The sequence below is a fragment of the Bradyrhizobium huanghuaihaiense genome (genome assembly GCF_025200885.1).
Classification (GTDB): domain Bacteria; phylum Pseudomonadota; class Alphaproteobacteria; order Rhizobiales; family Xanthobacteraceae; genus Bradyrhizobium; species Bradyrhizobium huanghuaihaiense.
In genome coordinates this window covers 5,430,472-5,891,844 of sequence record NZ_CP104172.1, presented here as the reverse complement: position 1 = coordinate 5,891,844, position 461,373 = coordinate 5,430,472, and the positions used below count along the sequence as shown (strand labels likewise).

At 64.1% G+C, this 461,373-nt stretch carries 391 protein-coding genes, 1 tRNA gene and 6 pseudogenes (2 of these 398 cut by a window edge); 260 read left to right on the top strand and 138 right to left on the bottom strand.

The genetic code is table 11. The annotated features are described in order from the left end of the window. The 4 genes from N2603_RS28130 to N2603_RS28115 form a co-directional block, all read left to right on the top strand. Positions 1 to 478, top strand: partial view of a glycosyltransferase family 4 protein gene (locus N2603_RS28130; protein WP_260384680.1) — the end only. The gene continues 785 nt to the left of window position 1, outside the view; only the last 478 of its 1,263 coding nucleotides appear in the window; its start codon lies off the left edge, out of view; it ends in the stop codon at positions 476 to 478. Positions 479 to 1,561: 1,083 nt separating this feature from the next. Further along, positions 1,562 to 3,679: a hypothetical protein gene (locus N2603_RS28125; RefSeq protein ID WP_260384679.1), complete on the top strand. Its 2,118-nt coding sequence runs from the start codon at positions 1,562 to 1,564 to the stop codon at positions 3,677 to 3,679. Positions 3,680 to 3,788: 109 nt separating this feature from the next. Beyond that, positions 3,789 to 6,437 carry a type I secretion system permease/ATPase gene (locus N2603_RS28120; RefSeq protein WP_260384678.1) on the top strand — a complete coding sequence of 883 codons (2,649 nt, stop codon included), beginning with the start codon at positions 3,789 to 3,791 and terminating at the stop codon, positions 6,435 to 6,437. Next, complete coding sequence (locus N2603_RS28115; protein ID WP_260424274.1) at positions 6,424 to 7,848, top strand: HlyD family type I secretion periplasmic adaptor subunit; 1,425 nt, start codon at positions 6,424 to 6,426, stop codon at positions 7,846 to 7,848. Before N2603_RS28120 ends, N2603_RS28115 begins: the two co-directional genes overlap by 14 nt. Before the next feature lie 680 nt (positions 7,849 to 8,528). On the opposite strand, the gene N2603_RS28110 is transcribed toward N2603_RS28115, so the two are convergent. Beyond that, positions 8,529 to 9,737, bottom strand: a complete 1,209-nt coding sequence (locus N2603_RS28110; RefSeq protein ID WP_260384677.1) for a hypothetical protein — start codon at positions 9,735 to 9,737, stop codon at positions 8,529 to 8,531. A 698-nt stretch (positions 9,738 to 10,435) separates the two neighbouring features. Between N2603_RS28110 and N2603_RS28105 the strand changes: the two genes are divergently transcribed. The 3 genes from N2603_RS28105 to N2603_RS28095 are packed head-to-tail and all read left to right on the top strand — an operon-like array spanning position 10,436 to position 13,036. Then, positions 10,436 to 11,050 carry a hypothetical protein gene (locus N2603_RS28105; RefSeq protein ID WP_244635882.1) on the top strand — a complete coding sequence of 205 codons (615 nt, stop codon included), beginning with the start codon at positions 10,436 to 10,438 and terminating at the stop codon, positions 11,048 to 11,050. Beyond that, complete coding sequence (locus tag N2603_RS28100; RefSeq protein ID WP_018642991.1) at positions 11,050 to 11,202, top strand: DUF5989 family protein; 153 nt, start codon at positions 11,050 to 11,052, stop codon at positions 11,200 to 11,202. Before N2603_RS28105 ends, N2603_RS28100 begins: the two co-directional genes overlap by 1 nt. Positions 11,203 to 11,206: 4 nt before the next feature. Further along, positions 11,207 to 13,036, top strand: a complete 1,830-nt coding sequence (locus tag N2603_RS28095; protein WP_260384676.1) for a carbamoyltransferase family protein — start codon at positions 11,207 to 11,209, stop codon at positions 13,034 to 13,036. A gap of 274 nt (positions 13,037 to 13,310) precedes the next feature. Here the strand turns inward: N2603_RS28095 and N2603_RS28090 are convergent, their stop codons facing one another. After that, complete coding sequence (locus tag N2603_RS28090) at positions 13,311 to 13,538, bottom strand: hypothetical protein (protein ID WP_260424449.1); 228 nt, start codon at positions 13,536 to 13,538, stop codon at positions 13,311 to 13,313. A gap of 40 nt (positions 13,539 to 13,578) precedes the next feature. Between N2603_RS28090 and N2603_RS44980 the strand changes: the two genes are divergently transcribed. Further along, positions 13,579 to 13,725: a hypothetical protein gene (locus N2603_RS44980; protein ID WP_425248930.1), complete on the top strand. Its 147-nt coding sequence runs from the start codon at positions 13,579 to 13,581 to the stop codon at positions 13,723 to 13,725. 467 nt (positions 13,726 to 14,192) lie between these two features. Here the strand turns inward: N2603_RS44980 and N2603_RS28080 are convergent, their stop codons facing one another. Both N2603_RS28080 and N2603_RS28075 read right to left on the bottom strand, forming a co-directional pair. Further along, positions 14,193 to 15,221: a Wzz/FepE/Etk N-terminal domain-containing protein gene (locus tag N2603_RS28080; RefSeq protein ID WP_260424273.1), complete on the bottom strand. Its 1,029-nt coding sequence runs from the start codon at positions 15,219 to 15,221 to the stop codon at positions 14,193 to 14,195. 876 nt (positions 15,222 to 16,097) lie between these two features. Next, positions 16,098 to 16,841 (bottom strand): LuxR C-terminal-related transcriptional regulator, encoded by a 744-nt coding sequence (locus tag N2603_RS28075; protein ID WP_244635881.1) that lies wholly within the window; start codon positions 16,839 to 16,841, stop codon positions 16,098 to 16,100. 789 nt (positions 16,842 to 17,630) lie between these two features. Between N2603_RS28075 and N2603_RS28070 the strand changes: the two genes are divergently transcribed. Further along, positions 17,631 to 18,278 carry a response regulator transcription factor gene (locus N2603_RS28070; protein WP_260384675.1) on the top strand — a complete coding sequence of 216 codons (648 nt, stop codon included), beginning with the start codon at positions 17,631 to 17,633 and terminating at the stop codon, positions 18,276 to 18,278. A 465-nt stretch (positions 18,279 to 18,743) separates the two neighbouring features. After that, complete coding sequence (locus N2603_RS28065) at positions 18,744 to 18,998, top strand: hypothetical protein (protein WP_018642983.1); 255 nt, start codon at positions 18,744 to 18,746, stop codon at positions 18,996 to 18,998. Between the two features lie 95 nt (positions 18,999 to 19,093). On the opposite strand, the pseudogene N2603_RS28060 reads toward N2603_RS28065, so the two are convergent. The 5 genes and pseudogenes from N2603_RS28060 to N2603_RS28040 all read right to left on the bottom strand — a co-directional run. Beyond that, positions 19,094 to 19,225 (bottom strand): annotated as a pseudogene (locus N2603_RS28060) (SDR family NAD(P)-dependent oxidoreductase); the annotation flags it as partial. Positions 19,226 to 19,262: 37 nt separating this feature from the next. Beyond that, entirely contained in the window at positions 19,263 to 20,648 is a 1,386-nt protein-coding gene (locus tag N2603_RS28055) for a class I adenylate-forming enzyme family protein (protein ID WP_260384674.1), read from the bottom strand. Next, entirely contained in the window at positions 20,635 to 20,880 is a 246-nt protein-coding gene (locus N2603_RS28050; RefSeq protein WP_018642981.1) for an acyl carrier protein, read from the bottom strand. The genes N2603_RS28055 and N2603_RS28050 overlap by 14 nt, the downstream gene beginning before the upstream one ends. Positions 20,881 to 20,915: 35 nt before the next feature. After that, on the bottom strand, positions 20,916 to 22,826 hold the full coding sequence (locus tag N2603_RS28045) for a long-chain-acyl-CoA synthetase (protein ID WP_260384673.1): 1,911 nt from the start codon (positions 22,824 to 22,826) through the stop codon (positions 20,916 to 20,918). Then, positions 22,823 to 23,092 carry a phosphopantetheine-binding protein gene (locus N2603_RS28040; protein WP_026311989.1) on the bottom strand — a complete coding sequence of 90 codons (270 nt, stop codon included), beginning with the start codon at positions 23,090 to 23,092 and terminating at the stop codon, positions 22,823 to 22,825. The genes N2603_RS28045 and N2603_RS28040 overlap by 4 nt, the downstream gene beginning before the upstream one ends. Positions 23,093 to 23,336: 244 nt before the next feature. Between N2603_RS28040 and N2603_RS28035 the strand changes: the two genes are divergently transcribed. The 25 genes and pseudogenes from N2603_RS28035 (at position 23,337) to N2603_RS27915 (ending at position 58,298) form a co-directional block, all read left to right on the top strand. Then, positions 23,337 to 24,563: an acyl-CoA dehydrogenase family protein gene (locus tag N2603_RS28035; protein ID WP_260384672.1), complete on the top strand. Its 1,227-nt coding sequence runs from the start codon at positions 23,337 to 23,339 to the stop codon at positions 24,561 to 24,563. Between the two features lie 24 nt (positions 24,564 to 24,587). Further along, positions 24,588 to 25,592 (top strand): amino acid--[acyl-carrier-protein] ligase, encoded by a 1,005-nt coding sequence (locus N2603_RS28030; RefSeq protein WP_018642977.1) that lies wholly within the window; start codon positions 24,588 to 24,590, stop codon positions 25,590 to 25,592. A 32-nt stretch (positions 25,593 to 25,624) separates the two neighbouring features. Then, entirely contained in the window at positions 25,625 to 26,926 is a 1,302-nt protein-coding gene (locus N2603_RS28025) for an O-acetylhomoserine aminocarboxypropyltransferase/cysteine synthase family protein (RefSeq protein WP_260424272.1), read from the top strand. Then, positions 26,923 to 28,050: a homoserine O-succinyltransferase MetA gene (gene metA / locus N2603_RS28020; RefSeq protein ID WP_018642975.1), complete on the top strand. Its 1,128-nt coding sequence runs from the start codon at positions 26,923 to 26,925 to the stop codon at positions 28,048 to 28,050. Before N2603_RS28025 ends, metA begins: the two co-directional genes overlap by 4 nt. 20 nt (positions 28,051 to 28,070) lie before the next feature. Next, a pseudogene (locus tag N2603_RS28015) lies at positions 28,071 to 28,687 on the top strand (acyl-CoA acyltransferase). Between the two features lie 383 nt (positions 28,688 to 29,070). Further along, on the top strand, positions 29,071 to 29,673 hold the full coding sequence (locus N2603_RS28010; protein ID WP_260384671.1) for an STN domain-containing protein: 603 nt from the start codon (positions 29,071 to 29,073) through the stop codon (positions 29,671 to 29,673). Beyond that, positions 29,670 to 30,269, top strand: a complete 600-nt coding sequence (locus N2603_RS28005) for an RNA polymerase sigma factor (RefSeq protein ID WP_260384670.1) — start codon at positions 29,670 to 29,672, stop codon at positions 30,267 to 30,269. The genes N2603_RS28010 and N2603_RS28005 overlap by 4 nt, the downstream gene beginning before the upstream one ends. 4 nt (positions 30,270 to 30,273) lie before the next feature. After that, positions 30,274 to 31,263, top strand: coding sequence for a FecR family protein (locus N2603_RS28000; RefSeq protein ID WP_260384669.1), 990 nt, complete (start codon positions 30,274 to 30,276; stop codon positions 31,261 to 31,263). Between the two features lie 142 nt (positions 31,264 to 31,405). Then, positions 31,406 to 43,015 (top strand): filamentous haemagglutinin family protein, encoded by an 11,610-nt coding sequence (locus N2603_RS27995; protein WP_260384668.1) that lies wholly within the window; start codon positions 31,406 to 31,408, stop codon positions 43,013 to 43,015. 119 nt (positions 43,016 to 43,134) lie between these two features. Continuing rightward, positions 43,135 to 43,947, top strand: a complete 813-nt coding sequence (locus tag N2603_RS27990) for an STN domain-containing protein (protein WP_260384667.1) — start codon at positions 43,135 to 43,137, stop codon at positions 43,945 to 43,947. Then, entirely contained in the window at positions 43,944 to 44,657 is a 714-nt protein-coding gene (locus tag N2603_RS27985; protein WP_260384666.1) for a TonB family protein, read from the top strand. Before N2603_RS27990 ends, N2603_RS27985 begins: the two co-directional genes overlap by 4 nt. A gap of 250 nt (positions 44,658 to 44,907) precedes the next feature. Further along, a complete protein-coding gene (locus N2603_RS27980; RefSeq protein WP_311740636.1) occupies positions 44,908 to 45,369 on the top strand; it encodes an RNA polymerase sigma factor in 462 nt (153 codons plus the stop codon). Positions 45,370 to 45,792: 423 nt separating this feature from the next. Then, on the top strand, positions 45,793 to 46,782 hold the full coding sequence (locus tag N2603_RS27975) for a FecR family protein (RefSeq protein WP_260384664.1): 990 nt from the start codon (positions 45,793 to 45,795) through the stop codon (positions 46,780 to 46,782). Positions 46,783 to 47,099: 317 nt separating this feature from the next. After that, a complete protein-coding gene (locus N2603_RS27970) occupies positions 47,100 to 48,758 on the top strand; it encodes a ShlB/FhaC/HecB family hemolysin secretion/activation protein (RefSeq protein ID WP_260384663.1) in 1,659 nt (552 codons plus the stop codon). Continuing rightward, positions 48,758 to 50,759 (top strand): annotated as a pseudogene (locus tag N2603_RS27965) (DUF2341 domain-containing protein). The gene N2603_RS27970 and the pseudogene N2603_RS27965 overlap by 1 nt, the downstream one beginning before the upstream one ends. Positions 50,760 to 50,764: 5 nt before the next feature. Then, complete coding sequence (locus tag N2603_RS27960; protein ID WP_260384662.1) at positions 50,765 to 51,169, top strand: ExbD/TolR family protein; 405 nt, start codon at positions 50,765 to 50,767, stop codon at positions 51,167 to 51,169. A gap of 59 nt (positions 51,170 to 51,228) precedes the next feature. Next, positions 51,229 to 51,714, top strand: coding sequence for a hypothetical protein (locus N2603_RS27955; protein ID WP_260384661.1), 486 nt, complete (start codon positions 51,229 to 51,231; stop codon positions 51,712 to 51,714). After that, positions 51,711 to 52,430 carry a TonB C-terminal domain-containing protein gene (locus N2603_RS27950; RefSeq protein ID WP_260384660.1) on the top strand — a complete coding sequence of 240 codons (720 nt, stop codon included), beginning with the start codon at positions 51,711 to 51,713 and terminating at the stop codon, positions 52,428 to 52,430. Before N2603_RS27955 ends, N2603_RS27950 begins: the two co-directional genes overlap by 4 nt. 53 nt (positions 52,431 to 52,483) lie before the next feature. Further along, entirely contained in the window at positions 52,484 to 54,319 is a 1,836-nt protein-coding gene (locus tag N2603_RS27945) for a putative porin (RefSeq protein ID WP_260384659.1), read from the top strand. Positions 54,320 to 54,321: 2 nt separating this feature from the next. Continuing rightward, positions 54,322 to 54,921, top strand: a complete 600-nt coding sequence (locus N2603_RS27940) for a hypothetical protein (protein ID WP_260384658.1) — start codon at positions 54,322 to 54,324, stop codon at positions 54,919 to 54,921. Further along, positions 54,918 to 55,964 (top strand): peptidylprolyl isomerase, encoded by a 1,047-nt coding sequence (locus N2603_RS27935; protein ID WP_260384657.1) that lies wholly within the window; start codon positions 54,918 to 54,920, stop codon positions 55,962 to 55,964. Before N2603_RS27940 ends, N2603_RS27935 begins: the two co-directional genes overlap by 4 nt. A gap of 18 nt (positions 55,965 to 55,982) precedes the next feature. Then, the gene (locus tag N2603_RS27930) at positions 55,983 to 56,498 is read left to right on the top strand and encodes a YbjN domain-containing protein (RefSeq protein WP_260384656.1); all 516 of its coding nucleotides are present in this window, start codon (positions 55,983 to 55,985) and stop codon (positions 56,496 to 56,498) included. 57 nt (positions 56,499 to 56,555) lie between these two features. Beyond that, positions 56,556 to 57,050, top strand: a complete 495-nt coding sequence (locus N2603_RS27925) for a hypothetical protein (protein WP_260384655.1) — start codon at positions 56,556 to 56,558, stop codon at positions 57,048 to 57,050. 45 nt (positions 57,051 to 57,095) lie between these two features. Continuing rightward, complete coding sequence (locus N2603_RS27920; protein ID WP_425249010.1) at positions 57,096 to 57,803, top strand: lytic transglycosylase domain-containing protein; 708 nt, start codon at positions 57,096 to 57,098, stop codon at positions 57,801 to 57,803. 72 nt (positions 57,804 to 57,875) lie between these two features. After that, positions 57,876 to 58,298 carry a hypothetical protein gene (locus N2603_RS27915; protein ID WP_260384653.1) on the top strand — a complete coding sequence of 141 codons (423 nt, stop codon included), beginning with the start codon at positions 57,876 to 57,878 and terminating at the stop codon, positions 58,296 to 58,298. A 16-nt stretch (positions 58,299 to 58,314) separates the two neighbouring features. Here N2603_RS27915 and cysN read toward each other — a convergent pair whose 3' ends face one another. Both cysN and cysD read right to left on the bottom strand, forming a co-directional pair. After that, complete coding sequence (gene cysN, locus N2603_RS27910; protein ID WP_260384652.1) at positions 58,315 to 60,192, bottom strand: sulfate adenylyltransferase subunit CysN; 1,878 nt, start codon at positions 60,190 to 60,192, stop codon at positions 58,315 to 58,317. Then, positions 60,192 to 61,130, bottom strand: a complete 939-nt coding sequence (cysD, locus tag N2603_RS27905; RefSeq protein WP_260424271.1) for a sulfate adenylyltransferase subunit CysD — start codon at positions 61,128 to 61,130, stop codon at positions 60,192 to 60,194. Before cysD ends, cysN begins: the two co-directional genes overlap by 1 nt. A 268-nt stretch (positions 61,131 to 61,398) precedes the next feature. Between cysD and N2603_RS27900 the strand changes: the two genes are divergently transcribed. Beyond that, positions 61,399 to 62,262, top strand: a complete 864-nt coding sequence (locus N2603_RS27900; protein WP_260384651.1) for a hypothetical protein — start codon at positions 61,399 to 61,401, stop codon at positions 62,260 to 62,262. A gap of 140 nt (positions 62,263 to 62,402) precedes the next feature. Here the strand turns inward: N2603_RS27900 and N2603_RS27895 are convergent, their stop codons facing one another. Beyond that, positions 62,403 to 62,711 (bottom strand): hypothetical protein, encoded by a 309-nt coding sequence (locus N2603_RS27895; RefSeq protein ID WP_260384650.1) that lies wholly within the window; start codon positions 62,709 to 62,711, stop codon positions 62,403 to 62,405. Between the two features lie 39 nt (positions 62,712 to 62,750). Between N2603_RS27895 and N2603_RS27890 the strand changes: the two genes are divergently transcribed. Beyond that, positions 62,751 to 80,153: a VCBS domain-containing protein gene (locus N2603_RS27890; protein ID WP_260424448.1), complete on the top strand. Its 17,403-nt coding sequence runs from the start codon at positions 62,751 to 62,753 to the stop codon at positions 80,151 to 80,153. 30 nt (positions 80,154 to 80,183) lie between these two features. Beyond that, positions 80,184 to 80,999, top strand: a complete 816-nt coding sequence (locus tag N2603_RS27885; protein WP_018642966.1) for a sulfotransferase family protein — start codon at positions 80,184 to 80,186, stop codon at positions 80,997 to 80,999. A gap of 230 nt (positions 81,000 to 81,229) precedes the next feature. Here the strand turns inward: N2603_RS27885 and N2603_RS27880 are convergent, their stop codons facing one another. The 5 genes from N2603_RS27880 to N2603_RS27860 form a co-directional block, all read right to left on the bottom strand. Then, entirely contained in the window at positions 81,230 to 82,102 is an 873-nt protein-coding gene (locus N2603_RS27880) for an ABC transporter ATP-binding protein (protein ID WP_260384649.1), read from the bottom strand. Then, on the bottom strand, positions 82,099 to 83,001 hold the full coding sequence (locus N2603_RS27875) for an ABC transporter permease (RefSeq protein WP_260384648.1): 903 nt from the start codon (positions 82,999 to 83,001) through the stop codon (positions 82,099 to 82,101). The genes N2603_RS27880 and N2603_RS27875 overlap by 4 nt, the downstream gene beginning before the upstream one ends. Further along, positions 82,998 to 84,419, bottom strand: coding sequence for an ABC transporter substrate-binding protein (locus N2603_RS27870; RefSeq protein ID WP_260384647.1), 1,422 nt, complete (start codon positions 84,417 to 84,419; stop codon positions 82,998 to 83,000). The genes N2603_RS27875 and N2603_RS27870 overlap by 4 nt, the downstream gene beginning before the upstream one ends. Positions 84,420 to 84,600: 181 nt before the next feature. After that, positions 84,601 to 85,374 carry a Crp/Fnr family transcriptional regulator gene (locus N2603_RS27865; RefSeq protein WP_260384646.1) on the bottom strand — a complete coding sequence of 258 codons (774 nt, stop codon included), beginning with the start codon at positions 85,372 to 85,374 and terminating at the stop codon, positions 84,601 to 84,603. A gap of 230 nt (positions 85,375 to 85,604) precedes the next feature. Then, the gene (locus tag N2603_RS27860) at positions 85,605 to 85,904 is read right to left on the bottom strand and encodes a gamma-butyrobetaine hydroxylase-like domain-containing protein (RefSeq protein WP_026311985.1); all 300 of its coding nucleotides are present in this window, start codon (positions 85,902 to 85,904) and stop codon (positions 85,605 to 85,607) included. 200 nt (positions 85,905 to 86,104) lie between these two features. Between N2603_RS27860 and N2603_RS27855 the strand changes: the two genes are divergently transcribed. The 9 genes from N2603_RS27855 (at position 86,105) to N2603_RS27815 (ending at position 94,895) form a co-directional block, all read left to right on the top strand. Next, positions 86,105 to 86,878 carry a ferredoxin--NADP reductase gene (locus tag N2603_RS27855; RefSeq protein WP_260384645.1) on the top strand — a complete coding sequence of 258 codons (774 nt, stop codon included), beginning with the start codon at positions 86,105 to 86,107 and terminating at the stop codon, positions 86,876 to 86,878. 102 nt (positions 86,879 to 86,980) lie between these two features. Beyond that, positions 86,981 to 88,723: a fumarate reductase/succinate dehydrogenase flavoprotein subunit gene (locus N2603_RS27850; protein ID WP_260384644.1), complete on the top strand. Its 1,743-nt coding sequence runs from the start codon at positions 86,981 to 86,983 to the stop codon at positions 88,721 to 88,723. Positions 88,724 to 88,754: 31 nt separating this feature from the next. Beyond that, entirely contained in the window at positions 88,755 to 88,988 is a 234-nt protein-coding gene (locus tag N2603_RS27845) for a 4Fe-4S dicluster domain-containing protein (protein WP_007593252.1), read from the top strand. 2 nt (positions 88,989 to 88,990) lie between these two features. Next, on the top strand, positions 88,991 to 89,968 hold the full coding sequence (locus tag N2603_RS27840) for a HEAT repeat domain-containing protein (RefSeq protein WP_026311983.1): 978 nt from the start codon (positions 88,991 to 88,993) through the stop codon (positions 89,966 to 89,968). Between the two features lie 301 nt (positions 89,969 to 90,269). Next, on the top strand, positions 90,270 to 91,229 hold the full coding sequence (locus N2603_RS27835) for a fatty acid desaturase (RefSeq protein ID WP_260384643.1): 960 nt from the start codon (positions 90,270 to 90,272) through the stop codon (positions 91,227 to 91,229). Between the two features lie 235 nt (positions 91,230 to 91,464). Further along, positions 91,465 to 92,463, top strand: coding sequence for an NrtA/SsuA/CpmA family ABC transporter substrate-binding protein (locus tag N2603_RS27830; RefSeq protein ID WP_260384642.1), 999 nt, complete (start codon positions 91,465 to 91,467; stop codon positions 92,461 to 92,463). Next, positions 92,460 to 93,239, top strand: a complete 780-nt coding sequence (locus N2603_RS27825) for an ABC transporter permease (protein ID WP_260384641.1) — start codon at positions 92,460 to 92,462, stop codon at positions 93,237 to 93,239. The genes N2603_RS27830 and N2603_RS27825 overlap by 4 nt, the downstream gene beginning before the upstream one ends. After that, entirely contained in the window at positions 93,227 to 94,102 is an 876-nt protein-coding gene (locus tag N2603_RS27820) for an ABC transporter ATP-binding protein (RefSeq protein WP_260384640.1), read from the top strand. The genes N2603_RS27825 and N2603_RS27820 overlap by 13 nt, the downstream gene beginning before the upstream one ends. A 67-nt stretch (positions 94,103 to 94,169) precedes the next feature. Beyond that, positions 94,170 to 94,895, top strand: a complete 726-nt coding sequence (locus N2603_RS27815) for a Crp/Fnr family transcriptional regulator (RefSeq protein WP_018642942.1) — start codon at positions 94,170 to 94,172, stop codon at positions 94,893 to 94,895. On the opposite strand, the gene atzF is transcribed toward N2603_RS27815, so the two are convergent. Beyond that, on the bottom strand, positions 94,892 to 96,274 hold the full coding sequence (gene atzF / locus N2603_RS27810; RefSeq protein WP_260384639.1) for an allophanate hydrolase: 1,383 nt from the start codon (positions 96,272 to 96,274) through the stop codon (positions 94,892 to 94,894). The genes N2603_RS27815 and atzF overlap by 4 nt on opposite strands. A gap of 1,022 nt (positions 96,275 to 97,296) precedes the next feature. On the opposite strand from atzF, the gene N2603_RS27805 reads away from it, so the two are divergent. The 19 genes from N2603_RS27805 (at position 97,297) to arfA (ending at position 124,099) form a co-directional block, all read left to right on the top strand. Continuing rightward, the gene (locus N2603_RS27805) at positions 97,297 to 105,120 is read left to right on the top strand and encodes an immunoglobulin-like domain-containing protein (RefSeq protein WP_260384638.1); all 7,824 of its coding nucleotides are present in this window, start codon (positions 97,297 to 97,299) and stop codon (positions 105,118 to 105,120) included. 727 nt (positions 105,121 to 105,847) lie between these two features. After that, positions 105,848 to 107,206 (top strand): ABC transporter substrate-binding protein, encoded by a 1,359-nt coding sequence (locus N2603_RS27800; RefSeq protein ID WP_260384637.1) that lies wholly within the window; start codon positions 105,848 to 105,850, stop codon positions 107,204 to 107,206. Positions 107,207 to 107,409: 203 nt separating this feature from the next. Then, positions 107,410 to 108,333 (top strand): carbohydrate ABC transporter permease, encoded by a 924-nt coding sequence (locus N2603_RS27795; RefSeq protein ID WP_260384636.1) that lies wholly within the window; start codon positions 107,410 to 107,412, stop codon positions 108,331 to 108,333. Beyond that, positions 108,330 to 109,307, top strand: coding sequence for a carbohydrate ABC transporter permease (locus N2603_RS27790; RefSeq protein WP_260384635.1), 978 nt, complete (start codon positions 108,330 to 108,332; stop codon positions 109,305 to 109,307). The genes N2603_RS27795 and N2603_RS27790 overlap by 4 nt, the downstream gene beginning before the upstream one ends. Beyond that, positions 109,304 to 109,504, top strand: a complete 201-nt coding sequence (locus N2603_RS27785) for a hypothetical protein (protein WP_260384634.1) — start codon at positions 109,304 to 109,306, stop codon at positions 109,502 to 109,504. The genes N2603_RS27790 and N2603_RS27785 overlap by 4 nt, the downstream gene beginning before the upstream one ends. A 10-nt stretch (positions 109,505 to 109,514) precedes the next feature. Beyond that, entirely contained in the window at positions 109,515 to 110,612 is a 1,098-nt protein-coding gene (locus tag N2603_RS27780) for an ABC transporter ATP-binding protein (RefSeq protein ID WP_260384633.1), read from the top strand. Continuing rightward, a complete protein-coding gene (locus tag N2603_RS27775; protein WP_260424270.1) occupies positions 110,605 to 111,630 on the top strand; it encodes an ABC transporter ATP-binding protein in 1,026 nt (341 codons plus the stop codon). The genes N2603_RS27780 and N2603_RS27775 overlap by 8 nt, the downstream gene beginning before the upstream one ends. A gap of 12 nt (positions 111,631 to 111,642) precedes the next feature. Further along, positions 111,643 to 112,266, top strand: coding sequence for a dihydroxyacetone kinase subunit DhaL (gene dhaL / locus N2603_RS27770; RefSeq protein WP_018645443.1), 624 nt, complete (start codon positions 111,643 to 111,645; stop codon positions 112,264 to 112,266). Next, positions 112,263 to 112,655, top strand: a complete 393-nt coding sequence (gene dhaM / locus N2603_RS27765; RefSeq protein WP_011086355.1) for a dihydroxyacetone kinase phosphoryl donor subunit DhaM — start codon at positions 112,263 to 112,265, stop codon at positions 112,653 to 112,655. The genes dhaL and dhaM overlap by 4 nt, the downstream gene beginning before the upstream one ends. 31 nt (positions 112,656 to 112,686) lie before the next feature. Beyond that, entirely contained in the window at positions 112,687 to 112,986 is a 300-nt protein-coding gene (locus tag N2603_RS27760) for an HPr family phosphocarrier protein (protein ID WP_260384632.1), read from the top strand. Positions 112,987 to 112,990: 4 nt separating this feature from the next. Continuing rightward, positions 112,991 to 114,610, top strand: a complete 1,620-nt coding sequence (gene ptsP / locus N2603_RS27755; protein ID WP_260384631.1) for a phosphoenolpyruvate--protein phosphotransferase — start codon at positions 112,991 to 112,993, stop codon at positions 114,608 to 114,610. Beyond that, the gene (locus tag N2603_RS27750; protein WP_425248929.1) at positions 114,597 to 115,025 is read left to right on the top strand and encodes a hypothetical protein; all 429 of its coding nucleotides are present in this window, start codon (positions 114,597 to 114,599) and stop codon (positions 115,023 to 115,025) included. Before ptsP ends, N2603_RS27750 begins: the two co-directional genes overlap by 14 nt. Before the next feature lie 48 nt (positions 115,026 to 115,073). Then, positions 115,074 to 116,057: a dihydroxyacetone kinase subunit DhaK gene (gene dhaK, locus N2603_RS27745; protein ID WP_260384629.1), complete on the top strand. Its 984-nt coding sequence runs from the start codon at positions 115,074 to 115,076 to the stop codon at positions 116,055 to 116,057. A gap of 767 nt (positions 116,058 to 116,824) precedes the next feature. Beyond that, positions 116,825 to 118,723 (top strand): ABC transporter substrate-binding protein, encoded by a 1,899-nt coding sequence (locus tag N2603_RS27740; RefSeq protein WP_260384628.1) that lies wholly within the window; start codon positions 116,825 to 116,827, stop codon positions 118,721 to 118,723. A 74-nt stretch (positions 118,724 to 118,797) separates the two neighbouring features. Continuing rightward, positions 118,798 to 119,802 (top strand): ABC transporter permease, encoded by a 1,005-nt coding sequence (locus N2603_RS27735; protein ID WP_260384627.1) that lies wholly within the window; start codon positions 118,798 to 118,800, stop codon positions 119,800 to 119,802. After that, positions 119,802 to 120,665 (top strand): ABC transporter permease, encoded by an 864-nt coding sequence (locus N2603_RS27730; RefSeq protein ID WP_260384626.1) that lies wholly within the window; start codon positions 119,802 to 119,804, stop codon positions 120,663 to 120,665. The genes N2603_RS27735 and N2603_RS27730 overlap by 1 nt, the downstream gene beginning before the upstream one ends. Beyond that, entirely contained in the window at positions 120,665 to 121,696 is a 1,032-nt protein-coding gene (locus N2603_RS27725; protein WP_260424269.1) for an ABC transporter ATP-binding protein, read from the top strand. Before N2603_RS27730 ends, N2603_RS27725 begins: the two co-directional genes overlap by 1 nt. Further along, complete coding sequence (locus tag N2603_RS27720; protein WP_260384625.1) at positions 121,693 to 122,481, top strand: ABC transporter ATP-binding protein; 789 nt, start codon at positions 121,693 to 121,695, stop codon at positions 122,479 to 122,481. The genes N2603_RS27725 and N2603_RS27720 overlap by 4 nt, the downstream gene beginning before the upstream one ends. Positions 122,482 to 122,554: 73 nt before the next feature. After that, positions 122,555 to 124,099, top strand: coding sequence for an arabinosylfuranosidase ArfA (gene arfA / locus N2603_RS27715; protein WP_260384624.1), 1,545 nt, complete (start codon positions 122,555 to 122,557; stop codon positions 124,097 to 124,099). 209 nt (positions 124,100 to 124,308) lie between these two features. On the opposite strand, the gene N2603_RS27710 is transcribed toward arfA, so the two are convergent. After that, a complete protein-coding gene (locus N2603_RS27710; RefSeq protein ID WP_260384623.1) occupies positions 124,309 to 129,801 on the bottom strand; it encodes a trifunctional serine/threonine-protein kinase/ATP-binding protein/sensor histidine kinase in 5,493 nt (1,830 codons plus the stop codon). An 869-nt stretch (positions 129,802 to 130,670) separates the two neighbouring features. Here N2603_RS27710 and N2603_RS27705 point away from each other — a divergent pair. Beyond that, positions 130,671 to 131,909, top strand: a complete 1,239-nt coding sequence (locus N2603_RS27705) for an acyl-CoA dehydrogenase family protein (RefSeq protein WP_260384622.1) — start codon at positions 130,671 to 130,673, stop codon at positions 131,907 to 131,909. Positions 131,910 to 132,036: 127 nt separating this feature from the next. Continuing rightward, positions 132,037 to 134,586 carry an ATP-binding protein gene (locus tag N2603_RS27700; RefSeq protein ID WP_260384621.1) on the top strand — a complete coding sequence of 850 codons (2,550 nt, stop codon included), beginning with the start codon at positions 132,037 to 132,039 and terminating at the stop codon, positions 134,584 to 134,586. 119 nt (positions 134,587 to 134,705) lie between these two features. Here the strand turns inward: N2603_RS27700 and N2603_RS27695 are convergent, their stop codons facing one another. The 3 genes from N2603_RS27695 to N2603_RS27685 all read right to left on the bottom strand — a co-directional run bounded on the left by N2603_RS27695 (position 134,706) and on the right by N2603_RS27685 (position 137,960). Continuing rightward, positions 134,706 to 135,512: a response regulator gene (locus tag N2603_RS27695; protein ID WP_018645452.1), complete on the bottom strand. Its 807-nt coding sequence runs from the start codon at positions 135,510 to 135,512 to the stop codon at positions 134,706 to 134,708. A gap of 337 nt (positions 135,513 to 135,849) precedes the next feature. Then, on the bottom strand, positions 135,850 to 137,013 hold the full coding sequence (locus N2603_RS27690; protein WP_260384620.1) for a VOC family protein: 1,164 nt from the start codon (positions 137,011 to 137,013) through the stop codon (positions 135,850 to 135,852). Beyond that, on the bottom strand, positions 137,010 to 137,960 hold the full coding sequence (locus N2603_RS27685; RefSeq protein WP_018645454.1) for a LysR family transcriptional regulator: 951 nt from the start codon (positions 137,958 to 137,960) through the stop codon (positions 137,010 to 137,012). Before N2603_RS27685 ends, N2603_RS27690 begins: the two co-directional genes overlap by 4 nt. 161 nt (positions 137,961 to 138,121) lie before the next feature. Here N2603_RS27685 and N2603_RS27680 point away from each other — a divergent pair, with 161 nt between their 5' ends. The 7 genes from N2603_RS27680 to N2603_RS27650 all read left to right on the top strand — a co-directional run bounded on the left by N2603_RS27680 (position 138,122) and on the right by N2603_RS27650 (position 144,840). After that, positions 138,122 to 138,439: a hypothetical protein gene (locus N2603_RS27680; protein WP_260384619.1), complete on the top strand. Its 318-nt coding sequence runs from the start codon at positions 138,122 to 138,124 to the stop codon at positions 138,437 to 138,439. A gap of 374 nt (positions 138,440 to 138,813) precedes the next feature. Continuing rightward, a complete protein-coding gene (locus N2603_RS27675; RefSeq protein WP_260384618.1) occupies positions 138,814 to 140,199 on the top strand; it encodes an FAD-binding oxidoreductase in 1,386 nt (461 codons plus the stop codon). Next, positions 140,196 to 141,845 carry an indolepyruvate/phenylpyruvate decarboxylase gene (gene ipdC, locus N2603_RS27670; protein ID WP_260384617.1) on the top strand — a complete coding sequence of 550 codons (1,650 nt, stop codon included), beginning with the start codon at positions 140,196 to 140,198 and terminating at the stop codon, positions 141,843 to 141,845. The genes N2603_RS27675 and ipdC overlap by 4 nt, the downstream gene beginning before the upstream one ends. Before the next feature lie 157 nt (positions 141,846 to 142,002). Then, a complete protein-coding gene (locus tag N2603_RS27665) occupies positions 142,003 to 142,728 on the top strand; it encodes a response regulator (RefSeq protein WP_018645457.1) in 726 nt (241 codons plus the stop codon). Between the two features lie 506 nt (positions 142,729 to 143,234). Further along, a complete protein-coding gene (locus tag N2603_RS27660; RefSeq protein ID WP_260384616.1) occupies positions 143,235 to 143,540 on the top strand; it encodes an isochorismatase family protein in 306 nt (101 codons plus the stop codon). A 224-nt stretch (positions 143,541 to 143,764) separates the two neighbouring features. Then, positions 143,765 to 144,382 carry a YjiS-like domain-containing protein gene (locus N2603_RS27655; protein ID WP_026312387.1) on the top strand — a complete coding sequence of 206 codons (618 nt, stop codon included), beginning with the start codon at positions 143,765 to 143,767 and terminating at the stop codon, positions 144,380 to 144,382. 185 nt (positions 144,383 to 144,567) lie between these two features. Further along, positions 144,568 to 144,840, top strand: coding sequence for a hypothetical protein (locus tag N2603_RS27650; RefSeq protein WP_260384615.1), 273 nt, complete (start codon positions 144,568 to 144,570; stop codon positions 144,838 to 144,840). Positions 144,841 to 144,992: 152 nt separating this feature from the next. Here N2603_RS27650 and N2603_RS27645 read toward each other — a convergent pair whose 3' ends face one another. Beyond that, positions 144,993 to 145,844, bottom strand: coding sequence for an IclR family transcriptional regulator (locus N2603_RS27645; protein WP_260384614.1), 852 nt, complete (start codon positions 145,842 to 145,844; stop codon positions 144,993 to 144,995). 197 nt (positions 145,845 to 146,041) lie between these two features. On the opposite strand from N2603_RS27645, the gene N2603_RS27640 reads away from it, so the two are divergent. From N2603_RS27640 to dusA, 8 genes are all read left to right on the top strand, one after another. After that, complete coding sequence (locus N2603_RS27640; protein ID WP_260384613.1) at positions 146,042 to 146,872, top strand: transporter substrate-binding domain-containing protein; 831 nt, start codon at positions 146,042 to 146,044, stop codon at positions 146,870 to 146,872. A 20-nt stretch (positions 146,873 to 146,892) separates the two neighbouring features. Next, entirely contained in the window at positions 146,893 to 147,609 is a 717-nt protein-coding gene (locus tag N2603_RS27635; RefSeq protein WP_260384612.1) for an amino acid ABC transporter permease, read from the top strand. Further along, positions 147,609 to 148,424: an amino acid ABC transporter permease gene (locus tag N2603_RS27630; protein WP_260384611.1), complete on the top strand. Its 816-nt coding sequence runs from the start codon at positions 147,609 to 147,611 to the stop codon at positions 148,422 to 148,424. Before N2603_RS27635 ends, N2603_RS27630 begins: the two co-directional genes overlap by 1 nt. Continuing rightward, on the top strand, positions 148,421 to 149,167 hold the full coding sequence (locus N2603_RS27625) for an amino acid ABC transporter ATP-binding protein (RefSeq protein ID WP_018645465.1): 747 nt from the start codon (positions 148,421 to 148,423) through the stop codon (positions 149,165 to 149,167). Before N2603_RS27630 ends, N2603_RS27625 begins: the two co-directional genes overlap by 4 nt. Before the next feature lie 51 nt (positions 149,168 to 149,218). Beyond that, positions 149,219 to 150,535, top strand: coding sequence for an NAD(P)/FAD-dependent oxidoreductase (locus N2603_RS27620; RefSeq protein WP_260384610.1), 1,317 nt, complete (start codon positions 149,219 to 149,221; stop codon positions 150,533 to 150,535). Positions 150,536 to 150,631: 96 nt separating this feature from the next. Beyond that, positions 150,632 to 151,948, top strand: coding sequence for an NAD(P)/FAD-dependent oxidoreductase (locus N2603_RS27615; protein WP_026312388.1), 1,317 nt, complete (start codon positions 150,632 to 150,634; stop codon positions 151,946 to 151,948). A gap of 84 nt (positions 151,949 to 152,032) precedes the next feature. Continuing rightward, entirely contained in the window at positions 152,033 to 153,199 is a 1,167-nt protein-coding gene (gene solA / locus N2603_RS27610) for an N-methyl-L-tryptophan oxidase (protein WP_260384609.1), read from the top strand. A gap of 421 nt (positions 153,200 to 153,620) precedes the next feature. Next, positions 153,621 to 154,580 carry a tRNA dihydrouridine(20/20a) synthase DusA gene (gene dusA, locus N2603_RS27605; protein ID WP_260384608.1) on the top strand — a complete coding sequence of 320 codons (960 nt, stop codon included), beginning with the start codon at positions 153,621 to 153,623 and terminating at the stop codon, positions 154,578 to 154,580. 62 nt (positions 154,581 to 154,642) lie between these two features. Here the strand turns inward: dusA and N2603_RS27600 are convergent, their stop codons facing one another. From N2603_RS27600 to N2603_RS27575, 6 genes are all read right to left on the bottom strand, one after another. Then, positions 154,643 to 155,311 (bottom strand): outer membrane protein, encoded by a 669-nt coding sequence (locus N2603_RS27600; RefSeq protein WP_260384607.1) that lies wholly within the window; start codon positions 155,309 to 155,311, stop codon positions 154,643 to 154,645. Between the two features lie 162 nt (positions 155,312 to 155,473). Continuing rightward, on the bottom strand, positions 155,474 to 156,028 hold the full coding sequence (locus N2603_RS27595; RefSeq protein WP_260384606.1) for a TIGR02281 family clan AA aspartic protease: 555 nt from the start codon (positions 156,026 to 156,028) through the stop codon (positions 155,474 to 155,476). A gap of 28 nt (positions 156,029 to 156,056) precedes the next feature. Further along, complete coding sequence (locus N2603_RS27590; RefSeq protein ID WP_260384605.1) at positions 156,057 to 156,260, bottom strand: DUF1289 domain-containing protein; 204 nt, start codon at positions 156,258 to 156,260, stop codon at positions 156,057 to 156,059. 44 nt (positions 156,261 to 156,304) lie between these two features. Next, positions 156,305 to 157,900 (bottom strand): sensor histidine kinase, encoded by a 1,596-nt coding sequence (locus N2603_RS27585; protein WP_260384604.1) that lies wholly within the window; start codon positions 157,898 to 157,900, stop codon positions 156,305 to 156,307. A gap of 138 nt (positions 157,901 to 158,038) precedes the next feature. Beyond that, a complete protein-coding gene (nhaD, locus tag N2603_RS27580; protein ID WP_260384603.1) occupies positions 158,039 to 159,316 on the bottom strand; it encodes a sodium:proton antiporter NhaD in 1,278 nt (425 codons plus the stop codon). Between the two features lie 22 nt (positions 159,317 to 159,338). Next, positions 159,339 to 160,211: an NAD(P)-dependent oxidoreductase gene (locus N2603_RS27575; protein WP_260384602.1), complete on the bottom strand. Its 873-nt coding sequence runs from the start codon at positions 160,209 to 160,211 to the stop codon at positions 159,339 to 159,341. 194 nt (positions 160,212 to 160,405) lie between these two features. On the opposite strand from N2603_RS27575, the gene N2603_RS27570 reads away from it, so the two are divergent. The 7 genes from N2603_RS27570 to N2603_RS27545 all read left to right on the top strand — a co-directional run bounded on the left by N2603_RS27570 (position 160,406) and on the right by N2603_RS27545 (position 165,159). Further along, entirely contained in the window at positions 160,406 to 160,855 is a 450-nt protein-coding gene (locus N2603_RS27570; protein WP_260384601.1) for a VOC family protein, read from the top strand. Between the two features lie 85 nt (positions 160,856 to 160,940). Beyond that, positions 160,941 to 162,083 (top strand): Mrp/NBP35 family ATP-binding protein, encoded by a 1,143-nt coding sequence (locus N2603_RS27565; protein WP_260384600.1) that lies wholly within the window; start codon positions 160,941 to 160,943, stop codon positions 162,081 to 162,083. A 202-nt stretch (positions 162,084 to 162,285) separates the two neighbouring features. Next, positions 162,286 to 163,374, top strand: coding sequence for a TRAP transporter substrate-binding protein (locus N2603_RS27560; RefSeq protein ID WP_018645478.1), 1,089 nt, complete (start codon positions 162,286 to 162,288; stop codon positions 163,372 to 163,374). 484 nt (positions 163,375 to 163,858) lie between these two features. Further along, entirely contained in the window at positions 163,859 to 164,005 is a 147-nt protein-coding gene (locus N2603_RS44975; RefSeq protein ID WP_425248928.1) for a hypothetical protein, read from the top strand. Then, complete coding sequence (locus tag N2603_RS27555; RefSeq protein WP_425249009.1) at positions 163,977 to 164,213, top strand: YunG family protein; 237 nt, start codon at positions 163,977 to 163,979, stop codon at positions 164,211 to 164,213. The genes N2603_RS44975 and N2603_RS27555 overlap by 29 nt, the downstream gene beginning before the upstream one ends. Continuing rightward, positions 164,158 to 164,349, top strand: a complete 192-nt coding sequence (locus N2603_RS27550) for a hypothetical protein (protein ID WP_260424447.1) — start codon at positions 164,158 to 164,160, stop codon at positions 164,347 to 164,349. Before N2603_RS27555 ends, N2603_RS27550 begins: the two co-directional genes overlap by 56 nt. Positions 164,350 to 164,574: 225 nt before the next feature. Continuing rightward, positions 164,575 to 165,159: a MarR family winged helix-turn-helix transcriptional regulator gene (locus N2603_RS27545; protein WP_311740623.1), complete on the top strand. Its 585-nt coding sequence runs from the start codon at positions 164,575 to 164,577 to the stop codon at positions 165,157 to 165,159. Positions 165,160 to 165,190: 31 nt separating this feature from the next. Here the strand turns inward: N2603_RS27545 and N2603_RS27540 are convergent, their stop codons facing one another. Then, complete coding sequence (locus tag N2603_RS27540; RefSeq protein WP_260384598.1) at positions 165,191 to 166,090, bottom strand: LysR family transcriptional regulator; 900 nt, start codon at positions 166,088 to 166,090, stop codon at positions 165,191 to 165,193. Positions 166,091 to 166,201: 111 nt separating this feature from the next. On the opposite strand from N2603_RS27540, the gene N2603_RS27535 reads away from it, so the two are divergent. The 4 genes from N2603_RS27535 (at position 166,202) to N2603_RS27520 (ending at position 169,484) form a co-directional block, all read left to right on the top strand. Beyond that, positions 166,202 to 167,410 (top strand): arabinose transporter, encoded by a 1,209-nt coding sequence (locus N2603_RS27535; protein WP_260384597.1) that lies wholly within the window; start codon positions 166,202 to 166,204, stop codon positions 167,408 to 167,410. Further along, positions 167,407 to 168,186: a carboxymuconolactone decarboxylase family protein gene (locus N2603_RS27530; RefSeq protein WP_260384596.1), complete on the top strand. Its 780-nt coding sequence runs from the start codon at positions 167,407 to 167,409 to the stop codon at positions 168,184 to 168,186. Before N2603_RS27535 ends, N2603_RS27530 begins: the two co-directional genes overlap by 4 nt. Before the next feature lie 114 nt (positions 168,187 to 168,300). Next, positions 168,301 to 168,699, top strand: coding sequence for a (R)-mandelonitrile lyase (locus tag N2603_RS27525; RefSeq protein WP_260424268.1), 399 nt, complete (start codon positions 168,301 to 168,303; stop codon positions 168,697 to 168,699). 11 nt (positions 168,700 to 168,710) lie between these two features. Next, positions 168,711 to 169,484: an SDR family NAD(P)-dependent oxidoreductase gene (locus tag N2603_RS27520; RefSeq protein WP_260384595.1), complete on the top strand. Its 774-nt coding sequence runs from the start codon at positions 168,711 to 168,713 to the stop codon at positions 169,482 to 169,484. 115 nt (positions 169,485 to 169,599) lie between these two features. Here the strand turns inward: N2603_RS27520 and N2603_RS27515 are convergent, their stop codons facing one another. After that, positions 169,600 to 170,004: a hypothetical protein gene (locus N2603_RS27515; RefSeq protein ID WP_260384594.1), complete on the bottom strand. Its 405-nt coding sequence runs from the start codon at positions 170,002 to 170,004 to the stop codon at positions 169,600 to 169,602. A gap of 171 nt (positions 170,005 to 170,175) precedes the next feature. On the opposite strand from N2603_RS27515, the gene N2603_RS27510 reads away from it, so the two are divergent. From N2603_RS27510 to N2603_RS27480, 7 genes are all read left to right on the top strand, one after another. Continuing rightward, positions 170,176 to 171,159, top strand: a complete 984-nt coding sequence (locus N2603_RS27510; RefSeq protein ID WP_260384593.1) for a CHAT domain-containing protein — start codon at positions 170,176 to 170,178, stop codon at positions 171,157 to 171,159. A 10-nt stretch (positions 171,160 to 171,169) separates the two neighbouring features. Continuing rightward, positions 171,170 to 172,768: a hypothetical protein gene (locus tag N2603_RS27505; RefSeq protein ID WP_260384592.1), complete on the top strand. Its 1,599-nt coding sequence runs from the start codon at positions 171,170 to 171,172 to the stop codon at positions 172,766 to 172,768. A 76-nt stretch (positions 172,769 to 172,844) separates the two neighbouring features. Continuing rightward, positions 172,845 to 176,201 (top strand): DUF7379 domain-containing protein, encoded by a 3,357-nt coding sequence (locus N2603_RS27500; RefSeq protein WP_260384591.1) that lies wholly within the window; start codon positions 172,845 to 172,847, stop codon positions 176,199 to 176,201. A gap of 156 nt (positions 176,202 to 176,357) precedes the next feature. Then, the gene (locus N2603_RS27495) at positions 176,358 to 177,032 is read left to right on the top strand and encodes a response regulator transcription factor (protein WP_018645489.1); all 675 of its coding nucleotides are present in this window, start codon (positions 176,358 to 176,360) and stop codon (positions 177,030 to 177,032) included. Between the two features lies 1 nt (position 177,033). Next, positions 177,034 to 178,410: a sensor histidine kinase gene (locus N2603_RS27490; RefSeq protein ID WP_260384590.1), complete on the top strand. Its 1,377-nt coding sequence runs from the start codon at positions 177,034 to 177,036 to the stop codon at positions 178,408 to 178,410. Between the two features lie 66 nt (positions 178,411 to 178,476). Next, complete coding sequence (locus N2603_RS27485) at positions 178,477 to 178,752, top strand: ribbon-helix-helix domain-containing protein (protein WP_018645491.1); 276 nt, start codon at positions 178,477 to 178,479, stop codon at positions 178,750 to 178,752. Beyond that, positions 178,742 to 179,038 (top strand): type II toxin-antitoxin system RelE/ParE family toxin, encoded by a 297-nt coding sequence (locus N2603_RS27480; protein WP_260384589.1) that lies wholly within the window; start codon positions 178,742 to 178,744, stop codon positions 179,036 to 179,038. The genes N2603_RS27485 and N2603_RS27480 overlap by 11 nt, the downstream gene beginning before the upstream one ends. A 15-nt stretch (positions 179,039 to 179,053) precedes the next feature. Here the strand turns inward: N2603_RS27480 and N2603_RS27475 are convergent, their stop codons facing one another. The 4 genes from N2603_RS27475 to N2603_RS27460 form a co-directional block, all read right to left on the bottom strand. Next, entirely contained in the window at positions 179,054 to 180,343 is a 1,290-nt protein-coding gene (locus N2603_RS27475; RefSeq protein WP_260384588.1) for a M20/M25/M40 family metallo-hydrolase, read from the bottom strand. A gap of 110 nt (positions 180,344 to 180,453) precedes the next feature. Continuing rightward, positions 180,454 to 182,055: a TRAP transporter large permease gene (locus N2603_RS27470; protein WP_260384587.1), complete on the bottom strand. Its 1,602-nt coding sequence runs from the start codon at positions 182,053 to 182,055 to the stop codon at positions 180,454 to 180,456. Beyond that, the gene (locus N2603_RS27465) at positions 182,052 to 182,591 is read right to left on the bottom strand and encodes a TRAP transporter small permease subunit (RefSeq protein ID WP_145831530.1); all 540 of its coding nucleotides are present in this window, start codon (positions 182,589 to 182,591) and stop codon (positions 182,052 to 182,054) included. Before N2603_RS27465 ends, N2603_RS27470 begins: the two co-directional genes overlap by 4 nt. A gap of 275 nt (positions 182,592 to 182,866) precedes the next feature. Continuing rightward, complete coding sequence (locus N2603_RS27460) at positions 182,867 to 183,790, bottom strand: LysR family transcriptional regulator (protein WP_260384586.1); 924 nt, start codon at positions 183,788 to 183,790, stop codon at positions 182,867 to 182,869. On the opposite strand from N2603_RS27460, the gene N2603_RS27455 reads away from it, so the two are divergent. The 3 genes from N2603_RS27455 (at position 183,778) to N2603_RS27445 (ending at position 188,706) form a co-directional block, all read left to right on the top strand. Then, positions 183,778 to 184,770: an NAD(P)-dependent oxidoreductase gene (locus N2603_RS27455; protein WP_260384585.1), complete on the top strand. Its 993-nt coding sequence runs from the start codon at positions 183,778 to 183,780 to the stop codon at positions 184,768 to 184,770. The genes N2603_RS27460 and N2603_RS27455 overlap by 13 nt on opposite strands. An 8-nt stretch (positions 184,771 to 184,778) precedes the next feature. Further along, positions 184,779 to 186,308, top strand: coding sequence for an aldehyde dehydrogenase family protein (locus N2603_RS27450; protein ID WP_260384584.1), 1,530 nt, complete (start codon positions 184,779 to 184,781; stop codon positions 186,306 to 186,308). Positions 186,309 to 186,456: 148 nt separating this feature from the next. Further along, entirely contained in the window at positions 186,457 to 188,706 is a 2,250-nt protein-coding gene (locus tag N2603_RS27445) for an ABC transporter substrate-binding protein (protein ID WP_260384583.1), read from the top strand. A 46-nt stretch (positions 188,707 to 188,752) separates the two neighbouring features. Here N2603_RS27445 and moaA read toward each other — a convergent pair whose 3' ends face one another. The 3 genes from moaA to N2603_RS27430 all read right to left on the bottom strand — a co-directional run bounded on the left by moaA (position 188,753) and on the right by N2603_RS27430 (position 191,211). Next, positions 188,753 to 189,787, bottom strand: coding sequence for a GTP 3',8-cyclase MoaA (gene moaA / locus N2603_RS27440; protein WP_018645500.1), 1,035 nt, complete (start codon positions 189,785 to 189,787; stop codon positions 188,753 to 188,755). 108 nt (positions 189,788 to 189,895) lie between these two features. Further along, the gene (locus N2603_RS27435; RefSeq protein WP_260384582.1) at positions 189,896 to 190,366 is read right to left on the bottom strand and encodes a hypothetical protein; all 471 of its coding nucleotides are present in this window, start codon (positions 190,364 to 190,366) and stop codon (positions 189,896 to 189,898) included. A gap of 155 nt (positions 190,367 to 190,521) precedes the next feature. Next, complete coding sequence (locus tag N2603_RS27430; RefSeq protein ID WP_018645502.1) at positions 190,522 to 191,211, bottom strand: HAD family hydrolase; 690 nt, start codon at positions 191,209 to 191,211, stop codon at positions 190,522 to 190,524. A 164-nt stretch (positions 191,212 to 191,375) separates the two neighbouring features. On the opposite strand from N2603_RS27430, the gene rpiA reads away from it, so the two are divergent. The 3 genes from rpiA to gor all read left to right on the top strand — a co-directional run bounded on the left by rpiA (position 191,376) and on the right by gor (position 194,155). Next, entirely contained in the window at positions 191,376 to 192,080 is a 705-nt protein-coding gene (gene rpiA, locus N2603_RS27425) for a ribose-5-phosphate isomerase RpiA (RefSeq protein ID WP_026312395.1), read from the top strand. Positions 192,081 to 192,091: 11 nt separating this feature from the next. Continuing rightward, on the top strand, positions 192,092 to 192,643 hold the full coding sequence (locus tag N2603_RS27420) for a DUF2059 domain-containing protein (protein WP_018645503.1): 552 nt from the start codon (positions 192,092 to 192,094) through the stop codon (positions 192,641 to 192,643). Positions 192,644 to 192,766: 123 nt separating this feature from the next. Further along, complete coding sequence (gor, locus tag N2603_RS27415; RefSeq protein WP_260384581.1) at positions 192,767 to 194,155, top strand: glutathione-disulfide reductase; 1,389 nt, start codon at positions 192,767 to 192,769, stop codon at positions 194,153 to 194,155. Positions 194,156 to 194,316: 161 nt separating this feature from the next. Here the strand turns inward: gor and N2603_RS27410 are convergent, their stop codons facing one another. Together N2603_RS27410 and N2603_RS27405 are read right to left on the bottom strand one after the other, a co-directional pair. Continuing rightward, positions 194,317 to 195,456 carry a glucuronate isomerase gene (locus N2603_RS27410; protein ID WP_260384580.1) on the bottom strand — a complete coding sequence of 380 codons (1,140 nt, stop codon included), beginning with the start codon at positions 195,454 to 195,456 and terminating at the stop codon, positions 194,317 to 194,319. A gap of 346 nt (positions 195,457 to 195,802) precedes the next feature. Next, entirely contained in the window at positions 195,803 to 195,988 is a 186-nt protein-coding gene (locus N2603_RS27405) for a hypothetical protein (RefSeq protein WP_026312396.1), read from the bottom strand. Positions 195,989 to 196,662: 674 nt separating this feature from the next. Between N2603_RS27405 and N2603_RS27400 the strand changes: the two genes are divergently transcribed. The 4 genes from N2603_RS27400 to N2603_RS27385 are packed head-to-tail and all read left to right on the top strand — an operon-like array spanning position 196,663 to position 198,752. After that, positions 196,663 to 197,118, top strand: a complete 456-nt coding sequence (locus N2603_RS27400) for a TerB family tellurite resistance protein (protein WP_260384579.1) — start codon at positions 196,663 to 196,665, stop codon at positions 197,116 to 197,118. A 2-nt stretch (positions 197,119 to 197,120) separates the two neighbouring features. Beyond that, the gene (locus N2603_RS27395) at positions 197,121 to 197,483 is read left to right on the top strand and encodes a hypothetical protein (RefSeq protein ID WP_026312397.1); all 363 of its coding nucleotides are present in this window, start codon (positions 197,121 to 197,123) and stop codon (positions 197,481 to 197,483) included. Then, complete coding sequence (locus N2603_RS27390; protein WP_018645509.1) at positions 197,480 to 198,118, top strand: YjbE family putative metal transport protein; 639 nt, start codon at positions 197,480 to 197,482, stop codon at positions 198,116 to 198,118. The genes N2603_RS27395 and N2603_RS27390 overlap by 4 nt, the downstream gene beginning before the upstream one ends. Positions 198,119 to 198,167: 49 nt before the next feature. Then, positions 198,168 to 198,752 carry a TIGR00645 family protein gene (locus N2603_RS27385; RefSeq protein WP_260384578.1) on the top strand — a complete coding sequence of 195 codons (585 nt, stop codon included), beginning with the start codon at positions 198,168 to 198,170 and terminating at the stop codon, positions 198,750 to 198,752. Positions 198,753 to 198,775: 23 nt separating this feature from the next. Here the strand turns inward: N2603_RS27385 and N2603_RS27380 are convergent, their stop codons facing one another. Then, positions 198,776 to 199,714 carry a LysR family transcriptional regulator gene (locus tag N2603_RS27380; protein ID WP_260384577.1) on the bottom strand — a complete coding sequence of 313 codons (939 nt, stop codon included), beginning with the start codon at positions 199,712 to 199,714 and terminating at the stop codon, positions 198,776 to 198,778. 163 nt (positions 199,715 to 199,877) lie between these two features. On the opposite strand from N2603_RS27380, the gene N2603_RS27375 reads away from it, so the two are divergent. Together N2603_RS27375 and N2603_RS27370 are read left to right on the top strand one after the other, a co-directional pair. Beyond that, complete coding sequence (locus tag N2603_RS27375; RefSeq protein ID WP_260384576.1) at positions 199,878 to 200,456, top strand: hypothetical protein; 579 nt, start codon at positions 199,878 to 199,880, stop codon at positions 200,454 to 200,456. 156 nt (positions 200,457 to 200,612) lie between these two features. Next, entirely contained in the window at positions 200,613 to 200,990 is a 378-nt protein-coding gene (locus tag N2603_RS27370) for a hypothetical protein (RefSeq protein WP_260384575.1), read from the top strand. Between the two features lie 6 nt (positions 200,991 to 200,996). Here N2603_RS27370 and N2603_RS27365 read toward each other — a convergent pair whose 3' ends face one another. Together N2603_RS27365 and N2603_RS27360 are read right to left on the bottom strand one after the other, a co-directional pair. Then, a complete protein-coding gene (locus N2603_RS27365; RefSeq protein WP_260384574.1) occupies positions 200,997 to 201,371 on the bottom strand; it encodes a winged helix-turn-helix domain-containing protein in 375 nt (124 codons plus the stop codon). A gap of 77 nt (positions 201,372 to 201,448) precedes the next feature. Then, on the bottom strand, positions 201,449 to 202,531 hold the full coding sequence (locus tag N2603_RS27360) for a substrate-binding domain-containing protein (protein WP_018645515.1): 1,083 nt from the start codon (positions 202,529 to 202,531) through the stop codon (positions 201,449 to 201,451). Between the two features lie 114 nt (positions 202,532 to 202,645). Between N2603_RS27360 and N2603_RS27355 the strand changes: the two genes are divergently transcribed. Next, complete coding sequence (locus tag N2603_RS27355; protein WP_260424267.1) at positions 202,646 to 204,130, top strand: aldehyde dehydrogenase family protein; 1,485 nt, start codon at positions 202,646 to 202,648, stop codon at positions 204,128 to 204,130. Positions 204,131 to 204,316: 186 nt separating this feature from the next. Further along, positions 204,317 to 204,580 (top strand): hypothetical protein, encoded by a 264-nt coding sequence (locus N2603_RS27350; protein ID WP_026312400.1) that lies wholly within the window; start codon positions 204,317 to 204,319, stop codon positions 204,578 to 204,580. A 7-nt stretch (positions 204,581 to 204,587) separates the two neighbouring features. Here the strand turns inward: N2603_RS27350 and N2603_RS27345 are convergent, their stop codons facing one another. Beyond that, positions 204,588 to 205,484, bottom strand: a complete 897-nt coding sequence (locus N2603_RS27345; protein ID WP_260384573.1) for an alpha/beta hydrolase family protein — start codon at positions 205,482 to 205,484, stop codon at positions 204,588 to 204,590. A gap of 180 nt (positions 205,485 to 205,664) precedes the next feature. On the opposite strand from N2603_RS27345, the gene N2603_RS27340 reads away from it, so the two are divergent. The 4 genes from N2603_RS27340 to N2603_RS27325 all read left to right on the top strand — a co-directional run bounded on the left by N2603_RS27340 (position 205,665) and on the right by N2603_RS27325 (position 209,878). Continuing rightward, complete coding sequence (locus N2603_RS27340) at positions 205,665 to 207,053, top strand: class II 3-deoxy-7-phosphoheptulonate synthase (RefSeq protein WP_260384572.1); 1,389 nt, start codon at positions 205,665 to 205,667, stop codon at positions 207,051 to 207,053. A 4-nt stretch (positions 207,054 to 207,057) separates the two neighbouring features. Further along, on the top strand, positions 207,058 to 207,411 hold the full coding sequence (locus N2603_RS27335) for a diacylglycerol kinase (RefSeq protein WP_211409207.1): 354 nt from the start codon (positions 207,058 to 207,060) through the stop codon (positions 207,409 to 207,411). A gap of 21 nt (positions 207,412 to 207,432) precedes the next feature. After that, positions 207,433 to 209,190, top strand: a complete 1,758-nt coding sequence (locus tag N2603_RS27330; RefSeq protein WP_260384571.1) for an NAD+ synthase — start codon at positions 207,433 to 207,435, stop codon at positions 209,188 to 209,190. A gap of 154 nt (positions 209,191 to 209,344) precedes the next feature. Then, positions 209,345 to 209,878 (top strand): putative immunity protein, encoded by a 534-nt coding sequence (locus N2603_RS27325; protein WP_260384570.1) that lies wholly within the window; start codon positions 209,345 to 209,347, stop codon positions 209,876 to 209,878. A 48-nt stretch (positions 209,879 to 209,926) separates the two neighbouring features. On the opposite strand, the gene N2603_RS27320 is transcribed toward N2603_RS27325, so the two are convergent. The 5 genes from N2603_RS27320 to N2603_RS27300 all read right to left on the bottom strand — a co-directional run bounded on the left by N2603_RS27320 (position 209,927) and on the right by N2603_RS27300 (position 214,456). Further along, on the bottom strand, positions 209,927 to 210,319 hold the full coding sequence (locus N2603_RS27320; RefSeq protein ID WP_260384569.1) for a cytochrome C oxidase subunit IV family protein: 393 nt from the start codon (positions 210,317 to 210,319) through the stop codon (positions 209,927 to 209,929). Positions 210,320 to 210,328: 9 nt separating this feature from the next. Further along, positions 210,329 to 211,051 carry a heme-copper oxidase subunit III family protein gene (locus tag N2603_RS27315; RefSeq protein ID WP_018645523.1) on the bottom strand — a complete coding sequence of 241 codons (723 nt, stop codon included), beginning with the start codon at positions 211,049 to 211,051 and terminating at the stop codon, positions 210,329 to 210,331. 14 nt (positions 211,052 to 211,065) lie between these two features. Beyond that, a complete protein-coding gene (locus tag N2603_RS27310; protein ID WP_260384568.1) occupies positions 211,066 to 211,770 on the bottom strand; it encodes a cytochrome c oxidase subunit 3 in 705 nt (234 codons plus the stop codon). Then, a complete protein-coding gene (locus tag N2603_RS27305; protein ID WP_020608000.1) occupies positions 211,767 to 213,545 on the bottom strand; it encodes a cbb3-type cytochrome c oxidase subunit I in 1,779 nt (592 codons plus the stop codon). The genes N2603_RS27310 and N2603_RS27305 overlap by 4 nt, the downstream gene beginning before the upstream one ends. Before the next feature lie 77 nt (positions 213,546 to 213,622). Further along, positions 213,623 to 214,456, bottom strand: coding sequence for a cytochrome c oxidase subunit II (locus tag N2603_RS27300; RefSeq protein ID WP_260384567.1), 834 nt, complete (start codon positions 214,454 to 214,456; stop codon positions 213,623 to 213,625). A gap of 532 nt (positions 214,457 to 214,988) precedes the next feature. Here N2603_RS27300 and N2603_RS27295 point away from each other — a divergent pair. Continuing rightward, the gene (locus N2603_RS27295) at positions 214,989 to 215,897 is read left to right on the top strand and encodes a DUF2189 domain-containing protein (RefSeq protein ID WP_018645527.1); all 909 of its coding nucleotides are present in this window, start codon (positions 214,989 to 214,991) and stop codon (positions 215,895 to 215,897) included. Positions 215,898 to 215,950: 53 nt separating this feature from the next. Here the strand turns inward: N2603_RS27295 and N2603_RS27290 are convergent, their stop codons facing one another. Both N2603_RS27290 and N2603_RS27285 read right to left on the bottom strand, forming a co-directional pair. Further along, complete coding sequence (locus tag N2603_RS27290) at positions 215,951 to 217,150, bottom strand: DUF2865 domain-containing protein (protein ID WP_260384566.1); 1,200 nt, start codon at positions 217,148 to 217,150, stop codon at positions 215,951 to 215,953. A gap of 130 nt (positions 217,151 to 217,280) precedes the next feature. After that, positions 217,281 to 217,586, bottom strand: a complete 306-nt coding sequence (locus N2603_RS27285) for a hypothetical protein (protein ID WP_260384565.1) — start codon at positions 217,584 to 217,586, stop codon at positions 217,281 to 217,283. 283 nt (positions 217,587 to 217,869) lie between these two features. Between N2603_RS27285 and cysS the strand changes: the two genes are divergently transcribed. The 4 genes from cysS (at position 217,870) to N2603_RS27265 (ending at position 221,945) form a co-directional block, all read left to right on the top strand. After that, entirely contained in the window at positions 217,870 to 219,249 is a 1,380-nt protein-coding gene (gene cysS, locus N2603_RS27280) for a cysteine--tRNA ligase (RefSeq protein ID WP_260384564.1), read from the top strand. Positions 219,250 to 219,364: 115 nt separating this feature from the next. Beyond that, positions 219,365 to 219,856, top strand: a complete 492-nt coding sequence (locus N2603_RS27275) for a GNAT family N-acetyltransferase (RefSeq protein WP_260384563.1) — start codon at positions 219,365 to 219,367, stop codon at positions 219,854 to 219,856. Continuing rightward, positions 219,853 to 221,451 (top strand): citramalate synthase, encoded by a 1,599-nt coding sequence (gene cimA / locus N2603_RS27270; protein WP_260384562.1) that lies wholly within the window; start codon positions 219,853 to 219,855, stop codon positions 221,449 to 221,451. Before N2603_RS27275 ends, cimA begins: the two co-directional genes overlap by 4 nt. A gap of 116 nt (positions 221,452 to 221,567) precedes the next feature. Then, positions 221,568 to 221,945 (top strand): VOC family protein, encoded by a 378-nt coding sequence (locus N2603_RS27265; RefSeq protein ID WP_260384561.1) that lies wholly within the window; start codon positions 221,568 to 221,570, stop codon positions 221,943 to 221,945. Positions 221,946 to 221,948: 3 nt separating this feature from the next. On the opposite strand, the gene N2603_RS27260 is transcribed toward N2603_RS27265, so the two are convergent. Next, positions 221,949 to 222,554 (bottom strand): LOG family protein, encoded by a 606-nt coding sequence (locus N2603_RS27260; RefSeq protein WP_026312401.1) that lies wholly within the window; start codon positions 222,552 to 222,554, stop codon positions 221,949 to 221,951. A gap of 201 nt (positions 222,555 to 222,755) precedes the next feature. Here N2603_RS27260 and N2603_RS27255 point away from each other — a divergent pair, with 201 nt between their 5' ends. The 4 genes from N2603_RS27255 (at position 222,756) to N2603_RS27240 (ending at position 227,307) form a co-directional block, all read left to right on the top strand. Continuing rightward, positions 222,756 to 224,714 carry an ABCB family ABC transporter ATP-binding protein/permease gene (locus N2603_RS27255; RefSeq protein WP_260384560.1) on the top strand — a complete coding sequence of 653 codons (1,959 nt, stop codon included), beginning with the start codon at positions 222,756 to 222,758 and terminating at the stop codon, positions 224,712 to 224,714. An 85-nt stretch (positions 224,715 to 224,799) separates the two neighbouring features. Further along, positions 224,800 to 225,498 (top strand): phosphatidylserine decarboxylase, encoded by a 699-nt coding sequence (locus tag N2603_RS27250; RefSeq protein ID WP_018645537.1) that lies wholly within the window; start codon positions 224,800 to 224,802, stop codon positions 225,496 to 225,498. A gap of 85 nt (positions 225,499 to 225,583) precedes the next feature. Further along, complete coding sequence (locus N2603_RS27245; protein ID WP_018645538.1) at positions 225,584 to 226,465, top strand: CDP-alcohol phosphatidyltransferase family protein; 882 nt, start codon at positions 225,584 to 225,586, stop codon at positions 226,463 to 226,465. 122 nt (positions 226,466 to 226,587) lie between these two features. Continuing rightward, entirely contained in the window at positions 226,588 to 227,307 is a 720-nt protein-coding gene (locus N2603_RS27240; protein WP_018645539.1) for an RraA family protein, read from the top strand. A 17-nt stretch (positions 227,308 to 227,324) separates the two neighbouring features. On the opposite strand, the gene N2603_RS27235 is transcribed toward N2603_RS27240, so the two are convergent. Continuing rightward, positions 227,325 to 227,618, bottom strand: a complete 294-nt coding sequence (locus N2603_RS27235) for a hypothetical protein (RefSeq protein WP_260384559.1) — start codon at positions 227,616 to 227,618, stop codon at positions 227,325 to 227,327. A gap of 156 nt (positions 227,619 to 227,774) precedes the next feature. After that, positions 227,775 to 228,455: a glycerol-3-phosphate 1-O-acyltransferase PlsY gene (gene plsY, locus N2603_RS27230; protein WP_260384558.1), complete on the bottom strand. Its 681-nt coding sequence runs from the start codon at positions 228,453 to 228,455 to the stop codon at positions 227,775 to 227,777. Between the two features lie 307 nt (positions 228,456 to 228,762). Between plsY and N2603_RS27225 the strand changes: the two genes are divergently transcribed. The 7 genes from N2603_RS27225 to N2603_RS27195 all read left to right on the top strand — a co-directional run bounded on the left by N2603_RS27225 (position 228,763) and on the right by N2603_RS27195 (position 237,530). Continuing rightward, positions 228,763 to 229,536, top strand: coding sequence for a motility protein A (locus tag N2603_RS27225; protein ID WP_018645542.1), 774 nt, complete (start codon positions 228,763 to 228,765; stop codon positions 229,534 to 229,536). Positions 229,537 to 229,560: 24 nt separating this feature from the next. Beyond that, entirely contained in the window at positions 229,561 to 230,391 is an 831-nt protein-coding gene (locus N2603_RS27220) for an OmpA/MotB family protein (RefSeq protein WP_018645543.1), read from the top strand. A gap of 169 nt (positions 230,392 to 230,560) precedes the next feature. Then, a complete protein-coding gene (locus tag N2603_RS27215; RefSeq protein WP_260384557.1) occupies positions 230,561 to 232,459 on the top strand; it encodes a potassium transporter Kup in 1,899 nt (632 codons plus the stop codon). 142 nt (positions 232,460 to 232,601) lie between these two features. Beyond that, positions 232,602 to 234,530 (top strand): potassium transporter Kup, encoded by a 1,929-nt coding sequence (locus N2603_RS27210; protein WP_260384556.1) that lies wholly within the window; start codon positions 232,602 to 232,604, stop codon positions 234,528 to 234,530. 354 nt (positions 234,531 to 234,884) lie between these two features. Further along, positions 234,885 to 235,211 (top strand): rhodanese-like domain-containing protein, encoded by a 327-nt coding sequence (locus N2603_RS27205; protein WP_247276830.1) that lies wholly within the window; start codon positions 234,885 to 234,887, stop codon positions 235,209 to 235,211. Positions 235,212 to 235,232: 21 nt separating this feature from the next. Continuing rightward, the gene (locus tag N2603_RS27200; RefSeq protein ID WP_260424266.1) at positions 235,233 to 236,411 is read left to right on the top strand and encodes an aminotransferase; all 1,179 of its coding nucleotides are present in this window, start codon (positions 235,233 to 235,235) and stop codon (positions 236,409 to 236,411) included. A 6-nt stretch (positions 236,412 to 236,417) separates the two neighbouring features. Beyond that, positions 236,418 to 237,530: a polyamine ABC transporter substrate-binding protein gene (locus tag N2603_RS27195; protein ID WP_260384555.1), complete on the top strand. Its 1,113-nt coding sequence runs from the start codon at positions 236,418 to 236,420 to the stop codon at positions 237,528 to 237,530. Positions 237,531 to 237,852: 322 nt separating this feature from the next. Here the strand turns inward: N2603_RS27195 and N2603_RS27190 are convergent, their stop codons facing one another. Further along, a complete protein-coding gene (locus N2603_RS27190) occupies positions 237,853 to 244,023 on the bottom strand; it encodes an autotransporter-associated beta strand repeat-containing protein (protein ID WP_260384554.1) in 6,171 nt (2,056 codons plus the stop codon). Between the two features lie 217 nt (positions 244,024 to 244,240). Here N2603_RS27190 and N2603_RS27185 point away from each other — a divergent pair, with 217 nt between their 5' ends. Continuing rightward, positions 244,241 to 245,968: a winged helix-turn-helix domain-containing protein gene (locus tag N2603_RS27185; RefSeq protein ID WP_260384553.1), complete on the top strand. Its 1,728-nt coding sequence runs from the start codon at positions 244,241 to 244,243 to the stop codon at positions 245,966 to 245,968. A 3-nt stretch (positions 245,969 to 245,971) separates the two neighbouring features. On the opposite strand, the gene N2603_RS27180 is transcribed toward N2603_RS27185, so the two are convergent. The 6 genes from N2603_RS27180 to N2603_RS27155 all read right to left on the bottom strand — a co-directional run bounded on the left by N2603_RS27180 (position 245,972) and on the right by N2603_RS27155 (position 250,764). Then, entirely contained in the window at positions 245,972 to 246,904 is a 933-nt protein-coding gene (locus tag N2603_RS27180; protein ID WP_260384552.1) for a lipid A biosynthesis lauroyl acyltransferase, read from the bottom strand. An 8-nt stretch (positions 246,905 to 246,912) separates the two neighbouring features. Next, positions 246,913 to 248,190 (bottom strand): beta-ketoacyl-ACP synthase, encoded by a 1,278-nt coding sequence (locus N2603_RS27175; RefSeq protein ID WP_018645552.1) that lies wholly within the window; start codon positions 248,188 to 248,190, stop codon positions 246,913 to 246,915. A gap of 48 nt (positions 248,191 to 248,238) precedes the next feature. After that, entirely contained in the window at positions 248,239 to 249,444 is a 1,206-nt protein-coding gene (locus N2603_RS27170) for a beta-ketoacyl-ACP synthase (protein ID WP_260384551.1), read from the bottom strand. Beyond that, positions 249,441 to 249,911: a 3-hydroxyacyl-ACP dehydratase FabZ family protein gene (locus N2603_RS27165; protein WP_018645554.1), complete on the bottom strand. Its 471-nt coding sequence runs from the start codon at positions 249,909 to 249,911 to the stop codon at positions 249,441 to 249,443. The genes N2603_RS27170 and N2603_RS27165 overlap by 4 nt, the downstream gene beginning before the upstream one ends. A 10-nt stretch (positions 249,912 to 249,921) precedes the next feature. Further along, positions 249,922 to 250,209 carry an acyl carrier protein gene (locus N2603_RS27160; protein WP_007592476.1) on the bottom strand — a complete coding sequence of 96 codons (288 nt, stop codon included), beginning with the start codon at positions 250,207 to 250,209 and terminating at the stop codon, positions 249,922 to 249,924. Between the two features lie 213 nt (positions 250,210 to 250,422). Then, the gene (locus N2603_RS27155; RefSeq protein ID WP_018645555.1) at positions 250,423 to 250,764 is read right to left on the bottom strand and encodes a hypothetical protein; all 342 of its coding nucleotides are present in this window, start codon (positions 250,762 to 250,764) and stop codon (positions 250,423 to 250,425) included. A gap of 315 nt (positions 250,765 to 251,079) precedes the next feature. On the opposite strand from N2603_RS27155, the gene N2603_RS27150 reads away from it, so the two are divergent. Then, positions 251,080 to 251,709, top strand: coding sequence for a ParB-like protein (locus N2603_RS27150; RefSeq protein WP_260384550.1), 630 nt, complete (start codon positions 251,080 to 251,082; stop codon positions 251,707 to 251,709). 15 nt (positions 251,710 to 251,724) lie between these two features. Here the strand turns inward: N2603_RS27150 and N2603_RS27145 are convergent, their stop codons facing one another. After that, entirely contained in the window at positions 251,725 to 251,880 is a 156-nt protein-coding gene (locus tag N2603_RS27145) for a hypothetical protein (protein WP_260384549.1), read from the bottom strand. A 273-nt stretch (positions 251,881 to 252,153) separates the two neighbouring features. On the opposite strand from N2603_RS27145, the gene N2603_RS27140 reads away from it, so the two are divergent. Further along, on the top strand, positions 252,154 to 252,297 hold the full coding sequence (locus tag N2603_RS27140) for a hypothetical protein (protein ID WP_167526325.1): 144 nt from the start codon (positions 252,154 to 252,156) through the stop codon (positions 252,295 to 252,297). Between the two features lie 8 nt (positions 252,298 to 252,305). Here the strand turns inward: N2603_RS27140 and N2603_RS27135 are convergent, their stop codons facing one another. Continuing rightward, a complete protein-coding gene (locus tag N2603_RS27135) occupies positions 252,306 to 252,509 on the bottom strand; it encodes a hypothetical protein (protein ID WP_260384548.1) in 204 nt (67 codons plus the stop codon). 194 nt (positions 252,510 to 252,703) lie between these two features. Here N2603_RS27135 and N2603_RS27130 point away from each other — a divergent pair, with 194 nt between their 5' ends. The 5 genes from N2603_RS27130 to N2603_RS27110 all read left to right on the top strand — a co-directional run bounded on the left by N2603_RS27130 (position 252,704) and on the right by N2603_RS27110 (position 259,509). Further along, positions 252,704 to 252,934, top strand: a complete 231-nt coding sequence (locus N2603_RS27130) for a DUF6894 family protein (protein ID WP_020608001.1) — start codon at positions 252,704 to 252,706, stop codon at positions 252,932 to 252,934. A gap of 184 nt (positions 252,935 to 253,118) precedes the next feature. Then, a complete protein-coding gene (locus tag N2603_RS27125) occupies positions 253,119 to 253,286 on the top strand; it encodes a hypothetical protein (RefSeq protein ID WP_260384547.1) in 168 nt (55 codons plus the stop codon). Continuing rightward, positions 253,283 to 255,832 carry an HAD-IC family P-type ATPase gene (locus tag N2603_RS27120; RefSeq protein WP_260384546.1) on the top strand — a complete coding sequence of 850 codons (2,550 nt, stop codon included), beginning with the start codon at positions 253,283 to 253,285 and terminating at the stop codon, positions 255,830 to 255,832. The genes N2603_RS27125 and N2603_RS27120 overlap by 4 nt, the downstream gene beginning before the upstream one ends. A gap of 557 nt (positions 255,833 to 256,389) precedes the next feature. Then, positions 256,390 to 258,357 (top strand): TonB-dependent siderophore receptor, encoded by a 1,968-nt coding sequence (locus N2603_RS27115; RefSeq protein WP_425249008.1) that lies wholly within the window; start codon positions 256,390 to 256,392, stop codon positions 258,355 to 258,357. Positions 258,358 to 258,363: 6 nt separating this feature from the next. Beyond that, positions 258,364 to 259,509 carry a PepSY-associated TM helix domain-containing protein gene (locus tag N2603_RS27110; RefSeq protein ID WP_260384544.1) on the top strand — a complete coding sequence of 382 codons (1,146 nt, stop codon included), beginning with the start codon at positions 258,364 to 258,366 and terminating at the stop codon, positions 259,507 to 259,509. A gap of 253 nt (positions 259,510 to 259,762) precedes the next feature. Here N2603_RS27110 and N2603_RS27100 read toward each other — a convergent pair whose 3' ends face one another. The 3 genes from N2603_RS27100 to N2603_RS27090 form a co-directional block, all read right to left on the bottom strand. Beyond that, positions 259,763 to 260,257, bottom strand: a complete 495-nt coding sequence (locus N2603_RS27100) for an MgtC/SapB family protein (protein ID WP_018645566.1) — start codon at positions 260,255 to 260,257, stop codon at positions 259,763 to 259,765. Positions 260,258 to 260,267: 10 nt separating this feature from the next. After that, complete coding sequence (locus tag N2603_RS27095; protein ID WP_260384542.1) at positions 260,268 to 260,849, bottom strand: peroxidase-related enzyme; 582 nt, start codon at positions 260,847 to 260,849, stop codon at positions 260,268 to 260,270. Positions 260,850 to 261,062: 213 nt separating this feature from the next. Further along, the gene (locus N2603_RS27090) at positions 261,063 to 262,655 is read right to left on the bottom strand and encodes an ATP-binding protein (RefSeq protein ID WP_260384541.1); all 1,593 of its coding nucleotides are present in this window, start codon (positions 262,653 to 262,655) and stop codon (positions 261,063 to 261,065) included. On the opposite strand from N2603_RS27090, the gene N2603_RS27085 reads away from it, so the two are divergent. Together N2603_RS27085 and N2603_RS27080 are read left to right on the top strand one after the other, a co-directional pair. Continuing rightward, positions 262,648 to 262,959: a hypothetical protein gene (locus N2603_RS27085; protein WP_260384540.1), complete on the top strand. Its 312-nt coding sequence runs from the start codon at positions 262,648 to 262,650 to the stop codon at positions 262,957 to 262,959. The genes N2603_RS27090 and N2603_RS27085 overlap by 8 nt on opposite strands. Positions 262,960 to 263,247: 288 nt before the next feature. Further along, positions 263,248 to 264,216: a catechol 2,3-dioxygenase gene (locus N2603_RS27080; RefSeq protein WP_008137408.1), complete on the top strand. Its 969-nt coding sequence runs from the start codon at positions 263,248 to 263,250 to the stop codon at positions 264,214 to 264,216. Positions 264,217 to 264,229: 13 nt separating this feature from the next. On the opposite strand, the gene N2603_RS27075 is transcribed toward N2603_RS27080, so the two are convergent. After that, entirely contained in the window at positions 264,230 to 267,754 is a 3,525-nt protein-coding gene (locus N2603_RS27075) for a molybdopterin-dependent oxidoreductase (protein WP_260384539.1), read from the bottom strand. Further along, positions 267,754 to 268,236, bottom strand: a complete 483-nt coding sequence (locus N2603_RS27070) for a (2Fe-2S)-binding protein (RefSeq protein ID WP_260384538.1) — start codon at positions 268,234 to 268,236, stop codon at positions 267,754 to 267,756. Before N2603_RS27070 ends, N2603_RS27075 begins: the two co-directional genes overlap by 1 nt. A 250-nt stretch (positions 268,237 to 268,486) precedes the next feature. On the opposite strand from N2603_RS27070, the gene N2603_RS27065 reads away from it, so the two are divergent. The 9 genes from N2603_RS27065 to N2603_RS27025 all read left to right on the top strand — a co-directional run bounded on the left by N2603_RS27065 (position 268,487) and on the right by N2603_RS27025 (position 277,286). Continuing rightward, positions 268,487 to 269,944 (top strand): 6-hydroxynicotinate reductase, encoded by a 1,458-nt coding sequence (locus N2603_RS27065; protein WP_260424265.1) that lies wholly within the window; start codon positions 268,487 to 268,489, stop codon positions 269,942 to 269,944. Further along, positions 269,941 to 270,837 carry a UPF0280 family protein gene (locus N2603_RS27060; RefSeq protein WP_260384537.1) on the top strand — a complete coding sequence of 299 codons (897 nt, stop codon included), beginning with the start codon at positions 269,941 to 269,943 and terminating at the stop codon, positions 270,835 to 270,837. The genes N2603_RS27065 and N2603_RS27060 overlap by 4 nt, the downstream gene beginning before the upstream one ends. A gap of 15 nt (positions 270,838 to 270,852) precedes the next feature. Then, on the top strand, positions 270,853 to 271,437 hold the full coding sequence (locus N2603_RS27055) for an amino acid synthesis family protein (RefSeq protein ID WP_260384536.1): 585 nt from the start codon (positions 270,853 to 270,855) through the stop codon (positions 271,435 to 271,437). An 80-nt stretch (positions 271,438 to 271,517) separates the two neighbouring features. Continuing rightward, positions 271,518 to 272,720, top strand: coding sequence for an ABC transporter substrate-binding protein (locus tag N2603_RS27050; protein WP_260384535.1), 1,203 nt, complete (start codon positions 271,518 to 271,520; stop codon positions 272,718 to 272,720). Positions 272,721 to 272,891: 171 nt separating this feature from the next. Continuing rightward, positions 272,892 to 274,781 (top strand): ABC transporter permease, encoded by a 1,890-nt coding sequence (locus N2603_RS27045; RefSeq protein ID WP_260384534.1) that lies wholly within the window; start codon positions 272,892 to 272,894, stop codon positions 274,779 to 274,781. Next, positions 274,778 to 275,569, top strand: a complete 792-nt coding sequence (locus N2603_RS27040; RefSeq protein ID WP_260384533.1) for an ABC transporter ATP-binding protein — start codon at positions 274,778 to 274,780, stop codon at positions 275,567 to 275,569. The genes N2603_RS27045 and N2603_RS27040 overlap by 4 nt, the downstream gene beginning before the upstream one ends. After that, complete coding sequence (locus N2603_RS27035) at positions 275,566 to 276,270, top strand: ABC transporter ATP-binding protein (RefSeq protein WP_260384532.1); 705 nt, start codon at positions 275,566 to 275,568, stop codon at positions 276,268 to 276,270. The genes N2603_RS27040 and N2603_RS27035 overlap by 4 nt, the downstream gene beginning before the upstream one ends. 25 nt (positions 276,271 to 276,295) lie before the next feature. Further along, positions 276,296 to 276,763: a MarR family winged helix-turn-helix transcriptional regulator gene (locus N2603_RS27030; RefSeq protein WP_260384531.1), complete on the top strand. Its 468-nt coding sequence runs from the start codon at positions 276,296 to 276,298 to the stop codon at positions 276,761 to 276,763. 151 nt (positions 276,764 to 276,914) lie between these two features. Further along, on the top strand, positions 276,915 to 277,286 hold the full coding sequence (locus N2603_RS27025) for a hypothetical protein (RefSeq protein ID WP_260424264.1): 372 nt from the start codon (positions 276,915 to 276,917) through the stop codon (positions 277,284 to 277,286). 6 nt (positions 277,287 to 277,292) lie between these two features. Here the strand turns inward: N2603_RS27025 and N2603_RS27020 are convergent, their stop codons facing one another. Next, positions 277,293 to 277,991: a hypothetical protein gene (locus N2603_RS27020; protein ID WP_260384530.1), complete on the bottom strand. Its 699-nt coding sequence runs from the start codon at positions 277,989 to 277,991 to the stop codon at positions 277,293 to 277,295. A 125-nt stretch (positions 277,992 to 278,116) separates the two neighbouring features. Next, positions 278,117 to 279,313 carry an amidohydrolase family protein gene (locus N2603_RS27015; RefSeq protein ID WP_260384529.1) on the bottom strand — a complete coding sequence of 399 codons (1,197 nt, stop codon included), beginning with the start codon at positions 279,311 to 279,313 and terminating at the stop codon, positions 278,117 to 278,119. Positions 279,314 to 279,470: 157 nt separating this feature from the next. Between N2603_RS27015 and N2603_RS27010 the strand changes: the two genes are divergently transcribed. The 7 genes from N2603_RS27010 (at position 279,471) to N2603_RS26980 (ending at position 283,127) form a co-directional block, all read left to right on the top strand. Continuing rightward, positions 279,471 to 280,244 (top strand): ferredoxin--NADP reductase, encoded by a 774-nt coding sequence (locus N2603_RS27010; RefSeq protein ID WP_260384528.1) that lies wholly within the window; start codon positions 279,471 to 279,473, stop codon positions 280,242 to 280,244. Between the two features lie 190 nt (positions 280,245 to 280,434). Further along, entirely contained in the window at positions 280,435 to 280,761 is a 327-nt protein-coding gene (locus tag N2603_RS27005; protein WP_018645585.1) for a hypothetical protein, read from the top strand. Positions 280,762 to 280,842: 81 nt separating this feature from the next. Next, entirely contained in the window at positions 280,843 to 282,114 is a 1,272-nt protein-coding gene (locus N2603_RS27000) for a cytochrome P450 family protein (RefSeq protein ID WP_260384527.1), read from the top strand. Positions 282,115 to 282,256: 142 nt separating this feature from the next. Continuing rightward, a complete protein-coding gene (locus N2603_RS26995) occupies positions 282,257 to 282,442 on the top strand; it encodes a hypothetical protein (protein ID WP_035667252.1) in 186 nt (61 codons plus the stop codon). Between the two features lie 15 nt (positions 282,443 to 282,457). Beyond that, positions 282,458 to 282,658: a hypothetical protein gene (locus N2603_RS26990; RefSeq protein WP_260384526.1), complete on the top strand. Its 201-nt coding sequence runs from the start codon at positions 282,458 to 282,460 to the stop codon at positions 282,656 to 282,658. Between the two features lie 16 nt (positions 282,659 to 282,674). Beyond that, complete coding sequence (locus N2603_RS26985) at positions 282,675 to 282,851, top strand: hypothetical protein (RefSeq protein WP_018645588.1); 177 nt, start codon at positions 282,675 to 282,677, stop codon at positions 282,849 to 282,851. A gap of 33 nt (positions 282,852 to 282,884) precedes the next feature. Then, the gene (locus tag N2603_RS26980) at positions 282,885 to 283,127 is read left to right on the top strand and encodes a hypothetical protein (protein ID WP_260384525.1); all 243 of its coding nucleotides are present in this window, start codon (positions 282,885 to 282,887) and stop codon (positions 283,125 to 283,127) included. 34 nt (positions 283,128 to 283,161) lie between these two features. Here the strand turns inward: N2603_RS26980 and N2603_RS26975 are convergent, their stop codons facing one another. Then, positions 283,162 to 284,412: a DUF763 domain-containing protein gene (locus N2603_RS26975; RefSeq protein WP_260384524.1), complete on the bottom strand. Its 1,251-nt coding sequence runs from the start codon at positions 284,410 to 284,412 to the stop codon at positions 283,162 to 283,164. A gap of 125 nt (positions 284,413 to 284,537) precedes the next feature. Between N2603_RS26975 and N2603_RS26970 the strand changes: the two genes are divergently transcribed. Further along, a complete protein-coding gene (locus tag N2603_RS26970; RefSeq protein ID WP_260384523.1) occupies positions 284,538 to 285,683 on the top strand; it encodes a mechanosensitive ion channel family protein in 1,146 nt (381 codons plus the stop codon). A 17-nt stretch (positions 285,684 to 285,700) separates the two neighbouring features. Here the strand turns inward: N2603_RS26970 and N2603_RS26965 are convergent, their stop codons facing one another. Continuing rightward, entirely contained in the window at positions 285,701 to 286,492 is a 792-nt protein-coding gene (locus N2603_RS26965) for an ABC transporter substrate-binding protein (RefSeq protein WP_260384522.1), read from the bottom strand. 10 nt (positions 286,493 to 286,502) lie between these two features. After that, a complete protein-coding gene (locus N2603_RS26960; RefSeq protein WP_260384521.1) occupies positions 286,503 to 287,480 on the bottom strand; it encodes a tripartite tricarboxylate transporter substrate binding protein in 978 nt (325 codons plus the stop codon). Between the two features lie 114 nt (positions 287,481 to 287,594). On the opposite strand from N2603_RS26960, the gene N2603_RS26955 reads away from it, so the two are divergent. From N2603_RS26955 to N2603_RS26925, 7 genes are all read left to right on the top strand, one after another. Continuing rightward, entirely contained in the window at positions 287,595 to 288,305 is a 711-nt protein-coding gene (locus N2603_RS26955) for a TetR/AcrR family transcriptional regulator (RefSeq protein ID WP_018645594.1), read from the top strand. A gap of 30 nt (positions 288,306 to 288,335) precedes the next feature. Next, positions 288,336 to 289,220: an amidohydrolase family protein gene (locus N2603_RS26950; RefSeq protein WP_260384520.1), complete on the top strand. Its 885-nt coding sequence runs from the start codon at positions 288,336 to 288,338 to the stop codon at positions 289,218 to 289,220. Continuing rightward, on the top strand, positions 289,217 to 290,518 hold the full coding sequence (gene dctA, locus N2603_RS26945; RefSeq protein WP_260384519.1) for a C4-dicarboxylate transporter DctA: 1,302 nt from the start codon (positions 289,217 to 289,219) through the stop codon (positions 290,516 to 290,518). Before N2603_RS26950 ends, dctA begins: the two co-directional genes overlap by 4 nt. A 68-nt stretch (positions 290,519 to 290,586) precedes the next feature. After that, positions 290,587 to 291,300 carry a PIG-L deacetylase family protein gene (locus N2603_RS26940; protein WP_211403268.1) on the top strand — a complete coding sequence of 238 codons (714 nt, stop codon included), beginning with the start codon at positions 290,587 to 290,589 and terminating at the stop codon, positions 291,298 to 291,300. Next, a complete protein-coding gene (locus tag N2603_RS26935; RefSeq protein WP_260384518.1) occupies positions 291,297 to 291,980 on the top strand; it encodes a 4-carboxy-4-hydroxy-2-oxoadipate aldolase/oxaloacetate decarboxylase in 684 nt (227 codons plus the stop codon). Before N2603_RS26940 ends, N2603_RS26935 begins: the two co-directional genes overlap by 4 nt. Before the next feature lie 27 nt (positions 291,981 to 292,007). After that, positions 292,008 to 292,877 carry an ABC transporter substrate-binding protein gene (locus N2603_RS26930; RefSeq protein WP_260384517.1) on the top strand — a complete coding sequence of 290 codons (870 nt, stop codon included), beginning with the start codon at positions 292,008 to 292,010 and terminating at the stop codon, positions 292,875 to 292,877. Continuing rightward, positions 292,877 to 293,800: a DUF1932 domain-containing protein gene (locus N2603_RS26925; protein WP_260384516.1), complete on the top strand. Its 924-nt coding sequence runs from the start codon at positions 292,877 to 292,879 to the stop codon at positions 293,798 to 293,800. The genes N2603_RS26930 and N2603_RS26925 overlap by 1 nt, the downstream gene beginning before the upstream one ends. 12 nt (positions 293,801 to 293,812) lie before the next feature. On the opposite strand, the gene N2603_RS26920 is transcribed toward N2603_RS26925, so the two are convergent. Then, positions 293,813 to 294,127, bottom strand: coding sequence for a hypothetical protein (locus tag N2603_RS26920; protein WP_260384515.1), 315 nt, complete (start codon positions 294,125 to 294,127; stop codon positions 293,813 to 293,815). 195 nt (positions 294,128 to 294,322) lie between these two features. Next, positions 294,323 to 295,564, bottom strand: a complete 1,242-nt coding sequence (locus tag N2603_RS26915; RefSeq protein ID WP_260384514.1) for an amidohydrolase family protein — start codon at positions 295,562 to 295,564, stop codon at positions 294,323 to 294,325. A 147-nt stretch (positions 295,565 to 295,711) separates the two neighbouring features. Between N2603_RS26915 and N2603_RS26910 the strand changes: the two genes are divergently transcribed. After that, a complete protein-coding gene (locus N2603_RS26910; protein ID WP_260384513.1) occupies positions 295,712 to 296,128 on the top strand; it encodes a nuclear transport factor 2-like protein in 417 nt (138 codons plus the stop codon). Here the strand turns inward: N2603_RS26910 and N2603_RS26905 are convergent. Then, positions 296,125 to 296,883, bottom strand: a complete 759-nt coding sequence (locus N2603_RS26905; RefSeq protein ID WP_260384512.1) for a GntR family transcriptional regulator — start codon at positions 296,881 to 296,883, stop codon at positions 296,125 to 296,127. The two genes, N2603_RS26910 and N2603_RS26905, sit on opposite strands and share 4 nt — an antisense overlap. Before the next feature lie 193 nt (positions 296,884 to 297,076). Here N2603_RS26905 and N2603_RS26900 point away from each other — a divergent pair, with 193 nt between their 5' ends. The 9 genes from N2603_RS26900 (at position 297,077) to N2603_RS26860 (ending at position 306,034) form a co-directional block, all read left to right on the top strand. Beyond that, positions 297,077 to 297,934 (top strand): ABC transporter ATP-binding protein, encoded by an 858-nt coding sequence (locus tag N2603_RS26900; RefSeq protein WP_260384511.1) that lies wholly within the window; start codon positions 297,077 to 297,079, stop codon positions 297,932 to 297,934. Continuing rightward, the gene (locus N2603_RS26895; RefSeq protein WP_183247207.1) at positions 297,934 to 298,710 is read left to right on the top strand and encodes an ABC transporter permease; all 777 of its coding nucleotides are present in this window, start codon (positions 297,934 to 297,936) and stop codon (positions 298,708 to 298,710) included. Before N2603_RS26900 ends, N2603_RS26895 begins: the two co-directional genes overlap by 1 nt. Positions 298,711 to 298,749: 39 nt before the next feature. Then, positions 298,750 to 299,775, top strand: coding sequence for an ABC transporter substrate-binding protein (locus N2603_RS26890; RefSeq protein WP_018645607.1), 1,026 nt, complete (start codon positions 298,750 to 298,752; stop codon positions 299,773 to 299,775). Between the two features lie 16 nt (positions 299,776 to 299,791). Beyond that, positions 299,792 to 301,225: an amidohydrolase family protein gene (locus N2603_RS26885; protein WP_260384510.1), complete on the top strand. Its 1,434-nt coding sequence runs from the start codon at positions 299,792 to 299,794 to the stop codon at positions 301,223 to 301,225. Between the two features lie 138 nt (positions 301,226 to 301,363). Next, a complete protein-coding gene (locus tag N2603_RS26880; RefSeq protein WP_260384509.1) occupies positions 301,364 to 302,272 on the top strand; it encodes an amino acid ABC transporter substrate-binding protein in 909 nt (302 codons plus the stop codon). 141 nt (positions 302,273 to 302,413) lie between these two features. After that, complete coding sequence (locus N2603_RS26875; protein ID WP_260384508.1) at positions 302,414 to 302,917, top strand: MarR family winged helix-turn-helix transcriptional regulator; 504 nt, start codon at positions 302,414 to 302,416, stop codon at positions 302,915 to 302,917. Positions 302,918 to 302,919: 2 nt separating this feature from the next. Then, positions 302,920 to 304,968 (top strand): FUSC family protein, encoded by a 2,049-nt coding sequence (locus N2603_RS26870; RefSeq protein ID WP_260384507.1) that lies wholly within the window; start codon positions 302,920 to 302,922, stop codon positions 304,966 to 304,968. Next, positions 304,965 to 305,171 (top strand): DUF1656 domain-containing protein, encoded by a 207-nt coding sequence (locus N2603_RS26865; protein ID WP_018645612.1) that lies wholly within the window; start codon positions 304,965 to 304,967, stop codon positions 305,169 to 305,171. The genes N2603_RS26870 and N2603_RS26865 overlap by 4 nt, the downstream gene beginning before the upstream one ends. Then, a complete protein-coding gene (locus N2603_RS26860; protein ID WP_260384506.1) occupies positions 305,168 to 306,034 on the top strand; it encodes an efflux RND transporter periplasmic adaptor subunit in 867 nt (288 codons plus the stop codon). The genes N2603_RS26865 and N2603_RS26860 overlap by 4 nt, the downstream gene beginning before the upstream one ends. Positions 306,035 to 306,809: 775 nt before the next feature. On the opposite strand, the gene N2603_RS26855 is transcribed toward N2603_RS26860, so the two are convergent. The 3 genes from N2603_RS26855 to N2603_RS26845 are packed head-to-tail and all read right to left on the bottom strand — an operon-like array spanning position 306,810 to position 311,084. Beyond that, a complete protein-coding gene (locus N2603_RS26855) occupies positions 306,810 to 308,132 on the bottom strand; it encodes an epoxide hydrolase family protein (protein WP_260384505.1) in 1,323 nt (440 codons plus the stop codon). 59 nt (positions 308,133 to 308,191) lie between these two features. Further along, a complete protein-coding gene (locus tag N2603_RS26850) occupies positions 308,192 to 309,403 on the bottom strand; it encodes an acyl-CoA dehydrogenase family protein (RefSeq protein WP_260384504.1) in 1,212 nt (403 codons plus the stop codon). Between the two features lie 55 nt (positions 309,404 to 309,458). Next, entirely contained in the window at positions 309,459 to 311,084 is a 1,626-nt protein-coding gene (locus N2603_RS26845) for a long-chain fatty acid--CoA ligase (RefSeq protein ID WP_260384503.1), read from the bottom strand. 178 nt (positions 311,085 to 311,262) lie between these two features. Between N2603_RS26845 and N2603_RS26840 the strand changes: the two genes are divergently transcribed. The 7 genes from N2603_RS26840 (at position 311,263) to N2603_RS26810 (ending at position 317,103) form a co-directional block, all read left to right on the top strand. Beyond that, positions 311,263 to 313,107, top strand: a complete 1,845-nt coding sequence (locus tag N2603_RS26840; protein ID WP_260384502.1) for a flavin-containing monooxygenase — start codon at positions 311,263 to 311,265, stop codon at positions 313,105 to 313,107. Beyond that, positions 313,104 to 313,916, top strand: a complete 813-nt coding sequence (locus N2603_RS26835; protein ID WP_260384501.1) for a shikimate dehydrogenase family protein — start codon at positions 313,104 to 313,106, stop codon at positions 313,914 to 313,916. The genes N2603_RS26840 and N2603_RS26835 overlap by 4 nt, the downstream gene beginning before the upstream one ends. Before the next feature lie 118 nt (positions 313,917 to 314,034). Further along, positions 314,035 to 314,850 carry a lytic murein transglycosylase gene (locus tag N2603_RS26830; protein WP_260384500.1) on the top strand — a complete coding sequence of 272 codons (816 nt, stop codon included), beginning with the start codon at positions 314,035 to 314,037 and terminating at the stop codon, positions 314,848 to 314,850. A gap of 151 nt (positions 314,851 to 315,001) precedes the next feature. Further along, positions 315,002 to 315,223 (top strand): hypothetical protein, encoded by a 222-nt coding sequence (locus tag N2603_RS26825; protein WP_260384499.1) that lies wholly within the window; start codon positions 315,002 to 315,004, stop codon positions 315,221 to 315,223. A 12-nt stretch (positions 315,224 to 315,235) separates the two neighbouring features. Next, positions 315,236 to 315,658 (top strand): hypothetical protein, encoded by a 423-nt coding sequence (locus N2603_RS26820; protein ID WP_260384498.1) that lies wholly within the window; start codon positions 315,236 to 315,238, stop codon positions 315,656 to 315,658. A 388-nt stretch (positions 315,659 to 316,046) separates the two neighbouring features. Beyond that, positions 316,047 to 316,493, top strand: a complete 447-nt coding sequence (locus tag N2603_RS26815) for a MaoC family dehydratase (protein WP_260384497.1) — start codon at positions 316,047 to 316,049, stop codon at positions 316,491 to 316,493. Positions 316,494 to 316,590: 97 nt separating this feature from the next. Further along, a complete protein-coding gene (locus N2603_RS26810; RefSeq protein ID WP_260384496.1) occupies positions 316,591 to 317,103 on the top strand; it encodes a hypothetical protein in 513 nt (170 codons plus the stop codon). A gap of 122 nt (positions 317,104 to 317,225) precedes the next feature. Here the strand turns inward: N2603_RS26810 and N2603_RS26805 are convergent, their stop codons facing one another. After that, entirely contained in the window at positions 317,226 to 320,426 is a 3,201-nt protein-coding gene (locus N2603_RS26805; protein ID WP_260384495.1) for an efflux RND transporter permease subunit, read from the bottom strand. Between the two features lie 164 nt (positions 320,427 to 320,590). After that, positions 320,591 to 321,832: an efflux RND transporter periplasmic adaptor subunit gene (locus N2603_RS26800; protein ID WP_260384494.1), complete on the bottom strand. Its 1,242-nt coding sequence runs from the start codon at positions 321,830 to 321,832 to the stop codon at positions 320,591 to 320,593. Between the two features lie 199 nt (positions 321,833 to 322,031). Here N2603_RS26800 and N2603_RS26795 point away from each other — a divergent pair, with 199 nt between their 5' ends. Continuing rightward, on the top strand, positions 322,032 to 322,637 hold the full coding sequence (locus N2603_RS26795; protein WP_260384493.1) for a TetR/AcrR family transcriptional regulator: 606 nt from the start codon (positions 322,032 to 322,034) through the stop codon (positions 322,635 to 322,637). 1 nt (position 322,638) lies between these two features. On the opposite strand, the gene N2603_RS26790 is transcribed toward N2603_RS26795, so the two are convergent. The 4 genes from N2603_RS26790 to N2603_RS26775 all read right to left on the bottom strand — a co-directional run bounded on the left by N2603_RS26790 (position 322,639) and on the right by N2603_RS26775 (position 328,004). Beyond that, a complete protein-coding gene (locus tag N2603_RS26790) occupies positions 322,639 to 324,120 on the bottom strand; it encodes an amidase (protein WP_425248927.1) in 1,482 nt (493 codons plus the stop codon). A 265-nt stretch (positions 324,121 to 324,385) separates the two neighbouring features. After that, complete coding sequence (locus N2603_RS26785; protein ID WP_260384491.1) at positions 324,386 to 325,753, bottom strand: MFS transporter; 1,368 nt, start codon at positions 325,751 to 325,753, stop codon at positions 324,386 to 324,388. Between the two features lie 74 nt (positions 325,754 to 325,827). Continuing rightward, complete coding sequence (locus N2603_RS26780) at positions 325,828 to 327,357, bottom strand: aldehyde dehydrogenase (protein ID WP_260384490.1); 1,530 nt, start codon at positions 327,355 to 327,357, stop codon at positions 325,828 to 325,830. Next, complete coding sequence (locus tag N2603_RS26775) at positions 327,354 to 328,004, bottom strand: GntR family transcriptional regulator (protein WP_026312412.1); 651 nt, start codon at positions 328,002 to 328,004, stop codon at positions 327,354 to 327,356. Before N2603_RS26775 ends, N2603_RS26780 begins: the two co-directional genes overlap by 4 nt. 145 nt (positions 328,005 to 328,149) lie before the next feature. Here N2603_RS26775 and N2603_RS26770 point away from each other — a divergent pair, with 145 nt between their 5' ends. The 5 genes and pseudogenes from N2603_RS26770 (at position 328,150) to rnz (ending at position 333,900) form a co-directional block, all read left to right on the top strand. Beyond that, positions 328,150 to 328,923 (top strand): alpha/beta hydrolase, encoded by a 774-nt coding sequence (locus tag N2603_RS26770; protein ID WP_260384489.1) that lies wholly within the window; start codon positions 328,150 to 328,152, stop codon positions 328,921 to 328,923. Between the two features lie 396 nt (positions 328,924 to 329,319). Then, positions 329,320 to 330,537: a multidrug effflux MFS transporter gene (locus N2603_RS26765; RefSeq protein ID WP_260384488.1), complete on the top strand. Its 1,218-nt coding sequence runs from the start codon at positions 329,320 to 329,322 to the stop codon at positions 330,535 to 330,537. Positions 330,538 to 330,552: 15 nt separating this feature from the next. After that, positions 330,553 to 331,950 carry a guanine deaminase gene (gene guaD / locus N2603_RS26760; protein WP_018645634.1) on the top strand — a complete coding sequence of 466 codons (1,398 nt, stop codon included), beginning with the start codon at positions 330,553 to 330,555 and terminating at the stop codon, positions 331,948 to 331,950. A 15-nt stretch (positions 331,951 to 331,965) separates the two neighbouring features. Then, positions 331,966 to 332,949, top strand: coding sequence for an antibiotic biosynthesis monooxygenase (locus N2603_RS26755; protein WP_260384487.1), 984 nt, complete (start codon positions 331,966 to 331,968; stop codon positions 332,947 to 332,949). A 49-nt stretch (positions 332,950 to 332,998) separates the two neighbouring features. Then, positions 332,999 to 333,900, top strand: a pseudogene (gene rnz, locus N2603_RS26750) (ribonuclease Z). 9 nt (positions 333,901 to 333,909) lie between these two features. Here the strand turns inward: rnz and N2603_RS26745 are convergent. Then, positions 333,910 to 334,755: an IclR family transcriptional regulator gene (locus N2603_RS26745; protein ID WP_260384486.1), complete on the bottom strand. Its 846-nt coding sequence runs from the start codon at positions 334,753 to 334,755 to the stop codon at positions 333,910 to 333,912. Positions 334,756 to 334,875: 120 nt separating this feature from the next. Here N2603_RS26745 and N2603_RS26740 point away from each other — a divergent pair, with 120 nt between their 5' ends. The 6 genes from N2603_RS26740 (at position 334,876) to N2603_RS26715 (ending at position 341,580) form a co-directional block, all read left to right on the top strand. After that, positions 334,876 to 335,799, top strand: coding sequence for a dihydrodipicolinate synthase family protein (locus N2603_RS26740; protein ID WP_260384485.1), 924 nt, complete (start codon positions 334,876 to 334,878; stop codon positions 335,797 to 335,799). A gap of 27 nt (positions 335,800 to 335,826) precedes the next feature. Continuing rightward, the gene (locus tag N2603_RS26735) at positions 335,827 to 337,263 is read left to right on the top strand and encodes an FAD-binding oxidoreductase (RefSeq protein WP_260384484.1); all 1,437 of its coding nucleotides are present in this window, start codon (positions 335,827 to 335,829) and stop codon (positions 337,261 to 337,263) included. A 2-nt stretch (positions 337,264 to 337,265) separates the two neighbouring features. Continuing rightward, the gene (locus N2603_RS26730) at positions 337,266 to 338,366 is read left to right on the top strand and encodes a four-carbon acid sugar kinase family protein (protein WP_260384483.1); all 1,101 of its coding nucleotides are present in this window, start codon (positions 337,266 to 337,268) and stop codon (positions 338,364 to 338,366) included. Beyond that, positions 338,363 to 339,400: a 4-hydroxythreonine-4-phosphate dehydrogenase PdxA gene (gene pdxA, locus N2603_RS26725; protein ID WP_260384482.1), complete on the top strand. Its 1,038-nt coding sequence runs from the start codon at positions 338,363 to 338,365 to the stop codon at positions 339,398 to 339,400. The genes N2603_RS26730 and pdxA overlap by 4 nt, the downstream gene beginning before the upstream one ends. 10 nt (positions 339,401 to 339,410) lie before the next feature. Beyond that, positions 339,411 to 340,541 carry an iron-containing alcohol dehydrogenase gene (locus N2603_RS26720; protein WP_260384481.1) on the top strand — a complete coding sequence of 377 codons (1,131 nt, stop codon included), beginning with the start codon at positions 339,411 to 339,413 and terminating at the stop codon, positions 340,539 to 340,541. 61 nt (positions 340,542 to 340,602) lie between these two features. Next, on the top strand, positions 340,603 to 341,580 hold the full coding sequence (locus tag N2603_RS26715) for a Bug family tripartite tricarboxylate transporter substrate binding protein (RefSeq protein ID WP_260384480.1): 978 nt from the start codon (positions 340,603 to 340,605) through the stop codon (positions 341,578 to 341,580). Between the two features lie 88 nt (positions 341,581 to 341,668). Here the strand turns inward: N2603_RS26715 and N2603_RS26710 are convergent, their stop codons facing one another. The 3 genes from N2603_RS26710 to N2603_RS26700 form a co-directional block, all read right to left on the bottom strand. Further along, complete coding sequence (locus N2603_RS26710) at positions 341,669 to 342,673, bottom strand: G1 family glutamic endopeptidase (protein ID WP_260384479.1); 1,005 nt, start codon at positions 342,671 to 342,673, stop codon at positions 341,669 to 341,671. Beyond that, complete coding sequence (locus tag N2603_RS26705) at positions 342,660 to 343,520, bottom strand: phosphatase PAP2 family protein (protein ID WP_260384478.1); 861 nt, start codon at positions 343,518 to 343,520, stop codon at positions 342,660 to 342,662. Before N2603_RS26705 ends, N2603_RS26710 begins: the two co-directional genes overlap by 14 nt. A 110-nt stretch (positions 343,521 to 343,630) precedes the next feature. After that, positions 343,631 to 345,685 (bottom strand): BTAD domain-containing putative transcriptional regulator, encoded by a 2,055-nt coding sequence (locus tag N2603_RS26700; protein WP_260384477.1) that lies wholly within the window; start codon positions 345,683 to 345,685, stop codon positions 343,631 to 343,633. A 563-nt stretch (positions 345,686 to 346,248) separates the two neighbouring features. On the opposite strand from N2603_RS26700, the gene N2603_RS26695 reads away from it, so the two are divergent. From N2603_RS26695 to N2603_RS26660, 8 genes are all read left to right on the top strand, one after another. After that, a complete protein-coding gene (locus N2603_RS26695) occupies positions 346,249 to 346,569 on the top strand; it encodes a hypothetical protein (RefSeq protein ID WP_018645648.1) in 321 nt (106 codons plus the stop codon). A 186-nt stretch (positions 346,570 to 346,755) separates the two neighbouring features. Next, a tRNA-Gln gene (locus N2603_RS26690) sits at positions 346,756 to 346,829 on the top strand. A 173-nt stretch (positions 346,830 to 347,002) separates the two neighbouring features. Continuing rightward, complete coding sequence (locus tag N2603_RS26685) at positions 347,003 to 347,365, top strand: DUF1428 domain-containing protein (protein WP_260384476.1); 363 nt, start codon at positions 347,003 to 347,005, stop codon at positions 347,363 to 347,365. Between the two features lie 262 nt (positions 347,366 to 347,627). After that, on the top strand, positions 347,628 to 348,881 hold the full coding sequence (locus N2603_RS26680) for an ABC transporter substrate-binding protein (RefSeq protein ID WP_260384475.1): 1,254 nt from the start codon (positions 347,628 to 347,630) through the stop codon (positions 348,879 to 348,881). Between the two features lie 63 nt (positions 348,882 to 348,944). Beyond that, a complete protein-coding gene (locus tag N2603_RS26675) occupies positions 348,945 to 349,808 on the top strand; it encodes a branched-chain amino acid ABC transporter permease (protein WP_018645689.1) in 864 nt (287 codons plus the stop codon). Beyond that, positions 349,808 to 350,779: a branched-chain amino acid ABC transporter permease gene (locus tag N2603_RS26670; RefSeq protein WP_260384474.1), complete on the top strand. Its 972-nt coding sequence runs from the start codon at positions 349,808 to 349,810 to the stop codon at positions 350,777 to 350,779. Before N2603_RS26675 ends, N2603_RS26670 begins: the two co-directional genes overlap by 1 nt. Continuing rightward, a complete protein-coding gene (locus tag N2603_RS26665) occupies positions 350,769 to 351,536 on the top strand; it encodes an ABC transporter ATP-binding protein (protein WP_260384473.1) in 768 nt (255 codons plus the stop codon). The genes N2603_RS26670 and N2603_RS26665 overlap by 11 nt, the downstream gene beginning before the upstream one ends. Then, positions 351,533 to 352,252 (top strand): ABC transporter ATP-binding protein, encoded by a 720-nt coding sequence (locus N2603_RS26660; RefSeq protein WP_018645692.1) that lies wholly within the window; start codon positions 351,533 to 351,535, stop codon positions 352,250 to 352,252. The genes N2603_RS26665 and N2603_RS26660 overlap by 4 nt, the downstream gene beginning before the upstream one ends. Here N2603_RS26660 and N2603_RS26655 read toward each other — a convergent pair. After that, positions 352,234 to 352,908, bottom strand: coding sequence for a TetR/AcrR family transcriptional regulator (locus tag N2603_RS26655; RefSeq protein WP_260384472.1), 675 nt, complete (start codon positions 352,906 to 352,908; stop codon positions 352,234 to 352,236). The genes N2603_RS26660 and N2603_RS26655 overlap by 19 nt on opposite strands. Positions 352,909 to 353,017: 109 nt before the next feature. On the opposite strand from N2603_RS26655, the gene N2603_RS26650 reads away from it, so the two are divergent. Then, complete coding sequence (locus N2603_RS26650) at positions 353,018 to 355,306, top strand: arylsulfatase (protein WP_260384471.1); 2,289 nt, start codon at positions 353,018 to 353,020, stop codon at positions 355,304 to 355,306. A gap of 190 nt (positions 355,307 to 355,496) precedes the next feature. On the opposite strand, the gene N2603_RS26645 is transcribed toward N2603_RS26650, so the two are convergent. The 3 genes from N2603_RS26645 to N2603_RS26635 all read right to left on the bottom strand — a co-directional run bounded on the left by N2603_RS26645 (position 355,497) and on the right by N2603_RS26635 (position 360,442). Then, positions 355,497 to 356,063, bottom strand: a complete 567-nt coding sequence (locus tag N2603_RS26645) for an invasion associated locus B family protein (protein ID WP_260384470.1) — start codon at positions 356,061 to 356,063, stop codon at positions 355,497 to 355,499. A 63-nt stretch (positions 356,064 to 356,126) separates the two neighbouring features. Next, positions 356,127 to 359,273 carry a multidrug efflux RND transporter permease subunit gene (locus tag N2603_RS26640; protein WP_260384469.1) on the bottom strand — a complete coding sequence of 1,049 codons (3,147 nt, stop codon included), beginning with the start codon at positions 359,271 to 359,273 and terminating at the stop codon, positions 356,127 to 356,129. Next, the gene (locus tag N2603_RS26635; RefSeq protein ID WP_145831503.1) at positions 359,270 to 360,442 is read right to left on the bottom strand and encodes an efflux RND transporter periplasmic adaptor subunit; all 1,173 of its coding nucleotides are present in this window, start codon (positions 360,440 to 360,442) and stop codon (positions 359,270 to 359,272) included. The genes N2603_RS26640 and N2603_RS26635 overlap by 4 nt, the downstream gene beginning before the upstream one ends. Positions 360,443 to 360,830: 388 nt before the next feature. Between N2603_RS26635 and N2603_RS26630 the strand changes: the two genes are divergently transcribed. The 6 genes from N2603_RS26630 to N2603_RS26605 all read left to right on the top strand — a co-directional run bounded on the left by N2603_RS26630 (position 360,831) and on the right by N2603_RS26605 (position 366,688). Beyond that, a complete protein-coding gene (locus N2603_RS26630) occupies positions 360,831 to 361,070 on the top strand; it encodes a hypothetical protein (protein WP_027571757.1) in 240 nt (79 codons plus the stop codon). A gap of 226 nt (positions 361,071 to 361,296) precedes the next feature. Then, a complete protein-coding gene (locus N2603_RS26625) occupies positions 361,297 to 363,699 on the top strand; it encodes a TonB-dependent receptor (RefSeq protein WP_260424263.1) in 2,403 nt (800 codons plus the stop codon). Between the two features lie 2 nt (positions 363,700 to 363,701). Continuing rightward, positions 363,702 to 364,391 carry a Fe2+-dependent dioxygenase gene (locus N2603_RS26620; protein WP_018645700.1) on the top strand — a complete coding sequence of 230 codons (690 nt, stop codon included), beginning with the start codon at positions 363,702 to 363,704 and terminating at the stop codon, positions 364,389 to 364,391. After that, positions 364,388 to 365,362 carry a tonB-system energizer ExbB gene (exbB, locus tag N2603_RS26615; protein WP_260384468.1) on the top strand — a complete coding sequence of 325 codons (975 nt, stop codon included), beginning with the start codon at positions 364,388 to 364,390 and terminating at the stop codon, positions 365,360 to 365,362. Before N2603_RS26620 ends, exbB begins: the two co-directional genes overlap by 4 nt. A 3-nt stretch (positions 365,363 to 365,365) precedes the next feature. Then, complete coding sequence (gene exbD / locus N2603_RS26610) at positions 365,366 to 365,830, top strand: TonB system transport protein ExbD (protein WP_018645702.1); 465 nt, start codon at positions 365,366 to 365,368, stop codon at positions 365,828 to 365,830. Positions 365,831 to 365,839: 9 nt separating this feature from the next. After that, a complete protein-coding gene (locus N2603_RS26605; RefSeq protein ID WP_260384467.1) occupies positions 365,840 to 366,688 on the top strand; it encodes a TonB family protein in 849 nt (282 codons plus the stop codon). Here N2603_RS26605 and N2603_RS26600 read toward each other — a convergent pair. The 3 genes from N2603_RS26600 to N2603_RS26590 form a co-directional block, all read right to left on the bottom strand. Next, a complete protein-coding gene (locus N2603_RS26600; protein WP_260424262.1) occupies positions 366,676 to 367,098 on the bottom strand; it encodes a hypothetical protein in 423 nt (140 codons plus the stop codon). The genes N2603_RS26605 and N2603_RS26600 overlap by 13 nt on opposite strands. 63 nt (positions 367,099 to 367,161) lie before the next feature. Beyond that, on the bottom strand, positions 367,162 to 367,842 hold the full coding sequence (locus N2603_RS26595) for a site-2 protease family protein (protein ID WP_260384466.1): 681 nt from the start codon (positions 367,840 to 367,842) through the stop codon (positions 367,162 to 367,164). A 67-nt stretch (positions 367,843 to 367,909) separates the two neighbouring features. Continuing rightward, positions 367,910 to 368,776 (bottom strand): LysR family transcriptional regulator, encoded by an 867-nt coding sequence (locus tag N2603_RS26590; RefSeq protein WP_260384465.1) that lies wholly within the window; start codon positions 368,774 to 368,776, stop codon positions 367,910 to 367,912. An 89-nt stretch (positions 368,777 to 368,865) separates the two neighbouring features. Between N2603_RS26590 and N2603_RS26585 the strand changes: the two genes are divergently transcribed. Next, positions 368,866 to 369,774, top strand: a complete 909-nt coding sequence (locus N2603_RS26585; RefSeq protein WP_260384464.1) for a DMT family transporter — start codon at positions 368,866 to 368,868, stop codon at positions 369,772 to 369,774. Between the two features lie 2 nt (positions 369,775 to 369,776). Here the strand turns inward: N2603_RS26585 and N2603_RS26580 are convergent, their stop codons facing one another. From N2603_RS26580 to gntR, 5 genes are all read right to left on the bottom strand, one after another. Beyond that, complete coding sequence (locus tag N2603_RS26580) at positions 369,777 to 370,169, bottom strand: GFA family protein (RefSeq protein WP_018645708.1); 393 nt, start codon at positions 370,167 to 370,169, stop codon at positions 369,777 to 369,779. A gap of 7 nt (positions 370,170 to 370,176) precedes the next feature. Further along, positions 370,177 to 370,923 carry an SDR family NAD(P)-dependent oxidoreductase gene (locus tag N2603_RS26575; protein WP_260384463.1) on the bottom strand — a complete coding sequence of 249 codons (747 nt, stop codon included), beginning with the start codon at positions 370,921 to 370,923 and terminating at the stop codon, positions 370,177 to 370,179. Between the two features lie 121 nt (positions 370,924 to 371,044). Next, positions 371,045 to 371,776 (bottom strand): SDR family oxidoreductase, encoded by a 732-nt coding sequence (locus tag N2603_RS26570; protein WP_260384462.1) that lies wholly within the window; start codon positions 371,774 to 371,776, stop codon positions 371,045 to 371,047. A 132-nt stretch (positions 371,777 to 371,908) separates the two neighbouring features. Continuing rightward, positions 371,909 to 373,735, bottom strand: coding sequence for an IlvD/Edd family dehydratase (locus N2603_RS26565; RefSeq protein WP_260384461.1), 1,827 nt, complete (start codon positions 373,733 to 373,735; stop codon positions 371,909 to 371,911). 138 nt (positions 373,736 to 373,873) lie between these two features. After that, positions 373,874 to 374,974, bottom strand: coding sequence for an HTH-type transcriptional regulator GntR (gene gntR, locus N2603_RS26560; RefSeq protein WP_260384460.1), 1,101 nt, complete (start codon positions 374,972 to 374,974; stop codon positions 373,874 to 373,876). A gap of 205 nt (positions 374,975 to 375,179) precedes the next feature. On the opposite strand from gntR, the gene N2603_RS26555 reads away from it, so the two are divergent. The 15 genes from N2603_RS26555 (at position 375,180) to N2603_RS26485 (ending at position 389,258) form a co-directional block, all read left to right on the top strand. After that, entirely contained in the window at positions 375,180 to 376,247 is a 1,068-nt protein-coding gene (locus N2603_RS26555; RefSeq protein WP_260384459.1) for an ABC transporter ATP-binding protein, read from the top strand. A 52-nt stretch (positions 376,248 to 376,299) separates the two neighbouring features. Next, on the top strand, positions 376,300 to 377,619 hold the full coding sequence (locus N2603_RS26550) for an ABC transporter substrate-binding protein (protein WP_018645715.1): 1,320 nt from the start codon (positions 376,300 to 376,302) through the stop codon (positions 377,617 to 377,619). A gap of 64 nt (positions 377,620 to 377,683) precedes the next feature. Continuing rightward, positions 377,684 to 378,637: a carbohydrate ABC transporter permease gene (locus N2603_RS26545; protein ID WP_260384458.1), complete on the top strand. Its 954-nt coding sequence runs from the start codon at positions 377,684 to 377,686 to the stop codon at positions 378,635 to 378,637. Further along, positions 378,630 to 379,556, top strand: a complete 927-nt coding sequence (locus tag N2603_RS26540; RefSeq protein WP_260384457.1) for a carbohydrate ABC transporter permease — start codon at positions 378,630 to 378,632, stop codon at positions 379,554 to 379,556. The genes N2603_RS26545 and N2603_RS26540 overlap by 8 nt, the downstream gene beginning before the upstream one ends. Positions 379,557 to 379,621: 65 nt before the next feature. Continuing rightward, the gene (gene denD / locus N2603_RS26535) at positions 379,622 to 380,608 is read left to right on the top strand and encodes a D-erythronate dehydrogenase (RefSeq protein WP_260384456.1); all 987 of its coding nucleotides are present in this window, start codon (positions 379,622 to 379,624) and stop codon (positions 380,606 to 380,608) included. 29 nt (positions 380,609 to 380,637) lie between these two features. After that, a complete protein-coding gene (locus N2603_RS26530) occupies positions 380,638 to 381,618 on the top strand; it encodes a sugar kinase (RefSeq protein ID WP_260384455.1) in 981 nt (326 codons plus the stop codon). 18 nt (positions 381,619 to 381,636) lie between these two features. Continuing rightward, positions 381,637 to 382,287: a bifunctional 4-hydroxy-2-oxoglutarate aldolase/2-dehydro-3-deoxy-phosphogluconate aldolase gene (eda, locus tag N2603_RS26525; RefSeq protein WP_018645720.1), complete on the top strand. Its 651-nt coding sequence runs from the start codon at positions 381,637 to 381,639 to the stop codon at positions 382,285 to 382,287. Between the two features lie 60 nt (positions 382,288 to 382,347). Next, positions 382,348 to 383,517 carry an acetyl-CoA acetyltransferase gene (locus tag N2603_RS26520; RefSeq protein WP_260384454.1) on the top strand — a complete coding sequence of 390 codons (1,170 nt, stop codon included), beginning with the start codon at positions 382,348 to 382,350 and terminating at the stop codon, positions 383,515 to 383,517. Positions 383,518 to 383,639: 122 nt separating this feature from the next. Next, positions 383,640 to 383,846 carry a hypothetical protein gene (locus tag N2603_RS26515; protein ID WP_018645722.1) on the top strand — a complete coding sequence of 69 codons (207 nt, stop codon included), beginning with the start codon at positions 383,640 to 383,642 and terminating at the stop codon, positions 383,844 to 383,846. Between the two features lie 126 nt (positions 383,847 to 383,972). Beyond that, the gene (locus N2603_RS26510; protein WP_260384453.1) at positions 383,973 to 385,175 is read left to right on the top strand and encodes a CaiB/BaiF CoA transferase family protein; all 1,203 of its coding nucleotides are present in this window, start codon (positions 383,973 to 383,975) and stop codon (positions 385,173 to 385,175) included. A gap of 105 nt (positions 385,176 to 385,280) precedes the next feature. Continuing rightward, entirely contained in the window at positions 385,281 to 386,273 is a 993-nt protein-coding gene (locus N2603_RS26505; protein ID WP_260384452.1) for an OmpA family protein, read from the top strand. 37 nt (positions 386,274 to 386,310) lie between these two features. Next, positions 386,311 to 387,447 (top strand): thiolase family protein, encoded by a 1,137-nt coding sequence (locus N2603_RS26500; RefSeq protein WP_260384451.1) that lies wholly within the window; start codon positions 386,311 to 386,313, stop codon positions 387,445 to 387,447. Next, entirely contained in the window at positions 387,444 to 387,803 is a 360-nt protein-coding gene (locus tag N2603_RS26495; RefSeq protein ID WP_260384450.1) for a Zn-ribbon domain-containing OB-fold protein, read from the top strand. Before N2603_RS26500 ends, N2603_RS26495 begins: the two co-directional genes overlap by 4 nt. A gap of 598 nt (positions 387,804 to 388,401) precedes the next feature. Further along, positions 388,402 to 388,929, top strand: a complete 528-nt coding sequence (locus tag N2603_RS26490) for a carboxymuconolactone decarboxylase family protein (protein ID WP_260384449.1) — start codon at positions 388,402 to 388,404, stop codon at positions 388,927 to 388,929. Between the two features lie 26 nt (positions 388,930 to 388,955). After that, positions 388,956 to 389,258 (top strand): nucleoside triphosphate pyrophosphohydrolase family protein, encoded by a 303-nt coding sequence (locus N2603_RS26485; protein WP_020608014.1) that lies wholly within the window; start codon positions 388,956 to 388,958, stop codon positions 389,256 to 389,258. Positions 389,259 to 389,272: 14 nt separating this feature from the next. On the opposite strand, the gene glsA is transcribed toward N2603_RS26485, so the two are convergent. From glsA to N2603_RS26465, 4 genes are all read right to left on the bottom strand, one after another. Then, a complete protein-coding gene (glsA, locus tag N2603_RS26480) occupies positions 389,273 to 391,120 on the bottom strand; it encodes a glutaminase A (protein WP_260384448.1) in 1,848 nt (615 codons plus the stop codon). Positions 391,121 to 391,141: 21 nt separating this feature from the next. Next, entirely contained in the window at positions 391,142 to 393,340 is a 2,199-nt protein-coding gene (locus N2603_RS26475) for a TRAP transporter permease (protein WP_260384447.1), read from the bottom strand. A gap of 43 nt (positions 393,341 to 393,383) precedes the next feature. Next, entirely contained in the window at positions 393,384 to 394,547 is a 1,164-nt protein-coding gene (locus N2603_RS26470; RefSeq protein WP_260384446.1) for a TAXI family TRAP transporter solute-binding subunit, read from the bottom strand. 166 nt (positions 394,548 to 394,713) lie between these two features. After that, positions 394,714 to 394,935, bottom strand: a complete 222-nt coding sequence (locus tag N2603_RS26465; RefSeq protein WP_018645731.1) for an acyl-CoA carboxylase biotin carboxyl carrier protein subunit — start codon at positions 394,933 to 394,935, stop codon at positions 394,714 to 394,716. A 96-nt stretch (positions 394,936 to 395,031) separates the two neighbouring features. On the opposite strand from N2603_RS26465, the gene N2603_RS26460 reads away from it, so the two are divergent. The 6 genes from N2603_RS26460 (at position 395,032) to N2603_RS26435 (ending at position 401,267) form a co-directional block, all read left to right on the top strand. Beyond that, positions 395,032 to 396,006 carry an IclR family transcriptional regulator gene (locus N2603_RS26460; RefSeq protein ID WP_260384445.1) on the top strand — a complete coding sequence of 325 codons (975 nt, stop codon included), beginning with the start codon at positions 395,032 to 395,034 and terminating at the stop codon, positions 396,004 to 396,006. Continuing rightward, positions 395,936 to 397,495: an acyl-CoA carboxylase subunit beta gene (locus N2603_RS26455; RefSeq protein WP_260384444.1), complete on the top strand. Its 1,560-nt coding sequence runs from the start codon at positions 395,936 to 395,938 to the stop codon at positions 397,493 to 397,495. Before N2603_RS26460 ends, N2603_RS26455 begins: the two co-directional genes overlap by 71 nt. A 243-nt stretch (positions 397,496 to 397,738) precedes the next feature. Next, complete coding sequence (locus tag N2603_RS26450) at positions 397,739 to 398,233, top strand: hypothetical protein (RefSeq protein ID WP_026312424.1); 495 nt, start codon at positions 397,739 to 397,741, stop codon at positions 398,231 to 398,233. Positions 398,234 to 398,622: 389 nt separating this feature from the next. After that, positions 398,623 to 400,032, top strand: a complete 1,410-nt coding sequence (locus N2603_RS26445) for a TadE/TadG family type IV pilus assembly protein (RefSeq protein ID WP_018645735.1) — start codon at positions 398,623 to 398,625, stop codon at positions 400,030 to 400,032. Between the two features lie 9 nt (positions 400,033 to 400,041). Beyond that, positions 400,042 to 400,602: a TadE/TadG family type IV pilus assembly protein gene (locus N2603_RS26440; protein WP_260384443.1), complete on the top strand. Its 561-nt coding sequence runs from the start codon at positions 400,042 to 400,044 to the stop codon at positions 400,600 to 400,602. After that, entirely contained in the window at positions 400,602 to 401,267 is a 666-nt protein-coding gene (locus N2603_RS26435) for a TadE/TadG family type IV pilus assembly protein (protein ID WP_260384442.1), read from the top strand. The genes N2603_RS26440 and N2603_RS26435 overlap by 1 nt, the downstream gene beginning before the upstream one ends. Positions 401,268 to 401,482: 215 nt before the next feature. Here the strand turns inward: N2603_RS26435 and N2603_RS26430 are convergent. Continuing rightward, a pseudogene (locus tag N2603_RS26430) lies at positions 401,483 to 402,657 on the bottom strand (patatin-like phospholipase family protein). Positions 402,658 to 402,880: 223 nt separating this feature from the next. Between N2603_RS26430 and N2603_RS26425 the strand changes: the two are divergent. The 3 genes and pseudogenes from N2603_RS26425 to N2603_RS26415 all read left to right on the top strand — a co-directional run bounded on the left by N2603_RS26425 (position 402,881) and on the right by N2603_RS26415 (position 406,197). Continuing rightward, positions 402,881 to 403,663, top strand: coding sequence for an acetoacetate decarboxylase (locus tag N2603_RS26425; protein ID WP_260384441.1), 783 nt, complete (start codon positions 402,881 to 402,883; stop codon positions 403,661 to 403,663). Between the two features lie 111 nt (positions 403,664 to 403,774). Further along, positions 403,775 to 404,790 (top strand): annotated as a pseudogene (locus N2603_RS26420) (transporter). Between the two features lie 63 nt (positions 404,791 to 404,853). Then, positions 404,854 to 406,197 (top strand): carbohydrate porin, encoded by a 1,344-nt coding sequence (locus N2603_RS26415; RefSeq protein ID WP_311741563.1) that lies wholly within the window; start codon positions 404,854 to 404,856, stop codon positions 406,195 to 406,197. 2 nt (positions 406,198 to 406,199) lie between these two features. Here N2603_RS26415 and N2603_RS26410 read toward each other — a convergent pair whose 3' ends face one another. The 3 genes from N2603_RS26410 to N2603_RS26400 form a co-directional block, all read right to left on the bottom strand. After that, the gene (locus N2603_RS26410; RefSeq protein WP_018645747.1) at positions 406,200 to 407,489 is read right to left on the bottom strand and encodes an MFS transporter; all 1,290 of its coding nucleotides are present in this window, start codon (positions 407,487 to 407,489) and stop codon (positions 406,200 to 406,202) included. A gap of 110 nt (positions 407,490 to 407,599) precedes the next feature. Then, positions 407,600 to 408,796 carry an acetyl-CoA C-acyltransferase gene (locus tag N2603_RS26405; RefSeq protein ID WP_260384439.1) on the bottom strand — a complete coding sequence of 399 codons (1,197 nt, stop codon included), beginning with the start codon at positions 408,794 to 408,796 and terminating at the stop codon, positions 407,600 to 407,602. Positions 408,797 to 409,068: 272 nt separating this feature from the next. Beyond that, a complete protein-coding gene (locus tag N2603_RS26400) occupies positions 409,069 to 409,839 on the bottom strand; it encodes an enoyl-CoA hydratase (protein WP_260384438.1) in 771 nt (256 codons plus the stop codon). Between the two features lie 155 nt (positions 409,840 to 409,994). On the opposite strand from N2603_RS26400, the gene N2603_RS26395 reads away from it, so the two are divergent. After that, positions 409,995 to 410,522: a PaaI family thioesterase gene (locus tag N2603_RS26395; RefSeq protein ID WP_260384437.1), complete on the top strand. Its 528-nt coding sequence runs from the start codon at positions 409,995 to 409,997 to the stop codon at positions 410,520 to 410,522. Positions 410,523 to 410,592: 70 nt separating this feature from the next. Next, the gene (locus N2603_RS26390) at positions 410,593 to 411,213 is read left to right on the top strand and encodes a TetR/AcrR family transcriptional regulator (RefSeq protein ID WP_260384436.1); all 621 of its coding nucleotides are present in this window, start codon (positions 410,593 to 410,595) and stop codon (positions 411,211 to 411,213) included. 147 nt (positions 411,214 to 411,360) lie between these two features. Here the strand turns inward: N2603_RS26390 and N2603_RS26385 are convergent, their stop codons facing one another. Continuing rightward, positions 411,361 to 412,269, bottom strand: a complete 909-nt coding sequence (locus N2603_RS26385; RefSeq protein WP_260384435.1) for a LysR family transcriptional regulator — start codon at positions 412,267 to 412,269, stop codon at positions 411,361 to 411,363. A gap of 102 nt (positions 412,270 to 412,371) precedes the next feature. On the opposite strand from N2603_RS26385, the gene N2603_RS26380 reads away from it, so the two are divergent. From N2603_RS26380 to N2603_RS26345, 8 genes are all read left to right on the top strand, one after another. Then, on the top strand, positions 412,372 to 413,868 hold the full coding sequence (locus tag N2603_RS26380) for a CoA-acylating methylmalonate-semialdehyde dehydrogenase (RefSeq protein WP_260384434.1): 1,497 nt from the start codon (positions 412,372 to 412,374) through the stop codon (positions 413,866 to 413,868). Between the two features lie 121 nt (positions 413,869 to 413,989). Beyond that, positions 413,990 to 415,135, top strand: coding sequence for an isobutyryl-CoA dehydrogenase (locus N2603_RS26375; RefSeq protein ID WP_260384433.1), 1,146 nt, complete (start codon positions 413,990 to 413,992; stop codon positions 415,133 to 415,135). Further along, positions 415,132 to 416,199: an enoyl-CoA hydratase/isomerase family protein gene (locus N2603_RS26370; RefSeq protein WP_260384432.1), complete on the top strand. Its 1,068-nt coding sequence runs from the start codon at positions 415,132 to 415,134 to the stop codon at positions 416,197 to 416,199. Before N2603_RS26375 ends, N2603_RS26370 begins: the two co-directional genes overlap by 4 nt. 25 nt (positions 416,200 to 416,224) lie before the next feature. After that, the gene (mmsB, locus tag N2603_RS26365) at positions 416,225 to 417,112 is read left to right on the top strand and encodes a 3-hydroxyisobutyrate dehydrogenase (RefSeq protein ID WP_260384431.1); all 888 of its coding nucleotides are present in this window, start codon (positions 416,225 to 416,227) and stop codon (positions 417,110 to 417,112) included. Between the two features lie 127 nt (positions 417,113 to 417,239). Next, complete coding sequence (locus N2603_RS26360; protein WP_260384430.1) at positions 417,240 to 418,955, top strand: AMP-binding protein; 1,716 nt, start codon at positions 417,240 to 417,242, stop codon at positions 418,953 to 418,955. Continuing rightward, positions 418,956 to 419,435 carry a MaoC family dehydratase gene (locus tag N2603_RS26355; RefSeq protein WP_018645758.1) on the top strand — a complete coding sequence of 160 codons (480 nt, stop codon included), beginning with the start codon at positions 418,956 to 418,958 and terminating at the stop codon, positions 419,433 to 419,435. Positions 419,436 to 419,557: 122 nt separating this feature from the next. After that, on the top strand, positions 419,558 to 420,475 hold the full coding sequence (locus N2603_RS26350) for an SDR family NAD(P)-dependent oxidoreductase (RefSeq protein WP_260384429.1): 918 nt from the start codon (positions 419,558 to 419,560) through the stop codon (positions 420,473 to 420,475). A gap of 38 nt (positions 420,476 to 420,513) precedes the next feature. Next, the gene (locus N2603_RS26345) at positions 420,514 to 421,689 is read left to right on the top strand and encodes a BaiN/RdsA family NAD(P)/FAD-dependent oxidoreductase (protein ID WP_260384428.1); all 1,176 of its coding nucleotides are present in this window, start codon (positions 420,514 to 420,516) and stop codon (positions 421,687 to 421,689) included. Positions 421,690 to 421,799: 110 nt separating this feature from the next. Here N2603_RS26345 and N2603_RS26340 read toward each other — a convergent pair whose 3' ends face one another. From N2603_RS26340 to N2603_RS26330, 3 genes are all read right to left on the bottom strand, one after another. After that, positions 421,800 to 422,879 (bottom strand): D-TA family PLP-dependent enzyme, encoded by a 1,080-nt coding sequence (locus tag N2603_RS26340; RefSeq protein ID WP_018645761.1) that lies wholly within the window; start codon positions 422,877 to 422,879, stop codon positions 421,800 to 421,802. Between the two features lie 109 nt (positions 422,880 to 422,988). After that, the gene (locus tag N2603_RS26335) at positions 422,989 to 424,800 is read right to left on the bottom strand and encodes an ABC-F family ATP-binding cassette domain-containing protein (protein WP_260384427.1); all 1,812 of its coding nucleotides are present in this window, start codon (positions 424,798 to 424,800) and stop codon (positions 422,989 to 422,991) included. A gap of 2 nt (positions 424,801 to 424,802) precedes the next feature. After that, positions 424,803 to 425,306: a YaiI/YqxD family protein gene (locus N2603_RS26330; protein ID WP_260384426.1), complete on the bottom strand. Its 504-nt coding sequence runs from the start codon at positions 425,304 to 425,306 to the stop codon at positions 424,803 to 424,805. 107 nt (positions 425,307 to 425,413) lie between these two features. Between N2603_RS26330 and N2603_RS26325 the strand changes: the two genes are divergently transcribed. Beyond that, positions 425,414 to 426,214, top strand: coding sequence for a MaoC family dehydratase N-terminal domain-containing protein (locus N2603_RS26325; RefSeq protein ID WP_260384425.1), 801 nt, complete (start codon positions 425,414 to 425,416; stop codon positions 426,212 to 426,214). A gap of 18 nt (positions 426,215 to 426,232) precedes the next feature. After that, positions 426,233 to 427,657 (top strand): DUF5107 domain-containing protein, encoded by a 1,425-nt coding sequence (locus N2603_RS26320; RefSeq protein WP_260384424.1) that lies wholly within the window; start codon positions 426,233 to 426,235, stop codon positions 427,655 to 427,657. A 55-nt stretch (positions 427,658 to 427,712) separates the two neighbouring features. Here the strand turns inward: N2603_RS26320 and N2603_RS26315 are convergent, their stop codons facing one another. After that, entirely contained in the window at positions 427,713 to 430,085 is a 2,373-nt protein-coding gene (locus tag N2603_RS26315) for a xanthine dehydrogenase family protein molybdopterin-binding subunit (RefSeq protein ID WP_260384423.1), read from the bottom strand. 214 nt (positions 430,086 to 430,299) lie between these two features. Here N2603_RS26315 and N2603_RS26310 point away from each other — a divergent pair, with 214 nt between their 5' ends. Further along, complete coding sequence (locus N2603_RS26310) at positions 430,300 to 431,373, top strand: Ppx/GppA phosphatase family protein (RefSeq protein WP_260384422.1); 1,074 nt, start codon at positions 430,300 to 430,302, stop codon at positions 431,371 to 431,373. A 1-nt stretch (position 431,374) separates the two neighbouring features. Further along, a complete protein-coding gene (locus N2603_RS26305; RefSeq protein WP_260384421.1) occupies positions 431,375 to 432,061 on the top strand; it encodes an RlmE family RNA methyltransferase in 687 nt (228 codons plus the stop codon). A 56-nt stretch (positions 432,062 to 432,117) separates the two neighbouring features. Here the strand turns inward: N2603_RS26305 and N2603_RS26300 are convergent, their stop codons facing one another. Then, entirely contained in the window at positions 432,118 to 433,023 is a 906-nt protein-coding gene (locus N2603_RS26300; RefSeq protein ID WP_260384420.1) for a LysR substrate-binding domain-containing protein, read from the bottom strand. A 97-nt stretch (positions 433,024 to 433,120) separates the two neighbouring features. On the opposite strand from N2603_RS26300, the gene N2603_RS26295 reads away from it, so the two are divergent. After that, the gene (locus N2603_RS26295; RefSeq protein WP_260384419.1) at positions 433,121 to 434,101 is read left to right on the top strand and encodes a Bug family tripartite tricarboxylate transporter substrate binding protein; all 981 of its coding nucleotides are present in this window, start codon (positions 433,121 to 433,123) and stop codon (positions 434,099 to 434,101) included. Positions 434,102 to 434,109: 8 nt separating this feature from the next. Here the strand turns inward: N2603_RS26295 and N2603_RS26290 are convergent, their stop codons facing one another. Beyond that, the gene (locus N2603_RS26290; RefSeq protein ID WP_018645776.1) at positions 434,110 to 435,600 is read right to left on the bottom strand and encodes an MFS transporter; all 1,491 of its coding nucleotides are present in this window, start codon (positions 435,598 to 435,600) and stop codon (positions 434,110 to 434,112) included. 394 nt (positions 435,601 to 435,994) lie between these two features. On the opposite strand from N2603_RS26290, the gene guaB reads away from it, so the two are divergent. The 3 genes from guaB to N2603_RS26275 all read left to right on the top strand — a co-directional run bounded on the left by guaB (position 435,995) and on the right by N2603_RS26275 (position 439,106). Beyond that, entirely contained in the window at positions 435,995 to 437,488 is a 1,494-nt protein-coding gene (gene guaB, locus N2603_RS26285) for an IMP dehydrogenase (protein ID WP_260384418.1), read from the top strand. A 134-nt stretch (positions 437,489 to 437,622) separates the two neighbouring features. After that, the gene (locus tag N2603_RS26280) at positions 437,623 to 438,645 is read left to right on the top strand and encodes an NADP-dependent oxidoreductase (protein WP_260384417.1); all 1,023 of its coding nucleotides are present in this window, start codon (positions 437,623 to 437,625) and stop codon (positions 438,643 to 438,645) included. A gap of 170 nt (positions 438,646 to 438,815) precedes the next feature. Further along, entirely contained in the window at positions 438,816 to 439,106 is a 291-nt protein-coding gene (locus N2603_RS26275; RefSeq protein ID WP_260384416.1) for a hypothetical protein, read from the top strand. A 10-nt stretch (positions 439,107 to 439,116) separates the two neighbouring features. On the opposite strand, the gene N2603_RS26270 is transcribed toward N2603_RS26275, so the two are convergent. The 10 genes from N2603_RS26270 to N2603_RS26225 all read right to left on the bottom strand — a co-directional run bounded on the left by N2603_RS26270 (position 439,117) and on the right by N2603_RS26225 (position 447,743). Next, positions 439,117 to 440,181 (bottom strand): LacI family DNA-binding transcriptional regulator, encoded by a 1,065-nt coding sequence (locus N2603_RS26270; protein ID WP_260384415.1) that lies wholly within the window; start codon positions 440,179 to 440,181, stop codon positions 439,117 to 439,119. Between the two features lie 217 nt (positions 440,182 to 440,398). Next, positions 440,399 to 441,427 (bottom strand): succinylglutamate desuccinylase/aspartoacylase family protein, encoded by a 1,029-nt coding sequence (locus tag N2603_RS26265; RefSeq protein ID WP_260384414.1) that lies wholly within the window; start codon positions 441,425 to 441,427, stop codon positions 440,399 to 440,401. A 58-nt stretch (positions 441,428 to 441,485) separates the two neighbouring features. Continuing rightward, on the bottom strand, positions 441,486 to 441,830 hold the full coding sequence (locus N2603_RS26260; protein WP_130362418.1) for a RidA family protein: 345 nt from the start codon (positions 441,828 to 441,830) through the stop codon (positions 441,486 to 441,488). Between the two features lie 55 nt (positions 441,831 to 441,885). Next, a complete protein-coding gene (locus N2603_RS26255) occupies positions 441,886 to 442,683 on the bottom strand; it encodes a transporter substrate-binding domain-containing protein (RefSeq protein WP_260384413.1) in 798 nt (265 codons plus the stop codon). Between the two features lie 40 nt (positions 442,684 to 442,723). Then, complete coding sequence (locus tag N2603_RS26250; protein ID WP_260384412.1) at positions 442,724 to 443,452, bottom strand: amino acid ABC transporter ATP-binding protein; 729 nt, start codon at positions 443,450 to 443,452, stop codon at positions 442,724 to 442,726. Continuing rightward, positions 443,439 to 444,089 carry an amino acid ABC transporter permease gene (locus N2603_RS26245; RefSeq protein WP_211403142.1) on the bottom strand — a complete coding sequence of 217 codons (651 nt, stop codon included), beginning with the start codon at positions 444,087 to 444,089 and terminating at the stop codon, positions 443,439 to 443,441. The genes N2603_RS26250 and N2603_RS26245 overlap by 14 nt, the downstream gene beginning before the upstream one ends. A 10-nt stretch (positions 444,090 to 444,099) precedes the next feature. After that, a complete protein-coding gene (locus N2603_RS26240) occupies positions 444,100 to 444,759 on the bottom strand; it encodes an amino acid ABC transporter permease (protein WP_260384411.1) in 660 nt (219 codons plus the stop codon). Between the two features lie 10 nt (positions 444,760 to 444,769). Further along, positions 444,770 to 446,065: an amino acid deaminase gene (locus N2603_RS26235; RefSeq protein WP_260384410.1), complete on the bottom strand. Its 1,296-nt coding sequence runs from the start codon at positions 446,063 to 446,065 to the stop codon at positions 444,770 to 444,772. A gap of 142 nt (positions 446,066 to 446,207) precedes the next feature. Further along, the gene (locus N2603_RS26230) at positions 446,208 to 447,050 is read right to left on the bottom strand and encodes a metallophosphoesterase family protein (protein ID WP_260384409.1); all 843 of its coding nucleotides are present in this window, start codon (positions 447,048 to 447,050) and stop codon (positions 446,208 to 446,210) included. A gap of 69 nt (positions 447,051 to 447,119) precedes the next feature. Beyond that, entirely contained in the window at positions 447,120 to 447,743 is a 624-nt protein-coding gene (locus N2603_RS26225; protein WP_260384408.1) for an acriflavin resistance protein, read from the bottom strand. 158 nt (positions 447,744 to 447,901) lie between these two features. Between N2603_RS26225 and N2603_RS26220 the strand changes: the two genes are divergently transcribed. Together N2603_RS26220 and N2603_RS26215 are read left to right on the top strand one after the other, a co-directional pair. Further along, positions 447,902 to 448,324: an MAPEG family protein gene (locus N2603_RS26220; RefSeq protein ID WP_260384407.1), complete on the top strand. Its 423-nt coding sequence runs from the start codon at positions 447,902 to 447,904 to the stop codon at positions 448,322 to 448,324. Positions 448,325 to 448,358: 34 nt separating this feature from the next. Beyond that, positions 448,359 to 449,657, top strand: a complete 1,299-nt coding sequence (locus N2603_RS26215; protein ID WP_260384406.1) for an RsmB/NOP family class I SAM-dependent RNA methyltransferase — start codon at positions 448,359 to 448,361, stop codon at positions 449,655 to 449,657. Between the two features lie 248 nt (positions 449,658 to 449,905). Here the strand turns inward: N2603_RS26215 and N2603_RS26210 are convergent, their stop codons facing one another. From N2603_RS26210 to N2603_RS26200, 3 genes are all read right to left on the bottom strand, one after another. Further along, on the bottom strand, positions 449,906 to 450,115 hold the full coding sequence (locus N2603_RS26210; RefSeq protein ID WP_008141931.1) for a cold-shock protein: 210 nt from the start codon (positions 450,113 to 450,115) through the stop codon (positions 449,906 to 449,908). A gap of 266 nt (positions 450,116 to 450,381) precedes the next feature. After that, positions 450,382 to 450,714, bottom strand: a complete 333-nt coding sequence (locus N2603_RS26205) for a DHCW motif cupin fold protein (protein WP_260384405.1) — start codon at positions 450,712 to 450,714, stop codon at positions 450,382 to 450,384. A gap of 212 nt (positions 450,715 to 450,926) precedes the next feature. Next, complete coding sequence (locus N2603_RS26200) at positions 450,927 to 451,298, bottom strand: nuclear transport factor 2 family protein (protein ID WP_018645793.1); 372 nt, start codon at positions 451,296 to 451,298, stop codon at positions 450,927 to 450,929. 150 nt (positions 451,299 to 451,448) lie between these two features. On the opposite strand from N2603_RS26200, the gene guaA reads away from it, so the two are divergent. Then, a complete protein-coding gene (gene guaA / locus N2603_RS26195) occupies positions 451,449 to 453,047 on the top strand; it encodes a glutamine-hydrolyzing GMP synthase (RefSeq protein ID WP_260384404.1) in 1,599 nt (532 codons plus the stop codon). A 486-nt stretch (positions 453,048 to 453,533) separates the two neighbouring features. Here guaA and N2603_RS26190 read toward each other — a convergent pair whose 3' ends face one another. From N2603_RS26190 to N2603_RS26150, 9 genes are all read right to left on the bottom strand, one after another. Beyond that, positions 453,534 to 454,361: a COG3904 family protein gene (locus N2603_RS26190; RefSeq protein WP_260384403.1), complete on the bottom strand. Its 828-nt coding sequence runs from the start codon at positions 454,359 to 454,361 to the stop codon at positions 453,534 to 453,536. Between the two features lie 42 nt (positions 454,362 to 454,403). After that, entirely contained in the window at positions 454,404 to 454,646 is a 243-nt protein-coding gene (locus tag N2603_RS26185; protein ID WP_260384402.1) for a hypothetical protein, read from the bottom strand. 242 nt (positions 454,647 to 454,888) lie between these two features. Beyond that, positions 454,889 to 455,308, bottom strand: a complete 420-nt coding sequence (locus tag N2603_RS26180; RefSeq protein ID WP_260384401.1) for a cupin domain-containing protein — start codon at positions 455,306 to 455,308, stop codon at positions 454,889 to 454,891. Positions 455,309 to 455,400: 92 nt separating this feature from the next. Continuing rightward, positions 455,401 to 456,837 (bottom strand): MFS transporter, encoded by a 1,437-nt coding sequence (locus tag N2603_RS26175; protein WP_260384400.1) that lies wholly within the window; start codon positions 456,835 to 456,837, stop codon positions 455,401 to 455,403. A gap of 76 nt (positions 456,838 to 456,913) precedes the next feature. Next, positions 456,914 to 457,315 carry an SPW repeat domain-containing protein gene (locus N2603_RS26170; protein WP_260384399.1) on the bottom strand — a complete coding sequence of 134 codons (402 nt, stop codon included), beginning with the start codon at positions 457,313 to 457,315 and terminating at the stop codon, positions 456,914 to 456,916. A 223-nt stretch (positions 457,316 to 457,538) separates the two neighbouring features. Beyond that, the gene (locus N2603_RS26165) at positions 457,539 to 458,084 is read right to left on the bottom strand and encodes a DUF1993 domain-containing protein (RefSeq protein WP_260384398.1); all 546 of its coding nucleotides are present in this window, start codon (positions 458,082 to 458,084) and stop codon (positions 457,539 to 457,541) included. A gap of 160 nt (positions 458,085 to 458,244) precedes the next feature. Continuing rightward, positions 458,245 to 458,820 carry a cytochrome P460 family protein gene (locus tag N2603_RS26160; RefSeq protein WP_260384397.1) on the bottom strand — a complete coding sequence of 192 codons (576 nt, stop codon included), beginning with the start codon at positions 458,818 to 458,820 and terminating at the stop codon, positions 458,245 to 458,247. Between the two features lie 209 nt (positions 458,821 to 459,029). Next, positions 459,030 to 459,185, bottom strand: coding sequence for a hypothetical protein (locus tag N2603_RS26155; protein ID WP_260384396.1), 156 nt, complete (start codon positions 459,183 to 459,185; stop codon positions 459,030 to 459,032). A gap of 3 nt (positions 459,186 to 459,188) precedes the next feature. Further along, complete coding sequence (locus tag N2603_RS26150) at positions 459,189 to 460,229, bottom strand: hypothetical protein (protein ID WP_260384395.1); 1,041 nt, start codon at positions 460,227 to 460,229, stop codon at positions 459,189 to 459,191. A 684-nt stretch (positions 460,230 to 460,913) separates the two neighbouring features. On the opposite strand from N2603_RS26150, the gene N2603_RS26145 reads away from it, so the two are divergent. Beyond that, a protein-coding gene (locus N2603_RS26145) for a GMC family oxidoreductase (RefSeq protein ID WP_341850457.1) crosses the window boundary here: on the top strand, positions 460,914 to 461,373 show its 5' portion. The gene runs 374 nt beyond the window's last position; 460 of the gene's 834 nt are visible here — the first part of the coding sequence; its start codon is at positions 460,914 to 460,916; its stop codon lies beyond the right edge, outside the window.

Genomic DNA, 461,373 nt, shown 5'->3' with positions numbered 1-461,373 from the left:
CGACGGGCCGGAGGCAGGTCGGCTCAGGACGCTCACAAGCGAACTCGGGATTACCGACAATATCGAATTTGCCGGGTACATTTCGGGCGATCCGCTTCCCGCCATGCTGGCGGCTTGCGACATCGGCGTCGTTCCGGATCCGCCCAATGCCTGCAACGTGGTTATGTCGATGATCAAGGTCTTTGAATACATGGCCCTCGGGCTGCCGTTCGTCCTGTTCGACTTGGCACAGGCGAGGGTTGATGCAGGCGACGCTGGCCTGGTGGTGGCGGAGCCGACGCCGCGGGCGCTCGGCGAAGGAATCGTGGCGCTGCTTGAGGACGAGGCCGGGCGCGAGCGTATGCGGAATTACGGCAGGGAGCGTGCCTACGGCGCATTTCAGTGGGAGCTCGAAAAGCGTTCCCTCCTCGCCGCCTATACGACGCTGGCGCCGAGGCGCGCACGTGCAGGGACACCAGCCGATGCGAATCCTCACTGAGAGCGGAAGCAATTAGCCTGGAACGCTGACGTGGATTTTGTCCACCTCCTTCAGTTCTTGTCCGCGTGTTTTAATGCGATCGTAAATCGCATTGTGCTGCGCTAATCTCATTGAGACGCTCCATGCGTGGACGCTGGATCGCCACATAAGTCAGGCATCAGCTTCGTCAACGCACTCGCCTCCATTCGATGTGGCCGCTCGTTTCGCCTAGCCTGAGATCGTGGCGATCGGCTCGCGCGATGGGACAGGCGAGATACGGCTGCTCTCCTAGCCCACCATGAAGTTGACGAGGTCACCTGACTGCATCCTGGTGGACCGATGCCGATGGGCCGGTCCGCCGCCGCGTGCCGCACGAGTTGGTAGGTCACCGGGTTCGCCTCTCTTCCGATTGCTGGGCGCAGGTCACCGGCAACGCGCTCAACTTCCAGATCGTACTTGAGGTCAGCCTTCGCAATAATCGTTACGGGTCACCCTGGAGCGGCAATCTGTTCGGTTGCAAGATGACTCCGCCATGCCGCCGATCGGTGGACTTGCAACGCCACTTGCTCCAAACAGATCGACAAACGACGCCACATTGCATGCTTGTAGGCGCAGCATTGCCACGTGCACTTCATGCGCAACGTGCTGGCGTATGCGGGCAAACGTGCTGGCGCATGCGGGCAAGAGCACACGGCGCGTCGTCTCCGCTTCCATCGCCACCGTTCGCCCAGGAAGCCTGCGACTGATGTGCTCGCCTACGCGAGGTTCCGCGCTGGCATCGGACCAAGCTGTACTCTCCGACGCGATACAAGCTGACAGAAAAATCGGGTGCGCGTGTCTTGAACCAACCAATTCAATACGTTGCGCGATATAGGCGCGTAGTTTTCCGGGCGCTACATACTTGAGTATGAATCACACTTTGAAAGTTTTTTCGCCATTTTTGCTCATTAACCAACCGACCCAGCAGTCGGGGGGCACCTTCAAAAATCCCACTGCTTTGGAGTCCGCTCGCGGTCCGAGACCGCGATGCGTTGGAATCCGCTCGCGGTCCGAGACTGTGATGCGTTGGAATCCGCTCGCGGCCTGAGGTTGCGAGCACGTGGTATGTCGCGCGCCTTCGTGATGCGCGGCAGTGGAATTCCCTTGTCAACGTCAAAGACTCACGCAGAACGAAAGGTACGCATGTCGTTCAACTTGTCATCGACTCCGTTTTCGTCGACCTCCGCTTGGAACCAGCAGGTCCCGACCGGAGCAACATATACGTCGCTCAACTGGCCCACCGCGACCGGATGGAACTACGACGTGGGCTGGGGCAACGTGCCAGTCTACGTCGCTTCGTCGTCGGACCCAGTCGTGCAGGTGTCTGTTCCCGCCAGCTGGGGATGGCCCGGCGGGACCGTCAGCGTCCATGCTCCGGCCGGGGGGACCGGCGGCATCGGCACGGACGGACCGGTCGTCATCATCGACGGCGACATCGCCTACAATTTCTGGCAATTCCACCGCACGAGCACCACGACCGCGACCGCCGTGGCGTATGGCGAGGCGAACGTGGTCACGGGCACCGGTTGGGGCGGCTCCGGGAAGGGCGCAGGCATCACTGCGGCCGGCTCGAGCGAGCTCGGCGGGCTCCTGGTCCAGGCACAGACGGACACGGGCACGATCAATCATGCCCTGCAGCTTGCCGTCGAGGGCTCGCTCCTGAAGTCTGGCTATGTTTCCCCCGCCATTGCCACCGACGGCTCCAGTTCCAGCGGCATAATGCAGGAAGGGCAGCTTCTGGCCATTGCGCCCGGGACGCCGATGCCATCCGGCCTTTCGACGCTCGGCCAGGAGGTGTTCCGCGCGCTCCAGCAATACGGCGCCTACGTCATCGACGACGGAGGCACCCAGACCGCCATTCGCACCCAGGCGAACGCCTATGATGCGGCGACGATGGACGCCCTCCGTCGGGACATGAATACGATGCTTCCGATGCTCAAGGCGGTGAGCGGGGGTACGCCGACAACCTCGCCCACCACCCCAACGACGCCGACCGCCCCCGTCAACGTTGCGCCGACGGTGACGCAGGCCTCCGCTTCACCGGGGACGGGAGTCGAGCATGTCGGCGATACCGTCACAATGACACTCGGCTTCAGCGAGGCCGTGACCGTCACCGGTACCCCGACGCTGTCGCTCAATGATGGCGCCAAGGCCACCTATGTCGGCGGCTCGGGGACGAACTCGCTCACGTTCAAGACGACCGTCGCGTCGACCGACACCACGACTTCGGCGCTCGCCATCACCGGGGTCAACCTTCCGAGTGGCGCGAGCATCAAGGATACGGGCGGCCTTGCGGCCAACCTCTCGGGTGCGGTGAAGACGTTCACCGGGCTCCAGGTCGATCCGACGTCAACCACTCCAACCACGCCGACCAGCCCAACGCCGCCGTCGACTCCCTCCGTGATTTCGCCTGTCCTCACCATTGCGGATGACTCGCTCTGGGTGGCGGGTCGCGGCGGTACGGTCGATCTCGGGACGAAGGTGACAACGACCGATTCCAACGACCGCGTGGCCTTGCACATCACGGGGTTGCCGAAATATGAATCGATCACTGACGCGCTCGACGGTCAAACGTTCCGCGGAAGAGACATCACGTTGACGGCCGCGCAGGTCAACAGCGGATTGACTCTGACCTCGACCTACAGGGGCGGGGGCCATCCGGTTGCGGAACTTACGCTGACGGCAAGCGCGACGGATCCGTCAACCGGTGCCGTTGCGACCGCTGCGCCAAAGACCATCACCGTGACGGACCCCCGACCTGCGAGGGACGCGACTACAACGACGTCGTCGCACGGCCATCACGCAGTGACGGATCAGCAGCCCGTTGCCACCGCGACAGCTGTGACCCCGACGGCCTCGCAGACGATCGAGCCCACGGATCATCAGTCGGCGGCGGCTGCAAGCACGGGGTTCCTGGCAAGCCGGGCCTTTGCGCTGCTCCAGCAGCATTTTGATCCGGCCGGCAGCAGCCTGGCAACGACCGCAGCCCATCCGGTCATGGCGGCAGATCATCCGTCTGCCACCGGGAGCACGATGGCGTCGCTGGCAAGCCAGAGCTTTGCGCTGCTGAACCAGTATCTGGCCGCTCACACCGGCCGGGTGGATCCCGGTCAGATCGTGGCGGCTGTGTCGCAAGCGACCGGTTGGGGGCACGACGCGTTGCTGGCCAGACCGCAACACTAAGGCCAAGCCGCACCCAGGCTCCGCGCCTGGGTGCGGCACCCGCAATGTTTTGGAATGCATGAGAAGGAACATCATACGCGGCCGGTAGCCGCGAAGGGTTGAGTATTAAATGGCGATCCAGAATGGAAATGCCCATGCCGGAGACCTCGGGCTTCGAACCCTGTCTCTGTTTCTGCGCCTTCATGGCGTAAACGCCGAGCCCGACCAGCTCCGCGACAGTTGCGGAGACAGCGCAATCGGCATCCGTGCGATGCTTCGCTGCGCCCGCGATTTCGGACTGAAGGTCGCTTCGCGCACGACACATTGGAAACAGCTCGCAGGCATCAGCCTCCCCGGAATCGCAGGGCTGCGTGATGGCGGCTTCCTGCTGCTCGGGAAGGTCGAGGAAGACGCCGCGCTCGTTCTGCATCCGACCGCGACACAGCCGAAGTTGATGCCGCGCGCCGAATTCGAGGAGATCTGGGACGGCCGACTGATCCTGAGCGGATCTCAAAGCCTCGCCGACCGGGCGCATCAGGCGTTTGCCGGTGTGATCGCGCACGCGCGCGACGTGGCTGTCCGCGCCGGAGACGCACTGATGCGGGCATATCCCTTCGTTCGTCGCGATACGCGCGTTCAGAAGCCCGGTCCTGAGCCTGTGGACGGCGATGAGTCGGGACTTATCGCAACGGCGATATTGCTGCGTTGCCATGGCGTTGCCGCCGACCCGGAGCAAATTCGCCATCGCATGGGTACCTCGCGCGTCGGTGTGACCGAAATCCTGCGTTGCACCAGGGAATTCGGCCTCAAGGCCCGTGCGCAACGGTCGAACTGGAACAGGCTTGCCGTCACGCCGTTGCCGGCGATCGCCGCGCTGCGCGATGGCAGCTTCCTGATCCTGGGCAAGGTCGTCGACGACACGCTCCTCGTTCAGCGTCCATTATCCTCCCGACCTGAATCGATGACCCAGGCCGAGCTCGAGGCGATCTGGGACGGTGACATCATCCTGATGACCCGACGGGCGGCCCTGACGGATCTCTCCAGACGATTCGATATCGGCTGGTTCCTCGGCGCGGTTCACAAGTATCGCGGTCTTCTCGGCGAAGTGCTGATCGCCTCGTTCTTCCTTCAGGTCTTTGCGCTCGTTGCCCCGCTGTTCTTCCAGGTCGTCATCGACAAGGTTCTGGTGCATCGAAGCATCAGCACGCTCGATGTGCTGGTTGCAGGCCTCGTCGCGTTGACCTTGTTCGAGACCGTCCTCGGCACGTTGCGCGTCTATCTGTTCGCGCACACGACGAACCGTATCGACGTCGAGCTCGGCGCGCGGCTGTTCCGTCATCTGATGGCGCTGCCGATCGCCTATTTTCAAACGCGCCGCGTTGGCGACTCGGTTGCCCGCGTTCGTGAGCTCGAGAACATCCGTCAGTTCCTGACGAGCTCGGCGCTCACGCTTGTCGTCGATCTCCTGTTCACCGTCGTCTTCCTTGCGGTGATGTTCTACTACTCGACACCGCTGACGCTGATTGTTCTGGCTTCATTCCCGTTCTACATCGGGATCTCCGCCGGTGCCGCGCCGCTGTTTCGCCGGCGCCTCGATGAGAAGTTCAATCGTGGATCGGAGAACCAGGCCTTCCTGGTCGAGAGCGTCACGGGCGTTGAGACACTGAAGGCGATGGCGGTCGAGCCGCAGATGCAGCGCCGCTGGGAGGAGCAACTTGCCGGCTATGTCGGCGCGAGCTTCCGCGTGCTCAGCCTGAACAACACGGCAAGCCAAGCCGTCCAGATGATCAACAAGCTGGTCACGGCCGCAACGCTCTACTTCGGCGCCAGGCTCGTCATCGGCGGCGATCTGAGCGTCGGCGAGCTGGTCGCGTTCAACATGCTGGCGGGGCGGGTGAGCATGCCGGTGCTTCGGCTCGCGCAGATATGGCAGGAGTTCCATCAGGCCCGTCTGTCGGTCGATCGTCTCGGCGACATTCTCAACACCATTCCCGAGCCAAGCTTCAGTTCGGCTCGCGCCGCGCTGCCGCCGATCCGCGGCAAGGTTGTGTTCGAGCACGCGACCTTCCGCTACCGCGCCGACGGCCCCGAGGTGCTGCACGATGTGTCCTTCGGCGTCGAGCCCGGCCAGGTCATCGGTATTGTCGGCTCTTCGGGCTCGGGCAAGAGCACCATCGGCAAGCTGATCCAGCGCTTCTACGTGCCGGAGAGCGGACGCGTGCTGGTCGATGGCGTTGATCTCGCAACCGCCGACCTGACCTGGCTTCGGCGCCAGATCGGCGTGGTGTTGCAGGAGAACGTGCTCTTCAATCGCTCGATTCGCGAGAACATCGCGCTCGCCGACCCGTCCATGCCCATGGAGCGCGTCATCGAGGCGGCCTCACTCGCCGGCGCTCACGACTTCATCCTGGAGCTGCCGGAGGGCTACGACACCGTCGTGGGCGAACGCGGCAGCACTTTATCCGGCGGGCAGCGCCAGCGTGTTGCGATCGCTCGCGCACTCATTACCAACCCGCGCATTCTTATCTTCGACGAGGCGACCAGTGCGCTTGATTATGAAAGCGAGAGGGCCATCCAGCAGAACATGAAACGGATTGCCGCGGGCCGGACTGTGTTCGTCATCGCTCATCGGCTCTCGACCGTGCGCAATGCGAACCGGATCATCACACTCGAGCACGGCCGAATTGTCGAGGACGGCAGTCATGATGAGCTGGTCCGCTCGAACGGACGCTACGCAAATCTCCACTACTTGCAGGCCGGTATCCATGATGTCCGCTAGCCGAAATATTGTCCCCTTTCCGCGAGCCGAGGTTCGACGGCGGGAGCCTGAGATCGCATTTCTGCCTGCGGCGCTTGAGATCACCGAATCGCCGCCGTCTCCGATCGGTCGCGCGATCGGGGTGAGCATCATCGCGGTTTTTTGCATCGCGCTGTTGTGGGCGTCGTTGGGCAGCGTCGATATCGTCGCCACCGCGACAGGCAAGATCGTGCCTGGTGGCCGTACCAAGCTGATCCAGCCGTTCGAGACGGGCGTCGTCCGCGCAATCCACGTACGCGACGGACAGAGCGTCAAGGCCGGCGACGTTCTGATCGAGCTTGATCCAACCATGACGGAGGCCGATCAGGAGCGCCAGAGAAGCGATCTGGTTGCGTCGGAACTCGACGTCGCGCGGTTGCGCGCAGCGCTCACCGGTGATCCGCTCGCCGCTTTTCGACCACCGCAGGGCGCTAGTGCCGCGGAGATCGAGATGCATCGCCAGTTTCTGATCAGCCAGCGCGCCGAACAGAGCGCCAAGCTCGCAGAGATCGAGCGCCAGCAAGGTCAGAAGGAAGCGGAGCGGGCGACCACATCGGCGAGCGTGGCGAAGCTCCAGGCGACGATACCGGTGCTGCAGGAGCGGGTCGACATTCGCAAAGGTCTCGTCGACAAGGCCCTGGCCTCGAAGGTTGTCTATCTCTCCGAGTACCAAGAACTGGTCGGCCTTCAACAGGATCTGGTGCTGCAGCAGAGTCGGCTCCGCGAAGCCGACGCTGCGATCGCCTTGCTGAAGGAAACGAAAGAGAGGACTGCCGCGGAGTATCGTCGTACCACCTATGACGCACTTGCGAAAGCCGAGCAGAAGGCGGCAAGCGCTGCGCAGGAAGTGGTCAAGGCGGACCGCCGCACCAAGCTGCAGCATCTGACCGCGCCGGTCGACGGCACGGTGCAACAGCTTGCCGTTCACACGGTGGGAGGCGTGGTGACGCCGGCGCAGGCCCTGGCCATCGTGGTTCCGACCGAGAGCCAGCTTGAGATCGAGGCCATGCTCTCCAACCGCGATATCGGATTCGTTCATCCCGGGCAAAAGGCGGAGATCAAGATCGATACGTTCAACTTCACGCGTTACGGGCTTCTCTCTGGAGATGTGCTGAGCGTGTCGACAGATGCCATCACGCGCGACAGGCAGGGTGGATCGAACGACCGTGCGTCGGGCACGGCGCAAGGCAGTAGCGAGCCAAAAGGCCAGGAGCTGGAATATGCGGCGCGCGTTTCACTCGATCGCACGCACATGCAGGTGGAGGACAAGCTCGTCAAGCTCGGCCCTGGCATGGCGGTGACGGTCGAGATCAAGACCGGCGCGCGCAGAATCATCAGCTATCTTCTCTCGCCGCTGGCAAGATACAAGCAGGAGGCGCTGCGGGAGCGATAGACGAAGTGGAGCATCATCGAGGAGCATTGCGCGCAACCGGCCGATGTCGATCCGGCTGCACTACTTCCCTTCCAAAGGGGAGATACTTCATCCACCTTCTGATCGCTTGGCGCGTTCTCGATGTCGACCAGCTAGTTCGTCGAGTAGGCGAAAAAGGCTTGGCCGCCGTGCGCCTCCATCCAGCGCGCCGCCGGGTCGAGGGACAGGGCTCTTGGTGCGCTGGAAGACTGCTTCGATGACGTCGATCTCCCGTTCAATCGAAACGTCGTCCGGCGAGTCCGGGCACGAAAAGAATTGTCGGCCCCGATCTTTGCTCGCGGTAGTCGATCCGTTCAGCAGGATATTCGATCATGACTGCTCGGCACGTGGACGTGATACCTATCCAGAAAATATTCCTCTGCTACCGGCCCTTCTCGGGACTCTGGTCAGGTCCGCTATTGCACCGCTATTAGAGGTACAGCTGGCTGACCTCATACGCTTCCGGGGCTTGAGCCCCAGAACGGTCTTGGAAGAAGAATTCCTTCTATGGCGCTCAGGCGTCTTGCCGTTTTCACATAGCGCTACGCCCGGGTTTAGGTTTTCGTAACACAGGTCCCTCTTCGAATGAGATTGACATCGCAACCGGTCTTACTGGGCGAACCAACGATGATCGATTGCGAAGACGCTCGCCCGCCGCGGCGCTATTTAGGGCGCGGCTCGCGAGCAGCTTGGCCGGGGACACGACCCTCGGCAGAAGCCTGGTCGTTACCGCGCTCACCCTCGCACGAATTGTCCAGAGAGCATTGAAGCCGACCAATGAGTTTCGAGGAAAGCATCGCTTTCGCGACCATGGCATGCGCCGTCGGATTCCAATGAGCATCTCTTGGATACTCAAACCGACCACCGTGAAGCTGAAAATCGGCAAAGAACAGGGGATCCATGTCAATCACTTCGTAGCCCAACGTTTCCGCCGTCTTTCGAAACAAAGTTCTCATAATATCGTAGTAGCTTCCTTTGCCAGCGTTCGCCGCATCCGGATATCGGAACCCGTCCATCGTAAACACAATGCGATCTGGTTGGAGGCCAGTATATTTCGGCAGATCTCGAAAGAACGCGTTGATCGCTGCGATAGACGCCTCTATTCGCGCAGGATCCGGACTGGCACTCGTATTACCCGCATAAACTTTTGGGTCACGATAGTGCTCTCCAAAAACAAAGCTTCCCCATTTCGCATTCAATAGCGCCTCCTTAACATTCAAATTAAGGAAGAGGTACCGTGCAAGAGCGCTCATCTTTAGAAAAGAACGCATTGCGCCTGGGTGATGCTCGAGCAATTTCAAGCGGAGTTCCCCGCTTGTTTCTGGAACATAAATCCAGAAACCGGGGACGTGTTGACTATAGCTCAAGTGGCTTTCGTCAAAGTCGTTCCCAACAACGTTTATGATCAGCGCCTTCGCTTTGTATTCTCGAGCTGCATACGCGGCCCAGACAACATATTGACTCAGGGGCGCACCTGATGCGGCAAAGCTGTAAACTCGAAATGTTTCCTTGAGGGATTCAGATAGATGGGCTTGCGCGGTACTATCGGGCGGGACAGATAGGGCTTCGATGTATGAGTCCCCGATGACACCGATCAGCGGCAGCGGGTCCTCTTTTCGATAGTCGAGCTTGTTCACCCATCCATCGTTATTGGTATGGCTATAATTAACCATGGCGAGGTCCCAGTCCTTTGAGAACACAAAGGAACGGTTAGGCGTGAAGCGAAACACTGGATCGATTTGCGTGACTGGAACGATAGGTGGCGAAGTCCTCACAGGAAGGAAGCGAAGAACACATTCTACTACCGCCAAAAAACCAATAACAGCAATTGCAACTGTTATGCCGCCTAGGAGACTCTCCTTGGTTTTCATGTCCCCTCCTTCTATGTCCGACCGACTGTTGACGAGTCCCCGTTCCGAACGTGGGCATGGCCCGTTATCGATGACCGCGCGACGACGGGCACCTAGTCGCCCTCTCAAGGTCCTTTCAGCTCTGATGACGATCTCTGAGGCTCCCCAATTTCCTCGCACACTCCCGCGCGGAATCTTATAGACATATACGGGGGCGAGCGGCTCAATCCGGAATAGCCCAAACTCGAACACGCGGTTGGAAGCAGCCAGGATCGTGTGAAATCGCGATGCAACGATGAGCGACCTATCGGCAATTTATACCGTATCCTGAGGGCGAGCGACCATACCCAGGGTGAGGTACGCCCAGCGACTTCGGTTGGCATTTTGCGATGAACATCGCTGCCTGCAACGCCACTATCGGTTGATCCGCACGGGCGAATAACCGGCTGCGAAAATCCACACCGGCTTTCAAACTAGAGTTCCCTCAGGATTCGGGTTGCACTCTTCTTCCAATGCGCCGGACCGGCGCGGGAGACGACTCAAGCTAGCCGTGCCCGAGGTTCAAACGTTCGGCGGAACGAACCGGACGACTGTTATCGCGAAAACCACATGCCGAAGCGGCTAACCTCAGGGGGGTACCTCGTTAGTCCCCTTGCAGCCGCCTCTGGGCTTACGAAATACTCCAGCTTGTTGCCAGGACGAGAACGGGCGAGGTTTTCGTGAGTGAATGGCGCATTGACTCTATTCTCGAGGAAGCTGGCCGTCGGATTTACGAGTCTCAGCAATCAAGGCTTTCGGATCAATCGACCTCCGCCGCAAAGCGGGTATGGCGAAGCAAGGACGTGCCGGCGAAGTTTTGGGACAGTTATCTCGAGGACGCACGGGCAGCGCTTTCTTTTGATAGTCGAATGAAGCAGTCAACCCACGAGAGCTTTGTCCGGGACGAAGCGGCGCCCCCCGGATCGGACCGGACGTTCGGCCTTGTGATGGCAGCGGCTTTGGCCGTCTTAAGCCTCTTCAACGGCTGGCATCATGGCCGGCTGTGGCCCGGGATGCTGCTGGCCGCCGTGCTGTTTGCGGCGGCGGGCTGGCTCAAGCCCTCCTGGCTTCATCCGCTCAACATTCTGTGGATGATGCTCGGTCTCGTCCTGCACAAGATCGTCAACCCGATCGTGATGGGACTGTTGTTGTTCGGCGCGATCCTGCCCACGGGCCTGATCGTGCGCATGCGGGGCAAGGACCTGTTGCGGCTGAAGCGGGAACCGGCTTCCGACACCTACTGGATCGCGCGCGCGCCGGGGCCTCAGCCTGAAACCATGAGAGATCAGTTCTGATGATAGATTTTCTTGCCGAACTGTGGCGCTTCATGCGCGTGCGAAAGAAATTCTGGCTGCTGCCGATCTTTGTGATGATGGTGGTGTTCGGCGGCCTTGTCGTGCTGACCCAGGGCACGGTGTTCGCGCCGTTCATCTACACGGTTTTCTAAGGCTATGCGCATCCTCGGCATCTCCGCATTCTATCACGACAGCGCCGCCGCGCTGGTCGAGGACGGCCGCATCGTCGCGGCCACGCAGGAGGAACGCTTTACGCGCAAGAAGCACGATGCCTCGTTTCCGCACAACGCGGTCGGCTATTGCCTGGATGCCGCAGGCGCAAAGCTCTCCGAGATCGAGCACGTCGCCTTTTACGACAAGCCGTTCCTGAAATTCGAACGGCTGCTCGAGACCTACATCGCGATGGCGCCAAAGGGGTTTTCTTCCTTCAAGATGGCGATCCCGCTCTGGCTCAAGGAAAAGCTGTTTCAAAAGAGCCTGCTACGCAAGCAACTGAAGCCATTTGACGAAGAGATTTCGTCCGACAAGTTGCTTTTCACCGAGCATCATCTGAGCCACGCGGCGTCTGCCTTTTTTCCATCGCCCTTCGAGAAGGCGGTGGTGCTGACCATGGACGGCGTCGGCGAATGGGCGACGACGTCGGCTGCGATTGGCGAGGGCAACAAGCTCGAGATCTTTCAGGAGATTCACTTTCCCCACTCGCTGGGACTGCTCTATTCCGCGCTAACGTATTACACCGGCTTTAAGGTCAATTCCGGCGAGTACAAGGTGATGGGGCTCGCCCCCTATGGCGAGCCGAAATACGCCAAGCTGATTCTGGACCATCTTATTGACCTCAAGCCGGATGGCTCGTTCCGGCTCGACATGTCTTATTTTGACTATTGCACCGGGCTCACCATGACCAATGAGCGGTTCGCAAAGCTGTTCGGCGCGCCGGTGCGCACGCCCGACAAATTGCTGACTTCGTTTCACATGGACGTCGCGGCTTCTATCCAGGCCGTGCTTGATGAGGCGGTGCTGCGCCTGACGCGGAGTCTTGCGAAGAAGACCGGTGCGCGCAATTTGTGTCTTGCCGGCGGCGTGGCGCTGAACTGCGTCGCCAATGGCAAGGTGCTGCGCGACGGCAAGTTCGACAAAATCTGGATCCAGCCGGCGGCGGGTGACGCCGGAGGGGCGGTTGGGGCGGCGCTGGCCGCTTATCACCAGTTCAAGGGCAACCCACGCATTCCTGCGTCGTCCGACGGTATGTCGGGCGCGTTCCTCGGGCCTCACTACTCACAAGGCGAAATCGAACGCAGGCTGAAGGAGGTGGGCGCGCGCTTCGACGTGCTGTCCGAAGATACTGTCATCAAGACCACCGCAAAGGCGCTTGCCGACCAACTCGCGGTCGGCTGGTTCCAGGGCCGCATGGAATTCGGCCCGCGCTCGCTTGGCGCGCGCTCGATCCTTGGCGATCCCCGCTCACCGACCATGCAGAAGAACCTCAACCTGAAAGTCAAGTATCGCGAGAGCTTTCGGCCCTTCGCGCCCGCGGTGTTACGGGAGGACGTCGCGGACTGGTTCGAGCTCGACTCCGATAGTCCCTATATGCTGATCGTCGCCGACGTCCTGAAGGACAAGCGGCGCGCGATGAGCGCGGACGAGCGGGCGCTGTTCGGCATCGACAAGCTCAACGTGTCGCGCTCGGAAATTCCGGCCGTGACCCATATCGACTATTCCGCGCGTATCCAGACGGTGAGCCGCGACACCAATCCCAAATTTCATCGGCTACTCACCGAATTCAAGCGGCTCACAGGATGCCCGGTGCTAGTCAACACCTCTTTTAACGTACGCGGTGAGCCGATCGTCTGCACGCCGGAAGACGCTTTCCGATGCTTCATGGGAAGTGAACTCGACCTGCTCGTGGTCGGCAATTGCGTGCTCAAAAAGTCAGAGCAAGATACTGCGCTCAGGCAGGACTATAGCTCTGCATTTGAATTGGATTAGGGGGCTTGCGGGTAATTCCCGATGCGCGGTCCACCGCCGAAGCAAAAGCGCCCGCGGGCGCGAACCGTGTCTCGCAATAGGCAACAAGTCCTCTACGGGCTTCGACCAGCGGGCCAGCGGCGCGGGTTTATGATGGGGGTGGAAGCCCCGCCCGACGGCATCGATGTGCTAGATGCCAAAGTGGAGGTGTTGAGCCCACTTAAGGAAGGCGTCCGTGTCAAAAGTTCTCGCAATCGGTCTGGATATCGCTGAGCTGGAATATGCGGCGCGCGTCTCAGTCGACATGATCGAGCTCGATCCGACCACGACAGGGGCATGTCAAGGCAGACCTGATCGCCGCTCGGCTCGACGTCGCGAGGTTGCAGGCAATGCTCTTCGACGGCGGCGATCCGCTCGCGAACTTCCCGGCGTCGCCCACGACGAGATCAAGGCCGAGCGGCGAACGAAGCTCCTGGGTCTCGTGGCCCCCGTCGACGTCGTCGTCCAGCAGCTTGCGGTGCATACGGTGGGGGACGTTCGTCACGCCGGCCTAGGTGCTCGCCGTGGTTGTCCCACAGGATCGCGTCGTCGATCTCGGCCCGGGCATGGCGGTCACGGTGGTGGTCGTCAAGACCGGATCCCGCCGTATCATCGGCTATCTACTCTCGCCCTTCGCCAGGTACGAGCATGACGTCCTGCGCGAACGGTAGGAAGCGCGCTTGTTGGCTCTGCGACCGAACTTGCCGTGCGCAGCGATGAAGATATCGCGACGTCGTCGACCTCGAACTTCGGAGGCGGCAACCAACCGGCCGAATGAGATCGGCCGCGTAGATGCTCCGGGCTAGGCGCCGGTATGTCATCCTCGGCAAATCTTAGCCGGGCGTCGTCAGTCGCATGCGCGACGTCATATTGAAAGCTGGATGATCCAGCCGCCAATCGGATAGTTATCATCCTTCAATGGATCGGGAATGTAAAACCTATCGAGAGAATTCGCACCTGGCACCCCGAGCCAAGTGGGACAGTCGCACGCGCCGCTGGACTCCGGCAAAAACGATAAAGGTGTCGCGAGTGAGCGGCCAAGCTGAGAGCCCCTTGGAATGCAGGCGATCCACGCGACCGAATAGGTTGAACCTGTCACCGGGGTCGGGCGTCTCCATGGGGAGCCGCGAGACCGCGCTCACCCCGAACCCGTAAGGCGCGCTGGCCTTGTCTTTGCCGATATTTCAGATTGATGATCGGATCGAAGCACGTCCGGAATAGGTCGATCGATCCAGTCGTCTTGTGCGCTTAGACGAGGTTCCCGCCCGATGGCGAGAATTTCGGACAGTTCGCGCAGTATTCCGATAGCGATGCCAAGAAGCGCTCCCGCAACAATCGCTGCTCCAAGCACGACTTTGGCTTTTGGCGAACTGGCCCTCAAAGGAGGCGACGCCCCACTGATGAGACTCGCCTCAAACACCGGCAAGGATTGTTGTCGCGTGGCTTCCATCTTACGCAGCACGTGGCGAAAGTTATCATAGGCGCTTTTGGATGATTCAGCAGCGACTGCCAGTCTATCGTTAGTAGCAGCGGAATCCGCTGTATCTTTCCCGTTTCTACTGAAATCCTCCAATGCTTTTTGGGCAGCTAATGCTTGAGCGCTCAATTCGTTCATTCGATCCTTGATCCACGAATCATCTCGTAAGCCGGCATAGTCCATTTGACGGGTAATATATTTTTCTGCGACGGCGTTTAGGATCTGCGCCGCTCGATCGGGATCTCTGGAGTCGAAGGTAATCTCGACAAGATACGTAGCGCCGAGGCGCTTGGCCGAAAGCTTGCGTTGGAACGATTCCACGATATACCGCGCCGCATTAGCTTTCGTTTCCAGTTTACTCCAGCCGAGCAGACGGGATATCGATCTGGTCATGCTGTGCAGGGGGCTGGCTTGGCTGGCCTCAAATTCCGGATCTTGAGCAAGGCCGAGCTTTTCGATCACGGCGTTAGCGATGCTCTCAGACGTTATGATCTTGATCTGGCTTTCCACGATCGTTGACACCGAGGTAGGGTCGACCGCTCTCGAGTCCACCACGAGTTCCGCCTTCGCCGTATACGTGGGGGCCGCGGTAATGAGGTAAATTATGGCAATGACAAGCGTTGCCAAGGTTGCCAGCGATATGATCGAGAGATGTCGTCGTATGAAGGCTAGCACTTCTACCGGGGACATGGTGGGTGCCGGACGAAAGTCAGGCGGCATATTGTCCCGATTTACCCAATTATCCGTTCTATTGGTCTGCACCATTTTCGCACCAGCGCTGATAGTTGAGGCTTCGCGACGATGACCAAGCTAAATATGCCGATAAGGCGATCGTCGGTTGGCGGAAGATGCAGCAGATGAAGTCGCACGAGGCAACTAGCCGGCCCCTACCGACGCTTGGTGGGGCCGCCCTGCCGCCGTCGACTAAATGTGCCGGAAATTGTGTAGAGGCCGGCAAATCGGTGAAGAACGCATAACCCATGGCACTCTACGACCCAGTCGCTCATCTGCGCTTGAATCAGTACATTCCACCTCACTGGTTGGGAAAGGCAATAAATAGGTAACTAGGATGGTCCATTGAGCCGCGGCGCTACCGGTTTAAAGCCGCCAGCGCGCCCATGAGCCTAGCGGGACTGTCGCTCTGATCCGTCACTTGGACGAGGGTGAAGTGCTCAGAAGGCGAGTGCATTTTGGTCTGGGCACGCTGCCCTGCGGCACTCCACCGGAGTTTCGTGGGAGGACAAGCTCGTCAAACTCGGTCCCCGCATGGCGGTGACGGTCGAGATCAATACCGGCGCGCCCAGGATCATCAGCTACCTTCTCTGGCCCTTAGCGAAATATAAGCAGGAGGCGCTGCGGGAGCGTTAAGTAGGCGGCCAGTTCTCGCAACGCCGATGCTCGACGTCCCGACAAGGGGGACGTCGACACTGTCCGCATGCTGTCGCGCGAAGGCGGCAGGAAAGGTATCCTGCCGGGATGCCTGTCGTGAAATCGACGAACAATGTCGCGGCTTGCACCCGTAATGGGAGCATTCCGATGGTGGGAGTCGTCTCCGGCCCCCTAGGACTACTTGTACAACCGCACGGCCGCGCCGGACCCTCGATCGATGCCCTTGCGGATCCGGCCGTCGATAGGCGTCGTCGCTGCGTGATCAGACTGGGGGACCAAGGGAGGCGTCTGATTGAGATGATCCGTCTCGGAGATCATCTTGAGTGGCGTCACGACGCCTGCACCTGCATCGATGGCTGCCGGCGCGTGGTTGTTTGACGCTCGCACCTGCGATCCGTGGTTCATTCCCCAGATTGCGGCCTGAGTCCGGTTCTGAACTCGTATCTTTCGCAGGATCGCCTTGACGTGGACCTTCACAGTGGCCTCGGCGATATCGATCTTGCGAGCAATGCCTTTGTTGGAATCGCCTTCAATGAGGCAAGACAGAATTGCCCTTTCGCGCGGAGAGAGCTGCGGCGAGATCGCGTCCTCTGGAGCAACGAGAATCGCGTGCTCGTTCTGGTCGCATTGCGTGGATTCGCCTTCGCGTTCACGATTCCCGTCAAGAGCGAACCACAGGAACGCAGGCGGGAAGACGGTCTCGCCCATCGTCACGAGTTCGACCGACTTGATGAAGGCGTCGCACGAATTGACGTTGACGAAGTAGCCATTGGCGCCTGCGCGAAATGCGGAGGCAAGCTCGACCGGCCGATAATTGTCCGACACGATTGCAATGGGCGCGTCGGGATAGCGATCTTTCAAATGTCCGATCTGCGCTATCTCGAGGCCAAAATCATCACCGCTGTGGATGATGAGAAACATCAGTTGCTCAGCTTGAAGGGAGCTTGGCAACTCCTCAGAGCTCGAAGCAGACAGGGCAATGCGAAAATTTGCCTTGTGCAATATTCTGGCAATACCTTCACGGATTAAAACGCTCTTTCCGAGAAGCACCATTCCGTAAATTTGACGCCTCCTCATTTTTACCCTCCGTCCAACGCACTGACACAACAAAAAATTAATTCAACGTAATCTCGCGACGGGCGAACAGGCCTTGTTAGTGGTCATCTCCGCCCTGCTTGCACACTTTTGAACTAGTGAATTTGCAGTACTCCGAACGCAGCATCGTCCGGAAAGCTATATCCCTCCATGTTGTTGAAGCCTTTAAGAATGTTAGATGCGAATTTGCGATAGCCCTATATATCCTTCGTTATAGGTGTGCAGGCGCCGCCCACTCCCCAGCCCGGCTAGCAGCGTTGCTTTTTTCCGCAGTCTATGCGTGAATTACACGGTCGTGTTTATTCAGGGTGGAAAGTCGTCGGGCTTCGGTCCGCCAATGCCGCCCCCGTGCGAATCCGGTCTGCGACCGAATTTCGGAGCGCTCTGGCCGGCGGCAGTGTAGTCTCAGGAGCGTTACGGGCATCGGAAGCGCAGATTGCCGCGTGAGCGTCGGAGAGCGAGCAGAGCAGCGCGTTAAGCCAATCTAATTTTGCACTGCGACATGGATATTGGTCGTATTGGAAGAAATTTCGAGGGATCGGTGCTGCGCCTTGGGAAATAGCAGCACGTTAACGGCGTTAAAGTTTTTGGGGGCGTCACGCTGAGGAGCGCCCAATGCGACGTACTAATGTAGTCATTGCAGACCGGCATCCGGTCGTCCTGCAGGGACTGAGCAACGTGCTCAGTAACGCAGCTGACTTCAACGTCATTGCATCTTGTAGCGACACTGCAAGCTGCATCCAGGCGATTCGACACTTGGCGCCCGACATCGCGATTGTTGATCCCGCGATGCCCGAGCTGGCCGCGCTGATGGGTCTTTCCGTCAATTCAGAAAATCGTTCGATGCATTTGGTGTTTTTCGCCTCGAGTGAAGATTGCGAAATGCTCTTGGATGCGGCCCCCTTTACCTGCAGCATCGTCCTGAAGGATACGGAGCCAGAGGCGCTGGTGGAGTCCTTGCGGCACATCGCCAATGACCGAAGTCTGCTGCCGATGATGCCATCCGATTCGATCCAATCGCAGGAACAGGGCGCGAATTCGGACAAGATGACGACGGCTCTGACAGACCGCGAGCGCCAGATCATGCGTCTGGTATCCGAAGGATTGTCGAACAAGGAAATCGGGAGACGGCTGACCATTTCCGTCGGCACCATCAAGGTGCACCTTCACAACATTTTTCAGAAACTTGAAATCAGCAATCGGACGGTGCTCGCGGCAATAGCTATCGGTCAACATGATCGTCCGACGGGTGGTGAGCGCTAAGAGGATCGTCGCGGTCCGCCAAATCCTGGTCACGCCTCCGACCGCAATGAGCGGGCGCCCTCGACCATGCGCCGGCCCGGATGGCCAAGTCTCCGTCGCGAGCGGGATAGGCCTCCGACATCGGCGGCCACTGAGCTCAGCACCAACTGAATGGGGTAATCCGTCAGGACTGTCAGTTCATCCGGAATGGCATCCAATGCAAGGAGAGAGAGGGCTATTCATTCATCATCTGCGGCTCTGGGTCGATCGTAGTGGTCCGCTGTCAGGTAAAGCGTCGTCACGGGCTATGCGAACGGCTCGAGATAGCATCGCAGAGATATGCCGATTGGAACTCGGCAACTGCGGAGCGGCGGCCCTGGCCTTCCTTCCTGCCCCCCCAGTGGTCAGGGCCGTTCTCCCTTCGGGCCTTGCCGGCAGGACGATAACTCTGTGGTTCAGATGAAGGCCAGTATGGGGCGCAGCTAAATGTCCCTAGAGTTTCACCGTGCCGTCGAGGACATGGAAATCTGGAGCGCGACCGGCGACGGCTTTTCGTTTGTCATCACATACGAGAGCCCGGTTGGCGCCGGTTTTCATGGACGCGCGGGCTATGTGGCGTCGTGGCGGCCGCTCTATGGGGGTAACGGCGCGATCAAGATCGGTGGTTCGGCATTTCTAACTCTTGCGGAGGCCGAGAACGCCTGCAACACGATGCTTGGGCATCTGACGGGGTGTCGCTGAGTTGAACCGCGCAAGCTGCGTCCAGGCTGCGGGGAGGGGCATCCAACTTGACGTGGCGCTAGCGCCAGGTCGCCGATAAATAAATCGAGCAGTGAGGCGGTGTTACCAGCGTCGACTGTTACCACGGTGCCGGTGATGTTCCGGCCTCCTTCACCGAGAAGATATTCGACCACGGAAGCAACGTCGTCAGCCTCGGGCAGGTGGCGTAACGCGCTGCGGCGAGCGATCAGGCCGATACCGCGGCCGCCGCCGGTGACGACGACGTTACGCATCGGTGCGCGCCAGTTTCCCCGCTGCCGTGACCTCGAGCCGCTCGACGAAACGGATCACCGCGGGAACCTTCCATGCGGCCAGGCCGTCCTTGCATCGGCTGAGTATCTCTGCGCGGATGGTCTCGTGGCGCTTCTCATCGGTGCCGCCCGTGAGGACAACATCGGCAACCACGATGGCGCCCGTGATCGGGCTCCTGCGCGATCGCGCCCGCGACATCTGAACGCAGGCGTGACGATTGATCACGGCCTCCACCTCTTCCGGATGCACCTTCAGCCCGCCGATATTGATAATGCCGCCTCGCCGGCCGACGAAATGGTATCGATCGCCGCGCAACTCGACGATATCGCCAGTATCGACGAAGCCCTCCGCGTCGGCGAGCGGCAGCGCATCGGCGCCGACATAGGCGCGCGCAGTACGCTTGGAGCGGATCCGCAACGAGCCTTCGACGACCTTCATTTCCACGCCGTCCCGATTTCTCCCGATCAGGTGAGCGGGAAACCCCTCGCGCCCGTCGTCGACGCTAAACCCGACGCCGGCTTCTGTTGAGGCATAGGCATGCCCGATCGACGCGTGCGGAAATGCCTGGGCCAAGCCGTCAAGCACGGCCTGATCAGCAATTTCGCCGGACAAGCGGATATAGCGCGGCGAAAAGTTGGCGGCCGTGCCGCTCATCAGGAGCTTGCGCCAGTGCGACGGTGTGCCGGAGATGTGGCTGACGCCGCCGGCGCGCAGCCGCGCCACATGAGCCGCGATGGTTTCCCCGGGCTCGGATAGCACCATCGATCCACCGCCGATCACGGCTCGCAGGAGGATCTGCAGGCCGCCATAGCGGCGGATATCGTAGAACGTTGCCCAGATTGCGTCACTGTGACGCGCAGGCCCCTCGGCAATTATCGCGCCGGCGAGCCCGTCGAGTGTGTGTCGGACGATCTTCGGCAGCCCCGACGTCCCCGAGGTCAGCATCAACCATTCAGTCGCATGGTCGACCGTCCGTCCTGCGGCCCTCCGTTCAGGCAGGTCGATGCCGAGAACACTGCATCGTCCAGCATAGTATCCGGATAGCGGTTGATCGGTGACGATGGTGTCGATCCCGGCCTGCTCAACCAGAGCCTGCAGGCGCTCCCAATCGAGATCGGGCGGGCATAGAAGCATGCGGCGTGCGACGCCGTCGAGCTCGATCATTGCAAGCGCAGCGAACAGCTGTCGCGATGTCGCAATCAGCACCGAGCGACCGGATAACTCGCAACATCCGCCAGTCAGGCCGCTGTGCTCGATAATGTCGGTCAGCGATACGCTGTGCCGGGCATCGGAAATCGTGCGGTCTTTCGGCCCCCGGCCAAGATAGTGGCCCAGCGCGATGCTGTCAGGCGGGAACATTCTCGTAGGCTCTGATGAACTCACCGAGGGTAGACGGGAAGGCTGCATCCTCGGCGACAGTGAAGGGATCGGCGCCGAGTTCGTCCTCCAGCCTTGCAACCAGGATGGCGAAAGCCAGCGAATCGAATCCGGTTTCGTTCAGGGACAGGTCGTCCTGAAGCGGTGGAAGCGTGACTTTCTGTTCTTCGGCGATCTGCTTCATCGCGGAGAAGATCTTCGTTCTGACCGACATGATAAACACCTCCCATTTCGGCTTCCGGGCCGATGTTAGAGCCTGATTGCGCCCTCGATGATGCGCGCGTAGACGGCCCGGTCGATCGAACGATAGCGACCGGTCGCTGGATCACGCACGAACAGGGGATCACCTACGACCGAAGGATCGAACCCCTCGCTGATCAATCGCTGCTTCTTCTTCCTGAAAGTGTCGGTCGTATCCAGCGCCGGGCATAACCTGACGAAAGCCGGGATTGCGTAAGGCGGCAGGCGACACGAAAGATGTTCTCTGAATATTCCGAAATCGAAATTTGGCTCCACCACCAGGGCCACCATGCCGGCGCGGCCGTCGGTCCCGGACACCGCAACTCCATAGGTCGAGGCGTCGAGAACGCCGGGGCAGTCCGCGATAGCGTCGCTCACCTCGCTGGTCGCGACGTTCTCGCCCTTCCAGCGAAAGGTGTCGCCGACGCGGTCGATGAAGTGGAGGTAGCCCTGCGCGTCGCGCATCATCAGATCTCCACTGCGAAACCAGGTATCTCCCATTGCGAAGACGTCGCGTAAAATCTTCTTCTTGGTCTCGGCAGGATCCGTGTAGCCTTCGAAAGGGCGGCCGTCGGAATTGGCCTTGCCAATACGTCCGACAGCCTCGCCGGTCTCGCCGGGGGCGCACGCGATGCAGAGCCCGGCCTCGTTACGGACTGGGCTGCCGCTGTCAGCATCGACCTTGACGATCGAGGTTGGAAAGCGATGCGCCAGAACCGGCGGTATCCGGCCGATCGCACCCGGCTTTCCATCCACGTTGAACAGCGAAAAATTGCCTTCGGTTGCGGCATAGAATTCGAGGATCTGCGGAATCGCGAACCGGTTGGCGAACGTCTCCCAGATGTCGCGGCGCAATCCGTTGCCGACAGCCAGCCGCAGCCGGTGCCGCGTCTCTTGTTCGGATGCTGGCGCCTTCAGCAAATAGCGGCAGAGCTCGCCAATGTACTGGAAGACGGTACAGTCGAAGCGCTCGATGTCGCGCCAGAATCTGCCGGCGGAAAATTTCTCCGCAATCGCGACAGAACCGCCCGCGCAGAGCATGCTGCAGGGAGCCGCGACGCCGCCCACGGAGTGATGGAGCGGCAGGCAATCGTAGAGGCGATCGTCGGTGGACGCGTCCGTCAGTCCGGCAAACCACCCGCCCCAGGCGAGAACGCGGCGATGACTGACGTTCGCCGCCTTCGGCAGGCCGGTGGTGCCCGAGGTGTAAATGAGGAGCGCGCGTTCATCGATCGTGACGTCGCCACGTTCGGCGGAGGACAGCGGTCGTGGTTCGAAGGCGGCGAGCGCCGCATCCAGATCGTCGCGTCGATCGCCGGTGCCAAGGCTCCAGCATTGCGGCACGCGGTGCAGGTGGGGACGGGCGCCCTCGAAGGCGTCCACGCAATCGGCAGCCAGGATGAGGTGATCGGCATGAGCGACATCGATACAGTGGGCGAGCGACTGGCCGACCAGCCTGGTGTTGATCAGCGCCACCGTTCCGCCGACGCTGCTGATACCAAGCCAGCAGGCGAGATAGTCCGGCCGGTTCGGTGCAAGGAGGCAGACGGTGCGGCCCTCCTGAAGGCCAAGGTGCCGTGCCCAACGCGCATACCGGTTGATCCGGTCGGTGAGTTCGCCGTAGGTGAAGGATTGGCCATCCGAGAGCAAGGCGGGCCGCCCGGGCTGCCGTTGTGCCCAATCCTCGACGATGTCGGCGAACAGACGATGCGGCTGGGCTTCGAGCCGTGCGGTCAGTGCGATGGCTTGCAGCCAGGTCTTGGCGGCGGAGCGGCGCGGAGCGTCGCGTCTGGTCGCGTGCTGAATCGCGGCTTTGTTTATGGATTGCTCATGCGGCCGGGCTGGATCGGTATCCTCGCGCACCCGCTCGATGCGGCTTGCTTGGCTCTCGAAGCACAACCTTTGTTCAACTGGCTTCATCCCGACCCGGATCCGAGCTGGTTGAGGATCATCCGCTCCATCGCCTTCACCGATTGGAAGTTTTCGGGTGTGATCTCGAGTTGGGGAAGGATGAGATCGAACTCGGCTTCGACCTTGAGCATCAACTCGACCATGCCCATCGAGCTCAGCCCAATGTCCACGAGTCGCGACTCCGGGTGGACCTCAGCGATGATTGCGTTCTGCTGGAGGACGCTCCTGACGACCGATAGAACGCGGTTCTGAACGTTGACGGCAAAGTCGTGCATTTCAGCCGGTCTCCTGCCGTGGCCAGGCGTGATCACATGAAGGGCGACGATACCCAACTGTAACTTCGGCCAATAGCTCTGCTTCAGAGGTACCTCGCCCGGGAGCGGAAGCTTCCTGATACCCACTTCTGCGCCAACGACGCGGCGAGGGAAGTGGGTTAGTTGTCGGCTTTTCATCGGAATCCGTCTCGACCCGGCTCGCAACGTCCAATCATGACAACCATGAAGCGGGAGGCTCTGGCCCATGACTGTGCAGGAAGTTCAGTTCCGCAACAGCGCCACCGAAATTGGTCGAATTGCCTTCTCTCCCGCCGAATCCTCGTTCCAACGGCGAACGGCAAATGTCGCGGAGGTCGCTGCGGCGGAGGCAGAAGGGGTCGATCGCGAGGCGCGCTTTCCGCGGAAGGCGATCGACGCGGCGCGGAAGGAAAGACTTCTGGGAGCTCAGATTCCGATCGAGTTCGGCGGGGAGGGGGCGTCGATTTCCGAGGTCGCCGACATGTGCTACGCGCTCGGCCGCGCCTGCGCTTCGGTCGGGATGATCTTTGCGATGCATCAGACCAAGGTCGCGTGCTTGGTTCGCCACGGGGCGGATAGCGGGTGGCACGAAGGTCTCATGCGACGCGTGGCTGCCGAGCAGCTGCTGCTGGCATCGTCGACCACCGAAGGTCAGAACGGCGGAAACATACGCTTCAGCTCCGCCGCAGTGGAGCGCGCAGGCACCGAGATTTCGCTGGTGCGCGATGCGACGGTGATTTCGTACGGCGCCGAGGCGGACGGCATCATCACTGTCGCCCGCCGCTCCGAATCCGCTGCCGGATCCGATCAAGTGCTGCTGGCCATCACCCGTGACAATTATACGCTGGAGCGCACTCTGGGTTGGGAGACGCTCGGCATGCGCGGGACCTGCAGCGCAGGCTTCAAGCTGGATTTCCGGGGAACTGCGGACCAGATATTCCCCGTGGCATACGAAAAGATCCATGCGCAGACGATGACGCCCGTCGCTCATCTGTGCTGGTCTTCGGTCTGGGCGGGAATCGCGGCGGCGGCGGTGGACCGGGCGCAGCTCTTCGTCCGCAAGGCCGCTCGCGGGTCGGGCGGCAATACGCCTCCTGCCGCGGCGCACTTCACCGCCGCCAGGATGACCCTGACGAAATTGCGCGCCGTCATTGCGGCTAGTCTGCAGTTCTACGAAGCCCGCGGGCGAGACGTGCGCGCGCTGTCGTCCGTGGACTTCCAGTCCTCGATCAATCTTCTCAAGGTGGAGGCCTCCGAGCTTGCGGTTACGACCGTCATGCACGCGATGCGCACCTGTGGCCTGTCCGGTTACCGCAACGACACCGACGTAAGTATCGGACGCCACCTGCGGGACGTGCTTTCCGCTCCGATCATGATCAACAACGATCGCATCCTCGCCAGCATCGGGCCGGCGACGCTCATGAGCACGATTCCTGACTCTCTGTGCGATTGATTTTTTTCTGAAAGGAAAGGCCTGATGAACTTCGCCATTGTTGAAGCACCGGCGCTCTCCACTCAACCTAAAGCCGATCCGTTGGACCATCTTGCCGATGCGCTTTTCCACGAGATGGGATCTCCCGGCGTCTATGGCCGCACCGCGCTCTACGAAGACGTCGTGGAGCGGATCGCCGCGGTGATCTCACGGAATCGCGACCCGAACACCGAGGTGATGCGTTTTCCGCCCGTCATGAATCGCGCCCAGCTCGAGAGGTCGGGTTACCTGAAGAGCTTTCCCAATCTCCTCGGCTGCGTCTGTGGCTTGCACGGCATGGAAAGCGAGATTGACGCGGCGGTCAGCCGCTTCGATGCCGGCGGCGACTGGACCACGTCGCTATCGCCCGCCGACCTCGTGCTGTCGCCGGCCGCCTGCTATCCGGTCTATCCGATCGCGGCGAGCCGAGGGCCCGTGCCGGCCGGCGGCTGGAGCTTCGACGTGGCCGCCGACTGTTTCCGCCGCGAACCTTCACGCCACCTCGATCGGCTGCAGTCCTTCCGAATGCGGGAATTCGTCTGCATCGGCAGTGCGGATCACGTCTCGGCGTTCCGGGAGCGTTGGATCATACGTGCGCAGACGATTGCACGGGATCTCGGGCTAACCTTCAGGGTCGACCATGCCAACGACCCGTTCTTCGGCCGGGTCGGCCAGATGATGGCGGTAAGCCAGAAGCAGCAGTCGCTGAAGTTCGAACTGCTGGTGCCGCTGCGCTCCGAGGAGCAACCGACTGCCTGCATGAGCTTCAACTACCATCGGGATCATTTCGGCACGACCTGGGGCATTGTCGATGCAGCCTCCGAGCCGGCCCACACAGCCTGCGTGGCGTTCGGAATGGATCGTCTGGCCGTCGCCATGTTCCATACCCACGGCAAAGACGTCGACCTGTGGCCGACCGCAGTGCGCGAACTGCTGGGCTTCGCGCAGACCGACGGCCGAGCACCTTCAGCAAGCGAGGAGGTCCGATGCGCCAGGGAAGTCGGGAGCTAGCCCGGGGCAGGAGAGCCGAAGGGCCAGCTACCATGAGAAGAGAGACTGTCGCCGTCCATGGCGGCTTCGAAGACGATCCGGCAACGAAGGCCGTTGCCGTGCCGATCTACCAGACGGCCGCCTATGCATTCGACAGCGCCGACCATGGAGCGGCGCTCTTCAACCTCGAAGTCGACGGCTTCCGCTATACCCGGATCGGCAATCCAACCAACGCTGTACTGGAAAAGCGCGTTGCCGCTCTTGAAGGAGGCATCGAGGCACTCAGCGTTGCCTGTGGGCAGGCCGCGGTGAACTATGCGGTCGTCAACATCGCCGAGATGGGCTCCAATATCGTCTCGGTCCCGCAGCTCTACGGCACCACACATACGCTGTTCGCGCACATCCTGCCGAGGCAGGGCATTGCCGTCCGCTTTTCGGAAGACGACCGGCCGGAGAGCGTCGAACGGCTGATCGACGACGATACACGGGCAGTGTTCTGTGAGAGCGTCGGAAATCCGGCCGGAAACGTCTGCGACATCCAGGTGATGGCGGAGGTCGCGCACCGGCACGGCGTTCCCCTGATCGTCGACAACACCGTGCCGACACCGATCCTTCTCAGGCCGATCGAGTACGGCGCTGACATCGTTGTGGAGTCGCTTACGAAATTCATGGGCGGGCATGGCACGACGCTCGGCGGAATTATCATCGACAGCGGCAGGTTCCCCTGGACGGAGCACCGTCGGCGCTTCCCGATGATGAACGAGCCGGAGAAATCGTACCACGGCCTGGTCTTTACCGAGCGCTACGGAGCCGCTGCCTACATCGCGCGTTGCCGCGCCGTTTCCCAGAGAACCACAGGTGCCGTGCTCGCGCCGATGAACGCTTTCCTGCTGCTCCAGGGCATCGAAACCGTCGCGCTTCGGATCGAGCGGCACGTCGAGAATGGCGCAAAGGTCGCGCGATTCCTACGCAACGACGGTCGTGTCGGGTGGGTGAATTACGCGGGCCTCCACGACAGTCCCTATTTTGCGCTGACGCAGAAGTATCTCGATGGTCGTGCGTGTTCGCTGCTGACGTTTGGTGTCGCCGGAGGCTTCGAGGCGGGCAAGCGATTCTACGACAGGCTGAAGCTCTGTAAGCGGCTGGTCAACATAGGCGATGCGAAGACGCTGGCCTGCCACCCCGCGTCGACAACGCACCGGCAAATGTCAGTCGAAGAGCAGGAGAAGGCCGGCGTGCGACCCGAGATGATCAGGCTGAGCGTCGGAATTGAGCACATCGACGACATCCTCGCGGATCTCGATCAGGCGCTCTGCGCCGCGAATGTTTCGGCAACCGTGAAGGCATTCGGATGACTGTCCTAATCGATATAGATTCGCACGAGCACCACCTCTTCTCCAGGGCACCGAGCGGCGCCTATGCGAAGGAGCCCCCGGGAAGCCGGGGAGATTGTCTCGATATCGGGCTCATCAACAACATGTCGGATGCTGCCCTGATGTCGACCGAACGCCAGCTGTTCGACCTGCTGAATGCGGCCGCGGGACGAGTTTGCGTCAGGCTGCACTTCTATACGATGGAGTCGACCCCCCGTTCCGAATGGGGACGTGACTACGTGCGTCGATACTACCGTGGCATCGGCGATCTGCTGAACAGGAGCCTGGATGGAGTGATCGTGACAGGCGCCGAACCCAGGGCCGCGAGCCTGACAGACGAGCCATATTGGACCACCTTCGCCGAGATCGCCGATTGGGCGAGGGAGAATACCGTGTCGTCGGTGCTTTCCTGCCTGGCTGTTCATGGAGCCGTCCTGCACCTGGACGGCGTTGCGCGCCACAAGCTGCCTGCCAAATGCTTCGGTGTCTTCGCTCAAACAAAGACGAGACATCATCCCTTGATGCAGGATGTACCGAGAACCTTCCGAATACCGCACGCCCGGTGGAACGAGGTGCAGGAGGAGGATCTCACGGACTGCGGATACTCGGTTCTCAGCTGGTCGGCGGACGCTGGAGCCGACTGCTTCGTCAAGCAGCAGAAGACCAGCCTTTTTGTCCATTTCCAGGGCCACCCGGAATATGAGACCCAGAGCCTGCTGGGTGAATATCGAAGAGACATGGGGCGTTTCCTCCGGGGGGAAAACGAAGTCTGTCCGACGATACCGAGAGGCTATTTGAATGAAGGCGCGGAAGAGATGCTGATCGCTTTCCGACAGAAGGCCCTTTCCGACAGAAACCCGGAGCTTTTTGCCGATTTTCCGGTCGATCAGCTGACGAAGGACCTGAGCAACGTCTGGCGTCTTCCGGCCCAGCGCATATACCGCAACTGGTTGCGCTACATCGTCTCGCAGCGACGCTCACGCTCGGTGCGAGATGCAGCTCTCGCTGCAGCCGGAATTCCGGCACGCCGCCACGGACGAGTTGCCGCTCGATCCGCTCGCCTGGCGCACTCGCCAAACCCGGGGACAACGAGGCGGCTCGGATAGAAGGAGTGAGAGTTCAGACGATGGTTCGATGCCGTGAGATAGGAACAGCCGATCTCGATGCCGTCGCCGATCTTCTGACAAGAGGTTTTCCGATACGCCCGACAGCTCTCCGCGCTTTGGCTATATGCTCGAGCACGACCAGGCACCCGTCGGTGCTCTGCTGTTGATCCACACCGCAAGGAACGATGGCGGTAGAGTCTCCATCCGCTGCAATCTCTCCAGCTGGTATGTGGAGCCCGCCTTTCGCAGCTACGCACCCATGCTGACCAAGGTCGCGCAACGCCACAAGGACGTCACCTACGTCAACATCAGTCCAGCGCAATGGACTTGGTAAGCCATCGAAGCGCAGGGGTTCCGCCGCTATTGTAGCGGCTCGTTCTTCTCTTTTCCGGCCTTATCTCGCCCGGTCAAGGTTTGATCTATTGCGGATCTGGCCGATTACGTCGTTTGCGCCGGCGCTATGGGTCGTTTCCTGGTTCGACGCGGCTGGATGTCGATTGCTCTCGATGCCAATCGCCCTGTGACCGGCCTCGTCGGCATCTACAGGGAGCCGATCGGCCGGAAGTACTTCAAGGGTCCGCATTGCCCCCGGCTTGCCGATCTGTCTGACTCGGAGCTGGTGATCTACGGGCCGTGACTTCGTCGTTCCAGGATTGTTCCAACCGTGAGTCGGCTGGTGGTTTGGAAGTCCCAGATCTTGCAGTTCGTGCGCCGTCGCGGGTGAGTCATGCAGGATGACCAGTGCTCGAGAGGGCCGCGCCGCTTGTGCGCTTCCGACTTGCAAAGCGATCAGTGACATATTCGTGTCAAGGAACGTTCGTAGGCTGGAGACTTCCTGTGGCATCCAGGCAAGTTCGGGACGGTCGTCATTCGCCTCTCGCGATGCTGATGGCTTGCCGGAGCAATTGATCGGTGTCACGTCGCGTGCCGTATCTGGCTGTGTGTTTGATGTTTGCCGCCCTTGCAGCCGAAGCGGAGCCAAACGGCGCAATAATCGGGTCGCCGCGCGCGAACTCGGAAATGACCGCGCCGTTGTCGTTCGACATTCCGGCCCAGCCGCTTGCCTCCGCACTCGATCGATACGGCGATGCGACTGGTCGCGAGGTCCTCTACAATCCGGCGCTTGCGCAAGGCCGCATCTCAGAAGCCGTCAAAGGCAGCTTTGAGCCGGAGACGGCGCTACAGCTGCTGCTTGCGGGCACCGGTCTTGCCGCCCGCTTCCTGAAGGACAATTCGTTCGTTCTGGTCCCGGCGCCCGAAGCCGCCGGACCGCCGGAAGGCAGTGCTGCCGCTCTCGCGCACCAATATTATGGTGTCGTTCAGGCGAGGTTGCGTGATGCACTGTGCCGGACCAGCGGGGCGCGGCCGGGAAGCTATCGCATCGCGGCCCTGGTCTGGATCGCGCCGTCGGGGACCGTCTCCAGGTTCGAACGACTTGGATCGGCAGGCACGGTCGAGCTGGACCGCGGCATCGACAACGCGCTTCGGCATTTCAGCGTGGGTGCCCCGGTGCCCCCAGGCTTCGCGCAGCCGGTCTTGATCGTGGTCCTGCCGCAGGCTTCGGGCGTCACAATGAGTTGCGGCGCGACCGCCCTACCGCACGCGGCCGGAGGCGTGCGGTGACCGAAGCCTCCGTGGCGATGCTGCGCCGCCTGCTGCTCGACCGATATGACGATCTCAAGCGGGGTTTGACGCGGCGCCTTGGCTCGTCCGAAATGGCCGGCGATGTCCTGCACGACACCTGGCTGCGCCTGGCCCGCACCGACACGACGATCGGAACCTTGCACAATCCGGTCAGCTACTTGCTGCGCATGCTCTTCAACGTGGCACATGATCATCGTCGCGCGGAAAAGCGCCATTTGACGAAGGTCGATATCGAGCATCTGCTCGAGGTTGCCGATGAGACACCTGGTCCCGCCGAAGTCGCGGAGGCGCGGTCGGATTTGGACGCGATGGCCATCATCCTGGCCGAGCTGCCGCCTCGCCGCCGCACCATCCTGCTCGCGGCAAGGGTCGACAACATGGCGCGGCAGGAGATTGCGGACCGGCTTGGCGTATCCTTGCGCCTCGTCTCGAAGGAGCTGCAGCTCGCCCATGAATATTGTCTGGCGCGGCAAAGGCAAATGAAAGAGACGGAATGCGCGCCGGACCAGGGAAATTCGTCATTGAATCGAGACCCGCCGCCGCGCGGTGATCACGACCACGACCAGGCTGAATGACTCCATGACTCAAGGACAGGTGCATAAGCTCGACCTGCTGCAGCGTGAGGCGATCGCGTGGGTCCAGCGCATCGATTCCGGACATGCGACGTCTGCCGATGCCGAGACGTTGCGGCGGTGGTGTGCGGCGGGCCCGGAGCATGCGGCGGCCTTCGCCGCGGCGAGCGGAGTATGGCGCGATATCCGCCGCGCCGGCGCGAGCATCCCGCGCAGCCAGTTCGAGGCGTTGCCGGTCCGGCGGACGTCGCGCCCGGTACTCGACCGCCGCCTCGTTCTCGGTGGCGGGTTGGCTGCCGCCGCGGCTGCCTGCGTCGCCGTCGTCAATCCGCCGCTGGGCCTGTGGCCGTCCCTCCGCGAACTGAATGCCGACTACAGGACGGCCATCGGCGAACAGCGGCAGATCAGGCCGGCGGAGAACGTCGCGGTGCGGTTGAATACGCAAACCAGCATTGCGGTCCACCCCGCTGACGGGGAGGGCGATCGTCTGGAGCTCCTTGCGGGGCAGGCGCTGTTCGAAACGGTCGAGAGCGTTCGTCCGCTCGTCGTGTTGGCCGCAGACGGGCGCTCGATCGGCCGCCATGCACGTTTCGATGTGCGTTGCATGAACGGTCCGGCGGGTCCGGTAGTGAGCGTCGCCTGCTTCGATGGCGAGGTGCGCATCGAGCGCAACGACAATTCTGCCGTCATCGGCCCGGCGCAGAGCGTGCGTTACGATGCCGGCGGGCTCGGCCGGGTTGCCGCGATCGACGCAGAGGCAGAATCCGCCTGGCAGCGGGGAATTGTGCTATTCCGGGCGACCCCGCTCGCGGATGTGGTGGAAGAGGTCAATCGTTATCGCGCCGGCCGGATTCTCCTTGTCAATCCGAGCCTCGCGCAAAGGCCGGTCAGTGGCCGCTTCCGCATCGACCAGATGGATGAAATCCTCGTGCGTCTCGAGCAGGCCTTCGATGTCAAGGCCCGCAAGCTCCCGGGCGGCCTGGTTCTGTTGGGCTGACGCCCGCTGACAAGAAACTTTCACACAGAAACCGTGCGCGTTCGCCTACAGGCTTCCGTCTTAGAGCTAGATCGTCATCGCAGGGGATGACGAGGCACGACCCTTCACTGGGTTTAGCCGTGCTGCCAGAAGGAATGCCGTCTTGTCCCACCGCACCGTCCGTTTTCGCCCGTTCCGGTCCGTCAGACACGCGATGTTCCTCGGCGGCGCCAGTGTGGCCGCGTTGCTGGTGGGGGCGGCGGCGGCCGATGCGCGCAACCTGGGCAGCGGCAGCGCGAGCCCGGTGGCAAACGTCGCCGTGACGACCAACGCGGCGGGGCAGGCAGGGGCGATCGCATCGGCACAGGCGATGAGCCGCATCAATGCTTCGCTTCGAGCGATGCGCGACGTGCAGGCGGCAGCGAGAGCCGGCGCGCTGATCGGCCCGAACAATCTCGGCCTGGACAAGAATCATCCCGGCCGTCTGCTTCCGAATGTGCCGAACGGACTTGCCCCCGGCGGCCTCAATCCGACCAGCAATCCCACCGCGGTGATCGACGGGCAGCCGGCCTGGACCGGCGCCGCCCAGCCGACCCAATCGACCGGCTCGAATGGCCGGGTCCAGGTCGAGGTCGTGCAGAACCAGCAGAAGGCGATCCTGACCTGGAACAAGTTCAACGTCGGACGCGAGACTGACCTGTATTTCAACCAGTCCGCCGGAGGTGGCGGCGCCGCCAACTGGATCGCGCTCAACCGCGTGCTCGATCCGAGCCTCGTCCCCAGCCAGATCCTCGGCACTATCAGGAGCGAGGGACAGGTCTACATCATCAACAGGAATGGCATCATCTTCGGCGGCTCCAGCCAGGTCGATGTCGGCACCCTCGTGGCCTCGTCCCTTGCTTTGTCGAACGCGCAGTTCCTGGCCGGGATCAATACTTCGATTGTGCTCACCAACGACATCCACTTGCCGACGTTCGGCGAATACAACCCACGACTGGCGAATTCGCAAAAGCCGGCCACCGATCCAAGCCAGCCCGCGCGGTTCACGCGGGATGGCGTGCCGGGCGACGTCACCATTCAGGCCGGAGCTCAGATCGGCGCGAAGACCGGCGGCAAGGCGATGCTGTTCGCGCCGATCGTTGCGAACGCCGGCCAGATCAGCGTCCCCGACGGCCAGATCATCATGGCCGCCGGCGAACAGGTCTATCTGAGGACCAATCCGGGCGACACGCGTGGTGTGGACGTCGCGGTGACGGCCCCGATGCCATGGTTGTTCAACTACAATCATCTGATGGGGGCGATCGCCGGCTGGGATCTCTTCACGGAGAAGCCGTGGGGCGAGAGCGTTCGCGACATCCTGCTTCCCGAGATGTACGCGCGCGCGGCGTCGGTCGGCTACAAGGTCGTGAACACCGGCGTGGTGCAGTCCGATCGCGGCAACATCACCGCGATGGGGCGCGAGATCTTCCAGGGCGGCGTGATGCTGGCGGCAACCGCGCTCAACAACCGCGAGGGATCGATCCGGCTGGATGCCTACAGCAACGGCATGATGGCGTCGAGCGGCAGCCTGGATGCCCAGCTCGTGTATTGGAAGACGGGCGACGTGCATCTGTTACCGGGGAGCGTCACCGCCGTTCTGCCCGATGCCACCGACACGAGCGAGATCGAGGAGACGGCGAAGGCCACGCGCTACAAGCCGGGGCGCGTCGAATTGCGCGGCAACCTGATCGATATCGGGGCGCAGGCGAACATCCTCGTCCCCGCCGGTACGATCAGCATCGTGGCCAGCACCTCGCCCGGGCCTACCGAGGAGCCCATCAACAACGAGCAGCCGATCCGTGACGGCAGCCGGATCTATATCGGTGAGGACGCCTATGTCAGCGCCGCCGGTGTGCAGGATGTCCTGATCCCCATGTCGCGGAGATTCGTGCAGGCCGAGTTGCGCATCAACGAGCTGCGCGATTCGCCACTGCTGCGGAATTCCTGGCTGCGGGGGCAGAAGATCACGATCGATCGCAGCGCCAGCGGCGTCTTCACCGATGGCCCGATGGCCGGCGTGAGCTGGGGAGGCGCCGCGGGCGAGTGGATCGGGACGCCGCTGGGCGACGTCTCGGCCTGGATCGGCAACAGCAAGACAAATCTCGCCGAACTGTCGACCATTGGCGGCAACATCACGCTCAAATCGGCCGGTTCGATCATCACCCGTCAGGGCTCGTTGCTCGATGTCTCCGGCGGGTCGTTCCGTTATCAGGACGGAATGGTCAGCTCGACCAAGCTGCTCGGCGCCGATGGCAGAATTTACGATATCGCCTCGGCAACGCCGGACAGGATCTATGTCGGGTTCGCCGGCGGGTTCACGCGCACACACGGCAACTGGGGAAAATCGGAGTCCTGGAGCACACCGTGGTCGGCGAGCCACTTCGAACGTGGCTTCACCGAGGGACGTGACGCCGGCGCTATCCAGTTCTACGCCACTGAAGGTGTTGCGCTGGAAGGCGGCTACTGGGGCGGCGTGATCGTCGGCGAGCGTCAGGCCGCAAGCGGCAAGACCGCCAAGGCCGGCTCGCTGACGTTCGGCGGCGACGGCGATGAAGATCGGCTCTGGCTGCTCGGCAAGCTCGTGATCTCCAAGGATCCGACGCAGCTGCCGACGAATTTCACGGCGACGTCGTCGCTTCCGTCCACCTGGTATTCGGGCGCGCCCGGCAACCAGGATTCGTTCCGGTTGCGTACGACCTATCTCGACTCCGACGTGCTTGCAGATGCCGGGCTGGGGAAGATCGAGCTCTACGTCTCCAACAACGTCACTATCGAGAAAGGCACGACGCTCGAATTGACGCCGGGCAGCAGGTTTTCGATCAAGGCCAATTCCACCGTTGCTTACAGCCAGGATTTCAAGATCGACGGCGTGATTCACGCTCCCGGCGGCAGCGTCAACCTGCTCGGCGCTGAAAACGTGTCATTCGGAGCCGGCGCGGCCATCGACGTCAGCGGCCAATGGGTGAACCAGGTGAAGGGCGGCGCCGGCTCGGCGCTGCCGCCGGTCGTCAATGGCGGCAGCATCGCGCTCGACCAGGCCCATTATCAGCCGGGCGTGGTGCTCGACGTATCCGGCGGCGGCTGGTACCGCCTGCGCAACGGCAAGCCGCAGGTGAAATTCGGCGACGCCGGCAAGATCACGCTCAACACCACCGATGTGACGGAGTTGGCGAACGCCGACATGCGCGCTTATGCGGCCGGCTCCGGCGGCAGCCTGTCCATGAACCTCACGACGGCGTCGCTGCAGATCGGCGGCGCTGCGCCGACCTCGCCCAACACCGTTCGCCTGTCGGAAACGCTGTTCTCGGAACGCGGCTTCCGCTCGCTTCTGATCTCCACGGACGGCGATATCACGATTCCCGAAGGCGTGAATGTCACGCAGCTCCCCTACAACGTCGATCTCAAGGGCGTGGACGTCTCGGGCTTCGCCACGGGCACGCCGATCAGCGCGATGGGCACGCTCGCCGTGTTGTCGCCGTCGCAGCGTCTGGCGCTCAAGCCGACGTCGCTCTCGCTCACCGGCAGATCCCTGACGGTCGGTGCGGGCGCGACGGTGAGGGCGGACACCGGCGGCACGATCGCGCTGTCCCTGCTCGGTCCTTCGACCGGCACATTGCGAATTGCGGGCACGGTGGAGGCGCTGGCCGGCACGATCAATCTTTCGACAAGCGCGGGATCGGTCGTCGTGGCAAATAACGGCGCGATCATCGCACGCGGTACGGCAGTCGGCGAAACCGATGGCGCGGGGCACCAGATCGGCGTCGTACGCAATGGCGGCTCCGTCGCGATCGAGTCCGCCGTGGTCGCATTCGAATCCGGCTCACTGGTCGACGTCGCGGGTGCCAGTGGCGAATTCGACATCAAGTCGGGAGACCGCCAGTTCGCGCCGGTCACTCTCGCCAGCAATGGCGGCTCGATCAGCGTCAAGGCCCAGCAGGGCCTGGCCCAGGGGACGTGGCGCGGCCAGAGTGGAGGCAGTGGCGCGCGCGGCGGCAAGGTGACATTGGCGACTGCGACATCGACCGTGATCCTGTCCGATACCGCGGCTGCGCAGTCAGGACTGGTCGTACGCAGTTCGAGCCTTCAGGGCGCCGGCTTCGCCGATCTCGTTCTCTCGTCGACGACACGGTTGGACGGTGTCGACCTCGCTTTCGACGGCTCGATCTCGATTACGGGATCCCTGATCAACGGCAATGGCGCCAGCTCGCGCTTCTGGGCGCCTTACATCTCGCTGTTCAGCCTGGCACCGAGCAATCCGGTGCGCGCAGGCACGCTGACGTTGGCCGGTTCCGTGATCGACATCGTGCAGGCAAACATCCGTGGCTTCGAACGAACCGTCCTCGACGCGAACGACATCCGGCTGACGCACAGCAATGTCAGCCAGCCCGCGTTCCTGGACGTCGACGGCACGCTGATCGTGAAGGCCGGTCAGATCTATCCCACCTCGCAGATCAACGCGACGATCAGGGCCAGCGAAAAACTCATCGTGCAGCAGAACGGAACTCCCGGTCTGGCACTGTCGGCCGGCGGGACACTGACGCTCGAAGCGTCGACGATCGAGCAGAACGGCACCCTGCGCGCGCCGTTCGGCCAGATCACGCTCAAGGCCAGCCAGCGCCTCACGCTCGGCGCCGGCAGCGTCACGTCGGTGACCGGCGATGGCCTCGTGCTGCCTTACGGTGCTCTCAGCAACAACGAAAACTGGACGGTGACGACCGGCCCGCAGCCGACCACCATCGCCAGCCTGCCGGAAAAGCGCGTGACCCTCGAGGCGCCGACCGTCGAGCTCGCACCCGGCTCGGTGGTGAACATCAAAGGCGGCGGCGACCTGATGGCATGGGAGCACGTGCCCGGACCGGGCGGCTCGCATGACATGCTTGCGCTCCCGGGCCTGTTCGCGGTCATGCCGGCTTTCGGCGGGGCGACTGCACCCAGCTCGGCATCGATCCGCAGCGGTGACCGCATCTGGCTCGACGTCGGCAGCGGATTGCCGGCGGGCTGGTACACTTTGCTGCCCGCATCCTACGCGATGCTCCCTGGCGCATATGCGATCCAGGCGGTCACCGGTTCGACAGGCCAGGCGACGACGTCCACCGTAATGGCCGACGGTACGGCGATCGTGTCCGGCTATCGCGCGAATGCGCTCGATGGCAGCCGGGACCAGCAGTCGTCCTCGTGGCGCGTGATGTCGGGCTCGGTGCTGCGGCAGTACAGCGAGTACAACGAAGCGTTCGCCAACACCTTCTTCGCTTCCGATGCATTCAAGCTGACGCAGTATCGGCTCACCGGTCAGCAGATTGTCACACCGCGTCTGCCGGTCGACGGCGGTTCGGTGGTGTTCAAGGCGACGCAAGACCTAATCCTGAAGGGCGAGTTGCATTCTCAGGCCGCAGCAGGCGGCCGAGGCGGACTGGTCGATATCGCCGCCAACAAGATCGCAATCCTGGGGGCCGACCAGAGCGCCGGCACGTTGCGGGCCGATGGCTATCTGGTCATCGACGCCGCTGCCCTGTCCGGCTTCGGCGCCGGCAGCCTGCTGATCGGGGGCTTCCGCAGCGGCGACGTCGGCGGTCTGCGCGTGGATGTGCAGGCCCACGACATCGTCGTGCGCAACAGCGCCAATTCGGCGTTGACGGGACCGGAGATCATCCTGGCCGCGAGCGACACGATCGACGTCTCGGCAGGCAGCGTCATCGTCGCGCGCGGTGAGGCGCCGACCGGCGCCGGCGATCTCGTGATGGCCCCGCAGGCGTCCGATCGCGACTGGGGCGCCCTGATCCGCCTGTCCAACGGCGACGCGGTGCGGGTCCGCCGCAAGAACGTCGATACGACCGTCGGCGGCCAGGTGAAGATCGGCGCCGGCGCGGTCCTCGACGGCGGCAAGTCTCTTCTGATCGACGCGACGGGGAACGCCCTCGTCACCCAGGCCAGACTGGCGGGCGCAGCGTTGTCCCTGTCGTCGGGCCGGATCGGCTTCGGCGGTGGCAGCGGGCTGGTGCTCGATGCCGCGGCGCTGGCCGCGCTCAACAACACCCAGCACCTGACATTGCGCAGCTATTCAACCATCGACTTCCACAGCGCCGTGGACCTGTCGGGGCTGCAGGCCGTGACGCTTGACGCCGCAGGGCTGGTCGGCCGCAGCAACAGTGAGATCGCGGTGAACGGCAATCGGGTCGTGCTGGAAAATACCGCGAGCACGTTCAGCGAGCCGGTCGGCGCCGGTCATGGTAGCCTGAAGCTCACCGCAACAGAGCTGGCCCTGGGCGAGGGCGCCAAGGCGCTGCGCGGCTTCGACACCATCGTGCTGACGGGAACGACGCGCATTGCCGGCGAAGGCAAGGGCTCGCTCGATGTCGCGGGTGCGGCGCTGACCTTGTCCGCGCCGGTCCTGACCGGCCGGGGCGGCAGCCAGCAATCGATCACCACGACCGGCCTGCTCACGGTTGCCGCCCACGGGACGGCAAGCCCGGCGCGCGACCAGGACAGTCTCGGCTCGCGCTGGACACTCACCGGGCGCGCCGTCGATTTCGGCGGACGTATCGACGCGCTGGGCGGATCGGTCAAGCTGAATGCCACCAATGGCAACGTCAATCTCACTGCGGGCTCGCGCATCGACGTCGGGGGTTTCGAGAAGAAGTTCTTCGACGTGTCCGAATACGCCGATGCCGGGACCATCTCGCTGGGCGCGCACGGCGGCGCGGTGCTGTTCGGAGCGGGCGCGATCCTCGACCTCGGCTCCGCGCGGGACGCCGACGGGCGTCCCATCGGCGGCGGCGCGGGCACGCTCGCAATCGAGCAGGACGGCAGCCAGGTCACGCTGAACGGCACGATCAACGCCAAGGCCGCGGCGGGCAAACGGGGCGGCTCCTTTTCGCTCGACATCACTGCGTTGTCGGATTTCGGCGGGCTCAACCAGCGTCTGAATGGCGCCGGCTTCACCAAATCGCGCAGCTTCCGGATTCGCTCCGGCGACGTCACGCTCGACGGCGCAACTACGGTCGAGGAGTTCTCGCTCGCCGCAGATCAGGGCGCCGTGACCGTCGCAGGCACCATCGACGCACGTGCGACCTATGGCGGCTCGATCTCGATCTATGGCGGCCAGGGCCTGACCATGACGAATGCGGCGCTGCTGCGGGCAGGCGCCACCGACACGGTGGACGGCCTCGGCTCCGGCCGGGTCACCCTCGGAATCTCGAACGGCGTGCTGCGGGTATTGGGCGGCGTGATCGACGTGGCGGGCGGCGAGGGCGGCAAGGTGACGCTGCGTGCGCCTGTCATCGAGCAGCCTGGGGCCGACAAGGTGAATGTCAGCTTTGCCGGCGCGATCAACGGCGCGCGCGAGATCGTGCTTGAAGGTTACAAGCGCTTCGACCTCGCGACGCTTGCATCCGATCCGCGCTTCGTCGGCGTCACCGTCAATAGCAGCGGCCAGGCCGAACTCGATCTGACTAAGGTCGCGGCCGGCAAACTCAACGTGCTGGCGGATTATGGCGCCGGCACGCTGGTCGAATTCGTGCGCGACTTCGACGTCAGTGCCGGCTACGCGGACCTCGGCGCACTGACGAGCCAGTCGAACTTCCACGCACGCGCAGGAATGGAGCTGAATTTTTCCGGCGACATCGTGCTCAAGAGCAACTGGAATCTCGGCGCAGGTGTGGTCAATCAGGCCTCGGCGCTTGCGGCCGGCGTGATGGCCATCGAACCGGTGCTGGGCAAGACCTATGTCGTCGCCGGCAAGGAAAGCGCCTTGCTGCGTGACCATACGACCATGGTTTATCGCACCGGCGGCAGCATTCTCGGAGAGCCGGGCGTCCTGACCATGCGCGCCGGCGGCAACATCGACCTGAAGGGCAGTGTCACGGACGGCTTCTTCCAGTTCGCCAACCCGCTCGATTCGACCTACGTCGCCGTCAAGGGCACCACCTCGACGAACCTGGGCATGGTGTTCAACGTCGGGCGCACCAGCACCACCGCGAATCTCACGCCCTACGACAGCACCAGCACGACCAACCCATCGGCCTATGCCGGCATCACCTTCGCGACGCTCGGCACGAGGAAAACCGAAACCTCAACGACGCCGCCGACCCTGATCGGCGTTCCCTACAGCGCAGAGGCCAACTCGCCGGGGGCGAGCGCGCCGAATACGCTGGCCAATTCGGTCCTGTTCCCATCCATCACCGAGCCGGACGGCTCGAGGGTGGCGGTGCCGTCCTGGAGCCTGGGACTCGTTGCGGGCGCCACGCCAATGGGCGAAAGCGCCGACCCGACGCGCCTCGCCAGCGGCGCCACGGGCAAGATCACGCTCAGCGAGCAGTCGGCGTACACCTATGTCAGCGGCTCGAATTCCGTTACAGCGACCGCTCTTGTCGACTCGGTCGCCTCCTATGGCTCGGGCAGTTCACCCGGTTCGACGACGATGAATCCTGCGGATTGGCCCGCGAGCCTGGAGTCCACTTCCGGCGTCCGCCTCAACAACGATTCCAGCGCGCAAATATCTTTCGGCCTGCCGACGGATCCGGCCTACGGCTACGTGCTCGACCTCTGGAATAACTATGCCGCCGCGAAGGGCCTGAATCCCAACCCTGCGCAACCGCAGGCCGACTTCAGGTGGACCAACACGGCCGCCAGCGGCGGCAACCGTCTCAGCGTCATCACGCGGTACTCGACCTTCAAGGATTTCTATCTGACGAAGATCGTCCCCAATCTTGCGACGATCGCTTCACTCTATGCGACCATCAAGCCCGGGGCGACGACGTCCACCGTCAATCCCGTGACGATGGTGCGCACCGGCACCGGCGACGTCAGCATCGCTGCACGTGGCGACCTGCAGCTCAAGGGCGGCGCCTCGATCTATACCGCCGGCCGGCGCGATCTCGCCGTTTTCAACGATTTCACCACCGCGCCGGCCAGCGCGACCTACGGCGTCGGCGGCGGCCATCTCGACATTGCCGTCGGCGGCAACATCGACGTCGCTCTGCCGGCGGATCGCTCACAGATGCAACACTACACGGAGTGGCTGAATCGGCAGGGCGCGACGGATAACTCCTACGTTTTCGGTCCCTGGAGTCATGCCGCATACGGCCAGATGGCAGCTCAGCAAAGCTCCTGGTGGGTGGACTACGCCAACTTCCTGCGCGGCGTCGGCGCGCTCGGCGGCGGCAATGTCGAGGTCCATGCCGGCGGCGATCTCAACAACCTGACGGTCGCGCTGCCGACCAATGGTCGCGTGCGCGGCGGGCGTTCCACGACGGAGAGGAAGCTCCTGGAACTGCGCAACGGCGGTGCGATGACCGTCGAGGCGGGCGGTGCCGTCCGCGCCGGCTACTATTACATCGGGCGCGGCGCCGGCACGATCACCGCCGGTGAATTCGCGGTCGGGCGCGAGGTCAAGGCGCTGGTGGGGACGCAGATCGTCACCTATCCGATCGCCCCGATCCTGTCGGTCGGCGATGCAACCCTGGACGTGCGAACCGCCGGCGACCTGCGGCTGCAGACGGTTCTCGATCCGCTGCTGGTCGGCAAGGGGATGTCGCATGAGCTGACCTTCATGAGCAGTCAGAGCGAGCGCACTGCGCTCAACCTGACCTCGACGGGCGGCGACGTGATCCTGGTCGGGCAAGCGACATATCTCTCCAAGGACATCACAACGTCGGCTCTGCAATATTTTGCGAACGTGAACTCGCTCGCCGGCAACATCTATCCGTCGAAAACGCGCGTGACCGCACTGAACGGCTCCGTGCTGAACAGCACTCTGTACACGATGCCGAGCAGCAATCCGGAGCTGCGGATTCTCGCTGCAAATGACGTGTTCGCCGGCGAGATCGTGATGTCCCGCGCCGCACTTGAGATGATTCCGTCGCCGTTCGAGCCTGTCGGAGGTACAGTTTCCTCTCCGGTCAACCTCGGCGGTTCCTCGCCGGATACCTTGAGCGGGCTCCACTACGTTCTGATCAACACGTTCACCACGCCGGCCAGCAACATCGCCGGCCACGCGCTGCATCTCTACAACCTTCGCAATCCCGCGCATCTGCCGAACGAGGCAGACTACGAGCCGAGCCGTGTCTACGCCCTGAACGGATCGATTGTCGGCGCGCTCACAACTCAGAGCGGTACGATCTTCACGGCCGGCGTCATGGCCAACGAGCAGACCTGGTTCCGCGCCGGCACAGATATCCGCAACATCAACTACTCACTGCGCAACATTCATCCGACCGACGTGTCGTTGCTCGAGGCCGGCAATGACATTATGGGCGGCCCGGTCCGGGGCTCGATCTATGTGCAGGGGCCGGGCGCAGTGCAGGTGAGCGCAGGCCGCGACGTCTACGCGCCGGAACTGTCGATCTTCGGCACCGGAAACCGGGAATATGACTCGAACAACCGGCCCAAGGATTTCACGGAGATCATCGGCCTGCCCAGCCAGAGCGCGGCGATCACGGTGATGGCGGGTCTCAAGGGCAAGCAGCCGTCCTATGACGCGTTTCTGAAGGCCTATCTCGATCCGGCCAATGTCGGAAAGATGCCCGACTATCTCAAGACCACCTTGGCGGACGGCACGGTGGTGCCGCTCTACCTGACCGACGCATTCGAGCAACGTTCCTCCGGGCCGCACAAGATTCGTACGGGCATCGTCTCCTTCATGGAGGACGTGACCGGCGAGAAACTATCGCCGCTCGATGCCTGGAGCAAATTCCAGGCTCTGCCAATGCTGGTGCGCGAACGCTTCGTGCGGGAAGTCTATATGCAGGAGCTGCGCGCCGCAGGCGACGACCAGAACACATCCGACGGCAACGGCAAGCCGCGCAACGGCGGATACAACCGCGGCTATGCCGCGATCGAGACGCTGTTCCCGGGCACCGACTGGGCAGGTGACGTCAGGACCGGAAACGCCAAGTTCCGCACCATGTCGGGCGGCAGCATCGAAGTGCTGACGCCTGGCGGCGGCCTGCAAGTTGCGGCGCTCGGCAAGCCGGCGCCGGTGGAATACGGTCTCGTGACGCTGGGCCCCGGCGACATCAACCTGTTCGCTCGTGACAGCGTCACCGTGAACCGCTCGCGCATCCTGACCTTCGCCGGCGGCAATGAGATCATCTGGTCGACGCAGGGCGACATCGACGCCGGCCGCGGCGCCAAGACCGCGCGCGTGCCGTCGGCGCCGGAAATCCAGACCGATATCGATGCCGTGACGCGTGTGCTCGAGAAGGCCGATATTTCCGGCAGCGGCATCGGAACCATCATCGGCTTCACGGGGGTGACGGAAGGCGACGTCAACCTGATTGCCCCCAAGGGCACGGTGAATGCCGGAGACGCCGGCATCCGCGTCAGCGGCAATTTCACCTGCGCCTGTTTCAACATCGTGAACGTGGACAACATCCAGGTCTCGGGCCAGAGCAAGGGTGTGCCGAAAGCGGAGGTCAAGACTGCGCCGCTCTCGCTCGAGACCAAGGACAAGGCGGCAACGGACGCCGTGAAAGACGTGACCAGGCAGGGGTCGTCGGACCGGCCGTCGGTGATCATCGTGGAAGTTCTCGGGTATGGTGGTGGCGACGGCGAGCGGCGCCGGCCCGACCCGAGCGAGGATGAGAAGCGCCGGACTCCCGACAAGCAGAGCTACGATCCGAACGGCATGTTCCGCGTGCTCGGCAACGGCGAGTTCACGGCGGAGCAGTTGAAGGACCTGACGGAGGCTGAGCGAGCCGCGCTGTTGCAGCGACTGGGGCGCAAGGCATCGCTCTAAGGCGGGATCCCGGGCTGGCATTCGGGTCCGAGGTCCGATCGTGCCATCCGACCGGCCGGTTAGATCACTGTCATGCAAACGATATAGAGGAGGCATTCGCCTGGGCTTCAACGATCCAGATGGCTGACGTGCTGTTTCTGGTCGACAAGAGCAGCACGATGAAAGCAGCTACATTGCATGGCGCCATCGCCTTACATGCCGACCGCCCTCGAGGCGGTATCCGCGCGGCGTTCCGCCTGCAGCTGGTCTTGGCCGCTTGGCTGATAACGGTCATCTTCGGCGCCAATGCCGCGGAGGAAGACCGGTCGGCGCGTGCGGGCAGGCCGATCGCATTCCACATTCCGGCACAGTCCCTGGCCGGTGCGTTGCAGGCCTATGGGCAGACCACCGGCATTCAAGTGCTCTATGAAAGCAACTCCGCCGTCGGCCGGACGTCGGTCGCGGTTGAAGGAACGTATGCCGCGGACGAAGCACTGAACCTGCTGCTTACGAGCACGGAGCTGAAGGTGCGCTACATTCGTCCCGATGCCATCACGCTTGCTCTTCCCAGCGCAGAGGGCGTCGGCTATGCACCTCCGGCGGCGCCCCTCGCAACATCGGATCTGTCCCTGGGGCGGCTGCGCGTGCGTCAGACCGGCGATGCCGACGATGCGGCCCGGTTACAGGACTACAGCCAGAGAGTGCAGATGGACATTCAGAATGCGCTTCGAAAGAACGCAAAGACGCGCGATGGCAATTATCGCGCGGTGCTGGATATCTGGATCGATCCCGCGCGCACGATCGAGCGAACCGAGTTGTTCCGCTCGACCGGGGACCACGAGCGGGACGTTGCAGTTTCGGCGGCGCTTCGGGGCCTGACGATCAGCAAGCCGGCGCCGGCGAATACGCCACAGCCGGTCCGCGTCGTCATCGTGGTGAAGTCCCTGCAATGAGCGACAGCGATATTCGCCGCGGAAACGAGAAGGGACGAGCTGCGGTGCTTGGATCCTTCCAGGACGATGACCTCGATGCCGCCTCGTCATCGGGAGAGTTCTATCGCCTGCTCGGCGTTCCCGCTCTGGCGGCCGTTCTTTTCGTCGGTGGCGTCTACTGGATCAGGATGCAAGTGCCGGCCGGCTCTCCCGGGCAACAGTCGGCCGCGGTTGTGCAGGTTCAGCTACTTCCGCGGCCCGAAGCCGTCCCGATAGCCGTCGCCCCGGTTTCTCAACCGGACGCGGCGAATGTTGCGAGCCGCGCCGATACTTCATTGAAGGACCCGGATCCGACACCATCCGACGATCCCGTTCCGGCTCCGAGAGCGAGAACTGTCTCGCCCGGAGACACTCCGCCGATGCCTGCGGCCGTGAGCGGGCCTGCGAGCAGCGCGGCCGTCAAATTTCAACAGACGTTGCTTCGGCACGTTTCGCGGTACCAGCGTTATCCCAAGGCGGCGAGCGCAATACATCTCGAAGGAAAGGTCGTCGACACGCAGTTCGCCATGGCGAGGGATGGCACGCTGCTCGGCGTCTGGGTGCGAACAAGCTCGGGTCAATTGCTGCTCGACAAGGAGGCGATCGAGACCATCCGGAGAGCCCAGCCGCTGCCGCCAATTCCACCCGAGTTGCCGGATCGGCTCAATATTCACCTGGAGCTCGAGTTTTGATCCGTCATGAGATCGGGCCATGCCGATGGCACGGGGCCTCCGTGCAATGGCTTGCACCTTGTGTCATAAATGTGTAGCCCCGCACCGGTACGACCTTCGCAACCTTTTGCGGTCGTTGCGTAGGCAATGTTTGCGCCGGAAATACCAGAGTATGTTGGGCACGTGAAACGTGGCTGATAGCAATCGAATACGGCTGCGGGGGCAGTTGGTCGAGAACTATGAAGGCCTGATCCGGAAGCTTACGCGTCGCTTGGGGTCGGCCGATTTCGCCCACGAAGCCTTGCACGAGACGTTCCTGCGCCTCGACAGGGTAACGGATGCCGAACCCGTACGCAGTCCTGCCGACTACATCTTTCGTACCGCCATCAACATCGCGAAGGACCGCCGCAAGGCGCAGAATTACCGTGTCAGCGCGTCGGAGATAGACGCGTTTCTCGACATATGCGATGACGAACCGGATCCGGCCAGGGTGGTCGAGGCGCGTTCGGAAATCGAGGCTTTCAAGCGCGCGCTTGCCGAGTTGCCGCCGCGGCCCCGCGAGGTCCTTCGGAGCATTTCGATCGAGGGGCAGCCGGCGCACCAGGTCGCCGCGCGGCTCAAGGTCAGCATCCGGACCGTCGAGAGCGACCTGAAGCTGGCGCTTGGCCATTGTGCCGACAGCCTCGAACATACATTGCGCCGCCGTCTCGGCGGCCCGCGTCCGCGATCGTGAGCGCGTCGATATTGCAAGCCGACGCATCGGATGTCTTGTTTCGCCCGGCGCAGGCAGGAAAATTTGATCGATAGGCCGCCCCTTGCGCGGTTTTTCTTCGGGATAGCCGGGCGCCATTCGTCTATCGAGTAGAGACACCGTGCAGCAGGCGTCACGCGCCGCAAGCTGAACAGGGGATTCCGGGGGAATGACGCAGGCGGTGGCAGTGACGGCGGTTGCAGGGTGCGCTAATGCGGCCGTCGCGGCCGTTCGCTTCCCTGACCGCGGATGTGTCTTGCAGTTGATTGCCGGAACATTGCCGCCGATGTCCCGGGCCGCGGAATGCTGTTCGAAATTGAGGGAAATCGATAATATCTTGCCTGTGACTGCCTTTGGCCCGGTTTGGCTACCGGTCTGGCGAGTGCGATAGATGGGCTATGGATCTTGACCGCGACCAACGAAACACCTGAGCCGGACGCGCTTCTGCGCGAAGCCCTGGACTGGATCGTTCGCCTCAAGACGGGTGAGCCGACCAGGGCCGACGTCGAGGCGCTGCAAGCGTGGCGTCAACAAAGCGGCGCGCACGAGGCCGCCTTCAAGAACGCGGCCCGCGTCTTTCGTCATGCGGGCGTCGCTGCGCTTGAGTTGGCCGATCAGCGGGCCGCAGGCGGCGTTGCACGGTCCTCGCGAACAGCGGTGCCCAGGGCCATTGGACGTCGCGCCTTTCTGGGTGGCGCGACCGCCGTGGCTGCGGCCGCTGCGGGTTACGCAATCGTGCGCCCGCCGCTTGGCCTTTGGCCCTCGCTCGAAGAGCTGTCCGCCGATTACCGGACCGGAAAAGGCGAGTTGCGCAAGATCGCAGTGGCGCCGAACGTGTCCCTGGAGTTGAACACGCAGACCAGCATCGCGCTGCGTTCGGCGTCAAACGAAACCCGGATTGAATTGATTTCGGGCGAAGCCTCCGTGGTGGCGACATCCGCCGCCACTCCCTTTGTCCTTCTGGCGGCGAATGGCCAGATCTCCGCAGTGGAAGCGGATTTCAACGCGCGTTGTCTCGATGGTGCCGTCTCGGTGACCTGCTTGAGCGGAAGCGTGGATGTCGCGCAAGGCGACAGAACGGTGCGGCTCGGCAGGGCGCAGCAGGTGTCCTATTCGCCGGGCGGGATCGAAGCCTCCGTAAAGGTCGACCCGGGGCAGGTGACGGCCTGGCAGGCAGGACTGCTGATTTTCCGCGATCGACCGCTTGCGGATGTCGTGGAAGAGGTCAATCGCTATCGGTCCGGCAAGATCATCATCACCAATGCGGATCTGAAACGGCGCATGGTCAACGGCACGTTCCAGATCAACAAGCTCGGGGATTTCGTGCCCCAGGTTCAGCAGTTGTTCGGAGCCCAGGCGCGGTCGCTGCCTGGCGGCGTTGTGCTGCTCGGTTGAACGTAATCCGGCTCGACACGAACACACGTGAGCTCCTGGCCGCGTCCTTCTCGTTGCCGCACGAATCGACGCTGGCACGTCACGTCAGACACTGCTCCTAAAATGATCGCTAACATTTCCCGATCTCGCAAAAAAAAGTTTTGCGGGTTGGATGCGGCCCAGTCGTCTTTAGAGCGAGGGGCGTGATTACGGTGTCCGGCCGTGGCCTCGTTTAGCTGGTTCGGGAGTCGGGCGGGGCATCTGTGAAAAGTGGAATCGATTGCGAGCACCGCCGGCGTGCGTCGGCGGGCACGGCGTTGTTTTGTCTGGCGATGGGCATGTTGGCCGGCGGCTTCGCTGCCGCGCTGCCGGCCCATGCGGCCAAGGTCGCCGCGCCGAAGGCGAACAACCCGTCCGCTCCCGCGGCAACGGAAGCTGCTGCCGCGCAAGAACCGGCAGCCATCGTGCAACGTTTCGATATCGACGATTTCGCAATCGAGGGCGCCGAGACGCTTCCGCAGGTCGACATCGAAGAAGCGCTCTATCCATATCTCGGACCGAGCAAGAGCGCCGACGACGTCGAAAAGGCGCGGGCGGCACTCGAGAAGGCCTATCACGACAAGGGTTATCAAACGGTCAGCGTTTCCGTTCCGCAGCAGAACGCGCAGGCCAAAATGATCACCCTCAAGGTGACGGAGCTGAAGGTCGGTCGTCTGCGGGTCAAGAACGCACGCTATTTCCGGCTGGACAAGATCACCGAGGGGGCGGGTTCTCTCAAGCAAGGGACGGTCCCGAACTTCAACGAGGTCACCAAGGATATCGTTGCGCTCAACCAGTGGCCCGATCGACGCGTGACTCCTGCGCTCCGTGCCGGCGTGACGCCGGGCACCGTCGATGTCGATCTGAACGTCGAGGACAAGGTCCCGATACATGCCAACGTCGAGGTGAATAACCGCAAGTCCCCCAACACGACCGCGCTGCGCGTCAGCAGCACGGTGCACTACGACAACCTCTGGCAACTCGGCCACTCCGTGAACTTCAGTTATCAGGTCGCGCCGGAGCGTCCCGGCGATGCGGAGGTGTTTTCCGGCTCTTATTCAGCGCGGGTGCAGAACGTCGATTGGCTGAGCGTCCAGTTCTACGGCGTGAAATCGAGCAGCGACGTCGCGACCGTCGGCGGCACGAACGTGATCGGGCCCGGAGAGATCATCGGCAGTCGCGCGGTGATGACGCTGCCGGCGCGGGAGAACCTGTTCCATACGCTTTCGGCCGACGTCGTCTACAAGCATTTCGATCAGACCGTGAAGCTTGGCGGTGCCGGCTTCTCGTCTCCAGTCACCTATTACCCGTTTATCGCAAGCTATGGCGCGACATTCCAGAACGAGACGTTCACGACCCAGTTCAATGCCGCCGTCACCTACAATCTGCGGCCGCTGGGAGATGGCGTCGTTCCATTCGACACCAAACGCTACGGGGCCTCCCCGAGCTTCACCCATTTCAACCTCGATGCGTCGCATACTCAGGAATTGCCGGAGGGCTTCCAGCTTTACGGCAAGGTGCAGGGGCAGCTCGCCGACGGGCCGCTGGTCTCGAGCGAGCAGTTCAGCGTCGGCGGTCTCGACACCGTGCGCGGCTATCTCGAGTCTGAGACGCTCGGCGACAACGGTATTGTCGGCAATCTCGAGCTGCGCAGCCCGAATGTGGGAGAGATGCTGCAAGCGCAGATGAAGGACGAGACCGGGCAGGGCAAGGCGCGCTTCACGATCTTCAACGAATGGCGGGCGTTTGCATTCGCGGACGCCGGCATGGCGACCATGCTGAACGCGCTTCCCGAGCAGCAATCGCAATTCAATCTGTGGAGCTACGGCGTCGGCAGCCGTTTCAAGATGTTCGACTACCTGAACGGCACGCTGGTCTATTCGGTGCCGATGGTCAGTCAGACCTACTCGAGCGCGAGAAGTCCGCGCGTCAATTTCCGAATCTGGGGTGAATTCTGATGATTGCAGGATGGGATCACATGGCTGGCGCCTGCCGGTCGACGCTTCGGCGAGCGGCTGGGCGGGCTCTGAAGGGATTGGTGCCCGTCTTGATTGCGGCACTGATGCTGTGTCCGTCGCCGGCCAAGGCGTGGTGGAACGACGACTGGCAGCTTCGCAAAGATCACGATCGACACCGGCGCGTCGGGCGCCGGCATCACCGATCCGATCGGGGCTGCGCCGGTCCTGGTCCGGCTGCACGTCGGAAACTTTCGTTTTGCCTCGGCCAAGGACGACGGCAGCGATCTGCGGTTCGTGGCCGGCGACGACAAGACGCCGCTGAAGCACCACATCGAGAAATACGACTCGCTGCTCGGCGAGGCGCTGCTCTGGGTGGCCGTGCCCAACCTTCAGCCGGGCGCCAAGACCGACATCTGGCTCTATTCCGGCAACAAGAAGGCGGTCGCGACCAGCGATGCGAAGGGGACCTACGATCCGGATACGATGCTGGTCTATCACTTCAACGAGCGAGGCACGCCGGCGCTGGACGCTTCGGTCTGGGCCAACAATGCGCAAAGCGTCGGCCAACCTGCGGACGGTTCGCTGATCGGCACCGGCTTGCGCCTCGACGGTCGTGGCGCGCTGACCTTGCCGGCTGCCCCGTCGCTCGCGTTGAGCGACAACGCGGCATTTACCTGGTCGGCCTGGATCAAGCCGGGAGCGATGCAGCCGAACGCTGCGTTGTACAGCCGCCGCGACGGCGCGAACGGTCTTGCCGTCGGACTGGATAATGGTGTGCCGTTCGTCGAGGTGACGAACGCGGGATCTGCACAACGCAGCGGCGCCGCAGCGCCGCTGGCGCCGAATGGCTGGCATCATCTCGCCGTCGTCGCCAATGGCGGCCAGGTCGTCCTTTATCTCGACGGTACGCCCTATGCATCGCTCGCTGCGACGCTGCCGGCGCTCGGCACGAACGCCGCCATCGTCGGAGGCGACGCGGTGCCTGCGACGGCCATGGCCGCTCCCGCGGCGGCGCAGTCATCGTCCGCAACGGACGGTGGAGCGGCTCCGGATGCGTCAGCCCCGACGCCGGAGGCCGCACCTGCCGCCGCCGCGGCGATGGCCGGCTTCGTCGGCGACATCGACGAGCTTCAGATCGCAAAGATCGCGCGGTCGCCGGGCTTCATCAAGTTCGCCGCCATCGGGCAGGGACCGAGCCAGGCCAAGCTCGTCACCTTCAGCGTCGACGAGGAGACCGCAAGCTGGCTGTCGGGCTACTTCGCTGTGATCCTGAAATCGGTGACGCTCGACGGCTGGATCGTAATCGGCATCCTGTTGATCCTGGCGGTCGTCAGCTGGGTCGTGATGTACGACAGGGCCTCGTACCTGAACAGGCAGGCCAAGGCCAATGCGCGCTTCATGAAGAGCTTCCGCGAGCTCGCGGCCGATCTCACCATGCTGGATCGCGGTGCTGCCGACGAGGTTTGGACCATGGGCGGCAGGGTCGACGAAGCCGATGCCAGGATGATGCAGGCCTCGTCGCTCTATCGCATCTATCATATCGGAGCGTCGGAAATTCGCCATCGCTTCGCCGGAAAGGGCGAGCGTAACCCGGTGCTCTCGGCCGCGTCGATTGCCGCCATCCGCGCCGCGCTGGACGGCGGCTCGGTGAAGGAGATGCAACGGCTCAACCGGCTGATGGTGGTGCTGACCATCGCGATCTCGGGCGGACCCTTCCTCGGCCTGCTCGGCACCGTGGTAGGTGTCATGATCACCTTCGCCGCCATCGCGGCCAGCGGAGACGTCAACGTCAACGCGATCGCCCCGGGCATCGCCGCCGCGCTGGTTGCGACGGTTGCCGGCCTCGGCGTCGCGATCCCGGCGCTGTTCGGCTACAACTACCTGATCTCCCGCATCAAGGACCTGACCACCGACATCCAGGTCTTCGTCGACGAGTTCGTGACGAAGATGGCGGAGTTCTACTCCGCCGACCAGATCGAACGCAGCATCGCCGCGGAGTGACGACGATGCAGGTCCAGAACGAGTCCAAGCCGTACGACGACATCAACATCACTCCGATGCTGGATCTCGCCTATGTGCTGCTGGTGATCTTCATCATCATGACGACGGCGACCGTGCAGGGCCAGAAGGTCAATCTGCCGAAAGCATCGGCTGCGCCGAGCCTCGCCACCCAGACCACCAAGGCGATCACGGTCGCTAATGACGGCAAGATCTTCCTCGATACGATCCCGGTGACGCTGCCGGAGCTCGAGCAGCGCCTGGTGCAGCAGAAGGCGTTGACACCGGAGTTCCCGGTGGTGCTGCGCGGCGACGCGCAAGCCCAATATCAGAGCGTGATGGATGTGCTCGACCTGCTCGGCCGTGTCGGCCTGACGCAGGTCGGGCTCGCGACCAAGCCGCTCGTGAAGTGACGGAACGAATGGGCACCTCCATGGATATGCGCGCCGATCTGCGACAGGGAGCCAGCGCCTTGTGGTCATGGCTTCGCGCGATCCTGTCCTGTGCGGACCGGACCGCCATCGACGTGCCGCCGACCGTCACGAGCGCGCGTCCGGTCGGGCCGCTTGTATCGACCGCTGGAGTGCACAATGTCGAGCGAGCCAGCGCCGGACCAAGCGCATCCGATACCGGCATGGTGCTTCATTTCCCGATCCGTGGCGAAGCCCTTCTGGTCAAGCTTGCGGACCTGCTGCGCAAGCAGGTCGCGAGCCGCGTTCCCGAACGCGATCCGTTGTTGCTGGTGATGTCGCGCGGTCCGGGCTCGCGTCTGTCGATCGATCGCGTCGCCTATGTCGACTTCCTGGCTGATCGGTCCACCTATCACGTCGTCATCGAGGCGGCTCCCGATGCCACGATCACGCTGGATACGACTGACTTCGATACGGTCGTGAATTTCGTCATGCAGTACGTCACCGGCAGGAATTCCGAACCGGTCGCACTCGAGGCGGTGTCATGAACGCGCCGGTACAACAGGGCGGTCCGCGGCGGCTATCCCTGCCACGAGCGAAACCATTGCTGCGCTACAGTGCTGCGCTGGCTATCGCAGGCGTCCTTGGCGTCGCGATATTCATGTTCGTCGGTCATGACGATATGCCGCCGCCGCGCCAAGTGCGCGAATTGACGGTCGTCAACATCACGCCGCCGCCGCCTCCGCCGCCACCTCCACCGCCGCCCGAGCAGAAGATGATCGAGCAGCCGAAGATGGCCGAGCCGGAGTTTAAGGAAGACAAACCGGTCGAGAAGCCGAAGGACGAGCCGGTCAAGGACGCCAAGAACGAAGAGCCGCCAGGCCCGCTGGCGCTCGACGCCAAGGCCGTCGGACCCGGCGACCTGTTCAATCTCGGCAGCAAGGTGGGTGGCAGTCCCTATGGCGGCGGAGGCGGCGGCGGCAGTCGATGGGGTTGGTATCAGGCGATAGTGCAGTCGCAGATCGAGGCGGCGCTGCACGCCAACGGCAAGACCCGCAATGCGACGATGCAGATGCAAATCCGGCTGTGGGCCGATGCGACCGGCCGCGTCAATCGCATTCAGCTGGTCTCGTCGACCGGCGACGCCGAGCTCGACGCCATTATCCGCACCGACGTGTTTGGCAGCCTCGTGTTGCGGGAGCCGCCCCCACGGGACATGCCGATGCCGATAGTGGCGCGCGTCACCGCGCGCCGGCCAAGCTGACGAGCCGCAATCAATTCGTTCGAGTCGAGTGACTAGCAGAGGACTGGGGACTTATGTTGAGGAAGAGATACGACGCACGCCGCCTGACGTCGTCGACCGCCATATCGCTGTGTGCGCTTGCCGTCGCGGCGCCAGCTTTTGGCCAGGCCGGACCGGATCCGAGCCCGGCGGCGAAGAAGTCCGAATCGAAGCGTCCGACCGTGTCCGACGCCAAACCCCTGTCGTCGAACACGACGATCAATCTCGTCAACTTGCTGGTGAAGCAGGGCGTGATCAAGGAGGAGCAGGCTCAGGCGCTGATCAAGCAGGCCGACGACGAAGCCTATGTCTCGCGACAGGCCACGAAGGACGCCGCCGCCAAGGCCGACGAAGCGGCCAAGGCCGCGACCGCGGCGGCCGCAGCAGCCTCGCCGCCCGGCACCCGGCACGTCACGTACGTGCCCGAGGTCGTCAAAAGGCAGTTGCGCGAGGAGATCAAGAAGGAAGTGATGGCCAAGGCGCAAAAGGAAAATTGGGCCTCGCCCGGCGCCTATCCGGAATGGGCGCAGCGAATCCGCTTCTCGGGCGATGTGCGCTCGCGCTATCAGGGCAGTTTCTTTCCGGAAGGCAACGACCAACTTCACGCATACAATTTCAACGCGATCAACACTGGTTCACCGTACGATCTGAACAGCAACAGCTTCGCGCCGACCTACAACGCCACCCAGGACCGCCACCAGGCCCGGCTTCGCGCTCGCCTGGGCATGGAGGCAGACATATTCAATGGGTTCACCGCGGGCATACGCATCGCAACGGGAGAGAACAGTTCGCCCGTTTCCACCAATCAGTCGCTTGGTGCGAACGGAGGTAATTTCTCGAAATACGCACTGTGGCTCGATCGAGGCTATCTGAAGCATCAATCCTGGGACGGCAATCTGGCGGTGTCCGTCGGCCGCTTCGACAATCCATTCTGGTCTCCGACCGATCTCGTCTGGCACAGGGACCTCGGCTTTGACGGTCTCGCGATGCAGGGAAAGTACGAGATCGCCAAGGACGTCACACCGTTCGCGGTTGCCGGTGCGTTCCCGATCTACAATACCGACTTCAACATCGGTACCAATTTCGACGCGAGGACCGGCGGGGTCACGAAGTTCGCCAACCACGACAAATGGCTGTTCGGCGGTCAGGCGGGCGTGGCGGCGCGCCTCAGCTCCGAGACGTCGATGCGAGTCGCAGCCGCCTACTACGATTTCTCCAATGTCCAGGGACGCTTCTCCAGCCCCTGTCCGGTGCAGTCGGCATCGGATCTGTGCGATACCGATCTGACCCGGCCGTCCTTCGCGCAGAAGGGCAACACCTACACGACGCTGCGCAACATCGTCTCCGATCCTACGGTGCCGGTCCCGCCGCTCTATCAATATTTCGGTCTGGTCGGGCAATATCGGCCCGTCGTCGGCAGCGTGCAATTCGACCTCGGACATTTCCACCCGGTGCACATCGTGCTCGACGGCGAGTACGTCTGGAACAGCGCGTTCGACCGCAACCTGATGAACCGATATGCGGTCAACAATCGCGGGCCCGACGTCGCGAGCAATGTGCCCGGTCCCTTCAACGGCGGCAATCAGGGGTGGCTCGGCCGCGTCACCGTCGGCAACAAGGAGATCAAGCACCTCTGGGATTGGAACGTGCATGCGGGGTACAAATACCTGCAATCCGACGCCACCATCGACGCTTTCGTCGATTCCGACTTTGGCCTCGGCGGCACCAATCTCAAGGGTTACTTCGTCGGCGGCAATGTCGGGCTCAGCGATGACGTGTGGGCCAGCGTGCGCTGGCTGAGCGCGAACAACATTGCGGGCGTGCCTTACGCCGTCGATGTCCTGCAAGTCGATCTGAACGCGAGGTTCTGATCATGCACCCCCGGATTTCCGGTCTTCTGGCGGCCGTAGCCGCGGCTGCGATGTTTTGTGGCGAGGTTCGCGCCGAAAGCGAGACCGACCGTCTGCGCGAGGCGCTGCGGAGCGCCATCGCACAGGCGCGGCAGATGGAAGACCAGCGGACGGCCCTGCAGGCGAAGATCGCGGACGCCGACCGCGAGAAGGCGGCCCTGAAGGCGCAGGTCGACGCGGCCAAGGCGGAAGCGAAGCAGCTTCAGAAGCAGCATCGCGAGGCGGTCGACGAATTCAACCAGCGTCTGGAGGAGCGCAACCAGACGCTGGAGAAGTGGAAGGTCGCCTATGAGGAGGCCGCCACCGTCGCCCGCACCAAGGACGCCGAGCGTGCCAAGTTCGAGAGCGAGGCAACGGCGTACAAGGCCAGCACCAAGAGCTGCCAGGCGAAGAACGTGCAGCTCGTCAATGTCGGTCGCGACATTCTCAATCGATATCGCAGCCTGACCCTGGGCGACGCCGTAGTCGCAAGCGAACCGCTGACCGGGTTGGGCCGCGTCGGCGCGCAGAATTTCGTTCAGGAAAATATCGACAAGCTGCTTGACCAGAAGGCAACACCATGAAGCGTCTCAGTGTTATCAGATCATCGCGTTCGATCCTTGTTGCCGGAGCCGCCCTGGCGATCCTGGGCTTGTCCGTGGGGACGGTACTTGCCCAGACCGCGCCGGCGCCTCAACGCCCGGCTCAACCCGCTGTAAAACCGAAGCCGGCAACGGCCGCCGCGGCAACGCCGACGTCGGCAGCTCCGGCACCGGCAACCCAGGGGATTGCGCCCACCAAGGCGACCGGCGGCGATGACGTCATCGCCCGGGTCGGCGAGGCCAATATTTCGGCGGAGGAGCTCCGCGCTCATGTCGGCGCGCTGGGAGCGCGCGAACAGGCGGCGCTCGCGAAGGACCCGGCGCTGCTGAGCCAGGCGGTTCGCCTGCTGCTCGCCAACCGGCTGGCCTTGCAGGAAGTCATCGCCAAGAAGTGGGATCAGCAACCAAACGTCGCGGCGCAGCTCGATCGCGTGCGCGAGAACGCCGTGGTCGAGATCTACCTTCAGTCGGTCTCGACGCCTCCTGAGAGTTTCCCGAGCGAGGACGAACTCCAGAAGGTCTACGACGCCAACCGCGGCGCCTTGCTGGTGCCTCGGCAGTTCCACCTCGCGCAGATTTTCGTCGCGGCGAACGAGGGCGACAAGGCGGCTGAAGACAAGGCGAGGAAATCGATCGAGGCAATCCAGGCGAAGCTGAGGGCGCCGGGCGCCGATTTCGGCGCGATTGCGCAGGCTGAGAGTGATTCAAAAGGCGGCGGTGATCTCGGCTGGGTTGCGGAAAATCAGATCCGGCCGGAGATCAAGGCGCAGGTGCAGGGACTGGCCAAGAATGCGATCTCCGAGGCCGTGCGGCTCGACGATGGCTGGCACATCATCAAGCTGATCGACACCAAGGCGGCCTACACACGGACCTTGCCCGAAGTGCGCGACCAGTTGGTGCAGCAGATGCGCAGCGAACGGGCCGCCGCGCTGCGGCGGGCCTACCTCACGGAGTTACTCAAGCAGAATCCGCCCATTCTCAATGAGCTTGCGCTTTCGAGCCTGCTCGACAATTCCCGGAAATAAACCTCAGTGGAGTTAGCAATGTCCAATACCGTTATCGTCAAGCTCACCCTCGATGATCTGCGTTCAGCGCTGCAACAGGTCGGCTACCGCGTGGAGGAGCTCACCGACCCCGTGATCAGTCTGACCTATCTCCGCTCGGCAACTGGAGGTCTGACCTTCGACATTCGTCCGGGGAATTGGCTTGCGAACACGGAGAGTTTCGTCGATGCGGCCTTTACCGCGGTGCTCCAGGTCCAGGGCGAGCTTCCGCTCGATCTGGTCAATCGCTGGAATGCGACGCGCCGGTTTGCGCGCCTTCAGCTCAGCCAGCAGTTCCTCGTGCTTTCCCTGGACGTCTCGGTTGCGGGTGGGGTGACCGCGGACCATCTGCGCGCGCAGATCGACATCTGGGATCGCCTGGTGCAGGAGCTGATCGTTTACTTGCGCGATGAACTTCGCGAGCTGTCGGCCCGGAAGGGAGCGGCGGCACCAGTCGAACAGGCCGTGGGATACGAGAACGCCGATGTCAACGGCCAGGCGGCCGCTCTTCAGTAGCTCGTTGCGATGTCGCTGAGGCGTTCGGAAAGAGTTCGCGGACAGGTCCAACGAGACATGTTGACGATGACCCGTCGTGAATCCCGCACCACGTGGTGGAATAGAGTCGTCGGCTCGCTGGCTGCGGCAGCCGGTTTGCTTGCCGCTGGAGCTGGCGTCAACGCATCGCCGATTGCCGCGGAGAGGAGCGATTACCGTCCGGCCGATGCGGTTCCGCCGGCATGGCAGGCTTTCGCAAGGCAATTGAAGCACACGATCGAGCAACGACTGGCGGCCGACGACGAAAAGGCCCGACATTTCCAGGAGTACCTGGACAGCCGCAGCACAGGTGGCGATGTGCCGCCTGTGACACTTTTACTCCGAGCCTGGGTATCGTCGGATGGTCGGCTGCATCGCGTCGAGTTTGACGGTCTCAGTGATCCCAGAGCTTCCGTCGGCCTTCGGGCCTTGCTGACCGGACAAAATGTTGGCGTGCCACCGCCCGAGATGCTGCAGCCGTTGCATTTACGGTTCTCGCTGCGGGCGACGGATCGATTGCAGCGGGAGAAATAGAAGATGTCGGCGGGCAACGGAAGCGTTCGTTTGGCGCGATCAATGATGTCGCTCCCGTCGATCGCTTTGGTCCTGGGATTGCTTCTGCTCGCTTTGCTGTTTCCGGTCGACGCTCGGGCCGAGGCGACATCGGCGCCAAAAACCATCGACGCTCGTCATGCTGCGGTCGAAGCGAAGAGCGAGGCGCCGCCAGCGCGTGCACCCGATGCAGGCTCGCGTTATCGCGCCCTCATTGAAAAAGAGGCCGCGCAGGTCGGTCTCGCGCCCGAAATCGCCGAGGCGGTGATGGCTGTGGAGAGCGGATATGATCCGGGTGCTATCGGCGGTGTCGGCGAGATCGGCTTGATGCAGATCCTGCCCTCGACGGCACGCATGCTGGGTTTCGCCGGCACACTGGCCGATCTGGCCGTGCCTGAGACCAACATCCATTACGGTGTCGTCTATCTCGCGAAGGCCTGGCGCCTCGCCGGCGGCGACCTGTGTACCGCCGCGATGAAATACCGCGCCGGCCACGGCGAAACGCGCTTCTCGTTCCTTTCGGTAAACTACTGCATGGCGGTGCGTTCCAAGCTCGCCGCTCGCGGTTTTCGCGTGACCGGCAGCATTCCCGTGCCGACGTTTGGCGAACCAGTCCCATCGGGTCGCGGCTGTGGCCGGAAATGTCAGGGCATATCGCGAACGGGCACAGTGAATATCGCTGCGCTCAACACCCAGCTCAGTGCGCTCGTCGCGCAGGCGCGGGCAGGGCGATAGGGGCCGTGCGTATGGAACGGCTTGTCCGGGGGTGAGTCTGTTCGCACCCACTTGCGGGGAAGAGAGGAGATCATGATGCGGCTGATGACATCTTCACTGGTTCTGGCAGCCTGTCTCGTGTCACCGGCCGTGGCCGAAGAGCAGGTCAACATTCTTCCGCCAATCGTGGTCGGAAGCAGCACGCCGAAAAGCGCTGCTGATGGTCGCTCCCCGGTTTCGTCGAGCGGTAGCCGGACGCCGGCCTCGCCCGACAGATGCGTGGAAGTGGAAATCGGATCCAGCCGGTCGATGGACTGCCTCAACCAGAAGCTCAGGAGGGAGGTCGATCGGGTCAATCCGAGCATCAATCTGCCGCCCGTCGATGCCAGATCGCCTGACCTCAAGGTCGGGATCGTCAACATCCCCGGTGTCCAGCAGCAATATGGCCGGAACTTCGGCGTTTCCGTTGCTCCCTACCGGCCGCCGGTGTTCTCCTCGCCAATCGGGCATCGATGAAGCGGTCCGATGCCTGTTATATGAATACAATCCCGAGTGCGGCCAATTTTTTCACGATCTGGTCCGCCAACTCCTCGGGCTGCTGACCAATCGTTTGCAGGTGTATTTCGGGAGTTGTCGGTGGTTCGTACGGGGCATCGAAGCCGGTAAAATTCTTGATCTTGCCGGCTTTCGCTTTGGCATAGAGGCCCTTTGGATCACGCCGTGCACATTCGTCGATGGGTGTGTCCACGAATATCTCGATGAACTCTCCATTAGGCACCAGACGACGGACCATGTCACGCTCAGCACGGTATGGAGAAATGAACGAGCAGAGAACGATCAGGCCTGCATCCAACAGGAGTTTTGCTGTCTCTCCGGCGCGACGGATATTCTCAACGCGGTCCGCCTCCGTGAAACCGAGGTCCCGGCTGAGACCATGGCGCAGATTGTCGCCGTCCAGCATCATGGTGTGGTGGCCGCCAGCGTGAAGCCGGCGCTCAACGATGTTGGCAATCGTCGACTTGCCGGCACCCGACAGGCCAGTGAACCATATGATGGCTGGCTTCTGGTGCTTCTGCGCAGCGCGCTCTGACCTTCCTATCAATGTGGCCTGCCAGTGGACATTGGTGGCACGACGCAGGCCAAACGCAATCATCCCCGCGCCGAGCGTATGATTGGTCAAGCGGTCGATGACGACAAATGATCCAGTCTTGCGGTTCTGCCCGTACGGGTCGAACGCGATGGGTGTGTCCGTCGACAGGTTGCAGAACGCGATATCGTTGAGGCCGAGGGTGCGGGCGGCAAGATGTTCGCGCGTGTTGACGTCAATCTTGTACTTGATCCCGGTGACCGTAACCGGCGTCGTCCGGGTGCCGATGCGGGCCAGATAGGAGCGGCCAGGCATGAGTTGCTGGTCGCTCATCCAGATGACATGTGCGGCAAACTGGTCCGATACTTCGGGAGGAGAATCCGGACTGATCAGCAGATCGCCGCGGGCGATGTCCAGCTCGTCTGCGAGCGTGATCGTGATCGCGTCACCGGTCTGGGCGGAGGTCTGAGCGCCTTCGGCGGTCAAGAGTTCCTTCACCCTTGAGAGTCTGCCGGAATTCGCGACGGCGACGGGATCGCCGGCATTGATTGTCCCGGATGCCAACGTGCCGGCGTATCCTCTGAAATCAAGATGGGGTCGGTTGACCCATTGCACCGGAAAGCGGAACGGACTTTCGATCGTGTCGCCACTCACATCGATGGTTTCGATATAGTCGAGCAGGCTTGGCCCGCGAAACCAGGGCGTGTTGTCCGACACCTTCGTAACGTTGTCGCCATGTCGGGCCGAGATTGGAATCGGTGCGATCGAGGAAAAGCCGAGTTCCCCGGCGAAGGTTCTGTATTCATCGACAATGCGAACGAAAATGTCGCTTTGATAGGAGATCAGATCAATCTTGTTCACGGCCAGGACAACATGACGTATGCCGAGCAGCGAACAAATCAGGGAGTGTCGTCTGGTCTGCGGCAAAACACCTTTGCGCGCATCGATCAGGAGAATGGCGAGATCGGCTGTCGACGCGCCGGTGGCCATATTCCGCGTGTACTGCTCGTGGCCGGGCGTGTCGGCGACAATGAAAGAACGTCGAGGCGTGCTGAAGAAGCGATGTGCAACGTCGATCGTGATGCCTTGCTCCCGTTCGGCTTCGAGCCCATCCGTGAGAAGTGCAAGGTCGATGTCGTCTCCGGTGGTGCCGTGGCGCTTCGACTCCGCCGCCAACGAGGATAGTTGATCTTCAAAGATCAGCTTGGAGTCATGCAGGAGGCGGCCGATCAGCGTGGACTTTCCGTCATCCACCGATCCACAGGTGAGGAAACGAAGCAGGTCCTTGCTCTGCGCTTCGACGGGAAACTCGCGGCTGTCCATCAAAAGTAGCCTTCGCGCTTCTTTCGCTCCATTGATGCGGATTCGTCGCTGTCTATCAGGCGACCCTGCCGCTCCGAGAGCCGCGTCGATCTCATTTCCGAGATGATATCTTCCAGCGTTGTGGCACTGGAATCGATCGCTCCGGTCAGGGGATAGCAACCCAGCGTTCGAAATCGAACTTGTCGCGATTCCGGCTGCTCGTCCGCATTGAGGGTCAGTCTCTCGTCATCGACCATGATCCAGGAGCCGCCGCGCCCCACGACCGGGCGGTGTTTGGCGAAATAGAGCGGCACCACGGGAATATTTTCCAGATGGATGTAGTGCCAGACATCCAGTTCGGTCCAGTTCGATAGCGGGAAAGCGCGAACGTTTTCGCCCGGTCCGACACGGGTGTTGTACAGGTTCCACAATTCCGGGCGCTGGTTGCGGGGGTCCCAGACATGTCCGCGCGAGCGAAACGAGAAGATGCGCTCCTTGGCCCGGCTCTTCTCTTCGTCCCTGCGAGCGCCGCCAAAAGCCGCATCGAAGCCGTAGAGATCGAGCGCCTGTTTGAGCGCTTCGGTCTTCATCACCTGAGTGTGGATCGTCGAGCCCGATGTGATTGGCGAGATGCCGCGGCCAAGACCATCCTGGTTGATGTAAACGAGCAGCTCGATGCCGAGGCGCCGCGCGGTCTCGTCCCGAAACGCGATCATCTCGTGAAACTTCCATGTCGTATCAACGTGCAAAAGTGGAAACGGGAGCTTAGCGGGGTGGAACGCCTTGAGCGCCAAATGCAGCATGACGCTGGAGTCCTTGCCAATCGAATAGAGCATCACCGGGCGTCTGAATTCGGCGACGACTTCGCGCATGATCTCGATTGATTGAGCTTCCAGACCCTTGAGGTGTTTCGGAAGCCCGCGCTGCGTTCCGTCAGTGGCCGATGCGACGAAATTCATTACAGGCGCCTTCAGGGGAATCTCATTGGGAATGCCAACATACTTCATGCCATGCCGGCAGCGATAGCTCATGTCGACGGCGCGCAGAGCTATGCCGTCCGGCGGTGGGAGGCCGGCGCCGATGAATTCTTGATCTTGGTGCGATAGTAAATGCGCGGGCCTTGTTGCCTTGCATTCTGAAGGCGGTAGTGGCTGATGCGACTTCAATGTGCCGGTGACGCGCGCGGTCGACGGCGTTCACCGGTACACTTTGGATTAGAGAGACCCGATGGCATTGAATGCGGACGACATTTTTCTGAATCCCGCGCTTGAATCCCGCGTGCGCGGACAAGCCTGGGCGCTCTTGCTTCTCAACGCTGCCGATCCGCGGATGGGATCGTTGTTTGCAACGCAGCAGCGCTGGCTGATGGCCCACGCGGCGGTAGCGCAGTTCTTCCGGGATGTTGCTGTGGCTGGCCCTGGCTCCGGAGTGTTGACCGCTCGTGTGCTCGATCTTGTCGAGCATCACCAGATCGCAAGCCGGAACACTGCGGCTGCCTTCGTCAAGGAGATGTTGAAATACGGCATCGTGCGCCATGTTGCGGGAAGCGAAGCCAAGCGTCATCGCCTGGTGGAGCCGGGACCTGCAGCGCTTGATGCGCTGTATCAATGGCATTTGCTGCATCTCGCAACGCTGGATGGCCTTGATGGCGGAAGCCGTTCGGCGACATTGGCCGCCCGACCAGAGGTCGTTCAGCGCATGCAGCCGCTGATTGCCGACGGCTTGCTCGGGTCTCACATGGTTCGCGAACCCGAACCGACGTTCAAGCTGTTCACCTGGGTCGACGAGGGGGGCGTGTTGATGGATCGCCTGATCGTCGGCTGTGAGGAAGAGGACGCCAGCCTCGATCGTATCACGACCGACGTGACCTCGGTCTCCGCTCTGGCGCAGCGGCTGAAATTGTCGCGGACACAACTGGGCCGCAAGCTCGCCGAGGCGGAGTCCATGGGAAGCGTTGGCTGGGTTGGAGCGCGCGGCAGGTCCCGGCTCTGGGTCTCGAAAGGCTTCCGCCGCGAATATCACAGGGCGCAGGCCGTCAAGCTCGCGATCATCGACGCAGCCTTCGACGCCTGTTTCGTGACGCATCGATGAAGTCAACGACATCGTTGGACCGATGATCGGCAGCATTGATCAATCCGCTGTCGCCTGACCATTTTTGGTGGTCGGCCTTTCCGGCCGGTCTCGACCTTTACCGCAGACGTTGGGCCCGCTGCGGAAAACGCCGCAGCGGCTCATATCGCTGCGAACATTGATTTCGCAGCAGATTTTCGTGCGCGGAATGAGAGCATGTCGCGATCTAGGTAAACGCATTTTCGGATTTTATGCGCGCAGGGCGGGTAAGCACAATTGGTGAAAATGAGCGCGTGTGAACGCTTGTTCGCAGCCTTCGGCAGCTCGACACCGTACCAATGGGCCCGCTGAGGAGTCGTCGCTTCCGAGCTGCGCTGAATGAGAATGGCATTGGTGAGGAGGATTGCTCCCATCGGTCGGTAGATGGAGAGCGCGACAACAGCGTCGATCGGATGTGTTTCGGCGGTCATCTTCCGCCTCGTTTGCGCTACCGTTTTCAGATGGAATGAATGATGCTGCATGTCGGCAGTGATCGATATTTTTCGCTCTCTATTTCGCAAGAGCTTTCGGCCGAGGGCGCGTCGGACGCGTCTGCCTCCGCGATTCAGGACACGCATCTCCTCAACGCGGAATTGAAGCGCGCCGGCGATGATCTGGTGCTGACGGGTTCAGACGGAAAGAGCCACGTAGTTGCCGGCTATTTCAAATCGGAAAACCTGCACGCGCTGCGGTCGCCGGATGGTGCCAGGCTAAGCGGCGAAATCGTCGCTGTGTTGGCCGGGCCTGTTACTCCCGGACAGTACGCTGCCAAAGACGCGCCGTCGTCGTCGATGCAGGTTATCGGACACGCGGTACGGGTCGAAGGCCAGGTGACGATCCTGCGCAACGGCGTCGTGGTGGCGCTCAACAACGGCGACGTGCTGCTCAAGGGAGACGTGGTCCAGACCGACAGCGGGGGCGCGGCTGGCCTGGTTTTCAACGACGGCAGCGCGTTCCAGATCGGGCATGGTTCGCGCCTCGTACTGAGTGAATTCAGATTCGACCCGCATGGCAGCGCCAATCTGGAAGTCTTCGATCTCATCCAGGGATCGTTCAGTTTCGCTTCCGGTAAGATTGCCGAGTCGGGCGACATGCGGATTGGAACGCCGATCGGTTCGGCAAGGATTGCAGGCTCGGCCGGTGGCGGCGAGATCTCCCCGGACGATGGATCGGTCAGGCTGTCCATCTTTCATCAGAACGACGGGCAGCATCAGGCGACCGCCTACGATCGGAACGGCAATGCCATTGCAACCATCAGCAGCGAAGGCGGCAAGCTGGAGCTGAAGCCGACCGGTCCAGCTCAGATAGCAACCAGCGAGCAGGTAAAGACGGACGCCGATAGGGCAGACGAGCTGGATGCGTTGAACAACATTCTGCAGATCAAGAACCTTGCGAACCGCTATAGCAGCGACTCGCCGAACGGTGCCGGTACGCACGGTTCGTCGTCTCCTCCACCTGTCTCGTACAACACGGGGGGGAGCGCGCCGTGGTCTCTGCCTGATGGAGCTTCCGGCCACGGCCCGCCGGTCAGCACCGGTGCGGACGTCGCCCCGCATATGCCCGGAGGTGCAAGCGGCGGAGCCGGTCCCGGAAATGGATCGACCCCGGCGCCGGCGGTCAATGATCCGCCCTCGCTATCTTTCAAATCCGGATCGGCGCCGTTGGCTGCGTTCGAGCAAACGCCAGTCGCGATTGCGCCGGCGCTGACGCTGTCTGATCCGGATAGCCACACTTTGCTGCAGGCGACGGTCCGGATCACCGGCAACTATCAGCCGGGCGAAGACATCCTGTCGTTTACGAACACCGCGCTGATCGAGGGCAGGTTCGATGCGGCTTCCGGCACGCTGACGTTGACGGCGAAGGCCGGCCAGCAGCCGACGGTTGCGGATTTTGCGGCCGCGTTGCGAGCGGTCTTCTACACCGACACCAGCGACAACCCGTCGCCGTTGACCCGCACGTTGACGGTGACGGTGCAGGACCCGGACGGCACCGTTCACGGCGGGCACGACACGACCATCGCCACCCGCGAGCTGACGGTCAGTGCGGTCGACGACGCGCCGGTCATCGGCGCTGCGCAGAGAACCGGCGCGGTGCAGGAGGATACGGCGCTCGATGCCCAGGGGCGGCTGCATGCCGGCGGCACGATCGCGTTCACGGACGTCGATCTGACGGACGCGCATGTCGTCTCGGCCAGCTTCGTCAGCTCGACCCGCGCAGGCGGACTGGCGCTCGGGACCATGAGCGCGCATCTGGCCGCCGACACCGTCAATGGCCTCGGCGGGCAGGCGACGTGGCAATATCTCGTCGACAACGCGGACGTCCAGTTCCTGCGAGCCGGGCAGAGCGTCACGGAGACCTATGCCGTGACCGTCAGCGATGGTCATGGCGGGCTGGCGAGCCGGAACGTCACCATCACGATGACTGGCGACGAGGATGCGCCCGTGCTGGCCGCTGCATCGGGGGGCACCACGGAATCGGCTGACGCCGCCGCGCAGCACATCGCGCTGACGGGCACCGTGCCGGTGACCGATCCCGACATCGGCGATACGCTGACGGCTTCGATCGTTGGCCCGCCGGTCGTGACCCTCGATGGCCACGCCTTCGCCCTGCCGGCAGGGGCGGCGTCGCTGATCAACAACGCACTGTCATTCCATGCGGGCACCTCGAACGGCGGCACTGCCGGCATTGGCTGGACCTATGATGTCTCCGCGGCCAACCTGGATTTCCTGCGGGAAGGGCAGAGCCTGGTCCTGACCTACACGGTCGACGTCAGCGACGGGCTCATCACCAGCAACCGGCAGACCCTGACCATCACCATCGCCGGCACCAACGACGTGCCCGTGGTGACGGGCGACACCGCGGCGGTCAACGAGGCGGCCGATGCCCATGCGCAGGTCATTTCGCTGGCGGGCTCGATCTCGGCCAGCGACCGCGACGTCGGCGACACGCTGACAGCTTCGGTGGTCGGCGCGCCCGTGGTGAGCCTCGACGGGCACGCCTTCAATCTGCCGGCCGGCGCGCTGGCGCTCACCGACAATGCCGCCTTTGCGATCGACTCCACCGGTCACCTGTCGACCGGCTCCGCCACGACGTTCGGCTGGACCTACCAGCCGGCCGCGGCAGACCTCGATTTCCTGAAGCAGGGCCAGGCGCTCACGCTGACCTATGCGGTCGTGGTCGGCGACGGCACCGCGACCAGCGCCACGCAATATGTCACGATCACCATCAACGGCACCAACGACGCGCCGTTGGCCGTCGCGCACAGCTACACGACCGACGAAGACCATGTGCTGGTGGTGCCGGGCACGGGTGTGCTGGCCAGGGCGAGCGACCCCGATGGCGATGCGCTTCACCCGATCCTCGTCAACGGTCCGGCCCATGGCACGCTGACGCTGAATGCCGACGGCTCGTTCACCTACGCGCCGGTCGCCGACTACAACGGCACCGACAGCTTCACCTACAAGGTCAATGACGGCCTCGCCGATTCCAACGTGGCGACCGTCGATATCGTCGTGCGGCCGGTTAACGATCCGGCTGCGGTCTCGGGCATCAGCACCGGCTCGGTGACCGAAGCGGGCGGCGTCGCCAACGCGGTGGCGGGGACGCCAAGCGCGACCGGCACGCTGACGGACACCGACGTCGACAATCCCGCCAACACCTTCACCGCGGTCGGGACAGCCACGGCGAGTGACCACGGTTACGGCACCTTCACCATGACGTCGGGCGGCGTCTGGACTTACAATCTCGACAACAGCAACAGCGCGGTTCAGGCGCTCAATGCCGGCGGGACGCTGACCGACACGTTCACGGTGACGACCATCGACGGCACCGCGCAGGTGGTCACGATCACCATCAACGGCGCCAACGATGCCGCGGTGCTCTCGGCGGATTCAGTCAACCTGAGCGAGACCGATTCAGTGCTGTCGACGAACGGCACGCTGGCGATCCACGACGTCGACAGTCCCGAAACCTTCGTGGCGCAGGCGGGCACGCCCGGGCAATACGGCACCTTCACGGTTGGTCCGAACGGCGCCTGGAGCTATGTCGCGAGTTCGGCACATGACGAATTCGTCGCCGGCCAGACCTATACCGACACTTTCGCCGTGACGAGCTGGGACGGCACGACCTCGTCCGTCACCGTCAAGATCCTTGGCACCAATGATTCTGCGGTCGTGTCGGGCACGAGCGCGGGTTTGGTGATCGAAGCGGGTGGCGTCGGCAACGCGGTCGTGGGCACGCCGAGCGTGACTGGCACGCTGACGGACTCCGACATCGACAACCCGGCCAACACCTTTACCGCGGTCGCGACGCCCACGGCGAGCGCCGGCGGCTACGGCACCTACACCATGACCTCGGGCGGGGCATGGACCTATCATCTCGATGACGGCAACAGCGCGGTGCAGGCGCTCAACGCCGGCGCAACGTTGACCGACACGTTCACGGTGACGACCATCGATGGTACGGCGCAGGTGGTGACCATCACCATCAACGGCGCCAATGACACGGCGGTGGTGTCGGGCACCGGCAGCGGCGCGGCGACCGAGGCGGGCGGGCTCAACAACGGCACGCCGGGAACAGCGATCGCAACGGGCACGCTGACGGACAGCGACGTCGACAATCCGTCCAACACCTTTACCGCGGTCAGCACGGCAACGGCGAGCGCCGGCGGTTACGGCACCTACACGATGACGTCGGGGGGCGTGTGGACGTATACGCTCGACAACGGCAACTCCGCGGTGCAGGCGCTCAACGCCGGCGCAACGCTGACCGACACGTTCACTGTGACGACCATCGACGGCGCCGCGCAGGTGGTGACGATCACCATCAACGGCGCCAATGACGCGGCGGTGGTGTCGGGCACCACAAGCGGCGCGGTGATCGAGGCGGGCGGCATCAACAACGGCACGCCGGGAACGCCGGTCGCAACGGGCACGCTGATCGACAGCGACGTCGACAATCCGGCCAATACGTTCACCGCGGTCGGCACGCCGGCGGCGAGCGCCGGCGGCTACGGCACCTACACGATGACCTCGGGCGGTGTGTGGACCTACACGCTCGACGACAACAATCCGACGGTGCAGGCGCTCGATGTCGGCGCTGTTCTGACCGACACGTTCACGGTGACCACCATCGATGGCACCGTGCAGGTGGTGACGATCACCATCAATGGCGCTCACGATACGGCCGCGGTGACCGGTGCAATCACCGGCGCGGTCACCGAGGCGGGCGGCGTCAACAACGGCACGCCGGGAACGCCGGTCACCACCGGCACGCTGACGACCGCCACGGGGGCTTTTGTCGCGGTTGCTTCCGCGACGGCCAGCACCGGCGGCTATGGGACGTACGTCCTGACGTCAGGTGGGGTGTGGACCTACACGCTCAACAACAGCAATGCCACGGTCCAGGCGCTGAATGCCGGCGCCGCTCTTACTGACACCTTCACCGTCACCACGACGGCCGGCAGCACGCAGGTCATCACCATCACGATTGCCGGCACCGACGATGCGCCGGTGCTCTCCGGCGACGCGGCGGCCTCGCTGCTGCAGGGGACGTCGACGGTGATCACCACCGCCGACCTCAGCGCTGCTGATATCGACAATACGGCGAGTCAGCTGACGTTCAACGTCAGTAGTACCGTTCACGGCTACGTGGCGCTGTCGGGCGCCCCTAGCGTGGCGATCACCAGCTTCACCCAGGCCCAGCTTGCGGCGGGCCAGGTGATCTTCGTCAACGACGCGACCCAAAACCCCTCGGCAAGCGTTACGGTCACCGCGACCGATGGCAGCCTGACCACGCCAGGGGTTACCGTCAACGTCGCCGTCAGCAGCGACTTCGTCATTACCAGCAATGTCGATCTCGGCGGCGTCTCTGAGACCATCCACAGCCTGAGCCAGTCGGGCGGCACGCTGTCCGGCACGGGAACGCTGACCGACGCCAACGGGGCGACGTTCACCGGCGGCACCGAGAGCGGCAGCGGCGCGACGGTCGTCAATGGACTTGCGACGTTCTTCAACGCCAACAACCAGACGTTCACGCTCGACGGCCGAACGCTGGAACTGCACGGCTCCGCGCACAGCGGGGCGTTTTCCGGCGATACGCTGCATCTCAACAACGGCGCGGTGCTCAAGATCGACGCCGGCGTCACCTTCACCGATGCGTCCGCCAGCGGCACGGCTTTCAACATTTCCTCCAGCGCGGGCACCGGCACGGTCAATGTCGCCGGCAGCTATGAAAAGACCGGCGGCGGCACCACGGCGATCTCGACCGCGCTGACCAACACCGGCACCATCGATGCCAAGGCCGGCACGCTCGATCTCGCCGGCAGTGTCACCAATTCCGGCACGCTGAAGGCGGAAGGTGGCGGCACGCTGGTGGTGGCCGGCAACGTCACCGGGTCGGGCGCGGTGATCGTCGACAACAACGGCACGGTCGAGTTCGGCGGCAATGTCGGCGCCGGGCAGACGGTCACTTTCAGCGGTTCGTCGGGCACGCTGAAGATCGATCATCCCGCCAGCTTCGCCGGCACCATCACCGGCTTCAGCGGCGCCACCGACGCCATCGACCTGGTCGGGATCAACCACAATTCCGCGCAGTTCTCGCAGTCGTTCAATGCGGCGACCGGCATCCTGACGGTCACCGACGGCACCAACACTGCCAACCTGCACTTCAGCGGCCCCACCTTCGGCTTCGCGTTTGCAACCGATGGCGCCGGCACCGGCACGGTGATCAGGCCGGCCAACGTCTACACCGTCCACAACGCGGCCGAGCTCAACGCGGCGCTGCTCGCCGTCAGCCAGGGTGGCTCGGCAGCGGCTGCCAACACGAGCTACTCGATCGAGCTCGCGGCCGACATCTCGATCACTTCGCTCGGCGCCAATCTGACGGCAATCAATCTCGCCAGCGGCAGCTCGCTCGTCATCCACGGCGGCGGACATACGCTGGATGGCGGCAACCTCTATCGCGGCCTGTTCGTGTACGGCGGCAATGTCGCGATCGACAATCTCGCCATCAACCACACGCTGGCGCAGGGCGGCGCCGGAGGCACGCAGGGCGGCGGCGGTGGCGCCGGATTGGGCGGCGGCCTGTTCGTGGCGGCGGGCGCGACGGTTTCGATCAGCGACGTCAGCTTCAGCGGCGACAGGGCGGTCGGCGGCAACGGCGGCAGCCTCGACGGTGGCGCGAACAGGGGCGCCGGCGGCGGCGGCATGGGATCGTCCGCCAGCGCCAACACCGGACAATATCGGCACGATACGTCACGAGGGCCGCAAGGCCATCACACCTACGTCGCAACGGCGTTCGACGGTACGGCCGGCGGCGGCGTCGGACTCAACATTCCCGGCCAAGCTGGGCTTGCGCATGGCGGTGCCGGCGGCGCGTGGACCGGCGGAAGCTTCACCAACTACACGCCGGCTGCAACCGGCGGGTTCGGCGGTGGCGGCGGTGGCGGCTTCTACAGCTACATGAACGCCATCGATACGTCCCAAATCTCGCGGCTGGGCACGAATGGCGGCAATGGCGGCTTCGGCGGTGGCGGCGGCGGTGGGGCGAGCGGCTCGGCCGGACTGCACACCACCGGCGGCGCCGGCGGGTTCGGTGGTGGCGGAGGCGGCGGATATTTTGGCGGCGCTGGCGGCTATGGCGGCGGCGCCGGTGGCGGCCATGGCAGCTCCGGTCTGCTTGGGGTTGGCGGCGGCGGTCTTGGCGCCGGCGGTGACATCTTTGTCCAGGAAGGTGGACATCTCATCGTCGGCGGCGGCTCGCTGTCGGGAGGCACCGTCGCTGGCGGTGCCGCTGGGACCATCGGCACGGCCGCGCAAGGCGGCCAGGCGCTCGGCTCCGGCATCTTCGTCCAGGGCAACCAGACGGTCACCTTCGCGCCGGCCTCCGGCGATGATCTCACCATCTCCGACGTCATCGCCGATCAGCATGGCAATGGCGGCACCGGCAATGTCGAGATCTCCGGTAGCGGCATCGTACATTTCGCCGCGGCGAACAGCTATGTCGGCACGACCGTCGTCGACGCCGGCGCCACGCTCAACATCGAGGCGGCCGGCGGGCTGGGAACGGGCGCGGTCACCGATAACGGCACCCTGAACGTCAACGCTGCAACGACGTTTGCCAGCACGGTCAGCGACGGCGGTGTCCTCAACGTCAACGCGGCAACGACCTTTGCCGGCGCGGTCACCGACAGCGGCGTGCTCAACGTCAATGCTGTCACGACATTCGCGAGCACGGTCACCGACAGCGGCGCGCTGAACGTCAATGCGGCGACGACCTTTGCGAACACCGTCACCGACAACGGCGCGCTGAACATCAACGCGTCCGCGATCTTCCAGGGCACGGTGGTCAACAACGGCACCGTCACCATCAATGCCGCGAACGCAGATTTCGCCGGATCGATCACGGGCAGCGGCACGATCAACTTCGGGACGTCGGGCGGGACGGCCGTGTTCGAGCACGGCGTGCCGACCCAGATCATCACGGGCTTTGCCAATGGCGACGTCATCGACCTCCGGTCGGTGGTGGCGACCACGGCTTCCGTTGATGCCGGCAACGTCGTGACGTTGAAGGACGCCGGCGGCGCTGTTGTCGCGACCTTGCACTTCGATCCGGCGCAGGCTCTTGGCCCGTTCGGCGTGACGAGCGACGGCCAGGGCGGCACCAAGGTCGTCGCCATCCAGACTACCTTCAACGTCAGCTCCGCCGCAGAGCTCAGCGCAGCGCTCACCGCGATCAGCCAGGGCGGCACGTCCTACGCGAAGAACGTCGCCTACACGATCCACTTCGCCAGCGACATCTCGCTGGCCTCGCTCGCGGCGTCGACGCAGCTCGCGGCGATCAATCTTGACACCGGCAGCTCGCTGCTGATCGACGGCGCCGGCTTCAAGCTCGACGGCGCCGGCACCCATCGCGGCTTCTTCGAATATGCCGGCAACGTGAGAATCCAGAATCTCACGATCGCGCACACGCTGGCGCAAGGCGGCGATGGCGGCATTGGCGGTGGCGGCGGCGGCGCCGGGCTCGGCGGCGGCCTGTTCGTCGCGGCCGGCGCGTCGGCGACGATCGCCAACGTGACCTTCCTCGACAACGCGGCGCATGGCGGTGACGGCGGCGGCGTGAACTCGGCGGCCCGGCTATGGCAAGGCGGCGCCGGCGGCGGCGGCATGGGCATCGATGGAGCCGCCGGCTCCACGACTGGGGTGTACCATCTCAATCACTACCAGAGCTTGACCGGCTGGGGCTATGCGGGCGGCGCCGGCGGCGGAGTCGGCCTGTCGAATCTTCCGGGCGGAGGCGGCGCAGGAGCGACGTCGTATCGCGGATCGTCCCCGGCCTCCGGCGCCTTTGGCGGTGGTGGCGGCGGCGGCGGCGGCTTTCGCGCTAACCTGAAAGCCGGAAGCGCCGGTGCGCAGGGCGGTTTCGGCGGCGGCGGCGGTGCCGGTGGCGGCTACAATAGCAATAACTCCTACGGCGGCGGCGACAACAGTGCCGGCGGCAATGGCGGCTTCGGCGGCGGCGGTGGCGGCGGCGGGTTCCGCGGTCACGATGGCCTCGGCGGATTCGGCGCCGGCAATGGCGGCGTCGCGCTCGCTTATCTTGCCGACGGGAGATTCCAGTCGCGGATCGGCGACGTCGGCGGCGGCGGCCTTGGCGCCGGCGGCGGGGTCTTCGTCCAGGAAGGCGGCACCCTGATCCTCGAGAGCGGCTCGCTGTCCGGCGGCTCCGTCGCCGGCGGCGCTGCGGGCGCGATCCAGGCTGCTCATCAGTTGTACGATATGCCCGGCGCTGGCCAGGGGCTCGGCAGCGGCATCTTCTTCCAGGGCAATCAGTCGATCGTTCTCGCGCCGACGTCCGGCAATGCGATCACGATTGCCGACGGGATTGCCGACCAGGGCGGCAACGGCGGCAGTGTCTCGATCGAGATCAAGGGGCCGGGCACCGTCGAGTTCGACGGCGCCAATTCCTATGTCGGCGGCACCACGATCGATGCGGGCGCCAAGCTCACACTCGGCGGCCAGGGGACGCTTGGCAGCGGCGCCGTCGTCGACAATGGTGACCTCGTCATTGCCCATTCCGGCACGTTCGGCAATGCGTTCAGCGGCAGCGGCGATCTCGCATTCGGCGCCCAGATCATCACTGTCACCTTCACCGCGTCGGTCTCACTGGCGGGCTCGCTGGATCTCGGCGACGGCGACAATGTCGCCGCCTTCCAGGGTGGGCTGTCGGGTGTTCAATCGATCAACTTCGGCACGGGGATGCAGACCCTGTCCGTCACAGGCGCGATGCCGAGCGCCGTCGTGCACGGCTTCGGCGTTGGCGACACCATCGACCTTGCCTCGGTCACCGCGACGGGCATCGGCAGCTTCGCCAACAACGTGCTGACGCTGACCGGGCCCGGCGGCACGCCGGTCGCAACCATTCATTTCGATCCGGCCCAGCAGAATCTCGCGCCGCACGGATTCGTGCTGGTGTCCGATGGTGCCGGCGGCACCGAGGTCATCCTCAACGAGGCGCCGGTCTACCGTGTGTCGACCGCGGCGCAGCTCGTCCGTGCGATCAACGAGATCAGCGTCGGCGGTGTGTTCTCCGCCACCAACCAGAACTACGAGATCGACATCGTCGGAAGCTTCACGCTGGACGGCGCGCTGCCCGACATCAATCTCGCCAGCGGCGACACGCTGACGATCCATGGCCTCGGCCATGAGATCGACGGCGCCGCCACCTATTCCGGCTTCGTCCTGCAATCCGGCGACGTGACGATCGATCATCTGACCGTCGCCGACTTCGTCCGGCACGGCGGTGACGGGTCGTCACCGGGAACTGCATCGAAGTATGGCGGCGGCGGTGGTGGACTCGGTGCGGGCGGCGCGCTGTTCATAGGTGCCGGCAGCTCGGCGACACTGACCGATGTCGCTTTCACCGACAATCATGTCTTCGGCGGAAATGGCGGTCAGGGCGGCATCTACGCACCGAGCGTGCCGAATGGCGACCAGGGTGTTACAACGGGAGGCGCATCGAGCCCGGGCCAGCTGGGATTCGGCTATGGCGGGGCGGGTGGTCATTTCACCGCCAACGGAGGCGGCGGCGGTTTCGGTGGTGGCGGTGGCGGTGGCGGTGGCGGACGTAGTCCGGTCACATCCTTTCCGCCCGGCGGTGGCGGCGCCGGCGGCTACGGCGCCGGCATGGGCGGCACTGGAACCTCTGGAGGCGGAGGCGGCGGCGGCGGTGGTGGCGGCGGCGCGGGCCTCGGTGGCGCGGTCTTCGTCGCTTCCGGCGGTGCACTGAACATCACCGACTGGACCTTCTCCAACAATGGCGCAACGGGCGGCGCAGCCGGCGGCAGCCTGTGGGGCACCAGCGGGACCGCGGGCCAGGGCATCGGCAACGATCTCTTCAACTACGGCGGCACCATCGGCCTGACCTCAAACGCCGGACAAACTCTCACGATCGATCAGTTCGTCGCAGGCACGCAAGGTACCTTCAACATCTACGCGTCCGGCATCGTCGTGCTGACGCAGGGCATCGGAACCGGCGTCCTCAACATTTCCGGCTCCGGCAATGTCACCGTGCTCAACGACATCACGGCCACCGCCATCAACGTGTCGGGGGCGGGCAATGTGCTGTTGCAGGGCGAATTCCACGGCCAGCAGGCCATCACCCACACCGGTACAGGCACGCTGACGATCAAGCCGGTCTACAACGTCTCGACGGCGGCCGAGCTCGTCACCGCCATCCAGACCATCGACGGCAATCCGATCTCGGGTCTGCCCGTCAACTACGTCATCAATCTCACCGCGGACCTGAACCTGAGCGCGGTGCTGCCGTTCCTGACGATCGCGGCCGGAGACACGCTGACCTTCGAAGGCAACGGCCACACCATCGACGGCGGCAACCTCTATGGCGGCTTCACTGTTCAGTCCGGCGTCGTCACCTTTGATAACCTCACCATGCAGCACATGGTCGAGCGCGGTCAGGACGGCTTTGCCGGCATCACCAATCTCGGCCACGCGGCGGCGGCTGGCGGCGGCGGCGGCGGCGGTCTCGGCGCGGGCGGCGCATTTTACATCGGCAGTGGCGGCACGGCCACGCTGACCAACGTCAACGTGCTGAGCAACCAGGCCGTCGGTGGCAATGGCGGCGCTGGCCAAGGGCTTTACTCCAATTTCGGATCCCGGGGCGGCGGTGGCGGCGCCACCAATGGTGGGTTGACCGGAATCAAGACGGGCGGCGATGGCGGCAACTGGAACACGTCGGGCGGCGGCTTCGGCGGCGGCGGCGGCCTGGGTGGCGGCGGCGGCGGCGGATATGGTCCCTGGCAGTTACAGTTTCAATATCCGGGCGGCTCCGGCGGCTACGGCGCAGGCGCCGGCGGCAGAGCCGGATCTGACAGCAACAACAGGGAGCACGGCGGCGGCGGTGGCGGCGGCGCCGGCCTTGGCGGCGGCATCTTCGTCGCCTCCGGCGGCTCGCTGACCATTGGCGGCAGCACATCCGTTGCCGGCAACGCGGTGCAGGGCGGCCTCGGCGGCGCGGGTGGGAACGCCGGCGCCAACGGCGCTGGCATCGGCGCGGGCCTCTTCACCGCATCGAGCAATGTCACGCTGGCTCCCTCGCTCGGGCAGACGATCCATATTTCCGATTCGATCGCCGGCAACATGACCGGCACGCTCCATATCGACGGCGCTGGCACGGTCGTGCTGGACGCGATCGCAGCAACGATCATCGACATCACCGGCAGCAGCGCGCTGACGCTGCCTGCTTCGCTCATCAACGACTCCCTGACCGTGTCGGGCTCGGCCACCTACACCATCGCGTCGGCTGGTTTCAGCGGGGCGGGGCACTTTGGCGCCGCGGGTTATGGCGTGCTCACGATCGCGGTCGCGGAGACCGTGACCGGCGGCGTTCGGCTTGCCGACCATGGCACGGTCGAGCTTGCCGCCGCCAATGCAGCCGGCAGCGGCGCGATCACCTTCCAGTCGGGTGCGCAGGCGACCCTGATCATCGATCAGGGCGCCACTCCAACCAATGAGATCGACGGCTTCCTCCCCGGCGACACGATCAAGCTGGCCGGCTTCGCCGCCGGCGCGACCGCGACGCTCGGCGCCGGCAATGTGCTCACGATCAGCGACGGCACGCACAGCGCCCAGCTTCATCTCGACCCGAGCTTCAATTACTCGACCACCCAGTTCAACGTGACGGCCTATAACGGCGGCATCGCCCTGACCGGGATCATCGCGCCGAACATCACGCTCGTCGGCCAGCCGCTGAACGGCAATCAGGTCGTGCTCAGCGGCAGCGGGGCGCCGGGCAGCACCGTGCAGATCTTCATCGACGGCAATCAGGTCGGCACCGCCACGCCGGATGGCTCCGGACGTTTCACGTTCTCGACCTCGGCGCTTGCGGATGGCGAGTATCATGTCACGGCAACGCAGACGGTCGCCGGCCAAACTCCGATCACGGCCTCGCTCGTCGTCGACGTGCTGCCGAGCGCACCGTCGGTCGCGCTGGCGCGCGGACAGACGGCGCTGGCCACCAATGTCGGCGTGCACCTGCAGGGCAGCGGCGAGCCGAACCAGACCGTCACGCTGCATGTCAGCGGGCCCGGCGGCAGCTCCCTGACATACACCACGGCAACGGACGGTAGCGGCAATTACGACTTCGTCACGCCGAACCTGCCTGACGGCCGCTACACGCTCAATGTGACCGAGACCAACGCGCAAGGCCTCGTCAGCCCGCCGTCGGGCGTGCTCGCCTTCGACGTCCATCCGAAAGCCCCGGTGATCGCGGTGGTCGGGCAGCCGCTCGACGGTGCCAGGATCGAGGTGGCAGGCAGCGCCGATCCCAACATCACGATCAACATCTGGGTCCGCAACCAGTCCGGCGATCAGTACATCGGCTCCGGCAGGGCCGATGCCACGGGCCATTTCGATTTCACGGCGACCCAGCCGATCGGCCACGGCAACTATACGCTGCTCGCATTGGCGCAGGATTCCGCAAACCTGATAAGCGACCAGGCGATCCCGTTCACGTTCCACGTCGATCCGCAGGCACCCGTGATCACCTCGATCGTCGGGCAGAGCGTCAACGGAGGCACCGTCGAGATCAAGGGCAATGCGCTGGCGGGCAGCACCGTCACGCTCTATGAGGGTAGCACAGTGGTCGGATCGGGCGTCGCCAATGGCGCCGGCGTTTTCGACATCGTCACCACAGCCACGTTCGCCGAGGGCGTCCATTCCTTGCGGGCGACGGCAGCGGATGCCGACGGCCTGACCAGCACGCTCTCCACCGCGTTCAACGTCACCGTCCTGCCGACTGCGCCGGTGATCTCGGCCGTCATCGCGACGGCGCCGCAGACGATCGAAATTCAAGGCACCGGCGAGGCGGGAGAGACCGTCAAGGTCTATGCCGATGGCACGACCTTGCTCGGCTCGGGCGTGGTCGATCAGACCGGGCATTTCGATTTCAGCGTCGATGCGCCCGGCGGTCACCACGTCATCACCACGACCGAGACCAATAGTAGCAATCTGACGAGCCCCGTCTCGGCGGGCGTTGCGATCGACGTGACGCCGAAGGCGCCCGTCATCACCTCGGTGGCGCCGCTGGTCGCGACCCAGATCGATGCCAGCCACGATTTCATCGTCAAGGGCACCGGCCAGCATGTCGGCGAGACCATCACGCTCTATGCCGATGGTGGCACAACCGCGATCGGCACAGGTATCGTGGCAGCCGACGGCACCTTCACCATCACGACCACGGTGGCGCTCGCGAACGGCAATCATACGCTGACCGCCACCGATGCGGCCGGCGCCGACGTCAGCGCGCCGTCGACCGGCTTTGCGATGTATGTCGATCCGGCTCCGGTCACCGGCATCAGCCAGGTCGGGGTCGCCGCGGATCACGGCGTCATCGAGCTCCAGGGCTCGGGTCAGCCGGGCGACACGATCACGCTGATGCTCGGCAACACCGTGATCGGCACCGGCGCGGTCGACGCATCAGGTCATTTCGACGTGACGACCGACCCGGCGGCGGGCGCGCTGCTCGGCCCCGGCCTCCAGCACGTCACGGTCATCCAGACCGACAGCCTCGGTCACGCCAGCCCCGCGGCTGCGTTCGACGCCAGCGTGGCGCCCGCCGCGCCCGTCGTCGCGTCGGTGCTCTCGGTGCCCGACGCGGTCGGGCGCGTCGAGGTGAAGGGCAGCGGCGAGGCCGGCACCATCATCAAGCTCTATGCCGACAATGGCACCACGGTGATCGGCACCGGCACGGTCGATGTATCAGGCCATTTTGACATTTATAGCGAATTCCAGTCGGTCAGCGGCGGCGCGCACAGCATCACGGTGACCGCGACGACCGTCGACGGCATCACGGGACCGGCATCGGCAGGCTCGAACGTCACGGTCACGCCGGTGGCAAACACCTGGACCATCACCTCGGCGGCCGATCTCGCCAAGGCGATCGCGGCGATCGACGTCTCCGGTGCGAGCGCGCAAGCCGGCGCGCACTACACGTTCGACGTGGTCGGTGATCTGCAGCTCGCTGATCAGTTGCCGGCCTTCAATCTTCCGCCGGGCGCCTCGCTCACCATCGCCGGCCATGGCCATGTGCTCGACGCTCACGGCCTCCCGGGTCTGTTCGTCTACGCCGGCAGCGTCGAGATCGACGATCTCAGCATCATCAATGCCGTGGCGAAGGGCGGCGACAGCAATTTCGGTGGCGGCGGCGGCGCCGGCCTCGGCGGCGGCCTGTTCATCGCATCGGCAGGCACGGTGACGCTGTCCAACGTCAATTTCGCCAACGACAAGGCAATCGGCGGCAACAGCAGCGGCGCGATCGGTTACATGGGTGTTGCGCTTTACGGCGGCGGCGGTGGACTCGGCGGTGCCGGCGGTTTCCAGGGCGGTGGCGGAATTGGCATTCATGCATCCGGCGCCAGCCATCCGCGGCCCTATTACGCCGGAACAGGCGCTGGTGCCGGCATCGCAGTGGGCGCGGCCACAGGTGGCGGACAGGTCGTCGGCACGAACCCGGCCTATCTTGGCGGTGCACAGGGCGGCGGCGGCGGTCTGGGTGTCGGATTCTACACCAGCACGGTCTATTTCGGCCTTCCTGGATACGGCGGCCCCGGCAGCGGCGGTGGCATCGGGGGCGGTGTCGGCACCGTCAATGGCAGCAGCACGATCGCCACGGGCGGTGTGGGCGGCTTCGGCGGCGGTGGCGGCGGCGGCGGTTTTATCTGGCCGTCCTTCATCGGTGGATATGGCGGCGCCGGCGGCTTCGGTGGCGGCGGCGGCGCCGGCCAGCATGGCGGCGGCGCCGGTGGTTTCGGCGGCGGCGGCGGTGGTGGCGGCTATGGCAGTGCGGGCGGCTTTGGCGGCGGCGCCGGAGGCACGGGCGGCTATGGCGGCGGTGGTCTCGGCGCCGGCGGCGCGATCTTCGTGCAGCAGGGCGGCACGCTCATCTTCGCCGGCTCCGGCAGCGAGCAGAACGGCGGCGTGACTGGCGGCACCGCCGTGACCTGGACCGGCGCCCATGCAGGCTCGGCGTTCGGCAGCGGCATCTTCCTTCAGGGCAACCAGACCATCACCTTTGCGCCGGATGCGACGCACATCATCACGATCAGCGACGTGATCGCCGACATGACCGGCTCGCATGATGCCAGCGGCCAGACCGGCGCGGGACATCTGCTGCTCGATGGCGAGGGAACGCTGGTGCTGGGGGCAACGAACACGTTCACCGGCGGCGTCACGATCGAGAACGGCACGCTCGACCTCACCGCGAGCCGCGCGGCTGGCTCCGGCACGATCGACTTCTCGGCGGCGGGCCATGCCGCACTGGAGTTCAGTGCGGCCAACGCGCCCGTCAACGCGATCGAGCATTTCGGCACGCGTGACCAGATCGTCGTTGATGGCTTCCATGCCACGAGCGAAAGCTACAGCAACGGGGTGCTGGTGCTGAGCGGCACGAGCGGATCGATCAGCCTTGCGGTGACCGGCGACGACATCGCCTCGCTGTCGGACTTCCATTTCGTCTACGACTCTGCGGCAAACAGCACGACCGTGACCGCCGGCCCGGATCGCTCCGGCGACGACGTGATCCATTACGGTGTCGGCGCGCATAGTCTCACCGGCGGGACCGGCGACGACGTGTTCTTCTTCCGCGGCACCGATCTTGCCGCGGGCGTAACCGACAAGATTACCGACTTCTCCTGGGCGACCGGCAGTGGCGAGCACGATCGCATCCACATCGAAGGCGTCGATCCCAACGCGGTGTCGGTGACATCAGTCAATGGCGGCCACGACGCCGACATCGCTATCACCGTCTCTGGCGGTACGGCGCATATCCTGGTGCAGGGCGTCGGCTCAGGCCCGCTGGAAATCGAATTCCAGAACACGACGCCGACGGATGATGCGCATCTGAACACGCTGCTGATGCCGTCGACGGCCAATGAGACGGTCGCCAGTTTCAATCTCGGCGCCAATCCGCCTTACGCCAAGTCTCTGGTCAGCTATGACGCAAATGGCGCCGTGGTCGCGCAGGACGTCACCAACAATGACGGATCGCACACGGTCACGGTGCAGGGGGCCAACGCCGCCCTCACGGCCTCGGGTACGAACGATACATACGTGTTCCAGTTCAATTCGCAGGTGGCGGCCACAGCGACTATAAGCAATTTCGACGTGGCGCATGACGTTCTGCAGCTCAGCCAGTCCGTCTATGCAGACGCGGCGGCAGCGCTGGCCGCGATCACAGCCGATCCCCACAACGCCGGCAATCCGCCCGATACCGTCATCGCGCTCGATGCCCTTCACTCGGTCACGCTGAACGGTATCAGCCCGAACCTGCTGCAGCAGCGGGATTTTCTGGTAGTCTAGTCACGAATCTCCGGTCAGGTTTGCAGGATCATGCAAGGCGATATCCATTTCATCTCCGGACTTCCGCGCGCGGGCTCGACGCTGCTGTCGGCCATATTGCGGCAGAACCCGCGCTTTCGTGCCGGGATGACCGGCCCGGTCGGCTCGCTGGTCGACGGCATGCTGCGCAGCATGAGCATGAGCAACGAGACCGCGATCTTCATCACCGACGAGCAGCGCCGGGACCTCATCAAGTCGATCTTCTCGACCTACTACGCCGATCTGCCGAAAGGGCATGTGGTGTTCGACACCAACCGCAATTGGTGCGCGCGGCTGCCACTGATCACCGATCTGTTTCCGCGCGCCAAGGTGATCTGCTGCGTGCGCCAAATTCCCTGGATCCTGGATTCGGTCGAGCGGCTTATTCGCAAGAACAAGTATCAGCCGTCGGGCATCTTCAATTTCGAACCGGGCAGCACGGTGTATTCGCGCGTGGAAGGTTTGGCGGCCCCGAACGGCATGGTTGGCTTTGCCTGGAATGCGCTGCGCGAAGCGTTTTGCGGCGAGCAGACCGCCTGCCTGCTGGCGCTGACCTACGAGACGTTGACCAGCCAGCCGGAGCGGGCGATCGCGGCGGTCTACGAGTTCATCGGCGAGAAGCCGTTCGCGCATGATTTCCAGAACATCGAGTTCGACGCCGAGGAGTTCGACCGCAGGATCGGTACGCCGGGTCTGCACAAGGTCGGCAAGCGCGTGGAATCCCCGGGTCGCAAGACCGTGCTGCCGGGCGATCTCTGGCGCAAATACGAGAACGATGCGTTCTGGGGCGACCCCGCGCGCAACCCGAACCAGGTGAAGGTGATCTAGGGAAGGGAGCGGATACCTCGGATCAGGTTTCGCGGGGCGAAAGGCCGCCGATGCGCCACGCCGACTTTCAAGCCTTTTCGCGTGACGACGATACCTGCCATTGCGCTTTGCCCCCTGTGGGAGCGTTGCGAAACGTCTGCCGGCTCATAGCGCGGCAGTGCGAGGACGACGTGCATCTGCAATGCGATTCTATCTCCTCGCAAGAGGCGACACGTTAAGTGTGTTCTCGCCTAAAGTACCTCGACCAGCGAATGCCCGTGCAGCTCGATGTTCAGTCCCTGCATGCCCAAATCGTTGATCTCGCCGCCCATCGCTTTGAGGCTTTCCTCGCGGATCAGTGACATCAGTCCGCGGCGCAGCGCCAGGAACTCCGACGACATCATCATGGATTGCTGCCGCGGCCGCTCCAGCGGGATCGGAATCTCCGCCTTGATCGAGCCGGGCCGCGCGGTCATGCAGTAGACGCGGTCGGAGAGGAAGATCGCCTCGTCGATGTCGTGGGTGACGAACAGCACCGAGATCTTCAGCCGCTGCCACATATTGGTAAGGATCTGCTGCATGATGACGCGCGTCTGCGCGTCGAGCGCGCCGAAAGGCTCGTCCAGCAGCAGCACCTTCGGCCCCGTCGCGAGCGCGCGGACGATGCCGACGCGCTGCTTCATGCCGCCGGAGAGCTTTTCCGGATAGTGCTTCTCGAAGGCCTCCAGCCCGGCAAGTCCGAGCAGCGTGCGCGCGGCGCGCTCGCGCTGGGAGCGCGGCATGCCGCGCATCTTCAGGCCGAACTCGACATTCTCCCGCACCGTCTTCCAGGGAAACAGCGAATATTGCTGGAACACCATGCCGCGCTCGGCGCTGGGGCCGTTGACGAACTCACCGTCGACAGTCACCACGCCCGTGGTCGGCTTGAGGAAGCCGGCGACCGCATTGAGCAGCGTCGACTTCCCGCAGCCGGATGGGCCGACGATCGAGACGAACTCACCGGGTTTGACGTGGATCTGCGTGTCGGTCACGGCCTGCACCGGTCCCTCGATCGTCTCGTAGGCGAGGGAAAAGTTCTTGACCTCGATGTGGCCCTTCGACGTGTTCGCAAGCATCTCGCTCATGTCGACCTCCACGGCATCACCAATTGTCCGGCGCCGCAGATCAACAGACTCGATCCGAGGCCAAGCACGCCGATCGCGATCATGCCGAGCGCGATGTCGGCATATTGGACCAGCGAATACGCTTCCCAGGTGAAGTAGCCGATGCCGTACTGGCCCGAGATCATCTCGGCCGCGATCAGCGATACCCAGGCGACGCCCATGCCGACGGTGAGGCCGGTGAAGATGTGCGGCAGGGACGCCGGGAAATACACCTCGCGGAAGATCGAGCGTTCGCGCGCGCCGAGGCATTGCGCCGCGCGCACCAGCACCGGATCGACCAGCGACATGCCGTGCAGCGTGTTGACCAGGATCGGGAAGAACGAGCCGAGGAAGGTGATGAAGACGATGCTCTGCTCGTTGGTCGGCCACAGCATGATCGCCATCGGCACCCAGGCGATCGCCGGGATCGGCCGCAGCACTTCGGCGACCGGGAAGATGATCTCATGCACCAGCTTGAAGCGGCCCATGATCAGGCCGAGCGGCACTCCGACGATGGCCGCAAGCGAGAAGCCGATGAAGATGCGCCGGCAGCTCAGCAGGATATGCATCAGGAATTTGGGGTCGTGCATCGCCTTGGTGAAGCTGGCATAGACCGTGAGCGGCGAGGGCACGTTGGTGAAGCGCACGAAGAACACGACGCGGTAGGTCGTGAGCAGGTGCCAGACCAGCAGGAAGGCGATCAGGGAGGCAATGCCGATCGCGGTGGCGCGCAGCCGGCCCTGGTTGAGCCGGTACCAGCGCAGCGCGAGCGTGCCGAAGGAGGGCGGCGTTGCGGGCGGCGTGACGGCGGGCACAGGGCCCGCCTCTGCAATTGCCGGCATGTTGTCCTCGGGATGTCTGAGGAGGGCGGGACTGCTCACGTCTTGCCTCCGCCGACAGCCGCCTTCACGGTGTCATCGAAGCCGAGCACCTTGCCGCCGATTTTGGCGGCATAGGCTTCGGCGTCCTTCTTCAGCAGGAACGGTGCGACATCGCCATTGCCGACCGCGAAGAAGGCCTGGTCGGCGAACAGCTTTATGCCGCGCGTGGTGTCGAAGACATAGGCGACGTTGATCTTCTTGCCCTTGGCCTTGAAGTCGGCGTAGGCACCGAGCGTACAGTTGGCTGACGAGAACGGCAGGATGCCGGCTTCATCCACCCAGACCTCGCCGGCCTTGCGCGGATCCGTGATCGGCTTCTTGCAGAACGAGTCCTCGCCCGAGATCTCGTAGTTCCTGGTGCTCGCGAGCTGCGCGTCGTAGTCGAGCTTCATCTCGGCATAGGCCTTGCGGATGTAGCTGTCGTCGACCCACTTCTTCGGGTCGAACTCCTTCATGCGGCCGAGATTCTGCAGCACCTTGACGTCAGTCGCGGCCGCATCGATGAGCGCCGGCTTGATCGTGGGATCGGTGGTCATGTTGCCGCTGGGGCCGAGGAAGATGTAGACGACTTCCTTGCTGATGCCGGTCCATTCCTGGATTTTTTCCGCGGCCAGCTTCGGATCGTCGCGCAGCCACTGGTTGGCGGCGATCACCGCCTTGAAATAGGCAACGACGACCTCCGGATATTTCTCGGCGAAATCGGTGCGGACTATAATACCGTGAAAGGTCGGCAGGTTGGTCTCGACGCCGTCAAAGATCTTGCGCGCGAAGCCGCGGAACGGCAGCAGCTCGGCGAAGGGGACGAAGTCGGCATGCGCGTCGATCTTCTTCTCCTGCAGGTTGGTCGAGCCGACCTCCGGGCTCTGGCTGACGAGCTGGAAGAAGTCGGACGCGTAGCCGCGGTCCTGCATCGCCTTCAGCACCATGCCGTGCGCGGCGGAGCCGAAGGGCACGCTGACGAGCTTGCCCTTGAGATCGGCGAGGTCATAGTAGGGCGAGTCCTTGTGGACGACGAGGCCGTTTCCGGAGCCGGAGAGGCTGTAGGCGGCAATGCCGATCAGACGGCTCTTGCTCTCCGGATTGCTCTCGAAGGTGAAGCCGTTCACGATCAGCGGATAGTCACCCATCATGCCGATCTGCAGCTTGTTCGCCATCATCGCATTGGTGACGGGCGGCCCGGACGTGAAATTCTGCCACTCCAGCTCGAACTTGATGTTGGCGTATTTGCCGTCCTTGGGCAAATATTTCTCGAGCAGATGCAACTGGCGGATGACGACACCCGCGGTCACCGTGTTGGTCGTGGTGTCCTGCGTACCAATGCCGAGCGTGACGGTCTCTGCCGAAGCCGGCTGCGTGACGAGTAGCGCCAGCGACGTCACCGACATCGCGATCGAGAGCGTGGGAAGATGGCGGACCATTCTCATCCTCATTCGGTTGGATGTGCTGTGGTTGCCATGATTGGGTGAGGGCACCGGCAGGGCAAATCCGGAGTGGCCGCCGCAGTCGATTAGTTGCCGGGAAAAGCTGATTGCATACTCCTTGAGCAGTCCTGCACGATAAAGCCGCTTGCCTGTGCACCGGCCGTGGTCGCGAGGCCCTTTAATCCGAGCCCTGGCCGCGCATCTCCTCCAGCACGTCGGTCCGGCACACCACGATCTGAGACCGCTTCGTCAGGACGATTCCCTTCTCCTGCATGCGCTTCAGGCTGATCGTGACCCATTGCCTGGTGGCGCCGACCATGTGGGCGATGTCGGCATGAGTGAAGGCAGCCGCAATCACACGCCCGTCGGCGTCCTCGACGCCGTAGAGCTCGACCAGATGCAAAAGCAGATGCGCGAGGCGCTGCGTGATCGAGCGCGTTCCCAGCATCTGCGCCAGCGCCGAGTAGCATTTGCCCTTGAACGTGAGGCCTTCGATGAGGCCGATCGCGAGGTTCGGGATCTCTGCCGCAAGGGACCGCAGTTCCTTTCCGGGCAGATGCACGACGCTGCAATTGCTGGATGCAACGCCGGACCATTGATGCACGGTGCCTTCGAACACTTCGGGCCCGCCGACGAAATTGCCGACATGCCAGTACGCGAGTGTGATCTCGCGGCCCAGGGGCGATGTGTAGAAGACGCGGATGCGGCCGCTCTCGATCAGCCAGATGCCGTCATGCTTGCCGCCCTGGCTGAACAGCGTCTGGCCGCGGTTGAGCACCTTTCGCCGGCCCTGCTTCAGCACCAACTCCCGCTCGCGCGGCGAGAGCTTGTCCATCAACGGTGGTGGACCGCCGATCCATTGCTGGTTCTCGGTCAGCAGCAGCGAGGAACTGCCGGCAGGCCGGACTGCCGGGGGCACAGCCCCGCGAACCGCATTGGCCGCCTGCAACATCACCTGCCTCCGGAACGTTCAAATCGTTCTAAAGAGGAGCAATGTCCGTGCCAGATGGGGTTGGGGAGCCGAGGCCATCGCTGGGCCAAAATGGCTCTCCAGCGTCGTCCTGGCGAAAGCCAGGACCCATTACCACCGGCTTATGTGGTTGAGCGCGCGTGTTGCGGGCCTGCCATTGCAACTGGCTCTTGGGGTAATGGGTCCTGGCTTTCGCCAGGACGACTCCGAGGTTACCGCCCCGCCAGGCTCAGCAAATACATCTTCGGGTAAATCCCCCTGTTATGCCCGTCCGAGAACGAGATATTCAGCCCATAGCCAAGATCGCCGATCTCGGTGATCGCGATGCCCGGAAATGCTTCCGGAAAGCGGCCGTCGAAGCGGGCGCGGGTGCAGTGGGCACACTTGCAAGAGAGGCGGAGCTTTTCGGCGGCGACGCTCAGCGCATCGTCCTGCGTGGTGCGGACGAGGAGCGATGCGAGATCGGGGCTGGCTTCGTAGTCGGCCACCGTCGGTGCCACAAATGCGGTCATGGTCGTGACGAACCTCCGGCTTCTATCTACGCCGGTGCGGTTTCGCGCGAATAGCAACTAATTGCCGGCGCGGACGCGATCGCGTGCGTCTTCTTCGATCATCACCCGCGAAATGTGAAACTAATCGACCGGGAATTTCACTTCCGAATTGCCGGACTCTCTTCTCTCCGAGACCTTGGCGTCATCGAGAAGGAGAGACCATGAGCGTATTTCAGAAGGAAACGGTTCTGTCGGTTCGCCACTGGACCGAGTCCCTGTTCAGCTTCACCGCGACGCGCGATCCCGGCTTCCGTTTCCAGAACGGCCAGTTCGCGATGATCGGGCTCGAAGTCGAAGGCAAGCCGTTGATGCGGGCCTACAGCATGGCGAGCGCCAATCACGAGGAGGCGCTCGAGTTCTTCTCGATCAAGGTGCAGGATGGCCCGCTCACCTCGCGCCTGCAGAAGATCAGGGAAGGCGACATCATCCTGGTCGGCCGCAAGGCCACGGGAACGCTGATCACCGGCAATCTCATTCCGGGAAAGCGCCTATTGCTGCTCTCGACTGGAACGGGCCTTGCGCCCTTCGCCAGCTTGATCAAGGACCCCGACGTCTACGAGAATTCCGAGACCATCGTGCTCGCCCATGGCTGCCGCCAGGTCTCGGAACTCGCCTATGGCGAGCACCTTGTCGAGGGCCTGCGCAATCACGAGTTCTTCGGCCCCCTGATCCGCGACAAGCTCGTCTACTACCCGACCGTCACCCGCGAGCCGTTCCGCAACCGCGGCCGCATCACCGACCTGATCGCCTCCAATCAGCTGTTCGACGACATCGGACAGGGCGGCCTCGATATCGACACCGACCGCATCATGCTCTGTGGCAGCCCGGGAATGCTGGAGGAGCTGCACGCGATGTTCGCCGCGCGCGGTTTTGTCGAGGGCAATCACAGCCAGCCCGGCCATTTCGTTATCGAAAAGGCCTTCGTCGAGCGCTGAGGCCCAAATCGTATCGCGGCGACAACTAATTGCTATCGCGGGCGCGCCCTCTGAACAAATCTGATGCAAAGGCGCCGGGGATCGGCGAACCAGGAGCAAGTGATGGCACTAGATCAGATCGTCGACGGACTTTCAGAGGTTTCCTGCGATGTGCTGGTGATCGGCGGCGGCACGGCCGGCCCTATGGCGGCACTTAAGGCGAAGCTGAAGAACCCGAAGGCCAATGTCGTCCTGCTCGAAAAGGCCAACGTCAAGCGCTCCGGTGCGATCTCGATGGGCATGGACGGGCTGAACAACGCCGTCATCCCCGGCTATGCGACGCCGGAGCAGTACACCAAGGAAATCACCATCGCCAACGATGGGATCGTCGATCAGAAGGCGGTCTATAAATACGCGCAGAACTGCTACAAAATCATCGAGGAGCTCGACAGCTTCGGCATCCGCTTCCTGAAGAACGAGAACGGTGACTACGCCGTCAAGAAGGTGCACCACATCGGCACCTATGTGCTGCCGATGCCGAACGGCGAGACCGTGAAGAAGGCGCTCTACCGCCAGCTTCGCCGCGCCCGCATCCTGATTTCCAACCGCTACATGGCGACTCGATTGCTCAAATCGTCGGACGGCCGCATCGCCGGCGCCATCAGCGTCAACACCCGCACCGCCGAGATGCTGGTGATCAAGGCCAAGGCCGTGATCCTCTGCATGGGCGCCGCCGGCCGCCTGGGCCTGCCGACCTCCGGCTACATGTTCGGCACCTATGAGAACGCGGCCAATTCAGGCGACGGCTATGCCATGGCCTATCACGCCGGCGCGGCGCTCGCGAACCTCGAATGCTTCCAGATCAACCCGCTGATCAAGGACTATAACGGTCCGGCCTGCGCCTATGTCGCCGGCCCCTTCGGCGCGTACACGGCGAACAACGAGGGCTCGCGCTTCATCGAATGCGACTACTGGTCCGGCCAGATGATGCTGGAGTTCTACAACGAGCTGCTGTCCGGCAAGGGCCCGGTGTTCCTCCAGCTCAAGCATCTCCACCCCGACACCATCTCGGAGATCGAGTCGACGCTGCACAAGGTGGAGCGTCCGACGCGCGGCCTGTTCCAGCAGGGGCGCGGCGTCGACTACCGCAGCGAGTCCATCGAGATGCACATCTCCGAGATCGGCTTCTGCTCCGGCCACAGCGCTTCCGGCGTGTTCGTCGACGACAACGCGCGCACCACCGTGCCCGGCCTCTACGCGGCCGGCGACATGGCGAGCGTACCGCACAATTACATGCTCGGCGCCTTCACCAACGGCTCGGTCGCCGGCCTCGACGCAATGGAGTTCGCCGACAGCCACGACTTCGCGGAGTTCGACGCCGCCGATGTCGCGATGGAGCGTGACCGCGTGATGGCGCCGACCAAGCGCGAGGACGGCATTCCGCCGAACCAGATCGAGTACAAGACCCGCCGCCTCGTCAACGACTACCTCCAGCCGCCGAAGGTCACGCGCAAGTACGAGCTCGGCATGCGCCGCCTTGCCGAGGCGAGGGAGGACATGCAGGAGCGCATGATCGCGCGCAATGCGCACGAGCTGCTCCGCGCCCTCGAAGTGCAGTCGATCATGGACTGCGCCGACATGGCCGCGCATGCCTCGCTCTATCGCGAGGAGAGCCGCTGGGGCCTCTATCACTGGCGCACGGATTTTCCGGAGAAGGACAACGAGAACTGGTTCTGCCACACGCTGCTCAGCAAGCGAGACGGCAAGATGACCAGCGAAAAGCGCGCCGTCGAGCCGTACGTCGTGCCGATCGCCGACGACGAGAAGGACCTCTACGACAAGCAGCGCATTCGCGCCTCCGCCTGATCCACCAGAACACAGCAACAGGAGACATCAAATGCCTCTCGCGTCCTATCAGACATCGGTTCCGGTGGTCGTCGACGACGCCAAATGCATCGCGGACAAGGGTTGCACCGTCTGCGTCGACGTCTGCCCGCTCGACGTGCTGCGCATCAGCGACATGACCAACAAGGCCTACATGGCCTATGACGAGTGCTGGTATTGCATGCCCTGCGAGGCCGATTGCCCGACCGGCGCGGTCACCGTCAACATTCCCTATTTGTTGAGGTGATCATGTCGAGCCCGTTCGAATCCTACGACGATTTAGAAGACGCCGACGAGCGGCTTCAGGCCGCCGATCCCGCCGAGCGCCGCGTCGCCATCATCGCGCTCGGCCATTCCGGCGACCCCGCGGCGGTGGCGCATCTCGCCAACATGGTCGCCGACCCCGACGCCGGCGTGCGCCAGCAGGTCGCGATGGCGCTCGGCGAGTTCGATGGGCCGGAGGCGGCGAGCGCGCTGGTGAAGCTGCTGGTCGATCCCGAAAGGATCGTCGCGGCGGCTGCGGCCGACAGCATGGCCGAGTTCAAGGATCCGGCCTGTGCCGAGATCATCCTACCGCTGGTGAAGCACGCCCACGCCTTCGTCCGCATGGGTGCGCTGCGCGCGCTGAAAGAATTGCGCTGCAAGGACACGCTGAAGCCCGCTCTGGAAGCGCTCCAGGATTCCGATGCCGCCGTGCGGGTGCAGGCGATCGGCGTGATCGGCTTCCTCAAGCTGGAGGAATCCATTCCGGCGCTGACCGCACTGATCAACGATCCCGATGCCCATGTCCGTCGTGCCGCCGTGAGCGCGCTTGCGTTCTCGCAGATGAAGCCGGCGGCCGAGACCATCACGCGCGCGTTGAGGGATTCCGACTGGATGGTCCGCGAGATGGCGGCGGAGACGCTCGGCCTCAACATCAACGGTTCGCTCGCCGCCGATCAACTGGTCATCTGCCTCGCCGACGAGTTCTGGCAGGTGCGGCTGAAGGCGATCCGCAGCCTCGGCAAGATGAAGATCGAGCGTGCGGTGCGCCCGATCGGCAATTGCGTCAACCACGACCATGCCAATTTGCGAAAGGAGGCGGCCGCCGCGCTCGGCGAGATCGCCGATCCCGAGGGCGAGGCTTACCTCGCCGTGGTCGCCAACGATCCCGATCCCGACGTGCGCAAGAACGCGCGCTGGGCGCTCCAGCAGATCGCGGCGAAAAGGGCGCGAGCAGAATCGTAGGTCAAGATCTGAGTTCGACATTACCCTATACCGCGCACGTCCATATGCCGCACGCAGAGCCCGCGGAATAGGAGTTAGACCTGACTGCCCCTAACGGCGCACCGGCCCGGCGACGATTCGTCGCGAGGTCGATGTGGTGAAGCGAGGGCCGCAAATCTCGGGATGCCCGGCGGCCAACGCCAGCGAAATTAATTGCTTCTGCGTTACGGCGTCGCTCCCTAGGATCGGTCTGTGCTTGACGAAATTCCAGCGTCGGATCGAGCACGGTCAAGTGTGATCCCGGAAAGAGGCGACTACGATCATGAGCAATGCCATCACTGCCACCGGAGAGAAGCCGCTGACTCCGGCCATGCTGCGCGAGTTGTCGGTGCGGTCCGATTGGCAAGGTCTGGTCCGCGCGGCCAGCCACTACGGCGTCATCGTCCTTGTCGGCGCGCTGATCTGGCTGGTCTCTTCGCGATACGGAATCGTATGGGCGTTGCCGCTGGTCGTCGTCCAAGGTTACTTTGTCGCATTCCTGTTCATGGTGGTACACGAGACCGCCCACAAGACGGCGTTCCGCAACCGCGCGCTTAATCTCGCCTTCGGTCATCTCTCCTCGTTCGCGGTCGGCTTGCCTTACGAATATTACTGCCTGTTCCACTGGGATCATCATCGCTATACGCAGGATCCAAAGAGGGATCCGGAACTGCTGTCGGTTCCGATCCCGACCTCGAACACGCAACTGCTGATCGTCTACAGCGGCTTGCGGCAGGTTGCCTTCCGGGTGGGACTGATGCTTCGCCATGCGTTGACCGGCAATGCCACGTCGCCTTGGATTCCGGAAAGCAAACGCCACATCGTCGTGATGGAAGCGCGCCTGCATCTGGCAGGCTATGTCGCGCTGTTGCTGGCATCGGTCGCGTTGCACACCATGATCCTGTTGTGGGTCTGGGTCGTCCCCGTGATCGTCGGTCAATTGTTTCTGCGTCCATATCTCCTTGCCGAGCACACCGGTTGCGATCGCACGCGCAGCGCCTTCCAGAATACCCGCACCACCTATACCGCCATGTTCGTGCGCTGGTTTGCATGGAACATGCCCTATCATGTCGAACACCATGCCTATCCTTCGATTCCGTTCCATGCGCTGCCGAAACTGAACCGGATCGTCGCCGATCAGATCGTCTACCGGGGCCCGGGCTACATCGCAGTGACGCGGCAAACGTGGGCCTGGTTTCGCCGCGCGCGCAACGGCATCGAAAGTCCGATCGGTTCTGATTGAATCGGGATCAGGGCTTGGCGAAAGCCAGCAGAGTGCCGTTGCCGTAGGCTACGTTGCGCCCAAGGTGTGAGCAGCTTGATGAATTTATTGCCCCGGTCACGGTCGGAAGCCGGTCTGCTTGCGCAAAAATTGGACAGCAGGGCCTTGTCGATTAATTGCTTCATAGCCTTCCAGCTTCAGACGATCCTATCGTCAAGGTCGATCACTCCGGTCGCCGGCATCACAGGGGTTTGGCATGCGATCAACAACCGCTCTTCGCTTCGCCGTGTTCGTGCTAACTGCGTCCTTCCTGTTTGCACCGTCTGAGCGCGCGACGGCCGAGGAATTGCTGAAGGCGCGGCTCGCCCAGAATCTTGGGCCGATCTCGGGACTGGCGATTGTCGCCAATGCGAAGGGCATTTTCGCCAAGCAGGGGCTTGATATCTCGGTCTCCAATTTCACCAGCGGGAAGCAGTGCCTCGATACGGTGCTTGGGGGAGGGGCGGATATCGCGACAACCGCCGAGGCGCCGGTCACGGCGGCCGCGATGGCGCAACAGCCGATCGCCTTCGTGGCAGGGATGGAATATTCGGATCTCAAGACCATGACCGCGGCTTCTGCCGGGATCAAGACGAAGGCTGATCTGCGTGGAAAGCGAATCGCCTTTACGGCCGGAACCGGCAGCGAAGTTTACACCTCCGTTCTGTTGAAAGCGGCGGGCCTGACGTCGAAGGACGTGACGCTCGTCAATCTGCGACCTCAGGAGATGCTCCCCGCCATGGCGGCCGGCAGCATCGACGCGTTCGATACCTGGGAGCCGCACGTCGCGAATGCGAAGAAGGCTCTGGGCGAAGGCGCGATCCCGCTTGAGACCAAAGGTCTCTATTCGGAGACATTCAATATTGTCGTGACGCAGTCCTACCTCGCGGCCAACCCTGCGATCGTCGGCAAGTTCCTGGCGTCCCTCATCGAAGCCGAGGGCTGGCTCAGGGCGAATCCGGGTGAAGCGATCGACGTCATCGCCACAGCGACCGGGATGAAACGCGACGAATTGGCTTCGATCTGGCCGGACTATGTCTACCATGTGCGCCTCGACGACAGGATTCTCACGACTCTGAAAACCCATGCCGCCTGGCGGCTCGAGACCGGCAATCATCCCCCTGGCGCGAGCATGCCCGATTTCTCGAAAGTCCTGGTGACGGCGCCGCTGAAGGCGCTCGATCCGGCTCGCGTCACACTGGAGGCGCGCCCGTGAGCGGTGGGGGACGCAGGAGTGCGAGCACGGCCGCACGGCTGAGCGTTCTGGTCGCCGTTCTCTCCGTGCCCGCCTTCACAGGCGTATGGGAACTGGTTGCGCGCTCCGGCATCGTGAACGCCGTGCTGTTTCCGCCGCCATCGACCGTCGCTGTCGCCGTTCTCGAATGGATCCGCAGCGGACAGTTTTTCAGCGACCTGGTGGCGAGCCTCTCGCGCGTGGCCGCGGGATTTGCCATCGGGGCTGCGGGCGGGATCGTGCTCGGCGTCCTGACTGGCCAGTTCCGGCTGGTGTCCAGCCTGCTTTCACCCCTGTTTCACATCCTTCGTCCAATTCCTCCCATCGCCTTCGTGCCGATCGTCATCCTCTGGTTTGGCCTCTCGGAGACAGGCAAGCTATTCCTGGTCGTCTGGGGTGTGTTCTTCACGGTATGGCTCGCGACCCACATCGGGGTGCAGAAAGTCGACCGCGGACTTATCCGCGCCGCCCAGATGCTCGGCACGCCGCAGCGCCAGATGCTGTGGGAGATCGTCCTTCTTGGCGCGCTGCCCTACATCACAGTCGGTCTTCGGACCGCGGTGAGTATCTCCTTCTACACGCTGGTCGCCGCCGAGTTGGCAGGAGCGTTTTCCGGTATCGTCTACCGTATCGAAATTGCGCAACAGAACATGCAAACGGGTCAGGTCATGGGCGGGTTGGCGGCTCTCGGGCTGCTTTCCTTCGTCGCCGACCGTTCCTTCGCGACCCTTGCCGAACGTGCCGTGTGGTGGCGATGACCCCGAGCCTGCTTCGTCCTGACCAGCCGCTCAGGCTCGTGGATACGTACTCGCCTTCCGCCCCGGCGCTTCAGGCAATCATCCGGGTCGAGGATTTGAGCATCGTCTTCGATGGGCCGAGCGGACAGGTCATCGCGGTTGACCGCGTATCCCTGGCGGTAGCCCAGGGAGAATTCGTCTCGATCGTCGGTCCATCCGGCTGCGGCAAGTCTACGCTCCTGAATGCGATGGCCGGCCTCGAGCGGCCGTTCGAAGGCCAGGTGCTCATAGCCGGCGAAGCAATGCGCGCGCCACGGCCCGAGATCGGGATGGTTTTCCAGCAGCCACATCTGTTTCCGTGGAAATCGGTGCGCCGGAACATCGCGCACGGGCCGCGCGCCCTCGGCAAGCCGAAAGCGGAGGCGCTGCGGATTGCCGACGACCTCATCGAGATGATCGGGCTGACGAGATTTGCTTCGGCATATCCGCACACGCTATCGGGCGGCATGCAGCAGCGGGTTGCGATTGCCCGTGCCCTCGCCAATCAGCCGCGCGTACTGTTGATGGACGAGCCGTTCGGAGCGCTGGATGCGCAGACCCGGGCGGTCATGCAGGACAATCTGCTCGAGCTCCGCGAGCGGATCAACGCAACAATCGTCTTCGTCACACACGACATCGATGAGGCGATCCTTCTCTCTGACCGTGTGCTGATCATGAGCGCGGGACCAGGCCGCATCCTGAGGGATCTTCAGGTGAGCCTGCCGCGACCGCGCTCCAGCGCCATCGTTGCGGAGGCTGCCTATCTCGCCCTCAAGCGGGATTGCCTTGATCTGATCCGCTCGGAAGGTCGCCGGGCCTTCAAGCAAATGGAAATCAGGACGTAGGCGCCTGATGCCATGGTCTGGCATAGCTCTTGAATGGTTTTCCTTGCGGCGGCAAGGGAGCGAGCAGATGTCAGCGGCAAGTCTCAGGAATGCGACCAGCATCATGCTGGCGGGATCGGACGCTCAGGTCGGGTCGCTGCCCAGCTTGTTGGATCCGCTGTGTGAGGCTGACCGGCGTCGTATCCTTGCCATCGGCCGCAAGGAGGTCTTTCAGGCAGGCCAGCATGTCTGGCGGCAGGGCGACCTGCAGAACGGCATTTATCTGATCGAAGAGGGGCGTATTCGCAGCTACTACGCGGCTCCTTCCGGTCGCGAGGTGACGCTGGCTTACTGGTTCGCTGGCAATTTCGTCGGGGGCCCGGATCTGTTCGGTACTGGTGCCCACGTATGGTCTTCAGTTGCGGTGGAGCGGAGCCAGGTGACGTTCTTGCCCGGCCCAGCTCTGCGCGCGCTGGCGCTTCAATCGGCAAGTATCGCGGTCGCGCTGCTGGATGCGCTCGCCTTCAAGGCAAGGTGTTACTCGGCCATGGCGCAAATGCTGGGGACCCGTTCGGTGACCGAGCGGTTGCATCGTTTGTTGATCTTTCTCTCGAAGGTCTACGGCTCGCAGCAAGGCCGCGAGATCGTGATCGGGATCCCGTTCACACATGGTGATCTCGCCAATCTGATCGGCTCAACCCGCCAATGGGTGACGGTGCAGCTTTCCCGCATGCAGGCAAGGGGCGTCATCCGTTATCACCGGGGCCTGATTGTGATCCTCAATCTGCGCGCTCTCGATCTCGAGGTCGTCTAGGACGCGGCCTTCGGATATACTCTTAGATCGAACAGTGCAGCCTTCGTATCGGGCAGCCATCGCTCGGCAAGGTCGAGAAGAGCCTGATCACGCCACGCAGGCGCTAGCAAAGTGACGCCCATCGGCATGCCGTTGCCGAGCGTTGCGTTGGGAACTGCCACCGCGCACAAGTCCACGAGATTGGCAAAATAGGAGTAATAACCGAGGCGGCTGTTGAGCGTGATAGGATCTTCCATCATCTCCGAGATCGTGAAGGGGCGTGGCGCGGTCGGTACCACCAGGATATCGATCTCCTCGAAAACCGATTGGATCTGGCGTCGCAGCTTCAAGAGCCGATGTTGCGCGGCGAACGCATCTGTTGCGGAAAACTGGGCAGCTGCGCTCAGCACGTTGCGGGTGACGTCAAGCAGGTCTCCATGATCGATGTCCAGGAGTTTGCCGATCGCCGCATGACGTTCGGCAATCCAAGGCCCTGAAAAGAGCATTTCACCGGCTTCGGCGAAAGGCGCGAAGTCAATTTGCCTGGCTTGGCCTCCCAGTCCCGAAAGCCTCGTGCAGGCCTGCCTGTACAGGTCATTGCATTCCGGCATGCCGAATGAATTCAGATGACCAACAGAGACCTGGCCGAACCGGAATTTGCGAGGAGACGGGGAGGACGAGGCAATCCGTTGGCGGCTATAAGGATCGCTGTCGTCGAATCCTTCGATCAACCCGAGCAGAATTCGACCCTCGGCAATGGAATTGCAGAAGATCGAGGGACAATCGAGCGTCGGACAGTTCGGCACAAGCCCCCGGGATGAGACGAGGCCGACGGTTGGCTTGATCCCAATGATCCCATTGAAGCCTGCGGGAATCCGACCCGAGCCGCCGGTATCTGTGCCGAGAGCGAAGGCAACATGGCCGGATGCTACGGCAGCAGCCGAACCGGAACTCGAACCGCCGGAGACATACAGATCGTTGGCCGCGCTGGAACAGGCGCCATAAGGGGAGCGGGTGCCTGACAGTCCGGTTGCGAACTGATCCAGGTTGGTCTTGCCAAGACAGATCGCACCCGCGGCCGTCAATCTCTCGACGCATCTGGCCGATTGCGCAGCCACATATTCGAATGACGGGCAGGCTGCTGTCGTTGGCATGTCCTCGACGTCGATATTGTCCTTGACGCCGAATGGCACGCCAAGGAGCGGCAGGACTTCACCCCGCTCCGCTCGCTGTACAAGGGCATCGACCTCGGCCAGCGCTTCTTCCATGGGCCGCACATAGATCCAGCAGTTGCGAAGCCGGTCCCGCTCGATGCGCTCATAGGCGGTCGTGATGATGGAGGCCAACTCGGCAGGCGAACGTTGAGGTCGGCTCTGCGCGGATAAGATAGCTTGCGGCACGGAATAAACTCCTGAGGGCATGACCGCACAAATATGAAGCCGCTGCCCGGCAGGGAAAGCAACTAAGTGCCTCTGCCGCACCGGCACGAGTCGACCTGCGAGCAGACCGCTATGCGCGGCAGGAAAAAAAGATGAGGCCGTTGATCTGTCACTGTTTTTCCTGACGTTCGGCCACGTTCGTCCCTCTTTGTGAGACGCATTCGTGGCACTTCCGGTGAACGCCATCAGGTCAGAAAGGGCGACCGTAGTTTCCCGGAATACGGAACTATTTACGCCACCAAGTAACCCATTGACGCTGTGGCATTAATAGTTAAGACGCGCATTCTCCCCCGGCTCTAGACGGATGCGCAAATTTTCGGCATGCTTAAATAAATTTTTACGTTGGGGTTAAGTTCTGGCGGGCCTACGCGTAACCACCAGGCAGAGACTTCACAAAGCCAATAACTTTAAGCGCAAGAGATTTTTTAACGCGTGCGGAATGCAGGGCCGCATCGGAAGTGGACAGGTTAGTGCGTTCGGAGTCTTTCACAGCAAGGCAGACTGGCACAGCGCAGAAGCTGCGACTTCTTGTCGGCCAAGACGTTCGCCTCATTGCCTCGAACGAGTGTTAATAGCACGGTGAATTGATTTTCGACTGCAATCACACCTGCTCTGTGTCCGCAGAGTTTGAGGAGTGTGTATTGGGTCGCGTTAGCTTCATTCGGAAGGCCGAGCTTGAATCGCGTCCTCCGGGATTCCCAAATTCTTGTTTCTTTAGCGGCGAGCCGGAAGGCCGCCGATCGCTTCCGATCGGCCGGCCAGTTTCGGGTCAGTCTTGGACAAATATTGCGCCGAGGGCGGAAGCACTGCCGGCGATTGCACGGCATGCTTTATTTGAGGTGCGCTGCGACGGCGAGAGCTCATTGCCACCCCGTCAATCGAGGCCTGCAAAGTTCGAAACCGTTACGGCATCTAGTTCATAAAATACCTGAATTCATACGCACGCGCGAATTTTTGTACCACGACATTTTGGAGCATCATCAATGGCAAGCGCCAGTGGCACCACCATCCTCACAGGCACTTCCGGCAGCGACAATTTAGTCGGCGGCTCCGGCGATGACGTGCTGTCCGGCGGCGCGGGCAATGATCGTCTCAATGGTGGTTCCGGAGATGACATCCTTAATGGCGGCAGCGGCTTTGACACCGTTCTTGGTGGATCGGGGACAGATACCCTGATCTACAAGGGTTTTGAGAACCAGTACGTCTTGGGTGGGACCTACTCCATCACGAGTGCCGGCTTTTCATTGAGCGGCGGGACTGTTTGGTCGGGAACAGATCAGACGGTCCTCGGTACGGTTTCCAGTCAGACCGTGGTCGTAGGCAATGCTTTCCAAGGCTATGACTCCTATGACGGGGGTAATGGCGCGGTGCAGCTCGGCAAAGCCGGGTCTACGCCGGATATGGACACACTGCAGATTTGGCTGAGTCCAACCCAGTTGAACGACGCCGCCATCTCGGCAGAGATTGCGTATGTCAGGAACGTCTGGCTTCCGCAGCACATCAACGCACAAACCGGACAGGCCGACAGCTCGACCTATACTTTCAAGACGCTCGATCTCAAGATTACCGGCATCGAACAGATCGTAGTGCTTAATGCCGAAGGCACGACAAGGGTCGACCTGAGTGCGTCCACCCAGCTCGAAGGGCAGACGTCGAACTATGTGTTCACAGCCACCTTGGATCATGCGTCCCAGGGGGTGACCACGATCACGACCGACAAGGGCGTGATCACGATTGCCGACGGGCAGATTACCGGCACGTTGACGATTGCTGCGGGGAACGGCGAGGACGTCTACAAGGATGCTTCATCGCTGACCGCGACGATCACCGGGACGTCGGGCGGCAGTTTAGAGAACCTGGTGGTCGGCACGGCGACAGCGACGGCGCATGTCAACGACACCATCACCGATACTACGGTCAATCTGAGCGCGTCGACACAGCTGGAGGGTGCCGCTGCCAACTACGTGTTCACTGCGACGTTGTCGAATGCCTCGCAGGGTGTGACCACGATCACGACCGACAAGGGCGTAATCACGATTGCGAACGGCCAGACCACGGGCACGCTGACGATTGCCGCGGGCAACGGCGAGGATGTCTACAAGGATGCCAGCAGCCTGATGGCTACGATCACGGGCACCTCAGGCGGCAATTTCGAGCATCTGGTGGTCGGCACAGGCACCGCGACGGCGCAGGTCAACGACACCATCACCGACGCGACTGTGAATCTCAGCGCTTCGACGGTGTTCGAAGGTGCGCTCGCCAACTACGTGTTCACGGCGACACTGTCGAATGCCTCGCAGGGCGTGACCACGATCACCACCGACAAGGGCGTGATCACGATCGCCGACGGCCAGACCACGGGCACGCTGACGATTGCCGCGGGCAACGGCGAGGATGTCTACAAGGATGCCAGCAGCCTGATGGCTACGATCACCGGCACGTCAGGCGGCAACTTCGAGCATTTGGTGGTCGGCACCGGCACCGCGACGGCGCAGGTCAACGACACCGTCACCGACGCGACGATCAACCTCAGCGCTTCGACGCAGGACGAGGGGGCGTCGGCGCAGTACGTGTTCACGGCGACACTGTCGAATGCCTCGCAGGGCGTGACCACGATCACGACCGACAAGGGCGTGATCACGATCGCCGACGGCCAGACCACCGGGACGCTGGTGATCGCCTCGGGCAATGGCGAGGACGTCTACAACGACGCCACGAGTCTGATCGCCAACATCACCGGCACCTCCGGCGGCAACTTCGAGAACCTGGTGGTCGGCACCGGGACGGCGACAGCCCACGTCAACGACACCACCACCGACGCCACGGTGGATCTGAGCGCTTCCACCGTGCTGGAGGGGGCGGTCGCCAACTACACCTTCGCGGCGACGCTGTCGAACGCCTCGGAAGGCATCACCACGGTCCATACCGACCAGGGCGACATCACCATCGCCGACGGCCAGACCACCGGAACGCTGGTGCTCGCCTCGGGCAATGGCGAGGACGTCTACAACGACGCCACGAGTCTGATCGCCAACATCACCGGCACTTCGGGCGGCAACTTCGAGAACCTCGTCGTCGGCACCGGGACGGCGACGGCCCACGTCAACGACACCACCACCGACGCCACGGTGGATCTGAGCGCTTCGACGGTGTTCGAAGGCGCGGTCGCCAACTACACCTTCACGGCGACGCTGTCGAATGCCTCGGAAGGCATCACCACGGTCCATACCGACCAGGGCGACATCACCATCGCCGACGGCCAGACCACCGGGACGCTGGTGATCGCCTCGGGCAATGGCGAGGACGTCTACAACGACGCCACGAGTCTGATCGCCAACATCACCGGCACCTCGGGCGGCAACTTCGAGCACCTCGTGGTCGGCACCGGGACGGCGACAGCCCACGTCAACGACACCACCACCGACGCCACGGTGGATCTGAGCGCTTCGACGGTGTTCGAAGGCGCGGTCGCCAACTACACCTTCACGGCGACGCTGTCGAACGCCTCGGAAGGCATCACCACGGTCCATACCGACCAGGGCGACATCACCATCGCCGACGGCCAGACCACCGGGACGCTGGTGATCGCCTCGGGCAATGGCGAGGACGTCTACAACGACGCCACGAGTCTGATCGCCAACATCACCGGCACCTCGGGCGGCAACTTCGAGAACCTGGTGGTCGGCACCGGCTCGGCGACGGCCCATGTCAATGACACCACCACCGACGCCACGGTGGATCTGAGCGCTTCCACCGTGCTGGAGGGGGCGGTCGCCAACTACACCTTCACGGCGACGCTGTCGAATGCCTCGGAAGGCATCACCACGGTCCATACCGACCAGGGCGACATCACCATCGCCGACGGCCAGACCACCGGGACGCTGGTGATCGCCTCGGGCAATGGCGAGGACGTCTACAACGACGCCACGAGTCTGATCGCCAACATCACCGGCACCTCGGGCGGCAACTTCGAGAACCTGGTGGTCGGCACCGGCTCGGCGACGGCCCATGTCAATGACACCACCACCGACGCCACGGTGGATCTGAGCGCTTCCACCGTGCTGGAGGGGGCGGTCGCCAACTACACCTTCACGGCGACGCTGTCGAATGCCTCGGAAGGCATCACCACGGTCCATACCGACCAGGGCGACATCACCATCGCCGACGGCCAGACCACCGGGACGCTGGTGATCGCCTCGGGCAATGGCGAGGACGTCTACAACGACGCCACGAGTCTGATCGCCAACATCACCGGCACCTCCGGCGGCAACTTCGAGAACCTGGTGGTCGGCACCGGGACGGCGACAGCCCATGTCAATGACACCACCACCGATGCGACGGTGGATCTGAGCGCCTCGACGGTACTGGAGGGAGCGGTCGCCAACTACACCTTCACCGCGACGCTGTCGAATGCCTCGGAAGGCATCACCACGGTCCATACCGACCAGGGCGACATCACCATCGCCGACGGCCAGACCACCGGGACGCTGGTGATCGCCTCGGGCAATGGCGAGGACGTCTACAACGACGCCACGAGTCTGATCGCCAACATCACCGGCACCTCGGGCGGCAACTTCGAGAACCTGGTGGTCGGCACCGGCTCGGCGACGGCCCATGTCAACGACACCACCACCGACGCCACGGTGGATCTGAGCGCTTCGACGGTGTTCGAAGGTGCGGTCGCCAACTACACCTTCACGGCGACGCTGTCGAATGCCTCGGAAGGCATCACCACGGTCCATACCGACCAGGGCGACATCACCATCGCCGACGGCCAGACCACCGGAACGCTGGTGCTCGCCTCGGGCAATGGCGAGGACGTCTACAACGACGCCACGAGTCTGATCGCCAACATCACCGGCACTTCGGGCGGCAACTTCGAGAACCTCGTCGTCGGCACCGGGACGGCGACGGCCCACGTCAACGACACCACCACCGACGCCACGGTGGATCTGAGCGCTTCGACGGTGTTCGAAGGCGCGGTCGCCAACTACACCTTCACGGCGACGCTGTCGAATGCCTCGGAAGGCATCACCACGGTCCATACCGACCAGGGCGACATCACCATCGCCGACGGCCAGACCACCGGGACGCTGGTGATCGCCTCGGGCAATGGCGAGGACGTCTACAACGACGCCACGAGTCTGATCGCCAACATCACCGGCACCTCGGGCGGCAACTTCGAGAACCTGGTGGTCGGCACCGGCTCGGCGACGGCCCACGTCAATGACACCACCACCGACGCCACGGTGGATCTGAGCGCTTCCACCGTGCTGGAGGGGGCGGTCGCCAACTACACCTTCACGGCGACGCTGTCGAATGCCTCGGAAGGCATCACCACGGTCCATACCGACCAGGGCGACATCACCATCGCCGACGGCCAGACCACCGGGACGCTGGTGATCGCCTCGGGCAATGGCGAGGACGTCTACAACGACGCCACGAGTCTGATCGCCAACATCACCGGCACCTCGGGCGGCAACTTCGAGAACCTGGTGGTCGGCACCGGCTCGGCGACGGCCCACGTCAATGACACCACCACCGACGCCACGGTGGATCTCTCCACATCGAACGTGACCGACCATGATCCAACCATCACGTTCACGGCGACGCTGTCGAACGCCTCCCATGGCGTCACCACGGTGCATACCGACCGGGGTGACGTCACGATCGCCGACGGCCAGACCACGGGCACACTGGTCGTCAGCACCCCCAACTCGTCGAGTTTGACCGCGACGATCGCGGGGACCGAAGGTGGAAACTTCGAGCATCTGGTGGTCGGCACCGGGTCGGCCACTGCGCAAGTCATCGATACGACCCCGCCGACCGTTGCGGTCGATATCGTGGCCACATCGCTGAGCGACGGCACGCCGAGCTCGAACGTGACCTTCACCTTCAGCGAGGCGCCGGGCGCCAGCTTCACGCCCGCCGACATCACGGCGACCAATGGCACGATCAGCGACCTGACGCAGGACGACGGTACGCACTATCACGCCACCTTCACGGCAACGGACGGCGTCGCTGCAACTGGATCGGTGTCGGTGACGGCGGGGAGCTACGCCGACCCCGCCGGCAATCTCGGCAGCGCGGGGACGGATACGGTCACTATCGATCGGCTCAATCCGACCGTTGCGGTCGATATCGTGGCCACATCGTTGAGCGATGGCACGCCGAGCTCGAACGTGACCTTCACCTTCAGCGAGGCGCCGGGCGCCAGCTTCACGGCCGCCGACATCACGGCCACCAACGGCACCATCAGCGGCCTGGCCCAGGACGATGCCACGCACTATCACGCCACCTTCACGGCAACGGACGGCGTCGCTGCAACTGGATCGGTGTCGGTGACGGCGGGGAGCTACGCCGACCCCGCCGGCAATCTCGGCAGCGCCGGAACGGATACGGTCACCATCGACACCCAGAATCCGACTGCGACGGTTGACTTGACGGCGATTGCGACCGACAGCGGCGCTTTGTCGACCGACTTCATCACCAATGACACCACCCTGACGGCGTCGGGCACCAACTCGGCCCTCGGTTCGGGCGAGAAGATCCAGATCAGCAGTAACGGCGGCTCGAACTGGGCGGATGTGACCCAGAACACCGGGACGACCTGGAGCTACGTCGATCCGACCACCCATAGCACCAGCTTCACTTACCAGGTGCGGGTGGTGGATACCGCCGGCAATGTCGGCAACACCGATACCCAGGCGGTGACGATCGATACAACGGTCGGCCTTCCCGTTATCACCGGATTCACCACCGACACTGGAACGGTGGGAGACCACATCACCAGCGATACGTCGCTCACCATCAATGGCACGGCGGAAGCAAACAGCACCGTGACAGTGTTCCAGAACGGTGTGTCGATCGGCACGACGACAGCAGACGGTCTCGGAAACTGGAGCAAGGTCGACAGCAACGTGCTGGTGAACGGCACAACTTATCAGTTTACGGCGAGACAGACGGACGTGGCCGGAAACGTCAGCGGTCTGTCTGCCAGCTATGCCGCGACGATCGATACCACTGCGCCGTCGGTCAGTTCGATCGTGTTTCAGAATCCAAACCCCGATGCCAGCGGGTTTACCGATGTCGCGATCACATTCTCTGAAGCCGTAGGCAATTTTGACGCCAGTGATCTCCAGTGGCAAACCGGCGGTTCAGGTCCGCCTGTCACGTTGAGCGCAACCTCCACTCCAGTGAAGGTCATTTCTCTAACGACTTTGGACAACATTCATTGGGCCCTCCAGCTCGACTATTCAGGAAGCAGTCCGAGCGGCAAAGATAATGGAAGGCTGATTGTCACCGCCACCTATACCGACGTTTCCGGCAACATGGGCGCGCTTGGGCAGACTACTTCCACCAACGAGAAAGTGGCGCCAGCGGGAGTTGCTGGGCAGCCGATCAATCTTGGATTGCTTGATCCGGGCGGCATCCATGGGGACATCAGTGTCAGCATCGCAGGAGTTCCCTCCGGCTGGACCTTGAGCGAAGGTACCTCGAATGGTGACGGCACTTGGACCGTTGTGACGAATGACGTCGGTTCGCTCACCGTTACGATGCCGAGCACCTACACGGGCGCGCTGGTGCTCAATGTCTCAGAAAGCTGGACCAATGCCGACGGCAGCTTCGGAAATGCAGCCATCGTCGACAACGTCGAAGCCTACGCACCGGGCAATCCGATCTTTGCCATCTCCGGCGATGATAATCTCACCGCCTCGAGCGGCAACGATCTGCTCGTGTTCTCGCAGCCGATCGGACACGATGTCGTCTACAGTTTCGATCTGATGCACGACAAGATTGACCTGATCGGCTACGCCGGGTTCACGGCGTTCGTCGACATCCAGGCGCACGCGGCGAATGATGCGGCCGGAAATGCCGTGATTACCCTGGGCGATGGTCAAACGATCACATTGGACGGCATCGACGCCGGCTCGCTCTCGGCCGACGACTTCGTATTCGATCAGACACCTGTGGTCGACAACGCCGTCACGATGACCATCAGTGATGGCGCAATCCTGCCGTTGTCCGGCATCATCCATAATACAGGAACAATCTCGCTGAGTTCGACCGGCAATGAGACCGACCTGCGGCTCATCGAACACGGCATATCGCTTGAGGGCGGCGGTCAAGTGCTGTTGTCCGACAACATCGGAAATGTCATCAGCGGTGCGGTTTCCGACGTGACGCTGACCAACGTCGACAATACGATTTCCGGCGCCGGCCAGCTCGGCGCGGGCACCATGACGCTGGTCAACCAAAGCACCATCGTCGCGACCGGGACCAACTCGCTGGAGATCGATACCGGAGCGAACGCGGTCATCAATTCGGGTACCTTGGAGGCGACGGGCTCCGGCGGTTTGGTGATCGACAGCGCGGTCTCCAACTTCGGTCTGCTCTGGGCCAATGGCGGCAATATCATTGCCAACCACGACGTCAGCGGAGGCGCGGCGCAGATTAGTGGCACCGCAACACTCGAACTGGGCGGCATGGCATCAGCCGACGTAACGTTTGACTTTGATGCCATCGGAACCCTGAAGCTCGACCATTCCATCAATTTCACGGGGGCCATCGCCGGTCTGAACGCCGACGATCAACTCGACCTGGCCGATATTCTGTCAGGTGCAGCAACGACGGCCAGTTATGCAGCAAATGCGGCGGGCGACGGGGGAATGCTCAGCATAAGCGATGGTACGCACACAGCTCATATCGCGCTTCTGGGACAGTACTCAGCGGGCGCTTTCGAAGTTGGAGCGGATGGTGCCGGCGGAACTCTGATCAAGTATCTCGATCCACACGTGTCGCCGTAAAAGCTGTCGGCGAGATGCCGTCATTTCTACGAATAGCGGCATAGATTTGCATCTCGTTTTCCCGGTTGCTGTTCCTCGTCCGGCGTCATCCCGCTCGAGGTTGCTCGTTGCGATAGGGTGCGAGCGGGCTCCAGCGCTCGGTGGCTTTGCGTCCTTGCAAAGAAGGAGCAAGACCCGCGGCACGAATGGGCCTGTCGTTTGTCGGGTGGCGCCAAGCCAGTGATATGGGCTTCGATACAGTTGCGATCAAGAAACGTGGTGTGCGTGGCTGTCGAGCGGCTGGGATCCGACCTTCGTTGAACGTTCAGTAAAGCCATTTGCTAAACATGCTTGGCGTTGGCCAGCTTCTGGCTCGCCGGTTATCCAGGCGGGCTGGATTTCTCGCGGCGGCAGATCGGCGATTGGATCTTCCGAACAATTCGGCAATTTTGCTGCGCTGCGAACATCCCGCTTGCGCGCGCGAACGTCGCAAATCTTTTCGCCCAGCTAGCGACAAACCGGCTTGACGGCTTCCAAAATTTAGTAATACGTTTAGTGTTACAAAAAAACTAAACATCACGCATCGAGCCGATGTGTGGGAGGAGCCCCAGTCCTTCCGGACCCGTTTCCGGAAATGGTCCGTCTCGTTCTCCACTCATCGCTCCTCAAACTCGGTTTCAGGATCTTGGCGTCGTTCCGGCAGGGAGCGCCGAGCGGGTTAGATGCTTCAACGAGAGAGGAAACAGATATGCGGACATTCAATTGGCTAAGGAGCTCGACGGCAACCACGGTCCTCGGGACGGCGCTGCTGGGGATATTTGGCGGAGGCGAAGCCGCAGCTCAGGGCAAGCAGCTTACGCTGTGCTGGGCGGCATGGGATCCGGCCAATGCGCTGGTCGAGCTCGGCAAGGACTTTACCAAGCAATCCGGCATTGAGATGAAATACGAGTTCGTCCCGTGGACGAGCTATGCCGATCGCTTCCTCAACGAGCTCAACTCCCACGGCAAGCTCTGCGACCTGATCATCGGCGATAGCCAGTGGATCGGCGGCGCCGCCGAGAACAAGTGGTACGTCAAGCTCAACGATTTCTTCGACAAGGAGAAGATATCGATGGACGACTTCGTCCCGGCGACGGTCGTCGGCTACTCGCAGTGGCCGAAGAACTCGCCGAACTATTGGGCGCTGCCGGCTATGGCCGATGCGGTAGGCTGGACCTACCGCAAGGATTGGTTCTCGCGGCCCGAGATTCAGTCCGCTTTCAAGGCAAAGTACGGCCGAGACCTGGCGCCGCCGAAAACCTATGACGAGCTGAAGCAGATCGCGGAGTTCTTCCAGGGCCGCGAGATCGACGGCAAGAAGGTCTATGGCGCCTACATCTTCACCGAGCGCGGCTCGGAGGGCATTACCATGGGCGTGACGAACGTGCTCTACAATTATGGCTTCAGCTACGACAATCCGAAGAAGCCGTACCAGATGCAGGGCGTCGTCAATTCATCCGACGCGGCCAGGGGGCTGGAGTTCTACAAGGAGCTCTACAAGTGCTGCACGGCGCCCGGCATGACTAACGCCTACATGCAGGAAGGGCTCGATGCCTTCAAGTCCGGCCAGGTGGCGATGCAGATGAACTGGTTCGCCTTCTTCCCGGGCCTCTACAAGGATCCGAATGTCGGCGGCGACAAGATCGGCTTCTTCGTCAATCCGTCCGGTCCGAACGGACACTTCACCCAGCTCGGCGGGCAGGGCATCTCGGTGGTGGCGACTTCCGACCGCAAGAACGATGCGCTCGCCTACATCAAGTGGTTCGCGCAGCCCTCCGTGCAGCAGAAGTGGTGGCAGCTCGGCGGCTATTCGGCGCTGAAGGCGGTTGTCGATGCACCCGACTTCCCGAAGAGCGCGGCGTTCGCACCGCAATTCCTGGAGTCGATGGGTATCGTCAAGGACTTCTGGGCCGAGCCGTCCTACGCGCAACTGCTGCTCGACATGCAGAAGCGGGTGCATGACTACGTCGTTGCCGACAAGGGCACGGCGCAGCAGACGCTCGATCTCCTGGTCAAGGATTGGACCAAGGTCTTCAAGGAGCAGGGCAAGCAGGTCGCGTCGCAATAGAGCGTGATCCGGAAAAGTGTGCCGCCGTTTTCCGAAAGATCATGCTCAAACAATAAAGCTAAAGCGCGTTCATAGCGCTTTAGACCCGGCGCTCGTGTCAACTGAACCGGTTTCCCCGGGGTGTATCCCGGGGAAGCCGAACCAGCCAGCCGATGGACCAGATGACGACGATCCTTCAACCTGATGATGCTACGATTGCAGGTATGAGCGAGCCCGCCAGATCTCGCGCCACGCGGCCCGTCCGCGGCCTTTCGGACCGGACCATCGCCTGGCTGTTCGTTGCGCCGACGATCGCGCTGTTGCTGGCAATCAACATCTTTCCGCTGGTGTGGATGATCCGGCTGTCCTTCACCAGCCTCAACCTCAGCATGTCCTATCTGCCGTTGCGGTTCGTCGGGCTCGATAATTTCCGCGACATCCTTACCGACGAGGACGTCTGGTTCCGGCTGCAGACCACGGCGCAATTCGTGATCTGGTCGGTGGCGTTACAGGTGGTGATCGGGTATGGCTTGGCGCTGTTGATCAACCGCCAGTTTCGCGGTCACAGTTTCTGGACCACGATCATCCTGCTGCCGATGATGCTGTCGCCGGCGGTCGTCGGCAATTTCTGGACGCTGCTGTTACAGCCGCAAATCGGGCCGTTCAACTCCCTGATCAGCCTGTTCACGGGGGTGCCGCCGAGTTCGTTCAGCATGACCGGGCAGGTCTCGCTCGCGCCTTGGACCATCGTGCTCGTCGACACCTGGATGTGGGCCCCCTATGTGATGCTGATCTGCCTCGCCGGGCTTCGCTCCATTCCCGATTACATCTACGAGGCGGCCGAAGTCGATCGCGCCTCGGCCTGGCGGCAATTCTGGTCGATCACACTGCCGATGACCGTGCCGTTCCTGATGCTCGCAGTGCTGTTTCGTGCGATCGAGAACTTCAAGATGTTCGACATGGTCAACCTCCTGACGTCGGGAGGACCGGGCTCGACCACGGAGCTCGTGTCGATCACGCTGAAGCGCGCGGCGTTCGAGAAATGGCGCACCGGCTATTCCTCCGCGCTCGCCATCATCCTGTTCGTGACCGTGTTCGGTGCCGCCAACATCTATGTCAAAGCGCTCAACAAGGTGAAGCAACGATGACCGCTGCCGTCGCCAAAACTGTCCTGGCCAAGTCCACCGCTCACTCCATCGTCGAGGCTTCGCCGCGTTCGAAGGCGGTCGCCGGTGGTCTCGTTATCCTCTATGCCGTGATCACGATCCTGCCGCTGCTCTGGATCGTCGCCACGGCGTTCAAGTCGCAGAGCGATGCGATTGCCTATCCGCCCAAGGTGCTGTTCGAGCCGACCCTCGAAGGCTATGTGAACCTGTTCACGGTGCGCACGCGGCAGACGCCGGACTTCATCGCAAAATTGCCGCCGCCAGAGACCTGGTACGACAAGCTCGTGCGTCAGCACGACATGGTGATCGCCGGCCCCTCCAAGGTCGTGCCGCGTTTCGTCAATTCGCTCATCATCGGTTTCGGCTCGACATTCCTCGCCGTCTTCCTTGGCACGCTCGCGGCCTACGCTTTCTCGCGCTTCCGCATTCCCCTGGCCGACGACCTCCTGTTCTTCATCCTCTCGACGCGGATGATGCCGCCGGTCGCGGTCGCGATCCCGATCTATCTGATGTACCGGCAGCTCAACTTGACCGACACCAGGCTTGGCATGATCCTACTCTATACGGCCGTGAACGTCTCGCTCGCCGTCTGGCTGCTCAAGGGGTTCATCGACGAGATCCCGCGCGAATATGAGGAGGCCGCGCTTGTCGACGGCTACACGCGGCTGCAGGCGTTGCGCAAGGTCGTGTTGCCGCAGGCCGTCACGGGAATCGCGGCAACCGCGATCTTCTGCCTGATCTTCTCCTGGAACGAGTATGCGTTTGCGGTTCTCCTTACCAGTGGTGAAGCCCAGACCATGCCGCCCTTCATCCCTTTCATCATCGGCGAAGGCGGACAGGACTGGCCGGCCGTCGCCGCTGCGACCACGCTGTTCGTCGTCCCGATCGTCCTGTTCACCGTGTTGTTGCGCAAGCACCTGCTGCGTGGCATCACCTTCGGAGCTGTGCGCAAATGAACGGATCTGCGGTTGGCAAAAGCGGGATGTCTCGCTGGTTCCTTCGTGGGTCTTGGGAGGCCGGCGCGATGACCCTGATCGGCGGCGGCATCGTCATGCTGGTGCAGCCTTGGTCGATCGATCTGTACAGCTATTCCTTCGTGACGATCCTTGCCGGCACGGTTGGCTATGTCATTGTCAGCCATTTTCCGGAATAGGGCGGCAGCCATGGCACAAATCCGCGTCGAAAACCTGCGCAAGTCGTTCGATCAGTTCACAGCCGTTGAAGGTTCGAACTTCACCATCGATGACGGCACCTTTTTCGCGATGCTCGGGCCCTCCGGCTGCGGCAAGACCACCACGCTGCGCATGATCGCGGGCCTCGAACTGCCGACCGAGGGCAAGATCCTGCTCGACGGCGAGGACGTGACCTTCCGCCGCGCCGCTGCCCGCGATATCGCCTTCGTGTTCCAGCTCTTTGCGCTCTATCCGCACATGAATGTCGCGGGCAATATCGGCTTTCCCCTGAAGTGCCAGGGCATGGGGCGGAGAGAGATTCGCGAGCGGGTGCAGGAAACCGCGCGGCTGCTGCGGATCGAGCATCTCCTGTCGAGCAAGACGTCGAAACTGTCGGGCGGCGACCGGCAGCGTGTCGCGCTTGGCCGCGCTATGGTGAGACGGCCGAAGGCCTTCCTGATGGATGAGCCGCTCGGGGCGCTTGATGCCGAATTTCGGCACCTGATGTGCAGCGAGCTTCGCGACCTGCACGACCGCATCGGTGCGACCACCGTCTATGTGACGCACGACCAGCTCGAGGCGATGTCGATGGCGGATCAGATCGCCGTCATGAATAAGGGACGCGTCGAGCAGATCGGCTCGCCGCAAGAGGTCTATGACCGGCCCGCCAGCATGTTCGTAGCCGATTTCATCGGCTCGCCACCGATGAATTTCCTGCGGTTTGAAAGCGGCCTGCGGTCGGGGGATCGGGCTGTCGCCTTCCATAGCGTCAGCGTCGAAGTGCCGGAGATCCGCGAGGATCGTGCGAGCGCACCGCTGGCGCTCGGGATACGTCCTGAGCACATTCGCTTTGCCGACGCGGCACCCGTCCGCGGCGAGGTGTTCGGCGCCGAATATCTCGGCACCACGCAGATCGTCACCGTCGACACGGCACATGGACGCGTCGCGGCGCGGCTGCCCTCCAGCGCGTCGGTGCGGATCGGCGAGACGGTGGGTCTTGAATTCCACTCCGAGAGGCTGGCGCTGTTCGATGTCGCCAGCGGCCTCGCTGTTCGAACCGCCAGTTTGGGGAGTGCGCGTCATGGCTGACGTAGTTCTGCGCAACATCAGCAAGCGCTTCGAAGCGGTCGAGGCCGTGCGCGAACTCTCGCTGGCAGTGAATGATGGAGAATTCCTGGTCCTGCTCGGGCCGAGCGGAGCCGGCAAAACCACGACGTTGCGGCTGATCACCGGGCTCGAGGCCCCCGACGCCGGCTCGGTCATGATCGACGGCCGCGATGTGACGCACGATCCGCCAGGATCACGCGATATAGCCTTTGTCTTCCAGCAGTATTCGCTGTATCCGCACCTCACGGTTTACGACAATCTGGCGTTTCCGTTGCGCTCCCCCGCGCGGCGCGTGCCGGAGCCAATTATTCGCAAGCGCGTCGAGCAGACGGCGGAGCTTTTGCATATCGCAAGCAAGCTGAACAACCGTGCAACCCGCCTGTCCGGCGGCGAAATGCAGCGGGTGGCCATCGGCCGCGCGCTGGTTCGCGATCCCTCGATCTACCTGATGGACGAGCCGCTGTCGTCGCTGGATGCGAAGCTCCGAGCGGAGCTTCGTCTTGAGCTCAAGCGGATCCAGCTCGAGCTTGGCGCGACTATTCTCTACGTGACCCACGATCAGGTCGAGGCCATGACAATGGCCTCCCGGATCGGCGTGATCAGGGACGGCCAGCTTCTTCAGTGCGGCACGCCGCGGGAGATCTACGAAAGCCCGTCGAGCAGCTATGTCGCCTCGCGCCTCGGCACGCCTCAGATCAACTTCCTTCCGGCCCATCTGTTGTCCGACGTGCCGGTGCCGCCGGGAACGGAGACGGTCGGCATCCGAACCGAGCATCTGCAAATCGCCGCGCGCAATGGCGGACGGATGGTCGGCCGGGTGCACCGCGTGGAGCACCTCGGTGAGCAGAATCACGTTCACCTGGATTATAAGGGCGAGATGCTGGTGACGCTTGCCGATCCGCGCCAGCCGCTTCAGTCCGGCCAGGAGGTCGAACTGCACCTGGTGCATCCACTCTGTTTCGATCGCGCGGGGCAGCGCATCCCAGCGATAATTCACTAGAGGATTCATTCGATGTCGCTGCAACCCGAAACGTTCAAGTCGCTGGTCAAGGTGGCCGCAGAGCAGGTCATCGCCAGCGCGCCGGAGCTTACAAGCCTGGATCAGGCGATTGGCGACGGCGATCACGGAATAAACATGAAGCGCGGGTTCGAAGCCGTGCTCGGCAAGCTCGACGCCATATCCACGCAACCGCTCGACGAGGCGCTGAAGACGATCGGCAAGACCCTGGTGATGACGGTCGGCGGCGCGTCGGGGCCGCTTTACGGCAGTTTCTTTCTCGCCGCCGGCGAAGCGCTCTCGCACGACAGGCACTTGCCGGACGATCTCGCTGACGTCTTCGGCAGCGGCGTGAACGCGGTGAGCGCACGGGGCCGTTCGCAGGCCGGCGAGAAGACGATGCTCGACGTTCTCGTTCCCGTCCTGGAGACGCTGAAGACTGCCGCCGGCCAACCTGACCTGATCGCGCGGGTCCGGACAACTGCAGCCGAAGCTGTCGAGCGGACTGCGCCGATGCAAGCCACCAAGGGGCGGGCGTCGTTCCTGGGACCGCGCAGCGTCGGGCATGTTGATCCCGGGGCACGTTCGAGTTGCGTTCTCGTGCAGGCGGTCTGCGCGAGCCTGGAGGGACAGCAATGACCGACACTGTGGGTATCGTGATCGTCTCGCATTCGAAGGACATCGCCAAGGGCACCGCCGACATGGTGAGGCAGATGGTCGGTAGCGAGGTCAAGGTGGCGTTCTGCGGCGGCAATCCCGATGGTGGATTGGGCACCAGCGTCTCCCTTATCATCGACGCCATCAATGATGCTTGGTCCGCCAAGGGTGTCGCGATCCTCGTCGACCTCGGAGGGGCCGAAACCAACAGCGAAATGGCGGTCGAGATGCTGGAGCCTGCGCGGCGCGATCTCGTTGTCGTATGCAACGCACCGATCGTCGAGGGGGCCGTGATGGCGGCGACCGAGGCGGCAGGCGGCAGCTCATTGGCCCAGGTGAAGGCCGTGGCCGAGGAACTCTCTGCCGACTGAGACGTCGGCGAAGCGAAGATGGAATATAGGTATGCTGGACAAAGCGGACGGACAGATTTTCACCGGCAATGTGCGGCTGATGCACGCAGTGGGCATGCACGCGCGCCCGGCGGTCAAGCTGACTAAGCTCGCCAAGAAGTTCCAGGCCCAGATTTCCGTGCGGGTCGCAGGCGCGGCCGAGTGGATCAACGCCAAGAGCGTCGTCAAGATCATGGCGATGCGCGCGGCTCACGGCAGCACGATCGAGATCAGGGCGTCAGGCAGTGACGCAGAGGTCGCCGTCGCCGCGCTGGTCGATCTGATTGCAAGCGATTTTCCGGACGGGACTTAGCAGCATGCAGGTTGGCGCGACAGGGTTGGCCTACCGCGGCAGGACCGCCTCGATCGGCTTTGCCCACGGTCCGTTCGTCCGGGTCGACGCCGATACCAATGGCGAGCGTGTCGCGGGTAACCTCGCTGAAGAAGCGCTTGCCCTTCGTGCTGCGATCGACACGGCAAGCGGGCAGATCGCGGATTTGGCCGGGATCGCCGGCGGCGAGGCGGCGCAAATTCTCGAATTCCAGGTCGCGCTCCTGGAGGACGAGGATTTCATCGAGGCCATTTTCGCGTCGATCGGCGAGGGGGATGCGGCTGACGTCGCATGGCGTTCGGCGCTCGACACGCAGATCGCGGATTACAATTCAGCGGCGGACGAGTATTTGAAGGCGCGCTCTTCAGACCTTGCGGACCTGCGCGACCGCGTGATCAACATCTTGCGGGGCGATGGGGGGCAGGCCCTGGAAATTCCGAGCGGTGCCGTCGTGTGCGCCGACGATCTGCCGCCCTCGCGATTCCTTGAGATCGACTGGTCCGGTGGCGGTGGTCTGGCGCTCCTGCGTGGCAGTCCCACGAGCCACGTCGCGATGCTGGCGCGCGCGCGCGGTATTCCCATGGTCGTGCAACTCGGCGCCATTCCAGACGTCGGAGCGACCGCGCTGCTCGATGGTGAAGGCGCGACGCTCGAACTCGATCCCAGCGCCGAGCAGGTCCGCCTGTTCGAAAAGCGGCGCGAAAGCCATCGCAAGAGCAGGGCGTCTGCGCGCGCAATTCTGCGACGGCCGACGGCATCATGGCGCGGCGAGCGGATCAAGCTGCTCATCAATATCCAGCGCGTCGACGATCTCGAGCACGCCGACGCGCAATATGCCGATGGCATCGGCCTCATGCGCACCGAGTTTCTGCTGACGGAGCAGGGCGGCTTGCCCGACGAGGAGACGCAGTTCCAGGCCTACGATGCGGTGTTGCGTTGGGCCGACCGGCGCCCGGTCACTATTCGTACCTTTGACGCGGGCGGCGACAAGCCCATCGCCGGATTCACGCTGGACGGCGAAGCCAATCCGTTCCTCGGGGTTCGCGGCTTGCGGCTTTGCCTGGCCCGCCCCGAGATATTTGCCGTCCAACTCCGCGCACTGGCGCGTGCTGCGGTGCATGGAAATCTCAAGGTCATGTTTCCGATGGTCACATCGGCGGACGAGCTCGAGGCCGGACGGAAGCTGTTTTCCGACGTCGTGCAGCGCTTGCAGGCGGAGGGCATTGCCGCGATGCTTCCCGAGCTGGGAATCATGGTCGAAGTCCCGGCGGCAGCCCTGGCGATCGCGAGCTTCAAGGCCGCCTTCTTCTCGATCGGCTCGAACGATCTCGCGCAATATGTCCTTGCCTGCGATCGTTCCAATGGAGAGCTCGCCCCCTTGATGGATCCGCTGCATCCGGCCGTGCTCGAACTGATCGCGCGGACCGCCGAGCATGGCCGGCGCGCCGGGATCAGCGTCAGCCTGTGTGGCGACATGGCTGGCGATCCGCGCTGTCTCCCCGCATTGCTGAACTGCGGCTTACGCGAGCTTTCGGTGAATGCGTCGGCGCTTGCGCAGATCAAGCAGACCATCGACCGGCTGAGCGGCGGAGGTGGCCTTGGCTGACACGGCGATCGATGAACCGGCGGAAGCCGGTGCTGTGGCGATTTACAAGCGCATCTTCAAGGAGGTGCTTGAGAGCCGGCCGTCCGGCATGCGGCTTCGTCTTGCGCATGCCATGGGCAAGAATCGCAGCTTCGTCAGCCAGATCAGCAATCCCGCTTATCCGGTGCCGATTCCTGTGCAGCATCTCAATACGATCTTCGATGTCTGCCACTTCCCTCCGCAGGCGAAGGCCGCTTTTCTTCGCGCTTATGCGCGCGCACATCCGCGCCGGGTCGGCCGGCTGACCGAAGGATCGCACGAGCGGACGTTGACTCTGCATTTGCCGGATCTCGGTAGCACCAAGCGGAACGCCGAGCTCGATGCACTGCTCCAGGAATTCGCGCGGCGCCTGATTGCTATCATGCGGGAAAAATAAGGCGCGAGGCCAAGGGAAGGAAAAAGGGCAGGAAGCGGGGAGGAGACAATGAAGAAGTTCATCAATTCGGTCGACGGCGTGCTCGCGGAAAGCCTTGACGGGTTTGCGACTGCGCATGCCGATCTCGTCGCGCTCGGACCGGAACGGAAATTCGTGCGACGCCGCGAGCTAAGCCCCCGGAAGGTCGCGCTCGTGTCGGGCGGTGGCAGCGGGCATGAGCCGCTACATGCCGGTTTCGTCGGCTATGGCATGCTCGACGCCGCCTGCCCGGGACAGGTTTTTACCTCGCCGACGCCGGACCAGATCGTCGAGGCTGCTCAGGCGGTTGTGGGGGACGCCGGCGTGCTGTTCATCGTCAAGAACTATGCGGGAGATCGCATGAACTTCGAGATGGCGGCCGAGATTGCTGAGGGCCGTATGGCCACGATCGTGACGGATGATGACGTCGCGGTCGAGAGCTCGACCCACAGTATCGGGCGTCGCGGCGTGGCGGGCACATTGATCGTCGAGAAGATTGTCGGCGCGGCCGCCGAAAAGGGTGCTGACCTCGAGGGCTGCGTTGCACTCGGCGAGCGCGTCAATGCGCGCACGCGCTCGATGGGGGTGGCGCTGACGAGCTGCACGGTTCCAGCCGCTGGCACGCCGACCTTTGCGCTCGGTGAGGACGAGATGGAGATGGGGGTCGGCATTCACGGCGAGCCGGGTCGTCGCCGCGTCAAGCTGGAGCGAGCCGATGTGATCGCGGACGAGATGACGACGGCCATCGCGCAGGATCTCGACGCGCGCGACGGAGCCGAGGCCCTCCTGCTCGTCAACGGATTTGGCGGAACGCCAACGATCGAGCTCTATCTGATGTACAACGCGGCGCGCCGGATGCTCGAGAAGCGCGGCTTGCGCATCGCTCGCTCGCTGGTCGGCAGCTTCGTCACCTCGCTGGACATGGCCGGGTGCTCGCTCACCGTCAGCCTGCTCGATACCGAAACGACGGCGCTCTGGGACCATCCTGTGCGCACGGCGGCATTGAAATGGTGATTGCGGTCGTCCCTGTGCCCTGTTGGCCTAGAGGGCAAAGCGAAGATGCAAGGCTCGGGCGAAACCCGCCGCGAGAATGTCGAGGTGTGTCCTTGAAAGGTGTGTTGGAGGATCGCGATGCTGCCGCTTGCTCCGTCCCTGCGACGAAGCTGGATTGCCTCGCGCCCCCTGGGTCCGGCCCGCTGCTGCCGCGAAATCCGCTACTCCCGGCGAGGACTTGAACGTCTATATGGTTTCCATGCTGTCTCATCGATTTTCTGTCGCCCCCATGATGGATTGGACCGAGAGTTCAAGTTTTTCAATCGGTTAGAAGGCTGTGTGTGCACGACGTGTGCACCGGAAGATCAAGAAAAACCCTACGACATCTAACATGAGCAAGCGTTCTGAAGTGGGCGGCGCGGTCGCAGAAACCGCCACTTCTTGGCCACGCATTCGCGCAGCCAAACTTGCTGCTCATTAGATCAATGATGCGGCAACCTGGGATCGGAGTAGCTCGTCGCTATCGCCGCAACTCTGCTCTGGCTGACGTAACTGTCCACACCATCTAGAGGACGAAGCTACGCATGGCGGGTCCGCCCCCCGATGGCGGTCTCTACTGGTCGCCACATGCTGCCCACGATAGCCGATCTTCCCAAGCCGGACAGGGCAGGCACAGCGGGGCGTGCAGCCCATGTTCCCTGCGGCATAAGATTTCTGTTGTTCATCGGTTTTGGCGCCTCTAGCATCGAGCCAAAACGCGTCGAGACAAACCGCGCCGGGAGGACATGATGCGCTGCATTCGAGCATTGCTGCCGATTGCGTGCGCGCTCGGCTCGCTGCTGGTCGCGCTGGCGCCGAGCCATGCGCAGGGCGTTCCGCAAAACATCCCGAGAAGGGATCTGCTGATCCTGGAAAACCCGGAAGGAACCGTCAAGAACGCCGGCTGGTTCAACATCTGGGCGATCAATGCCGGATCGCAGTCGAACGGATTGCAGCAGGTCGCGCTCGATACGCTCTGGTACATCGATCCCGAGAGCGGCCTCGACGGCGTCTGGGACAATTCGCTGGCTGCCGAGAAGCCGCAATACAACGCCGACTTTACCGAAATGACGGTCAAGCTCCGCAGCGGCATCTTCTGGAGCGACGGCGTCGAATTCACCGCCGACGATGTCGTCTCGACGGTGGCGACGCAGATCAAAAATCCGGGCATGCGCTTCGGCGCAGTGCTGGCGAGCAACGTCGCATCCGTTGATGCACCGGACGCCCGTACGGTTGTGTTCAAGCTCAAGAAGCCCAATTCGCGCTTCCACGCCAATTTTACGGTGCGCTGGGGGGCGGTGTGGATCTTGCCTAAGCACGTCTTCGACAAGGTCGAAGATCCCGCCAAATTCGATTTCAACAAGCCAATCTCTCTCGGCGCCTACGTGCTGCACAGCTACGATCCGGAGGGCAAATGGTACATTTGGCAGCTCCGGGACGACTGGCCGCGCACCACGCTTGCGCGTTTCGGGAAGCCCGGTCCGAAATATCTCGCCTATGTCGATCCCGGACCGCCCGAGAAGCGGGTGATCGCGCAGCTCAACCACGAGCTCGACGTGATCCACGATATTGCGCCGGAGGGCATGTTCGCCCTTGCCAAGCAGAGCAGGGCGACGCGGGCATGGTTCAAGGGTTTCCCCTATGGCCACCCAGACCCGACGCTTCCCGCCGTGATCTTCAACACCCAGAATGAGACTTTCAAGAACCCGGATGTGCGATGGGCGCTGGCGCTGTTGATCGACATCAAGGCCGTGGCGATGGCGGCCTATCGCGGTGCCGCCACCATATCGGCGATCGGTGTGCCACCGACCGGAACCCACCCGGCGACCTATCACGGGCCGATGGAAGAGTGGGTCAAGGCATTCGAGATCGATACCGGCAAGCGCAAGATCAAGCCGTATGACCCCACGATCGGCAAGCAGATTGCCGACATGCTGCGGCCGTCCATGAGCGAGCAGATCCCATCCGATCCTGCGGAGATCGCCAAGGCGTTCGGCAGGGGCTGGTGGAAGCCCGACCCGCAGGCGGCGCAGGAGCTTCTGGAAAAGGCCGGTTTAAGCAAGCGGGGCGGCACCTGGATCACGGCGGACGGAAAGCCGTTCAGCGTCCGTGTCATGGTCGAAGGCGATTTGCGCCCGGTGATGACCCGCGCCGGAACGATGATCGTGCAGCTATGGAAGCAGGCGGGCATCGATGCCAAGATCGATGTCGCGCAGGGGACGCTGCCCACGCGGCGGGCGGCCGGCGATTTCGACACCTTCATCGGTTGGAGCGTCGAAACCTGGGGCGGCCACCAGGACTTGTCCTACTTCCTCGACAGCTGGCAGTCGCAGTTCATCGCCGAGCCAGGAAAACCGCAGCCGCTCCGCAATTGGCAGCGCTGGTCCAATCCCGCGCTCGACAAGATCATCGAGGAGATCCGGACGGTCGGCTTCGATGATCCGAAATCGATCGAGCTCGGCAAGGAGTACGTCAAGCTCGCCGTGAAGGAGATGCCCACCATACCACTGATGGCTTACAACGTGTTCACCGCAATGGACCAGACTTACTGGACAGGCTTTCCGACCTCGGAGAATCCCTACACCAATCCAGTGCCGAACTGGGGCAATTCGCGCTACATGTTCGTCAGGCTGAAGCCGGCCAGTTAGGATGCGATGACACAAATGCGACCGCATGTGCCGTGCTTGGATGAACGACTTTGGCGGACATCCCAGGTGCACCCATGAGGGGATACCTCGCCTATGTGGGCCGGCGGTTCGGTCAGTTTCTGCTGGTTGTCTTCATCGGCATCAATATCGCTTATGTCGTCACCCATGCTTCGCCAATTGATCCCGTCGAGCAATCGATCTCGGCAGTGACCTCCTATGGCAACACCGCCCCGGGAGCGATCGAGCAGATGCGCAACTCCTTGCGTGAGCTCTATGGTCTCAGCGGTACGCCCGTTGAGCAATACCTGCTGTTCTGGAAGCGGATCCTTCGCGCCGATTTCGGTCCCTCGATGTCGGCATTTCCAACTCCCGTGGCCACCCTGGTCTGGCGAGCGCTGCCCTGGTCGGCGGGACTCCTCGCGGTTTCGACCCTTGTCGCCTGGGGGCTCGGAAATCTGCTGGGCGGACTTGCCGGCTACTACCGGCAGAGCCGCGGTCTGAAGTTGATGGGGATGATCGCCATGGGCCTCCATCCGATTCCTTACTATATTCTGGCGATGCTCCTGCTGATCGTTTTCGGCTTCCTTTGGCCGGTGCTTCCGATCACCGGCGGCTCGGCGATGAATCTGCCCCAGGCATTTACCCCCGAGTTCGTTGTTAGTGTGCTGCAGCACGCGATCCTGCCGGCGCTCTCGCTGATCCTGATCGGCGTGGGGAGCTGGTTCCTCGGCATGCGCTCGCTGGTATCCAATGTCCTGGCCGAGGACTTCGTCGTCTATGCCGAACTCGCCGGCGTGAGATCCTGGCGTATCCTGACATCCTACGTGATGCGTAACGCGCTCGTGCCGCAGGTGACCGGGCTCGCCATGTCGCTGGGCGGAATCTTCAACGGCGCCGTGATCACCGAAAAGGTGTTCGGCTATCCCGGTCTCGGCTCGCTCCTGGTCGACGCCGTCTATGCCGGAGATTACGGGCTTGTCCTCGGCGTGACCACCATCTCGATCCTCGGCGTGTCGATCGGCGTGCTCGCCATCGATCTTCTGTATCCGTTGCTCGATCCCAGGGTGAAGGTCAGCTGATGATCGTACTTCTGCGCGATCTGCTGCGCGACAGTCCTGAATTCCGGATCGGGGCCGTGCTGGTCGTCTTCGTTCTGTTGCTGTCCGTGCTGGCGAGCTTTTCGCCCTATCCGCCGGAGAGCGTGTATGTGGTGCCGCCCGACGTGCCGCCGACGCTGACCTACTGGTTCGGCACCACATCGCGCGGCCAGGACGTGTTCTGGCAATTGAGCTTCGCCATCCGAAATACATTGTTGTTCGGATGCACGGTGGCTCTGATCAGCCGCCTGTTCGCGCTCGTGATCGGACTCATCAGCGGCTACAGAGGGGGGTGGATCGATCGCGCCCTGATGTCGGTAAACGATACGTTCATCGTCATTCCTCTGCTCCCGATCTTGGTGCTGTTCTATTTCATGATGCGCGACCGCATCTCCTGGCTGATGCTTGCGCTGATCATGGCCTGTTTCGGCTGGGCCTATGACGCCCGGCTGATCCGTTCGGTGGTCATGAGCCTGAAGGCGCGCGAATTCACCCAGACCAGCCTTTTTTCCGGGATGAGCACACGGCAGATCCTCACCGAGGAGCATTTGCCTTATGTCATGCCGATCATATTCTCGACGACCATGAACAACATGGTGTGGTCGATCGGACTTGAGGTGACGCTCGCGGTGCTCGGCTTCACCGACATCAACACGCCGACGATCGGGGGCATGATCTATTGGGCCAACCAGCACACCGCAATGGTGGCAGGAGTCTGGTGGTGGATCGCCTTTCCGACCATCACGGTGATCATGGCGTTTATCGGGCTCTTCCTGCTCGCGGTATCTGCGAACGCCTACATCGATCCACGAAGCCGCCTCTGGAGCGTCGGAGAGGCCTCGTGATGCGCGCCATCGCCCAGCAGCCGCACGTGCCCGAAGACGCCCAACCGATTCTTTCGGTTCGCGACCTCCAGGCCCATTACCGGACCAGCTACTTCGGTGTCAGGCGCGGCGTCAAAGCGGTCGATGGCGTCAGCTTCGCTGTTCGTCGTGGCGAGATCTACGGGCTTGCCGGAGAGTCCAGCTCCGGCAAGACCACTCTGATCAAGAGCATCGCAGGGGCGATCAGACCGCCGCTCGAGATCGTGGGCGGAAGCGTGGAGTTTGCATTCCTGCCCGGGTATGGCGGATTGCACCGCGCGCCGCCGGTGGACGTCGCGCGGATTCGCTGGCGGCATCTGTCTTATATCATGCAGGGATCGATGAACGTGCTGAATCCGGTTCGCCGTGTCCGATCGGCGTTCGTCGATTTCGCATATCCGCATATCGGCGGCAGCCGGAAGCAGTTTGAGCAACAGGTGATCGCCCATCTGGCGCAGGTCAGGCTCGACCCATCGGTGCTGGCGGCCTTCCCGCATGAGCTCTCCGGGGGCATGCGTCAACGCGCCACGCTTGCGCTCGCAACGCTGTGCCGTCCTGATTTCATCATCGCCGACGAGCCTACGACCGCACTGGATGTGGTGGTGCAGAAGGAGGTCCTTGGCATGATCCGGGGCATTCAGCGGGAGAGCGGCTCGTCGGTCCTGTTCGTCACCCATGACATGGGCGTGCATGCGCACATCACCGACCGCCTCGCCATCATGTATGCCGGGCGCCTTGTGGAAGAGGCCGCAACTGCGGAGATCTTCCGGAATCCGCTTCACCCTTACACCAGGCATCTCATTTCCAGCCTTCCGCGCATCGGCGACGATGCTCCCCGCGAGGGACTTGGCGGCGCCCCGCCCAATCTCGCCGATCCCCCGCCCGGATGCCGATTCCATCCGCGCTGCCCGCTCGCAACCGAGATTTGCAAGCGCCAGGTCCCTGCCATGCTGGAAGCCGACACCGGGCATCGCGTTGCCTGCTTCGCCGTCAACCAAGGCAGCCGGGCATGAACGATCTGCTCCTCGACATCTCCGAGGTCAGCAAGACCTTCGTCCGGGGAGGGCTATGGTCGAGGCAGAAGATCGCTGCGGTGAACGAGGTGAGCTTCCAGCTTGCCGCCCGGCGACCAGAGATCTTGGCGATCATCGGGGAATCCGGGAGCGGCAAGACGACGCTGGCACGGATGATCCTGAACATTGAAACGCCGACCAGCGGCAAACTGGTGCTCGATGGCATCGACCTTGCTGCCATTCGAAACAGCGCCGGTCGTATGGCGTTCATGCACAAGGTGCAGCCGATCTTTCAGAATCCCTTTGAGTCGTTCAATCCGCTGAAGCGGCTCGATCGATATCTGTTCATGACGCGACGCCGGTTTTCCGGTACGGCCGGCGAAGGGGCAGCCGAAACGACCGTTGATGACGCGCTGCACAAAGTCGGGCTCTCGCTCAAGGAGGTACGCCATCGATACCCGCACGAGCTGTCCGGCGGACAGCTTCAAAGGGCAGCAATCGCCCGGGCACTTCTAGCCGAGCCGAAACTGATTGTCGCGGATGAGCCGGTGTCCATGATCGATGCGTCGCTGCGCATATCCATCGTCAATCTGTTCAAGACACTGCGGGACGATCTTGGGATATCGATCATCTATGTCACGCATGATCTGGCTACGGCCTACTACATCAGCGACCGCATCATGATCATGCAGAAGGGCCGCGTCGTCGAAAGCGGCGATGCGAGAATGGTGCTGAAGGCGCCGCAGCATCCCTATACGCGCCAATTGCGTGAAGCCGTGCTATAACCTGAGGCTCCCGAGCCGCGGCAGAAATACCTAGCATGAACTACACCAGCCCCGGGGCACCCGAGAGAAGAGCATGAGGAAAGCAAGCGTTCTGATCGACCGCGACTTCGCCATCGGTCACACCGATCCACGCCTGTTCGGTGCGTTCATCGAGCATTTGGGTCGGTGCGTCTATGGCGGCATCTACGAGCCTGGCCATCCGACCGCGGACGAGAAGGGCTTTCGCAGGGATGTGCTGGCGCTGGTAAAGGAGCTCGGCCCGACTCTCATTCGATACCCCGGCGGCAACTTCGTCTCGGGATACAATTGGGAGGACGGCGTCGGGCCGCTGGAGGCGAGGCCGGCGCGCCTGGACCTTGCCTGGTTCAGCACGGAGCCGAACGGCTTCGGCACCAACGAATTCGTCGATTGGTGCAAGGCCGCCGCCGTCGAGCCGATGATGGCGGTCAATCTCGGCACCCGCGGCGGCGATGCGGCGCGCAGCCTGGTCGAATACTGCAACCATCCGGGTGGAACGGCCTGGTCGGAGCTGCGACGCAAGCACGGCTGGGACAAGCCGCATGACATCAAGCTGTGGTGCCTCGGCAACGAGATGGACGGACCTTGGCAGATGGAGCACAAGAGCGCCGCCGCCTACGGTGCGGTCGCCAGCGAAGCGGCTAAGATGATGCGCTGGGTGGACCCGACCATCGAGCTTGCTGCGTGCGGTTCGTCGGGGCGCAACATGCCAACCTTCGGCCAGTGGGAAGATACGGTCCTCGAGCACACCTTCGATCATGTCGACTACATTTCGCTCCATACCTATCTCAACAATTACAGGCAGGACACAGCATCGTTTCTCGCAAGTCCCGACCTGATGGACAGCTTCATCGAGGAGGTCGTCGCCTTGGCCGATGCGGTTGCAGCCAAGCGGCGTTCCAACAAGCGTCTCATGCTGAGCTTCGACGAATGGAACGTCTGGTATCGCACGCGCCGCAGCCGGGCCGACCGGGTGAAGGAAGGTTGGCCGGTGGCACCGCCGATCCTCGAGGAAATCTATACGATGGAAGATGCGCTCGCCTTCGGCGGCGCCTGCCTTTCCTTGCTCAATCATGCCGATCGGGTAAAGGTCGCTTGCCTTGCGCAACTCGTCAACGTCATCGCGCCGATCATGACCGATACGGGCGGAGGCGCGTGGCGCCAGACCATCTTCTTTCCTTTCGCACATATGAGCCGCTTCGGCCGCGGCAAGGTCCTGCGCACGCAGGTTGAGTCCGACAGTTACGATTCGTCCTACTATGATCCTCGAGGCGCGCAGGAGCTAACCTTCCCGGTGTCCAACGTGTTTTATTTGAAGGTCGCGGCAGTTGCAGGAGAGGGCGGCGGTCTTTCGATTTTTTTACTTAACCGAGACCTGAAGCGGGATATGCAGGTCAATGTCGAGGCACGCGGTTTTGGCCGTTTCGTTGTTTCCCAGGCGATTGAATTGCGCCACGACGATCTCCATGCGACAAATACGAAGGACGCGCCGGAGCGGGTGAAGCCGACGCCGCTGCAGGAGGCGACCATCGAAGGTGACCTGCTACGAGTGCATCTACGCCCGGCGTCATGGAACGTGATTCATTTGTCGGTGCACTGACAGACTGCAGATCCTAGTTGACAGACCTGCTGCCCTTAGACTGAGGAAACGCCCAACTTCGACGGCAAATCGGAACCGAGAGGGACCCGCCTAGCTCATGACAGTCGGAGCGGAGGCGAGGGCTAAGGATGAGAATGATGTCGACGCTTAGGCCGGGTAGATGCCCATGAATTCACTGTCGACCGTGTTGCTCTGCCACGAAACCCACCTCAGGTCGCCCCCTGCTGAGCTGGCAACGTGAACTGAAACACGGCCCCGCGAGCCTGGTTGTCGCTCGCCCACAAGCGTCCGTTATGGGCCTCGATGATTGAACGGCAGATCGCAAGTCCCATGCCCAAGCCGTCAGGCTTGGTGGTGTAATATGGATCGAAAACATGCACGAGCGTCTGTGGATCGAGGCCTGGCCCGGAATCGGCGACTCGGACCAGCACGATGTTTGCGTCGGTCGCGGCGGTGGTGATGAGCACGTCTCTTGCCCCTTCGATAGTGGCCATAGCCTGGATTGCGTTGACAACCAGGTTGAGCAAAACCTGCTGCAACTGCACGCGGTCCCCCTCGATCGGCGACAAAGTCTCCGCAAGTTCGATCCTCACCGAAGTGCCGGTTTTCAGCGCTTCGCTATGGGTTAGAACGAGCACTTCCCGTATCACCTCGTTGAGATCCACACGCTCCTTTCGCGGCGGCGCTTTTTGGAAGAGTTCACGAATCCGACCAATCACTTCACCGCTGCGATGGGCGTCGTCGGCGATTTCACGTATTGATAACCGCGCGTTCTCGATATCGGGCACCGTCCGAGCCAGCCAGTTCAGCGCCGCACCCGCGTTGAAGGCAATAGCGCAGATGGGTTGGTTGACCTCATGGGCGATGGAAGAGGTAAGCTGACCCATAGTGGCGACCCGGTTCGCGTGCGCCAACTCAAGCTGCATTCCCTGATAGCGCCGTTCGCTCTCGCGCGCTTCGGCTTCCGCCCGCTTGCGTTCCGTCAGGTCAAGGACGAAGGAGACGTATTCGTCATCGGATCCAGCCAGCGAGGCGGAGCCGATGAGAACAGGAACGTGGCTTCCGTCCTTTCTGAGGAATTCCTTCTCACGCGGCGCGATCTGCCCCCACAACCGGAGATGTTCGATCCGCTGCGTGTCCTCGTTCCAGTATTCCGCCGGGGTCATGTCCTTCCAGCGGACCGCGCCCGAAACCAGTTCCTGCCTGGAGTATCCGGTCATGTCTAGGAAGGCATCGTTTGCGTGGCTGATATCGCCGCTGCCGTCCCAGAACAATATTCCGATAATGTTGGAATCGACGAGACGCCGGATGCGGGCCTCGCGCTCCTGAAGATCGCGGTAGAGGAGAGTGTTCTCCAGAGAAATCGCTGCCTGAGCGGCCAGCAGGTCAAGCACCGCAACACGATCGGGCGTGAAGGCGTGGGTCGTCAGTGTGTTCTCCAGATAGAGCAACCCGATGAGCTTGGCTTGCTTCATGAGCGGCAGGCAGAGGATCGATCTGGGACGCCGTCGATGGACGTACTCTTCGCTGTAGAGTGGATCAGGCTGCGTCGTATCATCGACGATGAGAGGCTTTTGCGAGCGAATGACGTAGCGCAGCAATGCCTCCGGGCAATCGGGTGCGGAGAGGGGTGTCCGGTGCATCACAACCGCAAACTCGTCGCCTTTGGATTGGCCCTCCGCCTCGATCCAGAAGTCATCGTGTCGCGACAGGATCAGCAAGCCGCGATCAGCGCCTGCGTTCTGTAGAGCGATCTTCATCAGTGTTCCGATGAGCTTCGGCAGCTCGATTTCACTGGAGACGGCCTGAGACGCCTTCACCACGGTTGTGACGTCCATGTGCCCGGCGGTCAGGCTCCCCGCGGACCTGGGGTCCTCTGCAACGTGGAGGTGAGGATAGAGGTGTTCGAGTTGTCTTGCTTTGGCGTCAGCTCCCCAGCGGAGAAATCCGTAGTGAGCATCGCGTAGATAGGCATAGGCGATCTTCTCGAAGCCGCGCGTTGCGTAGAAGCGTCCGGCCAGTTCGTTTGCGATCGCCTCGTTCTGAACAAATCCGCTAGCGCGCGCCGAGGCGATCGCGCGGTCATAGAAGCGCATCGCATCGAGTTCGCGACCTTCGATGCGCGCAATCTCCGCCGAGATCAGAGTGGCACGGTCAGCAAAATCCTCTGGACAGATCTCGGCCCATTGCTGAAGCTGGCGATAGTGGCTCGCCAGGTCATCGAGATGCGGGGCTCGTTCGCTTGCCGCTGCGGCCTCGCCGAATGCAGCCTGTGCCAGCGCAGCATAGAAGTGAAACTCGACGCGGTCGAAGAGGGCTTTCGAGGTCCACAGGAGCCGATCGCCCTGCGCCACCGCCGCGATCGCAGCGGGGTCGTCGGTGAGGACCAGAGCCTGAAGCTTGCGCACCCAGTACCAGAATCCGGCCTGCTCCAGATGCGGCTCCGCCTCGAGCCGACGTTCAAACTGAAGCTCGTTGAACTCGGCATCATCAAAGCAGCCGAATTTCGTGGTGAGACCGCGCAGTGTCCGGATCAGCTGGAGCTGCCCGGCAATTCGATCGGCCGCCAGCTCAACGCGCGCCAGGCGTGCGAAATCGAGCCCGGCCTCGGCCTCCCGCTGCACGTCGGCGAGTGGATCTCCGCAGGCGAGAAGATGTGTCAAGAGATGGTGACGGGTAAAGCTGGCGTAGTTGATGTCGCCGACCTGCTGCGCGGCGTCGAAGGCGCGCCGGAGCCAAGGGCGGCCCGTCCTCACATGTTGCGTCCAGCTGCCAAAGCCAAGATAGACGCGAGCCTTGAACCGATCCAGCCCCCGTCGTTCGACGAGGTCGAGGCCGAGTTGGGCGAAGCGGTAGCCGGCAGCGTAGTCGCCAAAGTCGGGGCCAAGCACGGTGCCGAGCACGATGTAGGCGAGGCAGGAGGCGTCGGAGTTGCCGTATTCCATGCTCAGATTGGCCATCCGTCCGATGATGAGACGGCGCAAGCGCTCGTCGATGAACCAGGCAGGTGAAACCAGGACCGTGAGAACGTCCATCGTTCCGAGCGCGACCGGATCGGCCATCCGGGGCAGGTCGAGAAGGGCCTCGATTGGACGCTCACCGATCTGTCGCCACATCCGCTCGTATTCCCGCCCGACCTCCTCCGATGCTGGGTGCGCGGACCAGGCGATGCCGACGCGGCGCAAATAGTCGAGAGCAATTTCGACGTCGCGATCGCTGGGCTCCATGCGGAGCCGCGTGACGGCCGCGAGATCGGGCAGAGCGGCTGCGCGGCTCGCCAGCTCGGCAAGGCGCATTTTCGCCGCTGCCTGCTCACCAGCGACGAACTCGCATTCGGCCCGCTTTAGCGCCAGGGCAAAGCTAAGCGCGTAATGCTGCTCCCAGCGATCCTCCGGGAGCATGGCCTCTCCGGCGGCGAAGTGAGCGAGTGCCATGGCAAAGGCGGGCGCCGCCTTGGCGCGCCGGCCGGCCAACAGGTTCAGCTCCGCCAGCTTCACGCGCTCCTCGCTCGCGGTGATCAAGGCTGCGCCGCGGTTGAGTTGGCTCACGATCTCGAAGACATTTTCCTCGATTGCTCCCGATGGGGTTCGTGCCGCGAACAGTCGGCCAATGCGCAGATGGGCCGCAGCCCGTTCTTCCTCCGGAATCAGTGCGTAGGCCGCCTCCTGGAAGCGGTCGTGGACGAACCGATAGGCGTCGGCCTGAGGCTCCACGAATTCCTGGCGGACGGCAGGCCACAGGTCTGCGTGGACCTGCTCATCTGACGTGCTGAGGACGATCGAAAGCACCGCGACCTCGGCGATATTCCCAAGACAGGCCATCTGCTGCAAGGCCGTGCGCGTCGCGACGGGAAGCCGGGTGAGCTTTCCCGGCATGAGGTCGATGACGTTGTCGGTGTATCGCTTGGCGTGGATCCGATCGAGATCCCAGGACCAGCGCGCTGCATCATGGTCGAACGCGAGCAGTCCTTCCTCGACCAGCGAAAACATGAACTGGATGGCAAAGAACGGGTTGCCACCGGTTTTCTCATGCACGAGCTGCACCAGCGGTGCGGCGTGCTGGCGTTCGCAGTGAAGTGCGTCCTCAAGCAACTGGCCGAGATGCCTGCGGCCGAGCGGCGCGAGCGTGATCTCCACGACCCGTCCACCCCGTGTCCTGATGGCCTCGCGCATGCGCATCACGGGATGAGCGGAATCCACCTCATTATCCCGATAGGCGCCGATCAGCATCAAATGCTTCAGATTCGACCGGGTCAGCAGATCCTCGAGTAGCTCGAACGTCGCCATATCGAGCCATTGCAGATCATCGAGAAACAGCACCAGCGGATGTTCGGATCGGGCAAAGAGGCCGATGAATTGCTCGAACACGCGGTGAAAGCGCCCTTGCGCGTGCTGGAGCGGCAGCTCGGGAACAGGTGGTTGTTCGCCGATGATGACCCTCAGGTCCGGGATCAGGTCCACGACGAGCTGTCCGTTTGGACCGAGCGCGCTCAAGAGATCATGGCGCCACTCGTTCAGCTCGGTCTCGCTCTTCCCCAGGAGGGGCCGGACGAGGGTCTGGAACGCCTTGGTGAGCGCCGCGTAAGGGACGTCGCGCTTGTGCTGGTCGAACTTGCCCGATGCAAAAAGCCCACGCGAGGGCACGAGCACTTTATGGAGCTCGTTGACAACAGAGGATTTTCCGATCCCGGAATATCCCGAGACCAGCGCCAGCTCGGGCGTGCCGTTCTTGACGATGCGCTCGAACGAGGCGAGCAACATCGCGCCTTCGTGCGCTCTTCCGTACAACTTCTCGGGAACGAGCAGCCGGTCGGGCGTATCGTGCTGGCCCAGCGGGAAGTCGTCGGTGTGCCGTCGAAGCTCCCACTCCGCAAGGCAGTGCTGAAGATCCCTTTCAGCGCCGGCTGCAGTCTGATAGCGCTCCTCGGCCATCTTGGCGAGCAGCTTCATGATGAGCCTGGAAACCGCAGCGGGGATGTTCCCGGATCGCTTGATCGGCGGCTCCGGCTCTCTTGCGACGTGGCAGTGCACCCACTCCATCGGATCGGACGCGGTGAATGGAAGCGAGCCGGTGACCATCTGGTAAAGCGTGACGCCGAGTGAGTACAGGTCACTTCGGGAGTCGATCGAGCGGTTCATGCGCCCGGTCTGCTCGGGCGACATGTAAGCGAATGTGCCGGCGATCGACTCGGGCGGGGCCGGGGACTGCCGTTCGCGTAAACGGCGCGACGCGATGCCGAAGCCGGTGAGGTGCACGCTGCCGTTGCTGCGATTGACCAGGATATTTGCTGGTTTGATATCCTTGTGCACCAGACCGCGCTGGTGGACCTTGCTCAGGGCCGCGGCAATCTGGATCGCCAGGCGCAGGAAGCTCCCCATCTCCATAGGAGCGTCCATCAGCCAGGTGAGCGGCTCGCCACCGAGATCTTCGAGGACAAGAATGGTGCGGCTGCGATTTTGCACAAGCTCCAGCGGCTTCGCCGCCCAGGCACTGTCCAGTTCGTCCTTCAGCGCAAATTCGTGTGCGAGCCGATCAAGGCTATGCTGCGTTGGATGTTCCGCAGCCGGAACGACGGCCAACACAACCTGTCGCTCACTGTCGATGCTTTCGCGGCGGGTTCGGCACAGGAGAATCCCTTCCTCGTCGCACAGAACCTGCGGACCTTGGACCCAGCCAGCGCCCATAAACGATGAAAGGTTCATGCCGGTAAACCATGCCGCGGCCGAGCCGAATAGGGCTCGCCCGGTCCGCCGTATCATCCTCTACAGAGCCGCCCCGATGTGTACCGAATCTTCGTTTCTGCACGTCCGAGGTATGAGGGGTAAGACGCGAGTGACACGATGGGGCCGAACCCCTCGCCTTTATTCCCGCGCCTGGTTCGATGGCTAAACCGGGCGGGTCAGAGTACCATTTACCTCAATCTCGTCAACTTTCCGCCTCCGCGCAATCATGCGAAGCCCATGCGAGCGGCGGACGGATTGTCGTATCTTGGCATGCAGCAGAGGTCTGCTTCCGCGCATCATGGCAACTTTGAGGAGTGCATGGGTCTATGTGGCGGCGGCTACGATAGTTGCGAGCGACCACTTGAACGAGATCTGTACCAAACGGCGAGCGAATGCAGCGGCCCGGGCAGCTCTTGGCGTAAAGTGGACCACTCTTCATCGGCCTCGATGCCGGGGGTCGGGCTTGACGCGATCCAACAGGACAGTCCCGCGACTGAGAAGCCGATCTAGTTTTCGCTTGGCGAACCAGCCTGACTTGCCGACGATCGTTTATCTGTTGGAAGTTCCGTCAACGAGACGATCCGATCGCTGCCGAATTTTGTAGGCGAGCGATCAAGGTCTCCAATCTTTCAAAAAATCGGAATTGGTCACAGTTGTAACGCGCTTCGTCCGAGCTGAAACGATGCTGTGACCGGCTCGTCGCCTCATACCTGCGCACATCGGCGAGCAAGGCGGCTGCCGCGACGGAGTGTTCGTGGCGCACTGACTCGTCAACAGCAGCTATTTCCCGAAAGAACAGGTGCGCAATGATAGACCGACACGCAGTTGAGCTTCCGCAAGAACAAGAAGTGAAGGTGTATCATAGGACGAATGGCAGAGATCGTGCCGATACCAGTTACGATTCATCGGCGGGGGTGGATGAAACAGTTGTGGCTCGTGCTCGCAATTTTGTACCGGAGCTTCGTTGCCGCTCGAATGAAATCCGCACGATCGGCAGAATCCCGCACGATCTTTTCGATCGCCTCTTTGCGAACGGACTGTTTGGGCTGTCGACGCCCCGCAACTACGGCGGCTTGCAAGCAAACGTTAAGGCCAGCAAGGCCGCGATCACAGAGCTGGGACGCGGAGATCTATCCGTTGGCTGGGTTGCGGCGGTGATGAACAACGCTGCATGGATCCTTTATGCGCTGTTTCCGAAAGACGTCAAAGACCGGTTGTCCGCCACGCCCGGCGGTTTCCGCGGGTGCGTCGCTGCGTCCGTCATAAAGGCCACGGTGCGCAAAGCGCCCGGAGGCTATGTGATAGAGGAAGGTCGATGGGCTTTCAATTCCGGCGTCCATCATGCCAACTGGGATGTGCTTGCGATACCCCTGGCAGACGACGTTGGAAATATCATCGACCACGGCCTCGCTCTCGTGCCAATCGAAGACGTCAAAATTTTGGACGATTGGGACGCAATGGGTCTCAGCGGCACTGGCAGTTCCGGCGTGATTGTCAAAGACGTCTTTGTGGCCGAAGAGCTTGTGACTTCGGCCTCTGCATTGCTCGCTGGTGAGACTCAAAAAGCGTCGGAAACAGCGCCGCTGTATCGCGCCGCTGCTGATCCCTTGCTAACGATTTCGCAGTTCTTCCCGGCTCTGGGCGCTGCACAAACTGCCGTTGACATCTTCCTTGATCGCTTGCCCGGCCGCATGATTTACGGCCTCAACGAAAAGAGAATCGAATCCGCCGTGACGCATTTGCAGATCGGAGAAATTACCGCAAAAATCGATGCGGCGGATGTGCTGGTGCAGCGCGCAGCCGAAGCCCTCGATCGCAATGCGGAGTCTATGGGTGAGTATATGTCAACACTCGATCGCGCCCGGATTCGTCGCGACATCGCATTTGCCGTTCGCCTCATCATGGAGGCGGCGGACACGCTCGCATCGGCCTATGGCGGATCGGCTGCGGGAACTGCCGATCCTATGGGGCACACCTGGTGCGATCTTCGGGTCGCGGCTTTGCACGGATTGCTGGTGCCTTCAACAAGCCTCGAACTCTACGGCCGGCTCCGCTGCGGCCAGCCGCAGAAGGGGGCAATGGTGTAAGAAATGGCAGCAGCGACCCCTAACGCCAGCGTGCCCGGAAAGCATTGGGGCCGCGACGGTCGCCCTTCGGCTGATCGCAAATGGGGCCAGATCGCAAGTGACTCTCCTGTCAAGGCTATTCCTGCTGGTGGCTGTCGCGCTTTTGCCGGCGATCGCGCTCCAGGCGTACAACGAATTCGATCGTCGGTGCGCGCGCCAACTCGAAGTGCAGGACCATGCGCTCAGCCTGGCCAAGCTCGCGGCGGCAGACCAGCAACAAATCGTCCAGGGAATTCGTCAGGTCCTGATCGCGCTGTCGGAACTCCCACAGATCAAGTCGAGGGATAGCCTGGGATGCACGACTTACCTCGCTGCGGTGAAGGAGCGGTTTCCCGCATTCATTACCTTCTTCGCGACCGACTTGAACGGCGTGAGTTTTTGCCACACCGGCGATCAAAAGCAGATTGACGTTTCCAAGCGCGCCTACTTCGCGAGAGCGCTCGCGACCGGTGCATTCGCGGTCGGAGAATTCTCGATAGGTCTGGCGTCAGGCCGGAAAGTCATACTGTTTGCGCTGCCATTCTACGACGAGAATGGGAGTATGGGCGGCGTTGTCGCTGCGAGTCTGGGCCTGGAGTGGCTCGCCGACCACATCACTCAAAAGGGGGCTTCGAAAGGAGTCGCGCTTGCCGTCAAGGACCGCAACGGAACCTATCTTGCCCGCTACCCCGACAACGACCGGTTCGTCGGTACAAAGATGCCCGGTGACAAACATTTGACGGTGGACGACCGCGGCGCGGTCGATATCGTCGATGTCGATGGCGTCGAGCGGATCGAAGGCTACTCCGCCCTTCAGGAGGACTCCGGCGGGCTTGTCGTCAGCTTCGGCCTCGACAAGGCGCAGGCTTTCGCCGAGATCCAACGTGAAACGCTGCGCGACACATTCCTGATCCTCTTGAGCACCGCGCTGGTGTTGGCACTGGTGTCGTTGGGCGCCCGGCAGTTGATCCATCGCCCGCTTGGGCAGCTGGTCGATGCCGCGAACCAATGGCGGCTCGGTGAATTTGCGCGCCGCGTAGACATCAGCGGAAATGCAGAAATCGCGCGGGTGGCCGACGCATTCAACACCATGGCGGACGCGTTGGAGCACCGTGAGCAGGAATTGTCCAAGGCAAAGGAGATAGCCGAGGAGGCGGCTGCCCGGATCACTACGATCTTTGAAAGCACAAACGACAGCGTAGTCATCATCGATCGGGACTGGCGCGTCAGCTATATCAACGGGCCGGCCTGGGCACAGGTCGCCGAGGGCCGCGATATCATCGGCATGACTCTGTTCGAGGCGTTTCGAGGCGACCGTGACAGGGAAATCTTGCACCAAATTCGGGAGAAAGTGTCAGAGGATCATCCGGCGTTCGCCGAAGTGTACTGCCCGCTCCGGAAAATCTGGTACGCAATCAATGCGTTTCCTTCCAGCCAGGGTGTCGCAATTTTTCTCCGAGATATCACCGAACACAAGCATGCCCTGGAGGCGCGCCGCCTGGCCGAGGAGCAGTTGCACCAGAGCCACAAGATGGAGTCCGTAGGCCAGCTCACTGGCGGAGTTGCGCACGACTTCAACAACCTGCTCACGGTGGTCTCCGGGAATCTCGAACTCGTCGAGGCGGCCACGGATGTCGGCAAGGTTCGCAAGTTCGCCGCGGCCGCACAGCGTGCCATTGACCGGGGGACGGAACTGACAGCGCAGCTTCTGGCGTTTTCACGGCGGCAAACATTGAACCCAAAGGCGGTCAACGCCAACCGGCTCATTTCCGCGTTTCAGGGGCTCGTTCGGCAGGCCGTCGGGGCGGCATGCGAAGTCAAGCTGCGGACCGATGATCAATTATGGCTGTGCCAGGTTGATCCGTCGCTGCTGGAAACCGCTCTCCTCAACCTGGTGCTGAACGCACGTGATGCCATGCCAGATGGCGGTGTGCTCCAGATCGAAACGCGGAACATCGTAGCGGAAGAGGGCGCCATTGCGGTGTGTTTGGCGGGGGCCTACGTCAGGCTGTCCGTCACAGACACCGGGTGCGGGATGTCTCCTGAAGTGCTGGATCGGGTGTTTGAGCCCTTCTTCACGACCAAGGAGGTCGGCAAGGGGACCGGGCTTGGCCTCAGCGTGGTCTATGGCTTTGTCCGACAGTCCGGAGGACACATTACCATTGAAAGTGCACCTGGAGCGGGAACCACGATTGCTCTGTATCTGCCTAAGGCCACGCAGAAACTTGAACCTGAGGAAGAAACCCGACAGGCTCAGCCTATAACAACCGGCTCGGAGCGAATCCTGTTGGTCGATGACAACGACGATATTCTGGAAGTCACGTCGGAAATGCTGACCGTACATGGCTATCAGGTTTCTTGTGCCCGAAGCGGTGCGGAGGCGCTTCGGATCCTTCAGAGCGACCAGGAATTTGAACTCTTGTTCAGCGATATCGTGATGCAAAAAGGTATGAGCGGAGTTGAGCTTGCTCGCGAAGCGAGGCGACTGCGGAGAGGCATCAAGATACTGCTCACGTCGGGTTACGCGAGGGATGTGTTGCAACGACATGATGCCGTGGATGAGTTTCCGATCATACGCAAACCTTTTCGCTCTGTAGATCTGGCGCGAAGCCTCCAGGAAGTCCTGCGCTGTGCAGGGTCCTCGTCAGCCGACCGATAAAGCTGGGCAACTGTACTTGCTGCGTTTTCGTTCGATCTTGATAGCAAATTCCCGGAGTTTCATCGTATCAATTTCAACCGGTCATCAGGCAATAGGGCTGGAAAGCCTGAGCCTCGGTTTCATGAGGTCGCCACAGGAAGCGTGAAAACGTAGCCGACGCCGCGTTCGGCGCGGATGATCGAGGGGCTACCCCCGCTGTCCTCGAGCTTGCGGCGCAAGCGCATGACTTGCATGTCGATGCTGCGGTCGAATACGTCTTCGTGGACGCGCGTCGCTTGCAGCAGGTATTCGCGGGACAGCGGTCGCTGTGGTGCATCGAGGAATGCTGTCAATAGCGCATATTGCCCCTTGGTAAGGGCGACCGGTTCGCCTCGCGGATTGGTGAGGCGGCGCGTCCGCCGCTCGAGGCGCCATCCCCCAAAGCGAAGGCTGCCTCTCTCGCTCTCGCGCTGCCGTTTGGTCGGTTCCGCGTCTCGGCGTCGCAAGATGGTGCGGATGCGGGCCAACAATTCCCTCAAGCTAAATGGCTTGGTGATGTAGTCGTCAGCTCCGAGCTCCAACCCGACGATACGGTCGATCTCGTCGGGCCGGTGCCCGGTCGTGATAATGACGGGTATATCGGATCGCGCGCGGAGTTCACGAAGCAGATCGAGGCCATCTTCTCGCCCGAGCCGCAAATCGAGCACGATCAGGTCGGGTTGGTTGCGCGCAAGAAGCGGTGCCACGTCGCACAGCCGGGATGCGCAGATCACGCGGACGTCATTTTCCTCCAGATAATTCGCTACCAGGAGGCGGAGGGCGTCATCGTCCTCGACGAGGAGGCATGTGAACGTCGGGTGCTGTTTGCTCGGTGTGTCCGTTGGTCCAAGCGGTCCACCTGCCGCGCTGGCGAAAAGAGCGGTTGTTCTATCGATACATTCGTCCATTTTATTTCTCCGACGCTCCCGGATCGCTTTGGGATGCGCCATATCGAATACGCGTCTTGCGACGCTAGTCCGCGGATCAAGTAAGTGGCCGCGCCACCGCAAGAGTTGGTTGCAGCGCTGATGCGAAAAGGCCGGTCGTGAAATAAATTCGTATTGATTTGCCAAATGGGCGCTTTAAGGGGGCCGACTACGACCTTTCCGTTGGCAGCACGTGCATACGACTACATCGGTGCGCTGGTTGATTTCCGACTGCATGAACGCTTCGCCGGAAATGGAGGCGTGGCCTGGAACTGACCTCCTTTCGATGGGGCGCGGCAGCACCGCGCCCCAACGACTCTCACTCGGGGAGGATCGGCGTCGGCGCTGGTCGAAACGCAAGGTGCCGCTCAATTTCGACGCGGCGCGGTTCAAGTGACTCGGGCAAGCAGAGAGATTGACCGAGATCCTCGCTATCCTCGTCTACGGTAAAATCGCTGGGCGTCGAGACGGCACAGATATGGCCGTCGGGATCACGAAAATGGAAGAGCTTCGAATAGACTGCGTCCTGAATGCCGGAAACCGCGACGCCGGCGCGCTTCAGGCGTTCGCGTTGATCGGCAAGCGCCGGCTCGTTTTCGACCTCCAACGTGAAATGATGGGAAAGACCGGTTCCGAGCCGTCCCGGGGCATAGTTGGGCAGGCCGAAGAACGTGATTACCGAACCGGGAGAAAGGTCTTCATCGCACGCATAGTAGTAGTGCGTTCCACCCTTCTCGTCGAGGTAGTCAGTCTTCTTGATTAGATGCAGTCCAACTGTTTCGACGAAAAACTTCTCCGTGCGCTCTGCGTTACTGGAAATTGACGTGATATGGTGGAAGCCACGCAACGCGTAATCATCGCCGATAACAGGCATCGGAGCCGGCCAGGTTTCTGACACGATGGACAATTCGCTCCGGCCGCCGACCAGATTTTCCGCAGGCTGATGCTTGAATTCCGATCCCAGAACAACTTCGTCATGACCGAAGCCGGGTTCCGACGTTGCGATTTCGATGATCGCGCCATCCGGGTCGGGAAAATAGATCGCATGGAAGTAGTGCCGGTTATATGGGCCAGTGACATGAATGCCAAAGTCCGTAAGCCGCCGCTTCCACTTCAAAAGTCCGTTTCGATTAGGGACGTGAAGGGCAAGATGATGGTTGGTGCCGGCGCCCCAGCGCCCCTTAGGATCACCTGCGCGCGGGTTTGCAACAGCATCTGCCACGAGGGCGGGATCGGTAAATCCTTCCTTCGGCATCATGTAGAAGATCGGATTCCATTCGAGATAGGTTATGGTTTGCGATCGTGGCTCCTCCGCGAGGCTGTTGAAGCCGAAGGTGATCACTGGCAATCGTCCATCGAGATGGCTGACAGTGCGCTTGACAACGCGAAGACCGAGCATGACCGTATAAAACTGCTCGACTCTTTGGAGATCCGCGCAGACGAAGGTCTGGCTGTTGACGCCGTTGATGATCATCTGATTCATGATTTTAGCTTCTCCTGTTGTTCTGCGCTAAGACGGCTCTCCCAGCGAGGCGGACTTCCGACGTGAGCGATGATGGCAGCGGACAGCGCTCTTACTTTCCGTGCCAGAAAACGGTTCTGCGGATAAACGATGCAAAGGTCATCTGGCACCAATTGCCAATCGAGATCGACGACCTGGACCTCTCGCGCCTCGATCGCCTTGTGAACGATGAAGAGGGGCAGTGCTGCAATCGCCACGCCGTCTTTCACAGCCGCCAGCTGGATATCGCCACTATTGACCCTCATGCGGCTCTTTGGCGTCACGCTCTTGATCTCGTCGCCTCGGCGGAAAATCCATTCCGACTGAGCGGTGAGATTGGCATAGCTGACGGCGTAGTGGTTCTCGAGACTCTCGATCGAGTGGGGTTTTCCGTGCTCGGCAATGTAGCGCGGCGAGCAGACCACTACCCGATTGCTCAGCCCGAACCGGCGCACAATCAGCGCGGAATTCTTCAGCCTTCCAATTCGGACCGCCATGTCGAAGGAGTCGCCGACCAGATCATGCATGCGGTCGTCGAATTCGATCTGGAGATCGATCAAGGGATGGGTTTGTAAGAAAGTCGAAAACACGTCAGTCAGATGTAGTACGGCAAAACTCATCGGGGCGGCGATGCGGATCGTGCCGGAGAACTCGTCCTGCCGATCGCTCACCTCTTCGGCTGCCAGTTGGAAGTCCTCGGCGATTTTCTGGCAACGCTCAAAAAAATATTTACCGCTCTCGGTGAGGGCCTGCTGCCGCGTCGACCGGCTCAGCAGCCGGACATTCAGGGCTGCCTCCAGTGCGCTGAGGCGTTGACTGACGACAGACTTGGAGACGCCAAGACGCCGACCGGCTTCTCGCATGCTTCCCGCTTCGACGATTGCGATAAACGTCGTGATGACATCGATACGAAGGTTGGCGGGTTTCATGCCGTTCCGTGTGAGTTCTTGAGCAACTACACCTCCCTTTGATTCATCCCAACACGAGCCCCTTTTGGTCGACCTGTTACTTTCGCCTGATCTCTTCGCCGAGTGCCCACTTCGAGAAGTAGACATTGATGCGGAAGGCGGTGTTCTCCTTGAGGATGTCCATGACGCCTTCGGTGATGACCAGCCGCTTTCCGTCCGGTTGCCTCCACGGCGGAGACGAAGCCGGAATCGAGCCAAGCATTGATCGACGTGCGACCCTGCATCGGATCATTGGGGAAGACATCCTTGGTGACCTCGGGCACGAAGGGACCGGCGGAGGCGTTCGCGGTTACGGTCGTCAGCAAGGTCGGAAACTTGAAGAGCTTCGCAGTCCTGGCGATGATCTGCAGATTGCTTCTGAGTTTCAGGTGGTCATGGCTCTCAACGCCCATGAACATCTGCGGCTGGAAATCAAGAACGAGCGCTGCGTCCTCGGGTGAGACATGCTGGAGTAAACTAGTCGGCATTGTCTTTCCTTTGAGTCGTGAACACTTCGTTGCGGAAGAGTCATAAGCCTAAGGAAGGGCGGACAGTCCAAGTAGTGGCCTGCAGACATACTCTGTATCCGACAAAACCGGACAATTGTCGCTGTATCGCCGGTGCAGCCGGCCTTCTCCGCGGCGAGATCGGGAACCGACCGGGCGCGCGAATTGTGAGCATATGGCAAGACACTACAAGGCTGGCGCTGGCGCTACAATCCGTAACATCTGTAACGAATTGGACCGCACTTGAAACGGCTTTGGTACGGCTTGGCAGCCAAGCTTCACGCCTGTTGTTGGGGAAGTCTTCACGAACAACCGTCAGGACGGCCGGTATGCTGGAAAAGACTCAGGATATTGATGGTGCCCTCCGTAGGCTCAGTGGCCAGATCGAAGGTCGGATCTCAACACAAGGCGATGAAGCCTATAAGGCCGCCTGCGCCATCTGGGCGAAGCCGGTCGGGCGCCAGCCTCGTGCCATCGTCCATTGTCGGGCGCCGCAGGACATCCAGTTTGCCGTTGCGGCCGCGCGTTCTGCAGATCTTCCGCTGTCCGTGCGAGGCGGCGGCCATGATTGGGCCGGTCGCGCGTTGTGCGATGGGCTCGTGCTTGACCTTGGTGGTATGCGGGATGTGGTCGTTGAGGCCGACATTGCCTGGGTCTCCGGCGGGAGCCGTGCCTCCGATCTGCTCGCGGCGACCGATCCACTCGGGCTCGCCGCAGTGACAGGCTCGTGCAGTACGGTCGGCATGGCCGGGCTTACACTGGGTGGCGGCTACGGTCCGCTGAACGGACGTTTTGGGCTAGCGCTCGACAATCTGATAGCGGCCGACGTCGTCCTGTCGGACGGCCGGCTGGTGATCGCGGAGCGCGGGCGCAACGAAGACCTATTCTGGGCCTTGCGCGGCGGCGGCGGCAATTTTGGCGTGGTGACGGCTATGCGGATTCAGCTGCACCAACTGCCCTTTGTCGTTTCCGGCGCGCTGGTCTATCCGTTCTCGCAAGCGCGGGGCGTACTTCGACGCTGCGCCGACGTGGCTCGCTTCGCACCGGACGAACTGACCGTGCAGGTCGTCGCGGGGGCGGCACCTGATGGCACGCCGGTCATCATGATTGTGCCGACCTGGAGTGGTTCGCGCGACGAGGCCGACACCCATCTAGCGCCATTCCTTGAGCTTGGGACGGCGCTCTCCAATACTGTGGGAACGGTTCGCTACGGCGCTTCCGTGTCGCTGTTTGATCCGGCCATCGTGAATGGGCAGCGTGTGTTTATGGAAACGTGCCTGCTTCCCGTACTCGACGAGGCTGGCATCGACATTCTTTTGAAAGCAATGGCGAATGCGCCATCCGCCGGCTGTTCCATGATCACCCATGAGTTCAAGGGAGCAGCCTCGCAGGTCCCATTGGAAACGACTGCGTTTGGCTTGCGTCGGGACCATGTGTCCATCGAAATCCTTGCGTCATTTGACGACGGATCGCCGACGGAAGAACGGCGGCATCGACAATGGGTACGTGAGGCCCGCGAGGCGTTTACGAATACCGCGCTTCCTGGCGGATACCCAAACATGCTGGGCGAGGGTGAGGTCGCGCGCGCTGCAGCGAGCTTTGGCCAGAACGCTGATCGACTGCTCCGGGCCAAGCGTTTTTATGACCCGGACAATGTGTTCCGGTCCGCTATCCCGCTGCCGATCGTTGTCGAAGCTCGGGCGCGCGAATCGTGACCACGCTCGCGGCCGCGTTGCTCGAGGGCCTGAAGGAGCACGGCGCGCGCGAGATTTTCGGCATCCCGGGCGATTTCGTCCTTCCGTTCTACAAGGCGATCGAGGAATCGCGTATCCTGCCTCACTACACTCTGAGCCACGAGCCGGGGGTCGGCTTCGCGGCCGACGCAGCCGCGCGCTATCACCAGGGCTTGGGCGTCGCCGTGGTCACCTATGGGGCCGGCGCGTTCAACCTGGTCAATGCAGTCGCCGGCGCCTACGCGGAGCGTTCGCCCGTGGTGGTGATCGCCGGCGCGCCGGGCGCGCGTGAGCGCGCGGGCGGCTTCCTGCTGCATCACCAGGCGCGCAGCATCGACACCCAGCTCGCGGTGTTTCGCGAGATCACCTGCGGCCAGGCGGTGCTAGACGATCCCGGACGCGCGCCCGAGGCGATCGCGCGCGTGCTGCGCAGCGCGCGCGAGCAGTCCCTGCCGGTCTACATCGAGGTGCCGCGCGACCTCGTCGGCGCGAGAACCGCGGCGGTGCCGAGGCTGGCGCGGCGGCCGGCCGATCCCGGCGCGCTCGCCGAATGCGCCGAGGAGATCCTGGCAAAGCTCGCACGGGCGCGCGCGCCCGTCATGATCGTCGACGTCGAGATCCGCCGCTACGGGGTCGAGGCCAAGACCGCAAAGCTGGCGCGGACGCTCGAGCTGCCGGTGGTCACCACCTTCATGGGGCGAGGCCTGCTGGAGGACGCCGCCGACGTCATGGTCGGCACTTATCTAGGCGCCGCCGGCCATCCCGAGATCACCCGGCTGGTCGAGGACGCCGACGCCGTGCTGCTGCTCGGCGTGATCGTCAGCGACACCAATTTCGCGCTGTCGCAGCGCCAGCTCGATGCGCAGCGCACGATGCTGGCGGTCGGCCGCGAGGTGCGGGTCGGGCACCACGTCTACCGCGACGTGCCGATCGAGGACCTGGTGGCCGAGCTGGTGCGGCGCGCGCCGCGCCGAAACAAGGTGGCGGGTCGCAAGCGGCTGGCGCTGCGCTACCCGCGCGGGCTCGCGGCCGACGACCGCCCGATTGCGCCGTCCGACGTGGCGGCGGCGATCAACGACCTGTTCGACCGGCACGGCAAGATGCCGATGGTGGCCGACATGGGCGATTGCCTGTTCGTTGCCATGGAGATTGACAACACCGCGCTCGCGGCGCCCGGCTACTACGCCGGCATGGGGTTCGGCGTGCCGGCCGGCATCGGCGCCGCGGTGGCGACGCAACGCCGCCCGCTCGTGCTGGTCGGCGACGGCGCATTCCAGATGACTGGTTGGGAGCTCGGCAACTGCCGCCGCTATGGCCTCGATCCGATCGTGGTGCTGCTCAACAACCGCAGCTGGGAGATGCTGCGCGCGTTCCAGCCCGAGTCCGTGTTCAACGATCTCGACGACTGGCATTTCGCCAGGATCGTGCCGGCGCTCGGCGGCACCGGCGAGCGGGTGACGACGCGTCGCGAGCTCGCGGCGGCGCTGGAGCGGGCGGTACAGAACCGCGGCCGCTTCGCGCTGATCGAGGTGATGCTGCCCCGCGGGACGACGTCGGACACGCTGGCGAGGTTCGTCGCCGGCTTCAAGGCGGCGCGGGCGCCGGCGGACGCACACGGTGAATCCTGACCTGCCAGTCATTTGTTGGAGTGCGTGTAGGGTAGGCAAAGGCGGCCCATGCCAGGGGCGGACCGGGGCTAATTCAAGTTTCAGCCGGAGTAAGCAGCATTTCCCGTCCCAACGCAGCAACCGGGATTGCTGCTACGGCAAGTTTGAGAGATCAAATATGTTGGCAGACGTCAGCCATATCATTGTCGTCGATGATGATGCCGCTTTGCGGCAGATGGTGATCGGATATCTGGAAGAGCACAGTGTGCCGAGCAGGGCCGCATCCAGCCGGGTCGAACTGCATCTTCATCTTCAACGAACGCAGCCTAGTCTGATCATTCTCGACCTTCGTCTAGGTCAGGACGATGGATTGGATATGCTGCGGGAAATTCGCGCACATTCCGATGTGCCTGTCATCATCACGACCGGGCACCGGCTCGACGAAAGCGACCGCATCGTTGGGCTCGAGCTCGGCGCCGACGACTACATCATCAAGCCATTCAGCTTGAGAGAGCTCCTGGCGCGAGTCCGCGCCGTGTTGCGGCGTCAGGAGATGGGGCGGGCCGCGCGCGCCCGTGAACCAGAACGCGGCGGCTATCGCTTCAACGGCTGGAAACTCGAACGTCGCGGCCGCAGTCTGATAGACGTCAACAACTCGCAGGTCCCCCTGAGCAAGGGCGAATACGCCTTGTTGCTGGCTTTCCTTGAAGCGCCGCAGCGCCCGCTGACGCGCGAGCACCTGCTTCAGGCGACCCGCGTCCACGAAGACATCTTTGACCGGAGCGTCGACGTTCAAGTGCTGCGATTGCGGCGGAAGCTGGAGACCGACCCGAGCGCGCCGCGCATCATCCAGGCCGAGCGCGGCGTTGGTTACGTCTTCACTATCCCGGTCGAGCCGTTCTAGGCTGCGACGATTGCAATTGGATGCTGGGCGCGAACGCGGTCCGACTTGCGGGGGGCTATCCTGCGCCTATGGCCGGGAGATGCAGCAGCGCGAATCGTCCACAAAGAGCGGACGGTGTGTTGCTATTTTTCTGGCTTTTGGACGAACCTTTCACTCGCTACCTTTCGCCCTAGGCAGCTTGTTTGAGGTTTGCGCGCTCCCGTCGCTACGTAAAGTCGACTCCAAAGGGGTTTTGACATGCACAAGAACGCCTTCACGCCCGACAATGCCGCGATGGTGCTGATCGACCACCAAGTCGGTACGATGTCGTGGACGCACTCTCTCGATATCAACATCGTCAGGAAAAACGCGATCAAGCTCGCGCAAATTGCGAAGGCTTTGGAAATGCCGGTGGTGTTGACCTCGAGCATGGAGGATCAGATCAATTTCACCGGCCCGCTCATCCCGGAGCTCGAACAAATCCTGCCTGAGGCATTTGCTGCAAGGATCCGGGTATCGTCAACGCGATGCACCACGAAGGCTTCAACAAGGCTGTCAAGGCAACCGGTCGTGAAAAGCTTTTCGTGGCCGGTATTACCACTGAAATTTGTATCACTTTTCCAGTGCTGCAAATGCTGGAGGAAGGGTATGAGGTGCAGGTATCGGCTGACGCCTCGGCTTCGTTTTCGCAAGTCGGTAATGATCTGGCACTGCAGCGCATGCACAAGGCGGGCGCAGCTATCGTGACCGTTCCACAGATCGTTTCCGAGCTGGCGCTCGATTGGACCAGCCCGAACGGCAGGAAGCTGGTCTCGATCATTGAATATTCGTGAGGCCCGTCGTACGAGCGGCCTCTCGGCTGCGGCCACGAACCTTTCGCTGGCGATAGCGACGACGGTATTTCGTCGATCGGCAAGTCGGCTTCGTGAATGGCGCAACGACTATCCGGCTCGAAGCGGCAGGCTGCAGTTGTAACCGTTTTTGCTGTAGCCGTGACGCCCCCGTGACAGGGGAGCTTCAGGATATCTCCTGCAAACATCGCGCAGGAGAAATCTTCATGCTGAAACAGTACCTCTCTTCAAACGTGAATCGGATGGTTCGGCCTTCCCGGATGCGGATCGGCCAGATCGCGCGCGGACTCGGCGGCAAGCTCGTGCGCGCAGTGTATCCCGATATGCCGGGATACACTCGACGGCCGCCTTTGGCGCCGGCTGTGGACGCAGATAGTCCGACCAGCCGTTGGTGGAGGACGGGCCTGGCGTTCTCCATCGGAGGTTTAGCCCTCTACGGCGAGTGGCTGCATCCGAGCACGACGTTCATCGCTGAGGCGGCGTTGGTCACCGCACATGCGGCGTTGGTCACCGGACGAGCTCGCCAGGCGCGCCGAGCCGGTGGCTGTCCGCCTTCCATGGCGCACGGGCATGGCAGCTTGCAGCCGCCGAGAGTCGCGCCGGAACTCGCAGCGAGGGTTGAGTTACGTCTGCGTCGCCGCGGAAACTGGATGAGCGAGCTTAGGGAGAAGTTTGTGGCGCTGTGGGCGCATTGGCGCCGTGAGCGGGAGATCAAAAGTGCGATCGCCGCCCTGTCGAAATACGACGAGCGGACCTTGCGGGACCTCGGCATCCACGGCCGAGCGGATATCGAGCGGATGGTGAGGTACTGCCGTGATTGCTGACACGGCTTTTGCCGGTCGACCGGAAATCACAGTGTTCTTGATGTGCGAAGCGCAGATGCGCCCAAAGCACGTGACCTCGGCGAGCGCCATCGCAGAGAGCTAAATCACCCATCAATCTTCACTGCCAACAGAAATCGACGAGGACGGCGATCGTCCACGTCTGGCCAACCCAGAGGATCCCGCAGATGTACAAATTGATCCGGACCATTATTCCAATCTTGCTCCTCAGCGGCCGCGCCGCTGCCGCACACGTGATTGCGCCGGGAAGATTGTTGATCAGTTCGGTGAGTGTGCAGATCGCCTCGTCACAGCCATCCGGTCCGGTTGGACGCGCGCCAGTTGGCCATCGACAGCCGAAGACCAGAGATGTCCTTTTTGAAACCCCGAACGACCTCGAACGGCGCAGCGAAGAGGACATCAAGATCGATCGCAAGCTCATCATTTGCCGCGGCTGCTGACCAAAGCTGTCCGCGCCCTGTGCCGAAAGTCCGGCTGATACCAGCGTGCACCCGGGACAGGGGATCCATCCAACTGTTTTCGATCAGTACAAGTCGGCAGACGGCAAGTCGTTACGTCTGTGACTGACTATCTTCAAAGAAGAGCGCTCCTGTTACAGGAGCACCGGGCCACGGCCGCGCATCATCACTATGTGAACGAGACTCGCCTGTTGCTGCCGCGTGTACCCAATCCGTCTTACTGACCAATGATGGCGTTGATCTCTTCCTCGAGGAGGGCGCCAGCGTTCGATGACGCCGGGCCCGACCTTGGCGCAGAGCAGCGTGAAGCTGAGCGCTGCGCCCGGCTTTTCTCCAGGCGTCATGATCGGCATGCCGACGCCGGCAATGCCTGGAATGAGCTCGCCCATATCCACCGCGTAGCCCCGCCGGCGGGTATCGGCGATCAACTGCCGAACCTTGTCCTTGGTGAGGTTGCGATAGGATGCGTAGCGCCCCAGATTGGCGCGGATGATGTAATCCTGCTCATCTTCGTCGAGGAATGCGAGCATCGCGATCGAGCCGGGGCCGACGCCGAGGGGCACGAAGCCGCCGATCGATCCCGTCAGCGTCGGCACGATGCATTCGCCGTCGCGCCGGTCGAGGCAGACTGAATCGTGGTTGAAGCGGGCCATAAGATGGGTCGTGTCACCGGTGCGCCGCCTGAGCCGGGTCAGCGCGACTTCGCAGCGGCTGATGATTCCGGGACCGCGGGCCGCGCGCACGCCGTAGATCGCCATGCGCGCACCCAGCCGGTAGCGCCGTTTCTTGTCGTCGCGCGCGAGCAGCTTGTGGCCGACCAGCGTGTTGAGGATGCGGTGACAGGTGGCGGTGTTGAGCCCGGAGCGCGCCGCTAATTCCTTCAGCGACAGCCCGTCGACGCCGCCATCGGCGACGAGGTCCAGCAGGACGACAGTCCGGTCGAGCAGCTGGGCTCCATTAGAAGATGGCTGGGCGGTCGGCGACATAAAATCTCATATTATGAAAAAACTGCCGTTGGCAACTTGTCTAATGAGAGAGATCAGCCTCCAATGATGAAAATTAGGTCGCTCAACAGAGGTGCACATTTTTCGAGCGGCCTGATTTCTGCATTGAACAAAGTTGACGGCTAACGCGGCGTTGCGGCAACAGCGCCCGAAGGCCCTGATTTATCCAGGGGAACAGGATGGCAGGCTTCAAGAGAATGATGGGCGCTTCTGCCCTCGCGCTCGCGACCTTCTTCGTGGCTGGCGCCGCGGTGGCGGGGACGCTCGATAACGTCAAGGCACGCGGCAAGCTGATCGTCGGCGTGAAGAATGACTACGTGCCCTACGGCTATTTGAACGACAAGGGCGAAGTCGTCGGCTTTGAGGTCTCGCTGGCCAAGTACGTTGCCAAGGAGCTTCTCGGCTCGGAGGACAAGATCGAACTCGTGCCGGTCATCGCTGCCAATCGCATCGATTTCCTGACTGCCGGCCGTATCGATGCGATCTTCGCCACACTTGGCGTGACGACCGAGCGCGCCAAGGTCATCGACTTCACCACGGAATATGTTTCTGCCGCCGGTCCATCGGTGCTGATGGCCAAGGAGTCGACGATCTTCAAGTGGGAAGAGTTGAAAGGCAAGTCGGTCTGCGGCATTCAGGGCTCCTACTACAACAAGAAGATGACTGAGGAGTTCGGGATCACTCTCGTCGCCTTCAAGACGCAGCCGGAAGCCTATCGCGCGCTGAAGGACAATCGTTGCATCGGCTTCGTCTTCGACGATATGACGCTTCAGCAGAAGCTCAAGGAGCCCGATTGGGCGAGCTACAAGATCGCCGTTGCACCCTATGAATTCCAGCCGATGGCGGGCGGCCTGCGCAAGGACGATGCCGAGTTCCGCGAAGCCGTCGACAAGGCCATCGACAAGGCCGAAGCCGAGGGCAAACTGATCGCGTGGGAGACCGAGTTCGGCATGCCGCACTCCGACTATATTGCCGCGCGGGCAAAGGCTGCGGCGGCGAAGAAGAACTGACGGACGCGGAGCCGCAGCCCTTGTTAGCTCTCGACTATTCCTGGCTCGCGGATCCAGCGTACCAGCGATGGCTGCTCATCGGTGTCGTCAACACGCTGAAGCTGGCGGCCCTCTCGTCCAGCGCCGCCATACTCATCGGCATGCTCGGGGCTCTCGGCTTCACCCTGCGGATATTCTGGCTTGATGCCCTGATCGAGCTGTTCGTCGAGGTGTTTCGCAACACGCCGCCGCTGCTACAGATGCTCTTTGCCTATTTCACGCTCTCGACCCTCGGTCTCAGGGTGACCGATCCTTCGACCGGGCTGTCAGTGCCGCTGCTCAGCGCCTTTGCTTGTGCTGCGATATCGCTCAGTCTCTTCGGCGGGGCACTGGCCATCGAAGCGTTTCGCTCAGGTATCGAAACTATGCCGCGGTCGATCGTCGATGCGGCGCGGTCACTCGGGTACGGCCGGTGGGCCCGCTTCTGGCGCATCGAGGCACCGATCGCGACCCGCATCTGCCTGCCGGGGCTGACGAACATCCTGACCAATCTCTTCAAGACGACGTCGCAGGCGTCCGTCATCACCGTGCCGGAGCTGATGTACTACGCCGGGCAGATCTACAATGACACGTTTCGCACGCTGGAGGTGATGATCCTCGTGCTCCTCATCTACGTGGCGCTAGTGTCGATTCTCACATTCGCAATGGCGAGGCTCGAGGCCTTTATGGCCTTCCCGGGATACGGAAGGGGGCTTTGATGGCAGGGTTTGTGCTCCACTACGATGACAAGAAGCGCGCCGTTCAGTTGCTGATCACCCTTGGCGTAGTGGTCTGGATTGCTGTTGATGCTGCGACGGGTGGCTCGGCTTACTGGACCCGCGTGTTGGTGCGGCTTCCCCTGCTTCTGACCGGCTCAGCAACCGGTTGGCCGGTCACCGGCGGATTCGTTCTCAACATTCTCCTTTCGATCGCTTCCATGGCGCTGGCGACCGCGCTCGGCACGATCATGGGGCTTGGGACGCTTGCGCGGGTCGGATTGATCCGAGTTCCGAATCTTCTGTTGGTGAATTTCCTGCGCAATTCACCTTGGCTCGTTCTGCTCTTTGCCACGCTCTATTTCCTGCCCTTCGAGATGCGAATCTTCGGCACGATCGTTCCGTTTCCACCATTCGTGAAAGCCGTGATTGGCCTTGCGCTGCCGACCGCGGCGAATTTTTCCGAGGTGATCCGCGGCGCCGTCCAATCCGTTCACAGCGGCCAATGGGAGGCGGCACGTTCACTCGGCTACAATACTTTCCAGATCTATCGCCACGTGATCATACAGCAGGCGATGCGGCGCATGATCCCTGGCTGGATGAATCTCTATGCGCTCTTGATGATCGCGACCGCGCTTGCCACGGTCACCGGAATTCAGGACGTCCTGACGATCCTGAACACTCTGCTCGCCATGGAGAACGAGCGGGTGATCGTCTATTTCTATCTGACCATTCTGTTCCTGTTCATCGCCTATTGCTATCCGATCGCAGCCATCGCGCGCCGGCTGGAACGTGCCGTGAAGGGAGATAGCCTTTGAGCCGTATCGAAGCGCTGATCGAGCTCGACAACGTCCGCAAGTCCTTCGGCGACTTCGAGGTTCTCAAGGGCATTTCGATGTTCGTGCAGAAGGGCGAGGCCGTCTGCATCATCGGCCCCTCCGGATCGGGAAAGTCCACCATCCTGCGCTGCATCAACGGCCTATTTCCGATCGACGAAGGCTTTATTCGCGTCGGCACGCATCGCGTGCACGAATTGAAGTCGGATAAGGCGATGCGGTCGTTGCGCCATCAGGTGGCGATGGTGTTCCAGCAGTACAACCTGTTTCCGCATCGCACGGCGCTGCAAAACATCATGATGGCACCCATCCAGGTGCTCGGACACGACCGTGCCGAAGTCGAGGAGCGCGCACGCAAGCTCCTGAAGAAGGTGCGGCTCTCCGAGAAGGCGGACAGCTACCCGGGTCAGCTCTCCGGCGGCCAGCAGCAGCGCGTGGCGATCGCCCGCGCGCTCGCGATGCAGCCGGAGGTGATCCTGTTCGACGAGGTGACGGCGGCGCTCGATCCTGAAACGGTGAAGGACGTGCTCTTCGCCATCCGCGAACTGGTGGAGGAAGGCCTCACCTGTATCCTCGTGACGCACGAGATGAAATTCGCCCGGGAGGTCTCGCAGCGTGTCTGCTTCACCGATCATGGCCTGATCGTGGAGAGCGCGCCGCCTGCAGAACTCTTCGACAATCCGCAAGATCCGCGTACGCGCGAATTCCTCGGTCAGGTTCTCTGATCGCGCCGTTCCACGTTCAAAGAAAGACAAGCCGGAAAGGCTCGATCCATCATGCCCCGTTTTGACAATATCTATGCCAAGGACTTCAAGGAGGCGCCCTATTGGTGGGAGGCCGCCGAACCGGAAACCAATCTCGATCCCTTGCCGGAACGCGCCGACGTCGTGGTCATTGGCTCGGGCTATGCGGGGCTGAACGCGGCGACTCATCTGGCGCGCGCCGGGCGCTCGGTCGTCGTCATCGACGGCGACCGGATCGGGGAGGGCGCCTCGACGCGGTCGGGCGGTATGGTGTCGAGCGGTCAGAAGCTGGTGGTGAGCGGCGCGATCAAGGGAATCGACCCGGTGCTGTTCTCGCGCCTGATCGGCGAAAGCAATGAGAGCTTCGACTATCTGAAGATGCTGGTCGAGACGGAGAAGCTGGATGCCGGTCTCGCGCTCACCGGCCGTTTTTTCGGCGCTCATGCCGCGCTTGACTACGCAACCCTGAAGCGGCATGGCGCGCTTCTGGCGGAAAAGACCGGCGTCACCGTGCGCTTCCTCGATCGGGAGCAGCAGCGGGCTGCGATCGGTTCGGACTATTACCATGGCGGCATGGTGATCGACCAATATGGCGGTCTGCACCCGGGCAAGTATCACAAGGCGCTGCGCGACCGGGCGCGCGCCGCTGGCGTCGTGCTGCGCTCGCATGCGCGTGCGGGCATGGTGCAGGACGGAGCGGGCGAGGAAAAGATCGTGCCGACCGCGCGGGGCAGCATCCGGGCCGCGCACGTCGTTGCAGCCACCAACGGCTACACCGCCGCCGATGCAACGCCGGGGCTCGCGAGCCGCATCGTGCCGGTCAAGAGCTATCAGATCGCCACCGAGCCGCTGCCGGCCGATTTGGTCGCCGAGCTGATTCCGCAGGCGCGCATGGTGTCCGACACGCGCCGTGACCTGATCTATGCAAGGCCGTCGCCCGACGGCACGCGGCTTCTGTTCGGGTCGCGCCCGGGCATCTTCGACATGCCGGACAAGCTTGCCGCCAAGCGGCTCTATGTGCGCATGCTCACCGTCTGGCCGCAGCTCGCGGGTGTGAAGATCACCCATGCCTGGAGCGGCCGTGTGGCGATGACCGTCGACAAGATCGCCCATCTCGGCGCCCGCGACGGCACTGATTTTGCAGCCGGCTGCAACGGCAACGGCGTCGCGCTGATGACCTATCTTGGCTATCAGACGGCGCGGAAAATTCTCGGCGAGCAGAACATGCCGTCAGCCTTTGATCGGGACAAATTCACCGCCGTGCCGTTCTATGCGGGCAAGCCGTGGTTCGTGCCGCTCTTTGCCGGCTGGTATCGCTTGCGCGATTTCCTCGATCGCCCGGGAGGCTGAATGGGAGCTGCCCGCTATTCCGGTCCGCCCGGATGGTGCGGCAACGAACGCCCGAGCCGTATGGTTTTCCAAGCGCTCGTCTTGAGGGAGGACAATTTGTCCAGCATAATTCCCGAGCTCGTCATCACGCCGCAGGAGCTGCCGGCGAAGGTGGACGTCGTCGTCATCGGCGGCGGCATCATCGGCGTATCGACCGCGCTTTCGCTGGTTGAGCGCGGCGTCAGCGTGGCCTTGTGTGAAAAGGGATTGATCGGAGCGGAGCAGTCGTCGCGAAACTGGGGTTGGGTGCGCCAGATGGGCCGCGATCCGGCCGAGTTGCCACTTGCCATCGAGAGTCTCCGGCTTTGGCGCGGCATGAACGCACGCATCGCCGGCGAAACGGGTTTTCGGCAGACGGGCATCGCCTACCTCTGCGACACCGATGCCGACGTCGCGATGCATGAGGAGTGGCTGAAGCATGCCGCCCCGCTTGGTCTCGATTCCCGCCTCGTCAGCGGCGAGGCACTGAAGACGCTCATTCCCGGAGCGACGAAGCCGTTCCGCGCCGCATTGCACACGCCGAGCGACGGCAAGGCGGAGCCCTTTATCGCAGTCCCGGCGATGGCGCGGGCCGCGGCCGCCAAAGGCGCGCACATCCTCACCAATTGCGCGGTTCGCTCCATCGAGCGATCGGCCGGTCGGGTGAGCGGCTGTGTGACCGAGCGCGGTGAGATCCGCTGCTCCTCCGTGGTTTTGGCGGGGGGAGCCTGGTCGCGCTTGTTCGCTGGCAACATGGGCATCGATCTTCCGGTCCTGAAGATCCTCGGCAGCGTCGTCCGCCTGTCCTCCGTCGACGGCGTTCCGGATTTCGCAGTTGGTGCGGGCAACTTCGCTTTCCGTCGCCGTTTGGACGGCGGGTTCACTGTCGCTCAGCGCAACGCAAATATTGCGCCGATCACGCCGGACAGCTTCCGTTTGTTCTGCGATTATACACCGACGCTCATCAAAAGCTGGAATGAGCTGACACTTCGCATCGGCGGTCAGTTTTTTCGTGAGCTGTCGATGGCGCGAAGTTGGCGGAGCGACGAAGTTACCCCTTTCGAACAGGTCCGCATTCTCGATCCCGATCCGTCGTGGCGATTCGTTCGAGGCGGCGTTCGCCATTTGCGCGAGGCTTTCCCGACGTTCGGCGACGCCAAGATCACAAAGGTGTGGGCCGGCTTGATGGACGTTACGCCGGATGCCGTGCCGGTCATGGCGCCGGTCGGCTCCGTTCCCGGCTTCTATCTCGCCACAGGTTTCTCCGGTCACGGTTTTGGTATCGGCCCGGGCGCCGGCGCGTTGATGGCAGACCTGGTGACCGGATCGACGGCTTGCGTCGATCCGGCTCCGTTCCGGATCGAGCGATTCAAGCGGTTGAAGAAGGTCGCCTGATTTGAGCCTTTTGTGTCCGTTGATCGCGGATCGCGGCGCCCCTACATCGGTCAGAACTTTAGACTCGAACCCGGAGAGCACGCCATGAGCGAGCAAGCAGATTTCGTTGTCGTAGGTCTTGGCGCGATGGGCAGTGCGATCCTTTACCAGTTGGCTAAGCGTGGCGTGCATGCGATCGGAATCGATCGTTTCGTGCCCCCACACCGTATGGGGTCGAGCCACGGAGAAACCCGTATCACGCGGCAGGCAGTCGGTGAGGATGGCGTCTATGCTCCACTCGTCCTCAACTCTCACCGGATCTGGCGTGAGCTCGAGGCGGATACCGGAGAGAAGCTTCTGCATGATTGCGGCGTTCTGGTTATGGGGCCTGGCACGGGACCGACCTCGCACCATGGCAAACCGGACTTCGTCGCACGCTCGGTCGAGGTCGCACGCGATTTCGGCATCCAGCACGAAATTCTCGACGGTACGGAAGTTGCACGCAGGTTCCCTCAATTCCTGGGCCTCGCGGGAAACGAGAGGGCTTACTATGAACCTGGCGGCGGATATGTTTTTCCGGAGCGCTGCATCTCGGCGCAACTGAGCCGCGCCGCGCAACTCGGCGCACAAATCCGTACCGGCGTTAAGGTTCTTTCAGTCGACCAGAACGGCATTGTCCGTGTCGAGACCTCAAGCGGAACGATTGAGGCACAGCAGGCTGTGGTGACGGCCGGTGGCTGGACGGCGCCCTTGCTGGGAGCGCCGTTCGATCGCCTGCTGACCGTCAATCGCCAGGTTCTTCACTGGTACGAACTCGACGATGCCGCCGCTTACGGGCCTGACGCGCCGGTGTTCATCTGGATGCATGGCGCGACCGATGTCGACTATCTCTATGGCTTTCCACCGCTGCCGGGCGATCGCTGCATCAAAGTCGCGACCGAACAGTATGAGACGAGGACGACCGCTGATACCATCAACCGCGAGGTCGATCCGGCAGAGTCCGCCGAGATGTACCACAGGCACGTCCAGGGACGGATGGCAGGTGCGACGCCGCGCGTGGCTCAAGCGGCCGCCTGTCTCTACACCGTCACTCCCGATCGCGGGTTCATCATTGATCACCATCCGCGTCACGATCGCATTTTCGTGGTCTCGGCATGTTCCGGCCACGGTTTCAAGCACTCCGCCGGAATCGGTGCTGTGGTTGCCGAACGATTGACCGGTGGGCGCAACCATATCGATCTGACTTCGTTTGCGATCGCACGTTTTGAGTAAGTCCGGCCGCTCTCCCATAGATGGACCAGCGCTTCGAAATGCGCTCGATCGACCAAAGGGCTCCGTCAGGGGGCGCTACGACGATCCAGCGGAAAAGCAGTGGGAACTGCCGGCCGATCTCGCAAGACGCATAGCGCGCGTCTCGGAGATGATATGAGCCGATAGCTCACGGCCTATTGAGCTGCCGGATCATTCTCGCCGATGCTGGCTCTCCAAGGTTCTTCCCGGCGCCCTCAGGCGTCAGGTTGCTCTCCCTGCCAAGAAGCGAAATTCTTTCTGTTGAAAGTGGTGCATGCTTGGGCAATGAATGTATCGCAATGACCTGAGCGGGATAGCTCGGAAGCGGTACCGTGGACTGCGCGAGCTGCAAATCAAGATCAAGCTGTTGAATTTACAAAGATTCAAGTTCTCCGTTGCCCCCATGATGGATTGGACCGACCGGCATTGCCGGGTGTTCCACCGTCACCTCACCCGACGGGCGTTGCTCTATACGGAGATGCTGACGACCGGCGCCGTCATCCACGGCGACCGGGAACGGCTGCTTGGGTTCGATGCGATCGAGCACCCGGTGGCGCTTCAGCTCGGCGGGTCGGATCCGCGCGAGCTCGCGCTGGCGGCGCGGATCGGCGAGGATTTCGGCTATGACGAGATCAACCTCAATGTCGGTTGTCCGTCCGACCGCGTGAAGGACGGCCGCTTCGGCGCATGCCTGATGGCGGAGCCGGAGCTCGTGGCGCGGTGCGTCGATGCGATGAAGCGGGCAGTTGCCGTGCCCGTCACGGTGAAATGCCGCATTGGCATCGATGATCAGGATCCGGACGTGGCACTCGATACGCTTGCGCGCGCGGTGGTTGCGTCCGGCTGCGACGCGCTGATCGTGCATGCGCGAAAAGCCTGGCTCAATGGATTGTCGCCGAAGGAGAACCGCGACATCCCGCCGCTTGATTACGATCGCGTCTATCGTCTCAAGCGCGCGATGCCTGATGTGCCCGTCATCATCAATGGCGGCGTCCCGGGCATCGACGAGGCGAAGGCGCATCTGGCGCATGTCGACGGCGTGATGCTCGGCCGCGCCGCCTATCAGGATCCGTGGCGCCTGCTCTCTGTCGATGCCGAGATCTTCGGCGCGCCTGCGCCGCACGCGACCATGCAGGACGCATTCGAGGCGATGATGCCCTACATCGAGGAGCAGCTCGCGCGCGGCACGCGGCTGCACGCCATCACGCGGCATTTCGTCGGCGCGTTCCACGCCGTTCCCGGCGCACGTGCGTTCCGCCGCCATCTCGCCGAGCAGGGTGTGAAGCCGGGCGCAGGTGTCGACGTGCTGCGCGATGCGATCGCGCGCATCGGTGCGCGCGTGCCGGCGGAGGCCGCTGCTTAGCAGCGCCGATCATGAAGAAGGGGCCGGATCGCAAGATCCGCCCCCTTTTCGTGGATCTGCAATCAGCGGAACAGGTCGAAATGATAGTTCACGCCGACGCGGAAGGTGTGGAACTTCGCGGCATTCCAGTCCGGCAGATCGTCGTGCTTGAACTCGGTGTAGAGATACTCGGCCTTGGCCGACCATTTCGGCAGGAACGCCCACTCGACGCCGCCGCCGGCGGTCCAGCCCATCTTCATCTTGTTGATCGGGCCGTCTTTCAACTCGCCCGCGGCGAGGCCCGCGGTCCCGAAAAACAACAACCGTGAATCCATCGTGGCGATGCCGGCGCGGGCGCGGCCGGTCATGAACCAGGGGATGCTGACGGCAGCGCTGTTGAGGGCGTCGTGGTTCTTGATGTCTCCACCCTCGAAGTCGTTCTCGATGCCGACCACGAACATCGGCGAGAGCTGATAGTTGTAGCCGATCTGCACGCCGCCGAAGGCGCCCTTGACCTTGCCGCCGCTCACGCCGACGAGGTTGTTGAATGCATCGTCGCCGCTCTCGGCGTAGCCGGCGTTGAGGCCCGCATAAAGGCCGGTCCACGAATAGACCGGCTGCGGTGCCGTGTAGGCGGAGGAGGGCGCCGCATAGCGCGGCGACAGGTCGGCAGCGCTGGCACTGCCTGCGGCGAACGCGGCAGCAAAGGGCAGGGCGCGCATCGTGCGGCGTAAGGCGGCTCTGGCAGTCATGACTCAAATCTCCCACTTGGCCGCTTCCGGCGGGAAGCAGCGCTTGTCCAACCCCGATCCGGGAATGTCATCCGTTATAAACCGACCAGGCGGTTTGTAAATAGCGGAAATGCCACACCTCGGCGCAGTCCGGCGGGCTGCCCAAGATCGTCGTTGGAAGGATTAGTCGACAGCCGTGCGCGGGCGGCGGTGGCTGCTCTGGAGCTCGGGATAGCCCGTGAGCATCAGCTTGTCGGCGCGCACGCCCCAGCTCTCCAGGCGGTCGAGGAAGCTCATGCCGAGCAGATTGGTCTTCATCTGGCCGCGCTGCACGACGAGGGCCGGCACCGATTTCTCGACGAGATGGCCGACGGCGAGACGATCGAGCGTGAGCCGGGCCGCCTTGGTGTGGCCGCCTGCGGTCTCGAGGTCGACGTCGTATTCGAGCATTTCGAGCGGCAGCCCGATCGCCTTCGCCGTTTCCCAGGTCAACACCACGGAGGTCGCGCCGGTGTCGATCACCATCGGCGCGGCGACGCCGTTGATCTTCGCGCGCAGTGCGAATTCGCCGCCTTGGCCGCGCGGGATCTGCACCGCCGGGGGCGGGGCGGCGGTCTGTCCGCGGAAGATGTGTGAGACCTTGTGGCTCGCACGGGCAATCTGATCGGGATCGCCATAAGCGACGACTGCACCCGCGGTGCCGGCGAGCATGATGAGAACGAGGAGGAAGCGGATCATTGCGCGCCTCCATGCGTGCGCAGGCCGATCAGGTGCGTTTCGGCGATCCCGCGATCGGCTGCAAACCGGCGTCCGCCATGCGTGCCGGCAACAGCGCCATGACCGAGAGCCGTTCCGTGCTTTCCATGGCGTGCCAGCGCGCGATCTCCGGCAAGGTGCGGCCGCAGCCGAAGCACAGCTTGGTCTTGGGATCGATCATGCAGACCGCGACGCACGGCGTTTCTTTGCTCATTCGGACATAGTGGAGGATTGTCGGGCATGTCTGCAAGCATCTGGTTAAGAGCCCGTGCCTGCGCTCATGATCGGCTTGTGGCGCGGCCGGCGTTTCTCGTCGGATACAGCGGACCCTTCAGGCTGGAGCGGCGGAGAATCGTCCGACAGCGGTGCCAGCGCGCTCATGACCCGCTCCGGCGGGAAGGTGACGATCACCTCGGTGCCGATGCGCAGCTTCGATTTCAGCGTGAACGTGCCGCCATGCAGGTCGATCAGGTTCTTGGCGATCGGCAGGCCGAGGCCGGCGCCCTGTTCGGCCGATTTGATCGAGTTGGAACCCTGGCCGAAGGATGCGAGCACGACCGGGATCTCGTCCTCGGGGATGCCGGAGCCGGTATCCTTCACCGACAGATATTGTCCGCCCGAAGCGGTCCAGCCGGCCTTGAGCCAGATCTCGCCGCCTTGCGGGGTGAACTTGATCGAGTTGGAGAGCAGGTTGAGCACGACCTGGCGGATCGCGCGCTCGTCGGCCCAGAGCCGTGGCATGGCCTGCTCGAACACCTCGTGGATGGTGATGCCGCGGCTGGAGGCGCGCAGCTTCATCAGATGATGACAGTCGGCGACGATGCCGACCAGCGACACCGCTTCCTCGTTGAGCTCATAGCGGCCGGCCTCGATCCGCGACAGGTCGAGGATCTCGTTGATGAGGTTGAGCAGGTGCACGCCGGAATTATGGATGTCCGCCGAGTACTCCTTGTAGACCGGCACCGCATGCGCGCCGAAGATCTCGCTCTTCATCACCTCGGAGAAACCGAGGATGGCGTTCAGCGGCGTGCGCAGTTCATGGCTCATCTGAGCGAGGAAGCGCGACTTGGCGACGTTGGCGGATTCGGCGCGGTGGCGCGCTTCGTCGGAGATCGCCTTGGCCTGTTCGAGCTCGCCGATCAGCGCGTCCTTCTCGGCCCGAGCCTCGAGCGTCGCGAAAGTCGAGGAGTGCAGGCGATGCGCCAGCAGCACGAAATAGCCTTCTGCGGCAATCGCCAGCGCGGCCAGGATGTAATTGTCCAGCGAGCCGGTCATCGCAAAGCTCAGCGCCATCGCGACCGCAACCGGCGCGGTGGCGGCGAGGGCGGCGATCGGCAAGTTCGCGGCCAGCATGCTCGATACTGCGATCACCAGCAGCATCAGAAACATCATCAGCGTTTCCGTGACCATGTCGAGCACGGGATGGATCAGGATCGCCATCCAGCACAGGCCATAGAGCAGGTCGAGCACGACGAAGCGGGTGCGCCAGGCGCGCGTTGCCGCGGGCGAGGCGGGTTCGGTCAGGAAGCGCCGGCAACTGCGGACCATCGCGCCGTGGATGCAGAGCATGCCGGCGGTCCAGAGCGCGGCCGGGATCGGCTGCATCCACAGGCCAAACAGCACGCCGGTCGCAACCACCAGCAGCATCACGACATAGGAGGCCGACAATCGCGTCTGGGCATATTGGCGCAGCATCTCGGCGTCGAAGGCCGGCCGGGTTCCGCTGGTCGACGTTAACTTATCGCGGGCCTCGCGCACCCGCTGCGCCGCAGCCCTTCGGCTGCTCGCCGATGGAGCGCTCACCGGCTCGGCCGGAAGCTGTACTACCTCAGGCTTTTCAGCGGGGTTACTCATCGAACAACAACGATTCCTGCCCGCGCCGGGCGCGGGCCTTCTGCATTGTCTATCTCTGGCAAGAAATCCTTAAGAGGTGACTTAAGGAGCTAAAGAATTACGTTAACCCGGCGTTAATTTTGGATCCGGCCAGCGCCGTCAATGCAAGGCCGCGTGCTGCGCGATATAGACCACCGCGCCGGCCAGATAGCCCGCCAGCGCGGGCGGCGCGATGCGGCGGGCGTACCAGAGGAACTCGATCCGCTCGAGGCCCATGGCGGTAACGCCCGCGGCCGAGCCGATGATCAGGATCGACCCGCCGGTGCCGGCGCAATAGGCGATGAACTCCCAGATGAAGCTGTCAGGCGGATAATGCGCGAGGTCGTACATGCCCATGGTCGCGGCGACCAGCGGCACGTTGTCGATGACGGCGCTGAGCAGGCCGAGCACGACGACGATGACATCTTGGCGGCCGATCGTGGTCTCCAGCCAGCGCGCCAGTATCGACAGCAGGCCGGCATGCTCGAGGCAGGCGACCGCAAGCAGGATGCCGACGAAGAACACGACCGAGCTCATGTCGATCCGGGTCAGCGCGTGCACCAGCGTGAGCGGCTGGCGCACATGCTCCTCCTTGTGGCGGTGCACGATCTCGCCGACCAGCCAGAGCACGCCGAGCCCGAACAGGATGCCCATGAAGGGCGCCAGATGCGTGACCGCCTTGAACGCCGGCACCGCGATCAGCGTGCCGAGCCCGAGATAGAACATCAAATTGCGCTCGAACCGGTCGACGGCCAGCAGTCCGTTATCTTTCGGCGGCGGTGCGATGGTCTTGCCCCTGAGCGAGAAGCTGATGAAGGCGAGCGGCACCAGCAGATTGAGCAGCGAGGGCAGGAACACCGCGCTCATGATCTTGAGCGGGGTGATCTGCCCGCCGATCCACAGCATGGTCGTGGTGACGTCGCCGATCACGGTCCAGGCGCCGCCGGCATTGGCGGCAATAACGATGAGGGAGGCGAACAGCAGGCGGTCGTCGCGGCGGGCGATCAGCTTCTGGATCAGCGAGATCATGACGATGGTGGTCGTCAGATTATCCAGAATCGCGCTGAGGAAGAACGTGACGAAGCCGATCAGCCAGATCAGCGTGACCTGGCTCGTCGTGCGGATCAGGGAGGTGATGACCTCGAAGCCGTCATGGGCGTCGATCACCTCGACGATGGTCATGGCGCAGATCAGGAAGAAGACGATCTGCGCGGTGGAGCCGACGGATTCGTCGAGCTGGCGGCCGACCAGCGCGTGGTCGCCGGTTGCGACCGCGTAGATGGTCCACAGCAGCCCCGCGCCGAGCAGCGCTGTGGCGCTCTTGTTGACGCGAAGCGGATGCTCGAGCGCGATCGCCGCGTAGGCGAGGACGAAGATGGCGGCGATCGCGATCAGCAAGGTCGTTTCAGGTCGTCAGGTATCAGCGATTGAGGCGCGCGAGCAGGCTCGACGTATCCCAGCGCTTGCCGCCCATCTTCTCGACCTCGGCGTAGAACTGATCGACCAGCGCGGTGACAGGCAGATTGGCGCCGTTGCGGCGGGCTTCCGCGATCGCGATCGAGAGGTCCTTGCGCATCCATTCGACCGCGAAGCCGAAATCGTACTTGTCCTCGTTCATGGTCTTGTAGCGGTTTTCCATCTGCCACGACTGCGCGGCGCCTTTCGAGATGGTCTCGATCACGGCGGCGACGTCGAGGCCGCTCTTCTTGGCGAAATGGATGCCCTCGGAGAGACCCTGCACGAGCCCTGCGATGCAGATCTGGTTGACCATCTTCGTCAGCTGGCCCGAGCCGGCGGGCCCGAGCAGCTTGCACATCCGCGCATAGGCGCCCGTGATGATCGGCTCGGCGCCGGCATAGACGTCCTCAGCGCCGCCGCACATCACCGTCAGCACGCCGTTCTCGGCGCCGGCCTGGCCGCCGGAAACCGGCGCGTCGATGAACTTGAAGCCGGCCTTGGTCGCGGCCCCATCGAGCTCGCGGGCAACCTCGGCGGAGGCGGTGGTGTGGTCGACGAAGGTTGCGCCCTTCTTCATGCCGGCGAATGCACCATCGGCGCCGATCGTGACCGAGCGCAGGTCATTGTCGTTGCCGACGCAGCACATCACGAAATCCTGGCCCTCGGCGGCGGCCTTCGGGGTGGCCGCGGTCTTGCCGCCGAACTTGTCCGCCCATTCCTTCGCCTTGGCCGCGGTGCGGTTGTAGACGGTGACCTCATGGCCCCCTTTTTTCACGAGGTGTCCGGCCATGGGGAAGCCCATCACGCCGAGACCGAGGAAAGCGACTTTAGCCATTGTGGTACCTTGTCCGTAGTTTGAGTTTTACGGTTGTAGCCGGGCGGGGGGCGCCCATGCGGCATTTTGAGGTTCCGCTTCGGAGCGGACCGGGCGCACCATAAACCCTTAAGGGCGGAGGGCAACGCCTTCGTTTGGCGCCCTCCTGTGCTAGGATGGCGGACCTCAAGAACTTCAAAACAAGGGAGCGAAACATGGCATCGGGTTTGGGCGGCGTGAGCGTTGGCGTCCTCGATCATTTCAACATAAGGACCCGGAATCTGGCCGAGACGGTCCGCTTCTACGAAGACGTGCTGGGTCTGGAAAAAGGCGCCCGGCCGAATTTCGCCTTCCCAGGGGCCTGGATGTACAGCGAGGGCAAGGCGGTGGTGCACCTCGTCGATATTTCGTCGACCTCGGAGCCACAAAAGCCGGATTCCGGCGTTGTCCACCATGTCGCCTTCGTCAGCCGCGGGTTTGACGGCATGAAGCAGCGGCTGACGTCCAAAGGGATGAAGTTCGACTCCCGCCAGGTGCCCGGCGGCGACCTCTGGCAGATCTTCGTCCACGACCCCAACGGGGTCATGATCGAGCTGAACTACGAGGCGGCCCTGGAGCAGGGCGCCGCGCCCGCCGAGATGGCTGACGATATCGGCAGGCAGTAGCCTTTTGGTCGTTTCCGCTCTAATGGGGCATCCTGAAGCCTTGGGCCTGATCTGACCGGATCATGCCCCGTTTGGGAGATGCGCTTTGAGCGTGACGCAGCAACAGGTTCTCGACAGCCTCGCCCGGATCAAGTCGCCGCGCGGGGTTGCGCTCACCAATGCCAATGTGCTGAGCCCGATCAGCGCCTCCGACGGCAAGGTGTTCTTCTCGATCAATGTCGATGCCGCCGAGGCGCGGGCCTGGGAGCCCATCCGGGCCGAAGCCGAGGCCGCGGTGCGCAGCCTTCCCGGCGTCACCACCGTGATGGTGGCGCTGACCGCCGAACGCAAGGCGGGCTCCGCGCCGCCGCCGCCTCCGCAGCCGAGCCGCGGCACGCCGGGTGTGCAACCGGTCCATGCCCACAAGCCGCCGCCGCAGGGCGGTGCTCAATCGCCCATGGCGCGGCAGTCGGAGATTCCGGGCGTCGCCGCCGTCATCGCGGTTGCCTCGGGCAAGGGCGGCGTCGGCAAGTCGACCACCGCGCTCAACCTTGCGCTGGGCTTGCGCGATCTCGGCCTCAAGGTCGGGCTGCTCGATGCCGACATCTACGGCCCCTCGGTGCCGCGGCTGACCGGTTTGCGCGACAAGCCGGAGCTGGATGGCGAGCGCAAGATGATTCCGCTGCGGCGCTTCGGCCTTGCCATCATGTCGATCGGCTTCCTGGTGGAAGAGGAGACCGCGATGATCTGGCGCGGCCCGATGGTGATGTCGGCGGTGACGCAGATGCTGCGCGACGTCGCCTGGGGCCAGCTCGACGTGCTCGTCGTCGACATGCCGCCCGGCACCGGCGATGCCCAGCTCACGCTGGCGCAGAACGTGCCGCTCAAGGGTGCCGTGATTGTCTCGACCCCGCAGGACCTGTCCCTGATCGACGCCCGGCGGGGGCTTGCGATGTTCAGGAAGGTCAACGTGCCCGTGCTCGGCATCGTCGAGAACATGAGCTATTTCCAGTGCCCGCATTGTGGCACGAAATCCGACATCTTCGGCCATGGCGGGGCGCGGCACGAGGCCGAGAAGCTGGGAGTGCCGTTCCTCGGCGAGATCCCCCTGCACATGGCGATTCGCGCCACCTCGGACGCCGGCAATCCCGTGGTCGACAGCGAGCCGGACGGTCCTCATGCGGCGATCTACCGCGCCATTGCGGGACAGGTCCGTGACCAGCTCAAGGGCGTCATCGCCGCGGCCTGAGGCGGAGAGGACAGTCCATCGGGACATGCGACTTTCGTAGAGCCCCGTCATGCCATTGTCGCGTTCCGAAAGCGCCCCTTCCGTGTTAAACGCCCACGGCAGTCAAGCCCCTTCGGATCGACGCGGGCCCAGCGCGTCGCCGGAATGAGCGGCGGCAAAAGAGAAGTTAAGGGGAAACGCCCCAGCAAGGAGAGACCTGAAGATGAAGCGTCGTGATTTTCTCAAAGTGTCGGCAGCAGGCGCGGCGGCGACCGCTGTGGCCTCGCCGGCGATCGCGCAGTCCTCGCCCGAGATCAAGTGGCGCCTGACGTCGAGCTTCCCGAAGTCGCTCGACACCATCTATGGCGGCGGCGAGCAGCTGGCGAAGTACGTCGCCGAGATGACCGACAACAAATTCCAGATCCAGGTGTTCGCCGCCGGCGAAGTCGTTCCCGGCCTGCAGGCGCTCGACGCGACCTCGAACGGCACGGTCGAGATGTGCCACACGGTCTCGTACTACTACGTCGGCAAGGACCCGACCTGGGCGATCTACGCCTCGGTGCCGTTCGGCCTCAACGCCCGCCAGCAGAACTCCTGGTGGTACCAGGGCGGTGGCCAGGAGCTCGGCAATGAGTTCTTCAAGAAGTCGAACGTGATCGGCTTCGCCTGTGGCAACACCGGCACCCAGATGGGCGGCTGGTTCCGCAAGGAGATCAAGACCGTTGCCGACCTCTCCGGCCTGAAGATGCGCATCGGCGGCATCGCCGGCCAGGTGCTGCAGAAGGTGGGCGTGGTGCCGCAGCAGCTCGCCGGCGGCGACATCTACCCGGCGCTGGAAAAGGGCACCATCGACGCCGCCGAGTGGGTCGGCCCTTACGATGACGAGAAGCTCGGCTTCGCCAAGGTTGCCAAGTACTACTATTATCCGGGTTTCTGGGAAGGCGGTCCGATGGTCCATGCCTTCACCAATCTGGAAAAGTGGAACTCGCTGCCGAAGAACTACCAGGCGATCCTCACCAACGCGGCGGCCAATGCCAACAGCTGGATGGCCGCGCGCTACGACATGCAGAATCCGGCGGCGCTGAAGCGTCTGGTTGCCGGCGGCACCCAGCTTCGTCCGTTCACCAACGAGGTGCTGGAAGCCTGTCTCAAGTCGACCAACGAATTGTGGGCGGAGACCTCGGCCAAGAACGCCGACTTCAAGAAGTCGATCGACGCCATGCAGGCCTACCGCTCCGACGAATATCTGTGGTGGCAGGTCGCCGAATACACCTACGACAGCTTCATGATCCGCTCGCGCACCCGCGGCTGATCGTTCGAACAAGTCGCAAGAGGGGGAAGCCCGGCCTCGAGAAGAGGCCGGGCTTTTTCTTTGCTGAGGCGCGTCGGAAGGGGCCAAACAAAAAAAATATCGAAAACAACCCCATGCACAGTAGAAATGAGGTGAGAGCACATTGCGCGATGGATGCGGCTAATGTTCTGAAAGATCGGGGCAAATCAACTGGAGAGGCGAAATCGTGGCGCAGCCGGCTCCGACGCGGTGATTTGCTCGACGACGACCGGAACGGCGTCGTCATTTGCGCGCATCTGTCTCCACGTCGTCATTGCGAGCGCAGCGAAGCAATCCAGAATCTTTCCGCGGAGGGACTCTGGATTGCTTCGCTGCGCTCGCAATGACGGCGGATGGAGTTGGAGCCCAGTCGAGCAACGAGGCCGTTTTGACTCGTCAGGCAAAACAGTGCTAGAAAACAATAATCGCATAATCCGAAATCTTCACTTCGGCACGGATCCAGGCGATGACGATGTTCTTCGATCCCGATGACGTTCAACGCGCGCTGAGCGAGGCATGGTCGCTGTCGACTTCCAGCCAATGGACGGCGGACAACCCGGCGGGGGCAATGCAACGTCACGTCGCTGCTGATCCACGATCTCTTCGGCGGTGACCTGCTGAAAACGCCTCTGCAGGCCGGCGACCATTTCTACAATCGGATCGAGGGCAAGCGGTACGACTTCACGGCGAGCCAGTTCGATCAGCCGATCGTTTACGTGGACGTGCTCACCGATCGGGCCGACGCGGAGCGGGGAGCGACACACGATGAGCTGGCTCAACTCAGAGCGGCATTTCGGAAGCACCACATCAAATCAGCTTAAAGACTGCGACGGCTTTCAAGCGCTATCCATCGGCTTCCCTGCGGAAGACGCATGGATCTCGCTGAGTTCGCGTGGCGCCACGGGCTTCCGAACCTATCCGGGCGTGCGGGACTCGGTGCCCACCATCTCGAGGTGAGCGCGGTACGTATTTTTTCGGTGTTCCTTTCCCGGAACGATCAGGCTATCGGGAACCGGCAATCGGGCTGAAGCCGCGGCGGAATCATCACCGCCGTTCCGGCTTCACGGGACGGTATACCGGACCCAACAAGTCCCGACGGGAATTCAACCTTCATCCAATACGGCGGCTCGCGATCCTCGATCGAGAGCCAGGACGGCCGTTGCCTGGGGACTTGCAGTGACAATGGCAATTGAGATTCTAAAGCTCCTGGTACGATCGGCGGACACTTGGAATTTTGAAGGCAGTCTTTCGGGTCTGAGCGATCGGGAATGGATGGCCTTGCGCTATCTCGCCCGCGCAAACAGGTTTTCGAGGACGCCGAGCGCTCTTGCCAGCTTTCTGGGCACGACCCGCAGCGCCGCATCGCAGGTTGCCGCCGCGCTGCAAAGCAAGGGATTGATGGTCCGCAAGCCGATTGCAGAGGACAAGCGCTCGATTGCGCTTTGTCTCACGGGAGAAGGCGAGAGATTCCTCAAGCGTGATCCGATGAACGCGCTGCGAGACCGGCTTGTGGCGCTTGACGTCGCCGATCGATCTCGGCTGCACGATGCGCTTCGCCGCGTCCTGCTCGGGCTCGATGTCGGCAAGCGCCGCCATCATGCCGACATTTGCACTGAATGCATGTTCCTGATCGAGAGGGGAGAGGGAAAGGACCGGCATTTCAGGTGCCAGTTCTTTCGCAAGGCCATCGCTCAAAAGGACACGACCCTGCTTTGCGCCTATTTCGAGGGACGGAGCGATCGAGGTCAGTTGCCGGCAAGCCCGTAAGGCCTCTTGGCGCAGGGCACGCAAGCGTCTGCTATTTCTCGCGATAGCGGAGCGCGTCGACCAGCAGCGAAAAGGCAGGCGAGGGTTGGCGGCGGCTCGGATAGTACAGATGATAGCCCGAGAACGGTGGACACCAGTCCGACAATACCCTGACCAGCTTGCCGCCGGACAGGTAGGGCTGCACATGTCCCTCCGTGAGATAGGCGAGGCCCAGGCCCTTGAGCGCTCCGTCCAGGAGAAGGCCGGCGCTGTTGAAGACGAGCTGTCCGTCGACGCGCACATTCAGTTCGCGGCCGCCTTTCTCGAACTCCCACGCGTACAGGCTGCCGCCATGGGTCGGCAGGCGCAGGTTGAGGCAGTTGTGGTGCGTCAGATCCTGCGGAACCCTCGGGCGCTTGCGCGCGGCGAAGTAGGAGGGTGAACCGACTACGGCCATGCGAAGGTCGGGACTGACGCGCACCGCGATCATGTCCTTGGCGACGAGCTCGCCGGGGCGAATGCCGGCATCGACCTGCTGCGCCACGATGTTGGTGAGACCGTAGTCGATGACGATCTCGACATGGATGTCGGGGTATTTCGGAAGGAGCTTCGTCAGTGCCGGCAGCACGATTTCGGATGCCGCATATTCGGTCGCGGTCAGCCGCACCGTTCCGGCCGGTTTCTCCCTGAGCTCGCTGAGCGCGGCGAGGTCGGCGTCGATCTCGCTGAATTTGGGAGCGATGCTTGCAAACAGGCGTTCGCCGGCCTGGGTCGGCGTGACGCTGCGCGTCGTCCGGTTGAGCAGCCGCATGCCGAGCCGCTCCTCCAGGTTCCGGATGATCTGGCTGAGCGCGGACTGCGTCATGCCGAGCTTTGCCGCTGCGCGGGTGAAGCTGCGTTCGCGGGCCACCGCGAGGAAGGCAAGGAGATCGCCGGCGTCGTCCCGGTTCATTGATTAGCCCAGCTAATGACTGCATCCGAAATCTATCACCTAATCAGGGGGGCGCGGAAGCTCTAGGTTCGGCTCAGCCAATCAGACCACGAAGCAGGAGCCGAGAGAGGCATGTCGGCAACGACGATGCAGGAGCAGGTCGCGGGGCCTCGCGGGGCCGCGGCCTTGCTGCCGATCATGGGCGTGGTCTTCGTGGCCTTCCTCGTCATCGGCGTTGCGATGCCGGTGCTTCCGCTTCACGTCCATGATGGGCTGGGCCTCGGCACTTTCGTGGTCGGCCTCGTCGCCGGCAGTCAGTTCGCGGCCTCGCTGGTATCGCGGCCATGGGCGGGACACTTTTCGGACAGAAGCGGCGCCAAGCGTGGCGTGGTCGTCGGCCTGCTCGCGGCCGCGGTGTCCGGACTGCTGTACCTGGCTTCGCTGGGGGCGACCCAGGCGCCATTGATCTCGGTCGCGATACTCCTGCTCGGGCGCGGGCTGTTGGGGGCGGCCGAGAGCTTCGTCATCACCGCTGCCGTGAGCTGGGGACTTGCGCTTGCCGACGGCCGCAGCACGGGCAAGGTGATCGCCTGGGTGGGGTCGGCGATGTTCGCGGCCTTCGCGATCGGCGCGCCCGCGGGCTCCGCGCTCTACGCCGCCTATGGTTTTGCCGCAATCGCGGTCGCAACAGCGGTGGCGCCGCTGTTGACGCTGCTGCTTGTCGCCCCGCTTCCCGCGGTGGCGCCGGTGCACCAGGCGCGTCTCTCGCTCGTTCAGGTCGTCGGCTCGGTATGGGTGCCGGGTTTCGGCTCGGCACTCGGCAGCGTCGGGTTCGGTGCGGTGACGACGTTCGTCGCCCTGCTGTTCGCGAACCGCGGATGGGCCAACGGCTGGCTCGCCTACAGCGCCTACGCTGTCGCCTTCATCCTGGCACGGGTGTTCTTCAGTCATGTGGCCGATGCGGTCGGCGGCGCAAAGGTCGCGCTGGTCTGCGCGCTGATCGAAGCGGTCGGGCAGGCGCTGATCTGGCTTGCTGCCCGGCCCGAGATGGCGCTCGCCGGCGCGGCGCTGACCGGCTTCGGCTTCTCGCTGGTGTATCCCGGCTTCGGCGTCGAAGCCGTGCGCCGCGTTCCCGCGCAGAGCCGCGGCCTCGCCATGGGCGCCTACACCGCCCTCCTGGACCTTGCGCAAGGGCTCGCAAGCCCTGCGCTCGGATTGATCGCGACCGGCGCGCGGCTCAACACCGTGTTCCTTGTCAGCGCCATGACCGTGCTCTGCGCCGCGCTCGTCGCCTGGTGGCTGATCGTGCACCCCGCAACATTGGAAGGATCCCCGCAATGAAGCTGCTCGCCGTCACCCTGTTTTCGTTCTGCCTGCTTGCCGGCGACGTGGCCGCCGCCAGCGACGTACAAGGAGCCAATCTCATGTTGAAGCCCGAAGACATCCGCGCCGTCGCGCCCGCACTCGAGAGCTATGCGCAGAAGGTTCTCAAGGACGATCTCTGGAAACGGCCGGGCCTCTCGGTTCGGGACCGCAGCATCGTCACCGTCGCGGCTCTCATTGCCCGCAACCAGACGGTGGAGCTGCCGACCCATCTCGGTCTCGCGCTCGACAGCGGCGTGAAGCCGTCCGAGATCTCCGAGATCATCACGCACCTGGCCTTCTACACCGGCTGGGCGAATGCGATGGGGGCGATCCCGGCGGCGAGGGACACGTTCAGGAGCCGCAACATCGGCGCCGACCAGCTTCCGCCGGCGTCGGGACCGCAGCTTCCGCTCGACGAAGCCGCGGAGAAGCAGCGGGCGAGCCGGGTCGGCGAGCAGTTCGGACAGATCACGCCGAGCCTCGTGCAATACACGACCGACGTGCTGTTCCGGGATCTCTGGCTGCGGCCGGCGCTGGCGCCGCGCGACCGCAGCCTCGTCACCGTGAGTGCGCTGATCGCGACCGGCCAGGTCGCGCAGATTACCTATCATTTGAACCGCGCGATGGATAACGGGTTGACGCGTGAGGAGGCCGGCGAGGTGCTCGGGCATCTCGCCTTCTACGCCGGCTGGCCCAACGCGTTCTCCGCGGCGCCGGTGGTCAAGGACGTCATCGAGAAGCGTCCGCGCTGAGGGAGGCCGGGCATGCCTCACGTCACACGCAGGGGTGCGCTGATCGTTGCCGCCGCTGCGATCGGAGTTCACCGCCCGCTTGCGGCCGCAGCACAGAAGGAACCTGACATGGACATCGACATCAAACGAAACGGATCGCGCCCCTCGCAGAAGGGCCCGCCCGACTGGTTCACCGGAACGGTGCGCATCGATCCGCTGTTCCAGGCGCCCGATCCCGCGCGCGTGGCGGGCGGTCAGGTGACGTTCGAACCGGGCGCCCGAACCGCCTGGCATACGCACCCGCTCGGCCAGACCCTGATCGTCACCGCCGGGCTCGGCTGGGTGCAGCGGGAGGGTGGCCCCGTCGAGGAGATCCGGCCCGGCGACGTCGTGTGGTTTCCGCCGGGACTGAAGCATTGGCACGGCGCCTCGCCGACGACGGCGATGACCCACATCGCCATCCAGGAATCCGTCGGCGGCAAAACCGTTGACTGGATGGAGAAGGTCAGCGACGAACAATATCGCAGGGGATAGCGGAGCAGCGCATGGCGATCGTCTTCATCACCGGCAGCACGGATGGTCTTGGCCGGGCGGCTGCGCAATCGCTGATCGATCAGGGACACCGCGTGGTGCTGCACGCGCGATCGGCCGATCGCGCCGCGGCGGTTGCGGATTTCGCCTCGCATGCTGCAGGTATCGTGGTCGGCGATCTCAGGAGCGCCGGCGAGACGAAGAGCATCGCAGACCAGGTCAACGCGATCGGACGCATGGACGCGATCATCCACAATGCCGGCGTCTACACCGAGCGGAGCCGCGGCGCGACCGCGGAGGGCCATGCCGGCACGCTGGCGATCAACACGCTGGCGCCGTACCTGCTGACGGCCCTGATCGCGCGGCCGAAGCGGCTGGTCTATCTCAGCAGCGGCCTGCATCGCGGCGGCGAGGGCTCTTTGCGCGACCTCGACTGGACCCGGCGAAGCTGGGATGCGGGGAAGGCCTATGCCGAGAGCAAGCTGCACGCGGTCGCGCTTGCTTACGCGCTGGCAAGGCGCTGGCCGCACGTTCTCTGCAATGCGGTCGATCCCGGTTGGGTGCGCACCAGAATGGGCGGTGCGGGTGCCCCCGTGGATCTCGACACCGGACAACGTACGCAGTCCTGGCTCGCCGTCAGCGAAGAGCCGGCCGCGATGGTCAGCGGCCGCTACTGGCATCACCTCCGGCAGGAGCAGCCGGCCGATGAGGCGACCGACCCGACATTCCAGGAGGCGCTCATCGCCAGACTGGGCGAGCTGGCAGGCGTAGAGCTTCCAGCGGCATAAGCGGGGACCGCGATGTCGAATGCTGGCGGTCGACATGAAAGTCGGCGGTACGCTTTCGAGTTCCGGACCATGCTCAAGCCGGTCGGGATCAATAAACCGGGAGGTGTGAAGCGGCTCACATTCGCTCCGGAGAATTGGCTCTAGAAAAGCTCAGGAGCCGGCAAGCCTTCCGCTCTGCGCCGATGGCCGCAAATGCGGTGCGCCAGCCGCGGCGGGCGCGCAAGCCGCGAGCGGCAGGCCCGAACGCCGGTTCCGCGTCGTTTTGACGATCATTCGATTGGATTTCAATCGGGCGCCCGCCATGGATGGTGAGCGTCCTGGACGGAAAACAGACCGGCAGGATGCCGGCACCGCAGATGCGGAGAACAGCGCCGGCTCGATTCGCCCGTTGCGCGCTTTTCTGTCCGGTATAGACTTGGAGTAGGCGTGAATTTTTTGCGCCGGCTGTTGCGCGGCTGAGGGTTGCGTCGTGGCGAAAGTCGTTTTCAATCTGACCATTGAAGGTAGTGGCGAAAGTCATTGCCGCATCGTCGCGGACTACAATTCATCGAGCCGCGAGATTGAAGTCGAAAAGCTCAAGCCGAGCTTTCGTCAGAATCTGAGGCCGTTGCAGGAAGCAATTCTCCAGTGTGCTGCCGCGCGCAACGCGAATGCGTCCGCGACAGGTGGTGGTGATGAAGCGAGACCCGCTTTGCGTGACGCCGCCGGAGGTCTGGCCTCGGGGTCGGACGAGCGGATCGTGCAGGAGATCGGATCGCAGCTCTTCGAGTTCCTCTTTCAGCGCAAGATCCTCGAGCTCTATCAGGAATGTTCCCAGGCGGCGCGAAAGCACGATCAGCCGTTCCTGATCCGTCTGCGGGTCACCGATCCCACGCTCGCCTACGTGCCGTGGGAGACGATGTACGACAAGAAGAACCGCTTCTACGTGACGACGTCGCAAAGCACGCCATTCATGCGGGCCGTCGACGACTATGGCGAGGAGCGCCGGGTGGCCGCGGCAAGGCCGATACGGATGCTGGGTATGGCCGCGCGGGTCAAGGTCCTGAACGGATTGCCGCTGGACGAGATCGAGGTCGATGCCGAGCAGGTCGCGATCAAGAAGGCGTTGAGCGAGCTGGACGACGGCAAGAGGCTGAAACTGTCGTGGATCCCCTCGGCGAAGGCTCGGGATCTCAACCGCCGCTTCCTGAGGGGAGACGAAGGCAAGCGGTGGGACCTGTTTCACTTCATCGGGCACGGCGGTCACGATCCCGAGCGGCAGATGGGCTTCATCGTGGTCCAGGAGGAGGGCGGGCCGAAGGGAAGAAGGCTTTATGCAGACGACCTGAAAGCGTTCCTGACCCAGCCCGGGCAAACGCCGAGCCTCGTCGTCCTGAACTCCTGCAGCGGCGCCCAGGGCGAACCGGGCTCCCTGTTCTCGAGCACTGCCGCCGAGCTCATCCAGGGCGGCGTGCCGGCGGTGATCGCCATGCAGTTCGAGATCAGCGACAATATGGGGCTCGCCTTCGCCGACACGTTCTACACCTATCTGGCGGAGAGCGTCTCGATCCAGGCCGCGCTGGCGCATACCCGGGCCGAATTGAAGGCGCGGCAATTCGCCGAATGGATTTCGCCGGTCCTGTACATGCGCGGCCTCGACGGAGAAATTTTCGTGGACCGGGCCGGATCGGAGTGAGTTTTCATCCATGCATGGCCTCGACCCGTCGATCGTAGCTCTCGGCCTCGGTGCGATTGCGGTCTGCGTCGTCAGCGCGATCGACTTTCACGCACCTTTCGAGACCGCGGACATCCGCTTTGCCGTGATGCGCGATCGCTATTATTTCGCGGTCTTCGCCTACGTCACGATCGCGGTGATGTTCTATTTCTTCGTCGCGATCCTGATGTCGCGCGGAACTGGCCTCGTCGTTGCGATCCCTGCGACGATCGCCTTCATGGTGCTGACGCCCCATTTGCCGGTGCTCGGCTGGGTGATCGATTTCCTGCGAAGAATGATGCAGACGCTGGCACGCTACCCGCAGGCCGTGGAGACCGTCATCGTCGCCATCGCGCGGTCGCCCATCAAGGTGACGGAGCGGGCAAGGCCGGAGTTGCAGCGCGAGCTCGAAGGCTACGGCGTTCCCGCCGGGCTGATCGAGAAGGCGCTCAATGACGACGACCAGGTGCTCGCACCCGGCGCCGCGACCATGATCAAGCAGGTCGCTTCCCTCCACACCAGTTTCGTCGAGCTGCGCGGCAACAAGCGGTTCAAGAGATTCTTCCGCGCCCGGAAAGCGGTCTTCGACGAGATGGAAAGGCAATATCGGCGCATGCTGCGACGGTCGGCCCGTGCCCTCCTGCTGACGGACGACATCACGGTATCGGCCCTGGACGCGGAGGAGCTGGTGTACGAGATTTCCGACTTCATCTCCGAGGAATGCGAGGATCTGCGCGTCGCCTACCAGCGCCGATTGGCCGAGGCAACGTTGTCGGTGGTCGACAGGCGCGATTCCCGCACGGAGCTGATCTCCAGCTTCGGGTACCAGACCGTTCTTCCCCAGCCGTTGCCGTTTGCGCCCCTGGTGATCATCTTCGTGCTCGACTTCGTGGTCTCCGTCGCGCCGCTGTTCTTCATGAACCTGTCGAAGAATTACGAGGTCGGCTCGCTGACCGGAGGCCTCTCCTCGGCCGCACATGCGGTCGCCGTGATGATCTCGATCTTCTTTGCGATCTATCCCAAGGCCTCGACGAATTTCGCGCGTCCCTCGCTGTATGCCTTGCCCTGGCGCTCCTACATCGTCTTCGGCGCGCTATCCTATTTGCTCGGCAACGTCGTCCTCTGGATCACCTACAGCGCGATCCCGATCGCGCCCGGCTGGCTGGCAAGCGGTCATCCGCTTGCGGCGAGCTCGCTGGTGTCTCTGGTCTTCCTGGTCAATACGCTGGTTCTGAGCATTCTTCTCGACGTGCGGCTGAGGGCCGGTGGACTGGACTATCACGAGGCAAGGCTGAAGGACGGCGCGGCCCATGCGGTGGTGATGGCGTCCGTCATGGTCTGCGTTCTCATTGGCTTCACATTGGTTAGCAGGCACTTCGGTCTGAACATGCCGTACATCTCCTGGCTGGTCTACGCCGGCATCGTCGCTCTTTTCGGCGTGCTCGGCTTCGTCATGGGTTATCTCGTGCCGTCGACCGCAGAAGCCTATATCGAGGCCAACAAGCTGATCCGGAAGTCGTCGGCGCTCGACGGCAACCGGCTCGAATGGGCGGCGCCGGTGTCTCAGCCGAGCACGCAGCTCAGATCCTGATTTCACGCCGGGCTCGCAAGGTCCGTGCGGCACATGAGGACGCGACGAAGCAGACCGTCTGGACAGGGGCGAAGTCATGGCTGAACTGGAAGTAGCGAACGGGATCGTGGTTCGTAGTCCCGACGATGTCGAAATCAGGATCGTTCAGGACGGTCCTGTGCGCCGCGGATTTCGCCGGGGGACTGCCAGCCAGATCGATGGCGCCGATCAGCTGAAGGGCGCGTTGTCGGCCTCCGACTTCACCATCGCAGCCGAGGTCGAGATGGTACCGACGCGACCGGGCACGCGGGCGCTGCGACGGGACGCATCGACGCCGACGCAGATCGAGGTCGAAGTCGGCCCGTCGGAAAGGGCGCTGGTCCTGATCGAGGGCGCAGGCGGCGTCTATGCCTGGACCTATCCGCAAGCCGCGGGCCAACCGTCGGGGCAGCGTCGAGGTGGACAGGTTCTGGTATTTCCGCTGACGGCCGCGACGCGGGGCTCGGCGCGCGGCGTCGGCCCCGCCAGCGGCAAGCGCGGTCCCGTTCTCGACTGGGTGTCCGACAAGCTGATCGACCCGGTCCGTGCCTACGTACTGAAGTTTGCCGCCCGAACCGCGATCGATGTGGCGACCGACTATATCGAGGGGGACAGGGAAGAAGGCATCGTGGTGATGGCCGGGCTCGATCCGGCCGCGTGGACGCCGGCGCGATCGGCGCGGCCTCGACTGCCGCAGGACCGCCCGCTGAAGATCCTGCTCATGGTGCATGGCACGTTCTCGTCGACGGCGAGCGGTTTCGCGCAGCTTGCCGGCTCCGACAGCGGGAAGACGTTCCTGTCGAAGGCCAGCGCGCATTACGACGCCGTGCTCGGCTTCGATCACAAGACCCTGACCGTCACACCCCGAGAGAATGCGGCCGCTCTCGTTGCCGCGCTGCAGGCGCTCGATATCCCTAAGAATTCCTCGATCGACGCCGTCATCCATAGTCGCGGCGGACTTGTCTATCGCGTGGCCGAAAACCTGCTTGCGGACGAACGGCCGGACATCCGGCTCGGCAAGGCGATCTTTGTCGGCTGCACCAATGCCGGAACGCATCTGGCCGAGCCCGAGAACTGGGCGGCGATGATCGATCTCTACACCAACGGGATCATGGCCGGCGTCCGCGCGGTTTCATTCCTCGCAGGCGGTGCTGCGCTGAGCCCCGTCGTGTCGCAGGGGATCAAGACCGTCGGCCGTTTCGTCCAGGCGTTTTCTGAAGTCGCCATCGACGAGGGCCGGGTGCCCGGACTTGCCGCGATGCGGCCAACGAGCGATCTCGTCAGGGAGTTGAACGGAGCGGCCGGTCCGCTCGACAAGCTCGCAGCCTATCATGCGATCACGTCGAATTTCGTCGCGCAGATCGCACCCGACAAGGGCGTGACCAAGGAGTTCGCCGAGTTCATTGCCGACCGCGTGACCAATCGCCTGTTCCAGCTCGACAACGATCTGGTGGTGGATACGGCGTCGATGACGTCGTTCGGGACCCGCGGCCCGCGCCTTGCGAAGGACAAGACATTTGCTTTCGGCGATACGGACGACGTGTTTCACACCACGTATTTTGCGACCGATATCGTCCCTTCGAAATTGAGCGAGTGGCTGGGCCTTGGTGGAGCTCGTCCCGAGACAGTCCCGGTACAAATCGATCTGCAGCAGCCGCCGCCGCGGCGATCGAGGCGGGGCGTGGCGTCCATTGTCGAAGGCCGACTGGAATCCAGTTCGGCTGCGCGCGAATGGGAAAGCACTGGATCCGGCTCCATGTCGGACACGCTCACAATGCGGCGGACGCGATCGCGCTCCGCTCCTTCGGCGAGGCCACCCGGGCCGCAGCAGGCGCCTGCCGCGGGTGACACGCCGCCCCCGGCATCGACGTCGCCGGGGTCACGGACCGCGGCCTGCTATTTCGCGGCGGAGATCGAATCTCATCCGCCGCCGAAGAAGCCGGTCCCGCTGTTCGTCACGGTCTCCCGACAGAAGATCGAGGCCGCGGAGAGCCCGGCCTCGGCCGCCCTGAATGCGCCGGTCAACGTCGACACGGCCCGCGCCATCGTCGTCGAGATCATCGCGCGCAAGAATTGCCGGGTTATCGGCGACACCAGCGCCGAGATCGATCTGCCGCGGGATCAGCGAGCGGAGTCGCTGCGCTTCGTCGTGGAGGGCACGGCGGAAGGCGCGGCCGACATCCTGGTCGAAGCGCGGCAGGGCCCACGCATTCTCGCGTCATTTACCCTGGCCCCGGTGTTCGTCGACGCCGACAGCAAGACCTTGCGCAAGAGCCAGGCCGGACTGGCCATGGCGGCGCATCCGGACGAGCCGGCGGTGCTGCGGATCTACGAGATCATGGAGGGCGGTAAGGTGACGCTGCGCTTCGATCTGGCCTGCGTCGATCCGAACATCGCGGTTTCGGAATCGCGCACGCTTCCGGGCGGCTTCTCCCGCGATGTCTATGTCGCGGAGATCTTCAAGGGCATCGAGAGCGCGTGGCTCGCAACGAACCGCCTCTATGACCAGTTCCTGTCGCGCCTGCAGGCCAACGGAATCGTCATGGCCAACGAGCTGTTGCCGGATAAGGTCCGCGAGGCGTTGTGGGCCCACCGCGACGCGATCCGCGCGATCCAGGTCATCTCGGAGGAGCCGTTCATTCCCTGGGAGCTGCTCTACATCAACGACCGGAAGTCCGGGCCGGACGGGAAGGGCTTCCTTGCGGAATGGGGGCTGGTGCGCTGGCTGCACAGCACGCCGTGGCCTGGTCCGCAACTCGCCATGCGCAATGATCGCGTCAACTACGTGATCCCGGCCTATGTCGATCCCGGCCTGCGGCTCGAAGGCGCCGATGCCGAACGCCAGATGCTGGCCAAGCTGTTCGGCAGTCCTCGCGAGGTGACGGCCGAGAGCATCGCCGTGACCGGCTTCCTGCAGAAGGATGCGAAGGAATGCGACGTCCTGCACTTTGCCTGCCATGGCGAGGCGGCCCAGCGGGCGGTGATGACGGCCGACCTGTTGATGACGGGCGCCAAGGTCGACGGCAACTTTGCACAGGATTCGCTCTCGGCGGATCAGGTCAAGGCCTATGCCCGCTTCGCCGAGAGTGGGCCCAATCCGATGGTCTTCATCAACGCCTGCCAGACCGGGCGCGCCGGGCGCGGCATCGGCGGAGGTGTCGCCGGTTTCGTCGATGCGTTCCTGCGCCCGTACTCCGAGCGCGGCGCCGGTGCGCTGGTCGGCGCGCTCTGGTCGGTTGACGACAAGCTGGCCTACAGCTTTGCCGAGGCGTTCTATCGCTCGCTCAAGGGCGGGGATACGCTGGTCGACGCCGTCCGCGCCGCGCGCGAGGCCGCCAAGAACCGCAAGGAACTGACCTGGCTGGCCTATTCCGTGTATGGCAATCCGTTCGCACGCGTCCCGGATGCCTCCTAGGCAGCGGGATCTATCGCTCGCCCTCCGCTTACATGAACCTGACAGGACCTTCCTGCCGGGTGCTTTTTCGCTGGCCGAAACCGGACGAATGGGGGAAGAGAGCACGGATGCGGCACGGGCCGTGCTGTGACACTGGGACATCCGGCGGGAAATGCGATGCGCCTTCTGATCGTCGAGGACAATGCCGAGCTGTCGCGGCTCGTGGCCGCCGGGTTGTCGGCGGCAGGCTATGAGAGCGACATCGTGGGCAGCGCGGCCGAGGCGCGCGAGGCGGTCAGCAGCGTCAGCTACGCCGCGATGATCCTCGACCTCGGTCTTCCCGATGGCGACGGCCTGTCGGTGCTGCGCGAGCTGCGCCGGCAGATGGAACCGCTCCCCGTGCTGGTGCTGACGGCGCGCGGCGGCCTGCAGGACCGCGTCAGCGGCCTGCGCAGCGGCGCCGACGACTATCTCGCAAAACCGTTCGCGATGGAGGAGCTGGTGGCGCGGCTGGAGGCGATCCTGCGCCGGCCCGGCCAGCTGCTCGGCCGCTCGCTGCATCTGGCCAATCTCGTCTACGACACCGAAAGCCGCCAGATCTTCGTCGACGACCAGCCGCGGATCATCTCCGCGCGCGAGACCTCGGTGCTCGAGATCCTGCTGCGCCGGCAGGGGCGGGTGGTGCCGAAGAAGAACGTCGAGGATCACATCTTCGGCCTCGAAGGCGAGGTCGCCTCCAACGCGGTCGAGGTCTACGTCTCGCGGCTGCGCAAGCAGCTCGCCGAGCACGGCGCCAAGGTCGTGATCCACACCATCCGCGGCGTCGGCTATTTGATGGCCGAGGAGAAATAGCGTGTTCGCCGCCCGGTCATCCGCCAGGCCGACGTTCAAATCGCTGATCTGGCGCATCGTGTTCCTGCACATCGTCGCGGTCGCGGTGGTCGCGATCTTCCTGCCGCTGGTGCTGTTCTGGCTGCTCAACTCCGAGGTCGACCAGCTGCATCGCGACGCCATGCGCGCTCAGGCCGAGGTGCTCGCCGAGCGCATCGTCCCGCAGGCGGACGGCACGCTGACATTCAATCTGCCCGACAGTCTCAGGGGCCTCTATTCGGAAGCCTACGGCCGCTACCTCTACGACATCCGCGACGAGGACGGCCGTATGCTGTTCTCGTCCCGCCGCAAGGCGGGCGCCGCGACACCGGCGCCGCCGCTGTCCGAAACGATTTCCGGCGCCGGCGTGACGCGCGTCATCGAGGGCAAGACGGTGCGCATCCGCGTCGCCGAGGACCTCTCGCATCGCGACGTCATCATCGACGACATCATCTCGAACTTCTTCCGGCGGGTGGGATGGATCACCATCCCGATCCTGCTGGTCCTGCTCGCCACCGACATCATCATCTTCCGCCGCGCGGTCGCGCCGCTGTGGAAGGCCTCGGAGGAAGCCAGCAATATCGGCCCCGCGCGCACCGACATCCGACTGCCGACCGAGCAGATCCCGCGCGAGATCATGCCGCTCGTCACCGCCGTCAACCAGGCGCTGGACCGCCTCGAGGACGGCTTTCGCGTGCAGCGCCAGTTCACCGCGGATGCCGCGCATCAATTGCGCACGCCGCTCGCGATCCTGCGCACGCGGATCGAGACGCTGCATGACGGCACGGCAAGGGAGGCGCTACATGCCGACATCGAGAGCATGAGCCGCATCGTCGCCCAGCTGCTGGAGATCGCCGAGCTCGACACGCTGGTGCTCGATCCCGGCGAGACCGCCGATTTGCGCGCGGTCTGCACCGAGGTGGTGGGTTCGATCGCGCCGTTCGCGCTCGCCCAGCACAAGGACATCGCGCTGAAGGGCACCGACGCGCCGGTGCTGATCCACGGCAATGCCGAGATGCTCCAGCGCGCGATCTTCAACCTCGCCGAAAACGCCATCAAGTTCACGGCAACGGACACCGCGGTCGACGTCGAGGTCGGCGAGGACGGCTCCGTGCGCGTGCGCGATTGCGGCCCGGGCATCGCGGAAGCCGAGCGCGATTTGATCTTCCAGCGCTTCTGGCGTGCCGACCGCCGGCGCAGCGACGGCGCCGGCCTCGGCCTCTCGATCGTGCGCGGCGTCGCCGACGATCACGCCGCGACGGTGGCGGTGGCGAACCTTCCCGGCCGCGGCGCGGAGTTCACGCTGCGGTTTCGGCTGGCGGAGGGAGACGTTGCTGCAGGCTCCCCCAGCCGCGATTAATTCGCCAAAAAGCAGTGTATGACACTGTCATACGATGTGCTACAATGACCGTGAAAGGGGGACTGCATGCGCACCAGCAAACCGATCACCGTGACCCTCGGCCCGCAGCTCGCGAGCCTGGAAGCCCGCTTGAAGTCGGGAGAATACGCATCGGCCAGCGAAGTCATGCGTTCGGCTCTTCGCGCCCTCGACCGGCAGGATGCCGCGCTCGACGACTATCTCGCCGCCAAGGTCCGGGCGTCGATCAAGGATCCGCGTCCCAGTGTTCCGGCAGCAGACGTTTTCAAGCGTCTGCGCGCCCGGCATACGAGGAACGCGAAAGCCACCAAGCGTGGCGCTTAAGGTCGTATTCCGACCGGAGGCCGAGGCCGATCTGATCGGCCTCTACGAATACATCGCAGAACGTGCGGGTTATCGGGTCGCCGGCGGCTATATCGATCGCATCGAGGAAGCCTGCATGGCACTCGCCACCTTTCCCAAGCGTGGCACGATCCGTAACGATCTCCTGCCGGACTTGCGCACGATTGGATTCGAGCGGCGCGTCACGATTGCGTTCCGGGTCCTGAAGACCCAGGTCGAGATCGTCACAATTGCGTATGCCGGTCGGAATTTCGAAGACGATTTATGAGCGGCGGCGAGGGGATTATTTCACCTTGCCGGTGGACAGATCCATGATCATGCGCGTGGCGAGATAAAGACGCGGCACGATGGTGTCGAGCTTCACATATTCGGCATCGTTGGAATGCGCGCCGAAGCCCGAGAGGCCCATGCCTTCGACCACGGCGCCCTTGGTCTTGAGCGCGGCAAAGGCGGCGTCGGTGCCGCCGCCGGTCGCCTTCTCGTCGACCTTGAGAGGCATTCCGAGCTCCCCATAGATCGTCTTGCCGTAGGCCGCCACGCGGCGCGAGGCGTCGTTGGCCTCTAGCGGCGGACGGCGCACCTCGAATTTCAGCTCGACCTTGGAATCGGGCAGCAGGCGGTTCTTGATCTTCTCCTGCAGCGCTTTTTCCAGCTCGTCGAAATCCGAGACCTTGAGCGCGCGCGCATCGGCCTGGGCCGTGGCTTCGGCCGGGATCACGTTGCGGTTGGTGCCGGCCTTGGAGACGGTCCAGTTCAGCTTCAGGCCTTGCTCGGGCTTGGACAAGTCCTTCATCTGAAGCACCTGGTGCGAGAGCTCGTAGAGCGCGTTGATGCCGCCCTCGGGTCTTGCGCCGGCATGCGACGACTTGCCGATCACCGAAAGATAGGCCGAGCCGATGCCGCTGGTGGCGAGCCGCAGCGTGCCGTCGGTGCCGCCGCCTTCGAACGAGAACACCACGTCCTGATCCGAGGCGAATTTTGTGATGGTGCTGCGCCAGCCGGGCGAGGAGATCTCCTCGTCGCCATTGGTGAGCACCGTGAGCGTGCCGTACTCCCTGAAGTTCAATTTCTGCAGCATCGCCATGGTGTGGAGAATGAGCGCGACGCCCTGCTTGTCGTCGGAAATGCCGAGGCCATAGGCCTTGTCACCGTCGATGCGGAACGGCTGGTCTTTCAGCATGCCCTTCAGGTACACCGTGTCCATGTGGGCGATCAGCATGATCTTCCTGCTGCCGGTGCCCCTGAACACGGCGTGCACGGCCGGACCGATCTTCTCGGGCGTGTCGTCGAGGCGATAGATGTCGGTGGGCTGCAGGATCTCCACGGTGCCGCCGAGCTGCCTGAGCTGGTCGGCCACCCGCCCGGCGATCTGGTTCAGGCCGTCGATGTCCTTGCTGCCGGATTCGATGCTGACGAGATCGCGCAGCGTGTCGAGCAGGGGCTGCTGCTCCTTCTGTGCCAGCGCGTGAACGTCGGCCACCGGCTCGGCGTGCACGACGGTGGCGGCACATGCCAGCCACAGCGAAGCGATCACCGGAGCGACGAGCGAGGGAACAGGGTGCGATCGGGGCATGCGCGACGGTCCATCAGTTGGAGGATGGGCCCGGTATGCCTGTGTTCGCGACGCTTGTCACGCAGAGGGGCTCTTCCTTCTCCCCTTTGTGGAGAGAAGGAAGAGAGCACTTACTTCTGCGGTGGTCCCAGATCCAGCGGCGGCAGCTCGATCTGCGGGACCTCGATCTTGACCTTGTCGAGATCGACGTTGAGCGGCTTGTCGAGCAGGCCGGTCACCACCGACGGGAAGATGATCACCAGCAGCACCATGATCATCTGCAGGCCGATCCAGGGCATCGCACCCCAATAGATGTCGGAGCTCTTCACTTCCTTCGGCGCGACGCCGCGCAGGTAGAACAGCGCGAAGCCGAATGGCGGATGCAGGAACGAGGTCTGCATGTTCACGCACAGCATCACGCCGAACCAGATCAGCGCCGCGTCCGGCCCCACCACGGGGGCGAGGATCTTCTGCGCGATCGGCGCGATCATCGGCAGGATGATGAAGGCGATCTCGAAGAAGTCGAGGAAGAACGCCAGGAAGAAGATGAAGAGGTTGATGAAGATCAGGAAGCCCCAGACGCCGCCGGGCAGCGAGGTCAGGAGATGCTCGAGCCAGACGCCGCCGGAGACGCCGAGGAACACCACCGAGAAGCAGGTCGAGCCGATCAGGATGAAGGTGACCATGCAGGTGAGGCGCATGGTGGATTCGTAGCCCTGCTTGATGAGGTCGCGCAGGTCGGGGATGCGCGCGGCCTGGAAGCAGATCCACGCCACCGCGAGATAGGTCACCGCGAAGGCGAGCTTGAAGATCAAATTCTCGCTGTACAGCATCGCGATGATGGTGCCGATGCCGGCGGCGATCACGCCAATGGCCAGCACCTTGCGATCGTTCGAGGTGAAATCCTTGTGGTGGATCGCGGCGAGCACGATGGCGCCGACCGCGCCCATGGCGCCGGCTTCCGTCGGCGTCGCAAGGCCCATCATCATGGTGCCGAGCACGACGAAGATCAGGACGGCAGAGGGGATGATGCCCATCAGGCATTTCTTCCACAGCGCCCAGCCGGTCAGCGTGCGGGCCTCCTTCGGCACCGGGGGCACGTGGCCCGGCTTGATCAGGCCGAGGATGAAGGTGTAGCCGGCGAACAGCATGATCTGGAACACCGAGGGACCCCAGGCGCCGAGATACATGTCACCGACCGACTTGCCGAGCTGGTCGGCGAGCACGATCAGCACCAGCGAGGGCGGCACCAGCTGCGTGATGGTGCCGGAGGCAGCCAGCACGCCGGTGATGTAGCGCATGTTGTAGCCGTAGCGGATCATCACCGGCATCGAGATCAGCGCCATGGCGATCACCTGCGCCGCCACCGTACCCGTGATGGCGCCGAGGATGAAGCCGACGATGATCACGGAATAGCCGAGGCCGCCGCGGACCGGACCGAACAGCTGGCCCATCGAATCCAGCATGTCCTCGGCGAGCCCGCATCGCTCCAATATCGCGCCCATGAAGGTGAAGAACGGGATCGCGAGCAGCAGCTCGTTGGAGAGCACGCTGCCGAACACGCGGCCGGGAATGGCCTGGAGGAAGTTGAGGTCGAAGAAGCCGAGATGGATGGCGAGGAAGCCGAAGGACAGGCCGACCGCGGCAAGCGTGAACGCAACCGGGAAGCCGATCAGCATCGCCAGAACCAGGCCGCCGAACATCAGCGGCGGCATCATTTCCAGCGTAATCATTGGGTCGGCCTCTCGTACTTGGCGTCGATCGTCACATAGCCCTGGAGAGCCGCGATACGCTTGATGACTTCGGAAACACCCTGGAGCGCCAGCAGGACGAAGCCGGCGGGAATCACGAACTTGATCGGCCAGCGGATCAGGCCGCCGGCATTGCCGGACATCTCGCCGACGTCATAGGCCTGCATGAAGAACGGCCAGGACAGATAGGCAAGCAGGAGGCAGGCGGGAATCAGGAAGAACAGCGTGCCGATCAGGTCGAGCAGGAGCTGGCCGCGCTCGGACAGCAGCAGATAGAAGATTTCGACCCGGACGTGCTCGTTGCGCTTGAAGGTGTAGGACGCGCCGAACATCACCAGGATCGCGAACATGTACCATTGCATCTCCAGCCAGCCGTTGGAGGAGTAGCTGAAGGCGTAGCGGATCATGGCGTTGGCCGCACTGACCAGGCAGGATAAAAGCACCAGGAGATTACAGACGTAGCCGATCTTCTCGTTGAGAAGGTCGATGGCGTTGCTCACCGCCAGCAATGGACGCATCTTATTTTTTCTCCGTCGCGGTCTAACTTCACGGGAGCAGCATCAGCACGCATCGCTCGGTCCGCATGCGAAAAAGCACGCGACCGCACGGCTTCGTTTTCCGAAATGCGTTGCGGCGTCAGTCCTCCCCTCGTGCCTTGCCGTCTTGACCGCGACCGCCAACGGGCGGGCCGGCTTATTGCTGCCGGGCAAGCAAAGGCGGTCGCACCAAACCAGCGGCTTCACCTGCCGTCAATCGGAAAATGGACAAATTGACGCGTGGTCAAAAGCTTAGGTTAGCGGCGGCCGGCCTGGAAGGCCTTCATCCGGCCGATCAGGAATCTGAGCAACTGGCTGGCCGCGTTCGGCAGCTCGCGGCCCAACCGGGTGATGATGTGGGCTTCTGCCGAGGCGAGCAGCGCATTGTCGACGGTGAGGGCGACCAGCGATCCGTCCTCGAGGTCCGCTGCCACTGAAAACGCCGGTAGCAGGGTCACGCCAAGGTCGGACCGGACGAAATCTCTCAAGATGCTGATCGAGGTCGTCGTCAGCTTCGGCGACAGACCGATCTTCTCGGACGTTTCGGCCATCGCGAGCAACTGACGCGTGCCGTAACCCGCATGCATGATCCCAAGCGTGTGGTTGGCAATCTCCCGGAGCTTGATCGGGCGGCGGAGCTTCGCAAGCGGATGGTCGGGGCGCGCGATCAGGCAGATCGGCTGCCGGATGGCGGCGCAGGAGCGGATTCGCGGATCCTGGGGCGGATGATAGACCAGCCCGATATGGCAGCGGTCGTCGGCAATGGCGCGAATGACCTCGCTCGTGCCCGCCAATTCCAGCGAGATGGTCAGCCGCGGATGCTTCCGCCAGAACTCGCCGAGCGCGCCGCCCATGAGATCGGCGACAAAGCCCTCGCCCAGCACGAGGTCGATGTGACCGCGGTGCAGCCCCTGGAGTTCCCGCAAGCGGGCCAGGGTGTCGTCGCGGTCCACCGTATGGCGGCGATAATGCGCAATCAGGAGCTCGCCGGCCTCGGTCGGCCGCACGCCGCGGCTATGGCGATCGAGCAGGGCGGCGTCGAGCTCCCGCTCCAGCAGGGCGATCTGCCGGCTCACCACGGACGGGTTCACGCCGAGCGCGTCGGCCGCGGCGCGCACGGCGCCGTAGCGCGCGGCCTCGAACAGATAGCGAAGGCGGTTCTCATCGAGTGCATTGCTCATGCCCAAGTGTTGCCCATGAGGCAACATTAGGCAATCGTCCTGCTGATGCCCGAACCCGGGCCGGATCCGTATGGTTTTCCCGGCACTCGCAGGGTGAGGGACAGGATATGGCGGTCGTCGGCGTCGTTGGGCTCGGGAATATGGGGCGCGGCATGGCGCTCTCGCTGATGCGGGCCGGGCATGAGGTGCTCGGGACCGACGCCTCGGAAAAGGCGCGCAGCGCGCTCGCATCGGAAGGTGTCGCGGTGTTCGAGCGCGTCGGGCCGCTTTGCGCCCGTGCCGATCTGCTGGTCCTCTCGCTGCCGACCGCCGAGATCGTCGATGCCGTCGTCGCCGGCGAGGGCGGAATCATCGCCCATGCACGGCCGGGCTTACGCGTCGTCGACACCTCGACATCCCATCCCGCGACGACCCGCCGCCTTGCCGCGGCGCTCGCCGCGCATGGCATGTCCATGATCGACGCGCCGGTCAGTGGCGGCCCGAAGGGCGCCATCACCGGCACCATGACCATGGTGATCGGCGGTGCGGAGGCCGATGTGGCCGCGGTCGAGCCTGTTCTTGCCGACATGAGCGCGAAGCGTGTTCATGTCGGATCGGTCGGCGCCGGGCATGTCTGCAAGCTCATCAACAACCTGCTGTGCGCGGCGCATCTGCTGACCGCTGCTGAAGCGATGCGGATCGCGCGCGCAGCCGAGGTCGATCCGGCGCGGCTGCTCGAAGGCCTCAATGCCGGCTCCGGCCGGTCCGGCGTCACGCAGGTCAATCTGCCGACCTGGGTGCTGAACGGCGCCTTCGATTCCGGTTTCACCATGAAGCTGATGCGCAAGGACGTGCGTTTGGCGGGCCAGCTCATCGGTGAGCTCGCGCTCGACCTGCCGATCGCCGGGGAAGCCGCACGGATCTGGGCGGAAAGCGCCGCCTCGATCGGCGACGGCGAGGACTTCAACAGGATCGTCGAGACCCAGCTCGGCAGGATGTGAGCGACACCATGACTTCCTTCATCGAAACGCGGCTGCGCGATGCGCTCGCTCCCTTCTGGCCCGACTGCGCGGCGATCGGCTCTTACGTCGCGGGCCGCACCGTTCTTGGCACCGGCGAGCTCATCACGGTTGATGATCCCGCAACCGGCGCGCCGCTCTATGCCTATCGTGATGCCGGCGAGGCGGTTATTGCCGAGGCGGCAGCGGCGGCCAGCGCGGCGCAAGCCGGCTGGTCGCGGCTCACCGGCGCGGCGCGCGGGCGCGTCATGCAGGCGATCGCGCGGGCCATTCAGGGCAAGACCGAGGAGCTGGCGCGCCTTGAGTCGCTGTCGGCGGGCAAGCCGATCCGCGACACGCGTGTCGAGGTCGCCAAGGTCGCCGAGATGTTCGAATACTATGCCGGCTGGGCCGACAAATTCCATGGCGACGTGATCCCGGTGCCCTCGAGCCATCTCAACTACACGCGGCGCGAAGCCGTCGGCGTCGTGCTGCAGATCACGCCCTGGAACGCGCCGATCTTCACCTGCGGCTGGCAGGTCGCACCCGCCATCGCCATGGGCAACGGTGTGCTGCTCAAGCCTTCCGAGCTGACGCCGCTGACCTCGATGGCGGTAGCGCTTCTCGCAGAACAAGCGGGATTGCCGGCCGGGCTCGTCAACGTGCTCGCAGGCTACGGCCACACGACGGGGCAGGCCGCGCTCGGCCAGCCCGCGGTGAAGAAAGTCGTGTTCGTCGGTTCAGTGCCGACGGGCCGGCTGATCGCGGAAGCCGCCGCCAAGCGCCTGCTGCCCTGCGTGCTCGAGCTCGGCGGGAAGTCGGCCAACATCGTATTTGCCGACGCCGACCTCGCGCGCGCCGCGATCGGTGCGCAGTCGGCCATCTTCGCCGGCGCCGGACAGAGCTGCGTCGCCGGCTCGCGGCTGCTGGTCGAACGCTCCGTCTACGACCGCTTCGTCAAAATGGTCGCCGACGGGGCTGCGAAGCTGAAGGTCGGTGCGCCCGGCGCGGCGGACACCGAGGTCGGTCCGATCAACAATGCCCGGCAATACGCCCGCGTGCTCACCATGGTGAAGCAGGGCCTCGCGGAAGGCGCGAAGCTTGCGACCGGCAGCGACGGCAACGTGGGGAAGGGCGGCTTCTTCGTCGCGCCGACTGTGCTGCGCGACGTCAGCAACAGCATGGCGGTTGCGCGCGACGAGATTTTTGGACCTGTCGTCGCCGCGATCCCGTTCGATTCCGAGGAGGAGGCGATCGCGCTCGCCAACGACAGTGAATTCGGTCTCGCCGGCGCGGTCTGGACGAGCGACGTCGCGCGCGCACACCGGGTCGCCGCGCAAGTCAGGGCCGGGACGTTCTGGATCAATTCCTACAAGACAATCAGCGTCGCGTCGCCCTTCGGCGGCTTCGGCATGAGCGGCTACGGCCGTTCGAGCGGTGTCGAGACGCTCTTCGAGTACACGCAGGTCAAGAGCGTCTGGGTCGAGACCACAGCCGAGCCGGCGGTAGGATTTGGCTACGCGCCGGGGATTCGGGAGTAAGGCTTTAGGCTATTGTTTGAGCGGTCGTAGATCTTGCCGGGGGCGATCGGGCAGGCTTGAAAAACGCTCTCAGCGGCGGCAATCTCCACCTGAGTGAGGCCTCGATCTGGAGAATCTCGGCTTATGCCGACCGATGCGAGGATCGACGATGAAGCCGCGGCTTATCATGTGGCTTGCCGTTGTTGCGGGCATCGCCCTGGTGCTCGGCGTCGCCTGGGCCGCCATCCTCTGGACCCGCCCGGAGCCTATTCGCATCGCGTTCGCCAATTCGCTCTCTGGCCCGTCCGCCCCGGCTGGCACGGAAAGCCTGATCGCGATGCAGCTTGCAATCGACGACGTGAACGCCAAGGGTGGCGTCAACGGACGGCCGATTGAACTCGTTCTGTTCGACGACGCAAGCGATCCAGCCGTGGCGCGCGCGAATGCGCAGGCGATCGCCGACAGCCCATGCGTCGCTGTGCTCGGACATTATCTCAGCTCCGCATCGCTCGCGGCAGCGCCGGCATACAAGGATGCGCGGATTCCGGCGCTCACGGGAAGCGCGGCTGCCGACGAGCTGACATCCACCAGTGATTACTATTTTCGTGCGCTGTCGCCGGTCTCCGCACAGGCGCGCTCGATCGCGGAACATCTGCGCGCCGTGATGAAGGAGCCGAGAGTCCGTCTTGTTCACACGCGCGATTCCTACGGCAAGAGTTTCGAGCGTGGATTTGTGGCGGCCTATCCGGCGGAGCAGTTGCGTGTGTTCGAACTGGACGTCGCAGCCGGTCAGATCCGATCGATGGACGAGGCGCTGGACGCTGCCGTGCAGGAGCCCGGTCCCGGTGTCATCGTCGTCGGCGCGGCAGCCGACTATATCGCAGACATCGTCAAGGCGCTGCGTCGCCGCGGCATCAAGGGGACGATCATCACAACCCAGGGCGCGGGCCGCGAAAGCTATTTGAGAAATTTCGTCAACGAGCCCGAGGAACGAACGCGTCCGGGTTTCTTCAGTGAGAATCTGTATGCGGCATCGTCGCTGATTTTCGACAGCGCCGGCGTGGCGGCGCAGGCTTTCGCCGCCGACTACAAAGCGAGAGCGGGAACCTCCCCAAGCTGGGTTGGCGGTGGCTCGTATGACGCCGCGCGCCTGATGATCGACGCGCTGAAACGAGCTGCCCTACATCGCCGGTTTATGGGGCAGGGCATTCAGAAACCATCCGACAGCAAGATTGCGGATCGCGACCGGGTGCGCCTCGCACTGGCCGCGATCGACAGTCCGAAATCGGCGGTCGTCGGGCTGACGGGGCGGCTCTATTTCAACGCGAACCGCGACATCCCGCGCCCGATCCGAATGGGTTTCTTCCGTTACGGTCGGTTCGTCACGGCGCCGCTGCAACTCGTGCGCATCGATCAGCCGGATGGGATCGATCTCGACGCCGAACGGGAGAAGGGCCATGTCGTCGCGTTCGAGGGGCGGCGCTATTGGATTCAACGCGTCGTTTATACCGGCATCGACATCATTCGCGTCAGTCGGATCGACGTGAAGCAAAATTCGTTCAACGTCGACTTCTATCTCTGGATGCGGTTCGCTGGCAACGATGAGGCGCAGACGCACGTCGAATTCCCGGCCTTGCTGGATCGCGGGGCGTTCGATGCAGCCCGGCCGATTCAGGCTGGACGGGAAGACGGCCTGAGCTATCGGCTCTATCGCATCAACGGCGATTTCAAGGCCCGTTTCGATCTCCATGATTATCCGTTCGACACGCAGGAATTGCGTCTGCATTTCCAGAACACGGAACAGCGGCGGGAACTCATCACCTATGTCATCGATCGGTTCGGCTTGCGCCTTGCCGACGACGGAAGCTCGCGGGCCGAGGACGGGGCCTATTCCGGACTTCCGCTCTGGCGATTTCTCGGGCTGAACTATTTCGTCGAATCCATGTCCAGCGGATCGACGCTCGGCAAGGCGTCTTTGTTTGATGCCGAGGCAATGACGGAATTCGCAGGATTCGATGCGACCATCGTGCTGCGCCGCAGCTCCTCCATCTACATGCTGAAGAACCTGCTGCCGATGTTCCTGCTCGTGCTCGTCGTATTCGCGACGCTGTTCTTTCCCGAAACCATGTTTCGTGAACGCGTGACGATCCCAGTGACCTCGATCCTGGCGAGCGCGGTGCTGCTCGTCGCGGTGAGCAGCCAGATCGGCGACGTCGGATACACGGTGGTGGTCGAAGAGATGTTCTACATTTTCTTCGTACTATGCCTGATGACGATATTGGCTGGCTACAAACATGAAAAACTTCGGGCCGCCGGCCGAAAGCGCGCCGCTGTCGTTTTGGATCACGCAGCGCAGGTCATTTATGCCGGGACGGTGCTAGCTGTCATCGTCGTGCTCTACCGGCGTTATGCCTTCTGAGGCACGCGTAATGCACTAACGCGGCCGTCCGGGGCCGGATCATGCTTCAGCCGCCGGTGACGCTCATGTGCCTGGAGACGCTGGGGCGGTCGTGGCGGCGGTCGATGATGAAATCGTGGCCCTTGGGCTTGAGCCCGATGGCGCGGTCGATCGCAGCGGCCAGCAGCTCATCGTCATCAGATGCCCGCAGCGGCTTGCGCAGGTCCGAGGCGTCCTCGTGGCCGAGGCAGGTGTGCAGCGTTCCCGTGCAGGTGATGCGCACGCGGTTGCAGGATTCGCAGAAATTATGGGTCATCGGCGTGATGAAGCCGAGCTTGCCGCCGGTCTCGGCGACGCTGACATAGCGCGCCGGCCCGCCGGTGGATTCAGCGAGATCCGTCATGGTGAACTGCTGGGCGAGGCGCGCGCGCACCAGCGACAGCGGCAGATATTGATCGATACGGCCCGCGCCGATCTCGCCCATCGGCATCACCTCGATCAAGGTCAGGCCCATGCCCTTGCCGTGGGCCCAGCGCATCAGCGAGGGCAGCTCGTCCTCGTTGAGGTTCTTCAATGCGACCGCGTTGATCTTCACCGCGAGGCCAGCGGCCCGCGCGGCCTCGATGCCTTCCAAGACCTTGTCGATCTCGCCCCAGCGGGTGATCTCGCGAAACTTCTTGGGATCGAGCGTGTCGAGCGAGACGTTGATGCGGCGGACGCCGCAATCGGCGAGTTCCTTCGCGTGCTTGGCGAGCTGGGTGCCGTTGGTGGTCAGCGTCAGCTCGTTCAGGGCGCCGCTCGTCAGATGCCGCGACAGCGAGCGCACCAGCGTCATCACGTTGCGGCGGACCAGCGGCTCGCCGCCAGTGAGGCGCAGCTTCTTCACGCCCTTGGCGATGAAGGCCGAGCAGAGCCGGTCGAGTTCCTCCAGCGTCAGCAGGTCCGCCTTGGGCAGGAACGTCATGTCTTCCGACATGCAGTAGAAGCAGCGCAGGTCGCAGCGGTCGGTGACGGAAACGCGCAAGTAGGTGATGGTCCGTCCGAACGGATCGGTCATCGCGCTCGACAGCGCTGCGCGGGGGCTCACGGAGGGTCCGTTCATACCAAATGCCTTGTCACTTACGGCGACGGGCGCACCTTTGCTTCAGCGGTGCTCTGGAAGCAATCTAAGCATCGGACGCGGCTAGGACAATCGGGTGGTATACGTAACTCAGCGCTTGCCTGCGTTCGGATCGGGGAACGGCGAGCCCGCGGCAGGCGCGGCATCAGCCGGTGCCGCGGCCGTCGCGGCCGGTTTCGGCTTCTTCGGCCGGTGCGGCTTGCGGACGGGCTTTGGCGGGGTCGCCGGCTGGAGTTCCGCGAACACCGGATTCGGGTCGGTGGTGACCGAGGCGGGCGTGGTGAAATCCCCGGGATTCTTGATCACGTTCACCGGCACGCTCGCGGGCTGGTACTTGGGCAGCGCGAAGGCGACGGTGAACGGCGCGTCCAGGGCGGGAACCGAAACGGAGCAGGGGGTTTTGCAGCCCGGACCGAGCGAGGTGGTGGCGTCAGCGCCGGGGGGATTTGATTCGAGCCGTACCTGAACGGTCGGCGGCGCCGATTTGAACATGTCCCAGGACATCGAGGAGCAGCCACCCAGGCTCGCCCCCGCCAGCGCAATCGCGATCACCCGACGCATGAACCACCCACTTCGACTGCGACGAACCGCCACATCCCGGGCCGACCTTAGGGGCGTCGCCGAGGGCAGGCAACCGGCGCGTCGCGCATAGTTAATAGTTGGTTAACGCGGGGTATCTTCGGGTTTCTGCTGAAATTTCAGGCTCTTGCCGAACTCTAGGCCGTCATCAGGCTGCTGGCGGCCGCCGGCAGGTCGCGCATGTGATGGATCAGCCGGTCCGGCTTCAGCTCGGCGATCGGCACGTCCGTGTAGCCGAAGCTGACCCCGATCACGGGAACCCCGGCCCGCCGGGCGACCCCGACATCGGTTCCGGCGTCGCCGACCATGATGCTGGATTTCACATTGCCGCCGGCCCGGGCCACCGTCTCCCTAAAGATGGTCGGATCGGGCTTCTGGACGCCAAAGGTGTCGGCGCCGCAGATCGCCGCGAAACGGCGGCTCAGGCCAAGCTGGTCCAGGAGCCGCTTGGAGAGCCATTCCAGCTTGTTGGTGCAGACCGCCAGGCGATGGCCCTGCGCCGCAAAATGGTCGAGCGCCGCCTCGAGCCCCTCGAAGGGGCGGGATTCGACCGCAATATGCTCGGCGTAATAGGCGATGAAATCCGCCGTCATCCGGTCCATGTCGGCGGGGGTGACGGTGCGGCCCTCGGCCTCCAGGCCTCGCTCGATCAGCTTGCGGGCGCCGGCGCCGATCATGTTGCGGGCCGAGGCGATCGGCACCGGCGGCAGGCCTTCGCGGTCGAGCACGTAGTTCAGCGCGGTGATCAGGTCGGGCGCCGTATCCACAAGCGTGCCGTCGAGATCGAAGACGAGGGTGTAGGAGGAGGTCGTGGCGGGCGAGGTCATGGGCCAAGCGCTATCGGGCCGGCCGGATCGGCGCAAGGGCAGAAGCCATAAGTTCACCTTATAAGATCGGCGCAGAGGCCTGTTCCCGCGGGGAAAACGAGGCTACATAGGCCGCCGCAAGCAGCTATACCGGCGGCACTCTCAAGCCAGAGGCGGGCGCAAAATTGAACATGGACCAGTTGAAGCGGCAGGCGGCGGCGCGTGCGCTGGAGGAGGTGCGTGACGGCATGCAGCTCGGGCTCGGCACCGGCTCGACCGCAAAGCATTTCGTCGAGCTGCTCGGCGAGCGGGTGGCTGCCGGGCTGAAGGTGATCGGCGTGCCGACCTCCGAGGCGACGCGCGCTGATGCGGAGCGTTGCGGCGTGAAGCTGACCACGCTCGATGAGGTCGACCATCTCGACATCACCGTCGACGGCGCGGACGAGATCGATCCCGAGCTCAATTTGATCAAGGGTGGCGGCGGCGCGCTGCTGCGCGAGAAGATCGTGGCGGCCGCCTCGGATCGCATGATCGTGATTGCCGACGACAGCAAATGGGTGCCGACGCTCGGCAAGTTTCCGCTGCCGGTCGAGGTCATCCCGTTCGGGCTTGGCGCGACGCGCCGCGCGATCGAGAAGGCATTTGCGGACTGCGGCGTTTCCGGGCAAATGGCGGTCCGCAAGGCCAAGGACGGCCACGTTTTCGTCACCGACGGCGGCCACTGGATCGTCGATGCCCAGCTCGGACGGATCGCGGATCCCGCCAGCCTCGCCAAGGCGTTGAGCGCGATTCCCGGCGTCGTCGAGCATGGATTGTTCATCGGCTTGGCCAGCTCGGCCGTTTTGGCGGGCGGCGAGGGAATCCGCGTAATTGAACGGCGAAAGCCCTAAGGAGACTAGGAATGAAGAGCGTTTTGAAATTGTTGCCGGCCGTGACCCTTGCTGCGGGTCTGGCGCTTTCGGCCGTTCCGGCGATGGCGCAGCAGCCGGCGCCGGCCCAGCCCAAGGCGCCCGCCGCGCCGGCCCAGCCGAAGGCCTCGCCGGCGGCGATTGCCGCGGCCCGGGAGATCCTGCAGATCAAGAACGCCACCGCGATGTACACCGGCGCCGTGCCCGGCCTCGTCGAGAAGACCAAGATCGCGCTGATCCAGCAGAACCTCAACTACCAGAAGGACCTCAACGAGGTCGCCCAGGTCGTCGCCCAGCAGCTCAACGGCCGCCAGAACGAGATCGGCGAGGGCATGGCGCAGATCTACGCCAGCGAGTTCACCGAGCAGGAGCTGAAGGATCTCGTCACCTTCTACAAGTCGCCGCTCGGCAAGAAGCTGATCGACGCCGAGCCGCGCGCCATCGGCCTCAGCATGGCCTTCATGAACTCCTGGGCCCAGAACTTCTCCGAGACCGTGATGGGGGCCTTCCGCGCCGAGATGCGCAAGCGTGGCAAGGAAATCTGACCGTACCTATCTGATAGCGAGTTCCTAAAGCGCGTTATCGCGCTTTAGGTTGTCATTTGAGCATGATCCTTTCGGAAAACCGCTGCATTTTTCCGGATCATGCTCTAGAGGTCGGAGTGGACAATGGCTGAATTCGACGTCGACCTCTTCGTCATCGGTGGCGGCTCGGGCGGCGTGCGTGCCGCCCGCATCGCGGCCGGTCACGGCGCCGGCGTGATGATCGCGGAAGAATACCGCATGGGCGGCACCTGCGTGATCCGCGGCTGCGTGCCCAAGAAGCTGTTCGTGATCGGCTCGCATGTCCGTCACGAGATCGAGGACGCCGCCGGCTTCGGCTGGACCATCCCGTCGATGAGCTTCGACTGGGCGACGCTGATCGCCAACAAGGACAAGGAGATCGCGCGGCTGGAGGCGGCCTACACGACGAATGTCGAGAAGTCGGGCGCACAGATCGTCAAGAGCCGCGCGACGATCGAGGACAAGCACACCGTCCGTCTGCTCGAGAACGACCGCAAGATCAGGGCGAAGTACATCCTCATCGCCACCGGCGGCGCGCCCAACCACGGCGCGGCGATTCCCGGCATCGAGCACGTGATCTCGTCCAACGAGGCGTTTCACCTCAAGAAGCTGCCGAAGCGGATCGTGATCCAGGGCGGCGGCTACATCGCGCTGGAGTTCGCCGGAATCTTCGCCGGCTTCGGCTCCGACGTCACCGTGATCTATCGCGGCGACAACATCTTGCGCGGTTTTGACGAGGACGTGCGCGCCCATGTCCGCTCCGAGATGGAGAAGCAGGGCATCACTATCCTCACCGGCTGCACGGTGGCCAAGGTCGACCGCCACGGAGACGAGTTCACCACGCATCTGTCGAACGGCTCGAGCATCGCCTCGGACCAGGTGATGTTCGCGATCGGCCGCCATCCCAACGTCGCCAATCTCGGCCTGGAGAACGCCGGCGTCGCCATCAATCCGAAGAATGGCGGCATCGCGGTCGATCATTTCTCGAAGAGCTCGGTCGACAGCATCTATGCCATCGGCGACGTCACCCACCGTTTCAACCTGACGCCGGTCGCGATTCGCGAGGGTCATGCCTTCGCCGACACCGTGTTCGGCAAGCGCGAGGTGCAGGTGGATCACGCCAACATCCCGACGGCCGTGTTCTCGCAGCCGGAGGTCGGCACGGTTGGTCTGACGGAAACCGAGGCGCGCGCGCAGTTCAGCCACGTCGACATCTACAAGACGACGTTCCGCCCGATCAAGGCGACCATGTCCGGCCGCGACACGCGCGTGCTGATGAAGCTCGTGGTCGACGGCTCGACCGATCGCGTGCTCGGCTGCCACATCGTTGGCGATTGCGCCGCCGAGGTCACCCAGGTGGTGGCGATCGCGGTGAAGATGAAGGCGACCAAGGCGGATTTCGACGCGACCATCGCGCTGCATCCGACCGCGGCCGAAGAGCTCGTCACCATGCGTACGCCGACTGCGCGGCACGTGCGTCAGGCGGCGGAGTAGGCTGTCATCCGCCGGACGAGCCGGGCCTGCATGGTTCGAGACGCCCGCTTTGGCGGGCTCCTCACCATGAGGGTCTGAAATCTCGCCGCAACACGGGACCTCATCCTGAGGGCCCGCCGCGGGCGGGCGTCTCGAAGGATGGCCGCAAGCGAGATTTCCGCCTACCCGTACAGATACCCGACCGGCTTGCCTTCGGTGCGCAGGGGACGGACGTCCTTGTGGGTGATGATCTGACCGGCAAGGCCGTCGATCTCGTCGCGCTGCGTCGGCGTCCAGCTGCGAAGCTCGTTCATGCCCTTGAGCAGGCCGAGGCGGAGGACCTGGGTGTTCTCGCCGACGCCAATGAGGCTGACGGACTCCTTGCCCGCCGTTACCACGTCGCCGGCGGAAAGTTCAAAACTCTCGCCGGCTTTGTTCTTGAACTCGGCGGTGCCGCGAATGACGCGGTAGATCACGACCTCGCCCTTGGCGAAACAGCCGGCGTCCGCGGCGATGGACGTGCTCTTCGGCAGCAGCGAATGGCCGCGCGGATCGGTCGCGATGATGTGGCCCGTGACGAGATGACCGCTGGGAATCTCGATGCCGATGTCGCGCACGTAGACCGGCAGGGCCGATTTGACCGCGCCGCCGGTGAGCGGCTTGAACAGCGCGTCCAACGCGAGAGGATCCTGAAGCCAGAAGCCGGCATCGGCCGGCCGGTTGTGCAACTGATGACTCCAGGCCACGCGCGGCGTCTCGGCCTCGTTGATCTGGTCCGGACCGACGATGGTCGGGTTCGGAAAGGTGGTGGGATCGGTGATGAAGGCCTCGAGGAATTTGCCGGAATAGCCCATCGAGATCGGATCGGGCACGACCGTTTGCGGCGTCTTCAAGTTCTCTTCGGTCGACAGGCCCGACCAGGTGTAGAACAGCTGGCGGTGAACGATCGCGCTTTGCAGCATCACCGCGCCCGGACCGACATTGTAGAAGCGCCCGTCATAGTCGAAGGTGAACGCGCCGGACGTGACCAGCACGAGCTGGAAGCCGCCGGGCGGAAGATGCAGGTGGAAATCGGTAGGGCCGGTGTCCGGTCGGTAGATCGGCAGGTTGGTCGCGACCTCGTGCAGAAGGAAGGTTTCGTTGTTGGCGTGAAAGCCCTCATTGGCACGGTTGTAGAGCGCCTGCGGCCGGTAGGTCGCCTCGAACTTCGCATTCCTGTCGCGATCGATCGCAACGAAGTCCTGATCGTTGAGGCGAAGGGGTAAGCCATCCGGACGGGTGAGGCCGGTGAATTTGAGATCGCCCGCGGCATGCACGTTCATGGCATTCTCCGATGTGATGCCGTCATCCCGGAGCTGGGCGCACGCATCTTGCTGCTCCTGTCGTGGGAGGGCAGGGAATCCGGCGTAACGATGTCTTGCGAATTTTGGGCCAGTCGGCGCACGGCGCAGCGCGCAAGCTCGCCGGCTTCACGCGGCGCGAAAAAAATCGAGATTGCGCCTGAGGTTAGAGAACATGTTCACCAACCTGCCCGGGCCAACTCGCAAAGCCGGCAAGTCCGGTGCGGGGATGTATCTTGTCTAATTTGTCGGCATGTCCTGCAAACGGCATGCAGCCCTGCAAGTCGCGGGCATAGGCGAATGCCGCCGGCTCAGCGTCTGATACCGCTCATTCGAACGACCGACGAGCCATCCGCTCGGGTTTGCCGGACGGGCTGTCCGCCCACTTCGCCATGTCCACCGCGCGCGCGTCGATGCCTTCGCACCAGAGGCAGCTCAGCTCCGCGCGGCCCTTGGCCGTCAGCATCGGGACAAGTGCATGGCCGCAGCCGGTGCAGGACGTGATGCTATGCATGCGATTCTCCGCGATCAACGAACTCTGGGCGAGCTTTTCGCTGCCGAAGCTTGTGCGGGCGCTATGACGGAACGCTGCGTCCCATCGGAGCGCCCGTTCCTGAGATCGTAGCGATCCATCGTGACACGGCTGCGATGCCGCCGTCCCGTCGCGCATCTTGTCGAGGCGCGAATTGAAGGAGCGACGCTGTCGCCCATACACCGTCATTGCGAGCGCAGCGAAGCAATCCAGAGTCTTTCCGCGGAGACAGTCTGGATTGCTTCGCTGCGCTCGCAATGACGGTTGAAACAGGTGTGTGCGGTACCCATGGCCATCTCCCGTAGCCCGCATGAGCGAAGCGACGACCACTGTCCCGGATATCGCTGCGCTCATCCGGACTACGGAGCTGCGTGCGCAACTGCTTAACCAAACATGGCAACACGGAACCGATGCGGCCGCTGGTCGCAGTCGTATCGCCTTGATTCCGACAGACCCATCTTTATGTCTGAGGCGAACAAGAATCCGGGCCCCTCTGGCGAGGACGCCGACAGATGTCGGCAAACCTCGCGATGTCGGATGACCTGTCCCGCGCGAATGCGATGGATCGGCCGACCGTCGGGCCCTCTCGAGTTCCTTCCCGACCCGTCGTTCCATCGCAGCTCCGCGCGGACATTTGCGCAAAACGAGGAGCAACGATGTCTGACGCCAAATTCTCAAATACGATCGAGATCACCGAACCGTCCAGCCTGAACGAGCAGGCCGCAGTGGCGCTGGTCATTGCCGGCGCGCTGGTCGCCGTGGCCGACCGGCGCGTCTCGCCGGTCGAGCGTGACGAGGTGATCCGCTTCATCAGGGATCGTGGATTGGCGCCGCATATCGGCGACGAGCGGCTGCTTTCGATGTTCGACGAGCTTGCGGAACGATTGGAAGAGCCGGACTTTGCCAATGTGGTGATCGACACGCTGCGGCCGGTTTCGAACATGCCGCTGTCGTCGCATCTGATCGAGCTGTCGGAGCGCGTCGCGGCCGCGGACGAGGACGTGCATCCGCATGAGGTGCAGGCAATCAAGCTGTTGCGGCTTTTGACGCTGGTGCTGCCGCGCGCGAAGCAGGTCGGGCCGGGTGCGGTGAGCACCGCCCCAAAGGAGTGAGCATGAGCACAGCATCGGATGAGCACACGACCGGGACCGCGGGCGCCGCCAGCCAGATGGCCGGCGGCGATCCGCGCCTCGACAAGCTCGTCCACCGTCTGCCGCCGCGCATGGCCGACACCGTCAGCTATCTGCTCAAGCCGTCCAGCCGCTGGGTGCGGATCCCCTCGGGCGCGCTGCTTGTCGTCGGCGGAGTGCTCTCCTTCCTGCCGGTGCTCGGCGTCTGGATGCTGCCGCTTGGCCTTGCGCTGCTCGCCGAGGACGTGCCGGCGCTGCGTTCCTCCCGTTCAAAGGTCTTCGACTGGATCGAGCGGAAGAAGCCGCATTGGCTCGATCCGTCCACACCGAAAAATGATCAATCATGACTGAATTCATCACCGCCGACGCGCTGAGTGCGCTGCTTCAAGTCGTCCTGATCGACCTCGTGCTTGCCGGCGACAACGCCGTCGTCATCGGCCTTGCCGCCGCCGGCCTTCCGGCCGCGCAGCGCCGGCGTGCCATCATCGTCGGCATTGCCGCCGCAACGGCGCTGCGTATCGTCTTTGCCGGCGTCGCGACCCAGCTTCTGCAGGTGATCGGCCTGTTGCTCGCCGGCGGCGTGCTGCTCTTGTGGGTGTGCTGGAAGATGTGGCGCGAGATTCGCGAGCAGGCCGCGCACTCCAACCAGCTCGCGTTCAGCCATGGTCCCGGCGCGGATGCTGCGACGGCGCCGCACAAGACCTTCGGCCAGGCGGCGGTGCAGATCGTCGCGGCCGACGTCTCGATGTCGCTCGACAATGTTCTCGCGGTGGCGGGCGCCGCGCGCGAGCATCCCTACATCCTCGCCTTCGGCCTGTTGCTGTCGGTCGCGATGATGGGCGTTGCCGCCGACCTGCTCGGCCGCGTGCTGCAGAAGCAGCGCTGGATCGCCTATGTCGGTCTCGCCATCATCGTTTACGTCGCCTTCGAGATGATCTATCGGGGCTCGCTCGAGCTCGCGCCTGTGATCGCGAGTCTCTGAGCGCAATTCTTCTGAGGCGACGCTTCCTGCCTCCAATCCGGAGTAATCAATGACGTCCGAACGCAAAGCACCTTCGGCGCACGCCGTGCCGCGACCGCAAATCGGCCCGTTCGCGCAGTTGATCTTCGGCTCGCGATGGCTGCAGGTGCCGCTCTATGTCGGCCTGATCATCGCGCAGGGCGTCTACGTGCTGCTGTTCCTGAAAGAGCTCTGGCATCTGGTCGTGCATTCCTTCGACGCCAGCGAGCAGCAGATCATGCTGGTCGTGCTCGGACTGATCGACGTCGTCATGATCTCGAACCTGCTGGTGATGGTGATCGTCGGCGGCTACGAGACCTTCGTCTCGCGGCTCAACCTGAGCGGCCATCCCGACGAGCCGGAATGGCTCAGCCACGTCAATGCCAGCGTGCTCAAGATCAAGCTGGCAATGGCGATCATCGGCATCTCCTCGATCTCGCTGCTGCGGACCTTCATCGAGGCCGGTAATCTCGGCACCACGCGCAGCAATTTCACCGAGAGCGGCGTGATGTGGCAGGTTTTGATCCACCTGACCTTCATCATCTCCGCGATCGGTATCGCCTGGGTCGACCGCCTCAGCGAGAACGGCCACCGCAAGGCGGCAAGTCACGGCTGAGCGCGGGCGCGCTTGAGGCGACGTCACGAGGTCGGCGGATAGGCCGCGTTCTCCCGCCGCTCGCGCTCGCCCAGTTCGCGCACCAGCTCCTGAAGAAACGACTCGGTGTAGGCGGGTAGCGTCCGCTCGGCACGGACGTAGATGCCGAGATCGGACCAGACCGGGCTGCCGGCATTGTCGAGCGGCAGGAAGACGAGCTGGCCGTCGCGTGACAGCCTGTTGATGCCGAGCTGGGTCTGGAAGGCGACACCGACGCCGCGCGCGGCGAGCTCGCGCATCAGGTCGATCGAGTTGGCCTGGATCGCCGGCTCCGGCGTCTCCGAGAGCTGCGCGATCAGCGGCTGCAGTAGATGATAGATCGACAGCTCCGGCAGTGCGTTGATGACGGGGAAGGCGAGGCATTGCTCCAGCGTCACCGTCTTGCGGCGCGCCAACGGATGCTCGCGTGCGACCACCGCGCCGAGACGAAACCGCTTCAAGGCGACCTGCCGCAAATCGGGCGGGTGGCGGAGCGCCATGGCGATGCCGATGTCGGCTTCGCCGCGGCTTAAGGACTCCAGCACGTCCGACGATCCCTTCACCCCGGTGGTGAAGCTGACGCGGCGGGCCCGGCCGCGATGGGACGCGATCAGGTCCGGCAGCACGGATTCCGTCAGCGATTCGATGCAGGCGATGCGGACGGTGCCGCTCCAGGCGCCGGACAGGGAGGCGACGTCCGAGCGGAAGCGGTCGAGGTCCTGGAGCACGTTCATGACATGCCGGGCCAGCATCTCGCCGACCGTCGTCAGCGTCAGGCCGCGCGCATTTCGCTCGAACAGGGGTGACCCAACCTCTTGCTCGAGCTTGAGAATCTGGCGGCTGACTGCCGAGGAGGCGACGTTCAGTACGCGCGCCGCAGCCCGGATCGAGCCGGTGCGGCGGACGGCGTGGAAGTACTGGATGGCGGGTGAATGAAATCGCATGGGGTCCCCTGGGGAGGACTATAGCCGTTGCCGAAACGGCAGCAACATGTGCGAAATTCTCTGCTTTTCGAGAGCGCTGCTCCTCCTTACGTTCGCCGCCGGCCCGGCCGGTCCCCTTGGGGACCGCCGGGCTTCGCGCAACGAGGCGCCAGGGGATTTCGGGGTGGACGAGAACATCGCTTGCGAGCTGGAGCACCGGCCGGACACCCGTCTGGTCGATCGCCGACGGGCGGCCGCCTATGTCGGCGTGACCGCCGGGCGTTTCGAGCAATTGGTGCGTGACAGCGTCGTGCCGCCGCCGGTGATGGTGGACAACAAGCGTCGCTGGCCGATCGCCTTGCTCGATGTCGCGAGGGAAGCGGTCGTGAGCAGCATGCCGTGCCTGCCGCAGGTGATAGCCGAGGCCACGCCGGAGGCGCGCCTGTGCGAGCGCGATCCGGCGCCGGCCGTGCATGAATTGCCCGATCAGGCCTGGTTCGAGCAGCGCGCGCGGTTCGTGCAGCGCGTGCGCCGCTCGCTGCTTTCGGGCAACGAGATCCGCCTGCTGCGCGAGTTCAAGCTGCTGAGGCAGAACCAGATCAGCATGTTCGGCTATTACGGCAGCTTCGAAGCGCTGATGGTGCGCGGCTACATCGTCGAGATCGATCGCAAGCCGCCATCGAGTCGGCCGCTGGTGACCTATCGCCTGACCGAGCGCGGTGAGCAGGTGGTGTCGGCGCTGAAGGACGAGCCGCTGATGTAAGCGGCCGCGTGGCGCTGCCGGGACCGTGTCGCCGTCGGAAGTCGAAGCCACGCTCCCTCCGGCCGGTTCGAGATATTCCAAAACAACCGGCTGGACCTGATCGCAACTATCGCTATATTTTTCAGGATATAGCGGAACTGCGTCCCGGAGTTCTCGATGGAAATCAAGGTCAGATCGCTCACGACGTGCGAGGTGGCGGCCGACGGCGGCGCGATCTCGCTGGGCTTCGAGGACGTGACGGGCAATTCGGCTGCCGTCAGCGTCTCGCTCAACCAGGTCGGCGCCCTCATCATGACGCTGCCCGGACTGCTCGAGACGGCGCTGAAGGCCCGTTACGGCGACCAGAGCCTGCGCTACGCCTATCCGCTGGCGTCCTGGGTGCTGGAGCAATCGACCGACACGACCCAGCGCATCATCACGCTGCAGACCGAAGACGGCTTCAAGGTGCGGTTCTCGATCCCGAAGGCGGAGCAGAGCCTGCTGGGCGAAGCGCTGACGCAGCCGATGCCCGAGGTGGCGGTAAGGCCGAATTGACGGCCGTCAGGATTTCCGCGAACGGGCGATGTCGCTCCTGAGCGCCTCCAGCTCCTTGTGCACGGCGCGCGCGGCGTCGCGCTCGATCTTGCGGTAGCGCGCGACAAGCTTCTCACCGAAGGGAGTCAGCATCGCGCCGCCGCCGTTCTTGCCGCCGGCCTGCGGCTCGACCACGGCATGCCCGCAGATGCGCTTGATCTCGTCGACGAGGTCCCAGGCCCGCTTGTAGGACATGTCCATGGCCCGGCCGGCCGCCGAGATCGAGCCCTGCTCGCGGATCTGCTCCAGCAGCTCGATCTTGCCGGGGCCGATCCGGTCCTCGCCGTCGAGGTCGATTCGAAGGCTCAACTGGGGACGCGGTTTGGCGCTGGCGCGCGGCATGACGAGGACTCTTGGATCAATTCGCATCTGAGATTGCCACTCTTGCCCACCGCCGACAAGGTGAGCGCGGTCCTTGATCACCGCACGGCGTGCATCTCCAGAAACGCCTTCACGCCGGTCACGGTGCCCGTATCCGAGGGCACGTAGCCGGGCAGGGTGGCGACGGCGGCGCGGAAATCGGCGCTGCGGATGATCTCGAGGATGCGCTGCATCGGGGCGGTATCGAGGAAGGCGCGTTTGCAGACGAAGAAATAATCCTCGGTGAGGAGGCGGATGAAATCGAGGCCGAACTGCCGCGCGGCCGCCTCGACGCCGAAGCACGCATCCGCCATGCCGCTCGCGACATAGGCCGCGACCGCGGCGTGGGTGAACTCGATCTGCTGCGCGCCGTTGATCCTGCCTTCGTCGATGCGGTTTGCGGCGAGCAGCTGGTCGAACAACAGGCGCGTGCCGGAATCATGGTCGCGGTTGACGAACCGGACTTTTGGTCCGGTGAGGTCCTGCAGCGAGGCGATGCGCAGCGGATTGCCGCGCGCGACCATCAGGCCCATCTCGCGCGTGACGAAGCTGATGATGCGGTCCTCGCGCGGATCGAGCCATTCACGCGCGGCCTTGATGCCTTGCGCACGCAGCGCGCCGTGCGGCAGATGCAGGCCGGAGAGGTCGCAGGCACCTTGCGCCAGCGAGACCAGCGAATGCTGGTTGCTGACATAGCGCAGATCGACGCCGATGCCGGGCTCGCGGTCGAGGAACTCGCGCAGCTTCGCCACCGCAAAGCCGTGGCTCGCGTGAACTCTGATGACGGAAGGCCGCTGTTCGAGGAACGGCTTGATCTCGCTGGCGAGCTCCTGCGCCAGGTTTTCGAGCTGCGGGCCGAGCCGCGCCTGCATGCGCTCGCCGGCCCACACCAGCCGCTCGCCGAACGGCGTCAGCTTCGAGCCCTTGCCGCGTTGGGTCTCGACCAGCGGCGTGCCGAAGAACTCCGACCATTGCTCGATCAGATTCCAGACATGGCGATAGGAGAGATGCGCGTCGCTGGCGGCGCTGGTGATCTTGCCGGTCTTCCGGATTTCGTTGAGCACGCCGAGCATGACGGCGACGGTGCGCGGGCTGCCCTCGCGGCGAAACCGCCAGACAGCCTCGATCTCGATCTGAAGCATCGGCCTTTCCTTATGAACTACACTTCATATATTCGGCGTCCATTTGCAGATCATATCATATTTACTCCGGCCAATAGACGCCTAGTCTGGCATACCAGAACAGGAGGAAATATGATGTCAGTTGCATATGACTTTGCGCATTCGCCGGCGACCGAGTTCATGGCCCGGCCGCAGCACCTGCTCATCGACGGCCGCCGCGTCCCCGCCAGCTCCGGCCGCACCTTCAAATCCCTCAATCCTGCAACGGGGCAGGTCATCGCCACCGTCGCCGAGGGTGGCGAGGCCGATGTCGAGCATGCCGTCGCCGCGGCGCGCCGGGCGTTCGAAGGTCCATGGCGGACGATGCGCGCCTCCGAGCGCGGCCAGATCCTGCTGCGCTGGGCGGACCTGCTGAAGGCACACGCCGAGGAAATCATCGAGCTGGAGTCGATAGATGCCGGCAAGCCGATTTCCGCGACGATGCGCCAGGACTTTCCGGCCGCCGTCGACACGCTGATCTACTACGCCGGCTGGGCCGACAAGATCAGCGGCGACGTCGTGCCGGTGCGCGACGACGCGCTGACCTACACCATGCGTGAGCCTGTCGGCGTGGTCGCGGCGATCGTGCCGTGGAATTTTCCGCTGATGATCGGGATGTGGAAGCTGGCGCCGGCGCTGGCCTGCGGCTGCACCATCGTGATGAAGCCGGCCGAGCTGACCTCGCTGTCGGCGCTGCGCATCGCCGAGCTCGCGCTCGAAGCCGGGCTGCCGGCGGGCGTGTTCAACGTCGTGACGGGTCCGGGGCGCGTCGTCGGCGATGCGCTGGTCAATCACCCCGACGTCGACAAGGTCACCTTCACCGGCTCGCCCGGTGTGGGCCGCGGAATCATGAAGGGCGCGGCCGGCAACTTCAAGCGCGTCTCGCTCGAGCTTGGCGGCAAATCGGCCAATATCATCTTCGATGACGCCGATCTCGAAGCGGCGAGCAAGGCGGCGGCCTCCGGCATCTTCTTCAATGCCGGCCAGGTCTGCTCGGCCGGCTCCCGCGTGCTGGTGCAGGAGAAGGCTTATGACGAGGTCGTCGAGCGGCTGGCTGCGCGCGCGAAATCGCTCAGGATCGGCGATCCGCTCGACCGCAAGACGGCGCTCGGCCCGGTCATCTCCGAGAAGCAGATGAAGTCGATCCTCGACTATGTCGATATCGGCCGGAAGGAGGGCGCGACCCTCGTCACCGGCGGGACGCGGGTCGGCGAGCGCGGTTACTTCATCAGCCCGACGGTGTTCGCGGATGTCGCCCACGAGATGCGGATCTCGCAGGAGGAAATCTTCGGCCCCGTCGTCAGCGTCATCAAGTTCAGGGACGAGGCCGATGCGCTGCGGATCGCCAACGGCACCGCCTACAGCCTCGCCGCCGGCGTCTGGAGCCGCGACATCGGCAAGCTGCAGCGTTTCGCCAAGCGGGCCCGCGCCGGCACGGTCTGGATGAACACCTATGGCTATACCGACGTGCGCTTGCCCTGGGGCGGCGAGCGCGACTCCGGCCTCGGCCGCGAGCACGGCACCGCGGCGCTCGACAATTTCACCGAGCCCAAGGCTGTCTGGATGAATCTGGCCGTCTGATAACCTCCCGATCGGCCAATCCTGGGCCCGCCTGATCGTCCGGTCAGGCGGGCTCTTTTTCAAGATCGATAAAATCGTCTGCATCCGGCTCAGCGGCCGCAAACCATCTCGACAAGAAGCGCGGCGCCTTAAACCAGAGCTTTGGAACCGACCTGCATCCTGCCCGCAAAAGGGCAGGGCATCATCATGTCAATCTTCAGGGAGATCGTCGTGGCGGTTGCAGGAGTGTACGCGCTCCTGTTCGCCTGCGACGCGGTGTTCGGCGTCGGCGAGGCGCGGTTCGACGACGCCTATTACAGCGCCAGCTTCTACGCACCCAAGCCGAAGGAGTTTCGGTTCGCGAGCGACACGCCACCGGCGGTCCGCGTCAGCGAAGCGTTCGCGCAGTTTGCGCCGAGCGATGCCAAGCCGAACAGGCGCTACTCGTCTCTGACGACGATCATCCGCTGACGCAGTCTCACTCTCCCTGCAGCCATTCCGCGACGCCGCGCCACAGCGTGTCGCGGTGCGCGGGGCGGAAGAAGCCGAAATGGCCTATTCCCTTGGCGCCGACTTCGGACGGCGTCACCGTCAATACCTCCGGCTTGATCGCGGTGAAGCCGCCCATGAGCAACTCGATCGCGGGCCGCGTCGCCCAGGGATCGTCCGAGAAGCACAGCGCGCGCAGCTCGCCCTTGAACTTGGCGAAATTGTCCAGCGCCGGCAGCTTCGAATCGAACAGATAGCGCGGGCTCCGGACCCATTCGGCCCATTGCAGGAAGACGCCCTTGGGCAAATCCTCGCCGATGCCGGCCCAGCCCGGCGCGTAGCCGAGCGCGTGGGCCAGCGGCACGCCGACGAAATTCATGAAGGCGTAGACGCGGTATTTCTCCGGCGAGGTCATCAGCCGCCAGGTCGCGGCCTGCGAGGCCACGAAGGCGGCGCGGGAGATCTCACTGTTGTTCTCGATCAGCCCGAGCGCCTGGCCGCCGTAGGAATGGCCGACATAGGCAAGGGGCAGCGTATTGTACCGCTCGCGCATCCAGCGCACCGCGGCGGTGACGTCGAGCGCGGCCCAGTCCGACATCGAGGCCTTGAAGCCGACCAGCGATTTCGGCTGGTTGTAGCCGACCATCGCCGGCAGCCGGGAGTCGCCGATGCCGCGGTAGTCGTAAGTGAGGACCGCGCAGCCGCGATGGGCGAGGTAGGAGGCAAAGCCGCGATAGATTTTTCGCGGGACGGCGGTGGCCGAATTGATCAGGACGGCGTGGCGCTTGGTGCCGCGCGGCAGAAACAGGGTGCCGGCCAGCGCATACCCGTCGGCCGCCGGGAAGCTGATCTCGTCGATGAAAACGTCGTCCAGTGCCGCGTCCATGGGCGGAAGGTGTCTTGCCGGTTTCCTCGCTACCCCTAGCAAATGCGAATTCAGCTTTGCCCGCAAGGGTTTGCAATGCGAAACGGATTTACAACTGGCGATGTCGTGCCAGCCTGTGTATAAGGCGGCCCTCGCAACCCCTAGATCAGGTTGTGCTTTTTGCTTCACGGAGAGATTGCGATGTCCGAGCGGTGGACGCCCGAGTCCTGGCGCAGCAAGCCGGTGCTACAGGTGCCCGATTATCCCGACGCCAAGGCCCTGGCCGACGTCGAGGCGCAGCTTGCGACCTTTCCACCGCTGGTGTTCGCCGGCGAGGCGCGCAATCTGAAGAAGGCGCTGGCCCGTGTCGCGGCCGGCGAGGCCTTCCTGCTCCAGGGCGGCGACTGCGCCGAGAGCTTTGCCGAGCACGGCGCCAACAACATCCGCGACTTCTTCCGCGTGCTGCTGCAGATGGCGGTCGTCTTGACCTATGCAGGTGCAGTGCCGGTGGTGAAGGTCGGCCGCGTTGCCGGCCAATTTGCAAAACCGCGCTCATCGCCGACCGAGAAGATTGATGGCGTCGAGCTGCCGAGCTATCGCGGCGACATCGTCAACGACATCGCTTTCACCAAGGAAGCGCGCGTGCCGGATCCGCAGCGCCAGCTGATGGCCTATCGCCAGTCGGCGGCGACGCTGAACCTGCTGCGTGCGTTCGCCACCGGCGGCTACGCCAATCTCGGCAGCGTGCATCAATGGATGCTCGGCTTCCTCAAGGATAGCCCGCAGTCCCGCCGCTACAAGGAATTGGCCGACCGCATTTCGGATGCGCTCAATTTCATGCGCGCCTGCGGCCTCGATCTCGAGGCCCATCCTGAGCTCCGCTCGACCGATTTCTACACCAGCCACGAGGCGCTGCTGCTCGGCTACGAGCAGGCCATGACCCGCGTCGATTCCACCACCGGCGATTGGTACACGACCTCGGGCCATATGATCTGGATCGGCGATCGCACCCGCCAGCTCGATCACGGCCATATCGAATATTTCCGCGGCATCAAGAACCCGATCGGGCTCAAATGCGGCCCGTCGCTGAAGCCCGACGAGCTCCTGAAGCTGATCGACGTGCTCAATCCCGACAACGAGCCGGGCCGGTTGACGCTGATCGGCCGCTTCGGCTCCGACAAGGTCGGCGAGCATCTGCCGAACATGATCCGCGCCGTGAAGCGCGAGGGCAAAGTGGTGGTCTGGTCGTGCGATCCCATGCACGGCAACACCATCACCTCGACGTCGGGCTACAAGACGCGGCCGTTCGACCGCATCCTGTCCGAGGTGAAGTCGTTCTTCGCGATCCACGCCGCCGAAGGCACCCATGCCGGCGGCGTGCATCTGGAGATGACGGGCAAGGACGTCACCGAATGCCTCGGCGGCGCCCGCGCGATCACGGACGAGGATCTCAACGACCGCTACCACACGGTCTGCGATCCGCGCCTCAACGCCGAGCAATCCATCGACATGGCCTTCCTGGTCGCCGAGCTGCTGAAGCAGGAACGCGCCGGCAAGACCAAGCCGATGCCGGCCGCAGCGGGGCTCTAGGACCTTGCTGCGAATCTGGAAGGCCACGATCAATTCCCGCAACGGTCTGGCTTTTGCGTTCCGCTCGGAGCAGGCCATCCGCGAGGAGATCTTTGCGCTCCTCGTATCGCTGCCGGTGGCCTGGTTCATCGGCGCGACAGCGATGCGTGCGGTCGAATTGATTTGTGCGGTCGCGTTCGTGCTGACGGTCGAGCTGCTCAACACGGCGATCGAGAAGCTCGCCGACCGTCTGACCATGGATCACGACAAGCAGATCGGCCGCGTCAAGGACATGGGCTCGGCCGCCGTTGGTGTGGCGCTGCTGATGGCGGGCGCGTTCTGGATCTTTGCCATCGTCGAGCGGCTGGGTTTCGTCTGACGAGAATTGAAAAGGGCGGCCATGACCGAACGTCTCAACGCATTCGCGGTCACGCTCGCCCAGCTCAATCCGACCGTGGGCGACATCGAGGGCAATGCCGCGAAGGTGCGCGCCGCGCGCGCGAAAGCCGCCGCCGACGGCGCCGATCTCGTGCTGTTTCCGGAATTGTTCATTTCTGGCTATCCGCCGGAAGATCTGGTGCAGAAGCCGGCCTTCCAGGCCGCCTGCCGCGTCGCGATCGAAGCGCTCGCCCGTGAGACCGCCGATGGCGGGCCGGCCATGCTGGTCGGCACGCCCTGGGTCGAGGACGGCAGGCTTTACAATGCCTGCGCGCTGCTCGACGGCGGCCGCATCGCCGCACTTCGCTTCAAGTGCAATCTGCCGAATTACGGCGTGTTCGACGAGAAGCGGTTGTTTGCGCGGGGACCTGCGGCCGGCCCCGTCACGGTGCGCGGCGTTCGCATCGGCGTGCCGATCTGCGAGGACATCTGGCTCGAGGAGTCCGAGGACTACGAAAACGTGGTCGAGACCCTGGCCGAGACCGGCGCCGAGATCATCCTGGTGCCGAACGGCTCGCCTTACGCCCGCGACAAGAACGACGTGCGGCTGTCGGTGGCGGTGGCGCGCGTCACCGAGAGCGGGCTGCCGCTGGTCTATCTCAACCAGGTTTGCGGCCAGGACGAACTGGTGTTCGACGGCGCGTCCTTCGCGCTCAACGGCGACCTCTCGCTTGCAGCGCAATTGCCGGCGTTCGAGGAAAACGTCACCACGGTCCGCTTCACCCGGAACGGCGACGACTGGCGCTGCACGGGGCCGATCGCGGAGCAGGTCGAGGGCGACAAGGCCGATTACGCCGCCTGCGTGCTGGGCCTACGCGACTATGTCGGCAAGAACGGTTTTCCCGGCGTGCTGCTTGGCATCTCCGGTGGCATCGATTCCGCCCTGTGCGCGGCGATCGCGATCGACGCGCTCGGCGCCGACCAGGTGCATGGCGTGATGCTGCCTTATCGCTATACGGCGGCACACTCGATTGCGGATGCCGGCGAACTCGCCGGCCATCTCGGCATCCGCTACGAGGTGTTGCCGATCGCGGAGGCCGTGACCGGGTTTGAGGCCATCTTGTCCGGCATCTTCAAGAACCTGCCGCCCGATATCACCGAGGAAAACCTCCAGGCCCGCACCCGCGGCACGCTCTTGATGGCGATCTCCAACAAGACCGGGCTGATGGTGGTGACCACGGGAAACAAGTCGGAGATGTCGGTCGGCTACGCCACGCTTTATGGCGACATGAACGGCGGCTTCAACCCGATCAAGGACATCTACAAGACGCAGGTGTTTCGCTTGGCGAGCCTGCGTAACGGCTGGAAGCCGGATGGCGCGCTCGGGCCCGCGGGCGAGGTCATTCCCCCTGACATCATCACGCGTCCGCCGACGGCGGAGCTGCGCGAGAACCAGACCGATCAGGATTCATTGCCGCCTTATGACGTGCTCGATGCCATCCTCGAGCGTCTGGTCGAACGCGAGGAGCCACTCGATGCGATCATCGCCGCCGGCTTCGACCGCGAGACGGTCGCCCGCATCGACCATCTGCTCAACGTCGCCGAATACAAGCGCCGCCAGGCCGCGCCCGGCGTGAAGGTGACGGCCAGGAATTTCGGCCGCGACCGCCGCTATCCCATCACCAACCGCTTCCGCGACAAGGGTGAGAGGCTGCCGGCCCCGGACGAGACGCTGGTCTCGCGCGGCAGCAAGGCGTCGATCGACGCGTTCGAGGGGTGAAGCTTTCGGTGTGAGAGCGATAGCGCCCCAAGGTTCGCCGTCATCATCCGCGAAGGCGGATGATCCAGTACTCCGCGGCGGATGTAGAGACGACCGACTTCAGCCATAGAGCGTCAATAAGGATGGCCCCGCGCTGGCGTCGGGCAGGTGAGGCATGGCAGACGAGTTCATCCTGGATATCGAGGATCTCCGTGAGGTCGCTGCATACGCGGCGGAAAATGCCGTGGACGTGCTGGAGATATTCGAGCAATCGCATCCCGGGGATTCCCGTCCGAGGGATGCGCTCGAAACCGCCCGGACATTCGCGCTGGGGGGCAAGCGCGTGAAGGCCCTGCGCGATGCGGCCTGGGCGGCCCTGAAGGCCGCAAAGGAAACCGAAAATGCAGCAGCCAGCCAGGCTGCGCGAGCTGCGATGTGCGCCTCGGCTGCGGCCTATCTTCATCCCCTGGCTCGATCGACTCAGGTCAGGCACATTCTTGGTGCGCCCGCCCATGCAGCCCGAGCCGCCGAACTCGCAGCGGGTGACGTTCCGGGTATTGGTGCCGACTATGTTGAGCGCGCCGTCCGGCGCGCGACGCCGGCGCTCATCGAGGTGCTGCGCCGCTACCCGCTCGCACCGTCCGGTGGCGGGCGGGTGGGTGAACTGCTGCGCGCAATCGATCGGAGGCTTCGCGGTGAGCTGGCGTAACCAGATGCCCACCTCGCAGGGTAACGGCGGTGAGAACTCAGCTTGCCGCTATGACGGGGTTGCGAAAAACAGCACCCGCAGGAAGTGCGTGTATTCGGATTCGAGCACCATGATCGACACGAATACCAACACCGCGATCGGCGGCAGCAGGATGGCATAGGCCAAGGCCAGTCGCTCCCAGGCCATGTGCATGAACACGGCGACGATCAGGCCGGCCTTCAACATCATGAACAGCAGGATCAACGACCACCTCAGATAGCCGTGCAGGCCAAAGTAGTCGATGAGATAGGAGCCCGTGCTGAGGACGAACAGCCAGCCCCAGACCACGAGGTAGAGCTTGATCGGGTGCTGTTGACCCTTGGCGTGAACGGCTCCCGTTGCGACTGCGCCATGCGCCGGAGCGTGGAGCTGTCCTTCCATGTGTACCGCCGCGTTTGTCATGCGCCGACCTCACCAAAGGTAGAAGAATGCAAAGATGAAGACCCACACGAGATCGACGAAGTGCCAGTACAGGCCCATGATCTCGACGATCTCGTAGTACCCCTTGCGGCTCGTGAAGAAGCCGCGCCTCTCGACGTCGAAGTCTCCCCGCCAGACTTTTCGCGCGATCGCGATCAGGAAGATCACGCCGATCGTCACGTGGGTGCCGTGGAAGCCGGTGATCATGAAGAAGCTCGCACCAAACTGCGGCGCACCCCATGGATTGCCCCAGGGCCGAACCCCCTCCATGATCAGCTTGGTCCATTCGAAGGCCTGCATTCCGACGAAGGTTGCGCCGAAGGCTGCAGTGACCAGCATCAGGATTGCGGTTCTCACGCGATCGCGGCGGTAGCCGAAATTGACGGCCATCGCCATCGTTCCGCTGCTGCTGATCAGCACGAAGGTCATGATGGCGATCAGGATCAGGGGGATGTGGTTGCCCCCGATATTGAGGGCGAAGACTTCGCTGGGATTCGGCCACGGCACGGTCGTCGACATGCGCGCCGTCATGTAGGAGAGCAGGAAGCAACTGAAGATGAAGGTGTCGCTGAGGAGGAAGATCCACATCATGGCCTTGCCCCAGGACACGTTCTTGAAGGCACGCTGATCGGACGCCCAGTCGGCGGCGATGCCGCGCCAGCCTTCAAGCCGCGCAGTCGGTTGGCCAGAATGTGTCAGCACGGTCTCAGCCATCTGGTCTTGCCTCCCTAGCTCAGCAATCGGCGGCAGATGTCGACGAAATCATCGGTCCAGCCGGTGAGAAGACCGAGCAGGACAAGCCAGACCAGCAGCAGGAAGTGCCAGTAGATGGCGCACAGTTCCACGCTCAATCGCATCTCGGCGATCTCGGCGCCACGCCACATCCTGGCTGAGGTGCGGCCCAAGGCCACCAGACCGCCGGTCAGATGCAGCCCGTGCACCGCGGTCAACAGGTAGAAAAAGGAATTCGCCGGATTGGACGCCACGAAGTATCCGGCGGCCCCGAGCCGTTGCCAGGCCAGGAGCTGTCCGGCGAGGAAGATCACGGCAGATGCCCCGCCAGCGAGCAGACCGATCATGACGCTCTCAGTGTCCTGTCGCCGAGCAGCCACGTATGCCCATTGCAGCGCGACGCTGCTCAGGACCAGGACGCCCGTGTTGATCCACAGCAGCCGCGGTACCGGCAGCGGTCGCCAGTCCACCACGCTCATGCGCATCGAGTAGGCGCTGATGAAGAGGACGAATAATGCGCTGGCGACAGCGAGGAACACGCCAAGTCCGACCTTCGCTGCCGGCCAGGTCATGGCATCGCCGCCGGGGAAGTCGCCGACCGCGCCTTCCTCCAGCCAAGGCTTGGCCGTCAGCCGCTGGTGCGACAGCCACCATCCGGCGATCACCGCAAGCACAGCCAGGAACAGAATGATGGCGCTCACGAAGCAGCTCCCTGAACGAGCTGCGTCGCGCGTGGCGGCTGGTTCTGCGGAATGAAGTCCTCCGCGGCGCCAGGCACGCTGTAATCATAAGCCCAGCGGTACACGACCGGGAGCTCCTTGCCCCAGTTTCCGTGCCCTGGAGGCGTCTCCGGCGTCTGCCACTCCAGCGTCGTCGCCCGCCACGGATTGCCGCCCGAGGCCTCGCCCTTGAACAGGCTCCAGGCGAGATTGAACAGGAACACCATCTGGCTGAAGCCGACGGTCAAGGCCACGACGGAGATGAAGGCGTTCAGTGAATGGGCCGAGGACGGGATGAACGACGTATCCCCGAGCTCGAAATACCGGCGCGGAACCCCGAGCAGTCCGAGATAGTGCATCGGGAAGAAGATCAGGTAGGCGCCGAGGAAGGTGACCCAGAAGTGAAACTTGCCGAGGGCGTCGTTCAGCATCCGCCCCGTCACCTTTGGGTACCAATGATAGATCGCGCCGAGCACGACCATGATCGGTGCCACGCCCATCACCATGTGGAAGTGCGCGACCACGAACATGGTATCCGAGAGGGGCACGTCCACGACGACGTTGCCGAGGAAGAGGCCGGTGAGCCCGCCGTTCACGAAGGTGATGATGAAGCCGAGGGCGAACAGCATCGGCACCCTGAGATGAATGTCGCCGCGCCACAGGGTCAGCACCCAGTTGTAGACCTTGATCGCGGTGGGGATGGCGATGATGAGCGTCGTGGTGGCGAAGAAGTACCCGAATTGCGGGAACATGCCGCTCACATACATGTGGTGTGCCCAGACGATGAAGCTGAGCGCGCCGATCGCCACGATCGCCCAGACCATCATGCGGTAGCCGAAGATGTTCTTGCGCGCATGCGTGCTGATCAGATCGGAGACGATGCCGAAGGCGGGAAGGGCGACGATGTAGACCTCGGGGTGGCCGAAGAACCAGAACAGGTGCTGGAAGAGCAGTGGGCTGCCGCCGCCATGCTTCGATAGTTGTCCCATCTCTACGAGAGAGGGCATGAAGAAGCTGGTTCCCAGGAGACGGTCGAGCAGCAGCATGACCGAGGCAACGAAGAGGGCAGGGAATGCCAGCAGCGCCATGACGGTCGCCGTGAAGATGCCCCACACCGTCAGCGGCAGGCGCATCAACGTCATGCCGCGCGTGCGCGCCTGCAGCACCGTCACCACGTAATTCAGCCCGCCCATGGTGAAGCCGATGATGAACAGGATCAGGGACGACATCATGAGAATGATGCCCCAATCCTGCCCGGGCGTTCCGGAGAGGATTGCCTGCGGCGGGTAGAGCGTCCAGCCGGCGCCGGTGGGGCCGCCGGGCACGAAGAATGTCGAGGCCAGTACCAGGACCGCGAGCAGGTAGACCCAGTAGCTCAGCATGTTCACATAAGGGAAGACCATGTCCCGGGCGCCGACCATCAGCGGGATCAGGTAGTTGCCGAATCCGCCGAGGAACAATGCGGTGAGCAGGTAGATCACCATGATCATGCCGTGCATGGTGATGAACTGGAGGTACTGGTTGGCATCGATGAACGAGAAGGTGCCGGGGAATCCCAGTTGCAGCCGCATCAGCCACGACAGCACCAGGGCCACCAGCCCGATGGCCGTGGCCGTCAGCGAATACTGAATGGCGATCACCTTGGCGTCCTGCGAGAAGACATACCGTGTCCACCAGCTCCTCGGATGATAGAGCTCGACGTCAGGTACTTCGGCAGGCGGGATGCCTTCGATCCCTTCATATGGAATATCGACCATAGAAACCTCCTCGGTCGTTTCCATCGGAAGCGAGGCGTTGGCCTCATGCACCCGATCTATTTCGTGGCGGCAGCTTGCTACTTGCCACCGGATTGGTACGTCGCCTTCACGATGGCTTTTGCCGAAGACAATTCGGCAAACGTCTTTTGTTGCTCCAGCCAAGCGTGATATTCACGCTCTTCGTCGACGATGACCTTGGACCGCATCTGATAGTGAGCCGCGCCACAGAGCTCCGCACAGAGAACGTCGAACGTCCCGGTTCGGATCGGCGTTATCCAGAAATAGGTCACCATGCCTGGGACCATGTCCATCTTGGCCCGGAATTCGGGCACGTAGAAATCGTGCAGGACATCGACCGAGCGGAGGAGAACCTTGACCGGCTTTCCCAATTGAAGGTGCAGGTCGCCGTTCTCGATCACGACGTCGTCCTGCGCGTGGGCGTCGTCACGATTGAGACCCATCGGATTGTCGGCAGCGATGTTGCGGACATCGGATGTGCCCAACTTCCCATCCTTGCCCGGAAGGCGGAAGCTCCACTGCCATTGCTGGCCCATGACCTCGACCTCGGTGGCATCCGCAGGCACCGTCACGAACTGGTGCCAGACCACGAGGCCAGGCGCCAGCATGGCCGCGACGCCGACGCCGGTCCCGACGCTCAGCCACCACTCGAGCCTTTTGTTTTCCGGATTGTAGTCAGCCCGTCTTCCCTCTTTGTGGTGAAAGCGGAAGACGCAGTAAGCCATGAAGGCGATGACCGCGACGAAGACGAAGCCGGTGATCCAGAACGTGATGTTGATGGTGTGGTCGATATAGGCCCAGTTCGTGGCGATCGGCGTCCACCACCACGGGCTGTAGATGTGAAACAGCACCGAGCCGATCGCGACCAGAAGCAGTATCAGTGCGACAGCCATCCTGATCCATCCTTGCCATCGAAGGCTGCGGATACGAATCCGGGGCGGAGCTCATGTCTGTCGCGATGGCTGGCCTTTCTTGGTTGGCATCTATGCCATCGCCGGCCTTTTGCCTCGCCCATTCCACGGGTCGCGAAATCTAGAACGCTTCGCGACCATCAACTAAGGGCGTCTGCGTCTAAAATGATACCGCCCCAATCCGGCGTCAATAGAGCAATGTAGGTGCCCCCGACGTGGCGTGGTTGCCGTCGCCGGCAAGCCGACAACGCATCAGGTGCGCATGTCGGGTCTGGTTGATGCAACGCACAAGCCCGCGCTGGTGCACAATTCACCTAACCGTGAGCACAGCCGTCGCCCGCGCGCGCTAAGCTTGCGAGGCAGGTCGCGACGGGTTCCGTCCGGCCAGGCTCTGTTCGCTGAACCTGGGTTGCCGTACCCGACCCATCGCGTTTCCTGCTCGTCAGGCGGACACGCGTGGCTGAAAAGCGCGTGTTATCGACAATCGCGATTTTCAGCACGGGAGGCTCCGTTCATGGCCACTCTGTACTCCCACGACATCATCAGGCGGCACGTCTTCGGCGAAGCGGCCTCCTATCCCATTCGTAAGATCAGCTTGTCGGACCTGACCGAGGCGCTGCGCCTGGGTTGGGACGATTTCCAGGCGATGCCGAGTCACGCGATCGTCGTGTGCGTGATTTATCCCGTTCTCGGTCTCGTGCTGTTCAGGATGGTTCTCGGCTATTCGGTGTTGCCGCTCCTGTTTCCGCTGGCCGCCGGCTTCGCCTTGATCGGGCCTTTTGCCGCGATCGGTCTCTACGAACTCAGCCGGCGTCGCGAACGTGGCGAGGAGGTCGATGCGTGGGATGCGATCAAGGTGCTGCGCGCACCGTCGTTCGGTGCCATGGTCGAGCTCGGCGTGCTCCTGCTGGTCCTGTTCGGGGCCTGGATCGGTGTCGCGAACGCAATTTATGTCACGATCTTCGGTCACGCGGCGGCTGCAAGCATTCCCGACTTCGCGACGCGCGTGCTGACGACACCGGAAGGCTGGTCGCTCATCGTCGTTGGTTGCGGTGTCGGCTTCCTGTTTGCGGTTGTGGCCTTGTGCGTCAGCGTCGTGTCGTTCCCGTTGATGCTCGACCGGCATGCGACTGCGATCGACGCGATCCGCACGTCGCTCCGGGCGGTGGCAACGAATCCGGTTGCGATGGCCGGATGGGGTCTCATCGTGGCGGCGCTGCTCGTGATCGGCTCGCTACCGCTCTTCGTCGGTCTCGCGGTCGTTCTGCCGGTGCTCGGTCATGCCACCTGGCACCTCTATCGGCGGATCGTCGAGCCCAACCCGAATCCACCGGACGAGCCGCCGCCGCCCCCGAAGGGAAAGCGCTACGCAGCGGACTTTCCGGCCAATCTCTTCCCGTGGAGCCGCGAGGGCGAGCAGTAACTGCGAAACGGCCGCGCCTGGCGGCCGCCTTCGCTTGAGATGACGGGTTAGGACTACTTCTGCTGCTGCGGCAGGAAGGTCGGGCCGACCGAACGGATCGGCTTGTTCTCTGAACTCGGCGCAGCCGTGCCGGTATCAGCCGGCGGCGTTGCCGCCGGTGCAGCGGTCGTCGTCGGCGCGGGCGCCGCGCCCTTCTTGGCGTTGGCAGGCTGCGGCGCGCCCTTGTTGAGGCGCTGCTGCTGCATCTTCCTGGCGCTCTCCTCGGTGACGATGATGTCGCCCTGCTGCTCGACGGTCGCCTTGTCGTCGGCCGATTTCAGCGCGTCGGCCCAGGTCTGTCCGGCCGCCTTGCAGGAGCAGGATGGATTGAACTCGCTGCGGAATTTGAACGCGGTCGGCAGCGCCGTGTAGGGCTGGCCGCCGACGGAGACCGCCGAGTTCATGTCCTCGCCGGGATTGCGATGGGTGTAGAGCACGGCCTCGGCGGCCGGGCAAAGGGCCTTGCAGGTCTTCTCGTCGTCGGGGAAGCGTGCCGGCACGGTGGCAAACGAGATCGGGAAATAAGCGCCGTCGCAGGTGCGCACGCACACGGTGCGGAAGGTGCCGGATTGCGGGCCGAGATCGGAGGGCGGCACGGCTTGCGGATTGTTCGGGTTGTTGCCGCCGTTGAAGAGGTTGCTCAGGAAGTTGCCGCCGCCCTGCGACTGCGCGGCGTTGGCATATTGCGGACCGCAATTGTTCTGCGCCAGCGCCATCAGCACCGAGCGGCGCTGGTTGTCGCGTTCCGGGCTGAAGCCGCCGGAGCCGCCGCGCAGGCGTTCGAGATTGCCGGTGATCTGGTCCAGATTGGCGCGCATCTGCTGGATCTGGGTGTTGACCGGGCTGCATTGCGCCTGCTGGCCGTTGAACAGCGAGAAGAAGCCGGAGGAGTCGCAGCCCATGCGCTTGGCCTGCATGGTGACGCGGTCGAGCTCGGCCTGCTGCTTGGCCTGGGAATCCTGATAGCGGCGGATCTGCTCTTCACGCGCGGGGTCGCCACCGCCGCCGCCGCGATCGAGCGCGGCGAGCTGACCTTCCAGCCGTGCGCACATCGGATTGGGGCCAAGCCCGTTCTGGCCGGGCTGAGGCGGCGGGCCGGGCGGACCGGCCTGCGCGAAAGCGCCATTGGCGAGCACGACGGTGCCGAGGAGCACGGTGCAGGCAAGAAGGGAGCGGGCACGGGAGAGAGACAAAAATTCAGGCATATCCGCCATTCTAGCGAGGTCACGGCCCGGCATGATCTGGGGGCCGAAGCGCGCCCTCCAATAGCCGCTTCCTGCGGCATCGTCACGTCGTTTCAAGGGGCCGAAGACTGGTCCTAAGGTCCGCCAGCTCCGAGGGAATTCAGCGCTGGCAGGTGATTGCGACATATTCGTCGCAATGGCCATGGGAGCAGTTTGCGCCGGTTTTGGGGACAGAGCCGGTAATTTCGTCGGGATCGACCCGGCGATAGCTTGATGCCTGGGCAAAATCCCGTGACTGGCAGTAGGTGCGTGCGACCTGCGCCCCGCATTTGTCGCCCCTAGCCAGGCACTTGTCGACGCCGTAGCCGTCCGCCTGGTTGGCAATGATGAAGACGCGGGTCTCGGCGAATGCACCGGATGCCGCGACGAGGGAAGCACAAGAGACGAGCGCGAACAGGGATCGCATGGGGGTACCGGGGGCTGGAGACCGCCCGCTCTTAATAAACTCAAAAGGTTAAGGGGAATGGAACCATTCCGGCGGGCCCGGCGCGCATTGCGGGAGAAGACGGCATTTTCGCGGCTCCCTTGACGTCAGGGCACCTCATAGCCCATATGTTCCCGCATGAACGGTCTCCTCGCCATTTGCATCATTTGCGAGATTACGAGCTAGCGATTCGCTGGCTGGAGCCGTCTTTTCTCAAACACATTGAGAGCACTGGACGCCCGGCCAACAGCCGACGGGTGTCCATATGGAATTGCGCCTTTACGATACGCTGACGAAGGAAAAGCGCCCCTTCGTGCCGCTCGATGCCAACAACGTCCGCATGTATGTCTGCGGACCGACGGTCTACGACTTCGCCCATATCGGCAACGCGCGACCGGTGATCGTGTTCGACGTGCTGTTTCGGCTGCTGCGCCACACTTACGGCGAGGCGCACGTCAAATATGTCCGCAACATCACCGACGTCGACGACAAGATCAACGACCGCGCCGCGCGCGACTTTCCCGGCCTGCCGCTGAACGAGGCGATCCGGAAAGTGACCGAGCAGACAGGCAAGCAGTTTCACGCCGACGTGGATGCGCTCGGTGCGCTCAGGCCGAGCGTCGAGCCGCGCGCGACCGAGCATATCGCCGAAATGCGCGAGATCATCGAGCGGCTGATCAAGGGTGGCTTTGCCTACGCCGCCGAGGACCACGTGCTGTTCTCGCCGCAGGCGATGAACGCGGCCAACTCCTCGCTGCCGCGCTACGGCGCGCTGTCCAATCGCTCGCTGGATGAGATGATCGCCGGTGCCCGCGTCGATGTCGCGCCCTACAAGAAGGGCAACACCGACTTCGTGCTGTGGAAGCCGTCCAAGCCGGGCGAGCCGTCATGGCCGTCACCGGCCGGCATCAAGGCCGAGGGGCGCCCGGGCTGGCACATCGAGTGCTCGGCCATGGCCTGGAAGCATCTCGGCGAGCACTTCGACATCCATGGCGGCGGCATCGATCTCGTGTTTCCGCATCACGAGAACGAGGTCGCGCAGACCTGCTGCGCGTTCCACCAGGAGCGCATGGCGAACTACTGGATGCACAACGGCTTCCTGCAGGTCGAGAGCGAGAAGATGTCGAAGAGCCTCGGCAACTTCATCACGATCCACGAACTGCTCAAGGATTGGCCGGGCGAGGTGCTGCGCCTCAACATGCTGAAGACGCATTACCGCTCGCCGATCGACTGGACCATGAAGTCGCTGGAGGAGAGCGCCAGGACGCTCGACGACTGGTATCGCGTCGCCGCCGACGTCGTGCCAGGCGAGCCGGCCGCATCCGTGGTCGAGCCGCTGCTTGACGACCTCAACACGCCGCTGGCGATCGCGGCGCTGCACGGCTTGCGTGGCGAAGCCGCTGCATTGTCGGGTTCGTTGCGGCTGCTCGGCTTCCTCGCCGAGAGTGCCGCGCAGTGGGAAAGCCGCAAGCAGCAGGCGAGCGGGGTCGATGCCGGGGAAGTCGAGCGCCTGCTCGCGGAGCGGACGGCTGCGCGTGCGCGGAAAGATTTCAAGGAATCCGACCGCATCCGCGATCTGCTCGCCGCGATGGGCGTTGCGATCAAGGACTCCAAGGACGGAACGACCTGGGAGGTCGCGCGATGAAGCGGCCCGACACGCCGTTCCCCCGGCACTGGCTCTATTACATCGCGCTGAAGATCCTGCTGCTCGGCGCCGCCGTGGCGATCGTGCTGAAACTCTATGGGATGTGGTGAGGACGATGGGACAGACTTTGCCAAAGCCCGCACTTAGGCCGTTCCTGCCCGATGACGTGCCGGTGCTCGCTGCGATCTTCACCGCCAGCATCGAGCAGCTGACCGGCGACGACTACAGCGAGGTGCAGCAGCAGGCCTGGATGGAGGCGGCGGAGGACGAGGAGTTCGGCAAGCGGCTCGCTTCCGACCTGACGCTGATCGCGACGCTCGAGGGCTCGCCCGTCGGCTTCGCCTCGCTGCGCGGCACCGATCACATCCGGATGCTCTATGTGCACCCGGCCGTGGCCGGGCAGGGCATCGCGACCATGCTCGTCGACGCGCTGGAAAAGCTTGCCGGCGGCCGCGGCGCCAAGAGCCTTTCGGTCGATGCCAGCGATACCGCGGAGGGCTTCTTCGCCAAGCGCGGCTACACCGCCCAGCAGCGCAACAGCATCACCATCAACGACGAGTGGCTCGCCAACACAACCATGAAGAAGACGCTTGGAGCTGCACCATGAGCAAGGAGCGTCTCTATCTGTTCGATACCACGCTGCGCGACGGGGCGCAGACCAACGGTGTCGATTTCACGCTGACCGACAAGCAGGTCATCGCGGCGATGCTCGATGACCTCGGCATCGACTATGTCGAGGGCGGCTATCCCGGCGCCAACCCGCTCGACAGCGAATTCTTTGCGACCAAGCCGAAGCTCAATCATGCACGCTTCACCGCCTTCGGCATGACGCGGCGGGCAGGGCGCTCGGTCTCCAACGACCCTGGCGTCGCGGGCCTTTTGGAAGCGAAGGCGGATGCGATCTGCTTCGTGGCGAAGTCGTCGGCCTATCAGGTGCGCGTCGCGCTGGAGACGACCAAGGAGGAAAACCTCGCCTCGATCCGCGACAGCGTCGCGGCGGCAAGGGCGGCCGGCCGCGAAGTGATGCTCGACTGCGAGCATTTTTTCGACGGCTACAAGGAAGACGCCGCATTCGCACTCGCCTGCGCCAAGACTGCCTACGAGGCCGGCGCGCGCTGGGTGGTGCTGTGCGACACCAATGGCGGCACCATGCCTGATGAGGTCGAGGCCATCGTCACCGAGGTGACGAAACACATCCCCGGCGATCACGTCGGCATCCACGCCCATAACGACACCGAGCAGGCGGTGGCGAATTCGCTGGCTGCGGTCCGCGCGGGCGCGCGGCAGATCCAGGGCACGCTGAACGGCCTCGGCGAGCGCTGCGGCAACGCCAATCTCTGCTCGTTGATCCCGACGCTGAAATTGAAGAAGGACTTTGCCGACGTTTTCGAGATCGGCGTCACGTCCGAGAAGCTGGCGACGCTCGTCAAAGTCTCGCGCACGCTCGACGACATGCTCAACCGCGTGCCGAACCGGCATGCTCCTTACGTCGGCGAGAGTGCCTTCGTCACCAAGACCGGCATCCATGCCTCCGCGGTGCTGAAGGATCCGCAGACCTATGAGCATGTGCTGCCGGAGCTGGTCGGCAACCACCGCAAGGTGCTGGTGTCCGACCAGGCCGGCCGCTCCAACGTCATCGCCGAGCTCGACCGGGCCGGCATTGCTTACGAGAAAAGCGATCCGAAGCTGACGCGCCTCGTCGAGGAATTGAAGGAGCGCGAGGCACAGGGCTACGCCTATGAATCCGCCAACGCCTCGTTCGATCTGTTGGCGCGCCGCACGCTCGGCAAGGTGCCGCATTATTTCGAGGTCGAGCAGTTCGACGTCAATGTCGAGCAGCGCTACAACGCGCTCGGTGAGCGCGTCACGGTGGCGCTGGCCGTGGTCAAGGTCGATGTCGCCGGCGAGCACCTGATCTCGGCCGCCGAAGGCAACGGCCCGGTCAATGCGCTCGACGTCGCTTTGCGAAAAGACCTGGGTAAGTACCAGAAATACATCGAGGGGCTGACGCTGATCGACTACCGCGTCCGTATCCTCAATGGCGGCACCGGCGCGGTCACGCGCGTGCTGATCGAGAGCGAGGACGAGAATGGCGACCGCTGGACCACGGTCGGCGTGTCCCCGAACATCATCGACGCCTCGTTCCAGGCGCTGATGGATTCGGTGATCTATAAGCTCGTGAAATCGGGCGCGCCGGCGTAAGCAAGATGTAGCCCGGATGAGCGAAGCGATATCCGGGGCAGTCTACGCTGCGGAGATAGTGTCCCCGGATGTCGCTTCGCTCATCCGGGCTACGGGAGATCGAGGAGGGGGCAAGCATGATCGACCACATCTCCGTCGGCGTCAGCGATCTCGATCGCGCTGCAAAGTTCTACGAGGCATCGCTCGCCGCCCTCGGCCTCACGCGTCTCGTCACGCGGCCGCGGACGGTCGGCTTCGGCAAGGCCTATCCGGAGTTCTGGATCAATTTGCGCGAAGGCATGCCGCGTGTCGGGCCGGAAAGCGGCGTGCACATCTGCCTCCGCGCGAAGACCACGGCCGAGATCGATGCGTTTCACGCCGCCGCGCTGTCCGCGGGCGGTGCATCCGATGGCGCGCCGGGCATCCGCCCGCACGATCGCGTGCGCTACTACGCAGCCTTCGTCTTCGATCCCGATGGCAACCGGATCGAGGCGGCGACGTTTCCGAGCGAGTAGCTCTTACAGCTTGCGCGCGACTTCCGGGGCGAGCTGCTTTTCCGCCTCGGCGATCTGCGCCGCTGCCGCTTTCAGCTTCGGCAGGATCTCCTCGACGCGATCGGCCTTGATGATGTCGACCGACAGGCCCGCGCGGATGAACTCGGTCTGGCGCATGTGCGACAGGAGCGAGAACAGCGGCTCCCAGAAATTGTCGATATTGGCGAGCAGCACCGGCTTGGCGTGACGGCCGAGCTGCTTCCAGGTCAGCTGCTCCACCAGCTCCTCCAGCGTGCCGACGCCGCCCGGCAGCGCCACGAAGGCGTCGGAGCGCTCGAACATCAAGCGCTTGCGCTCGTGCATGTCGGGGGTGACGATCATCTCCTGCACCCGCGTCAGCGCATTCTCGCGCATCCGTAGGAATTCGGGGATGATGCCGGTGACGGTGCCGCCGTGATCCAGCACGGAGGTCGCGACCGAGCCCATCAGGCCGAGCGAGCCGCCGCCATAGACCAGGCGGATGTTGTTCTCGGCGAGGGCCTTGCCGAATGCCTTGGCGCCTTCGGTGAAGCGGGGATTTGTTCCAGGGCCGGAGCCGCAATAGACACAGACGGTTTTGATCGTGCTCATTGGTGCCATGATGCATTGCAGCGAAGAGGCGTCAAGCCCAATCGGTGATTCGGACTGTCCGGAAATCTACCGGTAAATGGCGACAAACAATCGAAGATTCGCCATCTGGCGGGGTGCGCGGGCATCGGGAAGGCTCTATATGACAAGCTAAATTCGTTAATCGCAGCGACGCCCGCATCCGGCGGGCTTTCAGGTTTCTTGATGGATCAACCCCAATCGTTCGACGGCGCCGACGTTCCTGATCCTCCCGCCGGAGGACCGCTGGAGCGGGCCACGCTGATGGGCACGCTGGCGCATCTGTGGCCCTATATCTGGCCGGGCGACCGTTTCGACCTGAAGACGCGCGTGGTCTGGTCGCTGGTGCTGCTGCTCGCCGCCAAGCTGATCACGCTCGCGGTGCCGTTCAGCTTCAAATGGGCCACCGATGCACTGACCGGCGCCAACACAGCGCCGATCGCGGCCGACAATTGGCACCTCTGGGTGATTGCCTCGCCGCTGCTGCTCACCGCGAGCTACGGCGTGATGCGCATCCTGATGGCGGTGCTGACGCAGTGGCGCGACGGCATCTTCGCCCGCGTCGCCATGCATGCGGTGCGCAAGCTCGCCACCATCACCTTCATCCACATGCACGAGCTGTCGCTGCGCTTTCACCTGGAGCGCAAGACCGGCGGCCTGACGCGCGTGCTCGAGCGCGGCCGCGAGGGCATCGAGGTCATCGTGCGCATGGTGATCCTGCAGCTGATCCCGACCATCGTCGAGGTCTCGCTCTTGATGGCCGTGCTGCTCTGGCAGTTCGACTGGCGCTATGTGGTCGTAACCCTGATCACGGTCGCGGTGTACATGTACTACACCTACATCGCGACCGAGTGGCGGATCGGCATCCGCCGCAAGATGAACGATTCCGACACTGAGGCGAACACCAAGGCGATCGACTCGCTGCTCAACTACGAGACCGTGAAATATTTCGGCGCCGAGGCGCGCGAGGCGCAGCGCTACGACAGGTCGGTGGAGCGCTACGAGGAGGCGAGCATCCGCACCTACACCTCGCTCGCGGTGCTCAACACCGGCCAGGCCGTGATCTTCACGATGGGACTGACCGCGACCATGCTGATGTGCGCGATCGGCGTGCGCAACGGCACCAACACGGTCGGCGATTTCGTGCTGGTCAACGCCATGATGATCCAGCTCTACCAGCCCCTGAATTTCATGGGCATGGTCTATCGCGAGATCAAGCAGGCGATCATCGACATCGAGAAGATGTTCGGCGTGCTCCACCGCGAGGCCGAGATCAAGGACGCAGCCGACGCCAAGCCGCTGGCCGTTACCGCCGGCACGGTGCGGTTCGAGGACGTGCGCTTTGCCTACGAGCCGACGCGGCCGATCCTGAAAGGCATCAGCTTCGAGGTGCCGGCCGGCAAGACCGTTGCGATCGTGGGTCCCTCGGGCGCAGGCAAGTCGACCATCTCGCGCCTGTTGTTCCGCCTCTATGACGTATCAGGCGGAAAGATCCTGATCGATGGCCAGGATATCCGTGCGGTCACACAGGATTCACTGCGCGCCGCCATCGGCATGGTGCCGCAGGACACCGTGCTGTTCAACGACACCATCCGCTACAATATCCGCTACGGCCGCTGGGACGCCAGCGATGCCGAGGTCGAGGAGGCCGCGCGCCTCGCGCAGATCGATCATTTCATCCGTATGGCGCCGATGGGCTACGAGACCCAGGTCGGCGAGCGCGGCCTGAAATTGTCGGGCGGCGAGAAGCAGCGCGTCGCGATCGCGCGCACGGTGTTGAAGGCGCCGCCGATCCTGGCGCTGGACGAGGCGACCTCGGCGCTCGACACCCACACAGAGCACGAGATCCAGGGCGCGCTCGACCGCGTCGCCAAGAACCGTACCTCGCTCGTGATCGCGCACCGGCTCTCGACCATCGTCGGTGCCGACGAGATCATCGTGCTGGACCAGGGCCGTATCGCCGAGCGCGGCACCCACGCAAGGCTGCTCGCGCAGGGCGGTCTCTATGCCAGCATGTGGAACAGGCAGCGCGAGGCCGAGGCGGCGCGCGAGAAACTGGCCAAGATGGCCGATTCCAGCGAGGCGCCCAACCGGGAGCCGCCGCCGGTCGCCGACGTCCTGACGACGCCTGCGGCCGCGGAGTGACCTTGTCTCCGGTCCCAACTCTGGCCTAAACAAGCCCACCGCGCGGGGGCGCCCCCGTGCCAACAACTCCAGGCGGCAGATAGCGATGTCCATTCTCGATTCGATCCAGCGTCAGATCCCGCCGATCCACAAGGAGGGCTATCCCTTCATCGGCGGCTTTGCGCTGGCGAGCCTGATCTTGTTCTGGCTGTGGTCCCCCCTGGGATGGATCGGTACGATCCTCACCGTGTGGTGCGCGCTGTTTTTCCGCGATCCCGTGCGGGTGACGCCGGTGCGCGAGGGTCTTGTCGTGTCGCCGGCCGACGGCCGCGTCTCGATGATCACCATGGCGCTGCCGCCGGCCGAACTCGGGCTCGGCGACCGGCCGCTGCCGCGCATCTCGGTGTTCATGAGCGTGTTCAACTGCCACGTGAATCGCGCACCCGTAGCGGGCAGGGTGGACCGGATCGCCTACCGGCCCGGCCTGTTCATCAATGCCGAGCTCGACAAGGCGAGCGAGGACAATGAGCGCAACTCGCTGGTGATCTCGACGCCGACGGCGCGGATCGGCGTGGTCCAGATCGCAGGCCTCGTCGCCAAGCGCATCGTCTGCTTCGTCAGGGAAGGCCAGGCGATCGGCGCCGGCGAGCGCTTCGGCCTGATCCGCTTCGGCTCCCGGCTCGACGTCTACCTGCCGGTCGGCAGCAAGGCGCTGGTCTCGGAAGGGCAGACCGCGATCGCCGGCGAGACCATTTTGGCCGACCTTGCCGGCGACGACCCGAGCCGCGCCTTCCGCGCCAATTAACCAAAGTCGGTCCTTGCGGGCCTTCCGCCGCAATGGCGGAGGGGAACGGGGCTTGCTATATCTCGCCCTAAGATAAGGACGAGCCATGACGCCCTACGACGTGAGAGATCCCGATGTCCGCCGCCGGCGGTTCCGCCCCATTCCGGTGCGGATGCTGGTGCCCAACGTCATCACGCTGCTGGCGATCTGCGCCGGCCTGACCTCGATCCGCCTGTCGATCGAGGGGCGGATGTCGCTCGCCGTCTACGCCATCGTGTTCGCGGCCGCGCTCGACGGCATCGACGGCCGCATCGCCCGCATGATCAAGGGCCAGTCCAAGTTCGGGGCCGAGCTCGACAGCCTCGCCGACTTCGTCAATTTCGGCGTCGCGCCCGGCCTGATGCTGTATTTCTGGCAATTGCACGAGCTCGGCAATGCCGGCTGGATCGCCGCGATGGTGTTCGCGATCTCCGGCGGCCTGCGACTTGCGCGCTTCAACGCCACCATGGACGATCCGAACAAGCCGGCCTTCGCCGCCAATTTCTTCACCGGCGTGCCGGCGCCGGCCGGCGCGATCACGGTGCTGCTGCCGATCTATGTCGCCTTCCTCGATCTCGGCCGGCTGCCCGCGGCGGTGACGGCGGCCTATACGCTGCTGATCGCCTTCCTGATGGTGTCGCGCCTGCCGGTGTTCTCCGGCAAGACCAAGCGGATGCGCGTGCCGCCCGAGCTGGTGCTGCCGGCCTTCGTCGCGGTGATCGTGTTCATCGCGCTCCTGATCGCCTATCCCTGGCACGTGCTGTCGATCGGCACGGTGCTGTACCTTCTCGCTCTGCCGCTCGGCTACAAATCCTATCGCGATCAGGCGCGCGCGATGGAAGCGACCGCGCCGTCGGGAGGCGAGGTCCCGTCGCCGCCGTCGGCGCCGACACTGGCGAATTTGTCGGAGCCGCCGCACGACGACGACCGGCCCGGACGGCTGCACTGAGCGGCCCCGCGCGGATATCTGCCATGAGGCTCCCTGAGTTGGGTTGAACCCTGATCTCGGCTATATCGCCCTGTGCCGGCGGCATCGCGCCAACAGCGACCGCCAATCTGGGAGAGAACGCCGTGACTGATAAAGCGACCGGGCCGCTGCCCGCTTCCGTCCTCGAAGCGCTGGGCCGCTACGACACCCCGACGATCTGCAACGCCATGGAGATCGTGGCGCCCGAGCGCCGGCTGATCGGCTACACCACCAAGCAACTGGTCTGCCCGTTTCCCGACCTGCCGCCGATCGTCGGCTATGCCCGCACGGTCGCAATCCGCTCGGTGCTGAAATCCTCGCTTGCACCGGAAGAGCAGTCGAAGCGCCGCATCGAGTACTACGAATATGTCGGCACCGGGCACGGTCCGCGCATCTCGGTGATCCAGGACATCGACGGCCCCGATGTCGGCTATGGCGCGTTCTGGGGCGAGGTGCAGAGCAACGTGCACAAGGCGCTCGGCTGCCTCGGCGTCATCACCGACGGCTCGATCCGCGACATCCCGCAATGGGCTCCTGGCTTCCAGGCGCTGGCGGGCTCGATCGGCCCGTCGCACGCCTGGGTGCACGCCGAGAGCTTTGGCGGCGAGGTGCGCGTCGCCGGCATGACCGTGAAGTCTGATGATCTCATCCACGCCGACCAGCACGGCGCCATCGTCATCCCACTCGACGTCGCGGCAAAGCTGCCGGAGGCCGCCGAGCTCTGCGGCCGCCGCGAGACGCCGATCCTGGAGATCGCCCGCAGCCCCGACTTCTCGCTTGAGAAGCTGAAGGCCGCGCTGAAGCGTTCGGCGGAAATCCACTGACAGGTGATTGGGCGGATCTACGGCCGCGACGCCGGCCGTGGATCGCCTTGTTCGGCCAGAAACAGGGCGGCCTGATCCGGCTCACCGAGCACTGCGGCGGCGCATCCGATCAGGGTGCAGCCGCCGGCAAGATCCCACAGCGTGATGTCGTCTGCGCTGTCGGTGGAGTGAAGCAACCGCGCTGCGATTACGGCGAAGGCCGCTTCGACAAAGAGCAGCACGCTGAACGCAGGCAGGACGAGCTCCGGCTCCAGCAGATGGAGCGCCAGCACCGCCGGCACCGCGGTGAGAAGACTGAACAGCGTCAACATCGCAAAACGCTCCTGCGCTGGAGCTGGCCGCGTGACCACAGAATAGCAGATCGCCCTTCGTTTCGCCCGTGGCGCAGGGCCGCAGCCGCTTGCCGGCTGGCGCTCTCGGCAGGAGGACAGCTTTGCGTCGAAAGCGATTGAGGCCTCGGCAATCCCTTACAATTCCGCCCTGGGCTCTAGACTGAATTGTCCGAACCGTGGCTCTGTTCCTGCCAGCAGCCGCTGAATGTTGGCGCGATGGCGCACGATCACGTAGACGCCGCCCGCAATCACCAGCAACCGATAAGGCAACGGCTGCTCCAGGCCGCAGACGAGGGCGATCGCAGTCAGCGCGGCCAGGATCGAGCCCAGCGACACGATGCGAGAAACAGCCAGCACAACGGCAAAAGCGATTGCAGCCCCCACACCGACCGGCCAGGACATCGCCAGCAGGACGCCGAGTCCCGTCGCGGCAGATTTGCCGCCGGTAAAGTTCAGCCAGATCGAAAGGCTGTGCCCCAGCAACGCGGCAAGTCCAGCCAGGCACACGGCCCAGGCTACCCAGCTTTGTAGATCAAGTGTTGCCGGCGGCGTGACAGACGGCCACGTGAAGAGCCAACCGTAAAACCAGCGGGCGAAGACGATCGCCGCGGCACCCTTGAGCAGATCGACCAAGAGCACCACAAACGCAGGCCATTTCCCGAGGGTGCGTAATACATTTGTCGCGCCCGTCGATTTGGAGCCGTGTTCGCGGATATCGATGCCTCTCAGCAGTTTCCCCGCCAGGTAGCCCGTGGGCACGGAGCCGAAGAGATAAGCGATGGCCAGTCCAATCGCGCTCGCAATCCAGAAACCCATGGGATTCACCTCGACATCCTATATCGAGCAGCATGAGGCAACTCGGCTGCGCGTTATTGAGCCGCGGCCTTGACGCTGAAGACATCACCGTCCGGAGCCGCAATTATGGTTAGCAGAGTATTGAGATTCGTGTCGGTCGTCGGCATTGGGGGACGTCCTCTCGGCGCCCTGCACGCCTCCGGCGCGCCGGCTCAACTTAACCTTTACGCGGCTTTAAGGGCGGCGCTCTAGGGTTTCCGGTGCGGTTCGGGGTTGGGCCGCGCCAGCGGCCAGGACGGCCGTTGTTGCGGACGCGTTGGAGTCTTCCATGGATATCATGACGGGCGTTGGGCTCACGGCGGGCATCATCGTCATCACGGCGATGATCTTCATGGGCGGCGACCTGCACATGTTCATCTCCGAACATGCCATGATCATCATCTTCGGCGGCTCGATCTCCGCGACCATGATCCGCTTTCCGCTCTCGGCGCTGCTGCACGGCCTTCCGCTCGGCGCCAAGTTCGCCTTCACCATGAGCCGGCTGTCGGCCCACGACCTCGTCGACGAGCTCGCCCGCATCGCCGAGATCGCCCGGAAGCAGGGCCCGGTGGGTCTCGAAAAGGTCGAGACCGACGAGCCCTTCCTCGCCAAGGGCATCCGCTATGTCGCCGACGGCTACGACCTCGACTTCATCCGCGACAATCTCGAGCGCGACCGCGACAACTTCCTGATGCATCTCGACGAGGGCAGCAAGATCTACCGCGCCATCGGCGACTGCGCCCCGGCCTTCGGCATGATCGGCACGCTGATCGGCATGGTGCAGATGTTCGCCAACATGACCGATCCCTCCAAGCTCGGCCCGTTCATGGCGACCGCGCTGCTCGCCACGCTTTACGGCGCGCTCGTCGCCAACTTGTTCTGTCTGCCGATCGCCGACAAGCTGCACGGCAAGCTGCTGGACGAAGAGACCAACCGCACCCTCATCATCGACGGCATCCTGATGATCCGCGACTCCAAGAGCCCGACCTTGGTGCGCGAAATGCTGCTGGCCTATCTGCCGGAGAAGCATCGCCACGCCGAGGGCGAGCCGGTGCCGGCGTAAGGCCGCTCCCCGGGATCAACAGAGATGGCCAAGAAGAAGCGCGGCGATGCTCACGGCGGCGGTCACGGCTGGTTCGTGACCTTCGCCGATCTGATGGGCCTGATGATGAGCTTCTTCGTGATGCTCGTCGCGTTCTCGACGCAGGACGCCAACAAGCTGAAGATCGTCGCCGGCTCGATGCGCGATGCCTTCGGCGTGCAGAGCGAGGCGCGCTACGCCGGCATCGTCGAGTCCGACGGCCTGCCGACACGCCCGCGGCTGAAGAACGTCGATCACATCCAGCCCGAGGATGCCTCCAACACGCCGACGCCGGACCAGGAGGATCGCGACCGCACGTCGGGCGCCAAGATGAAGATCGACCGCAATTTCGCGCTCGCCGCGGCCTCGCTGCGGCAGGCGTTGCAGGACATGCCGGAACTGACCGAGATGTCCAAGCACATCATGTTCGAGGAGACCAAGCAGGGCCTTAACCTCGAGATCGTCGACCAGGACGGCCGTTCGATGTTCGCCGACGGCTCCAAGGTGCCCTATGACCGCACCCGCCGTCTGATCGAGAAGCTCGCGGTCCCGCTCAAGGCCACGCCGCTCCGCGTCTCCATTGCCGGTCACACCGCGGCCGGATTCGTGCCGACCCGCAGCGATTACGGCGCCTTCGATCTGTCGGCCGACCGCGCCAATGCCGTGCGCCAGATCCTCGAGCGCGAGGGCCTGCCGTCCTCCCACATCTTCGCGGTTTCCGGCAAGGCGGACACCCAGCCGCTGTTTCCGGACGATCCCTCGCTTGCCGCCAACCGGCGCGTGACCATCACGCTGATGCGCGAAGATCCGCCGCTGCCGCCGAATTTGAAGCCGTAATCCTCTTGCGCTACCATCTTACCTGAGGCATCTCGTCGCGCAGGTGACGGCGTGGCCGCGCCGTCACAGCATCCGGCTCCGTGCCTGCTATGCTGTGCGGATTGACAGGCGCGCAGGAAGCGTCAAAAGGCGCCGGATCAAATTCAGGGACGAAGCGTTTTCCATCCTCATGGCGGCGAGCATCACACAGACCGAGACCCAGGAAGGGCCGGTCACCTCGGGTTTTTGGGCCCTTACGCTCGGGAGCATCGGCGTTGTCTTCGGCGATATCGGGACCTCGCCGCTCTACGCATTCCACGAGGCGATGAAGGGCGCGGCCCATGGCGAGCCGGTCTCGCGGGTCATGGTGCTCGGCGTGCTCTCGCTGATCCTGTGGGCGCTCTTTATCGTCGTCACCGCCAAATACGTCCTGCTCCTACTGCGCGCCGACAATAACGGGGAGGGCGGCACGCTCTCGCTGATGGCACTCGGCCAGCGCGCGCTCGGGCGGCGAAGCTGGCTCCTGCTCGCCCTCGGCGTGGTCGGCGCCTCCATGTTCATCGGCGATTCCATGATCACGCCGGCAATTTCGGTGCTGTCGGCGGTCGAGGGTCTGAAGCTCGTGACCCCCGCCTTCGAACACTATGTCGTACCGCTCACCGTCATCATCCTGGTGTTGCTGTTCGCGGTCCAGAGCAAGGGGACCGCGCTGGTGGCATCCGCCTTCGGGCCGGTGATGGTGGTTTGGTTCACCGTTCTTGCGGTGATGGGCGCCGTCCACATCGCCGATGATCCGTCGGTGCTCGCCGCGATCAATCCCTATTACGCGCTGCAATTCCTGCTGTCGCACGGCACGATCGGCCTCGTGACGCTGGGCGCGGTGTTCCTCGCGGTCACCGGCGGCGAGGCGCTTTACGCCGATCTCGGCCATTTCGGCCGCAAGCCGATCCAGTCGGCCTGGATGTTCTTCGTGCTGCCCTCGCTGCTGATCAATTATTTCGGGCAGGGCGCGCTGGTGCTGTCCGATCCCAGCGCGATCGAGCATTCGTTCTACCGCATGGTGCCCGAGAGTCTGGTGCTGCCCTTGGTCGGACTTGCGACCGCGGCGACCGTGATCGCGAGCCAGGCGGTGATTACCGGCGCCTATTCGCTGGTCTATCAGGCGGTGCAACTCGGCCTGCTTCCGCGTTTCGAGGTGCGCTACACGTCCGAAACCCATGCCGGCCAGATCTATCTGCCGCGCGTGAACCGTCTGCTGCTGATCGGCGTCATGCTGCTGGTGCTGCTGTTCCACACCCCCAGCAATCTGGCTTCGGCCTACGGCATCGCCGTCTCCACCACCATGGTCGTCGACGGCATCATGGGCTTCGTCGTGATCTGGAAGCTGTGGAACTGGCGCGCGGCGACGGCTGCGGCGGTAATCGTGCCCTTCGTCGTCGTCGACATGAGCTTCTTCAGCGCCAATCTGCTCAAGCTGCTCGAAGGCGCGTGGGTACCGCTGCTGTTCGGCGCGGCCATGGCCGGGACGATCTGGACCTGGCGCAAGGGGACCGGCATCCTGCTTCAGAAGACGCGCCGGATCGAGGTGCCACTGGACGATCTGATCCGGAGCCTGGAGAAGCGGCCGCCACACATCGTCAAGGGCACCGCGGTGTTCCTGACCAGCGATCCTTCCTTCGTGCCGACCGCGCTGCTGCATAATCTCAAGCACAATAAGGTCCTGCATGAGCACAACGTGATCCTGACCATCGAGACCGCGCATACGCCGCGGGTCGACCTGTCCGAACGGTTCAGGATGGAGAAGATCAGCGAGAAGTTCTCGAAAGTCCGGCTGCGCTTCGGCTACATGGAGCAGCCGAATGTGCCCAAGGCGCTCGCCATCGCGCGCAAGCAGGGCTGGCAGTTCGACATCATGTCGACGTCGTTCTTCGTGTCGCGCCGCTCGCTGAAGGCTTCGGCGCAGTCGGGCATGCCGCTCTGGCAGGACCATCTGTTCATCGCGCTGAGCCGGTCTGCCAACGACGCCACCGACTACTTCCAGATTCCGACCGGGCGGGTGGTTGAAGTCGGAACCCAAGTGACTATTTGAAAACGCAACTGCTGAACCCATGCGAATTTCGCATGGCGAGTGCCCAAAATCGGGCTAGGCTATGCCGGCAGCGCAGGACTATAAGCCGCGCGCTCTTCCGCCGTTGTGCAGTGAAGCATTTTAGAGGCCATCGGGCTCTCCCATGACAAGCGACGTAGCAGTTCCCGCCCCGGAAACGGCGGCGGCCAATGGCCATGGCGAGGCCCATACCACCGCCGGTTTCCGCGCGCTGACGCTCGGAAGCATCGGCGTCGTCTATGGCGATATCGGCACCAGCCCGCTCTACGCGTTCCGCGAGGCCGTAATGGCGGCCTCGGGCGCTGAGGGCGCCCCGACGCCGGCTGCCATTCTGGGCGTGGTCTCCCTGATCCTGTGGGCGCTCATCGTGGTGGTGACGCTCAAATACGTCGTGATCCTGCTCCGCGCCGACAATAACGGCGAGGGCGGAACACTGGCATTGATGGCGCTGGCCCAGCGCGCGGTCGGAACCGGCGGGGCGACCATCGTCCTGCTCGGCATCATTTCCGGTGCACTGTTCTACGGCGATGCCGTGATCACGCCGGCGCTCTCGGTGCTGTCGGCGATCGAAGGCATGAAGGACGTCACCCTGACGTTCGAGCCATATATCGTCCCGCTGACCGTGGTGATCCTGGTCTGCCTGTTCGCGGTGCAGTCGCGCGGCACGGCGCGCGTTGCCGCCTTCTTCGGTCCGATCATGTGCGTCTGGTTCGCGGTCCTCGCGGCGGCGGCGATCCACCCCATCATCGAGCAGCCGCAGGTCCTGTTCGCGCTGAACCCGCTTTACGCCGTGTCCTTCATGCTCCACCACGGCATCATCGGCTTCGTGACGCTAGGCGCGGTGTTCCTGGCCGTGACCGGTGCCGAGGCGCTCTATGCCGACCTCGGTCATTTCGGCAAGCGGCCGATCCAGACCGCCTGGCTGTTCATCGTGGTGCCGTCGCTGGCGCTGAATTATCTGGGGCAGGGGGCGCTGGTGCTCAGCGATCCCGGCGCGATCGTCAGCCCGTTCTTCCAGCTCTTCCCGCAAGGCTTTTTCCGCGGCAGCATGGTCGTGCTGGCCACCATGGCGACCGTGATCGCGAGCCAGGCCGTCATCACCGGCGCCTATTCGCTGACGCGCCAGGCGATCCAGCTCGGGCTGCTGCCGCGCTTCGAAATTCGCCATACGTCTGAAGCCCATTCCGGCCAGATCTTCATCCCGCGCATCAACCAACTGCTGCTGGTCGCGGTGGTGCTGCTGGTACTGCTGTTCCGCTCCTCCAGCGCGCTGGCCTCGGCCTACGGCATCTCCGTCACCGGGACCATGGTGGTCACGGCGATGATGGGCTTTGTCGTGGTCTGGAAGGTCTGGCGCTGGTCGCCGATCGCGGCCGGCGCGCTGATCGCGCCGTTCCTGTTCCTCGACCTGACCTTCCTCGCGGCCAACCTGCTGAAGGTATTCGAGGGCGGCTGGGTGCCGCTGGCGCTCGGTGCGGTCATGATCATCCTGATGTACACGTGGCGGCGCGGCAGCCGGCTGCTGTTCGAGAAGTCGCGCAAGCTCGAGTTCCCGCTCGCCGACCTCGTGGCCATGCTGGAGAAGCGGCCGCCGCAGCGGGTGCCCGGCACCGCCGTGTTCCTGACCTCGGACCCGCTCAGCGCCCCGACCGCGCTGATGCATAGTCTGAAACACTACAAGGTGCTGCACGAGAAGAACGTCATTCTCACCATCGAGACCGCGCAGACCCCGCGGATCGACCCGGCCGAGCGCGTCAGGCTGGAGCAGATCTCGCCGACGTTCTCCAAGGTGACGCTGAAGTTCGGCTTCATGGAATCGCCCAACGTGCCGAAGGCCCTCGCCATCGCCCGCAAGCTCGGCTGGCAGTTCGACATCATGTCGACCTCGTTTTTCCTGTCGCGCCGGGCGCTGAAGCCCGCCGCCCATTCCGGCATGCCGCGCTGGCAGGACCGGCTGTTCATCTCGCTGAGCCGCTCCGCCAACGATGCCACCGACTATTTCCAGATCCCCTCCGGCCGGGTGGTCGAGGTCGGCACCCAGGTGACGATCTAGCCACCACCGCTGTCATCGCCCGGCTTGACCGGGCGATCCAGTATTCCAGAGGCTGGCGTTAAAGAGCTCGCTCTCGCCGCATCCGCCGCGGCGTACTGGATCCCCCGCCTGCCGCCTGCGCTAAAGCTTCGGCGCCCCTGGGACCTCAACCCCGGCAAAGCCTTGGCGTAGCCGGGTCGCGGGGAATGACATCGAGTATGGGCCCCGAAAGCTGCACTTCAAGTCGCTGCGATTTAGCTTTAACTTGCGCCGCGCAGCTCAAGCCTTTGTGGCGCTTGATTTTCGCTTCCCGAGAGGCGAGGTTGCCGCGCGCCGGGATCGCCCGGCTTGCAGCCCGCGACGTTGGAGGATGAAGTGGCAAACCAGGTACAGGATCTGACCCCGGACGAGGTCTCCAAGGGTGTTGCGGAAGGGCGCTATCTGCTCGTCGACGTCCGTGAGCCGAATGAGGTCGAGGCCGAGGCCTATCCCTACGGCGTTGTGGTTCCGCTCTCGACCTTCGATCCCAAGGCGATCCCCGATCCGGAAGGTAAGCAGGTCGTGTTCGCCTGCCGTTCGGGCAAGCGCTCGGTGACCGCCTCGCTGGCGGCGCAGGCGGCGGGCCTGCCTTACGACAAGCATCTGGCCGGCGGTATGCTCGGCTGGAAGGCGGCGGGTCTTCCCAGCAAGGTTGGTGGCTGATCGGCCCCAATGTCTAACAAGATGTCCAAGAGCTCGTCCCTGAACAAGGTCTTCGCCGACCTTCCCGTCACCATCTTCGAGGCGATGTCGCAGGCCGCGCGCGACAATGCCGCCATCAATCTCGGCCAGGGCTTCCCTGACGATCCCGGCCCCGAGGACATCCGCCGCGCCGCGGCCGAGGCCTCGCTGAACGGCTACAACCAGTATCCCTCGATGATGGGTCTGCCGGAGCTGCGCCAGGCGATCGCGACCCATTACGGTCACTGGCACGGCCTCAAGCTCGATCCGATGAGCGAGGTGATGGTCACCTCCGGCGGCACCGAGGCGCTGACCTCGGCGATCCTCGCGGTGGTCCAGCCCGGCGACGAGGTGGTCTGCTTCCAGCCGGTCTATGATTCCTATCTGCCGATCATCCGCCAGGCCGGCGGCATTCCGCGCCTGGTGCGCCTGGAGCCGCCGCACTGGCGGCTGAATGAGGACATGCTGAAAAGCGTCTTCAATTCAAAGACCAAGGCGGTGCTGTTCAACAATCCTCTGAATCCGTCCGCGGTGGTCTATCCGCGGGAGGACGTGGAACTGCTCGCGCGCTACTGCCAGGAGTTTGACGTCATCGCGATCTGCGACGAGGTCTGGGAGCACGTCACCTTCGACGAGCACGAGCACATCCCGCTGATCACCATCCCCGGCATGCGCGAGCGCACCATCAAGGTCGGCTCGGCCGGCAAGATCTTCTCGCTGACGGGCTGGAAGATCGGCTTCGTCTGCGCCGCGCCACAGCTGTTGCGCGTCGCGGCCAAGGTGCACCAGTTCCTGACCTTCACAACCGCGCCGAACCTGCAAGCCGCCGTCGCCTACGGCCTCGGCAAGTCGGACGACTACTTCCTGTCGATGCGCAAAGACCTGACGCGGAGCAGGGACCGCCTGACCAAGGGGCTCGAGAGCCTCGGCTTCCCCGTGCTGAAGTCGCAAGGCACCTACTTCCTCACCGTCGACCTGTCGCCGCTCGGGCTCAACGAGAGCGACACCGAGTTCTGCTGGCGCATCGTGAAGGACTACAAGGTCGCGGCGATCCCGGTCTCGGCGTTCTACGAGCAGGACCCCGTGACCTCGGTGGTGCGCTTCTGCTTCGCCAAGAAGGACCAGACGCTCGACACCGCACTGGAGCGGCTGTCGGACGCGGTGCGTGGACGCAAGAGGTAGACAGAAATGACGAACGTCAGCCGCGCGGGGTTTCGCCTCGGTCTTGCAATCGCCGCAGCGCTGACGTTGCTTTCGCCTCCCGCCGGGGCGGAGGAGCGCGTCGTCAACTTCTACAACTGGTCCAACTACATGGCGCCGGATGTTCTGGAGGCCTTCACCAAGGAGACCGGCATCAAGGTGGTCTACGACACCTTCGACGCCAACGAGACGCTGGAGACGCGCCTGATGGCCGGCAAGTCCGGCTATGACGTCGTGGTGCCCACGGCCTATTTCCTGCAGCGCCAGATCAAGGCGAACATCTTCCAGAAGCTCGACAAGGCGAAGCTGCCGAACCTCGCCAATGCGTGGCCGGTGGTGACCGCGCGGCTCGGCATCTACGACCCCGGCAACGTCTACGCCGCCAACTACATGTGGGGCACGACGGGCATCGGCTACAACGTCGCCAAGGTGAAGGCGATCCTCGGGCCCGACGCCAAGATCGACAGCTGGGACATCGTCTTCAAGCCGGAGAACCTGGCAAAATTTAGAGATTGCGGCGTGCACATGCTCGACTCCGCCGACGACATCTTTCCGGCGGCGCTGAGCTATATCGGGCTCGATCCGAACTCGACCAAGCAGGCGGACCTGGAGAAGGCCGCCGACGTCGTCGCAAAAGTCCGGCCATCCGTGCGCAAGTTTCACTCGTCCGAATATCTGAGCGCGCTGGCGACCGGCGAGATCTGCTTCGTGGTCGGCTGGTCCGGCGACATCATGCAGGCCCGCGCCCGTGCCGCCGAAGCCAAGAGCGGTATCGAGATCGGGTACACCATTCCGAAGGAGGGCGCGCAGATGTTCTTCGACAATCTCGCGATCCCCGCGGATGCCAAGAACGTCGCGGAAGCCTACGAGCTGATCAACTATCTCTACCGTCCGGACGTCGCCGCCAAGAACTCGGACTTTTTGTCCTACGCCAACGGCAACCTCGCCAGCCAGAAACTGGTCGATCCGAAAATCCTTGATGACAAGAACATCTATCCGGACGAGGCGACGCTTTCAAAACTGTTCGTCATCACCGCGCGCGAGCCGGCGACCCAGCGGATCATCAACCGGCTGTGGACGAAGGTGAAGACGGGACGGTAGGCGCTCCGCGATCGTGCCGTGGATCGATCCCGTTAAATCATTTTCTGAAGAACAACCCCATGCACAGTAGAACCGCCATCGGCGTGGTGCCGGCTCTGGCGGTGCCCAAGTCGCGGTGCGGCTTGGTTTAATCGACGCGCAGGCGCAACGACCTGAGGCACCGCGCGCGCGGTGCAAAATGAAGCGCTATGCAGGCCGCACGCTCGCAACGTCATCGGCCTCCAGTTCTTTGACTCGTCGGGCAAAACACTGGCAGAATGGCATCGTGGCCATCAGGTCCAAACACCGCTCTTTGCGCAGCAGCGCGAGAGCAGGGCCCCACTCACCACTCATAACGCACCGTGCCCTTGCCCGTGTAGGTCTGTGTGCTCTGCGAGAACTCGCCCTCGACCGTGCCGGCGAGCGACAGACCATTCCTCCATTTCATCTCGGCGCGACCACCGACGAGTGCAGAGTCGGCCGCCGGTTGCGCGCCGTTGACGGTGAAGGCCGCGCCCGGCAGCGTCTGGAAGGCGGCGCTGACGAGGCGGTTGGTGTTGGAATCGTGGGCCCAGGCGAGCCGGCCGCGCAGCGTGAGCACGCCGTCATTGACGAGGAAGCGCTGGTCGGTGCGGGCGCCGAGCTCGGTGCGGACATTCGTGGTGTCCTGCGCGGTGTAGGACAGCGCGAACTGGTTGCTGCCGACGATCGTGGTCTCGCCGTAGCCGGGGAGGTGGAAGGTCGTGACTTGTGCGGCCGCGTAGGGCGTCACGCCGAAGCTGGAGGCGGGGATCGATGCGAAGCGCCAGCCGCCTTCCAGCCGGCCCGAGAAGGTGCTGGCCTTGAAATTGGCGGTGAGCTTGTCGGTGCCAGACACCGTCACGGTGCGGTCGGTGGTGACGTCCTGCCAGCCATAGGCCAGCGCTGCCGAGAGATAGGCCGGTCCAAAATTGTGGCGGGCATAGAGACCGGCCTGGAACAGGTCGGCACGGCCGCTGCCGAGACTGTCGGACAGCGCAAAGTTGTACCCGGCGCCGCCGAGCGCGAAGCCGAGCAGGGTGTTCGGCGAGACGCGATAGTCGGCGCCGACCACGGTGCCGTAGATACGACTGGTGGTGGTGCTCGAGCCGGCCGCAGTGTTGCCGTTCAGCGTGCTGGCGCCGCCGTAAGCAGAGGCCCACACGCCCCAGCGCCGGTCGATGACATCGCCGCTCACATCGCGGGGTGATACGGCGGCGTAGGCCTCGCGCACCCTGGGGTCGTTTGGTGCGGTGGAAGCATAGCCCAGCGTCCCGCCGTCGCCGACGGTGCCGCCGCGCTCGCCGTCCGAGCCGCCGCCGCCAAGCGGATCAAGCATGCCCACGAACTGCTGCGTGGCATTGAACGCGGCTTGCGTGCCGGCGGCGCCGGGCTGGCCGGAGACCTGGCTGAGCCCGCGGTTCAGCTGCGGCTGGCCCATGTTGAGCAGCGCATCGAACCCGGCCGGCGGCGTCGCGCCGCTCGCGACGGCTCCGTTGATGGCGCCGGCGACGTTGCTCTGGTTGGCGCCGGTGCCCGCCGGCAGCACGATCGCGCCGGGATCGAGCACGAGGTAGACGTTGTTGAGGTCGTAGGTGAGATGCGGATTGCGGGTGGGGCTGAAGCTGCCGGTGACGCTCAGCCCGGCGAACTGCGTTCCGCCAAAGCCGCCGGTCGCGTTGAGAATGGTGTAGGTCTGGCTGCGGAAGCTGCCGGGAATCGCCACCGCCTGCACGGTGGCGCCGCTCAGCGTCGCGATGCCCGAGACATTGGTCCGGTCGGCGGCTGTCGTGGAGACCTCGACTCTGTAGAAGCTGCCGGCACTGAAGGCGAGGTTGCCGCTGACGGTGAGCGTGCCGATCGAATTGCCCGGCGCCAGCGTGCCGCCGCTCGCAATCGTCGTGGTGCCGACCGCGCCGGTGCCGCCGAGCGTGCCGCCGCTGTTCACGGTGAGGCTGCTGGAGGACGCAATCGAGCCGTTCACCGCCAGCGTGCCACCGTCCACGATCGTGGCGCCGGTGTAGGTGTTGACGCCCGAGAGCGTCAGGCGTCCGGTGCCCGTCTTCACCAGCGAAGCCCCTGTGTAGCCACCGGATCCGCCGTCCGCGAGAGCGCCGGTGACGGTGGTGGACAGGTTGCTGCTGCCGACCGTCAACTCCTTGCCGCCGAGATAGAAGGTGCCGCCGCCGGCGAGCGAGCCGGCGGTGAGCTTGTTGTCGCTGTTCGGCCCCGGGCTCATCGACAGGTCGAAGACGGCGCCTGAGGTGTTGTTGATCAGTTGCGCGTCGCCCGGGGTGGAGTTGCCGTCGAACAGCACATGGCCGCTGTTTCTGATGACGGCACTGCCCGCCGTGGTGTTCGTGTCGAAGGTCAGCTGGCTGTTGTTGGTGATGGTGGCGCTTCCGGCCGTGGATTGGCTCGTAAACCGCATCTGGCCGTCGTTGATGACCGTGGCGCTGCCTGCGGTGCTGCTGTTGCGGAATTCGATCGTGCCGCTGGCATTGTTGGTGATGGTCGCGTGACCGGCCGTGGGAATGTCGCCGACGTTGCCGCCCCAGAAACTCATCTGGCCGCTGTTGATGACCGTCGCGTTGGCCAGGGTGGCGCTGTTGACGATCTCAAGCGTGCCGGCCGCGGCGTTGGTGATGTGTGCGCTGCCGGCGCTGGAGTTGCTCCAGAAGTTCAGGCTGTAATTATTGAGGATCGTGGCGGTTCCAGCCGTCGCGCTGTCATCGAAGTAGATCCAACGGTTGTTGGTGATCGTCGCGTTGCCGGCCGAGCTGCTGCCGTACACATCAAGGAGCGTGTTATTAGTGATGGTGGCGTTGCCCAGCGTGGCGCTGTTCCAGGTTATGATCTTGCCGTCATTGACGATGTTCGCGCTGCCGGCGGTGCTCGAGTCCCGGAAATAGAGGTTGGCAGTGCTGACGTTGATCGTGGCGCTGCCGGCCGTGCTCGTATCGTAGAAGGTGAGGTCGCTGTAGTAGCTGCCGGTGACGGTGAGCGTCGCATTGCCGGCCGAGCTGGCGTTTCTGAAATTCGTCGTGCCGGTCGTGGTGATCTGGGCATTGGCTGCCGTGGCGACGTCCCTGAATTCGAGCGTGCCTGTATTGGTGATGGCTGCACTGCCGGCCGAGGCCGAATTGTTGAAGTTCAGATTGGCGCTGTTGGATATGTTGGCGCCGCTGGCTGTGCTCGAACCATTGAAGGCCAGGGTGGCCCCGGACAGATTGTTGATCGTCGCGGTGCCGGCCGAACTGGTGTCGTTGAAGTTTGTCGTGCCCAGATTGTCGATCAAGGCGCTGCCGGCCGATGCGGTGTGCCAGAAATAGAGATTGGAGTTGTTGGCGATCGTGGCGCTCCCTGCGCTGCTCGAATTGTTGAACGTCAGGTTGCCGCCGTTGGTGATGGTGGCGGTGCCGGCAGTACTGGTGTCGTAGAAAGTCAACTGACCGGTATTGGCGATGCTGGCGTTGCCGGCACTGACGCTGTTGCGAAAGTTTGTGAGCCCGCTATTCGCGAGGTTCGTGACGCCGCTCATGTCAGCGTTGACGAGCTCGAATGTGGCCCCGCTGTTGACGGTGACCGTCCCCAGGATGGAGCCGGTCGCACCGCTGTTGCCGATCTGGAGCGTGCCGCCCGACACCGTCGTGCCGCCGCTATAAGTGTTGTGTCCGGTCAGGATGAGCGTGCCGGCGCCGGCCTTGGTGAGCGATTTGCCATCCCAGCCGGTGGCAGCGTTCGCCGCCTGATCGGTCAGCGTCACGCCGAGAGTGAAGGTGTCGGTCGCGTTGGTCAGCGTGAAGGTGCCGTGGGCGAGGGAGTTGCCTGCCGTCCAGCTCAATCCGTAGCTGGCGAGGTATTGCAGGCCGTCGGCCGATTTGCGGACGGACATCGTGAGGTAGTCCACCGTACCGCTGAAGCCGCCAATGGTGACGTTGGCGAAGTCGCCGCTGATCCCCGATCGTGTGTCGATCAGCACCTTGTCGAGCTGGCTCGCATCGCTGATGCCGCTGACGTTGAATGCAACGCCGCTGCCGATCGTGATGCCGTCGGCGGACAGGGTGGGGCTGTTCGTGCCCGCGACGATGGAGAGTGCGGTGTTGTTGCCGAAGGTCACGGTCTGCGCGACGTTCAGGGTCGCCGGCGCCTGGATCGCCAGCGTGCCGCCTGTCACGTTGATGTTGCCGGCCAGATTGGTGCTGACGCCTGCGCTGCCGTCGCCGAACTGCAACCGGCCGCCGGAGACGGTCGTATCGCCGCTATAGGTGTTCGTCCCCGTCAGGATCGTGGTGCCAGAACCGATTTGCCGCACGGAACCGCTGCCGGAAATATTGACGGCCAGCGTGAGCGTGTTGCTGCGGTTGAAGGCGAGCACGCCGTCATTGGCGATATCGCCGACGATGGAGCCGCTGGTCCCGCCACTGCCAATCTGAAGGGTGCCGGCCGCGATCGTGGTGCCGCCCGTGTAGCTGTTGTTGCCGGTCAGGATCGTGGTGCCCGAACCGACCTGCCGCAGGGAACCGCTGCCGGAAATATCGCCGGGCAGGGTGACCGCATCACTGCGGTTGATGGTGAGAACGCCGTCGTTGACGACATTGCCGGCGAGCGAGCCGGTCGTCCCGCCATTGCCGATCTGCAAGGTGCCGGCCGCGATCGTGGTGATGCCTGCGTAGCTGTTGGCTCCCGTCAGGATCGTGGTGTTCGAGCCCATCTTCTTCACGGCACCGCTGCCGGAAATATCGCCGGCGAAGGTGATCGTGTCGCTGCGGTTGAAGGCGAGCACGCCGTCGTTGACGACATTGCCGAGGATCCAGCCGGCGGTCCCGCCATTGCCGATCTGCAAAGTGCCGGCCGTAATCGTGGTGCCGCCCGTATAGCTCATATCTGCGGTCAGGATCGTTGTGCCCGAACCGATCTGCTGCACGGCACCGCTGCCGGATATAACGTTGGAGAAGGTGACCGCGTCGCTGCGGTTGAAGGCGAGCACGCCGTTGTCGACGATATTGCCGACAACCGAGCCGGTCGTCCCGCCATCGCCGAGCTGCAAAGTGCCTGCCGTGATCGTGGTACCCCCGGTGTAGGTGTTGGTTCCTGCCAGTGCCAGCACGCCGGTCCCAACCTTGACCAGCGAGCCGCCGGTGCCGCCAGCAGAACCGCCATCTGCGATCCCGCCGGTGACTGTGGTCGACAGGTTGTTGGAGCCGACAGTCAATTCGTTGGCGCCGAGGAAATATTGGCCGGCGCCGGCAATCGAGCCGACGCTCTGCTTGTTGTCGCTGTTCGGGCCGAGGCCCGGCGAGAAGTCGACGATGCCGTCGTTGATGATGGCGGCGTTGCCGGCCGCACTGGTGTTGTTGAAATTCACGGTAGCGCCGGCGCTGTTGGTGATAGCGGCGCTACCGGCCGTACTGGTATCGTTGAAGTACAGCAGGCCGTTATTGGTGATGCTGGCGCTGCCCGCCGAGCCGCTGTTGTTGAAATTCACGGTAGCGCCGGCGTTATTGGTGATGGAGGCACCATCGGCCGAGCTGCTGGCCCTGAAAGTTAGATAGGCGCCCGCATTGTTGATTATGGAGGCGCTACCGGCTGTACTGGCGTCGTTGAAGTACAGTTGGCTGTTATTGGTGACGGATGCGCTGCCGGCAGTGGTGACGCTGGAGAAGATCAGGTCGCTGTTGTTGGTGATGGTGGCATTGCCGGCCGAGCTGCTGTTGTTGAAATTCATGTAGGCGGCGGCGGCGTTGGTGATGGATGCGCTGCCGGCAGTGCTGGTGCTGGAAAAGTACAGGCTGCCGGAGTTGGCGATGGTGGCGCTTTCGGCCGAACTGCTGGCTTCGAAGTCGATGTGAGCGCCGGCGCTATTGACGAAGGAGCCGGTGCCGCCGGTGGCCTGGTTTTTGAACCACAGATTGCCATTGTTGGTGATGAAGGTCCCAGCGCCGGCAAAGCTGGTCTCCTGGAACGCCATGAAGTGGTTGTTGATGATCGTGGCGGCGCTGAAACTGTTGCCGTAGAACGACAGGATGTTGTTGTTGTTGATGGTGCCTCCCGCCGCGCTCATATCCCAGAAGGACAGCAAACCGCTGTTGTTGATGGTGGCGGCGCCGCTGACGCTGGAGTTATAGAAACTCACGGAGCCGCCGTTGTTATTGATGGTGGCGCCGCCTCCCCAAACAACGATGCCGTTGCCGGTGAACGAGAGCCCACTCGAGTTGCCGATGTTGAAGGTGTAGGACGAAGCGCCTACATCAAAATACCACCGGCCGACGGCGACTGCGGTCGCCAACGACAGGTTCGTCTGGCTCGATGTGCCGAAATACGCAGTGCCTGTCGGCACCGAACTGGGACTCCAGTTGGTGCCGGTGTTGTAGATATTTGACCCCGGGGAGGCGAGCCACGTCGCATCCTGCGCGCGCGCGGGCGTCGCCGGCAACGTCCAGGCCAAGGCCAGCGCCGTCGAGGTCATCAGCGCAGCCCGCAACGGGTGGGTCACCCGGACACGATCTCTTCCCGTCCTCACACTTCCCCCGGCATGTGTTCGCGAGTCTGTCTCCGGCCGAATTTTTCTCATTGGGCCGGGGGTGGTGTCCTGATAAGGCGGACGAGGATTTCTGAAGATTTCTGATATTTCGGCTTCAGACCCGTTTTTCGGTCATTTTCGACAGACATCCGCTATATGAGCCGCCTGGGGAGACGCTTTGGGGGATAGGGTGCTTCGTTTCGCCGGCTTCGAGCTGGACCAGCAGCGCGCCGAGGTGCGCGGGGCTGATGGGGTTGCGATCAAGCTCCGGCCCAAGACTTTCGAAATGCTGCGGCTTTTCGCGACCAGCGGTGGCCGGGTCCTGACCAAGCAGGAGCTGATGGAGGCGGTCTGGCCGAACGTGCATGTCGGTGAGGACAGCCTGTTCCAGTGCATCCGCGAGCTGCGCACCGCGCTTGGCGACGAGCGGCGGCAGTTGATCAAGCTCGCCTCCGGCGGCGGCTATTTGCTTGCGGCCGAGGTTGCGGCCGAACAGGGCGCCGCCCTGGAGCTTCCGTTGGCCGAGCCGGTGAAAGCTGAACCCGCGCCGCCGACCGAGGCCGTAGCCGCGCCCTTGTCTCCTCGGCCTCTCCTTCGGGGGCTGCGCCGGCGCGTAGGGATCGCCGCGGGGGCCGGGCTCTGTGCCATGATCCTCGGGTTTGCCGTGGCTGTGCCGGTGTGGAAGCCGGAGCTGCTGTTCAGGCGGGCGCCGCCGCGTCTCGCCGTGATGCCGATCGTTGACGCAAGCAACGACCCGCGCGGCGCGATGATGGCGGCCGAGGTCACTAGCCGTCTCACCGATGGCTTTGCCAGGATCCAGAACGTCAGCGTGGTGGCGCCGCGCTCTTCGGCAGTTGCAGGTGTCGAGAAAGCCAGTGCGCCGGCGGCGGCGTCGGACTACGAAATTCGCGGCGAGCTACATCACAGCGATCAGTCATGGACGCTGCGGGCGCGGATCATCAGGGCGGGCACCGGCGAGGTTCAGTCGGTCGTCGCCGCCTCGGTCAGCGCGGATGAAGCGGACGCGCAGCTTCAACAGTCACGTCTCGTCGCCGGCGTCGGCCATGTGCTCGCGCGGCGCCTCAACGACACGCTGGAGCCGAGCGCGCCGTCATTCCGCACGCGCGGGGCGTCGGCCGGCGGCGATAAGGTCGCGATCGAGCAGGCCATTGCATCGATCAACCAGACCACGCGCGAGCGCTTCGGCATGGCGCAGAGCATGCTGCAAAAAGCGCTCGAGGACGATCCCGACAATCTCGACATCGCGGTTGCACTGTCGTCGCTGCAGCTGCGCGGCATCCAGATGGTCTGGTTCAGCCCGGAGGAGGCCGCTGCGGTCGAGGCGAAAGCCAATGCGACGCTCGAGCAGGCGTTGCGGTCGAAGCCGAATTCGATTCCGGTGCTGGAGGCCTATTGCCGCTTCCTTAGCGCGACCAATCATTTCGTCGAAAGCCTCGTGACCTGCGCCAAGGCGCTCAGCTTCGATCCGTGGAATGGCCCTGCGCTCTATCTGATCGGCCTCGGGCAGATCCATCTCGGTCGCTTCGACGACGCGCTGGCGACATTCCGCCAGGCCGATCGCTACGACACGCCGCCGTCCTCGCGCTGGACCTGGCTGCTCGGTGCGGGCTGGGCGACGCTCTTGAAGGGGCAGGGCGAAGAGGCGCTGCCGTGGCTGCAGCGCTCGATCGCGATCACGTCGGCGTCAGGCCGTTCTCACATGCTGCTTGCGGCGGCCTATCACCGCGCGGGACGGAGCGAGGAGGCGAAGGCGGCGATCGAGCAGGGCCTCAAGCTGCGGCCCGGGACGAACAGACAAAACGTCTCGCCGCCGAGGATGAATGCGAGCCCGGTGTTCCTCGCCGCATCGGATCGCGTCGTTCAGTCCATGGTTGATGCGGGATTGCCGGAGCAGTAAGCCCTACCGCCACCTGCGATGCAGCCAGAGCCACTGCTCGGGATGCTCGCGCACCCAGCTTTCCACCACGCTGGTGATCGCCTGGGTCGTGCCCTGGATGTCGATCTTGCCGTCGGCGTCGCGCACCGGCTTGATCTCTTCGGTGAGCTCGCCGCGGAAGCGGCCGCCGGGCAGGCGGATGATGCGGACGCCGTGGATCGGGCATTCGACCTGGCGCAAGAGGCGGGCCAGCATCGGGTTGGCGCGGGTCTTGCGGCCGAAGAAGGTGACCTCGACGCCGCCGGTCAGGTACTGGTCGATCAGCATGGCGACATGCTTGCCGTCCTTCAGCGCCTGCGCGAGCCGCAGCGGCGCGTCGCGGCCGGCCGGGATCAGCGTGCCCATGTTGACCTGGCGCATCTCCTGGATGATGCGGTCGGCGGAGGCGATGTTCGGGCGGCGATAGAGGATCGCAGCGTCCAGCCCGTGCGCGACGGCGGCGAGCGCCGGCAATTCCCAGTTGGCCAGATGCGCTGCAAAGATCAGCGCCGGCTTGCCGTCGTCGCGGATCTGGTCGAACAGCTCGACGCAGCGCGCCGATAGTTCGATCCGGCTCTTTTCCGGATGCTCGCGGTCGTAATCCCAGACATGGTCCATGTGGGCGAACTCGGCGCCGACGCGGCCGAGATTGTCCCACACGCCCATCAGGATGTTTTCGATCTCTTCGGGCGACTTCTCCGGAAAGGCCGCGGTGAGATTGGCGCGGCCGATGCGGTGCTCGCGCAGGCGCGGCCCGATCGTCTTCACGAAGCGTGCGAAGAAGTCCGAGGTCTTGACCGGATCGAAATAGCGCGTGGTGCGCAGCATGCCGACCGTGGCGGCGCCGATCAGGGCTCCGCTGATCGACTTGGCTGCATTCCGCGCGCGAATCTTCGTGCTGATAGAAATCAGCGCCATGCGTCCGGTCAGGCCGGTTCGCGGGTCAGGATCAGCGACGCGTTCTGGCCGCCGAAGCCGAACGAGTTCGACATCACGGCGGTGACGCGGGCATCGCGCGCCTTGTTGCCGACGACGTCGAACAGGATCGTGGGATCCGGGGTCTCGTAGTTGATCGTCGGCGGGATGCGCTGGTGCTCGAGCGTGAGCAGCGAGAAGATCGCCTCGACCGCGCCCGCGGCCGAGATGGTGTGGCCGACCATCGACTTGTTGGAGGTGACCGGAATCTTCTGCGCGAGATCGCCGAACACGGCCGATGTCGTGTTGAACTCCATCTTGTCGTTCTCGGGCGTCGCGGTGCCGTGCGCGTTGATGTGGTCGATCTGGTCCGGCGTCATGCCGGCATCGGCCAGCGTCTTGTTCATGCAGCCGATGATCGGCTTGCCATCGGGAGACGAGCGGGTGCGATGGAAGGAATCGGTGAGCTCGCCGCAGCCGGCGATCACGCCGAGGATTTTTGCTCCGCGCGCGGTTGCTGCCTCGTAGCTCTCCAGCACCAGCGCGCCAGCGCCCTCGGCCATGACGAAGCCGTCGCGGTTCTTGGAGAAGGGGCGGGAGGCCGCCTGCGGCGGATCGTTCTGGGTCGACAGTGCCGAGAGCAGCGAGAAGCGCACCAGCGCTTCGGGATTCACCGTGCCGTCGGTCGCGACGCACAGCGCCGCGTCGGTCTCGCCGCGGCGGATCGCCTCGACGCCGAGCTGGATCGAGGTCGCGCCTGAGGCGCACGCCGTCGACAGCGAGATCGGCGAGCCCTTGGTGCCGAAGGTCTCGGCAAGGTGAGCTGCGACCGAACCGAACATGAAGCGGTGGTGATAGGCGCTGTACTTGCCGCCGCCGGAGATGCGCAGCAGATCGTCATAGTTGAAGTCCTGCGTGCCGACGGCGCGGCCGAGCTCACGGCGCTGCGGCCATTCGACCTCGACCGGCGCGACCGCGAGGAAGAGTGGGCCCGGGAAGTCGGCCTTGGCGCCGATGCCGGCCTGCTCCAGCGCTTCCTGCGTGACGAGCTCCGCCATCCGTTCGGACAGGGCCGTGGAGGAGAACGGATCGACGCTGACGAAATCGACGGTGCCGGCCATCGTGGTCTTCAGACCCTCGACCGGAAAGCGCGTGATGGTGCGGATGCCGGATTCGCCGGCCACGAGCTTGGCCCAATTGTCGGCCTTGCCGGCGCCGAGCGAGGTCATGATGCCCATGCCGGTGACGACGACGACGGGACGCCCGAATTTGTCGCGTGGTGCAGTCATGTCGATCCCCCGATAGAGCTAGAGCATTCAGCCGAAGCGCAACGCGCTTCAGCCGACAGCCTCGACCAGCGCCATGCCTTCGCCGCGCCAGTGTCCGGCCCCCACCACCACAATCTGGGTGGGCGCCCCCTGCATTTCAATCTCGGTTCCGGTCGAATCGTTCGGCGGGAACAGCGCGCCGCGCGAGATCGACAGCGCCGCGAGCGCAATGCCGAGCGGGAATTGCGTCTCCATGGTGTGACCGAACATCGTGCCGGTCGAGCGCACCGGGAAATCGGCATGGCCCTTCAGGAAGCCGCGCTCTTCCGAGGTCGCAGGCTCCGCGCCGGTCGCGCCCGTGATGATCGCGCCCTTGCCCTCGCGCTTGGGCAGCTTGGCCCAGAGCTTCTCCAGCGTTGCGGCCATGTCGCCGGGCTGCTTGCGGCGGGCGAGATCGGCAACGACGCTCGACAGCTTCGCATAGGGCTTTGCGCCGCGCGCTTCGGCGTGGGCCTTCGACTCCAGCACCAGGAACGCACCGGCCGAGCCGAGCGCGAAGCCGGCATGGTCCTCGCGCGCCCAGACGGGGGCGAACTTGTCCCTCAGGTTGAAGTCACCGAATTCGTAGAGGACGAGCAAGTCCTTGCGCTCGCCATTGTGCGAGCCGCCGACGAGGGCAATGTCGCTCTCGCCCGAGGCGATGCGCGCAAGCGCGATGCGGGCGGCATCGGCGCCAGCGACCTCTTCGCCCATGAAGGTGCGCGAGGTGCCGCCAAGGCCGTGCACGATGGCGATGTTGCCGGCGAGCAGGTTGGAGAGCTGGGCCAGGAACAGCGTCGGCCTCAGATCGCTCATCAGGCGCTCGTTGAGAAAGCCGGGCGCGTTGGCGCCCTTGGCTTCGGCCGTGAGCACGCCGGTGTCGACGTTGAGGTCGCGCTCACCGCCGCCGGCGGCGACCACCATGTCGATCTTCGACAGGATGTCCTTGTTGCCCTTGATCCCGGCGGAGTCGAGCGCGAGCCCGGCCGCGTAGGTGCCGATGCGCTGCCAGGCTTCCATCTGGCGCTGGTCGCCCTTCTTCGGAATCTGGCTGTCGAAGGTCACAGGCATCAGGGGATGCACGACGTAGGGCGCAAAGCCCTTCTCGTCGACATTGATGCGCTTTTCCTGGAGCGCGGCCCAGTTGGCGTCCAGGCCTTCGCCGAGCGAGGTGGCAAGGCCAATGCCGGTGATCCAGACTTCCGTCTGGCCGGGCTTCGAAGCGGTGTCAGTCATGGCGATACGGCCTGTTGCGGAAAGCCGACGCGCTCGGCGACTTTCGCCATGTACCCGCGCATGTCCGCATTGGGGAAGGGGATCAGCGTGAAGGTCAGCGCGGAATTGGCCCGCAGCTTGCCGCCGACCCGGATCTTGGCTTCGGTCATGGCATAGCCCGACCCCTCGTAGGTGAGGCTCGCCTCGATGCTCATGAGATCGCCGGGGAACACCGAGCCGCGGACCTTGCCTTCCTTCACGGCGGCAAGGATCGGCATGCGCTCGAACTTGAACACGCCGAGCTGAAGCCAGCCCGAGGCCTGCGCCATCGATTCGATCAGGAGCACGCCGGGCATCAAGGGATAGCCCGGAAAGTGCCCCTCGAAGACGGTGCTTTCCTTCGGAACCTGGGCTTCGACGACGATCTTCTTCTCGTCGACGTTGAGGTCGACGATTCGATCGATCATGTGGAAGTATTCGAGTTGCATGACCGCCCGATTAGGCGCTCGCGCCCTTGGCGGCAACCAGCTCGTCGATGCGCGCGCACAGATTCTTCAGCACGAAATATTGTTCGGTGGTCGCCTTGCCGTCGTTGACCTCCTGGGTCCACTTTTCCAGCGGCAGCTTGATGCCGAACTGCTTGTCGATCGCGAAGGCGATATCGAGAAAATCGAGGCTGTCGATGCCGAGGTCATCGATGGCATGGCTATCCGGCGTGATCGTGTCGCGCGGGATGTCGCAGGTTTCAGCGATGATCGTGGCGACCTGATCGAATGTGGAAGACATCACTAAGCCTTTGATATATTGCGGATATTTGTCAGATTTTCCAGAGTGGCGCGATGGGAGGGCATCGCGCCCCTGATGACGCCCTCAAACCCCCCTCTGGCCGGGTCGAAAGCCCGTATATCGGAGCGCCGCCCTGAGTTCAATGGAGCCGGACAGGACCTAGGGGACAGGATTGGGGACGCCGGTGGCAGGGCCTCCGGCCGGCGGCGGGGCCTAGATGTGAGGTGTCGTGATCTTGGCGCAGTCGCGGCGGCCCATCAGCACGCAATCCTGGGTCCGGCGCAGGTCGGCGATGCTTACCGCGAGCCAGATCCCGATCGCGGTCAGCGCGATGGTGAAGGCGAGCGCGGCGATGTTGGCGAGCATGCGGTGGCGGAAATCGTCGGGCTCGGCGCGGGGCCGCTCGTAGCGCGACAGGTCGAGCGGCTCGGGCGTGACCCGCAGAGGCTGCACGCTGCCGTTGCCCCGGTGGACCGCCGGGCTGGGCGAGGTGCGCGGCCTGAACTGGAGCACCCGGTGCTCGTCATCCGAGCTTATGGGCCGCTGGGTTTTCATGGTGCGGGGATCACTCCGAAGCAGCGATTTTTAGATAGCACACGTGATGAAAGCGTTGCAGAAAATCTTCTCAACGCAAACGTGCGTTGCGCTATTGCACTATCTGTCATGAACGTACGCGGCGCCGGCCGTGACGCCGGCGTCAGGACGTACGGGTTGCGTTGCAGCAAGCTTTACGACGCGCACGTTGCGCGGTCCCGTGAACATCGTCTTGTGATCTCCACGTCCGCCTTGAGCGCATTTTGCCGCTGCAGAGCCCATGGTAATCAGGGGAACCGGACCCACCGGCTGCATCCATGCGAGGGGCCTTCGACCATGACCACGACCAACGCGCGCGAACCGAGAGTGCATCCGGTGCCGATCCTGTCGCTTCGGCCGACGCAGATGACGGTCGGCATGCGCGAGGTCAAGGAGAAGCGCAAGCGCTGGCGCGAGCACGGCAAGAAGAAGCAAGCCGATCTGCTCGGCACCCATATGATCCCCGTCGTGCACGGACCCGACGAGCGCTATTACGTGATCGACCATCATCATCTCGGCCGCGCGCTGCACGACGAGGGCATCAAGGAGGTGCTGGTGACCGTGGTCGGCGATCTCCGCATGGTCGAGCGCGAGGCGTTCTGGGGGGTGATGGACAACAAGCGCTGGGTCTATCCGTACGACGCCAAGGGCGAGCGGCGGTCGTTCCGCGATCTGCCGAAATCGGTCGCCGATCTCAAGGACGATCCCTTCCGCAGCCTTGCCGGCGAGCTCCGCCGCATGGGCGGCTTCGCCAAGGACACCACGCCGTTCTCCGAATTTCTGTGGGCGGACTTTCTGCGCCGAAAAGTGTCGCGCAAGGCCGTGGATGCCAATTTCGACAGCGCGCTGGAGAAGGCCCTGTCCGCGGCCAAGAGCAAGGATGCGGTCTATCTGCCCGGCTGGTGCGGGCCGGCAGACGATGATTGAGCGCAGCCGCTCACATTAGTCGCGCTGGAAGATCTTGGCGCCGGGATAGGCGCGCCGCGCGTAGGTGACGACCAGCGCCCGGTCCTGGGTTGCCAGGAAGGGCGTTCGGATCCGGCACGATCCGATGACGAGGTGCCACAGACCATTGAGCTTCTGAATGACGACTTTCATTTGAGTAGTCCTCGACGATTCCGCATTCCAGCAGGTGCTGCCTGTCGCGGCGGCCTTGCGATTCACGATCGTGATCTCGGGTGCAAAATTCCCGGTTCCGCTCACGCCCGCTGCAAAACTACGGCGACACTTGTTAGTTGGTTACGGCATGCGGCCCGATAAGCCGGCTCTCATCACACCCTGTTGAGTGAAGTCATTTTCCGCGCCGACGAAACCGTCCTGAAACAGAGCCGTCCCAACTATCCCGGTATCGAGCTCACACAGGAGGCAGGAATGCGCCGTCTGTTTTTCGCAATTGCCGTGCTCGCCGTCGCCACAGCAGGGATCTCGGCGTCGTTCGCCGCAGTTCATCACGCCAAGACACTGACATTTGCCGAGCGCTTTGCCCCGGCACTCGACCTGATGGCGAAGCAGTAGCGGCGTGATCACTTCGGATCTTGCGGGCCGGGTGAAGAGAGTAGCTGTTCGAATTCCGCGGCGGCTTCGCCGTCGCGCGCCTTTTGCAGCAGCGAGTGGCGCTCGGCACCGGCCGGCAGCTTGCTTGCGGCGGCGCGGGCGTCCCGTGTGAATTTGTTCAGGCGCTCCTGGAGCGAGAGAGCCGGTCGCGTTCGATTGCGTTTCTTGGTCATGAATTGCCCTTTCCGGTGCAAAGACAACCATGGCCGCGCGAGCATTGTCCTTAACTTTTGTTGGCATCCGACCGCGGGCGGTGCGTCGAGCTGCACCGAGGTTGGGTCACGGTGCCCGATGAGCGGAAATTTTTGGAACTGGTGGATTTCGACAGCCGTTAGCTGCACCAGCCGCCAACGCTTTGAGGCGCCCGATGCCGCGATTCCATTTCGACATCCATGAGAACGGCCGGGTATTTCCCGACGAGGACGGGCAGGATCTTGCGAACGAGAACGACGCTCGCAAGGAGGCGGTCATGACCGGCGCCTCCATCGCCCGTGACGCCTTCGTCTCGGGCAGCGCGCGGCACGTCGTCGTCGACGTTCGCGAGGAGGGCGCGCCGTTCCTGAAGGTGTCGATCACGCTCGAGGTCGACGAAGCCTAGGCGCGCGGTGTCGGCAGGGGCGTGGCCGCTTCGCACCTGCGGCAGCGCGGCGCATGCGATCTTGACGTATCGCAAGGAGGCGCCGCCTGCGGTCGGTAAGGTCTGCTTGCATGACTGCCGAACCAGCGTTGCGCTCCCGCGGAGGCAAATGGACTCCGGATCATGCCGACCTGGAGACGCCACCATGAGCCTGATCCTTCGCATTCTGTTCGTTCTCGCCGGAGCCATCACCGCGCTGTTCGTCGCGCGGGATGCGCTCAACTTCACCATCATCCAGACTTTCGTCGCCATTCTGCTCGTGACCGTCGTCCTGCTCGCCGGCAGTTTCTGGAGCCTGCGGCGGAAGACGTGAGCGGCAAGACGAGGGCGCGACCGGCCGGACTGACCGAGGCCGAGGCGACGGCGCGGCTGAAACAGGACGGTGCCAATGAGTTGCCGCGGCCCGAGCGGCGCAGCCCCTTGCGCATCGTCGTGGAGGTGCTGCGCGAGCCGATGCTCCTGCTGCTGCTTGGCGGCGGGGTGATCTACCTCGTGCTCGGCGATCTCAAGGAAGCGCTGATCCTGCTGGCCTTCGGTGCGATGTCCATCGTAATCACGGTGGTGCAGGAGACCCGGACCGAGCGCGTGCTGGACGCCCTGCGCGACCTGACCAGCCCGCGGGCACTCGTGGTGCGGGACGGCAGGCGCCGGCGAATCCCGGGCCGTGAGGTCGTGCGCGGCGATCTCCTCGTCCTCGGCGAAGGCGATCGGGTCCCCGCCGATGCCGCGCTCGTGGAGGCGCGCGATCTGCAGATCGACGAGTCCCTGCTGACGGGCGAGTCCGTGCCGGTCCACAAGCAGGCCGCGGACCGGATCGCAACAGCCGATCACCGGCCCGGCGGCGAGGATCAGCCCTTCGTGTATTCCGGCTCGCTCGTCGTGCGTGGCGAGGGGCTGGCGCTGGTCGAGGCGACCGGCCCGCGCAGCGAGATCGGCAAGATCGGACTGTCGCTGCGCGGCCTGCAGGCCGAGCCGCCCCGGCTGCAGCAACAGACCGCAAGGCTGGTGCGGCTCTGCTTCCTTGGCGGCGCAATGGTCAGCCTCGTCGCCGTCGTGCTCTACGGCGTCTTGCGCGGGGACTGGCTGCAGGCGCTGCTTGCAGGCATCGCCATCGGCATGTCGATGCTGCCGGAGGAATTCGGCGTCGTGCTCACGGTCTTCATGGCGATGGGAGCGTGGCGGATCTCGCAGGCCCGCGTGCTGACACGACGCGCCGCCGCCATCGAAGTCCTGGGGTCTGCGACCGTCCTGTGCACCGACAAGACCGGAACACTGACGCAGAACCGCATGTCCGTCGCAGAATTGCGGCTGCCCGATGGGGCGCGGATGCGTCCCGCGGCCGGGGAAGATCGCGCCAGGCCGGAATTTGTCGAGCTGGCACGCTGCGGCGCCCTGGCGAGCTCGCCGGAACCGTTCGATCCGATGGAGAAGGCGCTGCACCTGTTCGCGCATGAGGCCTTGCGGGACAGCGATGCCATGGATGGCGAGCGGACGCTCGTGCGCACCTATGGTCTGCGCCCCGAGCTGCTGGCCATGACCCAGGTCTGGTGGAGGGCCGGCCGGGCGAAGCTCCTTGCATGCGCCAAGGGTGCGCCCGAGGCGGTTGCGCGCCTGTGCAGGCTGAACGATGTCGACCAGGAATCGGTGCGGGATGCCGCCAGCGCCATGGCGAAGGACGGGCTTCGGGTGCTGGGCGTCGCCATTGCCGCCTGCGACGACAGCTCGCTCCCGCAATCACAGCAGGCGTTCGCGTTTCGATTTGTCGGCCTGGTCGGGCTTGCCGATCCGCTGCGGCCCCATGTCCCGGAGGCGGTTCGCGAATGCCGTGAGGCCGGGATTCGCGTCGTCATGATCACGGGCGATTATCCGGCAACGGCCGTTGCCATTGCGAACCAGGCCGGCCTCGACGTCCAGGACGTCATGACCGGCGATCGGGTCGGACTGGCCGATGATCCGGAGCTTGCACAGCGCGTCAGGCATGTGAGCGTGTTCGCGCGGGTCCTGCCAGAACAGAAGCTGCGCATCGTCCAGGCGATGAAGGCCAATGGCGAGATCGTGGCGATGACCGGCGACGGCGTCAATGACGCGCCATCGCTCAAGGCCGCCCACATCGGCATCGCGATGGGCGGGCGCGGGACCGACGTCGCGCGAGAGGCGTCGTCGATCGTGCTGCTCGACGACGATTTCGGCTCGATCGTCTCGGCCATTCGTCTGGGACGCCGCATCTATGACAATCTGCGCAAGGCGATGGCCTTCATCTTCGCCGTACATGTCCCGATCGCGGGGCTTGCGCTGTTGCCGCTGGTGTTCGGGCTGCCGCTGATATTCAGTCCGGTGCACATTGCGTTTCTGGAGCTGATCATCGACCCCGTGTGCTCGCTGGTGTTCGAGGCCGAGCGTGACGAGCGCGATGCGATGACGCGCCCGCCAAGGCAGGCCGATGCCGAGCTGTTCTCGTGGGCCCTGGTCGGCTGGAGTGTTCTGCAGGGCGCGCTAGCTTTCGCCCTGACGGCCACAATATTCGTCGGCGCACTGCGCTCCGGCCTTGCGGCCGACGAAGCGAGGGCGCTCGCCTTCGTGACGCTCGTGGTCTGCTTCGTTGCGCTGGTTCTCGTCAACCGGTCCTTCAGCGCGTCGTTCGTGTCGGCCTTCTTCCGGCCCAATCCCGCGCTGGCCTGGATCTTCGCGGCGGTCGCCGCCATTCTCGCCGCCGCGCTGCTCTGGCCGCCGGCCTCCAGCCTGTTCCGCTTCGGTCCGCTGCATGCCGATGATCTCTTGATCACGCTCGGCGCGGGGCTGCTGCTGCTGACGCTGCTCGAAGCGTTGAAGCCGTTGTGGACGCGGCGGCTGCGATTCTAGGTCGCGGCGCCGCAATATGATCGCGGAGAACGGCGATGCATCATCGCCGTTGTCGGTCCGTAATTCATGCAGCTAACGGAAGACCCGAGCAAGACGGTGACGCTGTTTCGTTAGAACAGATCCAATCTATATCGATTCCATAGCACGAATGTCCAAAAATCTTTGATTGTGCATTCGGAGTGTTCGCATGGTCGTCCCCGTAAATTTGGGGACTGGGAATGCTGGAATTTGTGTTTGACGCACGCGCAACGAAGCGCGGGCGCGTGTCGGTCTTGTGCGGTCTTCTCGCACTTCCTCCCGCCATTGCCTTCGGCGGCAGCGCGCGAGCCCAAAGCGCAAGCGGAGCATCGGACATTCCGCCCGTCGTGGTCGAGCAAAGCCGCCCAAGCAAGCGCCAGGTCACGGCGGCGCGCAGCTCGCGATCGGCGAGCACCCGGCGCACGCGATCACGCGCGGCAGGACAGACGCCTCAAGCGGCTTCTCAGTCGGCCGCCGCTGTAACGGAACGCGGTACGGATCCGGTGAGGGGTTTTGTACCCGTCGTCAGCTCGGCTGCGATGAAGTCCGACACGCCGATCCTCGAGACGCCTCAATCCGTTTCCGTCGTCAGCCGCGATCAGCTCGATGCCCGCTCGGTCACGACGCTGGTCGAAGGATTGCAGTATGTCGCAGGTCTTGCCATCCAGCCGGGCGGCAAGGACCCGCGCTTCGACAACGTCTTCATCCGCGGCTTCGATAACAACGGCTACGGCGCCTATCGCGACGGGCTTCGCGAGGTCGGCGATCCCGCCTTCTTTTCGCTGTTCCGCAACGAGCCCTACGGCTTCGAACGCATCGACGTCATCAAGGGGCCGAGCTCGGTCATGTACGGGCAGGGCGCTCCGGGCGGTCTCGTCGACGTCATCAGCAAGCGGCCGCCCGATAAGGCCTTCGGCGAAATCGTCGGTCAATTCGGCAATTACGACCGGTTTCAGGGCGCCTTCGATTTCGGCGGGCCCGCGACCAAGGATGGGACGCTCCTTTACAGGCTGACAGGCGTGTTCCGCGATTCCGACGCGCAGATCGCGAACTTCTCCAACTTCGTGAAGGACAACCGGACCTATATCGCGCCGGCCGTGACCTGGAAGCCGACCAACGACACGACGCTGACCATTCTCGCCGACTACACCCACGACCTGACCGGAAACGCCTTTCCGCTGTCGATGGCTCATGTGAGCGGCGGGAAGATCACCGGTGTCACGGCGCTGCCGCTGTTCCTCGGCGACCCCAGCTACAACAAATTCGATCAGGAGCAGGAGCGCATCGGCTACCAGTTCGAGCATCGCTTCAGCAACAATCTGATCTTCGAATCGAAGGCCCGCTACGGCCACAGCGAGCTCGACTATCGCTACCTGACGTTCGTCGGAAGTCCGGTCGATACGACCACAGTCTTTGCGCGGCGCGCGGTGCGCACGCTGGAGCAGTCCGACTCGCTGTCGACCGACAACCACCTCATCAGCAAGTTCAGCATGGGGCCGCTTCAGCATACGGTGGTCTCCGGCGTCGACTATCTGACGTTCAACATGACGGATCGGACATATTCCGGAGCTGCGCCGCCGCTCAGCAAAATCAATCCGATCTACGACCAGGCCGTCGTCGTTCCGACTACGCTCGTCACCCCCTCGGCGAACCAGGCGATCGATCAGGTCGGCGTCTATGTGCAGGACCAGATGAAGCTCCAGAACTGGATCTTCACATTGGGTGGACGGTATGACGCGTCCGAACAGAATACCTATGCGTTGGTGGCCAACAAAAGCACCGATACGAAGGACTCGGCCTTCAGCAAGCGAGGGGCGGTCTCGTACGTGTTCGATTCCGGAGTGGCGCCCTACTACAGCTACTCCGAATCCTTCCTCCCGACGCCAGGCACGGACTTTGGAGGCAGCCCTTTCAAGCCGACCACGGCACAGCAGCATGAAGTCGGCGTCAAGTACCAGCCGTCGCGGACCCTGCTGATGACGGTGGCACTGTTCGACTTGACGCGGCAGAACTCACTGACGACTGACCCCGCACATCTCAACTTCAGCACCCAGCTCGGCGAGGTCAATTCGCGCGGCGTCGAGTTCGAGGCGCTGGCGCAGATCGTACCGGGGCTGAACCTCGTGGCGACCTATACCAATATGGACGTGAAGGTGACGCAAACCACCACTGCGGCCGACCTCGGCAAGGTCCCGACGCTGGTGGCCCGCCAGCTCGCATCCGCCTATGTCGACTATACGGTCCAGGGCGGCACCTGGGATGGCTGGGGACTTGGCGGCGGCATTCGCTACAACGGTCCAACCTTTGCCGACACCACCAACACCATCGTCAACGAAGGTTACGTCGTGTTCGACGCCGGCCTGCATTATCGCCAGCCGAAGGGCGTCAACCTGGCGCTGAATGTGAAGAACATCGCCGACCGCGTCACTCTCGCTTGCACGACGAATGGCGGCTGCCAATACACCAGCCCGCGCACCGTCACGGGCACGCTCAGCTATCGCTGGTAGGGCACCATGGTTCAAGCGCGCACGATCCGGCTATGGTCCAGGGTTCACACCTGGACCTCGCTCGTGTGCATGCTGTTCCTGCTCATGCTGTGCGTGACGGGGCTGCCGCTGGTCTTTCACGACGAGATCGACGATCTGCTCGAGGATGAGATCGCGGCGCCCGTCATGCCGGAGGGCACGCCGCGTCTCTCGCTCGACCGGATGATCGCGGCGGCCCAGGCGCGCTTTCCCGGTCAATACGTCCTGCTGCTCAATCTCAAGCAAACCGAGCCGCTGGTGACGGTCGCGGTTTCGCCGACCGCGATCCCGGCTCCGGGAAACTTCCATCGTCTGACGCTCGATGCGCGTACGGCCGACGTACTTGGAGAGGAGGCGCCGCATCAGGGCGTCATGGACATCGTGTTGCGAATTCACAAGGACATGTTCGCAGGGCTCCCCGGCGAACTGTTTCTCGGGGCGATGGGCCTCGTGTTCGCCGTGTCGATCATATCCGGCATCGTGGTCTACTGGCCGTTCATGCGGCGGCTGGATTTCGGCACGATCCGCCGGCGGTCGTCGCCCCGCGTCAAATGGCTCGACACCCATAACCTCTTCGGCATCGTCACCGTGACCTGGACGATGGTGGTGGGCCTCACCGGCATGATCAACACGCTGGCGACGCCGCTGTTCGACCTATGGCGGGCGCAGCTCATTCCCGTGTTGCTGGCGCCTCATCTGGGCAAGCCCGTGGCTCCGATCCCTTCGGTTCAGGCCGCGGTCGAGCTCGTCCGGTCAAGATTTCCGGATCGCCTGGTCACCTCGGTGACGATGCCGACGTCGGCGCGCTTCGGCAGCCCGCAGCACCTCGTCGTCTGGACCAAGGGCGCGACGCCCTTCACGGCGCGCATGCTCCAGCCGATGCTGGTCGACGCCAATGACGGCAAGACGATCGTCGCGCCCGAAGTGCCCTGGTATCTGAAGACGCTTCAGGTCTCGCGCCCGCTGCATTTCGGCGACTATGGCGGGCTTCCGCTGAAGATCGTCTGGGCGGTTCTGGACGTGATGACGATCATCGTGCTCGTCAGTGGAATCTATCTCTGGGCGGCGAGGAGGAGGTCGTCGGTCCGCGGCAAGCCGCTCGGCGCAGGCCGGACCGAAGCAGTCGGTGTCTAGTCCCATGCTCCCTTCCGTTCCCAAGGCGGACTTTCCGAACCCGGCCCGGCACCACAGAAGTGCGTGGGATGTGTTCCGGGTGCCGCTCCTCATCGGCTTGGTCTGCGCCGCCGGGCTTGGTCTGGCGCTCGTTGGAGATGGGATCTGGGATGGCCTGTCGTGGCTGGCACTTTCGTTGCCGGTCGGGCTTGCGGTCTTCTACTGGCACCGCGCAGGTCGCTCGCACTGACCGCGGAACCGTCGAACGGGTCGCTTACGGGTGCCGCTCTTCCGGGCCGCTTTCGACGTCATGCGCCTCGTGCCTGCCACCGAGCATCCGGTGGAGCCAGTGCTCGGTGCGGTTGCCGATGGTGAGGATCAGGAAGGCCAGCGTCAGTGCCGTGCCGACGATCGGCCACTCGCCGACGCCGCAGGCGATGCCGAGGCAGGCGGCGAGGAAGGTGCAGGCGGCACTGGTCAGGCCGCGGACGCGAAACCTCTCGCTTTCGTGGACGATGACGCCGGCACCGAGGAAGCCGATGCCGGTGAGGATGCCCTGGATGACGCGGCTCGCCGCATCGGTGATCTTGCCGGCCTCGGCGAACTGCACGGCCAGCAACACGACGGTGGCGGTCGAGAGCCCGACGATGCCGAGCGTCTTCAGCCCGATCGGCTTGCCGTGCAGGTCACGATTGAGGCCGATGGCGCAGCCGGCGAGCGTGGCGACGCCGAGGCGCAAAAGGATCTCGGGCCAGTCCAGCACGGTCAATGCCCTTCTATCATTTCTTCGGCAGGCGTCCCATCAGATAGAACTCCTCGTTTGGCCGCATGCCCGTGAAGTTCGCCAGCCGGTTCGACAGCGCGAAGAAGGCGGAGATCGCGGCGATGTCCCAGATGTCGTCATCGCTGAAGCCATGCGGCTCTAGCGCGGCGAAATCCTCCTCCGAGACGCGCTGCGCATCGGCGGAGACCTTCATCGCGAAATCGAGCATCGCCTTCTGGCGCGGCGTGATGTCGGCCTTGCGGTAGTTCACCGCGACCTGGTCGGCGATCAGCGGATTCTTGGCGCGGATGCGCAGGATCGCGCCATGCGCGATCACGCAATACTGGCACTGATTGGCGGCCGAGGTCGCCACCACGATCATCTCGCGCTCGGCCTTCGTCAGGCCGCCGTCCTTCTCCATCAGCGCGTCGTGATAGGCGAAGAAGGCGCGGAACTCGTCGGGGCGGTAGGCCAAAGTGAGGAACACGTTCGGCACGAAGCCGCTCTTTTCCTGCACGGCGAGGAGGCGGGTGCGGATGTCCTCGGGAAGCGAGTCGAGAGCGGGAGCGGGGAAGCGTTGCGCGGCGGTTTTTGTCATGTGTTTGGATTCCGGCTGGGGCCGGCCACCATAGTCGATGCGGGCGACCTGCTCAATCTGGCCGGCCGCGTTCGCCGCGACGAAAGTGCAAGTTACGGACGACGCTCCATCCGCCGTCATTGCGAGCGCAGCGAAGCAATCCAGAATCCTTCCGCGGAAAGACTCTGGATTGCTTCGCTGCGCTCGCAATGACGGTGTGGAAAAAGCGTGGCCTTACCGCAGCGGTTTCTTCAGCAGCGAGAAGCGATCGGGATCGAGCCCCATCGAGGGCTGCAGCATCGGGGCTTCGAGACTGGACATCGTCTTCGTGGGCGGGGCCGAGAACACCGGATCGTTCGGCACGTCGCGCTGCGAGGTGGCGCCGCGCCAGCGCTCCAGCACGGCGCCGACGAAATGCATGTCGTGGCCGGAGGTGAGGGAGGGAACACTGCTGATGGTGGCTTCGCCGCGCGGCAATTGGTGCGGCGGCACCTCCTTGAAGCGCAGACGGGTCGGCAGCGCGACGCCTTCGCCGAACGCCAGCACCTCGCGGGTGCCGAGCGAGGGCACGAAGGACAGGAGGTTCGCGGCCGCATCCGACACCGCGGCGCGCAGCAGCGCCTGGTCGCGGTCGTTGGCAAGACGCATCGTGAACAGCGTGTTGCACTGGGAGATGATCGTGGCGTCGAGCTCCGCGGGGCGCTGCGTGATGAGGCCGAGATAGACGCCGTATTTGCGGCCTTCCTTGGCGATGCGCGACACCGCCTTGCGGGTCGGGCCGAAGCCGACATTGCGGTCGGCGGAGGCGTAGCGGTGCGCTTCCTCGCAGACGAACAGCAGCGGCGAGACGCCGTCGCTCCACAGGCCGAAATCGAAGGCCATGCGGCAGAGCACCGAGACGACGGAATCGATGACCTCGGCCGGGAAGCCGGCGAGCTGCATCACCGTCATCGGCTTGCCGTTGGCGGGCAGGCGGAACAGATGGCTGATCACCTCGGCCATGGTGTCGCCGCCGACATTGGCGTTGTCGAACATGAAGGCGTAACGCGGGTCGTTGCGCACGGCATCGATGCGCGAGATCAGCTTGTGATAGATGATGCGCGAGGAGCGGTTCTCCAGCTTGCCCATGCGCTCGTCGATCAGCGAGACCAGATCGACCAGGCGGTACGGCACCGGCGTGTCGACGGTGTAGCCGACCTGCTTGGGGTCGATGCGCTTCAGACCGATGCGGTCGGCGTTCTGGTACTGGGTGTAGACGCCCTTGGCGATCGGGATCACCTCGGCGAGGATGTCGAGCTCCTCCGGCACGCCGGGGCGGCCGGCGAACAGCACGTCGACGATTTCCTCGAAGTTGAACAGCCAGAACGGCAGCTTCAGGTTCCGCGGGTTCAGCACCAGCGCGCGGTCGCCGAAGCAGCGGCCATATTCGTTGTGGACGTCGAGCAGGAAGATGCGCAGGTTCGGCCGCGCCTTCAGGATCTCGTTGAGCAGCAGCGAGACGCCGGTCGATTTGCCGACGCCGGTCGAGCCCAGCACGGCAAAATGCTTCGAGAGCATTTCCTCGACGTCGACATAGGCGACGACGGAGCGGTCCTGCTGCAGGAAGCCGACATTGATCTGGTCCGATCCGGTCGGCGCGTAGATCGTGCGCAGCTCCTGGCTGGTGATCAGGTCGACCGCATCGCCGATGGTCGGATAATTGGTGACGCCGCGCTGGAATTTGGCCTTGTCGGCGGCGTTGAGGATTTCGCCGAGCAGGTCGACCGAGGCGATGGCGATGTAATTGTCCGTGCTCGACAGGTTCTCGCAGGAGACCTCGGTGATCATCGCGACGATGACCGAGCTGGCGCAGCGAATGCTGACGAAGCGGCCGACGGTGGCCCGAACCTCCGAGATCGGCATTTGGCTGGCCGCCAGAAGCCCGACCCGGGCGAGCGAGCCACGTACCGAAATCACGCGTCCAAAGGATGTCACGATGAATGAACCCGGCGAGAGCGAGGAATTTGTTCCAGACTATGCGCGGGCGTCGCTGGACAAACGGTTAAACGCCGGGCGCGCCCGCTCCGTCAAATCCGCGGTAATTCGGTCGGAAGCTTTGTTGCAAATGCATCTTTATGGACGAAATCGCTGAGAAAACGCTGCATTTTCCCGGCGGCCGGAGGCGAGGCGACCTTAAGGAAGATTTTACCATTCGGGCAGGTGCCTCCGTTCGCGCGATGCCCTGCCGGACCCACGGGGCGCCGTTTACAGCGGGGGATGGCGGTTGATTTGTTGACGGGACCTAATCATTTGTACATTAGTACAAATGAAATCGTGCGGCGCCGCGCAGAGACGCGCGTCGTTGTGTCCCGCGTCCCAATCGCGCCGTCGGTCAGGCGGAACGCAGCCACGCCTTACTGGACAAGCCCTGGAGGAAAGCATGCAGCCGGAACCGATCCTCGATCTCGCCCATCTCGGCCACATGGAATTGCTGACGCCGAAGCCCGACGAGAGCCTGAAATTCTTCGTCGACGTGATGGGCATGACCGTCAGCGGGCAGAAGGGTGAGTCCGTCTACTTGCGAGGCTGGGACGATTACGAGCGCTATTCGCTCAAGCTCACGGCGTCAAAGACGTCAGGCATGGAGCACATGGCGCTGCGCGCGCGCAGCCAGCAGGCGCTGGAGCGCCGTGTTGCGGCGCTGAAAGGATCCGGCTTCGACATCGGCTGGATCGACGGCGACATGGGGCAGGGGCCGACGTTCCGCTGCCGCGACCCCGACGGCCACATCGTCGAGCTCTATTACGAGACCGAATGGTATCAGGCGCCGCCGGAGCTGAAGCCTGCGCTGAAGAACCAGGCGCAGCGCTTTCCCGCGCGCGGCGTCAATGTCCGCCGCCTCGATCACCTCAACTGCCTCGCCGTCGACATCAAGGCGAACCGCGAGTTCTTCGAAAACTATCTCGGCTGCCGCCTCACCGAGCAGATCGTGCTCAACGATGGCCGCGAGGCGGCGATGTGGCTGACGATGTCGAACAAGAGCTACGACTTTGCTTATTCGCTCGATCATTCCGGCACACCTGGCCGCTTCCACCACGTCACCTACGCGCTCGACAGCCGCGAGGAGATTCTTCGCGCTGCGGATATTTTCCTTGAGAACGGCATCCACATCGAGACCGGCCCGCACAAGCACGCGATCCAGCAGACCTTCTTCCTCTATGTCTACGAGCCCGGCGGCAACCGCGTGGAGGTCGCCAATGCCGGCGCGCGCCTGATCCTCGCGCCCGACTGGAAGCCGATCGTGTGGACGGAAGAGGAGCGGAAGAAGGGCCAGGCCTGGGGATTGAAGACGATCGAGTCGTTCCACACCCACGGCACGCCGCCGGTGGAGGCGAAGAAGCACGCTTGATTGCGCGCTTCTCTTAGTGTGTGGACGATCTCACCCTTGCGATCGTCTCCCGCACGCCGGTCCACGCCGGCTTGTCCGGCGCGAACTGCCGGCGCAGGAAGGTGACGAGCTCCTCGAGCTGTGCGTCGCTCATGCTGTTCCTGAACGCCGGCATGTAGCCGAGATCGCTCGAGACCGGTTCAGTGATGCCGTGCAGGATCACCTGCACGAGATTGTCCGATGTCGCACCGTGCAGATTGCTGTTGAGCGCGAGCGAGGGCCGGCTGCCGAACAGCGGCAGGCCACCGACCTCGTGGCACACGGCGCAGGCGCCTTGATAGAGGCGCGCGCCGGTGGAGGAGGCGACGGTGACCTGCGTCGCGCTTTCGAGCCGTGCTGCAAGCGCGTCCGGCATTTCGGTCGCGGTGTCGTTGAACGAGTTGAGATAGACCGCCATCGCGCGGATGTCCTGGTCGGGCAGGGCCTTGAGGTCCCTGACGATTGGCGCCATCGGGCCGGCGGCGACGCCGTGATAGCGCGAATGGCCGGTGCGCAAATAGGCGAAGAGCTCGTCCTCGTTCCACGGGATCGGCGCGTGCGAGAGCGAGGTCAGTGGCGGTGCTTCCCAGCCCTCGGCAAAGCCGCCGGCGAGATAGGCCTTGCGCTGCTCGGCGCCGAGCGCGTTGCGCGGCGAATGGCAGCCGCTGCAATGGCCGAGGCTCTCGACGAGATAGGCGCCGCGATTCCATTGCTCGGACTTGGCGGGATCGGGCTTGAACTCCTGCGTCTGATGGAACAGCGCATTCCAGCCCGCGAGCAGCGGACGGAGATTGAACGGGAAGGCGAGCGTGTTGGCGGGGGCCGTCGCGCGCACCGCGGGCTGGGCCATCAGGTAGGCATAGAGCGCCTGCAGGTCGGCGTCGCTGGTCCTCGCGAAATGCGTGTAGGGGAAGGCGGGGTAGAGCTGGCGCCCGTCGCGATGCAGGCCATCGCGCATCGCCCGTTCGAAGGCGGGATAGGACCAGGCGCCGATGCCGGTTTCGACATCGGGCGTGATGTTGGTTGAATAGATCGTGCCGAAAGGCGTCTCCAGCGCGCGGCCGCCGGCGCTGGGCGCGCCGCTGAGGCTGGTGTGGCACTCCGCGCAATTGCCGAGCGCTGCGAGCTCTTGGCCACGCGCGATCGTCGCGGCGGAATAGACCGATGCATCGGGCCGCGCGATCGGCGCAATGGCGCGCCCGGGCAGAAGCGCGGCGCCGATTCCGATCGCTGCGGTGCAGACCGCCGCAATCGTCGCAAGGATGCCGGCGCGCTTGGCGAATGGACTTTCCCAGATGCGGGATGGTCGCGAGGCTGGGGGCGCGGGCAGGGCTTGCGGCACCGGCGATGCCTCCCCGTACAGCCCCTTCAGGATGCGTTCCGGCGTGAATGGCGGCTCGCGAAAGCGAACGCCGGTGGCATCGAAAATCGCGTTCGCAATCGCCGCCGCGCTCGGCACCGAAGCGGACTCACCGACGCCGAGTGGCGGCTGATCCGGCCGCGGCAGCATCAGGACGTCGATCTTGGGTACGTCGGGGAAGGGGATGATCGGATAGGCGCCCCATTCGCGCGCCGCCACCGCGCCGCGCTCGAACGAGACCTCCTCCATCAGCGCGCGGCTGGTGGACTGGATGACATTGCCGTGGATCTGGTGGCGCACGCCGTCCGGATTGATCATCAGGCCGGAATCCTGCCCGGCGACGACGCGCGTGACGCTGACGTCGCCGGTGGTCTTGTTCACCGCGACGTCTGTGACCCAGGCCGACCACGCCGCGCCATAGCCTGGAAACTTGCTGTGGACGTAGAGCGCGTAGGCAAAGCCGCGCCCGTGCACGACCTCGCCATCCTTCTCCTCGCGAACCGGCCGCGGCGTCCAGCCCGCGCGCTCGGCGACCGCATTGACGAGATCGACGGCGCGCGGGTCTTTCAGATAGCGCAGGCGATATGCGATGGGATCGACACCGGCCTCGGTCGCGGCCTCGTCGATATAGGATTCATGCGCAAACGTGTTCGGCAACGCCGAGACGCCCCGAAACCAGGAGGCGCGCACGATCGGCGCCATGTCGTGGGCGACGACGCGCATGTGGTCGTAATCGTAAGGCGGGATCGCGGTGCGGTCGCCCATCTGGAGCACGGCGGGATCGGGTGAGATGCGGCCGGTGAGCAGCAGCGCGAGAGTCGGCGCGGCATTGGAGGGATAGCGCGTGGCGAGGTTGTAGGCGGCGATGCCGCCGTCGGCGTCGAGCCCGCCATTGACGTCGATGAGCTGCGCGGTGCCCTTGGGCTCCCAGGCATGCTCCTGCTCGCGCGTCAATTGCACGCGTACGGGGCGGCCGACCGCGCGCGACAGCAGCAGCGCGTCGGCGGTGACGTCATCGGCGCAGTTGCGGCCGTAGCAGCCGGCAGCCTCCAGCCTGACGACCTCGATCTCGCTCTCGGGACGCTCGATCAGCAGCGCGAGATCGCTGCGCAGGACGTGCGGGTTCTGCGTGCCGGACCAGACGCGGATGTTGCCGTCCCGAAAATCGGCGACCGCGCAGGACGGGCCGATCGAGGCGTGCATCTGATACGGCCAGACGTAAGTGCGCTGCATCGGCCTGGCCGCGCCGGCAATTGCCTTGTCGACCTCGCCCTTGTCGATCAGCGTGCGCGGCGTCGACGGATTGGCGCGCAGCGCGGTCTCGACATCGGCAAGATCGGTGAGGGTGGGCGTCGGCTTCCAGCTCAGCTTGAGCTGCTCGGCGGCGCGAATCGCATTCTCCTCACGCTCGGCGACGACACCGACGAAATCGCCGATGTGGACGACGGCGACGATGCCGGGAATGTCGCACACCGAGGATTCGTCGACCGCGAGCAGGCTGGTGCCGACGAACGGGCCGGCATCGACGCCGGCGTAAGGCGGGCGCACCACGCGGCCATGCAGCATGCCCGGTACGCGGATGTCGTGGACGAAGGTCAATTCGCCCGTGGCCTTGGCCGGCACGTCGGCACGCGGGACGGAGAGGCCGACGATGGCGTAATCGCCGACAGGCTTCACGGCGACGTCGTCTTCGAGCTCGAGCCGGATCTCTTCGCCGGCGATCAGCTCGCCATAGCTGACGCTGCGGTTGTCATGTCCGCGCACGAGGCCGTCCTCGATCTTGAGTTCGGCGGCCGGCAGCTCCAGCCGTTCGGCCGCGCGTGCGATCAAGAAGTGCCTCGCCTGCGCTGCGGCCTTGCGCAGGGGAACGGCGGTGATCTGGATGGTCTCGCTGGCGATCGTGGCGCCCTGGTTCGGCACCACGGCCGTGTCGCCGAGCACGACGACGACGCGCGCAAAGGAGACATCGAGCTCTTCGGCCACGATCTGGCCCAGCGCAGTGCGGATGCCGGTGCCGAGATCGACATGGCCATTATAGGCGGTGACCGAGCCGTCCGCGGTGATGCGGATGAAGGTCTCGGATGTGACCTCGTCCACGCTGCGGGCGACGACGAGCGAACCCGTTTGCCGCCCAGCTCCGTTCGAAACAGGGGAGGCCATCAATCTGCGGCCTCGGTGAGCTGGCCGGATGCGCGCATCACCGCGCGCAGGATCTCGACATGCGTGCCGCAGCGACAGAGATTGTAGCGCAGCGCCGCCAGCGCCTCCTGCTCGGTGGGACGTCGGTTCTGCGCGAGCAGCGCCTTGGTGGTCATGATCATGCCGTTGAGGCAGTAGCCGCATTGCGCGGCCTGCTCGTCGATGAAGGCCTGCTGCACGACATCAGGCTTGTCGCGCGTGCCGAGGCCTTCGAGCGTCACGATGTCGCGGCCGGCGCAGCCGCCGATCGGAATCACGCAGGAACGCGCCGCGGCGCCGTCGATCAGGACAGTACAGGTGCCGCATTCGCCGAGACCGCAACCATATTTCGGGCCGTTGAGCGCGAGATCGTTGCGCAGCACATAGAGCAGCGGCGTCTGGCGCTCTGCAGCGACCTCGTGGATCCTGCCGTTCACGGTGAGGCGGATCGGTGTCTGCGTCATCCCTGTTCCCAAGCCCAATTAGCAGTCGTAAAAATTCTACGCCGCGACGATACCGTTTGTACACAAACGTGCAAGCCGGGCATGCCGCACTGCAGCGCGATTGCCTTCTTTGTGGACAGAGCCGATAGGCAAATGAGGTTTTATGCGGCAGCGGCATCTTTTGCGCCGCACCGCCGCTTGACAGCTCCAGGGGACCGCGCGCAACATCGTTCGTATACGAATGATAACGACGTCTCCGCTGGCCTTCGACATGGTGATGGAAACAACGAGCGCTGCCACCGACAAGATCCGCTGCGATGCCTGTCCGGTGATGTGCTACATCAAGCCGGGCGCGGCGGGCGCCTGCGACCGCTATGCCAACCACGATGGCAAGCTCGTCCGCGTCGATCCGCACGTGATCCTGGAGCGCACCGTCTCGCATGGCGGCAAGCTCGTTCCGTTCAGCCGCACGGAAGACTGGGACGGCAAGATCGTCCACGAGCCTTCGACCTTCGTCACCGCAATTGGCGCCGGCACGACCTATCCCGACTACAAGCCGGCGCCGTTCATCGTCTCCGCGGAGGTCGACGGCGTCGACATGGTGACCGTGGTCACCGAGGGCATCTTCTCCTATTGCGGCATCAAGGTGAAGATCGACACCGACCGCTATCTCGGCCCCGAGACCGCGACCGTGCGCGCCCAGGGCGAGGCGGTCGGCCATGTCACCACCAGCGAATACGGCTCGCAGATGCTGTCGCTCGGCGGCGTGCATCATCTCACCGGCGGCTCCAAGAAGGAGGGCCGCGTCACCTGCGACACGCTGATGGACCTCGCCAATTGCAAGGCGGTGGAGCTGACCATCGATGGCGGTGCGACCGTTGTGGTGCAGGCCGGCCAGCCGCCGATCGTCAACGGCGTGAAGGAAGAGCGCATGCGCGTCGGCTGCGGCTCGGCGACGATCGGCATGTTCGCCAAGCAATGGCACGGCAAGGTCGACGAGGTCGTCGTGGTCGACGACCACATCACCGGCGTGCTTTCGGAGCACCAGGCCGGCAAGCTGCTCGACATCGCCGACACCGGCATCAAGATGAAGGGCCGCCGCTCGACGCCCGGCCGCTACTTCCAGGTGGCCGATCCCGGCACGGGCTGGGGCGGCACCAACATCTCCGATCCGCTTGCGATCCTCGGGCCCTTCGACAAGAAGGAGGCGAAGGCCGGGCTGACCATGCTGATGGTCTCCACCACCGGCGAGCATTCGTCCTATTACGTGCTCGACGAGGCCTTGAAGCCGGTCGAGACCGAGATGCCCGCCGATCTGAAATTCTCGGTCGAGCGCATCCAGGAGAATTGCGAGCCGGCGCTGTGCACGGTGCTGTTCATGGCCGGTGCCGGCGGCTCGCTGCGCGCCGGTGTCACCGACAATCCGGTGCAGCTGACGCGCTCGGTGAAGGATGCGCTGACCCGCGTCACCAGCGGCGGCGCGCCGGTCTATGTCTGGCCGGGCGGCGGCATCACCTACATGGTCGATGTCACTCAGATGCCTTCGGGCGCGTTCGGCTACGTGCCGACACCCGCGCTGGTCGCGCCGATCGAGTTCACGATGAAGCTGACGGACTATGCCGCGCTCGGCGGACACATGGATTACGTGAAGCCACTCTCGGAGGTGCAGAGCGGCGAGGATGTTCGCCAGCTGCCCTGGCAGAACCCGATTCCGGGGCCTCGGGCATGACACGGCTCCCGCAAATCGCATTGCTGTCTGATGGCCGGCGGCTGCATTTGCAGGATGGACCGATTGATCTGATCGTCGAGGCGAGGGGGCGCGCGGACGCAGTGCGCGCAGCTTATGAGGCTGCGGCGCGGCGGTTTACCGGACTGCTCGACGAGCTCTGTGCGGAACTGCCGGAGCTGCGGGGGGCGGCCGGGACGCGGACGTCGTTGAAGGGCGTGGTTGCGCGGCGCATGCACGCCGCTGTCGCGCCTTATGCCTCTGGTTGCTTCATTACGCCCATGGCCGCGGTGGCGGGCAGCGTGGCGGAGGAGATTCTGGGCGCGATGCTGGGCGCCGCGACGCTTGATCGGGCCTATGTCAACAATGGCGGCGACATCGCGCTGCATCTCGGCAAGGGTGAGCATTTTTCAGTCGGCCTGATGGACCGGCCCGATCGCGACGGCGTGATGCGGAGGGTGAGGGTCGACGCCGATGATCCGGTACGCGGCATCGCGACCAGCGGACGCCACGGCCGCAGCTTTTCGCTCGGGATCGCGGACGCCGTGACGGTGCTCGCAGCGACAGCCTCGCAGGCCGATGCGGCCGCGACTGTCATCGCCAACGCCGTCGATCTGCCCGGGCATCCCGCCATCGTCCGCAAGCCTGCGAGCGAGCTTCAGCCCGACAGCGATCTCGGCGCGCGTCTCGTCACCCGCGAGGTCGGCGAATTGTCTCACAATGAGATCGCCGCCGCGCTGGATTCTGGCGCGGAATGTGCACGGAAATTGTTCGATCGCGGACTGATCGAGGGTGCCGTGCTGCGGCTTTGTGGTGATATGCTTGTCATCGGACCTAAGGATATAGAAGAGCAACGAACGCGCCCGCTTGTGCTGGAGAACGCGGTCGATGCTTGAACAGGGAAGCGAAACATGAGCGCGATCATCCGCAAGATCGTCACCGTCGTCGAAGAGACGCAGATGGAGATGGGCCGCCAGGTCGCGCCGCCGACCCGGCGTGCCGCCGCGATCGCCGTGATCGAAAATCCCTTTGCCGGAAAATATGTCGAGGATCTCTCGCCGCTGATCGCGATCGGCGAGGAGCTCGGCGAGCTCCTGTCGAAGCGCGCGGTGGCGGCGCTCGGCATCGAAGGCGCGAAGGCACAGAGCTACGGCAAGGCCGCAGCGGTCGGCGAGAACGGCGAGCTGGAGCATGCCGCCGCCATCCTTCATCCCAAGATGGGCGCGCCGGTGCGCAAGGTTCTGGGCAAGGGCGCCGCGTTGATTCCGTCGTCGAAGAAGCGCAGCGGACCGGGCACGACGCTCGACATTCCGCTCGGGCACAAGGACGCGGCCTTCGTGCGCAGTCATTTCGATGGCATGGAGGTGCAGATCAACGACGCCCCGCGCGCCAACGAGATCATGGTCGCGGTCGCCGTCACCGACAGCGGCCGTCCGCTGCCGCGCGTCGGCGGGCTGACGGTTGCGGAAGTCAAGGGCGAGGACGGTCTGAGATAGAGTTTGAACCGGGGAGGCGGGCACAGCTTCCCCGACAAGATCGCGCTGAAGACGTAGAGAGTTCAAAACTGGAGGTTGGGATGCGAGCGAGAGACTATTTTGTGGGGGCGGCCTTCGCGCTTCTGGCGGGCGGCATGGCCCATTCGGCCGCGGCGCAGGACATCAAGATCGGCGAGATCAACAGCTATTCGCTGCTGCCGGCGTTCACCGAGCCCTATCGCAAGGGCTGGCAGCTTGCGGTGGAAGAGGTCAACGCGGCCGGCGGCATTAACGGCAAGAAGCTGGTCGTCGTCTCCAAGGATGATGGCGGCAAGCCGGCCGATGCGCAGACCGCGGCCAACGAGCTCGTCTCCAGCGAGGGCGTTGCAATGCTGACCGGCACGTTCCTGTCGAACATCGGCCTCGCGGTCAGCGACTTCGCCAACCAGAAAAAGGTGTTCTTCCTCGCGGCCGAGCCGCTGACGGACGCGGTGACCTGGTCCAAGGGCAACAAGTACACGTTCCGTCTGCGTCCCTCCAACTACATGCAAGCCGCGATGCTGGTGGAAGCTGCCGCCAAGCTGCCCGCAAAACGCTGGGCGACGATCGCGCCGAACTACGAGTACGGCCAGTCGGCGGTCGCCGTGTTCAAGAAGCTGATGTCGGAGAAGCGCCCGGACATCCAGTGGGTCGACGAGCAGTGGCCGCCGCAGGGCAAGATCGACGCGGGGCCGGTGGTGCAGGCGGTTGCCGCCGCCAATCCCGAAGCGATCCTCAACGTCACCTTCGGCGCCGACCTCGTCAAGCTCGTGCGCGAAGGCAACACGCGCGGCCTGTTCAAGGGGCGCGAGGTCGTGTCCTTCCTGACCGGCGAGCCCGAATATCTCGATCCGCTCAAGGACGAGACGCCGGAGGGCTGGATCGTCACCGGCTATCCCTGGTACTCGATCAAGACGCCCGAGCATGATGCGTTCCTGAAGGCCTATCAGGCCAAGTACAACGACTATCCGCGCCTCGGCTCGATCGTCGGCTACCAGACCATCAAGTCGGCGGCCGCCATTCTCGCGAAGGCCGGCTCGAACGATCCGGAGAAGCTGATTGCCGCGGCTGAGGGTCTGTCGATGGGCTCGCCCTTCGGCGAGATCACCTTCCGCAAGATCGACCATCAGTCGACGCTCGGCGCTTACGTCGGCAAGACCGCGCTGAAGGACGGCAAGGGCGTGATGGTGGATTCGTCGTACAAGAAGGGCGCGGACTATCTGCCGAGCGACGCCGAAGTCGAGAAGCTGCGGCCGAAGGATTGATCCTTCTTTATCTCTCCCTCTCCCCGCTCTTGCGGGGAGAGGGTTGGGGTGAGGGGCTCTCTCCACGCCCCGCGCTCGTCGAGAGAGCCCCTCACCCGGATCGCAAGGGCGATCCGACCTCTCCCCGCAAGAGCGGGGAGAGGTGAAATTCAGACCCAACCCGGACCGAAGATGGCCTTTTACGTCGTACAGTTTCTGACCGGTCTCGCCAGCGCAGCGTCGCTGTTCCTGGTGGCGTCGGGCCTGTCGATCATCTTCGGCGTGACCCGGATCGTGAATTTCGCGCACGGCGCCTTCTACATGATCGGCGCCTACATTGCCTTCACGCTGACGGAGCGCCTTTCCGGCGCGTTCGGCTTCTGGGGCAGCATCGTGCTGGCCGCACTCGCCGTGGCGCTGATCGGCGTGCTGGTCGAGATGGTCTTGCTCCGCCGCATCTATCACGCGCCCGAACTCTTCCAGCTGCTCGCGACCTTCGGCCTGACCTTGATGGTCGAGGACCTCGTCGTGCTGGTCTGGGGTCCCGACGATCTCGTCGGCCGCCGCGCGCCGGGCTTCAAGGGCGCGATCGATTTCTTCGGCCAGAACATCCCGAGCTACGATCTGTTCCTGATCGTGCTCGGTCCTGTCGTGCTCGGCATTCTCTGGCTCTTGTTCCAGCGCACGCGTTGGGGCGTGCTGGTGCGCGCGGCGACGCAGGACCGCGACATGGTCGCAGCGCTCGGCGTCAATCAGAAATGGCTGTTCACATCGGTGTTCGCGGTCGGCGTCTTCCTCGCCGCCCTCGGCGGCGCGCTCCAGATACCGCGCGATGCCGTGCACCACGCTATGGACCTGCGCATCATCGTCGAGGTCTTCGTCGTCGTCGTGATCGGCGGCCTCGGCAGCATCGTCGGCGCCTTCGTCGCCGCGGTGCTGGTCTCCGAGCTCAACGCTTTCGGCATCCTGATCTTCCCGAAGATTTCCATCATCCTGGTTTTCCTGGTGATGGCGGTGGTGCTGATCGTGCGGCCCTGGGGCCTGTTCGGCAAGCCGGAGGCGGCGGCGCGCAAGACGCCGGGTCTCACCGTCAATCCCTGGCGGCCGCTGACGTCGAACGAGCGGCTGGCCTCCCTGGCGGCGCTCGTCATCGCGGCGACGCTGCCGCTGTTCGCCGGCAATTACGCGCTGACAGTCGGCGCGGAGATTGCGATCTTCGTGATCTTCGCGGTCAGCCTGCACTTCCTGATGTCGGTCGGCGGGCTCGCCTCGTTCGGCCACGCCGCCTATTTCGGCCTCGGCGCCTACGGCATCGCCTTCCTCGCCAAGATGGCGGGGCTGCCGATGATCGTCTGCCTGCTGCTCGGGCCGCTGCTCGGCTGCATGGGCGCCGCCGTATTCGGCTTCTTCGCGGTGCAGCTCTCCGGCGTCTATTTCGCCATGCTGACGCTGGCCTTCGCCCAGATCGTCTGGTCGATCGCGTTCCAGTGGGTGAGCGTCACGGGCGGCGACAACGGCATTCTCGGGGTATGGCCCGAGAAGTGGGCGGCGAGTCCGTCGCACTTCTATTGGCTGGCGCTCGGCGTCGCCGCGCTCGTCACGATCGTCTTGCGGGTCATGGTGTTCTCGCCATTCGGTTACGCGCTGCGGGCCACGCGCGACTCGCTGCTGCGCACCGAGGCGATCGGCATTAACGCCAAGCGGATCCAGTGGACCACCTTCGTGATCGCGGGCACCACCGCCGGCATCGGCGGGGCGCTGTTCGCGTATCTGAAGGGCAGCGTCTTCCCCGACAATCTCGGCATCTCGCTCTCGGTCGATGCGCTGGTCATGGTGCTACTCGGCGGCGTCGAGACGGTGTCGGGCGCGGTGATCGGCGCCATCGTCTACAAGGCGTTGAACATCTGGCTGGTCAGCCAGACCGATCTGTCGAAACTCGTGCTCGGCGGCTTCATCGTGCTGATCGTCGTCGTCTTCCCCAAGGGCATCGTCGGCATGCTGGAGATGCTGGCGCAGCGCCGCAGAAAGTCATCGCCGCCGGGATCCCCCTTGCTTGCCAAGCCGATCGAGTCCGCCGAATGAGCGTTGCACCCCCACTTCTCGCGGTCGAAGGCCTGACCAAATCCTATGGCGGCATCCACGCCGTGCGCGGCGTCTCGTTCTCGCTGCGCGCCGGCGAAATCCTGGCGCTGATCGGGCCGAACGGAGCGGGCAAGAGCACCTGCTTCGACATGCTCAACGGCCAGAACAAGCCGGATAGCGGCCACGTCCGTCTGCTCGGCGAGGAGACCACCGGCAAGAAGCCGCGCGAGATCTGGCGGATGGGCGTTGGCCGCACCTTCCAGATCACCGCGACCTTCGCCACCATGACGGTGCGCGAGAATGTCCAGGTCGCGCTGATCTCGCACGGGAAGCAGCTGTTCAATCTGTTCGGCTCGGCGCCGAATTTCGACCGCGGCGAGGCCGGGCGGCTGCTCGAGCTGGTCGGCATGGGCGGCTACGCCGATCGTCCCTGCGGCGAGCTCGCCTATGGCGACCTCAAGCGGCTCGAGCTTGCGGTCGCGCTGGCCAATGAGCCAAAGCTGCTCCTGATGGACGAGCCGACCGCCGGCATGGCGCCGCGCGAGCGCGTCGATCTGATGCGGCTGACGGCTCAGATCGCGCGGGAAAAGTCGATCGGCGTGCTCTTCACCGAGCACGACATGGACGTGGTGTTCGAGCATGCCGACCGCATCATCGTGCTCAACCGCGGCACGCTGATCGCCGAGGGCTCGCCGGCCGAGGTGCGCGGCAATCCGCAGGTGCAGGCGGTCTATCTCGGCGAGGGCCTCGTCTACGATGCCCGCCACCGCGACGGAGCCTCGACATGAAGCTCACGGTGCAAGACCTCAACAGCCATTATGGCCCGGCGCATATCCTGTTCGACATCGGCTTCGAGGTCGGGGAGGGCGAGGTGGTGGCGCTGCTCGGGCGCAACGGCGCCGGCAAGTCGACGACGTTCCGCTCGATCGTCGGCCTCGTCGCGCAGCGCTCCGGCCGCATCATGTTCGAGGGCAAGGACGTCTCGGCGAAGCCGACCCATGAGATCGTGCGCGATGGCCTCGGCTACGTGCCGGAGGAGCGGCGTATCTTCACCGACCTCACGGTGGAGGAGAATCTCGAGGTCGGCAAACAGCCCAAGCGGCCGAATGCGCCGCACTGGACGCGCGAAAAACTGTTCGCGCTGTTTCCAAATCTCGGCGAGATGAAGAACCGCCCCGGCGGGCGCATGAGCGGGGGCGAGCAGCAAATGCTGACCATCGCGCGCACGCTGATGGGCAATCCGTCCTTGGTGTTGCTGGACGAGCCCTCGGAAGGCCTGTCGCCGAAGATCGTGGAGCAGATGGTCGATGCCATCCTGACCATGAAGAAGGAGGGCGTCAGCATCGTCGTCTCCGAGCAGAACTTGCATTTCGCGCGATTGATCTCCGATCGCGCCTACATCATCGAGCGCGGCCGCATCTGTTTCGGCGGCACCATGGCCGAGCTCGACGCGCGTCCGGACATCCGCGACGCGCATCTGTCGTTGTGAAGGCAAGGGGAAGGGCAGCGAGCGGATGGCGAGAAGCGTTGCGGCGAAGAAGAACGGCAAACCGGCCAAATCGTCCAACAAGTCGTCCTACGTGCTCGACGAGCAGGTCGGTTTCATCCTGCGCCAGGTCTGGCAGCGCCACAGCGCCATCTTCTCCCGCGACATCGGCACCAACATCACTCCGACGCAATGGGCGGCCTTGTCGAAGCTGGCCGAGACCGGGCCGTGCTCGCAGAACCAGCTCGGACGTCTCACGGCGATGGATGTCGCGACCATCAAGGGCGTGATCGACCGCCTGACGGCGCGCGGCCTGACCGAAACCAGCCAGGACCCCGAGGACGGGCGGCGGCTGCTGGTCAGCCTCACGCGCGCGGGTCAGCAGCTTGCCGAGAAGGTGGCGCCGAATGCGCTCGCCATCACCCGCGAGACGCTGGCGCCGCTCGACGCGCGGGAGCGCGAGATGCTGATGGCGCTGTTGAACAAGCTGCGGTGAAGGTCTCGTAGGGTGGGCAAAGGCGCGAAGCGCCGTGCCCACCACTGCTTAAGGGTGGGCACGCTTCGCTTTGCCCACCCTACGGCACCTGTTGAACATGATGTGGTATCGGACGACTAACTTCGATGAGGACGTCATCGAGGTTTTCGTCATGAGAGCAGCGACACAGCTTGCGATGATTCTGAGTCTTGTTCCTGCTCCTGCTTGGTCCGCCCAACCCTACGAAGGCTTCTGGGCATCGACCAAAAAGGACTGCCGCGACCAGGACAGCGCCAACCGCATGAGCATCGAGGGCGGCAATCGCCTCTATTGGTACGAGACCCGGTGCCGCGCCAGCGAGATCACCGCCGACGGCAAGCTCGGCTGGACAATGAAACTCGCCTGCGAAGGCGAGGGCGAGAGGTTTCGTTCGACCCCACGTGTCGCCATCGCCGCGGACGGGAGGCTGGTAATGGACAACGGCCCGGTCGGGCAGGCCAGGCGCCAGACCTATGTGCGCTGTGAGATCGGAAAGAAGCGCTGATCCGCTTTAAGTCTTTCCCGGCCATTTCGCGCGATAGCGAATCTCGCTGCCGTCAGCGAGCCGCCGCCACGTGCCGAACTCCGGCGTATGCGGCGCGCGCGATGTCAGATCGATCGGATAGATCCGGCTCGGCTGGCCCTGGATGGTGACGGCGAGTTGCCGGTGCGAGGTGCGAAACGCCAGCTCGACCTCGCCGGCGATGACGGGTTGGTCGCCGTCACGATAGAAGGCGGCGGGGGTGACTTCGCCCGGCATGGTGTTGAGGTCGGTCTGCAATTCGATGGTGATGCCTTGTGCTGACGCCGGCACCGTGATGCCGGCCGGAAAACGGACCTCGAACACGAGCAGGGGGTTGTTGCCGTTGCGGTTGAGCCAGGGCGTCGCCGTCGCATAGGCGTAGGCAATGTAGATGCCGATCCCGGCAGCGCAGAGCAGGCCCACGACGCCGAGCGACTTCAGGCTGTTGCGCGCGACGCCCCCGTTACCTGCGTCCTTGCCTGAATTGCCTGAACGCGTCACCAGCCAGCTGGCAAGCACCGCGCCGGCGATCGCGCCCATGGGCGAGTAGAAGAACAGTGCCACCAGGCCCGATGTGATCGGGTCCGCATGGTTGCCCAGATCGAGCAGGGAGAACAGCACAAAGGTCGCGACATAGCCTACGACCGCGCCGGCGACGCCGGCACCTATTCGCGATGAGCTCTTCATGTCTTCCTCGATGGTCCAGCAATGAACTGCCGCCGCCGAGGGCTGCCTGCGTTAGACGCAGCAGGCAGCAGACTTGTTCAATGCCTTCGAGGGACGATGCGGAGCGGCGCGCCGCTCCGGCTGCGTCACTTCGCCACCACCTCCGGCACCTTGCCGGCGGGCGGCGTATTGCGGCTGCGTTGCGTCCGCACGATGCCGTCGATGATGGTCATGCCGATGCCGGGGAGGTCGCCGAGCTGGACGCTCTCCAGGATGTTCTTGCCGGGTGAGTGCTGGGCCTTGTCCATGATGACGAAGTCGGCGGAGCGGCCGACCTCGATCAGGCCGCAATCGAGTTGGCGCATGCGCGCGGTGTTGCCGGTGGCAAGGCAGAAGGCGAGCTCGGCCGGCAGCTCGCCAAGCGAGGACAGCATCGAGACCATGCGCAAAATGCCGAGCGGCTGCACGCCGGAGCCGGCGGGCGCATCGGTGCCGAGGATGACGCGATGCAGATCGCCCATCTCGCGCGCAATGCGCAGCGTGAACAGGGCTGAGCGCTCATTGCCGTTGTGCACGATCTCGAGGCCGCGCTTGCAGCCCTCGCAGATACAGCGGATCTGGTCGTCGGGCAGGGCAGTGTGGCCGCCATTGATGTGGCCGACCACGTCGGTGTCGGCCTCCAGCACCACGTCCTTGTCGATCAGGCCGGAGCCGGGGATCGAGGGGCCGCCGGTGTGGATGGTGCTCTGGATGCCGTATTTGCGCGCCCAGCCGACCATTTTTCGCGCAGTGGGGCCGTCTTTCACGCCGCCGAGGCCGACTTCGCCGAGCAGCTTGACGCCGGCCGCGGCCAGTTCCTTGAAATCCTCCTCGACCATCTCGCATTCGATCACGGGCGCGCCGGCGTGAACCTTCACGCCGCCGGGCCGCAAATTCCAGAAGGCGCGCTGGGCGAAGATCGCCATGGCCTTCAGCCCGACGACGTCGCGGGGCCTGCCCGGCATGTGCACTTCACCGGCGGAGATCATGGTGGTGACGCCGCCATGCAGATTGCTGTCGATCCAGCCGATCTGGTTCTGCCGCGGCGTCCAGTCGCCGGCGACGGGGTGGACATGGCTGTCGATCAGGCCGGGCGCGACGGTCGTGCCGTTCGCCTCGACGATGGTGGTCGCGCCTTCGGTATCGAGGTCCTTGAAGCGGCCGATCGCGGTGATCTTGCCGTTCTCGGCGACGATGGTGTCGCCGTCCAGGATCGGCTTTTCCAGCGCGCCGGACAGGATCAGGCCGATATTGCGGATCACCAGCTTCGAGGGTCCGGTGGCCTGGGGTGCGTCATGCGCCATGGAAGGGGCTCCTTATTCCTAACTGCAACGCTTCCGATCTTGGGCAGCCTTGACCGCGGGATCAAGCCGGATTATTCATTAGTATACGAATGATCGTGTACAAACGACGCATAGCTGACCGCCTCGGAACCGCACAGAAGCGAAACGGAAGGGTGAGATGAGCAATTTCAATCAGGAAAGCGTTTTGAGCGTCCACCACTGGACCGACACGCTGTTCTCCTTCAAAACCACCCGCAGCCCGACCTTCCGCTTCCGCAACGGCGAGTTCACCATGATCGGGCTCAAGGTCGGCGAGAAGCCGCTGCTGCGGGCCTACAGCGTCGCCAGCGCCAATTACGAGGACACGCTGGAGTTCTTCTCGATCAAGGTGCCGGACGGTCCGCTGACCTCGCGGCTCCAGCATCTGAAGGAAGGCGACGAGATCATCGTCAGCCGCAAGGCCACCGGCACGCTGGTGATCGACAATCTGGAGGAGGGGCGCAACCTCTACCTCATCGGCACCGGCACCGGCCTTGCGCCGTTCCTGAGCGTGATCAAGGACCCCGAGACCTACGAGCGGTTCGAGAAGGTGGTGCTGCTGCACGGCTGCCGGCACGTCAAGGAGCTCGCCTATGGCGAGATGATCACCGAGCATCTGCCGAAGGACGAGCTGCTCGGCGAGTACATCCAGAGCCAGCTGATCTACTACCCGACCGTGACCCGCGATCCCTTCCGCAACCGCGGCCGCATCACCGACCTCATCACATCAGGAAAGCTGTTCACCGATATCGGCCTGCCGGCGCTGGAAGCCGCCCATGATCGCGTCATGATCTGCGGCAGCCCGGCGCTGGTGGCGGATACCCGCGTGCTGCTCGGTGAGCGCGGCTTCCTCGAGGGCAATCACGGCGAGCCGGCTCAGTTCGTGGTCGAAAAGGCCTTTGCCGAGCGCTAAAGCGTTTTCGAGCGAAGTGGGTACCGGTTCGCGTCAAGAAAACGCGTCAAAATGAGAATCTAGAACCCCGTTCCGGGGCTCCAGGCACAGAATTTCTGCGCGAGAAGATCGTATTTTCGCCACCGCCGGGGCGTTGCGGCGCCGATTCGGCGCACGATACTATGTGTGACCGAATCAGCGGAGTTCCCACATGGTTGCGGACAGCGACAGCAACATCGCCTGGCACCGGGTTCAGTTGAAGAAGAATCGCGCCGAGTTGAAGGCGCTGGAGACTGCGCGCTTCACGATGGGTGAGATCGCCTCGTCGAAGCGGGACGGCCAGACCCAGAAGACGATCGCGGAACTCAAGCGCAAGATCGCGCAGTCCGAGCGCGTCATCGCCGACCACGACAAGCGCACGCGCCGTCCGCTTGGCACCGACCTGCAAAGCCTCAGCAACGGCAGCTGGAGCCATTGGGACTCCTATACCAACCAGCAGCAACGCAAGACCGGCCAGCGTTCGCCCGGGCGCGGATAGGCTCTCTTCCGCCGGTTCGGGCCCTTGCGCGCCGCCGCGCGCACACCATCTGGTTGAGGCGCCAACCACTATGGTGATGCCATGACACCGCGCCTCGATTTCACCAGCGAGGCCTTCTTCCGCGATCCGCCCAAGGCGATCGCGACGCTGCGCGCCTCCGGCCCGGTGGTCGCGACGCGCTTTCCGCTGGTCGGCGAGGTCTGGATCACCACCACGCATGACGCCACGGCAGAGGTCCTGAAGGACGGCGTGACTTTCACGCTGCGCAAGGAAGACGGCGACGTCGCAGGTCTGCGCTGGTGGATGCCGAAATATGTGAAGACCATCGCCAACAACATGCTGACGATGGACGAGCCGGACCATACGCGGCTGCGCAGCATCGTGGACGAGGCCTTCCGTCGGCGTGCCATCGTGGCGATGGAGCCGCGCATTCGCGCCATTGCGGACGGGCTCGCCGACGATCTGTTTGCTGGCGGCAGCCCCGCCGATCTCGTGCAGCGCTATGCCCGGCTGCTGCCGCTGTCGGTCATCTGCGAACTATTGGGCCTGCCGACCGCGGACCGTCCGAGGTTCATCGCCTGGGCGAATTCAATGTCGTCTCTCACGAATGCCCTCAGTTTCTTTCGGTTGCTGTTCGCATTCCGCAAGATGCGGCGGTATCTCGCGGAACAGTTGCAGATCGCGCGCGTGCGGGGCGGCGAGGGCCTGATCGCCGAGCTGATCCAGGTCGAGCGCGAGGGCGGGCAGATCACGCCGGACGAGATGGTGTCGATGGTGTTCCTCCTGCTGGCTGCGGGCTCGGAGACCACGACGCATCTCATCAGCGGTTCGGTCTATGAACTTCTCAGGAATCCGGCCTTGCGCGACTGGCTGGAGCAAGACTCTGGCCGCATCGCGCTCGCCGTCGAGGAATTCCTGCGCTTCGTCTCGCCGGTGCAATTCTCCAAGCCGCGCTATGTGCGGCGGGATACCGAGCTCGCGGGCGTGCGACTGAAGAAGGGTGATCGCGTCATGGTCATGCTCGCCGCCGCGAACATGGATCCGGCGGTGCACGACCAGCCGGAACGGCTCGACCTTGCGCGCAAGCCGAACCGCCACATGTCGTTCGGGACGGGAATTCATTTTTGTCTTGGCCATCAGCTTGCGCGGATCGAGGCGGCGTGCGCGCTGGAGGCGCTGTTGGAACGATGGCCGAAGCTTGGTCTGGCCGTCGATCCCGCGCAGGTCCGCTGGCGCAGGCGCCCGGGCCTGCGCGCGATCGCGAAGCTTCCCGTCACGGCAGAGGCCAGGGGAACAGATGTCGCGGCGTCCGCGCGAATCATGGTTGATCGTTCCCTCGCACAGGCGGACTGACGTTTCCTGCGCTTCGGAAAATCGTCGCAGCTGTGATCAGTCAGGAACGGTGTTCGGCGGTCGCTGTTGTCACCAGGACCTCGGCACGCGACGAACAGGTTCCGTGCCGCAAGGATTCCACATCTCTTGAGGAGTCTGGATCATGAGCACCAGAATGCCACCTGTTCCGCCCGACAATCAGAGCCCCAAGGGAACTGGCGACAGCAAGCAAACGTCAGCCAAGCAGACGCCGCGCGGACAACAGCGCACGGAAAATCCGGACCAGCAGGGAGACCAGGGCAACATCAAGCAGAACACGACCAATCAAGGTTATCAGCAGGACCGCTGAGGAGGACGACGCTTCATGTCGACATCCACCAAGACACCGAACAGCATCCGGCAGGGCGGACCCGGCGCATCGCACGAGAACGCAAAGGCGCCGCTGGAGATCAAGAAACCGCCTGCCGACGATCCGCAGCGAAGCCACAGCCGCGTCTCGGGTGGTGGAGGCGAGCGCGACTCCCATCACACGCACGACACGGCCGGCAAGAGGGGAGGCAGGTAAAGACGGGAGAGCCAGCATGCAAGGCAAAAAGACCCATGAGCAGCAGGTCCGCATTCTCGAGCGCAAGCCTGATCTTCCCGACGGGCGAGAGCTGGATCAGGCGTTGGCAGAGAGCGACCACAACAAGCACAACAATCCCGGCCAGAGCGGCCACAAGCCGCCGAAACCGACGCCGGCGCAACAGAAGCACTGAGCCTTCGCAAGATCACTGCAAGAGGAGAGAGCGATGCCAAGTGGGCATGGCAGCAAGACGCATTTCAGGTCCGGGATGCACGGTAAGGGCGACGGCACCGGCGGATTAACCGACGTACCCAAGGACAAGATCGGCGACAACATGGTGCTGTCGAACCGCGACAAGAAGCAGCATTCGGACATTCGCGGCATGGACGGCAAGTCCATCCAGACCGAACAGTATCAGGATCACGCAGCCAACCGGCTCGATCAGGAGCCGGGGACGGACGAGCCCTGAGAGGAGTCCTTTCGACCAACTCGCGGACCGGTGTTCAGCCGGTCCGCTTTTTCGTGGTCGCAAGCTCGCGCTCCCAGCCGAACACGGAGCGACCGTCGAGATCGGGCGAGGCGGCACGTTCACCCGCGATGAACGACTCCACCGACGGTCCACGTGCGGTCCGTTCCAGCCGCCGCGCCTGGTCGTCGAGGCGCCTGAGCGCCTGCATCTCTTCCTCGCGCCCGAGCTTTGCGTTCTGGATTGCGCCTTTCAGCACGCGGATGGTCTCGTCATAGACCTTGATCGGGACGGGGTAGGGATGCCGGTCCTTGCCGCCATGGGCGAGCGAGAAGCGCGCCGGGTCCGTGAAGCGGTAGGGCGCGCCATGCACGACCTCGGCCACCATCGCCAGCGAACGCACCGTGCGGGCGCCGACGCCCGGCGTCAGCAACAGCTCCGGGAAGTCGACCGGGCCACGCTCGGCTGCCGCAGCCAGCGTGCCGTGCAGGCGGCGGGCGAACACGTCCTTGGGCCTGACGTCGTGATGATCAGGCATGATCAGATGCGGCAGCATGGCTTGCGCCGGCTCGGGCGTCGTGTTGGTGAGCCGTTCGAATTCGGCGACGATGCGATCGGGGCCGAGATCACCGAGAAGTTCGAGCTGCGCGGTGCGCGAGACGTCGGCGCGGTGATCGGTGAGATTGACGATCTCGCCTTGGGCGGGACCGTCGATCGCGCTGTGGGGCGCATCGACAAAGCTCTTCAGCGCCTCGGAATGCCAGTGATAGCGGCGGGCCTGGCGCTTGTCGCCGTTCATGCCCTGCTGCACCACCGTCCACTTGCCCTCATTGGTGACGAAGAAGCCGTGGAGATAGAGATCGAATCCGTCCTGCACCGCGGCGCTGTCGACCTTGGCCACCAGGCGGCTGGCGCGCGTCAGCTTTGCGCCGTCGAATCCGACGCGATCGCCGAGCTGCAGCAGCTCGTCCGGCGTCTTGCGCGAATGCTGGCCGCGGCCGCCGCACACATAGATGCCGAGCTCGTCCTGGAGCGGGCCGAGACCGCGCTTCAGCGCGCCGATCACCGAAGTGGTGATTCCCGAGGAGTGCCAATCCATCCCCATCACGGCGCCGAACGACTGGAACCAGAACGGATGCGACAGCCGCTGCAGGAATGCATCGCGCCCGTAATAATGCACGACCGCCTGCGTGACGATCGCGCCGAGCGTTGCCATGCGGCTCGCGAGCCACGGCGGAACCCGTCCGGTGTGGAGAGGAAGATCGGCGCTGCCGGTTCGTCTGGTCATGCGAACCACAAACTAGCGCAGGTCGGCGACAGTTGCACCAGCGGAATGCTGCGTTGCACGAGGCGGGGGAGCGAAGCCGGCCGGGAGGCGTTGAGCGCTGACGCGAATGCAAGACGGGAACAGCAATGAATTGGCAGGCCCTCATGGCCGACATCGACAAGATGTTCGGGTGGATACCATCATGGTTCATCGGTCTCGGCCTGGTCGCGGGGGCGATGCTGCTTGCCCTGTCGTTTTATCGGTTTGCCGTCTGGCTGCTGAATCGCGCCTTCGGGACCCGGCTTCCGCTTCTGAGCGTGTTCATCGAGCGCACGTCCGGTCCGGCCCAGCTGGCGCTGTGTCTTGCCGCCGTCGCGCTGGTCCTGCCGCTCGCACCGCTCGACGACACCATCCGTGTGCCGCTCACGCGCCTGTTCGTCGTCGCCTTCATCGCGCTGATCGGCTGGATCTCGATCCGCGTCGTCGACATGAGCGCGGCGCGCTATTTGCAGAATTTTCGCGACGTCACCGAGAATTTCGTCGCGCGCAAGCATGTCACGCAGGTCCGCGTGTTCAAGCGCGTCACCGATACCATCATCGTCATCATCACGGTCTCGACCGCATTGATGACATTCGATTCGGTGAGGCAATACGGCGTCAGCCTGTTCGCCTCCGCGGGCGCTGCCGGTATCATCGTCGGTCTTGCCGCCCGTCCGCTGCTCAGCAATCTCATCGCTGGCTTGCAGATTGCGATCACCCAGCCGATCCGGATCGAGGATGCCGTGATCATCGAGAACGAGTGGGGCTGGGTCGAGGATATCGCCTCGACCTATGTGGTGATCCGGCTCTGGGACTGGCGACGCATGGTGGTGCCGCTGTCCTACTTCATCGAAAAGCCGTTCCAGAACTGGACCCGCGACACCGCCTCGCTGATCGGCGTGATCGCGCTGCATGTCGATTATCGCGCCGATGTGCCGCGCATCCGGCGCTGGCTGGAGGGGGCGGTGAAGGAGTCCAAGCTTTGGGACGGCGAAGTGGTCAATCTCCAGGTGATCGACGCCGATTCGCGCACCATCGAACTGCGCGCGCTGGTCAGCGCGCGGAATGCGCCGCAGTCCTGGGACCTGCGCTGCGAGATGCGAGAGAAGCTGATCGCCTTCATCCGCGACGAGATGCCGGAAGCGCTGCCGCGCGAGCGCGCAACCCTGATCCCGCAGGGAGGGGGCGATGACATCGAACTGCTCCAGCGCCCCGCCGCGCCGGAGCGGATGCGGGCGAGTGCCCACAATTGACCGGTGCGGTGCTTCCCTTATTTCGCCTTGATCGCGCCGCGCAGGCCCGCCTGCTGCTGGATCGTGTCCAGCGCACCGGATGATCGCTCTTCGGCCACGAAGCGGTTGAGCAGGGGAAGCGCGTCCTCGCGCCCACGGGGGATTGCGATCGCCATGTGCTCCAGCCCCCAATTGCCGTCGAGGATCTTGGCGCCCGGCATCTGGTCGGACATTTCGAACAGCGTCGGCTTGTTGGTGGCGTAGAGGTCGACCTCGCCGCGGCCGAACATGGCAATGGTGACCTTGACGCTTTCGGCGGGAACGATGGTTGCCGTCTTGAATTTCGCCGGCAGGACGCGCTCGGAGGTCGAGCCCTTGGTGACGCCGATCTTCACACCCGGTCTGTCGATATCCTCGATCTTGCCGATCGGCGAATTCGCCGGGACGAGAAAACCCAGCTCGATCGAAAGCACCGGCTGGCTGAAGCTGACTTCGTTCGCGCGGGCCGGTGTGGCGTTGGTCACGGTGAAATCGACCTGGCCGTCATGGACCGCGGTGACGATGTCGGCGACGCGTTGAAACCTGACATAGTCGATGCCGACGCCGAGCCGTTTTGCCAGCTCGCCGCCGAGATCGTAAGCGAGGCCGTGCGGCTTGCCGGCCGGATCTGTGACCATCGAGGTCGGGCTGCCCGGATAGATGCCGACGCGCAAGGTGCCGCTCGGCGCCAGCAGCTTTGCTTCGCCGTCGGCGCGCGCGGGCGCGCCGAGCAGGCTGATGACTGCAACTGCGAGCAGGGCGGAGCGCGTAATGTGCCCTGAGGTCCTCATGGCACGAGCCTCACTGCGCGCGGATGTTGGCGGCCTTCAGCACCGGCTCCCATTTGGTCGCCTCGGCATGCATGTAGGCGTCAAAATCCTTGGCGGAGGAGCCGACGGGGGCTGCGCCGATCTTGGCGAGCGTCGACAGCACGCTGGGGTCTTGCAGCGCGGCCTTGAGGTCGGTCTCGAGCTTGGCGACGATCTCCGGCGGCATCTTGGCCGGACCCAGCAGGCCCCACCAGACCGAGACGTCGTAGCCGGGCACGCCGGCCTCGGCGATGGTCGGAACATCCGGCAGCGCCTTGGAGCGTTCGGCCGAGGTCACCGCGAGCGCGCGGACCGGGCCGCCTTCGAGCTGGCCGATGGCTTCCGCGAGCGGATTGATGCTGAGCGGGATCTCGCCGGCGATCACCGCCGTCAGCGCCGGTGCGCCGCCCTTGTAGGGGATCGCGACGATCTTGGTGCCGGACATGTATTTCAGCAGCTCGCCGGCGAGATGCGCCGACGTGCCATTGCCGGACATGCCGTAGGAGAGCTTGTCCGGATCCTTCTTGGCGGCGGCGAGGAGATCGCCGAGCGTCTTGTAGGGGCTGTCCTTGGCCACCACGATCGCGAGCGGGGAGGAGGCGACCTCGGTGATCGCGGTGAAGTCCTTGAACGTATCGTAGGGCACGCTTGGATAGATGAACTGGTTCAGCGGATGCCCGCTCGCGACCAGGATCAGCGTGTAGCCGTCGGGTGCGGCCTGCGCCAGCGTCTGCGACGCCACGATGCCGCCGGCGCCGGGACGGTTGTCGATCACCGGCTGCTGACCCCAGGTCTTGGCCAGTGCCTGGCCCAGCGTACGCGCGAGCACGTCGACCGCGCCACCGGCCGCATAGGGCACCAGGATGTGGACCGGCTTGCTCGGATAATTGTCGGCCTGCGCGGCACTCGCTGCCAGCAGCATGCCTGCACCGACCGCGAGCCGGCCGATCATTGTGTTCAAACCCAGCATTCCCAGCACTCCTTGCGGGCATTCCGTCCCTGACGGCGGTCTCCGAGCCGCTCCGGACGATGCCCATGGTTCTTGTTGACGAGACCTGATCTTTTGTACGATAGTACAAATCACATGGTACGCAAGCCCACCAGCAAGGAAACGGCCCGCAAGCCGAACATGCGCGAGGCGATCCTCGCCGCGGCCGAGGAGCTGTTCGCCACCAACGGCTTCAATGCCGTCTCGGTGCGCGACATCGCGCAGGCCGCCGGCGCCAATCCCGGCAGCGTTACCTATCATTTCAAGACCAAGGACGGCCTGCTGCTGGAGATCTATCGGCGTCATTGCGGGCCGATGAATTTGCGCCGCTCCGAGCTGCTCGCCGCCGCAAAGCGCGTGCGCGATCTGCAGGACCGGCTGGAGGCGATCGTGCGTGCCTATGTGGTGCCGGCCTTCACCTCGGGCAGCGATCTCGCCGGTGGCGGGGCGCGCTTCACGCGGCTGCGTGCGGTGATGTCGGCGGAAGGCAACGAAGTTGCGCGAAAAATCATCGCGCAGACCTTCGATGACACCAGCCACGCCTTCATCGACGCGATCCACGAGAGCCTGCCGCACATTCCGCGCACCGACATCGTCTGGCGCAGCCATTTCCTGCTCGGCGCGCTCTATTACTCGCTGGTGACGCCGGACCGCGTCTCGCGCCTGTCGCGCGGCGAGGCCGACGGCAGCGATGCCGCAGGCGCCATCGAGCAGTTGGTGCAGGCCACTGTCGCCGCGTTCCAGGCGCCGGCGCTCGACCAGGCCGCGCCGGCACGGCGGCGACCGGTCGTCAGCAGCAAGACTTGAAGGAAATCGTCTCGCTCGGCGATTCAAGTGATGGCCATGATGTACACGCCGACCATTCCGCCGCCCGACCCTGATACGCGCACGCCGAAGTTCAAGCTGCCAAAGCTGTCCTGCGACGCGCATTGCCATATCTTCGGGCCCGGCTCGAAATATCCTTATGCGCCTGACCGTTCCTACACGCCGCCCGATGCGCCGCTTGAGGATTTTCGCATCGTGCATGCCAAGCTCGGGGTGGAGCGGGCCGTGATCGTCAATGCCAGCGTGCACGGCACCGACAACACGGTGGCGCTCGATGCGATCGCTGAGAGCAACGGCGCCTACCGCGCGGTCGCCAATATCGACCATACCATCACCGAGCGCGGGCTCCGTGTGCTGCACGAAGGCGGCTTCCGCGGCTGTCGTTTCAACTTTGTCCGCCATCTCGGCGGCGTGCCCGACAAGCGCGTGTTCGACCGCATCGTCGCGATGGTCACGCCGCTCGGCTGGCACATCGACCTGCATTTCGATGCGATCGACCTGCCTGAATATGCCGACATGCTGACCAGGCTGCCGCTGAGCTACACCATCGACCATATGGGCCGGGTGAAGGCGTCCGAGGGGCTCGATCAGCTTCCGTTCAAGATCCTGATCGAGCTGATGCAGCGCGACGAGAAGTGCTGGGTCAAGATCTGCGGCTCCGAGCGCGTGTCCTCGGCCGGTCCGCCCTTTACCGATGCCGTGCCGTTCGCGCGAAAAATCGTCGAGACTGCGCCCGACCGCGTCATCTGGGGCACCGACTGGCCGCATCCCAATGTCAAGGTGATGCCGAATGACGGCGACCTCGTCGATCTGATTCCGCTATTCGCGCCGGAGCCGGAGTTCCAGCAAAAAATCCTCGTCGACAATCCGGCGCGCCTGTTCGAGTTCGATCGATGACGGCACTGGCGATCGACAAGCCGCGCGGCCGCGCCTGGTGGAGGGAGCTCTGGATCCAGGTGCTCATCGCCATGGCGGCCGGTATCGCGCTTGGGATCGTGAGCCCCGAGGCGGGCGCCAAGATGCAGCCGCTCGGGGACGCCTTCATCAAGGCAATCCGGATGCTGATCGCGCCGATCATCTTCTGCACCGTCGTGCACGGCATCGCGCACATGGCCGACATGGCGCGGGTCGGGCGCGTCGCGGTGAAGGCGATCATCTATTTCGAGATCATGACCACGATCGCGCTGATCATCGGTCTCGTTGCGGTGAATTTGCTCCGGCCCGGCGTCGGCATGAACATCGATCCCGCCAGCATCAATGCCAGCGCGATCGAGCCGTACGTCAAGCAGACCGGCGCGATCGGCTTCGTGCCGTTCCTGATGAACATCGTACCGGCGACGTTCGTCGGTGCCTTTGCGGAAGGAAACATCCTCCAGGTTCTGTTCATCTCCGTGCTGTGCGGCTTCGCGCTGGTGCAGCTCGGCGAGAGGGCCGCGCCTCTGGTCCATCTGATCGACATCGCCGCCAAGATGGTGTTCGCCGTGGTCGGCTTCGTGATGTGGGCGGCGCCGATCGGCGCGTTCGGCGCGATTGCGTTCACGGTCGGCAAGTTCGGCGTCGGCTCGCTGGCCTCGCTCGGCAAGCTGCTCGGTGGGTTCTATCTGACCTGCCTGGTCTTCATTGTCATTGCGCTCGGTCCGGTCGCGCGGCTCTGCGGCTTCTCGCTGCTCAAGCTGATCCGTTACATCTGGGAGGAGCTGCTGATCTGCATCGCCACGACGTCGTCGGAGACGGTGCTGCCGCGGATGCTGACCAAGCTGGAGAGGGCCGGCTGCGAGAAGAGCGTGGTCGGGCTGGTGATCCCGACCGGCTATTCCTTCAATCTCGACGGCACCTGCCTCTACCTTGCCGCCGCCTCGGTGTTCCTGGCGCAGGCGACCAACACGCCGTTCGGGCTCGCCGAGCAGATCGAGCTCTTGCTGATCCTGCTCGTGACCTCCAAGGGCGCGGCGGGGATCGCAGGCGCGGCCTTCGTCGTGCTGGCGGCGACGTTGTCGGCGACCGGCACCATTCCGGTGACGAGCGTCGCGCTGGTGCTCGGCATCCACCGCCTGATGTCGCAGGGTCTGACGCCGACCAACCTGATCGGGAACGCGGTCGCGACCATCGCGATTGCCAAATGGGAAGGCGCGCTCGACGGTGAGCGGCTGCAGCGCGTGCTCGACGGCGAGGACTCCGCGATCGCTGTCGCTTGAAATGAACCTGCTGCCGGCGTGACGCGGGCGGCCTATGATGCTTACGAACGAAAGAGGGGAGTTCTCCCATGAAAACAGGTCTCGTCGTCACCGCCCATCCCGGCGATTTCGTCTGGCGCGCCGGCGGCGCCATCGCGCTGCATGCGAAGAAGGGCTATCGCATGAAGATCGTGTGCATGTCCTTCGGCGAGCGCGGCGAGAGCCAGTTCGCCTGGAAGGAGAAGGGCGCGACGCTGGAATCGGTCAAGGCCGGCCGCAAGGACGAGGCGGAGCGGGCGGCCAAGCTGCTGGGTGCCGAGATCGAGTTCTTCGACTGCGGCGACTATCCGCTCAAACTCACCGAGGCGCATTTCGACCGCATGGTCGACATCTACCGCGAGCTCAATCCGAGCTTCGTGCTGACGCATGCGCTGGAAGACCCCTATAATTTCGACCATCCCAACGCGGCGCATTTCGCCCAGGAGACCCGCGTGGTCGCGCAGGCGATGGGCCATAAGCCCGGCGCCCAGTACAAATATTCCGCGCCGCCGGTGTTCCTGTTCGAGCCGCACCAGCCCGAGCAGTGCAATTACAAGCCCGACACGATCCTCAAGATCGACGAGGTCTGGAAGGAGAAGTACGAGGCGTTCCAGATCCTGGCCGCACAGAAGCACCTGTGGGGCTATTACGAGCGCGTCGCGCTCAACCGTGGCATCCAGGGCAGCCGCAACACCGGCGTGCCCATGACCTATGGCGAGGCCTATCAGCGCCTGTTCCCGACGGTTGCGGAGGAATTGGCATGAAGCCCGTCGTCGTCCGTAACATCAAGCGCGCCGATCCTGCCGGCATGGCCGAGTACGGCGTCTCCACCGTGCACGAGGCCTATGGCCGCCTTGGCCTGATGAAGCCTTACTTGCGTCCCGTCTGGGCGGGGGCCTCGATCGCCGGTCCCGCGGTCACCGTGCTGGCGCAGCCCGGCGACAACTGGATGATCCATGTCGCGGTCGAGCAGTGCAAAAAAGGCGACATCCTCGTCGTCGGCTGCACCACCGACAATACCGACGGCATGTTCGGCGAGCTGCTCGCCACCTCGCTGCAGGCGCGCGGTGTGCAGGGGCTGATCATCGATGCCGGCTGCCGCGACGTCAAAGCGCTGCACGAGATGAACTTTCCGGTGTGGTCGCGCGCGGTCTCGGCCAAGGGCACCGTGAAGGCCACGCTCGGCTCGGTCAACGTTCCCGTGGTCTGTGCCGGCGTCAACGTCGATCCCGGCGACATCATCGTGGCCGATGACGACGGCGTCGTCGTGGTGCCGAAGCGTTATGCTGCCGAGGTGGCCGAGAAGGCCAAGAAGCGCAACGCCGACGAAGGCGGCAAGCGCAAGCGGCTGGCGTCGGGCGAATTGGGCCTCGACATGTACAGCATGCGCGAGGCCTTGGCGAAGGCCGGTCTCGTCTATGTCGACAATCCCGAGGACGTCTGAGCGGAACAAGAGAAGCGGAGCGGGCGCATGGATCGTCTCAAGCTGAAAGCCGTGCTCGGCAGTCACCCCCATGTGCAGGCGGTGAAGAGCGGCGCGCTCCGCTCCGACCTCTTCGATCTCGACTTCATCGAGTACACGCCGACCAACACGGCATTCAAGCCGATGGTGCGCGAGCAGGCGTTTGACGTCTGCGAGATGGCGCTCGTCACCTACCTGATGGCGAAAGCCCACGGCAAGCCGCTGGTGCTGCTGCCCGCGACCATGATGGGCCGCTTCCAGCATTCCTATGCGCTGTACAATCCCGGCCAGGGAACGCTGGGGCCGTCCGATCTCGAAGGCAAGCGCGTCGGCATCCGCTCCTTCACGACCACGACGGGGGCCTGGATCAGGGGCATCCTCGCCAACGACTACGGCGTCGATCTCGACAAGATCAAATGGGTCACGTTCGAGGATCCGCATGTCGCCGAATATGTCGACACCACCGAGCGCGCGCCGAAGGACAAGAAGGTGTTGCAGATGCTGCTCGACGGCGAGCTCGATGCCGTCCTTGGCGAGACCTCGAACGATCCGAAACTGAAGCCGCTCTTCCCCGATCCGGCCGCGGAGGCCGCCAAGTGGTACGCCCGTCGCGGCGTGGTGCCGGTCAACCATCTCGTGGTCGTGACGGAGCAGCTCGCAAAATCCCGCCCTGACGTGGTCGCGGGCGTCTATGATCTGCTGAAGCGGAACAAGGAGCAGGCGGGACCTGTGGCAACGCCCGACCTCGTTCCGTTCGGGATCGAGGCCAACAGGAAACCGCTCGAGCTGATCATCGACTACGCATTCCAGCAGGCGCTGATCCCGCGCCGCTATGCGGTCGAGGAGTTGTTCGACGCGACGACACGAGGACTGAATTGATGGCGGGTGATCCCAGGCGCTGGCAGATCGGGCTGGTCGGCTATGGCGAGGTCGGCAGGATTCTGGCCGAGGATCTGCGCCAGCAGGACATCAAGGTCTTAGCCTATGACATCAAGCTCGGCGGCGAGCAGGGCGCGCCGCTAAGGGAGCATGCGGCGAAGTTCGGCGTGACGCTCGCGGCGTCTCATGCCGAGCTGACCGCGAAATCCGACTTCATCATCTCCGCCGTCACGGCGGGCCAGGCCGTGCCTGTCGCAAAGGCCTGCGCGACCGCGCTCAACCAGGGCACCTGGATCCTCGATTTCAACTCGGCCTCTCCCGGCGCCAAGCAGCGCGCCGCGGCACTGATCGACGGCGCGGCCGGGCGCTATGTCGAGGGAGCGGTGATGACCTCGGTGCCGCCGTATCGCATCAAGGTGCCGCTGCTGCTCGGCGGGCCCGGCGCGAGGGAGCTGGAGCCGCTGCTGAACGCGATCGGCTTTGCGGCCAAGGTTGCCAGCGACAAGCTAGGTGTGTCCTCGGCGGTGAAGATGTGCCGCAGCATCATGATCAAGGGCCTCGAGGCCATGGTCATCGAGAGTTTTACGACCGCCCGCGCCTATGGCGTCGAGGATGCCGTACTGGCGTCACTCACCGAGACATTCCCCGCCATCGACTGGGAGAAGCAGGGCGCCTATTTCTTCCAGCGCGTGATCGAGCACGGGCGCCGCCGGGCCGAGGAGGTGCGCGAGGTTGCCGAGACCGTACGCGAGGTGGGGCTGACGCCGTGGTCGGCGCAGGGCACGGCCGAGCGTCAGGCCTGGGTGGCCGACCTTGCCGATCAAGGCCTGTTCGGCACGAAAGGAACGAAGGAGTTCGCCCGCAGCGCCGACTGGCGTACCGAAGCCGATCGGATCCTGGCGAGGATCAATCGCGCGAAATAGAGCGGCTCCGGTTCAGGATTTCGCTGCGCAACAGCCCGTGAGCTCATCGCGTGCGCGGTCGATCGACTCGATCAGGTTTTTGGCCCTCCGGACGACTTCGGTCGTGCGCTCAGTGCGAAATTCGGCGAGGATCATGCGAATGCACTTGTCGGCGGTCTCGAGCGTCCACAGCATGCGGGCCATCTCGTCCTCGGAGCGGACCGCCGCGATATCGAGGCCTGACAGGACTTCGCCGATGCCGTTCAGCCGTTTGACGGCGGTCTCGGCGGGCGTCCCGGACCGAACGGAATGAGAGTTGATGCTGCTGAATGCGCTGAACACGTCCATGCTTCCCGATTGAATGCAGACATCAGTGCGGTCTCACCAAGACCGGCACCGCGGGACTTGCAATGCGTGCACCTATCGGGAATCGGAGAGAGTCTACTATCCGGAAGAGTACCGGATTCGGAATTTTGGAACTGTGGGCGGTAACATCGGACGGTAATCCGGCTCGTTGCAATGCAGATATGCGTTGGGAGCCGTTCACGGGCCTGGGCGGAACAGTGTGGCCCGCTGCCGTGCAAAGGTTTGCCGGCCGGCTTTGAAGCCCATCATGACGTCCGGCAGCTCGGCGATGGCGAATCGGCTGTCCCTGGTATCGAGCACGATCAGATCGGCGGGATTGCCGACCTTGATGCCGTAATCACCGAGGTTCATCAGCCGCGCCGGCAGCTCCGTGACGAGATCGAGGCAGGTGTCGAAGTCGCTGACCGAGGCGTGCGCGACGTTGGCATAGAAGTTCGCCATCCGCAGCAGCGAGGCGTCGCCAAACGGCGTGAAGGGATTGAGCACGTTGTTGGTCGCGACCGAGCACAGCACGCCGTCGCCGGCGAGCTTGTGCGCGAGCGTCAGCCCGCGCGGCGCATTGTGGGTGGCCTCGCGGCCCATGAGATAGAGATCGGTCGCAGGCAGCACGGTGACGGCGACGCCTGATCTTGCCAGTTGCGCGGTGGCGGCTTTCATCCGATCCGGCGGCAATGCCGAGAGCTTGGTGGCATGGCCGATCGCCACGCGTCCCCCGTAGTTGCGCCGCTCGGTCTGCCGGCAAACCTCGTCGAGATGCCACCAGGAGGGATCGAGGTCGAAATCGAGATGGAGGTCGACGTCGACGTCGAACTCCTCAGCGAGGTCGAAGATGCGCGCGAGATGGGCGTTCGGATCGGTGTCCATGTAGGGACAGCCGCCGATGACCTCGCCGCCGTCGCGCAGCGCCTGGATCAGCAGCTCCTCGGCGCCGGGATCGTTGGTCAGGCCTTCCTGTGGGAAGACGCAGAGTTCGAGGTCGATCGCCCAGGCATGGTCACGCTTGAGCGCCTTCACCGCCTCGAAGCCGCGGAGGCCAATGCGCGGATCGATCTCGACGTGTGTGCGCATCCGCGTCGTGCCGTGCACGATTGCCCGCTCCAGCACGCGAGCGCCGCGGGCGTAGACGTCCTCGACGGTAAAATCCTTCTTCATGCCGGCCACGGCACGAATGGCTTCCGAGACGCTGCCGTGGTTGTGCCCGCAGCGGCCGAGCAGGCAGGCCTTGTCGAGATGGATGTGGGTGTCGACGAAGCCCGGCAGGGCCAAATGGCCGCCGACATCGACCTCGGCGGCCTCGCAGGCGAGCCTGGGCGCGATCGCGGCGATACGTCCGTCCTTCACGCCGATGTCGACGGGTGCGGCGGATGAGCGCAACAGCGCGCTGCGGAAGATCAGGTCGAAGGCGGCTTGGGTGGTCATGGCGTCGAATTCAGGTGTGGTAGCCTAGCGGAAGCCGAGGGAGCGGGCAGCTCCAGATTGTGTGCAATCAAGGTGTCCGATTGTTCAAAAAATGTGCATGCACTTTGAGGTCTGAATTGTAGAATGCCGGGACCCGGAGAACCCACGATGTCCGCGCCCGCCAAAGCCGAACGCCCGATGACTGACGCCGAGATCGTCGAGGCTTACCTGACGGCCTCGATGATACCCGATCCCGACGCTGCCGCGGCCTACATGAAGCCCGGCACGGTGATCACGTTCACTGGGGGGCGCGAGTTCGACCATCCGCGCGGGCCGACCGCCTTCAACGCCAAACGCTATCGCTGGGTCAAGAAGAAGATGGACCGATTCGACGTGTGTCCGGGCGCCGATGAGACCGTGGTCTACAGCGTCGGCACGCTCTATGGCGAGTGGATGGACGGCACGCCGTTCGAGGGCAATCGTTATGTCGACCGCTTCGTCGTGAGGGGCGGGCAGATCGTGAAGATGGACGTCTGGAACGACAGTGCCGAGCGCATCCTGGTCCAGCGCGGGATCGAGGCTTAACCTCTTCGCGCGACCTTCGGCAGCTTGACGACGCGGTCGCTCGTTACTTCATCCGCGTAGGGCGCCAAAATATCGAGGAGATCGCGGCCGCGCTGCGGGGTGGGGGCCACCAGTGCGCGATTGGCCACGGAATCCAGATGATGGTGCATCAAGTCCATCACCTTGGCCTCATCGCCCTTGCCGAGGGCTGAAATGATCGCGCGATGCTCGTTGATGGCGCATTCGGTGGAGTGCGGCCGGCTGTAGAGCGACAGCGTCAGGCAGCAGCGATAGGCGACCTCGCTGACATAGCGCACCAGGATCGGGCTGTTCGTCATGTGCGCGAGCAGGATGTGGAATTCGGTGGCGAGCCGGATCGAGACCGCATCTGTGCCGCCGCGGGCGCGATCCTCGGCGTCGACATGAGCATTCAGCTCGGCGATCTGGGCCTTGGTCAGCTTGCCCGCGAGCTGACGGACGACAAGCCGCTCGAGCTCGATGCGGATGTCGAAGGCATCGCGCGCCTCCTGCCAGCTCGGCGTCGCCACCACCGCGATCCGGTTGCGGCGGAGCTCGACGAGGCCCTCGGCGGCGAGCTGCCCCAGCGCGTGGCGGGCAATGGTGCGGCTGACGCCAAAGCGTTCGCCGAGCGCATCCTCCGGCAGCTTGGCGCCGGGCTCGAGCGCCTGCTCGATGATGGCGCGCCGGAGCGCGCGGCAGATCACGCTGACCTTGTCCGACGATTCAGAAGTCTTGCTGCTCGCGCGCGCCGCCATCGGCGAATCCTGTAGGGGTGACACCATTCCTTAGCACAGGCTCGCGCCGATTCCGCGCTCCAATTGCATGCAGTTTGGGGCCACGATTGCCTAAATCGAATCCGGCCATTGGGCGTGGGATTCCGCCAACGCGTTGATTTTGCGAGTGGTGAGGGCTGGCATTCAGCTTGCATGCACTTTTGCTGTGATGCGCATGCAACCCAAGACCCAGTTTGGCAGCCAGTCCGTTCCAGAAGGCGCGGCCGCGACCGCCATCGAGCTGTCCGAGGCGTCCGTGACCTTTGGACGGGGCGACCGCGCCGTGCCCGCCCTGTCGAAGACCAGCTTGAGGATCGTCGACGGCGAGTTTGTCGCACTGGTCGGCCCGTCCGGATGCGGCAAGTCGACCATTTTGCGCCTCGTCTCTGGCCTGGTGCAGCCGACCAGCGGCGTCGTCATCGTCGGCGGCCGCGAGGTTGCGGCGCGGGCGATGCGGGTCGGCATGGCCTTCCAGAACCCGACCATGCTGCCGTGGATGACGATCGAGCGGAATATCATGCTGCCGCTGAAGATCGTCGAGCCGTTCCGTTCCAACTTCCGCAGGCTGCGCAAGACCGAGTTTCGCGACAAGGCCAACGCGCTGCTGGAGCAGGTCGGCCTCAAGGGTTTCGGCAATCGTTATCCCTGGCAGCTCTCAGGCGGCATGCTCCAGCGCGCCAATCTCTGCCGCGCGCTGATCCATGAGCCGCGCATGCTGCTGCTCGATGAGCCCTTCGGCGCGCTCGACCAGTTCACCCGGGAGGAGCTGTGGGCGATTCTCCAGAACCTCTGGATGACGCACAAGCCGACCGTGCTGCTGGTCACCCACGATCTGCGCGAGGCCGGTTTTCTCGCCAGCCGCATCTGCGTGATGAGCGCGCGTCCGGGCCGCATCCTCGACGACAGCCGCGTCGAGTTCGCGCGCCCGCGCACCGTTGCGATGACCTTCGAGCCGGATTTCGTCGCGCTGAACCAGAAGCTGCGCGCTTTCATCGAGGATGCGCGCAGCGCGGCCGGGCAGGGAGCAGGCTGATGTTCGGAATCGATATCAGGCAAAAGGCGTGGTCGGCGGGACTGATCGTGCTGTTCTTCGTCGCCTGGGAGCTGTTCTGCCTGATGACGGGCATGTCGGACCTGGTGCTGCCGCGGCCCTCGCAGGTGTTCGTGACCCTGTTCCAGCGCTTCCCGGTGCTGTGGCCGCACATCGTGCAGACGCTCGCTACCACCATGTTCGGCTTCGTCCTTGGCGTTGCACTCGGCGTCGCGCTTGGCGCGATCATCGGCGTGTCGAAGACGGCTTACGACACCTGCTATCCGCTGCTGATCGGCTTCTCCTCGATCCCCAAGGTCGCGGTGGTGCCGATCTTCGTGCTGTGGTTCGGCTCCGGCACGGTGCCGGCGGTGCTGACGGCGCTGTCGATCTGCTTCTTCCCGATCGTCGTCAATATCGCCACGGGTTTAGCTACCACCGAGCCCGAGCTCGAGGACGTCTTGAAGGCGCTCGGCGCCAGCAAGCTCGACATCCTCTGGAATGTCGGTCTGCCCCGGACCATGCCGTTCTTCTTCGCCTCGCTGAAGGTTGCGATCTCCTATGCCTTCGTCGGCGCCGTGCTGTCGGAGACGGTCGCCTCCAACCGCGGCATCGGCAACGTCATGATGACCGCGTCATCCAATTTCAACGTGCCGCTGGTGTTCGCCGGCCTGTTCGTGCTCGCCGGCCTCGGCGTCGCGCTTTACGTCGTGTTCTCGCTGATCGAAGGGCAGGTCACCGGCTGGGCGACGCGCAAGAACGACGTGATCGCCACCTGAAATCTTGAACCGTCACGCAACGAAGCTGAGGAGGTCTCGATGTTGAGAAAAGTAACTGCCGCGCTGTTGGGCTTGGCCCTGTCCGCGGGCGCTGCCACGGCCGAGGACACCACGATCAAGTTCACGCTGGGCTGGAAGACGCAAGGCAGCGACGCCGCGTTCTTCTATGCCAAGGATAACGGCTTCTTTAAAGAGGAAGGCCTCAACGTCGTCATCGACCAGGGCGAGGGCTCCGGCGCCACCGTCACGCGCGTGATGTCCGGCGCCTATGATGCCGGCTTCGGCGACGTCAACGCCATCATCCAGAACGCCTCGACCAAGCCGCAGGAAGCGCCCGTCATGGTCTACATGATGTGGAACCAGCCGCCGTTCGCGATCGTCGCCAAGAAGACCAGCGGCATCAACACCATCAAGGATTTCGAGGGCCATACGCTCGGCGGCGCGCAGGGCACGCCGACGACGCGCCTGTTGCCGGTGTTCACGCGCAAGAACGGGCTCGACGGCGAGAAGATCAAGATCTCGAACATGGCGCCGAATCTGCAGGAGCCGATGCTGATCAAGGGCGATATCGACGCCGCGCTGGTCTTCAACATCACCAGCTATTTCAATCTGGTGCTGAACCGCCAGGATCCGGACAAGGATTTCAAATGGTTCTCGTTCGGTGAGTACGGCCTCGATCTCTACTCCAACGGCGTGATGGTCTCGAAGAAGTTGATCGCAACGAACCCGAAGGCGGTCGCCGGCCTGGTGCGCGCCATCAACAAGGGCGCGATCGCGGTCGCCAAGGACCAGAATGCCGGCATGAAGGCGGCGCTGAACTACGACAATCTGATCGATGTCGCCGTCGAGAAGCGCCGGCTGCAGTATTCCTTCGACAAGCTCATTGTCTCGCCGGAGATGAAAGAGATCGGTATCGGCGACATCAAGGACGACCGCATGACCCGCGCCATCGGCATCGTGGTCGAGGGCTATCAGCTCGCGCGCGCGCCGACGCCGGCCGAGGTGTTCTCGCGCGAATTCCTGCCGCCGCGCGCGGAGCGGGAACTGGTGTATACTGCCAACTGAATCTGGAGAGACGGTCATGGCCACGGAGATCTCGGCAACCAGCCTGTTCCGTGGCCCTGACCGCGGCGTCAGCGACAATGTCGTGCTGCGGCACGATGGCGGCGTCATCACCGATATCTCGGAAGGAGCGGGGCCGGCGCCTCGCTCTTTCGTCATTCCCGCCTTCGTCAACGCCCACGACCATGCCCGCGGCACCGCGTCGTCCTTCGGTGCGGTCGGCATGCCCCTGGAAAGCTGGATCCTGCGGACCGCGCTGGGCTCGCCTGTTAATCCTTACCTGACGGCAGCATCCGCATTGGCGCGTTCGGCCAGGGCCGGCTGCGCCGCCATGATGGTGCACTACACCCGTCCGAGCGGGACGATGCCCTTGGTGGACGAGGCCAAGGCCATTTCGAAGGCTGCATCCGACGTCGGTATCCGCATCGCGTTTGCGCTGGCCGTGCGTGATCAGAATCCGATCGTCTACGGTGATGCCGAGCCGGTGCTCTCGGGACTATCCGGCGACGATCGCAAGACCATCGAGGATCTCTTCGTCCGCGCGCCGATGTCGCCCAAGGCGTATATCGAGCTGACCGATGATATTGCCGCGGCCATCGCGAGCCCGATGGTGGACGTGCAGCTCGGGCCCGCCGGCGTGCAATGGTGCTCGAAGCCGCTGCTGGAAGCGGTGGCGGAGAACTCCGCGCGGACCGGCCGGCGCATCCACATGCATCTGTTGGAAACCGTGTACCAGCGCGCCTGGGCCGACCAGCATTTTCCGGACATGGTGCGCTGGCTCCGTGACATCGGCTTCCTCTCCGAGCGGCTGACGCTCGCGCATTGCATCCATGCCCGCCCTGATGAGCTCGAGATGATCGCCGCGTCCGGCGCGCGCATCGTCACCAATTTCAGCTCGAACATGCACCTGCGCTCGGGCCTCGCCCCGATCGCGGCGGCGCACAGATGCGGCTGCGCCATCGCTGTCGGCGTCGACGGGCTGGCGCTGGACGAGGACGACGACATCCTGCGCGAGATGCGGCTGGTTCAGATGGTCCACGGCGGCCTCGGCTTCAAGGCGACATGGACGCCGGCCGAGATGTTTTCGCTCGCCATCCGCAACGGACGCCGCGCAACGGGCGCGCCGGGGAGCGGCGAGCTCGTCGCCGGCCATCCGGCCGACTACGTCGTGATCGATCTCGACCGGCTCGATCGCGACAAGATTATGCCGGTCGATCCCATGGCGCTGCTGTTCGCACGAGGTAACGCGTCCCTGGTGAAGGAGGTCGTCGTCGCCGGCAAGACGATCGCGCGCGAGGGGGTCTGTATGGGCGTTGACCTGCCGGCCATCGAGCAGGAGTTGCGGGGCATGTACCGCGCCAATGTCGGCAAGCTCGAAGGCTTTCAGCGGGTGTGGCCTCCGCTGTCGGAACGGCTGGGCGGCTGGTTCGAGCAGCAGCTGACCTGTCAATGAGGCGGCTACGACCGGGATGTATATAAAAAGGCGATAGCTGGTAAACCCTGCCTCGTCTGGCGCCCGATGCATTGATGCGCTATCAGCTTCGCGATTGCGTCTCGACACCAGTCGATGACCCCCTCGAGGAGCCCTCCGATGCGTCTTCCCGTCATTCTTCTGGCCGTGACATGTCTTGCCGGCGCAGCTTCAGCCGAAGACCTCACCGGCACGCTGCAGAAGGTGAAGGAGACCAAAAAGATCACGCTGGGCTATCAGGAGGCTTCGGTCCCGTTCAGCTATCTCGATGGCAACCAGAAGCCGGTCGGCTTTGCCATGGACATCTGTCTCAGGATCGTCGATGCCGTGAAGAAGCAGCTCGGCATGCCCGACATCTCCGTCGAGACTCTCGCGGTGACGTCGTCGAACCGCATCCCACTGATGGTCAACGGCACGCTCGACCTGCATTGCTCGGCGACCACCAACAATGCCGACCGCCAGAAGCAGGTGGCTTTCACCAATACGCACTTCCTCAGCGCGACGCGCTTTGCCGCCAAGAAGGCTGCCAAGATCAACACCATCGACGATCTCAAGGGCAAGGCCGTGACGGCCGTGGCCGGATCGGTCAACCTGAACCAGCTTGCGAAGGTCAATACCGAGCGCAATCTCGGCATCAGGATCATGCCGGCCGTGGATCAGGCCGAGGCCTTCCTGCTGCTGGAGACCGACCGGGCCCAGGCTTACGCGCTCGACGACGTCCAGCTCGCGGTCGCCATTGCGCGCTCGAAGGAGCCGGCCCTGTTCATGATCAGCGAGGAGACCTTTGCGAAGGCCGAGCCCTTCGGGATCATGCTGCGGCGGGAGGACGCGCCGTTCAAGACGCTGGCCGATCGCGCCACGGCCGAGCTCTACGCAAGCCCGGAGATCGAGGTGCTCTATCGGAAGTGGCTGGAATCGCCGACGCCGCCGAACGGGATCAACTACAACGTCCCGATGTCGCCGGCCTTGCGTAACGCTTTCAAGACCCCGAGCTCGAGCGCCGATCCGGACGTGTATCTGGTGAAGTGAGGCGAGGGCGATCGCGCGCGGCGTGTCGCTCGGGCGGTACGCCGGCGTTCAGGAACTCCACCAGAAGCTGCCGAGAGTCGGTCGCCATTTCGTGATCGGCACATGATTGCGAATTATTAGATAGCATCCTATCTAATTTGGATGGCTCCCTTGCAGGCTTACATCCACGCCGAGATCGGCCGGCTGATCGCGCGCTTGGGACGGATGTGGCGGCGCGAATCGGATTCTGCGCTGTCCGAGCACGGCCTGTCCTATGCCACCGCGATTCCGCTTCTGGTGCTGTCGCGCCAGGGCGAGCATGTCCGGCAAGGCGTGCTCGCGGACGAGCTCGGCATCGAGGGGCCGTCGCTGGTGCGCCTGATCGACCTGCTCCAGGCCGAGGGTCTGGTCGAACGCCGCGAGGATCCCACCGACCGTCGTGCCAAAACGCTACATTTGACGAGAGCGGGCGCGGTCAAGGTCGAGGAGACCAACCGGGTGCTGCGCCGGGTGCGAGCCAGCCTCCTGAAGGATATCGGGCCCGAGGAACTTGCGATAACATTCGAGACTCTTCAGCGCATCGAACAGCGGGCCAGTCGCCTGCAAGACGCCAAGACCGGGCCTGAAAAGACTGGTCCCGAGAAGACTGGCTCCGAGGCGAAATAGTCATGCGCGCAGACGAGCCGTTCCTGGTCCGCCACGCGGACCTCATTTTTGCTTTGAAGACGTTCGCCGCGTCGATGCTGGCGCTCGTCATCGCGCTCGCCATGGATTTGCCGCGGCCCTATTGGGCGATGGCGACCGTCTACATCACCTCGCAGCCGCTGGCGGGGGCGACCAGCTCGAAGGCTTTCTTCCGCGTGATGGGCACGCTGGTCGGCGCCGTCATGACGGTGGCGCTGGTGCCGAACCTGATCGACGCGCCGGAACTGCTCTGTCTCGCCATCGCGCTGTGGGTCGGGCTTTGTCTCTATCTGTCGCTGCTCGACGGCACGCCGCGCAGCTATGTCTTCATGCTGGCCGGATACACGGTGGCGCTGATCGGTTTCCCCGCGGTCTCCGAGCCCGGTGCCATCTTCGATACCGCAGTGGCAAGGCTCGAGGAGATCTCGCTCGGCATCATCTGTGCAAGCCTGGTCTCGACCATCGTGTTTCCGCGCAGCGTCGCTCCCGCCGTGGCCCACCGCGTCGACACCTGGCTATCGGATGCGCGCCGCCTCAGCCAGGTCGTGCTGCTGCGCGAGGGCACCAATGAGACCCGCCGTGGCAAGCGCCTCAAGCTCGCGACCGACATCGTCGAGATCGACACGCTCTCCACCCATCTTGCCTATGACCGGCTGACGGACCGCAACGCGGTGACGGGCCTCGGCGAAATCCGGCTCCGGATGCTGACGCTGCTGCCCGTGATCGCCTCGATCGAGGATCGACTGGCTGCACTGGGCGAGGAAGCCCTGCGGCGACAGCCCGAGCTGAAGCGGCTGCTGGAAGACCTCGCACAATGGATCGTGAGCGACGTCGGCGCACGGCAACCGGCCGAGCGGATCCGCACCGCGATCGCGGAGCAGCAGGCCGTGCTCGATGACAGCGCTGACTGGGAGAGGATCATCACCACAAGCCTGCTGTTGCGGCTGCGCGAACTCGTCGACCTCTCGCGCGACTGCCGCGAGCTGACCGAGGCGATCGCCGACAACCGCAACGTCTCGACTCTCGATCTTGCCTTCCATTCCGAGGCCGGCGCGGCGCCGGTGCGCCACAGGGATCGCGGTCTGGCGTTGTGGTCGGCGGCCGGTGCCGCCATCGCCATTCTGATCTGCTGCGCGTTCTGGATCGGCACCGGCTGGCCGGACGGCGCCTCGGCGCCGATGATGGCGGCGGTTGCCTGCTCGTTCTTCGCCGCACAGGACGAGCCGGCGCGCTTCATCCGCAGCTTCGGCCTGTGGTCGCTGGTCGCCATCGTGGTGGTCGCGGTCTATCTGTTTGCGCTGGTGCCCGCGATCTCCCATCTCGAGGTCCTGATCGTCGCGCTGGCGCCGACCTTCCTGCTCTATGGCTTCCTGATCAGCCGGCCGGCCACGGCGGGCACCGGCATGGCGCTCGCGGCGAACACCGCGACGCTGCTGGCGCTGCAATCGACCTACAGCGCGGATTTTGCGGCCTTTGCCAACTCGGCCGTCGCCTTCTTCGTCGGCGTCGTCATCGCCGAGTTGGTGACGCGGATCGCGCGCGGGGTGGGCGCCGAATGGATCGCCAACCGTCTGGTGCTGTCGAATTGGAAGACGCTCGCGGTTGCCGCCGAACGCCGCGGCAAGCGCGACCGCGCGGAATTCGCCGGCCTGATGCTGCATCGGCTCGGGTTGCTGGTGCAGCGCATCGCGTTCCTCTCGGAGAGCGACCGCCGCGACGCCGACAGCCTGGTCCAGCTCCGCATCGGCATCAACATCATCGACCTGCGTCGCGCCCGCTACGGGCTTGCAGCGTCCACCATTGCCGTCATCGACGACATGCTCGATCAGCTCGCCAAGGCGTGCCGCAGCTATGCGGGGAATGGCATGCCGGCCCAGCTGCTGACGAGCGTCGACCGGGCGCTGGCCCAGGCTGTGAAGGATCCCAATGACAGTGCGCGCGAAGACGCCCTGATCGGTCTCGTCGGTATCCGCCGCGGCCTGTTTCCGGACGCGCCGGCCTATCGGCCACGCGCAGAAAGTGTTGCCGCATGAGACATGTGATCGACATCTATGGCGTGCTGGTGCCGGCGCTGCTGCTGTGGATCATCGTCGCCTACGCCCTGAGCGCGCTGCTGCGCCGGCTGATGCAGCGCTTCGACCTCTACCGGCTGGTGTGGCACCGCGCGCTGTTCGATTTCGCCATCTTCGTCTGCCTGCTCGGCGGCGTCGTCTATCTCTCGGAGTACCTCACATGAAGGGCAATCTTGCCTTGTTCGGTCGCATTGCGCTGACCGTCCTTGCCGTCGTAGCCGCGCTCGTCGTCGGCCGCGAGCTCTGGGTCTACTACATGGAATCGCCCTGGACCCGCGACGGCCGCGTGCGCGCCGATGTGGTCCAGGTCGCCCCCGATGTCTCCGGCTTCGTCACTGAGGTGCTGGTCATGGACAACCAGAAGGTCCGTCGCGGCGACGTTCTGTTCCGGATCGACCGCGAGCGCTTTGCACTGGCGCTGCGGCAGGCCGATGCCTCCGTGGCCGGTCATCAGGCCACGCTCGACCAGGCCAATGCCGATCTGAAGCGCTACAGCACGCTGACCACCGACGCGGTCTCGCAGCAGAAGCAGGAGCAGGTGCTCGCCACCCAGCTCCAGGCCAAGGCGGCCTTCGATGCGGCCGTCGCCGACCGCGCCGTGGCGCAGCTCAACCTCGATCGCAGCGAGGTTCGCGCCTCCGTGAACGGCGTGATCACCAACATGGATCTGCGCCCCGGCGCCTACGTCACGGCCGGGAAGGGCGTGATGGCGCTGGTCGACACCGATACGCTGCATGTCGAAGGTTATTTCGAGGAGACGAAGCTCGCGCGCATCCGCGTCGGCGACAAGGTGCAGGTCCGCCTGATGGGCGAGAAGACCACGCTCACTGGTCACGTCGAGAGCATCGCCGCCGGAATCGAGGACCGCGACCGCGCGGAAGGCGCGAGCATGCTCGCCAACGTCAACCCGACGTTTAGCTGGGTGCGCCTCGCGCAGCGTGTGCCGGTGCGGATCGCGCTGGACAATGTTCCGGGCAACATGTCGCTGGTCGCCGGCCGCTCCGCGACGGTGGAGGTATTGGACTAACGCAGCGAGCAGATGATTGCGCTTGGCCTGGGGAAAACCGGCGACAAACGTTTCAATGCCAAATCCTAAGGCTAATCCTGACTCGCCTGTGTTGAGTCGGGGGACTGTATGGGCCTTTGGTTTTTAGTCCTAGCAGCCTGTGTCGTCGGCGCGTTGCTCCTGTTGGCGTTCTGCCGATAGCGCCGATAGCAGATGCAATTGTTGCTGCGAAGCATCAGCGAGCCGCCGAATAGCGGTTCCAGACGGATGGTTTTTGACTGTGCATGGATGAACGCGTTCACTTCCGGGATCGGAGGCGGACGTGAGCTGGTTGTTTGTATTTCTCATTGCCGCAAGCGCAGCCGTTCTGATCGCCCATGCGATCGACGCGATGCGTTCTTGATACGGCCTCTGACTCGGTGTCGTCGGTAGCTCGGTAAGCGCCGAAAATGTTCCGAGGCGGGCAAGCGTCAATTTGAGGAACCTGGCCCTGCAGGCCAAGGTTGTCACATCAGGAGGAATACGATCATGCTTGCGTTCTATCTGCCGTTCATCATTTTCGGAGCGATGCTCGAAGCGATTTCGAATCAGAACGTATCTACGCCCTTCCAGGAGCCGCCAAGCTTCGACTAGACGCGGATCCCCTAGAGCAGTCTCTAGGGCGTGGACTCATAACGCGCGGCCAGCCCTTCCTGTGCAAGACGCTGCCGAAGGTCGCTACGGAGATGACGCGGTGTGCGCTGACCTACACTCTGACGCGCGTGCTCAACATCGTCGGCGTCGAGCCTCTGGTCCGCTATTTGCGCAATGATCGGAAGGCCGCGCGTACTTCATCTGAAAACAGCTTCGGCTCCTCCCAGGCGGCGAAATGTCCGCCACGTTCGACCTCGCTGAAGTAGGCGAGGCCGGGGTACATAATCTCGACCCAACTTCGGGGCGCAGCAAAGATTTCGCCGGGGAACGTCGTAAATCCCACGGGAACCGCGACCGCCGGAGGAGACTTGCCGGCCGCACGGGCTGCGGCCTGTCCGGCCTCCCAGTACCACCGTGCGGCCGAGGCCCCAGTGCCCGTCAGCCAGTACAGCGTGATGTTGTCGAGGATGCTGTCCCGGGTGAGATTGCCCGCGGGCTTACCCTCCACGAATGCTCGGGAAATCTTGTAGTAGCTGTCCGTGTCATGGTCGAGCATCCAGCTCGCCAGCCCGAGGGGTGAATCCAGCAGGGAGTAGCCGATCGTCTGTGGCCGCGTCGACTGCTCCAGGAAGTAGCCAAAGCCACTCGCCCTAAACGTCGCGGCGGCCTTCTGCGCCGCGCGTTCCTTCTCGGATTCTGCGGGCAGCTTGTCGGACATTGCCGCCACACCCGCGAGCAAGTTGACGTGGATGCCGAGAAGTCCCTTGGGTGCCTGCCGCCCCATCGCATCCGTGACTGCGGCTCCTACGTCGCCACCCTGGGCGACGTAGCGCGTGTAGCCGAGGCGATCCATCAGCACCGCCCACGCACGCGCGATGCGGGCGGTGTCCCAGCCGAGTTCGGTCGGCTCACCCGAGAAGCCGTAGCCAGGCAAGGACGGCAGCACCAGGTGGAATGCATCGTCGGCAGTGCCACCATACTTGGTCGGGTCAGTCAGGGGACCGACGGTATCGAGGAGCTCGACGACCGAGCCAGGCCAGCCGTGGGTCATGATCAGCGGCAGCGCGTTCTCATGCCGGGCCTTGACGTGGATGAAATGGATCTTCACCCCGTCGATCACGGTCGTGAACTGTGGCAGCGCGTTCAGCCGTGCCTCGCACTTGCGCCAGTCGTACTCGGTCGACCAGTAGCGGGCGAGCGCCCGCAGCGTCGCCAATTGCACACCCTGCGACCGATCCTCAACGAGCTCTTTGGTGGGCCAGCGCGTGGACGCGAGGCGCCGGCGGAGATTAGCGAGGTCTTCACCCCGGACATTGACGCGGAAGGAAAGAATTGCGTCGGCTTTGGTCGTACCAAGCGGGGACCCGCCTTGCTTCGATTGCGCGCGTGCGGCGACGAAGTGTATGGGAAGCAAGCTGACGGCACCGGTTGCGGCTGACCCTGCGAGGAGGCTTCGCCGGGTGGGTGAGGAGGAGATTGCAGTCATGTTCGGCCTCCCTGTTTACAAGCCCGCTCCTATATTAGTACCGACGCGCCAGCGGCGGCTTAGACATTCGAATACTTCTTCAGCTCGAATCGCGCGATCTGGTTGCGGTGCACCTCATCCGGCCCGTCGGCAAGCCGCAGCAGCCGCGCCGTCGCATAAGCCTGCGTCAAACCGAAATCGTTCGAGGTGCCGCCGCCGCCATGGGCCTGGATTGCCCAGTCGATGATCTGGCAGGCCATGTTGGGCACGGCGACCTTGATCATCGCGATCTCGCCTTTCGCAACCTTGTTGCCGACCGTGTCCATCGCGTAAGCCGCGTTCAGCGTCAGCAACCGGGCCTGCTCGATCATGATGCGGGCTTCCGCGATACGCTCCTGCGTCACCGTCTGCTCCGAGACCGGCTTGCCGAAGGCGATGCGGCTGCGGACGCGGCGGCACATCTTTTCCAGCGTGCGTTCGGCAAGCCCGATCAGGCGCATGCAATGGTGGATGCGACCGGGGCCGAGGCGGCCCTGCGCGATCTCGAAGCCGCGGCCTTCGCCGAGCAGCATGTTCTCCTTGGGGACCCGCACATTGGTGAAGACGACCTCGGAGGCCCGATCAGGCACGCCGTAGAAGCCGAACACGGGCAGGGGGCGCTTGACCTCGATGCCTGATGTCTCCATCGGCACCAGGATCATGGATTGCTGCTTGTGGCGATCCGGATTGTCAGGATCGGTCTTGCCCATGAAGATGCAGATCTTGCAGCGCGGGTCGGTCGCGTTCGTCGTGTACCATTTGCGGCCGTTGATGACGTAATGGTCGCCGTCGCGCACGATCGAGCTTTCGATGTTGGTCGCATCCGACGACGCTACTGCCGGCTCGGTCATGGCGAAGCAGGAGCGGATCTCGCCCGCGAGCAGCGGCTTCAGCCAGCGCTCCTTGTCCTTCTCCGTGCCGTAGCGCTCCAGCACCTCCATGTTGCCGGTGTCGGGCGCCGAGCAGTTGAACACTTCGGGCGCAAGGTGCGAGCGGCCCATCACCTCGCAGAGCGGGGCATATTCGAGATTGGTGAGCCCGGCACCGTGGCTCGACTCCGGCAGGAACAGATTCCAGAGACCTTCAGCGCGCGCCAGCGGCTTCAGCTCCTCGACGACGGGATAGACCTTCCACGGACCGAGCTCTTCGGCTTCGCGATAGAACCGCTCCTCGTTCGGATAGATGTGCCGGTCCATGAAGCTCTCGAGCTTGCGCTTGAGCTCGACGACTTTGGGCGACATCGGGTAGAGCATCGTTCGTTTCCTTTATCTATGGACGGCACGGACGTCAGCGCCATCGCGCGTCGCGTCATGCGACGCGATACTCCTTGAATCGCTCGCGCAGCGCCGATTTCAGCACCTTGCCGGTGCCGGTCATCGGGAATTCGTCGAGGAATTCGACGGCATCCGGCATCCACCAGCTCGCGATCTTCGGGCGCATGTGCTCGAGCAGCGTCTTGCCGTCGACGGTCGCGCCCTTCTTGCGGACGACGAGGAGCAGGGGGCGCTCCTGCCATTTCTCGTGCGCGATGGCGACGACGGCGGCTTGCAGCACGTCGGGATGCGACAAGGCGATATCCTCGAGCTGGATCGAGGAGATCCACTCGCCGCCCGACTTGATCACGTCCTTGGAGCGGTCGGTCAGCGTGACGTGGCCCTGCGGGTCGATCACGGCCATGTCGCCGGTGATCAGCCAGCCGTCGCGGTCGAGGCCTTCCTCCAGCTTCATGTAGCCGGAGGCGACCCAGGGCCCGCGGGCCCGCAAATGGCCGACCGTCTTGCCGTCGCGCGGCAGCACGTTGCCTGCGTCATCGACGATGCGCAAGGCGGTGCCGAAGCAGGCGCGGCCTGATACCTGGCGGCGGTCGAACTTCTCCTTGTCGCCGAGATGCTCCGAGCCCGGCCGCAGGCCCGGCATCGAGCAGCCCAGCGCCTCGGTCATGCCCCAGGCCTGGATATAGTCGACATCGTACTCGCGCTTGAGCTTCTCGACCATGGCGCGCGGCGGCGCCGAGCCCGACGACAATGTCGCGCGTAACGTCGAGAATCTGTTGCCGGTGCGCCCGAGCCAGTCGAGCAGGATCAGCCAGAAGCTCGGCACGCCCGCCGACAGCGTCACCTTCTCGCCTTCGAGCAATTCGTAGAGCTTGTCGGGTTCGTAGTTGCGGCCGGGCAGCACCAGCTTCGAGCCGGTGTGGGGCGCGGTGAACGGCATGTTCCAGCCATTGCCATGGAATAGCGGCGCCATCGGCATCATCACCTCGCGCACGCCTTCGACATGGCCCGGCAGGAAGTCGAAATTGCAGCAGGTCATGGTCTGCAGGATCGCGGCGCGGTGCGAATAGATCACGCCCTTGGGATTGCCCGTCGTACCCGAGGTGTAGCAGATCGTGGAGGCGGATTTCTCGTCGAACTCCGGCCAAGCGAAGCCGGCGTCGTTCTCCTGCTCCAGAAGCTCCTCGTAGCAATGCACGTTGGTAAGCTTCGTCTCCGGCATCCGCTCGCGCGAGGACATCACGACATAGGCTTCGACCGTCGTTAGCTGCGGCGCGATCGCTTCCACGACCGGCAGCGTGGCACGGTCGATGAACAGCAGGCGGTCCTCGGCGTGGTTGATGATGTAGACGAGCTGCTCGGGAAACAGCCGCGGATTGACGGTGTGCAGCACGTAGCCCATGCCCGGCGCCGCATAGAACATCTCGAAATGACGATGCGTATTCCAGGCCAGCGTACCGACACGGTCGCCTTGCTTCATGCCTAGCCGTTTCAGCGCCAGCGCCATGCGCTTGATGCGCGGATGGGCATCTGCGTAGGTATAGCGATGGATGTCGCCCTCGATCTCGCGCGCGACGATCTCCGCTTCGCCGTGATAGTCGGCGGCGTACTGGATCAGGCCGCTGATCAGGAGCGGCATGTCCATCATCAATCCCTGCATGGTCTCCTCCGGATTGCCACGTCGTTGCATGGCGTTGGTTTGTGATTTGCGCGGAGGGTAGCGGAACGTCACGCGGCGTTCACGTAAAAAACAGCGGACGTGATTGCATGCGTCACTTTTTCAGGGCTAATTTGAGGTTGAGCTGCCGGCGAAGCAGCGTCCGCCGTGGAGGAAATGAATGTCAGCGGAAAGACACAAGACCGGCACAGCCGGCGCATCTACGGTCGATATTTCCGCACTCCGCGCGCGCTATCGCGACGAGCGCAACCGCCGTCTGCGCGCTGAGGGCAAGGCGCAGTATGTCGAGGTCACCGGCGCATTCGGCCGTTATCTCGACGATCCCTGGGCCGATCCCGACCTTGCGCGCGAGGCTGTCAGCGAACAGACCGAGGTGCTGATCGTCGGCGGCGGCTTCGGCGGCCTGCTCTGTGGTGCGCGCTTGCGCCAGGCGGGCATCGGAGATTTTCGTATCGTGGAAAAGGCCGCCGATTTCGGCGGCACCTGGTACTGGAATCGCTATCCTGGAGCTGCCTGCGACACCGAAAGCTACATCTACCTGCCGCTCTTGGAAGAGACCGGCTACATGCCGGTGCGCAAATATGCGCGAGCGCCGGAGATCTACGAGCACTCGCGCCGCATCGGCCGGCACTTCTCGCTCTATGAGCGCGCGCTGTTTCAGACCGTGATCTCGCGCATGACCTGGCAGGAGCAGGAGACGCGCTGGCTGGTCGAGACCGATCGCGGCGACCAGATCCACGCACGCTTCGTCATCTTGGCGGGTGGGCCGCTGAGCCGGCCGAAGCTGCCGGGGATACCCGGTATCGAGAGCTTCAAGGGCCACAGCTTCCACACCAGCCGCTGGGACTATGCCTACACCGGCGGCACCGCCGAGGGTGATCTCACCGGCCTTGCCGGCAAGCGCGTCGGCATCATCGGCACCGGCGCCACCGCCGTGCAGTGCGTGCCGCATCTCGGCCGCTCCGCGAAGGAGCTTTATGTCTTCCAGCGCACGCCATCGGCGATCGGCGTGCGCGACGACCGGCCGACGGATCAGGCCTGGGCGGAGAGCCTCAAGCCCGGCTGGCAGCGCGAGCGCATGGACAATTTCACCGCCGTGATCTCGGGCGAGCCGTTCGAGCGGGATCTGGTGCAGGACGGCTGGACCGGTCTCCTCGGCGAGATCCTGCTGGCGCCACGCCGGCAACCGCAGCCGGTGACCTCGATGGAAGAAGCGCTGAAGGTCATCGAGCAGGCCGACTATCGCAAGATGGAAGAGATCCGCGCCCGCGTGGACGCTGTCGTAAGGGATGAAGCAGCCGCTGCGGCGCTAAAACCCTGGTACAAGGCGTTCTGCAAGCGGCCGTGCTTCCACGACGAATATCTCGACACTTTTAATCAACCCAACGTTCATCTCGTCGACACCAAGGGGCAGGGCGTCGAGCGCATCACGGAGAATGCCGTCGTCGTCGACGGCAAGGCCTACGAGCTCGACTGCCTGATCTATGCCAGCGGCTTCGAGGTCGGCACCGATTACGCGCGCCGCATGGGATTTGAGGTCTACGGCCGCGACGGCACCAGCCTGTCCGAGCGCTGGCGCGACGGCGTCAAGACGATGCACGGCTTCTACAGCCGCGGTTTTCCGAACTGCTTCCTGATCGTCACGGTGCAGGCCGGCCAGAGCGCCAACTTCCCGCACATCATCGACGAGCAGTCGCAGCACATCGCCTATGTCATCGATCAGGCGCGCAAGCGTGGCGCCAGGACGCTCGAGCCGACGCTCGCCGCCGAGAACGCCTGGGTCGAGGAGGTGGTCAAGGCCGCGATCGGCCGCCAGACCTATCTCGCCGAATGCACGCCCGGCTATTACAACAACGAGGGCGTGTTCGATCCCATTGCGGCCAGAAACAGCCAGTACTGGCGCGGGCCAGTGGCGTTCCTGCGGATGCTCGGCAGATGGCGCAAGGAGGGCAATCTGGACGGCCTGGAATTGACTTGCGGGACCGACGCGGAGGTCCGGGCTTGAGCAGCACGATCCCGGCACCTTCAGGCGCCACGCGACTCCACGTCATCGTCGGCGATCCCATCGCGCAGGTGCGCTCGCCGGCGGGCGTGTCAGCCGCCTTTGCCGCGCGCGGGCACGACGGCATTCTCGTGCCTGTTCAGGTGGCGCCAGGGGATTTGGCCGATTTCCTCTCGGTGGCAACGCGGCTGAAGAACCTCGACGGCATCGTCGTGACCATCCCGCACAAATTCGCCTGTTACCAGGCCTGCACGAGCGCGACGACGCGCGCGCATTTCCTGCGCACCGTGAACCTGATGCGCCGGCGTCCCGACGGCGCATGGCACGGCGACATGGTGGACGGCCTCGGCTTCGTCGGGGCGGCGCGGGCGAAGGGAATCAACCCTGCGGGCATGCGGGCGCTGCTTGTCGGCGCGGGCGGTGCGGGCTCGGCGATCGCCCTTGAGCTGGTCGAGGCCGGGGTGAGCGAACTGGCGATTCATGACAGCCTGACTGAGCGCCGCGACGCCCTGATCGGCCGGCTCAACGGCCTCGGCAAGGCGCCCGTGCGGGCCGGCACCTTGGACCCCGCAGGCTTCGATTTTGTCGCCAATGCGACGCCCGCAGGGATGAAGGATGGCGATCCGCTCCCGGTCGACGTCGCGCGGCTTGCGCCATCCGCCTATTGCGGCTGCGTCATCACAAAGCCAGAGGTCTCGCCGTTCATCGCAGCCGCCCGCAGGATCGGTTGCGTGACCGGGACCGGCACGGACATGTACCAGCAGCATCAGAGCATCATGGTGGATTTTCTGCTGGGGGCGGAGGGAACGTAAGGCGCGTGTCAAGGGCTTTGCTTGGATTGATTGTATCTGGCGGGACTTGAGCGATTGCAACTGACGTAGGATCATGCGTTCGCGCGAGCCGGTCGCGCACCAGCAAGAGGAATGCGCAATGATCAGGGGCAGGACAGTCGCAACGGCGGTGATTGGCGCGGCCGCGCTGCTATTCTACCTGCCTTCGGCCGAGGCCGCGCAATGCGGCAGCTCGCCGGCCGGCTTCGAGGCCTGGAAGCGCGAATTCAGCGCGGAGGCGCAAGGAAAGGGTATTGGCCAGACCGCGATCTCGGCCTTGATGCAGACCAATTACGCCAGCACCACCATTGCGGCCGACCGCGGCCAGCGCAGCTTCTCGCTGTCGCTCGACCAGTTCCTCGCCAAGCGCGGCGCCACCACCATCGTCGCCAAGGGGCGGCAGCTCAAGCAGTCGCAGGCCGCGCTGTTCGCCTCGATCCAGCAGCGCTATGGCGTCCCGCCCGGGCCGCTGATCGCGATCTGGGGCATGGAGACCGGCTTCGGCAGCCAGCGCGGCAACCAGAACATGCTCTCCTCGATCGCAACGCTCGCTTATGATTGCCGTCGTCCCGAATTCTTCACCGACCAGCTCTATGCCGCGCTGAAGCTGATCGACCGCGGCACCCTGTCGGGATCGACCCGTGGCTCCATGCATGGCGAGGTCGGTCAGACCCAGTTCATGCCCAAGAACATCCTGGCTTATGGTACCGGCAATCTCGAGGTCGCTGCCAACGCGCTGAACTCGACCGCCAATTTCCTCAAGGCCCACGGCTGGCGTGCGGGAGCCGGTTACCAGCCGGGCGAGGCGAATTTCGCGGCGATCGAGGCCTGGAATGCCGCCGGCGTCTATCAGAAGGCAATCGCCTTGATGGGCCGGCAGATCGACGAGGGGGGAGGGGCGGCCGCATCGCGCTGACGAGAGCCCGTTTCGAACGTCCACTTCGCTCGAAAATGCTCTTACTCAGCAAGGCGTGATGCACTGGCGCGAGAAAGTTGTTGCACTTGGGAACCGACGGCACGAGGTTTGCTTTGATCCGTTTCAGGGCTGGGCATGAGGAGACTCAACTATGGCAACCCAGATCGTGATGGACCAGACTGGCGACACCCGCCACGAGTTTGATCCTGGCAATGCCGAAGCGCTGGCGCGAGCCGAGCAGCGCTTTCGGGAGCTGACCGGAGCCGGCTTCACCGCCGCCTTCCGAACCGGACCCGGCGAAGTCACCCGTATCAAGTCGTTCGATCCGACCGCGCAGGAAATGCTGTTCTATCCCCGCTTGGTCGGCGGCTGATCTGAGCTGCTCATGTTCGCGGCACTCTGGTTCCGCGCGCCCGCGCGTGCCCGGTTGCACGCGCTGCGCGAACTCTACCGGCGCTTCTTCGGCGAGAACACGCCCGATGCGCGGGGCCGCCGGCTTCTGGCCGAGTGGCTGACGGCGGAGCAGCGCGCACAGTTCGAGCAGCACCGGTATTTCGACGTCATCGGCTGCGATACCGGCAAGCGGTATCGCATTCATTATGGCACGGCCGCCAACGTCCACGAAGTCGACGATACCGGTCATGCGACGATGGGGTGGTGCTTCGTCCCGTCAGGCTTCCTCGTGCCCGGCGACGTGATGCTGGCGCAGAAGATCGCGCTCGAGACGGACGAAAAGGGGGCGCTGGCGCTCGCCAACAGGTTTCCGCCCGCGACGCATTCAGAACATTTTTACCGGCGGCCGTTTTAGGACGCCGGTGCGACGCACTCAGTAATGCGTGGTGCGATAGGCATCCAGCGCATGCGCCGCAAAGATGCCGATGCTGCAGAGGGCGAGCAGGGCGGAGATCAGCTCGATCATAGCTCGTCCTCCCGTGGCGACTGCGCGACGAGGTTCTGGCAGCAGGCATAATCGTAGATCAGGTCGAGGAGGAATTGCATGGTGGCCGTCCCTGTATTTATTTTGACAACGACTTAACCGGCGATCTGTTTCAGGCGTGTTTCGTCGCATCGGGAAAGAGGTTTCGCGGGGGAACCCGGTGTGGCTTGTTCGCGGCGGAGCCGTTACATCGCAATTTCGCTAAATCCCTTGAACCGCGCACGCCCGGCAGTGGCGTACGATATTGCGAGGCAAAATCATGGCGCAGGTCGAATGCTTCGACGATCTCACCATTGGAATGCGGTTCAAGTCGCCCGAGGTGCTGGTCACCGAAGCCGACATCAAGCGCTTCGCCGCCGAGTACGATCCGCAGCCGATGCATCTCGACCATGAGGCGGCGAAGGAGACCCTGTTCAAGGGGCTGGCTGCCTCGGGATGGCACACCGCCGCGATTGCCATGAACCTCGCGATCCAGGCCCGCCCGTTTGGCCCGCATCCGCTGATCGGCGCCGGTGTTGATGGGCTGCGCTGGACCATGCCGGTGCGGCCCAACGACCGCCTGCATCTGGTCGGGGAGGTCATGAGCCTGACGCCTTCGAGGTCGAAGCCGCAGGGCATCGCGCTGGTGAAATGGACGATGTTCAACCAGAACGGCGAGGAGGTTTACACCTTCACCCCGATCGCGATCGTACCGCGACGGGGGTAGGGCGGTCGCTGGCCGCCTTGCCTCGCCCGCGGCCCGAAAGCCTTGCGAGCGGCCGGCAGAGGTGGTCATCTCGGCGTGGGACGCGCTGGAGGCTGACATGCAACGATCTCTTCTCGCCGCCGGAATTCTCGTGGGCGCCTTGAGCGCAGCCGCCTTGAGCTCGAGGCCCGCGCTTGCGCAACAATCCAAGGTCGGCGACTGGACCATCGAGAAGCGGACGCAGGACACGCATTGCAATGCGAGCCGCGGCTACAAGGACAAGGAGGACGAGAACCGCGACTACGTCATTGTCATCACCTATTCCGACAAGGCCATCGTCATCGTGATGATCTATGACGGCTGGGAGTGGGACAAGGTCGGCGAGATCCTCCGCGCCGATGTCGGCACCGATGATGCCGACATCATGAAGAAGGCGAAGTGGGAGGTCATGGACAAGACCACCGTGCGCGGCATCTTCGAGTACGACCAGTCGATCATGGACCGGCTCTCCAAGGCCAAGCGCCTCACGCTCGATTTCGAGGATGACGACGACGACAGTATCGAGATGCAAATCCCGCGCGCCGGCGAGGCGCTCGCCGCGCTGAAGTTCTGCGAGGAGAACCGGAAGTAACTTGCCGACGCCGGCCGCGAAGCCGGTTCGGTATTCGGCGTGATCGCCTTTCACCGCGTCAACGAGACGGTCTTTCGCAAGACCGTGCTCGTTCTGTTGCTGGTGTCGGGGATTTCCCTGATCTAGTGCCCAGGATTGGCGACTGACCCCTGAACCGGCGCCGCGCTGATGTCGCTGCTGTGATGCACCAGCGGCTTGTTGCCGGTGATCGTCCGCAGCAGAACATAGAACACCGGCGTCAGGAACAGGCCGAACACGGTGACGCCGATCATGCCGGAGAACACGGCAACGCCCATCGCCCGCCGCATCTCCGAGCCGGCGCCGGTCGAGAGCACCAGCGGCAGCACACCCATGATGAACGCCATCGACGTCATCAGGATCGGACGCAGCCGTAAGCGGCTCGCCTCGATCGCGGCGCGGATCGGCGTGCGGCCTGCGAATTCGAGCTCGCGCGCGAATTCGACGATCAGGATCGCGTTCTTGGCGGAGAGGCCGACGAGCACGATCAGGCCGATCTGGGTGAAGACGTTGTTGTCGCCCTTGGAGAACCAGACGCCGAACATCGCAGCGAGCAAGCCCATCGGCACGATCATGATGATCGAGAGCGGCAGGGTCAGGCTCTCGTAGAGCGCGGCCAGCACCAGGAACACCAGCAGGATCGCCAGCGGGAACACCCAGATGCCCGAATTGCCGGCGATGAACTCCTGATAGGTCAGGTCGGTCCATTCGAAGGCAAAGCCGGGCGGCAACGTCTCCGCCGCGATCCGCGTCGCCGCCTCCTGCGCCTGACCCGATGAGAAGCCGGGCGCAGCCGCCGCGTTGATGTCGGAGGACAGGAAACCGTTGTAGCGGATCGCGCGCTCCGGCCCCGCGCTCTGGCGGATCTTGAGCAGCGCCGACAACGGCACCATGTCGCCGGAGGACGAACGCACCTTCAACTGCCTGATGTCGTCGGCGCGGGCGCGGAACGGCGCGTCGGCTTGGACCCGGACTGAATAGGTGCGGCCAAACTTGTTGAAGTCGTTGACGTAGTAGGATCCGAGGTAGATCTGCAATGTGTTGAACACTTCCGTCACCGGCACGCCCAACTGCAACGCCTTGGTGCGGTCGATGTCGGCGAACAGCTGGGGCACGTTGACCTGGAAGCTCGAGAACACGCCGGCGATCTCCGGCGCCTTCTGCATCGCCGCCATGAACGCCTTGGTCGCCTCGTTCAGCGCGTCATAGCCGAGACCGGCGCGATCCTCGATCTGCAGCTTGAAGCCGCCGATGGTGCCGAGGCCGTTGACCGGCGGCGGCGGGAACATGGCGATGAAGGCTTCCTGGATGCCGGCGTATTTCTTGTTCAGCTCGGCCGCGATCGCGGGCCCGCTGAGCGCGGGATCCTTGCGCTCGTCGAATGGTTTCAGCGTCGAGAACACGATGCCGGCATTGGAGGAGTTGGTGAAACCGGAGATCGACAGGCCGGGGAAGGCGACCGAGCTTTCGACGCCGGGCTGGGTCAGCGCGATGTCGCTCATCTTGCGGATCACCTCTTCGGTGCGATCGAGTGTGGCACCATCGGGCAGGCGCGCGAAGCCGACGAGGTACTGCTTGTCCTGGCCCGGCACGAAGCCGCTCGGCACCTGCTGGAACAGGAAGGCGGTGAGGCCGACCAGCACCACATATAGGCCCATCACCGCAGCCTTGCCCGAGATCACCTTGGTGACGGTGCCGCTGTAGCTCTCGGAGGAGTAGGTGAACGCCCGATTGAAGCGGCGGAAGAACCAGCCAAGGCTCTTCTCCATGATGATCGTGAGCTTGTCCTTCGGCTCGTTGTGGCCCTTGAGCAGCAGCGCCGACAGCGCCGGCGACAGCGTCAGCGAATTCACCGCCGAGATCACGGTCGAGATCGCGATCGTCAGCGCGAACTGCTTGTAGAATTGCCCGGTGAGGCCGGAGATGAAGGCGAGGGGAACGAACACGGCGATCAGCACCATCGCGATTGCGATGATCGGCCCCGACACCTCGCGCATGGCCTGATAGGTGGCATCGCGTGGTGACAGCCCGGCCTCGATGTTGCGCTCGACGTTCTCGACCACGACGATGGCGTCGTCGACGACGATGCCGATGGCGAGCACGAGGCCGAACAGGCTGAGCGCGTTGATGGAGAAGCCGAACACGTGCATCACCGCAAACGTGCCGACGATCGAGACCGGCACGGCCAGCAGCGGAATGATCGAGGCGCGCCAGGTCTGCAGGAACAGGATCACCACCAGCACCACCAGCGCGATCGCTTCCAGCAGCGTGTGGATCACGGCCTCGATCGAGGAGCGCACGAACTGGGTGGGGTCGTAGACGATCTGGTAGGACACGCCCTCCGGCATGTTCTTCTTGATCTCGTTCATGGTGGCGCGGACGTTGTCGGAGATTTGCAGCGCGTTGGAGCCGGGCGCCTGGAAGATCGGGATCGCCACCGCCTGCTTGTTGTCGAGCAGCGAGCGCAGACCGTATTCGGACGCGCCAAGCTCGATGCGCGCAACGTCGCGCAGGCGAACGACCTCGCCGCGGGTGCCGGTCTTGACCACGATGTCGCCGAACTGTTCTTCGTTGGCGAGACGGCCTTCCGCATTGACGGAGAGCTGCAGGTCGATACCCCTGACGTTCGGGGATGAGCCGACGACGCCGGCAGCGGCCTCGACGTTCTGCGCCTGGATCGCCTTGACGATGTCGCTGGCGGTCAGGCCGTGCTCGGCCGCCTTCTGCGGATCGACCCAGACCCGCATCGAATAGTCGCCGGCGCCATAGAGCTGGACGTCGCCGACGCCGTCGATCCGGGCGAGGCGATCCTTGACGTTGAGCACCGCGTAATTGCGCAAATACGTCATGTCGTAGCGGCCGTTGGGCGACAACAGATGCACGACCATGGTGAGGTCGGGCGAGGACTTCTTGGTGATGATGCCGAGCTGGCGCACCACGGCCGGCAGGCGCGGCTCGGCCTGCTGCACGCGGTTCTGCACCAGCTGCGTCGCCTTGTCGGGGTCGGTGCCGAGGCGGAACGTCACCGTCAGCGTCATCGCGCCGTCGGTGGTCGCCTGGCTCGACATGTAGAGCATGCCTTCGACGCCGTTGATCTGTTCCTCGATCGGCGTTGCCACGGTCTCCGCGATCACCTTGGGATTGGCGCCGGGATAGGTCGCGCGCACCAGCACCGAGGGGGGCACGACGTCGGGATATTCCGAGATCGGCATCGCGAACAGCGAGATCAGGCCGGCGAGGAAGATCAGGACCGACAGCACGCCGGCGAAAATCGGACGATCGATGAAGAACTTTGAGAGATTCATGGGCTTGCCCCTGGGCAATATCTTGCGTGTCTCCGGACAGCTCCACCGTCATTCCGGGGCGTGGGCGAAGTCCGCGAACCCGGAATCTGGAGATGAAGTGGTCGGAGTTTCCAAACTGCTGGATTCCGGGTCGCGCTAGGCGCGCCCCGGAATGACAGAGAACACTAGCGTTGCACCACGTCCTGGTTGCTGTGGTTCGAAGCCTGTTGCCCACGCGCACCCATCGCCGCGACCTCGGTCTTGAGGAGGGCGCCGGGGCGCACGCGTTGCAAGCCGTTGACCACGATACGGTCGCCGGGCTTCAGCCCCTCGGTGACAATGCGAAGTCCGTCGACCGCGCCGCCGAGCGTGATCGGCCGGTACACCGCGCGGCTGTCGTCGCCGACCGCCATCACGAACTTCTTGTCCTGGTCGGTGCCGATCGCGCGCTCGTCGATCATCACCAGCGCCTGCTGCTTCGGCTGCCCCATGCGCACGCGGGCGAACTGGCCGGGGATGAGACGCCCGTCCTCGTTGCGGAACACCGCGCGGACACGGATGGTGCCGCTCTGGCCGTTGACCTGGTTGTCGATGAGCTGGATGTGGCCTTTCGCCGAGAGGCCGCCCGACGTCGCCATCTCCACCGGGATCTGGTCGAGCCTGCCGCGTTGGCCCGAGCCGTCCGCGATCGAGTTCAGCGCGCGCAGCACGACCTCTTCGTCCGCATCGAAGGACGCGTAGATCGGATTGACCGAGACCAGCGAGGTCAGCACGGGGGAGGCGGTGCCGGCGGCGACGAGATTGCCGACGGTGACCTCGATCTTGCCGACGCGGCCGTCCACCGGCGCGCGCACTTCGGTGTAGTCGAGATTGAGCTTTGCGGTCTGCAGCGTCGCTTCGGCAGCCTTGACGTTGGCGATGGCTTCGCGATTGGCATTGTCGCGCTGATCATAGTCGCGCCGGGTGACGACGGCGTTGCCGACGAGCTGCGCACCGCGCTCGAGCTCGCTCTGGGTGAACACGACGCGCGCTTTCGCAGCTTCGAGCTGGGCCGCGGCCTTGTCGACCTCGGCCGCATACGGCGCCGGGTCGATCTTGAACAGCACATCGCCGGCCTTCACCAGCGCGCCTTCGGTGAAGTTCGTGGAAAGGATCGCACCGGCCACACGCGGGCGAAGCTCGACGCGTTGGATCGCCTCGAGCCGGCCGGAGAAATCATCCCACAGCACGGTCTGCTTGGGTTCGATCAGTGCGACCGTCACGGGGACGGCCTGTTCAGCCGCGGCCGCCGTTGCGGTCGCCTGTGCGGCATGGAAGTAGTGGCCGGTCGCGATCGAGCCGGCTACGGCAAGGGCGCCCACGATGGCGACGCCGCCGAGAAGGCGGCGGATACGGCCGGCGCGGGAGGTATTTTGGGACGGGGGCATTTGCGCGCTCCAGATATGTAGTGTTCGCTACAGATGTGGAGCTGGATATCGCAGCGCAAGATACTTATGTACCGTTCGCTAAGAAAATTGTAGCCGCTTACCGCAAGAATGGGAAGGCGAAAGAGAAAATAAAGCGAGAACAAGTAGATAGCATCGGGCGTTGATTGGGGCGAAGCGCCGATTCTGAGGAGACAGTGACATGGGCATGGGACGCCCCCGCGAATTCGACGCCGAATTGGCGTTGGACCAGGCGATGGAAGTGTTTTGGCGCCATGGCTATGAGGGCGCCACGATTGCCCAGCTCACCGAGGCCATGGGCATCAACCCGCCCAGTCTCTACGCCTGCTTCGGCAACAAGGAAGGCCTGCTGAAGGCCGCGCTCGACCGCTACACCAAGCTGCGCGGCGCCTGGATGGACGAGGTGGTGGCGGCGCCGACCGCCCGCGAGGTCGCCGAGCGGATGCTGATGGGCATCGCCGACAAGCAGACCGATCCCGCCAACCCGCCAGGCTGCCTGCTGGTGCAAGGCGGTATCGCCTGCGGCTCCGGCTCCGAGAATGTCCCCTTCGAGCTCGCCGCCCGCCGCGCTCAGAACGAAGACCAGCTCCGCGACCGCTTTGTCCGCGCCAAGGCGGAGGGCGATCTCAAGGAAAGCGCCGATCCCGCCGCGCTCGCGCGCTATGTCTCGGCGGTCTCCGTCGGCATGGGCGTGATGGCGTCCTCAGGCGCGGATCGCGAAGCGCTGCGGCAAGTGGCTGATGTCGCCGTGCAGGCGGTCGAGGCGCAGTCGGCCGACAGAACCTGATTCATCGCGGTAGCGCCGGGGGCGGGACGAAGCCGCCGAACTCGCGCTCGATCAGTCCGGCCAGCGCAATCGTCGTGCGGTCCTCCAGATAAGGCCCGATGATCTGGACGCCGATCGGCAGGCCCGTCGCTGTGCGCTCGATCGGTACGGCGGTCGCAGGCAATCCGCAGGTCGAGGCGGGATCGGCCCAGATGAAGCACGCATCGGAGTAGTTGTAGAGCTTGCCGTCGATGTCGAGCTGCCGCGCGTCGAACGGCTCGGACTGGTCGTGTGGAAAGGCCGGCACGGCGGCGGCGGGGTAGATCACCGCGTCGAAGTCGCGGAAGAATTGATACCATTTCTGCTGCAACTGCAGGCGGGCTGCGTCGTTCGCCAGCCACTCGCGATGGATCATGCCCCAGCCGCGGGCGCGCTCGGCCTGCAGACTGCGGTCGTCGGGCGCGAGTGCCGCGGCAAGTCCTTGTGCCTCTGCGAGAGCGGCCGGTGTCAGGCGCGGACTTCGCGCGGCGTTGAGCAGCTTCATGTAGAGCCGCGCGGATTCGGCGAGATCTGGAAGCGATGCGCTGGCGCGCGCGACATGTGCGCCCGATTTGCCAAGCCGGTCGGCCAACCGTCCGATGGCTGATCGCACGGCGTCACCCGTCGGCATCAACGGATGGGTATCGATCACCAGGATCCTGAAATCCTTGAGATGCTCATGCCGCGAGGCGGGCAACGCAAGGCGATAGCCGACGCCGTCGCGTGTCTCGTCGGGGCCGGCGATCACGTCGAGCGACAGAGCGAGGTCCGAGGCGGTGCGCGCCATCGGCCCGACCACTGCCAGATCGCCCTGGCCAGGCACGGGCGGTGCCGGTGGCAGGCTGTATCCGCGCAGCGGGACCAGGCCGAGGCTCGGCTTGTGTCCGAACACGCCGCAGAAATGCGAGGGCACCCGGATCGAGCCGCCAATATCCGAGCCGATCGAGAGCGGACCGAACCCTGCGGCCAGCGCCGCTCCGCATCCGCCCGAAGAGCCGCCGGGTGAGCGGCCGAGATCCCACGGATTGTTCGTCGTTCCATGGATCTCGTTGTAGCTCTGGAAGTCCCTGAGGCCGATTGGGATGTTGGTCTTGCCGATGATGACGGCGCCCGCCGCCTTCAGCCGCGAGACGACGAGGGCATCTTCCGCCGGCTTAAAATCCCTGAAATGCGGAAAGCCCCATGTTGTCGGCAAGCCCGCGACGTTGAACGGTTCCTTGAGGGTCAAGGGGATGCCGAGCAACGGCAGCCGCTCGCCGCGGCCAAGCGTGGCATCGGCAGCGCGCGCGGCCTCCCTGGCGCGATCGAAATCACGAACGATGATCGCGTTGATCGGCCCGTCCAGAGCCTCGATGCGGGCGACGGTGTGCGCGAGTAGTTCCGAGGCAGATATCTTGCGCGTGTGCAGGGCGCCGAGGAGTGCACCGATCGAGCCGTAGTTCAGGTCAGTGGCGTCTGCAGTCATCACGCGCTCCATTGTATCCCGGCCGAGACCTTGTAGCCCGGATGGAGCGCAGCGCAATCCGGGGCATGTCCCGACAGGGATGCAGGACCCGGATGACGCTATCGCATCCGGGCTACGGGGCTGTGGCGCATCCTTCGAGACGCCCGCCTTCGGCGGGCCCTCAGGATGAGGTCAAGTTGCGCGGCAAAATATCTGACCCTCATGGTGAGGAGCCCGCCGTAGGCGGGCGTCTCGAACCATGCAGGCCGCGCTCGCCCGGCAGCTTTCAGGACGCTTCCTTCAGAACCGGCGAAGCCGTTTCCTCCGCCTTCAGCTCCTCGAGACTGCGATGCCGCGGCTCGATGCCGAGCGCCCAGACCGTGATGATCTGCACGACCAGCAGTCCAATCATGAGCGCCATCACGCCGGCGACGCCACGCGACTCGAACAATGACACGACGAGGAACGGCGTGACGATGGTGGCGCCGCGCCCCAGCGTATTGACGATGCCCGAAGCGCGCAGGCGGACCTCGGTCGGAAACAGTTCCGGGATGTAGATGCCGAACAGCAGCGCGACCAGCACGTAGATCGGCACGGTCAACGCGAAGCCAACGGCCGGCAGCAGGATCGGGTCGGAGATCATGGGGTAGAGAATGCCGAGCACGACCGCGATCAGCGACGCCCCGATGATGGTCGGCTTGCGGCCCCAGCGGTCCGCGGTCAATGCGCCGATGGCCGAACCGATCGGCGCACCGAGCGCCATCAGCAGCGAATAGCCAAACGACGTCGCGATCGAGAGGCCCTGCTTGACGAAGAACACCGGCAGCCATGTCACGAAGCCATAGAGCAGGGTGTTGATCGTGATCAGGCAGACCGCGCCGACGATCATTCGCGACAGCAAAGGTGCGGTGAACAGCGTGCCGAGATCGGGAGCGACCGGTGCCGGCATCGTGGCTGCGGGAGGTGGCAGGGGCTGGCCCTGCGCGGCCTCCTTCTCGACGGCCTGCATCAAGGCTTCCGCCTCGGCGGTGCGTCCCACCGCTTCGAGCCAGCGCGGGGATTCCGGCAGCGACTTGCGCATGTACCAGACGACGAGCGCGCCGACGCCGCCGAGCACGAACATCGAGCGCCAGCCGAATTGCGGCACCAGCACGGATGCGATCAGCAGGGCCGCGGGCAGGCCGGTCACGACGCACACGGCCGTGAAGCCGAGCCATTTACCGCGCGTGCGCGCGGGCACGAACTCGGTCATCGTCGAATAGCCGACGACGTTTTCCGCACCTAAGCCGACGCCCATCACGAAGCGGCAGGCGATCAGGAAGGCCATATCAGGCGAGAAGGCGGCGGCAAGGGAGGCGATGCCGAAAAGCAGCAAATTGAATTGATACGTGAAGCGGCGTCCGTAGCGGTCGCCGAGGAAGCCGGTGCCGAACGATCCCAGCATCATGCCGACAAAGGTCGCGGAGATGAAGGCCGCGTTCTGGGCGAGGGTCGAAAAGCCGGTCTTCAGCGTCACGCTGAGCACGGTCCCGGCGATATAGATGTCGAAACCGTCGAAGAACATGCCGATGCCGATCAGCAGCATGATGCGGCGGTGGAATGGCCCGATCGGAAGCCGATCAAGACGGCCGCCTGCGTTCACCGATGTCGACATAGACACTCTCCCTTGACTGTTATCCCCGTTGATGCGGCCCGCCTTCTCTGGGCGACCTGCCGCTTGCAGCTCTGCTAGTTCAGTCGCTTCTGATTGGCCGTGTCGCGGTACCAGTCGAACGGCTGCTCGTGCGTCGCGACCATCACGCTCTTGGTGTTGAAATGGTCGTTGAAGCTCTCGGTGCCGCATTCGCGGCCGATGCCGGAATCGTCGACGCCGCCCCAGGGCGATGCCGGGTCGAGCCGGTGGTGATCGTTGATCCAGACGATGCCGGCCTTGACGGAAGCGGCGACACGGTGGGCGCGCGCGACGTCGCGGGTGCGGATCGCGGCTGCGAGGCCGAACGGCGAGTCGTTGGCAAGCCGGAGCGCATCGGCCTCGTCCTTGAACGGCGTCACCGAGGTGAAGGGACCGAACACCTCCTCCTGGAAGATGCGCATGTCGGATCTGACGTCGGCGAACACCGTCGGCTCGACGAAATAGCCGTTGTCATGGCCCGCCACCTTCGCGGCAACACCGCCGGTGACGAGACGCGCGCCGTCGGCGTGACCGTAGCCCGCGTAGGTGAGAACGCGGTCGCGCTGCTTGGCCGAGATCACGGGACCCATTTGGGTGCCGGGATCGAAGGGATCGCCGACGCGGATCGTGCGGGTTTTGGCCTGCAGCTTCTCGACGAACTCGTCATAGATCGAGGCCTGGACGATATGGCGCGAGGCGCAGACGCAGGTCTGGCCGGCGCCGATGAAAGCCCCGAACGCGGCGTAATTGACCGCGCGGTCGACGTCGAAATCGTCGAACACCATCACCGGCGTCTTGCCGCCGAGCTCCATGGTCTGGTGCGCGAACACTCTTGCGGCTGCGCTGCCGGCGATGCGGCCGGCCTCCGTGCCGCCGGTCAAGACCAGCTTGTCGATGTCGCCGTGCTCGGCCAGCATCTTGCCCGCGCTCTGGCCGAGGCCGAGGACGATATTGAAGACGCCGGGCGGAAGGCCTGCTTCGGTGAAGATCTGCGCGAGCTTCAAGGTCGTCAGCGGCGTGTATTCGGACGGCTTGACCACGGTGACGCAGCCGGTCGCCAGCACCACGGCGAGCGATTTGCACAGGATCATCAGCGGGTGATTGAATGGCGTGCAATTGGCGACGACGCCGATCGGGGTGCGCAGCGTGTAGTTCAGATACGCGCCTTCGACGGGGATGACGGAATCGCGGCGCGACAGCGCGACGCCGGCAAAGTAGCGGAAGAAATCGGGCAGGCGGGAGAGCTGGGCGCGGGTCTCGTTGACCGGACGGCCGTTGTTGAGGGTCTCCAGCCGGTACAGGCTGTCGAGATTGGCCTCGAATGCATCGGCGAGCCTGTTGACCAGGCGGGCGCGGGCGCGCGTGTCCATGCTGCCCCAGGCCTTGCCTTCGAACGCGGCGCGCGCGCTTTTCATGGCACGGTCGATGTCTTCGGCGGTGGAGTTGGGAATGCGGGCGATCACGTCGCCGGTGGCGGGATTGCGGACATCGAGCGTTGCGCCGCTACCGGCCTCGACTTCACGACCATCGACAAAATTGCCGTGAATTTCGACGTCGATCGACGCGGGTTTTGACGGGACGTTCATGACGACCTCTCTTCCACGATGACGGCGTTGCGCTTGAGCGCCGGCAGGACGCGTTTTTCAGTGGCCCCGATATGGGCCTTGATGATGCGCGCGGCGGTCCGCGTCTCGCGCTGCTGCATGGCGTCGATCAGGGCGACGTGCTCGGCAACGAGCTTCGCCGGATCGTGGCCCTTCAGATTGGAGATGCTGACGCGGACCAGCCGGTCGGCCTGGCCGATCAGGTCGCACAAGGCGGTGGCCATGCGGCGATTGCCGGAGGCATGGGCGAGCGCAGTGTGGAAGCCGCGATTGTAGGCGATGAAGTCTTCGTGGTTGCCGGAGAAGCGGCGGAATTCGTCGAGCGACTTCAAGACGCTGTCGGGCGCGCTCTCGATGGCTTCGGCGACGCAGGCCGGCTCCAGCGCAAGACGGAAGCGGAGGAGGTCGCGGGCGTCCGAGAGCGAGATCGGCGTGACCCGATAGCCCTGGCGCGGCTGCACCGTGACGAGGTGCTCGCGCTGCAACCGCAGGAGCGCATCCCGGACCGGTTGCCGGCTCACGTCATAGCGTTCGGCGAGGTCCTGCTCGCGCATTTCACCGCCAGGCGCAAGACGACAAGCTAAAATATCAGACCTGAGGCGGTCGTAGATATCTTCGCGCAAAAGCATCATATTCCTTATCTCCTTGGCCGTTAATATCTCAGTCGTGATATTTTACGTCAAGAGCTAAAAGCTTGAATTCCCTGACAGTTGATTTATCAGTCAGGGCCTTCGGGGCACGCGAACGACCGATGAAGCGAGGGAAAGACCGCACATGGACAGGCTTCTTGCCAACGGGACCGTCAACGCCGCGCAATCGGGCGAGGGGCCGCCGCTGTTCCTGTTCCACTCGCTGTTGTCGGACCGGGCGAGCTTTGATGCGATCGCGCCGGCGCTCGAGAGGTCGTTTCGCGTCATCGTGCCGGAGCTGCCGGGGTTCGGCCGCTCACGCGCGGTCGAAGGCGGCCTTGCTGCGGTCGCGGACCGGATGGCAGAGGCTGTGAAAGATGCCGCGGGCGGCGCGCCGGCGATCGTGCTCGGCAATGGCTATGGTGGCTTCGTCGCCTTGCAGATGGCGATCCGGCATCCGGCGATTGCCAGCAAGCTCGTTCTCGCCGACAGCGGTGCGGCGTTCTCCGAGTCCGGCCGCGAGGCGTTTCGCAACATGGCGAAGGTCTCGCGGGAAAAGGGGCTCGAGGCCATCACCGACGTCGCGATGCGGCGCCTGTTCGCGCCCGAGTTTCAGGAGCAGCAGCCCGAGCTGATGCGGGACCGTCGTGAAGCGTTTCTGCGGACGGACCCCGACGTGTTTCGCGCCGCGTGCGACGCGTTGGCGAGCCTGGATCTCCGCACTCAGCTTGCCGCGGTGAAGGTTCCGGTGCTCGTTCTGGTCGGTGAGCACGACGAGGCGACGCCTCCGCCGATGTCCTACGAGCTGGCTGCGGGATTGCCACGTGCCGAACTCAAGATCATTCCGGGTTGCGCGCACGTGCCGCAGCTTCAGTCGCCGCAGCAGTTCCTCGAAGCGCTCGAGGGCTTCCTGCTTTGATCCTCGCCTTGCGCCATGGGTGAGGCGCTTGGCGTTCGCAGCAGCGATGGCTTCCGAACGGTTAATGGCAGGGACAATGGCGCGTTCACGATCGGCGATCATGCGGCCCAGCGCCTGTTTTGCCCGACGTGTCAAACATCCGCGTCGACAGCGCCGGAGCCGCGCGGGACGAAATTCTTCAATGATTTGTACTGTGCATGGGGTTGTTTTCGCATTTTTGGTCAAGCGCCTCCGGGGCCGCATCAGCCGTCGGAACCCGTATCGATACGGCCACCCCTAAGAGTTTTTACACACAGTTCTGGCACGCTTCGCGCGTCTATAGCCGCAACCTGCATCGTCGCCTCTCATCGCGCGCACGAAAAGACAGGACCCGCGGGGATCGAGGGGGCGTAAGCCATGACTGCACTTGCTTCGGACGCCGGTCGCGCCAGGGGTGGGATCGTGCCGATCCTGTTGTGCGTCGTGCCCTTCAGCCAGATTCCGCTCGACGCCTACACGCCCGGCCTGCCGCAGATGGTGGTGGACCTCGCGACCGATTCCGCCTCGATGCAGAACACCGTCACCGCCTACATGCTCGGCATGAGCCTGGCGCTGGTGCCGGTCGGCATCGCCTCCGATACGCTCGGCCGCCGCAACGTCCTGCTCGCGGGACTGTCGGTGCTGATCGCGATGAGCATCGCCTGCGCGCTCGCCACCAGCGCCTCGCTGCTGCTGGGCTTGCGCTTCCTGCAGGGCATCGGCGGCTGCACCTGTCTCGTCGTCGCCTATGCGGTCGCCGCTGACTGCTTCCGCGGCCGCGAGCTCACGGCGATCTCTGGTCTGTTGGGCGCCGCCTGGGGGCTGGCACCTGTGCTGGCGCCGGCGGCCGGCGGCTTCATCGTCGAGCTGACCTCCTGGCGTGGCGTCTTCATCGTCATTGCGATCGCCGCGGCCATCGTCGCTGCGATCGTCGTATTCCTTCTGCCCGAAACGTTGCCGGCCGAGCGGCGCGCACCGTTCGATCCGCGCCGTACCGCCGGCATCCTGCGCGATGCGCTCGTGCGTCCGGGCTTCCTGGCTTTCGTGCTGGTGTTTGCCGCGGCGGCCAGTGCACAGCTCGCGTTCGGCGTCGTCGCGCCGTTCTTCTACCAGACCGGCCTCGGTTATTCCGCCGCCATCTACGGCCTCGTCGCGCTCGGCCTCGGCGGCGTCAATCTCGCCGGCGAGCTCGGCTGCGCGCATTTCGCGCGCTTCATGCCGGCCCGCGTGATGGGCTTCGGTGCCTTCGCGCTGTTTCTCGCCGGCTCGGTGGTCCTGACCGTAACAGGCATGACCCTCGGACTCGATTTCATGTCGATCACGATCGGCGGCGCGCTGGTGCTCGGCGGCTGCGGCGTGCTGTGCCCGATGATGTACGGCATGGCGCTCGGCCTGTTCGAGCGCGACCACGGGCTGATCGGCGGCCTCATCAGCGCGCTCTGCTATCTCGCCGTCAGCGGCGCCATGGCGATCGCGGCGGTGCTGCCCGAGGCGACGCAGGCGCCGATCGGATGGCTCTATCTCGGCCTCTGCGCCGTCGCCGGCACGCTGCTTGCGATCTCGCTGCCCTCGGCGCGTCAGGCCACACAGACTTAAGGAAGGAACCAGACCATGGCCACTGTTGGTATTCGCGGCACGTTCTTCGACTTCGTCGACGACCCCTGGAAGCACGTCGGCAACGAGCAGGCCGCAGCCCGCTTTCATCAGGACGGCCTCATGGTCGTCACGGACGGCGTCATCAAGGCGTTCGGCCCTTATGACAAGATCGCCGCCGCGCATCCCGGCGTTGAGGTCACCCATATCAAGGACCGCATCATCGTCCCCGGCTTCATCGACGGCCACATTCATCTGCCGCAGACCCGGGTGCTGGGCGCCTATGGCGAGCAGCTGCTGCCGTGGCTGCAGAAGTGGGTCTATCCGGAAGAGCTCAAATACCGGGATCGCAACTACGCGCGCGAGGGCGTCAAGCGTTTCCTCGACGCGTTGCTCGCCGGCGGCACCACCACCTGCCAGGCCTTCACGAGCTCCTCGCCGGTTTCGACCGAAGAGCTGTTCGAGGAAGCGAGCCGGCGCAACATGCGCGTCATCGCGGGCCTCACCGGCATCGATCGCAACGCGCCGGCCGATTTCATCGATACCCCCGAGAATTTCTACCGCGACAGCAAGCGGCTGATCGCGCAGTATCACAACAAGGGCCGCAACCTCTACGCCATCACGCCGCGCTTCGCCTTCGGCGCCTCGCCGGAGCTGCTCAAGGCGTGCCAGCGCCTCAAGCACGAGCATCCGGATTGCTGGGTCAACACCCACATCTCCGAGAACCCGGCCGAATGCAGCGGCGTGCTGGTCGAGCATCCGGATTGCCAGGACTATCTCGGCGTCTACGAGAAGTTCGACCTGGTGGGGCCGAAATTCTCCGGCGGCCACGGCGTCTATCTCTCCAATAACGAGTTCCGCCGCATGTCGAAGAAGGGCGCGGCGGTGGTGTTCTGCCCGTGCTCGAACCTGTTCCTCGGCAGCGGCCTGTTCCGCCTCGGCCGCGCCACCGATCCCGAGCATCGCGTGAAGATGTCGTTCGGCACCGACGTCGGCGGCGGCAACCGCTTCTCGATGATCTCCGTGCTCGACGATGCCTACAAGGTCGGCATGTGCAACAACACGCTGCTTGACGGCAGCATCGATCCCGCGCGCAAGGACCTTGCGGAAGCCGAGCGCAACAAGCTCTCGCCATATCGCGGCTTCTGGTCGATCACGCTCGGCGGCGCCGAAGGCCTCTACATCGACGACAAGCTCGGCAACTTCGAGCCGGGCAAGGAAGCCGATTTCGTCGCACTCGATCCGAACGGTGGCCAGCTCGCGCAACCCTGGCATCAGTCGCTGATCGCCGACGGCGCCGGTCCGCGCACGATGGACGAGGCTGCGAGCATGCTGTTCGCCGTCATGATGGTCGGCGACGACCGCTGCGTCGACGAGACCTGGGTGATGGGCAAGCGTCTCTACAAGAAGAGCTGAAGCGGACGGCCGCCTATGAGCGCATCTCCTGACACGGCCGGCCAGCCGGTCGCCCTCGTCATCCAGCGCCGCATCGCCGATGACGGCTTTGCCGCGTTCGCGCGGTGGAACGGCGAGGTCGGCGAGGTGCTCAAGACCTGGCCCGGCTTTCTCAGCCAGGAGGTGGTGCCGCCGCAGCCGCCCGCGCATGTGGATTGGGTGACGATCGTGCGCTTTGCGAGCCCGGCCGCCGCGCGCGCCTGGCTCCAGAGCGAGGTGCGGGCGAAGCTGATCGCGGATGTGCAACGCTTCTTCGTCGGCTCGGAGGATGTCCATATTCTGCCGGACACCGGCGTTCAGCGCGACAGCGCGGTTTCTGCCGTCATCTCCTTCAAGGTGCCCGCCGGATTAGAGGACGCCTTCTTCACGTGGCAGCAACGCATCCAGGCCGCCGAAGCCGAGTTCAAAGGATTTTTGCGCCACAAGATCGAGCGGCCCATTCCGGGCCTGCACGATGAGTGGATCGTCATCCTGTCGTTTGACAGCGATGCCAACCTCAATGCCTGGCTCGACTCGCCGCTGCGGCAGACGCTGCTCAAGGAGGGCGCGCGCTTCAACGCCGGCATGAATGTGAAGCGGGCGAGCTACGGCTTCAATTTCTGGTTCCCCGCCGGCAAGACGCAGGCACCTGAGCAAGGCGCAGGCTTCATCTGGAAGAGCAACCTCATCGTTCTCCTGGTGCTCTATCCCGTGGTGTATCTCTGGGGCTATTTCATCAGCCACCCGCTGATCGACAGCCACGGCGTGCCGGTCTGGCTGTCGCTGTTCGTCGGCAATCTCGTCAGCACCCAGCTGCTCGGCTGGTGGCTGGTGCCGGCCGCCTTCAAGGCGCTCGACTGGTGGGTGGCGCCGAAGGCGGCGATCAGTCGGCAGATCGCGGGCTACGTGCTGCTTGCCGCGCTCTACGCCGCGTCGATGGGCCTGTACGCGCTGCTGCTCGCGTGGCATTGGGGACGGTGAGGCCGTCCAGCGTATTGTCGTGGAGACGGGCGGTCTCTGGACAAGGACCATGTTCGCCCTGACATTTCTTGGCACCTCGGCAAGCGTTCCCTCGGCGGAGCGCAACCATCCGGCTCTTCTGGTGGAGGCGGCGGGCCAGCGCATCCTGGTTGACTGCGGCGAGGGCACGCAGCGCCAGCTGCTGCGCAGTGGCGCCGGCTTCCGGCGGCTCGACCGTATCCTGCTGACGCACGCGCATCTCGATCACGGCTCGGCATCCCCGGTCTGTTCTCGACACTGGGCTTGCGGCAAACCTCCGACGCGATGACCATTCACGGCGGGGAAGGCACGCTCGATCTCGTCATCCGCATGCTTGCGGGCCTGTGGGGCGCGGGCAGGGCGCCGATCCCTGTTGAGTTCGCAGCCCTGAGCGAAGGCCAGGTCATCGACGCCGGCGACTTCACCATCGACTGCTTTCCGGTCCGCCACCGCGACACCGACAGTTTTGGTTTCGTCTTCCAGAGCCCCGCGCGTCGGCATCTTCAGTCCGATCGTCTCGCGGCGCTCGGTGTCCCCGACGGTCCCTTGCGCGGCGAGCTGGCAGCCGGCCGGCCAATCGTCATCGATGGCCGAGCGATTGACCCGGAGGATGTCCTGGGGCCGCCGAGCGGCGGCAGAAAGCTCGTCGTGATCGGCGATACCGAGACGACGGATGGACTGTCCAAACATGTTGCCGACGCCGACATGCTGGTGATCGAGGCGACGTTCCTCGAGCGCGACGCGCCGACCGCGCGGAATTACGGTCATCTCACTGCAGCAGAGGCGGCTTCCTTTGCGGCCGCGAACAACGTTGGCCAGCTGGTGCTGACTCACATGTCGGGACGCTATGAGGACGAAGAGATCCTGGCGGAGGCGATAAGGATATTCCCAAACAGCCGGATCGCCGCCGACTTCGACCATATGGTCATCTAGTCGCCGCGCTCAGCTCGACAATCCCGACTTGATCGCGAGATCCTGCGCCTGGTTCGTCACCTGCACCAGCCGCGGCAGCGCCTGGTCGCGAAAAGACGGCATGTCCATCCGCATCGCATCGACGGTGACGCTCAATCCGGCGATCACCAGACCCTGCGCGTCGAAGATCGGCGTTGCCAGCGTGCGCAGGCCGTAGGCGTTCTCGCCGTCGGAGACGGCATGGCCTTTCTTCTTCACCTGATCGAGCCGGGCGAGCAGGGCATCGAGGTCGGTGAGCGTTCGCTCGGACAGCTTGACACGGGGGCGCAACTCGAGCCGCGCGATCTGCTCGTCGCGCGCCAGATGCGCCAGCATGACATGGCCGAGCGCGGCGCTGTAGGCGGGGATGCGCGTGCCCGGCCGGCGGTCCATCTTGTGGCGGTCGAGGCCGGCACCGACGCGCGCAAGATAGATCACGTCTCCGCCGTCGAGGATGCCGAGCGAGGCAGCGTCGCCTACCGCAGGCACGAGTTCGCGCAGTAGCGGCTCGACGATGGTCCGCAAGGATCCGTGCGACAGCACGGTGTAGCCGAGATCGAGGCAGGCGACGCCGAGGCGGAACCGGCGGCTCTGCGGAACCGCCTGGAGGTATTCAAGCTCGATCAGGGTCTGGATCAGGCGGAACGCGGTGCCGCGATCGAGATCGGCCCGTGCGGCAATCTCACTCAGGGTGAGCTCGAAGGCCTCGCTGGTGAAACTCTTGAGCACGGCAAACGCCTTGCCGACCGAAGCGACGTAATTCTTTGGATTTTTCGGTGTCGCTTCAGGTTTGCGCTTTGTGGCCTTGCTCGCAGTCTTGCTATCAATCTTGGCCATGCCCGAATGCCCCGCCATGACGGCTGCCCTTGACGCGGCGTCAGCCTGATCTTACCAACGGGGCAGATCATAACAAATGTTCGCATTCCGAACAATATCGATTTGACGATCGGAGGAAGTTTGTCGACATCATCGCTGCACCCTCATGGCGTGTTCTCCGCCGCGTTGACGCCCCTCGACGCCGAGCTCGCCCCCGATCATGCGCACTTCGTCGCACATTGCCGTTACCTACTGGGCGAAGGCTGCGACGGCATCGCGCTGCTGGGAACCACCGGCGAGGCGAACTCCTTCTCCGCGGCCGAGCGCATGGCATTGCTCGAGGCAGCGATCGCCGCGGGCATCGCGCCGCAGCGGCTTCTGCCGGGCACCGGCGTCGCCGCGCTCACCGAGACCATTGCGCTGACGCGTCACGCGCTCTCGGTCGGTGTCGACACCGTGGTGATGCTGCCGCCGTTCTACTACAAAGGCGTCAGCGACGACGGCATCTACGCGTCCTACAGCGAAGTCGTGCAGCGCATTGGCGATGCCAGGCTCAAGGTCGTGCTCTATCACATCCCGCAGATGTCGGCGCAGCCGATCTCGCACGCGCTGATCGAGCGGCTGCGCAAGACCTATCCGGCCATCTTCACCGGTATCAAGGATTCCTCGGGCGACTTCGCCAACATGACCGCGATGGTCGAGCGCTTCCCGGGCTTCTCGGTTCTCGTCGGGGCCGATCCACTGCTGCTGCCGCTACTGCGCGAGGGCGGGGCGGGCTGCATCACCGCGACCTCGAACCTCATCGCGCGCGACCTTGCCTATGTCTACAAGCATTTTCGCGACAGCGACGATGATGCGGCGCTCAAGGCGGCGCAGGCGCGTATCGTGAAGGCGCGCGAGCTGGTCTCGCGCTTCCCGCAAATGGCCTCGCTGAAGGCGATCGTCGCCGAGCGCACCGGCCATGCCGGATGGCAGCGCCTGCGGCCGCCGCTGGAGTCGCTGCCGCCGGCTCAAGCGAAAGAGCTGCTTGCGGATGCTGCGGCATTCGCTGCCGCCACCGTCTAGAGTCAGCCCGGGCGACGAGGCGAACCGATGTCCGATGCTTTCCAGGATGCGCTGGCCGGGCTCGCCGCTATCGTCGGCGACAAGCACGTCATCGCGTCCGGGCCCGACCAGGAGCCTTATGTGGTCGACTGGCGCGGGCGCTATCACGGCCGCGCGGTGGCGGTGGTGAAGCCCGGATCGACGGCCGAGGTCGCCGCAGTCGTCAAATTCTGCGGCGCAAGGCGGCTCGCGATCGTGCCGCAGGGCGGCAACACCGGCATGTGCGGGGCGGCGACGCCCGACGATCACGCCGGCAATGTCGTGATCCGGCTCGACCGCATGCGCACCGTGCGCGACGTCAGCCCGCTCGCCAACACCATCACGGTGGAGGCCGGCTGCATCCTCGCGGAGGTGCAGAACGCGGCGCGGGACGTCGATCGCTACTTTCCCTTGAGCCTCGGCGCCGAGGGCTCGTGCCAGATCGGCGGCAACATCTCGACCAATGCCGGCGGCACCGCCGTGCTGCGCTACGGTCCAACGCGCGATCTCGTGCTCGGGCTGGAGGTCGTGCTGCCCGATGGCCGAGTGTTCAATGGCCTGCGCGCGCTGCGCAAGGACAATACGGGATACGCGCTGAAGCAGCTCTTCATCGGCGCGGAGGGTACGCTCGGCATCGTCACCGCGGCGGTGCTGAAGCTGTTCGCGCCGCCGCGCAGCTCGGCCCTGGCGCTGTTGAAGCTGCAGGGCGTCGAGCAGGCGCTCGAGATCATGCAGCGCCTGCGCGGCGCAGTCGGCGACCGGCTCGGCAGCCTCGAGATCATGTCGCGCTCGCAGATCGAGGCAATCGCCGCGACGGTGCCGCATGTCACCATTCCCTACGAGCTGACGACGCCATGGTATCTGATCGTCGAGCTGACCGACACGCTTGCAGGCGTTGACCTCAACGAGCCGCTGGCCGCCGTCCTCGCGGATGCGATGGAAGCGGGGCTTGCCGAGGACGCCATATTGGCCTCCAACCTCGCGCAGGCAAAGGCCATCTGGGCTGTCAGGCACAGCGTGTCCGAAGGCAACAAGCGCAGCGGTTACGTGGTCTCGCATGACAGCGTGGTGCCGCTGGAGCGCCAGGCGGCTTTCGTCAATAATGTCGAAGCCCGGATCAAGGCGGCCGTCCCGCATGCGAATGTCGTGATGCACGGCCATATCGGCGACGGTAACATCCACGTCGTGGCCCTGATTGACTGGGTCCATTGTCAGGACCCGGAAGCGACGGCGAGGCTGGTGGCTGAGATCAACGAGATCGTCGATGACGAGACCGCGGCGCAGGGCGGGGCGATCAGTGCCGAGCACGGCATCGGCATCACCAATCGCGGCCGGCTCGTGCGTGTCGCCGATCCGCTCGATATCGAGCTGATGCGAGATATCAAGCGCTTGCTCGATCCGCGTGGCCTGATGAATCCCGGCAAAATCTTCAGCGCGGGAGCCTGACAATGACGACCGTCCGCCTGCTTGCCGACGATCTTACCGGTGCACTCGACACCGCGGCGGAGTTCGTCGGCCTGTGCGGACCGTTCGATGTCACCTGGCCGGAAGCACCCAAGGCGTCCGGCTCCCGCAGCCTCGCGATCGACAGCGGCACCCGCGAGCGCTCGAAGGGCGAGAGCGTCGAGATCGTCGGACGGCTGGCGCCGCAGCTTCACGGCGCGACGATCGCCTACAAGAAGGTCGACAGCCTGCTTCGGGGGGCGTGGGCGGCCGAGCTTAGCGCCTGCCTGCGCAGCGGCCACTGGGCCTCCTGCGTGGTCGCGCCCGCCTTCGATTATCAGGGGCGCCGCACCGCAGGCGGCCAGCAATTCGCACGCACTGTGCAAGGCGAGTGGCACCGGGTCGGCGACAATCTGCTGGATCAGTTGAGGCAAGACGGCATCGAGGCGCGGCAGGGCAGCTCCGATGCGCTGTCGCAGGGCGGCGTTCAGGTGTTCGATGCCGAGAGCGACATCGACCTCGACCGCGTCGTCGAGATGGGACGGCGCATGCCGGGGCCCGTGCTGTGGTGCGGCAGCGGCGGATTGGCCGGCGCGCTCGCGCGCAGTCACCGTGCCGATGCGCCGAGCCAATTGAGGTTGCCCGTGCTGGGGCTGTTCGGCTCCGACCAGCCCGCCTCCCAGCTGGCTGCGTGCGGCGAAGCGACGATCGCACTCGCGGAAGGCGAAGGTGCATCGCGCGTTCAGCGCAAGCTAGCCGATGATCGCGTGGCGATGGTCAAATTCTCACTCGCCGAAGGCTTGACGCGCTCTGAAGCAGCGCAGCGGATTGCGCGCGAAATGGCGGCATTGATCGCGGCGCTCGATCCGCCCGGCACCATGGTCGTCGCCGGCGGTGAAACCTTGAAGGCCGCCTGTGTTACCCTCGGTGCGCATGCGCTCCAGGTGACAGGACGCATCGTTCCGGGATTGCCGCGCTCGATCCTGCAAGGCGGGCGCTGGGCCGGCGTCGATGTCATCTCGAAATCCGGCGCGTTCGGTCCCAGCGAGCTGTGGCGTGACCTGCTTCGGGACAATCATCTGCTCAGAATGGAGAGCCCGATATGACCTCTCGTCATCTTGCCATCACCATGGGCGATCCGGCCGGGATCGGGCCGGAGATCATCGTCAAGGCCTGCGTCGGGCTGAAGGATAGGATCGCAAAGGGCGATCTGCGCCTGCTCGTCATTGGTAGCGGCGCGGCGCTCGATGGCGCCAAGGCCGCGCTCGGCGCCGACATTGCGATCCCGGAGGTCACGGCCGACGATCACGAATGGCCAAATCTCTGCTACCTGCAGGCCGACGCCGAGGGCGACCCGATCAGGCCCGGCATGCTCAGCGCCGACGGCGGCCGCTTCGCCTACAAGGCGATCGAGCAGGGCGTGCGCCTTACGCAGGCCGGCCGCACCGCGGCGATCGTCACCGCGCCGCTCAACAAGGAAGCGCTCAACAAGGCCGGCTATCATTTCCCCGGCCATACCGAGATGCTGGCGCATCTCACCGGCGTGCGCGGCTCGGTGATGTTGCTCGCCCACGGCAACATGCGCGTCAGCCATGTCTCGACCCACGTGGCGCTGGAGGACGTGCCGAAGCGCCTGACGCCGGAGCGGCTGCGCATGGTGATCGATCTCACCAACGACGCGTTGCATCGCCTCGGCATTGCCAAGCCCAAGATCGCGATCGCCGCGCTCAATCCGCATGCCGGCGAGGGCGGCCTGTTCGGCCGGCAGGATATCGACGTGTCGGCACCGACGATCGCGAAAGCGGTGGCCGACGGCCTCGACGTCGTCGGCCCGGTGCCGGGCGACACCATCTTCGTCAAGCTGCGTGCCGGCCAGTTCGATGCCGCGGTCGCGATGTATCACGACCAGGGGCACATCCCCGTCAAGCTGCTCGGCTTCCAGGTCGATCCCGCGACCGGCCGCTGGCAGGAGCTTTCCGGCGTCAACATTACGCTGGGCCTGCCGATCATCCGCACCTCCGTCGATCACGGCACCGCCTTCGACATCGCCGGCAAGGGCATCGCCAACGAGCACAGCCTGATCGAGGCCATCGACTATGCCGAGCGGCTCGCCGCCGGCGCCTCCGCATCGAAGTCATGAGATCGAGCCTATGACCAACGCCTTCACGCCCATCGAAATCCAACGTCCCACCATCCTGGAGTTCGGCAACGGCACGATCACCGCCGCCGCGCGCTACGCGGAGCGGATCGGCGCCAAGCGGCCGCTGGTGATCTCCGATCCGTTCAATGCGCGCCGCGTCGACACGCTGGCGCTGCCGGGCGCCGTAAAAGTGTTCGGCGACGTCAAGCCCGAGCCGGATCTGCCCAATCTCGAGAAGGCGGTGGCGATGGCGAAGGAGGCCAAGCCCGATCTTGTCGTCGGTTTCGGCGGCGGCAGCGCGATGGATCTCGCCAAGCTGGTCGCGGTGATGTGCACGTCTGACGTACCCTTTGCCGACATCGTCGGGCCGGAGAAGGTTGCCGGCCGCAGCGTGGCGCTGATGCAGATTCCGACCACCTCGGGCACCGGCAGTGAAGCCGGCACCCGCGCGCTGGTCACTGATCCCGTCAGTCAGAACAAGCAGGCGGTGCAGAGCCGCTTCATGCTCGCCGACATCGCCATCGTCGATCCGGACCTGACGATGACGGTGCCGCGGGAGGTCACCGCGGCGACCGGTGTCGATGCGCTGGCGCATTGCGTCGAGGCCTACACCAGCCGCAAGGCGCATCCGACGATCGATCTCTACGCGCTCGAAGGCGCACGGCTGGTCGGACGCTATCTCAAGCGCGCGGTTACCGATGGCGGCGACCGCGAGGCGCGCGCCGGCCTGTCCCTGGCCTCGCTCTACGGCGGCTATTGCCTCGGGCCGGTGAATACCACCGCGGGCCACGCGGTGGCCTATCCGCTCGGCACGCGCCATCATGTTGCGCATGGCCTCGCCTGTGCGGTGATCTTCCCGCACACGCTCGCCTTCAACATGCCCGCGGTGGAAGAGAAGACCGTCGCCGTGCTGGGCGCGCTGGGGCTGCCCGGGCAACGCGATTCGAAGCTCGCGTTCGAGGCGACCTACGCGTTCTGCAAGGATCTCGGCATCGAGATGCGGCTGTCCGCGCTCGGCGTGCCCAAAAACGACCTCGGCGTGATGGCCGATGAGGCGCACGCCATTCGCCGCCTGCTCGACAACAATCCGCGCGATCTCGGCCGGGATGCGATCCTGAATATGTACGAGGTCGCTTTCTGACGCGCCTGCCGCGCGCAACAGCCAATCAACCAACAACACAGTGAGAGTAGAGGAAACTTCGATGAGATCGATGTGGCTTGGTCTTTTGTCGGCACTGCTGCTGGCGACGTCGCCGGTGCAGGCGCAGGCGCAGGATGGCTATCCGTCCAAGCAGGTGACGGTGATCGTTCCCTTCGCCGCCGGCGGGACGGCCGACATCTTCGCGCGCATGGTCTCGAACCATTTGCAGGTCAAGCTCGGCAAGCCTTTCGTCGTCGAGAACGTCGGCGGCGCCGGCTCGATCCTCGGCGTGACGCGGCTGGCGAAGTCGGCGCCTGATGGCATCACGCTTGGCCTGGCCAGCACATCCGCGCTCGCGATCAATCCCTCGCTCTACGGCCCGAAGCTGAGCTATCAGCCGGACAAGGATCTGATCCCGGTCGCCCAGATCAGCGTCGTGCCCAACGTGCTCGTGGTGAATCCCAACAAGATCAACGCGCGCACCGTGCCGGAGCTGATCGCCTATCTCAAGGCAAACCCGGACAAGGTCTCGTTCGGCTCGGCCGGTGTCGGCACCTCGCAGCATCTGGCGGGCGAGCTGTTCCAGCAGATGACCGGCACCAAGATGGTGCACGTGCCCTACAAGGGCTCGAGCCAGATGCTGACGGACCTGCTCAGCGGCCAGATCGATCTCGCCTTCGACAATGTGCCGCTGCTGCTGCCGCAGGTGAAGACCGGCCAGCTCGCGATGCTGGCGACGGCAACGCCGAAGCGCGCCGACTTCGATCCGCAAGTGCCGGCGGTGGCCGAATTCCTGCCGGGCTTCGAGGCCGTGGCCTGGCATGGTTTCTTCGTCCCTGCGGGTACGCCGAAGCCGATCGTCGAAAAGCTCTCCGCCGAGATCCGCGCCTTCATGCAGCAGCCGGAGACGGTGCAGAAGATGGCCGAGCTCGGTGCCACCGCGGTTGCGGTGGATTCGGAGCCGTTCGCAGCCTACATCGCCGCGGAAACGGCACGTTGGAAGAAGGTGATCGACGCGGCGAATATCAAGCTGGAGTAGGCGCGCAGCGTTGCTGGTCTTGCGATACCCGAGACGGGACGGATCACGCCGCTACTGCGCGGTCCGTCCCCAAACGTGCGTTGCCCGTTTACACCGCGGGATCCTGGAACGTGCAACTGACGCCGATCGGGCCGTTTGGAGTCTCCTGCCGCAGCTCCGGACGTGACACGATGACGGTGCGCTCAGGATCGGCAAAAGTCTCCCGCATCTCGATCATGAGCGCGTTGTCCTCGAGCGTCATCATGCGGCCCGATCCGATCGCTCCGTCCGCAGCCCGGGCCACGCAGTACCTGAAGTTTACGGGATCATAGTCTGGAAGCGGGAACAGATCGCGGCTCTTCGGGTCTGTCGGCCGCTCCATGACCCATTGCACGGATGATCCGAGCGGCTCGATTTCGCCAGGCGGTGGTGGGGCCAGAAACGAGCGGAACTCGCCGGTGCTCTGGTTCTTGATGAAATAGAGAATGTCACCGCTGACCTGGACCGCCAGGCCGGCGAGGACTTTATGGCCTGTCTCGATTGCCAAATTGTCGATCAACGTGATCGCTTGTGGCTCCGGCGCTGTTGCCGACTTGCCGGTCGCCTCATCCGGCTGCGAGTTGTGCCACCAATCCCACCACGCAAAGTGCTTGGGTTTGCGATCGGGCCAGTGGCCGGTGCCGATCTGAGGCAGGGAAACATTCGGCAGCACGCCGTTGCGGCCGTCGAGCCCCACCCACAGCAGCGATTTTGGATCGTCCGCGTGCGTCCCCAGGGCCGATACGGATGGCCGTCGCACGTCCGGCACATTCCATCCGGCTGCCGCAAAGACGATCTGCTGGGGCCAGGGTGTGGAAATGAGCGCCCCCGACCAATTCAACATCGATTGAAGCGCTCCCCCGGTGGACGGGGGATCGATGTCGGCGAAGGTCGGCTGCTTTGCCGAAAACGGGGCCGAGACGAGCTCCGTCCAGAACTGGAACAGCTCCGGCTCCATGACGACATCCGGCTTTTGCGGAATGCCGTAGCGATCGAGCTCGGCGGGGGACGCATTGAGAAGGTCGAAGCCGGCGGGCACGACCTCGTAGAGGCCGCACCGATCAGTCTCGGACATTTTTCTCTCCCGCGGAGATGTCGGCGTCCTTCCCATCGTCGAACACGCCGGTGTTCTCCCACTCGGCCTTGGCGTTGTCGACGAGCTTCGTGAACTTCGGCAGATACTCCCGGTCCAGGAGAATCTTGTCGATGATCGCGGCTGCGAGCTTCACCCCGGCCTTCGTATCGGACGGATAGTGAAGACCGGCGATTTCCCGGTTCCGCGAAATCCGGTCGGCAAGGGCGCCCAGCGTCTTGTCTATCGTTGTCCGCCCCGCGAAGCCCGGGATGGGATCGGAGAAGCCGAGAGCTTGCGGCATGACTTTGCTCAGAAGCGTTGCGAAGACGTGGGCCTGAGTGGCGTGACCGCTCGGGAAGGACGCATGCCCGCCGTGCTGGATCGGCGACATGAAGCCGGGGACCACCTGCGTGGGGCGCGGGCGATTGAAATGCGCCTTGTAGTGCATCGCGATCAGCGCGGTGAGCGCATCGGCGACGATCAGCATGCGCGAGGTCGCGGGGTGTGTCGTCGCCGTCGCGGACACCATATGCAGGAACTTGCTTATGAACTCGTCGGCCTCGGTAACGATTTCATCCATGGCGGGCGCGCGTTCATTGACGGCCATGTTTCTCAATATGGCAATGTCGTCGTCGAGAGTCGCTGCCCAAGGGGTTGGACCCTTGCCTAGCAGGGCAAATCCGCCGAGCCGCTTGAGCCAATCTGCCTGGCTGGCAAGATCGGACATCACGACCCACGAATACCACCGCGTCGACCACAGCCTCATGCCGAAGCCGGTGGCATCGAACCTTGCGCCCTTGACGTCGCGCTCGCTGACGAACGGACGATCGACGCGGTCGGCGAACATGGCGCCGCCCGATCCGCTGGTGCCGCCGTATCCTCCATAACCCCCGTAGCCGCCATAACCGCCGTAACCGCCATATCCTCCGTATCCGCCCGCCATATGAGCCTCCTCTGTCAGGACTTGTTGGTGTTGCCTTGGGTGGTTCCGTGCCGAAGTGCCGGGGCCAGCCGTGAGAGCGCGGCTTCGATGCGCGCCAGCGCCGGTTTCGGCCATGGTGATCTCGCGATCCATCTCATGTCGAGCTCGCCGGCCGTCATGAGTGGCCCTGCGAAAGTCTGCGCATCGTCGAGACGTCCGCTTTCCACGAGCGCAGCGACGAGAACGCGCAGGTTCACCTGGTTGCTCGGCAGCAGCGTCGCGACCCGCCTCGCGTGTTCGATGGCCGAGTTGAGGTCGTTCATGGCAAAGTGAGCCTGAGCCGAGATCATCTCCGCGAACCACGCGTGCCTGTCTCGCGGCGACAGACGCAGATTGAACGCGGCATCGCCGAGTGCGTCTTCATAGTGTTCGCAGCGAACATGCACGGCGGCACGATATGCGAATGCGAGCGCGAGGTTCGGGGTGAGCTCGATGGCGCGGTCGAGCTGTTTGAGGGCGCCGACATGGTCGTGCTTGCATTGCGACAGCGTGTAGCCGCCGACGGCATTGGCGAGCGGATCGGCCGAGTTGCGCTCCAGCGCTCGTTCGGCGAGCGCTCGCGCGATGTCGAGCTCGCTTGGCGCATTCGCGGACCACCCCCGTGCCACGCGCTGCATGTGCCAGATGGCGCTGTAGGACAGAGGTGGCGCCCAATTGGGGCTGAGGATGTGCGCCCGCTCGAAGTTGGTGCGTGCCGTCACGAATGTCGTGTAGTCCGGGCTGAACATCTGGTCGTAGCCGACCAGGGCCAACTGGTAGGCATCGAGATCGTCGGGCCGTTTTTGCATCGCGCGATGTAGCTCCCGGTCGCGAACTTGAGGCGCCAGCGAGCGTATGACCTCGACGGCAATGCGGTCCTGCAGGTCGAAGACGTCGGCCGCAGTCCCGCTGAGGCGATCGACACGAACGACTTCGACCGTCTCGGCGGCAACGAGTTCGGTCGAGATCCGGATCTGGTCGCCGGCGCGCTGAATGCTTCCGTGCAGCAGATATTGCGCATTGAGATCGCGGCCGATCGCGCGCAGATCCGGTGTCTGCGACATCGGGATCATGGTCGACCCGCGCGAGATTACGAACAGCTCTTTCAGGCTCGACAGGGCCTGCACGACGCTGTCGACGATACCGATCGTGAATTGGGGCTCGAGCGTCGGAGACAGCGCGCGGAAGGGGAGGACGGCGACCGATGGCCGGCTGACGGCAAATCCGGCCAGGCCAAGTGCGGGGGCCGCGGCAGAGGACACGACCTGCCGCGTGACTGTCTCGGGTTGCTGCTGTCGCAGGCTGGCAATCAGCTCCTGCGTGAGCTTGTGCGGCTCGATGTCATAGGTGTCTTCGAGCTGGCGCCAGAGCCGCGCATAGATCGCGAGCGCGGCACCGATACTTCCGGCCGCGATGTGGCTCCTGATGAGGACGCGAACGGCACGCTCGTTCTCGGAATCCAGCCGGTAGATGGCCTTTGCCGCAGCCTCCGCGGTGGGCGTGACATCGGCTTGGCCCTCATCGGGAAGCAGCCTCGTCAGGGCATCGATCAGCCGTTCGTGGATCAGTGGTCGCGTCTCCGCAAGCCAATCCGAAAATGCGGGATCGACATTCTCCAGGTCGTCGAGAATGTCGTCGGTCAGGCGTTCGTGTGCAAAAAGGATAGGATGGACGACGCCGCGCTCGGCATCTGCGATGATTTCCGTCAGGTCACAAGCGACGTGTTCGATATCGAGTGCCACGTGCATCTGATCGGCATGGAAATGCGTGCAGCCGTGCGTCTTCAGTTCGCGCTGGATCTGGCTCAGCGATTGACGCAGCGAACCCTTGGCGAGCGGGTCTTCCTTCTCGCTCCAGAGCAGGCCGACCAGTTTGGTCCTGGGCAACTGGCGGGCGGAGGAGAGCATCATGTAGCCGAGAAGCGCTTGCGCCTTTCGGCCGAGCGCGATCTCGTGTCCGTCCACCGATGCTGAAAATGTGCCGATGATATTCAGCCGCAGGCGGCCGGTCTCGCTTCCGCCTGCCGCCTTGTCGCCGCCAACTCCCGCCATCTCGTCCCATCCCCCGTCGACATCGTCGACGACAATGCAGGAGGGCAAGTCCCGGGAGCTTAGGCTTGGTGAAATGCAGATAATCGGTTCGCGTTGTCCGCGAAGCCAATGACGCGTGAGCTCAGGAATGCAGCCCGCCGGATCTGGTGCAATGCAGAAATGGTACATCTTGCGTTATCAGACGGTCAAGGGTTGCTGAACGATCGGAATGCGACCTTGCGGGCAAAATGAAAATCGCTCCTCACTTGGAGCCGACGCGCGTGAAATGAGCGTGAATGGCGAGTTTTCGCTCACCTGCACCAAGCGCGCGATGCGGTCGCAAGCCGTCGGCAACTCACGCGCGAGTACGGTCCGACCTTGGTCGCCGGCCGACTTGTGTCGCGGTCCGGCACAAGCTCAGCCAGTCCCCATCGGTATCGTGTGGTGGCAAGCTTGTGGTCTTCGCCGCGGGAAGCTCGCCGGCTCGCCCGATTCACGGGCCATTCACGTTTCGCTTCGCTTCGCCCGCCTATGGTTCGCCCGCGATCGCAGGATCGCGCAACTTGGCGAGGGAGAGGTGCATCATGACTGTCCTGCTGAGAAACACCTTCAAGGCCTGGATCGACCGCGCACCCGGGGCGCCGCCCAGGCTGATCATGATTGGCGACGTGCGGGTCCCGAGCAATGGCTGGCAGGCCCGCCTGACCAGGCGCTCACCGCAGGGGATCAATCCGAAGATCCTGATCCTCGACGTGAATGCGGAGCAGCCCGCCGACGCGGCGCAGGAGGAGATCACCACGATCCCGCTCCGCTACGAGGAGAGCCCGCCGCAGGACGAATATGGTCAGGTGATGATCGCCCATGGCCGGGGCGAAATCGTCGTCAGCATCGGCCGCATGCATTAGCGGAAGGTTCGCTCCGATCGTATCCCGGTCCCATCATTGGGCTGACGAGCCATCCACCGGAGCGCTTGCCAGCCCAGATGCGAGCGGGTAGAACGCTGCCACGCCTGAGCCGTGATTTGCGCCAAACGCGCTTCCGGCCACAGTCGGACAAATCAGTAAGTCATTGAATTTGTTCGGCTATTCCGTTGGGGAATGGTGTAACGGTAGCACAACAGACTCTGACTCTGTTTGTCTTGGTTCGAATCCAGGTTCCCCAGCCAATTCCGGGCGGTTTTCCCCCATCCTGATTTTGTCGGCCCCGGCGCCGTACCATTTTGGAAGCCGGCATCTCGCCGTCGCTCGCGACGGTTTGCCTCAGCGGAAATGGCGTCTTCGACGTCGGGCCACCGCATGCCCCGTCGTCCTTGGGACACACAACCCAAGGAGATCTGTGATGCCCTATGTCGATGGTTTCGTGCTCGCCGTGCCGAAGGACAAGATCGAGGCCTATAAGGCTCTGGCGCGAGCGGCCTGTGCGATCTGGATGGAGCATGGCGCGCTCGACTATGTCGAATGCATCGGTGACGACGTTCCCTATGGCGAGCTGACGTCGTTTCCACGCGCGGTGATGGCGAAGGAGGAGGAGGTCGTGGTGTTCTCCTGGATCGTCTATCGCGATCGGGAAACGCGCGACGCCGTCAACAAGAAGGTGATGGTGGACCCGCGGCTCAAGCTCGGCGACATGCCGTTCGACGGCAAGCGCATGATCTATGGCGGCTTCACGACGCTGCTGCGGGCGAGCGACGTAATTAGTTGAGCGAAGTGGAGCGGGAAGACCCGTAGCCCGGATGAGCGAAGCGACATCCGGGAATGCGGCCACTGTTGTCCCGGGTGTCGCTTTGCTCACCCGGGCTACACGTTCTTCCCCCATGCATCATCGTCGCAGTCCGTTTCACCTTGCCGGTCGCCGGTCGGCATGCCATCCTCCCGCAACCAGGCATAATCAAACGGAGGCGGGCGTTTCGCCCAGGCTCTCCAAAAAATCTTGGTTGGGGAAACCCTTTGGGAGGTCTGATTTCATGACATTGAAGCAGGTCACGGGGCTGCTTTGCGCGGCCGCGATGTCGCTTGCGCTCACGGCTGGTGCGCAGGCGCAGGACAAGGTCGTCAAGATCGGCGTGATCATGCCGATGTCCGGCGGCACCGCCTCGATCGGCGCGCATGCCAAGGCGGCGCTGGATGTCGCAACCGACATCATCAACAACGCTCATCCTGAACTTGGCAATTTCCCGTTGGCGAAGAACGCTGGCCTTGCCGGCCTCGGCGGCGCCAAGGTCGAGGTGATCATCGCCGACAACCAGGGCAACCCCGCAACAGGCCAGAACCAGGCGCTGCGCCTGATCACGGAAGAGAAGGTCGCGGCCGTGTTCGGCTCCTATCAGTCCGGCGTGACGCTGACCTCGAGCGCCATCGCCGAGAAGTACGGCGTTCCATTCCTGAACTCCGAGTCGGTCGCCGCCAACCTGACCGAGCGCGGCTTCAAATGGTTCTTCCGCACCACCCCGATCGCCACCGACTTCGCCAGGATCTATGTCGACTTCCTCGCCGACCTCAAGTCGCAGGGCGCCAAGACCGACAGCGTCGCGGTGGTCCACGACAACACCGAATATGGCACCTCGGTAGCGAACACGATTTCCGGCGCCTTCAAGGAGAAGGGCCTGCCGATCGCGCTCGACGTCGCCTATCCCGTCAACGCAACGGACCTGCAGGGGCAGGTGCTCCAGCTCAAGGACAAGAAGCCCGACGTCGTCATTATGATCAGCTACACGTCGGACGCGATCCTGTTCGCCAAGACCATGCAGTCGCTCGACTACAAGCCGGCCGTGCTGCTGGCCGATGACGCCGGCTACTCCGATCCGTCCTTCACCAAGGCGGTCGGCAAGATCTCGCAAGGCGTCTTCAACCGCTCGTCCTGGGTCGTGGGTCCGGCCGGCTCGCCGTCCGCCATCATCGCCGACATGTACAAGAAGAAGAGCGGCGAGGAGATGGATGACACGGTCGCCCGCCAGATGCAGGGCTTCTTCGTGCTGGCCGATGCGATCGATCGCGCCGGCTCGACCGAGCCCGCCAAGATTCAGGCCGCGCTGAAGGCGACGGACCTCAAGCCCGAGCAGCTCATGATCGGCTACAAGGGCGTGAAGTTCGACGACAAGGGCCAGAACACCCTGGCCTCAGGCGCCATCATCCAGCTTCAGGACGGCGAGAACTACGTCTCGGTGTGGCCGAAGGCCAATGCCGCGAAGGCGCCGATGCTGCCCTACAAGGGCTGGTGATCATGCGAGGGCGGGACCTTAAGTCCCGCCTTTTTCACAAGGCTTGGTAGAGCAGCGCAGCTCATGTCCTTTGTTCTCGTGCAGGTGATCGTCGGCGGCCTTCTGCTTGGCGCCGTCTACGCCCTGTTCTCCTCGGGCCTCACGCTGGTGTGGGGCATGATGAACATCGTCAATTTCGCGCATGGCGACTTCGTCATGCTCGGCATGTACGTCGCCTATGTCGTCTACACCCTGATGGGAGGAGGGCCGCTTCTCGGCGCCCCGCTGGCGACGCTGGTGCTCGCCACGCTCGGCATCGTGGTCTATTTCGGCCTGATCCGCGGCATCATGAAAGGACCGATGCTGGCGCAGATCCTCGGCACCTTCGGCCTCGCGCTGCTGCTGCGCTATTCGGTGTTCTGGTGGTTCGGCGCCAACTTCCTGTCGATGCCGCCGAACATCGTGGGCGGCACCTACGCCTTTGCCGGCCTGCGCATCGAGGCCTCGCGGCTGCTCGCGGGCGTCGTCGCGCTCCTGGTGACGCTCGGGCTGCATCTCTTGCTGACGCGCACCTCGCTCGGCTCGAAGATGCTGGCGGTGGCGGAGGATCAGACCGCGGCCCAGCTCATGGGCATCCGGCCCGACACCATGCAGGCGATCGCCTGGGCGATCGCGGCCGGCGCCACGGGGCTGGCCGGCGCCCTGATCGCGAACTTCTTCTACATCGTGCCGACCGTCGGCGAGACCCTCGGTATCGTCGCCTTCGTCACGGTGTCGCTCGGCGGCTTCGGCAGCGTGCCCGGCGCTCTCGTCGCAGGACTCTTGATCGGCGTCATCGAGTCGCTGTCAGGCTATCTGATCGGTGCGATCTACAAGGACATCGTCGTCTATGTCCTATTCCTGTTCTTCCTCTGGTTCCGGCCACAGGGCCTGATGGGGAAGATGTGATGCGGCGCTGGATCTGGCTCTCCGTCGTCGCAGCCTTTGCGATCGCCTATCCGCTGCTGCTGTCCTCGCCGTTCCAGCAGCGCCTCGGCGCGCTGGTGTTGCTCTATGCGATTGCGGCCTCGGCCTGGAACATCGTCGGCGGCTATGCCGGGCAGGTGTCGGTGGGGCATGTGGTGTTCTTCGGCTGCGGCGCCTATGCCGCGATGGGCGCTTACGCCAAGTTCGGCCTGTCGCCGCTGTACGGCATTCCCGGCGGCATCGTGCTGGCGGTCGGGCTCGCCGCGATCGTCGGCGTGCCGACGCTGCGGCTGTCCGGCCACTATTTCAGCATGGCGACGATCGCGGTTGCCGAAACGATGCGGTTGATCGTGACCAACACCGAATGGCTCGGCGCGGCCGTCGGTCTCTCCGGTCCGACCGTGCCGCGCAACATCTTCGATCTCTCGTTCCTGTCGGCGCTGCCCTACTACTATCTTTTCCTCGCCATCCTCGCGATCACGCTTGCGATCACCTGGTGGATGACCAACAGCCGCATGGGATTTTACCTGCGGGCGATCAAGGATTCCGAGCGCGCCGCGCGCTCGCTCGGCGCGCCCGCCAGCCGCACGAAGCTCTACGCCTACATGCTGAGCGCGGCGCTGACGAGCGTTGCCGGCGCGCTCTATGCGATGATGTTCGGCTTCGTCGATCCCGAGTCCGGGCTCGGCATCCTGATCTCGGTGAAGATCCTGATCATGGCGGCGCTGGGTGGGGCGGGGCTGCTGTTCGGGCCGCTGGTGGGCGCTGCGATCCTGGTGCCGCTGGAGGAGATCTCCAACAGCTGGCTCGGCGGTAAGGGCGCCGGTCTCACCTTCGTGGTCTATGGCGCCATCATCGTGCTGATCGCGCGCTTCCAGCCCGGCGGCCTGCTCAGCCTGCTCACCCGGCGCGGCAAGTCCAAGACCGACACGGGAGCGAGCCATGCTCCTTGAAGCGCGCGGCATCACCAAGGCGTTCGGCAGCTTCAAGGCCGTGGACGACGCCTCCGTGACCCTGGAGCAGGGCGACATCCTCGGCCTGATCGGTCCGAACGGCGCCGGCAAATCCACCTTCTTCAACTGCCTCACCGGCGACCTCAGGACCACCTCCGGCCGCGTGCTGTTCGAGGGGGCCGACATCACCGACGTCGCGCCGGAGCAGCGCGCCGCCCTCGGGCTCGCCCGCACCTTCCAGGTGCCGCAGACCTTCGAGGGCATGACGGTGCTGGAGAACGTCATGATCGGCGCTTTCCTGCGCACCTCGCATCGCAAGGAGGCGGAGACCAAGGCGCGCGCGGTGCTGGAACGCGTCGGCATGAGCCGCCTTGCGGAGGCGCCGGCGCGCTCGCTCGGCACACCCGGCCGCAAGCGGCTGGAGATCGCCCGGGCGCTTGCGACCGAGCCGAAGGTGCTGCTGCTCGACGAGGCCATGGCCGGTCTCAACGCGCATGAGGTGAGGCTCGCCATCGATCTCGTCCGCGACATCCATCGCGCCGGCATCACGCTCGTCATCGTCGAGCACATCATGGAAGTGATCATGTCGCTGGCGAGCCGCGTGATGGTGTTCCACCAGGGCAAGGAGATCGCCCGCGGTTCGCCGCGCGAGGTCACCTCCAATCCGGCGGTGATCGAAGCCTATCTCGGCAAGCGCGCCGCGAAAGCCGCCGCCGGCCATACGCCGGTCGAGCTGATGGGCGGGCCGGACCTATGAGCGGAGCGCTTCTCAGGATCGAGCATCTCGAGGTGCGCTATGGCGACCTCATCGGTGTCTCCGACGTGTCGCTGGAGGTGCCGGACGGCAGCGTCGTCGCGCTGCTCGGCTCCAATGGCGGTGGCAAGACCACGACGCTGAACGCGATCGCCGGCCTCATTCCCGTGCATTCCGGATCGATCAGCTTTCGCGGCGAGGAGATCGCGGGACAGAAGGCCTTTGCGATCGTGCGCAAGGGCCTCGCGCTGTCGCCGGAGGGCTGGCGGCTGTTCGTGCAGCAAAGCGTCGAGAACAACCTCATGCTCGGAGCGACCCCGCTGCACGACAAATCGCGACAGGCGACGCTGCTGGAGCGCGTCTACGAGGTCTTCCCGCGCCTGAAGGAGCGCCGCAACCAGCGCGCCGGCACCATGTCCGGCGGCGAGCGGCAGATGCTCGCGGTCGGCCGCGCGCTGATGAGCGATCCGAAGCTGCTGATGCTGGACGAGCCGTCGCTCGGCCTCGCTCCGGCCGTGGTCGAGTCGATGTATGAGACCTTCGGCCGCCTGCACCGCGAGGGCCTGACGATTCTGCTCGCCGAGCAGTCAATTGAGCTCGCGCTGGAAGTCTCGGACTTCGCCACCGTGCTCCAGGTCGGCAAGAGCGTGCTCTCGGGGACCGCGGCGGCGCTCGCGCAGGACCCGCAGGTGCAGAAGGCCTATCTCGGCGTGGACTGACCAAGCTCCGCCTGGAGCAGCAGCGACAGGCAGCCGGCAAGCCGCGTCTCCATCTCCTTCGACCGCAACGTCAGCGGTCCGGGATCGTTGAGGATCGCGTTCACCAGCGTGCCCAGCACGACCTGGAAGCCGAAGGCAATGCTGCGGGTTTTTGCGGCTTTGCGGCCCTTGCCCATGGCCGGGAGCAGGAGAGGGGTGGCGCGCATCGTCGTTGCTCTCGCGAGGGCCTTGAACGGCGTCCATTTGTCGGGATGGGTGTCGTCATGCTGAAGCGCGGCCCGCAGCACACCTTCATGGTTGCGCATCCAGGCCACGATGCCGCTGACGATGATGTGGCAGAGCTGATCAAGGCTCGCTTCCGGTGACGGCCTGTTGATCTCACCCAGCCGCTGCTCGCCGTCGCGCGCGGCAAGCGCCATCAGTGCATTGAAATAGGCCTCCTTGCTCTCGAAGCGGCTGTAGAAGGCGCCGACGGTGGCGCCGACTTCCGCGCAGAGCGTCTCGATCGAGAGCTCGGCAAGGCTGCGTGTGCGCAGCATGTCGGCGCCGGCGCGCAGCAGCGCCAGCGTCGTCTCGCGGCTGCGCTTCTGCCGCGACGGGGCGACGCCGGGCAGGTCGAAGTCGCGAGGCCCGGGCTCCTTCGACGATGTCCGCATCCGCGCTTGCATCCGCCTTAAATCATAATCATAATTCTGATTATAATTTAGATCGGGGCGAGCCGCGGGTCAACCGCGGCTCATCGCCGGCTAAAACAGGGAGGGGGAGATGAGCGCAAGAAGCGGCACGCCGTTCCGCGGCACCGTCGGCAGGACGGTTGCGGACTCGAAACCCTGGTGGCCGGAGGCCGTGAAGCCGCCCGAGGGCGCGCCGAACATCCTGGTGGTGCTGTTCGACGACGTCGGCTTCTCCGATTTCGGCTGCTACGGCTCGGCCATCAGGACGCCGACCATCGACAGGCTCGCCGCGGAAGGCCTGCGCTATTCCGGCTTCCACACCACGGCGATGTGCTCGACCACGCGCGCCGCGCTGCTCACGGGGCGCAACCACCATTCGGTCGGCGTCGGCTGCCTCGCCAATTTCGATTCAGGCTATCCCGGCTATCGCGGCAAGATCGCGCGCGAGGCGGGGACGCTCGCCGAGATGCTGCGCGTGCACGGCTACCGCAACTACATGGTCGGCAAATGGCACGTCACGCCGCTGACCGAGAGTGGCGCCACCGGCCCGTTCGACGGCTGGCCTTTGGGCCGCGGCTTCGATCGCTTCTACGGCTTCCTCGATGCCGAGACCGACCAGTACGCGCCTGAGCTCGTCTCCGACAACACGCATATTGACCCGCCCGGCACCTACGCCGACGGCTATCACCTGACCGAGGACCTGATCGACCAGGCGATCCGCTTCATCGGCGATCACCATGCCGACCGGCCGGAGATTCCCTGGCTCACCTGGGTTGCGCTCGGCGCCTGTCACGCGCCGCATCAGGCGCCGGCCGATATCATCAGGAGCTACGACGCCGCCTTCGCGCACGGCTGGGACGCCGAGCGCGAGCAGCGTCTCGCGCGCCAGAAGGCGATGGGGCTGGTGCCGCCGGAGACGCGGATGCCGGCGCGCAATGACGGCGTCAAGGCATGGGAGGAGCATTCGGCCGACGAGCGCCGCGTCTTCACGCGCCTGCAGGCGGCGTTCGCCGGCATGCTCGACCATTCCGACCGGCATCTGGCGCGCCTCGTTTCGTTCCTGGAGACATCAGGCATCCGCGACAACACCGTGATCATCGTGATGTCCGACAATGGCGCGAGCCAGGAGGGCGGGCCGCTCGGCTTCGTCAACGCGATGGGGCCGTTCAACTTCAAGCCGGAGCCGATCGCCGAAAAGCTCGCCCGCATCGACGACATCGGCGGGCCCGACACGCACAGCAATTTCCCGCATGGCTGGGCGATGGCGTCGAACACGCCGCTGCGGCGCTACAAGCAGAACACCCATGGCGGCGGCATCCGCGATCCCTTCGTCATCAACTGGCCCAAGCGCATCGCAGGCAAGGGCGAGCTGCGCCACCAGTTCGTGCATGCCTGCGATCTCACGCCGACGCTGCTGGAGCTGATCGGCATCGAGGCGCCCAGCGAGATCGCCGGTTGTCGACAGATGCCGCTCGAAGGCGAGAGCTTTGCGCGCTCGATCAATGATGCGTCCGCGCCGTCGAAGAGCTCGCCGCAATATTTCGAGATGTTCGGCCATCGCGGCCTTTGGCAGGCCGGATGGAAGGCGGTTTCCTTCCATCCGTCGGGGACGCCGTTCGAGAACGACAAATGGGAGCTGTTCCATCTCGATGAAGACTTCTCCGAGACCAATGACCTCGGTGCGAAGGAGCCGGAGCGTCTCGCCGCGATGATTGCGACGTGGTGGGCGGAGGCCGAGAAGCACAAGGTGCTGCCGCTCGACGACCGCTTCGGCCCGCGCTTTGCCGAGAACGCCGCGCGCTTCCACGGCGCGCGCCATCATTTCGTCTTCCACGCCGGCATGGGTCACGTGCCGACCGACGTCGCGCCCGATGTGCGCAGCCGCAGCTACACGATCGAGGCCCATGTCGAGATCGAGGAGCGGGGTGCCAACGGCGTGCTGATCTCGCACGGCGATGCGACCTCGGGCTACAGCCTCTACGTCAGGGATGGCCACCTCGTGCACGACCTCAATATCGGCGGCAGCCACCAGATCGTGCGTTCGGACCGCAAGGTGCCGTCAGGCGCGCGCCGGCTCGGCGTGCATGTCGAGCGGCTCCGGCGCAAGGAGCCGCCGGCCAAGGGCTCGCGGACCGGCGTCACCGCATACACGCTGCTGATCGATGGCGAGCCGGCGGGTTCGCTCCAGACCCAGCTCAGCTTCCACACGCTGATCTCGTGGTCCGGCCTCGACATCGGCCGCGACCGCGGCAGCCCGGTCTCGCATTACGAGGCCCCGTTCGAGTTCGAAGGGCGGCTGCTGCGCGTCACCGTCACCATGCATGACGACCAGAAGCTCGACGGCGATGCCGTCGGCAACGCGCAGATGGCGCGGCAGTGAGAGAGAAGGGGCGTCGCTGTATCCGCGCCGTCATTGCGAGCGTAGCGAAGCAATCCAGACTGCCTCCGCGGAAAGATTGCTGGATTGCTTCGCTGAGCCTGTCATCGGGCCGCGCTTCGCGCGGACCCGTTGGCTCGCAATGACGAGATGAGAGAGGCGTGCACTCCAACAGGAAGCGGGAGAAGTCCCCTTACTTGATCTTGTCGTAGGCCGAAGCGAAATCGCCGAGCGGCATCGGGATCGCGATCGTCTCCTTGGCCATGTTCTGGAAAGAGACCTTCAGCTGCTTGCCCGACCGCAAGGCTGCGAGCAGGTCGGCCGCGATCGGCGTCGAGGCGTAGCAGCCGCGGTTCTCGCAGGTCTGGATCTGCAGGTCGACCGTCTTGCCCTCGTCGACCTGGAGCTTGGCGCCGACCGGCAAGTTGAGGCCGAGCGGCAATTGCAGCAGCGCGATCGGCGTGCGGGTGTCGGGAGCGATGCGGATGTTGATCAGGATGACGGTCTGGCCGGTCTTGGTCAGCACCGCGTTCTGCTCCATCGCGCATTCGAGTGGCGCGTCGCGGCTGGCACTGGTGCAGCGGACGATCCAGCCGGACTGTCCGGGACCACCTTCAGCATGGGGCTGCGTCGGCGCAGGCGCGGGTTGCGCGGCCGGGGCGGGCGCTGCGTTCTTCTTGGCACTCTGCTGGGCATGCGCGGCGCCCGTCGACAACAGGAGGGCCGCGGCGAGGGCGACAAGTCTGGATTGCATGGGCATGGCGAAACCGCGTTGGCGTGAACCGGGGGTCTCGCTGTAGCGTCGCGGGAGCCGCGGCGCAAGCTACTCGGCGGCTTGCTTGACGCTGCCGTGCTCGTGCGTCTCGTGGCCTTCGCCGTCACCCGTACGGCCCCAGCCCGAGAACCAGTTGTTGAGCTCATCGAGATAGAGATAGACGACGGGCGTGGTGAACAGCGTCAGCGCCTGGCTGACGATCAGGCCGCCGACCATGGCGTAGCCGAGCGGCTGGCGGATCTCGGCGCCGGTGCCGTGGCCGAGCATCAGGGGCACGCCGCCGAGCAGAGCCGCCATCGTCGTCATCATGATCGGGCGGAAGCGCAGCAGCGCGGCCTGGCGGATCGATTCCGCCGGCGTCTTGTGCTCGTCGCGTTCGGCGGCAATCGCGAAGTCGACCATCATGATGCCGTTCTTCTTCACGATGCCGATCAAGAGGATGATGCCGATCAGCGCGATGAGGCTGAAGTCGAAGCCGGCCGCCATCAGGATTGCGAGCGCGCCGACGCCGGCCGAGGGCAGGGTGGACAGAATCGTGATCGGGTGGATGTAGCTCTCGTAGAGAATGCCGAGGATCAGATAGACCACGACCAACGCGGCGAGGATCAGGAGCGGCACGGTGCCAAGCGACTGCTGGAACGCCTGCGCGGTGCCCTGGAAGCTCGAGTTCAGCGTCGGCGGTGCGCCTAGCTCGGCCATCGCCCGCTGCACGGCTTCCGTGGCCTGACCGAGTGCAGTGCCTTGCGCGAGATTGAAGCTGATCGTGATCGCCGGGAACTGGCCCTGGTGGCTGATCGAGAGCGGGCGGACCGGATCGGTGGACCAGGTCGCGAAGGTCGACAGCGGGACCTGGTCGCCGGTCAGCGGCGATTTCAGATAGAGCTTGTTCAGGCTGTCGAGATTGCCCTGCAGCTCCGGCAGGATCTCCAGGATCACCTTGTAGGTGTTGAGCTGGGTGAAATACTGCGTGACCTGCCGCTGTCCGAACGCATCGTACAGCGTGTCGTCGATCAGCTGCGGCTGGATGCCGTAGCGCGATGCGGTATCGCGGTTGATCTTGAGCTGGACCGTGGTGCCCTGGGTCTGCTGGTCGGTGGCGACGTCGCGCAGCTCCGGCAGCGTCTGCATCTTGGCGAGGATCTTCGGCGCCCAGTCGTTGAGCTCGGCGAGATCGGCATCCTGCAGGGTGAACTCGAACTGCGTACGCGTCGGCCGGCCGCCGAGGCGGACGTCCTGGGCCGCCTGCATGTAGACCCGGGCGCCCTCGACCTTGTCGAACTGCGGACGCAGTCGCGCGATGATCTGCTGGGCTGAGGCCTCACGTTTGTCGCGAGGCTTCAGCGTGATGAATAGGTTACCGTTGTTGCCGGCACGGCCGCTGCCGCCGATCGACATGGCAACGCTGGCCACGTCGGGATCGGCCAGGATGATCTTGCCGAGCTGTTCCTGGCGCCGGACCATCTCCTTGAATGAAATGTCCTGCGAGGCTTCCGAGGTCGCGGTGATCAGGCCGACGTCCTGCTGCGGGAAGAAGCCCTTCGGGATCAGGACGAACAGGTAGATCGACAGGCCGAGCGTGGCGAAGAAGATCGCGAGCGTGGTGCGCCGCCAGGCGAGGGCATGATCGAGCACGTATTCGTAGCCGCGCAGCATCGAATCGAAGGCGCGCTCGCTCCATTGATAGAAGCGGCCGTGCTGCACCTCGCCATGGGCGCGCAGGAAACGCGAGGCCATCATCGGCGTCAGGGTCAGCGACACGAACATCGAGACGAAAATGGTCATCGCCAGCACGACGGCGAATTCGCGGAACAGGCGGCCGATGATGCCGCCCATCAGCAGCAGTGGGATCAGCACGGCGACCAGCGAGATGCTGATCGACACGATGGTGAAGCCGATTTCCTTGGAACCGCGGAAGGCCGCCGCCATCGGCGACTCGCCTTCCTCGATATAGCGCGTGATGTTCTCGAGCATCACGATGGCGTCGTCGACGACGAAGCCGACCGCGATGGTGAGCGCCATCAGCGACAGATTGTCGAGCGAATAGCCGACGACCCACATCAAGGCGCACGCGCCCAACAGCGCCAGTGGAACCGTGACGGTGGGGATGACGGTGGCCCAGAAGCTGCGCAGGAAGATGAAGATGACCATGACCACGAGGGCGATGGTCAGCAGCAGGGTGAACTGAACGTCCTCGACTGCGGCGCGGATGGTGGTGGTGCGGTCGCTGATGAGCTCGATCTTGATCGCGGGCGGGATCGCGGCCACGAGACGGGGCAGGGTCGCCTTGATCCTGTCGACCGTCTCGATGACGTTGGCGCCCGGCTGCTTGAAGATCACCAGGAATACGCCGCGCTTGCCGTTGGCCCAGGCCGCCTGCTTGGCGTCTTCGGCGCCGCTGACCGCCTGGCCGATGTCGCGGATGCGCAATGGGCCGCCGTTACGATAGGCGATGATGACGTCGTTCCAGTCCTTGGACTGGGTCAGCTGGTCGTTGGCATAGATGGTGTAGGCGCGCTTCTCGCCGTCGATGTTGCCCTTGGGGCTGTCGACCGTGGTGATCGCGATCTGGCTGCGCACGTCCTCCATCGACAGGCCCTTGGCGACGAGCTTCGCCGGGTCGACCTGGATGCGGATGGAAGGCTTCTGCTGGCCGCCGATGAACACCTGCGCCACGCCGGAGAGCTGGCTGATCTGCTGGGCGAGCTGGGCGTCGACCGCGTCGCTGACGCTGGTCAGAGGCAGTGTCTCCGAGGTCGCCGACAGCAGCAGGATCGGCGCATCGGCCGGGTTGACCTTGCGGTAGGTCGGCGGCGAGGGCAGGTTCTTCGGCAGCTGGCCGCTGGCGGCGTTGATGGCGCCCTGCACATCGTTGGCGGCGCCGTCGATGCTGCGGTTGAGGTCGAACTGGATGGTGATCGAGGCGGTGCCGAGATAACTCGTCGAGGTCATCTGGGCGATGCCGGGGATCTGGGCGAACTGGCGCTCCAGCGGCTGGGCCACCGACGAGGCCATGGTCTCGGGGCTGCCGCCCGGCAGATTGGCGGTGATCTGGATGGTCGGGAAGTCCACCTGCGGCAGCGGCGCGACCGGCAGCAGGGGATAGGCGACGAGACCGACGAAGAGGATGCCGGCCATCAGCAACGAGGTGCCGATGGGATAACGGATGAAAGGTGCCGAAATCCCGCCCTCGGTCATTCCCGTCGTACCTTGTTCTGCGCCGGATCCGAACTTGCCACCGCCGTCGAGACGAGGCTTCCGGGCTGCACCTTGAATTGACCGCCAGTGATCACCTGCTGCCCGGGCGTGAGCCCTTCGTCGACGACCGAACGGCCGTCGATGGCGTAGCTGACCTTGATCTTGTGCACTTCGGCCTTGTTGTCCTGATTGACGGTGTATGCGTAGAGGCCGTTGGTGGAATGCTGGACTGCGTCATCCGGAACCACGGTCGCATCCTTCAGCGTTCGCACCAGAAGGCGGGTCGAGACCGACTGTCCGGGCCACAGCGTGTGGTCCTTGTTGTCGAACACCGCCTTGAGCCGAATAGTCCCGCTGGTGGTGTCGACCTGGTTGTTGATGACCGCGAGCTTGCCCTCGGCCAGCGTCTTCTTGCCGTCGGTGGTGAACGCGATCACCTTGAGCGCGCCGGCCTTCTGGCCTTCGCTGATGTAGGGAAGCTGGTCTTCCGGCGCGGTGAAGATCACCGAGATCGGCTCGACCTGCGTGATCGTGACGATGCCGGTCTGTGTCGAGGCGTTCACGATGTTGCCGACGTCGACCTGGCGCAGGCCGGCGACGCCGGTGATCGGCGCCTTGACCTGGGTGTAGTCCAGCTGGGTCTGGGCGTTGGCGATTGCGGCTTCGTCGGCGGCGATCTGGGCGGTGAGCTGGGCGACGGTGGAGCGCTGGGTATCGACCCGCTGTGCGGTGGCGAATTCGCCGAGCTTCATGGCGCGCTGGAGCTCGAGGTTGGCATTGGCCAGGCTAGCCTCGTCCTGTGCCTTCTTGGCCTTGGCCTGGTCGAGTGTGGCTTGATAGGGGCGGGGGTCGATCGAGGCCAGCAGGTCGCCTTCCTTGGCGATCTGGCCTTCGGTGAAGGCGATCTTGTCGATCTGGCCGTCCACCCGGGTGCGGACCTGGACGGTGTTGAAGCCTTGAACCGTGCCGAGACCGGTCAGATAGACCGGGAAATCGACCTTCTGGACCGGCGCCACGCTCACGGGAATGGCGGGCGCGCGCGGCGGACCTTTCTGTGCTGTCTGGGATTTTCCGGCGTCCGGCGAGCCGTATTTCTGCCAACCATAGTAACCCGCGGAGGCCACGGCCGCGAGGATCAGAATCCAGAGGATCGGCCGTGTTTTTTTCATGTCGGCTCGTGTCGGCTCTTGTGCCCTAGGTTACGAATTTTGGGGCAATCGTAGGGTTCCAGGGCGTTTGTATAATACACGCCAAGTTCCAGTGTAAACAGCACTATCGGGTGAGAAATCTAAACAATTGGAAAGCTTTGCACCGCCTAGGCAACGCACTGGCGCGCCGGTGTGCAGTGCTGCATTTTCCTGCCGCGAGCGATCAGCGAGTAAAAATCAGGCAATGCTCGCGGAGGATGTTGCGAGCGCGGCGGGACTGGCGAAGCATCTTGGTCAGGCCGTGGGGATGCGCGCTTTACAAGAACGGTTCTAAATTGCGCCGGCCGCGTTTCGGTTGTCAGGAGAATCGGCATCGTCCATATCGGCGCCGCCACAAGGGGAGCGCAGGATGGACGAACTGAACGGCAAGCTGATCGCGTGCCAGATTCTGATCACGGGATTGATTGCGCGCGTTGCCAACGAGCAGCGCGATCCCTTGCGCTTCCTCACGGACTTCCGCGACGAGATCAAGGCCGTGGTCAATGGCGTCAACATCGCCGGCATGGACAGCACCGATCGTGTGCGCGCCGTCGCGCAGAAGACCGTCGACGAATTGTTCTCGCTGATGAAGCCGCCGAGCAGCGATTGATGCTGTGAGCGGACCGCTGATTTCGCGGTATTTTTCGCGCGCGCTTTAGAATGAGTCCAATCTAACTTTAGAACCGTTTCAAACTTCAGTTTAGAATCGTTTTGATCTGGACTTATTCAAGGGTTCTCGCGGCTTGCGCGCATTGACCCACTATTTTGCCGCCGATACCAACAGCCCAATCGCTCGTCGAAGTGAGTGAGCGAACATGAAGATGGGGCGTGTTGTAATGGGGCAGGTGGTCGCACCGAAGTCGTTGCGTTCGGTGGCAGCGTTCGATCAGGTGGATGAAAAGTCTTCGGGCATTTCCGGCAAGAAGGTCTCGGCGGTCGCGAGCTTGATCGCGGTGGCGTCGGTCTCGAGCGGCGCAGAGGCGCAGCAGTCGAACCTGCCGCCGGTGACGGTCGATGCTCCGGTGCAGCGGCCGCGTCCGACGGCGTCGAAGCCGACACCTGATCAGGTCCGCGCGCGCAACGCGCTTCGCCGCGCCGCGCAGCGGCAGCAGGCGTCCCAGCAGGCTGCTCCCGCGGCACCGGCCGGCGAAGCGGACCGTAATCCCTATTCCGATCCGGCCGCGCCCTACAAGGTCGACCACGTCCAGGCTTCGGGCAAGTTTCCCGAGAAGATGCTGAACACGCCCAAGTCCATCACGGTGCTCAGCAAGGAAGTGCTCGAGGACAAGAACGCCACGACGCTGAAGGAGATCGGGCGCTCGACCGCCGGCGTGACGCTCGGCTCGGGTGAAGGTGGCAACGCGTTCGGCGACCGCTTCTTCATCCGCGGCTTCGACGCGCGCAACGACGTCTTCATCGACGGCATCCGCGATCCCGCGGTCTCCATCCGCGAGAACTTCTTCACCGAGCAGATCGAGATTCTGCGCGGCCCGGCATCCTCCTATGCCGGCCGCGGCACCGCCGGCGGCGCCATCAACATCGTCACCAAGCAGGCCGGCGACCGTAACTTCCAGCGCATGGATACCGAGTTCGGCACCGACCGGACCAAGCGCGTCACGCTCGACGTCAACCAGGTCATCGACCCGACCTTCTCGGTGCGCACCGGCGGCCTGTTCCAGGACGCCAATGTCGCAGGCCGCGATTACGTGACCGACAATCGCTGGGGCACCTTCATCTCGACCAAGTACACCCCGACCAACGACATCAAGATCACGACGAACTACGTCCACACCGACCTCAGCGGCCTGCCGGATTTCGGCGTGCCTTATTACAAGCAGGGCAACGTGCCGGTGACGTCGGCCGGCATTCCGCGCGGTAACTGGTACGGCTTCCTCAACCGCGACTTCCAGACCGCGCGGCAGGATTTCGGCACCGGCACGATCGAGTACAAGGTCAACGAAGCCATCACGCTGACCAGCAAGGTGCGCGGCGAGCACTCGCTGCTCAACTACATCGGCACGCTGCCGCAGAACCCGGTGACGATCAGCGGCAATCCGCTGCTCTGGACCACGACGGCGAGCGCGCAGAGCCGCTACCAGAACGTGGACGTGTGGGCCAACCAGAACGAGGCCACGTTCAAGCTCGACACCGGCGGGGTCAAGCACACCGCGGTGTTCGGCGTCGAATATTCGAACGAGAACATTTCGATCGACCGCTACGCCGGCCTCTCGTCGGAACTGGCCGGCTCGCCCTTTACGAGCACGGGGGCCATCTCGGGGGTCAATGTCTATTCCCCTCAGTACACCTATCTCACCGGCTTCGGCACGCCCTCGCTGGTTGGAAACCCGACGCGCTACGGCGTCAACACCAGCAGCGTGTATGTCATGGATACCGCGAACTGGCAGGACACGATCATCGTGAACGGCGGCGTGCGCTACGACGGCTACAGCCAGAGCGCGTCGAACAATTCGAACTATGTGAAGCAGAACGCCGATCTGGTGAACTACAACGTCGGTCTGGTCTACAAGCCGATGTCGATCGGCAGCGTCTATGCAGCCTATGCGACCTCGGCCAATCCGTTCGGTTCGGAGCTGGACGCGACCGGCACCGACTACGGCGGTGTTCCCCCCAACTCGACCCTCTTGCTCGGGCCAGAGCGCAACAAGGCAATCGAGCTCGGCACCAAATGGGAGCTCGCCGATCGCCACCTGCTGGTGACCGGTGCGCTGTTCCAGACCACCAAGGACAACGCGCGCGAGACCGTCAACGGCCTGCTGACGTCGGGCGCTGCCTACAGGATCCAGGGCATCGACATCGAAGCCGAGGGTAAGATCACCGATCGCTGGAGCATCTTCGGCGGCCTGATGCTGATGCAGTCCAAGGTCACGCAGAGCGGCGTCGCCTCGAATCTCGGCCTGCAGCTTGCCAACGTTGCCCATCAGTCGTTCAGCATGTTGACCAAGTACAAGTTCGACGACGGCTGGGAGCTGGGCGGCCAGGCGGTCTATCGCTCCAAGGTCTATGGCGGCACCTTCGCGGCCAATACCAACGAGCTGCCGAGCTATTGGCGTTTCGATGCGTTCGTCGAAAAGAAGATCGACAAGAACTGGACGATGAAGTTCTACGCGCAGAACCTGACCAACAAGCTCTATTACGACTCGTTCTATCGCAGCAACGTACCGTTCGTGGCGGTCGCACCGGGCCGGGCCTTCTACCTCGTGACGACGGCGAAGTTCTGATCATGTTGACGTGCCTGCCTGGCATCCTGAGCAAAGACGATGTGGCGGATTTCCGCCGCATCATGGACGCCAGCGCGTGGGAGGACGGCCGTTCCACCGCGGGGGCGCAGTCGGCCATGGTCAAGCGCAACGAGCAATTGCCGCCGGACGGCGAGGTCGCGCGCAAGCTCGGCAACCGCATCATCTCGGCGCTGACGTCGAACCCGCGCTTCATCGCGGCGGCGATCCCGCTCCAGATCTTCCCGCCGCTGTTCAACCGCTATGCGGCCGACAGCGGCCACCATTTCGGCCTGCATGTCGACAATGCGATCCGGGGCGACCGGCTGACCGGCCTTCGCATCCGCACAGACCTGTCGGTGACGCTGTTCCTCGCCGAACCGGAGGAATACGACGGTGGCGAACTTGTGATCGAGGACACCTACGGTTCGCACGAAGTCAAGTTGCCAGCCGGCGACTGCGTGCTCTATCCCTCGACCAGCCTCCACCTCGTCACGCCGGTGACGAGGGGAACGCGGGTTGCGTCTTTCTTCTGGCTTCAGAGCATGATACGGGACGATCAAGCCCGGAGCATGATCTTTGACCTCGACACCGCGATACAGGCGCTGGTGGAACGGCTCGGGCGTGACGATCCCGAAACGGTCAAATTGACGGGTATCTATCACAATCTCATTCGCTACTGGGCCGAAGTATGAAGAGCACAACCTTCCAAGCCAGCCTTGCCGCAGCCGTCCTTCTGGCGGCCGCCTGGCTCGCATCGCCTGTTTCCGCCCAGACACAAACCCAGCCGGCCGCGCCGGCACCGGCCCAGAAGGCTCAGCCTGCTGCACCCGCTCCGGCAGCAGCGCCATCGGCGCCTGCGGCTGCGCCCGCGACCGCCCCCGTGGCAGCGGCTCCCGCGGCGGCTGCGCCCGCGGCTCCCACGGCCGCCGCACCGGCGGCCGCGAAGTCCGAGGCTGTATCCACTGCGCCGGCCATGAAGGAATTGTCGCCCTGGGTGATGTTCATGTCGGCGGACGTCATCGTGAAGGCGGTGATGATCGGTCTCGCCTTTGCATCGCTGATGACCTGGACGGTGCTGATCGCGAAGTCGATCGAGCTGTCGGTCGCCTCGGCCAAGCTGCGTTCGGCGCTGAAGAAGATCGCGGAGGCACGCTCGCTCGCCGAAGCGCAGATGGCGCTCGGCGCCAAGGAGGGCATCCTGCCGTCGTTCCTAGCGTCGGCGCTGCGTGAGGCGCGGATGTCGGCCGGCCTGTCCAGCGATGCCGGCATCAAGGAGCGCGCAGCCTCGAGCTTTCAGGAGATCGTGCGCGCGGAGGCACGGCGCATCCGCATCGGCATGGGCGTGCTCGCCACCATCGGCTCCACGTCGCCCTTCGTCGGCCTGTTCGGCACGGTCTGGGGCATCATGAACAGCTTCATCGGCATCTCGAAGTCGCAGACCACGAACCTCGCCGTGGTCGCCCCCGGCATCGCCGAGGCGCTGCTCGCCACCGCGATCGGCCTCGTCGCCGCCATTCCCGCCGTTATCATCTACAATCACTTCTCGCGCGTGACGAAGGGCTATCTCGAGCTGGTCAGCCGGGCCTCGGGCGCGGCGGCGCGGCTGCTCTCGCGCGATCTCGACCGCAGCCACGGCAGCGTGCATTCGCGCGCAGCGGAGTAAACCATGGCCGTCTCGCTCACAGACAATGATGACGACGACGATTTCTCGGAAACGCATGACATCAACGTCACGCCGTTCATCGACGTCATCCTGGTGCTGCTGATTATCTTCATGGTCGCAGCGCCGCTCTCCACGGTCGATCTGCCGATCGACCTGCCGACCTCGAGCGCGATACCGCAGAAGAAGCCGGACAAGCCGACCTATCTCAGCATCAGACGCGATCTGACGATCGCCATAGGCGAGGAGACCGTCCACCGCGCCGAGCTGACCATGACCCTCGACTCCATGTCCGACATGAGCAAGGACAAGTACCTCTTCCTGCGCGCCGATCGCTCGGTGCCTTATGGCGAGCTGATGGGTGTCATGGAGCTGTTGCGCTCCGGCGGCTACACACGGGTGAAGCTGGTTGCACTCGAGGGGCCTCCCACGGCGGCGGGAACGCCTGCCGCGGGCCCTGCGCAGCCTTAGAGGTCAGTCATGTCTGACGCCGAGCTCGAACCCAGATCGTTGCGAAAGCTCTGGATTTTGCCTGTCGCCCTTTGGACGCTGGCTGCCGTCGCGGCGGTCGCCCTCCATGTGGGCGGCGCTGCGCTCGCGCTCGCAAATCTGAAGGCCGACGACAGCGACGAAGGGCTGGGGGCTGCGGGAGCGGAGTTCGCGGTCGAGATGACGTCGCCGCCGCCGCGCGAGACCGATATGCCGCCCGGGCCTGTGGACTCCGAAGAGCAGGAAGAGCGGCCGGAGATGCCCGAGCAAAAGGCCGAGGTCAAGGAGACGGATCTTCCCCAGGATCGGCCGCAACAGGTCGAGGAGGCCGATCGGCTCGTCACCGAGAACAAGCCGAAGAAGGAGCAGGACGACGATCCCAAGATCGCCGCCGTCGAAACGCCGGCCATGGAAGCCGCGCAGAAGTCGATTGCGATGGAGCGGCAGACCTTCGAGGACGCAACCCGCGAGGCCGAGAAGGCCATGGCGCCGGTGATGGGTATCGGCAAGGACATCCTGAAGATGACCGCTGACTGGAACCGCAAGATCAGCGCGCATCTTTCGGCGCACAAGGTCAATCCGGAAGGCAAGGACCCCAATAACGAAACGGCCAAGGTGAGCTTTGCGCTCAACCGGATGGGCAACGTGCTGTCGGTCGATATCGTGACGTCATCAGGCGACAAGGCCTACGATGCCGCCGCGATCGCCATGGTCCGCAAGTCCGACCCGTTCCCGCAGCCGCCGGCCGCGCTGACGGAGGATCGGATCGAACGCACCGTCGACATCGTGTTCAAGCCGGCGGACGAGAAGAAAAAGAAGAAGTCGGCTCAGCGCCAGTAAAACCGGATCCCGACATAGACGACCACCAGGCAGGCGAAGATCAACGCCACCGGCAACGGCCGTTTCTGGGTTCCAGCGGCCGTGCCAGCCCCGAAAAAGCCGGTCGTCTTCGGCTTCGGTGCGGGGCGCCGGAAGGCGGTAACATTGTCCGCCGCCGGCTCGGCCTGGCGGGGACGGACGTCCGGCGGAGTTCCCCCGCCGCCCATCTCGGCATAATAGGCCTTGTAGATCGCGGTGATGGTGGCCTCGGTGGCCTCGCCCTCGCTCATCCGGGCCAGCAGGTTCTTGTAGCTGCTGAGGAACTCCTGGGCTTCCGGAGGCAGCGCGGATGACCCATTGAGCTTGGCCATCATCTTCCAGGTGGCGAAATCGGCGCGGGCACGGGTGTCCGCGCGTCGCGCGATCAGCATATCGGCAGCTTTGACCAAGTCGGCCTCTGGCCCTTCGGCGTGTAATCGGAGCGGTCTGTTCAACTACGCATTGCCGGTCAGGAAGAGAACAGCCTGAATCACATAACCGGTCAACGTTCGCAGTATTGCTGAAATAACATCAAGATTTAGACCGAACTGCGAGCCCGCGAGCGGCAGCAGGATCAACAGGCCGATCAGGATCAGCATACCGAACGGCTCCAGCCGGGCCAGCGGCAAAGCGAGGGGGCTGGGCAGTAGCCCGACCGCGACGCGGCCGCCGTCGAGCGGCGGGATCGGCATCATGTTGAAGACGGCCAGGATCGCGTTGATGACCAGCGCATTCTTGAGATTGTCGAAGATCCACTGCGCCGACGCCGCCGGCGCCAAGGGCAGGGCGTGTAGGGCGAGGGCCGCCGCGAGCGCCAGCAGGATGTTGGTCGCGGGCCCGGCCAGCGCCACCCAGACCATGTCCAGCCTGGGGTTGTTGAGCTTGCGGAAATTCACCGGCACCGGCTTGGCGTAGCCGAACAGGAACGGCGAATGCGCAAACAACAGCATCGCCGGCAGGATCAGGGTGCCGAACGGGTCGATGTGCTTGATCGGATTGAAGCTGACGCGGCCGAGCTGCCAGGCCGTGTTGTCGCCGAGACGATGCGCGACGAAGGCGTGCGCGGCCTCGTGAAAGGTGATGGCCAGCACCAGCGGCAGCACCCACACCGAAAGGTCATAGAGGGAAATGTTCACGGCTCGTCTATCCCGGTTTGCTTGCGGCCTTGCAGCCGTCCAGCCAAACCGGCCGTGCAGCAACGCTTCAGGGCAGGATATGGGACGCCGGTTGCGAAATCCCAAGCTGTAAATGATCGGCCAGCAGGGCCGCCGGACGCGACAGGTTGCGTGCGCGGTGGAGGTGGATGTCCGCTCCCGGCAGCGGCGGCAGGCCGTCCGATAGGATATGCAGGCGGGAAGGCAGGGTGCGGGCTTTTACGACCGTAATCGCAAGGCCCTGCGCCGCGATCGCTTCCACCGCCGCAAGCGTGCGGCTGACAAAGGCGAGGCGCCAGGGCAGGCCGGCGGCATCGAGGGCGTCCGCGGCCCATTGCCGAAACAGGCAGCCAGGCGGGTAGAGCGCGACGGGTAGCGTGTCGTGTGGCCGGACCGAATATGACATCGCGGCGGCCCAGACCGCCTGCTCGCGCCGTAACAGTTCGCCATCGCCGAGTCCCTCCGGATGCATGGCGATGACCAGATCATAGGCCTCTCCGAGCCGTGCCGGCATCGTTGCCGTCAGCCCGGTCTCGATTTCGACCCGGATCTCCGGATGGCTTTTGGCGAATTGCGCCAGCAATGGCGGAATAACGACCGTACCGTAGTCATCCATCACGCCGAGACGGACCACGGCTTCGCGCTTGCGTGCGCGGAGCGCATCCACGGCCTCTGCATTGAGGTCGAGCAGCCGCTTTGCATAGACGCGGAGTTCATCGCCCGCCGGGGTCAGCACGACGCCGGCCCTGGTGCGTTGAAACAGTTTTGCGCCAAGCCACTCTTCCAGGCGCCTGATCTGGACGCTGACCGCCGATTGGGTCCGGTTGAGCGCCGTGGCGGCGCGCGTGAAGGATCGATGCTCGGCAACGGCGGCAAAGGCCTTCAACAGATCAGGATCGAGAACGGGTGAGGTCATGACGAAAACTTATCCTGGCATGACGGAAATTCCATTCCCTGTTTCGGCGCGTCTCCTATGCTGCTTTCAAAGCATTACCGGGAGGAAGCGTGGGCGAGATTCTTGGCGTTCTGGCCGCGGTGCTGTCGAGCGCGCTGGGCGGGACTTCGATCGGCGCGACGCGCTATCTCGTGGGCGACATCGATCCGCTGGCGATCGGCTCGTTCCGGTTCGGCATCGGCTTTCTGCTGCTGTTGCCTCTCACGCTGCTGCGCGGTGATCGCTGGCCGGAGCGAGGCGACTGGGCCGCCGCCGTCGCACTCGGCATTCTGTTCTTTGCGTTGTTCCCGATCCTGTTCAATGCGTCGCTGATCTTCACGACCGCCGCGCGCGGCGCGCTCGCTCTGTCGACGCTTCCTCTGTTGTCGCTCGTGATCGGAGCCGCGCTCGGCGCTGAAGCCCTGACCTGGCGCAAATCGATCGGTGTCGTGATCGCGACATCTGGCGTTGCGGTCGCACTGCTCTTCGACCTCGCCTCGGCGCCGTCAGGCGCCTGGCGCGGCGATCTCCTGATGATGGCGGCTGCGCTGTGCATGGCGCTCTACGGCATCTGGTCAAAGCCGCTGATCCGGCGCTCCGGCCCGATCGCGTTCACGACCACGAGCATGGCGGCGGGCGCGGTCTGCCTGATCCTGCTCTCGTATGTCCGCGGCAGCTTTGCGCCGGTCGTAGGCTTCGGCACGCCGCAATGGCTGGCGGCTGCCTATCTCGGTGCCTTCGGCGCGGCGCTGACTTTCTATCTCTGGGCCTTCGCGCTTGAGCGCACGACGCCCACGCGCGTCGCGATCTCGGTGACCGTCAATCCGATCACCGCGTCGCTGGTTGGCGCTTGGCTTTTGAACGAGCCGCTGCGCTGGAATCTGGCGGCCGGCATCGTCGCGGTATTCGCCGGGATCTGGATCGCAACGACGAGCGGACGCACTCAGCCGGCAAGTGCGCCTGCGTCAGATCAGGCCTGACGTCACGCCGGGATCGTTCCCGGATATTGCGTCAGACCATCATCGAGCTTCACCCAGGCGAGCTTCTCGCTCACCCAGATGTGCTCGGTCGGCGCAAAGGCGTTGCGGTCGTCGAAGGTCGCAAGTGCCACACCGGCCAGCGTGCCGTTGCGGCGCCAGGCGAACAGCCGTGTGCCGCACTGCTTGCAGAACACGCGGTCGATGTTCTCCGATGACGCGTAACGCCCGGTCTCGCCCTCGACGGTGAGCGCACGCTGGTCGAACTGCGCGCGGGCAAAATAGGGCGATCCCATTGCCTTCTGGCAGATGCGGCAATGGCAGATGCGGACGTTGAGCGGCTCGCCCTCCGCCTTGAACCGCACCGCGCCGCACAGGCATCCACCTTCCCGGGTCATGATCGCCTCAATAAGTTGCGCGCCCGCCGGAGATGTCGAACACGGCGCCGGTCGAGAAGCCGCAGTCCTCCGATGCCAGCCAGCTCACCATCGCGGCGAGCTCTTCGACCTGCACGAAGCGCGCTTTTGGGATTTTCGACAACATGAAGTCGATATGCTGCTGTGTCATCTGGTCGAAGATCGCGGTCTTGGCAGCCGCCGGGGTCACTGCGTTCACGAGAATGTCGTGCGCGGCGAGCTCCTTGCCGAGCGACTTCGTCAGCGCGATCAGGCCGGCCTTCGACGCCGAATAATGCGCCGCGTTCGGATTGCCTTCCTTGCCGGCGATCGAGGCGATGTTCACGATCCGCCCGTATTTCTGCTTGAGCATTTCAGGCACGATCGCCTTGCAGACGATGAAGGGGCCGTCGAGGTTGATGCGCAGCACCTTGCGCCATTCCTCGAGATCGGTCTCCCAGACCGGCTTGTTGACGCCGGCGATGCCGGCATTGTTGACGAGGATGTCGATCTTGCCGAAGGCCTTGAGCGTTGCATCGCGCGCCTGCTCGACGGCCGCGGTGTCGGTGACGTCGACCTTGAAGACTTTTGTCTCGCCGCCGATCTCTTTTGCGGTTTTCTCAGCCAGCGCGGCGTCGAAATCCCAGATCGCGACCTTGGCGCCGGAGGCGACGAAGCGCTCGGTGATGGCGCGGCCAAAGCCCTGCGCGCCGCCGGTGACGACAGCGACGCGGCCGTTGAGGTCGATCTTGTTCATCGAGAAACCCTCCCTATCCCTCATGGTGAGGAGCGCGCACTTGGCCCGCGTCTCGAACCATGGAGCCCGTGGCCCATCCCTCGAGACGGCGCTCGCGCGCCTCCTCGGGATGAGGAGTTGATCAGAGCATGTAGCCGCCGTCGACGACGAGGTCGACGCCGGTGGTGAAGGCACTCTCGTCGCTGCCGAGATAGACCGCCATGGATGCGATCTCCTCGGCGGTGCCGAGCCGGCCCATCTTCTGGCGGGAGATGAACATCTCCTTGCCCTGCGGCCCCTGCGCGGCGGCGCGGTCGAGCATCGAGGGGGTCTCGACGGTGCCGGGGCAGATCGAGTTGCAGCGGATGCCCTTGGTGATGAAGTCGAGCGCGACCGCGCGCGACAGCAGCGACACCGCCGCCTTCGACGAGCTGTAGACGTAGCGGTTCGCCGGCGGCCTCAAGGCCGCGCAGGACGAGATGTTGACGATGCTGCCGCCGCCGCCCGTAATCATGTCGGGCAGGAAGGCCCTGATGGTCCGGTGCATCGACTTGACGTTGAGGTCGAACGAGAAGTCGAAATCCTCTTCCGAGCATTCGAGGATGGTGCCGTGGTGCACGAAGCCGGCCGCGTTGAGCAGGATGTCGATCTTGCCGACGCGCTTGGCGAAGGCGTTGACGTCGGCGGTGTTGCGAACGTCGAGCTTTGCGACCTCGGCGATGCCTTCCTTGGTCAAGCCAGCGATGCCGGCCTCATTGATGTCGGTGGCGATGACGGTTGCGCCTTCACGCGCGAACGCGATGGCGCAAGCGCGCCCGATGCCCGCTGCCGCAGCCGTGATGACGGCGCGCTTACCCTTGAGGCGGTCTGCCATTTTGTTTTTCTCCTTTGAAATTTTTGTCGTCATTCCGGGATGCGCCGCAAGGCGCAGGCCCGGAATCCATACTCCCGATCGTGGTTATGGATTCCGGGCTCGCGACTGCGTCGCGCCCCCGGAATGACAGTGTCAGTGATTATCCCGCGCCACACCAAAGGTGCCGGCGACGTTCTGGTAGCGCGTGGCGAGCTCCATGCAGGCGCCGGTCGATTGCTGGCCGACGGTGTTGCGGTAGATCTCCTGCCACGGCGTCTGGTTCGGCGGATGCTTGAAACCGCCGTTGGCCTTGAGCTCGGCGTGGCGCTTCTTCAGCTCCTCATCCGAGATCAGGATGTTGGCGCTGCCCTTGTTGAGGTCGATGCGCACCTTGTCGCCGGTCTTGAGGACCGCGAGCCCGCCATTGGCGGCGGCTTCCGGCGACGCGTTCAGGATCGAGGGCGAGCCCGACGTGCCGGACTGACGGCCGTCGCCGATGCAGGGCAGGGACAGGATGCCACGTTTGATCAGCGCGGCCGGTGGCTGCATGTTCACGACCTCGGCGCCGCCGGGATAGCCGATCGGCCCGGTGCCGCGGATGAACAGCACGCAGTGCTCGTCGATGCCGAGCGAGGCGTCGTCGATCCGCTCGTGATAGTCCTCCGGGCCCTCGAACACGATGGCGCGGCCTTCGAAGGCGTTGAGGTCCTTCGGGTTGCTCAAGTAGCGATCGCGAAACTCCTTGGAGATCACTGAGGTCTTCATGATCGCGGAATCGAACAGGTTGCCCTTCAGCACCAGGAAGCCGGCATCCTTCACCAGCGGCTTGTCGTAGGCCCAGATCACGTCGTTGTCGGGCTTGGGCGCATCCTTGCAGTTCTCGCCGATGCCGCGGCCGTTGACGGTGAGGGCGTCCTCGTGGATGCGCTTGTGCTTCATCAATTCGCGCACCACGGCCGGCACGCCGCCGGCGCGGTGGAATTCCTCGCCGAGATAGAAGCCGGCCGGCTGCATGTTGACCAGCAGCGGCACGTCGTGGCCGACCTTCTGCCAGTCGTCGATCGACAGCTCGACGCCGATGTGGCGGGCCAGTGCGTTGATGTGGATCGGCGCATTGGTCGAGCCGCCGATCGCCGAGTTGATCACGATGCAGTTCTCGAACGCCTTGCGGGTCAGGATGTCCGAGGGCTTGAGGTCTTCCCAGACCATCTCGACGATGCGCTTGCCCGTCTCGTAGGCGATCTGGCCGCGCTCGCGATAGGGGGCGGGGATCGCCGCGCAGCCCGGCAGCGAGAAGCCGAGCGCTTCGGCCAGCCCGTTCATGGTCGAGGCCGTGCCCATGGTGTTGCAATGGCCGACGGAGGGGGCCGAGGAGGCCACGATCTCCATGAACTCCTCATAGTCGATCTCGCCGGCGGCGAGCCGCTCGCGCGACTTCCAGACGATGGTACCGGAGCCGGTGCGCTCGCCGTCGTGCCAGCCGTTCAGCATCGGGCCGCCCGACAGCACGATCGCGGGCAGGTTGACGGTCGCCGCCGCCATCATGCAGGCCGGCGTCGTCTTGTCGCAGCCGGTGGTCAGCACCACGCCGTCGAGCGGATAGCCGTAGAGGATCTCGACCAGGCCGAGATAGGCGAGGTTGCGGTCGAGCGCCGCGGTCGGGCGCTTGCCGGTCTCCTGAATGGGGTGAGTCGGGAATTCCATCGCAATGCCGCCGGCCTCGCGGATGCCTTCGCGGACGCGGTGGGCGAGCTCGATATGGTGGCGGTTGCAGGGGGAGAGGTCGTTGCCGGTCTGGGCGATGCCGATGATCGGCTTGCCGGACTGCAGCTCGGCACGGGTGAGGCCGTAGTTCAGGTAGCGCTCCATGTAGAGCGCGGTCATGCCCGGATTATGCGGGTTGTTGAACCAGTCCTGCGAGCGAAGGTGGCGGCGGGTGCCGTTGCCGGGCGCGTGCCCGTTGGTTGGCTTTTTTGTCATTGTTGTTTTCTCCTGCAATGCAAACGCACTGGCGTCAGTCACCGGCGTAAATCTTGGGCTGTCGGCTCGTGCGATGCCCAACGGCGTGAGCAATGGTCTGCCTGCCCGTTGGCGGGTCGTTTCCTCACAAGTTCGATACTAGTCATGGCTGCTTGGTAACGCTACCATTTTGTTCGGTGCAGCGCCGCCCGACAGGGCGGGCCTATTGTCCGGGTGCCGCGACAACGAGCTTTGCCGCTCGATCACCCTGAAGCCGAGGTCGAGCACCGGCTGCTCCGGGCGCCGCCCCTCGATCGCCTCGATCAGCATGGTGGCGGCCGTCTTGCCCATCTCGTAGCGGTTGGTGCGCACGCTGGTGAGGGTGGGGACGGCGGAGGCCATGAATTCGAGGTCATTGAAGCCGACGATCGCGATCTGCTCGGGGACGCCGATCTCGCGGCGGCGGCATTCGAACAGCACGCCGAGCGCAAGGTCGTCATTGGCGCAGAACACCGCGTCGAGGTCGGGCTCGCGCGCTAGGAGGTCGGTGAACAGGGCGCCGCCGAGCGTCACCGAGGTCGGCGTCGCCGTCGTGACGACGAAGCGCTGCTCGAACAGGCCGGCGTCCTTCATGGCGGAGACATATCCGTCCAGCCGCCGCTGCACCCTGGGATCCATGCGTGCGCCGACGAAGCCGATCTTGCGGTGACCTTGCGCGAACAGGTGCGCAATCGCCGCGCGTGCTGCATCATAGTGGGAAAAGCCGATCATCATGTCGACCGGATTAGGGCCGATCTCCATGATCTGCACGATCGGGCAGTCGGCCGCCTCCAGCATCGCGCGCGATTCCTCGGTCTGGTCGATGCCGGTGACGATCAGCCCGGCCGGCTTCTGCGCCAGAAACAGGCGCAGCAGCTTCTCCTCCTGGAGAATACTGTAGCGTGTGTTGGACAACTGGATCGAGTAACGGCTGCCTTCGGAGGCGTCGTAGATGCCGCGCAGCACGTCGGAAAACACGTTGTTGGTGAGTGACGGAATCAAGACACCGATCACCTCGGTGCGCTGCGAGGCCAGCGCGCGTGCCGCAAGGTTGGGCACGTAGCCGAGCTCCTTGGCCGCGCTTTCGACCCGCGTCCGCTTGGCCACCGACAACGCCTCGGGATTGCGGAAGAAACGGGACGCTGTAATCGGGCTCACGCCGGCAAGCTCGGCGACTTCCGCCAGCCGGATTTTGCCTGACTTGGTGCGTTTTCGACCCATTTGCTGCTCTTAGCATAGCCACTGTCGCAAACAAAGGATCGTTGACAGCGCTACCAGCAACGACTAACCAAAGACAAATTGCCAAAGCCGCACAAACTGCCGACAATGTCGCCTGCTATAGCGTGGGCTTCGTTCGGCGAAGTTCGGAAAAACAAGACGGTGGCGGCGCCAGAGTTGCGTCGCCTGAGTCGGAGGAGGGAGCTAGATGTCGTCTGTGCAAATCCGCGACGTGCGGAAATCGTTCGGCAATTTTGAAGTCCTGCACGGCGTCACGATTCCGATCGAGGACGGCCAGTTCGTCGTTCTGGTCGGTCCCTCCGGCTGCGGCAAGTCGACGCTTCTGCGCATGCTCGCCGGCCTCGAGAACATCACCTCCGGCACGATCTCGATCGGCGACCGCGTCGTCAACAATGTCCAGCCCAAGGAGCGGGACATTGCGATGGTGTTCCAGAACTACGCGCTCTATCCGCACATGACGGTCGCGGACAACATGGGCTTCTCGCTGAAGCTGCGGAATGCCGGCTCCGACGAGATCAACAAGCGCGTCAAGCGCGCCGCCGAGATCCTCGCGCTGTCGCCGCTGCTCGACCGCTATCCGCGCCAGCTCTCCGGCGGTCAGCGCCAGCGCGTCGCCATGGGCCGCGCCATCGTGCGCGATCCCCAGGTCTTCCTGTTCGACGAGCCCTTGTCGAACCTCGATGCCAAGCTGCGCGTCGCCATGCGCACCGAGATCAAGGAGCTGCACCAGCGGCTGAAGACGACCACCGTCTACGTCACCCACGACCAGATCGAGGCCATGACCATGGCCGACAAGATCGTCGTCATGCATGACGGCATCGTCGAGCAGATGGGCACGCCGCTCGAGCTCTACGACAAGCCGGAGAACCAGTTCGTCGCCGGCTTCATCGGCTCGCCCGCCATGAACTTCCTCAAGGGCCATGTGCGCGTCAACGGCGTTGCGACCTTCGAGGGACCGAACGGCGTCAAGCTGCCGCTCAAGACTGCGCCTGTGGCCTCCGACGGCCGTCCCGCGGTCTACGGCGTGCGGCCCGAGCATTTCACCATCGCCGACGACGGTGCCGAGGCCGAGATCATCGTGGTCGAGCCGACCGGCTCGGAGACGCAGGTGTTCGCCAAGCTCGGCGGCGAGCAGGTCGTCGCAGTCTTCCGCGAGCGTCACCAATTCAATCCGGGCGACAAGGTGCGGCTGAAGCCCGATCCGTCGCTGGTGCATCTGTTCGACGATGCGACGGGCAAGCGCATGAATGCTTAGCGCACAAGACGACAAGTCATAAGACAACAAAAAGCATTACAGGGAGGACGACATGCAAGACTTTACCCGCCGGTCTCTGCTTCAGGGCGGAACGGCTCTGGCTGCCACCGGCATGCTGACCGGGCCGGCACTGTTCGATTTCGCCAGGGCCTGGGCGCAGAGCGCGCCCTGGAAGGCGGAGCCGGGCGCCAAGCTGACCGTGATGCGGTGGAAGCGCTTCGTGCCGGCGGAAGACGATGCATTCAACCAGATGGTGGCGGCGTTCAAGGCCGCGACCGGCACCGAGATGAACGTGTTCAGCGAGTCCTTCGAGGACGTGCAGCCGAAGGCCTCGGTTGCGGCCAACACCGGCTCGGGGCTCGATCTCGCCTGGGGTCTGCACACGCTGCCGCAGCTGTTCCCCACCAAAGTCCTGAAGATGAACGACGTCGCCGATTATCTCGGCAAGAAATACGGCGGCTGGACCGATGCGGCGGCCAAGACCTGCAAGCTCGGCGACGACTGGCTCGGCATTCCCGTTGCGACCAACGGCGGCTACATGACGTACCGGAAGTCGGCGCTCGACAAGGCCGGCTTCAAGGAGTTCCCGAAGGACTTCCCCGGCTTCCTCGAGATGTGCAAGGCGCTCAAGGCGAACAACACGCCGGCCGGCTTCGCGCTCGGGCATGCCTCGGGCGACGGCAATTCGTGGCTGCACTGGGTGCTATGGGGCCACGGCGCCTACACGGTCGACCAGAACGACAAGATCATCATCAATTCGCCGGAGACGGCGAAGGCGCTGGAGTATTGCAAGGCGCTGTATGAGAGCTTCATCCCGGGCACGGCGTCCTGGAACGACTCTTCCAACAACAAGGCGTACCTCGCCGGCGAGCTCTATTGCACGGCGAACGGCATCTCGATCTACGTGGCCGCCAAGACCGACGCGACCAAGAAGGAGCTCACCGAGGACACCTATCACGCGCTCTGGCCGGTCGGACCGGTCGGCAAGCCGACCGAGCTGCAGCTCGCGCTGCCGATCCTCGCCTTCAACTTCACCAAATATCCGAACGCATCGAAGGCCTTCGTCGCCTTCATGCTGGAGAAGGAGAACTACGAGAAGTGGCTGGACGGCGCGCAGGGCTATCTGACGCAGACCCTGAACGCCTACGAGTCGGCGCCGATCTGGACCGCCGATCCCAAGAACGCCGTGTTCTCGCAGGCCTCCAAGCGCACGCTGCCGGCGGCCGGCATCGGCACGGTCGGTGAGAAGGCGGCGACCGCGATCGCCGATTTCATCGTCGTCGACATGTTCGCCAACTACTGCACCGGCGCCAAGGATGCGAAGGGCGCGATGGCGGAAGCCGAGCGCCAGCTGAAGCGCATCTATCGCTGACGGTCACGGGGCGGGCGGCCATCCGGCCGCCCGCCCATCAACATTTCGATCAGGGATATCGGGCATGGCTGATGTCGCAATTCCCCGGGCCAAGCCTCAGTTGAGCGAGGACAGCGCCTGGACCCAGCTCAAACACAATCGCAACTGGCTCGGCTTCTGGTTCATGGTGCCGGCCATGGCGTTCCTGATCTTCTTCCTGGCCTATCCGCTGGGGCTCGGCATCTGGCTGTCCTTCACGGACACCCGCATCGGCAGGGTCGGGCACTTCGTCGCGACCGAGAACTATGAGTGGCTGTGGGACGATTCCATCTTCTGGCTGTCGGTGTTCAACACGCTGCTCTACACCTTCGTCGCCAGCGCCCTCAAATTCGCGATCGGGCTTTATCTCGCGCTGCTGCTGAACGAGAACATGCCATTCAAGGCGATGTTGCGCGCGATGGTCCTGATCCCCTTCATCGTGCCGACGGTGCTCTCGGCGCTGGCGTTCTGGTGGATTTTCGACTCGCAATTCTCGATCATCTCCTGGTCGCTGAAGCACCTCGGCTTGATCAACCAGAACATCAACTTCCTCGGTGACACGACCTGGGCGCGCATTTGCGTGATCTTCGCCAATATCTGGCGCGGCGTGCCGTTCGTGGCGATCACGCTGCTTGCAGGCCTGCAGACGGTGTCGCCGTCGCTCTATGAAGCCGCAACGCTCGACGGCGCCACGCGCTGGCAGAATTTCCGGTACATCACCTATCCGCTGCTGACGCCGATCATCGCTGTCGTGATGACGTTCTCGGTGCTGTTCACCTTCACCGACTTCCAGCTGATCTGGGCCATGACCCGCGGCGGCCCGGTCAACGCCACCCATCTGATGGCGACCCTGTCGTACCAGCGCGCGATCATCGCCGGGCAGCTCGGCGAAGGCGCTGCAATCTCCAGTGCGATGATCCCGTTCCTGCTTGCCGCGATCATGGTGTCCTGGTTCGGATTGCAGCGCCGGAAATGGCAGCAGGGAGAGAGCAATGACTGACCTGCCCACCAGATCCATCGATCTCAAGAATGTGCTGTCGGGCTCGGCGCCCACGGCCGATCACAGCGAGGGCATGAGCTATCTGCAGTCGGTGCCGCGCCGGATGGTGACGCTGTATCTGCCGCTCGCGATCATCGTCATCGTCCTGCTGTTCCCGTTCTACTGGATGGCGCTGACCTCGGTGAAGCCCGACGAGCAACTGCTCGATCTCGACAGGTACAATCCGTTCTGGACCTGGAATCCGACGTTCAAGCACTTTCACAAGCTGCTGTTCGAGAGCTACTACCCGCACTGGCTCTGGAACACGATGTACGTTGCCGTCTGTGCGACGGTGCTTTCGATCATCGCATCTGTGCTCGCGGCCTACGCCATCGTGCGCTTGCGCTACAAGGGCGCCAATCTCGTCGGCGGGCTGATCTTCCTCGCCTATCTGGTGCCGCCGTCGATCCTGTTCATTCCGCTCGCCACGGTCGTGTTCCAGTACGGCCTGTTCGATTCGCCGCTGGCGCTGATCCTGACCTATCCCACCATCCTGATCCCGTTCTCGACCTGGCTGTTGATGGGCTATTTCAAGACCATCCCGTTCGAGCTCGAGGAATGCGCCCTGATCGACGGGGCCAGCCGCTGGCAGATCCTGATCAAGATCGTGCTGCCGCTCGCGATCCCCGGCCTGATCTCGGCCTTCATCTTCTGCTTCACCCTGTGCTGGAACGAGTTCATCTACGCCCTGACATTCCTGCAGTCGACCAGCAACAAGACGGTGCCGGTTGCGATCGTCAACGAGTTCGTTGACGGCGACATCTACCGCTGGGGCTCGCTGATGGCGGGGGCGCTGGCCGGCTCGCTGCCGCTCGTCATCCTTTACGCCTTCTTCGTGGAGCATTATGTGTCGGCGATGACCGGCGCCGTGAAGGAATGATCGCGGGGCTTGCCTGAGGGCGCGTCAGGAGCGGCGCGGTCCGGCCAATAAGAAGGAGTAAGCTCTTGCACATTCTGGTTCTCGGCGCCGCCGGCATGGTCGGCCGTAAATTCTGTGAACGGCTGCTGCGCGACGGCCGGCTCGGCAAGAGCGACATCACCAAGCTGACCATGCACGACGTGGTCGAGCCGAAGAAGCCGGAGAAGGCCGGTTTTGCCGTCGAGACCGTCTCGGGCGATTTCGCAGTCCCGGGCGCGGCCGAGAAGCTGATCGCCGGCCGCCCCGACGCGATCTTCCATCTCGCCGCGATCGTCTCGGGAGAGGCCGAGCTCGATTTCGACAAGGGCTACCGCATCAATCTCGACGGCACGCGGATGCTGCTCGACGCCATCAGGCTCGTCGGCGGCGGCTACAAGCCGCGCGTGGTGTTCACGTCCTCGATCGCGGTGTTCGGCGCGCCGTTCCCGGATGCGATCGGCGACGAGTTCTTCCACACCCCGCTGCTCAGCTACGGCACCCAGAAGGCGATCGGTGAACTGCTCCTTGCCGACTACTCACGCCGCGGCTTTCTCGACGGCATCGGCATCCGCCTGCCGACCATCTGCATCCGGCCCGGCCTGCCCAACAAGGCGGCATCGGGCTTCTTCTCCAACATCCTGCGTGAGCCGCTGGCCGGCAAGGAAGCCGTACTCCCGGTCTCCGAGGACGTCCGCCACTGGCACGCCACGCCGCGCTCCGCGGTCGGCTTCCTGCTCCACGCCGGCACCATGGACCTCGCCACCGTCGGTCCGCGCCGCAACCTGACCATGCCGGGCTTGTCGGCCACCGTCGGCGAGCAGATCGCCGCCTTGAAGCGCGTGGCGGGCGACAAGGTCGCCGCCCGCATCAAGCGCGAGCCCGATCCCTTCATCGTCGGCATCGTCGGCGGCTGGCCGCGCAATTTCAATGCAAAGCGCTCGCGCGAGCTCGGCTTCACCACCGCGGAGCAGACGTTCGACGATATCATCCGCATTCACATCGAAGACGAGCTCGGCGGCAACTTCGTCGCCTGACCCAATCGATGAACAGCGTGGATATGACGATGGCGAGCGTTGCTTGCATCGGCGAATGCATGGTCGAGCTCCGGCAGGCCCAAGGGGGGCATTCCTCTGGGCAATCTGCCGGGCAGGGCGGTGGCCTGTACTCGCGCGGCTTCGGCGGCGACACCCTCAACACGGCCGTGTATCTCGCGCGGCTCGAGGTCAAGGTCGACTATCTCACCGCGCTCGGCGACGATGCGCTCAGCGATGAGATGATCGCGGCCTGGAATGCGGAGAGCGTCGGCACGCGGCGCGTCGTGCGGCTGCCGGGCAAGCTGCCCGGCCTGTACATGATCCAGCTAGATGCCAAGGGCGAGCGCCAGTTCTTCCACTGGCGCGACAGTGCGGCGGCGCGCCAGCTGATGAGCCTGCCGGAGACCGACGAGCTGCTCAACTCGCTGATGAGCTACGACATCGTCTATCTCTCCGCGATCACGCTCTCGATCTACGATCAGGCCGGACGCGATCGCCTGTTCGCGGCGATCAAGCGCGCGCGCCTGCTCGGCACCCGTTTCGTGTTCGACACCAATTTCCGCGCCCGCGGCTGGCCCGATCGCGACGTCGCGCGCGAGGTCTTTGCCGCGGCCTTCGCGGCGGCCGACATCGTGCTGACCTCGACCGAGGACCTGCTCGCGCTCTGGCCCGGGGAAAGCCACGAGCAGCTGATGGCACGCATTCCGACGCCCGAGCTGGTGTTCCGGCTGGCCGAGCCGGTGAGCCTCTTGCGCTTCCCCGGTGGGACCCACGAGGTCCGCGCCGAGCCCATGACGAAACCCGTGGTCGACACCACCGCCGCCGGCGACAGTTTTGCCGCGGCCTATATCGCGGCTCGCCTCGGGGGTTCCGAGCCGGTCGAGGCGGCCCAGGCCGGCCATCGTCTCGCCAGCCTCGTGATCTGCTATCCCGGCGCCATCATTCCGGGCTATGCCATGCCGCCGAAGAAGCGGCACCGGGCTGCGCCCACGCGTCAAGCGACCAAGTGAAACGAAAAGATCCCTGAGATGCCCACGACTGCCCAACAGAACCACCTCGTCGCGCTGTTCAAGGCCGCGACCGTCATTCCCGTCCTCACCATCGAGCGTATCCAGGACGCCGTGCCACTGGCGCGCGCGCTGGTCGCCGGCGGCGTCCGCACGCTGGAGGTGACGCTGCGCACCCCCGTTGCGATCGAGGCGGCGCGGGCGATGATGGCCGAGGTGCCCGAGGCGGTCGTCGGCATCGGCACGATCCTCAATCCGGCCGACTTCACCCGTGTCGAGAAGCTCGGCGTCGCGTTCGGCATCAGCCCGGGCCTGACCCCCGATCTCCTCAAGGCCGCAGCCCACAGCTCCCTGCCATTCGCGCCGGGCATTGCCACGGCCTCCGAGCTGATGCTGGCGCTGTCCCACGGCTTCGACGTGGCAAAATTCTTCCCGGCCGAGCAAGCCGGCGGCATCAAGGGACTGCGGGCGCTCGGCGGCCCGTTCCCGAACGTGCGGTTCTGCCCCACCGGCGGGGTCGGCGAGGCCAATGCGGCGACCTGGCTTGCCGAGCCCAATGTGGTGGCGGTCGGCGGTTCCTGGCTGTGCCCGACGGCGGAGATCAGGGCCGGGAACTGGGCCGGCATAACTGCCATCTGCCAGCGCAGCCTCCAGGCCCTTAAACCTGCGTGAAGTCTTGCCATCCCTGGGCTAAGACTTAGCTCAGGTGAAAGACGCCAGGGAGAAGAGACCATGACCGCCAGCATCGTCGGATGGGCGCATACGCCGTTCGGCAAGTTCGACACCGAAACCGTCGAAAGCCTCGTCACCCGCGTTGCCAATGAGGCGCTGGCGGATGCCGGCATTTCCGCCTCCGACGTCGACGAGATCGTGCTCGGCCATTTCAACGCCGGCTTCTCGCCGCAGGATTTTACCGCTTCGCTGGTGCTCCAGGCCGACCCGAAACTGCGCTTCAAGCCCGCGACCCGCGTTGAGAACGCCTGCGCCACCGGTTCTGCCGCGGTGCACCAGGGGCTGCGCGCGATCGCCGCAGGTGCGGCCAAGATTGTGCTGGTCGTCGGCGTCGAGCAGATGACCCGCACGCCGGGGCCGGAGATCGGCAAGAACCTGCTCAAGGCCTCCTATCTGCCCGAGGACGGCGACACGGTCGGCGGCTTCGCCGGCGTGTTCGGCAAGATCGCCAGCTCCTACTTCCAGAAATACGGCGACCAGTCCGATGCGCTGGCGCTGATCGCGGCCAAGAACCACAAGAACGGCGTCGCCAATCCCTTCGCCCAGATGCGCAAGGATTTTGGCTTCGATTTCTGCCGCGCCGAGAGCGAGAAGAATCCTTTCGTCGCCGGTCCCCTGAAGCGCACCGACTGCTCGCTGGTCTCCGACGGCGCCGCGGCGCTGGTTTTGGCCGATGCCGAGACCGCCAAGGCCATGAGCAAGTCGATCGGCTTCCGCGCCACCGCGCATGCCCAGGATTTCCTGCCGATGTCTAAGCGCGACATCCTGCAGTTCGAGGGCTGCACGGTCGCCTGGCAGCGCGCGCTGGAGAAGGCGGGGGTGGCGCTCACCGATCTCTCCTTCGTCGAGACCCATGACTGCTTCACCGTCGCGGAGCTGATCGAGTACGAAGCGATGGGCCTGACGCCGAGGGGGCAGGGCGCCCGCGCCATCAAGGAAGGCTGGACGCTGAAGGACGGCAAGCTGCCGGTCAATCCGTCCGGTGGCCTCAAGGCCAAGGGCCACCCGATCGGCGCCACCGGCGTCTCCATGCATGTGATGACCGCGATGCAGCTCGCCGGCCAGGCGCCCGAGGGCATGCAGCTCAAGAACGCCAAACTCGGCGGCATCTTCAACATGGGCGGTGCGGCCGTCGCCAACTACGTTTCGGTGCTCGAGCCACTGAAATAGGCTCTCGTAGGGCGGGCAAAGGCGCGCTGGCGCCGTGCCCACCTTTTTCCTTGCGCTAGATCAAGGTGGGCACGCTTCGCTTTGCCCACCTTAACGCTCCTGATTGATTGCGGAAAAGCATCATGAGCAATGCCTACGAAGATTCACTTTCTCTCGAAGCACTGAACGATCGCATTGCGATCCTCGAGGACAATATCCGCCAGCTCATCGAGCAGGCCGCGGCGGCCTCCGGCGAGCAGAACGAGTCGCGGATCGCCGACCGCATCAACCAGCAGAATGACGAGCTTGAGCGGCTCCTGAAGATCCGGGAATCCCGCCAGAAGAAATAGCAGCCGATATCGCCGCGCGGCGCATGCGGCCATACCCCGGCCGCCCTTGCGCGCGCGCCGCCCCTGTCTTTAGCTGGACTGAAATCGCTGGGCCGCTTCCAGGGCCCGCGCAATCGGGAGCGAACGATGGGGCCGCTGAAGGGCATCAAGGTCATCGATATGACCACCGTGCTGATGGGGCCCTACGCGACCCAGATGCTCGGCGACTATGGTGCTGACGTCATCAAGGTGGAATCGCTCGACGGCGACGTCACCCGCCTGATCGGCCCGATGCGCCATGCCGGCATGGGCCCGGTGTTCCTCAACACCAACCGCAGCAAGCGCTCGCTCTGCCTCGACCTGAAGAAGCCCGCAGGGCGCGAAGCCGTGCTGCGCCTGCTGAAGGACGCCGACGTGCTCGTCTACAACGTCCGTCCGCAGGCGATGGCGCGACTGCAGCTCGGCTATGACGTCGTCTCCGAGATCAATCCGCGCCTCGTCTATGCCGGGGTGTTCGGCTTCGGCCAGGACGGGCCCTATGCCGCAAAGCCCGCCTATGACGATCTGATCCAGGGCGCGACGGCGCTTCCCGCATTGATGGCGCAGACCGGCGACGGCGTGCCGCGCTATGTGCCGAACGCGCTGGTCGACCGTATCGTCGGCCTCACCGCGGTCGGCGCGATCTGCGCCAGCCTCGTGCATCGCGACCGCACCGGGCGCGGCCAGCGTGTCGACATCCCGATGTTCGAGACCATGGCCGGCTTCGTCATGGGCGACCACATGGGCGGGCTCACCTATGAGCCGCCGCTCGACAAGGGCGGCTATGCCCGCCACCTCTCTCGCGACCGCAGGCCTTACAAGACATCGGACGGCTATCTCAGCGTCATCGTCTACAACGACAAGCAGTGGGAGAACTTCTTCAAGGCCACGGAGCGAGACGATCTGCGCGCCGATCCCAAGTTCGCCACCTTCGCCGGCCGTGCCGCCAATATCGACGTCGTCTATGCCGAGCTCGCGCGCATCTTCGAGACGCGCACCACAGCGGAATGGATCGAGCTGCTCACCAAGGCCGACGTGCCCGTGATGCCGATGCACGATCTCGCCTCGATCCTGCACGACGAGCATCTGGAAGCGACTGGCTTCTTCCCGGTCGTCACCCATCCGACCGAAGGTCCGATCCGCAGCATGAGGGTGACGGCAAGCTGGTCGGAGACCGAAGCCGAGCCGGTGCGCCTGGCGCCGCGGCTGAACGAGCACGGCGCGGAGATTCTTGGAGAGATCGGCTACTCCCAGGACGAGATTGCCGCCATGGTCCGCGATGGCGTCACCAGGGCTCTCGTCGGCCCGTAGGGACCTGCGGCGGTCCAGTCGTGAAAATGTATACATTGTTGGACAAGATCCGTAGGCCTGCATCAAGCTCCCGTCGCTCCCCGAACTCGTAAATGGACTCTTTTCATGATCGCCTTCACCCGTCTGCTCATGATCGCGTGCGGTATCGTGCTCGCACCTGCCGCCGCTCGTGCTGCGATGCCGGCCGATGCGCCCGATGCCCGCGACCACGCGCTGATCAGTCGCTATGCCGGATCCTGGCTGGTGGCGCAGGACGTCAAGGGCTTCGACCAGGTCGGGATGCCGCGGGGGAGCGAGAATGGCGAGGTCGTCAAAGTCGAGGGCCGTATCACCCGCTTGTTCTACGTCGCACCGGCCGGCAAATCGGCGCTGGAAGTTCAGCGCAACTACGAGCAGGCGTTGGAGCGCGCCGGCGCGGCCAGGCAGGATAGCTGCGCCGAGGACTGCGGGGCGCGGGATTTTGGCCAGCTTCGCAAGCTTCCGGCTAACCCGTCGCTGCCAAAGGCCCAGCTTGAAGGGTGGAGCCCCATCACGTTGCTCCAGCAATGGCAGGAACCCGGGACCGAGCGCTACTGGTACGGGACCGTGAACGCATCCGGTGCAATGCTGCATGTCGCGATTGTCACGGCGAAGCCGGGAACGGTGGCGCTGTCTGGCAAGTACGTAGCCACCATCGTGGAGATCGTCGAAGCCAAGGCGATGGAGTCCGACAAGGTGGTGGTGGACGTGAAGGCCCTGACGAAGGGCTTGCAGGCCGAGGGCAAGGTGGCGCTTTACGGCCTGTACTTCGATACGGGTAAATCCGTCATCAAGCCGGAGTCGAAAGCTCAACTCGACCAGATGGCACAGTTGCTCCAGTCCGACGGATCTCTCAAGGTCCATATCGTCGGGCATATCGACAACCAGGGCGCGCTGGACGCCAATCTGGCCCTGTCGAAGGCACGGGCGCAAACGGTCGTGGATGCCCTTGCGACGACGTACAAGGTCGATCCGAAGCGGTTGTCGGCGGCCGGCGTCGCCAGCTATGCGCCGCTCGGTAACAACGCGACCGACGCGGGCCGCGCGCGGAACCGCCGGGTGGAGATGGTGTTGCAGTAGGCCGCCGCGACCAGATCGCAGGAGCACAGAAGTCGCCATGAGCTTCATTACCGGCGTCGGCCTCACGCCCTTCGGCAAGCACGAAGGCTCGTCCTCCCTCGACCTGATGAGCAAGGCCGCGCAAGCTGCGCTCGACGATGCCGGGCTGAAGCGCACTGAGATCGACGGCGTCCTCTGCGGCTATTCCACCGTCTCGCCCCACATCATGCTCGCCACCGTGTTCGCCGAGCATTTTGGCATTCGCCCGTCCTACGCCCATGCCGTGCAGGTCGGCGGTGCCACGGGCCTGGCGATGACCATGCTCGCGCATCATCTGGTCGAGGCCGGAGTCGCAAAGCATGTGCTGGTCGTTGCCGGCGAGAACCGCCTCACCGGGCAGAGCCGCGATGCCTCGATCCAGGCGCTGGCGCAGGTCGGTCATCCCGACTACGAGGTGCCGCTGGGCCCGACCATTCCCGCCTATTACGGCCTCGTTGCCAACAGGTACATGCACGAATATGGCGTGACCGAAGAGGACCTCGCCGAATTCGCCGTGCTGATGCGCGCCCACGCCTGCACCCATCCCGGCGCGCAATTTCACGATCCCATCGAGGTCGCCGACGTGATGGCCTCGAAGCCGGTGGCGATGCCTTTAAAACTGCTCGACTGCTGCCCGGTGTCCGACGGCGGCGCTGCTTTCGTCATCAGCCGCGCGCGAACCGGGGAGACGGGCGTCCGCATCCGCGGCTGCGCGCAGGCTCACACACATCAGCATGTCACCGCCGCACCCGCCCTCAGCGAGCTCGGCGCCGAGATCTCCATCGCCTGTGCGAAGGAAGCTACGGGCCTTGCGATATCAGACGTGCGCTACGCCGCCATCTACGACAGTTTCACGATCACGCTCGCGATGCTGCTGGAGGATCTCGGCCTTGCCGGCCGCGGCGAAGCGGCGGCCCGCGTCCGCGCCGGCCATTTCGGCCGCGACGGCGCGATGCCGCTGAACACCCATGGCGGCCTGCTCAGCTATGGCCATTGCGGTGTCGGCGGCGCCATGGCGCATCTGGTCGAGGCGCATTTGCAGATGACGGGGCGGGCGGCGAATCGCCAGGTGCACGATGCTTCGATCGCGCTCTTGCACGGCGACGGCGGCGTGCTGTCGTCCCATGTCAGCATGTTTCTGGAGCGGGTGCGATGAGCGAACGAATCGCCGATTGGACCAAGGGCGAAGGGGCCATCACCTACCAGACCTGTACCTCGTGCGGTCATGTGCAGTATTTCCATCGAGCTTTCTGCGCGGCCTGCGGAGCGTCCGATCCGCGCGAGGAGCGCGCCAGCGGCAAGGGCAGGGTGTACGCGACCTCGCTGGTCTGTCGCGCCGCCACGCCCGAGACGCGCGCGCACGTGCCCTACAACATCCTGCTGGTCGATTGTGCCGAAGGCTTTCGCATGATGGCGCATGGCGACAACGGACTCGCCATCGGCGATTCGGTTGTCGCGAGCTTCAAGCCGTTCGCCGGAACGCTCGTGCCGTACTTTGCCAAAGAGAAATAGTGGGATTGGTACGCTGTAGCCCGGATGGAGCGCAGCGAAATCCGGGGTTCTCACCTTGCGGATGGACTTTCCCGGATTGCGCTGCGCTGCATCCGGGCTACACGACGAATAGTGGAATCCGTCATTCGGGGGCGGTCTGAGGGACCGAACCTGGAACGGGTATTCTGGGCCTGGCCTGTGCGAGAGCCACCCCGGAATGACGAAAACACGCTTACAACGCTTTACTCAACGCCCGTAGAACAAGATGCTGGCGATGACGAGCATCGCCGTCACCGCCAGCATATGCGCGAGCGCTCCCGAGGCCGCCCCCTTGGTGGCTTCCTTCATGCCGTTTTCTCCCTAGACTTGGGCGTGACTCATCGTTGCGCGGCGAGCGCGCAAGACGGCCAATTGTTTTTACTCGGAACACCCCTTGCGAGTATCCTCCGCGATTTGTCCCCACGCGGCGAATATCGACTGTGTCAGGGTCGATCAGCAATGCGGCGGCATTTTGACTCGATGATGTTGCTCCTGCGTCCGCTCGCAATTACAGTTTCAGGGAACTCTCGCCGATGGCGACAAGAAGCATCAAAAGATCAGGGAAAACTTCAGGAAAATCATGGCCCGCATTCAGTACAGCGACCCGTCCAAGGCATCCGACCGCACCCGCGAAATCCTCGACAAGAACCGCCACGCCAACATCTTCCGGATGATGGCGCACTCGCCGAGCTACTTTGAGCAGTACTGCCGTCTTGGCGGCGCGATCAGGCACAAGGGCGAGCTCGATCCGGTCGTGCGCGAGCTTGCGATCACGCGCACCGGTATCCTGTGCCAGGCTCCGTATGAGATCGTCGCGCACAAGCGCATCGGCAAGAATGTCGGTGTCACCGACGAGCAGAACGCGGCGCTCGAGAACTGGCAGGCCGCGACCTGTTTCAATGACGTCCAGCGCGCGGCGCTCGCCTTCACAGACGAGATCGTGAAATTGAACAAGCCGACGGATGCGACCTTCAAGGCGATCGCGTCGAAGCTGACGCCGGCCGCACTGGTTGAATTGCAGCTCTCGGTCGGCTTCTACATCATGACGTCAAAGTTCCTGGAGACCTTCGAGATCGATCTCCAGCCTGTCACCGAAGTGGTGGGCTGATCCGACACAATCGGCGAGGAATGCTCATGACGATCGATGAATATGCGGCCTGGGCCGCGAGCGTTGCGAAAGTCGACGAGCATCCGTCCAACGAGCGGCTGTCCTATCTCGGCCTCGGCCTTGCCGGCGAATCCGGCGAGGTCGCCGACCACATCAAGAAGCTGCTGCGCGACAACTGGCTCGATCAGGCGGGTCTCGTCGACGAGCTCGGCGACGTCATCTACTACTGGGCCTGCCTGTGCGCGGCGACCGGCCAGAAGCCGTCCGAACTGCTCGAGGCGAGCGCTGCGAAGATCAAGCGGCGGCTGAGCGAAGCCGCGAGCCGCTGAGTCACGGCCGCGGCTCACGTCGACGTCAGAATATCCACCTTCGCATTCGCGACGATCAGGCGGTCGGCCAGCAGCCGGGCGAGGTTGCGCATGATGCACTCGCTGGCGCGTGGATGCTGCTCGCGGAAGCGCTCGAAATCTTTCAGCGGCACTTCGAACGCCGTCGCCGCCATGTCGGCGAAGACGTCGGCCGAGCGGGTTTGCTCCAGCAGCGCCATTTCGCCGAACGCCATGCCGGCGGTCAGCGTCGCCAGCCGCACGCCGTCGGGCAGCGTGACATGCACGGCGCCGCTGCGCAGGAAGAACAGGGCGTCGGCGGGATCGCCGGTGGTGAGGATTTTGGCGCCGGACTGATAGGTCCTGACGGTGCAGATCGCGCCGAGCTCGGCCAGCTCTTCCGTGCTGAGGCCCTCGAGCAGCGGCTGTTCGGCCAGCTCGGTGGTCTCGTGAAAGTCAATCGAGCCGCCATAGCGGTAGACGATCTGGTCTTCGGCCCATTCGATCGCGGTGTCGAGCAGGTAGAAATCGCGCACGTTCTTCAGCTCCGCGGTCCATTCGCGCAAGCTGTTCCACTCTTTGGAGGCGCGCCGGACGCCTGACAGGACAACGGTGACGTTGAGTGCGGCGAGCTCCTCGAAGACTTCGGCGACGAGCCGTGCGCCGGCGCGCGTGGTCGAGGTCACGCGGTGGAGGTCGAAGATCACGAACTGCGGCCGCGGCCGGCCCGCGAGCCGGCGCGAGACATAGTCGACCGCCGACAGCGACAGCGTGCCGACCAGCTCGATGATCCGCACCTCCTGCTCATGCGCGGCGAGGATCTCGCGCTCCTGCAGCCGGCGCACGCGTCGGGACGGGCTCTTGCCGATGTCGTAGTCAGCAATAACCGCGTTGCGCGCGTCGTCGCTGCGGTTGAGCATGTGCAGATCGTAGTGCGAGGACAGCGCCTCGCAGACCTTGATGCCGCGCACGCTGTTGCCGTGCTTGTCGAGCTTTGGCGAATAGCTGCCGAGTCCGAGACGCGCGGGCAGGGCGGCCAGAATGCCGCCGCCGACGCCGCTCTTGGCGGGGATGCCGATCCGGTAGATCCATTCGCCCGCGTAATCGTACATGCCCGACGACGTCATCACCGACAGCGTGCGCGAGATCGCGTACGGCGTCATCACCTGCTCGCCGGTGACGGGATTGACGCCGCGATTGGCGAGGGTTGCCGCCATCACCGCGATGTCGCGCGCGGTGACCAGTACCGCGCATTGCCGGAAATAGACGTCGAGCACGGAGGCGACGTTGTCGGAGATCACGGCGTTGGTCTTGAGCAGATAGCCGATGGCGCGGTTGCGGTCGCCGGTCCGGCTCTCCGAGTTGTAGACCGCTTCATCCACGGCGAGATCGCGGCCGGCAAAACGGCTGAGGGCGAGCCGGATCTGCTCGAAAGCCTCCGTGCCCTTGCTGTCGTAGATCAGCCCGGTGCAGGCGATCGCGCCGGCATTGACCATCGGGTTGAACGGATGGTTGTCGGAATTGAGCCGGATCGAGTTGAAGGGATCGCCCGACGGCTCGACGCCGATTGCGCTCTCGACCTTGCTCGCGCCCAGCAGGTCCAGTGCCAGCGCGAACACGAACGGCTTCGACATCGACTGGATGGTGAAGGGCGCCCGGCTGTCGCCCACTTCATAGACATGCCCATCCAGTGTGGCGAGGCTGATGCCGAAATAGGCAGGATCGGCCTTGCCGAGTTCGGGAATGTAATCGGCCACATGGCCTGACGTTTCGGCCGAGAATTCGCTGAGGCAATTGTCCAGAAACCGCAGCAAAGGCGGCTTCGAACGGGTCCAGGCGGTGGCGAGAGGCGATTGCGGTTTCATCGCCCATGTTGTGCAACGCAATCAGGGCACGCGCAACCCGTTCGGCAGGGCCGACTGCCGCCGCACCAGCAACAGCGCGATCACAATCGTGGGCGCGAGGATGGCAAGGCCGAGCAGCGTCACCTGCATCTGCGACAACGGCATGATGCCGCCGCCCGGGGTCGCCACCACGAAGCCGCCGATCACCAGCAGCACGCGGATCGGCCATTCCAGCATCCCGGCGCCGCGCAAGTCCCCGACGAAGGACTGGTAGCCCTGGATGCCGCCGCAGATGAAGAGAATGCCAAAACAGGCAAGTCCCGTCAGCCCGAACGCCTCCAGATACGGATTCGGGCCCTGGAGCAGCAGCGCCGGATTGAGCACGAAGAAGAACGGAATGAAGTAGATGATGCTTCCGACCCACATGCTCTCCCAGCCCGTCTTCATCGCGGGCGCGCCGGCGATACCGGCCGCCGCGAAGGAGGCGATTGCCACCGGCGGGGTGATCGAAGACAGCATGCCCCAGTAGAAGATGAACATGTGCACGGCCATCTTGTTGAGCCCGAGCTTCTCCAGCGCGGGCGCGACCAGGATGGCGAGGAAGATGTAGCAGGAGGTCGTGGTCAACCCGAGCCCGAGGATCAGGCTGGTGATGGCGCACATGATCAGCAGCAGGAAGGCGTCGCCTCCGGCAATGCTGAGCAGGTCGTTGGCGAGGCTCGAGATCACGCCGGTGAGCGAGAAGGCGCCGATCAGGAGCCCGCAGCCGGCGAGGATCGCGATCAGCTCGACGAAGGTCTTGCCGTTGAGTTCGAGAAATTGCAGCCAGCGGGCGCCGCCCCAGTTCTTGCCGGGGAAGAATTCGTTCAGCGCCGCCAGCAGGCACATGCCCCACAGTGCAGCGTTGAGCACGCCGAACCAGAACATCGCAGCCGTCGCCGCGATCGAGCCGGCGAGGACGAGCGTGTTGCCGAGCTTCCAGCGCGCCGGACCCGACCATTGGTGCAGGATCACCAGCAGCACGGAGGCATAGAACGGCGCGTGGCTCTCGCGCTTGAAGTAGAGCAGCATCACCACGAGCACGACGATCACGAACAGATAGTACCAGCCGTCCTTGAAGGCATCCCAGAACCGCGGCAGCTCGGCGCGCGGCAGGCCCTTCAGCTTGTGCCGGGCGGCATAGGCGTCGACCTGCGCGAACAGGCCGACATAGTAGAGGATCGAGGGGATGGTCGCGGCCAGCGCGACGTCGGCATAGCCGGTGTTCATGAACTGCGCCATCACGAACGCGGTGGCGCCCAGCACGGGCGGGGCCAGCACCGCGCCGGTCGAGGCGCAGGCCTCGATCGCGCCGGAATAGGACGGCGTGAAGCCGGTCTTCTTCATCGCGGGGATCGTCATCGTGCCGGCGGTCAGCACGTTGGAGACGATGCTGCCGCCGACGGTGCCGAGCAGGCCGGAGGCGAACACGCAGACCTTTGCCGCGCCGCCGCGGAAGGTGCCGCACATCGCAAAGGCGATGTTGATGAAGAACTTTCCGGCGCCCGTCATCATCAGCGCGGTGCCGAACACCAGGAAGCCGATCACGGTGTCGGCGAAGGCCTGAATGGGAATCCCGAGCAGGCTCTCGCCGGAGAGCATGTGATAGGAGGTGGTCTGCTGCAGCGTCGATTGCGTGCCGCGGAACGGCCCGAGCCAGGAGGAATCCGCAAACAGCGGATAGAGCGTGAAGGGCAGCACGCTCAGCAGCAGGCTCCAGCCCCCGGTACGGCGCAGCGCCTCCATCAGCACGAACCACATCACGAGGCCGGCGGCGATGACGTTGGTGGGCGCGCCGTCGAACTCCCAGCCGAGCTGCGCCGCCTTGCGGATATTGAGCATCAGCCAGATCGCCGAGCCGAAGGTGGCCGCGAACAGCAGAAGGTCGTACCAGGGGATGCGGTCGAGCGGCGCCTTCTCCGATCCCGGGAAGATCAGGAAGGTGAACGGCAGCATCAACGCGATCAGCAGATAAAAGTACTCAGTGTTGAGCTGGGTGTAGTCGATGAAGAACCGCAGCGAGAATTGCTGATTGACGCAGAGGAGGATGGTGGCCGCCGTGGCAACCATCAGCACCCAGCGCCACATGCCCTTCAGCGTGCGGACGCGCGTGACCTCGGCCTCCTGCAGATCGGCGGCGGCACCGAGATGCGGATCCTCGAACTCAACCTTCTTCGCCGGCGCTGCCGCAGTCTCTGACATCGGCGCTCTCCTCAAAACGATCTGCGGCAGGCAGGTCTAACGATCAGTCGAACCCGTTCGGCATGTCGGCCTTGGCCAGCGCCGCGGCGCGCGCCTTCATCCAGCCATCCAGGAAAGCCTTCTCGTCCGAGGGCGGATTGGACTTGCCGTAGTCTGTCCAGGCGGCAGCTAACACCTCCTGCCGCTTGAACAGCTTGTTGTTGTGCGCCTCCTGCGCGTCAGACCATTGCCCGGCTTCCTTCATCGCCTTCACCGCGCCGGGATGCAGCGGCACCACCCAGTTCTTGGTCTGGCGGTCGGCGGCAAGGCCGCCGGCGCCGGGGGCGGAGTCCTTGTAGGCGTCGTAATTGACGATCATCGCCTTGGTGATGGCGTAGACCTGGTCGGCGGGTTGCGAGGCGTAGGCGACGAAGATCGGGTAGGGGTAGTTGCCGAGCTCGACCGGCTTCTCCGGCGAGATGCCGGCGCCACAGGTCGCGACCTGCGGAAAGAAGAACGAGCCGACCTTCTGCATCCGCGCCCAGCCCTCCTTGTCCTTGGCGGGCAGCGGCGGCCAGATCAGGCCGCGCGGCGAGGTCTCGGCTTCCTTGGCGGGGCCGGTGATGGTGGTGCCGAAGGCGGCATCGACGTCGTTGTTGATCAGCCCTTTCCACATCGCGCCGTAGCTTGCGAACTCGACCGCCTTGACGTCCTTCTGCGTCAGGCCTGCGAAGGCGAGCACCGCGAGCGAGTTCTGGTTCAGCGCGGGCGAGCCGACCACGAAGCCGACGCGCTTGCCTTTCAGGTCTTTCAGTTCTTTCACACCGGTGTCGGCTGCGACGCCAAGCGAACCGCAATTGCAATCGACCGTCGAGAGCATGATCTGGAGCGGCTGCGGTCCCCATTCCCTGGAGCCGAACTCGAACACGCCTTCCTGCGCGAAATAGGTGCCCGATCCCATCGCCGCGGAGGCCGCGCGCTTGGCGCGTAGCGGCGCGAGGCGGGCGACGTCGTTGCCGGCCGGCAGTACGCGCACGTCGGTGCTGTACTTGTCCTTCATCATCTTGCCGACGCCGACCGCGATGTTGAAGCCGGCGGTGCCGGTGTCATAGGCAGTGAACGTCAATGTCGCCGGCAGCTTGGTATCTTCGGCGAATGCATAGCGTGTAGACGCAAAAGAAATGCCCGCCACCAGGGCAGGCGCGAGCATGAGCAGCCCTCGAAACATGTTTCCCTCCAATGATCCGCGCTTTGCCGCGAGGATTTTCTTTCTTTGTTTGAAACAAGGTTTTGTTTGAATCGGATCATGTCATCCGTATCAGACGATAGCAACGCCGTACCGCGCATGCAGGAATGTGACTGACAGATTGTCGCGGAAGCCTGGGATAATGCAGTCAGTTCGCGACGATCGCGATCGCCTGTCCCTCGGCGACGAGATCGTCGAGCTTCACCAGAAGCGATGTGATCGTTCCGCTCGCGGGCGAAGGCACCGGGATCTCCATCTTCATCGCTTCGACGACCACAACGTCGTCACCATCCGCGACGGTTCCTCCAACCTGCACGGGAGTTGCGCAGATGCGACCGGCGACCTCCGTGACGATCTTAATTTCTGGCATGCCATCGCCTTTTTGTTGTCGTCGCAAAATGCCTGAGGTAGCGTCGTCTGCAAGTGGAATTTAATTCCGCAGAGCGGAACAAACAAAGTAGGGAACATGGGACGACGATCGGAGCGGTTGAGTAGGCAAGGTGCGCTCGCTGGCGAAGCCGGTGAGGGTGATGTCATCCAGGTGGTGTCGCGCGCGTTCGATGTGTTGCGATGCTTCGAGGGCCACGAGGCCCGGCTCGGCAATCTCGAGATTTCAAATCGCTGCGGCCTGCCGCGCTCGACGGTGTCGCGGCTCACGCACACGCTGACGCGCATGGGCCAGCTCGTCTATCTGCCGCGCGATCAGAAATATCGTATCGGCCCGAGCGCGGTGGCGATGAGTGCCTCGATGATGAAGGGCGCGCAGCTGCGCAGCATGATCCGCCAGCGGCTGCAGGAAGTCGCCGAGCAGCTGCCGGGCACGGTCGGCTTCGTCGTGCCGGACCGCTTCCATCTCGTCTATCTCCAGTTCGCGCGCTCGGCTTCTGCGCTCGGCCTGCATGAGGGCACCGGCAGCCGCATCTCAATGGCCTCGACCGCTGCGGGCGCGGCCTACACTGCGGCGCTGTCGCCGGAAGTCGGCGATGCCTTCATCGCGGAGATGGAGCGCGAAGCGCCCGAGGCTGCGAAGATCCTCAAGCCTCGCATCGAGGCTCACCGGCAGTCGCTGCGCGAGCGCGGCTATGTCGTGGCCTGCGGGTTGTGGAGCCCGCACATCAACGGCCTCGCGGTGCCGATCTGGTCGCCGCAATATCAGACCTTCGTCGTCATCACGATCGGCCTTCTCTCGGCGATGTATGACGAGCAGCGTCTGCATGACGAGGTCGCTCCGCTCATGCTCGCGCTCGGCCGCTCGCTCGGCAGCCTGATGGAGGGCGCGGAAGGCGACGTCTTCAACAACCGCATCTCGCGCAAACCGGTCGCAATGGCCGTGCACAACAATAACAAGCCGATCAACTCGGAGGGAGTGAATGAACTGGAAGCCGGAACTCGACGAGCTCGCCCGGCGCGAAGCCTTCGCGCGGGAGATGGGCGGCGTTGACAAGGTCAAGCGACAGCATGACCAGGGCCGGCTGACTGTTCGGGAGCGTATCGACAAGCTGATCGACAAGGGCAGCTTTCACGAGATCGGTGCCGTCTCCGGCATCGGTGAGTACGATACCAGCGGCGATCTGAAGAAACTGACGCCGGCGAACTGCGTGTTTGGCCGCGCGCGCGTCGACGGCCGAACCGTGGTCGTGGTCGGCGACGATTTCACCGTGCGCGGCGGCTCGGCCGATGCGTCGATCTCCGCCAAGCCGCTGATGGCGGAGGAGATGGCGCACGACTTCCGCCTGCCCATCGTCCGCATCATCGAAGGCTCCGGCGGCGGCGGTTCGGTGAAAACGATCGAGACCAAGGGCGCGGCGAATTTGCCGGGCGGCATCGGCGGCACGCGTTGGTACCGCTTCACGACCGAGAACCTGTCGCGCGTGCCCGTGGTCGCGCTCGGCCTCGGCTCGGTCGCAGGCCTTGGCGCGGCGCGTCTTGCCGCCAGTCACTATTCCATCATGACGCGGAAGTCCGCGATGTTCGTCGCGGGCCCGCCGGTGGTGAAGGCGCTCGGGCAGGATCTCTCGAAGGAGGAGCTCGGAGGCGCCGAGATCCAGACCCGCGCCGGCGCGGTCGATCATGCCGTCGACACCGAAGAGGAGGCGTTCGCCTGCGCGCGCCGTTTCCTCTCTTACCTGCCGTCGTCGGTTTACGAACTGCCGCCGACCTTGCCCTGCGCGGACAGTCCCGAGCGCGGCGACGAAGCGCTGATGAGCGCGGTGCCGCGCAACCGCAAGCAGGTCTACAAGATGCGCCCGATCATCGAGTCGGTCGTGGACAAGGGCTCGTTCTTCGAGGTCGCGAAGAACTTCGGCAAGCCGATCATTGTCGGTCTCGCGCGGCTCGAGGGCCGGGCGGTGCTGGTGCTCGCCAGCGACAGTTTTCATTATGGCGGCTCCTGGACGGCGGATGCCTGCCAGAAGGTGGTGCGCTGGGTCGACTTCGCCGAGACCTTCCATCTGCCAGTCGTCTATCTCATGGACTGCCCCGGCTTCATGATCGGCCTCGATGCCGAGAAGGCCGCCACCATCCGTCACGGCGTCCGCGCCATGGCCGCGGTCAACCAGACCACCGTGCCCTGGTGCACCGTGATCCTGCGCAACGCCTTTGGCGTCGCCGGTGTCGTGCATCAGCCGGCCGACCGCTTCTCGATCCGCTACGCCTGGCCGTCGGCCTATTGGGGCTCGCTGCCGCTCGAGGGCGGCATTGAAGCGGCCTACCGCGCCGACATCGATGCGGCTGAGGACAAGGGCGCGAAACTGAAGGAGATCGAGGAGCGGCTGAACAAGCTGCGCTCGCCGTTCCGCTCGGCCGAGAAATTCTGGGTCGAGGAGATCATCGATCCCCGGAAGACGCGCTCGCTGCTCTGCGAGTTCGCGCGGCTGGCCGAACCGCTGCGCAAGGCCGGCCCGCCGGAGAATATGACGATCAGGCCGTGAGGCCCTGCTGTCGCGGCGAACACCACCGCTGAGGAATAAGCTCGGCTTTACGAACCCGTCATTGCGAGCGCAGCGAAGCAATCCAGAATCTTTCCGCGGAGGGACTCTGGATTGCTTCGCTGCGCTCGCAATGACGGCGGCAACGTTCGGGCAATCTCCGCAACATTTGTAAACATCTTCGCCAACATCTCGCGGCTGTTCACGCTTAGGACGCGCGCGGATTTTACGGATCAGGATTGGCAGATGCTATTGAAGTCCATGGCCGGGCGTATCGGTGTCGGCGTGGTTTGTCTTGTTCTCGTCGGCGCGAGCCCGTTGCAGGCAGAGCAGGTGTTCGACAGCCTGGCCGGCGCATGGTCGGGCACCGGCACCATGAAGCCGTCGGACGGCCCGCGTGAAAAGGTTCGCTGCAAGGTGGCGTACAACGTCACGCGGCCCGGACGGTCGCTGACACTGGACCTGCGCTGCGCGAGCGATGCGTATAAGATGGCCCTGTCCGCCAACATCGAGCAGAGCGGGACGGAGCTTTCGGGAAACTGGTTCGAAAGCGAGTACCGCCAGGGCGGCAAGGTCTACGGCACGAACAGGGATGGCCTGATCGAGGCCCGGATTGAAGGAAACACGGTGGCCGCGCTGGTGACGATCCAGACCAAGGCCACGCATCAGTCCTTCCTGATGGAAGCTCCGGGCTCCTGGATGTCGGAGGTCGCAATCGAATTGAACAAGGAAGCGAAGTGACCTCGATCTCCGCCTGTGCGGAGGCGCCTCGCGTTTCGGCACGCAATCAATTGGGGCACGTCCGGCGTCCCCATACCGCCATGTCCTTGATGCGCGCCTCGAAGCCGCCCGGCGACCGGGGGCCGCACGCATTACGCGTCCCTGCACCCCATCGCTGCAATCTCCGGGAACCTGTTTAATTGGCGTTAATGATGCCCTCTCAATAAGACACATCTCAATTTGTTGCGGTCCATGTTTATGGATTGCCCGTAAGCGTTGATTAAGAAGCCCATCCTCATAGTCGGCCCGTGATCAGGCGAGGAATGGGCTGAAAACCCCTCAATCCGCCCCAATCACACCAGTTCAGGGATGTGTCGCTGCCGCAACGACGGCAATCAGGGTTAAGGGCAATGCTCCGCCGCGCAGTGCTTCGTTTCGCCAGAGACCGGAAGGCCAATGTCGCCATCATCTTCGCGCTGATGATGGTTCCGATCATCTTTCTCCTGGGCATGACGCTGGATTACACGCTGGCCTTGCGCAAGCGCGAGCAATTGAACGCGGCCGCCGACGCGGCTGCGATCGCCGCCGTGCGGCCGGCGATGCTGACTCAAAGCGACGCCACGGTCGTCAAGGCGACCGCAGCAGCCGTGTTCGCAGCGAAGGCCAATCTTTCCGGTCTGGCGGCGGTGCCGACGCCGACCATCACGGTCACCGATTCCGGGCTCTCGCGCAGCATCACGGTGTCCTACACGGCGGGCTCGGTCAACAATTTCCCCGGCGTGCTCGGCAAGCAGACCTGGCAAATCGGCGGTTCGGCGACGGCAAAGGCATCCAGCGCGCCCAACATGAATTTCTATCTGCTGATGGACGACTCGCCGTCCATGGGCATCGGCGCGACCACGACCGACATCAGCAACCTCATCAAGTACACCGCCCCCGCGTACCAGACAGCGGCGGCCTCGCAGAACTGCGGCTTCGCCTGTCATCAGACCAATATCGCTCACGACGGCGGGACCAAGGATAACCTCGCGATCGCACGATCCAACAATATCAAGTTGCGGATCGATCTCGTGACGAGTGCCGTCAACCAGTTGCTCAATACGTGGTCGAACTGCCCGCAGTCGGGCATTTCGGGCGGCGTCATGCAGTGCATGGCGGCCTTGAACAACACCACCTACAAAGCGGCGCTCTATACGTTCGACCTGACTTTGAACGAACTGGCCAAGCTGACCACCCCGAGCCTCGCCGGAGGCCAGGTCAACAACATCTCGCTGATGCCGGTCGCCTACCAGAACTGCGTCGTTCCGACGACCAACTGCAAGACCGACAACGGCACGGATATCGCCGGCGCGCTCAAAAGCATCAACGACATCATGCCCACGCCCGGGCTTGGCAGCAACGCGTCGGGAGATACGCCGCAGGAAGTGGTGTTCCTTGTCACCGACGGCGTCGAAGACAAGATCTCCGCGACTTGCCCCAACGCGAGCTTTGCCTCCAACAGTCGATGCCAGCAGCCGCTCGACACGACGATGTGCACGACCATCAAGAACCGGGGCATCAAGATCGCCGTCCTCTACACCGAGTATCTGCAGCTCATCGCCAATTCCGCCACCGGTATCCAGAAAACGGATAACTGGTACATGACCTGGATCGACAAGTACGACCAGCCTACTTCCTCAACCGGCAAGATCGCGCAAAACCTCCAGGCATGCGCCTCGCCTGGTTTCTATAAAAGTGTTCAGACGGGCGGCGATATTTCCGCGGCCTTGACGGACCTCTTCATCAAGGTCGCGTCCAGCACGGCCAGCCTGGTGCAGTAGAGAAACGCCATGACCGGTCCGGACGTTGCAACAACCAAGAGACGCCGCCATCGCGGCGCTGCTTTCGCGCGCGACAGCAGGGGCGCCACGGCCGTCGAATTCGCGCTCGTGGCCGCGCCGTTCCTCGCCCTCATCATCGCGCTCCTTCAGACGTTCCTCGTCTTCTTTGCCCAACAGCTGCTCGAAAACATCGCGCGTCAATCCGCGCGCCTGGTCATGACCGGGCAGGTGCAGTCTGCGCAGATGACCCAGGCCGCCTTCAAGCAGAAGGTCTGCGACCAGATCTCGATCCTGTTCACCTGCAGTGGTCTGATGGTTGACCTGCAGGTGGCCAATTCGTGGTCCGCCGCCAATACGGGCATGCCGACCTTGACCTTCGACGCTTCGGGAGCCGTCACGAACACCTGGCAATACAATCCGGGAGATGCCGGCGACATCGTCGTTCTCCGGGTGATGTACGTATGGCCCGTCATGCTCGGGCCGCTCGGTTTCAACCTCTCGAACCTTTCGACCGGCAATCGGCTGCTCACGTCGTCGGCCGCGTTCCAGAACGAGCCAGGAGCCTCCTGATGATCGCCGCCTTGTCGTCTCGCGCTCGACGCCTGCTAGCCGACGACCGCGCTGTCGCCGCGACGGAGTTCGCCATCGTAGCGCCGTTCATGCTGGTGCTCTACGTCGGCGGCGTCGAGCTCGGCAATGGGCTGGCGATGAACGTCAAGGTCAGCGCCACCGCGCACAGTGTCGCCGACATGGTCACGCAGAACACGTCGCTCAGCACATCCCGGATGCAAGCCATTCTCGGCTCGGCGCAGGCGATCATGGCGCCTTATGCCGTCAAGGATTCCAGCGGGGCTTCGCTGATTACGATCACGGTGTCTCAAGTCTCCACCGACGGCAGTGGAAACGCGACCGTGCAATGGAGCGAGTCAACCAATACGTCGGCGGCGAGAAAGAAGGGGGACCCGATGACCTTGTCCTCGTTCACCGCACCTGACCCGAACAATCCCAGCAATAAGAACATCTCGCTCATTCTGAGCGAGGTTAGCTATAATTACACGACGAATCTCGGCTACACCATCGCCGGCACCGTGAAGCTGAGCGACAGCTACTACCTGTTCCCGCGCTGCTCGACGAACAGCCCGACCTCGTCGAGCTTTCCGTACTACGACGTGAAGTATTCGTCGACGTCGACGACCTGCACCTGCATCCAGCACTTGCAGCAGAAGAGCTGCTGAGGCGTCATCCGGAAGGCGCATAGCGGCGTCAGCCCGATCACGCCCCTCTGCGGAATGGCGGAGAAGGAATTCGGAATAGTCGCATTATGCCCCTGTTTTGCCCGACGGGTCAAATCGCCGAGCCGACGCGCTAAGTCATTGATCCAGCACGTCCCGGCTACTGTGCATGGGGTTGTTTTCGCACTTTTTTGTTTTCGCGCTTCCAGAAAGCTGCCTCACGCGCTCTCCGTCTCCCGGTGCACGTCGTGCACCACGAGGCCCATGCCTTCGTCCGGCATCTTGATCCAGTCGCGGCGCTTCAGGGTGCGCTTGGTATCCTCGTAGCCGCTCGTCCAGTGCTCGCGCATCGAGGTGCCCGAGAATTCGTGATCCTTGGCATCGCCCTCATAGGCCTTCTGCTGGTAGATCAGATGCAGGATCGCGATCTCCGGCATGTTGCGCAGGCTCGCTTTCAGCTGGCGCTCCTCCTCGGAGAGCTGCTCGTCCGGCAGCTTCGCCAGCGCCTTGTAGAGCAGGACCTTGAGGTTGTGCGTGCGGCGGTAGACGTCGGTGTTGTGGCGCGTGCGCGAGGAATACATGATGTGCTTGTGGCGGGCCATCACGTCCTGGATCGAGCGCGGCAGCACGCCGCGGGCGCTGAACAGATCGACCTGGAACACCAGCGAATTGAGCGCGTCCTCCTGATCGAGCAGGTGCTGCAGCGGCGTGTTGGAGACGATGCCGCCGTCCCAGAAATGATCGGTGCCGATCCGCACCATCGGCAGCGCCGGGGGCAGGGCGCCCGATGCCATGATGTGCTCCGGACAATCTCGTCATGGGCGTTGTCGAAATAGATGAAGTTGCCCGAGAGCACGTTGACCGCGCCGACGGCGAAGCGGACCTTCTTCTCGTTGATGAGATCGAAGTCGACGAGCTCGCGCAGGCTCTCCTTCAGCGGCATCGTGTCGTAATAGCTGGTGGCGGTCTTGGCGCCGACCGGGCTGAACCAGGGGTTGACCTGATTGGGCGTGAAGAAGCCGGGCTGGCCGAGGGTGGAGGTCATCCACGCGCTGGTGAGGTTGCGCCACTGGCGGAAGACGTCGCCATCGGGCGTGTAGTGCCAGATCTTGCGGTTGGTGATGCGCTCCCAGAAGATGCGCAGCGCTTCCAGCCGTTGCTCCGGCCGGTTGCCGGCGATGATGGCGGAATTGATGGCGCCGATCGAGACGCCGCAGACCCAGTCGGGCTCGATGCCGGCCTCGTGCAGCGCCTGGTAAACGCCCGCCTGGTAGGCGCCGAGGGCACCACCGCCCTGCAGCACCAGCGCGACGCGGTCGCAGCGCTCGGGGCGCCAGCCGCGTGAGGCAGGCTGATGCGTTGAGTAGGTCGGCTCCGATGTGCGGGCGTCCATGGTGATGCCTCCTGAGTGTCTACGACGATTGCGTCCCGCGGTGACGGCGTGATGACAATTTCGGCGCCGATGCATCGCCTGCATGCACGTCAGCCGGAACGGGAATGCCGGCGGTCGTGGGCCTGACGGAAATCCTTCACATCGCAGTCAACGAGTGCGGCTAGCAATCTGCATCACCGCCTGACGCTGCCGGGCGGGCATCACAGACATCAGGAGACCAGCGATGCGCAGGGAAGATGTGCTGAGACTTCCGTCCATGCCGGCCGCCGGGCCGAGCTATCCGGCCGGGCCCTACCGCTTCGTCAACCGCGAATTCCTCGTCATCACCTACGAGACCGATCCCGACCTGATCCGCGCCGGCCTGCCTGAGCCGCTGGAGCCGATCGACCAGCCGATCGTGCATTACGAATGGATCAAGATGCCGGACTCTTCCGGCTTCGGCAGCTACACCGAATCCGGCCTCGTCATCCCCGCGCGCCTCGATGGCGAGGAGGTCAACTTCGTCTCGCAGATGTACCTCGACGACGATCCGCCGATCGCGGCCGGCCGCGAGATCTGGGGTTTTCCCAAGAAGTACGCCCATCCCAAGCTCGAGATCGTCAAGGACACGCTGACGGGCACGCTGGAATATGCCGGCCAGCTCGTCGCGATGGGCACGATGGGCTACAAGCACGAGAGCATGGCCGGCAACGGCGATCTCACCCGCGCCACGCTGTCGAAGACGCAAATCAATCTGAAGATGATCCCGGGCGTCGACGGCCGTCTGGAAGTCTGCCAGCTCGTCGCGATCAACCTCACCGACATCGTGCCGAAGGGCTCCTGGATGGGACCCGGCCGGCTGCATCTGGTGCCGCACGTCAACGCGCCGGTCGCGGACTTCCCGGTCCGCCGCTGCCTCGGTGCGCACCATTACATCGCCGACCTGACGCTGCCGTTCGGCCGTGTCGTGCACGATTATGTCAAGGAAGCCGAAGCTGTGGCTGCGACGGGGCTGGCCGCGGAGTAGGGCGCCATCATCAAACTGTAACACTGGCGTAATTGAGTACCCGCGTGGAGCCGGGCGATGCCGTCAGCCATCGTCCGGCGACGGGGCATTGGTTGACGGTTGGGGCTATCCATGGCTGAGCCGGCGAAGCTTGTCAGCGCGATATCGGACACTGACCCCGCCATTCCCGGCCTGGTCTGGGCGTTCCGCCTGCACAGCGACGGCAGCGCCGAGGCGCTGCCGATCGACCGGCCGATCGAGTTCAGCCATGACGGCCGCCTCTGGCTGCATTTCAACCTGACGGACGCGCGCGTGCGTCCATGGATTGCGGCGTCCAGCCTGCCGCCGCTCGCGCGTGATCTGCTGCTCTCGCACGACACGTTCCAGCAGCTCCACGTCATCGACCATTGCGTCTACGGCGTGTTCTCCGATCTCGTCCGCGAGATCGACAGCCCGACGGAGGAGACCGCGTTCCTGCGCTTCGCCATGACCGAGCGGCTCCTGGTCAGCGGCCGTCATCAGGCGCTGTGCTCGGCCGACGCGGCGCGGCGGGTGCTGGAAGGCGGCTACCGCGTCGACAATGTCGCTCATCTCCTGGAAAAGATCGTCGACGAGGTCGCCGACACGCTCGACCGGATGGTCGACAAGCTCGGCCAGGAGATCGACGATATCGAGGAACGCATTTTGGCGGATGAGGCCAAGTCCGAGATGCGCCGCAACCTCGGCCGCCTGCGCCGCACCTGCGTCCGGCTGCATCGCCAGCTCACCGGCCTGCGCGTGCTGTTCCACCGCCTCGACCAGAAGAACACCGACCACCTCTCGCCCGCGCTTCGCATCCACGCCGGCAAGCTCGCGCAGCGGCTCGATGGCCTCGATCACGACATCGTCGAGCTGCGCGAGCGCAGCCGCCTGCTCGAGGAGGAGCTGCGCTTCAAGAACGAGGAGGAGAGCAACCGCCACCTCCATACGCTCTCGATCGTGACCTCGCTCTTGCTGCCGCCGACGCTGATCACCGGCATCTTCGGCATGAACACCAAGGGCTTGCCGCTCACCGACGTCGAGACCGGTTCCTCTGGGCGGCGGTGCTGATGGCCTCCTCGGTCGGCGCGGCCTATCTCTTCATGCGGCGCACGGGCATTTTCAAATAGCGCGCGTCGATCGTGAGTTGGAGTACCCGAAAATCCCTGGCGGCCGCGGTCGCGCTGACCGGCATGGCGGCAAGCACGAGCGCATTTGCCGGTGCCAAGGACGAGAGCGCGGCGGAATGGCTGTTTCCAAAATGGTTCAACGAGTGGCATGACGGCCTCGCCAACAAGGGCCTCAACTTCGGCGCGACCTACATCGCGGACAACATCGCCAACGTTTCCGGCGGCGTGAAGCGCGGCGCCATCCATTTCGGCCGGCTCGATCTGTCGGTCGATGCCGATCTCGACAAGCTGGTCGGCTGGACCGGCGGCCGCTTCTACGCCAATGGCTTCGTGATCTACGGCCAGGGGCTCTCCCGCAACTACGTGCAAAACCTCGCCACCATCAGCGAGATCGAGGCGCTGCCCGACCAGCGGCTCTACAACGCCTATTTTGAGCAGAGCTTCTTTGGCGATCGCCTGAACATCAGGGCCGGTCAGCAGGCCGCCGACGTCGAGTTCTTCGACAGCCAGACCGATGACCTCTTCATCAACGGCACCTTCGGCTGGCCCGCGATCAAGGCGAGCAATCTTCCGGCCGGGGGCCCGGCGCCGCCGATCGCGGTGCCCGGCATCCGCATCAAGGCGGCGCTGTCGGACCAGGTCACCGCCTATGGCGCAGTGTTCAACGGTGATCCCTCGGGCCCGGGCGATCAGGACCCGCAGATTCGCGACCATCACGGCCTCGCCTTCCGCGTCAACGATCCGCCCTGGGTGATCGGGCAGGTCCGCTTCAACTACGACATCGACTTTGGCGGTCGTCCGCTCGCCGGCAATTTCACGCCCGGCGCCTGGAAGCATTATGGCTCGTTCGACAGCCAGCGCTTTACCGCGGAAGGGCAGTCCATCGCCGATCCCGCTGGAAGCGGCATTCCGGCCAGGCTGCGCGGCAACTACGGCATCTTCGCGGTGATCGAGCAGGTGCTCTACCGCCCGCCGGAGGTGAGGGAGAACAGCACCTCGGCCTCGCTCCCCGGCATCACGGCGTTCGGCCGCATCGCCTACAGTCCGCCGGACCGCAATCTGATCGACCTTTACCTCGACGGCGGCATCGGCTTCGTCGGCTTCACGCCAGGCCGTCCCCTCGACCGCTTCGGCGTGGCGATGGCTTATATGCGGATATCGAACACCGCGCGTCGTCTCGACGTCGATGCGAATGTCTACACCGGCGTACAGGGGCCGGTGCGCAGCAACGAGACGCTGCTCGAGATGATCTACGAGGCGCACATCAAGCCGGGGTGGCTGATCGCGCCGTACTTCCAATACGTGTTCCGGCCCTCGGGCGGCGTCCCGAACCCGAACGATCCGACCGGCGTCTCGCGGATCGGTGACGCCGCAGTGTTCGGCGTCACCACCACGATCAGGTATTAGCTTCAGGCCACCGCGGGCTGGAGCTTCGGCTGCCGCGACAGCGCCAGCACGATCAGCGCGGCGAACACACAGAGCGCGCCGGCGATGAAGAACGCAGGCAGATAGCTCTGGTAGACCGTCCGTGAGAAACCGGCGCCGAACGCTGCGGTGCCGGCGCCGAGCTGATGGCCGGCGAAGATCCAGCCGAACACCAGATTGGCGCGCTCTGGCCCGAATTTCTGCGCGGTGAGGCGGACTGTGGGCGGCACCGTCGCGATCCAGTCGAGCCCGTAGAACATCGCGAAGATCGAGAGCCCATAGAACGAGAAATCGCTGAACGGCAGGAAGATCAGCGAGAGCCCGCGCAGGCCGTAGTACCAGAACAGCAGATAGCGGTTGTCGTAGCGGTCCGACAGCCAGCCCGACATGATGGTGCCGAAGAAATCGAAGATGCCCATTGCGGCGAGCAGGCTCGCGGCCTGCACCTGCGGAATGCCGAAATCGAGGCACATCGGGATCAGGTGCACCTGCACGAGGCCGTTGGTGGAGGCGCCGCAGACGAAGAAGGTCGCAAACAGGATCCAGAATGCGGTTGACTTGGAGGCGTCACGCAGCGTGCCGAGCGCCACCGCCGTGATCGAGCCGTGGCTCACTGGCGGTGCGGGCAGGGGCTCGGTGCCCTCGTCGCCGAACGGGCGCAGGCCGAGGTCGCTCGGCCGGTCGCGCATCGCGAGCAGCACGGCCAGCGCCGAGACGCCGAGCATGATGCAGACGAAGCCGAGCGCGAGGCGCCAGCCGAAGCGTTCGGTGAGGCTTGCGAGCAGCGGCAGGAATACGAGCTGGCCGGTGGCGACGCTCGCGGTCATGATGCCGACCACGAGGCCGCGTCGTGCTGCGAACCAGCGCGTCGCAATGGTCGCGCCCAGCACCAGCGCGGTCATGCCGGTGCCGATGCCGATCACGACGCCCCACAGCGCGATGAGCTGCCAGATCTCGGTCATGCCGAGCGAGAGCACCAGTGCCGAGACCACGATGAGCTGCGCCGTCAGCGTGACGTTGCGCAGGCCGTAGCGGTTGAGCAGGGCGGCGGCGAACGGCGCCATCAGCCCGAACAGGATGAAGCGGATCGACAGCGCGGAGGAGATCTGCGCCGTGCTCCAGCCGAACTCCTTCTGCAGGGGAACGATGAACACGCCGGGCGCTCCGACCGTGCCGGCGCTGATCAGCGCGGCAAGGAAGGTCACGCCGACCATCACCCAGCCGTAGTGGATATTGCGGCGGGAAAGCGCTGCCGCGAGCCAATTCGAGATCATTGGGCCTCAATGTTGTTGGCGAGCCTCAAGGACCCGCGCCATCGTTGCAATCTGACACAGCTGAGGGAAGTCTGAAATGCCAGACTTCCCTCAATTTCGGACATTGGGCGCTAGTGCGTCGGGCGCTCCACCGCGATCGCGGTGGCTTCGCCACCGCCGATGCAGAGCGCTGCGATGCCGCGCTTGAGGTTTTGCGCCTCCAGCGCATGCAGCAGCGTCACGATCAGCCGGGCGCCGGTCGCGCCGATGGGATGGCCGAGCGCGCAGGCGCCACCGTTGACGTTCAGCTTGTCGCGGGGAATGCCGAGATCGCGCTGCGCCGCCATCGCCACCACGGCAAAAGCCTCGTTGATCTCGAACAGGTCGACATCGCCCGCGCTCCAGCCGACCTTGTCGAGCAGCTTGCGGATCGCCGGGATCGGCGCCGTCGTGAACCATTGCGGCTCCTGGCTGTGGGTGGCATGGCCCTTGATCTCGGCGAGAACAGGCAGGCCATTGCGGTCGGCGAGCGAGCGCTTCGTCAGCACCAGCGCGGCAGCGCCATCAGCATTGGCGGAGGAGGCCGCCGGCGTGATGGTGCCGTTGGCGCGGAACGCCGGCTTCAGCCCGGGGATCTTTGCGGGGTCGACCTTCAGCGGATGCTCGTCGTTGGCGATGATGCGGGGACCTGCCTTCTCGGTCAGCGTGATCGGCGCGATCTCCGCCTTGAACGCGCCGCCCTCGACCGCCTTGCGGGCGCGGCTGAGCGTCTCCATCGCGTAGGCGTCCTGGTCCTTGCGGGTGAACTGATAGGCTTCCGCGGTCGCTTCGCCGAAATCGCCCATGGAGCGGCCGGTCTCGTAGGCGTCCTCCAGCCCGTCCATCATCATGTGGTCGATGATGCGATCGTGGCCGACGCGATAGCCTCCGCGCGCCCTGGCCAGCAGATAGGGCGCGTTGCTCATGCTCTCCATGCCGCCGGAGACGACGATATCGGCCGAGCCGGCGCGGATGATGTCGTGCGCCAGCATGGTCGCCTTCATGCCGGAGCCGCAGACCTTGTTGACGGTGGTGGCGCCGGTGGCGTCTGGCAAACCGGCGCTACGTGCCGCCTGGCGCGCCGGCGCCTGGCCTTGTCCGGCCGGCAGCACGCAGCCCATGAAGACCTCGTCGACTTTCTCAGGCGCGAGGTTTGCGCGTTCCAGCGCCGCCCCGATCACGTGCGAGCCGAGCTTGTGCGCGGGGAGTGGCGACAATTCGCCCATGAAACGGCCGAGCGGCGTGCGGGCGGCGGAGACGATGACGACGGGATCGGCGGCTTCGGCCATAATGGGGCTCCCTGGCGATGACGTGTAAGATTATGATCATCATATGATGCGGCGCAAAAAATGCAACCGCGGCTGGGATGAGAAAATCTTGCGGTTCGCATGAGATTTGTTGATGCGAGTCGGAAGGCCCCCTCCGACGTCGTCCCGGCGAAGGCCGGGACCCATAGCCACAGGGCAAAGTTTGGCGAAGACCCTTAGTTACCAGCTCGCGTAGCAACCCCTCCCTGGGGTTATGGGTCCCGGCCTTCGCCGGGACGACACCGAGGGCAGGCCTACCGCTTCCGGTTCACAAACGCGCCCATCAACCGCGTCGGCTCGTCCGTCAAAAACGACTCGCCGAACACCTTCACGCTGAGGTTCACCGACTCGGTCAGCGGCAATTCCTCCCACTGCCGCAGCAGCGCCTTCTGCGATCGCAGCGCCTCGGGGCCGCATTCGAGCAAGGCCTTCACCAGGTGCTCGATCTCCGCATCAAGCCCGTTCGGGGATGCGACCTTGTCGATCAGTCCCCAGGCCAGCGCGGTGGCTGCGTCGATGTTCTCCGCCGTCATCACCAGCCAGCGCGCGCGGGCCCAGCCGATCAGGCGGGGCAGCAGCGCGGCATGGATCACCGAGGGGATGCCGACGCGGACCTCCGGCATGCCGAAATGCGCGTCGTGCGCGGCGATGCGGAAATCGCAGGCGGCCGCGACCTCGAGCCCGCCGCCGAGGCACCAGCCGGGCATGCGCGCAATTACCGGGGCAGGGAACTGGCGCACGGCCTCGCAGAGATCGCGCAGTCGGCTGATGAAGGCTTCTGCCGATTTCTGGTCGAGCCTGGCCATCTCCTTGATGTCGGCGCCGCCGATCATGCTCTTCTCGCTCTGGCCGCGCAGCACCACGGCGCGGATGCTGCGGTCGGAGCTGAGCTGCTGCAGGCCTTCGCGCACCGCCTCGGTCACCGGCGACCCCAGGATATTCAGCGGGCCGGCGTTGCAGATCGCGACATGGACGACGCCGCGCGCATCGCGCGTCACGCCGCAGTGGTTGTTGAGCATTTCCATCGTGGTTCTCGAAGGTTTCGTGGATAGGCGCGATGCGCGCCGGTCGGCGTCACTTCCGAGCCGAAACGTGCTGCTTGTCAAGCGGGCAGGGCCGGTGGAGTTGCCAGCACGAAGTCCGTGGCATAGTATGACGTATATAATACAAAGAGGCCGCCATGACCGATATCGATCAACTCGACCTGTTTTCGCCGGCGCAGCGGCGCGAGCGCGTGGTGAACTGGCAGGTGCCTGCGCCGGTTGCCAAGGTGGCCATGGGCCTGTCAGGCATGGACGCCATGCTCGGCATTCGCGATGGCCGCCTGCCGCCACCGCCGTTCGCAAAACTGATCGGCTTCACCATGGCCGTGGTCGAGCCCGGCCGGATCGTCATGGAACTGGAGCCGCGCGAGGATCTCGAAAATACCATCGGTCTGCTGCACGGCGCGACCGCCGCCGCCCTGATCGACACCGCCATGGGATGCGCGATCTCGACCCGGCTGGAAGCGGGGCAGTCGTCCGTGACCCTCGACCTGAAAATGACGTTTCTGCGCCCGCTGTCGGTACGTTCCGGGCCGATCTCGGCCGAAGGCAAGATCATCAAGCTGGGGCGCCAGACCAGCTACACCGAAGGTTTCGTCCGCGACGGCAAGGGGGCGCTCGCGGTCCATGCAACTGCAACCTTTTCCATGATCGGGAATGTCTGAACACGAATTAATTCACCGTCCGGTCCATTCCTGTGTTATGAGATGATCTCCGACATGCAATGAGACGTCCATGCGCTATTCCCGGGAACACAAGCAGGAAACCCACGACCGCATCGTGAAGAAGGCCTCGGTGCGGCTGCGCGAAAAGGGCGCGCACGGCATCGGCGTCGCCGACCTCATGAAGGAGGCGGGCCTGACCCATGGCGGTTTCTACGCGCATTTCGATTCCCGCGAGGCGCTGGTGATCGAGGCCTTTGCCTATGCCATGGACCGCTCGATGGAGCATTGGCGCAAGATCACCGGCGAGGCCTCGCCCGAGAAGCGGCTGGCGCTGATCGCCGAGGCCTATCTCTCGGCGCTGCACCGCGACAATCCCGGCCACGGCTGTTCGATCCCTTCGCTCGGCGCCGAGATCGCCCGCGAGAGTCCGAAGACGCGCAAAGCGTTTGCCGGCAAGCTCGACGAGATGATCGAGATGATGACCGACTACGTCCCGAACCAGCCGCGCAAGGCGGCGCGCAAGCAGGCGATCGCGACGCTGGCGACGATGGCCGGCACCATGCTGCTTGCTCGCATTGCCGGCTCCAGCGAATTGTCGGACGAGGTGCTGAAGGCGGGGCGGGACAGCGCGCTGGGCGGCGTGAAGCGTGAGCCGGTGAAGGCTGCACCGGCCAGGAAGAAGCAGAACTAGGCGAGATGCCGTAGGGTGGGTTAGCCATGCGATTGAGCGAAGCGCATTCGCTTGGCGTAACCCACCACTGTGTTTGTCCGTGGAGACAGAAGAGGTGGATTACGCCTGGGTTACGCCTTCGGCTAACCCACCCTACGAGAGCGGTGCTCATCTTCCCGCAAACAGCGCCCGCTCGCGCTCCACGATCTCGGAGATGTAATCCGCCACCGCCCTGATCCGAGCCAGGTCCTTGCTGTCGGCGTGCATCAGCATCCAGAACGTTCGCGTGATCGAAATCTCCTCCGGCAGCACCGCGACGAGCTTCGGGTAATCGCTCGCCATGAAATGCGGCAGCACGGCGATGCCGAAGCCTGACAGCGTGGCGTTGAGCTGCGCGATCAGGTTGGCGCTGCGGAAGCGGGCGGAGATGCGTGGCGACACCTGCGGCAGATAGTCGAGCTCCGGCGTGAACAAGAGCTCCTCGATGTAGCCGACGAAGCGGTGCTGTACCAAATCCTGCCGGGAGGTGATCTCAGGGAAGCGGTCGAGATAGGCGGGGGCGGCGTAAAGCCCGAGGCGGTAGTCGAGCAGCTTACGGCCGACGATGCGGCCTTCCTTCGGCATGGTCAGGCTGATCGCAATGTCGGCCTCGCGCTTGGAGAGACTGAACAACCGCGCGGTAGCCACAAGTTGCAGATCGAGATCGGGATACCGGTCGGCGAACGGCGCCAGCCGCGGCGCCAGGAACGCGGTGCCGAAGCCATCAGGCGCACCGATCCGCACCGTCCCGGTCAGCCGCGCCACGGAGCCGCCGACCTGTTCCTGGTTGGCGACAATGGTCGATTCCATCGCTTCGGCGCTGTCGGCGACGCGCTGGCCGGCCTCGGTGAGGAGGTAGCCGGTCTTGCGCCGGTCGAACAGCTTGGCCGAGAGGTGCTTCTCCAGCCGGTCGACCCGGCGGATCACCGTGGCATGGTCGACGCCGAGCTGTTTTGCCGCAGCCGAGACCGAGCCGCCCCGCACGATGGCCAGCACGAAGCGAAAGTCGTCCCAGTCGATGCTACCTTGATCCAGCATTTTCGCACATCTATGGTGCATTATCTCAGACTTGAATCCTATAAAATGCAGGTCAATAGGATTTGTCAAAGCGACCACGCTCGGCCTGAAGGAGACCATTCCATGCGTTCAATCGGACATTTCATCGGTGGCAAGGAGGTCAAGGGCACCTCTGGCCGCACCGCCGACGTTTTCGAGCCGATGACCGGCGACGTGCAGGCCAAGGTGGCGCTGGCCTCCAAGGCCGAGGTCCGCGCCGCCGTCGAGAATGCCCGCGCCGCGCAGCCGGAATGGGCCGCGACCAACCCGCAGCGCCGCGCCCGCGTCATGATGAAATTCGTCGAGCTGGTGCAGCGCGACTACGACAAGCTCGCCGAGCTGCTCGCCCGCGAGCACGGCAAGACCGTGCCGGACGCCAAGGGCGACATCCAGCGCGGCCTCGAAGTCGCGGAATTCGCCTGCGGTATCCCGCACCTGATGAAGGGCGAATACACCGAGGGCGCCGGCCCCGGCATCGACATCTATTCGATGCGCCAGGCGCTCGGCGTCGTCGCCGGCATCACGCCGTTCAATTTCCCGGCCATGATCCCGATGTGGAAGTTCGCCCCCGCCATTGCCTGCGGCAACGCCTTCATCCTGAAGCCGTCCGAGCGCGACCCCGGCGTGCCGATGCTGCTGGCAGAACTCATGATGGAAGCGGGCCTGCCGGCCGGCATCCTCAACGTCGTCAATGGCGACAAGGAAGCGGTCGACGCCATCCTCGACGATCCCGATATCAAGGCCGTCGGCTTCGTCGGCTCCACGCCGATCGCGCAGTACATCTATGAGCGCGCAGCCCAGACCGGCAAGCGCTGCCAGTGTTTTGGCGGCGCCAAGAACCACGCCATCATCATGCCGGACGCCGACATGGATCAGGCCGTGGACGCGCTGATTGGCGCCGGCTACGGCTCGGCCGGCGAGCGCTGCATGGCCGTCTCGGTCGCGGTCCCCGTCGGCAAGTCCACCGCCGACCGCCTGATGGAAAAGCTGATCCCGCGCGTCGAGAGCCTCAAGATCGGCACCTCGATCGATCCGTCGGCCGATTACGGTCCGCTGGTCACGCGCGAGGCGGTCGAGAAGGTCAAAGGCTACATCGACATCGGCATCAAGGAAGGCGCAACGCTCGCCGTCGACGGCCGCGGCTTCAAGATGCAGGGCTACGAGAACGGCTTCTATCTCGGCGGTTCGCTGTTCGACAACGTCACCAAGGACATGCGGATCTACAAGGAAGAGATCTTCGGCCCGGTGCTCTCGGTCGTGCGTGCGCACGACTACAAGGAAGCGCTGGCGCTGCCGTCGGACCATGACTACGGCAACGGCGTTGCCATCTTCACCCGCGACGGCGACGCCGCGCGCGACTTCGCGGCCAAGGTCAATGTCGGCATGGTCGGCATCAACGTGCCGATCCCGGTGCCGATCGCCTATTACACCTTCGGCGGCTGGAAGAAGTCGGGCTTCGGCGATCTCAACCAGCACGGTCCGGACTCGGTCCGCTTCTACACCAAGACCAAGACGGTGACCTCGCGCTGGCCGTCCGGCGTCAAGGAAGGTGCGGAGTTCTCGATCCCGCTGATGAAGTAAGGCTGTAGCCCAGCCCGTCATTGCGAGCGCAGCGAAGCAATCCAGACTGTCACTGCGGAAAGACTCTGGATTGCTTCGTCGCTTCGCTCCTCGCAATGACGAGAACAGTGAGCAGCCCGGCATGCAGTTCGCTCTAAACGAGGATCAGGTCGCGGTTCGCGACATGGCGTTGGCGTTTGCGGCGGAGAAGATCGCGCCGCACGCGCTGCGCTGGGACGAGGAGAAGCATTTCCCCGTCGACGTCATGCGCGAGGCCGCAACGCTCGGCATGGGCGGCATCTACATCCGCGAGGATGTCGGCGGCTCCGCCATGACACGGTTCGACGCGGCGCTGATCTTCGAGGCGCTGGCGACGGGCTGCCCGACCACCTCGGCCTTCATCTCCATCCACAACATGGCGAGCTGGATGATCGATGCCTTCGGCAGCGACACCCAGCGCCATCAATGGCTGCCGAAGCTCTGCACCATGGAGCTGATCGCGAGCTACTGCCTGACCGAGCCGGGCGCCGGCTCGGACGCGGCGGCGCTGCGCACCCGCGCGGTGCGTGACGGCGACCATTACGTCCTCAACGGCCAGAAGCAGTTCATCTCCGGCGCGGGTGGCACCGACATTCTGGTCGCAATGGTCAGGACCGGCGGCGACGGCCCCGGCGGTATCTCGACGCTTGTCATCGACGGCAAGACGCCGGGCGTCTCCTTCGGCGCCAACGAGCGCAAGATGGGCTGGAACGCGCAGCCGACCCGCGCGGTGATGTTCGAGAACGCCCGCGTGCCCGTCGCCGGCCGGCTCAGCGAAGAGGGCGTCGGCTTCAAGATCGCGATGGCCGGTCTCGACGGCGGCCGGCTCAACATCACGGCGTGTTCTCTTGGTGGTGCCCAAACTGCGCTCGACAAGGCGCGCGCCTACATGAAGGAGCGCAAGGCGTTTGGAAAGCGGCTCGACGAATTCCAGGCATTGCAATTCAAGCTCGCCGACATGGCGATCGAGCTGGAGGCCGCGCGCACTTTCCTGTGGCGTGCTGCGGCGGCGCTGGACCGGAAAGATCCGGACGCCACCATGCTGTGCGCAATGGCAAAACGCTTCGGCACCGATGTCGGCTTCGAGGTCGCCAACCATGCGCTGCAGCTTCACGGCGGCTACGGTTACCTCAGCGAGTACGGCATCGAGAAGATCGTGCGCGATCTGCGCGTGCACCAGATCCTCGAAGGCACCAATGAAATCATGCGGCTCATCGTGGCGCGCAAACTGATCGAGGGCGCGCGATGAGTGGCGTGGAAGAGGGCGATCTGGTCGCCCGCGTCGAGGGCGCCGCCGGCATCATCCGGCTCAACCGTCCCAAGGCGATCAACGCCGTCACGCTGGAGATGTTTCGCGACATCGAGAAGGCGCTCGATCGCTTCGAGGCCGATCCTGCTGTCAGTGTGATCGTGCTGGAAGGCGCCGGCGAGCGCGGCCTGTGTGCCGGTGGCGACATCCGCACGCTCTGGGAGAGCTCGAAGGTTAATGGCGACCTCGGCAAGATCCTGTGGCGCGAGGAATACATCCTCAATGCCCGGATCAAGAAATTCCCAAAACCCTATGTCGCCTTCATGGACGGCATCGTGATGGGTGGCGGCGTCGGCTTGTCCGCGCATGCCAGCCATCGCGTCGTCACGGATCGCACCAAGCTTGCGATGCCCGAGGTCGGGCTCGGCTTTTTCCCCGATGTTGGCGGCACCTATTTGTTGTCGCACTCGCCGGGCGAGATCGGCACCTATTTTGGCCTCACCGGCCAGACCATGAACGGGCCGGATGCGATCCATGCGAAATTCGCCGATTGGGTGGTGCCCGCAACGAAACTGCCCGAGCTGCGCGCGGCGCTGACGAGGGTCCGTTCCGGTGCGACAGCCGCCGAGGTCGGCAAGCTCATCAGCGGCTTTGCGACCGGCGAGACCGCGGGGCCGGTGGCGGCGAAGGAGCCGATCATTGACGCGCTGTTCGGCTTCGATCGGATGGAGGACATCGTCGCGGCGCTCAAGCGTGACGGTTCCGATTTCGCGCAGGCTACGCTGAAGACGCTCAACGAAAAATCGCCGCGCGGCATGGTGGTGACGCTGAAGCTGCTGCGCCTCGCACGCAAATCGTCGAGCCTGGAAGAATGCCTGGTGCGCGAATATCGCGCCGCGCTGGAAGTCTTCCGCAGCGACGATTTCCGCGAAGGCGTCCGCGCCGCCGTGATCGACAAGGACCGCAATCCGACCTGGTCGCCGCCGCGGATCGAAGATGTGACGCCGGACATGCTTGCGCCGTATCTCGCCGAGATCGGCACTGATGAGCTGAAGTTCAACTAACAACGCGACAGCGGAGGAAACGACAATGGCCACGATCGCATTCATCGGTCTCGGCAACATGGGCGGCCCGATGGCCGCTAACCTCGTCAAGGCCGGCCACAAGGTGGTGGCGTTCGATCTCGTCGAGGCCTCGCGCAACCAGGCCAAGGCCGACGGCGCCGGCATTGCCGACAGCGCCGCGGGGGCGGTGAAGGGTGCCGATGTCGTCGTCACGATGCTCCCCGCAGGCAAGCACGTGCTCGGCGTCTGGAACGAGGTCGTGCCCGCCATGGCCAAGGGCGCGCTGATCATCGACAGCTCCACCATCGACGTCGAGAGCGCGCGCCAGGCGCACGCGCTTGCCGTCAAGAGTGGCGTGCTTTCGGTCGATGCGCCGGTCTCCGGCGGCACCGGCGGCGCCAAGGGGGCGACGCTCACCTTCATGTGCGGCGGCGACGACAAGGCATTTGCGGCGGCAAAGCCCGTGCTCGAAAACATGGGCAAGAAGATCGTGCATTGCGGCGGCGCCGGCGCGGGGCAAGCCGCAAAGATCTGCAACAACATGATCCTCGGCATTTCCATGATCGCGGTCAGCGAAGCCTTTGCGCTCGGCGAAAAGCTCGGGCTCTCGCATCAGGCGCTGTTCGACGTCGCCTCGACCTCCTCGGGCCAGTGCTGGTCGCTCACGACCTATTGCCCGGTTCCAGGTCCAGTGCCGACCTCGCCGGCCAACAACGACTACAAGCCGGGCTTTGCCTCGGCGCTGATGGTGAAGGATCTGACCCTGGCGCAGGACGCCGCCAAGGCCGCGGGCGCGGCCACGCCGCTCGGCAAGCATGCGCAGGAGATCTATCAGTCTTTCGACGCCGCCGGGCAGGGCGGGGTGGATTTTTCCGGAATTATCAAGCACGTTAGAGAACTGGCCGGAAAATAGCCTTCGCTTGTAGCCCGGATGAAGCGAAGCGAAATCCGGGACAGCTCTTTCAATGGCGCGACCGGCCCCGGATTGCGCTTCGCTCCATCCGGGCTACGCTCGAACGTCAATCGACGGGCCCGGGACCATGACGACATTTCAGGACGCACGCGCGTTTCTTCTGGCTCACCGCACGGACTACGAGACGGCGGTCAAAGGCTTCCGCTGGCCCGATCCGGCTCCCTTCAACTGGGCGCTCGACTGGTTCGATGAGCTCGCGGAGGATGCCGAAGCAAAGGACCGTCCCGCGCTCTGGATCGTCGATGCTGCGCAGGACAAACAGACAAAACTGTCCTTTGCGGCGCTGTCGCGCCGCTCCAACCAGGTCGCGAACTTTCTCCGCGCGCAGGGCCTGAGGCGCGGCGATCATCTTCTGCTGCTGCTCGGCAATGTGGTTCCGCTGTGGGAGACGATGCTCGCCGCGATGAAGCTCGGCGTCGTCGTGATTCCCGCAACCACGCTGCTCACCGCCGACGAACTGCGTGACCGGCTCGATCGCGGCAAGGCGAAGGCGGTCGTTGCCGCGCAGGATCAGGTCGCCAAATTCGCAAGCCTGGGCGCCGAGAATGTCGTGCGTATTGTGGTTGGCGCGGCCTCTGACGGCTGGCTCGCTTACGACGAGGCGACAAAGGCGTCGGAAGAATTCACACCCGACGGACCGACCCATGCCGACGATCCGATGCTGCTCTATTTCACCTCGGGCACGACAGCCAAACCAAAACTCGTCCGGCACAGCCAGCGCAGCTACCCCGTCGGCCATCTCTCGACGATGTACTGGATCGGCCTGAAGCCCGGCGACGTCCATCTCAACATCTCTTCACCCGGCTGGGCCAAGCATGCCTGGAGCTGTTTCTTCGCGCCGTGGAATGCGGGCGCGACCGTGTTCGTGGTCAACCAGCCGCGCTTCGACGCCAAGGCTCTGCTCGCCACCATCGGCCGCTGCGGCGTCACCACGCTGTGCGCACCGCCGACGGTGTGGCGGCTGTTCATCCAGGAGAACCTGGCCTCGTTCAAGGTGGCTCTTCGCGAAGTCTGCGGCGCCGGCGAGCCGCTCAACCCCGAAGTCATCGACCAGGTGCAGGCCGCCTGGGGCCTCACCATCCGCGACGGCTACGGCCAGACCGAGACGACCGCGCTCGCCGGCAACTCGCCGGGGCAGCCCATCAAGGTCGGCTCGATGGGCCGGCCGCTGCCGGGCTATCGCGTGCAGATCAGCGATGCCGACGGCAACCCCGCGAGGGAAGGCGAGGTGACCCTGGTGCTGGACGATGACCGTCCCGCCGGCCTGATGCAGGGCTATCAGGGCGACGACGGCAAATTGTCCGGCGCCGAAGGTGCACTCTATCGTAGCGGCGACGTCGTGTTCGAAGACACGGACGGCTATCTCACCTTCGTCGGCCGTTCCGACGACGTGTTCAAATCCTCGGACTATCGCATCAGCCCGTTCGAGCTGGAGAGCGTGCTGCTCGAGCACGAGCTTGTCGCGGAAGCCGCGGTGGTGCCGAGCCCCGATCCGATCCGGCTCGCGATTCCCAAAGCGTTCGTGCTGCTGACTTCGGGCGCGGAACGCTCGCCGGAGACCGCGCTGTCGATCTTCAAGCACCTGCACACGCGTCTGGCGCCGTTCAAGCGCATCCGTCGCCTCGAAATCGTCACCGAGCTGCCGAAGACGATCTCTGGCAAAATCCGCCGCGTGCAGCTACGACGGCTCGAACGCGACGACGATCGCGGCGATCCGCTGCGCGGCCGGGAATTCCGTGAGGAGGATTTTCCGGAGCTGCCGAAAACACGGAGTGAGACCTAAGTGAACGAAATCTGGAAGAAGCCGCCGATTGCGCTCGAGGCCTATCAGGCCATGGTCGGCAAGGAGATCGGCGTGTCCTCGTGGCACCTGATCGACCAGCCCCGCATCGACACCTATGCCGACGTGATCGAGGATCACCAGTTCATCCACGTCGATCCTGAACGGGCGAAGAAGGAAACCGCGTTCGGCACCACCATCGCGCACGGTTTTCTGACGATGTCGCTGCTGTCGATCATGTCGTACGAGGTGATGCCCGTGATCGCCGGCACCACGATGGGCGTGAATTACGGCTTCGACAAGCTGCGCTTCATCTCGCCGGTGCGCTCCGGCAAGCGCGTCCGCGGCCGCTTCGTGCTGGCGGAAGCCAAGCTCCGCAAGCCCAATGAGTTGCAGTCCCGTACCAACGTGACGGTCGAGATCGAGGGCGAGGACAAGCCCGCGCTGGTCGCCGACTGGCTTGGCCTGATCTATTTCGCCTGACCTGAGGCGTCGTTGCCGGGCTTGACCCGGCAACCCATCGCTGCTCAAAAGCCTGTCGATTTTGATAGATGGCCGGGTCAAGGCTCGGCGCCCTGACAGTCTAACATCTAGGAAACGCACTCATGGCAATCAGGTTCGACGGACGCGTCGCCATCGTCACCGGCGCGGGCAATGGTCTCGGCAAGGCGCATGCGCTGGGGCTGGCGAGCCGCGGCGCCAAGGTCGTGGTCAACGATTTCGGCGGCGCGCGTGACGGCACCGGCGGATCGCTGTCGCCGGCGGAGGCCGTGGTCGAGGAGATCCGTAAAGCGGGCGGCACCGCGATGGCCGACGGCGCGGACGTGTCCAATTTCGAGCAGGTCACCGCCATGGTCGAGCGCGCCACCAAGGAGTGGGGCAGCGTCGACCTCTTGTGCGCCAATGCCGGCATCCTCCGCGACAAGTCGTTCGGCAAGATGGAGGCCGCCGATTTCCAGAAGGTACTGGACGTGCATCTCGTCGGCACCTTCTATTGCTGCAAGGCGGCCTGGGCCGGCATGCGCGACCGCAATTACGGCCGCATCGTGCTGACGACCTCGTCCTCCGGCCTCTACGGCAATTTCGGTCAGGCCAATTACGGCGCGGCGAAATCCGGCATGGTCGGCCTGATGAACGTGCTGGCCGAGGAAGGCCGCAAGACCAACATCCGCGTCAACATCATCTCGCCGACCGCGGCGACCCGCATGACCGAAGAACTGCTGCCGCCGCAGGCGCTGCAGCTGATGAAGCCGAACGCGATCACGCCCGCGGTCGAGTACATGCTGAGCGAGGACGCACCGACCCGCACCATCATGGGCGCCGGCGCCGGCTCCTTCGCCGTGATCAAGATTGTGGAGAGCGAAGGGATCAACCTGCCGGAGTCCGAATGGACGCCCGATGCGGTCGCCGCGCATTTCGCCGAGATCAGCGACATGTCGAAGGCCAAGGCGCTGCAGGGCGCGTTCGAGCAGACGCAGAAGTACGTGGCGCAGGCCGCAGCGCGGGCGGGGATCAAGCTCTGACCGACGTCGCCGTCATCGGTGCCGGTCCCGCCGGGCTGATGGCGGCGGAGGTGCTGGCGCAAGGCGGTGCCCGCGTCACGGTGTATGACGGCATGCCGTCCGCGGGCCGCAAATTCCTGATGGCCGGTCGCGGCGGGCTCAACCTCACCCACAGCGAGCCGCTGCCGCAGTTCATGGCACGCTACCGCGAGGCGGCGCCGAAGCTGCAAGCGGCGATCGAGGCATTTTCACCCGACGCATTGCGGGCCTGGAGCGAGGCCTTGGGCGAGCCGACCTTTGTCGGCACCAGCGGGCGGGTGTTTCCGAAAGCATTCAAGGCGTCTCCGCTGCTGCGCGCCTGGCTGCGGCGGCTCGATGCCGCCGGCGTCCGGTTCGCCTTTCGCCACCGCTGGACCGGCTGGGACGGCGATGGGCGGCTGCTGTTTCAAACACCCCATGGCCCATCGGCCGTAGCCGCTCGCGCCACCGTGCTCGCGCTCGGCGGCGCAAGCTGGCCACGCCTGGGCTCGGACGGTGGCTGGGTCGATATCCTCGCCGCCAAAGGCATTGCCGTCTCAAAACTGCGGCCAGCCAATTCCGGTTTCACGGTCGCATGGTCCGATGTGTTCCGCGACCGTTTCGAAGGCCAGCCGCTCAAGGGCGTGGCGCTGACGATCGGCGCGCACACGGTGCGCGGCGAGGCCATGATCACCCGTAGCGGCATCGAAGGCGGCGCGATCTATGCACTCTCGTCGGAGCTGCGCGAGGCGGTGCTAGGTCTCGGGCAGGCGACGCTGATGATCGCCTTGCGTCCCGACCTCGACGCCGCCGCGCTGACCACGCGGCTGTCAGGCACGCGCGGCAAGCAATCGCTGGCGAATTTCCTGCGCAAGGCGGCGCAATTGTCGCCGGTCGGAATCGGCTTGATGCAGGAAACCGCGATCGCCTCCGGCCGTCCGCTGGCCGCGTTCTCGCCGGCCGAGCTCGCGCAGCTGATCAACGCCATTCCGGTTCAGCTCACCGGTGTCGCGCCGATCGACCGCGCGATCTCGACCGCGGGCGGGATCAGCTTCGACGAGCTCGACGACGGCTTCATGCTGCACAAACTGCCCGGCGTGTTCGCTGCCGGCGAGATGCTGGATTGGGAAGCGCCGACCGGCGGCTATCTGTTGCAGGCCTCGTTTGCGACGGGCGCTGCCGCGGGCAGGGGTGCGCTGGAGTGGCTCAACCGCTAACCACCGTCATTGCGAGCGCAGCGAAGCAATCCAGAATCCCTACTCGGAGGTAGTCTGGATTGCTTCGTCGCAAGAGCTCCTCGCAATGACGGCCGTGGGAGCGGAACCGCCTAGCGCAACTTTCCCCGTGCCGCCACCGGCAGCGTGCCGATGATCTCCTCGCCGCGCACCATCACCACCTCGTCCATCATGTTGACGACGACGCAGACGTGGTTCGGCACGATGCGCACGACATCGCCGACATTCGGGCGCGTGTTGCTGCGGGAGAGGTCGAGGAAGCCGTGCTCCTCGGCGAATTTCGCGATCTTGGCCTCGGGATGCTCCAGGATCAGGCCGTGGCCGTCGAGGCCGCCGGTGTCGGTGGTCAACGTCTTCGATCCGGCATCGAGAATGCCGCGCTCGGGCGCGGCGCGGCTGACCACGGTCGAATAGATGTGCAGCGCGCAGTCGTCCCACGTGGCCGAGCCGGCCGCGACCTGCATGCGGTCGTTGTAGATGTAGGTGCCGAAGCGATGCTCGGTGCCGCCCTTGAGCTTGCCAATGTTGACGAGGTTCGGCGTGCCGCCGGTTGAGACGATTTTGGCATCGAGCCCGTGCGCGCGCACGCCGGCCAGCGCTTCGTCGTAGAATTTTTGTGCGTCTGCCCAGCCAGTCTCGGTCGGGTAGAGCATGAAGCCGGCAAACTCCAATCCCTTGGACGCGGCGATCTCGCGCGCCAGCGCAATCGCCTCGGCCGGCGTCTCGACACCGGCGCGCTTGCGCCCCGTGTCGCATTCGACGACGACCGAGAGCGGACGGCCCGAGGCCGCGGCGGCCTTCGGCAGACCGGCAACGACAGTCGAATTGTCGGCCGCCACAGTCATGTTGGTCTTGGCATTCAGCGCGCCGAGACGCGCCATCTTCTCCTCGCCCAGCAGGTTGTAGCTGATCAGGATGTCGTCGATGCCGGCATTGGCCATAATCTCGGCCTCGCCGATCTTCTGGCAGGTGATGCCCTTGGCGCCCGCCGCGACCTGCATCTTGGCGATGGTCGGGTTCTTGTGCGTCTTGATGTGGGGACGGTTGGCGATGCCGGCGTCGTCGCAGGCTTTCTGGATGCGCGCGATGTTGCGCTCGACCCTGTCCATATCGATCACGGCGCAGGGCGTGCCGTATTCACGGGCGATTTTTGCGGCGAGGGAAGTGGTCATGTGATCTCTCTGTTTTCGGACCCGTAGGATGGGTAGAGCGAAGCGAAACCCATCAGTAACCCGATCCCTTTGTGCGATGGGTTTCGCTGCGCTCTACCCATCCTACAAGTTAAGCCTGTTCTATCTCTTCGCGAAGCATTTCGAGTTCGAGCCAGCGCTCTTCGGCGGCGGATAATTCCTCGTGCGCCTTGGCGATCGCGGCCGAGGTGTCGTCGAACTTCTTGCGATCCTTGGCGTAGAGGTTGGGATCGTCGAGCACACGCTGCAATTTTGCAATATCGGCGTGAAGCGTTTCCATCTTCTTCGGCAAGGTTTCCAGCGCGTGCTTCTCGTTGAAGCTCAGCTTCCGTTTCGGCGCCGACGACGGAGCAGGGGCGCGCTCCTCTTTCTTCTCGGCCGCCGGTTGCGCCTTCGCTGTCTCGCGCTTGAGGTCAGCACCACGCTGGCTCAGCATGTCGCTGTAGCCGCCGGCATATTCGATCCACTTGCCGTTGCCCTCAGGCGCGATCACGGAGGTGACGACGCGGTCGAGGAAGTCGCGGTCATGGCTGATCAGGATCACGGTGCCGTCGTAGTCGCCGAGCATCTCCTCGAGCACGTCGAGGGTCTCGAGATCGAGATCGTTGGTCGGCTCGTCCAGCACCAGAAGATTCGAGGGCTTTGCCAGCGCGCGCGCCAGCATCAGGCGGCCACGCTCGCCGCCGGAGAGCACCTCCACCGGTGTGCCGCGCTGCTCCTGCGCAAACAGGAAGTCCTTCATGTAGCCGACGACATGCTTGGGCCTGCCGCCGACCATGATCTGATCGCCACGGCCACCGGTCAGGGCCTCGGCCAGCGTCGACTTGGGATCGAGGCTTTCGCGATGCTGGTCGAGCGTGGCCGTCTCCAGATTGGCCCCCAACCGCACGATGCCGGAATCCGGCTGCGCGCCGCCGGTGAGCAGATTGACCAGCGTGGTCTTGCCGGCGCCGTTCGGGCCGATGATGCCGAGCCGGTCGCCGCGCTGGATGCGGGTCGAAAAGTTCTCGACGATTTTCCGCTCGCCATAGGTCTTGGTGATGCCCTTGGCCTCGATCACCAGCTTGCCGGATTGCTCGGCTTCCGCCGCCGCGAGACTGGCGGTGCCGGCGGTGCCACGATAGTTGCGGCGCTGGGCGCGTAGCTCGTGAAGATTGGCGAGCCGCTTGACGTTGCGCTTGCGCCGACCCGAGACGCCGTGGCGCAGCCAGTGCTCCTCGTCGACGATCTTGCGGTCGAGCTTGTGCTGGTCGCGCTCTTCTTCCGCGAGCACCTCGTCGCGCCAGGCCTCGAACGAGGCAAAGCCGCGGTCGATCTGCTTGATCCTGCCGCGGTCGAGCCAGGCCGTCGCGCGCGAGAGATTGGTGAGGAAGCGGCGGTCGTGGCTGATCAGCACCAGCGCGCTGCGTCGGCTGTCGAGCTCCTGCTCCAGCCACTCGATGGTGGAGAGGTCGAGATGGTTGGTGGGCTCGTCCAGCAGCAGGATGTCAGGCGAGGGCGCCAGCACGCAGGCGAGCGCCGCGCGGCGCGCCTCGCCGCCGGAGAGGTTGTGCGGGTTCTCCTCGCCAGTGAGCCCGAGCTGCTCCAGGAGATAGCGGGCCTGATGGTGATCGTCGCCGGGCGCAAGCCCCGCCTCGACATAGGCGAGCGTAGTCTTGTGGTCGCCGAAATCAGGCTCCTGCGGCAGATAGCGGACGGTCGCGCCGGGCTGCACGAAGCGCGTGCCGCCGTCGGGCTCGACGAGGCCCGCGGCGATTCTGAGCAGCGTCGACTTGCCCGAGCCGTTGCGGCCGATCAGGCAGACGCGCTCGCCTGGCGCGACATTGAGCTCGACGCCCGACAGCAGCGGTGTGCCGCCAAAAGTCAGCCTGATGTCTTTCAGTTGGATCAGCGGCGGCGCCATGATCAGCCTTGACTCAAATTCTGGCTCGTTGCGGCCGCGTCAGTGCGGCGGCGCTGGATCCGGCGCAGCGTCTGGTCGAGCGCCGAAAGGAAGGCGGACCGGTCGCGCGGCGCGAACGATCGCGGGCCGCCGGTGACTTCGCCGGCCGAGCGTAAATCTGTCATCAGGTTGCGCACCGCCAGCGTCATCCCGATCGACTCCTCGGTGAACGGCTTGCCGTTCGGGGCGATGACATCGGCGCCAGCCTTCACGCAGCGGCTTGCGAGCGGGATGTCCGCGGTGATGACGACGTCGCCGGGCTTGGCCCGCTCGGCGATCCAGTCGTCGGCCGCATCCATGCCTGCGCCGGCCGCGATCCGCTCGATCAACGGGTCCTGCGGCACGCGGATGAAATTGCCGGCGACCACGCTCACGGGCACGCCGTGCCGGATCGCGACGCGGTAGATTTCGTCCTTCACCGGACAGGCGTCGGCGTCGACATAGATGCGGGTGGGGGTCTCGGTCATTTCGCCGCGTGGTACCCCATTCGGGCCGCAAAGGCGAGGGGATTGACCGCTGTTCCCCGGACCCTACGATCGGGCCCGAAACAACAAGAAATTTGGGAAGGCCAGCCATGCCGAACCGGCTCGAAACCTACCGTGTCGAGGCCCACAACACCGCAAAACAGTCCGAAAACAAGATGCACGACGACACGGTGGCTCGCCGCTTCGGCTTCGAGGGCGGGCTGGTCCCCGGCGTCGATGTCTTCGCCTATATGATGCACGTTCCGGTGGCGCGCTGGGGCCGCGACTTCCTAAGCCGTGGGCTGGTCGAGGCGCGCTTCATCAAGCCGGTCTATGACGGCGAGGCTGCCGATGTCGACGCCACCGAGCACAATGGCCTGCTGACGATCGAGGTGTTCAGCCGCACCACGCTCTGTGCCACCGGGACTGCGTCGCTGCCGGCAGCCCTGCCAGCGATATCGCTGAGTGACTATGTCGAAGTCCCCGCGATCGCCGAGCGCAAGCCGGTCAGCCCCGCCAGCTTCGAGACCGGCAAGTGGCTCGGAACGGCGCCGCGCCGCTGGGCCGGTCAGGCGGCGAGCGAGTATCTCGCCGACATCAGGGAGACCGACCCGATCTTCGCGCGCGAGCACGTCGGCCATCCCGGCCTGATCCAGCGGGTCATGAACCGCGTCCTCGTCGACAACACCATTTTGGGCCCGTGGATCCACGTCGGCAGCCGCATGCAGCTACTGTCGCCTGTACGCGCCGGCGACGAGATCACCGCGCGCGCGAAGGTCACGGCGAACTACGAGAAGAAGGGCCACCGCTTCGTCGAGCTCGACGCGCTGGTCGTCGCCAACGGCACCACGGCGCTCGCCCACTGCCAGCACATCGCAATCTACCAGCCGCGCGAGCAGGCGGCGGCCTGAATACCAATTGAGGTTTCCTTGCGTGCCCTCGTTTGTTTCGGAATAGCGCTCCTTTTGTCGCTCCATGCGCTTTGCGTCGTGCATGCCGCCGCACCGGTGCCCGATAGCGTGTCGCTCAGCGAGCAGACGACGACGTGGAGCACCGCCAAGTTCGCCGTCGATGCGGAGAATGGCTTTGTCAGCGGGTCGCTCGACAAAAGCATGATCGTCGAACACAGTTTCAAATCCTACGTGCTTGAGAACCGGTATCTGAAGGTAACGCTCGTGCCCGAATTCGGAGGGCGTATTCTTTCCATGGTCTACAAGCCGACTGGCCACGAGCAGCTTTATCGAACGGAAGTCGGGGTGCCTTACGGCGTGAAGGCCGGAAATTTCTACTACGACTGGCTGATGGTGTACGGCGGAATCTTCCCAACGTTCCCGGATGCCGAGCACGGCAAGACCTGGCTGAAGCCGTGGGCTTTTCGGGTGGTGAAGGAGGGCGCCGACGAAGTCACGGTCGTGATGTCGTTCCAGGATGACTTCGACTATTCCGCGCGGCCCAGCAAGTTCAGGGGCGCGACCGGCATCGAGGCGAACTACTACGTTACACTGAAGGCCGATCGTGCCGCACTCGATGCGCGCGTGGTGCTGAAGAATCCGAACGACGAGGCCGTCCAATACGAGTACTGGACGTGCACGACGCTCGCTCCGGGATCGGAGCCGAAAAATCCCAGGGCAACGGGCGGCGCCGAAATCATCGCGCCGATCCGAACTTACACGACGCCTGCCTGGTCGACCAATCTGGCAGACGGCGACGAGAGCGCGGGTATGGGCAGGCGGCGCTTTGAAAACCTGCGGTACTTCAAGAATTGGCCAACGATGGGCATCGCCTATGCTGCACCAGATATGCAGGGCGGGAATTTCTGGGGCGTCATCAACCATGACAATGCAGAAGGAATTATTCGCATTGCGGACAATACCCTCACGCGAGGCTTGAAAATGTGGACGTGGGGATTTCCGTCGCTCACCGGCGAAACCGATGCCCGGAAGGATCCGAACGAGTGGCGGCCGTATGTCGAATTATGGGCGGGCGTGTCGGACCAGTTCTTCCACAGCACAGACTTTCCCGCACGCAGTGAGGTGTCGATTCCGGAAACCTACAGCCCGACCGTCGGCATGAGCAACGTGACGCATGCAAACGAGAAAATCCTGATCAATTTCTCGGCCGAGGCGTCTCGCGCCGTTGTCGAGTTCTTCAGCATCGAACCGGCCATCCCGTTGCTTGTCACGTTGAAACAGGGTGACACGGCTCTGTTCAGCGGGGTCGTGAGCGCCGATCCGAGCAACGGAAATCGCATCTCGGCAGCGATTGCCGACGGCCGCGGCGGGGAAAAGATACGGCTAACGATCGCGACCACGGACGGAAAAGAGTTGATCGCCGCCGAAACGGCGATCAAGTGATCGCTTTCGAAACGCCAGTCGAAGCCCCCGGCGTTGCCACGGTCGCGGAGCTGCCCTAGGCCGCCTGGCCCTTCGCATCCTGGATCGCGCGCCACACCCGTTCCGGGGTCAGCGGCATGTCGATGTGCTTGATGCCGTAGTCGGAGAGGGCGTCGAGCACGGCGTTCACCACGGTCGACAGGCTGCCGGCGCAGCCGGCTTCGCCGCAGCCCTTGCTGCCGAGCGGGTTGGTCGTGGCGGGCACGGGGTGGTCGCCGACCGCCATGAAGGGCACGTCCTCGGCGCGGGGCAGGGCGTAGTCCATCAGCGAGCCCGTGATCGGCTGGCCGCTCTCGTCGTAGCGGACATGCTCCATCAGCGCCTGGCCGATGCCCTGGACCACGCCGCCGTGGAGCTGGCCTGCGACCAGCAGCGGATTGATCACCGTGCCGAAATCGTTGACGGCGCTGTAGCGCACGATCTGCACCACGCCGGTCTCCGGGTCGATCTCGACCTCGGCGACGTGGCAGCCGTTCGGGAATGCGGAGGCGACCGGCTCGCTGGTGTGGTCGACGTCGAGCGAGTCGGGCACGCCATCCGGCACCTTGCCGTCATGCAGCTTCCTGGCGAGCTCCATGATGTCGATGCTGCGGTCGGTGCCGGCGATCGTAAAGCTGCCGTCGGCGAACTCGATGTCGGCTTCGGACGCCTCCAGCATATGCGCGGCCGCGCGCTTGCCTTTTTCGATGACGAGCTTGGCGGCCCCCACAATGGCCTGGCCGCTGGCCATGATCGAGCGCGAGCCGCCGGTGCCGTTGCCGGTGTGGACGATGTCGCTGTCGCCCTGCACCAGCTTCACGCTCTCGAAGGGCACCCCTAGCTGCTCGCACAGGACCTGCGCGAACGGCGTGGCATGGCCCTGACCGTAATCGAGCGTGCCGGTGATGAGCTGCACGGTGCCGTCAGCGTCGAACACGATCTTGCCGAGCTCAGGGCTCGGCGGCGCGGTGACCTCGAGATAGGAGCCGACGGCGATGCCGCGCAGCTTGCCGGCCTTCTTGCTCTCCTTCTTGCGCTTGGCAAAATTCTCGTGGTCGGAGATGTCGAGCGCCTTGCTGAACACGGCCTGGAAGTCGCCGCTGTCATAGGTGACGCCGGAGGACGCCGCGAACGGCATCTGGGTCTGCTTGATGAAGTTGCGCTTGCGCAGTGTCAGGCGATTGACGCCCATTTCATCGGCGGCGCGGTCGATCAGCCGCTCCATGTAATAGTTCGCCTCGGGCCGGCCGGCGCCGCGATAGGCGCCCATCAGCGTGGTGTTGGTCAGCACCGTCTTGATGTCGACGCCCATCAGCGGCGTGCGGTAGACGCTGGAGAAATTCTTGCCGGTGTTGAGCGAGAGCGGCCCCGGCGCAACGCCGGTGATGTAGGCGCCGAGATTGCCGTAGCCGGACAGCTTCGCCGCGAGGAAATGCCCCTCGGCATCGAGCGCGAGCTCGGCATGGATCTTCTGCGCGCGGCCGTGGCTGTCGGAGAGGAAGCTGGTGGAGCGCTCGTCGAGCCACTTCACCGGACGTCCCAGTGCCTTCGCCGCGTACAGGATGCACATGTATTCGGGATAGTTGATGTTCTTCATGCCGAAGGAGCCGCCGACATTGGCGGTGAGGATGCGCACCTTCTCGTTCGGCACTTTCAGGTTCTTGGCGAGGTTGGCGCGGTTGCCTGCGACGCCCTGCGTCGGCACCTGAAGCGTGTAGCGCTCGGTCTTCTTGTCGTAGGAGGCCAGCCCAACGCGCGGCTCCATCGAGACCACCGCAACGCGGGTGTTTTCGATGTCGATCCTGGTGACGTGGGCGGCGCCAGCGAAGGCCGCATTGACCTTGTCCATGTCGCCATAGTGGTAGTCGAGCGCGACATTGTTCGGGATGTGCTCGTAGAGCTGCGGCGCGCCGGGCTGGGCAGCTTCCTCAGGGTCCGTCACCGCCGGCAGCGGCTCGATGTCGAGCTCGACGGCCTCGGCTGCGTCGCGCGCCTGGGCCAGCGTGTCCGCCACCACGAAGGCGACGGGATCGCCGACGAAGCGGACCTTGTCGGTCGCCAGCGGCTGGCGGTTGGTCTGGAGCAGCGGCGAGCCGTCACGGCTCTTCAGCGGCAGGCCGCAGGTGAAGGGACCATAGCCGGCGGCATCGAGGTCCTTGCCGGTCCACACCCCCAGCACGCCCGGCATCGCCTTGGCGGCATCAAGGCCGATGCCGCGGATGACGCCATGGGCGTGGGTCGAGCGCACGACCACGGCATAGGCCTGGCCGGGCAGGTTGAAATCGTCGGTGTAACGGCCCTTGCCGCGGACCAGGGTGTCGTCCTCCTTGCGGCGGACGGGCTGACCGACACCGTATTTTTGCAGTGCAATAGCGTTTTCGAGCGTGGACGATTTGGTGTGTTCTTGCATGGAATCGACCTGAAAAGCCGGCAAATGCGCGATTTCGCGGGGCGCCTGGAGGGGGCCGGACCCCCTTCAGATAGCCCACGGACCCGTTCACGACAACGCACGAATGGGCATGGTCCTATGTGATGCGATGTTGCGCAGGCCTGCCGCGCTGCTAATGTTTCAGGCGAAAAAGCAATTCCAGATCGGCCCGACCGGCCGCGGAAAGACAGTTTGTATGAATGACCACACGCGGCTCCGCGACGGCCATGCGCCGCACGGTGAGCTGGAGGGGTCGATGGCGGCGGTGGCGTTGGCCACTGAGCCTGCCGTCCCCGTGCAGGTGCCGGGAACCGGCGTCTACGCGGCGCTGGACCTCGGCACCAACAATTGCAGGCTGCTGATCGCCTGTCCGACCCAGGACGGCTTTCGCGTGGTCGATTCCTTCTCGCGCATCATCCGGCTCGGCGAGGGGGTCTCGGCGACCGGCTCGATCAGCGAGGCCGCGATCGAGCGCGCCATTGCGGCGCTCAGCATCTGCCGCGACAAGATCAATCTGCGCAAGGCGCGGCGGTTGCGGCTGATCGCGACCGAAGCCTGCCGCGCGGCGGCGAATGCGGAGGGGTTCCGCAGCCGCGTCGCGGCCGAGACCGGCATCGAGCTCGAGGTGATCGACCGCGAGACCGAGGCCGCGCTCGCCGTGCTCGGCTGCTCGCCGCTGGTCGACCCCAGGGGACGCGGCGCCATCCTGTTCGACATCGGCGGCGGCTCGACCGAGCTGGTGCGGATCGAACGCGATCCCAGCAATCCGGAACCGCGGATAAAGGCTTGGATGTCGATCCCGTATGGCGTGGTCACGCTCGCCGAGCAGTTCGGCGGCCGCGACGTGACGCCGGAGATCTATGCCGCGATGGAGCGAGAGGTCGCCAGCCACGTTGCGCCGTTCGCGGAGGAGCACGGCCGCGACCTCACCGAGATGCATCTGCTCGGCACGTCGGGCACGGTGACGACGCTCGCCGGCATCCATCTCAATCTGCCGCGCTACGACCGCCGCCGCATCGACAGCATCTGGATGAACGATTCCGACATCACCGCGACCATCAACAAGCTGCTCGGCATGAGCTACGAGGAGCGCGCCAACAACAGCTGCATCAGCGTCGAGCGTGCCGACCTCGTGCTGGCGGGCTGCGCGATCCTCGATGCCATCCGCCACGCCTTTCCGCTGCCGCGCCTGCGCGTCGCCGACCGGGGCCTGCGCGAGGGCATGCTGGTCGAGATGATGCGCGAGGACGGCGCGCTCAGGAGCTGGTGAGATGGCGAAAGACACCACCGGCCGCTTGCACGTCCAGGTCAAGACCGGCGGCAAGCGCAAGCTGTCGTCGAAGCTGTGGCTGGAGCGGCAGCTCAACGATCCCTATGTCGCCAAAGCCAAGGCGGCGGGCTATCGCTCGCGCGCGGCGTTCAAGCTGCTGGAGATGGACGACAAGTTCCGGCTCTTGAAGCCCGGCATGGCCGTGGTCGACCTCGGTGCTGCGCCCGGCGGCTGGAGCCAGATCGCCGCCAAGCGCGTCGGATCCGTGGATGGCAAGGGCAAGGTCGTCGCGATTGACCTGTTGGAAATGCCCGAGATTCCCGGCGTCGATTTCGCGCAGCTCGACTTCATGGACAACGACGCGCCCGAAAAGCTCACCGCGATGCTGGGCGGCGGCGCCGACGTCGTGATGTCCGACATGGCCGCCAACACCACAGGCCATCGCAAGACCGACCAGCTCCGCATCGTCGGCCTGGTCGAGACCGCGGCCGCGTTTGCCTGCGACGTGCTCAAGCCCGGCGGCGCGTTCCTGGCAAAAACGTTCCAGAGCGGCGCCGATGCCGATCTGCTCGCCCAGCTCAAGCGCGACTTTGCAACGGTGCGGCATGTGAAGCCGGCGGCAAGCCGGCAGGATTCGTCGGAGCGCTACGTGCTGGCGACGGGGTTTCGCGGTGCGGTGAACGAATAGCGCCGAACCGTCACGCTCTCGAACATTCGTTTGCGGTTTTTGCTGCTCGGCGATGCTCAGGGGCCTGGGTGCCGCTCGGCCATGCCTCGCACCAGGCTCAGGAAGTTCCTGAGGATCGGTGACGGATTGCTTCGCCGCCACGCCAGTCCGAGAAATGCTTTCGGAGTAGGGTTTTGCAGGCGCCGGTATACGACCCCGGTCATGCGGGCGCTTTGCAGTGTCGAGGGCACGAGCGCAATTCCGAGTCCCGCCGCAACAAGACCCAAGGTCGAGGTAATTCGCGGCGCCGGCTGCCCGAGACGGGGAACAAATCCGGCTGCCCTGCAGGCCGCGATGGTCTCGTCATACAAGCCGGTACCAGGCGGTCCGATCATGATGAATGAGTCATTTGACAAGCTCCTGAGTTGAAGAGGTTTTGTCCTTGTCTTTGCCAGTGTGTGACGGCTCGGGAGTGCTACGACCAGAGGCTCTTCCTGAAGCAAGGCAACCGAGACGCCTTCCGCGTGAATTTGTCGCGCGCGAACGAATGCGACGTCCATCTGCTCTCGCTCGAACTGGCCGACGATTTCGTTGCTCAATCCTTCCTGCAAGATCAGGGAAACGAGCGGGAAGGTTTCGCGAAAGGATCGGATGGCAAGCGGTACAAGCGGGTTGAAGGGGGCAGTTGGTGCGACGCCGACGCAGAGCGTTCCCTGCTCGCCGCGTGCCGCGCGTTGCGCCGTTTCGACGGCGTGATCGAGCCGTGACAGGATTGCCTTGGCCTCAGAGAAAAAAGCCTGTCCTGCACTTGTCAAACTTACCCCCCGCGGCAACCTCCGGAAGAGTTGAACCTTGAGTTCTCTTTCCATCTGGCTGATTTGCCGGCTGAGCGGGGGCTGCTGCATATCGAGCCGCTCTGCTGCTCGCGTGATATGCCCTTCCTCTGCAACCATGACGAAATAGCGAAGGTGCCTGAGATCCATGCCATACCTTATAGGTATCATAATCGACGTTGGCATATCATAGCTCAACAGGCGCTCCCGGGCTATTGGGCTGTTCATGGCAGTGAAGGACCGTGACATGGACACGCAGAGACGGCGCCTATTTTGTTCAACATTGGCGGCAATCGTGACATCGGTTTTGCCGGCGATGGCCACGGCTCAGGCTTACCCTTCTCGCGGGAGCCGCGTTGTCGTGGGATTTCCCGCGGGAGGCCCGGTCGACATAGCCGGCCGGCTTATCGCTCCCTGGCTGTCGGAGCGGCTGGGCCAGCCGTTCAACGTGGATAATGTTCCAGGTGAAAGCGGAAACGTCGCGACCAGGTCCGTGGTTCGGGCTGCACCCGACGGATACACGCTCCTCGTTTGCGGTCCCGTCAACACGATCAACGCGACGTTGTTCGATCATCTCGACTTCGATTTTGGCCGCGACGTCGTTGCGGTTGGCGGTCTATATCGCGTCCCGCTTGTCATCGAAGTGAGTCCTTCCGTTCCAGTCCGGACAGTTGGGGAGTTCATCAATTACGCGAAGCAAAATCCAGGAAAACTCAGGGTGGGTTTTGCAGGCCTCGGTACGCCGCAGCACGTTGGAATTGAGCTGTTCAGATCGATGGCCGCTGTCGACCTGACACTCGTGCCCTATCTGGGGTCGACGCCTGCACTGGAAGATCTCCTGGCAGGACGAATCGACGCGATGTTCGATCCCATGCCGTCCTCTATCGGCCACATAAAGGCCGGCAAACTCGTTCCCCTGGCCGTTACTTCGTCAGTCCGGTCCGAGAATCTGCCCGACGTCCCGATCGCGGCGGATACTGTTCAAGGTTATCAGGCCGGATCTTGGTTCGGGATAGTTGCACCAAGAGGCACGCCTGAGGCCATCGTCGATCGACTCAACGCAACGATCAATGAGGCACTCAGCGACATCGCCATCAGGGCGAAGATCATGGAGCTTGGCGCCAGCCCGATTCAAGGCTCGCCCGCACAATTTACGAAGCTGATTGCCGAAGAGACTGAGAAATACGCCGGCCTGATCCGGTCAGGCGTCATTCGCTCGAAATGGTAGCGCCGGAATCACCCCAGCCGCTGATCCCGCACGTCCTGCGTATCTTCCGTCGCCGCCTTCACGGCGGCCTTCTCCGCACCCTTGCCGGCGCCCTTGCGGCTCGCGATCTCCACCGCCTTGCGGCCGGAGATCTCGTGGCCGGCATCGGCGGGCATCTGCCAGAAGAACCAGCTCGAGGTCGCCGAGGTCAGCGCGATCACGACGAAGGCTGGCATAAACACGGCGGCGTTGAGCTCGCTGACATGGCTGAGCCACATCGTCGTTTCCACCGAGGCGGCGCCGACGGCGACGCCGGCGGAGACCGCGAGCTGCTGGTTGACGCTGACCAGCGTGGTGGCACGGCTCATCTGCGGGCCTTCCACATCGGCATAGGCGACCGTGTTGATGGCAGTGAACTCGAGCGAGCGGAAGAAGCCGCCGACCACCAGGATCACCATGATGATCAGCAGCGGGGTCGTCACGGTGAACAGCGCGCAGACGCCGAGGAAGAAGGCGCTGATGATGGCGTTCACCGTCATCAAATTGCGGAAGCCGAAGGTGCGGATGATCCGCGCCGCCAGCGTCTTCATGCCCATGGCCCCCAGCGAGGAAGCGAAGGTGACGAGGCCGGAATGGAACGGCGACAGGCCGAAGCCGATCTGCATCAGGAGCGGCAGCAGGAACGGCAGCGCGCCGATGCCGAGACGGAACAGGAAGCCGCCGAGAATCGCCGCGCGCAGCGTCGGCAGCTTGAGAAGCGAGAAGTCCAGCACCGGCGACCCCGTCCGCCGCGCGTGCAGGACATAGAGCGTCATCGAGATCGCGCCGCCCACGACCAGGGCGGCCACCGTGCTCCAGGGCAGGAGGTTGAGTCCGGCCACCGAGAGACCGAACGCGATGCCGGCAAGGCCGATGCCGGCGAGCACCATGCCGTAGAGATCGAACGGCTCCTGCGTCTCGCTCTTGATCGGATCGATGAACTTCAAGGCCATGAAGATGCCGAGCAGCCCGATCGGGATGTTGATCAGGAAGATCCAGTGCCAGGACGCGTAGGTCGTGATGAAACCGCCGAGCGGTGGCCCGATCACCGGGCCGATCAGGGCAGGGACCGTCACCCAGGCCATGGCATTGACCAGCGCGCTCTTGTCCACCGAGCGCAGCAGCACGAGGCGCCCGACCGGCGTCATCATCGCCCCGCCCATGCCCTGCAGGATGCGCGCGAACACGAAATCGGTGACCGAGGTCGAGAGCGCGCAGCCGACCGAGCCGACCATGAACACGCCGACGGCGATCGCGAACACCATCCGCGCGCCGAAGCGGTCGGCGGTCCAGCCGCTCGCGGGAATGAACACCGCGAGCGACAGCAGGTACGAGGTGATCGCGAGCTTCAGCGTCAGCGGGCTGGTGCCGATGTCGGCCGCAATCGCCGGCAGCGAGGTGGCGATGACAGTCGAATCCATGTTCTCCATGAAGAGAGCAGTGGCCACGATCAGCGGAATGATGCGTTGCTTGTCGACCATGACGGATTGGTAATGAAAATCGGAAGAATGGGCGAGACTTGCGGCTTATCACTGCCACCCGGCCGGGACCATTGCGGATCGACGCATAGCACCTAAATCCCGCGTAACAACGGTGTGACCCTCGGCCTCGTCATTCCGGGCTCGCAACTTCGTCGCGCCCTCGGAACGACGGCGGGTGGGTGGCGCACGGGCTATCCACCCCGAATTTACCCTAAAAAAGCCTGTGCATGGCTGGCCAGCGGCTCGAATTGCTTTGATTCGTCACGCGGGCGTGCTATCGACCCGCGTCAACCCCACCGATGGGCTCCGATTCTTAAGGCGATGCCGCAAGGTACGCCGAGGGCGGCGCTCATCCATTGCTATTTGCGGCAGGGCCGCAGGAAGGAGTTGGCAGATGGCCACGGTGCAACTTCAAGGCATCCGCGAAGCCTTTACGTTCGACGACGTGCTGTTGAAGCCGGGCCTTTCGGACGTCATGCCGGGCGAGGTCGACATCCGCTCGCGCGTCACCCGCGCCATTCCGCTCAACATCCCGATCATGGCCTCGGCCATGGACACGGTCACCGAAGCCCGCATGGCGATCGCCATGGCGCAGGCGGGCGGCCTCGGCGTCATCCACCGCAATTTCGATCCCGAGGGGCAGGCCGCCCAGGTCCGGCAGGTCAAGCGTTATGAGTCGGGCATGGTGGTGAACCCGCTCACCATCAGCCCCGAAGCCAGCCTCGACGACGCGCTCAAGCTGATGAGCGACCACGGCATCTCCGGCATTCCCGTCGTCACCGGCGCGAGCAAGACCACGCCGGGCAAGCTGGTCGGCATCCTCACCAACCGCGACGTGCGCTTTGCCACCGACCGCCGGCAAAAAGTCTCCGAGCTGATGACGCATGAGGGCCTCGTCACGGCGCGCGAGAACGTCAGTCAGGACGAGGCGCGGCGGATGCTGCACCAGCATCGCATCGAGAAGCTGCTCGTCGTTGACGAGCAGTATCGCTGCGTCGGCCTCATCACCGTGAAGGACATGGAGAAGGCGGTCGCCCATCCGCTCGCCTGCAAGGACGCGCAGGGGCGCCTGCGCGTCGCCGCCGCCACCACGGTCGGCGACACCGGCTTCGAGCGCACCGAACGCCTGATCGATGCCGGCGTCGATCTCGTCGTCGTCGACACCGCGCACGGCCATTCCCGCCACGTGCTGCATGCGGTGAACCGCATCAAGCGTCTGTCCAACTCGGTGCAGGTCGTCGCCGGAAACGTCGCGACCTCGGAGGGTGCGCAGGCGCTGATCGATTCCGGCGCGGATTGCATCAAGGTCGGCATCGGCCCGGGCTCGATCTGCACCACGCGCATCGTCGCCGGCGTCGGCGTTCCCCAGCTCACCGCGATCATGGACGCAGTGGAAGCTGCAAAGAAGTCCGACATTCCCGTCATCGCCGACGGCGGCATCAAGTTCTCCGGCGATCTCGCCAAGGCGCTCGCCGCCGGCGCCGACATCGCCATGGTCGGCTCGCTGCTCGCCGGCACCGACGAGACGCCGGGCGAAGTCTTCCTGTGGCAGGGCCGTTCCTACAAGGCCTATCGCGGCATGGGCTCGGTCGGCGCGATGGCGCGCGGCTCGGCTGATCGCTACTTCCAGCAGGACATCAAGGACTCGCTCAAGCTCGTGCCCGAAGGCATCGAGGGCCAGGTGCCCTACAAGGGCCCGGTCGGCAACGTCATGCACCAGCTCGCCGGCGGCCTGCGCGCCGCCATGGGCTATGTCGGCGCCAAGGACATGAAGGAGCTGCACGAGAAGGCGAACTTCGTCCGCATCACCGGCGCGGGCCTGCGCGAAAGCCACGTCCACGACGTCACCATCACGCGCGAAGCCCCGAACTATCCGGGCGGGGGGTAGGTCGCCCTTTCGTTTGCTCCGCTCTCTCCTTCGTCATTGCGAGGAGCCCTTGCGACGAAGCAATCCAGCCCTTTTGTGTTGACGCGGCTGGATTGCTTCGCTTCGCTCGCAATGACAGAAAAGTGGAGGAAGCCATGTCCCAAGCCAAGCGCATCGTTCTCGCCGCGCGTCCCGTCGGCGAGCCCAAGCCGTCTGATTTCCGCATCGAGGAATTCGCAGCGCCGACCCCCGGCGCCGGCGAAGTCCTGCTGCGCACGATCTGGCTCTCGCTCGATCCCTATATGCGCGGGCGCATGAGCGAGGGGCCGTCCTACGCCGCACCGGTGCCGATCGGCGGCGTGATGGAGGGCGAGGCGGTCAGCGAGGTCGCGGCCTCGAACAATCCCGACTTCGCCAAAGGCGACATCGTCCGCATCCGTTCCGGCTGGCAGACGCATGCGGTCTCGAACGGCAAGGGCCTGATCAAGGTCGATCCGAAGCTCGGGCCGATCTCGACCTCCATCGGCGTGCTCGGCATGCCCGGCATGACGGCCTACACGGGCCTGCTCGACATCGGCAAGCCGCAAGAAGGCGAGACCGTCGTCGTCGCCGGCGCCTCCGGCGCAGTCGGTTCGGCGGTGGGGCAGATCGCGAAGATCAAGGGCGCACGCGCGGTCGGCATCGCCGGCGGCAAGGACAAGTGCGACTACGTGGTGAAGGAGCTCGGCTTCGACGAGTGCCTCGATCATCGCGAAACCGATTTTCCGGCCAAGCTGAAATTCGCGTGCCCAAAGGGCATCGACGTCTATTTCGAGAATGTCGGCGGCGCCGTGTTCGAGGCGGTGTTCCCGCTGCTCAACCCGTTCGCCCGCGTGCCGGTCTGCGGCCTGATCGCCCATTACAACGACACCGAGGCCAAGCCGCCGAAATGGGCAGCATCCATGATGCGCGCGACCCTGACCAAACGGCTGACGTTCCGCGGCTTCATCGTCTCCGACTTCGCCGCCCGGCATGGCGACTTCCTGCGCGACATGTCCGGCTGGGTCCGCGACGGCAAGGTCAAGTACAAGGAGTTCGTCACCGAGGGCCTGGAAAGCGCCCCCGGCGCCTTCATGGGCCTGCTGAAGGGGGCCAATTTCGGCAAGCAGCTGGTCCGGGTCGGGCCGGACAGGGCCTAGGGCGACAGGGACACGGACTCCCGTTGCTCCAAAGGCACATGCCGGGTGGGGATAGTTAAGAAAGAGTCACCAAATGGTCACACCTGCCCGCAAAAGCCGCAGGTGTGACCGCGTGTTCATTGACGGATCGGCGAAGGCATTGAATCATCGCGCATATTTTGGGTGTTGCGATGTTAGAGATTGGTATTTTCAGCGTAATCCTCCTGGCCGCCGGCTATTGGGCGACGATGTTCGTCATGGGCCGCCGCGACGACGTCATCCATGGCAAGTTCGTTCATGCCGAGGTGGAAGGTGATTTCACGCAAACCGCGCCGCCGGCGCCACCGTTCCCGAAGCGCCCGGTGAAAGTCGCGCAGTCCGCCAGTGTTCGGCCCGAGATCGCCGAGGCCAAGCCCGTGAACAGCGCGGCGCTGCAATCCCTGCTGGCCGCGATCCAGCAGGATCTCAAGAGCGTCGCCTAAATCGCAACGCTCAGACGCTGCCGCGCTCGATCAGGGACAATTCGACGGCGAGTCGCTGCTCGGCCGCCGGTGCGCCGGCGAGGCGCGCCAACAGCAATTCCCCCGCAATCCGCCCCAGGGCCGCCGCATCGAACGAGATGGTGGTGAGGCCGGGCGTGATCTGATCGGCGACGTCGTTGTCGCCGAAGCCGAGCACGGCGAGATCGCGCGGCACCGACAGGCCGCGGGCGCGGGCCTCGATCAGCGCGCCGGTCGCAAGCAGATCGTTGGCGCAGAACACGGCATCGACGTCAACGCCGCGCGCGAGCAGGGCGGTGAAGGCGGCACGGCCGTCGACGAGGCCCGTGATCTCGCCGACACCGATCTCATGGACGATCTCGAGGCCGAGCTTTGCCGCTGCCGTGCGAAAACCGTCGCGGCGGAGCGCGCCACGGCCGCTGTTGCGGCCGATGAAGGCGACGCGGCGATGTCCGGCTTCCGCCAGCCTCTGCGCCGCCATGGCGCCGGCATCCGCATTGGGCAGGCCGACCAGCATGTCGATGGGATCGCGCGGAAACGCCCAGGTCTCGATCACGGGAATGCCGAGCTCGGCCAGCGCTGAGCGGTTCTCCTCGAGCTCGATGACGCCGGTGAACATCACCGCGGCGGGGCGGATGCCGCGCAGCGACTGGATCATCGCGACCTCCTTGGCATAGGAGTAGGAGGTCTGGCCGACCAGCACCTCAAAACCTTCCAGCTCCAGCGTCGCGGCGAAGCTGCGCACCGCGAGGCCAAACTGCTGGCTGAGGATGTTGGAGACGAAGGCGACGACGACGTTCGACCGGCCTGAGCGCAGCGCGCGCGCATGCGGGTTGGAGGCGTAGCCGGTCGCCTCGATCACCTCCAGGATGCGCTCGCGGGTCTTGCGGTTGACCTTCTCGGGGTGGCGCAGCACCCGCGACACCGTGATCGGCGCGACGCCGGCGCGCTCGGCGACTTCCTCGATGCGCGGCGGCCGTCCGGTCGCATTACTGCGGCCGGGCGGCGCCGGAATGCGCACGACGTCGTCGTAACCTGGCTTTGCCGGATCGGTCATCGAATCCCTGAAGAGTCCAACATAGCTTAGAGCATGGTGAGATCAGAGTTCATTGCAACCTCGACGGCGGTGCGCTCCCTCCCCCGCTTGCGGGGGAGGAGTGGGGGAGAGGGTGTCTCTACAATCGAGAACCCCCAAGAGGAGAAAACCCTCACCCGCGCCTTCGGCGCGACCTCTCCCGCAAGCGGGAGAGGTGCAACGAGCCCGCGGCGAGGGCTCACCGCGCCATCACTTCCTCGCGTGACAGCGCGCGACCGACCTGGACCAGGCAGTCGCCGCTCTGGCTGTCGGTGTGCAGCCGCTGCGAGATCACGATGCCGTCGGCGGGGAAGCGCAGCACCTCTTCGGCAAGCTCGGGACGCTCGAAGTCGTGATACCAGCCGGCGATGTCGCCGGCCTTGACCCGCGCTCCGACGGTAACAGCGGGCTCGAACCAGCCACGGCGGGTCGCGAACACGGCCTGGGCATGGCTCTGCAGGGCCAGCAGTTCAGTCGCGCGCTCGACCGGCGCGTGCGGCCCCAGCACGGGCGCCTGGACGAGGCCAAGCGCGAGCAGCAGGCGGTCGACGGCGCGCGCGGTGAACGCCATGGTCTGCGGCGTGACGGTGCCGCCGCCGCCGAATTCACCTGACAGCCCGATCGCGCCGGCGCGCGCGGCCGCCGCCATCGAGGTCGGCGCCGTCGCGCCGTTCTCGGCGACGAACGCGAAGGGCATCCCGAGCCCTTCCATCAGCCGCAGCGCGTGGCCGAACATCTCGGGCGGTCCTTGCCGCTCGATCAGCGCGCACGGCACGTGCGCCATCGAGGTGCCGCCGGAGTGGATGTCGAAGACGACGTCGTGACGCGGAAACAGCTCATGCTCGAGGAAGTGCGCCAGACGGAAGGTCGGCGTACCCGCGGCATCGCCCGGGAAGGCGCGGTTGAGATTGCCTTCGTCGAGCGGCGAGCGGCGGCGCGCTGCCATCACGGCCGGCAAATTGGCGAAGGGCAGGATGGTGACCTCGCCCTTGATGTCCTTCGCGTTGAGCCGGCGATACAGCCGCGTCAGCGTGATCTCGCCCTCATATTCGTCGCCGTGATTTCCGGCCATCAAGAGCAATTTTGGCCCGGCGCCGTTCTTGATCCGGAAGATCGGGATCTTGAGCTGGAAGTAGGGGGAGCGGTCGATCGAGAAGGGAATGCCGAGATGGCCGGACCATTTCTGGTCCTTCTCGAAATCGATCTCGTGAAACAGTCCGGTATGCATGGGAGGCCTCGAGGCCGCGCCGTTGCCGGCGCCGGCCGAAAGTTGAAAGACGAGAACTTTAGAGCAAGGCGACCGCGGTCATCTCGACGCGCAAATCGGGATCGGCGAGACGGGCTTCGACGCAGGCGCGCGCCGGCGGGTTGGCCGGATCGATCCAGGCGTCGTAGACCGAGTTCATGGTGTCGAAGTCGGTGATGTGCGGCAGGAAAACATTGACCGCGATCAGCTTGGAGCGGTCGGTGCCGGCCTCCTTCAGCAGCGCGTCGATCTTGGCGAGCACCTGCTGGGTCTGCGACACGATGCCGGCCTTGCGGTCATCGGCGACCTGGCCTGCGATGTGCACCATGCCGCCGGCGGCGACGGCCTGGCTCATGCGCGATCCCACGACGTAACGTTTGATCATCTCAATTCTCCTCGTGAAGGTGGGCTCTCACATGATGCGAGAGCCCGTCCAAAACTCACAGCGTCGGCAGCGTCTGCTCTTCCTTGAACCATTTCAGCTGAAGTGCGCCGAGCTTGCCGTTGAGCTTGTTGAAGAAGATGTCGGTGTTGATCCAGTTGAGCAGGTTCTGCTCGCCCTGGCGCACGCCGATATGGGCCGGCGACTGGCGGATCAGGAATTTCAGCTCGACCTCCTTGGTCGGGTTCTGGTCCTGCACCTTCAGCGCAATGGCGCTGTTCTCGGCGAAGCTGTCGGCCTGTCCGGCGAGATAGGCCGCGATCGCGGCCGGGGTGTCCTCGAAGCGCACCAGCTTCACCTTCGGCGCGTTGTCGGTGAGCCAGACGTCGAGCGTCGTGCCCTTGGCGACGGCAACCGTGCGGCCTTCCAGATTGTCGGGCTTTTTGCCTGTTGCCGCCGGAATCGACTTGGCGCCATAAACGCCGAGATTCACCACCGCATAGGGCTGCGAGAACATCACCTGCTGGGCGCGCTCGGGCGTGGCGCCGAGACCAGCGATCAAAATGTCGAGCTTGTCCGAAAGCAGGCTCGGGATGCGCGCAGCACCCGTCACCGGCACGAGCTCGAGCTTCACGCCCATGTCGGCGGCGATCAGTTTTGCAAGATCGGCGTCGAGACCGGCGATCTCGCCCTTGTCGTCCTTGAAGCCCCACGGCGCCGCATCGGTGAGGATGCCGACGCGAATCTTGCCGGCGCCGAGCACGTCCTGGAGCTTGTCGGCCTTGGCGACGTTCGGTGCGGCAAGGACGGCGAGGGCCGTCGCAGCAATGGTGAAGAGGGACTTCAACTTTCTCATGACTCTCTCCTTGAAGGGGAAGGTTCTCACTTGGAAGGTTTCACTTGGCAGATGCGATGAAGCTTGCGAGCTCAGGCGTCTCAGGATTGGCAAACAGTTTTGCCGGCGGGCCCTGTTCCCAGACGCGGCCCTGGTGCATGAAGACGATGCGGTTGGCGACGTTGCGGGCAAAGCCCATCTCGTGGGTGACCAGGATCATGGTCATGCCTTGCTTCGCCATCGCCTCCATCACCTTCAGGACTTCGCCGACGAGCTCGGGGTCGAGCGCGGAGGTCACCTCGTCGAACAGCATGAGGTGAGGGGACATGGCGAGGCAGCGCGCAATCGCCACGCGCTGCTGCTGGCCGCCGGAGAGCTGCTCCGGCCAGGCGTCGATCTTGTCGGCGAGGCCGACGCGGGTGAGCACGTCCTCAGCCAGCGCCCGCGCTTTCGCCTTCTCGATGCGGCCGGTGAGCAGCGGGGCGAGCGTGATGTTGCGCTCGACCTTCAGATGCGGAAACAAATTGAAGGCCTGGAACACGATGCCGACGCGCTGACGGAATTTCTTCAGGTCAGGCATCCCAGCGTGGACCTTCTGTCCCTCGACCCGGATCTCGCCGGAATCGACGCTCTCCAGCGCATTGATGCAGCGGAGCAGCGTCGACTTGCCCGAGCCCGAGCGGCCGATGATGGTGACGATCTCGCCTTCCTCGACATCGAGCGAGACGCCCTTGAGCACCTCGACCTTGCCGAATGTCTTGTGCACGTCGCGGATTTCAACGAGAGCCATCGAGGCGGGCCTCCAAAGAGCGGGACCAGAGCGTGAGCGGCAGGCACAGCGCGAAATAGATCGCGGCGACCAGCGCGTAGGTGAGGAGCGGCTGGAACGTCGCCGCGCTCACCACCTGTCCGGCGCGGGCGAGCTCGACGAAGCCGAGGATCGAGGCGAGCGAGGTGCCCTTGATGAGCTGCACCAGGAAGCCGACCGTCGGCGGCAGCGACAGCCGCAGCGCCTGCGGCGCGATGATGTGGCGGAACTGCTGCCAGGCGGAGAGGCCGAGGCAGGCGCCGGCCTCCCACTGCGCCTGCTTCACGGCCTCGAGGCCGCCGCGCCAGATCTCGCCGAGGAAAGCGGCGGTGTAGAGCGTGTAGGCGACGGTCACGGCGACAAGCGCCGGCACCTGGATGCCGAGGAAAACCGGCATGCCGAAATAGAAGAAGAACAGAAGGCCAAGCAGCGGCACGCTCTGGATCACCTGGATGCAGGCCGCCATCGCCCAGCGCAGGCCTGCAAAACGGCTGATGCGGCCCAAGGCGAGCCCGAGCGCAAGCGGCGCACCGAAGGCGAGCGCGAGCACGACCAGCGCGACGGTCCAGCGCAGTGCTGCGAACAGCGAGACGAAGTCGATGAGGGAAAAGGATCGCATCGCTTGTCCCTCAGCGCCGTCGCGGCCAGCGGAAGGCCGCCAGGCCGATGATGGCGAACAGCGCCTTGAACGACATCGCCATCGCGAAATAGACCGCGCAGATCACCGCATAGACCTCGAAGCTGCGATAGGTGCGGCTCTCGATGAAGCCGGCGACGTGAAACAGCTCGTCGGCGGCGACCTGCGAAGCGAGCGAGGTGCCGAGCAGCAGCAGCACGAACTGGCTCGTGACGGCCGGATAGGCATTGCGCAGCGCCGGCGGCAGGATGATGTGGCGAAACACCTGCCAGCCTGACAACCCCAGGCACTGCCCGGCCTCGACCTGGCTGCGTGGAATGGAATCGAGGCCGGCGCGGATGATCTCGACCGAGTAGGCGCCGAAATAGAGCGAGAGCGCGACGGCGGCGGCCTCGAAGGCCGGCAGCTTCAGGCCGAAGCTCGGCAGCACGAAGAACACGATGAAGATCTGGATCAGCGACGGCGTGTTGCGGAACAGCTCGATGTAGAAGCGCACCAGCCAGCGCAGCGGCGTGATGCGCCCCTTCAGCGCGACCGCGCCGGCGATGCCGATCACGAGCCCGGCGAGTGCCGAGATCACCGTCAGCTCCAGCGTGACGATGGCGCCGTCGATGAGCTGGTTCTGGTAGCGCCATAGCGGCAGGAAGTTCATCGCGCCGCTCTCAGCCGAACTGGGTGGGAAGGGCGCGGGTCACGACGCCGTCGGCGTCGAGACCGAAGATGACGCGCCAGCGGTCGAGGCAGGTGCAGGGATGCGAGATGCCGAAGGCGATGATGTCGCCGACCGCAAGCGCAGCTTCAGGCGCGACCGAGAGGAACGCGTGCTGGTCGTTCAGGCGCGTCACGGTGAGCGCAGCGGCGAGCCCTTGCTGCTCGACGCCGTCGCGGAACACGCGCAACGGCACCGGCAGTCCCTGGTCGAAGGAGGCATCGCGCATGCCGAAGCCTGCGATCGCAAGCCCGTCTTCGGGACGCGATAGTACCTCGGCCCAGAGCGTCAGAGCGGGCCGAAAGCTGTCCAAGGCGGAGTGGCGCAGACCGTCGATGAGCAGGCCGCCGCGGCGGTCGATGTCCGCGAAGGCGCGGGCATAGATGCCGTGATCGGCAAAGAACAACGCGCCGGAGCGCAGGATCACGCTGGCATTGCCGTCAGCCTGCGCCACCGGTGCCAGCGCCCGCGCGACGATATCGAAATAGGCGGAGCCGCCGGCGCTCATGATCAGAGGTCGCTCTGGAGCGGCGGCGCGCACCAGCGCAAACGTCTCGATGGTACGCTCCAGCAGCGCCGCGATTGCGTGCATCGTTGTGTCGGCATCTTGTGTTGCAGCCGCGCCCTCATAGGTCGCAACGCCGCCGAGCACGAGACTATCGGCGGCAAGCACGGCCGCGATCGTGGCCTCGACCGCAGCACGATCACGCGCGCCGGCGCGGCCGGCACCGAGTTCGACCAGCACGGACAATTCGCGGCGTCCCGCGATCCGCGCTGCCTCGGCGAGGGCTGCGACCGCGGCCGGTGAATCCGCGAAGGCGTGAAATTCGACGTCGGGATAGGGGCTCAGGAGCGCGCCGAGCCGCCGGCCGGCCGCGAGCCCGCCGATCTCGTTGGCCAGCAGCAGGCGTCGCTCGCCGCTCGCGAGCAGCACGGCGGCCTGCTGGATGTTGGCAACCGTCGTGCCCCAGGCGCCGGCCGCGCGCAGCGAGCGCGCCAGCTCCGGCGACATCGGCGTCTTGGCGTGCGGCGCGACGCTGACGCCGGCGCTCCTGCACCAATTCAGGAAGAGGTCGCGGTTGGCGGCGAAGGCGGCTTCATCAAGGGTGAGGGCGGGCAGGGCGAGATCGCCGCGCGACGGTGACCAGCGCTGGCTGCCGATGTCCTCAGTGGCGACGCCATCGACCAGGGGAATGCCCCGAATGGTCGTCGAAAGGCGTTGGCTATCCCACCGGGACAAGAACTGCATTGTCGCTCCCTCAGCGGCCCTCGACCGCTGGAACGAACGATATGTTCGAATGACAACGTTGTCATCAGCCAAATATAGCCAATTTGGGGACAAATTCGATGCAATTCGGTATTTAGATAGGGGTGTGTGCCGCCGAATTGAGCTAGTGCTCGCCGCCCATCTGGAGGAGGACTTCCTCGATGTCGATGTCGGCCTGGCCTGCGGCCCTGACGTGGCGGACCTCGAAACTGTCCGGCCGGAAGCGGTACTCGACGAGGCCGGTCTCCTTGATCGCGATGCGGTCCTGACGGGCGTCGTTGATCCTGAAGCCGACCGACGGCGCCCAGACGTGACGCGTATGGCGATAGGTGAAGTCGCGGCGCTGGTGCACGTGACCGCTGGCGATCAGGCGCAGATCGACACGCGCGAACATCTCGATCAATCGCGCCCGTGCCGGCTGCGGCACGTAGCGGATCGAGGTCTCCGGCGTCTCGGGGTCGTCGGGCAGGTTGAGGAACAGCGGCTTGTGCAGGAACAGGGCGACCGGCCTGCCGTTCACGCGCGCGATTTCGGAGGCGAGCCAGTCGAACTGCTCGGCCTCGAAGGCGAGGCCTGAGTTCATCACCAGCGTGTTCAGACCAATGAAGCGCCAGCCCGCGGCTTCGAACGACCAATGATCCTCGCCGATGATCTCGCAGAATTGCCGGCGGCGCGCTTCCGTGACCGGCGGCTTCGGCGCCGGCCCGATCGCGGTCGGATTGTCGCCGATGTCGTGATTGCCGGGAATGTAGCGGCAGGCGACGGGCAGGGCGTCGTGCAGACCCTTCGCGAATTCAACATCGTCGCGGCTGGTCGGCCCGTCGAAGGAGACGTCACCGGTGTTGATGGCGAGGTCGGGCCGCTCAGCGTCGATGTGCTCGCAGACCGCGTGGAAGTTTGCGATCAGGCCGGGAAAGCGCCGGCCGAGATGGGTGTCGGAAATCTGCGTGAGGCGAAATTCGGACATGGGCCGATCATAGGACGGGCCACGCGTCGGAACGATGACGGCACGCCACGTTTCGCGACCGAACAAAGTTTAAAGCACGCGATAGCGGATCGTGTAGGCGTCCTGCGGAGCGGCGTTGCCAGCCACCGGCGAGGCGATGCGGTCGGCGAGGTGCCAGGGGCCGAACTCTACGCTGCGATGCGGCTCGGCGGGCAGGCGCAGGCGGAATTCGAACGCGCCCTTGCCGGGCAGGTTCACGACCAGCACGCGGTCCGCGGTGCGGTGGTTGAGCCCGACCGCGCCGCGCAGCACCGCGCGGCCGTCGGCGAGATCGCGCACGCCGTCGACCAGGGCCAGGGTCTGGTTGCGGTCGGTGTGCAGCTCGATCTGGCTGTCGTTCACCGCCGCCAGCGTCTCGCGGGGCATGCGAATCTCGAACTCGACTGCCGGCTTGGACGGGTTGAGGCCGAGATAGGCGAGCGCGGCATGGCGCATGTCGTAGGCCGCAAAGGCGAGCAGGGCGATGGCGGCGAGCGTGGCGAGGCCGTGCCTGGCGACGTCGCGCCAGGTTCGGTAGCTGAGGCGGAAATACACCGTCATCGCCAGCGCCACCGCGAGTGCCGTGGCGATACCTGCCAACGCCGACATCAGGATGCCGAGCTGGCCGTCCGAGGATTCGGCCAAAGTGCCCATCAAGCCGGACAAGGTGTTCATGGCGGTCTCTCGCCTTGGGCCCCGAAACGGGGCGAAATTGCTTTAACAATCAGCGGTTGGTCGCAAGAGCGGGAACACCGGTTCAACTCGCTGATTGTCAGCGTGAGAAGTCGCGGCTAATGACGGTCCGCGGCGATCCGCCTTACGGGAAAGTTCCGATGTCCGTCCAAATGGTCCTGCTGCCTGTCTTCGTGCAGGTCGGTCTCACCTTCGCGCTCCTGATCGGGATGGTCTTCGTGCGCCGCAAGACGCTGGTTTCGGGCGAGACCAAGATCCGCGACATTGCGCTCGGCGAGCCGAACTGGCCCAAGGACGCCACCCAGATCGGCAATTGCTACCGCAACCAGTTCGAGCTGCCGGTGCTGTTCTACGCCCTGATCGCGCTGGCACTGCCCTTGCGCCATGCCGATCTCTTCATCGTGCTGATGTCCTGGGTGTTCGTGGTGGCGCGCTTTGCCCATGCCGGCGTGTTCGTCTCCTCCAACGATCTCGGCCGCCGCTCCACCATCTGGCTCGCCGGCGTGCTGGTGCTGCTGGCGATGTGGATCTACTTCGCGCTGAGAATGCTCCTGGTGATCTGACGATTAGCCGTCGCATCCAATCTGAAAGCTTCAAATGACCCCCGCTGCCCGGCTGTCCGCAGCCATTGAACTGATCGACACCATCGAGAGAGACCGTGTGCCCGCAGCCAAGGCGCTGAAGGAGTGGGGCACCGCGCACCGCTTCGCCGGCTCGGGCGACCGCGCCGCGATCGCCGGCCTCGTCTGGGACGTGCTGCGCCGCTACGCCTCGAGCGCGTACCTGATGGACGCCGACACCGCACGCGCGCGGCTGATCGGCATGCTCCGCCTCGAGCGCGACATGGATACGGCCACCATGGCCGCGTTGTTCGACGGCAGCCGGTTTGCCCCGACGCCGCTGACCGAAGCCGAAGAGGCGGCGCTCAGCCATCGCTCCCTAAAGGACGCCCCCGCCGCTGTCGCCGGCGATTATCCGGAATGGCTCGATCCGCATTTCGCTAGAGTGTTCGGCGATACCCGCGCGGCGGAGACGGCCGCGATGGCCAGCCGGGCGCCGCTGGACTTGCGCGTCAACACGCTAAAATCCAATCGCGACAAGGTGCTGAAGGGGCTTGCTCATCTTCATGCGAAACCGACGCATTGGTCCGCAACCGGCCTGCGCATCGAGCTTTCGGCCGATGCGCGCAACCCCGGCGTCCAGGCGGAAGAGGATTTCATCAAGGGCGCAATTGAAGTGCAGGATGAGGGATCGCAGCTTGCGGCCCAGTTCACCGCGGCAAAACCCGGCGAGCAGGTGATCGATCTCTGCGCCGGCGCCGGCGGCAAGACGCTGGCGCTCGCGGCCCTGATGCAAGGCAAGGGCCGGCTGATCGCAACCGACCGCGACAAGCGCCAGCTCGCCCCGATCCACGAGCGCCTGTCGCGCGCCGGTGTCCACAATGCCGATATCCGCACGCCCAAGGGCGAGGCCGATCCGCTTTCCGACATCCGCAGTTCCGCCGACCTCGTCGTGATCGACGCGCCCTGCTCGGGAACCGGAACCTGGCGCCGCAATCCCGACGCAAAATGGCGCATGCGTCCGGGCGCGCTGGAGATCCGCCTGCGCGACCAGGCCGAGGTGCTGGAGCGCGCGGTTCCCTTGGTGAAGCCGGGCGGCCGCATCGCCTACATCACCTGCTCGGTGCTGTCGGAAGAAAACGGCGAGCAGGTGAGAGCGTTCGTCGGCCGCCATCCCGAGTTCACGGTGGTCCCGCCCGAGCAGACCGCGAGCGTGCTCTGGGACAAGGCCGAGGCGTTTGCCGACGCCGCGCTGCAGTCGGCGGAGGGCTGGCTGATGACGCCGCGGCGGACGGGAACCGACGGGTTTTTTGTGTCGGTGTTGCGGAAAGCGTAGCTCTCGTAGGGTGGGCAAAGCGTCCGCCGTAGCTCGAAGAGCGAAGGCGGAAGCGTGCCCACCACTCGCAGTGGTGGGCACGGCGCGCGAAGGGCGCGCCTTTGCCCACCCTACGGCACCAACAACGCCAATGATCGACGTTGTCATTCCGCCCCAAAAGCAAAAGCCCCGCAGACCGGTCCCGGTCGCGGGGCTTTCGAGTTCTGACGTTCTGCCGGTACGTCCGTGGTCAGAACGCTGCGCCGGCGTTAGCCGACGCGGAGATTGTCAGCCGACGACTTGCCGCTGCGGCGGTCGGCGACGATGTCGAACGAGACCTTCTGACCCTCGTTGAGGGAGGAGAGGCCAGCGCGCTCGACGGCGCTGATGTGCACGAACACGTCCTTCTGGCCGTCGTCCGGCTGGATGAAACCATAACCCTTTTGGGTGTTGAACCACTTCACGGTGCCCATAGCCATGGGAATTTCCTTTAGTTAGTTAGAGACAGTACGCACGTGGGCCGGTACGCGTCGCTGCGCCCATAGCCCTGATGAGTCGATGTTTTGGAGAAATCATCTGAAGCGTGCGCGCCTGTCTTAGACGAGGCGAAGCGGCCCAGTCGTTCGGCCAAGTATCGATGATCACAATATAGCGAGATATTTGGACTTCTTCAAGGCACCACCCGTGGTCCGGCGCGTCCCGGAACTTTGCTATTTTGCGGTGCAAATACACCGCGAGTCAGCCCTCAATCGACGATGAAAAGCGTCGCGCCTGACGCCGTCGAGGACCGGTGCGCGGCGTCGCCGAAGTCCGAGACCTGGTAGCTCATGCCCGCCGTCAGCTTGAACTTGCGGCCGTCGCGAAGTTCCGAATCGAGCTCGCCCTTGACCACGAAAATGACGTGGCCGCGGTCGCACCAATGGTCGGCGAGGTAGCCCGGCGAATACTCGACCATCCGCACCCGGAGATCGCCGATATTGAGCGTGCGCCAGAGCGCCTGCCCGGTCTCGCCGGCATGCGTCGTCGGCGCAACCTTGCTCCAGTCGGTGACGGTGAAGGCGGAGGCGGGGAGTTTCATCGGGGGATCCTGTGTCAGAGCCGGCGGGCGCAGTGTTAGCGCACGCGCGTGCCGCAGTCTCCAGTCCCGTAGGGTGGGCAAAGCATCCGATTTCGCTCGAAGAGCGAAGGCGGATGCGTGCCCACCATGTCTTCGGCGATCCCGAAAGAGATGGTGGGCACGGCGCAAGCGCGCCTTTGCCCACCCTACGAGGGCTCATCAAGAGGCGGCACTCAATCCACCAAATGGTTCGCCGACCCCTGCACGATCAGCCCGGCATCGTTCACCCGCAGATACTCGCAGATCTTCTTGCCGCGCTCGTTGGCGTAGAACACCACGACACTGTCGGGGCTCACGAACACATCGATCAGCGAAAAATGCAGCTCCGGCAAAAGCCCGAGCGCCTTGCCCCAATACGCCCGCAAGCTCTCCTTGCCGCGCACCGTTCCGCTGGCGTCGAACCCCATCACCGGAATCCGGTCCGAGGTCATCACGGCCGCCTCGTCATAGAGCGCGAGCACGCGTTCGAGGTCGCGCGCGTTCCAGGCCTCGACCCAGGTCCGGCCGAGCGCGGTGAGCGTCGATGGCTGATGGTGCTGTGGCATGAGCGTTCTCCCTGATCGGCCCCTGTTCGCTGGCGGGGCAAATTAGGTCAATATTACTTACCTATATCGATTTGTCCATGCCCAAAGAAGAATGTGGGCGCGCGAGCCAGCGCGGTTGCGGGGAGGGGCCGTGTCGCGTATCTGCTTGCCATGACAGCAGCACAGAACGACCGCTCCGCGTCGACGCCCTCATTGGCCTCGGCGCATGACAAGATTCTCATCGTCGACTTCGGCAGCCAGGTGACGCAGCTGATCGCGCGTCGCGTGCGCGAGGACGGCGTCTATTGCGAGATCGTCCCGTTCAACAAGGCCGAAACGGCCTTCAACGAGATGAAGCCGAAGGCGGTGATCCTCTCCGGCGGCCCGGAATCGGTGCACGAGGCCGGCTCGCCCCGCGCCCCGCAGCTGATCTTTGATTCTGGCGTGCCCGTGATGGGCATCTGCTACGGCCAGATGACCATGGCGGCCCAGCTCGGCGGTGAGGTCGAGGGCGGCCATCACCGCGAATTCGGCCGCGCCGATGTCGAGGTGAAGGCGCCGAGCAAGCTGTTCGAGGATGTCTGGTCGCCCGGTGGCAAGAATCAGGTCTGGATGAGCCATGGCGACCGCATCACAAAAATGCCGCCGGGCTTCTCGGTGGCCGGCACCTCGCCGAACGCGCCCTTCGCGATCATCCAGGACGAGAAGCGCAAATATTACGGCCTGATGTTCCACCCCGAAGTGGTGCACACGCCCGACGGCGCAAAACTCATCCGCAACTTCGTGCGCAAGATCGCCGGCCTCACCGGCGACTGGACCATGCGCGCCTTCCGCGAGGAGGAGATCGCAAAGATCCGCCAGCAGGTCGGCAAGGGCAAGGTGATCTGCGGCCTCTCCGGCGGCGTCGATTCAGCGGTCGCGGCCGTCTTGATCCACGAAGCGATCGGCGACCAGCTCACCTGCGTCTTCGTCGACCACGGCCTGTTGCGCCTCGACGAGGCCAAGACGGTCGTCGACCTCTTCCGCCACCACTACAACATCCCGCTCGTGCACGTAGATGCCTCGAAGCAGTTCCTGGGCGAGCTCGAAGGCGTCACCGACCCCGAGGTGAAGCGCAAGACCATCGGCCGCCTCTTCATCGAGGTGTTCGAGCAAGAGGCCAAGAAGATCGGCGGCGCCGACTTCCTCGCGCAAGGCACGCTCTACCCTGATGTGATCGAGAGCGTCTCCTTCACCGGCGGCCCCTCAGTCACCATCAAGTCGCACCACAATGTCGGCGGCCTTCCCGAGCGGATGAACATGAAGCTCGTCGAGCCCTTGCGCGAGCTCTTCAAGGACGAGGTGCGCAAGCTCGGCCGCGAGCTCGGCCTGCCCGAAATCTTCGTCGGCCGCCACCCGTTCCCGGGCCCGGGCCTCGCCATCCGCTGCCCCGGCGACATCACCAGGGACAAGCTCGACATCCTGCGCAAGGCGGACGCCGTCTACATCGACCAGATCCGCAAGCACGGCCTCTACGACGAGATCTGGCAGGCGTTTGCGGTGCTGCTCCCGGTGAAGACCGTCGGCGTCATGGGCGACGGCCGCACATATGACTATGTGGTCGGCCTCCGCGCCGTCACCTCCACCGACGGCATGACCGCGGACTTCTACCAGTTCGACATGAAGTTTCTGGGCGAGACCGCCACTCGCATCATCAACGAGGTGAAGGGCGTGAACCGGGTGGTGTACGACGTGACCAGCAAGCCGCCCGGGACGATTGAGTGGGAGTAGTGCGTCCTGCTGACATCGCGTAGTTTAGCGTGGTCTGGTCGAGTTGTTCTCGCTTCCTTCGCGTTGAGAATTCTGACCGAAGTAGTTGGCTTGGCTAATCCCGGTAGAAGTCCAAAATCCATTGCGTCTTCACTAATGAAGTATCGCAGCGCGTTGGATCGTACAGAAGGGCCGGGTCCCCAAAGCTTAGCTTCGAGCACCGGCAGGCGTTGGCGCAAGCGGCCCAAATTTGATTGGCCACGCTGTTCTTGGCCGTTGTTAGCTGAAACCGGCCATGATGGATTGGAACGAGAGTTTAAGTTTCCCAATTAGCTAAATGGCGGCGTGTGCACGACGTGTGTATCGAGAAGCCCAAGAAAATCTAGGGACAGCCAACTTGATCAGGCTGAATCGAACACGTTGCAGCGTCGCCAGGGCCCGCCGATGATTAGGGAAGCCGCGAGTTTGCACGGATCCTGTTCCGAGTGTCTTCGAAAGGACTACTCGCTACTCTTGCCCAACGGAGGCCGCCGCCGGAGTGCTCACCAAGAGACCCTGTTGCGATTTGGGCGTCAGCTCGACCACCGCGGCGTTGGGGCTGCCCAGCTGAGCAACTTTGTCGGTAGTGATGAGATTAGTCACTCGCAATTCCTCCCGAGAGAGTTCATGTAAATCTTCCCACGGCGGAACGTTTAGCGACAGTGACAACAAATCACCCGCGCCGCCCATGTCGAAGGTGTATTTGGCGAGACGTCCGATATCGCGCTCAACGGTCATGAGATCAAATGCGCTGTAGCTCGCGGCCCGAGCATTGTCAGCGCGGTCGTCCATCCAGATCTGATGCACGCGGACATGCGCTTGTTCAGGCACGTAACGCGACTTGCCCGACAGCAGCAGAAAAACGCACATGGATTCGCAGTTGGCCTCCGGCGACACGTGGGCGCGCTCGCCATGTGCGCCGGGGGTAAGCACGCTCGCCCCGACGGTCGTGAACATTTCGAGCGCCCGGAACCGCCGTCCGAGCGCGATCGCGTCGTTGACCGAGCCGCCGCCGGAATCCAGCACGACGGTTTCGCCCTTGAGCCGATAATCGCGTGCGAATGTATCGAAATCGCTTGGGGTCTCGGCGGTGACGATGCCGACTGCGCTGATCCAGCCTCGGCAATTCGGCTGGCAATCGACCCAACTGAACTTCATGGGCAGTTGGCGTTCCTCGAGGGCGGCGCCGGCATACGCCGAGCGGCCCGGCATGGCCACAAGGCCGAGCAATGCGATGCAACAGGTGGCGACGCTGAGCAACGTCCAAGCTCGGGTAGTCGCTCGGCGAGCGAGCATGAATCTCTTTCCTGGGCTGGCTATCGGGTGGAATGAGCCGCGTCACAGCGGCTTGGGTACACCGGCGACACCTGGTGCCGCCGGGTTGGTCGGTACAGATCCAGAATCGAATCTTAGCCGGGACTGATGTTTGGCGCGCCATTTCGGGCCGGGGCCACGCATGTAGTGCAGCTCGGGTCGGTAGCTGTCGCGCACGTCCATAATCAGGTTGTGAATGACACTGGCGAAGTCGGAAGCAAACTCAGTCATCCTACGGGCAAAACATGAAAATGCGGTTGCACCCATTGTTATCATCGATGAACCTCTCCAATTTCTCTCGCCGCTAAACACATCGGCCGTTAGGCCCAAGCGTAGGCTGCGAGAGATGGGCCAAGCCATTGCACAGGGGTTGATCCTCCCCTGACCTTTGGCTGAGAAGAGCACACCAAGGCTTAGGCCCTGCGCACGAGGGCCCTGCGACTGATGGGAAGGTCGCAGGCCAGCCGCATGCGAAGACGGCCCTTGTTCATCTCAATGCGTCTGAAGGTTCATTTGATGGGCGTGGTCAGAGGGCCGTCGTAGGTATCGAGGACGAAGACAGCGAGCAGCTTTGCTGACTCGGTGTTGCTCGCGTTGCGGCTGGTCGAATGGATAGCGCCCGGCGGTTCGGACCAGCTCTCGCCTGCCCGATAGATGCGCGTCTCGCCGTCATTCACCTTCGACTCGATCGCGCCCGAAATCACATAGGCGTAGATGAAAGCCGACTTCGCGTGGGTGTGGGGCAGGGAGGCCGCGCCGGGCGCGTAATCGACTTCCACGGCGATCAGCGACTTGCCTGGGACATTGGGAATAGCCGCCTCGAAGTTCTTCGTGACGGTTTGCGCTTCGCTATCATGGGCGTTGGTGGGGCCGGCCATCGAGAAAGCGAGAGCGGTGCAGGTGGCGGCGATGATGATTCGGATCTTCATGGGCTTTCTCCTTCTGCCTATAGGGTGGTCTTCGTTCTTCATTTTTTCTCATCCCGGCCTTGCCGGCCTGCTGATTACGAACACCGAACGGGTCAGTCTCGCGGGATGAAGTCGACGTGGCGCCCCGGCTCGATAATGAACACCGCGAGCGTGGCAAGAACGCACGCGACCGCGGCGACAGCCATCGCCATGTGGAATCCTGAGAACAGCCGAGGACCGCCTTGCTGCAGGACACCGCCGAGCAGGGCGATGGCGAAGAGGGACCCGGCGCGCGAAACTGCGCTGTTGACGCCAGATGCGGTTCCGGCGCGATCGGACTCGACGGAGGTGAGGACGAGGGTCGTCAACGGCGCGATCGTCAGGCTCATGCCCAGCGCCAGCAACAGGATGGGGGGGAAGATATCCGCCCAATAGGTCGCGTTTGAACCGACACGGAGCGCCATGGCGCATCCCAAGGCGACGACGGCGCCGCCGGCGAACAATGGCAAGCGCCGGCCGAATCCGCGGCAGAGCATGCCGGCGAGCGGTGAGATGACCGTGATCAGCACTTGCAGGGGAATGAAGGCCAGGCCCGCCACCAGCGTCGGCAGGTGCGCGCCCCGGATCATCACGAACGGGATCAAGGTTAGCACGACCGTGAACGCTCCGTAGAGGAGTGCGGTGAACAGGTTTGCGCCGATGACCGACCGGGAGGCGAAAAGGGACGGGGGCAGCATGGCGCTGTCGCCTAATCGCCGTTCGGTCACGATGAGGCAGGCTAAGCCGCCCAGACCGGCGATTAGGGTGACGAGCACCCAAAAATTCACACCGGAACCGTTGGTCAGGCTGGTCAGCCCCGCGCCCAGCCCGCCGAGCCCGACTGTCGAAAAGACCGCGCCACCGATGTCGATCCGGGCGTGGCTGGTCGGGGAGTCCTTGGGTATCCACGCGGTACCGATAGCCAGCGCGCCGGCGACGACGGGCAGGAGCATCAAAAAGGTCGTCCGCCAGGACCCCTGATCGAGGATCGCGCCGGCGATTGCGGGCGCGATGCCGCTGGCGACAGCCGCGGCGGCGGACCAGATGCCGACCGCACGTGCTTTTTTGTCGGCGGGAAAGGCCTGCCCAAGTACGGACAGGCCGTTGGGCAAGATCAAGGCTTCGCCCAAGCCTTGCAGGAAGCGGCCGACGATGAGTGGGGCGAAACTCGGCGCGAACCCGATCGCGGTCGCGCCCAGGCCATAGAGAGCGATCCCGGCGAGGAAGATCCGCTTCTGTCCGAACCGGTCACCCAGGGCGCCGGCGACCAAGGTCAAGGCCGCGAGCGGCAGGAGCTCGGCGTTCAACACCCACTGCAAGTCAAGTGGCGACAGGCGCATGTCTCGGCCAATCGCCGCGAGCGCGACGGTGACGACGGCGCTGCTGACGAACACGAGGCCGCTGCCCAGGCTCGACGCGGCGAGCACCTTCGTGCTGCCCTGTGCGCCAACAGCCTTAGGCTCGGTGAGCGCCAGGCTGCGGTCGGTCACGATCAGGGACGTGCTGCTCACGACCTAATCCTCAGGTTGGGTCGAGCGCTGCGCGGCGCGAGCTCGAAGCCGACGAGCTCGACGCCGGCACAGCCCTTCAACCCGCCGTGCGCGTGTCCAATCGCGAACGCGCCGCGACGGGCCTCTCCGGTGCGTTAAGGACTGACGTCGTGAGCAGGACGGCGGCGGCGAGGACCCAGTAGTACCAGGCGTCGAGCCCAACGAATTTGAAGGCAAACGGAGCGATGATAAACACAACCCCGACGGCGCGATCGACCCAAAGGTGGAGCCAGTAGGGAATGATGCGGACGAGCCCGGTGGGATGGTCGGTCAGGGCGGCCAAGAGTAGCGCCGCGACACCGACGACAACCGAAAGCCACATTGCGACCGGTCCGCTCTGGCCGAGCTTCAGCGCGAACGGCGCTCCGATCAAGACGATCGCGACGGGATAATCGATTAGGTAGGCGTGGATAGACTTGGTGATGAAGCGGAACGACATCAGTGACTCCTACGTTGTTGGTTGCTCGACCGGGTCCTTGCGACGCGGAGAGTGCATCCAGGCAAGAGGATGATCACCGCCCTATGCTGGCAGGCACCCTGCACAACGTCACAGGTCAGCCCGGTTAGATGCACAGAAAAGCTATGCCGGCACGCTAACCTTTGGAAATGTCCGGTCGTTATGGTTTCCATTCCACTCGCCCCGCGCCATGGAAGCGCGCCTCTTACGAGTAGTCACCGCCGCTTTGCTGAGTGAGGTTGCCGAGGTAGTCACGCTTCCCGATCGTCGCTCCAAGGTGCCGGAGGATCGCGTGCGCAATCGAGATGTGGAAGAAGAAGTCGGGCAGCACCAGGTGCCGGATGTAGTCTTCGCCGCCGAACCACCCGCGCACGATAGGCGGCGTCAGTTCGTATGTGTGGGACTGCGCGCCGGAAATCTCGTCGGGCTGCACGTCTTGAAGGAAACCGCGAGTCTCAAGGAGCCGCCTTTTTAACGCTGGATACATCATGGGGGTGTTTCTGGGTGCTGGCGGATCATGCTGCATCAACTTCGCCACATGCGCCTCGACCTTATTGCAGCTTACGGAGAACTGTTCTCCGAAAGTAAGCATGTTGGACGCGAGCCGCTCGCCAAGAATTCTCCCAGGCTCAAACGCCTTGGTCCGTTCGAGTGCTTGGGCGTGGTCGAGATAGTCGTCCATTACGTTCAGTCCATGCACCATGACAGGGATTGTGATGTCATAGACCGAGAAGGACACGCCGAACTCCATGCGCTCGTTTGTAGTCTGAAAGTCGGTCCGACCCGACAGGTCGATAACCGAAGTGAATGGTCACAATGACTCCTCCTATCTCACGGCTTGCCACACCAGCTCGCCGGACTGGGGCTGCACGAAACAGCAGCAGGAGGAGAGCGCCTACGCATGCGGCCGCCTAGTGCCGCAGGACGGGATATCCGTTCACGTAAATCCAGTCGGTGGCCTCGGCGGGCACATGGCACCCCTGGCAATCGGTGTGGTAGTCGGTAGAGGTAGTCTTGAGCGGCTTGTCCGCGTCGAACCACGACCATCCCCACCCGTCGCCCCACAACGGGTTGTCGGGATGCGTTCCCTTGCTGTCTTTCACCATGACGAACCAGCCCTTGAGCTTGTCGGCGTGGCTTACTGTGCCGGTGGTCATCTCGTTCGTCGAGGTCGCGAAGACCTCTTTCACCAGAACGGCGCCGTCCGGGAAGTGTCCCGTCTTTTGGTAGGCGTCGATCGCCCCCGGGGATGCGTAGACGGTGTGCATTTCCTTCGAGCCCTGGCCGCTGTCGGCGGCAATCGCCCAGCTCCCCAGCGTTTGGTAGACGGTTCGGTAGTCTGTCGGCACGCGCAGGTGCCCGGAGGCGTCCACCACGTTCGCGGTTGGGCCGGTCGGAGCCGCTCCGCTGATCTGAGCGAGCGCCGCTACGGTGCCGGCGACCATGGAAATGGCAACAGCCAGGCCGACAGTCCTCGATAATTTCATTAGGCGCTCCTTTGCTGTCCGCGCACGGCACGGCGGCTCGTCACGATGGCTTCAATCAATGTCGAGGCAGCCGCGTGTTCGGCCGACCCAGTGGACCTCAGGATCGGACGCAGCCGGCGAAATTAGAAATTCCGTTTGGACATACATTCGATAAGCATGGGGTATCATTGCCTAAAAGCGCTGTGCGCGTGCGTCCCGTCCGTCTTCGATCAACCGTCGAGGACGCCGTACAACACCGCCTTGAGGTCAAATGACAGCGAATCGGAGAGGTCAATCACCACGTGGGGCGTCGGCAGGCCACCCAAGTCCGATTCCACGCGCGCCTTGCGCAGAACGGCGTATGCGACTGCGATAATCTCGTTCACAAGTCACGAAGCCAATGCACCGATCCTGACGCCGCACATTCCCGCGATAATCGCGGCCGCGACGATGGCGCTCATCGCGACGCAGAAACTCCAAAGGCGATTGGCATTACGTTGATCGACACCGTGCGTGATCAGCACCACTCTCAGCCCTGAAGCAAGGTGGCTCAGGACGAAGAAGGCGCCGAGCGCGTAGTGAGGCAGCAGACGGATATTCCATGCGTCATGAATGAGCCCAGTTGGGGCTCCGATCGCGAAACTCCAATCTGTCGGTATGCCGAGAAAGCTTCGCGCGTAGACAAAGACCGAGTTCATGTGGCCGAGAATGTACACTGAGAGATAGGCTCCCGAAGCGACCTGATAGGTCCGCTGGAAGTCATGCGCTGCGGCGCTCCAGCGCCATGCCAGAAAGAGGCCAGTGCCGATCTGGAAAAGCATGGCCGCCACCAACAACGGTTCACCTACGGCAGAGCGATAAAACACCCGTCCGATCTTCATAACGGCCGCATGCGCATCCGGCCCTATCAAGCCGAACAGATGATTGATGAGATGAAACGCAACATATAGGGACAGGACCGCGGCCGTTACCCCGTGGACCACTCGCCAACCCCCGACTGCAGGCACAGCTGCAGCTACGGGATCTCGGTTAGCCTGCGACCAGATCGCGATTGCGAGCCAAATCGCGCACCAGACGACCTCGTCGGGAATTGGGCTTTTGATCATGGTCTGGACAACGCCGAGAAAGACATAGAGCGTTGGCGACACTACGCTGGCATAGGCGAGGCGTCTTGAACCGGGATTGGACGTCGGACGACAAGCCAGAGCGATCCCAAGAAACGGCACGACGAGCGCAACGACCAGGATGAAGGTCGCGCTGGCGATTGCGAGCGGTGGCGGGCTTACGGCCTGCGTGCCGACGATGGCATGAAAAGCATTGAGCAGAAATGGATAACAAATCGCCGCCGCTGCGGGAACCAGAGCCAAATAGTCAAAGTGCTTCTCAAGAAACCTCGTGCGGTTCTGCCGACGAACGAATGCTTCCATCATAAACCTATAATGCCACAACAAAGAAACCGGCGTACGAGACGACTTCCAAGTCAGGTTTGAAAACTGCCTACGCGTATTGCCTGGCGGCCGTGCCGTCGAGCTAGTGAGTGCTCCGATCTGTGTCAAGGCAACGGGCGATGGTTGCTTCAGCCGAAGCTTCCGCAGAGTCTGGTCATCTCCTGAGCAATCTTCGAATGCGTTGGCGCGCAAAATGACCAATTCGTTCAAGAGGGGCTAGGTCGTGAAAATGCGTTTGAGTTATTCATGCGGATCATGAATGCCCACAGTGCCCCGCGCGCTTCTTGCCGTTCTCGTGCGTGATGTACGATCAACTCTCGGGGCTCACTGCACAAATTTCGCGGCACCCAGTTGTGCAAGCCGCGACGGCATTCATTGCCGATTCAGCGACTGAACGCGGCTTAGAAATCTCTGCAGAATGGAAACGTCACTTTCGCGCGCCATGCGGCTAGTGGCATTCCTCGGTACAGCATCACGCCGCGCGGCGAGCGGCAATAACGATCGTCTATCGACTCCATGGCGAGAGGTGATTTCCCTCGCCGGCGTTGCAAGGTCACTCTCGAAGCGCATGGTTCAATCAATCTCGGGATCAGGCACCGCGATGGCGCGCCGCCAGTCACGGGTGTTGATTGAACGATACAAATGGCGCGAAAGAGAAAGACGATGATGTCCCAAAAAGCCTACGACATTGTCATTGTTGGTGCGGGCGCGGCCGGCTGCGTCGTTGCGAGTTATCTCGCGGTACACACCGATGCTTCGATCGCGCTGATCGAAGCGGGCGATACGGATCGCGATCCGTTCATCCACATTCCTGCTGGCTTCGCCAAAATACTAGCCCACGACCGGCATGTCTGGAAATACGAGACGGTTCCCCAGCACGGCACCAAGCGAGCATATCGCTCAGGCAAGGTGCTCGGCGGCGGCTCCTCGATCAATGCGATGTGCTACGTCCGTGGCCAAGTACGCGACTACGCCGCGTGGCAGGACGCGGTCGGCGACACCGGCAAATGGTCGTATGAAGACCTGCTTCCCGTCTTCATGGCGCAGGAAGACAACGACACCTTCCACGACGAATATCACGGCATCGATGGTGGTCTGGCGGTCCAGCTGCCCAAGGGCATCAACG

What these genes read in the sequence shown, in the direction of transcription:
- N2603_RS26825 (WP_260384499.1), top strand. Translation starts at nt 315,002, where the DNA reads ATGGCAACCCAGATCGTGATGGACCAGACTGGCGACACCCGCCACGAG.
- N2603_RS27925 (WP_260384655.1), top strand. Translation starts at nt 56,556, where the DNA reads ATGTTGACGATGACCCGTCGTGAATCCCGCACCACGTGGTGGAATAGA.
- mmsB (WP_260384431.1), top strand. Translation starts at nt 416,225, where the DNA reads ATGGCCACGATCGCATTCATCGGTCTCGGCAACATGGGCGGCCCGATG.
- N2603_RS26185 (WP_260384402.1), bottom strand. Translation starts at nt 454,646, where the DNA reads ATGGGTGCAACCGCATTTTCATGTTTTGCCCGTAGGATGACTGAGTTT.
- N2603_RS26915 (WP_260384514.1), bottom strand. Translation starts at nt 295,564, where the DNA reads ATGACCACCCAAGCCGCCTTCGACCTGATCTTCCGCAGCGCGCTGTTG.
- N2603_RS26385 (WP_260384435.1), bottom strand. Translation starts at nt 412,269, where the DNA reads ATGCTGGATCAAGGTAGCATCGACTGGGACGACTTTCGCTTCGTGCTG.
- N2603_RS26640 (WP_260384469.1), bottom strand. Translation starts at nt 359,273, where the DNA reads ATGACCGAGGGCGGGATTTCGGCACCTTTCATCCGTTATCCCATCGGC.
- N2603_RS27775 (WP_260424270.1), top strand. Translation starts at nt 110,605, where the DNA reads ATGGCTGACGTAGTTCTGCGCAACATCAGCAAGCGCTTCGAAGCGGTC.
- N2603_RS26290 (WP_018645776.1), bottom strand. Translation starts at nt 435,600, where the DNA reads ATGGTCGACAAGCAACGCATCATTCCGCTGATCGTGGCCACTGCTCTC.
- N2603_RS26845 (WP_260384503.1), bottom strand. Translation starts at nt 311,084, where the DNA reads ATGCAGGGATTGATGATGGACATGCCGCTCCTGATCAGCGGCCTGATC.
- N2603_RS27515 (WP_260384594.1), bottom strand. Translation starts at nt 170,004, where the DNA reads ATGACTTTCGCCACTACCTTCAATGGTCAGATTGAAAACGACTTTCGC.
- N2603_RS26510 (WP_260384453.1), top strand. Translation starts at nt 383,973, where the DNA reads ATGGGGCCGCTGAAGGGCATCAAGGTCATCGATATGACCACCGTGCTG.
- N2603_RS26770 (WP_260384489.1), top strand. Translation starts at nt 328,150, where the DNA reads ATGGACAGGCTTCTTGCCAACGGGACCGTCAACGCCGCGCAATCGGGC.
- N2603_RS27880 (WP_260384649.1), bottom strand. Translation starts at nt 82,102, where the DNA reads ATGAGCGAGATGCTTGCGAACACGTCGAAGGGCCACATCGAGGTCAAG.
- N2603_RS26215 (WP_260384406.1), top strand. Translation starts at nt 448,359, where the DNA reads ATGACCCCCGCTGCCCGGCTGTCCGCAGCCATTGAACTGATCGACACC.
- N2603_RS26375 (WP_260384433.1), top strand. Translation starts at nt 413,990, where the DNA reads ATGCAGTTCGCTCTAAACGAGGATCAGGTCGCGGTTCGCGACATGGCG.
- N2603_RS27405 (WP_026312396.1), bottom strand. Translation starts at nt 195,988, where the DNA reads ATGCATAGCATCACGTCCTGCACCGGCTGCGGCCATGCACTTGTCCCG.
- N2603_RS26260 (WP_130362418.1), bottom strand. Translation starts at nt 441,830, where the DNA reads ATGATCAAACGTTACGTCGTGGGATCGCGCATGAGCCAGGCCGTCGCC.
- N2603_RS26975 (WP_260384524.1), bottom strand. Translation starts at nt 284,412, where the DNA reads ATGACCAGACGAACCGGCAGCGCCGATCTTCCTCTCCACACCGGACGG.
- N2603_RS26590 (WP_260384465.1), bottom strand. Translation starts at nt 368,776, where the DNA reads ATGACCTCACCCGTTCTCGATCCTGATCTGTTGAAGGCCTTTGCCGCC.
- guaA (WP_260384404.1), top strand. Translation starts at nt 451,449, where the DNA reads ATGACAGCAGCACAGAACGACCGCTCCGCGTCGACGCCCTCATTGGCC.
- N2603_RS27145 (WP_260384549.1), bottom strand. Translation starts at nt 251,880, where the DNA reads ATGAAAGTCGTCATTCAGAAGCTCAATGGTCTGTGGCACCTCGTCATC.
- N2603_RS27070 (WP_260384538.1), bottom strand. Translation starts at nt 268,236, where the DNA reads ATGACGCAGACACCGATCCGCCTCACCGTGAACGGCAGGATCCACGAG.
- N2603_RS26795 (WP_260384493.1), top strand. Translation starts at nt 322,032, where the DNA reads ATGGGCATGGGACGCCCCCGCGAATTCGACGCCGAATTGGCGTTGGAC.
- N2603_RS27530 (WP_260384596.1), top strand. Translation starts at nt 167,407, where the DNA reads ATGAAGCTGCTCGCCGTCACCCTGTTTTCGTTCTGCCTGCTTGCCGGC.
- N2603_RS27325 (WP_260384570.1), top strand. Translation starts at nt 209,345, where the DNA reads ATGGCAGACGAGTTCATCCTGGATATCGAGGATCTCCGTGAGGTCGCT.
- N2603_RS26245 (WP_211403142.1), bottom strand. Translation starts at nt 444,089, where the DNA reads ATGCGATCCTTTTCCCTCATCGACTTCGTCTCGCTGTTCGCAGCACTG.
- N2603_RS26335 (WP_260384427.1), bottom strand. Translation starts at nt 424,800, where the DNA reads ATGGCGCCGCCGCTGATCCAACTGAAAGACATCAGGCTGACTTTTGGC.
- plsY (WP_260384558.1), bottom strand. Translation starts at nt 228,455, where the DNA reads ATGGGTTTCTGGATTGCGAGCGCGATTGGACTGGCCATCGCTTATCTC.
- N2603_RS26235 (WP_260384410.1), bottom strand. Translation starts at nt 446,065, where the DNA reads ATGCAGTTCTTGTCCCGGTGGGATAGCCAACGCCTTTCGACGACCATT.
- N2603_RS27315 (WP_018645523.1), bottom strand. Translation starts at nt 211,051, where the DNA reads ATGGCTGAGACCGTGCTGACACATTCTGGCCAACCGACTGCGCGGCTT.
- N2603_RS26600 (WP_260424262.1), bottom strand. Translation starts at nt 367,098, where the DNA reads ATGCTGATCGCGCGACGCGCGGACACCCGTGCCCGCGCCGATTTCGCC.
- N2603_RS26270 (WP_260384415.1), bottom strand. Translation starts at nt 440,181, where the DNA reads ATGACCGATCCGGCAAAGCCAGGTTACGACGACGTCGTGCGCATTCCG.
- N2603_RS27475 (WP_260384588.1), bottom strand. Translation starts at nt 180,343, where the DNA reads ATGCCCCGATCGCACCCTGTTCCCTCGCTCGTCGCTCCGGTGATCGCT.
- N2603_RS26415 (WP_311741563.1), top strand. Translation starts at nt 404,854, where the DNA reads ATGGCGGCAAGCACGAGCGCATTTGCCGGTGCCAAGGACGAGAGCGCG.
- N2603_RS27620 (WP_260384610.1), top strand. Translation starts at nt 149,219, where the DNA reads ATGCCCCGTTTTGACAATATCTATGCCAAGGACTTCAAGGAGGCGCCC.
- cysD (WP_260424271.1), bottom strand. Translation starts at nt 61,130, where the DNA reads ATGAATTTCGTCGCATCGGCCACTGACGGAACGCAGCGCGGGCTTCCG.
- N2603_RS27940 (WP_260384658.1), top strand. Translation starts at nt 54,322, where the DNA reads ATGCACCCCCGGATTTCCGGTCTTCTGGCGGCCGTAGCCGCGGCTGCG.
- N2603_RS26500 (WP_260384451.1), top strand. Translation starts at nt 386,311, where the DNA reads ATGAGCTTCATTACCGGCGTCGGCCTCACGCCCTTCGGCAAGCACGAA.
- N2603_RS28025 (WP_260424272.1), top strand. Translation starts at nt 25,625, where the DNA reads ATGAGAAGAGAGACTGTCGCCGTCCATGGCGGCTTCGAAGACGATCCG.
- N2603_RS27110 (WP_260384544.1), top strand. Translation starts at nt 258,364, where the DNA reads ATGGTTCAAGCGCGCACGATCCGGCTATGGTCCAGGGTTCACACCTGG.
- N2603_RS26955 (WP_018645594.1), top strand. Translation starts at nt 287,595, where the DNA reads ATGGTACGCAAGCCCACCAGCAAGGAAACGGCCCGCAAGCCGAACATG.
- N2603_RS27600 (WP_260384607.1), bottom strand. Translation starts at nt 155,311, where the DNA reads ATGACTGCCAGAGCCGCCTTACGCCGCACGATGCGCGCCCTGCCCTTT.
- N2603_RS28125 (WP_260384679.1), top strand. Translation starts at nt 1,562, where the DNA reads ATGTCGCGCGCCTTCGTGATGCGCGGCAGTGGAATTCCCTTGTCAACG.
- N2603_RS26455 (WP_260384444.1), top strand. Translation starts at nt 395,936, where the DNA reads ATGAACTGGAAGCCGGAACTCGACGAGCTCGCCCGGCGCGAAGCCTTC.
- N2603_RS26555 (WP_260384459.1), top strand. Translation starts at nt 375,180, where the DNA reads ATGTCGTCTGTGCAAATCCGCGACGTGCGGAAATCGTTCGGCAATTTT.
- N2603_RS27285 (WP_260384565.1), bottom strand. Translation starts at nt 217,586, where the DNA reads ATGCGATCCCTGTTCGCGCTCGTCTCTTGTGCTTCCCTCGTCGCGGCA.
- N2603_RS27135 (WP_260384548.1), bottom strand. Translation starts at nt 252,509, where the DNA reads ATGACCAAGAAACGCAATCGAACGCGACCGGCTCTCTCGCTCCAGGAG.
- N2603_RS27245 (WP_018645538.1), top strand. Translation starts at nt 225,584, where the DNA reads ATGACGCCCTACGACGTGAGAGATCCCGATGTCCGCCGCCGGCGGTTC.
- N2603_RS26785 (WP_260384491.1), bottom strand. Translation starts at nt 325,753, where the DNA reads ATGTCGACATCGGTGAACGCAGGCGGCCGTCTTGATCGGCTTCCGATC.
- N2603_RS27815 (WP_018642942.1), top strand. Translation starts at nt 94,170, where the DNA reads ATGTCAGCGGCAAGTCTCAGGAATGCGACCAGCATCATGCTGGCGGGA.
- N2603_RS26605 (WP_260384467.1), top strand. Translation starts at nt 365,840, where the DNA reads ATGTCTGACGCCGAGCTCGAACCCAGATCGTTGCGAAAGCTCTGGATT.
- N2603_RS27900 (WP_260384651.1), top strand. Translation starts at nt 61,399, where the DNA reads ATGGCATTGAATGCGGACGACATTTTTCTGAATCCCGCGCTTGAATCC.
- N2603_RS26710 (WP_260384479.1), bottom strand. Translation starts at nt 342,673, where the DNA reads ATGTCCGAGACTGATCGGTGCGGCCTCTACGAGGTCGTGCCCGCCGGC.
- exbB (WP_260384468.1), top strand. Translation starts at nt 364,388, where the DNA reads ATGAAGAGCACAACCTTCCAAGCCAGCCTTGCCGCAGCCGTCCTTCTG.
- N2603_RS27330 (WP_260384571.1), top strand. Translation starts at nt 207,433, where the DNA reads ATGACCGAACGTCTCAACGCATTCGCGGTCACGCTCGCCCAGCTCAAT.
- N2603_RS28120 (WP_260384678.1), top strand. Translation starts at nt 3,789, where the DNA reads ATGGCGATCCAGAATGGAAATGCCCATGCCGGAGACCTCGGGCTTCGA.
- N2603_RS27355 (WP_260424267.1), top strand. Translation starts at nt 202,646, where the DNA reads ATGTCAGTTGCATATGACTTTGCGCATTCGCCGGCGACCGAGTTCATG.
- N2603_RS27800 (WP_260384637.1), top strand. Translation starts at nt 105,848, where the DNA reads ATGCGGACATTCAATTGGCTAAGGAGCTCGACGGCAACCACGGTCCTC.
- N2603_RS26665 (WP_260384473.1), top strand. Translation starts at nt 350,769, where the DNA reads ATGCTCCTTGAAGCGCGCGGCATCACCAAGGCGTTCGGCAGCTTCAAG.
- N2603_RS27265 (WP_260384561.1), top strand. Translation starts at nt 221,568, where the DNA reads ATGATCGACCACATCTCCGTCGGCGTCAGCGATCTCGATCGCGCTGCA.
- N2603_RS26540 (WP_260384457.1), top strand. Translation starts at nt 378,630, where the DNA reads ATGACTGACCTGCCCACCAGATCCATCGATCTCAAGAATGTGCTGTCG.
- N2603_RS26275 (WP_260384416.1), top strand. Translation starts at nt 438,816, where the DNA reads ATGTTAGAGATTGGTATTTTCAGCGTAATCCTCCTGGCCGCCGGCTAT.
- N2603_RS26970 (WP_260384523.1), top strand. Translation starts at nt 284,538, where the DNA reads ATGAATTGGCAGGCCCTCATGGCCGACATCGACAAGATGTTCGGGTGG.
- N2603_RS26490 (WP_260384449.1), top strand. Translation starts at nt 388,402, where the DNA reads ATGGCCCGCATTCAGTACAGCGACCCGTCCAAGGCATCCGACCGCACC.
- N2603_RS27400 (WP_260384579.1), top strand. Translation starts at nt 196,663, where the DNA reads ATGTCTGACGCCAAATTCTCAAATACGATCGAGATCACCGAACCGTCC.
- N2603_RS26940 (WP_211403268.1), top strand. Translation starts at nt 290,587, where the DNA reads ATGAAAACAGGTCTCGTCGTCACCGCCCATCCCGGCGATTTCGTCTGG.
- N2603_RS26765 (WP_260384488.1), top strand. Translation starts at nt 329,320, where the DNA reads ATGACTGCACTTGCTTCGGACGCCGGTCGCGCCAGGGGTGGGATCGTG.
- N2603_RS27630 (WP_260384611.1), top strand. Translation starts at nt 147,609, where the DNA reads ATGGCAGGGTTTGTGCTCCACTACGATGACAAGAAGCGCGCCGTTCAG.
- arfA (WP_260384624.1), top strand. Translation starts at nt 122,555, where the DNA reads ATGAGGAAAGCAAGCGTTCTGATCGACCGCGACTTCGCCATCGGTCAC.
- N2603_RS26695 (WP_018645648.1), top strand. Translation starts at nt 346,249, where the DNA reads ATGACTGTCCTGCTGAGAAACACCTTCAAGGCCTGGATCGACCGCGCA.
- N2603_RS26580 (WP_018645708.1), bottom strand. Translation starts at nt 370,169, where the DNA reads ATGACCCGGGAAGGTGGATGCCTGTGCGGCGCGGTGCGGTTCAAGGCG.
- N2603_RS27365 (WP_260384574.1), bottom strand. Translation starts at nt 201,371, where the DNA reads ATGCCGCGCGCCAGCGCCAAACCGCGTCCCCAGTTGAGCCTTCGAATC.
- N2603_RS27055 (WP_260384536.1), top strand. Translation starts at nt 270,853, where the DNA reads ATGAGCGCGATCATCCGCAAGATCGTCACCGTCGTCGAAGAGACGCAG.
- N2603_RS26465 (WP_018645731.1), bottom strand. Translation starts at nt 394,935, where the DNA reads ATGCCAGAAATTAAGATCGTCACGGAGGTCGCCGGTCGCATCTGCGCA.
- N2603_RS27560 (WP_018645478.1), top strand. Translation starts at nt 162,286, where the DNA reads ATGAAGCGTCGTGATTTTCTCAAAGTGTCGGCAGCAGGCGCGGCGGCG.
- N2603_RS27855 (WP_260384645.1), top strand. Translation starts at nt 86,105, where the DNA reads ATGAGCGTATTTCAGAAGGAAACGGTTCTGTCGGTTCGCCACTGGACC.
- N2603_RS26815 (WP_260384497.1), top strand. Translation starts at nt 316,047, where the DNA reads ATGGCGCAGGTCGAATGCTTCGACGATCTCACCATTGGAATGCGGTTC.
- N2603_RS26775 (WP_026312412.1), bottom strand. Translation starts at nt 328,004, where the DNA reads ATGCTTTTGCGCGAAGATATCTACGACCGCCTCAGGTCTGATATTTTA.
- N2603_RS26435 (WP_260384442.1), top strand. Translation starts at nt 400,602, where the DNA reads ATGATCGCCGCCTTGTCGTCTCGCGCTCGACGCCTGCTAGCCGACGAC.
- N2603_RS26295 (WP_260384419.1), top strand. Translation starts at nt 433,121, where the DNA reads ATGGACACGCAGAGACGGCGCCTATTTTGTTCAACATTGGCGGCAATC.
- N2603_RS27725 (WP_260424269.1), top strand. Translation starts at nt 120,665, where the DNA reads ATGCGCGCCATCGCCCAGCAGCCGCACGTGCCCGAAGACGCCCAACCG.
- N2603_RS27345 (WP_260384573.1), bottom strand. Translation starts at nt 205,484, where the DNA reads ATGGACGCGGCACTGGACGACGTTTTCATCGACGAGATCAGCTTCCCG.
- N2603_RS26630 (WP_027571757.1), top strand. Translation starts at nt 360,831, where the DNA reads ATGGACGAACTGAACGGCAAGCTGATCGCGTGCCAGATTCTGATCACG.
- N2603_RS26450 (WP_026312424.1), top strand. Translation starts at nt 397,739, where the DNA reads ATGCTATTGAAGTCCATGGCCGGGCGTATCGGTGTCGGCGTGGTTTGT.
- N2603_RS27095 (WP_260384542.1), bottom strand. Translation starts at nt 260,849, where the DNA reads ATGACAAAAACCGCCGCGCAACGCTTCCCCGCTCCCGCTCTCGACTCG.
- N2603_RS27305 (WP_020608000.1), bottom strand. Translation starts at nt 213,545, where the DNA reads ATGGTCGATATTCCATATGAAGGGATCGAAGGCATCCCGCCTGCCGAA.
- N2603_RS27935 (WP_260384657.1), top strand. Translation starts at nt 54,918, where the DNA reads ATGAAGCGTCTCAGTGTTATCAGATCATCGCGTTCGATCCTTGTTGCC.
- N2603_RS27200 (WP_260424266.1), top strand. Translation starts at nt 235,233, where the DNA reads ATGTCCAAGAGCTCGTCCCTGAACAAGGTCTTCGCCGACCTTCCCGTC.
- metA (WP_018642975.1), top strand. Translation starts at nt 26,923, where the DNA reads ATGACTGTCCTAATCGATATAGATTCGCACGAGCACCACCTCTTCTCC.
- N2603_RS26660 (WP_018645692.1), top strand. Translation starts at nt 351,533, where the DNA reads ATGAGCGGAGCGCTTCTCAGGATCGAGCATCTCGAGGTGCGCTATGGC.
- N2603_RS26575 (WP_260384463.1), bottom strand. Translation starts at nt 370,923, where the DNA reads ATGAACAAGATCGACCTCAACGGCCGCGTCGCTGTCGTCACCGGCGGC.
- N2603_RS27350 (WP_026312400.1), top strand. Translation starts at nt 204,317, where the DNA reads ATGTCAATCTTCAGGGAGATCGTCGTGGCGGTTGCAGGAGTGTACGCG.
- N2603_RS27830 (WP_260384642.1), top strand. Translation starts at nt 91,465, where the DNA reads ATGCGATCAACAACCGCTCTTCGCTTCGCCGTGTTCGTGCTAACTGCG.
- N2603_RS27505 (WP_260384592.1), top strand. Translation starts at nt 171,170, where the DNA reads ATGCATGGCCTCGACCCGTCGATCGTAGCTCTCGGCCTCGGTGCGATT.
- N2603_RS27090 (WP_260384541.1), bottom strand. Translation starts at nt 262,655, where the DNA reads ATGATCACCGAGGTCTCCTGCGAGAACCTGTCGAGCACGGACAATTAC.
- N2603_RS27570 (WP_260384601.1), top strand. Translation starts at nt 160,406, where the DNA reads ATGGCATCGGGTTTGGGCGGCGTGAGCGTTGGCGTCCTCGATCATTTC.
- N2603_RS26425 (WP_260384441.1), top strand. Translation starts at nt 402,881, where the DNA reads ATGCGCAGGGAAGATGTGCTGAGACTTCCGTCCATGCCGGCCGCCGGG.
- N2603_RS26700 (WP_260384477.1), bottom strand. Translation starts at nt 345,685, where the DNA reads ATGGCGGGAGTTGGCGGCGACAAGGCGGCAGGCGGAAGCGAGACCGGC.
- N2603_RS26670 (WP_260384474.1), top strand. Translation starts at nt 349,808, where the DNA reads ATGCGGCGCTGGATCTGGCTCTCCGTCGTCGCAGCCTTTGCGATCGCC.
- N2603_RS27395 (WP_026312397.1), top strand. Translation starts at nt 197,121, where the DNA reads ATGAGCACAGCATCGGATGAGCACACGACCGGGACCGCGGGCGCCGCC.
- N2603_RS27180 (WP_260384552.1), bottom strand. Translation starts at nt 246,904, where the DNA reads ATGGCGCTGATTTCTATCAGCACGAAGATTCGCGCGCGGAATGCAGCC.
- N2603_RS26240 (WP_260384411.1), bottom strand. Translation starts at nt 444,759, where the DNA reads ATGAACTTCCTGCCGCTATGGCGCTACCAGAACCAGCTCATCGACGGC.
- ptsP (WP_260384631.1), top strand. Translation starts at nt 112,991, where the DNA reads ATGCAGGTTGGCGCGACAGGGTTGGCCTACCGCGGCAGGACCGCCTCG.
- N2603_RS26520 (WP_260384454.1), top strand. Translation starts at nt 382,348, where the DNA reads ATGACCGCCAGCATCGTCGGATGGGCGCATACGCCGTTCGGCAAGTTC.
- pdxA (WP_260384482.1), top strand. Translation starts at nt 338,363, where the DNA reads ATGACCTCTCGTCATCTTGCCATCACCATGGGCGATCCGGCCGGGATC.
- N2603_RS26495 (WP_260384450.1), top strand. Translation starts at nt 387,444, where the DNA reads ATGAGCGAACGAATCGCCGATTGGACCAAGGGCGAAGGGGCCATCACC.
- N2603_RS27710 (WP_260384623.1), bottom strand. Translation starts at nt 129,801, where the DNA reads ATGAACCTTTCATCGTTTATGGGCGCTGGCTGGGTCCAAGGTCCGCAG.
- N2603_RS26570 (WP_260384462.1), bottom strand. Translation starts at nt 371,776, where the DNA reads ATGGCAGACCGCCTCAAGGGTAAGCGCGCCGTCATCACGGCTGCGGCA.
- N2603_RS27850 (WP_260384644.1), top strand. Translation starts at nt 86,981, where the DNA reads ATGGCACTAGATCAGATCGTCGACGGACTTTCAGAGGTTTCCTGCGAT.
- N2603_RS26675 (WP_018645689.1), top strand. Translation starts at nt 348,945, where the DNA reads ATGTCCTTTGTTCTCGTGCAGGTGATCGTCGGCGGCCTTCTGCTTGGC.
- N2603_RS27575 (WP_260384602.1), bottom strand. Translation starts at nt 160,211, where the DNA reads ATGGCTAAAGTCGCTTTCCTCGGTCTCGGCGTGATGGGCTTCCCCATG.
- N2603_RS27430 (WP_018645502.1), bottom strand. Translation starts at nt 191,211, where the DNA reads ATGACCTCGCCCGCCACGACCTCCTCCTACACCCTCGTCTTCGATCTC.
- N2603_RS26310 (WP_260384422.1), top strand. Translation starts at nt 430,300, where the DNA reads ATGAATGACCACACGCGGCTCCGCGACGGCCATGCGCCGCACGGTGAG.
- N2603_RS26635 (WP_145831503.1), bottom strand. Translation starts at nt 360,442, where the DNA reads ATGAAAAAAACACGGCCGATCCTCTGGATTCTGATCCTCGCGGCCGTG.
- N2603_RS26265 (WP_260384414.1), bottom strand. Translation starts at nt 441,427, where the DNA reads ATGCATACCGGACTGTTTCACGAGATCGATTTCGAGAAGGACCAGAAA.
- N2603_RS27835 (WP_260384643.1), top strand. Translation starts at nt 90,270, where the DNA reads ATGAGCAATGCCATCACTGCCACCGGAGAGAAGCCGCTGACTCCGGCC.
- N2603_RS26830 (WP_260384500.1), top strand. Translation starts at nt 314,035, where the DNA reads ATGATCAGGGGCAGGACAGTCGCAACGGCGGTGATTGGCGCGGCCGCG.
- N2603_RS27985 (WP_260384666.1), top strand. Translation starts at nt 43,944, where the DNA reads ATGAGCGACAGCGATATTCGCCGCGGAAACGAGAAGGGACGAGCTGCG.
- N2603_RS27020 (WP_260384530.1), bottom strand. Translation starts at nt 277,991, where the DNA reads ATGAAGAGCTCATCGCGAATAGGTGCCGGCGTCGCCGGCGCGGTCGTA.
- N2603_RS27665 (WP_018645457.1), top strand. Translation starts at nt 142,003, where the DNA reads ATGTTGGCAGACGTCAGCCATATCATTGTCGTCGATGATGATGCCGCT.
- N2603_RS27535 (WP_260384597.1), top strand. Translation starts at nt 166,202, where the DNA reads ATGTCGGCAACGACGATGCAGGAGCAGGTCGCGGGGCCTCGCGGGGCC.
- N2603_RS26680 (WP_260384475.1), top strand. Translation starts at nt 347,628, where the DNA reads ATGACATTGAAGCAGGTCACGGGGCTGCTTTGCGCGGCCGCGATGTCG.
- N2603_RS27860 (WP_026311985.1), bottom strand. Translation starts at nt 85,904, where the DNA reads ATGACCGCATTTGTGGCACCGACGGTGGCCGACTACGAAGCCAGCCCC.
- N2603_RS27385 (WP_260384578.1), top strand. Translation starts at nt 198,168, where the DNA reads ATGACGTCCGAACGCAAAGCACCTTCGGCGCACGCCGTGCCGCGACCG.
- N2603_RS26160 (WP_260384397.1), bottom strand. Translation starts at nt 458,820, where the DNA reads ATGAAATTATCGAGGACTGTCGGCCTGGCTGTTGCCATTTCCATGGTC.
- N2603_RS27060 (WP_260384537.1), top strand. Translation starts at nt 269,941, where the DNA reads ATGACACGGCTCCCGCAAATCGCATTGCTGTCTGATGGCCGGCGGCTG.
- N2603_RS27945 (WP_260384659.1), top strand. Translation starts at nt 52,484, where the DNA reads ATGTTGAGGAAGAGATACGACGCACGCCGCCTGACGTCGTCGACCGCC.
- N2603_RS26445 (WP_018645735.1), top strand. Translation starts at nt 398,623, where the DNA reads ATGCTCCGCCGCGCAGTGCTTCGTTTCGCCAGAGACCGGAAGGCCAAT.
- N2603_RS27445 (WP_260384583.1), top strand. Translation starts at nt 186,457, where the DNA reads ATGAAGCCGCGGCTTATCATGTGGCTTGCCGTTGTTGCGGGCATCGCC.
- N2603_RS26840 (WP_260384502.1), top strand. Translation starts at nt 311,263, where the DNA reads ATGTCAGCGGAAAGACACAAGACCGGCACAGCCGGCGCATCTACGGTC.
- N2603_RS27805 (WP_260384638.1), top strand. Translation starts at nt 97,297, where the DNA reads ATGGCAAGCGCCAGTGGCACCACCATCCTCACAGGCACTTCCGGCAGC.
- N2603_RS26325 (WP_260384425.1), top strand. Translation starts at nt 425,414, where the DNA reads ATGCCGAACCGGCTCGAAACCTACCGTGTCGAGGCCCACAACACCGCA.
- dhaK (WP_260384629.1), top strand. Translation starts at nt 115,074, where the DNA reads ATGAAGAAGTTCATCAATTCGGTCGACGGCGTGCTCGCGGAAAGCCTT.
- N2603_RS27930 (WP_260384656.1), top strand. Translation starts at nt 55,983, where the DNA reads ATGTCCAATACCGTTATCGTCAAGCTCACCCTCGATGATCTGCGTTCA.
- N2603_RS28030 (WP_018642977.1), top strand. Translation starts at nt 24,588, where the DNA reads ATGAACTTCGCCATTGTTGAAGCACCGGCGCTCTCCACTCAACCTAAA.
- N2603_RS26360 (WP_260384430.1), top strand. Translation starts at nt 417,240, where the DNA reads ATGACGACATTTCAGGACGCACGCGCGTTTCTTCTGGCTCACCGCACG.
- N2603_RS26210 (WP_008141931.1), bottom strand. Translation starts at nt 450,115, where the DNA reads ATGGCTATGGGCACCGTGAAGTGGTTCAACACCCAAAAGGGTTATGGT.
- moaA (WP_018645500.1), bottom strand. Translation starts at nt 189,787, where the DNA reads ATGAACGGACCCTCCGTGAGCCCCCGCGCAGCGCTGTCGAGCGCGATG.
- N2603_RS28010 (WP_260384671.1), top strand. Translation starts at nt 29,071, where the DNA reads ATGACCGCGCCGTTGTCGTTCGACATTCCGGCCCAGCCGCTTGCCTCC.
- N2603_RS26475 (WP_260384447.1), bottom strand. Translation starts at nt 393,340, where the DNA reads ATGTCAGAGACTGCGGCAGCGCCGGCGAAGAAGGTTGAGTTCGAGGAT.
- N2603_RS26150 (WP_260384395.1), bottom strand. Translation starts at nt 460,229, where the DNA reads ATGATGGAAGCATTCGTTCGTCGGCAGAACCGCACGAGGTTTCTTGAG.
- N2603_RS27735 (WP_260384627.1), top strand. Translation starts at nt 118,798, where the DNA reads ATGAGGGGATACCTCGCCTATGTGGGCCGGCGGTTCGGTCAGTTTCTG.
- N2603_RS27005 (WP_018645585.1), top strand. Translation starts at nt 280,435, where the DNA reads ATGGTTGCGGACAGCGACAGCAACATCGCCTGGCACCGGGTTCAGTTG.
- N2603_RS28095 (WP_260384676.1), top strand. Translation starts at nt 11,207, where the DNA reads ATGCGCATCCTCGGCATCTCCGCATTCTATCACGACAGCGCCGCCGCG.
- N2603_RS26370 (WP_260384432.1), top strand. Translation starts at nt 415,132, where the DNA reads ATGAGTGGCGTGGAAGAGGGCGATCTGGTCGCCCGCGTCGAGGGCGCC.
- N2603_RS26925 (WP_260384516.1), top strand. Translation starts at nt 292,877, where the DNA reads ATGGCGGGTGATCCCAGGCGCTGGCAGATCGGGCTGGTCGGCTATGGC.
- N2603_RS27175 (WP_018645552.1), bottom strand. Translation starts at nt 248,190, where the DNA reads ATGACTGCACCACGCGACAAATTCGGGCGTCCCGTCGTCGTCGTCACC.
- N2603_RS28075 (WP_244635881.1), bottom strand. Translation starts at nt 16,841, where the DNA reads ATGTTTCTCATCATCCACAGCGGTGATGATTTTGGCCTCGAGATAGCG.
- N2603_RS27950 (WP_260384660.1), top strand. Translation starts at nt 51,711, where the DNA reads ATGAACGCGCCGGTACAACAGGGCGGTCCGCGGCGGCTATCCCTGCCA.
- N2603_RS27680 (WP_260384619.1), top strand. Translation starts at nt 138,122, where the DNA reads ATGACGCCTTCGGTGATGACCAGCCGCTTTCCGTCCGGTTGCCTCCAC.
- glsA (WP_260384448.1), bottom strand. Translation starts at nt 391,120, where the DNA reads ATGAAACCGCAATCGCCTCTCGCCACCGCCTGGACCCGTTCGAAGCCG.
- N2603_RS27320 (WP_260384569.1), bottom strand. Translation starts at nt 210,319, where the DNA reads ATGACAAACGCGGCGGTACACATGGAAGGACAGCTCCACGCTCCGGCG.
- N2603_RS26800 (WP_260384494.1), bottom strand. Translation starts at nt 321,832, where the DNA reads ATGCCCCCGTCCCAAAATACCTCCCGCGCCGGCCGTATCCGCCGCCTT.
- N2603_RS28080 (WP_260424273.1), bottom strand. Translation starts at nt 15,221, where the DNA reads ATGTCCCCGGTAGAAGTGCTAGCCTTCATACGACGACATCTCTCGATC.
- N2603_RS27970 (WP_260384663.1), top strand. Translation starts at nt 47,100, where the DNA reads ATGTTGGCCGGCGGCTTCGCTGCCGCGCTGCCGGCCCATGCGGCCAAG.
- guaB (WP_260384418.1), top strand. Translation starts at nt 435,995, where the DNA reads ATGGCCACGGTGCAACTTCAAGGCATCCGCGAAGCCTTTACGTTCGAC.
- N2603_RS27470 (WP_260384587.1), bottom strand. Translation starts at nt 182,055, where the DNA reads ATGATTACGCTGGAAATGATGCCGCCGCTGATGTTCGGCGGCCTGGTT.
- dhaL (WP_018645443.1), top strand. Translation starts at nt 111,643, where the DNA reads ATGTCGCTGCAACCCGAAACGTTCAAGTCGCTGGTCAAGGTGGCCGCA.
- N2603_RS27435 (WP_260384582.1), bottom strand. Translation starts at nt 190,366, where the DNA reads ATGCGTCGGGTGATCGCGATTGCGCTGGCGGGGGCGAGCCTGGGTGGC.
- N2603_RS27690 (WP_260384620.1), bottom strand. Translation starts at nt 137,013, where the DNA reads ATGAATCAGATGATCATCAACGGCGTCAACAGCCAGACCTTCGTCTGC.
- N2603_RS26715 (WP_260384480.1), top strand. Translation starts at nt 340,603, where the DNA reads ATGAGATCGATGTGGCTTGGTCTTTTGTCGGCACTGCTGCTGGCGACG.
- N2603_RS26565 (WP_260384461.1), bottom strand. Translation starts at nt 373,735, where the DNA reads ATGACAAAAAAGCCAACCAACGGGCACGCGCCCGGCAACGGCACCCGC.
- N2603_RS27210 (WP_260384556.1), top strand. Translation starts at nt 232,602, where the DNA reads ATGACAAGCGACGTAGCAGTTCCCGCCCCGGAAACGGCGGCGGCCAAT.
- N2603_RS26805 (WP_260384495.1), bottom strand. Translation starts at nt 320,426, where the DNA reads ATGAATCTCTCAAAGTTCTTCATCGATCGTCCGATTTTCGCCGGCGTG.
- N2603_RS26625 (WP_260424263.1), top strand. Translation starts at nt 361,297, where the DNA reads ATGGGGCAGGTGGTCGCACCGAAGTCGTTGCGTTCGGTGGCAGCGTTC.
- solA (WP_260384609.1), top strand. Translation starts at nt 152,033, where the DNA reads ATGAGCGAGCAAGCAGATTTCGTTGTCGTAGGTCTTGGCGCGATGGGC.
- N2603_RS26350 (WP_260384429.1), top strand. Translation starts at nt 419,558, where the DNA reads ATGGCAATCAGGTTCGACGGACGCGTCGCCATCGTCACCGGCGCGGGC.
- N2603_RS26820 (WP_260384498.1), top strand. Translation starts at nt 315,236, where the DNA reads ATGTTCGCGGCACTCTGGTTCCGCGCGCCCGCGCGTGCCCGGTTGCAC.
- N2603_RS27685 (WP_018645454.1), bottom strand. Translation starts at nt 137,960, where the DNA reads ATGAAACCCGCCAACCTTCGTATCGATGTCATCACGACGTTTATCGCA.
- N2603_RS26400 (WP_260384438.1), bottom strand. Translation starts at nt 409,839, where the DNA reads ATGGAAATGCTCAACAACCACTGCGGCGTGACGCGCGATGCGCGCGGC.
- N2603_RS27000 (WP_260384527.1), top strand. Translation starts at nt 280,843, where the DNA reads ATGACACCGCGCCTCGATTTCACCAGCGAGGCCTTCTTCCGCGATCCG.
- N2603_RS26850 (WP_260384504.1), bottom strand. Translation starts at nt 309,403, where the DNA reads ATGCTCTACCCGATGTCGCCCAAAGTCGTCGAGCTCAAGCGCAAGCTC.
- N2603_RS26920 (WP_260384515.1), bottom strand. Translation starts at nt 294,127, where the DNA reads ATGGACGTGTTCAGCGCATTCAGCAGCATCAACTCTCATTCCGTTCGG.
- N2603_RS28115 (WP_260424274.1), top strand. Translation starts at nt 6,424, where the DNA reads ATGATGTCCGCTAGCCGAAATATTGTCCCCTTTCCGCGAGCCGAGGTT.
- N2603_RS26880 (WP_260384509.1), top strand. Translation starts at nt 301,364, where the DNA reads ATGCGTCTTCCCGTCATTCTTCTGGCCGTGACATGTCTTGCCGGCGCA.
- N2603_RS26960 (WP_260384521.1), bottom strand. Translation starts at nt 287,480, where the DNA reads ATGCTGGGTTTGAACACAATGATCGGCCGGCTCGCGGTCGGTGCAGGC.
- N2603_RS26730 (WP_260384483.1), top strand. Translation starts at nt 337,266, where the DNA reads ATGACGACCGTCCGCCTGCTTGCCGACGATCTTACCGGTGCACTCGAC.
- N2603_RS26395 (WP_260384437.1), top strand. Translation starts at nt 409,995, where the DNA reads ATGACCGATATCGATCAACTCGACCTGTTTTCGCCGGCGCAGCGGCGC.
- N2603_RS27760 (WP_260384632.1), top strand. Translation starts at nt 112,687, where the DNA reads ATGCTGGACAAAGCGGACGGACAGATTTTCACCGGCAATGTGCGGCTG.
- N2603_RS26390 (WP_260384436.1), top strand. Translation starts at nt 410,593, where the DNA reads ATGCGCTATTCCCGGGAACACAAGCAGGAAACCCACGACCGCATCGTG.
- N2603_RS26165 (WP_260384398.1), bottom strand. Translation starts at nt 458,084, where the DNA reads ATGGAGTTCGGCGTGTCCTTCTCGGTCTATGACATCACAATCCCTGTC.
- N2603_RS26705 (WP_260384478.1), bottom strand. Translation starts at nt 343,520, where the DNA reads ATGTTCGCCGACCGCGTCGATCGTCCGTTCGTCAGCGAGCGCGACGTC.
- N2603_RS26180 (WP_260384401.1), bottom strand. Translation starts at nt 455,308, where the DNA reads ATGAAGATCCGAATCATCATCGCCGCCACCTGCACCGCTCTCGCTTTC.
- N2603_RS26280 (WP_260384417.1), top strand. Translation starts at nt 437,623, where the DNA reads ATGTCCCAAGCCAAGCGCATCGTTCTCGCCGCGCGTCCCGTCGGCGAG.
- N2603_RS27990 (WP_260384667.1), top strand. Translation starts at nt 43,135, where the DNA reads ATGGCTGACGTGCTGTTTCTGGTCGACAAGAGCAGCACGATGAAAGCA.
- N2603_RS26230 (WP_260384409.1), bottom strand. Translation starts at nt 447,050, where the DNA reads ATGTCCGAATTTCGCCTCACGCAGATTTCCGACACCCATCTCGGCCGG.
- N2603_RS27150 (WP_260384550.1), top strand. Translation starts at nt 251,080, where the DNA reads ATGACCACGACCAACGCGCGCGAACCGAGAGTGCATCCGGTGCCGATC.
- N2603_RS27465 (WP_145831530.1), bottom strand. Translation starts at nt 182,591, where the DNA reads ATGCGTCCATTGCTGGCGGTGAGCAACGCCATCGACCTTCTCAACGAG.
- N2603_RS26410 (WP_018645747.1), bottom strand. Translation starts at nt 407,489, where the DNA reads ATGATCTCGAATTGGCTCGCGGCAGCGCTTTCCCGCCGCAATATCCAC.
- N2603_RS27500 (WP_260384591.1), top strand. Translation starts at nt 172,845, where the DNA reads ATGGCTGAACTGGAAGTAGCGAACGGGATCGTGGTTCGTAGTCCCGAC.
- N2603_RS26530 (WP_260384455.1), top strand. Translation starts at nt 380,638, where the DNA reads ATGGCGAGCGTTGCTTGCATCGGCGAATGCATGGTCGAGCTCCGGCAG.
- gntR (WP_260384460.1), bottom strand. Translation starts at nt 374,974, where the DNA reads ATGGGTCGAAAACGCACCAAGTCAGGCAAAATCCGGCTGGCGGAAGTC.
- N2603_RS26780 (WP_260384490.1), bottom strand. Translation starts at nt 327,357, where the DNA reads ATGAACGTCCCGTCAAAACCCGCGTCGATCGACGTCGAAATTCACGGC.
- N2603_RS26870 (WP_260384507.1), top strand. Translation starts at nt 302,920, where the DNA reads ATGCGCGCAGACGAGCCGTTCCTGGTCCGCCACGCGGACCTCATTTTT.
- guaD (WP_018645634.1), top strand. Translation starts at nt 330,553, where the DNA reads ATGGCCACTGTTGGTATTCGCGGCACGTTCTTCGACTTCGTCGACGAC.
- N2603_RS26810 (WP_260384496.1), top strand. Translation starts at nt 316,591, where the DNA reads ATGCAACGATCTCTTCTCGCCGCCGGAATTCTCGTGGGCGCCTTGAGC.
- N2603_RS27340 (WP_260384572.1), top strand. Translation starts at nt 205,665, where the DNA reads ATGTCCGAGCGGTGGACGCCCGAGTCCTGGCGCAGCAAGCCGGTGCTA.
- N2603_RS28045 (WP_260384673.1), bottom strand. Translation starts at nt 22,826, where the DNA reads ATGAAGCCAGTTGAACAAAGGTTGTGCTTCGAGAGCCAAGCAAGCCGC.
- dhaM (WP_011086355.1), top strand. Translation starts at nt 112,263, where the DNA reads ATGACCGACACTGTGGGTATCGTGATCGTCTCGCATTCGAAGGACATC.
- N2603_RS27790 (WP_260384635.1), top strand. Translation starts at nt 108,330, where the DNA reads ATGACCGCTGCCGTCGCCAAAACTGTCCTGGCCAAGTCCACCGCTCAC.
- N2603_RS27115 (WP_425249008.1), top strand. Translation starts at nt 256,390, where the DNA reads ATGAAGTCCGACACGCCGATCCTCGAGACGCCTCAATCCGTTTCCGTC.
- N2603_RS27130 (WP_020608001.1), top strand. Translation starts at nt 252,704, where the DNA reads ATGCCGCGATTCCATTTCGACATCCATGAGAACGGCCGGGTATTTCCC.
- N2603_RS28035 (WP_260384672.1), top strand. Translation starts at nt 23,337, where the DNA reads ATGACTGTGCAGGAAGTTCAGTTCCGCAACAGCGCCACCGAAATTGGT.
- N2603_RS27885 (WP_018642966.1), top strand. Translation starts at nt 80,184, where the DNA reads ATGCAAGGCGATATCCATTTCATCTCCGGACTTCCGCGCGCGGGCTCG.
- N2603_RS27075 (WP_260384539.1), bottom strand. Translation starts at nt 267,754, where the DNA reads ATGGCCTCCCCTGTTTCGAACGGAGCTGGGCGGCAAACGGGTTCGCTC.
- N2603_RS27655 (WP_026312387.1), top strand. Translation starts at nt 143,765, where the DNA reads ATGCTGAAACAGTACCTCTCTTCAAACGTGAATCGGATGGTTCGGCCT.
- N2603_RS27140 (WP_167526325.1), top strand. Translation starts at nt 252,154, where the DNA reads ATGCGCCGTCTGTTTTTCGCAATTGCCGTGCTCGCCGTCGCCACAGCA.
- N2603_RS27080 (WP_008137408.1), top strand. Translation starts at nt 263,248, where the DNA reads ATGCAGCCGGAACCGATCCTCGATCTCGCCCATCTCGGCCACATGGAA.
- N2603_RS26790 (WP_425248927.1), bottom strand. Translation starts at nt 324,120, where the DNA reads ATGACTGCAGACGCCACTGACCTGAACTACGGCTCGATCGGTGCACTC.
- N2603_RS26460 (WP_260384445.1), top strand. Translation starts at nt 395,032, where the DNA reads ATGGGACGACGATCGGAGCGGTTGAGTAGGCAAGGTGCGCTCGCTGGC.
- N2603_RS27660 (WP_260384616.1), top strand. Translation starts at nt 143,235, where the DNA reads ATGCACCACGAAGGCTTCAACAAGGCTGTCAAGGCAACCGGTCGTGAA.
- N2603_RS27645 (WP_260384614.1), bottom strand. Translation starts at nt 145,844, where the DNA reads ATGTCGCCGACCGCCCAGCCATCTTCTAATGGAGCCCAGCTGCTCGAC.
- N2603_RS27550 (WP_260424447.1), top strand. Translation starts at nt 164,158, where the DNA reads ATGAGCTGGCTCAACTCAGAGCGGCATTTCGGAAGCACCACATCAAAT.
- N2603_RS26900 (WP_260384511.1), top strand. Translation starts at nt 297,077, where the DNA reads ATGCAACCCAAGACCCAGTTTGGCAGCCAGTCCGTTCCAGAAGGCGCG.
- N2603_RS26980 (WP_260384525.1), top strand. Translation starts at nt 282,885, where the DNA reads ATGCCAAGTGGGCATGGCAGCAAGACGCATTTCAGGTCCGGGATGCAC.
- N2603_RS26935 (WP_260384518.1), top strand. Translation starts at nt 291,297, where the DNA reads ATGAAGCCCGTCGTCGTCCGTAACATCAAGCGCGCCGATCCTGCCGGC.
- N2603_RS27170 (WP_260384551.1), bottom strand. Translation starts at nt 249,444, where the DNA reads ATGACTGACACCGCTTCGAAGCCCGGCCAGACGGAAGTCTGGATCACC.
- N2603_RS26885 (WP_260384510.1), top strand. Translation starts at nt 299,792, where the DNA reads ATGGCCACGGAGATCTCGGCAACCAGCCTGTTCCGTGGCCCTGACCGC.
- N2603_RS26485 (WP_020608014.1), top strand. Translation starts at nt 388,956, where the DNA reads ATGACGATCGATGAATATGCGGCCTGGGCCGCGAGCGTTGCGAAAGTC.
- N2603_RS26910 (WP_260384513.1), top strand. Translation starts at nt 295,712, where the DNA reads ATGTCCGCGCCCGCCAAAGCCGAACGCCCGATGACTGACGCCGAGATC.
- N2603_RS27260 (WP_026312401.1), bottom strand. Translation starts at nt 222,554, where the DNA reads ATGAGCACGATCAAAACCGTCTGTGTCTATTGCGGCTCCGGCCCTGGA.
- N2603_RS27255 (WP_260384560.1), top strand. Translation starts at nt 222,756, where the DNA reads ATGGATCAACCCCAATCGTTCGACGGCGCCGACGTTCCTGATCCTCCC.
- N2603_RS26515 (WP_018645722.1), top strand. Translation starts at nt 383,640, where the DNA reads ATGAGCAATGCCTACGAAGATTCACTTTCTCTCGAAGCACTGAACGAT.
- N2603_RS26930 (WP_260384517.1), top strand. Translation starts at nt 292,008, where the DNA reads ATGGATCGTCTCAAGCTGAAAGCCGTGCTCGGCAGTCACCCCCATGTG.
- N2603_RS27695 (WP_018645452.1), bottom strand. Translation starts at nt 135,512, where the DNA reads ATGGACGAATGTATCGATAGAACAACCGCTCTTTTCGCCAGCGCGGCA.
- N2603_RS26645 (WP_260384470.1), bottom strand. Translation starts at nt 356,063, where the DNA reads ATGCCCATGCAATCCAGACTTGTCGCCCTCGCCGCGGCCCTCCTGTTG.
- cimA (WP_260384562.1), top strand. Translation starts at nt 219,853, where the DNA reads ATGAGCAAGGAGCGTCTCTATCTGTTCGATACCACGCTGCGCGACGGG.
- N2603_RS26505 (WP_260384452.1), top strand. Translation starts at nt 385,281, where the DNA reads ATGATCGCCTTCACCCGTCTGCTCATGATCGCGTGCGGTATCGTGCTC.
- N2603_RS27275 (WP_260384563.1), top strand. Translation starts at nt 219,365, where the DNA reads ATGGGACAGACTTTGCCAAAGCCCGCACTTAGGCCGTTCCTGCCCGAT.
- N2603_RS28090 (WP_260424449.1), bottom strand. Translation starts at nt 13,538, where the DNA reads ATGCACCGCAAGCTGCTGGACGACGACGTCGACGGGGGCCACGAGACC.
- N2603_RS26340 (WP_018645761.1), bottom strand. Translation starts at nt 422,879, where the DNA reads ATGACCACTTCCCTCGCCGCAAAAATCGCCCGTGAATACGGCACGCCC.
- N2603_RS27730 (WP_260384626.1), top strand. Translation starts at nt 119,802, where the DNA reads ATGATCGTACTTCTGCGCGATCTGCTGCGCGACAGTCCTGAATTCCGG.
- N2603_RS26330 (WP_260384426.1), bottom strand. Translation starts at nt 425,306, where the DNA reads ATGACCGAGACCCCCACCCGCATCTATGTCGACGCCGACGCCTGTCCG.
- N2603_RS27640 (WP_260384613.1), top strand. Translation starts at nt 146,042, where the DNA reads ATGGCAGGCTTCAAGAGAATGATGGGCGCTTCTGCCCTCGCGCTCGCG.
- N2603_RS27235 (WP_260384559.1), bottom strand. Translation starts at nt 227,618, where the DNA reads ATGTTGACGCTGTTCAGTCTTCTCACCGCGGTGCCGGCGGTGCTGGCG.
- N2603_RS26250 (WP_260384412.1), bottom strand. Translation starts at nt 443,452, where the DNA reads ATGGCTCTCGTTGAAATCCGCGACGTGCACAAGACATTCGGCAAGGTC.
- N2603_RS26720 (WP_260384481.1), top strand. Translation starts at nt 339,411, where the DNA reads ATGACCAACGCCTTCACGCCCATCGAAATCCAACGTCCCACCATCCTG.
- N2603_RS27585 (WP_260384604.1), bottom strand. Translation starts at nt 157,900, where the DNA reads ATGAGTAACCCCGCTGAAAAGCCTGAGGTAGTACAGCTTCCGGCCGAG.
- N2603_RS26620 (WP_018645700.1), top strand. Translation starts at nt 363,702, where the DNA reads ATGTTGACGTGCCTGCCTGGCATCCTGAGCAAAGACGATGTGGCGGAT.
- N2603_RS27045 (WP_260384534.1), top strand. Translation starts at nt 272,892, where the DNA reads ATGGCCTTTTACGTCGTACAGTTTCTGACCGGTCTCGCCAGCGCAGCG.
- N2603_RS27960 (WP_260384662.1), top strand. Translation starts at nt 50,765, where the DNA reads ATGCAGGTCCAGAACGAGTCCAAGCCGTACGACGACATCAACATCACT.
- N2603_RS27590 (WP_260384605.1), bottom strand. Translation starts at nt 156,260, where the DNA reads ATGAGCAAAGAAACGCCGTGCGTCGCGGTCTGCATGATCGATCCCAAG.
- N2603_RS26855 (WP_260384505.1), bottom strand. Translation starts at nt 308,132, where the DNA reads ATGACTGCAATCTCCTCCTCACCCACCCGGCGAAGCCTCCTCGCAGGG.
- dctA (WP_260384519.1), top strand. Translation starts at nt 289,217, where the DNA reads ATGACGGCACTGGCGATCGACAAGCCGCGCGGCCGCGCCTGGTGGAGG.
- N2603_RS26345 (WP_260384428.1), top strand. Translation starts at nt 420,514, where the DNA reads ATGGCGGCGGAGGTGCTGGCGCAAGGCGGTGCCCGCGTCACGGTGTAT.
- N2603_RS27215 (WP_260384557.1), top strand. Translation starts at nt 230,561, where the DNA reads ATGGCGGCGAGCATCACACAGACCGAGACCCAGGAAGGGCCGGTCACC.
- N2603_RS26655 (WP_260384472.1), bottom strand. Translation starts at nt 352,908, where the DNA reads ATGCGGACATCGTCGAAGGAGCCCGGGCCTCGCGACTTCGACCTGCCC.
- gor (WP_260384581.1), top strand. Translation starts at nt 192,767, where the DNA reads ATGGCTGAATTCGACGTCGACCTCTTCGTCATCGGTGGCGGCTCGGGC.
- N2603_RS27065 (WP_260424265.1), top strand. Translation starts at nt 268,487, where the DNA reads ATGGTGATGGAAACAACGAGCGCTGCCACCGACAAGATCCGCTGCGAT.
- N2603_RS27720 (WP_260384625.1), top strand. Translation starts at nt 121,693, where the DNA reads ATGAACGATCTGCTCCTCGACATCTCCGAGGTCAGCAAGACCTTCGTC.
- N2603_RS26255 (WP_260384413.1), bottom strand. Translation starts at nt 442,683, where the DNA reads ATGAGAAAGTTGAAGTCCCTCTTCACCATTGCTGCGACGGCCCTCGCC.
- N2603_RS27165 (WP_018645554.1), bottom strand. Translation starts at nt 249,911, where the DNA reads ATGCAACTCGAATACTTCCACATGATCGATCGAATCGTCGACCTCAAC.
- N2603_RS26685 (WP_260384476.1), top strand. Translation starts at nt 347,003, where the DNA reads ATGCCCTATGTCGATGGTTTCGTGCTCGCCGTGCCGAAGGACAAGATC.
- N2603_RS27410 (WP_260384580.1), bottom strand. Translation starts at nt 195,456, where the DNA reads ATGAACGTGCATGCCGCGGGCGATCTCAAATTCACCGGCCTCACCCGT.
- N2603_RS26300 (WP_260384420.1), bottom strand. Translation starts at nt 433,023, where the DNA reads ATGGATCTCAGGCACCTTCGCTATTTCGTCATGGTTGCAGAGGAAGGG.
- N2603_RS27460 (WP_260384586.1), bottom strand. Translation starts at nt 183,790, where the DNA reads ATGAGCAATGCACTCGATGAGAACCGCCTTCGCTATCTGTTCGAGGCC.
- N2603_RS27485 (WP_018645491.1), top strand. Translation starts at nt 178,477, where the DNA reads ATGCGCACCAGCAAACCGATCACCGTGACCCTCGGCCCGCAGCTCGCG.
- N2603_RS27380 (WP_260384577.1), bottom strand. Translation starts at nt 199,714, where the DNA reads ATGCGATTTCATTCACCCGCCATCCAGTACTTCCACGCCGTCCGCCGC.
- N2603_RS26190 (WP_260384403.1), bottom strand. Translation starts at nt 454,361, where the DNA reads ATGCTCGCTCGCCGAGCGACTACCCGAGCTTGGACGTTGCTCAGCGTC.
- N2603_RS26995 (WP_035667252.1), top strand. Translation starts at nt 282,257, where the DNA reads ATGAGCACCAGAATGCCACCTGTTCCGCCCGACAATCAGAGCCCCAAG.
- N2603_RS28100 (WP_018642991.1), top strand. Translation starts at nt 11,050, where the DNA reads ATGATAGATTTTCTTGCCGAACTGTGGCGCTTCATGCGCGTGCGAAAG.
- N2603_RS26550 (WP_018645715.1), top strand. Translation starts at nt 376,300, where the DNA reads ATGCAAGACTTTACCCGCCGGTCTCTGCTTCAGGGCGGAACGGCTCTG.
- N2603_RS26305 (WP_260384421.1), top strand. Translation starts at nt 431,375, where the DNA reads ATGGCGAAAGACACCACCGGCCGCTTGCACGTCCAGGTCAAGACCGGC.
- N2603_RS27295 (WP_018645527.1), top strand. Translation starts at nt 214,989, where the DNA reads ATGGCCACTCTGTACTCCCACGACATCATCAGGCGGCACGTCTTCGGC.
- N2603_RS28040 (WP_026311989.1), bottom strand. Translation starts at nt 23,092, where the DNA reads ATGCACGACTTTGCCGTCAACGTTCAGAACCGCGTTCTATCGGTCGTC.
- N2603_RS27865 (WP_260384646.1), bottom strand. Translation starts at nt 85,374, where the DNA reads ATGTTGCAGGCGGCCAATGCGGTTCGCGGGGCTGTGCCCCCGGCAGTC.
- cysN (WP_260384652.1), bottom strand. Translation starts at nt 60,192, where the DNA reads ATGGACAGCCGCGAGTTTCCCGTCGAAGCGCAGAGCAAGGACCTGCTT.
- N2603_RS27360 (WP_018645515.1), bottom strand. Translation starts at nt 202,531, where the DNA reads ATGCTTCAGATCGAGATCGAGGCTGTCTGGCGGTTTCGCCGCGAGGGC.
- N2603_RS27030 (WP_260384531.1), top strand. Translation starts at nt 276,296, where the DNA reads ATGGCGAGAAGCGTTGCGGCGAAGAAGAACGGCAAACCGGCCAAATCG.
- N2603_RS27890 (WP_260424448.1), top strand. Translation starts at nt 62,751, where the DNA reads ATGATGCTGCATGTCGGCAGTGATCGATATTTTTCGCTCTCTATTTCG.
- N2603_RS27845 (WP_007593252.1), top strand. Translation starts at nt 88,755, where the DNA reads ATGCCTCTCGCGTCCTATCAGACATCGGTTCCGGTGGTCGTCGACGAC.
- N2603_RS27420 (WP_018645503.1), top strand. Translation starts at nt 192,092, where the DNA reads ATGAAGAGCGTTTTGAAATTGTTGCCGGCCGTGACCCTTGCTGCGGGT.
- N2603_RS27675 (WP_260384618.1), top strand. Translation starts at nt 138,814, where the DNA reads ATGCTGGAAAAGACTCAGGATATTGATGGTGCCCTCCGTAGGCTCAGT.
- N2603_RS26745 (WP_260384486.1), bottom strand. Translation starts at nt 334,755, where the DNA reads ATGGCCAAGATTGATAGCAAGACTGCGAGCAAGGCCACAAAGCGCAAA.
- N2603_RS27220 (WP_018645543.1), top strand. Translation starts at nt 229,561, where the DNA reads ATGGCCAAGAAGAAGCGCGGCGATGCTCACGGCGGCGGTCACGGCTGG.
- N2603_RS27785 (WP_260384634.1), top strand. Translation starts at nt 109,304, where the DNA reads ATGAACGGATCTGCGGTTGGCAAAAGCGGGATGTCTCGCTGGTTCCTT.
- N2603_RS27520 (WP_260384595.1), top strand. Translation starts at nt 168,711, where the DNA reads ATGGCGATCGTCTTCATCACCGGCAGCACGGATGGTCTTGGCCGGGCG.
- N2603_RS27390 (WP_018645509.1), top strand. Translation starts at nt 197,480, where the DNA reads ATGACTGAATTCATCACCGCCGACGCGCTGAGTGCGCTGCTTCAAGTC.
- N2603_RS27450 (WP_260384584.1), top strand. Translation starts at nt 184,779, where the DNA reads ATGACTTCCTTCATCGAAACGCGGCTGCGCGATGCGCTCGCTCCCTTC.
- N2603_RS26440 (WP_260384443.1), top strand. Translation starts at nt 400,042, where the DNA reads ATGACCGGTCCGGACGTTGCAACAACCAAGAGACGCCGCCATCGCGGC.
- N2603_RS27915 (WP_260384653.1), top strand. Translation starts at nt 57,876, where the DNA reads ATGATGCGGCTGATGACATCTTCACTGGTTCTGGCAGCCTGTCTCGTG.
- N2603_RS27540 (WP_260384598.1), bottom strand. Translation starts at nt 166,090, where the DNA reads ATGAACCGGGACGACGCCGGCGATCTCCTTGCCTTCCTCGCGGTGGCC.
- N2603_RS28110 (WP_260384677.1), bottom strand. Translation starts at nt 9,737, where the DNA reads ATGAAAACCAAGGAGAGTCTCCTAGGCGGCATAACAGTTGCAATTGCT.
- N2603_RS27920 (WP_425249010.1), top strand. Translation starts at nt 57,096, where the DNA reads ATGTCGCTCCCGTCGATCGCTTTGGTCCTGGGATTGCTTCTGCTCGCT.
- N2603_RS27160 (WP_007592476.1), bottom strand. Translation starts at nt 250,209, where the DNA reads ATGTCTTCCACATTCGATCAGGTCGCCACGATCATCGCTGAAACCTGC.
- N2603_RS27650 (WP_260384615.1), top strand. Translation starts at nt 144,568, where the DNA reads ATGTACAAATTGATCCGGACCATTATTCCAATCTTGCTCCTCAGCGGC.
- N2603_RS26205 (WP_260384405.1), bottom strand. Translation starts at nt 450,714, where the DNA reads ATGAAACTCCCCGCCTCCGCCTTCACCGTCACCGACTGGAGCAAGGTT.
- N2603_RS26875 (WP_260384508.1), top strand. Translation starts at nt 302,414, where the DNA reads ATGGCTCCCTTGCAGGCTTACATCCACGCCGAGATCGGCCGGCTGATC.
- N2603_RS27250 (WP_018645537.1), top strand. Translation starts at nt 224,800, where the DNA reads ATGTCCATTCTCGATTCGATCCAGCGTCAGATCCCGCCGATCCACAAG.
- N2603_RS28000 (WP_260384669.1), top strand. Translation starts at nt 30,274, where the DNA reads ATGACTCAAGGACAGGTGCATAAGCTCGACCTGCTGCAGCGTGAGGCG.
- N2603_RS44975 (WP_425248928.1), top strand. Translation starts at nt 163,859, where the DNA reads ATGACGATGTTCTTCGATCCCGATGACGTTCAACGCGCGCTGAGCGAG.
- dusA (WP_260384608.1), top strand. Translation starts at nt 153,621, where the DNA reads ATGATGGATTGGACCGACCGGCATTGCCGGGTGTTCCACCGTCACCTC.
- N2603_RS26380 (WP_260384434.1), top strand. Translation starts at nt 412,372, where the DNA reads ATGCGTTCAATCGGACATTTCATCGGTGGCAAGGAGGTCAAGGGCACC.
- N2603_RS27050 (WP_260384535.1), top strand. Translation starts at nt 271,518, where the DNA reads ATGCGAGCGAGAGACTATTTTGTGGGGGCGGCCTTCGCGCTTCTGGCG.
- N2603_RS27025 (WP_260424264.1), top strand. Translation starts at nt 276,915, where the DNA reads ATGAGAGCAGCGACACAGCTTGCGATGATTCTGAGTCTTGTTCCTGCT.
- N2603_RS27040 (WP_260384533.1), top strand. Translation starts at nt 274,778, where the DNA reads ATGAGCGTTGCACCCCCACTTCTCGCGGTCGAAGGCCTGACCAAATCC.
- N2603_RS27010 (WP_260384528.1), top strand. Translation starts at nt 279,471, where the DNA reads ATGAGCAATTTCAATCAGGAAAGCGTTTTGAGCGTCCACCACTGGACC.
- N2603_RS26220 (WP_260384407.1), top strand. Translation starts at nt 447,902, where the DNA reads ATGTCCGTCCAAATGGTCCTGCTGCCTGTCTTCGTGCAGGTCGGTCTC.
- N2603_RS28050 (WP_018642981.1), bottom strand. Translation starts at nt 20,880, where the DNA reads ATGTCGGTCAGAACGAAGATCTTCTCCGCGATGAAGCAGATCGCCGAA.
- N2603_RS26405 (WP_260384439.1), bottom strand. Translation starts at nt 408,796, where the DNA reads ATGGCCGAAGCCGCCGATCCCGTCGTCATCGTCTCCGCCGCCCGCACG.
- N2603_RS27870 (WP_260384647.1), bottom strand. Translation starts at nt 84,419, where the DNA reads ATGGTCCGCCATCTTCCCACGCTCTCGATCGCGATGTCGGTGACGTCG.
- N2603_RS27370 (WP_260384575.1), top strand. Translation starts at nt 200,613, where the DNA reads ATGGAAATCAAGGTCAGATCGCTCACGACGTGCGAGGTGGCGGCCGAC.
- N2603_RS26985 (WP_018645588.1), top strand. Translation starts at nt 282,675, where the DNA reads ATGCAAGGCAAAAAGACCCATGAGCAGCAGGTCCGCATTCTCGAGCGC.
- N2603_RS26315 (WP_260384423.1), bottom strand. Translation starts at nt 430,085, where the DNA reads ATGCAAGAACACACCAAATCGTCCACGCTCGAAAACGCTATTGCACTG.
- N2603_RS26965 (WP_260384522.1), bottom strand. Translation starts at nt 286,492, where the DNA reads ATGAGGACCTCAGGGCACATTACGCGCTCCGCCCTGCTCGCAGTTGCA.
- N2603_RS26865 (WP_018645612.1), top strand. Translation starts at nt 304,965, where the DNA reads ATGAGACATGTGATCGACATCTATGGCGTGCTGGTGCCGGCGCTGCTG.
- N2603_RS26755 (WP_260384487.1), top strand. Translation starts at nt 331,966, where the DNA reads ATGAGCGCATCTCCTGACACGGCCGGCCAGCCGGTCGCCCTCGTCATC.
- N2603_RS27740 (WP_260384628.1), top strand. Translation starts at nt 116,825, where the DNA reads ATGCGCTGCATTCGAGCATTGCTGCCGATTGCGTGCGCGCTCGGCTCG.
- N2603_RS26895 (WP_183247207.1), top strand. Translation starts at nt 297,934, where the DNA reads ATGTTCGGAATCGATATCAGGCAAAAGGCGTGGTCGGCGGGACTGATC.
- N2603_RS26545 (WP_260384458.1), top strand. Translation starts at nt 377,684, where the DNA reads ATGGCTGATGTCGCAATTCCCCGGGCCAAGCCTCAGTTGAGCGAGGAC.
- N2603_RS26905 (WP_260384512.1), bottom strand. Translation starts at nt 296,883, where the DNA reads ATGGCGGCGCGCGCGAGCAGCAAGACTTCTGAATCGTCGGACAAGGTC.
- N2603_RS27015 (WP_260384529.1), bottom strand. Translation starts at nt 279,313, where the DNA reads ATGGCGCATGACGCACCCCAGGCCACCGGACCCTCGAAGCTGGTGATC.
- N2603_RS27545 (WP_311740623.1), top strand. Translation starts at nt 164,575, where the DNA reads ATGGCAATTGAGATTCTAAAGCTCCTGGTACGATCGGCGGACACTTGG.
- N2603_RS26990 (WP_260384526.1), top strand. Translation starts at nt 282,458, where the DNA reads ATGTCGACATCCACCAAGACACCGAACAGCATCCGGCAGGGCGGACCC.
- N2603_RS27795 (WP_260384636.1), top strand. Translation starts at nt 107,410, where the DNA reads ATGAGCGAGCCCGCCAGATCTCGCGCCACGCGGCCCGTCCGCGGCCTT.
- N2603_RS26200 (WP_018645793.1), bottom strand. Translation starts at nt 451,298, where the DNA reads ATGCCACAGCACCATCAGCCATCGACGCTCACCGCGCTCGGCCGGACC.
- N2603_RS26470 (WP_260384446.1), bottom strand. Translation starts at nt 394,547, where the DNA reads ATGTTTCGAGGGCTGCTCATGCTCGCGCCTGCCCTGGTGGCGGGCATT.
- N2603_RS28065 (WP_018642983.1), top strand. Translation starts at nt 18,744, where the DNA reads ATGTCCCTAGAGTTTCACCGTGCCGTCGAGGACATGGAAATCTGGAGC.
- N2603_RS26170 (WP_260384399.1), bottom strand. Translation starts at nt 457,315, where the DNA reads ATGTCGTTCCGCTTCATCACCAAGTCTATCCACGCCTACCTAATCGAT.
- N2603_RS27595 (WP_260384606.1), bottom strand. Translation starts at nt 156,028, where the DNA reads ATGATCCGCTTCCTCCTCGTTCTCATCATGCTCGCCGGCACCGCGGGT.
- N2603_RS27290 (WP_260384566.1), bottom strand. Translation starts at nt 217,150, where the DNA reads ATGGCGGATATGCCTGAATTTTTGTCTCTCTCCCGTGCCCGCTCCCTT.
- N2603_RS27195 (WP_260384555.1), top strand. Translation starts at nt 236,418, where the DNA reads ATGACGAACGTCAGCCGCGCGGGGTTTCGCCTCGGTCTTGCAATCGCC.
- N2603_RS26950 (WP_260384520.1), top strand. Translation starts at nt 288,336, where the DNA reads ATGGCCATGATGTACACGCCGACCATTCCGCCGCCCGACCCTGATACG.
- eda (WP_018645720.1), top strand. Translation starts at nt 381,637, where the DNA reads ATGCCCACGACTGCCCAACAGAACCACCTCGTCGCGCTGTTCAAGGCC.
- N2603_RS27300 (WP_260384567.1), bottom strand. Translation starts at nt 214,456, where the DNA reads ATGGCTGTCGCACTGATACTGCTTCTGGTCGCGATCGGCTCGGTGCTG.
- N2603_RS26650 (WP_260384471.1), top strand. Translation starts at nt 353,018, where the DNA reads ATGAGCGCAAGAAGCGGCACGCCGTTCCGCGGCACCGTCGGCAGGACG.
- N2603_RS27155 (WP_018645555.1), bottom strand. Translation starts at nt 250,764, where the DNA reads ATGAAAACCCAGCGGCCCATAAGCTCGGATGACGAGCACCGGGTGCTC.
- N2603_RS26890 (WP_018645607.1), top strand. Translation starts at nt 298,750, where the DNA reads ATGTTGAGAAAAGTAACTGCCGCGCTGTTGGGCTTGGCCCTGTCCGCG.
- exbD (WP_018645702.1), top strand. Translation starts at nt 365,366, where the DNA reads ATGGCCGTCTCGCTCACAGACAATGATGACGACGACGATTTCTCGGAA.
- N2603_RS27840 (WP_026311983.1), top strand. Translation starts at nt 88,991, where the DNA reads ATGTCGAGCCCGTTCGAATCCTACGACGATTTAGAAGACGCCGACGAG.
- N2603_RS28070 (WP_260384675.1), top strand. Translation starts at nt 17,631, where the DNA reads ATGCGACGTACTAATGTAGTCATTGCAGACCGGCATCCGGTCGTCCTG.
- N2603_RS27780 (WP_260384633.1), top strand. Translation starts at nt 109,515, where the DNA reads ATGGCACAAATCCGCGTCGAAAACCTGCGCAAGTCGTTCGATCAGTTC.
- N2603_RS27035 (WP_260384532.1), top strand. Translation starts at nt 275,566, where the DNA reads ATGAAGCTCACGGTGCAAGACCTCAACAGCCATTATGGCCCGGCGCAT.
- N2603_RS26225 (WP_260384408.1), bottom strand. Translation starts at nt 447,743, where the DNA reads ATGAACACCTTGTCCGGCTTGATGGGCACTTTGGCCGAATCCTCGGAC.
- N2603_RS26860 (WP_260384506.1), top strand. Translation starts at nt 305,168, where the DNA reads ATGAAGGGCAATCTTGCCTTGTTCGGTCGCATTGCGCTGACCGTCCTT.
- N2603_RS27125 (WP_260384547.1), top strand. Translation starts at nt 253,119, where the DNA reads ATGAGCCTGATCCTTCGCATTCTGTTCGTTCTCGCCGGAGCCATCACC.
- N2603_RS27495 (WP_018645489.1), top strand. Translation starts at nt 176,358, where the DNA reads ATGCGCCTTCTGATCGTCGAGGACAATGCCGAGCTGTCGCGGCTCGTG.
- N2603_RS28055 (WP_260384674.1), bottom strand. Translation starts at nt 20,648, where the DNA reads ATGTTCCCGCCTGACAGCATCGCGCTGGGCCACTATCTTGGCCGGGGG.
- cysS (WP_260384564.1), top strand. Translation starts at nt 217,870, where the DNA reads ATGGAATTGCGCCTTTACGATACGCTGACGAAGGAAAAGCGCCCCTTC.
- N2603_RS27895 (WP_260384650.1), bottom strand. Translation starts at nt 62,711, where the DNA reads ATGACCGCCGAAACACATCCGATCGACGCTGTTGTCGCGCTCTCCATC.
- N2603_RS26735 (WP_260384484.1), top strand. Translation starts at nt 335,827, where the DNA reads ATGTCCGATGCTTTCCAGGATGCGCTGGCCGGGCTCGCCGCTATCGTC.
- N2603_RS27225 (WP_018645542.1), top strand. Translation starts at nt 228,763, where the DNA reads ATGGATATCATGACGGGCGTTGGGCTCACGGCGGGCATCATCGTCATC.